Here is a 461,373-nt window from a genome sequence, read left to right on the forward strand (position 1 = left end):
CCAAATTTACAATGTAAGTGCTCCACTGGAATATATTCCGTTTGAAGAAGTTTTAAAAATAGGGCAATGTGTGCGCAAAAATGTTAGAGTCAATCGCGTGATTGTCCTTGGTGGCGAAAATGTAACACCCGAACACTTGCAGGAATCAGTAGAAAGACGGGGAGATGGATTAGTAGGGGTGAATTCACCTAAATCAAATGTATACAAACAAGGGTATCAAGTACGTCATTTAGGATTTGGCATTTCTCCTGAATTTCAGTTGCCAACATTAGCCAAAAAAAGTGGAATGGAAGTTTCTCTTATTGGAAAAATGCAGGATGTTATTTATTGTGAAGGCGCCAATAGATTTCCGGGTGTCGATACGGAACAAGTAATGAAGGATATTTTACATGAAATGGACAATGTAAAACATGGAGTAATTGCTGCAACAGTACAAGAAACAGATCTGGCCGGACATGCACAGAATCCAGCCCGTTATGCGGATCGTATTGAAGTGGTCGATAGATATTTACCGGAAATACTGGAGAAAATGACAGAACAGGACCTGCTGATTATGAGTGCGGATCATGGGAATGATCCTACGATTGGCCATAGTCAACATACAAGAGAGAAAACGTATCTGTTAGTTTATCATAAACAAATATCTCCCGTTAGAATTGGAGAAAGAAAGACACTATCAGATATCGCTGCAACTTCTGCAAAGTATCTTGGACTTAATAAAACTGAAAACGGAACTTCATTCCTTCAAATATTGCAAAAAGGGAAAGAGGAGACTGACGGATGTTTTTAGAATCGACAATAAAGCATAACAAAAAATTAATAGAAGCTGCATTAGATTTTCATCAGCAAGGGATCATCTCACCCAATACTTATGTAATAGATCTTGATACAGTAAGGAGGAATGCTAAAGTTTTATCAGAAAAAGCCAAAAAACAGGATATTGAACTATTTTTTATGACAAAACAATTTGGCCGCAATCCGTTGGTGGCGCAAGCTATTGTTGAATCAGGGATTGAAAAGGCAGTCGCCGTAGATCCATGGGAGGCCATGACTCTTAGTAAAAATGGCATTCAGATTGGCCATGTTGGACACCTTGTTCAAATACCTGTTCATATGATACCAACAATATTAAATCTTAATCCTGATTATGTTACAGTTTTTAGTTATGAAAATGCTCAAAATATTAGCAGAATTGCTCAACAGATGAAAAAAAAACAAAAAGTCTTTTTACGCATAGCAAACAAAGACGATTATATATATAAAGGTCAAGAAGGTGGATTCACATTTGAACAGTTAGTGAAAGATATTGAATCTATGGAAAAATTGGAAGGCATTGAAATAGCCGGTTTAACAAGTTTTCCTTGTATATTGATTCAAGATGATGTTCCAACCATTACCCCTAATGTAAAATCCATGCAGACTGCAAAATTGTTTTTAATGAATAGAGGATATGAAAAGCTTGAGATGAATATGCCAAGTGCCACTTCTACCGCAACAATGAAATTATTAAAGGAAAATGGTGCAACGCAAGGAGAACCTGGTCATGCATTAATTGGAACAACACCGTTGCATGCTTCACAAAACTTGGAAGAAAAACCGGCGATGGTATATGTATCGGAAGTATCCCATTTATATAATGATCATGCATATGTTTTTGGCGGCGGATTTTATCCGCGTTCACATATGAAGGAAGCATTAGTTGGAACAAATAGACAAAATCTAAAGCGGGTTCCTACAATTGATAATGTTCCGACTAATATTGATTATTACGGCTCATTGGCGACAGACGGAGTACGAGTGGGCGATACGGTCATATATGCTTTTCGCACACAAGTATTTGTTACAAATGCCCATGTTGCCGTCTTAAAGAATATTTCCGCCAACCCTGAACTTGTAGGAATTTATGATTCTATGGGGAATTTAATCGATTGATCCAATAAAAATGATCATTTTTACTGCAAGGGCATGGTTGTTAATGGAAAATTTGGAGGAGAATCTAAATGTATCGAGCGGTCTTTCTGGATATAGACGGGACAATTTTGAATTCTAAAAATCAGCTTGAAGATGAAACCATAGAATCTATTCATAAAGTGCAAAAGAAAGGGATTATCGTTGGTTTGGCTTCAGGCAGGTCTTTAGAAGCCACAAAAATTTATGGTGATAAATTACAGTGTTCGCTTTATGTTGCTTATAACGGCAGCCTTGTATTTTTAAATAATAAGATCATTCATGATGTAAAAATGTCATCAAAAGTTGCCTATGATCTTTGCAGCCAAACTGATAAACATGGCGGCAAGTATATTCACTTTTCGTACAGTACCTCACGATCCAATCAGCCTTTAAATGAGGAACATTTACTGCCATTTGCAAAAAAGACAAATTTAGAGGATACGGATTGCGAAGCGCACCGATTAACTTTATATATAAATTCTGAACAACGTAAAGTTCTTAAAGAGAAAGTGCTGGAGGATTATGTTTTTGAAGAAGGAGATCGACTCGAAGTATATCCAAAAGGTTCTAAATGGACCGGTATTCAATCTGCCATTCAACAATTGAATATATTGCCTGAAGAAGTGATTGCAATCGGTAATGGGATAAATGATGTCGAAATGTTGGAATCATCTGGATTAGGAATCGCGATGGGAAATGCAACTGATTATGTAAAAAGTAAAGCGAAAATGATTGTTGAAGATAATGATCATTATGGAGTGGCAAGGGCACTAAGTACGATTTTTAAAATATAAAATATTTTGTTCCAGAGTAAAGATTCCCATAATGATTTTGTAGAAAGGTGAAATGACGTGGAAATTATTAAAGTAAAAGATTATGAAGAAATGAGTGAGAAAGCAGCTAATATAGTCATAGAGCATATGAAAAGTTTGAAAAGACCAGTCATTGGTTTTGCAACAGGTTCAACTCCAATTGGTTTATATAATTGTTTGGTCAAAAAATATCAACAAAAGGAAGTTTCATTTAAAAATGCAACTACTTTTAATTTAGATGAATACGTTGGGCTGCCTAAAGAAAATAAGAATAGTTACCACTATTATATGCATGAAAATTTATTCCAACATATTGATATTCAACCGGAAAATTTTCATATTCCTAATGGAATGGCTGAAGATTTGGAACAAGAGTGTATGACTTATGACAGACTAATTTCTAAAAATAACATTGATATACAAATATTAGGACTAGGATTAAACGGCCATATTGGTTTTAATGAGCCAGGGACCAGCTTTAAAAGCAGAACGCATATTGTTAAACTGGATCAATCAACACGGAAAGCAAATGCTAGATTCTTTCAGTCGATTGACGAAGTACCAACGGAAGCAATTACGATGGGAATTGAAACGATCATGGAAAGTAAGAAAATCTTGCTGCTTGTTTCTGGTAAAAAGAAAGCGGACGCCCTTGCAAGGCTATTGGGTAACAGTGATATTTCCGAGGAGTTTCCGGCTTCAATTTTAAGGCAGCATAATGATGTGACAGTGATCGCAGGTGAAGAGGCCTTGAAAAAAATAAATGAATAAAATGAATAATATTTATTGACTATTTTAAGCTCCTTTTTTGCGAAAATAAATTCATTAGGTTGGGTGCCTGCCACGCCCCGAAATTTGTAAAAGATTAATAGAGATGGAGAGTTGCCTTGGCTCTCTGTCTTTGTTGTCTTTTCACCATATTTTGATTGGCATAGAATTCTGACAATGGAACGGTACAAAAGCAATAAGAAAATACCTCTTAATAAACGGTGCCCCTCTCTTTAAAAATGATACAATAAAAAGAAAATTAATAATGATTCGGGGAGGCACATGTTAATGAAATGGTCTGAAGTTCGTCGGCATTTTCCGGAACGTTGTGTCTTAGTGGAAGCATTAAAATCAGAAACAAGAGGAAAGGAAAGAGTCATTGAAGAAATGTCTGTTATTGATGACTTTGAAAATGGGAATGCTGCATGGAAAGTGTATAAAAAACTGCATGCAGAAAACCAAACACGTGAATTATATATTTTTCATACAAAAAATGAAGAAATCAAAGTCATTGAGCAGCCATATATAGGAGTGCGGAGAAAAGTATGAAATTTGAAATGGATGAGCATTTACCTCTCGTTTCTGTAGAGATCGAATACAATGGAAAGAAAAAGACATTTAGTCGTGTCTTGCTGGATACCGGGTGTTCTTCAACCATTTTAGATGCGGATTTATGTGAGGAAATCGGGCTATTGCTCGATGTAGAAAATGCAATTACGCGCAAGATGTACGGAATTGGCGGTACGGAAATCTGTATAGAGCAAAAAGTGAGCGGCTTGACGATAGATAAATTCCAGTTGAATGATTTCACTATACAGCTCGCTGATGTAAGAGGAATGCATGGATTTGACGGGATTATAGGCAATGATTTTTTTCTCATCAATAAATTAATCATCGACTTTGAAAATATGGAAGTTCGAAATAGATAGGCTAGGGCAATCTTCTTTACATCTATCATGATCTGTTATCATCCAAGCCATGCGGAATTATTACATCTCCTATTGCAGCCCCAAAATACACGTTTCTAACGAATATCAACCTTTCCGTTCTTGGTCGGCTCCAGTTTAAACCCTCCAACAATTGAAAATGATCCATAATCCAATCCCTTTTTCTTCAGATAGTCTGAATAACGAAAAGGCGGCTATCTTTTATTAAATGGAACTCAAGAAGTATTTATACTGCTTCAAGACTAGCTGATGATCAAATCATTGCGTGTTAAATCTGCTGCGTAAACTAAAAATTTTTAAAGGCATCTAAATTCTGCAGGTCTGTTGCTTTTTAAAATAAGAAATTATGGAATTGACTCAGTTAATAAAACTGAATCGGGTTTTACATGATGGAAGTTTTAATATTACCAACGGGGGAGAGTATATGGTTTATTTGGGGATATATGTACTCATTTGTACACTAGCGATACTGCTCTTATGTTTGGTTAGTCGGAATAGAGTGACATTTCCGGTATATATAATACCCATCATTTTTTCTCTATTAAGTATTATTGTGATATTAATAAGTTTTATTTGGGGCGGATGGAAAGGATTAGGGTTGGGGGCTATTGGATTAGTCTTACTGCTTGCGTCTATCATATCTTTCATTTTAGCCGCTTTATTGGTGAAAATAAATGAAAGGAAATAAAAGTTCAGTGGATCAGGGACACAGATCTACTGAACTAAGGGATTATAAGCTAGCTTTAGGATGAACTAGCATTGCATCACTTAATTACCTTTATATCAATAATAATCTTTCATCACTATCCAAGCCCTGTAGAGGCCGTTGCGCTTTTGGTGTTGAGGGGAAATGAAGCAGGAAACGGGCTGGTCTCCGTGATTTCCGTTTGCCAAAAAATCAGAAATCTAATCCAACCCTTTTTCGCCTCTTCACCTATTTTAGAGAACGGGAACATGGTCGATTTCAACTGTTTCAGGATACTTGATTCCTTGTCCTGTGTTGAGGCAAACGACTTTTTCATCTTCCGAGATCCACTGCTGTTGGCGTAATTGTTTGGCGGCCGCGAATGTTGCAGCTCCTTCGGGACAAATGAAATTTCCTTCGAGTTCAGCGACCTCTTTTTGTGCTTGTGAAATTTCTGCTTCCGAAACGGCAATGGCACAGCCGTTGGTTTTATATAAACTTTCCAGAATTAAAAAGTCGCCAAGTGGTTTTGGCACGTTAATTCCAAATGCTTTTGTTGAAGCATTTTCCCAAAACTCCGATTCCGTTTTTCTCTCTTTCCATGCTTTCACAATAGGAGCGCAATTGGCGGCCTGGACGGCAACAAGCCTAGGTAGCTTTTCGGCAGAAATCCAGCCTAATTCTATTAATTCCAAAATCGATTTATAAATGCCGATAATTCCTACGCCGCCGCCAGTCGGGTATAAAATAACATCGGGAGCTTCCCAATTCAGCTGTTCAAAAATTTCATACCCCATTGTCTTCTTTCCTTCGATTCGATAAGGCTCTTTTAACGTGGATGCATCGTAAACGCCTTTCTCTTTTACAAGTTGTCCCACTATTTTTCCCGCATCACTGATTAAACCGTCGACTAATCGAAGATCACCGCCAGAGATGTAAACTTCCTTTCTCGTAATGTTCGGAGCGTCCAATGGCATGACGATCGTGGCTTTAATGCCTGCTCTTGCTGAATAAAGAGCCCATGCAGCACCTGCATTTCCATTAGTGGGCATCGCTAATTCTTTGACTCCGAGTTCCTTCGCTTTAGAAACGCCGACGCTTGCTCCTCTCGTTTTAAACGAACCTGTCGAGATAATTCCCTCATCCTTTATGTATAAATGAGGAATCTGAATTTTTTCCCCTAGTCTTTTCATGTGAATAATGGGTGTCATTCCTTCTCCTAATGAAACGACATTTTCTTCATGTTTTACGGGGAGAAGTTCATGATATCGCCATAAACTCATTTCCCGCAGCTGCAAGTCTTCTTTTTTGACGGAAGCTTTCACCTCATTCAATTTATATCGGACCAGCAAGGGCGATCCGCATTTACAAAGCTGTTGAACCGTTTCTGTTGAATAAACTTCATGGCATTTAGGGCATTCAAGATGAGAAACATAACTATACTGCACCATAAAAACCTCCGATTATTTTGGATATTTCTTGATATATAATTAATTACAATAATATAGCTTCTAGTCTATGAATAAGGCGGTGTATAGCAGATGGAATTGCTGCAACTGAAGTATTTTCAAACTGTTGCACGTCTCGAACACATGTCGAAAGCGGCAGAGGAACTGAACATTGTCCAACCTTCCCTTAGCAAGACGATTGCACGGCTGGAAGAAGATCTTGGCGTTCCGCTGTTCGATCGGCAAAACCGTCAAATTAAACTAAATCGATACGGAAAAATATTTTTGGGACGGGTTGAAAGAGCCTTTATGGAATTAAAGGAAGGGAAAAGAGAAATTTTAGAGTTGGCAGAGCGAAATCAACATAAGATCAGCTTGGCTGTATCCATTCCAAGAGTCCTTCCTGATTTATTAGGTTCTTTTTTGAAAAAATATCCTCACGTCCATTTTCAACAATTTGTCCATTCGACATCGTCCATGAAATGTCATCTGAAAAACGGGGAAATCGATTTTTGTATTTCTTCGGTTCCCATTGAAGACCCTGAGATCATCTGGCAGCCCCTTTTCACGGAAGAAATTTTTTTGATTGTCCCGCCTGGACATCGGCTGGAAGGACGAGAAACGATTTATCTTGATGAAGTCAAGGACGAATCTTTTATCAGTATGCATACGGGATATGAAATCCGTAACTTAACCGATGATTTTTGCAGAAAAGCAGGTTTTATGCCACATATTGCTTTTGAAGGGGACGAGCCGGGAGTCATAGGGGATTTAGTGAAACAAGGATTGGGGGTTGCTTTTATTCCGGCCATCTATTGGATTCATCAAAAGAAACCTACATTGAATCGATTACGAATCTTAGAACCAACATGCCAACGAACGATTGGTTTAGGCTGGTCCAAAAGACGCTATTTTTCGGAAACAGCTCGTCAGTTTCATCAATTTATCTTCGAGTATTTCTCGAACATTTCTTCACGTTTGAAAGAGATGCCATAGTGTCAAAATGAATGTTCAAGGACCGTTACTGCCAAAAGCATATTTGAGAGTCAAAATCAACGGACTTGCTGGTGATGGCTAGTCGATCTCAATGGAAGAAAGAATCAAAAGACTAAATCAGTACCTAATGGGTTGGTGCGGATACTTTTCACTAGCTGACACTCCTACTGTCTTTAAGAATCTTGATAAATGGATAAGAAGAAGGCTCCGAATGATTATCTGGAAACAGTGGAAGAAGCCGAAAACGAAAATAAAGAAACTTATACAACTCGGAGTTCAACCATATAAAGCATATGAATGGGGAAATTCGAGGAAATCATATTGGAGAATCTCTAAAAGTCCCATATTACACCAAACCCTTGGCAACTCTTATTGGAGTAGCCAAGGGCTGAAAAGCCTGTACAGTAAATATGGCGAAAAGCGTCATTAATTTGATTGAACCGCCGTATACCGAACGGTACGTACGGTGATGTGAGAGGACGGAGGTTCACCACCTCCTACTACTTGATTTATGAACGCCTCCCATTTTCTTCAAATCCTCTGAAGGTGAAGCTGTCAAACGATTTTCCATATGAGGATCTACTCACCCGATATGACTCTATTGCAAGAAAACATGGAAATCATCATGAATGCTTAGTAAGTTCCAGGTGTAAGGTTCTCCTAATTTATAAATAAAAATGAAAACCAACATAACAAAGATATATGACTAAAACAGTGAAAAATCCTTGTTCAATTGCACCGCCGGTACGAATGCCACCAGGTATACCAATTTCGATTTTTAAAGGCCATAAAAACTTAACTCCTTGTTTTGTGAGCATATCCAAGACCATATGACTGAACATTCCCATCAAGATACCCAATTCAATATCTTTAGGCCAGGAAGTTTGTTGGAATAAGAAGAATGCTAAAACTAAAAACAAAAGACTATGAGTAAAGGAGCGATGACCGAATACCGTGCTGATGATGTTGTCAATCAACGGCACCTTTCGGCCAATTAATGAACCGGTGTGATCAATATCCGGTATTAAAGCACCAAGAGCTAAACTACCAAAAAAAAGAGCTTCATGGCCAACGGCTCCTCCCAAGTTTAAATATAGAGCGCCTGCTGCTAAGCTCCCAACAATATGTGTTTTACCTTCCATTTTTCTCCCCTATTCTTTTAAACTATTTCCATAACTTAGTATGAATTAGCTTTTAAATGAAATCAACCAGGCTGATGTCTTCCTTCATCAAGGAGTCAACATGCCAACAAACCATTGGTTTAGGTTGGTCCAAAAACAAAAGACGATACTTTTCGGAAACAGCTCGTCAGTTTCATCAATTTATCTTCGAGTATTTCTCGAACATTTCTTCACGACTGAAAGAGATGCCGTAGTGCCAAAAGAAATGGCCGAGATCCCGTTTTGTCGAATAAAAAAACAGACTTGCCAAGTGTGGCGGGTCTGTTTTTCGTTCGTTGATCATGATGAATGATGATTCCATTGATCGAACAACAGAGCATGATCTTGAACTCCTATTCAACGTGTTCAATTGGAGACAAAAAGAGACACCGGTCTCGTTTTGTCTCTTTTTGTGTTGGCGAGAATTGCTCGATGCTTCATGTTGACGCTGATGATTTTTGGCACGCTTTTTGCAGTAAGAAAGGGTGAAGAAACAAGAATGAAGGAGGTTCAAAAAGATGAATGTGATTCAAGGCAAAGGAGTTGCTTTAACTCGGGAAAAAGCCAAATGGATGTATCAAAAAATGCTGGAAATTCGTGTATTTGAAGATAAGGTTCATGAAATCTTTGCACAAGGGAAATTACCCGGTTTTGTTCATTTGTATGCAGGCGAAGAAGCGATAGCGGTTGGGGTGTGTGCGCACTTAAGTGATAAAGATACGATTACAAGTACGCATCGCGGGCACGGCCACTGTATTGCCAAAGGCTGCGACTTGGATGGAATGATGGCGGAGCTTTTTGGAAAGATCACTGGGTTGTGCAAAGGGAAAGGTGGTTCCATGCACATTGCCGACTTAGATAAAGGAATGCTGGGGGCGAATGGAATTGTAGGGGGAGGTTATCCTCTTGCTTGCGGGGCTGCGTTGACAGCGAAGTATAAAAAGACGGAAGATGTAAGCGTTTGCTTCTTTGGCGACGGGGCCAATAATCAAGGAACTTTTCACGAAGGACTTAATTTAGCGTCTATTTGGAAGCTGCCGGTTGTTTTTGTAGCGGAAAATAACGGGTATGGAGAAGCGACGCCATTTGAATATGCTTCAAGCTGTAAACAAATTGTCGATCGCGCCATCGGCTACAACATGCCTGCCGTTCGCGTCGATGGGAAAGATGTGTTGGCTGTTTATCAAGCAGCGGAGGAAGCCATTCAAAGAGCACGCAACGGAGAAGGTCCAACGCTAATCGAATGTGTGACTTATCGAAATTACGGCCACTTTGAAGGAGATGCCCAAAAATACAAGACAGAAGAAGAGAAGAGAGAACACCTTCAAGAGCGGGATGCCATCGTTCTATTCAGAAAACATTTACTTAGTCAACAATTATTGTCAGAAAAAGAATTGGTGGAAATGGAAGAATCCGTAGAACAGGCGATAGAAAAGGCGGTTGAATTTGCTGAAAAAAGCCCGTACCCGGAGGCATCAGAGCTGTTAAAAGACGTGTATGTATCTTATTAAAAGAATGATAGGAGGCGGTATAGATGGTGAGAAAGATCAGTATGTCGAGTGCGATTAATGAAGCATTGAAGCTAGCGATGCGAAAAGATGAAAATGTCATTCTGTTAGGAGAAGATGTGGCTGGCGGTGCGGCTGTTGACCACTTGCAAGATGATGAAGCATGGGGCGGTGTATTAGGGGTAACGAAAGGATTAGTTCAAGAATTTGGCCGGGAGCGGATTTTGGATACTCCGATATCCGAAGCGGGATATGTAGGGGCGGCCATGGCCGCAGCGGCTACAGGATTAAGACCGATTGCCGAATTAATGTTTAATGACTTTATCGGAAGTTGTTTGGATCAAGTGCTGAATCAAGGGGCCAAATTCCGATATATGTTCGGAGGAAAGGCGAAGGTGCCGGTTACGATTCGAACAACTCACGGAGCAGGCTTTCGGGCGGCGGCTCAGCATTCTCAAAGCTTATATGCCTTGTTTACCAGCATTCCCGGCATTAAAGTCGTGGTTCCGTCCACGCCATATGATGCGAAAGGCTTGCTGCTTGCTTCTATTGAAGACGATGATCCGGTGATCTATTTTGAGGACAAGACATTGTATAACACGACCGGGGATGTTCCGGAAGGGTATTATACCATTCCATTAGGAAAGGCAGACATTAAACGGACAGGAAGCGACCTCACGATTGTCGCGATCGGAAAACAAGTTCATACAGCATTAGCGGCAGCGGAAGAATTGGCGAAAAAAGGATTGGAAGTGGAAGTGGTCGATCCGCGAAGCTTATCTCCGCTGGATGAAGACACGATTCTTTCTTCCGTGGCGAAAACCAATCGTCTTGTGATCATTGATGAAGCGAATCCAAGATGCAATGTGGCCACCGATATCGCTGCATTAATTGCCGATAAAGGGTTCGATACGTTGGATGCACCGATTAAACGGATTACGGCACCGCATACACCTGTGCCATTCTCTCCTCCGCTGGAAGACCTTTATCTTCCGACACCGGAAAAAGTAATAGAAGTGGTATCAGAATTAATAGGGGATCCGTCGCTTCTAAACGTGTAATCAAGCAAAAGAGAAAGGAGAGATAGAAAATGGCCGTAGAAGTGGTTATGCCGAAATTAGGAATGTCCATGAAAGAAGGGACCGTTTCCGTTTGGAACAAGCAAGCAGGCGATCCCGTCAAAAAGGGAGAGTTGATTGCCAGCATCAATTCAGAGAAAATCGAAATGGAACTCGAGTCTCCCGCAGATGGCACCATTTTAGATATTGTCGTACCGGAAGGAGAAGGAGTTCCTCCCGGAACCGTGATCTGCTATATCGGCGATGCGAATGAAAGCATCTCCAAAATCGAAAGAAACGTAGAAACAGCACAGACAGAAGTCGCTGCCACGGCAACGGCAACAAAAGTAAAAGAATCACAGCCTTCCGTTCAAACAGCAGCAAAAGAGAAAATCAAAATTTCTCCGGTCGCCAGAAAAATGGCGGAAGCCGCCAACTTAGATATTCGGACCATTCAAGGGACCGGACCAGGGGGAAGAATCACGAAAGAGGATGTTCAAAAAGCGATTGCAAACTCTTCTTTCGTGGAATCTCCGTCTACAAAGGAGCAAAAACCGGCTGAAACCATTACTCATAACATCGAGCCGACTAAGAAAGTTCCGGTTGCCGGCATGCGAAAAATCATCGCAGAGCGGATGCGAGGCAGCTTGCAAAACAGCGCCCAATTAACGTTAAACATGAAAGTGGATGTCACCGATTTGATCGCTTTGCAAAAACAATTAACTGGAACGGCACAAACCCATTATGAAACAAAGCTTACCGTGACGGACTTTGTGGCCCGTGCAGTTGTTCTTTCTCTTCAACAGCATAAAGAGATGAACAGCGCTTATATCAACGATCAAATTCATCTATTTGATTCGATTCATCTTGGAATGGCCGTTGCTTTGGATAAAGGATTGGTTGTCCCTGTGATTCGCAATGCAGAAAACCAATCGTTGATTCAATTAGCCCAAAATATCAAATCGCTGGCCAAGCGAGCACGCCAAGGACAGCTGAGCCATGAAGAGATGAAAGGATCCACGTTTACCATAAGCAATTTGGGTGCTTACGGAATTGAACATTTCACTCCGATTTTAAACCCGCCTGAAGCAGGAATTCTTGGGGTAGGAGCGACTTATGACACACCTGTCTATATAGGAGATAAACTGGAGAGAAGAACGATCTTGCCGCTTAGCCTTACATTCGATCATCGTGTGTTGGACGGAGCACCGGCCGCGGCCTTTCTCCGGACACTGAAACAATATTTAGAAGAGCCATTTACCGTGCTTTTATAGAAAGAAGGTGGAGTTCATGACCACATTAGCCATTATTGGAGGTGGACCTGCGGGATATGTGGCGGCGATTACGGCCGCCCAGCAGGGACAACAAGTCATTCTAATTGAGCAAGGACCTCTAGGAGGAACTTGCTTAAACGAAGGCTGCATGCCGACGAAATCTTTGTTGGAAAGTGCTGAAGTCTATGAGAAAGTCCGACATGCCGAAGACTTTGGAATCAGCCTTTCATCCGCTCAAGTAGGAGTAAATTGGAACCAAGTTCAGCAGCGGAAAAACCGAATTGTTCAAACGCTTGTTCAAGGGATTGGCTATTTAATGAAGAAAAATAGAATCCAAGTCAAAAACGGCACCGCTTCTTTTCTCACGGCCAATCGTTTACGCGTGGAGAATGAAAGCAGCCAAGAAATCGTGGAAGCGGATCGCTTCATTATTGCTTCAGGATCGGAGCCGATCAGTCTGCCGTTCGCCCCTTTTGATGGGGAGTGGGTCATTCACAGCGGGCAAGCCATGTCTCTTCCGTCGATTCCTTCTTCGCTTTTGATTATTGGCGGAGGAGTGATCGGATGCGAGTTTGCCAGTATTTATAGCCGCCTGGGAGCGAAAGTCACCATCGTCGAGATGGCCGAGCAGCTTCTGCCGGGGGAAGATGAAGATATCGCTTCGATTTTGCAGGAGCAATTGGAAAAGGACGGAGTGACCATCTATACTTCTACTTCTTTAAAAGATTTGAATGCGGATAAAAAGAAAGCGATCATTGAAAACCGAGAAGGAATTCGTGAACTAAGCGCGGATTATGTTTTAGTCTCCATTGGCAGAAAGCCAAGAACCGCGAATTTAGGGCTGGAGGATATCGGAATCGAATTTTCCAAACGAGGCATCGCAGTCAATGAACAGATGCAGACAAATATTCCTCATATTTATGCTTGCGGCGACGTCATTGGAGGAATTCAGCTCGCTCATGTAGCGTTTCACGAAGGGACCATCGCGGCTCTGCATTCCGGAGGACAAGAGGTGAAAGTAAACTATCGAGCGATTCCTCGCTGTATTTATACATCACCTGAAATTGCCGGAGTCGGACTGACAGAAAAACAAGCAAGAGAGCAATATGGCGATATTCGAGTTGGAGAGTTTCCTTTCACGGCCAATGGCAAAGCGCTCATACTCAACGAGCCGATCGGAAAAGTAAAAGTGATCGTGGAACCGCAATATCACGAAATAGTGGGAGTTTCGATTGTAGGTCCACGTGCGACAGAATTGATAGGACAAGGAACCGTCATGCTGCACGCTGAGATGACGGTCGACATTATGGAGGATTTAATAGAGGCCCATCCTACTTTGTCTGAAGCCATTCATGAAGCTTTGCTCAGTGCCGTGGGCCATGCGTTGCATGTATAGAGCGATTTCTCAAAACTTGCAAATATGGTTGTTTATTAAGGTTCAGCGAAAACGTCCATGAACTGAAGATCCTGTGGTACCGTGCCATGACGAAAATGGAGTTCTCTCATCCTACTATTTGGGGGGAAAGAAAAATGGAAAAACCCATTTTTACGGAAGTATTGCAGATTGGCATCGTTGTGGATGATTTGGATGCTTATATGAAAAGGTATCACGATGATTACGGTATAGGGCCTTGGTTAGTCTATGATTTTAACAAAGATACGGTTAGGAATATGACAATTTGTGGTGAAAAAGTCGATTACTCTATGAAAATCGCATTATGTGATGCGCATAATGTCCAATGGGAGCTCATTGAGCCTACCGATGACCGCAGCGTGTATGCGGAATTTTTGAAACAGCATGGCCCCGGTTTGCACCATGTTGCATTAGGAACGGAAAATCATGATGATGTAGTAAAAACGATGGCGGCAAGAGGAAATGATGTGATTCAAAGCGTGATTTTCCATAAAATCGGGTACACATACTTAAATACAACGAAAGACCTTGGCTTTATCGCGGAAATTTACCATATACCGGAAGGATTTGAGCTCCCCGCTCCGTTGCGAACTTATCCTCCGCAATCGTAAGGTGGCTTATGACGGTTTTGTCTAAATGGTCATTCTCTGTTTAGAAGAGAACAAGATGAGAAACCTGCGGTCGGGCTGCCCGTTCTCTTGTGTTTTGGGCAGGATGGGCGGCATTTTGAGAACTTCTCAATCAATAAGGAGGAAAACAAAAAATGAGCAGCTCTCCCAAAATCGCGCTTGTCACCGGAGCGGGCCGAGGCATAGGTCGAGCGATTGCTTTACGTCTTGCCCGTGACGGATTTCATGTTGTCATCAACGATATTCATTTGGAAAACGCCCAATCGGTGGTAGATGAAATAAAGAAACTGGGCAGAGAAAGTTTTGCCGTTCAAGCGGATGTAAGCAAAAGAGACGAAGTGTTTCAAATGGTGGACCAAGCGGTCAAACATTTCGGACAACTGGACGTCATGGTTTCCAATGCCGGCATTGCCCAAGTTAAGCCGTTGCTGGAAGTAACAGAAGAGGATATGAATAAAATCGTTCAAATCAATGTGTTTGGCGTTCTCTATTGTCTGCAAGCGGCAGCAGAACAAATGAAAAAGCAAAAAAGAGGGAAAATCATTCATGCGGCCAGCATTGCGAGCTATAAAGGATTCAGCCTTCTTGGCGCCTATTCGGCCACAAAATTTGCCGTTCGAGGCTTGACACAAGCTGCTGCCCAGGAGTTGGCGCCATTTGGGATCACCGTGAATGCCTACTGTCCCGGAATTGTCGACACTCAAATGTGGGACTTGATTGATGAAAAAATGGCGCATTATATGAATCTTAAAAAAGGAGAAGCTTTTCGGCAGTTTTCGGATGGCATCACCCTTGGACGGCCTGAAACACCGGAGGATGTCGCAAAGTTTGTTTCCTACCTTGCATCGGAGGATTCTGATTATATGACCGGCCAATCCGTCATGATCGATGGGGGTGTGATTTTTTCTTGAATGATTGGAATAAAAGCATTTTCCGAAAAAGCAGTTCAAAAAAGGGGACATGAAGATGTTGGTTCATGTCTTCTTTCTGCATGGAGATTTTTATATTGAAAGCGCTTAAGTTTTCTTCTATAATAATTTCGAATACTCCGAATAAACAAAAATTTCTCTTCGAAACCTATCCTTTTTCTGTTTCCTCATGTCGGTCTTTGCCAAAAGTATGGATTCTGTATATGATCATATTTCCAAATTAAGGAGGATATTATGTTTACAACAACCTGCAACTGGATTACATGGAAGCGTTTTGTAAACGAAGGAGTGCTGGATTCGTCTCGCTTAAACAAAAGAGTCATCGAATCTTGGTATCGTTGCAAGAACAATGACGTCAATCCATATTTGAGTAAAGGCCAACATGTTTTATCCAATGATTTGCTTGCCGCTCAAAAAGAAAAAAACTCCTTGCTCCTCGATATCGCTTTGCCTCATTTGAATCGAATGAAACAAGCCATGAAAGAATTGGAAATGATCGCTTTAATCATTGATCCGGATGGATATGTATTGTCGGTGGCAGGAAATCAAAGAATCCTTCACGATGCGCGAAAAATTAATTTTATGGAAGGCGCCCGCTGGACAGAGAAAGAAGTCGGAACGAATGCGATCGGAACAGCGTTAGAAATTGAAGAAGCGGTGATGATAAACGGCACCGAACATTATTCCGTCGCTTCCCATAATTGGACTTGTTCGGCTGCTCCGATTCGAAACGATGACGGCGCATTAATCGGCATCATCGATGTTTCTTGTCCGGTTGATCGTGCCCATCCTTTTATGTTGGGGATGGTAGCGTCTGTTTCTCATGCGATCGAACGGGAAATCAGCATACGTACTCATAAAAATGAGATCGAACTGGTCCATAGGAGCGTGGATTTCATGGATTCTCATCAACCCGTCATCGTTTGCAACGAGAAAAAAATCGTCGTGGCCGCAAGTAAACCGGTTCGTCAAAAAATACCTCACTGGGCCGGCAAGAAGGTCAATGAAATATTAAAATACGGATTTCGGATTCAAAAAGAAACCCCTGTCTTTTCCAATCAGCATAAAGGCTTCATCGGAACATGCATTTATTTGTCAGAACGAGCTGTCCAAAAATCCGATTCCGTTCCCATTGCTGCTTTTTCCACTCAACCGTTTGTGTTTCAAGGAGAGACTGGTACAAGCAAAGCGTTTCAAAACACATTAGAGGAAGTGAAGCGTGTCGCACCGACGGACGCAAGTGTTTATATATTAGGGGAAACGGGAACCGGAAAAGAATTGGTGGCTCGAGCGATTCATGAAAATAGCCCGCGGAAAAACGGTCCTTTTATTGCGATCAATTGCGGGGCGATTCCAAGAGAGCTGATGGAAAGTGAACTGTTCGGTTATGTGGAAGGAGCTTTTACAGGAGCAAAGCGCCAAGGATATAAAGGGAAATTCGAGCAAGCCAATAACGGCACGATTTTTCTCGATGAGATCGGAGAAATTCCTCCGGCTATGCAAGTGGCGCTCTTACGGGTTTTGCAAGAACGCAAAGTAACCCCCGTTGGAGGGACGAAAGAAATTTCTTTAAATATTCGCATCATTACCGCTACTCACCGAGATCTTCTCCAACTAGTCGAAGAAGGATCCTTTCGCAAAGATTTATATTATCGCCTTCATGTGTTTCCGATTCATGTTCCGCCGCTCCGGGAACGAAAAGAAGACATTCCACACTTAATTCGATACTATTGCGAAAAACACAACTGGAATACCGAATGGCCGGATGAAATATTGGAGCGAATGATGGACTATCATTGGCCGGGGAACATACGGGAACTGTTCAACGTATTGGAACGACTGCAAATTTTATTCCCATATGGAATAACGGATTCATCCCAAGTTTTGAACCTGTTAGACTCATTTGATATCCATCAGCGATTCACCGCTTCACCTTCGAAAGAACCCGATCAAGAAAGAATTGAAGAATCCACTTCCTTGACATTCCGCGAAAAAATTCAAAAAGACTTAATGATCGAGGCGTTACGAAAAACGAAAGGAAACGTATCTTTAGCCGCCAAATTGCTCGACATCCCAAGAAGCACATTTTACAAACGAATTCGGAAATTTGGTTTATAAGTCCTTTATCAAGGAACATGTCAAAAGGTTCCTTTTTTCTTTGGATAAAAAAGCAGAAATAAGGCGAGAAATACCGTCTTACTTAATTTCTAAAAAGCATAGAAAAGTAGAGAAGGTGCTCTATTCAAAAGGTAGCTTTTCAAAACGAAAGCAAAGAAAAAAGACTTACTAGCAGTCTAGTATGAAATTCATTCTATGTACCTCGGATACAACACACGGATTTTTATAAAAGTTTGGCCATATAATATTCGTCTACATACTCCCCATTCACAAGAAGGGAGTCTTTCTTTATTCCTTCTTTTTCAAACCCCATTTTGCTGTATAAAGAGATCGCTGCCCGGTTGTTCGTCATCACGGTTAATTCTAAACGGTGAATGTGATGTTCTCTAGCCCACTTTTCTAATGCCAAAAATAATCGGGTGCCGACGCCTTTCCCTCTGTATGATTCCAATATTCCGACGACAAGGTAGACCGAATGTCGGTTCCGTCTTGCCCCTCCGCCAATGGCGATCAAGTAGCCGATGAGGTCGCCTTCCTCTTCTGCAACGAATATGGTCGAATTTTCTTCTTCCTCCATCGCCACTATTCGGTATCGCTGCTGTTCAGGCGTCAGCCTCCTTTCTCCGGCCTCAAAAAGCATAAAATCGGATTCACTTTCCACTTGTAAAATCAAATTCACCAACTTTTCAGCATCATCAAGATCGATTTGTCGAATATGCAACTCATTCTCCCTCCAAACGATGAACTTTGACGAACTGATTTAGCCATTCAGACCTATCTCCCACAAAAATCGCTTATTATCCTTCTTTTGGCATTATTAACTTTATTTGTTACTGTATAAACAAGAGGTTAGTATGAATTTATAGAATTATAAAGGTTTCGATCTGCTTTTATCAAAATTTGTCGAATGATTCTGTCATTTTTGTAGGAATAAAGTATTATAATAAATTTGTCATAATAATCAGAATTAGTTGCATTTCTTCATTATCAGGAAAAAGTTATCTTATGTTCGATTTATTGGGAGGAATGTAAAATGAAACTTGTTAAACTAATTCTTAAAAATTTTCGAGGATACAAAAATTTTTCGTTAGATTTAAATCCAAATTTAAACGTTTTAATTGGGGAAAATGATGTTGGAAAAAGTACTATTCTAGATGCATTAAATATATTTTTTAATGACGATGCAAAGATTGATGTGAGTGATTGCAATATTTCTGCTGTTGAGAAAGTTATTGAAATAGGTGCGTGTTTTAGTATTGATGAAGGCGAATTAGTTATTTTAGATGCTTCAAATCCTACTTCTTTAAAGTCCGAGTATTTGTTAAATAAAAATAATCAGTTAGAGATTAGGAAAGTTATCAATGCTTCAGGGAAATCAATTAATAAAAGCAGTGTTTCGGTTTACTTAAATGCGTTTCAACCTATAATAACAAAAAAACCACTTATTACCTACAAACAAAAAGAACTTCAAGAGTTTATAAAGCAGTATGAGGATAAAATTGAAAACTATGAAAGTATCAATAAAACTAAAAAAGCAGATATGAGACAAGCATTATTTGCTTATTTAATTAATAAAGAAACAGAATTTAAAGAAATATGGATAGATATAAAGGATATACAGGACGAAAACTTAAAAACATGGGACAAGTTAAGAGATCAAATACCGTTTTACACGTTATTTCAATCTGATAGGGCAAATACGGATGGTGATAAAGAGGTCCAAGACCCAATGAAAGCAATTACTAAAGAGGTTCTGGCTGAACTTAAGGAAGATTTAGATAAAATAAAAAATGAAGTTGTCAGAAGAGTGGAAAAAATCGGGGAGGAAACAATTCAAAAATTGAAAGAATTTAATGAAGAGATTGCTAAACAATTAATAACTGTTCCTGACTTAAAAAGCTGGGACTCCCTTTTTAAATTTAGTCTTGATACAGATGAAGGTGTACCGCTTAATAAAAGAGGGAGTGGAGTCCGTAGATTAATACTTTTAAGTTATTTTAGATCGCAAGCGGAAAAAGATGCAGTGAAGAGTGGGAAGAGAAACATTATATATGCAATTGAAGAACCAGAGACATCACAACATCCTAATTACCAAAGAATGATAATTGATTCATTAATAAAAATTGCAAATAGAGCGTCTCATCAAGTATTTATCACAACTCATACCCCTGAAATTGCACAAATGGTCAATAAGGACTCTCTAATTTTGATTCAAAAAGATAATAAAGGTAATCCAAATGTTATTGTAGACGAAAAATTGAAAATGCAGAAAATCGCGAAAACTTTGGGTGTACTTCCATCTATTCATTCAAGAGTAGTAATCTGTGTTGAAGGTCCTAATGATGTTAATTTTCTTAAAAACATTAATCAAAGTGTCAAAGAATTTAAAGAAATAATTGATTTAAATGAAATGGACATTAGTATTTATGCGCTTGGCGGTAGTAAATTAAAAGATTGGGTGCACGAAGATTATTTTAGAAGATCAAATATAATAGAATTTCATTTGTATGATGGTGACGTTCCAAAATATAAAGAAGTAGTTAGAAAAATGAATGAAAAAAATGATGGAAGACGGTTTGGGGTTATTACAAGCTTACGTGAAATGGAAAACTATATACCACCTGTATTAATTGAAGAATATTTCGACTGTGATCTATCTGAGTATTTAGGTATGTGGGCTGATTTTGATGTACCGGGCTATTTGAAAAATACTTGTTTTGAACATATAAAAGATGATAATGAAAGAGAAATTGCAATTAAAAAGATTTTAAATGGTAGTTTAACAAAAAAAGTCACGGCTCAATTATTAAAAGAGCATGGTGTGTATGATGAAATAGAAAACTGGTTTAAACAAATAAAGGAAGTTTATGATAAAACCACTGGAGTCACTTCTAGTCGTACTATATCTCTATAAATTTGGGTTCAATGATACCACCCAAATTTTATCGAAATTTGTAGGATTAGAATAAACATTAAATAATCCCATCTATCTAACACATGGGGATTATTTAATGTTTACTTAGAAAAGGCCAACCAACAATTTAAGTTGACATTAAATCGTTTATTGATTGAAACGAAAAGGTGATCCAATTTGAAATATATTGGAAACAACAGGATTTCAGTGATTGGAATGAAATGGATATAAGGGAGGAATTTATTGCACCACTTTTAAGACAACTTGGATATGGAAAAGGAACGATTAACGATGTGATACGAGAAAAAACTCTAAAGTTAACTAATCCATACCATCGTATAGGTAGGAAAAAGGTGCAAGTTGATTATATACCAACAATTCGGTTAAAAAACTTTTGGATTATTGAAGCAAAGCCAGGAAATATAAATGAGATGTCGATGGGTGATTTACTTCAGGCCCATTTATATGCGATCCATCCTGAAATTCGAGCAAGGTATATTGTCTTAATAAATGGCTGGAAAATAAGGGTGTACGATGCGCTCACAGTTCAATCGTGGGAAGATTCTTTGCTAATTTGCACACCTGTTAACGCAGAGACGAATTTCAATACGTTAATAAATATGATAGGTGCAAAATCGATGTTGAGGTTTGCTCGTCAACAAATATTAAAGCAGATTGAAGATAGCTTCGCAGTAGAATTAGATGAAAAGGAAGTTGCACATTTTTTTACTCAAATCCAACAAAAGATTACTAGCCTGAAACAAAAAGTACACCATAATGCCAGAGAATTTGAAATAAATGCATGGAAAAAAGAGCAACAGGAAGCCGATCAACATTTGGTACAAATTTCTGATAACCATTTACTCATTTATATGGATATCCCGTCTAATAGTCAATTAAGAACACCAAATGAATATCTCCGTAGGATCATTGAAGCTGATGAGTCTGGTAGAACAAAATTAGTAGATCAACTTGTTATGCGGTGGCGTGGACGTCCGCATAATATTTTCAGAGTTCATTCACTTTATATTTTGTTTGAGTTATTGCGGCAAAAGGTAAAAGTAGGGACTTCGATTTACCACAGAGGTATAAAAGAAAGTTTTGAAGAACTAGCAAAAAAATATTGCATATTGGTCTACAAACAGTTTAAGTAACGCACTTTGCCATTTGGATAATACTTCCCTAAGAGTAGCAAAAAAACTTTCTCTAAAGTTTTCCATGCAACAATTGAAAGCAAAAGTTGCTGAGCTAAAACAATCGTTTCCGATTGAAGAAAAATTAACGCAAAGACCTAGTGTTGCAAAGTATATGATTACCCAAATTGATTTGACGGCAGAAATCTTTTGGCGTCTGTTCTCAGGTGGTTCACCTGATAAAGTATGGGATGGTATCTGGTTTCTACAATATATGGAAAAAATAATAGATGAGTATCCTGAACAATTATATCCAGATGGAGATGGTGATTTATTATTTTTTGAAAGCTATGGTAAAGGGTTTGACATTCTCATGAGTGGAACTTGGACTATATTAAATAGTGATTTGACATTATTAGAGAATCTCAGTATTGACAAAGAAATAATTGAATTCGCTACATTAGAAAGAAGTGAAATGCTTGCTAAAATTCCACAAGCAAAGCCTATGCCACCAAATTGGGAACCAGATAAAAGCTTATTGGATAAATTGATTTTTTTGGTGTCAACTGCCAACACCCGGATTAAGAAAAAAGACAATTAGGTTCGTTAACTACCCTGCCTTCGATGTGATGTTAATACTGAAATCGAAGGCATGCGGTGGTAGTTTTACTGATTCACCTCTTTACAATCGGGAACGGTGACTGTCACCACCCAGATTTTGTCGAGATTCGTAGAGTAAGAGAAAAGATTAGCTTGGTGCCTGTCACGACCCGAAGATTGATGAAAATTGATAGAAATAGAAAGTCATACCTTGGCCTCTGCCTTGTCTTTTTCCGGATCGGTGTTCTTCTGTTAAATAAGTGATTGAAACATGTGAAAATGTATCCGGCTGCAAAATCCTCATGGAATATATCGACCGCCGCTCGGGCGACCCGGGGCGTGCCTAGCTACCTCATCGTAAAAAATTGATGAAGAAACCAGCTGGAAGGACGAATATTTGTTGCAACCAATTATCGAAAGCGCGTGGAGATAGCATCAGTGGAAAGGTTAAGAAAGACCGGTCACCCTAGATAAGGGGATGATATTATACCTTCTGTGTAGACAGTGTGAAAATAATAAAAATGGACGCCGTTTTCTTTGTAAAATGGAAGTATCTATCACAGTACTTCCAATAACTGTTTATAGGAAAATAAAAATACAGAATGCTGCAGAGAATTTGGTTTAGCCCAACTTTACATGGAGAGGTGGGCATGCTGTTGTAAAAGAAATGAATAAATAAGACACTGAAGGGGTATAATGTTGCTAAAGGATTATTTGGTTTGTTTTCATGGAACCATTAAACGTCATGGAGAATATATTAAAAATAATGGAATAGATTTAGACAAAAGTCGGTTTGCGACTGATTTTGGTAAGGGATTTTATGTTACCAATAATCAAAAGCAAGCTGAGAAATGGGCTAAAATTAAACATCAAGATAATAATAATATTTTTTCGGATGAAGAAAATAAACCAGTAGTTGTTTATTTTACGATCAATATAAATGAGCTATCCTCTTTAAAAGGTTGTTATTTTAACGAAGTAAATTTAGATTGGAGTAATTTTATTCTGGAGTGCCGAAAAGAAGGAATGAATAATAGGATTTATCATCATCATGACTATGTGCTTGGACCGCTGGCTGATGGGAAAATGATGGCTTTATTAAGACGTGCCATCGATGGTAGAATAAATAATGAAGAATTTTTAGAGGGGATTATGCCAATATCATCGTCAAGTACACAACTATCATTTCACTCTGAAAGAGCTTTAAAGTGTATAAAATGTTTGGGGGTGAAGGAAATTGAATTTTGATAAATATTCATTTGATGAATTGGATATTGAATTGATTTTTTATATTCATGATGAACTGAAAAAGCGAATTGGTGATAAAGCAAAAGAAGCTATCATTGTCTCAGGATTTTTAAATCGCCTTCAAGAAGACCCTGTGTATGTGCATCATTATGACGAAGAATATTGGGCAGATTATATCCTATCGCGTTACGAAAAAAAAGAACTTTTGACTATTTAGAATAAATTTATGATTTGGTGCCTGACATACCCCAAATTTTTAAACAAATATCCTTGAAAAAGTAGAAAAGCTCTGTGGAGAGAGATCTCTGCGGATCTTTTTTTGTGAAATTATGACCTATGACTGTTGTAGGTAATTAAAGGATGAAGACTCTCTTCAAATTTTTGACTCATCATATTTGCCACTATCGATGGAGAGTTTAAACTCCCTGTTTGAATGTTTGGATGGTTCCTGATATTGCCAAATATATGGCTGGATTTGTAGAATAAGAGAAAGGAGAGTTTGTCACTGTAAGAAGTGAACGGCTCATTTTTTTGATTGAATATAATCCGCAATTTGAAAAATCCTAGAATCTTAATAGCAACTACATAAGCAGGGTGGCGGTTGGCCACTTCCCGTTGAAGGGAGGTGGAAATATGACGACATACGAAGCATTAAGTCTAGTCGCTCAATTCGGTCTAGTGCTGATAGGAGTGCTGACATTGATTGTTACTATGGTCGTCTATATAAACAAAAAGAAATAACCGTCCCCCTCGACCAAAGGCATGACGGTTATTTCACTGTCATAAAGGTCAGCCGCTCTTCTTGCGGCATGCAGTTGCACTGACCGGGTGTTCCCGCACCCAGTTTCTTTTATTCTATGTTGCTTTTGACTATAGTATACAGGAAATGTTGAATTATATTCAAGGGGGGTCTGACCCCATCAATAGTTTACAGTGGTAAAGGAATGGTGGCGAAGAAGATTGTAGTGGATTGAATTTAAGCCAGGCAAGCTGCGAAGCCTTTTATCATACATTTACGACAGAAGGTGTAAGTTCTTCTGTCTTTTTTTGTTTTTACGACATGATTTGACAATATTTTTTGCAGGGGCTAGTTAGGATGAAGTTAAAAGAATTTTTCGTGAAGTCTCCTTCTACATTTGGTCCAATTCACATGTTTTCTTTAATCATAATTTTATTGTAAAGAACAAATGGGGGGAAACATGATATATGAATCTTTTCTTTTTTTATTCTCTTCTTTTATTCTTATTTGTCGTATTTCTTGTATGGATAAAAGCGAATGAGTCTAAATGGATTGGCTCAATAGGGGAATATAGGGTTCGGAAGGAGATTGAAAAATTAGAGAAATCTTCACCCGGTAAGTTTAAGGCTTTTCATGACATTTACATTCCAAAAAAGGACGGTTCTTCTTCACAAATTGATCATATTCTTTTATCTGATCGTGGTCTATTTGTCATTGAAACGAAAAATTATAGCGGTTGGATTTTTGGAGATGAATCGTCCAAATACTGGACACAAGTTATTTACAAACGAAAAGAAAAGTTTTTAAATCCGATTTGGCAGAACAAAGGTCATATAAAAGCTTTAAAGGGATGGTTAGGAGAAGAGTTTTCGCATGTCCCTATTTACTCTATCGTTGTATTTATGCCGCGGGCTCAATTGAAATCGGGAATTCATTTTACCCAATCTCATGTGATTTATCCGAAACAGTTGAAAAAAGTGCTTGAGCAATATCGGACAAAAGCGATGGATCATGAAACAAAACGTTATTTAGCAGAAAAATTAAAAGCACTGCTTGTTAAGGATAATCCAAAAGAAAGAGAAATAAAAAAGAAGCACATTCAATCAATTCAAAACCATCAAAAACGGATAAAAGAACATGTCCGACAAAATCGTTGCCCGAAGTGTGGCGGCAGTCTTGTTTTGAAAAAAGGGAAATACGGGACTTTTAAAGCCTGCAGCAACTATCCTAAATGCAGATTTACAGAAAAAGTTTTATAGGCGGATCACTCCTGAGTTGCAATGGAATGAAATGTCTTTTATGTTGTCCCGGTGTGAAGACACGATACGTTTCTGAAACCAGCAGGAGGTTTTTGGGCTTTTTAGTGGAAATCACTGCAACTCGAAAGGGATTATTTGCAGCTTGAACAGCAGAAGCTTTGTGTGAAATTAAAAGAAAAAGAGGAGGAAAACAGGCAGGAAATTCGTTTGCAAAACATTATCCGAATCTGAAAAGGGTGGCTTTTTAATACAAAATGGGAGTGGCAAGACAATGGCCATCGCTCAACAAACGGACCTATATGCAAACTAAAGAAGACGGTGCAGTGGATATTGAAAGGATTATTGCTGAATGTAACGGGTGCTCGCCAACACTATGGTATTGTTTATATTGATGGTTCGGAAAAATCGAAAAATTATTATGTTCGTGTGTTAAAATAATGGATAGAAATGAAAGAAAAAGGCTAAAAAAAGGTCCGCTATTTTTAGAAGAGACAATTATAGGTGCGAATGTATAGCGCACATAAATTCCCTGGGAGATTCGCACCGAAATTACGAAGAATTTCTCCTAATTAATGGGAATTTTTGCGAACAGTTCTTTGTGTTGATAAAGAAAAAAGCGATTTTCGGATTGAAAAACCGCTTTTTCACCCTTAATTTTTCTGAAAATCGCTGTCGCACTCTACATGAGTGCGTGGATTGAAATTCATGTTTTGCTGTGCGTCGCGCCGAGTTATTTGTCGCACTCTACATGAGTGCGTGGATTGAAATTCCAATCGATCTGATAGAGTCAGTCCGCTTATTGGTCGCACTCTACATGAGTGCGTGGATTGAAATCCATTGCAGTTGTTGTATCGTAAACTTCTGTTGCTGTCGCACTCTACATGAGTGCGTGGATTGAAATATCCATTAGCGAAAACAATTAACGATTGATGAAGTCGCACTCTACATGAGTGCGTGGATTGAAATAAAAGCACGCCAGAGGGCTTAAAACTTTATCAAGCATGTCGCACTCTACATGAGTGCGTGGATTGAAATCCTTGCCCGTTAAAACACGAGAGACAGCGAATATGTCGCACTCTACATGAGTGCGTGGATTGAAATCTCACGTGCGGCTGCAATTAGCTTTTTGGTTTCGTCGCACTCTACATGAGTGCGTGGATTGAAATATTTCTCCCAAGGGTGGATCATCCTTTCTTTTTAGTCGCACTCTACATGAGTGCGTGGATTGAAATACCACGGTACTTGGATCGGGAAGCGATACGCGATAGTCGCACTCTACATGAGTGCGTGGATTGAAATCTAAGCGTGCTTAAATAGTTTCCTAATGGTTTTGTGTCGCACTCTACATGAGTGCGTGGATTGAAATAGTGGCAGTGCTCAAACAGGGGAGAGCCGTAAAGTCGCACTCTACATGAGTGCGTGGATTGAAATTTCTCGGTGGATAAAATTGAGTTGGAAGCTAATTAGTCGCACTCTACATGAGTGCGTGGATTGAAATTACCCACGAAATGGCGCTTAACATCCGTTGTGTCGTCGCACTCTACATGAGTGCGTCGATTGAAATTAGTATGAACCCCTATATTTTGATCTACGAAGGGGTCGCACTCTATATGAGTGCGTGGATTGAAATAAGGCAATCAGATTTTAAATCGTTCTAATCAAAAAGATCATTGAATTTTCATCGCTTTTCTGAAGTCGATATCAGAAGGGATCTCTCCGGATTCCATTAAGTCTTTTAAAGTTAACAATTTTAAAGTGATATCCGAACTATAGACTACGTCGGCAGAATATTCTTTATATACTTTGAAAGGTACATTGCGAATGACATAATGTTTTTGATCCATTTCCCACGAAATATCTTTTACCAATTTTGCTTCAGGAGCCATATGAAAACCTCCCTACATATTTGAGGTATTTTTTACTGCCATTATACTCCCTGCGTTCCATTTGTATACCGGTTTCAAAATGGGGGTCTGACCCCATCTGTTATTTAAAGCGATAAAGGATTAAAGTAATAAAGGGGTCAAGGAATGGTTGTGGGATTTGTTCTCACCTCGCTTGGAATTTTAAATTCATAGATTTACGACAGAAGCTGTCTGGGCGTCTGTCTTTTTTGTTTTTAAGACTGTTTGATATTTTTTTCAGGGACTGGTCTAAGCATAATAGGGTGCATGGGCATGACAGCCTTCTTATTTGCAAAGTCTTCCGCGTAGCCTTTGCTTTCATGCCCGTCAGGTTTCTTGAAAGTGGAAATAAATCAAATGCAAACGGTCTTAAAAACGCCTTTATGCAAAAAAAGTGACGATCCTCAACATGGTTGAAAAACCATTCGATTCGTAATATTTGAGACGCACAAAATATGCCTTCATCTATTAGACAAAATTCAAATGTTCGAAAAATATTCCGGATTTCGCAACAATTGTTCGAGTTCATTGCCGGGTAATGGACGACTGAAAAGATAGCCTTGGCCGATGGGACAAGAGTGTTTTGTTAGAAACCGCAGCTGTTCTTTCATTTCAATCCCCTCAGCAATGACGTTTAATCCTAGGTGAGAGGCCATGGTAAGAATCGTTTTGACAATCACCCCGTCATCTTGAAAAAGTTCTTCTATAAAAGAACGGTCAATTTTTAGTGTGTCAATGGTGAAGCGTCTCAAGCTTGCGAGTGAAGAGTACCCGGTTCCAAAGTCATCAATGGAAAGGGAAACTCCTAAAGATTTTAGTTTTTCTAATAAAGGAATGGCACTTTTAGGATCCTGCATCATACTCTCCGTAATTTCGAGTTCAATGTATTTTGGATCAAGGTTGCCTTCTTTTATAATTCTTTGGAGAGAATCCATAAATCGATTGGATTCAAATAAAAATGGCGACAAATTCACAGCTACATAAATAGGGGGAAGCCCTTTTTCGTGCCATTTTGCGATTTGTTCGCAAGCCGTTTTCAAAACCCATTCGGTAATCGGGACAATCAAGCCTGTTTCTTCCGCTAAAGGAATAAATTCCGAAGGGGGGATGATTCCCTCTGTAGGGTGATTCCAGCGAATGAGTGCTTCCACTCCTACCATTTTTCGCTTTTGCAAATCGACAAGCGGCTGATAATATAGAAGTAACTCTTCCTTTTGAATGGCTTGTCTTAAAGCCGTTTCCATTTTCATATTTTTGGATAAGACTTCATGGGTTTCGCTAGTGAAAAATTGAATAGAATTGTTTCCTTTTTCTTTTGCTCGATACATGGCAAAATCCGCTTTTTTAACTAATGTTTCAATATCTTGCCCGTCTTGAGGGGAAAGACTGACGCCGAAGCTGGCACTAAAAGAATAGGATTCCTTATGAAATAAAAAAGGTTTTTTTAATAGTACTTTCACCTTTCGAATGATGTCCATTACTTCGGATATGTCTTTATTTTTGACGACAATCGAAAACTGATCTCCCTCAAAACGATAAACGTTGCCAATCCCTTTTAAATGAATGGCCAGTCGCTTGGATATTGATTTGAGAAAGCGATCCCCCACCGAATGGCCTAGTGTATCCGTAATGTATTTAAAACGATCAATATCGAAGAAGATCAAGGCCATTTGGTCCGTTTTCTTTTTTTGGTTTAACCATGCACCTACTTCTTCGTTGAAGTAATGACGATTTGGGAGGCCGGTCAGACTGTCGTGATAGGCGTTAAACAGTAATTGTTCCTCTAATTTTTTTAAGTCTGTTATATCTTGGCGTATGGAAATGTATTGATAAGGTTTCCCTTCTTCATTTAAAAAAGGTACAATAGTGGTTTTTACCCAGTAGTATGTCCCGTCTTTCGCTTTATTTTTAATATCGCCTGTCCAAATATCCCCTTTTCCAATGGTTTCCCACATATTCTTAAAAAAGCTTTTTGAATGGTATCCTGAATTAAGAATCCGGTGATCTCGTCCGATTAATTCTTCTCGACTGTATTTCGAGATGTCGCAGAATTTCTGATTGGCATAAGTGATTTTTCCGGTATGATCTGTAATCGCAACAATAGTAGATTGATCCAAAGCATACTTAATGTCTAATAATTCTTTGATGCTGTCAGGTGACAGGCCTTGAAAAGCTTTCACGTCATGATTGGTTGAATCCATAAAATCCCTCTCTAATTCATTAAATTAGTTTTTTGTGACTTTGGTATGATTTTTTATTGGCTAAGTGAATTTTCATAAGCCTTAACCCTTGTATCAAGGAGTTTCATCGTAAAAAAAGAAGTATCCCCCACGTCTTGTATAACGGTAATTGGTGCAAAAACCTAAGAAGACTGGAGCGATACTTCCTATGCTATTATACAATAATATAGTATATTTTGGCATTCAAGAATTATGTGAAAGGCAATCTGTCCATGCGTTTGATGTATTGAACGAATTTTTGCCGGCGCATCAAATGAGCTGCGAACTGAATCTGTGATGATTGACCTAATTCTTTGAGTCTGTGTTTTTTAAAATGAAAAGATGAATTTAATCCGGAATCATTTTTCAAAAATTTCTAATAGAAAAAATAGACAAAAGTTTGTTGATCCTTTATAATCCCTATGGGAAAAGTACGCCAAGAATAAAAATCACTCTCGAGAGTTGGTGATAAATGTTGTATAAATTTAAAGGAAGGATTGTGGCATCCTCTTTAGTTCTTCTTTTACTCATTTTCATTCGAACAGCCGTATGGATGAAAATAGGACGAGTTCCTCATCTCATTCCAATCCCCGGCATCATCGCTTTAATCATTGCATGGTTGTTAGGAAGAAAATATGATGAAACCTTTTTCCTTTCAATGAAAGATCCTTTGACGGGATTGAATAATAGAAGATACGTTCATTTTATATTTCCGAAATTCATAAAAACAGCACAACGCAAAAAGAAAAAACTGGTTGTTTTTGTATATGATGTTGATGAATTTAAACAAATCAATGATCATTATGGTCATGAATACGGTGATCAAATACTCCTATCGGTTTCAAAAGTTTTGGAGAGTGATATAACAAAGCATGATGTCATTGCCCGTTGGGGAGGAGATGAATTTCTTGGCCTTTCCCTTTTTTCTGACCTTCATGAAATCAAAGCAAGAATAGATTCCCTTCAGTCGAAACTCAAGGAACTGGCCAAAAGTTTTGAAAAAAAGATTTCCGTTTCTGTTGGATATGCCGTTTACGGAGAAGATGGAAAACGATTGCACGATTTAATTGAAAAAGCGGATCAAAACATGTACAGAAACAAACACTCCAGAAAAACAGTGTAAGTATATAAGGAGAGCTTGGCACATTTTGAAATCGTTAGGAAGATCAATATTTTGGATGGACTGCAACAGGCGAGAAAGAAGGGGACATTTGTGATTGCACGGTATCAAGTCGATTAGAAATCCAGGTGACAATTTACCTTTTATACAGTAGACGGGGAGCGTTTTTAACTTCTATTTCTGTTTCAAGTTTGCATCGTTGATTGGTCAGTGGTGGCAAAGAAAAATGTACGATTTGAAAGCATATTTTGGAATGCCTTGAGCTTAAAGGGGTAAGTTGTGTTTGCTGTTTTGAAGAATCCCGATGCTGCAGTTTTTTTATCAGGAGGCTCTTGGTCAGCAATAAAATAGAATTGTATATTTATTATCAGTTTTGAAATTTAATTCCGTTGAGTATTTCACGGACAAAAGCAAGCGATGTTAGAAAAATAACAGCCTCTGCCGAAAAGGCAAGAGGCTGTTATGGCTTTTATTTGTCCGCCGGAAAGACAATGCCTGTTTGTTTCCGGGCTTTTTCTATAATTTCGATGGTAGTAAGTGAGTGTTGATGCGAATTGATCTCCGATTGTTGTTTGCCGTTTTGAATTAATTCGATAAATTCTTTTGCTTCGTAGTACATAGGATGATGGTCTTGAGTTTCGGTAATGTCTTCGATGCGTCCGTCGCGATAGCGAATTTCGACTTTTTGCGGCGTATGGATCGCATCGATGATAATGCTTCCTTCTTCTCCTTGAATTTCGGCAGGGATATAGGAATTCGAAATTTTGGAGTACTGAACCACCGCGTCCATTTCTCCATAGTCGAGAATGACGCTTCCTTCTCCATCCACACCCGTTTCCAGTTTAACACTGTTGGCTTTTACATTAAGAGGTTTCCCGAATAATACTACCATTGGATACAGGCAATAAACGCCAAGGTCCATTAAAGATCCGTTGGAAAATTGGGGGTTAAAGGCATTTAGCACCGTTCCTTGCTTGTATGCGTCATAGCGCGATGAATATTGGCAATAGCTGGCGAAATAGCGGCGTATTTTTCCGATTTTATGTATATGTTTGCGAATGGCTTGGAAATTAGGGAGTAGTGTTGTTTTCATCGCTTCCATTAGGACGACATTGTTTTGTTGGGCTGCTTCGATCATAGCTTGCACTTCTTTTGTATTGGAGGCCATTGGTTTTTCGCATATAACGTGTTTGCCGTGGTTCATCAGCAAAATGGCTTGTTCGGCGTGAAAGGAATTAGGGCTTGCAATATAAACAGCATCAATTTCATCGCTTTTTGCCATTTCTTCTAAGTTGGTAAAGGTCAGTTCAGCACCTACTTTTGCCGCAAATTCTTTTGCTTTCTCTTCAGTCCGCGAATACACAGCCTTTAAAGAAAAATCCGGCACTTCTTTGGCCGCTTTAATAAATTCCTCAGTAATCCAGTTCGTTCCAATGATCGCAAATTTTATCATCGTTTGTCACTCCTTCATGGCTAGAACATGCTACCAGCATTGTACCATATTTTAAGGGGCCTGACCCCTTTAAGCCATTAAAGGGGTCAGGCCCCATTTGGTATATTGATATAAATATCCTATTTTTCTGGGAAATTGTTTTATGAGGAATGTGCAGATGAAATGATGAACAATAGCGTTGACGACCTTAATTAGTGTGATATAATTCAGAATAATAAATTATATTGGAATTATCATAATATTATTCTTAGCACGCTTGTTTGCTTCTGCACTGCAAAGCTCTTTGTTAGAACGTTGGAATGATAGAATGTCAAATTTCTGGAGAAAGAAGGGGTAAGATGGTTCTCATTGGTGTTGCTTTGATCATTGTTGGCTTTTTGTTTCGGATCAATCCGTTGGTTGTCGTAACGGTTTCGGGATTGGTCACTGGGTTGATAGCTGGTATTCCCTTTAAGGATCTCATCGCTCAATTTGGTGAAGCGTTCACGACGAACCGTTATATGTCGATTTTAATCATTACTCTTCCGGTTATCGGTCTTATGGAACGAAGCGGTTTGCAAAAACAATCGGCTTTGCTTGTTTCGAAAATAAAAGCGATCACCGCTGGTAGATTGATCAACATTTACTTTTTGATCAGGGAAATAGGGGCGGCGCTAGGATTGAATAGTATCGGTGGACATCCACAAACTGTTCGTCCCCTCATTGCACCAATGGCGGAAGGAGCTGCGGAAGCCAAATACGGGAAGCTACCTAAAGAGGAAAGGGAAAATATCCGTGCACATACGGCCGCTGCTGACAACATTGGATTGTTTTTCGGTGAAGATATTTTTGTTGCTGTCGGAGGAATTTTATTAATGAAAGGCTTCTTTGACCAAAATCATGTTGTGAGTGACCCAGTGTTGATGGCACTATGGGGGATTCCCACTGCGGTTGGTGTCTTCATCATCCATTCCATTCGACTATATTTATTCGACAGACGTTTGGAGCGACGTCTTGGGCAAAAGAAACCTGAAAACAAGGAAGTGAAATCTTCATGATACTGTCTCTTGAATACCTCTATGTTTTGATGGGAGTCATCGGTTTGTGCTGTTCTATCTACACTTTTTTAGATAAAAAAAATACAAAACGAGTCACTTCGGGGTTGTTTTATTTTATCTATGCTGTGACTTTGTTGCTGGGAAAAGTGATCCCGCCGTTTTACATAGGCTTGCTCGTCATTCTGATGGTACTTATCGTAGGTTTCGGAGGTTTAGAAAAAGGAAAATATGACAGCACAAGCGAAGAGGAACGCGAAGCGAAACGCAAGCGGCTCGGCAATTGGCTGTTTTTACCGGCGTTGCTTATTCCATTTTTAACCGTTATTTTTTCAAAAGCACTGGCGGGTATCAAAATCGGCGAACTCTTTCTATTTGATCCATCCAATCCGACATTGGTTGGTTTAGGCGTTGCTTGCGTCATCGCTATGATGGTTGCTCTGGCACTTACAAAGAGTACTCCAAAGACAGCCATCAAGGAATCCCGCCGTTTGCTGGAGGCAATTGGTTGGGCTGTCGTATTGCCTCAATTTTTAGCGACGCTTGGCACGATTTTCGATAAAGCTGGCGTCGGCAATGTGGTGGCCGATATTGTCAAACATATGATTCCATCTAATTCATTATTTTGGAGTGTCGTGGTGTTATGTGTTGGAATGGCGTTCTTTACCATGATCATGGGAAATGCGTTTGCGGCCTTTCCGGTCATGGCCGGAGGAATCATCATTCCGATCCTGATTCAGCAGTTCGGAGCGGATCCAAACCAAATTGCCGCCATTTCCATGTTTGCCGGTTATTGCGGAACGTTGATGACACCTATGGCTGCCAATTTTAATATTGTTCCCGCAGCTTTATTAGACTTGAAAGATAAATATCATGTCATTCGGGTGCAAGTACCAACGGCATTGTTGACGCTTTTGCTCAATATTGTGCTGATGTATTGCCTGGCTAGATGGCAAATGTAGCTTTGGGATATGAAAATGTTGTGCACATGTGTAGATGATATGGCCAATGGAGCGTCCGTTTGAAACAAAATGATAGGGAATATTGTTGTGAGATTCATAGGTTTCGAGAGGAAGAGCATCGGAGGGAATAGTATGGAGAAAAAAGTTTTAATGACCGGTTTTGATGCTTTTGAAGGTGAGCGTGTGAATCCGGCTTTGGAAACAGTCAAAATTTTAAATGGTTACCAGGAAAAAGGGGTTCACATTGTTGCTGTAGAAATCCCAACGGTCTTTCGAGCCTCGATCAAAAAGCTGGAAGAAGCGATTAAAGAGGAGAAGCCGGATGTTGTGATCTGCGTTGGGCAGGGAGGAGGTCGAACACACATTACACCAGAGCGGGTAGCCATTAATGTGGATGATGCCAGAATTCCCGATAATGAAGGCAATCAGCCGATTGATGAGGCGATTGTAAAGAATGGTCCGGTTGCCTATTGGTCGACGCTGCCGATCAAACGCATCGTGAAGAATCTACGAGAAAGCGGTATCCCTGCAGAGGTATCTAACTCAGCCGGAACGTTTGTCTGTAATCATTTGTTTTACGGTTTAATGCATTATTTGCATGACAATGCTCCGGATGTGCGCGGAGGATTTATTCACATCCCTTATTTGCCGGAGCAGACTGTCAATAAACATGCACCGAGCATGGCAATTGAAACGATCGTTGAAGGTTTAAAAATCGCTGCCATCACTGCAGCACTCGAACCTGAGGATATAAAAGAAAGCGGTGGTGCGATTCATTAAAGAATAGGCGATGGATATTTCTAGAGATTTTTGAAAGCAGCAGCTCCACTCATTAAGAAAAAGATGAAAGGGATATCAAATGAATTTTCCAATTTTTTGGCCCTGTCCGTTTATCCGGATAGGGCCTCTTTTATCAAATATGTCGATTTTTTCTTTTTCTAAGTTCGTACTTTTTTGAAAAAATTTATGTAGTTTTAAATGAATCGAGGGAAGCATTTAGATCTTTGGCTAATACATATAATGATTTTGCCTCATCTGCGACTTCGTTTATTGTTGTATCTTGTTCATCGGTAATAGAAGCGACTTCTTGCATGCTGCTTGAAATTTGTTGGGCGATGCTGGCGATGTTGGACATGCTTTCTACCATTTCGCTCATTTTTTGTTCCATAATTTCCGCTGCGGAAGACATGGATTTTGATTCGGAAGAGGCTTGTTCCACAACGGATATTAGATCATCAAAAGATTGCTTTGTCGAATGCATCATGTCTATTCCTTCTTTTAAAATGCTGGAGTTATTCGTAATAGCGCTGGTGACATTTTCCGTATCGTTGCGGATGATTTCGGTTAATTGTTTAATTTCTTCTGAAGCTTGTTTGGATTGTTCAGCTAGATTTTTCACTTCTTGTGCGACGACTGCGAAACCTTTTCCTTCGTCTCCGGCTCGAGCGGCTTCGATGGATGCATTTAATGATAATAAATGTGTTTGTGAAGCGATGGTTTGAATGACTTTGACGAATTGATCGATATGTTTCGTTTTATGGTCAAGTGTATAAATTTTTTCTGTTGTTTCAAGAAACGTTGCTTGTACTTCTTCTAGTTTTTTCACTGTTTGATTGATGAATTGAAGCCCTACTTTCGATTTTTCATTGGCGATCATGGCTACGTTGTCGACTTTTTTTATCGCTGAAGCGACTTGCTTTACTCGATGAGACGTTTCATGAATCGCTTCGGTGCTTTTTAAAGAATATTGAGATTGGCGTTCCATTGCATTGACGACTTCTTTCATCGCCTTTGTGACGATGTCTGATGTTGCTTTTGAATGATTTGAAGAGTCTCTTAATTTGTTAGAGGATGATTCAATTTGCAAAGTAGTATGATCGACTTGCTGGATGAGAAATCTTAAATTGCTGACCATTTGATGAAATCCATTAGACAGTGTCGTGATTTCTCGTGATACGGAATGAATATGTATAGGTGTATCTAAGTCTCCGCCGGCCACTTGGTCAAATGCTCGTTTTAGCAGCGTAATAGGCTTTACAATGGAGCGAATGGTCATAAAGCCGATAAAGCTGGCTACTAAAATCATAGTGATTGTGAATCCCAACATCATTCTTTGCTGGTGGGTGATCGGCTTGATATAGTCTTGATCTTTAACAGCGATGACAAAAGTTGCATTATCGAGCTCGATTAATGGAGATAAAGCCATCGTATAGCCATGAAGATGTTCAATGCCTGTTTTTTGTTTCAAAATTTGATTGATTTCATTTTTAGTGAGGGGAATTTTTTCTTTTAAATTCGTATCCGCTAATCCTTTGATTTCTTTATCTTTTGTGATTTGAAATTGGATGGGGATTAAGTTTTGTTCTTTAAACATTCTTTGATTGAGCTGCACGGCATAGCGCAGTTCGCGGTTAAATTCTTCTCTCGTCGTAGAGGCTTTTAACATGACCACTTTTTCCGACATCACTTCTGCAGATAAAGATAGCTGCTGCTCCATTGATTGGATGGCGAGCTTTTTATTTTTTTCAACATTCACATAGGCGATCAACAAAGAGGATAAAGCGATCACTGTAATGATAGGCACAAGCAATATGGTGAGCAACCGAAACTTTTTTTGATTTTTCTCTTTTCTCATTTTGATACTCCTATAAATGTAATATTTTACTCTCATTTAACCAAACCAATGTAAAGATAATATAAATTTTTCATAAAGCATTCGTTAAAAAAAGGGGCCTGACCCCATTAATGATTTAAATCAATAAAGTGATAAATCAATAAATCTATTAATCATAAAGCAAGGAATCGATAAATTTATAAAGCAATGGCGATAAAGCGGTAGTGATCATGCGAGATCATGGGATGATCGTGTGGTTTAGGGGTGACTTTTGTTAAATGGAGATTGCGTTTCATTTAAGGTTGGTTGGAAGAGAGATAAACTACTGGTGTGTAAATAGGGCTTGTAAGCAGTGGTGTCTTCATTCAAAATGAGAATGATTACTAAGAAAAGAGTCAGGTGATTTTAATGAAGCATAAATGGTTTTGGTGGGGGTTCGTGCTCATTTGGTGTGGGGTCATTTTTTCTTTTAGTCAATTTTCTATGTTTACAGGTGCAAATACGGCGAAAGTCATTCATCACATCGCTCAGTATTTTGGATTGGAGGGGACGAACGATCATCGCGATAGCGGCGTCTTTTCGTGGAATTTTATCATCCGCAAATTTGCGCATCTTTCAGCTTTTGGTTTTTTGGCTTTTCTTGTGTGGAAAGCGGTATTTCCGAATCGGTTTTCTTATATAGGAGCATGGTGTTTTACCGTATTGTATGCGGCATCGGATGAGTGGCATCAATCGTTTCGACCGGGACGGACGGCTTTATTTTCCGATGTACTGATCGATGCAGCCGGAGCATTCATTGTTTTATTGTTTATCCGTTTTTATATACGGACAAGGCGTCATTAAAATAAATTCAGAGGGTTCCATTCGTTCACGCGGAGTATAAAGCATATAAAAATACTGGAAGCGAAAACCGCAGTCCAGTATCGAAAAGGGAACTAGTATTGAGTAAAAATAAGAGAGAACGTATAAAGAGCTTACATAAAACCGTGTTTTTTAGCGGTACGAAAATCTGAATTTTAGATTCTCTTGATTTTCAAGAGAAATGAACAGGTTTGGTCCACTGTGATACAGAAAAAAAGAACTAGTTTGGTAACTGTCTATTTGAAGGTAACGTGTATACGTACCTTCTTTTTTATTCTAACAATCTCTCCTTTGTATCAGAGAGTATCAAAGAAAATGGCTGATGATTTTTTGAAAAATGGTGGATTTCTTCAAAAGATAATAGACGGTTAATACGCCGAACGAATCAATCAGTAGATCATATAAACGGCCGTCTCGTCCGAAAAAAAGCTGCAAGATTTCGGTGGTGAACGCAAAAGCGACCGAAATCAAGATAGACTGCTTATGATCTTTCAGCCAGATATACAGAAGGACATCCATGATGGCAAAGCCGGTAAAGTGTCCAAGTTTTATCCAAAACCAATGGGGGTGAATCAGCTGGATATCATAAAAGTTAAAGAATTGTAAAAAATCGGGGGACGAATGCCATTCAAATTTAATGGTTTGAAATCGCAGCAACGCTTCCAAATTTTCGGTCCATGTATGGATGCCTAAGAACAATCCCCATAAGATGACGGCAAGGAATTTCAATGATTCTTGCCGGTGGTACCTTTCTTCTTTTTTTAGACTGGATATTCCGTTTTCTGTTTTGTTCATTGCTAAGCTCCTAGTGACTGGTTTTATTTCCCTATTATATCATATGAAAATAATGACTGGTGAGAGGCTATTGGACCAAGCCGTCAAGAAAAGAATGTAACTGTTCTGTTTCATCCAATGAACAAAGAGGAAGGATCTAATGAGAGCACTGTTAAACTTTCACCAGTGTAAAGAGATTCTTTTTTATCCGAACACCTATGGTTTCGGCAGCCATGGACTTCGTCATTCTGGCTTTCTGGATTTTGATTGATTAAAGATAGGGGCCTGCCGTTTATCAAAGTATAATTAGGATATGAGAGAAGAAGGAGGAATAACTGCGCTTTGTGGATAGATATTCTTATAGCTTGTGATTTATTTTCTGAAGATTCATAATTATATTATATTTGGTTCAGGAGGTATGGAAATGACAAATCAATATACAAATGTACGTGTTGCGGTTGTACAAGCGGCTTCTGTGATCATGGATCGGGATGCTACTACGGAAAAAGCGATTTCGTTGATTCAGGAGGCTGCGGAAAAAGGAGCTGGCATCGTAGTGTTTCCGGAAGCTTTCATTCCGGCGTATCCTAGAGGACTGACTTTTGGAACGAGCGTCGGCGGCCGTTCACCGGAAGGACGAAAAGATTGGCTTCGCTACTGGGAAAATTCTGTACCAGTGCCCAGTGAAACGACAGAACGGTTGGGAGAAGCGGCTCGTAAGGCAGGAGTGTATCTTGTGATCGGCGTTATTGAAAGAGATCATGAATTTAGTAGAGGAACTTTATACTGCACGGTTTTATTTTTCGGACCGGACGGCTCTTTGCTTGGAAAACATCGGAAGATGAAACCGACTGCCTCTGAACGCATTATTTGGGGAGAGGGGGATGGAAGCACGCTGCCAGTAATTGATACGCCCTATGGAAGAATGGGTGCATTAATTTGTTGGGAAAATTATATGCCGTTGGCGAGAACGGCCATGTATGCAAAAGGAGTTCAAATTTATATTGCTCCGACAGCGGATGCAAGAGAACTGTGGCAGTCTACGATTCGTCATATTGCCGCTGAAGGAAGATGTTTTGTGTTATCTTGCAATCAGTATGTGACGAAGGATATGTACCCGACGGATTTAGCGTGCTATGAAGAGCTGGAGTCTTCGCCACATGAAATGTGCATCGGCGGAAGCGCCATTGTCGGACCGCTTGGAAACTATATTCATGAACCTGTCTATGGAAAAGAAGATATTTTAATCGCCGATCTTGATTTGCGTGAGATCGCCTATAGTCAATTTGATTTTGATGTCGTTGGGCATTACTCAAGACCGGACGTATTCCAGCTGTTGGTGAATGAAGAGAAGAAAGACAGCGTTAAGTGGATAGGATCTAATCATTTTTGATGAAATAGCAATGAAAGATTTTGCATATGAGGAATTCAAGCCCCTTTTTCTTGCGACTAAAAAGGGGGCTTATTCCGCATGAAAATATCTTTTCAATCATGTTCTATCAAAAACCGCTTTGGTATGCCAATTGCATATTGAGGGTAAATGATAAAAACGGTGAAGTTTGGAGGTGAAACAATCGATGGAATAGGAACAACTGAGAAGATCTCGCGGAAAAAGATTCGTATGAAGAAAATAGATTTTCGACTGTGATCTTCGGGAATGGAAGTCAGCTAATGACGTAGAATTTAGTAAAGAACTTTTCGTAATGGTTGGTGAGACGACAAAGGCGAAAGCTGTTGAGAAAGGGGAAATGGGTATGACCGACATTATTGGAAACAGGACCATTCCGCAATTACTAAAGGAAATGGCCACTCTTTATCCAAAGAAAACGTTTGTTGTGTTTGAGGATCAACAAGAGCAGACCAGCTCGCTTACTTATGAAGAGTTTCTCGATAAAGTCCGTCGTCTGGCCCGTGCTTTGCAGCAGTATGGCATTCAAAAAGGAAATAAAGTACTTCTTCACCTGCCAAATGGAATCGACTTTATGATTTCTTGGTTTTCGGTCACTTCCATCGGAGCGGTGATGGTTCCTACCAATGTTTTATCGACAGCTGAAGAAATGGCTTATTTGCTCGAACATTCCGAAACGAAACTGGTGATTACGGAAAAAGAGTATGTCCATAAGTTTACGAGATTCCGAGATCAATTGAACGGCTTGTTTTTGGCAAGGAGCGAAGAGCACGACTACGGAGTGAGCCTTCAAAACATCATCCATGACACAGAACCACTGACTGCCTTTCCTCGTTTATCGAGCGATGACATTGCTTCCATTTTATATACGTCGGGTACGACATCCAAACCGAAAGGGGTTTTGCTTACTCATGCCAATTATATCTACGTGGGAGAAATCATGTCCAAAACACTGAGGATGTCCCCGGATGACCGCGTGTTCATCGTATTGCCGATGTTCCACGGGAATGGGCAATATTACTTAGCGATGCCGGCATTGACGGTTGGAGCCAGTATCGCGATAGCAGAACGATTCAGCGCCTCCCGCTACTTTCAACAAGCGAAACGATTGCGGGCAACGGTCGGATCGTTGTTTGCCGCCCCTTTAAAAATGATTTTAAAGAAGCCTTATCGGTCTGCGGATGCTGAACATTCATTGCGGCTGATTATTTTCGCACAGTCTATCACAAGGGAACAACTCCGTGAGTTTGAACAACGATACCGTGTATCTTTGCGGCAATTATACGGGATGACGGAAACCGTCGGCACCCCGCTCATTAATCCGTTGGACGGCTATTACAATAACAGCAGCATGGGACGACCGACGATCGGTTATCGAGTCAAGCTGGTCGACGAAAACGGTCATGAAGTAAAAGACGGCGAAGCGGGGCAAATCATCGTGAACGGAATTCCGGGGAGGACCATCATGAAAGGCTATTTTCATAATGAAGAGGCGACAAGCAGCACCATAAAAGACGGATGGCTCTATACCGGCGATGTCGCACGGAAAGATCCCAACGATGGATTTTTTTACTTCGTGGATCGTCAAAAAGATATGATCAGGCGTGCCGGTGAAAATATAGCAGCCGGTGAAGTGGAAGAGGTGATCAATCAATGTGAAGGTGTTTTTGAAAGCGCTGTTATTGGCGTTCCTGACGAAATAAGAGATGAAGCCATCCATGCTTTCGTGATTGCAAAAGATGGATACGATCTTTTCGAGCAAGAAATAATCGATGTTTGTAAACAAAAGCTCGCCAAATTTAAAGTTCCGGAAGCCATTCATTTTGTCGACGAGTTTCCGAGAACCTCCGTCGGTAAAATTCAGAAACATGAGTTGAAAAAATTCCTCTACGAGAAGGGGGCCGCGAAACGCAAGTAGTTAAAAGTTTTATTTTCTAGTATTCACACTAGGGGTCGAATGGCAGGATGCCATTTTTTCAGCAGGTCTCATTTGGCGATGGTGCAATAATGGACAGTATTCTTTAGCCTTATTAAAATCAGCTTCACTAGTTAAATAGGATCAAAGAAAAGAGAGCAAGAGGCCAGGAAAATGGATCGGCTCTCTTTTTCTTTTGATCAAATGCAAAAACGGAGAAGAGGTTGGGGCAGTGATAGGAATAGATTTTCTATGGTGATGACAAATTCACGATAAAAATGACAAATATTCGATCAATCTTGCCGAAATTTTGGTACAAAAACAAAAAGGGAGATGGAGGGGAGCAATCTTTTCAGTTGGCACGTTTTTTGCATGACTATGGATGAAACATATTGAAAGGGGAGAGGGGAAAATGAAAGCGGCTGTTGTGAATTCATTTAAACAAAAATTGGAAATTAAAGATGTGGAGAAACCAACATTAGAGTATGGGGAAGTGCTTGTGAAAATTGAAGCGTGCGGTGTATGTCATACGGATCTTCATGCGGCTCACGGAGACTGGCCGGTAAAGCCGAAGCTTCCTTTAATACCGGGGCATGAAGGAGTAGGGATTGTGGTAGAAGTCGGTGAAGGAGTTCGATCGATCAAAGTGGGAGATCGCGTCGGCATTCCTTGGCTTTATTCTGCATGTGGGGAATGTGAATATTGTTTAACCGGACAAGAAACTCTGTGTCCTCATCAATTGAACGGCGGATATTCTGTAGACGGTGGTTATGCAGAGTATTGTAAAGCTCCTGCTGACTACGTGGCGAAAATTCCGGAACATTTGGATCCTGTGGAAGTGGCGCCGATTTTATGTGCGGGAGTGACGACGTATAAAGCGTTAAAGGTTTCCAACGCGAAACCAGGGGAATGGGTTGCGATATACGGCATCGGAGGATTAGGCCACATTGCGCTGCAATATGCCAAAGCGATGGGATTGAATGTTGTAGCTGTGGATATTAGCGATGAAAAATCGGCATTGGCTAAAAAGTTAGGGGCCGATATTGCGATCAATGGATTAAAAGAAGATCCGGTCGAAACGATTCGGGAAAAATTAGGCGGAGTGCATGCGGCCGTCAGCGTGGCAGTCAACCGGAAAGCGTTTGAACAAGCTTACCAATCCGTAAAACGAGGCGGTACTCTCGTCGTCGTTGGATTGCCAAATGATGAATTGCCGATTCCGATTTTTGATACCGTTTTAAACGGGGTAACGGTAAGAGGTTCGATTGTCGGAACAAGAAAAGATATGCAAGAAGCTTTAGATTTCGCTGCACGCGGAAAAGTTCGCCCCATTGTCGAAACGGCACCGTTAGAGGATATTAATGAAGTATTTGAGAAAATGGAAAAAGGGCAAATTAACGGACGGATCGTATTAAAAATTGGGGAAGCCAACTAATTTGTCATCTTCTGAATGGCAGGGAGCGAGTACATACCACGGATCGCTCCCTGCGTGATAAAAGGGAAGGACCACGGCGGAAGACGCCGTTAGACGTGTTACCGATCTGTTCAAAAGCGTGCCTGAAAGAACTTGTGAAATCTTATTCAACGCTGGACCTTTATATGAATCTATTGAACAGAATGAACTCCTTTTTCTTTTAATAAATAGCGAAGTTTTCGAACCGAGATATTCAGTTGTTCTGCCGCTTTTTTTCGATTTCCGACAGTTTGTTTTAATGTTTTCATGACGAAAGATCGACCAATTTGCCATTCTAATTCTTTTACTAACGATAGCACCTGTTCCAAATCCACTTCACGGTTGTTTTTCCATAGTTCCAGAATATAGTTTGTCCATTCGTTTAAATATACTTCAAGGTCGGCCTCGTCATCATGATCCTTTTTTTCATTCAATAATTTGATCTGCGGCGAATCGTTTGTCATTTTCATTTTTTCCGGCAAATAATTCGGAGTAATGATCGTGGTTTCGCCTTCTGCCAATGTGACCGTTCTTTTGATCACATTCAGAAGTTCACGGATATTTCCCGGCCAATGATATTGTTTCATTTGTTCGATGGTATCTTCAGAAAAAGTAAGATGGGTTTGTAATTTTTGTAAGAAGAACTCTATGAGAAGGGGAAGATCTTCTATCCTTTTTCTCAACGGAGGCAAGGATAATTTGACCACGTCTAAACGATACAATAAGTCTTCGCGAAATGTTTTTTCGGCTACCGCTTGAGCCAGATTGACATGGGAAGCAGCGAGGATTCGCGTATTGGTCCTGCGTATCGTTTCCCCTCCTACTCGAAAATACTCTCCTGTTTCTAACACCCGCAAAAGTTTTACTTGAGTCGAAAGAGAAGCCTCTCCAATTTCGTCCAGAAATAAAGTGCCTTTGTTCGCAATTTCAAAAATTCCTTTTTTCTCTTTTACGGCTCCTGTGAAGGCTCCTTTTTCATGTCCAAACAATTCGCTTTCCAGAAGGGTTTCTGAAATCGCTCCGCAGTTGATTCCGATAAATGGTTGGTCAGAACGCATGCTGGCGCTGTGGATAAAATGCGCTAACACTTCTTTTCCGGTTCCGGTTTCTCCTTCTATCAGCACGTTGACATTTTTCTTGGCAATTTTGTAGGCTAGCTTCACCAAATCATTCATTTCTTTGTTTTTTCCTATTATAAAGCCTAGCGATTCTGACAACTTATACATGTCGTGATCAGACGATGTGGACCGGGTGTTCAATAATTCTTCGATTAATGTTTCCAATTGGTCAAGATCGTCAAACGGTTTCTCGATATAATCGCTGGCTCCGTTTTTAATCGCTTCGATCGCTGTTTTCACCGTACTGTAGCCGGTCATGACTATCACTTGGCAAGAAGGGGTCGTTTTTTTCATCTGTTTTAATAAATCTAAACCGTTGGCATCAGGCAATTTTACATCGATGAAAGCCAAATCAAATGCTTGTTCTTGGAGGAGACGTCGAAAATCTTTCCCGTTGTATCCAATCTTTACGTGAAATCCTTTTTCCTCAAGAAAATGCAAAAAGAATGTACCGACTTCCGTTTCATCGTCAATGACAAGAATATTGGCCATATCTTCCAACCCCCGAATGATCTTTTTAATGTTTGGCAGGCAGCTTTAAAAGGAATTGGCTTCCTTTTCCGAGTTCACTTTTTACCTCAATTGTTCCACCGTGAGCTTCTGCGATCCCTAAACTGACGGAAAGACCAAGTCCTGTTCCTTTTCCGGGCCGTTTTGTCGTAAAAAATGGATTGAAAATTTCTTGTAAATGCTGTTTGCTTATTCCTTTGCCGTTATCTGCGACCGAAAGAAGAACCCATTGTTTCCCTTTTTCTTTGACCGTCGATGTGCGGATCTTAATCACTTTTTTCGGCACATCGGTCTCTTCTAAAGCATCTTTTGCATTGATTAACAGATTTAAAATGATTTGTCCGATTTGTTGTGCGTTTCCTTCAACAGTGCCAATGGAGTCATCCAGCGTTTTTTGGATCAGGATATTTTGTTTGCGAATCTGGTAACCGACTAATCCTAATACTTGCTCGACTGCTTCATTGATGGAACAATCTTCAAACCTATATTCATCTTGTCTTGAGAACGTCAATAAATTTTGAATAATGGTTTTGCATCGTTTACCGCATGTAAAAATATCGGTCAACAGTTGATAGGAGCGATTTTCCTTTGATACCGATCTTAATAATAGTTGGGCGTTTCCTAAGATGGCGGTTAATGGGTTGTTAAGCTCGTGGGCAATTCCTGCCGCCATTTCGCCAATGGCCGCAAGCTTCCCTGATTGAACTAATTGAGCCTCAATCCGGGATTTTTCTGTGATGTCATTGATATAAACAATGATGGCATACATGTTTTGGCTTTCATTAAATATCGGGTAGGAATGGAGTTCACATACACGCTGTTGAATATGAATTTGCCTGTGAACGGGTTTTTTCGTTTGAAGACTTTCCAATATCGGGCTGTCATGAATATCCATGGATAATAGCGAATGGATGTTTTCGTTCGTTTTTTTCTGCGCAGGCAATGAAAAGAATTCTTGTGCCGAGTCATTATAATTCAGAAGATTTCCGTGTAAGTCAACGACCAGTATCATTTCGGAAACAGCCCGGAACGTTTCTTCCCATTCTTTTTTACTCGTGAGCACTTCTTGATAAAGCTGGGCATTTTCTATACAAACAGCTAATTGATCACCCAGTTGTTGAAAAAAGGAAAGATCATCTTTCTCATATTGGAGGGTGCTTTTGCTTCCGACGCTTAAAAGACCAATGATTTTTTCTTTACTCGTTAAGGGAATTAATAAAACACTTTGAATTCCTAATGATTCGTACACTTTGTTTTCAATAAAAGAATCCTTTTTATTCCGGACTTGGTAAAAAGTCATTTGCAGGGATTGAATGACGTTCCAATAGAGCGAGTTTTCCTTCGGCAGAGAAAAACCGATCGGGAAATATAAGGACTGCGCCGGGTAAGCATTGCTTATCATTAATTCTTGATGTTTATATAAAGATAAGCTGATTCTTTCGCACGGGAAAATTTGATTTAATTTATCAAAAAGGTTTTTCATTAATTCATCCATGGACATATCGATATTAAAACTTTTGGTCACTTCGTTTATGATTTCTAGCTGCGTATTTTTCTTTTTTAATTCCGTGACCATTTTTTTTAATTCGGTATAATAACTTTTTTTGGAAGACTGGACCCCCGTTAAGAGACTCATCATTTTCTTCTGATCGTGTATCTTCATGAGTCACCAAGCCTTTCTGAATAATTCTTCAATATCCTCAATGGTTATGTCTCTCGGGTTTGTGATCATGCAGGCGTCATTTAAGGCAATTTGACTCATTTCTTGTATCGTTTCTTTTTCTATCCCCATTTCCGACAATTTTTGAGGAGCTCCGATATCAATGGCTAATTCTTTAACATAGTCAATGGCTTTTTTTCCTGCTTCCATATAGGTGAGGCCACGGGTGTCGATCCCAAGAAATGAAGCAATATCGGCAAATTTCTTCGGATTGGCGATCAAATTGTATTCCATCACATGGGGCAACAGAACGGAATTGACATCGCCGTGATGCACCGGAAACCGCCCGCCGATGGCATGGGACATCGCATGTACAGCTCCCAAAATAGCGTTGGAAAAAGAGAGGCCCGCTTGTAAACTGGCCATCGCCATATTGGTTTTCGCTTCCATATTGAGTTTGGATGCAACCGAAGGGCGCAAATATTGGGCCACTAACGTAATGGCATTTTTCGCTTGAACATCTGTTAAAGGTGTCGATGCTAAACTGACATACGCTTCAATTCCGTGGGATAAGACGTCTAAACCGGTGGAAGCTGTCAAATGGGCGTTTTTTGTTGTTAATGTTTCAGGATCGACAATCGCAATATCCGGAACGAGAGATTTCGATACGATGGTCATCTTTTTTTGTCCTTTTGTATCTAATATGATCGAAAACTGCGATACTTCTGAACCGGAACCGGCCGTTGTAGGAACCATCACTTGTGGGGGGAGGGGTTTTTGGATTTTATCGACTCCTTCATAATCGTGAATATGACCGCCGTTGGCGACAAGGATCGCAATCGCTTTTGCTACATCGATGGAACTTCCGCCGCCTATTCCGATAATGGCGTCGCATTCATTATCGACATACAGGGCAGCGCCATTTTCAACTTCCTTATCTTTTGGATTCACCGTGACATCATAAAATGTGGAGTATTTCAGCCCGGCTTGTTTGCAGCTCTTTATCACAACTTCCAGCCAACCGGCTTCCATGACACCCGGATCACTGACAATGAATACGTTTGTGGCGCCAAGCCTAAGACAGCTTTCGCCGACTTGATGAATGGAATGATTTCCAAAAATCACTTCCGGCATAACAAATTTATGTATCATCATTCTAAATCCCCCAATGTACGGCTTATACTTTTCCTTTGATTGGGCTAAAATTCATTTCTTTTGAGTCCAACTTGTCTTGTTGGATACGGACGGAGAATAAGAAGATGGTTCAAAATGAAACGAAGAAGGGATTTTCACAAAATGGGAAGAATAGATTTCTTGATGTAAAAAAGGATATTAAAAGATTCGAATGCTTGTACATTTGAAAAAGAGGTTATTCGTTAGTGAATCTTATGCACTCGTCATGTTTAATAAAGAGAAGCAGCGGCATGGTCAACTGCTTCTCTTTATGTGCGCCCGGCATGTACATGAACTATAGGGTGTAAGTCCCGAACCCCGAAGACAGAAGTAGAGGTTAGCCAAGAGCAAGGGTGTCCGTGGTGACGCGGAATCTGAAGGAAGCTGGAGGCAAAACACCGGTCCGAGGAACACGAACCTCATATAAGGCTAGGTATGATGGAGTGAGTTTGCATAACAAAACAAAGCTCTTTCTGTCGAAGGTCATATCGAGTAAATGAGGCGGATAGATGGTGTGAAAGTGCATGTACTTACCCGGGGAGGTCTGGCGGATATGTGAAGTACTCTTCATAACCTACTTAGTGATAAGTAGCTGAACCGTCAGAAGTCAGCAGAGGTCATAGTATTAGTTGGTCTAGAACAACTAAGAAGGACCGAACAATTAAGAGAGAATAGCCCTTGGTATTCAGTGAGTCATGATGAACACAGAAAACGTAGTACCTCACTTGAGGGAGGAAGCGGTGAATCCCGTGGGAGACCTCTTGGAGGGTGGAGTGACCACTGGCATAAAGAGAACAGCTATTCACGGAAGTTATAAAGACTTGCGTCCATTATCTTAATTGAACCGCCGTATACGGAACCGTACGTACGGTGGTGTGAGAGGACGGGAGTTAATCGCTCCCTCCTACTCGATTTCATGACAACGAAAGAAAACAAATCATTGGATGATTGAAAGATTCAGAACTTTTCCATCCACGTTGAAAAGAATTGTACGTGGCAGGGGATGAATCGATCAATCGTCCGGTAAAGGCTGTTCATCCGGAAGAACCGTTTTGGCAATGGTTTGATCGAGTTCTTCAAAATCATAATAATGAATTGTTTCATACAATTCTTTTCGCGTTTGCATATTGTCCAGTTCGCTTTTTTGCGTGCCGGTTTCGAGAATGGTTTGGAAAACCCGCTCATAGGCCTTTGCTGCCACGCGAAGCGAAGTAACAGGATAAATGACCATCGCATAGCCGAAAGACGCAAATTCTTCAGCCGTATAATAAGGTGTACGCCCGAACTCTGTCATATTGGCAAGAAGCGGGACCGAAACGGCTTGCTTCATCTTCAAAAACTCTTCTTTCTTCGTAAGAGCTTCCGGAAAAATGGCATCTGCTCCTGCTTCTACATATCGCTGCGCCCGTTCGATCGCTCGGTCGAGTCCTTCCACGGCATAAGCGTCCGTTCGCGCGACGATCACAAGAGACGGTGCCACTTGTTTAATGGCCTGAATTTTTTGCATCATTTCCTCATCGGATACAAGTTTTTTTCCATTTAAATGACCGCATTTTTTAGGAAGTTCCTGATCTTCGATTTGAACGGCCGCCACGCGAGCTTCGACCATTTCACGAGCCGTTCGGGCTACATTGAGGACACCGCCAAATCCGGTATCAATGTCTACGAGAACAGGCAGATTGGCTGCTCGAACGAGTTCACGGGCACGGCGAGCCACTTCTTCAGATGTCACGATGCCCAGATCAGGCAGCCCTTGGCTTGCCGTAAAGGCTCCGCCGGATAAATAAAGGGCTTGAAAACCGACCCTTCTGGCTATAAGGGCTGCCATTCCATCGTGCGCCCCGGGAATTTGCAAAATGTCAGGAGCGTTCATTAAAGTTCGAAACCGTTCTGCCAACTCTTCTTGTGTTGATTCGTGTTCAACAACCCAAACCATAAAACCACCTTCTTTCAATGATTAAGACCATTCGTTTGTTTGAATTCATATCCATTGCTTGCAATTAGTTAGTATGAAATAACAAATCACCCTCCACGGTGTTTCATTTGAAGCGGGAGTTTTATGACACCATGAAGGCCATATTCAAATCGCCATTCTGGTTCGGGAGGTGTCTTGAGTTTCGAAAAGCCTGATTCATCTCCTGCTTTCATTTTGGGGATGAAAGCAGGAGACTCCTTTTGAAACGTGTTAAAGGACGAATAGATCGACGAATTCATGAACATTCATTGTTTCAAGGCGTTCTTGATCCGTAGAAACTTCCAGAATACGATTGATTTGTTTGTCTGTGAACCGGGTTTCCAGGTTGCTTTCGTATTTTTTCAATAGTTTCGGTATGGCTTCTTCTCTGCGGAAGCGGTGGCCGATTGGGTACTCCCGAACGACTTGACGCGTTTCCGTTCCGTCTTTAAAGCGAATTTGAACAGCGTTCGCGATGGAACGTTTTTCCGGATCGAGATAGTCTTTGCTGTATTGTTTGTTTTCCACGACGGTCATTTTTTCACGAAGTGCATCGATTCTTGGGTCTGATGCGATTTCGTCTTCATAATGATCAGCCGTTAAGTCGCCGTAAATGAGGCCGACAGCAGTGATATACTGGATGCAGTGATCGCGATCGGCCGGATTGTGAAGTGGTCCGGTTTTATCGATAATACGGATGGCGGATTCATGTGTCGTAATCGTCACTTCTTCAATCTCGTCTAATCGATCTTTTACTTCGGGATGAAGTTCAATTGCGCATTCAACAGCAGTTTGAGCATGGAATTCTGCAGGATAAGAAATTTTAAACAGTACGTTTTCCATGACATACGATTCAAATGGGCGAACAAGCTTCAGTTTTTGTCCACGGAACAAAACATCCTCAAATCCCCAGTTTGGAGCGGACAGAGCCGTTGGATAGCCCATTTCTCCTTTTAAGGACATCAGCGCCAGGCGAACGGCACGGCTTGTTGCATCACCGGCAGCCCATGACTTGCGTGAACCCGTATTAGGAGCATGACGATATGTACGTAAGCTCGAATTGTCGATCCAGGCATTGGAAAGGGCGTTAATGATTTCTTCCCTTTTTCCTCCGAGAAGCTTTGTGACAACGGCTGTCGAAGCGACTTTGACAAATAAAACATGGTCGAGACCAACGCGGTTCAGACTGTTTTCAAGAGCGAGCACTCCTTGAATTTCATGAGCTTTGATCATGGCTTCCAGCACGGCGCGCATTTTTAACGGTTCTTTTCCTTGGGCAACGTTCGAGCGGCTGATGTAATCAGCAACTGCTAAAATACCGCCTAAGTTATCGGAAGGATGTCCCCATTCTGCTGCAAGCCATGTGTCATTATAATCAAGCCAGCGAATCATACAGCCGATGTTAAACGCACCTTGTACCGGATCCAACACGTATGATGTCCCCGGAACACGAGATCCGTTTGGAACAATCGTACCTGGAACGATAGGCCCCAAAAGTTTGGTGCATTCCGGGTAGCGAAGAGCAAGAATTCCGCAGCCGAGCGTGTCTATGAGCACATAGCGAGCGGTTTCGAAAGCCTCATTGCTTTTAATTTCTTTATCCAATACGTAATCCGCAATTTCATTGAGCAAAGGATCCACTTGTTGTTTTTCATTATTTTTTACTAAAACTTCACCCATCGGCCTCTTCCTTTCTAAAGTAAAATGATATAATTAAAGGAGAGGAATTTCTGCCCAAATTCCTCTACTGGTGAGCGTATAAATCTGTTTAGGATCAGTTCGTTTGCAGATGGCGCTCGCCGACATACTTGACGCGTGGCCGGAACAGACGGTTGTTGTTATGCTGTTCGATTACATGAGCACATAGCCCCGCTGTTCGGGCGGCAAAGAAAATAGGTGTGTAAAGTTCAATCGGAATATTCAGCATGTAATAGACGGGAGCGGCATAATAGTCCAGATTAGGATACAGACCTTTTTCTTCCCGCATAATTTTTTCGCCCGCTTCACACATTTCCAACAGACGCGTATCTCCGCGTGCCTCGCTTAATGATTGAAGCGCTTTTTTCATCAACAATGCCCGTGGATCCATTTTTTTCATGTAGACCCGGTGGCCAAATCCCATAATCCGCTCTTTATTCGCTAATTTACGATGGAGAAGATTCTCATAGTTTTCTTTCGTTCCGGCTTCTTCCAGCATATACATAACGGCTTCGTTGGCTCCGCCGTGAAGGTGCCCTTTTAAAGAGGAAACGGCTCCTGTCAGTGCGCCATATAAATCAGAATATGTGGAAGAGATGACTCTGGCTGTAAAAGTGGAATTCGGCATTTCATGTTCGATATAGGCTACGAGCGAGCGATCAAAAATTTTCGCCTCCAGTTCCGTCGGTTTTTTTCCTGTGAGAATGTAAAGGAAATTCGCCGTGTAGGAAAGCTTCGGATCGCTTGGAACTACTTGTTGATTGTTCATTAATCGATAACTGCTTGCGACAATGGTCGGTATTTGGCCAAGCAGCTTGATCGTTTTTTGTTTATTGGCGGATTCGCTTCGATCGTCGATAAGAGAATCAAAGCCGGATAAAACCGAGATGCCGGTTCTAAGAGCATCCATTGGGTGCGTCGTTTTAGGGAGGAGCGACAATATTTCAATCAGCTCTTTTGGAAGATCGCTGTTTGATTTAATTTCCGATTCAAAACGAGCTCTTTCTTGATCAGAAGGAAGCTTTTCTTCAATTAATAAGTAAGCAACATCAAGATACGTCTTGTTTTCTGCCAACTCGATCAAATCATACCCGCGAACAACAATCTCTTCATTTTCCACATCAAGAAATGAAATTCCGGTTTCAGCAGCAATAATGCCTTCTAATCCAGGACGAAATTCCAAATTATTTCACTCCTTCAGAATATTCTGTATTCTATGGTCCTCTCATCTCTGGGTAGTGTGATGGATTTGCCCATCTGCAATTTTTTTATTAGTTTATGCCTCGAATCATAGGATGTGACAGTGTGAATCTTTGCTGACATATACAAACAAGCTCACATGAATATGAACTGATATTGCGAAGAAAGAGTTAGTTTTCGCAGTGTCAAGATTTAATCCTAGCTTATTAAACGCTTTCAAAAAGTCTGTTTTAAAAATTTCTCTTAAAGCAAAGATTTTCTAATCTAATAGAATTCCGGTCTAATAGAAAAAAGATTCCTTTCAAAAAGTTGAAATCCCTATGGGACTTCTTGAAAATTCCTATTGATCTCTGCTCTTAGCATCTCCTATTTTTATAGTTTCGGCCGTTTCCAATCAGGTAGATTTGCTGATGATGCCACGATGCCGGTTTTCATAGAAGCGGATCGTCGGATTTTTTGCCGCTTCAACGATTGATGATCATCATACCTGATATATAACACAGAATTTCTTTTTCATTTATACTATATCACATTTTTAAAAATAAAACAAAAAATTATAAATTTTCTTTTATTTTATAATGGAAATATCAGTTGATACAACCTATTTAACTCCGTTTTTAGAATAAAAATGCGTGCTTCTTCTTATCATTCTTCCTCTAAAGAGAAAAAAGGGGAAAGGGAGGGAAGGAGGATCGCTTCATTATAAGAATAAAATATGAAAACTATTCTACAAAAAGAGACCGCAAATCGTTCCAAGAACCATTTACGGTCTCTAAAAGTTCGAGAGAGGAAACTCTATTCTAAATTAGCATGTCTTCCAAACATCGTATTGGAATCCAATCCTTTTTTCTCCATGACTCTCAAGATGATGGCGTCATAAAACAATAACAATGTTTGTTCGAAAAGCGACCCCATTGGTTGTATGGTTTTGTAATCGTTATCCGATTGATCTTTTGGTGATCCGGGTAACTTTACAGTAATATCCGCCAGTTGACCAATGGTCGATTCGGGGAAAATGGTGGCTGCTGCTATGCTTCCGCCGATTTTTTTGGCTTTTTCTGCCATGGAAACTAGGCTTTTCGTTTCTCCCGAACCCGATCCAATAATTAAAAGGTCTTCTTTTTCATAGTTGGGAGTGACGGTTTCGCCTATGACATAGGCATCTAATCCCATGTGCATCATTCGCATGGCAAAAGATTTCGCCATAAATCCTGATCGGCCGGCGCCGGCTACGAAAATTTTCTTGGATTCGAGAATTTTATCTACCAATTTTTCTGCTTCTTCATCCGAAATGAGATCAACCGTACGACTTAACTCTTTTAAGATTTCACCTAAATATTGAGTCGTCTTCATAGGCCTCAACCTTGTTGTAACATTTCTTTCATTTTAGCTGCTACAGCTTTTTTATCTTTTTGTCCAGCGATACCGCCGCCGACAATGACAAGATCTGGTTGTGCTTTAATAGCTTCTGGCAGTGTTTCTAATTTGATACCGCCGGCAATAGCTGTTTTTGCATTTTTAACGACAGCTTTAATTTTCTTAAGATCTTCAAAAGAGTTTTTACCTACTGCTTGAAGATCGTAGCCGGTATGAACGCAAATGTAATCTACGCCCATAGCATCGATTTCTTTTGCACGTTCTTCTAAATTTTTTACGGCGATCATGTCAACAAGGACTTGTTTGCCTTGTTTTTTCGCTTCTTCTACAGCGCCCTTGATGGTTAAATCTTCAGCAGCTGCAAGAACGGTCACGATATCGGCGCCGGCTTCGGATGCTTTCATCACTTCATACGCAGCGGCATCCATTGTTTTTAAATCAGCTAATACTCTTAGATTTGGGAATGCTTCTTTCATTTGTTTAACGGCTTCAAGCCCCCAAATTTTTACAACCGGAGTACCGATTTCGACAATATCAATATATTCCTCAACTTCTTTTACTATTTCTATTGCTTCTGGAATGTCAACTAAATCTAATGCTAATTGTAATTCCATTCTTTTTTCACTCCTTTGTGAAAAAGAATTAACGCTCGCAGTCATCGGCGGAAAGTGGAAAATGCTGATTTTATGGCATTTAGGCAGAGAGGGAACTAAGCGATTTAGCGAACTAAAAGCTCTTATGCCTGGTATTACACAAAGAATGCTGGTGAACCAATTGCGTGAGCTGGAAGAAGACCTTATCGTTCATCGCGAAGTTTATCCTGTTGTTCCGCCGAAAGTAGAATACTCTTTGACAGAGTATGGAAAGAGCTTGATGCCGATTCTTGAGTCCATGTATCAATGGGGAAAAAATTATATGGAAACGGTTCTTGGCCAACATCCAGAAACAACAGAAACAAAAGAAGTCGTTAATAAATAAAGTTCATTCTAAAACAGGATGAAAAAAATATAGATATGAAAAAGCCACGAACAACAACTTTTCTTGTAAATGTTGTTGTTCGTGGCCTTTTTTGTTTAGAAATGTTCCTTTCGAAAATCGGGCTTCATACTTTAAAAGCCGCTAGCTTTGGAATCCATTTGGGTCTTATACATTACCTTTTATAAAGATGAGTAGGTATTTTTATTTACACTATATATTATTTTTGTAACTATATGATTAAAAAGTGCGTACTTACAAATTCGATCGATACGTATTATACTTACCATTGCTGAAACAATGAAGCATGCATGAAAGCATGTTCTTTCTATCTCTAAGGCGTTGGAAGGCAGAATTTATTTTGAATAGGCATCGTTTGTATATGAAAGAGAAAACTAACTCGTATACATTCTCACGAAAGTTTAGATGTCGGATGTGAGAGAAATGACCGAAATGGAAAAAAGATCCAATTCATCAGAGATTTGGTCTTGCTATCTGGTCAAGTATGGAAAAAATGAAATCGCCTGTTTTCAAAGCAAGGGGATCCAACGTTTTAGAGTCTGTTTGATCAGGAGGGATATAAATGAATTCTATGAGCTTGGTCTTGTTTGGAGCGTCAGGGGATTTAGCGAAAAGAAAAATATTCCCTGCTTTATATAATTTATTTCTCGATCAAAAAATGCCAGATTCCTTTTCCGTCATTGGTGTTGGTCGAAGAGATTGGACGGATGAATATTTTCAAGCGCTGGTGGAGGATTCAATCAAAACATTTTCCAGACGTCCCGTTATGGATGATTCCCGAAAGGAAGAGTTTTTGAAAGCCTTCCGCTACTGCAGTTTGGATGTAACCGATGCAGAAGGGTTTAATGTTTTGCTCGAACTGGTTCAACGGCGTGAGAAGGAATTGAACATTCCTGAAAATCGATTGTTTTATCTTTCTGTTGCGCCAACCTTTTTTGACGTGATTGCGAAAAACATCCAACAAAGTGGATTGGGTTCTACTAAAGGGTGGAAACGCCTCATTATTGAAAAACCGTTTGGACACGATTTGAAATCGGCTCAAGAGTTGAATGAAAAATTAAGCCGATTTTTTGAAGAAGAAGAAATTTATCGGATTGACCACTATCTTGGCAAGTCGATGGTTCAAAACCTGGAAGCGTTGAAATTTGCCAATCCGGCGCTGCAAGCGCTATGGAACCATCAACATATTGCCAATGTCCAAATTACGGCCAGTGAAACGGTGGGAGTGGAAGAAAGAGCCGGCTATTATGATCAAGCGGGCGCTATTCGAGACATGGTTCAAAATCACATGATGCAGTTGGTGATGATGACGGCCATGCAGCTGCCCAACCGCTTTAGCGCCGAAGACATTCGCAAGGAGAAAAGAAAGGTCTTGGAAAACCTTCGTCCATTGCGGAAAGAAGACGTCCGCCAACACGTCGTTCGCGGACAATATGGACCGGGGGAGATTCAAGGGGAACCTGTTGTAGGGTATACAGAAGAGCCGGGCATTCCGCCTTCTTCCACGAACGATACGTTTGTGGCGACACGCTTATGGATTGACAACGATGCTTGGCGGGGAGTCCCTTTTTATATCCGTACGGGAAAAAGAATGAAGGAAAAATCGACCCGCATTGTCCTTGAATTTAAACATTCGCATACGGTTGAATCTCAACAAGCGGAGCCAAACTTATTAGTGATTCATGTCAATCCGGTGGAAGGCGTCTCGTTCCAACTCAATCGGAAAAATCCGGTCCACCGCGATCAAATCGAACCGGTCCAAGTCGATTTTTCGGCGAATCAGAAGGATGTACCCGAAGCGTATGAACTGTTGCTGTTCGATGCTTTGCTTGGGGACTCGACGTTCTTCGCTCATTGGAAAGAAGTAGAGTTGTCTTGGAAATGGGTTCAACCGATTTTAGAAGCCTTTGAAGAAAATCTGGTTCCTCTCCATTCCTATCCTTCCGGTTCCATGGGGCCGGAGGCCTCTCAACAATTATTGGCAGAGGACGGATTTCGTTGGTAGTAAAACCAATAGGCGGGGGGTTCCCCGCATGATGAAAAGAAAATCAGAAACTACGATTGGAAAACAAGTGAAGGAGGGTATTTAGATGAAAATTGGATTAATCGGTTTAGGAAAAATGGGGCTGAATTTAGGCCAAAACTTAATCGACCATCGCCACGAAGTGGTGGCGTATGACGTCAATCCCCAGGCGGTGGAAGAAATCCAAAAATATGGCGCTCAAGGAACTTCCAGCTTACAAGAATTGGTGGACTCGTTGGAAAAGCCAAGAATTGTCTGGATCATGGTGCCGCATGGTGTGGTGGATTCCGTCCTCGGCGACCTGAAGCCGCTTTTGGAAAAAGACGATATTGTGATCGAAGCGGGGAATTCCCACTATAAAGAGTCGATTCGCCGCTACAACGAGTTCAAAGAAGCAGGCATCCGCTTCATGGATGCCGGTACTTCCGGAGGCATGGAAGGAGCTCGCCATGGGGCTTGTTATATGGTAGGGGGAGATCCCGAAGCTTGGAACATCGTGGAACCGATTTTCCGGGATACCGCTGTGGAAAACGGCTATTTATATGCCGGCAAACCGGGCAGCGGTCACTTCTTGAAAATGGTCCACAACGGCATTGAATACGGGATGATGGCCGCCATTGGAGAAGGATTTGAAGTGTTGGAGAAAAGCGACTTTGATTTTGACTATGAAAGAGTCGCGAGAGTATGGAACAATGGGTCCGTCATTCGTTCCTGGCTGATGGAATTAACCGAACGCGCCTTCTCGAAAGATGCAAAATTAGACGGCATCAAAGGCGTGATGCACTCTTCCGGTGAAGGAAAATGGACGGTGGAAACGGCTCTGGATTTACAAACGGCCACACCGGTTATCGCCCTGTCCTTATTGATGAGATATCGTTCGCTCGAAAACGATACCTTTACAGGAAAAGTCGTCGCCGCTTTGCGCAATGAATTTGGCGGACATGCGGTGGAAAAAGCAAGCGGGAAATAAAGAACCATGATAAAGGAAAGATTTTAACATCTGACCTGATCAATGGAGAACCATTTCAAGAAAAGGGGAGTAGGCTATGTCCATTTCATTTGATTACTCAAATGCATTATCCTTTATGAAACAAAGCGAAATCGAAAATCTCAGCGAATTTGTCAAAGTCGCTCATACGATGATTCATGAAAAGAAGGGACCCGGCTCTGATTTTCTGGGCTGGGTGGACTTGCCGTTCCGGTATGATCGGGACGAATTTGCGCGCATCAAACAAGCGGCGGAGAGAATTCGAAGCCACTCGGATGCTTTGGTGGTCATCGGCATCGGAGGCTCTTACTTGGGAGCAAGGGCAGCGATTGAAGCGTTGTCCCATAGCTTCCATAACCAAATGAACGATCAGACTCAAATTTATTTTGCCGGCTACAATATCAGTTCGACTTATATGGCTCATTTACTGGAGCTGTTGGAAGGAAAAGACATCTCCGTCAACGTGATTTCGAAATCCGGAACTACGACCGAACCGGCGATTGCTTTCCGAATTTTCCGGGACTACATGGAGAAAAAATACGGAAAAGAAGAAGCGAAAAAACGGATTTTCGTCACCACCGACAAGGAAAAAGGCGCCTTGAAAAAATTGGCCGATCAAGAAGGATATGAAACCTTTGTCATTCCGGACGACGTCGGGGGAAGATATTCGGTTTTAACCGCTGTTGGTCTCTTGCCGATCGCCGTAGCCGGACTGAACATCGATCAAATGATGGAAGGAGCCGCTGTGGCTGCACGCAAATACAATCATCCGGATCTTTTAACCAATGAAAGCTATCAATATGCCGCGGTGCGAAACATTCTGTACCGGAAAGGAAAGGCCATCGAATTGCTGGTGAATTATGAACCTTCCCTTCATTATGTATCCGAATGGTGGAAACAGCTGTTTGGAGAAAGCGAAGGAAAAGATCAAAAAGCGCTTTTCCCGGCATCGGTTGATTTTTCCACGGACTTGCATTCCATGGGTCAATACGTTCAAGAAGGCCGTCGCCTTCTGATCGAAACGGTCTTGCAAGTGAAGAAACCGCGAATCGAAGTCACCATCCAAGAAGATCCGGATAATATCGATGGATTAAACTTCTTGGCCGGTAAAACTATGGATGAAGTGAATAAAAAAGCGTTCCAAGGGACTTTATTGGCCCATGTCGACGGGGAAGTGCCGAACCTGGTAGTGGAACTGGACGAAATGAATGAATTCACTTTCGGAGAAATGGTGTACTTCTTTGAAAAAGCTTGTGCCATCAGCGGACACTTGCTGGGGGTGAACCCATTCGATCAACCGGGAGTGGAAGCCTATAAAAAGAATATGTTTGCGCTGCTTGGAAAACCGGGATTTGAAGCAGAAAGAGAAGCGCTGATGAAACGGTTGTCCAAATAATTTATTGAGTGAAATAGACAATCTTGTTGATAAAAGTGCAGGAAACAAGAGAGGGAGCGAAGTCAAATCGCTCCCTCTCTTTTACTTTTTTTAGATAATCTATTTTCAGATTGGAAAATTTTAGCTGGTGTCCATCACTGAACGGAAGAAAATAGTTCTATCCAATTAATGTTGTAATTTTGGCAATAAAGAGAATATTGTTATATGATAAAAGCACATCGACTGGAGTGAATGGAATGATATGATATGGAGACTAAAAACACATTTTTGTATTTGCTGAAAGAAAACAAAGAATTTAAAAAATTGTTTTATGGACAAACTTTTAGTGTATTGGGAGATTGGTTTCAAACGATCGCCTTATTAGGATTCGTGTATTCTGAAACAAAATCTACTTTTCTGTTAGCTCTTACGTTCATCAGTAAAGGATTGCCTCAGCTGATTTTGAGCCCCTTTATCGGATATTTCGTTGACCGTTACAGCAAAAAGAAGATTATGTTTTATACAGACATCATTCGGGAAGTCATTGTTCTGGGTTTTTTACTCGCCTATAAATTTATTTGGATTATTTTCATACTGAATATTTTATTATCGATTTTACAAACTTTATTTGAGCCTGCCAGACAAGGAGCAGTGAAATATACAGTAAAAAAAGAACAAATAGTGATTGCCAATTCGTTGTCCAGTACGATGAATGGATTCATGTCTGTCGTTGGCGCTTCTTTAGGGGGAATGGTTGCAGAACTGTTGAGTATACAAACGGCATTTATAATAAACAGTTTTTCTTTTTTTCTTTCTGCATGGTTTATTTATTCGAGTAAAATACCGCATAATCTTGAAAAGAAGACAACCAATCGTTTTTATAAGGATATAAAAGAAGGATACCAATTTATCATTCATCATAAAATCATTCTTACTTTAATATTGGTAGGCATGTCATGGGGAGTAATAGGCGGAGCTTATCAATTATTTTTAACTCAGCTTTCGCAGTCCAAAATCTTGTTTAAATGCTTGATGTAAATGGTTTTGGGAAGTACAAAATTATCATTTGACATTTTTTAAAACATAAAGAAAGACACCTATTCTTTTGGTAAAATATTGGTGACGAAACCAAATCCAAAAGAAAGGTGTCACCACTATGATAACGAATAAAGACTACTTTGCGCAATTACCAAAAGAAATTAAACAAGGATTTTCCGAATTAAATATTGGATATCATTTAAGAAAAGCGAATATTACGAAACTTTCCGGGTATTCTTGTCTTACTGTTTTCAAACTGATTTTTCTTTTAGTCTTCCAATATAAGAACTGGTTTCGTGCTTTTATGAGTAAACGATCTCAGGATCTGCCCGGAAAGGATACAGTCTATCGCTTTTTAAATACACCAACCTATCATTGGAGAAAGTTTCTGCTTTCATTAAGCAGTGAAATGATCCGTCTGCTTCAACCATTAACTTCAAAAGATCGTGTCACAGCTTTTGTGATTGATGATTCTGTCTTTTCAAGAAACCGTAGTAAGTCGGTTGAACTGTTGGCTAAGGTTTTTGATCACTCTACCCATCAGTACTTGAAAGGGTTTCAAATGCTTACCCTTGGCTGGACCGATAGTTTTACTTTTATTCCCGTTGATTTTGCTCTTCTAAGTTCACCGAAAAAGGAAAATCGCCTGCAAGAAATCAATACCGATATTGATAAACGAACATCTGGCTATAAGCGTCGCCAGGAAGCTCTGAAATCAAAACCGGACGTGGCTTCAGCTTTACTTGATCATGCGCTTGAAAAAGGGATTATAGCTGACTATGTTCTCATGGATTCCTGGTTTACACAAGCGCCTTTAATTGAGAAGATTACGAACAAAGGGTTATTTGTCATTGGCTTGGTGAAGCAATTAAAGCAGCGATACGTTTACAATGGTGAACGTTTCACACTGAATCAACTTTACAAATTGGCAAAACCTCACATGGGTAAAAAAGACATTCGCGGATCCGTTTATGCTACTTTAGACAATGGAATTCCAGTAAAAATTCTATTTGTACGAAACCGTAATAAACGGAGCGAATGGCTTGCCATTCTCAGCACAGATACAACATTAGAAAATGAAGAGATCATTCGTATTTACGGCATGCGTTGGGACATTGAAGTCTTCTTCAAATGCAATAAATCCCTTTTAAATTTAGAGAAAGAATTCCAGGGACGTTCCTACGACATGTTAATTAGCCATACAACCATTGTTTTTACACGATATATTCTCATTGCTTGGCAAATGCGAAAAGAGGAGGATCCTAAGACGATTGGCAACCTTTTTTACATCCTTTGCGAAGATGTAAAAGACATAGATTTTATTACTGCCCTTCAATCACTTATTGACCTTTTCCAAACTTTGGCGGAAGCCGAGGTTTCTTTGAACATGGACATCTTTAAAAATCAAATGAATAAATGGTTGGCCACTATACCTAATTATATCAAGCAATGCTTAAATATTTCTGTGTGCGAAAGTTGAGTTTTTAACTTATTATGCTGAAGAAGTTTTTCATGCAGGAAGTACAGGAATCGGCCTATTATATACGATACAAGGAATCGGAATGATAGGCGGAGGATTCATCGTTAAAAATTTCATTGGCAGCGATGATCATAAGATGAAGAAGGCATTCGGATTAGCCTATCTTTTTCAAGGAGTCTTTTTCTTATTTTTTCTGTGAAAATAATTTCCTAGGTTTCCTCGTATATTACGGGCGGAAGCAGGCAAACCTAAACAAAGACCGAAAAAAGTCAATAAGAAAGCAGAGCTACCTGTGGGAGGTAACTTTGTATAAATCTTTTTGACTTTGGTTATACTAGTTAATTTGCTTTTCTTTAAAAGCCTCCTTGTTGATAAGCATGGAGTAAATGATCCGAAGCATTCGATGCGATGTGGCAACGAGTGCTTTTTTCTTTCCTCTTCGTGCTGCCAATGACCAATATTTTGCTGCTAACCATCTGTTTCGGCATCTTGACACTGCCCAAGCCGCCTCGCACATGGCGGATTTGATAGGTGGATTCCCTTTTACCGTCCTTGTACTATACCGTTTTCCTGCACTTTCTTTGTTCCCTGGACACACTCCCGCCCATGATGCTAAATGTTGTGATGTAGGAAACTGACTCATATCTACACCCATTTCGGCGATAATGACGGCTGCTGTGTCTTTCTTAATGCCGGGTATCGTTAGAAGTAATAGAAGTTCTTCCTGATATTTCTGTAATAAAACATCAATTCTTTGTTCAATTTCGGTGATGAGGGATTCCAAATATTCAATGTGCTGCCAGGACTGACGAATCAGAAAAAGCTGATGCTCGTTTATTGTTCCAAATAAGGAATCCGCAATCTGCTGCTTTTTCGAAGCCATTTTCCCATGAATTCTTTCTTCAACATCCTTTACATCTACATATCCTTTTTCGATGAGGCGATTGAGCAGCTTTCTTCCTGAAACCCCAAACACATCTGAAATGACCGTACTTAATTTAACATTTGAGGCTTCCAATACTTTCTGAATCCTGTTCTTCTCAGAAGTTACGTGGCCAATCCATTTCTTTCTCAGCCTTGTTAAATCACGCAGCTCCCGAATATCTACCGGGGGGACAAAACTCTTTTCAATTAATCCATGGCGCAATAATTTTGCAATCCATTCAGCGTCAGAAACATCCGTCTTCCTTCCAGGTACGTTTTTAATCCTCTGGGCGTTCGCCAGGGTTATATCGAAGAAGTCCTCTAAGATATTGAACACGGGTTTCCAGTAGACTCCCGTACTTTCCATCGCAATGTGGGTCACATCATGGTCTTCGAGCCATTTTAACAACCGGAATAAATCTTTGGTCAAAGTCGGAAAGGTTTCTGTTTCCTTAATTAGTTCATCATCCTTTGAACCAATCAGAACACAAGCCACTATGGTTTCTGAATGAACATCCAATCCTGCACATCTTTCAATAAATACTTCCATCCAATCACTCCATAAAGATAGGATCACAAACAGTGAGTGAATTTGAAAATAAGCATTTTTCTGTACGTAGTCATCCTTCCATTTGGAAAGAGCTAACAAAGGGTTGAACACCAAATTCACTCAAACAGTTTTGTGTTCAGGGTCGAACCACCAAAAAAAGCCACGTATTATGAACTGTTTGTGTCTTTACCAATATGGACGGGAAGGAACTATTTTCATGCACGGGTTGGGAGAGAGACGATCATGAATGTTTTGTTTTGTCTTCTACTATATATGTTGGATGTATGATGTTATTGTTTATGAGAATGGCAGGAGGAGTCATTATTCCTCTTGATACTACTTTCATTCAAAACTACACGGATGATGACAAAATCGGCAAGGTTTTTTCTTTACATTATTCCATCTATAGTTCATTAATTAATCCGTCTATGTTTGTTTCAGGAATATTATTAGAAAGGATCTCTCCTAAAATTTTTGGGGGGGTTTTAGGAATGCTTTGCATCTTCATTAGCTTGATATGGTTATACATGTATTACTTTCATAAATTGAACGAAGATCAGAATTTGAATCAGTCTGCGAGTTCCCGTTGATATCGTTTGGCCATTTTCGTTTAATCTCATCTTTACAAGTAAAAAATCAATTCCTACTTGACACGTAGGATTAATTAAATTAATATAATCTCAAATAATATGCCGACTAGACAACTAGAGGCTTTCAATTCAAACAATACTTTGAATTGAAAGTCTCTTTTTTTAATGTTTGATGAAAAAATTTTTATTTTTAGAAAGGACGTGAGATATAAAATATATTCAGATTTTTAAGAAAAATATATTCATAAAATGGAAGAGTTGTTAAAGGCATATAAGGAGAAAGGCTATTTTTCGCAGCAAATGTCGAAAGGCAGTGAAAAGAATGTATGCAGTTGTTTGTTCGGAAACTGAAATCCTTACTGGATTCAAAAGCAAACATATCATCATGATATTTTCATCCTTGGCTGGTGGGGGAAGGTCCCGTGAAATTTCATAACTTCGATCGATTCCGGTAATTCTCTTCAACCCCCAATGGATGATAAGCGAAAAAACATTGGCTATGAATCGAGGAATATCCGATCACTAGTGATTACCCTGATAGAAATGTTAGGCAGCAGATCAAAAGAACGCAAACAGTTAGGAGGAAATCTAATGACAAAAAAAAGAATGTATTTAAATGCTTTTGACATGAATTGTGCAGGACATCAATCTCCGGGTTTATGGACGCATCCGAAAGATAAATCTTCCACCTATAAAGATGCGGAATATTGGACACATTTAGCCAAGGTATTAGAAAGAGGACGATTTGATGCGATCTTTCTGGCAGATGTTTTAGGGACTTATGATGTTTATCAAGGATCGCGTGATCCGGCGGTACGTCAAGGGGCACAGGTTCCTGTTAATGATCCGGCGTTTGTTGTTCCTATCATGGCTCAAGTGACCAAACATTTAGGCTTTGGACTAACAGTATCCACAACTTACGAACATCCTTACATATTTGCCAGACGTATGTCCACTTTGGATCATTTGACAAAAGGGCGCATCGGCTGGAATATTGTGACCTCTTATTTAAACAGTGCCGCTGTTAATATCGGATTGGATCAACAAATCAGCCATGACGAACGCTATGAAATCGCGGATGAGTATATGGAAGTGGTTTATAAACTGTGGGAAGGCAGCTGGGAGGATGATGCAGTCGTATTGGACAAAGAAAACAAGCTTTATACCGATCCTGAGAAAGTACATGACATTCGACACGAAGGAAAATATTATAAGGTGCCGGGAGCACACTTATGTGAACCTTCACCGCAAAGGACGCCGGTCATTTTTCAAGCCGGGGCTTCCAAAAGAGGCCGCCAATTTGCGGCCAAACATGCTGAACTTGTGTTTATCAGCGTTCCAACCGAACAAATTGGTAAAACATATGTGGAAGCATTGCGTGAAGAAGCGAAAAATGCCGGCCGCAATTCGGAGGAAATCAAAATTCTTTCTTTATTTACTCCGATTATTGGACGTACACAAGAAGAAGCAGAAGCGAAGTTTCGTGAGTATCAAAGCCATGTCAGTTATGAAGGCGGATTGGCATTGTTGGGCGGATGGACTGGTGTAGATTTTTCCGGATATGCCCCGGATGACAAAATTGAATACGTTAAAAACGATGCGATACATTCAGCGATCGAGACATTTACAAAAATTGATCCAACGAAACAATGGACGGTCAGAGAAGTCGCTGAATTTGTAGGAATAGGTGGAATGGGAAAAGTTGCGGTTGGAACTCCTGAAAAAATTGCGGATGAGATGGAACGATGGATGGATGAAACGGGAGTTGACGGCTTTAATATCGCTTATGCGGTGACACCGGGTACATTTGAAGAATTTGTAGATGATGTAATTCCGATTTTACAAAATCGAGGTCTTGTGCGGAAGGAATATGAGGAAGGCACTTTCCGGAAAAACTTATTTGGATACGACCATTTGCCGGACCATCACCCGGGACGCCAGTATCGAAATCGTTTTTCTTTTCAAAGGAGTACATAAGGATTGTTTCACCAAAACTATTAGAGGGAGCGCAATCACTCCCTCTATAAAGAATATGCTTTATAATGGAAATTAATTCAGCGGCTAAAACCTCGACTCAAAACATAACGAAAGGGGCTCGATTCAATAGACTATGGACAGACGTTTGATCCTCCTTTTAATCTTCTGTTAAAGCAGGGAAATGAGGAAGGATGTATTCGCCTAGTTCTTCAATGACTTCTTCAACCGGACGTCGTCCATATTTCAAATTGATGATGATATGATTGACTCCCACGTCGTTTAGTGCTTGCAAAAATTCAATCAGAAAGTTGCGTCCGATTCTAAATCCAAGATGGATCGGGATAGGTACATGATTCGGATCCTCTGTCAAATCAATATAAAGAGATTGAGTAAAAGGCTTAAATTCATCTGTTAGAGACCGCCAATTTTTAATCAGTTCCGCTTGGTAATGAAGTGGTCGCGGATAATAAATCCATCCATCGCTGTTTGCTGCAATCCATTCAGGAGATTGAGAACTATGACCGGTTACCATCACCGGAATGGAGGATAAATTCGGCTTTGGTAAAAGGTCTCCGTTCATTAGGTCGACCCGGGAAGTATGAATTCTAGGGAAATTTTTTGCCCATACTTCTCTCATGACCGCAATAGATTCTTGAAATAAAGTACCGCGATCATTTGCATCTACCGAAAAAGCCGGAAATTCAATAGGGCGGTCGCCTGTTGCCACACCGAGAATGAGTCGTTCACCGGAAAGTTTGTCAACAGAAGCTGCCGCTTTTGCTACGTGGAGCGGATGGCGCAATGTTAAAATAATGCTTGCGGTTCCCAGGGCAATTTTCTCTGTGTGGGCGGCTATAAATCCAAGATAAGTAAATGGATCATACATTTGGCCCACGTCGCCGAAATTAGGATCGCGTAAAGGAACGTCTCTGGCAAATACGGCGGCAAATTTTAGTTCTTCTGCTCTTTTGGCTAGTTTTATTTGCTTTTCTATATTCATTTCAGGGACGTCGCTCATATAGGATTCAATAGGGAAGAACAGCCCGAGAGTGAGTTTGTTCTCTTGATACATCCGTTTATATCCTCTATGATTTTGAAATTTTTCCATCATTAGACCTCAATACCTTTCTTTGTATTAGATAGAATAATAATCATCATTTGATGAAGAATTGATGCTTCATTCGATCACTCATCCATGCCGATTGTCGGCTAAGGCGAGTGATCGTTCTGTCTATTCCTAGCCTCATATTGTTCCAAAGAATATTTTGAAATTATCCATTTTGGTTGCTTTTCATTATGAATCATAAAGCGTGCCATGGATCAGCGAATATTAAGCGACAATAGAGTCAGAAGCATCTTCTTTTCTCACCTTATCGATAATTCCGCTGCCAAGACAAACATCATTGTCATAAAATACGACGACTTGTCCCGGTGTCACCGCTTTTATTGGTTGTTCATATTCCACTAAAGCGGTTTTGTCCGGACGAACATGCACTTTTACTTTTTGGTCTTGTTGGCGATATCTGAATTTGGCCGTACAAGAGAATGATCGTGGACTGTCATCCCCGCTGATAAAGTGTACATCGGAAACGATGGCAGCATTTGAAAAGAGGGCCGGATGGTCTTTGCCTTGAGCGACGATTAACGTATTGTTATTTAAATCTTTATCTACGACAAACCAAGGTTCGCCGTTGCCTTTTGCTCCGATACCGAGTCCTCTTCTTTGTCCGATTGTATAGTACATTAATCCTTCATGCCGTCCCAGCACTTCTCCGTTGATCGAGCGAATGACTCCGGGTTGTGCAGGAAGAAAATTCTTTAAAAAACTTTTGAAGTTTCTTTCTCCGATAAAACAAATACCGGTGCTATCTTTTTTATTGGCAGTAAAAAGGTTTAATTCCTTAGCGATTTTTCGCACTTCATCTTTCGTTAACTCTCTGAGCGGGAATAGAACTTTTGATAATTGTTCTTTCGTTAATTGACTCAAAAAATAGCTTTGGTCTTTTTTTGAATCTTTTCCTCTCAATAAATTGATTTCGCCGTTTTCTCTATTGACTCTGGCATAATGTCCCGTCGCGATGTAATCTGCATCTAAAGACAGAGCAAAGTCTATAAAGGCTTTAAATTTGATTTCCGCATTACACAAAACATCTGGATTTGGGGTTCTTCCTAATTTCAGTTCTTCCAAAAAATAAGTGAAGACTCGATCCCAGTATTCTTTTTCAAAATTGACACTGTAGTAAGGGATTCCTAGTTGATTCGAAACTTTTTTTACATCTTCATAGTCTTCCGTTGCTGTGCAGACACCATCATCATTTTTGTCATCCCAATTCTTCATAAAAACGCCTATAACTTCATATCCTTCTTTTTTAAGAAGGTAGGCAGCAATGGAAGAATCGACTCCTCCTGACATTCCTACAACGACTCTTTTCTTTCGACTCATGATTACCACCTTAACTGAAATATTTTTTGTTACAGTTTTCGTTAAAAAAAAATTATCTTTTATTAATTTCTTTTATAATATCTTGTATCGTAATCCCCTTTAAATAATTCATCAGATGTTTCTCGGCATCGTCAAAAATATTGATCAGTATGGAAGACAAATTTTTTCCTACAATACAGTTTTCATTTGCTTCGGGACATTTTGGTACCAGTGTGCCTTCGCTCGTAAGCATAAAGATTTTGTCTAATGTAATATTTTCCGCTTTTTCTTTTAAAGAAAATCCTCCTTTTGCTCCTTCTTTTGATAAGATAATTCCTTCTTTTCGAAGCAAACTTAAAATTTTTCTTAATCGCGCAGGATGAACAGTTACGCTGTGGGCAATGTCTTCGCTCGTTACAATCTGTTCAGATCTTGTGGCCAAATAAGTAGCGCAGTGGACTGCAATAGAAAAATCACTATTCAATCGTATTACCTTCTTCCTAAATGTAATAATAAATATTACAGTTAACTATGTCAACCTATTAATTTTCATCCTTATTGTTGAAACGGTAAAATGGTAAACTTTTAAGATTAAAGTGATGAATCATGATGGTATTAATCTTGCGGATTGTTAAGAATGCACGATCCATTGGGCACCCACATTCATTTTATTAAATCCATCGTACGAGAGCAAGGACGTATCATGTATTAGCATACGGAGCACCGAGAAAAAGAGATATCATCGTACCATGATGTGGAATGTTTGAAGAATTAAGATATAAAAGAAAATTCCTGAATTCCGTGTATGATCTACAAATATACTGTATAAGAAACCATTTGATTTGAGGATGGAGAATCGATTCGTACGACTATAATGAACACTAGCTCTGTAAATGACCAACAGAGAAAAAACGGACAGAAGGTTGTCCAATTATTTTCACTAATCTATTTGCACTCAATTCATCCGATAAGAGCCGTCCATCATTTTTCCATATCATCATTGTATTTGGAAAATTTGGGAATAGATTCTAATTGCAATCCAAAGGTGTGGTCATATGTCTTTTTCACCAAAAGCGATGATTCGCTTTAATAAAAAAACGAAAGAGTTTCACCTTCAAGGAAAAGATTTCAGCTACATTATCAAAATTTTGAAAAACAACCAGCTAGGGCAACTATATTTTGGAAAAAAAATACGCGATCGAAAGTCTTTTTCCCATCTATATGCAATTCGATCAAGGCCCTTGGTTGCCTGTGTGTATGAGGGGGATTCGTTTTCCCTTGATACTTTAAAACAAGAGTATCCTTCTTATGGTACGACTGATTTTCGTGAGCCCGCGTTTCAAATTCTTCAGGAAAATGGAAGCCGTATTACGAATTTTGAATATCAACATCATAAAATTTATAAAGGAAAGCCGAAATTAGAGGGGCTGCCGGCAACGTATGTGGAAAAAGGCGAAGAGGCGATTACGCTTGAAATTTCGTTGTACGATAAACTGATCGACACCGAAATTCAATTGCTTTACACGGTTTTTAGCGAGTGGAACGCCTTGGCCCGAAGTGCGAGAGTGGTCAATCATGGCCAGCAAGCTTTAAACTTGACCAGAATAATGAGCGCCAGCATCGATTTCTTCGACTCACAATTTGAAATGGTTCACCTCTCCGGATCATGGGGGAGGGAGAGATATGTAAAAATGAGAAAATTACAACCTGGCATTCAGAGTATTTCGAGCACACGAGGGGCGAGCAGTTCACAGCACAATCCCTTTATCGCGTTGAAAAGACCGGACGCCACAGAACATCAGGGGGAAGTATATGGATTTAGCCTCGTCTACAGCGGAAATTTTTTGGCACAGGTGGAGGTCGATCATTACGATGTCGCCCGTGTCACAATGGGCATCCATCCTTTTGAGTTTAATTGGCTTCTAGAACAAGGAGAAAGTTTTCAAACGCCGGAAGTGGTGATGGTCTACTCTGATCAAGGACTGAATGGGATGAGCCAAACGTATCATCAGTTATATCGCACGAGATTAGCAAAAGGTTATTGGCGAGACAAAGAAAGACCGGTGCTTATTAATAACTGGGAAGCCACTTATTTTCATTTTGATGAAGAAAAACTCATTAAGATTGCTAAAACAGCGAAAGAGTTGGGCATTGAACTGTTTGTTTTGGATGACGGCTGGTTTGGAAAGCGAAATGACAGTAAAACCTCGCTCGGAGACTGGTTTGTGAATAATCGAAAGCTGCCTAGCGGAATCACGGGGCTGGCTCAAAAGATCAATGACTTAGGAATGAAGTTTGGACTTTGGTTTGAGCCTGAAATGGTTTCCAAAGCTAGCCGATTATACGAACAACATCCGGATTGGGTGATCAAAGTGCCGGGACGGAGGATGTCCCAAGGGAGAAATCAGTATGTATTGGATTTCTCAAGAAAAGAAGTGGTCGATCATATTTATGGAATGATGGCCCAAATTCTTCGGGAAGCACCGATTTCTTATGTGAAGTGGGACATGAATCGCTATATGACAGAAATTGGATCGGCTGATTTACCTCCTGAACGTCAAAGAGAAGTTCCCCATCGTTATATTTTAGGTGTGTATGATCTATACGAAAGATTGACGACGGAATTCCCGCATGTCCTTTTTGAGTCTTGTGCTGCCGGCGGGGCCAGGTTTGATCCGGGAATGTTATATTATGCGCCGCAAACATGGACGAGTGACAACACAGATGCGATCGAACGTTTGAAAATTCAATACGGAACTTCTTTTCTCTATCCTTTAAGCGCAATCGGCGCCCATGTTACGTCTGTTCCGAATCATCAAGTCAAAAGGATCACGAGTCTTGAGGCAAGAGCACATGTGGCGTTCTTCGGAGTATTTGGCTACGAGCTGGATGTCACGAAGCTATCAGAGAAAGACAAACAAAAAGTCAAAGAACAGATTGCCTTTTATAAGAAAAATAGGAAATGGATCATGAATGGAACGTTCTATCGAATAAGAAGCCCTTTTGAAGACGATGGCAACATCGTAAGCTGGATGGTAGTTTCTGAAGATCAAAAAGAGGCGCTTGTTGGGTATTATCAAGTGTTGGGAACGGCTAATCCGGGATTTTCCCGTATTTTGTTAAAAGGTTTGCGAACAGATTATGAGTATGAAATCGAAGGAATAGACGGTACGTATTTTGGAGACGAACTGATGTACGTCGGCCTTCTGTTGGAAGATGCAAAAGGAAAAGGGGACTTCTACTCCAAAATTTATAAATTAAAAGCCATTCAAAGTGATGAAAAAGTGGGGATGAAAAATAGATGAAACGACAGATGGCCCACTTTGATGATTGAAAAAGGAAAACACTTTTTTTAAATAGAATGTGACGCAGCATAATGGGTGATTTACAGTTGCTTTATTTGACAAAATGGCGCTTTTTCAACATGATTGTAGATGGAATATTTCGCTGAACGGGCTTGTGATCCCTTACCGGAATTCCTATTAGGATGCCCGACTACACGTGAACGAGTTTTCTTTAAGCTAAGGGAATCACGATTCGAAAAAGCCCGGTTTCGTTTCATATCCATCCAGGGAGACCCTCGAATGACCGGCTTCTCCCTGGATGGTGGATATTTCATTATATTTTATTGGATAAAGGAGCTTTTTTTATGACGTCACGATCTATTTCCCCTGATTTTGACCCGTGGGAATCTTATATGGATATTGAACAGCACGGATCATATGTACTTTCTAATGTAGAGTTTACTACTACTTATCTTTGCAATATGCGATGCGCCCATTGTGCGGTAGGGTATACGCTGGCTGCGAAGGATCCGGACGCTTTGCCTGTAGAACTATTGATCCGGCGCTTGGAAGAAGTGCCGACTTTGCGCGCTATCAGCATTACAGGTGGAGAGCCGATGTTGTCGAAAAAATCGGTGGAAAACTATACATTGCCTCTATTGAAATATGCGAAAAGCAGAGGGCTTTACACACAAGTCAATTCCAACTTGACGCTGCCGGCAGAACGGTATGAACAGCTGGCGCCGTATATCGATGTTTTACATATTTCCCATAACTGGGGAACGATTGAAGAATTTAGCGAAACCGGTTTTGCGATGATGGATCGTAAACCGCCGATGAGTAAAAGAGAGGCCTTGTTTGAGCGGATGATTGAAAATTCCCGTCTTCTTGCTGAACAAGGAGTCAAGATTTCTGCGGAAACGATGCTGAATAAAAAGACGCTTCCTTATTTAGAGAAGATACATCGCCAAGTGGTGGAGGAAATGAAAGCTTTTCGACACGAGATACATCCGATGTATCCAAGCGATTTTGCTTCCAACCTTCACTTGCTCTCGTTAACGGAAATTCGAGAGGCCATCCATCACTTGCTCGATATCCGCAGCCAGGATGTTTGGATGTTGTTTGGCACGCTGCCGTTCTATCCATGCAGCCGCAATCCGGAAGATCTCCGCTTGCTCGAACGACTTTATCAGGAAAAAAATGTAACCGTCCGTAATGATCCGGATGGACGCTCTCGGTTAAACGTCAATATTTTTACAGGCGACGTTATTGTGACTGATTTTGGCGACACACCGCCTTTTGGCAATGTACAAACAGATACGCTTTCCGCGGCATTTGAACGCTGGCTTGATTCCAAGTGGGCGAAAGAACTTCATTGCCATTGCCCGCAAGCCCGCTGTCTCGGTCCAAATGTACTTGTGAAAAATGCCTATTATCCAACGGTCTCTTTCCGAGATCGAAAAGCTCTTATTGCTCAATAAAAGAACATTCAATCGGGGTCTTTCCACAACTAGAAATAGTGTTGGGAGGACCTCTTTTGATTTCAGAAAAACGGAGGCAAAAAAGAGCAAAAAGGGATGGAAGTTGAGCCATCCTGTTGTTAAATATAAAGTTTTGTCGTTATTGATCATTTTGATCGTTGTCATAAATGCGACGAACATTGTTGTCTTTTGTGTTTTTCAAGTTATTATTACTGAAGTTGTTATCAGTCAGGTTGTTATTATTGAAATTGTTATTCGTTGGGTTGTTATTCGTTAAGTTATTGGGATTGAAATTGTTGTTCGTTAAGTTGTTGTTACTTATACTGTTGTGATCGTTGGAATGGATATTGCTGCTGTCAGCGTGATTGTCATGGCTATTTTGTGTACGGAAATCTTTCGCTGACACAATCTCATCTTCTTCGCCGAATTCGGAGCTAAAGGCTGGATTGTGGCGGGCTTCTCTGCCGTTGTTTTGGTCTTCATTGAACACACTTTTGTTTATATAGCGATGGAAGAATATTTCGGCAATCGCTAAAATCAAAGCAGACCAGAAGCTTGCCCAGCCAAGGGAAATGTTTTCATTTATAATACCGCTTCCGACGGCCCATATTAAAATGTACGCCAATACAAAATCGGAAATGGTAGCGGCTGTATTTCCGAAACGCGGAAGAATAAAAAGATCACTCAACATATAGGATACGACTGTCACAATTAAGCTTATGGTAAAATATTCACCGAAATCCACCCTGTAAAATAATCCAAGCACGAATGCTAATATGATCATGACCATGACAAACTTAATGATTAGTGCTTTTACGTGTTCCATTTATAACCCTCCTTTTTGAAGTCAATTTTAGGTTGGCTCCGAAAAAGGGGATTATTCATTCACCTCTCGTTTTCCAATCTTTCCCGTTGTCGAAAAATCTCTACACCTTTATTTTTCAACTGTTAAAAACGTAAAAAATGCAAAAAGAAGCAGTCTTGATTTCCAATTAAACCGGGATTGTCAAGAAACGGTGCAGAAGGAATTCAACCATTCATTTAAAATGACAGATTCCTACTGGTTTACACGAATGAGGAAGAAAATTGATGCTTTTGAACAAATATTTCTGTCTAAATTTCCCGGGCAATTTCTGTTGTTGTCGAACAATAATGAAGCATTCATCTGCTTTGATCTAGTTATGATAGGAAATATTTTAAATTGCGGAAGAAAGAAATCGACAAAGAAGCCCTTTTTGAAAGCGGAAGTCAGCTTTCCCGCCAGTGGAAAATGGATTAGGCCAAAATAATTAGTGAAGATAGATGTTTAATATATGGATTTTTTCCAAAAATGGATTTACAAGGTAGACTTAAATGATAAGATTTCTGGACTCAATTGAAGTTTGTGGCGGTGTGAAAATGGAGAGGAGATTCTTGTGGATCCGTCATTTAGCCATTGCGGTCAAAATAAAAAGGAGAGGCTATCAGCGGGAAAATAACAAGGACCGCAATGGAACGTACGAAATTCATGTTATGTGTCTTGAATTTATGAAGCCATAAAATACTTTTTCAAAAACTTCGCCCATAAAGCGTGACCTTTCGTGTTCGGTAAGCCGTTGTTTTCATCGATGTAATCTTTCATTTTGACAGAGGAGTAGTCCGGCCAAACTTTCCAATGATCTATGTAGTTCAATCCTTCTGTTTTTGCGAATTCCTTAAGCGATTTGACTTGCTCCGGATAGTTGGATGCACCGTAAATCGGATTTGGCGGCTGGATCATCACGACTGCATGTTCGTTCTCCGCTTTGACGTCACGCACAAACGTCTGAATAACCGTATGGTTGTCTTCTACAGACACTTTGCCGTTGTCAGCCCATGTAAACGGCTCGAACAGAATCATATCCGGCTTGGAATCGGCAATTTTCTCTATCTCCCCATGTTGAAGAAAATCGAGTGATGTCCCTTCTTCTTCCCAAATCGATGCTTTCAGTACCGGGCTGTAGGCGGTTTCCAGCGCTTTCTTCAGTTGAACAGACCAGCCGTTATTCTCTTTTCCAAGTGCTTTGGAACCGACAATGGCTACTTGAAATGGCTTTCCATCCTGGAATGATTTTTCCAGCTGTTTGCGAGCCTGATCCGGCCAATGACTCGACAAATCTTTCCAACTTTCGTTTGATCCGTTTCCGGAAACGGGTGTCACCACAGCGGTTGAATCGACGGTCGTTTTTTCCTTCCAATACCAATAGCTTGCCAGTAAAAAAAGGGCAACGACCAATGTGAAAAACAATATCTTCCTATATCCTTTTTCAAAATATACCGTTGATATTTAGAGTAAGTAATTAAAGCGGTTTTAATTAAAACATGACAATATTTATCCTAAATTCCAACTATGATATAATTTTCCTGTTGAATAGTAATTTATAAGATTACAATCATATAGCATTGAGTTCTAGGATCTAATGGATTCCGTGCAACAATCTGTTCTTTTCAGTAAAATAATCTTAAATCGGAAAGTAGGAAGAGACGATGATCGATATACACTGCCATATATTACCTGGGGTGGACGATGGGGCTCAAACTTTGACAGAAGCAGCTGCAATGGCCAAACAAGCAGAAAAAGAAGGAATTCACACGATCATCGCCACTCCCCACCATATGAACAGAAAATATATTAATCGTAAATCAGAGATTGTCGCAAAAGTAATGGAAGTAAATGCGCATTTGGAACGGGAAGGGATTAATGTAACGGTTCTCCCCGGACAAGAAGTGCGGATTTACGGAGAACTCCTTCAAGACTATGAAAATGGAGAAATCTCTACTCTTGGCGGGGATTCCCCTTATGTATTGGTGGAATTTCCATCCGGCTATGTTCCCAAGTATGCGGAACAGCTCCTTTTTGACATGCAAATGAAGGGGCTCATGCCTGTCGTTGTTCATCCTGAACGAAACCAAGAACTAATCCAGGACCCGGACAAATTGTATAATCTAGTTAAGAACGGAGCGGCAGCGCAAATTACCACTGCCAGCCTCACCGGCTATTTCGGGAAAAAAATTCAGAAATTTACGGAACAGTTGATTGAAGCCAACTTAGCGCATTTTATTGCTTCGGATGCACACAATACAAACAAACGCCCGTTCAAAATGCTCGAGACATTGGATCGGCTTGAAAAAGAATTTGGAACAGACTATGTCTACTACTTTCAAGAAAATGCGGAACTGGCAGTCAGCGGTCAGAATATCATGAAAGAACCGCCGCAACAAATTAAAAAGAAAAAATTTCTCGGGCTATTTTAACAGAATATCGGGTTGGAGCCTTAGCCCGAATCAACAACAATGTTTGAATCGAACCTCTTTTCAACAAATCAACTGAACTATCCATAAAAAATAACCATTAGGTAGGGATTCTATGCCTGAGGGAGTGGCTCTTTCATAAAAGTCGGTCATCGAGAGAAACGTGAGAGATGGCTCGTGACCTAACTAATTTTACTTTGTTAAAATACAAACATAATCAACTGCATTTTGCGTATATTTTATAAAAATCCGTTATTCGAACAAAACCCATCGGCATTCTAAAAAATTCAAACGAAAGGAAGTATGCGGTTTGAAAAAGGTACGTAAAGCGATCATACCGGCTGCCGGGCTCGGCACTCGTTTTTTGCCCGCAACGAAAGCCATGCCGAAAGAAATGTTGCCGATTGTGGACAAGCCGACTATTCAATACATAGTGGAAGAGGCAGTAGCATCCGGGATCGAAGATATAATCATCGTTACTGGAAAAGGTAAACGAGCGATTGAAGACCATTTTGACAATGCCTGGGAGCTGGAGCATAATTTGGCGGACAAAGGGAAGCTCGATTTGTTGGAAAAAGTCAGGTATTCCTCCAATTTAGCTAACATCCACTATATACGCCAAAAACAACCCCTCGGTTTAGGCCACGCCGTATGGTGCGCCCGCAATTTTATCGGGGATGAACCGTTTGCCGTTCTATTAGGCGACGATATTGTTCAAAGCGATACGCCGTGTTTAAAGCAATTAATGGATCAATTCGAACAAACGCATTCTTCCATTATCGGGGTTCAGGAAGTTCCGGAAGAAGAAACGCACCGTTACGGTATTATCGACCCGTCCGGAAGCCAAGGGCGCCGCTACCAAGTAGAAAATTTTGTGGAAAAGCCGGCACCGGGAACAGCTCCCTCCAATTTGGCGATTATTGGCCGTTATATTTTAACGCCGGAAATCTTTTTGTTTTTAGAAAAACAAGAGCAAGGAGCCGGAGGAGAAATTCAACTGACGGATGCCATTCAAAAGTTGAATCAAATTCAGCGGGTATTTGCCTATCAATTTGAAGGCAAGCGATATGATGTGGGCGAGAAGCTGGGATTTATTCAAACCACGATTGAAATAGCATTACAAGATCCGGAATTAAAAGAGCCATTGCTGAAAATCATGGATAATATTTTAAAAGAAACCAGTCTGAATAAAGTGAATATGTAGGAAAGAAAAAATGAAGAAAATTAGCTCGTTTAGCTATAGTCAATTTGTAAATAGTCACTTAACCCTATTCTTTTGTCGTTCTATACAACCTCAGAATCGTCATTTTGAAACAGTTGGGGAAAAGATCGTGATTTTACCAGCTGTTTCTTTTTTCTTCTTGTGATCGGAAAATCAGAAAGGCAATAAATCGTATCACTTTTAGGAAAGACGGCTGTTTACTGTATAAAAGATAAAAACGAATACAAAGATCCGAAAAGTTTGACCCAGTTAAGATATGCTGTGATTTCGATGAATTATTTTAAAATAATGATAGAGAATCTTTTTACTAAGATGAAAATAGAATTTTCGTTGGATTTTATTCTCTTTGAGTGAATTCAGGAAAAATTGATAGGAGCATTCATTACTCAGTAGATATGCTGCGTTTGACCATTAAAAGGATTTTTTCAAACGAATGTTGAATCATGCAAGTACAGCCATTCTCTATTTTTCTTTGTCATTCGTGTTTTTTGAATGTATAAAATGGGACGCGAATAGAATGTAATATTCAACTGAACTTTTTTGGGATCAATTCCGTTTTTTCTTTTAGAGGTCATTATAAAAAGAGTTTTGATTCAGATTTGTACTTTTTTCGTTTTGCGTTTTTCATTGTGTTTGTAAGCAGATTTTTACCGACTCTCTCTGTAAAGAAGGAATTTTGCTATGCTTTTTTATCATGCAATCAAGAAGACTATGATTGAAAAGGAAAATGGGGTCTTCATGGTGAATTAAGAATTGTACTTCGGTGATTGGAAAATATTTCATATAAAAGGAAGCGTTGTCTAAAGCGCTGTCATCCTAAGAATAGTTTGATGACTAACCAGCGGTACACTTTTAATACAGGATGATCATTTTAGCTCGACTATGGTTAGTGGTGAGGAAAAGATCAGAATGTTCATGTATGCAGTATTTTAATGATTCTATTGGGGAGTTGGAGGGGAACAATATGACTTGGAAAACGATCTATGAAAAATGGACATCTTATCCAAATTTAGATCCAGTTTTAAAAAACCAGTTGGATGGTATCAAAGATAATGAAAAACTGTTGGAAGACAGCTTTTATAAGAGTCTTGAATTTGGGACAGGCGGCATGCGCGGGGAACTCGGACCTGGTACGAATCGAATGAATCTTTATACGGTTCGGAAAGCTTCAGAAGGGCTGGCGCAATACATAAAGTCTCAAGGTGAGGAAGCGGTGAAGCGCGGCGTGGCGATTGCCTATGATTCCCGCCGGAAATCGCCGGAGTTTGCTTTGGAAGTGGCGAAAACGGTGGGGAAACATGGAATTCGCGCCTTTTTGTTTGAAAGTTTGCGTCCGACTCCCGTATTGTCGTTTGCTGTCCGCCATTTACACACATTCGCGGGTGTTGTTATTACCGCTAGCCATAATCCCCCTGAATACAACGGTTACAAAGTATATGGACCGGACGGCGGACAATTGCCTCCTGCCATGGCGGACGAATTGATTCGCTACGTTCAAGCTGTCGAAAATGAGTTGACGGTGGAAGTGGCAGAAGAAAAAGACCTTGTCAATAACGGCCTTCTCACGTATATTGGGAGCGAAGTGGATCAAGCGTATCAACAACAATTACAGACGATCCGTCAGAACAAGGAAGTCGTATCTTCTGTGGCTGATTCGTTGAAAATTGTTTATACGCCGCTTCACGGTACGGGAAATATCCCTGTTCGAGAAGGATTAAAAAACTTTGGCTTTACGAACATCACCGTGGTGAAAGAGCAGGAGCAGCCTGACAGCCATTTTTCTACGGTTCAATCTCCCAATCCGGAAGAGCACAGCGCTTTTGAACTGGCGATCCGTTATGGGGAAAAAGAAGACGCCGATCTTTTGCTGGCCACAGATCCGGATGCTGACCGTTTAGGTGTGGCTGTGAAAAATGCACAAGGCGACTATCATGTGTTGACCGGAAATCAAACAGGAGCGCTTTTGCTTCATTATTTGTTGACGCAGAAGAAAGCCAACCACACGCTTCCTGAAAACGGCGTGGTGATCAAAACGATTGTGACATCGGAGCTAGGCAGGGAAATTGCCAAAAGTTTTGGCATTCCAACGATTGATACGTTGACTGGATTTAAATTTATCGGCGAAAAAATCAAAGAATTTGAACAGACAGGAGAGCATACCTTTTTATTTGGCTATGAAGAAAGCTATGGCTATTTGATCGGCGATTTCGTGCGCGATAAGGATGCTGTTCAGGCAGCGGTGTTGGCAGCCGAAGTAGCAGCGTATTACAAAGCACAAGGAAAGAGTTTGTATGACGGTCTGATGGATATTTTTGAACAATATGGCTATTTCCGCGAATCACTGCGGTCGCTGACTTTGAAAGGAAAAGACGGATCGGAGACCATTGCCGCCCTGATGGATAAATTTCGCGAGTCTTTTCCTGCCCAAGCGGCCGGATCCCCGATCGTCGCAGTGGAAGATTACCTAAAAGGTGTCCACATGGATCTTACAGGGTCAAGTCACAGAAAAATCTCGTTGCCGTCTTCCAATGTTCTAAAATATTATCTTCAAGACGGATCTTGGTTTTGCATTCGCCCGTCCGGAACCGAGCCGAAAGCCAAGTTTTATTTCGGCGTGAAAGGAACGTCCTTGCAAAACAGTGCCGAACGATTGGCGCGACTGGAAGAAGACGTTATGCGCTGGGTGGAAAATGAACTAAATCAAATCACTGTTTACTAAGACAAAAGGGAGATGTCAGCAATGATTTTAGTTGTTGGCGGTGCCGGATATATCGGCAGCCATCTTGTAAAGGAACTTGTAGAAACAAATGAAGTCGTCGTTCTTGATAATTTATCGACGGGGCACCGTTCGCTGGTGGATCGCCGTGCACACTTTGTTGAAGGAGATCTGGGCGATAAAGCGGTACTCGATAAATTATTTTCAAATTATCCGATTGAAGCGGTGATGCACTTTGCTGCCAATAGTTTGGTGGGGGAATCAGTGCAGCATCCTTATAAATATTACCAAAACAATGTGGCTAATACTTTGACGTTATTGCATTCGATGATCGACCACGGTGTAAAGAACTTTATCTTTTCGTCGACGGCGGCCACTTATGGGATCCCGAATGTGGAACTGATCGATGAACAGCAGCCGACCCAACCGATCAATCCTTATGGTCGTTCGAAGCTGATGGTAGAACAGATTTTGTCCGATTTTGCCGATGCGTACGATTTGCATTATGTCGTTCTTCGCTATTTTAATGCAGCAGGCGCACATGAATCGGCAGAAATTGGGGAAGCGCATGATCCGGAAACGCACTTAATCCCGATTATTTTGCAGCATTTGCTTGGCCAGCGCTCGAAAATCTCCGTCTTTGGCACTGACTACGATACGCCGGACGGAACGTGCATCCGCGATTATATTCATGTTACCGATCTCGCTCGAGCCCATATTTTGGCGCTGAATGCCTTGTTGTCGGGCGAAAAGAAATCAGCAACTTATAATTTAGGAAATGGAAAAGGCTATTCCGTAAAAGAAGTGATCGATACGTGCGAACGCGTCACCGGACGTAAAGCTGTCATTGAATATACAGATCGCCGTCCTGGTGACCCGGCTAGACTCGTCGCCACTTCTGAAAAAATTTACCACGAACTAGGTTGGAAAGCGGAATACGGCTTGGAGGAAATCATTGACTCCGCATGGAAGTGGCATAAAAAGGGATTTAGCGGCAAATAGGAAAGGAATAGTGAAAGGGACATTGCCAAAAACGGATGTTTAGAGCAATGTCCTTTTTCTTTTCCGGAGTCGTTTCTCGAAAAATGAAAGAACGATCGTTTTGTTTAGCATCATTCATCCGGATGTGATAAACTTCAAATGTATTTTGTGCACAAATTTGGCTATTTAATCGCTGTCGAAACGATCCTTTCAATTATTTCCTGCATCGGTGCAATTTTGAAGCGATTTGTTTAGAACGGAAGCAATTTGATTTGAATGATCATCGGCTGGCTTTCTTAACGAAATTTTGCCGATCACGCTGAAACGTGTATAAGTAAAGAGTATGTATCCTGAGCGGCTGGAAAACATTTTATGTAAAGCTTTCAGACGTTTAACCGAAGGAAAAAGAAACCAAAAAATTGAAAACAATTTCCTGATTTACCTTGACATGTATACCAGGTTCGGGTATACAATCAAATTAAGAATTCATTATTTAATGAAAATTTTTATTATGACGTGGTTTTGTTTGTCATTTAGCAACGGGAAAGGAAACAGATTACGTGGACACACATTGAGCGTGTACATATTGTATAAGGATTAGAATGTAGCGGAACGATGCTGAAGGTGCGAGAATGTTTTTTGGCGTGAAGTAATTTTTGGTTTCAACTTGGTCATAGAGTGTCTTTAAAAAGATGGATGGAGATGTGTCCATAAGAGGGAACAGGAGAAATTCAATAGGAAGGGAGAGAGCGCATTCAGAGTCAAAAGGCCATTTAATCGGTCCGCTGCAGTGGTGTTCACGATTTAAACGAGGAAAGCGCTTTTTTAGGTGGAAACGGTTCGTTTGTATATAGGAAAGGATCATAAGTTTTGAAGAATGTCATAACCGCGGCTCAAGATCGGAGTGATCGGTTTTTCTTTTTGGTTGCTAAATAGTCGTTAAGAACTACATAATGGCAAAAACGCAAAGAGATTGATGGGTAATAAGACCTAAAAAAGCGGTGAAGCTTCTACTTTTATCCCGTTCTAAACAATCTTTTGATACACACAGCTAGACTCGTTTTACTTTAAGTAGTTTGTCAAAGGGTGAATCTCAAAAACTATTAATGAAAGAGGTATGAAAAGTGAAGATAAGACTATTCAGTGGTTTGAAATCAAAACTCATCATCTCCTTTGCTGTTATTTTATTGGTTCCTTCGCTTGTTGTGGGATCGATGGCATACCATTCGGCAAAAGTTCAAGTTCAAAATCAAATCTTCACTAGCGTTAATGAAAATGTAAAGCTGGTGAACACACTTATTGACAACAGCATCAAACCAAAAGTAAATGATATCGATTACTTTTCGAAAACCGTCTCATCACGTCTTTATAAAGGCGATGACAGTCCCGAACTTCGCAGAATTTTTAAAGAATATGTAGATTTGCATCCGGAAGTAGTGAGTATTTTTGTCGGCACTAAAAATGGATTGTATGTTCAAATGCCAAAATTTAAGATGCCTTCCGGCTATGATCCAAGACAGAGATATTGGTATTCGGAAGCTATGAATCATAAAGGGCAAGTAGTAGTGACGGATCCTGAAAAAACGGCCTCTACTGGTGAAACGTTGGTCACCATATGCAAAACAACCAATGATGGTTCTGGCGTCGTGGCGATTAATATAAGATTAAACAAGATTAAAGATTTAGTGGAAAAAGTGAAGGTGGGAAAAGAAGGGTATGCGTTCCTGATCGATCGCAATAAGAAGATCGTTGCCCATCCTAATCTAAAATCCGGATCAAAAGCAGACAGCAGCTTTTATGATAAATTATTTGCTAGTAATACAGGGGAATTTCATTATACTTTGAATGGCAAAGAGAAATTATACAGTTATACGACGAATCCGTTAACGGGATGGAAAGTAGTAGGAAACATGTCGATTTCCGAAGTGGATGATGCCGTTGCGCCTATTCTCCGTAAAACGTTGCTCGTGATCATCATTTCTTCTGTTCTTGGGGCGATAATCGTCTACTTTATTATCTATTCCATTCTTGCCCGTCTTAGAGTATTAAAAAATAAAGCGATTACCATCAGCAGAGGCAACCTCACTGAACAAATTGAAATAAAAGTAAACGACGAGATCGGTCAATTAGGCCATGCTTTTAATCAAATGCAAGAAAATCTGCGTACATTAATTCAAAAAATAGAACTCAGTGCGGAACAAGTCGCTTCGTCTGCCGAGGAATTAACAGCGAGCGCTGAACAAACAAGTTTAGTCACTGAACAGGTCGCTTCTTCTATTCAAGAGGTGGCAAGCAATGCGGAGACGCAGACAAACGGTATTGATAAAAATGCTCAGTCTTTAAATACAATCTCATCAGGAATTACAAAGATCGCCGAAAATTCCATGAATGTAGCGGAGCTTTCTAAACAATCCACATTGCAGGCGGAAGAAGGAGAAAAGGCTGTTCAGAAGACAGTCGATCAAATGAATTCCATTCATGAATCCGTCCAAGTGTCAGAAGAAGCCTTCCAATCTTTAGCAGAGCGTTCAAAGCAAATTGGAAAAATATTGGATGTTATTACCGGAATCGCAGACCAGACAAATCTTCTGGCTCTTAACGCCGCCATTGAAGCAGCTAGAGCTGGCGAAGAAGGTAGAGGTTTTGCGGTCGTAGCGGAAGAAGTCCGAAAATTAGCCGAGCAATCGCAAGAGTCGGCGAAGCAAATTTTTGAATTAATTCAAGGAATACAACAAGATACAGGCAATACGGTACAAATTATGTCTAAAACGACAGAAGATGTAGAAGAAGGGTTAAAAATCACCAATGAAGCCTTTGAAAAGTTTGAGGGAATTTTAAATAGTATGAGAGAGGTTGCTCCTAAAATCGAGCATATTTCCTCAACGGCGCAAAAAATATCCGCCGAAGTCCAAGAGGTTGCGGCAATGGCCAATGAATTGGCCAATATAGCGCAAAACAACGCAGCCACATCCGAAGAAGTAGCGTCTTCAACGGAAGAACAATTAGCTTCCATGGAAGAAATCTCAGCATCAGCAAAATCGCTTTCTTCTATGGCAGAAGAGCTCAAAGAGGTAATTGCTAGTTTTAAATATTAACCCATTTGCATGTTCGCAGAATAGTACAGTGAAGAATGAAAACTGAAGGATCAAGAAAGGACATCGCCGTAGGGCCATGTCCTTTCTTCGTTCCATGTATAAGGATAAACGTTGTTTTTTCGTCTTGGGCAGGTTGTTTGAGATGATGTCTGTCAGATGGCATTCATGTTTATTCGCTTTGTAAATTTTCCTTTAGCATATGTGTCACTTTTGCTTTTTCTTCGTCAGGAACAATCAAATAATAAATGCCGTTGATCTTTTGACCTGTTCCTTTGATTTCATAATTTTCTATGTTGGATAGACAGCTGCGGTAATTGGCTCGAATATTCATCATATCCTGAAAAGTTAGATTCGTTTTTACGTTGTTGCCTAGCGTATTCAAAATATCTTGATAATGAGTCACAGAGGATATACTGGTAGCTTTGTGCAGAATGGCTGTTATGACTTGCCGTTCACGCTGATTTCGGCCAAAATCCCCGTTTGGATCCAAATGGCGCATTCTGACATAACCTAGTGCTTTTGGTCCGTCAAGTTCAATCTTCCCTTTTTTGTAATGATAGCCTTTTTTGTAATATCCTTCATCGTACCAATCCAGATGATTATCAACGGTAATACCGCCGACGGCATCGACTAAACCACTTAGCGCTTCCATATTAATGCGGATAAAATAGTCAATAGGGATACCTGTAAACTGTTCAACGGTATTGATTGCCATCTTTGTTCCACCGAATGCGTATGCATGATTTATTTTATCCATGGTTCCTTTTCCGACGATGTTTGTTCGCGTATCCCTAGGAATGCTGACCATTTGCATTTTCTCTTTTTGCGGATTAAGCGTCATGACAATTAATGTGTCGGAGCGGCCTCTGTCATTTTTACGCTCGTCCACTCCCATAAGAAGAATGGAAATAGGTTTGCTTTTTTTCGTTTTATCCGACTGATCGCGGCCATTATCGAAAGGAATGTTTTGATGCATTTTATCAGCCGCTTCTTTGGCGGAATGATACAAATAATAGGCATAGCCACCCCCGCCCAAGACGATTAAGACCACTATGATGGACAGGATTTTCAACAGTTTTTTCACCATATGGGATTCCTCAACTTTCACCTTAGAACTATGGTTGAATTATACCATATTCATAGGGGGCCTGACCCCCTTAATGCTTTAAAGTATTAAGGGGGTCAGGCCCTGTCATCTTCGATTAGATCTTTTATTGGTACTTGTGTTCTTTCTTCCAATAGTGGGTTTCTGGCATGGACGGTGGCCAATTTTGTGTTTTCGTCCACTCCGTCAATCCATACGGAAGCATTCCTGTAATGAAGAAATTTGAGGTTTGAAAAAAAAAAGTCCCCTTGGTATAGTACAGGGTGTCAATGCGCATTGACCCCGAATTTCAATAAACCAAGGAGGACTCAAAATGAATTATACACAAAATCAAAAAATCTCTCAAATTACACCATCAACTCTCATTGTAGGTATTGATGTAGCTAAAGAAAAGCATGTAGCCCGTTTTCAAGATGATCGAGGCTTAGAATTTGGCAAGAGGTTGATCTTTGAAAATCGTATACACGGCTTTCAAACCTTATTAGATTGTGTCAAGCGTCACCAAAATGACAATCATAAGGATCACGTGATTTTTGGAATGGAGCCTACAGGTCATTATTGGCTAAATCTTGCCTATTTTCTTAAGGCAAAAGGATATGATGTAGTGCTAGTGAATCCTATGCACGTCAAAAAAAGCAAAGAACTGGATGATAATTCACCTACAAAAAACGATACAAAAGACGCTCGTGTCATTGCACAGTTAATAAAAGATGGGCGATACTCCGTACCGAACCTATTAGAGGGTGTATACGCTGAACTAAGGGAAGGCGTCAAATTACGAGATCAGCTCATCAAACAGCTTATGATCATTGAAGGGCGGATTGAAAACGTCATTCAGCGCTTTTTCCCAGAGTTTTTCGATGTGTTTGGAGATTGAAAAGGGAAAGCCGCCTTTCATACCTTGCGCATGTTTCCATTTCCTTCTGATATTCAAAAGTTGACACCAGAAGAAGTACTTCAAAAATGGAAACCGCATGTACAGCGTGGGGTTGGGCTAAAACGTGCAACCAAACTCGTAGAGGTAGCGAACAAGAGCGTTGGGATTGAAGTCGGAATCCAGTTCGCCAAAAGAGAATTGGATTGTCTATTGGATCAATATGAGCTTTACAAGACACAGTTAGCCCAATTAGACGAGGAACTAGAAGGCAGGGTTGAAAGCATACCAGGTGCGAAGCAAATGACGAGTATCCCGGGACTCGGTCATACCACCATCGCTTTGTTTTTTGCGGAAGTAGGGGATTTGAGCAAGTACAATCATCCGCAACAACTAGTCAACCTGGCAGGGCTTTCTTTAAGAGAACACAGTTCAGGAAAGTATAAAGGGCAAACACGCATAACCAAAAGGGGTCGAAGACGTTTACGAAAAGCATTATACCTGGCCATTCGACCATTGGTTGCCCATAATCCTGTATTTAAAGCCTTGCATCATTACTATACCAATCGGCCAGACAGGCCGTTAAAAAAACAACAGTCTCTGATTGCCTTGTGTTGTAAATTATTACGTGTGTTATTTGCCATTGGTAAGAAACAGTGTGAGTTTGATGGATTAAAGCTATTAAAGGGATTACCTCAAATAAAAGCATTACAGGCTGCATAAAAGCTTTCAAACGACTTGTTATTCTGACAAACACCAATAGTGCAGAGTTGGAGTATATTTTCACCATTCGGGCATTAGACCCTGTAAAGGAGCATATCCAACCTCCACCTCATGGATACGCAGGACGAAGGAATGTGTGGATCTTATAATCCAGTGATACATGGGAGGGTGAGCGACCATGAGAAGTGTGGAGATTTCTTGCACGGTCATACATGATATTACAGATATTGTAAATCTGTATTATAGGATGCACCTTACCATGTAAATATATTGAATAAATACAAGTAATATCCACTCATTTGAGGTAAAGAAGCTATTATGTGTTAGCGAAATTTAAAGAAAACGCGAGAATTTTGAAGAAAATTAAAGTTTATAGAGGGAGTTCCTTCGTATAAAACTTTAATATCGGCAGGTGAAGAAAGTATTTGTTTTACGCGTTTTAATTCCATTGTTCGGTCCTCCAACTTTTAAAGAGTTATTTTCAGTTTTTGCGGCATGGACGTTTTTATTCATTTTTGATGATGAAAGGGGGGCGTTTAGATGCACGCAGCGAATGTAAGGATGTCGCAAGGAATTTTTAAAAAGTCTGGATGTCGATATTTTTCGTGTTGGCCATTCGATTAGAAAAAAGAGGAAAAGAAAAAAGACGGTTCCTTTAGGACCACCGTCCTTTCTACACTGTATTGCAGATGTTGTTCTTTTCATTTATTTTCAAAAGAGCAATCATCTCCATTTTCTTTTTTAATAAGGCTGCCATTTTAGTTTCTTTGCCTCAGCAAATCTTTTTTCCACATTCGGCCAATACACTACATTCCACCATTGATCGACATATTTTCCTCTGTCGTTTTTATATTGTAAATAATAAGCATGTTCCCAAACATCGAGAACGAGAAGAGGAATGGTATCCCATTGGGTTAAAAATTGATGCCGTTCTGCTTGCAAAATTTCCAGTCTTCGCGATCGGGGCGACCAAACTAAAATGGCCCATCCCACTCCTTCGACTTTTTTGGCTGCTTCTGAAAAATGCTTTTTAAATAACTCGTAACTGCCGAAATCTTTTTCGATTTGAGCAAGCAGCTCTCCCTTCGGTTTTCCACCACCTCTAGGATTCATGATTTCCCAAAAGATCGTATGCAAATAATGACCCGATCCGTGAAAAGCTGCTTCCCGTTCCCAATGTTTGATTAAATCGAAATGATTTCTTCTTCTTGCTTCTCTCAATTTTTCTTCTGCTGTATTTAGCCCATCTACATAACTTTGAAGATGTTTTGTATGGTGAAGTCTCATAATTTCTTCGCTGATGTACGGTTCCAAAGCATTATATGCATATGGCAATGGCGGAAGCACGTGTTTTCCGATCGGCACAGATTCACGAATTCTTATTTGATTTCTTTCAAAAAGTTGAACGACACGATGGTTCATTTGCCGGACAGTACGTTGAAGTTCAGACACAACCGGCTCACTTATGTTTTCTTCCTGAAGTTGATGTTTCACGTCATGATAGACACGATCAATCTCAACCAACATATTTGGATCAACTTCCATCTCTTGTTCATCAAGAAAATTTCGTATGTTTTGCAGCCAGCTTTGCACTTCGACTAAATATTGTTGCGCTTTTTCTTCAAAATCCATCCTTCTCCCCCTCAAACGTCTTTTCTTTTTCTGTTTGTTCCAAGATAAAACCCATTTTTAGGTAAATAACGCTTTATCCTTAATGTATTAATGAGAAATAGGAAGGTGACACTTAGGACCGATATAAAAAATTCCTTCAATGATGAACAGAAGGTTTGGTTCATAGAACTAGACAACAAGGTAATAAATAGCAGCCACTAACGAAAAAAATTTGATAAAATGCAAACGCAAAGTATAAAACAAATCGGGAGGAAAGCAATGATAAGAAAAATATCGACAGTCGCAGTGTATGTGGAAGATCAACAAAAAGCAAAAGAGTTTTGGACGAAAAAAGTCGGATTTGAGGTAATGGCAGAGCATCCAATGGGGCCCAATGCTTTTTGGCTGGAAGTGGCTCCGGCCGGTTCTGAATCTCATTTAGTAATTTATCCTAAATCCATGATGGAAGGCTGGGAAAACAGGAAAGCCTCCATTGTATTTGAATGTGAAGATATAATGGGAACATATGAAACGATGAAGAAAAACGGCGTTGAATTTTTAGGAGAGCCGAAAAAGATGCAATGAGGCACCTATGTCCAATTTAAGGACGAAGACGGCAATGAATTTTTGTTAAAGGGCTGAGAGTGATTTTCATCAGAAACTCAAGGGATCATACGGTAAAAGCGGCAAAGGTCAGCTTCCTCTAGAGAGGACTGGCCTTTGCCTATATATATCTTTGAGCGAGTCCACTACAGTATTTTTGATTCAGAGAGAGCTTTATGCCTTTGCAGATGGATGCACACTCAGCTGCCGTTTTAACGCTTTACGCAGTTTTGGAACAAGGGCAAGCGACAAAGTGGTGACGATGAGATCAAGAGGCAAGTAGGCGGCCATCCAAGACCATGCCACAGCATAACTGAATCCCTTCGGTGCATCCAGCCAAAACATAAGGGCAAAGTACATAAAATTAGTGCCAATCATGTAGTTCAAGAAAAGACTCGACAGACCGGCGCATATGTAAGCCCATTTCGAGGGCTTTTCTTTTTGCAAGCATTTGCCCACGGCATACGCTACAAAGATAAAAGAAATCACAAAGCCGAAAGTCGAGCTGAATATGCTTGAAAGTCCTCCTTTAAATTCAGCGAAAACAGGAATGCCCATCAAACCGACAAAGACATAAGCAGTCATGGCCAAGGCTCCTAATCGGCTTCCGAGAATTCCTCCAGCTAAAATGGCAAACATCAGTTGTAGTGTGACCGGAACGCCGCCGATGGTCAGATAAGGCGATACATTGGCGCCAACGGCCATTAAAGCAACAAACATTCCGCACAGCACCATTTCTTTAGGTTTCATAGAAAATCCTCCTCATTCTCAAAATTTCAATAATTGTGCATTTTTCTTTTATATGTTAACATTTTTTTAAAAAGGTTTACAAATAAAGGGGGATTATGATGTCAGCTATTTTTTTAACAGGAACGGATACGGATATAGGAAAAACCGTTATCACAACATTGCTTGTTCATTTTTTTCAAAAAAGGAACATTCCCATTTTTTCTTTTAAGCCCATTCAAACAGGGGCCATTCAGCGCAATGGGGAATGGTACGCACCCGACCCTGTAGTGTATGAAAAGGTAACGAAACCGACATCTCACAATGAGTTTTATGGAATTCTATTAAAAAAAGCAAGTTCACCTCATTTGGCTGCCCGTCTCGAAGGGGTTTATATTCCTGTCCATGAAATCAAAGAACAAATCGCTTCTTTAGAAACGAAATACGAACATCTCATTCTTGAAGGAGCGGGCGGTTTATATGTGCCCATCACCGATGAAGGATATTGCATGATTGATTTTATGCAAGAATTGTCTTATCCTGTCATCCTAGTGGCAAGAGCCGGACTTGGAACGATTAATCATACCGTTTTATCGATAGAGGCATTGAAAAAACGGAATATTCCGATTGCAGGCATTATTTTTAACCAATTAAATGTGGATGACCATGAAATTGAAGAAGATAACCGGTTGATGGTCAAAAAATTAACGGATGTGCCAGTTATTGGATCTGTGCCTTATATGGACAACCTGATCGAGCGTTTGAAAGAGGAAGAGGTAAGGGATCAATTGATTTCGAATTGGGATGAAAAGCGTTTGAAAGGGGTGCTTTTAAATGACGCCGGATCAGCTATTAAGTAAAAGCAAACAGTATCTATGGCTGCCTTTTACTCAAATGAAAGATTATGAACGCGATCCTCTGATTATTGAGAGCGGAGATGGGGTGCGGCTAAAAGATATTTATGGGAATGTTTATTTGGACGGCAATTCTTCGCTTTGGCTTAACATTCATGGTCATCGTAAAAAAGAACTCAATGAAGCCATTAAAGAACAGTTAGATAAAATCGCGCATTCTACTTTGCTTGGAGCGGCGAATGTGCCTTCCATCATTCTGGCGGAAAAATTAATTCAAATTTCACCGCAGCGGTTGAAACGGGTGTTTTATTCGGACAGCGGGGCAGAGGCGGTGGAAATCGCAGTCAAAATGGCCTACCAATATTGGCAAAACAAAGGAATCAAAGAAAAAACCAAGTTTGTAACGTTAGGGAACGGCTATCATGGCGATACAGTCGGAACGATGAGCGTCGGGTCCATTGATCTTTATCATAAAGTGTATACATCATTACTGTTTGATGCTTTTGTTGCACCGTTTCCTTCCGCTTATCATCATCCGTCAGGCGATGAAAAAACGGCTAAAGAGGAAGCGTTACATAGTTTGCGGCAATTATTTTCCAACCACCATCATGAAATTGCAGGCATGACAGTGGAATCGATGGTTCAAGGAGCAGGCGGCATGAATGTAATGCCGAAGGGGTATTTGAAAGAAGTCGAAAACTTATGCCGCGAGTTTGACATTTTGTTCATTGTGGATGAAGTGGCGACAGGATTTGGTCGTACGGGAAAAATGTTTGCCGTCGAGCATGAAGGAGTCCAGCCGGATATTATGACTGTGGCGAAAGGACTGACAGGAGGATATTTGCCAGTGGCCGCTACACTAACCACTGAAGAAGTGTATGAAGCCTTTTATGGCGAGTATGAAGAGTTAAAAACGCTGTTTCATGGACACTCTTATACAGGAAACCAGCTAGGTTGTGCCGCTGCCATTGCCAATTTGGAGCTGTATGAGAAAGAAAATATTGTTCAACGAGTACAAGAGAAAAGCGAATATGTGTCTCAACTTTTAGAAAAAGTATCCTTGCTTGAACATGTTGGCGATGTTCGTCAGCTCGGACTTATTTGCGGGATTGAGCTTGTTCAAAATAAACAGACGAAAGAGCCCTATCCATGGGAGAAGCGTGTTGGATACCAAGCTACATTAAAAATGAGAGAATTGGGCATGATTACAAGGCCGCTTGGGGATGTGGTCGTCTTTATGCCTCCTCTTGCTGCCTCATATGAAAACTTAAAGCAAATGGTGGATATATTGTATCAAGGCATTCTTTGGGCAACGACTGAATATGCGATAGAACACGCATGATCGCAACAAAAGGGCGTCTTATAAGGGCGCCCTTTTATCAATTCTTCTTTGTATTCCATCCATGCAAAAGAAAAAACAGCTCCGGATGGGAGCTGTCAGAGTGTAGACAAAAGGCATCCGAATGTGTGTATTCGGATGCCTTTTGTGTGCGCCCGGCATGGGTGTAATCTATAGGGTGAAAGTCCCGAGCTGCGAAGGCAGAAGTAGCAGTTAGCTTAACGCAAGGGTGTCCGTGGTGACGCGGAATCTGAAGGAAGCGGGCGGCAAACTTCCGATCTGAGGAACACGAACTTCATATGAGGCTAGGTATCACTGGGTGAGTTTGCACAACAAAACAAAGCCCTTTCTGCCGAAGGTGATACAGAGTAAATGAAGCAGATGGATGGAAGGAAAGATTACACTCTTACCCGGGGAGGTCTGATGGATACGTGAAGTAGCCTTCATAACCTACTTAGTGATAAGTAGCTGAGCCATCAGAAGTCAGCAGAGGTCATAGTACGAATTGGTCTAGAACAATTCGGAAGGACTGAACAATTAAGAGAGAATAGCCCTTTGCATTCAGTGTGTCATGTTGAACACAGAAAACGTAGTACCTCACTTGAGGAAGGAAACGGTGAATCCCGTGGGGGACCTCTTGGAGGGTGGAGTGACCACTGGCATAAGAAGATAAGCTATTCACGGAAGGAAGAATAACAATGCTTTTGAATCAAATCCTGTCACGGGAGAATATGCTTTTAGCTTTACAAAGAGTAGAAAAGAACAAAGGTAGCCATGGAGTAGATATGATGCCCGTACAAAACCTACGTCAGCACATAGTCGAAAACTGGATATCCATTAAAGAAGCTATTCTCAAGGGTACCTATGAACCAATGCCTGTTCGAAGAGTCGAAATCCCGAAACCTGATGGCGGTGTTCGGTTACTAGGTATTCCAACCGTAACAGACCGTTTGATTCAACAAGCAATTGCCCAAGTATTATCGAGGATATATGACCCTATGTTCTCCGAACATAGTTATGGGTTTCGTTCAAATCGAAGTGCTCATGACGCAGTTAGGAAAGCAAAAGGCTATATCAGAGATGGTTATAGATGGGTAGTAGACATGGATTTAGAAAAGTTCTTCGATCGAGTGAATCATGACAGGCTGATGAGTACATTAGCCAAGACTATTAAAGAAAAGCCACTATTGAAGCTAATCCGCAAATATCTACAAGCTGGTGTCATGATTAATGGTGTGGTATCTAGGACAGAAGAAGGGACGCCGCAAGGTGGCCCCCTAAGCCCTTTACTTTCGAATATTGTACTAGATGAACTAGACAAAGAATTAGAGAAAAGAGGGCATAAATTTGTTCGTTATGCCGATGACTGTAATATTTACGTGAAGTCAAAACGGGCTGGTGAAAGAACCATGGCTAGTGTCAAACGATTTATTGAGGGAAAACTTCGTCTAAAAGTCAACGAGAAGAAATCTGCGGTTGACCGACCATGGAAACGAAAGTTTCTAGGATTTAGTTTTACACCTTCAAAAGAGCCAAAAGTTCGGATTGCCAAGCAAAGTCTAAAACGAATGAAGAAAAAGGTGCGAGAAATCACGTCAAGAAAAATACCATACCCAATGGAATATCGGATTAAGAAACTTAACCAATATCTACTTGGATGGTGTGGATATTTTGCATTAGCAGACACAAAGAGTATCTTTGAAGATTTGGATGGCTGGATTCGACGAAGACTCCGGATGTGTTTATGGAAAAACTGGAAGACCTCAAAGACCAGGATACGCAACCTCATAAAACTAGGAGTTCCTGAATGGAAAGCTTATGAATGGGGGAACAGTCGTAAAGGTTATTGGCGAATCTCAAAAAGTCCCATATTACACAGAACCCTTGGAAACTCCTATTGGAGTAACCAAGGGCTTAAAAGTCTACAGAAACGTTATGAATTCTTGCGTCATTTATCTTGATTGAACCGCCGTATACGGAACCGTACGTACGGTGGTGTGAGAGGACGGGAGTTAATCGCTCCCTCCTACTCGATCACTTTTATGCTTTCAAATGTTTGGAATAGACCCCTCCAGGGGTCTATTTTATGTTATTGCTGGACTTTTCCATGTCCAGCAAGCCATCTTTTTCAAATTCATTGCAGCAAAAGTTAGCATCGCCTGCATGGACAATTTTTTTAGACCTCTTAAGGTTGTCCAACGCATACCATGCTTTTCCTTTGCATCAGCAAAAACACGTTCAATGGTTTCTTTCCGTCTTGCATAAATGCTCTTATTCTCTTGTGTATGCCGAAGATGATCAGCTTCCTCTAAATAAAATTCCCATACATGTCGCTGAATCAGTTTTTTATGCTCCTTACTTTGGGTGCACTTCGAGAGGAATGGACAATCTTTACACTGGACTGGATCAGAAAAATATTGACGATAGCCTTCCTTCGTCGTAGTTGCATATTTTAACACTTGTCCTTGCGGACAAAGATAACAATCGTAGTATTCATCGTAAACATACTCATGTTTTTTGAAATAACCATCCTTTGTACGAGGGCGAGTATAAGGTAAAGCAGGGGTCATATCATTTTCAAATATGTATTGGGCAACGGCGGGAGTTTTATATCCAGCGTCAGCAGCAACTACAACCGGTTTTCCATGTTTTTCGATGACTTTTTCAAGAAGTGGCTCCAATACGGAACTGTCATGAATATTCCCTGGCGTTACAATAGCCCCCAAAACAAAGCCATTTCGATCCGCAGCAGCATGGAATGAGTAAGCAAACTGTTTTGTTCGCTCGTCTTTTACGTAGTAACCACTTTCCGGATCAGTGGTACTTTCTTTTATTTCTTTATATTCTTCTTTCCCAAATTTATCTGGAGGAAATGGCTTTTTTCCATGTGCTTCTCGATCAGCATTTATCTCATCTTGTAGACGTGCTTGATAGGCTTTCGTTTCTTTTCGAACCACTTTCTTCACAAATTTATGCTTATTCGCACTCGCTTTGACATGAGTAGAATCAATAAAGACATGCTCACTGCTTATCAGCTTCTTATCTGCAGCTTCTTTCAAAATGCGATAGAATATCTGTTCAAATAAGTCTGTATCCTTAAAGCGTCGCTCGTAGTTTTTCCCAAACGTTGAAAAGTGAGGTACCTTATCATAAAAACCAAATCCAAGAAACCAACGGTAAGCCAGATTCGTTTCGATTTCCTCTATAGTTTTTCGCATGGAACGAATACCGAAGGTATATTGGATGAAAGCCATTTTAATCAATACAACTGGATCAATACTTGGTCGACCTCTTTCCGATGAATACATGTCTTGAACAAGCGAATAGATAAATGAAAAATCAATAGCAGCGTCGATTTTACGAACCAAATGATCTGCAGGTACAAGTTGGTCTAAAGCTATCATTTCTATTTGATCACGATTCATCTGTGTATTTTTTGTTAGCACTTCATCCACCTCAATTCATTACGGTATCTTAATTATACAAAAAAAGACTGTCGGCAAATCCGGTTTTTTCGGATTTGTCGACAGTCTGAATAGACCCCTAGAGGGGTCTATTTTATGTTATTGCTGGACTTTTCCATGTCCAGCAAGCCATCTTTTTCAAATTCATTGCAGCAAAAGTTAGCATCGCCTGCATGGACAATTTTTTTAGACCTCTTAAGGTTGTCCAACGCATACCATGCTTTTCCTTTGCATCAGCAAAAACACGTTCAATGGTTTCTTTCCGTCTTGCATAAATGCTCTTATTCTCTTGTGTATGCCGAAGATGATCAGCTTCCTCTAAATAAAATTCCCATACATGTCGCTGAATCAGTTTTTTATGCTCCTTACTTTGGGTGCACTTCGAGAGGAATGGACAATCTTTACACTGGACTGGATCAGAAAAATATTGACGATAGCCTTCCTTCGTCGTAGTTGCATATTTTAACACTTGTCCTTGCGGACAAAGATAACAATCGTAGTATTCATCGTAAACATACTCATGTTTTTTGAAATAACCATCCTTTGTACGAGGGCGAGTATAAGGTAAAGCAGGGGTCATATCATTTTCAAATATGTATTGGGCAACGGCGGGAGTTTTATATCCAGCGTCAGCAGCAACTACAACCGGTTTTCCATGTTTTTTGATGACTTTTTCAAGAAGTGGCTCCAATACGGAACTGTCATGAATATTCCCTGGCGTTACAATAGCCCCCAAAACAAAGCCATTTCGATCCGCAGCAGCATGGAATGAGTAAGCAAACTGTTTTGTTCGCTCGTCTTTTACGTAGTAACCACTTTCCGGATCAGTGGTACTTTCTTTTATTTCTTTATATTCTTCTTTCCCAAATTTATCTGGAGGAAATGGCTTTTTTCCATGTGCTTCTCGATCAGCATTTATCTCATCTTGTAGACGTGCTTGATAGGCTTTCGTTTCTTTTCGAACCACTTTCTTCACAAATTTATGCTTATTCGCACTCGCTTTGACATGAGTAGAATCAATAAAGACATGCTCACTGCTTATCAGCTTCTTATCTGCAGCTTCTTTCAAAATGCGATAGAATATCTGTTCAAATAAGTCTGTATCCTTAAAGCGTCGCTCGTAGTTTTTCCCAAACGTTGAAAAGTGAGGTACCTTATCATAAAAACCAAATCCAAGAAACCAACGGTAAGCCAGATTCGTTTCGATTTCCTCTATAGTTTTTCGCATGGAACGAATACCGAAGGTATATTGGATGAAAGCCATTTTAATCAATACAACTGGATCAATACTTGGTCGACCTCTTTCCGATGAATACATGTCTTGAACAAGCGAATAGATAAATGAAAAATCAATAGCAGCGTCGATTTTACGAACCAAATGATCTGCAGGTACAAGTTGGTCTAAAGCTATCATTTCTATTTGATCACGATTCATCTGTGTATTTTTTGTTAGCACTTCATCCACCTCAATTCATTACGGTATCTTAATTATACAAAAAAAGACTGTCGGCAAATCCGGTTTTTTCGGATTTGTCGACAGTCTGACAGCTCCGGATGGGAGCTGTTTTTGTTTCTTTTGCTGAAAAGCCGCTTTTGCCGTAATTCTAATTAAGAAAGTTTTAAACCACACTCCTCCAAGTGGGTGCTCGCAAAAACGTTCCTGTCTTCCTTCTTGTCTAAAGACAAAGGCCTGACATTCCGGTTTCGATATAAAACTCCCTTTTTCAGCTTAAAGGTTAAAACTTTATTAACATTACGTACAACGCAGCTTGTATTCCTATATTAAATGAAAAAGAATAAGAAGGCAACAGAAACGCATGTCCTTACTTATACTATTTTCATTGCTTGAAAGTTGGCGAGAACATTTTGCAAGGATGTTTTTCTATATATTAATGCAGGCTACAGCCCGATGCTGTCGGCATAGTAAAACTTTGCGGGTCTCCTGTATAATCGCGGATGTCACCAATAAATCTTCACTATAAAACTATTTAAAAGAAGGTCTCTATTCTCATGAAAAATCGCCATCGTGATAACCTCGCACGACCTCCATGCAAAATTAAAAGAGGAAAAGCCAAAAAGGCACCGAATAGCGGAGAACTACAGCACTTGGTGGAATCACCGTTCTTTTTTTAGTTTTCGGTGCACTCGGCTTTTTGGCAAGTCCTTCGATCATGATCGATGGGGGATAGCCCCATCTCCGACAAAAGATAAACCTGTTAGTTTCATATTTGACGCTTTTGCCGAAAAAGAAATAGATATCTATTTTTTCAGGATGAACGAGACCTATCCTCCGATATATTTTTGGTAAAGCGACCTAGCGTGTTTTTGGTCGGATTCACCATGGATGATGGCCCTGCCGTCTCGAAATAGAACGACTCTTTTTCCTTCCAACTGTAGAACAATTAAATAAGGGTTTTCGTTTACGATTTCAAATCTTTCCTTCAATGCCGGCAAGTTGATTTTATGCCGTTGTCCGGGCCGGATTTGAACAGCGTCGCGGCCGCACAGTACTTCCGCTTTTCCCCAGTTTTCATATTTTAAAAACGGGTAGCTGGGACGAATTCCGCAAGACGGGCATTCCGTTTTTTTCAGTGAACGAACGTTGATTTGTGAAAATTCATTTTTCCAAAGATCAAAGGAAATGAGTGTTTTCCGTACATGCTGTTTCTGTCCGGACAAAATTTTTAGCGCTTCTGCGACTTGATAAGTGCTGACCATTTGGACGGCGGGTGAAATAATTCCAACGGTATCACAATTTTCTCCGTTTAACGGTATTTCTTCCATCAAACAATGAAGACAAGGCGTTTCACCGGGAAGAATGGAAAGCGATACGCCGTATGAAGCGACACAGGCGCCGTATATCCATGGGATCTGATGTTTTTGTGCAAAGTCATTGATCATCATGCGAGTCTCGAAGTTGTCGAGCCCGTCGATGATGACATCTACGGGCAAAAGCGATTCTAATGTGTTTGGATTAGCTTCTTCAAGCTTCGCATCAATGACTACATCGCGATTGATAGCCTCTAATCGTTTTTTGGCTGCCATTACTTTCGGCAAATTTTCTTCTGCATCTTTTTCGGTGTAGAGCTGCTGGCGATGGAGGTTGCTTAGCTCAACGTAGTCTCGGTCTACGATTGTCAGCTTGCCGACTCCGGCTCGAACTAACATTTCTGCGCTGGCGCTGCCCAAAGCCCCCATGCCGATAATCGCAGCATGGCTGTTTTGAATACGTTTTTGTCCTTCTTGGCCGATTCCTTGGAAGAGAATCTGACGGGAATAGCGCATGTCGCTCACAACCGGATCAATCCTTCCATCGGACTGCTGGCTTCGGCATAGTACTTTTTGCTGATTCGGCCAGCCTCAAATCCAAGCCTTCCGGCGATTACGGCATATTTCATTGCTTCGGCCATTTTGACAGGATCTTTTGCTCCGGAAACGGCAGAGTTTAATAAGACGGCATCGGCTCCCAGTTCCATCGCGTAAGCTACATCTTTCGGGCTGCCAATTCCAGCATCTACAATCACCGGCACAGTAGCTTGCTCTATAATATGAGATAGATTGAAAGGATTGATAATTCCTAATCCAGTACCGATTGGCGATGCCCCCGGCATAATAGCGTGGGTTCCTAATTCTTGGAGGCGTTTGGCCAGCACCACATCATCGGACGTGTAGGGAAGAACCGTAAAGCCTTCTTCCAGCAATTTTTCTGTCGCTTTCAACGTTTCGACTGGATCGGGAAGCAGTGTTTGATCACAGCCGATCACTTCTACTTTAATCATATCGCACATTCCGGCTGCTTTAGCGAGTTTTGCAATCCGAACGGCTTCTTCCGCCGTTTTGGCACCGGCAGTGTTGGGCAGAAGCGTAAACTTGGAAAGGTCGATATTTTCCAAAAAATTAGGCTGTTCAGGATCAAAAATATTCATTCTTCTTACAGCAAACGTTAATACTTCCGTCTCGGATTTTTGAATGGCTTCTTTTTGGATGTCTGCACTTGGGAATTTTCCGGTTCCTAAAAATAAGCGAGAATGAAAAGTGTAGGACCCAATTTTCAACATGATGTTATCCTCCTCCGACAAAATGAACGATTTCTAATACATCTCCTGATTTCAATCGAAATTGCCCGTGCTGATCTTTGCTCAAAATCTCGCCGTTCATTTCGACTACCAGTTTTTTGTCTTGAACTTGCAAATGCTCTAATAAACGCTCGACTGTACGGATATTTTCCGGTATTTCTTTTTTTACACCATTGATCGTTACGATCATGGAATCACTCCTTTTTGTGAGTGGCGTCCGGGATCAAAGGCGTCTTTCCACTCTAAATGGTCCGCTTTCCCCTCTATTTGATCCGCCATCCAGACACCGGTTAACGCCGACAATAATATGCCGTTGCGGAAATGTCCGGCTGCCAGCCAAAGTCCTTTGAAGTCAGGATGGGGTCCCAGATAGGGAAGACCGTCGATCGTTTGCGGACGGACTCCTGCCCAGGCCCTTGACCATTCCGCAGAACGGAGTGCCGGTACGATGCGGCACGCTTCAGCAGATAATCGGCGAATGGATTCAAATGAAACTTTCTTATCGTATATGCCTTCACGTTCCGTCGCACCAATAAAAATTTCTCCATTGGCTTTCGGAACAATGTAAACAGTCGGTGAATAAATAGTCGATGTGATAATCGGCTTTTCCGGTCTGACAGCAAGGATCTCTCCTTTAACCGGAGTAAGCGTCGGCAATGAAGCTCCGTCCGGAAGGGAGAGATGGGGAGTAAAGGCGCCCGCTGCTATTACGATATGCTCGGCATAAAAACGGCCGGAAGTTGTTTCCACTCCTGTTATTACTCCATTTTTGCCCAATAACCCTTTGACCCATGTAAATTCATAAATATCGGCCCCTAAATTGGAAGCTCCTTTGAAAAAAGCTTTTGTGAGCTGAGCTGGCATGACTTGTCCATCTTTTGGAAAAGAAGCGGCGCCGACTATTTCGGCTTTCAATTCTGGTTCCATTTGATATACTTGATCGGCTGAAAGCCATTCTGCCGGCTCTCCTTGTTCCTGCTGCCAGGCGATTCTTTCTTTCAGCATGTTTGCTTCTTCTTCGCTGAACGCGATCCGCAACATACCATTTTTAAGAAACTCAACAGGCTGGTCGGAAACTTGTTCGATCTCAGGAACCAATTGATCAAAATAATCGCGGCTTTTGCGGGCGAAATCAAAAAAGGCTCCGTCTATTCTCGGTTCTACTTGTGCTCCCAGCATTCCGGCTGCCGCGCTTGATGCTTCAGAAGCAATTCGTTCTTTTTCCAGTACAGCAACGCGATAGTTGCGTTTTGACAACTGATAGGCGATCGAGCCGCCATTGATGCCGCCGCCTATAATAATGACATCATATTTCTGCATGGTGACGCCCCTCCCATAATGATTGTTTGTAAGCTTTAGCCGCTTGTTCAGGAAACTCGGCTTCATACACTCCGGATAGAACCGCCACTCCCGACGCTCCGGCTGCCAGACACTCGGGAACGCGTTGAGGAGTAATGCCGCCAATGGCGATAACGGGGATTTGGACTGCTGAAGAAACGGCTTTCAAAGCAGCCAATCCTCTCGGAGGGAGACCTGGTTTGCTTTTAGTGGGATAAATATGTCCAAAAATGAGGTATTGAGCGCCTCGCTTTTGTTTATCCATGGCTGATTCGACGCTATGTACGGAATACCCCTTTGTTAAGAAACGACCATGATCTCTTTCCTCGTGAGACTTTTCCGGAAAGTGCACACCAGGAACACCAAGCTGTAAAGCTAAATCCGGTTGACTGTTCAGAATGATTTTCGTTAACGGAACTCCATGTTTTTCTAAATCTGCAACTCCTTTTTTGATCATCTCTGTACTCCAACTACGCTCTCGAATATGAATAAAATCCACCCATGGTTGAATTCGCACGGTGATCGAAAGCCAATCTTCAAAACTCTGTTTTCCTGTGGAAATGACGTGCAGCGCTTTTTTCATCGCCATTTTCTCCTTGATGAAAGTTGAATGGGAAAACTTTTTAACCAATTCTGTGCAGTAAAAAACCCACTTTCCTATGTTGGAAAGTGGGCTAAATGCTCTCAAGTATAATGAAATTATACTCCACTTTCCTACGCTGGTATCAACCAGATCAGGTTCGAAGGGTTTTAAAGTATCACTTTAATCTCAGCCGATCACTATCGGCACCCCTAGTGGCTCTTATTTGTTTATGATCATTGTTTTACGATCCCAATGAAAAAATTTAAAATAATAAGGAATATTTTTCTTTATCAAAATCTTAAATCCATATTGAAAGGTTGTCAATAGTCGTTTCAAAGTTTCTGGACGATAGGTGAAAGAAGGTGGCGAAATGTTGTGTCGTTGAAAAAGGGAATGGGGAAAAAATAAAGAAGGCGCCCCGGAAGTGTAGCGGGAGGCCTTCTAAAGAGATGATGTCCATCTTTCAGAACAAGCAATTATTTTGCTTTCTTCAGGCTTTCAGGGATCTTAGGTGCATGTGCAAGCGGGCTGGAAGCTTGAACAAACACTTTTGCCATTACGCGGGTAGTGCTAGATAGAACTTTAGCTGCTTTTTTCACAATACTCACCTCCTTTCATGGTGAAATTGTTTAATTTATGGATAAACTTGATGCCTGCCGGTGTCAGCAATAGGGCTTGCAGCAATGCGCCGAACACGAAACCGGGCGCGGAAAAAATATAGTAGATGACAAAGGTAAAGATAACCCACAATATGGCAGCAAGTTTCTTTTTTTTTTCCCACTGCTTTGAATGTTTGATTTGATGCGGTTCATAGTAAGGAGCAAATCTTGCGATCAACATGAGACTGACAACAAAGTAGCAAAAAAGTAAAATAGGCGATACAGGGAGCCAAACGAACGTCAGAACAAGAAGCGAGCTTGTAATCGAACAGGCGATAGAGCGATCTAAATGGGCGCCGCCCGTCAATATCCGAAGAATCATAAAAGACAACGTCACTTCAACAGTCAACAGCGGCACTCCGATGATCCAGCCAACAATCAGCAAAAGAAGAAACGTAAAAAGAAGATTGAATAGAATCGTAAACCCGAATACGAGTACGTCATGAGGTTCTGTTTCTTCAGGATTTATTTTTTTGATTTGGTCTGCCAATGCAACTGCCCATTTTTCAAACATACAACTTCCTCCTTTATAATGACGGGCAGCGGATGGATAGCCGGACTGGTTTTAGCTCGGTTTCAACCACTGCTTGATCTTGCTTAAAGTGTTGAAGAGCATCAAATAATTTCAAGTTTGTCTGAAGGCGATCCAGTACAAGTTGGCTGGATATCAAATAGGTAATATCTTGAGTTCCTATATGAACATGAAAATAGATTTTTTTTTCTACGCTGGAAGGAGACTGGTAAAGCGCTAGAATTAAATCGTCCATGATCATGCTCAGATAGCGGACTTGCCTTAATGTTGCAGCCACATTTCCTTGAATTTCGGCCGTTGCGACAATGGCAACTTCCAACAGTTCAGCTAGTTTTCGTTTATTTACTAGAAACGCATAGAGCAATTCATCTAAGTTCTCTAAACCGGCGCGAAAATCAGACTCAACAAGCCAAGAAGCGGCTTTTTTTCGAATCAGCCGATTGTTTTCCAAATATTCTTTAATAAGAAGCGTAGAAGATTCTCTCTCACAAAGTTTTAAGATGGCATGGAAATGGTCTTCATAATCCGTTTTTAATTTTTCAACAATAATGGCGGTTTGTTCTTCTTGGTCCAAATAAAATTTTTTGGCCTCTATGATATGCTTCACTTGAAATTGAGTGTGCAAAATCAAATAAATGGATAAAATAATAAACAAAATAATCACACAATACAGCACAAACGAAAATTTAGAATTCATTTGTTCTGTCAACATGGCAAAAACAGACAGGCAAATAAATAGAAATGTCAGCAGGGAATTAATGATAACGATCGCCCTAAACTGATGGTTTTGATTGTGCGTTTTTAAAAAGTGACGAAAGTCAGTCAAATGATACTGATATCTTTTTAATAGATAGCTAATGGCCATGACGAATAAAAATGTAATCGTTCGAAGCAGAAACGGCAAATCAGAGAATGAAAATAATATTTTAAAGTAGTTAACAGTAGATATGGATTTTACCACTTCCGTTATTAATAGTTGAATGAAGGAATAAAACCCGTATCCCATGCTTGAAATGACAATCGTTTCAAGCGAGTTTACTTTATACAACCATTTCACCAAGCAAAGCAATAATAAAATTTGAACGGCGATAACAAAAACGGTCGCCAAAGGTGTGAATCTTAATAAAAGTGATGCGACGCTCATAATGACGGATAGAAAAAGAATCGGTTTTATATAAATGCGATAAGGATACCCTAAAAACACAACGGGAAACGTCAAAAGAGCAATCCATTCAAATAATGAGATAACCAATGTGAATAAGTAATCCATCGCGATGGCTCCTAACCGCAAGAATATTAGAATAATAATTTTAACTTTTGTGATATATTTGCTGGCTTTGTGGAATTTTGACTGTGACTTGGGCCCCTTTCGTCGGATGATTTTGGATATCCAAAGTTCCATTCAGCGTTTCAATAATCGTTTTGCAGATTGGCAATCCGATGCCGGTTCCTTCATCCTTTGTTGTGTAAAATGGATAAAAAATCTGTTCGAGATGTTCGGGTGAAATTCCCGGACCGCTGTCAATGATGAAGATCATCACGAATTTGTTTTCTTTTTTGGTGATAATCTCGATGGTGCCGTTTTCTTGTATTGCTTCCACTGCATTTTGGATCAAATTGATCAGCGCTCTCTCAAATCGGCTGGCATTTCCGGTTATATACGTTTCATCCGCTAAATGAGAATGGAACTGGATATTCGAAGGAGCAGTTTGCAAGGAAAAAATATGGACTATTTTTTCAATGCTATGTTTGACATCAATAATGGAAAGATTGTCTTGGTGCAAATAAGACTTTGACAGGCTAAGAAGCTCTTGAATAAGAGACTCCATTCGCAGCGCTTCTTCTTTAATGATCGATGTATAGTGTACGGTATACGGGTCTGACTTGATGATTGGATTTTCTTCTAAAAACTGGGCAAAACCAATAATCGATGTCAGTGGATTGCGTATTTCATGAGCAAAAAAAGCTGCCATACGTCCAATCGTTGCATGATCGTCTTCTGATTTCTTGGATACTTCGTCATTTGATTCTTTAGGATCTTTTTCGACCTCGACAGGAATGTGAGAGTCCTTTTTTTTCAGCCATTTTTGGATTAAATTGTTCATATATGAAGTAACACTCCTAAAAAGGCCCATCTATTTTCCTAAATCAACGTTAGGAAAATACAGGAATTTTATTCTTTGAATTCTACATGATTTGTCATGATTCCTTCTTTTCAATGAAAAAAAATGGATCGCTGTCAAAATATTTTTCAGCATAAAATGACATCTTTTTATGGCTTTTCAAATTGAAGGAAGCAGATTTTGGTTGCATGTGAACGCTCTTCCTGAAAATAATTTTTGCGCCACCGAACTTCTTTTATTTTGAAAGGCATAATCGTTCCAAAGGCAAATAACCTCCCATGGCGTTTTCTGTTCAATCGAAGCCTTTTTGGGCGAAATAAGCATTGCTTGCAAAAGTAAAGGGTCTACTCCTGGATTCCTTTTTATGGAAATGGAGAGCAGACCCTTATCATGCAAGCCATGAAAAAATGTTTATGGCTGCATGCGTCTTGTTAAATATTTATAAAGCGGAACTCCCGCTAAAGCGACGAGAATGGACAAGAAAGAATCTATCGGTTTGTCGACTAATGTACTGCCGACAATATAAAGAGTTCCAACGATCGCCACGATAGGCGTCAGCGGATATAATGGCACTTTATACAAGCTGTTTTGTCGTCCGTCTTCTTTTTTCCGAATCAGAAAAACCGCATAAAAAGCTAATCCGTAAAACAAGAAGACAACGAATATAGCGATATCGGACAGCCTGTCAGGATTGCCCACCAGCATAAATAAGATGGCTAAGACCGTTTCAAACAAGGAGGCATATAAAGGAGTTTGGAATTTAGGATGGACTTTGGACAACCATTTTGCGCCAGGAAATAATCGATCTTCTGCCATAGCAAAAGAGATGCGTGGAAAAGTCATGATCTTTCCGTTCAGACAGCCAAAAATGGAAATCAATATTCCAATCGCAATTAATTTACCGCCGATATCTCCAAACAAAATCGAAGCGGCAGTATGGGCAGCGTTCGGCCCTAACTCAACGATCTTGCTTGCCGGGAGAACGTGAAGGAGAGCGACATTCACTGAAAGATAAGCTATCATCACGACGGCGATTCCCGTAATAATCGCTTTCGGAAGCGTTTTGGACGGATTTTTCATTTCACCGGCCATAAAACCGACATTCATCCAGCCGTCATACGCCCAAAGGGTAGCTAAAACGGCGGCCCCCATACTGATCGATTGGCTGTTTCCGCTGCTCATTCCTGTAATATGACTATCTCCATGCCAAATTCCAAAAACGGCAATCATGGCGATAGGAACTAGCTTGGCCACTGTGAGGAGACTTTGAATGAAGCCACCTAAATTCGTACCTATTGCATTAAGGATAAATAAAAATAGAACGGAAGAAACGCTGACGAAAAGTTTGCCGGTTTCCGACAAGCCGACCAGATCTGCCACGAGTGAACCGAAATATAATCCGAGGGCTCCAATAACCGCCGGTCCATAGATAATGGTTTGCATCCAACCGCATAAAAATCCCCAAAACTTTCCGTACACTTCTTCCAAATAAGCGTACAAGCCGCCGGTCTTAGGAATTTTTACACTGACTTCCGCAATCGTTAATCCACTTGCCAACGTAATGATACCGCCGATGATCCAAGCCCAAAGCGCCATTGTAGATCCGCCGGAAGAAGCAAGGACAATTCCCGGCTTCATAAAAATTCCTGAACCAATAACTGTTCCGATCACGATAGACGTTGCAACCACAAAACCGATATTTCTTTTTAATTGAGTATTTTCCACGATGTTCACCACACAAGGACAAATGTATTTTGATGACGGTTTTTGTTGATTATACCACGAAATAATGTGAATTCTTTTTATTTGAAAATTTAAATTTTTATATGTAATACACAATATTTAATGAATTGGACATTTTGGAAATATAGTATCATTCGATTTTCTCGATGGTTGATTATTAAACGAAAGACCAATTGGTTTAGGGATTTGAGAAGTCAGGAAAGATAAAACAAATCGTGGAAACATCATGTCAGTGAAAGGTTTTCGCTATTTTATGGCGGGTTCATCAGCGAATGATTGTAAGAGGATCGACTGCTATTTTGTTATCTGTCAAACAAAATAGCAGTTGTTGATCCATTTGGCTGATTACGGTTTTAATCCTAGAGCAGCTCCAAACCATTGAGAAGCGATCGTAAAGCAAATGTATGCGCATAGTTCACTGATTTGTTGCTCCGTAAAGGTAGTTTTCAACAGTTGAACAGTAGAATTTCCGGGCGAACCGTTCGTTTTCAACATGACTTCCGCGAAAGCGGCTGCAAGACTTGTAGATTCATCCAACTTCGATAAATCGGGCTTTCCTTTCGCTTTGCAATATTCACATTGGTTTTGCTGCGCCAATGATCTTCTGATTTGTTCCTTTAAATCAGCTGAAAGTAATGAATCTTCCGAAAGCACGTTGCTTAGTGCGTTCCATTTTTCTAATATTTCCTTATTGTGTCCTAACAGCTGTTGAAAGGGGGTTTCCCCATTTTTTGAAAATGAAATTCTAGCTTCCATATTCTCACTCCTTTTCTTTTATTATAAAATGTGGATATTTAATTACCATTTCAAATATAATGAAAATAAAAATAATATATTTTATATGAAATGAATTTTAAAAGGATGGTTTACAAATGAAAATAGATGAAATTGATATACGAATTTTGCAGGAATTGAAGAAAAATGCACGATTGTCGATGAGAGAACTAGGCAAAAAAATAAACCTTTCCCCTCCGTCCGTAGCAGAGCGGGTAAGACGATTGGAAGATCAAGGTGTCATTGAAGGATATACGGTTTCCATTAATCGAAAAAAATTAGGGTTTGCGATCGATTGTTTGATAGAAGTATCGATTAAAAATGGCGAATATCAACGTTTTCAGCAATATATTGAGAGTCATCCTCGGATGGTGTTTTGTTATCGAATTACCGGGGAATCTTGTTATATGGTCAAGCTGTCTGTCGTGAGTTTAAAGGAAATCGAAGATTTTATTAATGAGGTATGTACTTTTGCTAAAACCGTTTCCCATATCGTGATTTCGGAAGTGAAGCCCCAACCTGATGCAGAGTGGCAGCTGCCTATTTTACAAAATGAAAAATAGAAAGGCGGGGATTTGGCTTTATTTTGAATCATTTTTGCCTTGGGGAAAAGGGGAATGCTTGCTGTCAATTTTTTAATAAACAGAATTATCGAATAAATATGCCTGTTGTTATTTTAAAGATATTTAGAAATAATTTTTATTTAGTATAATGAAATAGGATAGGACAATATTCAAGCTGAATCAGGGGTGTTAATGTGATACAAGCTATGAAAAATCAGAGTAATCTGCGCCCCTGTCTTTATATTGGTTCATCAGTGCCGAGATAAAGACCACGTTAATTTCTTATTTTTAAAAGAAGGGTGCAACGATGATGGATGCAGTTTTTACTCCACTTGGAGATTCAGCCGTGACGATTGATTTCGGAGAAGGAATCTCATTAGAGAAAAACCGAAAAATTTTGAATTTGGCAAACGCCATAAATGAGAAGCCGTTTCATGGATTTTTAGAGGCCGTTCCTGCATATACAACTTTAACGGTTTTTTACAATCCAGTTGAAGTGGGCGGGAATGATCCGTATGAACAGGTTTGCCAACAATTGAAGGAGCGAATGAATCATGGGATCCAGTATAAGATTCCGGAAAGAAAAGTGTGCATTCCCGTTTGTTATGATGAGGAATTTGGTCTTGATTTAGAAGAAGTGGCCAAATCAAACGGCTTATCAGTCGAAAAAGTGATTGAAATTCATTCATCCGCCAGCTATCACGTTTATTTTCTTGGCTTTGCCCCAGGGTTTCCTTTTTTGGGAGGAATGGATCCATCCATCGCGACTCCAAGAAAAAAATCACCCCGACTGAAAGTTCCGGCAGGTTCGGTTGGAATTGCCGGATATCAAACAGGGATTTATCCGATAGAAACACCTGGAGGCTGGCAGATAATAGGCAGAACTCCAATTTCTTTATTTCATCCTGATCGAAATCCGCCCACCTTTTTGCTTCCGGGTGATGAGATTCGATTTGTTCCGATTACAAAAGACGTTTATGAAAATTGGGAGGATCAAACATGGGAATTCACGTCACAAAAGGAGGAATGTTAACGGTTGTTCAGGATTTGGGGCGATTCGGATACCAGTCATACGGTTTTATTGTAAGCGGCGCTATGGATGCTTTTGCCATGAAAATAGCGAATATCACGGTAGGGAATCCTGAAAACGAAGCGGTATTAGAAATGAATTTCGTCGGACCGACATTGCTGTTTGAGGAAAATATGGTGATCAGCTTATTTGGTGCGGATATGTTGCCTGAAAAAAATGGAGAGGCGATTGCACACGGTAAACCGATCTCTGTGAAAAAAGGAGATGTTCTTCGGTTCCATGCGGCGGTGAAAAGAAGCCGCTGCTATTTAGCCGTAAAAGGAGGGTTTGATCTTCCCTCAGTCTTAAACAGCAAAAGTACTCATTTAAGCGCAAAAATTGGCGGGTTTCATGGAAGAAAACTCGAGTCCGGGGACAGGATTCCGATTCGACAGCCCAGCCGGATCCTTCCTGTTTCTTGGGGGATTGGAAACAGCTATCGCCATTATATAGGAACGGAAGACCATACGATTCGATTTGTGAAAGGCCGACAATATGATTGGTTTACGGAAGAAGCGATTTCCCGATTTCAATCCGAGACGTTTCAAATTACTCCTCAGTCGGATCGAATGGGATATCGTTTAGAAGGACCTTCCTTAAGTTTGAAGAAAAACAAGGAATTAATCACAGAGGGAGCAACGTTTGGCTCCATACAAGTGCCTCCGAACGGTCAGCCCATTATCTTGATGGCCGACAGACAACCAACGGGCGGCTATCCAAAGATTGGCCAGGTGATTCAGGCGGATTTGCCGAAACTGAGTCAAATGCGGCCCGGAGATACGATCCAATTTCAGGAGATTAGCTTGAAAGAAGCGCAGCAAATACTGATCCAAGTCCATCGAGAGCTTGCGTATTTAAAAGCGGCTGTCAAATTAAAATGGAGGGATGTTGCCTATGTTTAAAGTGGATCTCAATTGTGATATGGGAGAAAGTTTTGGTCGGTATACTCTTGGCAATGACAAAGAAATGATGGCTTATATCTCCTCGGCCAACATTGCCTGCGGTTTTCATGCGGGCGATCCGAACATCATGGATCAAACCGTAAAGCTGGCATTAGAGCACGACGTAAGTATTGGCGCCCATCCCGGTTTATTGGATTTACACGGCTTCGGTCGAAGAAATACCCAGATTACCCCTGAAGAGGCTTATCAGCTGGTTGTCTATCAAGTGGGTGCATTGCAAGGATTCGTTCAAGCGAATGGTGGAAAACTCCATCATGTGAAACCGCATGGTGCGCTCTATAATATGGCCGCCGTCCATAAAGAACTGGCGGATGCTATTGCCTTGGCTGTTTACCGGATCGATCCTGAAATCGTATTGTATGGACTTTCCAACAGTGAATTGACGAAAGCAGGTGAAGCGATCGGTCTTAAAGTCGCGCATGAAGTGTTTGCTGATCGCACTTATCAAAAAGATGGAACATTAACGCCGAGAAACATGCCGAATGCTTTGATTACGAGTGAAGAAGCCGCCATCCGACAAGTAGTGAAAATGGTAAAAGAACAAAAAGTGGCCACAGCCGATCAACATGAAATCAGGATTCAAGCAGATACGATTTGCCTCCATGGAGACGGACGGAATGCTCTTTTATTTGCCAAGCGTATTCATGAAATATTTCAAGCAGAAGGAATTAAAATCGAGACCGTCTAGAATTCGATAAAGGAAGAAAAGAGAATGGCGCCTTTACCGAGACAAAAAAGAAAAAGGATTAATCGTTTCCGCTTTTTAGCCCGTTTGTGATAGAAGAATCAATAGCAACACCGTACCGAAGCTCTTCTTAAACTTTCAGGCTGGTCCCACTGTTGTACCGGTGGACCAGCCTGGTGAATTCAAGAGTTTACCAGCGGTGTGCTTTCGCGTTTCTTCTTAAAATAAAATTGGTTTTTGACATTTCAGTATGCCCGTTCACTTGTGATTTGGAGCGTTTCGGTCTTGTCCAATTGTGGTGAAAAAGTTCTGAGTGCGGATCAAGCTGATCTTTATAACTCATCTTATCACCTCTTTGAAAGGATAGGCGATATTCAACGAGGAATATCATATATAGGTTTTGTAACATCGAAAGAAATATTCTTTCGATGAAGCATTAGTGCTTTTCCAATTTTCCCAAAATAAAATAAGAGGAAGGAAAAACGTACTGTTTGCCGATAGCGCCGTCAAAAGATGCTCAGCGGCTAAAGCCATTGATAAGGAATGAAAAACTTGTAAGATTTTGTGACATGTAATACAATAAAGAAAAAATAAAAAATTCTAATAATTAAAATAAAACAAAAGGAGGATATGTTGAAAATGATGGATTATGGCAATAGTTGGGAAAATTTTTCGATAACATAGGTGTTTTCATTTCAAAGATCGAGGAAAGGGCAAGTAGAGGGGCTTTCACCGGATATTTCTGTTTTATATTTAAGGAATTTTCAGATTCTTTTCAAAATGGTTCTGGTTTTGTTGAATTTTATTGTATAATAGTAAGAAATAGCATGAGTGGTGGAGTGAAGGAAGAGTGTGAAACAGGAAAGTCTTCCTAAAACTCTTTTTTTGTTTGCTGAAAATAATTTTTCGGCGGACAAGCCCCCTTTATTTGCATATCACTTGTTCTCTTGCCATTCTGTCCAATCGGCAGTGTAGCTGAGGCGAAAAACGTTCTTTAAGGAACAGGAAAAACAAAACTTTCCATTACACGGAAGCAGTGCGTATGAAAAGAAAGGATGAAACAAATGTCAGATAACAGATCTTTGCAGCGTGGTTTAAAGAACCGGCATATTCAGCTAATTGCTATTGGGGGGGCAATCGGCGTAGGGCTGTTCTTGGGTTCAGGAAAATCGATCCATTTTGCCGGGCCTTCTATTATGCTCGTTTATTTGATTACGGGGATTATGCTCTTTTTCATGATGCGCGCCTTGGGAGAATTGCTTCTTTATCGGCCGACGACAGGTTCGTTTACGGATTTTGCTGAAACGTTTATCGGACCGTGGGCAGGTTTTATTACAGGTTGGACCTATTGGTTTTGTTGGATTGTGACCGGAATAGCCGAAATCACAGCCGTAGGTTTGTATGTGAAATTCTGGTTCCCCGACTTGCCTCAATGGATCCCTGCGCTTATATGTGTTCTTGTATTGTTTGCAATCAATATGGCAACAGTAAAAGCGTTCGGAGAGATGGAATTTTGGTTTGCGATTATTAAGGTTGTGACGATTGTAGCCTTAATAGTCATTGGATTGATTTTGGTTTTTACCGGATATAAAAGCCACGGCACCCATGCTACGTTTTCTAATCTTTGGAGCCACGGCGGGATTTTTCCGAATGGAGTTTCCGGATTTCTGCTGGCTTTCCAAATGGTCGTGTTCGCCTATGTTGGAATTGAACTTGTGGGGGTGACAGCCGGTGAAGCGGAAAACCCGGAAGTTACTTTGCCAAAAGCGATTAACAATATACCCATTCGCATTTTGATTTTTTACATCGGCGCTTTACTTGTCATTATGTCGATTTATCCGTGGAATGGGGTCGATCCGAACAGCAGTCCATTTGTGAAAGTGTTTTCGCTTATCGGCATTCCTGCTGCTGCAGGTATTATTAATTTTGTCGTGCTGACTTCAGCAGCTTCTTCCTGCAACAGTGGTATTTTTAGCACTAGCCGAATGCTTTATACGCTGGCAAACGAAGGAAAAGCGCCGAAGAAGCTGAAAGAGCTGAATGAACAAAGCGTTCCTGCACCTGCTCTTATCACTTCAACGCTTGTGCTTTTGATCGGTGTTTTATTAAACTATTGGCTACCGGATCAAGTGTTCACGTTGGTGACGAGCATTTCAACCATTTGCTTTATATGGGTATGGGGCGTTATATTAATCGCTCATTTGCGATTCCGGAAATTAAAACCGGAAGAGGCTGAGAAAATTTCATTTAAAATGCCGTTTGCTCCTGTTTCAAACTGGATTGTGCTAGCCTTCTTTGTATTTATTCTTGTCGTGCTCGGACTGGCCGATGATACGCGGGTAGCTTTGTTTGTCACCCCGGTATGGTTTATTCTTCTGGCCATTGCGTATGGAATTACGAAGAGAAAACAAAAAGGCGCGTTGTAAAATTTCAATCCTTTAGATGCAAGAACCCCGTTCCGAATTTGGAACGGGGTTCTTTTCGGGCATCGGCGGCCGAAATATCTACGGATGTCGTGAGATTAATATTGCCGATATACATAAGGATCTTTCGGTTTTGGTATTTCTTCCCATTTGGTTACTTTTAAATAAGGAATATTTTCTTTAAATGGCTGATAATAAGTGGTTTCCAGCGTTCCTTCTACTTGCAGCCATTCATCTTTGTGTATTTGGGACTTCATGTCTTTTGGAAACTCGACAAGCATTCCATATACTCCGGCATCGGCTATGCAATGGATAATCCCGAAGCGGAGAACAAATAATTGATTGTTTTCAATGTCATCTGTTCGATATGCGAATCCTTTTAAAACAACTTTTTTGTCAATAAAATTGCCCGGATGGTTATAAATGGATTCCAACGCTCGAAAATAATGTTTATCGTCCAGAACGATCCGGTTTTCGGACCCATATTTTTTCAAATCATTTTTGTCCATTTGATTATAGGCAATTTTGTCGTAATAAGGGCTGGCATCTGGACGCAAAATTTGATGGTTGGCATATTGATCGGTATCGTTGTCGATAAAAGAAAAGTGAAAACCTTTCGCTTTTACGATTGTGGAGTCCAATGTTGCTGCCGGCAAAAAAATGCCCGTTATGATGGGAATCAGCATCATAGTATAAGTGAATACTTTTTTCAAAATCGTATCTTCGTCATGGGAATGATCGTGGCCATGGTCGTGATCGTGATTGTGATCTTTACGTTTATCGCCTCTTGCCCATTGAATCAATTGATACAACGTTAAAAAGCCCATCAAAAAGATCATGCTGAAGGAAAGATACGAATATTTCATATTAATATATTTGCTGATATCTCCTTTGGCGTGCAGCATCATAAAAAAATACGTGAAGCCGAATAAAATAATAATCCTGAGCACGATAAACACCTCCTATACAAAGTCTCCTCTGTCGACTGTTTAAAAAGGTTCTACATTTGATTGAAGCAACAGGATTGTTGTGAAAGAAGCCACTTAGCTAAATGATTAATGCTCCGACAAAAACACATACAGCAATCAGTGAAACAAGCACAAACACAAACCGTTTTTGAAAAGCGTCAAGCATCATGAATAAATTTTTGATATCCACCATCGCTCCAAACACTAAAAAAGCAATAATCGGACCTGTTCCGAAAAGCCCGGAAAAAGAAGAGGCGATAAATGCATCGGCTTCTGAACAAATCGACAGGATAAAAGCCAGCGCCATCATGACCAAAACGGCCGTTACTTTCGAATGACCGAATTCAAGCAAAGCGCTCGTTTTGAAAAAGGTTTGCATGGCGGAAGAAATCAGGGCTCCAAAAATTAAAAATTTCCCAACAGAGAAAAATTCGTCAATGGCATGGTCGATGGTTCCGACTATTTTCGAGCGAAGGCTCATTTTATGAGAACCATGTGAATGATTGTGAGCAAAATGATCGATCGCTTGTCTTAATTGTTGATCATTAAATATATAAGAAATGGCAATGCTTACGACTATGGAAACTCCAATGGCTAAGCTGCAGCGATACAGCGCCATTTTCCAACTGTCCCCGAAAGCGACGAAAGTTGAAAATATGACAATAGGATTTATAATCGGGCCGCTCAACATAAAAGCAATGGCGGCATGGAGAGGAACATTTTTTTGTACAAGTCGTCGTGTAATGGGAACGATGCCGCATTCGCAGCCTGGAAACAACGATCCAATACAAGAGCCAAGAGCGGCGGAAGCAAAACGATTGGCTGGGATCATTTTGGCGATCATTTCCTCTGTTACAAACATTTGAATCAACGCTGACAAAAATACGCCGATGACAACAAACGGCAAAGCTTCGATGATGATACTGATGAAAATGGTATTCATTTGTAATAATGTTTGACTCATTGATTTCCACCTCGAATATTCTAGTGTAAGTCTAGACGAACAAAGGGTAGAAATACACTCAAGCACAATAAAAAGAAGCTTAAAAGAAAGAGTGTAAATGATCCATCATGAATCTGAAAGAACTCTGTTTCAATTCCTTCGTATTGGATCCAATAATATTATTAGATGTTTTTATCAAATCACTATCCATATCAACAGTCAAGCAATCTGTTAATCTGTCGGACAGTATAAGAATTTATCAATGGTCCATGGGAAATATGAGAGTCATTCTTGACGACGATGTTGCATGTCTACAAAGCAAAAGAATGCCATATGTCATCATATCAAAATGGATCGATTCATACGAGTGGAAAATAGTAGACATTTAGACAAACTTTTAAATATCCTGGTTAAAAGAAAATGGTCAACGGAAAAAGAGGAGAAGCGTTAAGCGAGACTTTGAATTTGGACCGATACGACAGACATCGCCGTTATGGAGATTAGCTGAAAGAAATGGGCTTCAATGAACAAAGCCCGCGATAAGATTTCTTATCGTGGGCCCCTGCTCAATCGATTATTTATTGATTGATATTGTAAAAGGCTTTCTTCACGTCGATCTTTTCTTTGATCACCTTATTTTTGTAAAGCCAATCGTTAACATGTTCCCAAACTTCTTGGTCTTGATAGCCAAATGGCTTGTCTTTGCTGTTCATTAAAGGAAGCAGGATGTTCAAACTTTTTGTTTCTACTTGTTTATCAAGAGGGAAACTGTCGTTTTCATGGTCAAGCAGAATCTTTAAACCGGCTTGAGGGTTTTTAGTAACTTCTGATTGCCCTTTTGCAACAGCTTTCCAGAACTTTTTATACACATCCTTCTTTTCTTGAAGTCCTTTTTCGCTTGCAACCAAAACAAGCTCATAATAATCAGGAACGCCATATTGAGCCGGGTTAAATATCCGAACAGGATGTCCTTCTTTTTCTAAAAGGATGCGTTCATGATTGATATAGCCGCCAATAATGCCATCTACTTTCTTGGAGGTGATCGCCGGAATTAAATCAAAGCCGACATCCGTCATTTTGACTTTTTTTGGATTGCCGCCGTCTGTTTGGATCATCGTATTTAATATGGCTTGTTCTATATCGATAGATGAATAGCCGATATTTTTTCCTTCCAAATCTTTAGGACGGTGGATTGAGCTGTTAGTTGGAACCATTATACAGTCAAGTGGATGTCTGACAATGGCCGCTAAAGATACAACCGGAATTCCTTCAGCACGGGAAACGATTAATTGCGGCTGGTAGCTAATCGCTAAGTCGACTTTTCCTGCCGCGACAAGTTTCAACGGATCGTTGGTTTCAGCCGGCATTTTAATGTCAACATCAAGCCCTTCTTTGGCAAAATACCCTTTTTCTTTCGCTGTATAAATGGCGGAATGGACAGCATTTGGATACCAATCCAGCATGATCGTTACCTTTTGCTTTCCATCCTTAGTCTTTGCTGTATCTTGTTGTGAGGAACAACCCGCTGCAATCAATACGAACAATAAACTTACACCAATCAATCGGATGATTTTTTTCATGACTCAACACCCATTTCTATGATTTTCTATTCCATTTTAAAAAGCTTTTTTCAATGAAAGTGGCTATACTAAATAAAACCAATCCTAGAACCGTTAATAAAGCAACGGCTGCAAATACTCCTTCGGCATTTAAATTTCCTGACATTCTTCTCGTGTAATATCCGAGTCCTTCGCTGGCTCCAAGCCATTCGCCAATGGTTGCACCAACGATGGAATAAATAACGGCCATCTTAATGCCAGAAAAAAGAGAAGGCATGGCGAAGGGAACTTCTACTTTTATAAATATTTTCCATTTGGACGCGCCCATGGACCGTAACAGATCCACATAATCTTGATCGATATTTTTGAATCCATCATAGCAGCTGATCACGATAGGGAAAAAAGCAACCAGCACCGTTACAGCGATTTTGCTCCAAATATCATATCCAAACCAAAGGACAAAGATGGGCGAGAGGGCAATGACAGGAATCGTTTGAGAAAACAAGACAAAAGGATAAAGCATTTTTTCTACCAGCTTGGAAAAGTGCATGGCGAGTGCGATGGTGATCCCGCCTGCGAAAGAAAAAGCAAAACCGATCAAAGCTTCTTTCAACGTTGCCGGTGTATGTACCCATAACAAAGCCTGTTTCTGTTCGTAAAGCATTTCTAACACTTTGGAAGGAGCAGGAATGATAAAAGATGGGACTTTTCCGGTTCTTGCCGCCCACTCCCATAGAGAAACGGCAATGATGACCAAGAGCCCGAATGCTCCATAATCTGCTAACAATCTCTTTAACTTACTCATTGGCAATCTTCTTTTCTATTGTTTTTCGATAGGTTTGCACTTCCGGCCAATAAACCATGTCGACACTCCTAGGTCTAGGCAAATCCACGATGATTTCTTCCACTTTATGGTCAGCGTGTAACAGCAAAATTTTATCGCTTAACAAAATGGCTTCTTCTAAGTCATGTGTGATAAATAAGATGGTGTTGTCCAATTCCTTCCAAATCGATAACAGCCAATCGTGCATTTCTCTCTTTGTCAAAGCGTCAAGAGCAGCGAAAGGTTCATCGAGGAGCAAAACTTCGCTTCCCATAAAAAGTGTTCGCAGAAATGCCACCCTTTGTCTCATGCCTCCGGAAAGCTGTTTTGGCAAAGCGTTCTTCCAACGGATCAAGCCAATGCGTTTCAGCCATTCTTCAGCATCGGCTTTCGTCAAGTTTCGCTTATTTTGAACTTCCAAAGGGAGCATGATGTTGTCTATCACGGTACGCCACGGAAGTAGTAAATCTCGTTGGGGCATATAACCAACACTACCGGGGCCCGGTGTTTTTCCGTTGACGGAAATGATCCCTTCCTCACATGGAAACAAGCCGGCAATCAGTTTTAATAGTGTACTTTTTCCTGTCCCGCTTTTTCCGATTAATGAAACAAATTCTCCTTTTTCGATATGAGCGGAAAAGTTAAAGATGACCGGTTTTGTTTCACCGGGATAGGTATAGGAAACATTTTCTAAACACACAGACATTTTTCGTGTTCCTCCTTTCCTCTTGAGTTTTCCTTTTCTCTTTGAGGCGGGAAAGATGAAAAAACCCGCTCTTCAGCCTAAAGAGCGGGTTCATCTTCAATGTCCATTTCAAAAAGACTCCACCACTTCCCTACGCTGGCATTACCCATCTCAGGTTCAAAGGGTTTAGAACGAACGTTCAATCTCAGCCTTGTCGGCTCCCCTAGTGTGTTGTAAGCAACTATTAAATTCTTATAGTCTATCGTAGCAAAATCATTCAGAAAAGTAAAACGTAATCGAAACATTTTGTTTATAAAAAAACTTTTCCTTTCAGTATCTCCAAGAAATGAACGGTTTGTTTCGAAATATGAAAAATTTATAAACATTATATAAATTCAGATAATTATTATCCGTTATGGAGTATAATGGTTAAAAATTGGAAAGGGGAGAATCTCTTTGAAAAAAGTGGTAAATTTAATTACTAAAAAAACGATGGCAATCGCTCCGGCTTATGATCTTGAACATGAATCCATCATTTATGAAGTGGACCGCACGTTTTTCAGCAAAAAACGTCCGCTGGAAATTTTGGATGATGCCTGCATTTGCCGCTGTTCCACTTATGAAGGAAGAATTCGTGCTGTCCGAAGAAAATTAGGTCACTATAAAAAAACTCCTCTGATGATTTCTCCGGATGAAATGCTCTACGCCTTTCCTACTAAATCACCTGAACGATATGATTGTATATGGGTTTTTCCGCGTCATGTGAAAGATTGGAGAGAGGCAGGGGAGAATGCGTTGATGGTTCGATTTTTTAACGGATTGGAAATTACCGTCAATTGTTCCTCTTACACTTTCAAGCGTCAAAAAGAAAAAACAGCGGACTGCTTAATGCACTTTTCTGATCCTCCGTTTGTACATATTAAAGGGTTTTCAGCAATCAAAAAGGAAACGGAGAAGATTTAAAATTTACTTTTCATTTGCCATAAGGGAATCCTATTTTTAGGATCAGCTCTTTTGGAGCGATTCTTTCTTCATCAGTTTTTCTGATTTGTTTTTGCACAATTTTGCAAACGATTTCTTTTTGTGGGGTTGATGTACTGAAAGGCTGATTCACTAGAGCTGTTTTTCTTTTAGAAAGGATTTTGCTGTGAATCAGCTTTTTTTATTTTACCGAATCGTGTATGGAAATTCTTTAATAGTGCCAAAACAAGATGAAGATTGAATTGGGTCAAAAGTTCTAAAATCTAGTGGACGATCATAAATGAGAAAATATGATTATGCCACCGATAACAAGAAAGAATAATAGAATTTTTGGAGGAAATGGAATCAATGATCGTAAAAACGAAATAATTAGTAGTTGCATTATTTTTCGTTATTATTCTATAATTTTTAGTGTGATAATTGAATAACGAGTTAAATCCTCATCAATTGATGGGGTAGAGGTCGCGGCTTTTATGAGTAATTCGGACGAGATGCTGAGAACATTGACGACTCCGAAGGAAAGGAAAGGCCGCCGAAGTCCGTCCTGTTCTCAGAAGGCGCGGGCTGGGGCTGTATCCGAATAGGAACAGAACTGTCACGCTTTTTGCCCGTAAAGCGTGGAGCACTACTGAAGAAGTATGATGAGGGGTATTTCTATATTTGCGCCATCGAATCTTCTTCGGTGGCGCTTTTGTGTGCGCCCGGCATGGGTGTAATCTATAGGGTGAAAGTCCCGAGCTGCGAAGGCAGAAGTAGCAGTTAGCTTAACGCAAGGGTGTCCGTGGTGACGCGGAATCTGAAGGAAGCGGGCGGCAAACTTCCGATCTGAGGAACACGAACTTCATATGAGGCTAGGTATGATTGAGTGAGTTTGCATAACAAAACAAAGCTCTTTCTGTCGAAGGTCATATCGAGTAAATGAGGCGGATAGATGGTGTGAAAGTGCATGTACTTACCCGGGGAGGTCTGGCGGATATGTGAAGTACTCTTCATAACCTACTTAGTGATAAGTAGCTGAACCGTCAGAAGTCAGCAGAGGTCATAGTATTAGTTGGTCTAGAACAACTAAGAAGGACCGAACAATTAAGAGAGAATAGCCCTTGGTATTCAGTGAGTCATGATGAACACAGAAAACGTAGTACCTCACTTGAGGGAGGAAGCGGTGAATCCCGTGGGAGACCTCTTGGAGGGTGGAGTGACCACTGGCATAAAGAGAACAGCTATTCACGGAAGTTATAAAGACTTGCGTCATTTATCTTGATTGAACCGCCGTATACGGAACCGTACGTACGGTGGTGTGAGAGGACGGGAGTTAATCGCTCCCTCCTACTCGATTATTTAAAGCCAATAAGGATCAACGAGTTTTAATAATGAATCTGTTTAGGCAGTCATCACCGCTTTTTATCTGCAGCAGAATGATGGCAAAGGAGTGTTTAGTTGAATGGTGAAAATACAAGACAGTAGAAATGCGACGGAGACGGGCAAGTTAAAAAGAGGACTTCGATCGCGTCATTTAACGATGATTTCTCTTGGGGGCACAATCGGTACCGGATTGTTTCTGGCCAGCGGCGGAGCGATTCATACGGCAGGGCCTGGAGGAGCGTTATTGTCTTATTTGATTATTGGAATTATGGTGTACTTTTTGATGACGAGTTTAGCGGAAATGGCTGCCTATATGCCGATCACTGGAAGTTTTAGTACGTATGCGACTAAATTTGTTGATCCTGCTTTAGGATTTGCCCTCGGCTGGAACTATTGGTATAACTGGGCCATTACCATTGCGGCAGAATTATCTGCTGTTACCATGATTATGAAATTTTGGTTTCCGCATAGCCCCTCATTGCTTTGGAGCGGACTTTTCCTATTGATTATGTTTATATTGAATTATTTAGCAGTAAGAGGTTTTGGGGAAGCGGAATATTGGTTTTCCCTTATTAAAGTAGTGACGGTCATTGTCTTTATCGTCATGGGCACTTTAATGATTTTCGGCATTATTGGCGGAGAAGCCGTTGGATTTAAGAATTTTACGATCGGCGATGCTCCTTTCCACGGTGGATTTATGGCGATGCTTGGTATTTTTATGGCGGCCGGATTTTCTTTTCAAGGTACTGAGCTTCTTGGGATTACGGCCGGTGAAACCGATGATCCGGAAAAAAATATTCCAAAAGCGGTCCGGCAAGTCTTTTGGAGAATTCTTTTATTCTATGTATTAGCTATTTTAGTCATTAGCCTTCTAATTCCTTATACAAATCCAAACCTTGCAAACGATGATGTCTCGGTTAGTCCGTTTACGCTTGTCTTTCAAAAAGCAGGGGTTGCTTTTGCGGCATCTGTCATGAATGCCATAATTTTGACGGCGGTTTTATCTGCCGGAAACTCCGGAATGTACGCTTCGACAAGAATGTTGTGGAATTTGGCTATGGAAGGGAAGGCACCTAAATTTTTAGCCAAATTGGACAAACGAGGAGTTCCTGTTAATTCCTTGATTGTCACTGCGCTTGTCGGCTGTCTTGCCTTTTTGGCTTCCCTTTTTGGTGATGGGGTTGTGTATACATGGCTGCTAAACGCTTCCGGCATGACGGGATTTATCGCATGGCTTGGTATTGCTGTCAGCCATTACCGGTTCCGCAAAGCTTATGTTGCCCAAGGCTACAAGTTGGAAGATCTTCCTTACAGAGCGAAGCTTTTCCCGTTTGGTCCTATTTTTGCTTTTGTACTCTGCACAATCGTTATTTTAGGGCAAAATTACTCTGCCTTTATCGGCGATAAAATTGATTGGCACGGCATATTAGTTTCCTATATTGGCATTCCTGTTTTTCTCGTATTTTGGTTTGGCTATAAGATTGTAAAGAAAACAAAAGTGGTTTCATTAAAGGATGTTCAATTCAAATAAGTTTTGTAAAGAATGCTTATCCCCGCATGGTCCATCCATGCTGGGATTTTTCTTTGACTACGGGATCTATTGGAGTTTATGTCTGTTTATTTGCACCGTTGGCCAATAAAAAAGGAGAACAGACACCCGTGGTATTCCGTGAATTAGACAGAATAGGTATCGTGACGAACGATTAATGGAAAGAAAACTGTGTTCAAACATGAAGGAATAAAGTCGAGAAATTCGTTTCATTCTACCGTTTTCAGTATTGGGCGAGTGGGCGTAAAAAAAGAACCTTTGAGAGATCAAAGGTTCTTTTTGGATCGGGAAGACAGGATTTGAACCTGCGACCCCTACGTCCCGAACGTAGTGCTCTACCAAGCTGAGCTACTTCCCGGTATTTTTTCGACATTGATTATTATATACCTTATCACTGATTTTGTGAACTGCCTAAAAGTTATTTTTATTTTCGAAATTTTTTGCGACAGATTGATCGTTATAATAGTAAAAATAAAGAGCACCGACGGAAAATCGGTGCTCAATAGGTAGGTGTGGTAGACCTCGTGGTTTACCAACCAAAACCTTATCGCAATTGAAAGAATATCAGATTATGTCGAACTTTGTCGATGAAAAAATAATGGTTATACTTCCAATTTGTGGGAATTATTGTTTGCGAAGTTATGAAACATGGTGTGGATATGTGGATTACCTTTAAATTCACATCTGCGAAATAAACTATGAACTTGTTCTTCCGCTATATCTATGTCGATGAGGTGTAATTCCTTCTATGTTGGTTACCCCCTCGAATTTGTGATAATGACCGCCTTCAGAAAGTGGAATAGCCGGACCAGTAACCCCGCGGATCATATGTCGATGTCCATCATTAAAAGAAGTAAAAGCAAAATATCTATGTGTATGTTGAGATGTGTTTAGGGCGGGTTCAGTAATTCCGATAAATCTATGGTTATGCCCCGCGTTATAAGAGGTAGCTCCTCTAAAGCTGTGGACATGGAGAGAGATAAGCCTTCCGTCCCATGAGTTGACGTAAAGTGGATGGGAATGAACGGGGGCAGAATCATTCGAATGATACGTGTATCCGGAAACGGGTATCTCCATCAGCAAAACTCCTTTTCATTTTTTTATATTGTATGGGAAAAAGTCTAAAAAAGAGTGGGGATTTGCCTGAAGTGGATAGAACGATAGTTTGGCGGAATGATAGTGGTGGGTGAGCACCATCATTCGCACATCCACACTTATGTTCGACAATCAAACAGTCATTCGAACAGATGGTGTAATATCGTTGGATAAAATGGCATTCATAAACTGGAACGACCCAAAGTTCCAAACGGAAATGAAACGATTCCGAATAAAGGTTTAATGAAGGTGCGATGGGGCTAAGCAGAGAGCCGAGACGTTCATTAAATACGAAACGGGCATGAGAGCTGGATTTGAATACATCCTTGGCATCGTTAAATAGACGGCTTGGAATGTTTAAGAGTTTGGCTACAAAGAATGGAAAGATGAACGAGAAACAAAATTTCTGGTTGTGCCTTTAAAAAATTTACAGATTGTTTCGGAACGATAATAAGGTTGTTTTCAGTGACGCATAGCTTCCTATAGCGGCATAGCCATAGAACCATCCCATAAAAATGCCCGCGATCAAGTGGTGGCGATGGCTGATGAACACAGAGAACAGCAATCCAATGATGACCGCTACCGCCGGTACATATTTTTTAGGGACTTTCAAAAAAATCTTTATAACTTGAGTTAGAATGAATACAACAGGTACAGCGATGAAAGCATCCCAGACATTTGTTTGTATGACAGGAAAATGGAAATTCATTCATTTCATCCCTTTCTTTCGTATGAGTAGTATTTGTTTATTTGTCAGGAAATAAACCATTTAGGTGCTAGTAGACCCGGATATTGAAGTTTGGGACATCCATACAGGAATGCAGCCTGTCTTGCAGAATATTTTCTAAAAGGCTTTTAACGACAAACAGTCTTCTTGATTCTTCACTTTCCTTGAATCCATTTCTTTCATTTGCTATAATGAGTGACATTCTAATTATAAAATTTTTAGCTACATATCTTGATTTCGAAATATTAGAGAGCAGAATATATTCGAATGAAGAGGAAGGCTGATGTCGAAAACATTGAATTGGGGCTCACCATGAAATGTTCCAAAATGTGATGAACCACCCGGCCTTCCTCGGAACTTGTAGAAAATGGATGCTTTCAAAATAATTGGAGCCCAGAAAAGAAGAGGAATCGTGCTGTTTGTCTTATAATTCGGAAAAAGAAGGAGGAAGAAATCTTTGTTAACGATCGATCCATTATCTTTGCCGGAAAAGGAAAATTATAAGTTTTTAACGGGAGGAATTATTCCCCGCCCCATTGCGTTTGTTACCTCTTTATCTAAGGAGGGGGTATTGAATGGCGGGCCGTTTAGTTACTTTAATATCGTGGCCGCTAATCCACCGCTTTTGTCCATTTCGGTGCAAAGAAACAATGGAATGAAAAAGGATACGGCGAGAAACATTTTAGAAACGGGTGAATTTGTTGTTCATATTGTGGATGAAAGCAATGTGAAAAAAGTCAATCTGACGGCTGCTACCCTTCCGCCGGATGAAAGTGAAATTGAGTTGGCCGGACTGACCCCTGTTGAAAGCACAAAAATTTCTGTTCCGGGAGTCAAAGAGGCGAAAATTCGAATGGAATGTGTGTTGGAACAATCGCTCGAACTTGGCGGCAACGGAGAAAACGCTGCTTGTGATTTGATTATAGGAAAGATTGTTCAATACCATATTGACGAAAATCTTTATCATAAGGGAAGAATAGATGCCCGCCAATTGAAAGCTGTCAGCCGATTAGCCGGAAGCGATTATGCAAAACTTGGAGACTTTTTCTCTATCGAACGGCCGAAATGAGAAGAGGAAACCGAAGGAGATTTCATTTTTGGCGTTAAGGCTATGATCCTTAGTTTCCAACGTCAGAATTTGTAAGAGTATCTTTTGAAGGAATGGCGCAATGATTCGGATGAAAAAATCGCTTTGGATAAAGCGGGAAAGGTCATTATCGAGGGAATGGCGGACAAACACAAGTGTGATATCATGATTCCACGGAAATAGAAAGATGCAAAACGATAAATACCGGAATAGCGATGTTATTCATTGGAAAAACACAGCCCCTCTTCACCCTGAAGAGGGGCTAAATGGAACCGGAGGAATAAAATTACTTATAAGTGAATAAGTTCATCTTTCAGAGTAAAGTCCGTTTTATTCTTTTTTTAGAAGCTTTTTTTCAATTTGTTCACTCTTTAAAGGTTTGCTAAATAAGTACCCTTGTCCAAGGTCACATCCGTATTGCGCAAGGATTTGAAGCTGATCTTCGGTTTCGATTCCTTCGGCCACTACACGTAAATTTAAATTATGGGCAAGGGAAATAATAGAATGTACAAGAGAAGCATTTTTTTGATTCGTTAATTCTTCGACAAATGATTTGTCTAGTTTTAAAACGTCGACTTGCAATTTCATTAAATACGACAAAGAAGAAAAACCGGTTCCAAAATCGTCAATGGCAATTTGGACTCCCATTTGCTTCAGCTTTTGGATCGTTTGAATTGTCGTATCGAAATCTTGAATCATCGTGCTTTCTGTCATTTCTAATATAAGATATTGAGGTTCGATCTCTGCTTTTTTTATTAAGTTTAATATGTCTTCGACTAACGTTCCTTTTTCAAAATGCTGAGGCGAAATGTTGACGGAAACGGGAACCTTATGAAAACCAAGCAATTGCCATTTCTTCATTTGCTTCCCAACTTGTTCAAGAACCCAATGTGTAATGGGAACAATTAAATCTAATTCCTCCGCACGAGAAATAAATTCACTCGGGGCGATCATTCCTTTTTGAGGATGGTTCCAACGAATTAAGGCTTCTAAAGATTCAATCCGTTTCGTTAATAGATTAAATTTCGGCTGATAGACTAAATAAAATTCGTTATTAAGGATGGCTCTTTGAATATCACTTTCGAATGAATCGTTGAAATCCGTTAGCTTGCCGCAAAATTGATAATTGTTCTTCCCGAATTGTTTCGCTTTGTGAAGAGCTTGATTTGCATGTTTTAATAATGTGGAGATATCTCCGCCGCAATTTGGATAGATGCCAATTCCAATAGAAGAAGTCGTCTTAAATTCATGGTTTTTGATTTTCCATGGCTCTTGCAGTGCCGATAAAATTCGTTTTGCCAGATTGCCCACATCTTCGATCGAAATTCCTGTAAGCAAGATCGCAAATTCGTCTCCGCTCAATCGCGCCAATGTATCTTCTTTACGAATGCATGCTTTCACCCGTTTCACAAACTGGATCAATAACTCGTCTCCTACGTCATGGCCTAACGTATTATTCACCCATCTAAACTGGTCTAAATCCAAAAACATGACAAAAAACGGTTCTTGACGGCTTTTAGCTTGATTCATCGTATGGTGGAGGCGTTCCATAAATAAGCGGCGATTGTAGGAACCGGTTAGATAATCATGGAAAGCCATGTTTTCTAATTCTGCTTCATATTGTTTTCGTTCTGTCACTTCTTTTGAAACGCAAAGAATGTGATGAAGCTCCTGGTTCTCGCCATACACGGGTGTCATCTTTGTTTCTAGCCAAATAAAAGAACCCTCTTTATGTTTAAAACGGAATTCCACCGAACTATGCTCTTTTGTTTTTAAAACGTTTTGAAAACACCTAACCACTCGTTCGATGTCTTCTTTGTGAACAAGTTTATAAGGGAATTCGCTTCCTTCATTTAGAACGATTCCTAAAACGGTACGATGTGAAGGAGAAGAATATAAAATATTCATATCAGCGTCAAGAAGAGAAACGAGGTCGGTCGTGTTTTCCGCAATTAATCGATACTTCGCTTCATATTCCTGTAATTTTCTTTCCTCTTTCACGATAAAATTTTGTAAAAACGCTATTATATAGGCCGTTTTCACTTGCTCATTATCGATAAGCGAGAGATTATTATCCACATCTGTTAAATTTTCATCATTACGGCCAAAAATCGTGTCAACCAGTTCGGACGTTCCGTCTAACTCGATCTGGAATGACTTTTTCAATGACGTCTTATTTTCAGGAATCTCCACAGAAAGATTTTTCCCAAGCACTTCATTTTCTGAATAATCGTATGTCGATTTTTGATTTATTTTTTGGAGATTGACAATCGATTCGATTATATTAGAAAAAGGGTCTGGAATTTTTTTTGCACGAATTCGTTCATTTTGGCTGCTCTTTTGTTCAGTAATGTTTTGGGCAATCCCCAATACACCGGTTACAGTATTGTTCACAATAATCGGAATATTGGTTAGTTTAAGCAATACACGCTCTTTTTTCTGATTATAAATGGAACATTGGTAGTGTCTGATTTCTCCTTGCAAGACAGCATGGAAATGTTCCATTGCAGACGCCAGACTATCAGGTGTTATTAAGGAAGCAAATGAACAGTTCATAAGATCTTTCCATCTATATCCGGTCACTTGTTCAACCGAGTGATTGGCCTTTAAAATACGACCCTTCAAATCCAATTGGAAGATAAGAACGGGATGGTTTTTTGCTGCAGATTGATGATACTGTTGGCTTTCTTTGAACTGACGCTCTTTTTCCGTTTGTTCCGATATCTCTTTAAAAATCCCCATAAAGCCTATGATTTCTCCGTTTTTATTTTTTATGGAGGAATACGAAGTGTTCACATGAAGCGGTCTACCATCTTTTCGTTTCCATGTTGTTCGATGAAAAAGGAATTTATTTTCTTTTTGCAATGGGATGGACCGATTGTGGCATTCTTCCTCAAAACGACCCGGCGTGAGCTTTAAATGATGGATAGGGAGCCCAACGACATCTTCTTCTTTCCAACCAAATAACGAGGCAAAGGAAGGGTTGGCGCGGATGATGGTCCAATTGGAATCCATTATCAATATCCCATCCGATGTCGCGGCGAAAAAAGATTCAAAAATGGAACGCAAAGGAATGAAGTCTTCCTCGATTTTTTTTCGTTTGTTTCCAACTCTTCCGATCACTATCATATGAGTACATTTTCCTTGGGAATTGAAAATAGGGGTGATCGCCAATTCACTTACATTCTGACCGATGATAGACTGAATTCCGTTATTATACTCTAAGCAGCGGGCTGAAATGAACGCTTTGTTTAATGCATCATGGAGGTTTGACGCATACGGGTCGGGAAGCACTTCTTCCGCAAATTTTCCGTATTTTTCTTTGTTGATACCGACTTTAAAAGCTGTTTCATTTGCTGTCAGCAATTGAAACTTTCCATCTATGACTTCAAAAAGGAGGGCAAAATCTGTCATTTGATGAAAAGCTTTCTCAATCATTTCTAATAAAGTAGAATTTGACATATTGAAACCCCTTTTAGTATAATCTCAAATTCATCTATCTTATTTTCTTTATGTTGATAATTTTTTAACTTTTTCACGAAAAAATACACATCTATTTTATCTATAAGAGTGTGTATAAAAGGTTTGTAGAAACTTTCTTATTATACTTTTTTTACATATTAATACAAAATACTACAAATGACAACTGACAAAGGCTGATTGAGTCGAGTTTTTTCAAATTTTCGTTTTTTTTTGCATGAAATTAGGGCATTATAAAAATTTTATTGAAAGCGTTATAGCAATCAAAAAATGATTTGGTACCGTCAAGAATTTTGTGTTATGCAAGATAGATAGGGTATCTCTGAAATGGATTTGGAATGGATAGGGGTTCGATTTCCTCCACACAGGAGACTGAATATTCAGTCTCCTGTGTGGAAAGGGAGAATCCCCTTATTTTGTTTATTTACAATATTTGGTTAACAATAACGTTCTTCAAACATTCGTTGAAGGGCTTCTTGCGCTTCGGCAAATCCTCGCAACTTTCGCCCTGCCCATTTCTCGTTAAAGTCCTGTATCGTCAAATATACGACTTTTTCAGCGGCTTCTAAACTGCTCAAACTGTTCATCGGTTTTAGGCGTTTCCGAATCTCTTTGATCGTTCGTTCAATGGCATTGGTCGTGTAAATCACACTTCGAATACTGCTTGGATAATCCATAAATGTAAGGAGGACATCCAACTCATTGGCCCAAGACTGGACTTCTCTCGGATACTTACTAGATCATTTCGACTCAAACTGCTGAAAAATCTCCAGCGCGATTTCTTTATTCGGAGATCGATAAATGAGTTTCAGATCCTCCGCCATTTCGAATTGGTCTTTTTTCCGAACACGACTAAGTGTGTTACGGACTTTGTGAACAACACAACGCTGCACATCGGCTTTCGGATAAACCGCCTTAAAGGCTTCCTCTAAACCCGGTAGTCCATCGAATACGCCCAGAGGCACTTCCTTGACTCCTCTTTTGTAGAGCTGTTGGAGAATCTCCCGCCATCCATAGGCGCTTTCTTGTCCTCCCACGAAAAAATTGAGAATTTCGCGATACCCTTCTTCATTTACTCCTAACACAACATAAATAACTTCTTTTTCTACCGTATCGCGGCGAAGTTTCACGTACAAGCCGTCCAAATATAAGACCGAATAACGCTTGGGTAGTGGACGAGTGTGCCATTTTCGATATCTTCCTTTACGACATCAGTAATATACGGCTGATCGTGGTTGGAGAATAGGCATTTCCTAGAATTCGTTCGACCCACTTGCCAAATTCCCGTGTACTCATGCCGCTTTGATACATCTTGATGATGGCTTCTTCCAGCCAGCCGGTTTGTCGTTGGTAAGGGGCAAACAGCTGCGTTTGAAATTCTCTCTTTCGGTCTCTTGGGACCAAAAGCCCTTCCATCCGGCCATATTGTGTATCTAGATTTCGTTGATAGTAGCCGTTTCTCAATTGGATGTGTCTGACTGTTCGATTTCGAGGAAATTTTTGATTTCTTCCCGCGTAATCAGCTCTAATTTTTCTTTCACAAACTGACGAATGGCATTTTCCAGTTGATTTGCTCAGTCGATATTCGATATACTTTTAGACATAGGTAGGGTTCTCCTTTCTCTGGAATGTTTTTCGTCCAATCAGAGAATACCCTGCCTTTTTTCTTTTGAGCTAGTCAAATGCTTTACACAAAATTTTATACATCATCTGTATACGAAAAGATATTTTTTTTTGCATTTATTTTTTTGGCAAAGTAAACTGAATAGTAACATCATTTATTTCACCGCTGGAGCAAAAAGAGGAGGAAGAAAAAGTGAAAGCGAAAGTGACGTGGAATGGGCAAATGTCATTTACAGGGATGAGCGCTTCGGGAGTGGAAATCCCGATGGATGCCTCCAAAGAAGCAGGGGGGCAAGATTCTGGAGCGAGACCGATGGAATTGATTTTACATGGGCTTGCCGGATGTACGGGAATTGACATTATATCGATCTTGACAAAAATGCGACTTGAGGTTCGTTCGTTTTATATGGAAGTGGAAGGAACCCGTGCGGACGATCATCCGAAACGGTTTACGGATATTCACATTCATTATGTGTTAGAAGGGGATTTGCCAGAGGACAAAGTCGTCCGTGCCATTCAATTGTCTAAAGAGAAGTACTGCTCTGTATCCCATTCGTTAAATGCCAACATTACGGCAAGCTACTCGATTAATGGTGTGAAAGGGGAAAAACAGTTGTAAAAATCCAACAAGTCACGATTCACGCCAATACAAGCGAATTTTAAAAGGGGCTGATTGGAAAGCAATTCTGCTTTTCGGTCGGCCCCTTTTTCTTGGACTACTAAAACGGATAGCGGCGATACTCCTTTTGAACCGATACCCATTTTGTCATCGTAAACTCTTCCACAACCCACGGGTTTCCGAACCGTCCGATACCGCTGGATTTTGTGCCGCCAAACGGGACGGTCGGGCTATCATTGACCGTCTGATCGTTAATATGTGTCATACCGCTTTCAATTTGTAAGGCTAATTGTTCGCCTTCGCTTAAATCTTCGGTGAAAATCGCTGAACTTAAACCATATTCGGTATCGTTCGCCATCGCGATCGCCTCGTCATCGGATTCAGCTTTAATAATGGTCGCGATTGGGGAGAACAATTCGGTTTGTGCCAGTTTGCTGTTATTATCGACATCGACAAATACAGTCGGCGTTAAAATGTTGCCGATTCGCTTTCCTTCGAGCGCCACTTTGGCACCTTCTTTTTTCGCTTCTTCAATGATCGCCAAGGCTTTTTCGATTTGTTTTTCGTTAATCAGCGGACCGATGATCGTTTTCGGATCGCGCGGGTCGCCATACGGAAGCGCTTTCGCCCGTTCGACGAATTTTTCGACAAACTCATCATAATGGTTTTTATGGACAATGATGCGGTTAATAATCATACAAATTTGCCCTTGATGGATAAACTTGCCGAATATTGCTGCGTCAACGGCACGATCCACATTGGCATCAGCAAGAACGACAAACGGGTTGTTACCGCCAAGCTCTAGCGCGACGCGTTTTAACATTCCGCCTGCGATCGCTCCGATATGCTTGCCGACAGCGGTCGAACCAGTAAAACTAATAAGCTGTGAATTCGGATTGGTTAACATATCGTCGCCGATTTCATCGATATCGGTGAGAATGACGTTTAAAACTCCTTTTGGCAATCCGGCATATTCAAAGGCTCTTGCGATGATGGAGCCGCCTGTGAAGCATGTTTGGATATCCGGCTTATGTACGACGCTATTTCCTAACGCAATCGCTGGGGCGATTGTTCTCATCGACAAATTCATTGGAAAGTTAAACGGAGAAATCGATGTGATGACCCCTAATGGCAGGCGATAAATCCGGTTGATTTTTCCTTCTGTTTCCGACGGAATTTCCTTCACTTTTGTCAATTCATCGACCATGTTGATTGCTTCTTCGACAAGCCCAATCGATAAATCGACTTCCACATTCGCCTTAATGATGCTTCCGCCTGTTTCGCGGGCGATCATATCCATAATTGCATCCCGATTGGAACGTAAATATTCCGCCGCTTTGCGGAGCACTTCCTTTTTCTCTTCTGGGGGTGTGTTCGCCCATTCTTTTTGAGCTTGTTTGGCGACGTCAAACGCTTCGGCAAGCTGTTTTTTCGTTGCCAGACGAATGGTTGCAATAACGGAATTGTCATACGGGTTTAAGTTACCATATGTCCGTTCGCTAAGTCCATCGACCCATTCGCCGTTGATGAAACTTTTGTTGAATTGTTCATATCGTTCCATCAGAGACACCTCCTTTGTATACAGTGACAATCCTATTTTTTACACTCATGATTTTTGTTATGCATTACGTTATTCAACCTTTTAGGATAAAACGCGAGTGAATGACAAAAGATTTTTCCGTAGATTCATAGACAATCACGAATAGTTAGAAAAATACGGTACCGTCAAGAATTTTGTGTAATGTAAGATAGATAGGGTATCTCTGAAATGGATTTGGAATGGATAGGGAACCGGTTTCCTTCACACAAGAGACTGAATATTCAGTCTCTTGTGTGGAAAGGGAAAATCCCCTTATTTTGTTTATTTACAATATTTGGTTAACAATAACGTTCTTCAAACATTCGTTGAAGGGCTTCTTGCGCTTCGGCAAATCCTCGCAACTTTCGCCCTGCCCATTTCTCATTAAAATCTTGGATGGTCAAATACACGACTTTTTCAGCGGCTTCTAAACTGCTCAAACTGTTCATCGGTTTTAGGCGTTTCCGAATCTCCTTGATCGTTCGTTCGATGGCATTGGTCGTATAAATCACACTTCGAATACTGCTTGGATAGTCCATAAAGGTGAGAAGGACATCCAACTCATTGGCCCAAGATTGGACTTCCCTTGGGTATTTGTGAGACCATTTGGATTGAAACTGTTGAAACATCTCCAATGCGATTTCTTTATTCGGAGAACGATAAATGAGTTTCAGGTCCTCCGCCATTTCGAATTGATCTTTTTTCCGAACACGGCTGAGGGTGTTGCGGACTTTGTGAACGACACAGCGCTGCACATCGGCTTTCGGATAAACCGCCTTAAAGGCTTCCTCTAAACCCGGTAGTCCATCGAATACGCCCAGAAGCACTTCCTTGACGCCTCTTTTGTAGAGCTGTTGGAGAATCTCCTGCCATACATAGGCGCTTTCTTGTCCTCCTACGAAGAAATCAAGAATTTCACGATACCCTTCTTCGTTCACCCCCAATACCACATAAATAACTTCTTTCTCTACCGTATCTCGGCGAAGTTTCACGTACAAGCCGTCCAAATATAAGACCGAATAACGCTTGTGTAGTGGACGAGCGTGCCATTTCTCGATGTCTTCCTTCACGACATCGGTAATCCGGCTGATCGTCGCAGGAGAATAGGTGCTTCCTAGAATTCGTTCGATAAACTTGCCAATTTCCCGTGTACTCATGCCGCTTTGATACATCTTGATGATGGCTTCTTCCAGCCAGCCGGTTTGTCGTTGGCAAGGGGCAAACAGTTGCGTTTGAAATTCTCCATTTCGGTCTCTTGGGACCAAAAGCCCTTCCATCCGGCCATATTGTGTATCTAGATTTCGTTGATAGTAGCCGTTTCTCATATTCGGCGTTCCAGCCTGTTCGATTTCGAGGAAATTTTTGATTTCTTCCCGCATAATCAGTTCTAATTTTTCTTTTACAAACTGACGAATGGCATTTTCCAGTTGATTTGCCCAGTCGACATTCGGTATACTTCTTTTAGACATAGGTAGGGTACTCCTTTCTCTGGAATGTGTTGTGGTCCAAATCAGAGAATACCCTACCTTTTTTCTTTTGTTCTAGCAAAATGCTTTACACAAAATTTTATACATCATCGCAATACCAGTAATCTTTTTCCTTGTCAGGGGATGAGAGATGATAATACTTTTCATTCCCTGACAAGGTCAGCATGCGAAGTGCGGTAAAAAAAGTCTCTATTTTCTGTGTCTAGTTTCTTGACATAACACCATTAGTACAGGATGAGTAAGAACGAAAGAATATCTTTTTGTTTAAGAATACGTAAATGAAACAACCTTTCCTGCAACTGAGTGTTAGGAGATAGTTAAATATTAGTTATTGTAAAAGTAGTTTAGTTTACTATAGTGAATTATTATTTAGAAACCGCTTACAAATATACATTGTTCGAATTAATCACTAGATAATAGTGGCAGTCTTCATGACCTATATTGGTAAAACTATGTTCAATATCTGCTTCATAATACATGGAATCGCCTTCTTCTAAGTCATACGTTTCATTTCCTAATTTTACTCTTAATTTACCCTTAGCTACCGAGATATACTCCTTAACTCCTTTTTTGTGCTTTGGGAAAATTCCTGAAGCTTTTTTATAAGGAATAATATTTAAAATAAATTCGATCCCCCTTGATGGGAAAGAAGGAGATAAAAGATGTCTTTCAAAACCACTATGTTCATCCTTATAAATATATCTTTCCTCCTTTTTTATAACAATCACCTCTTTTCTAGCATCTTCTCCTAATAATTGTGAAAGGGTCATATCTAAACCTTCTGCAATTTGACAAGCCACTTGGATAGTAGGGTTTTTTTCCCCTCTTTCGATTTGCGAAAGCATAGAGCGACTTACTCCACAGCGATCAGATAATTCCTGTAAAGAAAGTGACTTAGATTTTCTAGCTTTTTTAACGTTTTCCCCGAAACTCATGATGAATCCCTCCTGCAATAAGTTCAGTTTGAAAAAAGATATAATATAAATGTTTAAGTTAATCAAAAGGTCGAATGGAAAGTTTCATTATATGGCGGAAAATCAATTTGATACATAACTATATTACACTATAGTGGAATTTTTGTCTTGACTTTCATGGTAATTTAGTAATAATATGGAAATATATCCACTATAGTGGAATTTAAACTATGGAAAAAAGTGATATTTATTAATTCTCCAATGTTAACACAAAAAAACTCTAAAAACTATTGTTATCAATAACAATACATAGGGGTGATAAAACTGATCTCGACATTAGTTTTTATTGATGGTGAATTTTATCCTAAAGAACATGCAAAGATTAGTGTTTACGATCATGGATTATTATATGGGGACGGTATCTACGAAGGAATGCGCTGTTATTCCGGATATGTCTTTCAAATGAATGAGCACTTGGAAAGGTTGATGAAATCAGCAAAAAGCCTGAGAATGGAAATTCCTTATAATAAGCAAGAGATTGGCGAATTCGTATTAGAAACTTTAAGGAAGAATCGGTTAAATAATGCCTATATACGGTTATTAGTTACAAGGGGGAATGGAGCAATTGGCCCTGATCCTCGTTCGTGTAAACGTCCATCCCTCATTATTATTGTTGAAGATTTACCGAATGTCCATGGAACTGATGCTTTAACAAAGGGAATATCAATGGCGATTGTTTCGATTCGCCGAGATGCCATCGATGCAACATCTCATGAAATCAAATCTCTAAATTATCTTAATAGTATTCAGGGAAAAATGGAAGCCATTCAATACAACGCTGATGATGCTATACTTCTTGATTCGAGAGGATTTATCTCTGAATCTCCCATTTGTAATATATTTATCTATTCAAATGGCGAAATTGCCACTCCGCATTCAGGAAATGGAATTTTATTAGGAATCACTCGTCAAAACGTTATTGAAATTGCTAAAGAAATGGGACTGTCTGTAGTACAACGCGATATAACACCGTATGAATTGATCAATGCCGATGAAGTTTTTATAACTGGGACACATGCTGAAATTGTAGGAGTGACCAAAGTTAATAATATTGAGATCGGTAGTGGATGTGTTGGGGAAATTACAAAACAAATTATGTCACGATTTCGTGAAAGAACTCTTAACCCGAAATTTGGAACACCTATAGAAAAACAGTTTGTTTAAAATTATTTGAATATTAATTATTTTATTAATTAACTCAGCTTTCGCAGTCCAAAATCTTGTTTAAATGCTTGATGTAAATGGTTTTGGGAAGTACAAAATTATCATTTGACATTTTTTAAAACATAAAGAAAGACACCTATTCTTTTGGTAAAATATTGGTGACGAAACCAAATCCAAAAGAAAGGTGTCACCACTATGATAACGAATAAAGACTACTTTGCGCAATTACCAAAAGAAATTAAACAAGGATTTTCCGAATTAAATATTGGATATCATTTAAGAAAAGCGAATATTACGAAACTTTCCGGGTATTCTTGTCTTACTGTTTTCAAACTGATTTTTCTTTTAGTCTTCCAATATAAGAACTGGTTTCGTGCTTTTATGAGTAAACGATCTCAGGATCTGCCCGGAAAGGATACAGTCTATCGCTTTTTAAATACACCAACCTATCATTGGAGAAAGTTTCTGCTTTCATTAAGCAGTGAAATGATCCGTCTGCTTCAACCATTAACTTCAAAAGATCGTGTCACAGCTTTTGTGATTGATGATTCTGTCTTTTCAAGAAACCGTAGTAAGTCGGTTGAACTGTTGGCTAAGGTTTTTGATCACTCTACCCATCAGTACTTGAAAGGGTTTCAAATGCTTACCCTTGGCTGGACCGATAGTTTTACTTTTATTCCCGTTGATTTTGCTCTTCTAAGTTCACCGAAAAAGGAAAATCGCCTGCAAGAAATCAATACCAATATTGATAAACGAACATCTGGCTATAAGCGTCGCCAGGAAGCTCTGAAATCAAAACCGGACGTGGCTTCAGCTTTACTTGATCATGCGCTTGAAAAAGGGATTATAGCTGACTATGTTCTCATGGATTCCTGGTTTACACAAGCGCCTTTAATTGAGAAGATTACGAACAAAGGGTTATTTGTCATTGGCTTGGTGAAGCAATTAAAGCAGCGATACGTTTACAATGGTGAACGTTTCACACTGAATCAACTTTACAAATTGGCAAAACCTCACATGGGTAAAAAAGACATTCGCGGATCCGTTTATGCTACTTTAGACAATGGAATTCCAGTAAAAATTCTATTTGTACGAAACCGTAATAAACGGAGCGAATGGCTTGCCATTCTCAGCACAGATACAACATTAGAAAATGAAGAGATCATTCGTATTTACGGCATGCGTTGGGACATTGAAGTCTTCTTCAAATGCAATAAATCCCTTTTAAATTTAGAGAAAGAATTCCAGGGACGTTCCTACGACATGTTAATTAGCCATACAACCATTGTTTTTACACGATATATTCTCATTGCTTGGCAAATGCGAAAAGAGGAGGATCCTAAGACGATTGGCAACCTTTTTTACATCCTTTGCGAAGATGTAAAAGACATAGATTTTATTACTGCCCTTCAATCACTTATTGACCTTTTCCAAACTTTGGCGGAAGCCGAGGTTTCTTTGAACATGGACATCTTTAAAAATCAAATGAATAAATGGTTGGCCACTATACCTAATTATATCAAGCAATGCTTAAATATTTCTGTGTGCGAAAGTTGAGTTAATTAAATTTATAAAATTAAAGGTGGTAGATAAAATTGTTATTTACAACAAATATTGAACAAAATTATAAGACTTTACTTTCCAATTTATCGTCCGGAAAAAGTACTATAAGTGAAACATTAATTGACTTAACAGAAACTCACTTGATGGAAATGTTGTTACCATCGTTTAGATATACAGGAATAGAATTATTGGTTGGAGAAGGTGATGGGATATTACCAGGTGATGTTACTGGGCAGTTAGTATTGAATCGAGAATTAGGAGAGAAGCTATTAGATGAAGCAAGAAGAAGAAATACGAAGATTGATTTAATTTATTCAACCCCATACGGAGATCTCGAAGATTTTCGTCTCATTCAATCTATTAGAGGTTTCTTCACCAATCAAAAAGGTCGTACAACATTTTGTCCGGTTCAGGCAAGTTGCGAAGGAATTCCATCTATAGTGGGAGTGAATTGCACTTATATTGAAGAACAAGACCAAATGACCTATAAATATTTTTTTAAAGATGGAAGTTATATAGAAATTGAACAACCTATACGAAAGGTCTATTTTTCCATATATGGAAATAACATCGAAATTCTTGAAGGACAATTTCTTTCAATGAGCGGAAGGCATGGAAGAATATATAAGGGTGAATTGCTCGTAGAAGAGCCGTTAATTGCTAAAGTTTATAAACTGCTTACCCAATGTTATTTAGAAGCTATTGAGATGGTAGGTCCATTAAAGGCATACACTTGTATAGTTGAGACAAATACTTTCCAACAAAACAAACAATGGCTCATTGATTCTATTCAATCAGAAGAGTTTCAGTTATTCCAAGAGCTTGTTCACCATGCCCAAGATGTAACTGATTTAGAGGTATTTGCCACAGCCCATACTACAAAAGGAATGGTTCAAACACTTTTGTATGCAAGCCATATCTCGATAGATGACGATAACCGAGTGGTCATCAAGGTTAGAGAAGATAAATATGCACTTGGTCTTTTACGTGATGAACGTATGTGGAATGATCCAGAGGCAATTGATTTGATGAGATTGATTTTTCTAGGTCCGGATGTTGTTGGTAAACATTTCAACAAATTCAAAAACAAATATGTAGAAATTTTCTCTAATCTTCTTTATCAAACATTTAAAGTTGGGGTAGGCAAAATTGCGGTCATCAGATTATTATGTATGCCATTTAAGATGATTTTTACAGAAAAATTTGATGTGAAACGTTTCTCTCAGAAGTTCGACTTAGATGAAAAGGATATTAGAAATCGAGTAAATGTTCTCACAAATGAAACTGAGACGTACCATGGTTGTCGTGGTGTAAGGGTTACTGTTCAACGTGAAGATATATGCGAACTTTGGTGTGAAGGTTTACTAAAAGCAGCAAAAAGAGCTAATGATGAAGGGATAAAAACACAAATCCAGATTCTCTTATCCATGGTAACGTTCCCTCAAGAAGTTGAGATGTTTATTGAGGTGTTTGAGCGAAAGATAAGAGAAATGATTGAAACCAAATGTGACTGGATTCGCGGTATATCGGTAATGATAGAAACGTCTGGAGCGTTTCATTTAATAGAAGATATTTTGGATTTGAAAGGGAAAAATTATTTGTTAAATGGTGTTTTGTTCGGTGGCAATGATTTTACCGCTGCGTGTCTAAATATGAATCGCACGGATTCAGCTAATTCCATTATTCCTAGCTATGTTCAACTCGGGATAATGAATAGAAGCCCTTTTCAAACAATAAATACTCAAATTGTAGGTAAAGCAATTGTGACAAGTTTGCGACGTATTCGCAATTTACGAAGAATTAATAACCGTGATTACTTAATTGGCTTGGGGGGTGAAATTGCAGGAGACTGGGAATCTGTTCAATGGTTAACTCGTCATGCGGCACCCCTCGGTTTAAATTATGTATCCACACCCCCTGAACGTATTCTGTTTTCACTATTTGCTAGCGCACAAGCATCTTTAGTGGAATTTTAAGCTCATAAAGAGAAGAGAGTTTTGACGATGAGCATTCAAAACTTTTTTTTACCTTTTTTCTTATCAAAAAACAAACGTTCAAGAAAGGGTGTGTAGATACAATGCAACTTTTTTTTAACTTTATACTGTCTGTATCACCAATTTTATTAGCTCTAGTTTGTTTGATTTGGCTAAAAATTTCAGGAATGCACACAGCAATATATTCATATTTGTTGGCGGTTATCATATCACTGTTGCCTTTCCATTTTGAAACATCATTAAAAGATTTATTACATTCCTCTATCCAAGGTTTATTGATATCAATTACTGTTATTTATGTTTTGATATTTGGGTTACTTTTATATAACGTATTAAGTGAAAGCCGGGCTATTAACATTATTTCTAACAGATTATCTGTTTTTTGTAGCTCACCGGTAGAACAAGGGTTACTAATTTCCTCAGCATTAGGTCCTTTTCTTGAAGCAACTAGTGGTTTTGGTATCGGAATTGTTATAGCCGCCCCCCTATATCTTTCGTTAGGCTTTCAACCAAGAAAGGCGGCTCTTTTGTCTTTATTGACGCAGTCTGCTGTTCCATGGGGGGCGCTTGCTATTGGAACAGTAATCAACGCTGAATTATCGAGTGTCCCCCTCAATGAACTGGGAAAGTATAGCGCCTTAGTAAGTATTCCTCTTTATTTTTTTTATACAGTAATGGTAGTTATCATTAGTGGAGGGAAGAGAGCTATAAAAAATTACTTTTTAGAGATATTAATTGTTTCAACAACGTTATCATTAACAACATGGTTGATAAGCGCTTATGTTTCAACGGAATTAGCTGGTGTATTAGCAGGATTTACATCCCCTTTATGTTTGATAACTTATTGGAAATTAAAAGAGTTAATTTACAAAAAATTTGCTAAAGAAGTTGCGGTATCAAAATCAACTCTTCTAACAAATAAAAGGGATTTTCTAAAAGCTATTATACCTTACCTTATTTTAACGACTTATATCTTTATATCACATTTTTATTCGTCTTTGAAATTAATCCTTACTAATGTAATGGTGGTTAGATTACCAAAATATAATTTTCATTTAGAACTCTTGTATAGCCCGGGATTTGCATTGTTTTTAGCTTCTATTGTGACCATTGGGATATACCGTTTAAAAATGTTTCAGTTCAAATCCTGCATTATTAGAACGTCACAACAAGTATATCCAGCAAGTATGGCAACAATCGGATTTGTTGCTATGTCCAGTGTAATGCAACAATCTGGAATGACAGATTTTATCGCGACAAATGTGGCCGCTTTATTGGGTTCTTGGTTTATTATTGCATCTCCTATAATCGGTGCAATCGGTGGATTTATGAGTGGCAGCAACAGTGCTTCTAATGCAATGTTCTCACATTTTCAAAGCACAATGGCAAATAAATTACATAGTTCAGAACTGTTGTATGCTACATCCCAAAATGTTTCAGCATCTAATATGACTATGGCTTCACCATCTAGGGTTGCATTAGTTGCTTCCATTACAAAAAATTCAGGAAATGAGGGACAATTGGTACGAGATATTCTTCCAATATCTCTAACGGCTATGTTGATTATAATTATTTTTATATTATGTTTGAATTTTTTTCTTAAATTGCAATATTAAATGCAACAAGTATTGAAAGACCAGATAACCCATGATTAAGTAGAATCGGGACACTCTGCGCGACTTGACGTGGAGTGGCGGGCATGGTAGCCTGGTTGGCCCAGCCAGTACCGTATACCTGGCTTCATGGCTGGTAGCCATGCCCGCAGAGGCTCTTTGTCAAGTTGCTAAAAACCAACCCTTTGGGTTAGCTGGCTTAAGGTTAAGAAGCTAAGCCAGCTAACTCTATTTGGAAACACTCCTCAGGTGTACGATAATTGAGGATCTTCCTTGGAAGATGGTTACACCAATTTTCAACATAGGTAATGGTTTCGTCTGCCACAGAGGAAATGGGTCTCCCCTTTGGTATGAAGCGCCTAATAAGGCCATTATGACGCTCGTTGGTTCCTCGTTCACAGGATGTGTAAGGGTGTGTAAAATAAACCTCTGTTAGATCTTTTTCAACACTAAGGCCGAGGTCAGCAAATTCAGAACCGTTATCAGCCGTAATGGTTTTAAACACTTTAGAGAACCGATTACCATAAGACACTTTCAACTGAGATATGACTTCTGAAACGGATAGACTATCCTTGGCTGTCACTCTCAAAATTATTTCTTTACGGGTTTTGCGCTCAGTAAGAGTCAATAAGGCCTGATCTTTAGTCTTCTTGCCTATAACCGTATCAATTTCCCAGTGACCAAACTCTTGGCGTTCATTGACTTCAATTGGTCGCTCATCGATACTGCGTCCTAAGATCTTCTTATTCTTCCGGTTACGTTTTTTCTTGGTGTTCAGGGTAATTTTCATAGGTAGGTCAATGTTTTTAACGCCTATAAGTCCTAGATCAATATAGTTATAAAGGGTCTTGGTGCAAACCATTTTGTCTTTGAATTTCCCATCACGTTTGGCTCTCCCACATACCGCATCAGGAGACCATTTCTTATCAAGGATCTGAGTTTCGGCATACTTAATAAACTCGATGGCATCGTCTAGTTTTAGCTTGCGGCCACAGGCTTTCCTGTTTCTCTCATAGAGAAGTTGACCTGTGTCTGGAAAATAGACATGAACAATTTTCCCGTTGCTTTTTCTTTGTGGCACTGTACCTCTTCTTAACTCACGGGAGATGGTGCTTTTGTGACAACCAACATAATCTGCAATCTCCTGTTGAGTCTTACCAGCAGCGTGTAAGGCCGCAATTTTCCCACGGTCATAAGCCGTTAAGTGTTTGAAATGCCGAGCTCCTATGGTAGAATTAGTAATTGCCATAGATAAATCCTCCGTATCGATATTGTTTTAGTCGACTTAATCATACGTGGTTTATCTATGGTTTTTCATTTTTTATGCTTGTTGCATTTGATTATACAACTAGCCGTTTGAATTTTTTTACATGATTGTTTAGAAATTTTAGTTAAGTCTAAGTTGACATGAAGGACAGGGGACTAAGCAGGGGGATTACAATAAACTCAATGTATAGTATATGACTAGTTATAAGAAAGAAATGCCCCCTCTCATGATATTGTGCCGTTGTTGCATTCCTCCTTATGTTTGGTGTTTTGTGTTCACTGTTTATTCTACCAAAGGGGAAGCAACATGGCTCTTTTTCTATTTCCTTTTTACACAATTATATGGACTGGTACTGTCAAGAATTTTGTGTAATGCAAGATAGATAGGGTATCTCTGAAATGAATTTTAGAATAGAGGGGGCTGTTTTCTCCACACAGGAGACTGAATATTCAGTCTCCTGTGTGGAAAGGGAGAATCCCCTTATCTCATTTATTTACATTATTTGGTTAATTGTAATGTTCTTAAAACATTCGTTGAAGAGCTTCATGTGCTTCGGCAAATCCTCGTAACTTTCTTCCTGCCCATTTCTTATTAACCTAGAAGCACTTCCTTGACGCCTCTTTTGTAGAGCTGTTGGAGAATCTCCCGCCATCCATAGGCGCTTTCTTGTCCTCCCACGAAAAAATTGAGAATTTCGCGATACCCTTCTTCATTTACTCCTAACACCACATAAATAACTTCTTTTTCTACCGTATCGCGGCGAAGTTTCACGTACAAGCCGTCCAAATATAAGACCGAATAACGCTTGGGTAGTGGACGAGTGTGCCATTTTCGATATCTTCCTTTACGACATCAGTAATATACGGCTGATCGTCGTAGGAGAATAGGCATTTCCTAGAATTCGTTCGACCCACTTGCCAAATTCCCGTGTACTCATGCCGCTTTGATACATCTTGATGATGGCTTCTTCCAGCCAGCCGGTTTGTCGTTGGTAAGGGGCAAACAGCTGCGTTTGAAATTCTCCATTTCGGTCTCTTGGGACCAAAAGCCCTTCCATCCGGCCATATTGTGTATCTAGATTTCGTTGATAGTAGCCGTTTCTCAATTGGATGTGTCTGACTGTTCGATTTCGAGGAAATTTTTGATTTCTTCCCGCGTAATCAGCTCTAATTTTTCTTTCACAAACTGACGAATCACACTTACCAGTCGATGAGCCCAGTCTACATTCGGTATACTTTTAGACATAGGTAGGGTTCTCCTTTCTCTGGAATGTTTTTCGTCCAATCAGAGAATACCCTACCTTTTTTCTTTTGAGCTAGTCAAATGCTTTACACAAAATTTTATACATCATCTATTTTTGCATCTAAAAATAGTTGTTTTATTCAAAAATGAAGTGGATAAAGGATGGAAAAAGAGACGCTGATTCAAGCCATGTGATATGATAGAAAAAAATGGACGATTTTGACGTAGAAAGGAAATCATGAAATGTATATAGCGGTAAAAGAAATTGAACTATCCTATGCTGACACGGATATGATGGGCGTCATCTATCATGCGAACTATATTAAATGGCTTGAATTGGGAAGGGAAAAGCTCATAAAGGATGTCGGCTTTGACTATTTGGACATGGAAAAAGCGGGGTATTATGCTCCGGTATACAATCTGAATATTACTTATAGAAAATCATTAAAGCTCGGAGATAAAGTGTTTGTTAAGACGTGGGTTGAAAAAAATCAAGGCTTAAAGACAGAATACGGTTTTCAAATCGTAAACGGAGATGGGGAAGTATGTGCGGAAGGAAGTACGACGCACATCGTGGTTCGCAAAGATGAAAAAGGCGAATTCAAGCCTGTTCAATTTAAAAAAGCATTTCCTGATTGGTTTCAAAAATATGAAGAAATAAAGAAAAAATAATAGACAAGCTCTTAAAACACGAAGATTTTTTCTTCTTGCCGGCAAAACGTCGGCCGGGCCTGTCCTGCTTCAAAGTATGATATAGTAAGAATGCGGGGAAATTAGAAAAAATAACAGGATTGAATATGGCGATTTCATCGTTGTCCAGTAAAGGTGGGAAAAAAATGAAATGCGTGATTTTGGTTGGCAGCCCGCTGCGGCCCAGCCGATCTGATTCGATCGCCGATTTTTTAAAAAACCGTTTAGAATCGATCGGACATCAAGCGGAAGTGATATCCATTCGGGACTTGCCGGCTGAGGATGTTTATTATGCTGATTTTCATAGTACGGCTATCCAACAATATAAGCAAAAAATCGAAGAAGCGGATGGATTCGTCGTGATATCCCCGGTTTACAAAGCATCCATACCGGGTGCATTAAAGGCGTTTATCGATTTGCTGCCAATGGATATTTTAAAGGGAAAATCAGTGTTTCCGATCATGGTGGGAGGAACGATGTCGCACTTGCTGACGATTGAATATGTTCTAAATCCGCTTCTTTCAGTCATCGGGGCCACTCAAATTGCCCGCGGCGTTTACATTCACGACTCGCATGTGCAGATGAAGGAAAATGGAGAAGTCGTCATCGATTTGGATATTCAGGATAGACTGAACAACAGTTTGGCTGATTTTATCAGATTTTCTCCATCATAACCGAAACCTGCCGATATAGGCGGGTTTCTTTTCAAGCAAATACAGAAAAATGAGTGAGGGGGATGGGAACATGACAGATCATTGGAATGTCAAGCTATATGATAACCAACATTCTTTTGTCTCGCAAAATGGGACAGAGTTGATAGACTTGTTGGCTCCGCAAAACGGAGAGCGCATTTTAGATTTGGGGTGTGGAACTGGAGATTTGGCTAATCAACTGTATATGTTAGGGGTGGATGTGATTGGAATAGATTCATCCGGAAACATGATCGAACAAGCACGAAAAAAGTATCCTCATCTTGAATTTCAGCAAGCGAATGCGCTTGATCTTCCTTTTAAGGATGAGTTTGATGCCGTGTTCTCCAACGCCGTTCTTCATTGGATTAAACCGCCGGAACAAGCGCTTGAAGGCATTTACAAAGCGCTGAAAAAAGGAGGCCGATTTGTGGCAGAGTTCGGCGGAAAAGGGAATGTCCAAATGATTGTCAATGCTGCGATTGGAATATTCAGAAAAATGGGAATAAAAAATCCTGATGCGCGCATTCCGTGGTATTATCCAAGTGTCGGCGAGTACACTTTTTTGATGGAGCGATATGGTTTTCGGGTGGCCGCAGCGTTTCATTTTGACAGACCTACTCCTTTATTGGGCAAGGAAGGTCTGCGAAATTGGCTTAAAATGTTTGGAGATCCGATGTTTCAAGATCTGGACGATGAAACAAAAGAAGAGATCATTTTAGATATAGAAGCGCTTTTGAAAGAAAAAATGTTCAAAAACGGTCAATGGATGGCTGATTATAAAAGGATTCGGGTCGTAGGTCTTAAGGAATAGAAGGTTCGTTTTAGGAAGAGTGCTAGGTCTTGGAATAGAGGCTATAATCCACAAAAGCCTTTCGTTCTTTAGCAGTGTGAAAAGGAGGAGAGGCTTTTTTTTTATCAAGAAAAATGTCCTTCTTTCTTCCTAAAAGAAATCGTCGATTTTGTGAATAATTTTGATTAAAAATGAAAGAATTTGATAGAAATTTATTGATGTTTGTAATCGGTTCCATTACAATATAAGTGTAGAGAAAAAGAAAGAAAGGATTCAGAGGTGGTTTTGTGCTGACGGAAGAGAGACACCGACTGATTTTGCAAGCGCTTAAAGAAAAAGAAATAGTAAAAATAAGCGAACTTACAGCTTTAACGGATGCTTCCGAGTCTACGATTAGAAGAGATTTGACGTGGCTGGAAGAGAAAAAGTTTTTAAAGCGCATTCATGGGGGCGCGGCTCGACTTCAAGGAAAGTTGACGGAGTTAAGCGTTCCTGAAAAATCATCCAAAAACATTCAAGAAAAAAAGCAAATCGCTCAATATGCGGCAAGCATTGTGGAAGATGGCGATTGTATTTACTTGGATGCCGGCACAACGACGATGCAAATGATTGAATGGTTAGAAGGGAAAGATATTGTTGTTGTGACCAATGGTTTAAATCTTGTCGAACTTCTTTTGAAGAAAGGCATCCGAACCTATTTAATTGGAGGATTTGTCAAGCCGAAGACAAATGCTATGGTTGGCAGAGGGGCCATTGAATCGATTCGACAATATCGTTTTGACAAGGCGTTTATTGGTACGAACGGTGTCCATCCCCAATACGGTCTCACCACACCTGATCCTGAAGAAGCCCAAGTGAAGAAACAGGCAATCGACTTGTCAAGGGAGGCGTATGTACTGGCGGATGAAGAAAAATTTGGCGAAATTTCTTTTTCAAAAATTGCGGAGATAGATGAAGTCATCATCATCACAAATTCTCTTGAGGACGATCAAAAAGTAAGTTTTGCGAATCAAACGATGATAAAGGTTGTGACAACATGATTTATACCATTACATTAAATCCTTCCATAGATTATATCCTGGCAATGGATCGCCTCGAACCGGGGAGTTTGAACCGATCCACTCACGAAACCGTTCTCCCGGGAGGCAAAGGAATCAACGTATCGAGAGTGTTGAAGCGATTAGATATAGACAGTACGGTTTTAGGTTTTGGCGGCGGATTTACAGGACGCTATATTGAGGAATATCTTCGGAAAGAAGGCATTTCTTCCCGCTTGGTTCCTGTAGACGGATTGAGCCGCATTAATGTAAAAATTATGGCTGATCAAGAAACGGAGATCAACGCGAACGGTCCGGATATTCAAAGAGCTGATTTAGAAAAACTTTTACAGACAGTAGCCGGTTTAACAAGCGGCGATGTACTAGTTTTGGCAGGAAGCATTCCGGCTTCCATTCCGAAAACCTTTTATCAAACGATTGCAGAAACGATTCAAGGAAAAGACGTTCGGCTTGTTGTCGATGCTGAGAAAAACTTGTTGGAACCGGTGCTGGATTATCGTCCGTTTCTCATTAAACCGAACCATCATGAACTTGGACAAATATTTCAAGCCACGATCAAGACGGTGGAAGAAGCTGTCTATTATGGAAAGAAGCTGCTTGAGAGAGGCGTGCAGAATGTGATCGTTTCCATGGCTGAACAAGGGTCCGTCCTCTTAAATGAACAAGGCGTTTGGCAGGCGACTGTACCTAAAGGCGAGCTGAAAAGTTCGGTTGGGGCCGGAGATTCTACGGTCGCCGGATTTTTAGCTGGCATAGAGCGCGGCTACAGTCTTGAAAAATCTTTTCAGCTTGCCAATGCTGCAGGAAGCGCGACTGCTTTTTCCATCGGGCTTTGCACGAAAGATCAAGTTGAACAACTTTTTGACCAAGTCAAGGTCAAAAGGATCATGTAGGGGGAATAGGTGATGAAAATAACAGAATTGTTGACAAAAGATACAATTCAACTAAATTTAAAAGCCCATTCCAAAGAAGCCGTGATCGATGAATTAATTGACGTTCTCGATAAAGCTGGAAAATTAAACGATAAGAAGGCTTTTAAACAAGGCATTTTAAAGAGAGAAGAAGAAAGCACAACGGGGATCGGTGAAGGAATTGCCATCCCCCATGCCAAAACGGCCGCGGTAAAAACACCCGCTATTGTGTTCGGAAAATCAGAAAACGGTGTGGACTATGAGTCGCTTGACGGCCAGCCAGCCTATTTATTTTTCATGATTGCCGCGACGGAAGGTGCCAATCAAACCCATTTAGAAGCATTGAGCCGACTGTCCGGCATGTTGATGCATCCTGAGGTGAGGGAAGGGCTGATGCAAGCCAAATCAGCAGACGAGGTCCTCTCTCTTATTGAATCGTTCGACCGTGAAGATGAAGAAGAGCAACAAAAAACGGCTTCTTCTTCCGCTTCGAAAGGGAAAGTATTGGCCGTTACCGCTTGTCCGACGGGTATTGCCCATACGTATATGGCGGCAGATGCTTTAAAATTGAAAGCAAAAGAAATGGGCGTTGATATAAAAGTAGAAACAAACGGATCTGGCGGAGCAAAAAATGTTTTGACTCCGGAAGAAATTGCAGAAGCGCCTGCGATCATTGTTGCGGCGGATACAAAAGTGGACATGGACCGTTTTGACGGAAAGCCGGTGATTGAAGTTCCGGTTGCGGATGGAATTCGTCGTCCTGAAGAGTTGATTGAAAAAGCCATCAAAAAAGATGCACCGATTTATCACGCAAAAAACAGAAAAAATGACGGTCCGGATTCCGGAAAAAATAGCTCAAAGAGGTGGGCAGGTTTTTACAAGCATTTGATGAATGGCGTTTCCAACATGCTTCCATTCGTAGTCGGCGGCGGTATTTTGATTGCAATCTCCTTTATGTTTGGCATTCATTCCGCTGATCCGAAAAGTCCGGAATACAATAAATTTGCCGAAATCATCAATACAATCGGCGGTCAAAACGCGTTTATGTTAATCGTGCCTGTGTTGGCTGGTTTTATTGCGATGAGTATTGCCGATCGTCCTGGATTTGCGCCTGGAATGGTTGGGGGATTGATGGCTTATAATGGGCATGCCGGATTTTTAGGCGGCTTGATTGCCGGATTTTTGGCTGGCTACATCGTTGTAGGCATTAAATATGTATTTAGAAATTTACCGCAGGTGTTTGATGGTTTGAAACCTGTCTTGATCTATCCGCTCTTGGGGGTCTTCTTGACGGGGCTGATTATGTACTTTTTAGTGGAACCGTTAAGCGACGTCAACACCGGATTGCAACATTGGCTGAACGGATTGGGAACAGGCAACTTAATTATTCTGGGACTTATCCTTGGCGCTATGATGGCCATTGACATGGGAGGTCCGATCAACAAAGCGGCTTATACATTTGGACTAGCAATGATTGAAGCGGGAAACTTCTATCCGCATGCAGCCATTATGGCCGGCGGTATGGTGCCTCCGCTCGGGCTTGCCCTTGCAACGACTTTCTTCCGAAATAAATTCACGGATCAAGAAAGAAAAGCTGGTTTTACTTGCTATTTCATGGGAATTTCCTTTATTACAGAAGGTGCCATTCCGTTTGCTGCATCGGATCCACTGCGGGTCATTCCGGCAACGGCGATCGGTTCCGCAGTAGCCGGGGCGCTGACTATGGCTTTTCATATTGGGCTTCCGGCTCCGCATGGCGGAATTTTCGTCTTCCCGGTTGTTCAAGGAAACGTCTTCTTGTATATTCTTGCGATTCTCATCGGTTCGATTGTGACGGCTTTGATTGTGGGATTCTTAAAAAAACCGGTCAAATCGCAAACGAAATAAAACATGTAGTCCCGTGCTGTTAAGGCACGGGGCTTCATTTTTCTATAAACACTTTTCCGATGTGCGGGATTCAGAAGCCGCCCAAGTCGGTCTATCTAAAGTTTGATGCTAAAAAAGAAGGTGCTGAACTGGAAGACTGCACTATGTAATGATGGCAAGGCGCTGTTGCCGAGAGGAGCATTTCGTTTTTCGAAGCTGATAAAAATTCTTAAGATATACGATTGCCATAAAGCATTGTTATAGGAGGACTTTCGTAAAATCTTGCTTCATTGTCGCCATGCTTGTTTGGTGGTATGATACATATACTATATCACTTTGACCGCAAGAAAGGATGCAATTCATGAAAACCTTGGTATTAGCAGAAAAGCCTTCGGTAGCGAGGGACATTGCGAGGGTTCTTAACTGTAAGAAAAAAGGAAACGGTTTTTTGGAAGGCAGCCATTACGTCGTCACTTGGGCTTTAGGTCATTTAGTGACGCTGGCTGATCCGGAAGTTTACCATGACCAATATAAAACATGGAGATTAGAAGATTTGCCGATTATGCCTGAAACATTGAAATTGGTCGTGATCAAAAAAACGGGCAAACAGTTTCAAACAGTGAAAACGCAGATGAATCGAAAAGATATAAAAGAGATTGTCATCGCAACGGACGCCGGTCGGGAAGGAGAGCTAGTCGCCCGATGGATTATTGAAAAAGCTCGAGTAAAAAAGCCGATAAAACGTTTATGGATTTCTTCTGTCACCGATAAAGCGATCAAAGAGGGGTTCCGGCATTTGCGGAACGGAAAAGATTATGAAAACTTATATGCTTCCGCTGTAGCTCGGGCAGAAGCGGATTGGCTTGTCGGAATCAATGCCACTAGAGCACTATCGACAAAATTTAATGCCCAGCTTTCTTGCGGACGTGTTCAAACACCGACGCTTGCCATGATTGCTCGCCGAGAAGAAGAAATCAAGTCATTCGTTCCAGAGCGATTTTTTGGCATCAAAGCGGTTACGGACCATTTTGCGTTGACATGGCAAGACTCTCGATCAAAAGATCAAAAGACGTTTTCCAAAGAAAAACGCGATGCCATTTTGGTGAAATTAGCCCGGAAAAAGGCAGAAATCATTTCTGTGAAAAAAACACATAAAAAAAGTTATCCGCCTGCATTGTATGATTTAACGGAATTGCAGCGCGACGCCCATAATAGATTCGGATTTTCAGCAAAAGAAACTCTTTCCGTTTTGCAGCGGCTTTACGAACGCTATAAACTGGTCACTTATCCACGGACGGATTCACGGTATTTATCAAGCGATATTGTGGGAACGTTGAAAGAGCGTGTGGATGCGGTCAGCGTCAGACCTTACTCCACTTTTACAGCACGGTTATTAGTTCGTCCGATCAAAGGCAACGCTTCTTTTGTAAATGACCAAAAGGTATCTGACCACCATGCTTTAATTCCGACAGAAGAAATGCCCAATTTGGATCAGCTAAGCGACAAAGAGCGGAAAATTTATGATTTGATTGTCAAACGATTCTTGGCGGTCCTGTACCCGCCGTTTGAATATGAACAAACATCGATTCAAGCACGTATTGGCGATGAGATCTTTACAGCCAAAGGGAAAAGAGTGCTTTCGATAGGCTGGAAAGAAATATATGGAAAAGAAATAGATGACGAAGAAGACGAAGATCAGCTGCTTCCGGAACTCCGTGAGGGAGAGTGGATTCCTGTCATCGATCTTCAGCCAACGGAAGGAGAAACCAAACCGCCTGCTCCGTTTAATGAAGGCACGCTTTTATCAGCGATGGAAAATCCGGCTAAATATATGGAAAACAAAAGAAAAGATTTGATTCAAACTCTTGGGAAGACAGGTGGATTAGGGACGGTTGCGACACGAGCGGATATTATCGAAAAGCTGTTTCATACTTTTTTAATTGAAAAGAAAGGAAAAGATATTCATATCACTTCAAAAGGAAAACAGCTTTTGGATCTTGTCCCTGACAAATTAAAATCGCCAGCCTTAACCGCCGAATGGGAGCAGAAACTAGAGGCGATTTCTAAAGGAAAGCTGTCGAAGCAAGCCTTTTTACGTGAAATCCGCACCTATGCCAAAGGTGTGACGTTAGAAATTAAACAGAGTGATAAGAAATTTAAACATGATAACCTGACAGGAAAAAAATGTCCAGAGTGCGGAAAGCTGCTTTTGGAAGTGAACGGGAAAAAGGGGAAAATGCTCGTTTGCCAAGACAGAACATGCGGATATCGAAAACAAATTTCCAAATTAACAAATGCGCGCTGTCCGCAATGCCATAAGCGACTAGAGCTCCGAGGAGAAGGCGAAGGGCAGCTCTTTGTCTGTATGAATTGCGGGTTTAAAGAAAAATGGGCGACCTTTAACGAAAGAAGAAAAAAAGAAAAACAAAATCAAGCTTCGAAAAAAGACGTGGCGCGTTATTTAAAAAATCAAGCAAAAGAAGAACCTGTCAATACCGCACTTGCGGATGCGTTAAAGAAGCTAAAACTGAAATGAAATAATGTGAAACGTGATTTCTCTTCTTAGATGGCTTTTTACGGAGAGATCACGTTTCGTTTCAGGTTTCGGCATACTCTTTTGTGTCTGAATATCAGGAGAAAAAGATCATGGACCTTTTTCCTATGATTCGAAAAAATCCTTTTCTTTCCCGTTTGGCTTTCTTGTATTATAATTTAGTGAAAGTACTCGAAACAGGAGGGTGTGCCGATTGCCTATTAATATTCCAAAAGAATTGCCAGCAAGAGAGATTTTAGAGAAAGAGAATATTTTTGTAATGGATGACGAAAGGGCTCGTACTCAAGATATACGGCCGCTTAATATTGTGATTCTGAACTTGATGCCGGAAAAAGAGAAGGCAGAGACACAGCTTCTGAGACTTCTGGGAAATACGCCGATTCAAGTCAATATTACCTTCTTACATACGGCCACACATAAATCCAAAAATGTAAGTAAGCATCATTTGGACCAGTTTTACACAACTTTTTCGAAAATTAAAAATCGTCGTTATGATGGGATGATTATTACAGGGGCCCCGGTAGAAACGATGGAATTCGAAGAGGTGAATTATTGGGAAGAATTAACGGAAATTATGGAATGGTCCAAAACCAATGTTACATCTTCACTGCACATCTGCTGGGGAGCACAGGCGGCTCTGTATTACCATTATGGTATTGAAAAGTTTGAATTACCCGAAAAATGTTTGGGTATTTATGAACATACCATACATTATCCGACTGTTAAGCTTGTACGCGGGTTTGACGACGTGTTTTCAGCTCCCCATTCCCGCTACACGGACGTTGAGAAACAGCAAATCTTAGAACATCCTGACTTGCTTCTGCTGGCGTCATCAGAAGAAGCCGGACCTCTTCTCATTATTTCGAAGGATGCGAAGCATATTATGATTACCGGACATTTGGAATATGAAACTGAAACGCTGGCGGAAGAGTATAAACGCGATATACAAAGAGGGATTGATATTCATATTCCGGAACATTATTTTCCTAATGACAATCCTAATAAACAGCCGCGCAATACTTGGCGTTCTCACGCTCATCTGCTTTTCTCCAATTGGCTGAACTATTATGTGTACCAAGAGACACCGTATATTTGGGAATAAAAAGAAATGTTCAAACGGTATGGCTTTTGTATCAATAACAGTAGAACTCCTGTTTATTGACAGCCATACCTTTTTATTTGGGTACGGATTTCGGCCATTATCATTGATTTAAGAATATGATCCATGATCGGTTGGAAATAACTTTCATCTACTGAAAGGTTAGCACGTTTCGCCCATTAAAAATATTACCGAAATGGATTAGAACGTCTATCCTTTATTCGTGACCAAAAAGTATAAAAACCAAACCGCATGATTTTGTTCATCTGCAGCTGCACGTCGAAACACTTCTTTTATATACGGATCCATACTTTTTTCCATTATATCCAGGTAAAAGTCGACTGTATTTTGTTCATCTTCCAAAGCATATTTTAATCCTTCCACATAGGTACTCGGACATTCTTCCGGTTTTTTTAGACTGGGCTGCTTGCCGGTCAGATGGATATATAACTGTGTAAATCGTTGATAATGTCTGACTTCATCGCTGCGAATTTCCAAAATTTTAGCTTTTTCCTTTTTTGTCGGAGCCATGTTGGCTAACTTGGCATAACATTGAATGGCGCTATATTGTCCATTTATGGCTTTTTCAATTTTTTGTACGAATTTGTCCACTTGTCTGTAAAGTCTGGTGGATGGATCGTTATTTGTGTCCATATAGACTACCTCCCCAACGTTTACTCCCTTTATACTATGGCGAATGTAAAAATGAGGTGAGTGTTTATATAAAATGTCTTTAAATGAAAAGCTGCCGGAAAGCATGACGATGGTACAGATAAACACTTTTTTAGAAAGGTTGAAAAGGTGGGGAAGATGATGCGTTCAGTGGTCCTCCACCATTTAAATCGGGAATGGTCATGTAAGTCCTTTTGGTTTGGCGCGCTGAACGATGACCGTTATTCAATGTTAATAGAATGGAATTGATAGGAAAAAATCCTTACACGTTGCTGTTTTAAAAACGGATTTTTTTAGTCAGCAAATGCTGTTGTTTCTATTTGTTTGAATGATTAAGATGAAATCAATACCAAGTTTTCTTGGCATACGAAAAAAATGATGAAAAAACAGGAGGAGTGAATCATTATGATGAATGGAAAAGAATACATGGAAAGTCTGAGAGACAACAGAGTGGTTTATTTAAACGGAGAAAAAATTGATGATGTAACGGAACATCCTGCTTACCAAAACTCAGCCCGATCGATCGCGCGGATGTATGATGCTCTTCATGACGAAAAACAGCAGCCGATATTGACGACGGTAACCGAAGAAGGAATCCGAACCCATAAATTTTTTAAAGAACCGAAAGATGCCGATGATTTAATTGGAGCAAGGGATGCGATCGCAGAGTGGTCTAAACTGAATTATGGATTTATGGGCCGAACACCGGACTATAAAGCCTCTTTTACTGCCAATTTACGAGCGTTTGCCGACTACTATGAAGGATTTGAAGATAGCGCCCGCCACTGGTACGAAAAAACCATAAAAGAAGTTCCGTTTATTAATCATACCATTGTGAATCCTCAAGTCGATCGTTCCAAACCTCTTCATGAAAATAAGAATGTATTTGTACGTGCCGTGAAAGAGCGTGATGACGGCATTGTTGTAAGCGGTGCCAAAATGGTAGGGACAGGTGCAGCTTTAACGCACTATAATTTTGTTTCCAACTACGGTCAAGATTTGGGGGATAACGATTACAGCCATGCTCTCATATTCTTTGTGCCAATGAATGCTCCCGGAGTCAAAATGATCAGCCGCCAGTCTTACGAGCTCGCAGCCAAAAAATCAGGATCGCCGTTTGACTATCCACTTTCAAGCCGCTTCGATGAAAATGATGCTGTGATTGTGCTTGATAATGTTTTCATCCCATGGGAGAACGTACTGACATACAACAATTTAAAAGTAACAAACGGATTTTTCGTTGAAACGGGATTTGTCAATCGCTTTACGTTCCAAGGATGCACTCGCTTTGCGGTAAAGCTGGATTTTATGGCCGGGCTTTTAATGAAAGCGACAGAAGCTGCCGGAACAAACAAATTCAGGGGCGTGCAGGCAAATATCGGAGAAGTGCTGGCATTCCGTAATATGTTTTGGGCCATTTCGACTGCGATGGCCGCCAATTGCGAACGAAAAAATGGAATTGTCGTTCCTAATTTATCGTATGGTGCCGCTTATCGTGTTCTCGCTCCAATGGTTTGGAACAGATTTTTGAACAGGTGGTTGCCGGAGGATTAATTCAATTGCCGTCTGGCGCCAATGACTTCTTAAATCCGGAAATCCGCCCGTATCTCGATCGTTATTATCGGGGATCAGGGATCAGCGCTGAAGAAAGAGTCAAATTATTAAAGCTGGTTTGGGATTCGATCTTAAGCGAATTTGGAGGCCGACATGAATTATATGAAATCAATTATGCCGGCAATCATGAGGCGATTCGTCTGGAAACGTTAAAAATTGCCGATGCGATCGGCGACTCTGCTAAGTTTAAATCGTTTGTCGATTCAGCGCTCAGCGACTATGATCTGAACGGTTGGGTCAATGAAACGTGGATGAATCCAAAACAAGCGGTGGAAACTAGGAATTTGTAAGTGAATCATTTTCAATTTATAGAAGGAGTGAATAGAAATGGATGATCGTTTGTTTCGCAATGCAATGGGCCAATTTGCTACCGGAGTGACGGTGGTGACGACGGAAATCGATCGGGAAATCCACGGAATGACGGCAAATGCCTTTATGTCTGTATCGCTCAACCCCAAGCTCGTGGTTATATCCATCGCAGAAAAAGCACAAATGCTTCGAAAGATCCAACAAACGAAACGGTATGCTGTGAATATTTTGGCGGAAGATCAACAATTATTGTCCATGAATTTTGCCGGCCAATTAAAAGAAAAGGCACCTGTAGAATTTGAAAGACTAGAAGATCAACCGGTAATCAAAGGGGCGGCAGCTCAAGTAGCTTGCAAAGTTGTGGATGAAGTGAAGGCGGGAGATCATATATTATTCATCGGAGAAGTGGTCGGAATAGTGGTCGAGGAGAAAGAGCCGCTGGTTTTCTGGAGTGGAAAATATCGAAAATTGGAAAATGAAATGGCGGCAAAGCGATAGGAAAGAATCTATTTCAATCGTATCTTACTTTTAAAACCAACAGAAGGATTTGAATAATCTGAAATATTTAAACAGTTTCTGCTGTTGTTTTCAAAACGATTAGACAGTAAAATATAATCGAATTAATATTTTGAATATTTTTAATATTTATAATTTTTTGTTCGCGATGGCTAATAGCATAAGGAACTTTGATATTCAAAAGGAAGTGGGGAAAGGATGACGGGATTTCTAGATGAAAAAAGAATCAGCAATGAACTGGCTTGGAATTTGATTCAAGCAGCGCAAAAAAAGGCAGAAGAATTACAAATTGCCGTCAATATTACGGTGGTGGATCAAGGCGGGAATCTCATCGCTTTTTCCCGCATGGATCGAGCGCCTATTTTAAGCATTAAAATCTCTCAAAATAAGGCGTATTCAGCCGCTGCGTTCGGGATTCCCACGCATGAATGGTATGAACAGCTTAAAGATGAGCCGAGTTTAAAACTAGGAATCGTTCATACTGAAAATCTCGTCATTTTCGGTGGTGGATACCCTATTTGGGTAGAGGGAAAGTTGACAGGAGCGATTGGAGTGAGCGGAGGTACAGAAGAGGAAGACCGATTGTGCTGTGAAGCCGCTTTAAACTTTTTAAGAGAATCAAGTTCCGTAAAATGAAGTTGGAAAGGAGAGAAAAAGATGAATGGAAATGGAATTATAAGATTAGGGAGACTGGAGCTTCGGGTTTATGATTTAGAAAAATCTGTGGATTATTATACGAATGTGATCGGTTTGGAAGTAACCGCTAGAGATGAAAACCGTGTGTATTTAAAAGCATGGGACGAATATGATCATCACAGCATTATTTTGCAAAAATCGGACTCTGCCGGCATGGATCATATGGGCTTTAAGGTGAAAGATGTTTATGAACTGGAAAAACTGGAGCATAAAATCGAACAATTCGGTTGTACACTTACTCGAGTGCCGAAAGGATCAAGGATAGCGGAAGGAGAAGCAGTCCGTTTTCAAATTCCGACCGGACATATGATGGAGCTCTACACAGATATGGAATTTGTCGGAGTCAAAACCGGTTCCGTCAATCCGGATCCATGGCCGGAAGGTTTAAAGGGAATTGCTCCTCATCGACTGGATCATGCGCTGCTAACAGGGGATGATTTGAAAACGGCTACAAGATTCTTTGCAGAGGTTCTTGGATTTAAACAAAGCGAGAGAATCATCAGCGTGGATGGAGAAGATTTAGTAGGAAGCTTTCTTTCCACGACCAATAAAGCCCATGATTTAGCTTTTGTGAAAGGGCCTGACGCCAAGTTCCACCATGCCGGATTTTATGTGGATAACTGGTATGAAGTGTTGAAAGCCGCTGATATTCTTTCAAAAAATGAAATCCAAATAGAAGTGATCCCGACTCGCCACGGCATTACTCGCGGCCAAACTGTATACTTTTTTGATCCGTCCGGAAACCGAAACGAAGCTTTTGCAAGCGGATACATGGCATATACTGATTTTCCAACGATTACTTGGACTGAAGACAAAATCGGCACAGGAATTTTTTATCATCGCCGTGAATTAGTAGAATCGTTCAACAAGGCCTTAACTTAAGTCAGGCACTCCGATCAATGAATGAATAGCAGCGATTGATTTTCGCATAAAATGCCGAGGAAAAAGAAAACAAAATGAAAGCGCTTAAAAAACGAGATATCCCTGATGAGGAAACCGGATGTCCATTTTATTCGGAGCTCACTATGGACGGTTGATGAATAACTGCCTGATAGTGGGCTGCTCGTTTTTTCGTCATAACTTCCCTTTATCCATTAAGTAAAAAGAAGAGATTCATCATATCCGGAGCGTTGGCTAAAAAGGATCGCATGCTCGTTGGTTGCGAATGATTTGAATCCATATGCGGACGATCATGTTCTGTTTAAATAGATGGAAAATCCGGAATAAAAAAGGGGTGGGAATAAATGCATCGAATTATGATTGGTGGAAAAACGTTTTTATGCCCTGAAGATAAAGATTTGCTGAAAGCGGCTCGTTCTCAAAGCGTTTATTTGCCATTTGGGTGTGCCAGCGGCGGCTGTGGTTTATGCAAAGTAAAAGTGTTAAAAGGCGACTATGAAGTCGATGTTTGCTCAAAAGACGCTTTATCTGATGAAGAACGCGAACAAGGGTATGCTCTTCTTTGCAAAACGTATGCGTACAGTCCTATAGAAGCTGAATTAGCTTTAAAAAGAAGGTGGAACAGGGTGATTGTGGAAAAAACGATTTTGGAAAAATTGAAGCTGAAATTGAAGAATGATTTGCTGTATATGGGCGAAAACCGCTCCATTATCGTCACTACAAAATCTTTTAGTTCTTTAAGGAAAGATTTAATTCGAAATATCGGATTGGAAAGAATGAAAGGATTTTTTTTCGCCACGGCTGGGAACTCGGCAAAGAAGATGCAAGAGAGTTAAAAAAATATGCTGACCATTCTTTGGAAGAGATTATACAGTATGGACCGTTTTTGCACTCGATGAAAGGGCATGTCGATGCGGAAACGCTCCATCTTCAAGCGAAAGACGAAAATGGACGGCGGGTCATTTTGATGGAGGGGATTTGGAAGAATTCTTTTGAAGCGGAGGACCATGTGCGTTTGTTTGGACCATCTAAATATCCGGTTTGTTTTACTCTAACGGGATACGCCAGCGGGTATGTATCCGAAGTAGTCGGAGAAATGGTGCTTTTTAAAGAAATCAGCTGTTTAGGGACTGGAGAAAAGGAATGCCGTTGGATGGGCAAAACGCTTTCTCACTGGGGAGAAGAAGAAAGTATGGAGATGCAACAATATTTAAATGACCCTCCCATAGTGAAAGAACTGGAACTCACATATGAAAAGCTTTTAGAAGAACGGAACCAATTAACGTTTGCAACAAAGGTTCATAATGAACTGACAAAAGAGATTATGAAAGGCAACGGGCTGGAATCGATTATTCAGAAAGTTTACGAGTTGGTGGGAATACCTATTGTATTAGAGAACATAAGTTTCCAGACTTTGGCTTATGAAGGGCTTTCTCCGGAATCTTTGGTGATCATATCGCATGAATTTTGTCAATATGTGAAGGATCATTATCATGGCCATTCCACTATCGATTTTCATCAAACGACAAAGGTCATTCCCTTTCATCATTATTTTCGGCTTACGGCCCCCGTTTTTTTGCAAGATCAAGTCTTTGGCTATTGTTCGTTTATTTTTTACGATCGCAGCCAGTATAACCCCACGATTGCGCAAATGGTGATTGAACGTGTGGCTTCTGTTTGTTCTCTAAGACTATTAAATGAAAAAACAAAATTTGAATCCTTTGAAAGATTAAAAGGATATTTTTTAGAAGAGATCATTAGCGGCCATCATCAATCGAAAGGAGATTTAATCACGAAAGGAAGCTTTATCCATCTTGATTTATCGCTCCCTTTTTATATCGGCGTGATCAAGTATAGATTTAAAAATGAACACAGCAATCTCGAACTCGAATATTATGCCAAAATAATGGAAGAAATATCTGAATTCTTTAACTTCCGCCGCTTAAATGTGTTAATCGGACAAAGAGCGAAAAGTATTGTGCTCCTTATTACGGAGGAACAATTGAAAAAAGATGATATTGAGGGACTCGTTCAGTCTTTGTTGAGATCGCTTTCTAATAGGTTTATCATGATCGAATTTTATGGAGGAATCAGCACGAAAACGAAAGATATTTTATGTGCAAGAGAAGCGTATAGAGAGGCTTTGGTGGCATTGAAAACGGCTACCAATCACGGCCGATTCGTTACGTTTGAATCACTTGGCGTTATCGGGCCGTTAATCAATTCCCATAACGAAGAAGAAATCAAAAAAATCGCTGTCCGATATTTAGGACAATTAATGGAAAACGATGATAAAAATGTCGAGCTAGTTCGTACTCTTTACTCTTTTTTAATAAATGGGGGGAATTTGGAACATACGGCTGCTGATTTATCTTTATCCGTTAGCGGTTTAAGATACCGCATTCATAAAATTGAAACATTGCTTGATCAAGAACTTCGCGATCCCGTCGGCAATTTTCATCTTCTGCTGGCCATTCAAGCTCTTATGATCATGGGAGAATTAGAGATTTAATGTTTTTCTTGCTGATTGGCTTTTATTTTTTTGTCCATAAAAGGAATTTTCTCAAAAATGTCGAATTATAAAGAATATTACATAATTTTAGGGGTGAAGGAAATGACATTTAAAACAGCCGATCTTTGGGATGAGTTCAATGAAGAGCTGCAAGCATGCAAATTGGCCTTTCATTCTTATGGCAAAAAAAAGCGTTTTTCAGGCCCGATCGCAACGGTAAAGGTGTTTGAGGATAATGTTTTAGTGAAGGAAGCGCTTCAATCCGTTCCGAAAGGGAGTGTACTCGTAGTGGACGGGGGTGGCTCTCGGAACTGTGCTTTGTTGGGAGACCGCTTAGGTGAAATTGCCCAAAATCGTGAGCTTGCGGGTGTGATCATTAATGGCTGCGCGCGGGATACCGCCGATCTTGCCGAACTAGAAATTGGGGTTCTTGCAATAGGAAGCATTCCGGTGAAAAGTAAAAAAGAAGGAAAAGGGGAACGGGATATTGTTCTTCATTTCGGGGAAGTAGAATGGGTTCCAGGTCATTATGTGTATGCTGACGAAGATGGAGTAGTATTGTCTCCACGTCCGCTTGTATAAGGCTTCTTTTGGCGGTCACTCTTTTTCCGGTCGGTCATAAACTAAGATAACAGCCTATGGAATGGGGGATTGATGATGATGTACGGACATCCCTATGATCGCCGACTATTCAGTCCAGAAACGGATTGGAGAAGGAATAAGGGTGAAATATTCGGTATTCCGCCACAGCATCAGCCGATTCAGCCTGGCGTCGAATCGCTTATGATTCCGCGGCCAACGGTAGATGATCCGGATTATAGAGGAAGCGGGAAATTAAAGAATAAGACGGTGGTTGTCACCGGAGGCGACAGCGGAATCGGAGCGGCTGCGGCCATTGCGTTTGGAAAAGAAGGAGCGGATGTAGTCATCGCCTATTATGCTGAATATGAAAACGAAGACGCATTTCGTACAAAAAGAAAAATCGAAGAGTCCGGACGTCGCTGTCTTTTGATTCCGGGAGATTTGAAAAATGAAAGGCATTGCCGCGAAGTAATCGGTAAAGCGGTTGATGCGTTTGGAAAACTTGATATTTTAGTCAATAACCATGCTGTTCAATTTCCGCAGAATAGCCTTCTTGATATAACGTCGGAACAATGGGATTTGACGTTTAAAACAAATATTTATTCTTTTTTTTATTTAACAAAAGCGGCGCTGTATTATTTGAAAAGAGGAAGCTCCATTATCAATACAGCCTCTGTGGTTGCGTATGAAGGAAACGATCTTTTGCTGGATTATACGGCTTCAAAAGGAGCGATTGTAGGATTTACACGGGCCCTTGCCAAAAATTTAGTTCGAAAAGGGATTAGAGTGAATGCGGTTGCTCCCGGACCAATTTGGACACCGTTGATCCCTTCCAGCTACTCGGCGGAATATGTGGCGACCAAATTTGGAAAAGACACGACGATGGGTCGACCTGGCCAGCCTTTTGAATTAGCGCCCGCTTACGTCTTTTTGGCATCCGATGATTCCAGTTATGTGACAGGTCAAGTGGTCCATGTCAATGGCGGTATTATAACGGGATCATAAACCTTTACTGTGAAACAAAACTGAAGAAAGTGGGAAGTCCGCTGAAATGCGGGCTTTCTTTTTTGTGTATTAGACATCAGGAAGATTATCCGTTTGTTTTTTATACACTTTCACACCAAAGAGTAGCAGTTGGTTCAAAAATAGAACCATTTGTGAATATTCGATTTCATATGTATTAAAAGCGAAAGGGGCCACTACACAACTTTCTTCGGATCATAGATTGATAGATTTTGGACAGCTGTTCTTTTTTTCTATTTGCGGTCATATGTTCAATAGTGGACAGGGGTTAGAGAAGGAGAGGACGTATGACTTCATTTTTTAAAGGAACATTGATCCTGGCAGTGACAGCATTTTTTGGGGAGACGCTTGAATTTTTAACGAATATGGTGTTGACAAAAGAACTTGGTGAAATTGGGATGGGGAAATACATGGCGATTTTGCCTTCCGTATTTCTTTTTGTCGTAATTGCCAGCTTAGAACTGCCTGTTTCTGTTTCCAAATATATTGCGGAACTACAGAGGGAGTATCATAGGAGTACTCTCCAGCATGCCATGAGACTGGCGACGGTTACCACCAGTGTTTTAATGCTGTCCGCTGTGATTGTTTTTACGTTTTTTCCCGTTTTTCACGGTTACCATCCGATGATTCGTTGGCTGACGCTTATTCTCATTCCCGTTATTTCCTTTACTTCTGTTGCAAGAGGATATTTCATGGGAATACAGCAAATGAGAAAGATTGCGTTCGCCAATTTTGTGCGAAAGTTTTTTCAGCTGCTATTGCTGGTCGTTGTATACCGCTTTTTTGATTTTGATCGGGAAACATCGATATTAGTAGCGCTGGGAACATTGATAGCCAGTGAAATAGTGGTGTTTTTATATCTTATGCGTGCCTATGTTCTCTACATGAGGCAGATGAAAAATATTCCTTATAAAGAAATGGCGAGAAAAACCGTTACCAAAAAGTTATTGGGAATTTCATTGCCGACTACGGGGATGCGCATTTTTAATTCGGTGATTAATGCCATTCAGCCTTTTCTCATTTCATATGCTTTAATGTTGGGAGGTGTTGAAGAGAAAACGGCTACGGCACAATTCGGTATGGTGGCTGGAGTTGCGTCGACGATCGGTTTTTTTCCCGCTTTTATCGCTCATTCTTTGCTCGTCATGCTCGTTCCGACTGTTTCCGAAGCATATACTAGAGGGGAAATCGGCAAATTGCAAGGACTATTGAAACATGTTATTGTCATCACTATGCTGTACGGATTGGCTGTATCGTTTGTTTTGTATTTTTACGGCGGAGCGTTAACGAAACTATTTGGCACTTCTTTGCTGGCTTATTACTACTTGCAGTTGATGATCCCTTATTTTTTATTTTTTTATTTGGCGATCCCTATGCAGGCTTTTTTAATTGGCATGAATTTAGTGAAAGACGCATTTTATCATTCGGTATGGTCAACACTCATTTCCAATTTATTTATTTTTTGGCTTGGATCAAACAGTCACTTGCAGATGGCCGGAGTCATTATCGGCATGAATATTGAAGCAGTATTGCTTGCTTTTCTTCATTACACCACCATATATAAAAAGCTGCACATTTCTTTTTCAAAAAAGCAAAGTTCTCTTTCCGAAATGAACTGGGGCAACAGAAGAGCCTAGCTGTTTGTTGGGAAAAAAATCGATTGAAAACAAGCTTGATCTACCTCGTTTTCTGTCTTCCGTGTAAGGAATGTTTTCATCATTTTTTCCTAAACGGTTGGCCTTTTGCGTTGATGGATGAATACTTTTGACAGAATGGGATTCAATCAATTTCTGATTTTGTGTTTTTCTCATGAGAAGTTGAAAGGAATTCCTGAATGAAATCGATTTGGTTCTGGAAAACAAGAACAAGGAAAGCCGAGTTTGGTATTAATAAAAATGAAATCGGCTTCCCGTTTAGTTTCTTCACATACTTTTTATGTTTCTTGATGATTCAGGAATTTTATCTATGCGTGAAGCATCACTGGAGTTGAGCACTTGGCGGAGTTCATGGAACAGAAAGCTGCCGAAAAAGCCGATGAAAATCACGATAAAGCCAATGACCGTAAACCACATAAACGCCATGCCGCGTCGCTCCTTTCGAAAGATAATGAGGGGATATCTAACGTTATTTTACATGAATTTCCTGCCGGTTTGGGATTGAAAATTATTTTCGATTAGTTACTAAAAATAAAAAGAATGTTTTCAAAGCACTCATTTTGGATCCGGCTGGGGTAACAAGAAAAGCATTTGAAAAAGGAATGATAAATATTTAGGAGAAACGTCAACCTATAGCGGATGGTTCTTTTGGGTAAAAGGCCAATTAAACATTCCGAATAATTTAGGAAAAGAATAATCATCAATAAAACGCCGATTCGAAATACTACCGGCATGAAGAGATGGGGGAGGTTTATTTAAGCTCTCCTTTAGAAGGTCTTTTGCAAGCGTCGCCATGGCAAAGCGAATCTGGGACGATTTTTCTTTTTTTGGCGATCTTTTTGTATGCCCATTCGCCTAATCCGCTAGCCTTCAGAATATAGAAGAATGGAAGAAATAACCATAAAGATGGAGTTCTTTTGGCCATTAGCCAAAATGCGTCAAACCCTTTTACATATCGAAAATCGTTTTTCAGCCGAGCATGCATTTCTGTCGCCAGTTTATCAAGCGCAATACGTTCCTTTTGATAATGATCGCGAAAGGACCGAAATTCGATTAACGAGAACCAATCAAGTTTGGACCATTTATCGGCAACACCAGTGCAAAGTCCGCACCAGCCGTCGTACAATACGACGATTTTCCAGCGGTCTTTTAAAACCATGAGGATCGCTCTCCTTCATTTCATAACTGTCTGGAATGGATTTCCATCAGTGATGTCTTCAAACATGGAGCTGATTGATTTTGACTTCTCCTTGCGCTTCTTTCTCTTAAGGATAACATATTTTGGTGAACAAATGGATCGAAATGGTTGATCTGTAAGAGAGCAGCTTGAATCCTAAACAGCCGGAGAAAGATCCCCGACTGCCAACGATTTATTTTGAAAAACGCTGAGGCAAATGGTTATTCGAATAAAAGAGCTGCTTCTGTTCAAACATTTTCGTAGCCGTTAATAATCAAATCTAGTTTTCCTGTCGATGGATCAATGGCTAGTCCGTGAACAGGAATATCATTTGCAAACAACGGGTGCCGTTTAATCATATGTACGCTTTCCGATACGCTTTTTTCTACGCTTTCAAACCCGTTCAACCAGTGATCAAGATCGATTCCAGCGTGTTTTAATGTCGAGAACGTTTCTTCTTTAATGCCGCGTTCTTTCATATCCGCCAAGATGGTTTTGCTTTTTAATGCACCCATTCCACAATCGTAATGGCCGATCACGAATACTTCATCCGCTTGCAGTTCGTAAACAGCTACTAGTAAGCTTTTCATGACCATTCCGAAAGGTTCGTCTACAAGAGCGCCGGCACTGCGCACCATTTTGACATCGCCGTTTTTTATGTTCAGCGCTTTCGGAAGCAGTTCTACTAAACGTGTATCCATACAAGTTAAAATGACGCACCGCTTATTTGGGAATTTGGATGTTTCGTATTTTTTGTATTCTTTATTTTCAACAAACTTCTCGTTAAATGATAGAATGTCATCCAATAATGACATAATGAACCCCTCCCGGTTATGATTTGATACTCTTTTATTTTAGCGGAAATAAAAAGGAATGAATAGTTTTCGTGAATGAACGGGAAAAAAGGGGGGAATGTTCCTAAGGTAGGGAAGCGGAAAAGAAGTTTTGGGTTTGTGAAAAGGAAAGACGAATATGCGGCCATGTTCATTAAGAAAACAGCTCCGGAAACTACCGGAAGCTGTTTCTTTTACAAATTTTCATTTTGCTGGCCGATTTCTGATCTGCCGATTAGTTCATTGGCAGCTTCTTGATCCGAATGCTCATTGACGGAGTCTCCCGGAGCGTATTCATTAATATCAGAATGGATGCCATATGCCGGCTGTTTAGGGATAAGAGGATGATCCTTGCGCTTGCCTTTCGCCATTTATTCCTAACTCCTTTTCTTTTTAATATGGAGAAAAGAGGCAGGAAATATTCATGATTCTACATTAAAGTAGCGGGCATCCGGATGGGCGAAAACAATCGCAGACACGGAAGCTTCCGGTTCCATCATATAGCCGTCGGTTAAACGTATTCCTATTTCTTCCGGTTGAAGTAGGCTAAATAATTTCTTTTGATCTTCTAAATTCGGACAGGCCGGATAACCAAAAGAATAACGTTGTCCTTGATATTTGGCCGCAAATCTGTCTCTCATAGTAAAATCAGTTGGATCCGGAAATCCCCAGAAATCACGCATTTCTTGGTGAAGGCGTTCGGCAAACGCTTCTGCCAGTTCCAACGCTGTCGCCTGCAGCGCATGGCTTGCTAAAAATTTTCCTTTTGCTTTCCATTCATTCGCTTTATCACGAACACCAAATCCGGCGCTGACGACGAACAAACCGACATAATCCATCAATCCGCTTTCTTTTGGTTTTAAATAATCGGCAAGACAAAGATACGGTTCTTTCTTTTGACGAGGGAAGGAAAAACGTTCTATCACCGTCTTTTGATCGGCGGGATCATAAATGATCACATCATTTCCATCCGATTGGGCCGGGAAAAACTGATACATTCCCTTAGGTTTTAAAATACCTGAGAAAAGAAAATCATCGATCATTTCCATTAACGCCGTTGCTTTTTCGTCGCCTTGCGCAAGCATTTTGTCTACTTTTCCTTTCAAACCAAGATGGTGGCCGATCAATGTTTGCAAGTTAATGTAAGGCTTCAAATACGCAATGGGATAATCAACGAAAAGATGTTTTTTCGTGTCTCTTGGCACAAAGACCGGTACATCTTGACGCACCGTTTTATTTGTCTTTTCCATGACCGCAACAGCGGCTGATTGAATGGATGTTTTTTTCCGTTCCGTTTCTGCTCTTTTGACTTGCTGGGCTTCAAGCTCCAATAAAAGATCTTGCTTTTCTTCTTCATTTTGCAGACGGTTGGCAAGAGAAAGGCCTTCCATGGCATCTTTCGCGTATAAAACGGGTCCTTCGTATTCAGGCGATATTTTCGTTTCGGTAAAACGTCTGGAAAGTGCTGCACCGCCGACTAGCACCGGTACGTTGATTCCAGCTTGCTTCATATCCTGAACGGTCATCACCATTTGTTGGGCAGATTTTACGAGCAAACCGGAAAGACCGACAATGTCGGGTTGTTCTTTTTGAACAGCTTGAATGAGTTCAGAAGGAGCTACTTTAATACCTAAGTCGATGACTTTAAAACCGTTGTTGCTTAAGATGATGTCGACTAAATTTTTGCCGATGTCATGGACATCGCCTTTAACGGTGGCCAGCAAGACTTTTCCTTTTCCGCTGTCATTGTCTGATTTCTCCATGAACGGTTCTAAAAAGGCAACGGCTGCTTTCATTACTTCAGCGCTTTGCAATACTTCAGCGACAATCAACTGGTTGTCATTAAAAAGACGGCCGACTTCCGCCATTCCGTCCATCAATGGTCCGTTGATGATGTCCAGAGGCGTTTCAAAGATTTCAAGCGCTTTTTGTAAATCAGGAATAAGACCTTCCTTTGTACCTTCGACTATATAATAGCGAAGACGTTCTTCTACTGTTTTCGGAAGTTCTTGAACTTTATGTTCCTTCTTTTTGTCACGGTAAAATGCGGTAAAAGCAGCCAGTGTGTCATCATTGGTTTCAAACAGCAGTTTTTCGGCCAGATGTCTTTCATCTTCCGGAATAGATGCATAGCGCTCCAGCTTTTCGGTATTGACGATGGCGTAATCTAACCCCGCCTGGGTGCAATGGTAGAGAAAAACGGCGTTTAATACTTCTCGTCCGACGGGAGGAAGGCCGAAAGAGACGTTGCTGATGCCAAGAACGGTCAAGCAGCGCGGCAGTTTTTCCTTGATTAGCCTGATTCCTTCGATCGTTTCCTGTGCTGATCCTATATATTGTTCATCCCCGGTTCCCACGGGAAAAACTAACGGATCAAAAATGAGATCTTCCGGTTGAAGTCCCCATTTATGAACTAATAAATCATAAGATCGTTCAGCGATTTCTAATTTTCGTTCTCTTGTCACGGCCATTCCTTTTTCGTCAATGGTGCCGACCACCACCGCTGCACCGTATTTTTTGATCAGAGGAACGACTTTTTCAAATCGTTCTTCGCCGTCTTCCAAATTGATCGAGTTGATGATCGCTTTGCCTTGTGAATAGGTAAGGGCTTTTTCGATGACTTTTTCATCTGTGGAATCGATGACAAGCGGGACTTTTACTTTTTTAACTACTTCTTTTATAAAATTTTCCATATCGCTTAGTTCGTCTCGATCCGGATTGGCAAGACAGATATCGATTACGTGGGCGCCGCCTTTGACTTGGGCGCGGGCAATTTCGGACGCTTCTTCATATTTTCCTTCGATAATCAGCCGCTTGAACTTTCTAGAACCAATGACATTCGTTCTTTCACCGATAAAAAGAGGCCTCATCGAATCATCATAAATAAGTGGTTCGATGCCTGATACGGCATGGCCGTGGGGCTGATTCGGCCGTTTTCGGGGCGGGTATGGTTTGACGGCTTCGCTGATCGCTCGAATATGCTCTGGTGTCGTTCCACAGCAGCCGCCCACTAGATTTAGCCATCCTTTCTCAGCAAAACCGGCAATTTTTTTGGATAAGGATTCTGGAGTTTCGTGATATTTTCCTTCTTCATCCGGCAATCCCGCATTTGGATAACAGCTGACAAATGATTGAGCCAGCCCGGAGAGCGAACGGATATGGTCCGTCATAAATTCCGGTCCTGTTGCACAGTTCAATCCAACAGACAAAGGGTTCATATGCTCTAAAGAGAGATAAAAAGCTTCGATGTTTTGGCCGGCCAATGTAGTCCCCATTGGTTCTATCGTGCCTGAAATCATCAAAGGAAGAGTTTTCCCCGTTGCTTTAAAAGCTCTTTGGATGCCGAGAAAACCGGCTTTCACGTTGAGCATATCTTGGCTGGTTTCAAGAAGGAGAAGGTCGCAGCCGCCGTCAATCAGACCTCTTGCTTGGATTTCAAAATGATGGCTGAGCGATTCAAAATCGATGCCGCCGGTTACAGATAACGTTTTGGTCGTAGGCCCCATAGCACCAGCCACAAAACGCGGCTTTTCCGGTGTTGAAAATTCGGCGGCAGCTTTTTTGGCGATTTCGGCTGCCCGGCGGTTAATTTCATAAGCTCTATCGCCGAGATTGTATTCATTCAGAACAAGCGGTGTTCCGCCAAATGAGTTGGTTTCAATAACATCGGCACCGGCTTCCAAATAAGAGCGGTGAATCCATTCAACCACGTGAGGGGCTGTGATGTTTAAATATTCATTACAGCCATCATACTGCTCGCCTCCGAAATCGTTCGGTGTAAGGCCGGCTTGCTGAATCATAGTTCCCATTGCTCCATCGATGATGAGGATTCTTTTTTCTAGTTCGTGTTCAATTGGATGTTGTAATTTCGGCATGTACAGTCTCTCCCTTTTTTGCATCTTGTTCCCGAATATAGCGAGCCAAATCGGCTGTCATTTCATAACGAAGGAAAGGAGTAATGAGATAAATTCCGTTAAAATACCGAAGAGCAGTATCGATTAATTCTTTTGCGATCTCAATCCCCGTTTGCTGGGATTTTTCTTTATCTCCGTCGAATGCTCTCATTCGTTCTATAATTTCATCGGATAATTTTATGCCTGGCACTTCATTATGCAAAAATTCTGCGTTTTTGAGGCTTGTTAATGGCATAATTCCGATGAAAATAGGGACATTTAAATGTTTCGTTGCTTCGTAAATTTCTTTTATTTTTTCCTTTGTAAAAACCGGCTGTGTGATAAACGAATCGGCTCCGCATTCTATTTTTCTTTCCATCCGTTTGACTGCTTTTTCCAGTACGCGGACATTCGGATTAAAAGCAGCGGAAACGGAAAAATGAGTTTTTTGTTTTAATGGTTTCCCGGAAAAAGAAATCCCGTTGTTCAATTGCTTAATTAATGAAATCAGTTCCAAACTGGAAACGTCGTATACGCTTGTGGCACCGGGAAAGTCACCCACTTTTGTCGGATCGCCTGTAATGACAAGAATATCATGAATACCTAGGGTGTGGAGGCCCATCAAATGCGATTGCAGTCCTATTAAATTGCGATCTCGGCAGGTTATATGTACGAGCGGGCGAATACGCTGGTTGGCCTTTACTAAAGCTGCCATTGCCATGTTGCTGATCCGCGGTGAAGCCAACGAATTATCGGCCATTGTAATCGCGTCGATTCCGACTTCTTTAAGTACTTGAGTCCCTTGAAAATATTGAAAAGTATCCAAATGTTTCGGAGTATCCAATTCTACGATAATCGTCCGTTTTTTCTTCGCTAGTTCGTGAAGAGGGGGATCGAGCGGTGCCGGTGGTTCTTTTACAATGATCGGTTTTTCGGGTTTCACCGATTTTTGATGAATGGGAGAAAGACCTGATAATGCTTTTTTGACGGCTTCAATATGTTTCGGCGTTGTGCCGCAGCATCCCCCGATAAGACGGACTCCTTGATTGCGCAATTTTACCGCCGCTCTTCCGAAATACTCGGCTTCCGATTCGTAGATCACTCGGCCGTCTTTCACATCCAGCAGGCTGGCGTTAGGATAAGCGGAAAGATACGCTTTTTTGGGCAATGTAGCTTTTTCAAGTGCTTGTATCATATGGTAAGGTCCAAGTCGACAGTTCACACCCACCAGATCTGCCCCGTGATCTTCCAAACGGTGGAGAGCTTCATTCAGAGATAGACCGTTTTGAAGGACACCGGGTTCATGCATGGACACTTGAGCGATAATTGGAATGTTTGTTAATTTTCGAGCTATTTTTAAGACGGTTGTCAATTCTTCAAAGTCATAGTAAGTTTCGAGAAGCAGTCCGTCTGGATTTTCATTCAATAAACTTTCTGCCTGTTCTAGGAAGGCCTCTTTTATATCAGCCAGTGAGCAGGTATCTTTACGGAAGCCGCGAATGCCCCCAATTGTACCGAAAACAAACGTTCCATGATCAGCTGCTGCTTGTTTGGCAAGACGGACAGCCGCTTTATTTATTTGTTTGACGTTTTCTTCCAGTCCGTAACGACGCAGTTTTACAGCGTTGGCACTGTAAGTATTGGTTTGGATGACATCGGCCCCGGCAAGAATATACTCTTCATGTATTTTTGAAATGATTTCTGGCTTGGCAATATTCAATTCTTCATAACAATAGTCAATTCCATATGAATAGAGGAGCGTGCCCATTGCGCCATCGGCTGTTAAAATCTCTGTTTTCAATCGATCCAAAAATCCCATGCGTATTCCTCCTCTCATTACGGATAAAATGAAAAAAGCCTTCCGTAAGAAGGCTTTTGATGGATGATGTCCAAAATGATCCTTCTTATCTTCCAAACTCGAAAGTTTGCTGGATTTAGCACCTGGCCAATTCGGCTGGTTGCTGAGGATTCATCGGGCCAGTCCCTCCACCTCTCTTGATAAGAAATCTATGAAATTTTTTTCGTATTTTCAGATTTATTAAATTAATAATAGCTTTTCTTCAGGCAGCGGTCAAGAGAATTTTTGGCAGATCGCGTGTTCAAAAGCTAGCTGAAATCATTCATCCTGAAGAAAAGAAATCAGAAAAGTCTTATCTCCGGCGGTCTAAAGAAGGTTTATATGAGGGGCTTAATAAGATCGAAAAAAAGTCTGCCTCCGAAAAAGCAGGAGGGATGAGGGCCTGCTTTTTTTTAATCGGAGAGACAGACTTCTTTAACAAGCGTTAATTTTTTACTTTTTTTAACTGAGGGATGACATGCAAAGACCGGCCTGTACCAATGGCGACTGATTCGAGCGGACTTGGTGCGAGGTTTACGGGGACAATCATCTGGCTTGCCAACCATTCTTTTAAACCGTTCAGCAGGGAAGCTCCTCCTGTTAAAATAATTCCTCTGTCAACAATGTCACCGCTAAGTTCCGGTGGTGAATTTTCCAGCGTAGCACGAACTGTTTCTAATATTTGTAAAACGGTTTCCTTTATCGCTTTCTGAATTTCTAAGGAAGTAATAGTAATCGTTTTGGGGAGTCCCGTTACTAAATCCCTTCCGCGAATCTCCATTTCTTGGATATTATGATCGATGGGCGCATATCCAATTTCTTTTTTCAGCATTTCTGCGGTCGGTTCGCCGATTAGCAGGTTGTACTCTTTCCGTACATATTGAATGATATCTTCGTCCATTTTGTCTCCGCCAATTCGAATCGAATTGCTGCACACCACTCCGCCATAGGAAATAATGGCCGCTTCAGTAGTGCCTCCACCGATGTCGACAATCATATTAGCAATCGGTTCATCTACCGCCAAATCTGCTCCGATGGCCGCTGCAATCGGTTCTTCAATCAAATGGACGGTTTTCGCTCCGCAGCTTCGAATAGAGTCTTCAATCGCTCTTTTTTCGACTGTTGTCGCTCCAGATGGGGCGCAGATCACGACATTCGGCTTTCGCAAGGTGATTCCAAGCGCTTTGTTCACTTTTTTCATGATGCTTTTTAGCATTTCCGTTGTCACTTCAAAATCAGCAATAACCCCATTTTTTAATGGACGAATAACGGAAATGTTGGCGGGGGTTTTTCCGATCATTTTTTTTGCTTCTGAACCTATTGCCAATAATTGTTTCGTATGTATATCAATCGCTGCTACAGAGGGTTCGTTTATAATAATTCCTTTATTTTTACTATATACAAGGGTATTGGCCGTGCCTAAGTCAATTCCAATATCTTGAGAAAGCACCTTTTATACCTCCATTTCGAATAAGCCAAACAAATTTGACGCATGTTCAGAAGAATCATATCGTCTTTATCCTATAAAAGTATACAAGTTTTTTTGTTGAAAAGTATATGGGTTTTATTGTCAAAATATGTTGTTACAAATGTAGAAGATTTGTAACAATGGCGGGATGAACGAATCTATCAGCATTTTCGACATAAGGGGAGGGGGGAATGTGCTTGCTGTTGTTTATAAAACTTAATCTTTGTAACTTTATGTAAAAGAATGTCGCAGCAGAATTTCGCCATTCAAGTTTTCTTCAGGACGTGTTTACGTTAATAGAGGCATTTATCATTTTGAAATGCCATTTTTAAAGAATGAAAATCGGACTATTCTATAAATCTAATGAGCTTATTCCGACTTAGGAGGATTGTAGGACTATGTTTCACGGTTTTGGAGGAGCCGAAAAAAAAGGAAAGGGCCGGAGTTCCTCGTAGAAATGTGAGCGGAGAGCAAGTGTAGTATAGTATCAAGATTGAAGGATTGGAGAATTCCGGCCTTTTGAAAAATTACTTATTGGCTAGTTGTATAATCGTGTGAGTAAAATGTTTGTGGGAGAAATTCTTAGAATTCCCCGATGAGGGGGTTGGGAACGTAGGTTCGCAATCCCCCTCATCGGGGCCACCAAGCAAAGCGCGGTAGGATCCCAAGCAGGAAACATGAAAAAAGGACTCTCTCCCTGGTAAGATGATCATTGTTCACACCATCAAACAGGAGGAGAGAGTCCCATGAATATTCAACAACATCTTACCACAAATTCGTTGACATGGAAAGAGATCGAACTTGATTTGTTTCGAGCCTTGCAAAACGCCTTCACCGAGCTGTTTACGGCTCTGTTGGAGGACATCGACCGACAATTGGCGGAAACCCGGGACAAGCGCCGGTACCACTTGAAAGACAAACGACGCACCACGATTCAAACCTTGTTTGGCGAAGTTACCTTTGAGCGAAACTACTATTTAGACCGAGAACAAAACCGTTACACGTTTTTGCTTGATTCCTTTTTAGCGTTTGATGGATCGCAGTCAATCAGCCCTTGTCTAGAAGAAACGGCGATGGGATTGGCTGTGGAGTGCTCTTCCTATCGCAAAGCGGCTCATACGCTTGCCCAGATGGTCGGGTATCCGGTGATGAGCCATGAGACGATCCGCCAGTTGGTGCTCGAGGCTGAAGTTCCGCTGCACTGCCCGGTTGACCAGCGATATGGACGGGTGCTGTTTGTGGAGGCCGATGGACTGTTTGTCTCTCTCCAAGGGAAGGGAAAACGGGCCAAGGAAGACAAAATCCTGACCGTTCACGAAGGATGGAAGCGTAACGGCTCACGGATCGAATTCGTGAATCAGCGCCATTACGTCCATGAAGGCAAGGGGGAGGTGTGGGAAGGCTTCGAGGAATTTTTGATGAACGAATATGCCTATGATCCGTGTCGGGATCTTCTTGTCATCAACGGGGACGGCGCTCCATGGATTACCGCGTGCCGGGAGTATTTCAAAGGACGGGTCTGCTTCCAATTGGATCGATTCCACGTGGCGCGTGAGTTGCGCCAATGCCTCTCGGGCCATCCACGGTGGCAGGCGATTCGGCAAAAGCTGGCGAAGCAGGATGAAGAGAAGCTGCTTGTGGAACTGAACAGCGCCCTCGGCACGCTGGGGGACGAAGCGAAAGAACAACAGCTGGCTGCCTTGATCCACCGGATCGAATCGATGCCGGGATGCATCCGTGATTACCGGGAATGGCTGAAGGAGCAAGGAGTGGACACAACGGGCATGTATCCGATGGGGAGGGCTGAAAGCGTGATGAGCCAGCTGGCGTATCGGGTGAAATACCGCCGCAGTTGGACAGACAAGGGACTCAGGGCGTTTTTCAAGGCAATGATTGCCCGGATGGATGGGATTCGTCTTTTCGGACATCGTTTAGGAGAAGAATCGTCGCATCCGGCGGAGGAAACGGCATCTACCAAACAGACGATCGTGAACAAGGCGAAACAACGCATCCGCCGTCTTCTTCCAGAGGTAACGCGGAATAACGTGCCATATTTACAGCAATCGTCCGGGACTCCGATCTATCATGCCCTGTCTGAATTCAAGGGATGGTAAAAAAAGGTATACATATTCGTCTGTCATGGCAAGGGATGAGAGTCCGAAAGCGCTTACGGATGAAATTCAAAAAAATGGTTCGCTAACCTATGACTTACATCTATTTTCAGCGAACCAAAAAAATTCCCACAAAGTCTTGACTGACTCTGTATAATCAAATGCAACAAGCATAAAAAATGAAAAACCATAGATAAACCACGTATGATTAAGTCGACTAAAACAATATCGATACGGAGGATTTATCTATGGCAATTACTAATTCTACCATAGGAGCTCGGCATTTCAAACACTTAACGGCTTATGACCGTGGGAAAATTGCGGCCTTACACGCTGCTGGTAAGACTCAACAGGAGATTGCAGATTATGTTGGTTGTCACAAAAGCACCATCTCCCGTGAGTTAAGAAGAGGTACAGTGCCACAAAGAAAAAGCAACGGGAAAATTGTTCATGTCTATTTTCCAGACACAGGTCAACTTCTCTATGAGAGAAACAGGAAAGCCTGTGGCCGCAAGCTAAAACTAGACGATGCCATCGAGTTTATTAAGTATGCCGAAACTCAGATCCTTGATAAGAAATGGTCTCCTGATGCGGTATGTGGGAGAGCCAAACGTGATGGGAAATTCAAAGACAAAATGGTTTGCACCAAGACCCTTTATAACTATATTGATCTAGGACTTATAGGCGTTAAAAACATTGACCTACCTATGAAAATTACCCTGAACACCAAGAAAAAACGTAACCGGAAGAATAAGAAGATCTTAGGACGCAGTATCGATGAGCGACCAATTGAAGTCAATGAACGCCAAGAGTTTGGTCACTGGGAAATTGATACGGTTATAGGCAAGAAGACTAAAGATCAGGCCTTATTGACTCTTACTGAGCGCAAAACCCGTAAAGAAATAATTTTGAGAGTGACAGCCAAGGATAGTCTATCCGTTTCAGAAGTCATATCTCAGTTGAAAGTGTCTTATGGTAATCGGTTCTCTAAAGTGTTTAAAACCATTACGGCTGATAACGGTTCTGAATTTGCTGACCTCGGCCTTAGTGTTGAAAAAGATCTAACAGAGGTTTATTTTACACACCCTTACACATCCTGTGAACGAGGAACCAACGAGCGTCATAATGGCCTTATTAGGCGCTTCATACCAAAGGGGAGACCCATTTCCTCTGTGGCAGACGAAACCATTACCTATGTTGAAAATTGGTGTAACCATCTTCCAAGGAAGATCCTCAATTATCGTACACCTGAGGAGTGTTTCCAAATAGAGTTAGCTGGCTTAGCTTCTTAACCTTAAGCCAGCTAACCCAAAGGGTTGGTTTTTAGCAACTTGACAAAGAGCCTCTGCGGGCATGGCTACCAGCCATGAAGCCAGGTATACGGTACTGGCTGGGCCAACCAGGCTACCATGCCCGCCACTCCACGTCAAGTCGCGCAGAGTGTCCCGATTCTACTTAATCATGGGTTATCTGGTCTTTCAATACTTGTTGCATTTAATATTGCAATTTAAGAAAATTACTTATTCCATTTTGGAGAAAAATTCAGCTAGTTCTTGGCTGTGAAGTTTCCGTGCTTTCCGATGTTCTGCCCGATTGAGAGCTGTTTCATTCAGCCATTTTTCTTCTTCAGATTCCGGAACCACTTCAGGCACTTCTGTCGGTTTTCCGTTTTCATCAAGGGCAACAAAAGTTAAGAAAGAGAGAGCCGCAACTGCTTTTTCACCCGTTAATAAATTTTCGGATGTTACTTTTACGAATACTTCCATGCTTGTCCGACCAGTATATGTGATTCGAGCTTCTAATGTCACAGAGTCACCGCTGTTAATTGGTTTAAGGAAATCTACGGAGTCCGTTGAAGCAGTTACAACCGGTCTTCTTGCAAATTTAGTTGCGGTTATAGAGGCGATATCGTCTATGTATGCCATCAACTTTCCGCCGAATAAAGTACCATGTTGGTTTGTATCCGGTGGAAGGACAAAACTTGTTTTGACTGTTAGAGTATCACGCATTGGTATTTTCTTTTTCATGAATCTTTCACCTCGTGGACTATTGAGTTGCTAATAAAATGTTACGTTCACTTATAATCTTAACATGAAACTTACGAACAATGCATTTTGATTTTATTATATAAATAAATTTTTTGCAATAGCGATATTTATGATTGTATTTTAATTCTTTATTGTGTATAAATATTAATTATAAAGGTTTTTATTTTACGAAAGTTTTTAATATTGACATGATCAATTAAAAAAGTTTCAAAAAAGGATAGTACATTGGAAAGGGAGTGTTTATAAATGGCAATCGTTCATACGGTGACAGCCGAACAATTGAAAGGAAAAGATTTACTGACTCTTGCTGATTTTACTCCGAATGAAATTTCTTATTTTATAGAATTAGCAGCTGATATGAAAAAAAATCCTTCCGCTTATTCTGAAAGTTTAAAAGGGAAAATTCTCGGGATGATTTTTGAAAAAAATTCGACCCGTACGAGAGTCTCTTTTGAAGCTGCCATGATCCAGCTCGGGGGGCATGGAATGTTTTTGGATTCGCAGCATACTCAAATAGGACGAGGAGAAACAATCGAGGATACAGGAAAAGTATTGTCGAGATATCTGGATGGGATCATGATCCGGACGTTCGGACATGACAAAATCGAGGCGCTGGCGAAAGCAGCCGACATTCCTGTCATCAACGGATTGACGGATTTATCACATCCTTGTCAAGCGCTTGCAGATTTGTTGACGATTTACGAATGGAAAGGAGAGTGGAAAGGGGTCAAGTTAGTATATGTAGGAGATGGAAACAATGTTGCCCACTCTTTAATGATAGGGGCGGCTTTGACAGGAATGGAATGTGTTGTGGCGACTCCAAAGGGATTCGAGCCTGACCCGCAAGTCATGACAAAAGCACAAGCATTGGCAGAAAAAACGGGAGCTTGTATAACCTATTTGGAAAATCCGAAAGAAGCAGTGAAAGAGGCTGATTTTATTTACACAGATGTGTGGGTCAGTATGGGACAGGAAAAAGAACAGGAAGAACGAAAGAAGATATTTATTCCTTATCAGGTAAATCAAGGACTTTTCCAATATGCTAAGCCGGACTGTAAATTTATGCACTGCTTACCGGCTCACAGAGGAGAGGAAGTAGCAGCGGACATTATGGATGGGCCGTCATCCATCGTTTTCCAAGAAGCGGAAAATCGTTTGCATGCTCAGAAAGCCGTTCTCTATAGTTTGTTGCAAGATTAAAAAGTACAAAAAAAGAGGCGAACTTAAAGGTCGGCCTCTTTTTTTGTGCGTATTTCAGGTTATGGCAAAAAGGTCTCTCCCATTAAATAACGGTCGATTTCTCGAGCTGCTTCACGGCCTTCGTGAATGGCCCAAACGACCAAACTTTGCCCGCGGCGCATATCTCCGGCAGCGAACACGCCCTCCACGTTCGTTGTATATTGGCCGTATTTTGCTTTCGCAGTATTCCGGCTTGTTTTTTCTACTTGAAAGGCATCAAGAAGTTTTGGTTCAGTTCCGGTGAATCCAATGGCAATTAATACTAGTTGAGCCGGCCATACTTTTTCCGTTCCCGGAATTTCTTTCATTGTATAGGTTCCGTCTTCATGATAGGTTTTTTCCATTTGAACCGTATGCAATTCTTTCACATGGCCATTTTCATCAGCCACAAATTTTTTCGTTTGAATTAAATATTCGCGTGGGTCTTCTCCGAAAATCGCAGCGGCTTCTTCATAGGCATAATCTAATTTAAAAGTATTCGGATATTCCGGCCATGGATTGCGTTCCAATCGTGAATCAGGCATTTTTTCATGCTTTCCAAATTGGACGACGCTTTTGGCTCCTTGACGCAAAGCCGTTGCTACACAGTCAGCTCCCGTATCTCCGCCGCCGATGACAATAACATCTTTTCCTTCCGCAGAAATCACTTCTGTTCCGTCCAACAATCCTTTAATGCTTTTCGTTAAATAATCCATGGCAAAATAAATGCCTTTTGATTCACGGCCCTCTATTAATATGTCGCGATGTTTTTGAGAGCCGGCGCATAAAAGGACTGCGTCAAACGATTCCTTTAGTTCTTCGGCGCTGATATCTTTTCCGATTTCCGTGTTTGTCACAAACGTAATGCCTTCTTGTTTCAGTAAATTCACGCGTCTGTCTACGGTAGATTTTTCAAGCTTCATCGAAGGAATCCCGTATGTCAGCAGTCCTCCGACACGATCGTCTTTTTCAAATACGGTAACCGTATGACCAGCTTTATTCAGCTGATCGGCAGCCGCAAGACCGGCAGGACCTGATCCGACTACGGCCACTTTTTTCCCCGTACGCACTTTGGGAGGGTTTGGCTTAATCCATCCTTCCTGGAATCCTTTGTCAATGATCGCTTTTTCAATAGATTTGATTGCCACCGGATCATCGGAAAGGGCGACAGTACATGATCCTTCGCAAGGTGCAGGACAAACGCGTCCGGTAAATTCAGGGAAGTTGTTTGTTTTTAAAAGCCGTTCTAATGCTTCCTGCCAACGGTTTTGATATACCAAATCATTCCATTCGGGGATTAAGTTATAAAGAGGGCAGCCGGAAGGCATCCCTCTTAATTCCATTCCCGTATGACAGAAGGGGGTTCCGCAATCCATGCAGCGGGCGGCTTGAATCTTTAATTCGTTCTCGGAGAAAGGGAGCTGATACTCATTCCAGTCCTTGATGCGAACTTTTGGATCACGTTCCGGTGCTTTTTTTCTTTTATATTCCAAAAAACCTGTTGCTTTTCCCATGCTTCTAACCCCTTTCTCTACTAATTGATGGCTTCTATCATTCGCTGATCGTCAGATATGGTCTTTTTTTCGACAGTACTTTCAAGAAAAGCGGCGTATTCAGCTTCAGACTGCGTCTTTCCTTCCAAAAGGAAATGTTGGATTTTTTGTTTCATTTCTTTATATTCTTTAGGAATTATTTTTATAAAGCGGCCGGATGTTTTGCTCCAATTGTCGAGAATTCGTTTGGCCAACGGGCTGTTTGTGTAGTCAACGTGTTTTTTTATAAGAGATTTCACTAAGTCTTCATCTTCTTTTGACAACGATTCAAACAGAAGAGATGATTCTCTGCATTGACGTTTCGTCAATCCAGGCGTTTTTTCATAGATATATACAACGCCGCCGGACATTCCGGCTGCAAAGTTTTTCCCAACATCGCCGAGTATGACGACATTGCCGCCGGTCATATATTCACAGCCATGGTCTCCTACACCTTCGACCACTACATCGACTCCGGAATTTCGAACGGCAAAACGGGCTCCGGCTTTTCCGTTGATATAAGCTTCACCGCCGGTCGCTCCATACAGGCAAACATTTCCTGCGATAGTCTGTTCTTCCGGAACTAGGCTGGAAGATGAATCAGGGCGAACAATCAGTTTTCCTCCCGATAAGCCTTTTCCAAAGTAATCGTTGGCATCTCCGTCTACCGCTAATGTCAACCCTTTAGGAGCAAAAGCACCGAAACTTTGTCCGGCCGAACCTTTGAATGTAAATTGGATCGTATCTTCAGGAAGACCTTCAGCTCCGTATTTTTGGGTAATCAAAGATCCCAAAATGGTTCCGGTAGCCCGATTGATATTGCGAATTGGAAAACTTCCTTTTACAGGTTTTTTCCATTCGATTGCAGGTTGAGCAGCGGGAACCAACTTTTGAAGATCAAGCGTTTTTTCAAGTTGATGATTTTGTTCCTGCGTTTTGTGCTGGGATTGATGCTTTGCTTCTTCCGGTACATACAGAAGCGGTGACAAATCTAGATATTTGGCTTTCCAATGACGTTTGGCCCGTTCATGAACTTTTAAGAATTGTTTTTGTCCAATCATTTCGTCCATCGTCCGGAATCCCAATTGTGCCATAATTTCGCGGATTTCCTGGGCGACAAAGTGCATGTAATTCACGATATGATCAGGCGAACCGGCAAATCGCTTCCGAAGTTCTGGATTTTGGGTTGCGACTCCTACAGGGCAAGTATCCATATGGCAAACCCGCATCATAATGCACCCAAGCACGACAAGAGGTGCAGTGGCAAATCCGTACTCTTCAGCGCCTAAAAGAGCAGCGATGACGACATCTCGGCCTGTCATCATTTTGCCGTCTGTTTCAAGGGTTACGCGATCACGGAGACCGTTCATCAGCAAGGTTTGATGTGTTTCGGCAAGGCCGATTTCCCAAGGAATTCCGGCATTTTTAATGCTTGATTTCGGCGATGCGCCTGTGCCGCCTTCATATCCGCTAATCAAAATGACATCGGCAAGCCCCTTGGCCACGCCGGTTGCGATTGTTCCTACACCGCTCTTGGAAACTAATTTCACGTTGATGCGAGCTTTCGGATTTGCATTTTTTAAATCGTAAATCAATTGGGCTAAATCTTCGATAGAATAAATATCATGGTGAGGAGGAGGAGAAATAAGTCCGACTCCGGGTGTGGCACCACGAACGTCCCCAATCCAAGGGTATACTTTTTTTCCCGGCAAATGACCTCCTTCACCCGGTTTAGCGCCTTGTGCCATTTTGATTTGAATTTCTTCGGCGTTCACTAAATAATGACTCGTTACGCCAAATCGTCCAGATGCCACTTGTTTGATGGCACTCCGGCGCAAATCTCCGTTTTCATCCGGCGTGTAACGAGAAGGGGCTTCGCCGCCCTCGCCGCTGTTGCTTTTACCTCCAATGCGGTTCATCGCAATCGCCAGCGTTTCGTGAGCTTCTTTACTGATGGAACCGTACGACATGGCACCGCTTTTAAAGCGTTTGAGAATGGATTCGACAGGTTCCACTTCGTCTAAAGGAACTGCGGGTCTTTTGCCAAAGTTGAAATCAAGAAGACCCCTAAGGAAAAATGTTTGTTCTTCTGAAATCATTTTTGAGTATTTTTTATATAGTTCATAGCTATTTTGCCGTGCTGCTTGTTGTAAAGTATGAATGGTTTTCGGATTAAAAGCATGAGCTTCTCCCGTTCTTCTCCATTGAAATTCTCCGCCGGAATCAAGGGAAGTATCCTGGAATTCACTTTTATGAAATGCTTGGCGGTGGCGGAGCAGGGTTTCTTCGGCAATCACACGAAGCGTAATCCCGCTTAATGGGGAAGCGGTACCGGTAAAATAGCGGTCCACTACTTCTTTTCCGATGCCAACCGTTTCAAAAATCTGGGCGCCTCTATAGCTTTGAATAGTGGAGATACCCATTTTCGACATGATTTTGACAACCCCGTCGATGCTCGCTTGCAAATAGTTGCTGATGGCTTGTTCAGCGTTTATTTCTTTAATAATGCCTTTTTCCACCATGTCTTCAATAGACGAAATGGCAAGGTATGGATGAACTGCATCTGCTCCGTATCCGATTAAACAAGCAAAGTGATGAGTGTCTCTGGCTTCAGCCGTTTCCACAATAAGGCTTACTTTCGTTCTAAGCCCTTTTCGCACTAAGTGATGATGAAGACCGCTGACTGCGAGCAAAGCAGGGATGGCAGCGAAATCTTCGTTCACTCCATGATCGGATAAAATTAACAACGAATACCCTTCCTCAATTGCTTCTTCCGCTTCTTGGAACAGCCTGTCTAAAGCCGGTTCAAGGGCTTGAGGGGAAGAAGCGTCAAATAAAATAGACAGAGTTTTCGCACGAAATTCTTTAAACCGATTGCCGATTAAAGCAGCTAAATCTTTTTCAGAAAGAATAGGTGATTCAAGCCGAATTCTCCGGCAGCTCTGTTCGGAAGGCTCGAGAAGATTTCCTTCTCTGCCAAGGAGCGTCATGGTTGAAGTCACAATATCTTCCCGAATGGCATCAATCGGAGGGTTCGTCACTTGTGCAAACAGTTGTTTAAAATAATTGTAGAGAAGCTGAGGACGTTCCGACAAAACGGCGAGCGGGGCATCATATCCCATGGATCCGATCGGGTCCTTTTTTTCCGTCGCCATTGATTTAAGATTTTTCGTCAGTTCCTCATACGTGTAGCCAAAGGCTTTTTGCCATTTTACAATTTTTTCGGATTCTAAACGCGTTTCCACCGGTTCGAAATCATTTAGATCGGATAGGTGGACAAGATTTTCGTCGAGCCATTTGCGGTAAGGTTTTTCAGAAGCAATTTTTGCTTTGATCTCTTCGTCGGAAATGATGCGGCCTTCTTCAAGATCAATCAAAAGCATTTTCCCCGCGTCTAAGCTTTGTTTGGAAATGATTTTTTCCTCTTCGACAGGTACGACTCCTGTTTCAGAAGAATAGATGATTAAATCGTCTTCCGTTATATAATAGCGGGCAGGACGCAGTCCATTGCGGTCCAAAATGGTTCCGATTTTTCGACCGTCCGTAAAGGAGATCGAAGTAGGCCCATCCCAAGGCTCCATTAGGCAACTGTGGTATTCATAGAAAGCAAGCTTTGGATCTTCCATTTGCCTATCATGATCCCATGGTTCCGGAATCAGCATCATCGCAGCGTGAGGAAGCGAACGGCCCGATAATGTCAAGAATTCAAGTGTATTATCCAACATGGCGGAATCGCTACCGCTTTCGTCGATAATAGGCAAAATCTTTTCGTAGTTGTCCCCGAACACTTTAGAGTAACTTGCCTTTTCGCGGGCACGCATCCAGTTCACATTTCCTCTCAGGGTATTGATTTCTCCATTATGAATTAAATAACGGTATGGATGAGCACGCTCCCAGCTGGGGAATGTGTTGGTGCTGAATCGAGAATGAACAAGGGAGAAAGCAGAAGTATAGGCTTCGTCGGAAAGATCCAGATAGTATTGATCGATCTGCTCCGGAAGAAGCATTCCTTTATATATGATCGTTCTTGTCGACAGGCTCGGAACATAAAAGCTGCCGTTAATTGCCGGATCCTCTGCGATCGCTCGTTCAATACGTTTTCGAATGATGTATAATTTTAATTCAAAATCTCGTTCCGATTTGATCTCTTCGTTTTGCCCGATAAACAATTGCATGATGAAAGGCTCCGTTTTTAAAGCGCCTTCGCCAATGACGGAAGAATCGGTTGGAACTTCACGCCATCCGAGCAGCGACTGTCCTTCTTCGCCAACAATCCGTTCAATGTGCGATTTAGCGCGTTCCCGTTCGGATTGGTTTTGTGGCATAAATAACATTCCTACTGCATACTTATGCATTTCTGGTAAATGAATATTAAGCTTTTCGCATTCTTTTCTAAAGAATGAATCCGAGATTTGAAGCATAATTCCCGCTCCATCTCCCGTTTTTTCATTCACGTGGCCACCGCGGTGTTCCAATTGGCACAGCATGTATATACCCTGCTTTACAATGGAATGAGCAGGTTTTCCTTTTATATTTGCTATAAATCCGATTCCGCAAGCGTCATGTTCGTTTTGCGGATTGTACAGACCTTGTTCTTTTGGATAGCCATAGTGTTTCATCGGCTGCACCCCCATTTTGTGAAAAGATTTACTGAGCAGGTCTTAAAAAATTTCCATCGGTGGGCTTTTGCGGATGATTTTTTTAAAAAGTTTGATTTTTCGTCACCCGCGGATTTTGAGCTTTGAAGGTGGAAATTTTGCGGACGGTTAAAAGCAGGTAAATTTGAATTGTTTCTATTTTTCAGATAACAGTACTTATATTGTATATTTCTTTATTAATGCTAACAATATATAATTAAGAATAAAACAATCTAATTTTGATATTAATATAGTTTTTGCTTGATAGACGGTAATTTTACGACAGATCATGAAAAAAAGAAAAGGGGAGAAGAAGATTGGAACTGCGCCAAATTAAATATTTTATAGAAGTGGCCAAGCAAGAACATGTGACTGAGGCAGCCAATCAGCTTCATGTTGCTCAGTCGGCGGTGAGCAGACAGATCGCTCGGCTGGAAGATGAGCTCGGAGTCGTTTTGTTTGCCAGAGATGGTCGAAATGTCAAGTTAACTCATATAGGCAAAATTTTTTTAGAACATATTGAAAATGCAATGGAGGAGATCGACAAATCGGTTAAAGCAGTCAAAGACTACTTAAATCCAAAACAGGGAATGATCCGAATTGGTTTTCCTAATTCATTGGCCGCTAAAACGCTGCCGAGAGTAATATCCGCATTTAGAAAACAATATCCGGAGATTGGATTTAAATTTTGGCAAGGATCCAATAAGGAATTGCGAGGACTGGTGGAAAACGGGGAAATTGATTTGGCGTTTGTTTCACCGGTTCCGACGGATTCCAAAATAAACACCCATATTTTCTTTTCTGAAAGGATGAGAGCTCTACTTCCGTTTCATCACCCTTTGGCCCAAAAAAAAGAAATTCGGCTTTATGAATTGAGAAAAGAGCCATTCGTACTTTTTCAAACAGGTTACGATATGAGAAAAATGGTGATGGATGCTTGTCGGCAAGTGGGATTTGAGCCTGATGTCGCATTCGAAAGCGAAGATATCTATACGATAAAAGGCTTAGTGGAAGCGGGACTTGGGATTAGTCTTCTTCCGGAATCAACGCTTGATGAGCAATCCAGCCCTGAAACCGTGAGCATCACGGTGAGCGATCCGATCATAACCAGGACGGTCGGGGTTATTTACCCGAAAAGCCGAGATCTTCCGCCGACGGAAAAACTCTTTTTTGATTTTCTCAAACAATATTATGAACGGTTGAATCAATTTAGTTTTTAGGATGAAGGGGGAAAAAGAGAAAGGCTCTGTTCTTGGTTCCTTTTAATCAAGCGCCTTTCTGAAAGGCTGATCGCCGATTTGTTTAGGAAGGACGAAAATTTTGGATTCGAACAGAGCCTTTTAAATCCTATTAAAGTGGAGCAAGTTCATTCCACTTAGATTCAGATTGAATGGAATCAAAGTTATTTTTAATAATGGAACGTTCCAATAAAGGAATTTTTTTAAAATGCCCAATTTCCATTGCGGAAAATCGGTTCGGTTTTTCCGTCTTTGGTGATGCCGTCAATATCCATGGATTCTGATCCGATCATAAAGTCCACGTGGGTGATGCTTGTATTCAGTCCGTTTTCTTCCAATTCCTCTTTCGACATTTGCTTTCCGCCTTCGATGCAAAAAGCATAAGCGCTTCCGATCGCGAGGTGATTGGAGGCATTTTCGTCAAATAATGTATTGTAAAAAAGAATTCCCGATTCAGAGATAGGTGAGTGGTGGGGTACAAGCGCTACTTCTCCTAAAAAATGAGATCCTTCATCTGTTTCTACCAGTTTCTTTAGTATTTCTTCTCCTTCTTTCGCTTTCACATCGACAATTCTTCCGTTTTTGAATGTAATGGTAAAGCCATCGATAATATTTCCTCCATAGCTCAACGGCTTGGTATTAGATACATATCCATTGACTCCCGTTTTTTTGGGCGCGGTAAATACTTCTTCCGTCGGCATATTGGCCATAAATGCCACACCGTTTTCATTGATGCTTCCAGCTCCCACCCAAATATGGTTTTCAGGGAGCTCAATGGTCAAATCGGTGCCGGGTGCTTTGTAATGAAGCTTATGAAACCTTTTTTGATTTAAATATTCAACTTTTTCATGAAGAATCTTATCATGTTTTTGCCAAGCCGCAATGGGATCCGCTTGTCCAATTCTTACTGCATCAAAAATGGCTTCCCATAATTTTTCCACAGGTTTTTCTTCGTTTGGAAAAACTTTTTTGGCCCATGCTTGTGAAGCGGCAGCGATGATCGTCCAACTGACTTTGTCCGATTGAATGTATTGGCGGAACTTAGTCAACGCTTGTCCAGCTGCCTTTTGATAGCGGCTGATTCGTTCCGGATTCACGCCTTTTAAAAGGTCGGGACTGGAAGAAAGTACGGAAATAAACGCCGCTCCTTGTTCAGCCAGTTCTTCTTTTTCTTTTGCCCGCCAAATCGGATAATCGTCGAACGCTTCATCTGGCGCCAGCTCATATTTCATTCGGGAGATGGCGTCATCGTGCCAATCGACATAGACATGTTTGGCGCCGGCTTCATAAGCTTTTTTGGTAATAAGCCGTACGAAGTCAGCCGCTTCTAGACCAGCATTAATGACGAGTGTTTGTCCTTTTTGAATATTGACGCCAACCTTTACTGCCAATTCTGCATATTTTTCTAATTTTGTTTGAAATAGTTCCATCTAATCCCCTTCTTTGCTAAAGTGTCCTCTTTATTGTATCAAGACTTTCAGTTGAATCAAAGCAACCCTCGTTTCTCGCTTTCGGTTGAGAAGAAACTGTGCCATAATGCCAATGGAAAGGGGGAATATTTTTGTTTCAATTGAAACGTGTTTACGAAGCGGCTTCAAAACAAGATGGGAAAAGAATATTGATTGACCGGCTGTGGCCGCGGGGGTTATCAAAGGAGAAAGCACAAATCGATGAATGGATGAAGGAAGTAGCACCAAGCCATGAATTGCGGAAATGGTTTCATCAACATCGAAGCAAATTTTTGGATTTTAAAGAAATGTATTGGAATGAACTTCAAAGCGAAGATCGGCAAAACTCGATTTTAAAACTCGTGAAAATGGGTGAAAATAATACTGTCACATTATTATACGCTGCAAAAGAACCGGTTCGCAATCATGCAGTTGTACTGAAAGAGTTTTTGGAAAAACAGAGCGAAACGTAATTACGTTTCGCTCTGTTTCATAAAGTGTATTCGATAGCTTTTAGGGTCAGCGACCAAATCGGCCAGTGTATACTGATCTAAAACGTGAAGATAGGCGGCCAGGGCTTCGTGCAATATGTGCCGCAAAGTACAGACAGGGGATATCACACAAACATTATGGTCGGAATCAAAACATTCAACAATACGAAAATCTTCTTCTGTTTGTCTCACAACGGCTCCGATATTAATATCCTTTGGTTCCTTTGCAAGCCGTATTCCGCCATTTCGTCCGCGGATCGTTTTGATAATCCCCATTTTCCCAAGTCCGTAAATGATTTTCATTAAATGATTTTTGGAAATTCCATATACTTCGGAAATTTCTCGAATGCTGGACAGTTCATCATTGCCTTTGGCTGCTAAAAATATCAGAACTCTTAATGCGTAATCTGTATAAGAAGTAAGTCTCAATGACATCACCTAAACATTTTCATTTCTAAATTCCCTATTTCAAGGCAACTCTTAGTATCACTATATTATACCCCATTTGAATAAAAAACACTAAATGTGAACGTTCTATTAAAGATGTATTTTTGATATTGCTTTCAGCACTAATTTCCTCTATTTTAAAGATGCAAATAAAATACTTCTTTTCAGGAGATGAAAAATATGTTATCTCAAGAAACAATTGACATTGTGAAATCCACTGTCCCGATTTTGGAAAAAAGAGGAACAGAGATTACTTCTCATTTTTACAAAAGAATGTTTTCCAACCATCCGGAGCTGCTCAATATTTTCAATCATGCGAATCAACAGAAAGGCCGGCAGCAAACCGCGCTGGCGAATGCGGTACTTGCCGCTGCCAAGCATATTGACGAATTGGAAGCGATACTTCCGGCCGTGAAGCTGATTGCTCATAAACACCGCAGCTTGGGGATCAAACCGGAGCAATATCCGATTGTAGGCGAAAACTTGTTGGCAGCGATAAAGGAAGTGCTGGGGGACGCTGCAACCGATGAAATTTTGTCTGCCTGGGAAGAGGCATATCAAGAAATTGCGAATGTCTTTATAAAAGTAGAGAAGGAACTTTATGAAGAAGCAGAAAATCAAAAAGGCGGTTTTAGAGATTTCAAAGAATTTGAAATTATAAAAAAGGTGCCTGAAAGTTCCCTGATCACTTCTTTTTATTTAAAACCGAAAGACGGCGTTCCGGTTCCTTCCTATTTACCGGGGCAATATATTACCGTTCGATTGAGAATACCGGGAGACCAATATTTGTCGAACCGTCAATACAGCTTATCGTGCGGGCCGTTTCATGACTATTTCCGCATTTCCGTGAAAAAAGAAGCGGATCATGAGCCGTATGGAAAAGTATCCGTTTATTTGCATGAACAGGCAAAAGAAGGCGATACAATCGAGGTTAGTGTTCCTGCGGGGGATTTTGTGTTGAATCAAGAAGAAACCAATCCGGTCGCATTGATTAGCGGCGGAGTTGGAATTACTCCAATGATGAGCATGCTGGAAACTTTGGCAGAAGGAAACAGCAGTCGGGAAGTCGTATTTATTCATGCTGCACGCAACGAAAAGGCCCGAGCTTTTTCAGACGAAGTCGATCGTCATATAAGCCGACTCAAGAACGGGAAATCTTATATCGCTTATTCATCGAAAGAAAATGAAAGCACTGTATGCGATCACCTTGGACATATCGACAAAGAGTTTTTGCAAAGAGTGCTTCCGAAAAACAGTATCTGTTACGTATGCGGTCCGATTCCATTTATGCAGTCCGTTATTCAGCATTTAGCGGATATCGGGATTTCTGCGGAAAACGTCCGTTATGAATTTTTCGGTCCGGCTCTTCAACTGGAAGTAAAATCCATGTAACGTCTTCCCTGAACAGGCTTTGAGAAAAAGCCATTAAACGGAGTATACGCAGAAAAAAAGCGGAGTTTTTGCGTGGACTCCGCTTCTTGCCTTGATTGGGCATCCCGATCAATGTTAGTGGACCCCTCTTTTTTTAAATTGTCCACCTTTTACTTCCGCCACTTCACCGATGGCGAGAAAGGCGTTCGGATCAATTCGGTCGACGATTGATTTTAATTGCGCCTCTTCCAAGCGGTTGATGACGCAAAAGATGACTTTTTTGCCCGTTCCTTTATATCCGCCTTCCCCGTTCAAGTAGGTGACGCCTCGTCCTAAATTGGTTAAGAGCGCTTCTCCAATTTCGGTATCACGATCACTGATGATCCAGACAGAACGTGATTGCTCCAATCCTTCTACCACGATATCGATCATTTTGAATGCGATAAAGTAAGCGATAAGGGAATACATGGCATGATCCCAGCCGAAAACAAATCCGGCGCTTCCAAGGATAAAAATATTAAAGAACAAGACAATTTGTCCGACAGATAATGCCGATTTGCTGCTGATTAAAATCGCTAATATTTCTGTTCCATCGAGGGCGCCCCCGAACCGGATGACAAGACCGACCCCTACTCCGATCGTAATTCCCCCAAAAACGGCTGCTAAAAGGATATCGTCAGTAATACCGGCAACAGGAGTAAGCAGCGAAGTAAAAACGGATAGAACGATAATCCCGTATAATATGGAAATCGTAAATCTTTTTCCTAATTGTTTGTACCCGATGATAAAAAAAGGAATATTGAGAACAAACAGGAAAATACCCAGTTTTACATCTAATAGGTGGGACAAAATAATGGAAATGCCTGTAATGCCGCCGTCGATGATGTGATTAGGAACTAAAAAGATTTCCAATCCCACTGCCATTAAAATGGCGCCTAATGTAATAAAAATGCCGTTAATCAAAATAGATTTTTTGGATAACTTTTGGTATTCCACATTCTCCATTCGCATCTTTCCTTTCTATACCATTTATTTTTATAGGTTGTTTTGAAACTTTATTCATGCACGTCACCAATATATTGGAACGTTGCTTCGAATCAAGAATCATCTCCGAAATAGGCAGACAGCAGATAAATGCGGGAATAAAGGAAGTTTGAATGAACACCGAAATCATTCAGTGGACAGAAGATTTTTTGAATGGGGAAACAGTATCCTTTCCTATAAAAGGGACAACTTTTCCATTCATGCTGCCACTATATACAAAAATGATGATTTGATCGTCTTCCAAGTGCTGCTCATTCTAAATGTGATAAATTAAAAGTGAAAAATATGTAACCGTTTTTTCATGAGGAAATTAATGTGCAAAACTTGTGGACAATGATAGGGATCGAACAGATAAAACATGAATTACGTGCTCGTTAACATAAGTATACCATATTGATCCTCGATATTTAAAAAATTTGGACTTTCGACGAGTTTATTTTATTTTTAAAACTTTTATGCAACACGCAAGAATGCAGATGGAGGGGATTGGGTTCTCTGTCTTTTTTAGGATTGGGCGATGTTTTTCGTTATGATGTGTAATCAATGGCAGTAAAAGATCTATTTCATAGATAGTGAGGGAAGTGATTTGACAACGGCAGTAGGTATTACATTATTAGTAGTAGGAATTGCTCTTTTACCGTTTGGAGTGATTTATTTTAAAGATAGCTGGAAGGAAATAAAAGAGTTATCTCCAAGCGCCAAAAAAACCGCAATATTTTTGGAAATACTGGATTTATTCACTGCACCCATTGGTTCAACTTCTCTGCTTTTTCTTTCATTAATATTTATTATCGGAGGTATAGGCTTGGTTTTTTTGGAATTTCTTTAATGGTAAAAAGGATATGGCTGTAACAGAGCTCGTTCTTCGGAATGGAAAATATAGTACAATTTTAACATGGGGGAGTTTTAGTGGATTATTTTACTTTATTGGCGGAAGAAAAAATCAAGGCAGCTTACGAAAAAGGAGAGTTCGATGATCTTCCGGGGAAAGGGAAGCCGTTGAAAATGGACAGCATGGTGGAAATTCCGGAAGACTTGAGAATGGCTTATCGAATCATGAAAAACGCAGGATAATATGGAGGAAGAACAGGAGATTCGAAAAGAGTTTTTGACAATCGAAGAACTGATCCGGCAATGCCATGATGAACAAGAAAGAAAAAGACTGGAAAAACAATGGTCCCAGCGGCTGATTCAATACAATCAACTGCTTTCTAAAAGAAAAATAAAAACGAATTCGTCTCTATTTAAAAGATATGAGCAGAAGATCGAAAAAAGGATCATCGGATCAAACAGTAATTCTTGATGTAAAGAAGTCATAACCTTGGTTTAAACGTAGGAAAAAACCATCGTGATTTCAATGAATTGTCCTTTTTGCGTTAAGGTTTGTCAATTTTAGTCGATATAGTAAATGAAACCTTAAAAATAGCAGTACGTTCATTGGCGGTCCATGACAATAGAAATAGAAATTTAGTAAATAGGGTGAGAATGATGGATAAGACAACAATTATTGGAGTAATACTCGGAATTATTGCCATTGGGGTCGGTATGGTGTTAAAGGGGGTCAACCTTTCGGTATTAGCGAATCCCGCCGCTTTTTTGATCATTATTGCAGGGACTATATCTGCTGTGACCATCGCTTTTCCAACGAACGAAATAAAAAAAGTTCCAAAATTGTTTGCGATTATTTTTAAAGAGCAAAAATTAATGAGTCGGCTTGAGGTGATTCGTTTGTTTTCGGAGTGGGCGGAAATTGCCCGCAGAGAAGGTCTTCTTGCCTTGGAATCAAGACTGGACGAGATAGAAGACCCTTTTTTGAAGAACGGTTTAAGTCTGGCGGTCGACGGTCAAAATGCCGACTACATCCGCGATGTCTTAACGGAAGAGATTGAAGCGATGGAGGAACGCCACAAAGTTGGAATTTCCATTTTTTTGCAAGCGGGTACATATGCTCCTTCGCTTGGGGTGCTTGGAGCGGTAATCGGATTAATAGCTGCCCTCGGAAATATGTCGGATACGGATGCATTAGGGCATGCCATTTCGGCAGCATTCGTGGCTACCATGTTAGGGATTTTTACCGGATATGTATTGTGGAATCCATTTGCCAATAAATTAAGACGAAAATCGCAGCAAGAAGTTCAATTAAAAGAAATGATGATAGAAGGAATTTTATCGATCATCGAAGGAGAGGCCCCTCGCACTATTGAACAAAAATTGTCTTCTTTTTTGCCTCAAGAGGAACGAAAGAATATGATGATGGAAGCGGAAGGTGTCAGTCAAAATGGCGAAGCGTAAAAAAAGGAATGACGATGAGCGTATAAGTGAATCTTGGCTGCTTCCTTATTCTGACTTGCTAACATTGCTTTTGGCGCTATTTATTGTCCTCTTTTCCATGAGTGCGGTCGATGCGAAAAAGTTTCAAAAATTTGCGCAGACCTTTAATGATATATTTCAAGGCAGCACAGGGGTCATGGATTTTTCCGATACGATTCAAACTCCGGTTCCGTCCCCCGACGGTAAGGCGAATAAAGATGACATTCTGAACAAAAAAGATGAAAAAGAATTAAAACAAGTAGAGGGAAGAATCAATCAATATATCGAAAAAAAACATTTGACGAATAAAATTACCACGTCCTTGACAAGCGAGGGACTTTTGTTGAGAATTCGAGATAATGTATTATTCGACTCCGGAAAAGCGACCATTCGGAAAGAGGACGTTCAAATGGCTAGAGAACTGTCAAATTTACTTGTCATGAATCCTCCTCATCAAATCATTATCAGCGGACACACCGATAACGTTCCGATTAAAACGGCTTCATTTGAATCCAACTGGGAATTAAGCGCTATGAGGGCCATCAATTTTATGAAAATTCTTTTGGAAAATCCGAAATTGGACCCGAGCCAATTTAGTGCCAAAGGATACGGCGAATACCAGCCGGTTGCAGACAACTCTACCCCGGAAGGAAGGGCTAAAAACCGACGCGTGGAAGTACTCATTATGCCGATCAATCAACAGAAGAACGTACAGCAATAAGCATAATGTTTGTTTAATAAACAAAAGAAGGGGTACAATAAATATCGGATAAAGTCGTAAAGGGGGAGAACAAACGATGGGTAAAAAAATTGCCGTATTGGTAACAGATATGGTGGAAGACTCTGAGTACACTGAACCTGTAAAAGCCTATAAAGAAGCAGGCCATGAAATTGTCAATATTGAAAAAGAAAAAGGGAAAACGGTAAAAGGCAAACATGGCGACGCTGTTATTACGATCGATGAAAGCATCGATAACGCGAAAGTGGAAAATTACGATGCTTTGTTGATCCCGGGAGGATTTTCACCAGACATATTACGTGCCGATGACCGGTTTGTTCAATTTGTTAAAGATTTTATGGATTCTAAAAAACCGGTATTTGCGATTTGCCATGGTCCACAGCTCCTCATCACGGCGAAAGCTCTGGAAGGAAAAACGGCTACTGGCTATAAATCCATTCGTGTTGATATGGAATACGCCGGCGCTCATTATAAAGATGAAGAAGTGGTTGTAAGCGACAACCAATTAGTAACGAGCCGGACACCAGACGATATTCCGGCGTTTAATCGCGAATCCTTGAAACTTTTGCAATAGAACATTTTTACGACATGAAGAAGGCATTAGTCAAGGGTTTGACTTGCTGACACGACGAGAAATGATTGTGTCAGCGAGTCAAACCCTTCATTTTTTTTGTAAAAGTAAAGAAAAAAAACATATAATAAACATAGAATATTGAAACATATCATTGTGCGTTTCCTTAAACTTGAGAAATGAAACGGAGCAAAAAAGAAAGGTAGGATTTTCATGATCGTATTGAAATCTCCACGTGAGATTGAAAAAATGCATGAAGCGGGAAAGCTTCTTGCTTCCACCCATAAAGAAATAGCTAAACTGATTAAGCCGGGAGTGACTACTTGGGACATTGAAGTTTTCGTGGACGAATATTTGAAAAAACACGGAGCGACACCGGAACAAAAAGGATATCGTGGCTACGAATATGCAACTTGCGCGAGCGTCAACGATGAAGTATGTCATGGATTTCCCCGGAAACAAGCGTTAAAAGAAGGAGATATTGTCACGATTGATATGGTGGTCCGGTTAAACGGCGGGCTGGCAGATTCGGCTTGGTCTTATGCTGTTGGAGAAGTCGATCCACAAACCCAAAAATTATTAGATGTAACGAAGACAGCGTTATATAAAGGAATCGAACAGGTGAAAATAGGAAATAGAATTGGAGATATTGGCCACGCTATTCAAACTTATGTGGAGGCGGAAGGTTTTTCTGTCGTTCGAGATTTTATCGGCCATGGAATTGGTGCGGTCATTCATGAGAAACCGGATGTTCCTCATTTCGGCCTCCCTGGAAAAGGTCCGCGCATAAAAGAAGGGATGGTCTTTACGATTGAACCGATGGTGAACATAGGCCATTGGGCAACGAAAATGGACGCTAATGGCTGGACGGCTAGAACAATGGATGGATCGCTGTCTGCTCAATATGAGCATACGATCGCTGTTACAAAGGACGGAATTCTCATACTAACCGATCAAGAGGAAGAAAAAACTGCCGGCTCCCACTAAACCGGCAGTTTTTCCTTACTTTCTCAAATATCCGAGTTCTTCCACAATCGCTTGCATTTCATTAGGGCTGAAATGATTTTTTCTCTGTACTAGTTCATAAATTTCTTTTAGTTCTTCATATTTGTCGGAACTAAAATTAGTAGATTTTAAAGCATCACCGTTGACCATTTTTAGCTTTTCTTTAATCTTTTCCACCATAAACTCAATATTTTCTAATGTGTTTTTTGAGAGATCCACTTGATCCATCCTTTCCCTTTTCGGCTAGTACTTATTCATATATTTTCATGTTTTTTCATTCCTGTCAAACCGAGCGAGAAGAGATAGGATCTATGGTTTGAAAGCCGAAAGGTCGCTTTCGTTCGTGTTCTATGAACAATGACAAAGAAATACCACTATTTCTTTCAGAGTGTAGACAAAAGGCATCCGAATGTGCGCTTTCGGATGCCTTTTGTCACTTTTATGCTTTCAAATGTTTGGAATAGACCCCTCCAGGGGTCTATTTTATGTTATTGCTGGACTTTTCCATGTCCAGCAAGCCATCTTTTTCAAATTCATTGCAGCAAAAGTTAGCATCGCCTGCATGGACAATTTTTTTAAACCTCTTAAAGTTGTCCAACGCATACCATGCTTTTCCTTTGCATCAGCAAAAACACGTTCAATGGTTTCTTTCCGTCTTGCATAAATGCTCTTATTCTCTTGTGTATGCCGAAGATGATCAGCTTCCTCTAAATAAAATTCCCATACATGTCGCTGAATCAGTTTTTTATGCTCCTTACTTTGGGTGCACTTCGAAAGGAATGGACAATCTTTACACTGGACTGGATCAGAAAAATATTGACGATAGCCTTCCTTCGTCGTAGTTGCATATTTTAACACTTGTCCTTGCGGACAAAGATAACAATCGTAGTATTCATCGTAAACATACTCATGTTTTTTGAAATAACCATCCTTTGTACGAGGGCGAGTATAAGGTAAAGCAGGGGTCATATCATTTTCAAATATGTATTGGGCAACGGCGGGAGTTTTATATCCAGCGTCAGCAGCAACCACAGCCGGTTTTCCATGTTTTTCTATGACTTTTTCAAGAAGTGGCTCCAATACGGAACTGTCATGAATATTCCCTGGCGTTACAATAGCCCCCAAAACAAAGCCATTTCGATCCGCAGCAGCATGGAATGAGTAAGCAAACTGTTTTGTTCGCTCGTCTTTTACGTAGTAACCACTTTCCGGATCAGTGGTACTTTCTTTTATTTCTTTATATTCTTCTTTCCCAAATTTATCTGGAGGAAATGGCTTTTTTCCATGTGCTTCTCGATCAGCATTTATCTCATCTTGTAGACGTGCTTGATAGGCTTTCGTTTCTTTTCGAACCACTTTCTTCACAAATTTATGCTTATTCGCACTCGCTTTGACATGAGTAGAATCAATAAAGACATGCTCACTGCTTATCAGCTTCTTATCTGCAGCTTCTTTCAAAATGCGATAGAATATCTGTTCAAATAAGTCTGTATCCTTAAAGCGTCGCTCGTAGTTTTTCCCAAACGTTGAAAAGTGAGGTACCTTATCATAAAAACCAAATCCAAGAAACCAACGGTAAGCCAGATTCGTTTCGATTTCCTCTATAGTTTTTCGCATGGAACGAATACCGAAGGTATATTGGATGAAAGCCATTTTAATCAATACAACTGGATCAATACTTGGTCGACCTCTTTCCGATGAATACATGTCTTGAACAAGCGAATAGATAAATGAAAAATCAATAGCAGCGTCGATTTTACGAACCAAATGATCTGCAGGTACAAGTTGGTCTAAAGCTATCATTTCTATTTGATCACGATTCATCTGTGTATTTTTTGTTAGCACTTCATCCACCTCAATTCATTACGGTATCTTAATTATACAAAAAAAGACTGTCGGCAAATCCGGTTTTTTCGGATTTGTCGACAGTCTGAAAGAAATACCACTATTTCTTTGTCGTTTTTCAATGAAAAATTTTGTAGAATAATGATAATACCATTTGCTTTAAAGAAAGGAAGGGTTGGATTGATTCACGTCTTGTTTGTCTGCTTAGGAAATATTTGTCGTTCTCCCATGGCTGAGGCGATGTTTCGCGACATGGTAAAACGAGAAAAGTTAGATCAAAAAATTGCGGTTGACTCAGCCGGCATCGGCGGCTGGCATATCGGAGAATCTCCTCATCATGGAACGTTGTCCATATTAAAAAAATATCAAATTAACCATGAAGGGCTTGTCGCCCGCCAAGTACAGCGAGAAGACTTAAACAAATTCGATTATATTGTGGCGATGGATCAAAGCAACGTGGATGATTTACATAAGCTTGCTGGAGATGCTTCCACTACACACATCATTCGTTTGCTTGACTTAGTGGAAGAATCTGAGCAAAAGGATGTACCTGATCCTTATTTCACCGGTAATTTTGAAGAGGTTTATGAGCTGATCAAAAAAGGCTGCGACCGTCTGCTTGCGCTAATTAAAAAGGAACATAACCTTTAAGGGGGTAAAAAAATGGGGAGAAATAAATTCTTTGCAGGAATGTTCATCGGTGCTGCCGCAGGGGCTGCTGTCAGTTTATTGGACAAGTCCACACGCTCTAAAATGTCTAAAGTGTGCCAATATGTTGTCCAAATCGCAAAAGATCCAAATCGCATCATTTCTTCCACTAAGGAGATAGTAGAAAAAGCTAAAGAAACGGTCAAACAAGTGAATGAAGATGTTGGCTTTATCCGTGAAAAAGTGGAGGATCTTCGTGATTTAACACCGCAAGTGAAGGAATTGCTGACGGAAGCAAAAGATACGTTTTTGCCTGAAAAAAAGGATGCATCCTATCAAGACATCCATAACGAAAAGGAAACGACGGAAAGCGGAAAGTAGTGGACTATGGTTGGGATCGTGCGCTGAAGGGTATCTGGATGAAAAGGTCATGAAAGGCCTTGAACGGTCAAAAAGATAACAGAGAGCAATAAGCGAACAGAATGATAAAGCCGGAGCTGCTGAACCTGAAAATCCGCTTGATCGATTCCATAACTTCAATACGTTTTATGCAGCAACTCATAAAAAAGGGGGAGCGTTTTGGCCGCTCCCCTTTTCGATTTCTCGTTTTTTAATAAGCTTTTAATTCTTGTGCTTCGAACGCTTTTTCTTTTGGAGATTTCAAAAGCCGAAGCCCGTTTAAAATCACTAAGATCGTGCTTCCTTCGTGACCGATCACTCCGAAAGGAAGATCGAGAATTTGAAGGAAGTTGGAGCAAATTAACAACATAATGACTGCGATCGAAAAGACGATATTTTGTTTTACGATTTTATTCATTCTTTTGGAAAGCTGAATCGCATTGGCAATTTTGGCTAAATCATTTTTCATCAAAATAATATCAGCCGTTTCAAGCGCTGCGTCTGTTCCTTCTCCCATGGCAATTCCAACGTTTGCGGTTGCTAAGGCAGGGGCGTCATTAATGCCGTCGCCAACCATTGCGACCGTCCCGTATTTTTCCATAATTTTTTTCACATAGTCCGCTTTGTGCTGGGGCAGGCATTCGGCAATATAACCGTCTAAGTGAGCTTCTTTCCCGATGGTGTACGCTGTTTTATCACTATCTCCGGTCAACATAATCGTATAAATTCCTTCTTGGCGCAGAAGATCAATGGCTTTTTTGGCATCGGGCCGAATGCTGTCTTTCAAAGCAAAGAGAGCAGCAATTCCGTTCGAATCGCGGACAAAAACGACGGTTTTTCCTTCTGACGCCAACTCTTTTGCTTTTCCATTTGCGAAAGAAAGCGCCTCATCCTTACCGACGAATTCCGCTTTGCCGATTTTCCATTCTTCGCCTCCCATCGCTGCCTTTACACCAGAACCGGCCACGTCTTCCAATTGGTCTACTTCTAAAAGTGGAATTTCCTTATCTTCGGCAAATTTTACGATAGCCTGTGCAAGCGGATGATTCGATTGATTTTCAATTGAAGCGGCCATTTGAATAAGATGCGCTTCTTCTAAGCCGTTCCGGACAATGATGTCTGTTACTTCCGGTTTTCCTTTTGTCAGCGTACCGGTCTTGTCAAACGCGATTGCTTTTAAATGGCTTAAATTTTCTAAGTGAACGCCGCCTTTTACTAAGATTCCGTTCCGGGCGCCATTGGAAATCGCCGCTAGAGTAGCGGGCATAATGGATGCGACTAGGGCGCACGGAGAAGCGACAACTAAAAGGACCATTGCACGATAGAACGTTTCATTCCAACTCCATCCAAACAAATAATGCGGTAGAAACATCATCAGCAAGACAACCGCCAACACGACTTTGACATAGCGCCCTTCGAATTTTTCAATAAAAAGCTGTGAAGGTGATTTTTCGCTTTGAGCAGATTGGACAAGCTCAATGATTTTTTGGAATAGAGTTTCATTCGATCGTTTCGTAATTTCAACAGTAATGGAGCCATTGATATTGACGGTTCCGGCAAAAACTTCTTCACCCAGTTGTTTCGTTACGGGCATGGATTCCCCAGTAATCGCCGATTCATCTACAGAAGAGCTTCCCTTTACGATCCGGCCGTCAGAAGGGATACGTTCACCCGGTTTCACGATAATCAAGTCGCCGATATTAAGACTGGAAACGGGAACTCTTTCTAAATTTCCGTTGGTGATTCGCCACGCTTCTTCTGGCTGCAGATCCATTAAGGAAGAGATTTCTTTTTGGCTTTTATTCATGGTATACGTTTCTAAAGCTCCGCTGACAGAAAAAATAAAAATTAAAACAGCTCCTTCTGTCCAGTACCCGATGCTCGCCGATCCGATGGCTGCAACAATCATTAATATTTCTACATTTAATTCTTTATTTTTTATGGTTTCTTCAATGCCTTCTTTTGCTTTGGCAAACCCGCCGATAGCAAACGCCAGCAGGTAGAGCACACTTGGAACCAGTCCGGCATGATTTTTTTCCGTTATCCAAGCTGCTAAAATAAGCAAACCGCTTAATAAAGCTGCCATTAATTCAAGATGCGGTTTCAGTTTCTCCAACTTCGCCATTTTCGTTTGAACGATTTTTTTATTTGTCAAAGCATTCGCATCTGCGCTCATCGTGACCCTCCTTGTTTAATTGAAAATAAACTCTTTTTAATTGAGAATAATAATCACCTTCATTATATTGATAATAGCATTAAAATAAGTAATATAAGGTGATTAATATATTTTTTAAATTAAAATTATTATAATGTAGCTATATATTAACATACATTGTTTCAGATGTGAAGAATAAAAACCAGAAAGATTTCTTATATTGAAAAAGCGGGATAGAACTCATTCCAGAAAAAGAAGTTTTGATTCGGAAAAAGGGGTTGCATCTTCTTTACAAGCAATGAAATTGAAAATAATGAATAGTGATAAAAAGGCAAGACAAAAAAATTTGATGTATAATGTATAAAAATGGTATATTCAAAAATGTTATGAAAAAGGGACTAAAAGGTTAACGGCTTTCATAAGAAGTGAAAAAATTTATAATAGAAACTTGGAAAAACATCTGACAAGCCTTTTTAGCGTTTTGCTTAAGACCAACCTTCTTGGAAAAATTCAATACCGGATTCCTGTACTCGTGAAATTATTTAGAAAGAAATGAGGTTTGTTTATGAATAAAATTTTTGCCATTATGGTATTTGCCGGGGTTCCTTTGTCCGTTATAGGGGCTCTGCTTCATTGGCCAGCTGTCATGATGTTTGTCGTTTATTGTTTCACCATTATTGCATTGGCCAGTTATATGGGCAGAGCGACAGAAAGTTTGGCCATTATTGCCGGGCCCAGAATTGGCGGACTTTTAAATGCGACATTTGGAAATGCCGTTGAATTAATTATTTCTATTTTTTCTTTAAAAGCGGGTCTTGTTGAAGTTGTATTGGCTTCTTTGACTGGTTCGGTTTTAGGAAATCTGCTTTTAGTTGCCGGGCTTTCCTTTTTTTTAGGGGGACTGAAATTTAAAAGGCAAAAGTTTAATGTGTATGACGCCAGACATAATTCCGGGCTGTTAATGTTTGCTGTCATTGTGGCCTTTGTTATCCCGGAAATTTTTTCATTAAAGATGACTGGAGACAAAACTTTTTCATTAAGCATTGGGATTGCAGTAATCATGATTCTCTTGTACTTGGCTGCCTTGTACTTTAAATTGGTTACTCATCGCGGAGTGTATCATTCCACACAAGAAAGTCAGGAAGAGCATGAAGAGCCGGAATGGAAAAAAGGGAAAGCCATGGTTATATTGGCGTTGGCGACGATTGCAGTGGCTTACGTTTCTGAAAATCTGGTACATACATTTGAAGTTGTGGCGGACAAATTCGGCTGGAGTGAATTGTTTATCGGGGTCATTATAGTCGCCATAGTCGGAAATGCAGCGGAGCATGCTTCTGCCGTTCTTATGTCCATGAAAAATAAAATGGATATCGCAGTGGAAATTGCCATCGGCTCTACACTCCAAGTAGCTATGTTTGTAGCGCCGATATTGGTGCTCGCATCGATGTTTTTTGAACAGTCTATGCCGTTAATCTTTACGTTGCCAGAATTAATTTCCATGGTCACGGCCGTCTTGTTGACGATTGTCATCCAAAACGACGGAGAATCGAACTGGTTTGAAGGGCTGACATTAATAGCCGCCTATTTCATAATGGGAATAGGATTTTATTTGCTGTAGCAAACAAAATCTGGTATGGAAGAATAAGCAGTGATTAAAAATTCTATTTTAATGAAAGAGATTGGTTTATTCTTAAACGCTGACAATTAGTCAGCGTTTTTCATTTTCATAAGCTTTTTTACCTATCATAGCCGTTCTCTTTTTTCTTGAAAAAGGGATAGGAAAAAGAATATGGGAAACTCTATAAAAAAGTAGACATCGAAGAGAAGGGAGTAAAGCATTCATGAAAGTGTACCGCATTGTCCTGATAACTTTCTTTCTATCCCTGTTCACCGTAACGGCTGCGGAGGCGGCCATAAAAAGCGACAATCGGCATTATCAAATGCCTTCATCTGTGATGAATATAGCGAAAGAAAACACCTATCCGAACCCGACGCAAGATCTCCCATCTTTGCAGCCAAGCGAATTTACGAAGGATTTGCTGAGTACATCTAAAGTGAAAATTGAAAATCCCGATTTAATTCGAATGTTGAATGAAACTTCCATTAACAAAACACCCTTTGCTATCGGATTGAGAGCCACTATTTATTTGGGGGAATGGCCTCTTAATTATGAATCGAGCGAAACGGTTCCCAATTGGGAATATCAAAAAATCAATACGAATTATTTTGATAACCGCGGCGGTAATGCCAATTACAAAATCCATTATGTACAGGAAATGCAAAAACAGATTAAAGGCGGTTTAACCGCTAAAATTCCACATGCAGATGATGTTCAGAAAATGATGATGCTGACTGCGGCACAAAAAACAAAACTTCCACTTTCATTTTCAACAACGATTGGAGCCGGTACGAAAAAAAGCCAGGTTTATAATATCCCGGCACAAAGGCTTGGCTATTTATATGCATACGCACCCGCGGTGAATGAAAAAGGAAAAGTTACGTATGGAGAAGTATTTATTGTACTGAAAGGAATGAAAAGATCGATTGTTGTCAAGAATGTAACCTCACAAGGAATTGGAGCGTGGATTCCCATTCAGGACCATGTGACGTTTGCCTTCGTCACATCGAGCGAACCTAAATAGAAAGAATGATGAAGGCCAGAACCAAAGCAGGAGGATGAACCATTATCATCCGCTTGTGTTAGGTGTCTGGTCTTTTGTTGGAAACAGGGTTTCTTGCGGTGCAAATTGCTTTTTTGAAAAAGCTTGATTATGATAAAAAAGAAGGGAGAGAAAATAGTGGGGAAAACAATTTATGATACAAATAAACAGCTGAGCTATTTAAAAGAGAGACTGAACATGTTTTTGACGGTATTGGATTCATTGGAACCAGAATCAACGGATATTGAAGATATCGATCGATTAATTCAAATCGTCGAGGAAATAGAAGAAAAATACAAGCAGTTTCGCGACAGATAGCAGCCGTTTTTTTTCGGCTGCTTGTTATTTTCCACTTATGAACGTTTCACCCATTTAGTGTTGCATGAAAAAAGAAGAGCTGTGCAATGCGTCTTTCATGACTGCAAGCACGGCGTTTCCATAAACTTTTTTGTAACCGATTCCATATTTGTCTTTTCAACCTTCAGCTCACAAAGTATAATGATAGGGGAAATTTTTTGTCTATTTTGTCAATACATATTTTTTGCAGTAAAAGGGAGAGGGGAAAACATGGATTTCGAAAAGTTTAAAGAGAGTATGTACCAATTGATTGTAGAGACTTCCACTAATTTGCCAAAAGATGTCCGCCGAGCCATTTTGGCTGCTAAAAGGAAAGAAAATGCCGGTACAAGAGCGGCTATGAGCTTAGCTACTATTACCCAAAATATTCAAATGGCCGATGACAATGTTTCGCCTATTTGCCAAGATACGGGGCTGCCTACTTTTAAAATCAAAACACCAGTCGGAGTGAACCAAATCAAGTTAAAACAGGCGATTTATGAGGCGATCGAACAGGCGACAAAAGATGGAAAATTGCGTCCTAATTCGGTCGATTCCTTAACGGGCAAGAACTCTGGAAATAATATTGGAGCCGGGACGCCTGTCATTAAATTCGAGCAGTGGGAAGAAGATTATATAGATGTCCGTTTGATTTTAAAAGGCGGCGGATGCGAAAATAAAAACATTCAATACAGCTTGCCTTGTGAATTGGAAGGATTGGGAAGAGCGGGACGTGATTTGGACGGCATTCGTAAATGTATTTTGCATGCCGTTTATCAAGCTCAAGGACAAGGCTGCAGCGCCGGATTTATTGGAGTCGGAATCGGAGGAGATCGTTCATCCGGATATGATTTGGCTAAAGAGCAATTATTCAGACCGGTGGATGATGTCAATCCGAATGAAGATTTGCGCAAGCTGGAAGAGTATATTATGGAAAATGCTAACAAGCTAGGAATCGGAACGATGGGATTTGGAGGAGAAACGACTCTCCTTGGCTGCAAAATTGGCGTCATGAACCGAATTCCTGCCAGCTTCTTTGTTTCCGTGGCTTATAACTGCTGGGCATTCCGCCGTCTCGGCGTTAAGATTGATCTGAATACTGGAGCCATTTCCGAATGGTTGTATCAAGATGGAGAAAAAGTCACTTTTGAACTATCGGAAGCAGAAAAAGAAACGGCAGCATCTAATGAAGATTCATCGAAAAGAAAAGTCGTCACTTTAGAAGCGCCGATTACGGAAGAACAAATACGCCAGCTGAAAGTAGGGGACGTTGTTCAAATTAACGGTATGATGTATACAGGCCGTGATGCCATACACAAATACTTAATGGATCATGATGCACCAGTTGATCTAAACGGTCAAATCATTTATCACTGCGGTCCGGTCATGCTGAAAGATGACGAAGGAAATTGGCATGTCAAAGCGGCTGGTCCGACTACTTCGATTCGCGAAGAGCCTTATCAAGGAGACATTATGAAAAAATTTGGCATCCGTGCCGTGATCGGAAAAGGTGGCATGGGACCGAAAACGTTGGCGGCGTTAAAAGAACATGGCGGCGTATATTTGAATGCTATTGGTGGTGCTGCGCAATATTATGCGGATTGCATTCAATCAGTAGTAGGCGTGGATTTAATGGAATTTGGCATTCCTGAAGCCATGTGGCATTTAAGAGTGAAAGGATTTACGGCCGTTGTCACGATGGATTCCCACGGAAATAGCCTGCATGAAGATGTGGAGAAATCTTCATTGGAAAAATTGGCGCAATTGAAAGAACCTGTATTTCAATAATCCTATCGGGAGGATGACTTTTCGTCATCCTTTTTTTATTTTACAACTTACAGAAAAAGGAATGGAAAAGTCGGCATGAATCCTTTTTTTTCACAAAAAATAGGCAAGACAGATCCTGCATTTCATGGCAAGAAAGCAACAAGAAATACGTTGTAAAGGAAGGATAACATGCGAAGACGTACACTGATAGTATGGATAAGCGCGCTTTTGCTGGCATGTTTCATGGCGACGCCTGCATCGGCGCTTTCTAATCAACCTATTCATTGGGGATTTAAAAAAGCTCAAAACGGAAAACCGGCAGAAGCGGGACAGGAATATGACGAGCTGTTGGCCAAGTACGGGAGTTATTATAAAGGGCCAAGCAACAAAAAAATTCTTTATTTAACGTTTGATAATGGATATGAAAATGGCTATACAGCTCAAATTTTAGACGTGCTCAAAAAAGAACATGTGCCGGCGACATTTTTTGTAACAGGACACTATTTAAAAACAGCCCCCGAACTGGTGCAAAGAATGGTGAAAGAAGGGCATATCGTTGGAAATCATTCTTGGAGCCACCCTGACTTAACGCAAGTGAGCGACGAAAAACTAAAGCTGGAATTAAATAAAGTAAAAGAGGAAACAGCCAAATTGACGAAGCAAAAAGAGATGAACTATATGCGTCCACCGCGGGGGATTTTAAGTGAGAGAACATTGGCTTTGGCGAAAGAGGAAGGATATACCCATGTTCTTTGGTCGCTTGCATTTGTCGACTGGCAGACCAATAATCAAAAAGGGTGGAAATACGCCTATCAAAACATCATGGCTCAGGCTCATCCGGGCGCGATTTTATTGCTTCATACTGTATCGAAAGACAACGCGGAAGCTTTAGAAAAAGTCATCCAAGATTTAAAAAAAGAAGGCTATCAATTTAAAAGCTTGGATTATTTAACAAAAAGCCAAAACAAAAAGAAGTGATCCCATAACTCCCACCAGCAGCGGACTATGATCGGGATTGAGTTGGCTCTCGCAAACCATATTTTTGGGGAGGTGTCGTCCATAAATTTGGATAGAAGGACTGGTTGAAATAACCATCCTATAAATATGGTAAGTATTGGAAATGCCTAAACTGTTTAGAAATGATCTCGGTATTGAACCGGGGTCATTTTTAAATTCCTTTTGACAACAACCATGATGATGCTTTTGACTGCTTTAATGCTTACAGTTTCACATCTTTTAGATTTCACTTCACCCTTTAAATAGCAGAATAAGAATTCAGTTGAGCATTATCCCGACCATTTCCTTTCTAAATATTTGATGAATCCCCTCATTTATTACTTTATATTGAAAAAAGGGATAATTGTAATGGAACCCTTTTTTTGAATGAAGGAACGCTTCAGGGCAAATTGATTTGAATATAGCTTCTTTAAGTTTTTCTAAGGTTCTAAAAACAATATCCATCTATAAAGAAGCGGATAAATAATGGGTAAGTATCTCATTTGTACTTCCATTGAATACAGGATAAATAGTCTGTTTGACCATATGCATATATAGATAAGACATTTTTTATCAAAGGGTTCGCCTCATAGGTAAATCGCCAACGATCTAAGCATTATTAACAGTTTTTTATTTTGAATACATAGAAAAACCCGAATAAGGAGCACAGTTTTCATTCTTGTCCAATATTCGGGTTATGGTTCATCAATCAACACCTTTTTTTATTTAATAAACAGTTTATTCAATTAACTGAAGGGGATAGGTTAATGTTTTCTACATTTTTTTCTTAAAAATTCGCAATGAAATAAAGAAAATGATAACGCCTACGCACAAAATGATAAATTGTATTCCTGGTTCTCCCTTAGTTATGACATCATAAAAAGTCCATATTAATAGAGCTAAGGAATAGAAATAGGATAAAATTTTTGTCGATTTATCAGCTTGATATCGTTCCATTTCATCCGCTTTCCTCATTTTATTTTTCCCTCCCATATAAAAATAACTCATCTACAGTGGTATTGAGGACTTTGGATAACTTAAATGCTAACTCTAAAGTTGGATCATACTTGTCATTTTCAATGGCATTTATAGTTTGCCTTGTTACATTACATTGTTCAGCTAATTGGGCTTGAGATAGCATTTTTTGTTCTCGAAGCAATCGAATTCGATTCTCCATCACGTTAACCGTCCTTTTTTTATAATACTTAATACTTGTTATGTCAAAAGTTTTTGATATATTTATTATATAATTTTCAGACAAAAGTGTCAAAAGTTTTTTGCATGATTGAACGAAAGGCTTGGGTTAGGATGTCCTCTTTCATATATATCAATACTTAGTTTTTTCTTTACATGGGTAAGATAAAGAGGAAGTCGAAAAAGAAATACAGAACGTTTGCGCAGCCATTGATGTATCTCTAAGTAAGTAGGAGACGATATAACAACATAAGGTTAATTACTCAACTTTCGCAGTGAAAAATTTATGAATAATCCTTGATTTGATAGGTTTCTTTGGGTATCTCATATTCACTTGACACTGAAAAAATTCGTCTAAAAAACAAAAAGACACCTCTTTCTTTTGGTAAACTATTGGTGACCAAACCAAAAAAACCAAAGAAAGAAAGGTGTCACCATTATGATAACGAAAAAAGAGTATTTTGCGCAATTACCAAAAGAAATAAAAGACGGATTTTCTGAATTACAAATTGGTAATCATTTAAGAAAAGCAGGAATTATCAAGGCTTGTGGTTATTCTTGTTTATCGATTTTTCAACTATTATTTCTTCTTGTTTTTCAATACAGAAACTGGTACCACGCCTTACAAAGCAAAAAGGCTGCCGATTTACCAGGAAAAGATACCATTTATCGTTTTTTGAACTCGTCTACGTATAACTGGAGAACCTTTTTACTATCTCTGAGCTCCGAAGTGATTCGTCGTGTGAAACAAACGATTTCGAAGCGCCGTGTTACCGTGTTTATTGTAGACGATTCGATTTATTCTCGTAACCGTAGTAAATCGGTTGAGCTTCTAGCTAAAGTATTCGATCATTCCACTCGTCAGTTTGTCAATGGTTTTCAACTATTAACGCTCGGATGGTCCGATGGCTTTACATTTGTACCTATCGATTTCGCTCTTTTGAGTTCAGCGAACCAAAAGAATCGCTTGAACGAAATCCATTCGTCCATTGATAAACGAACCACAGGCTACAAACGACGGCTCGAGGCATTGGAAGCAAAACCAAACATGGTGTTGAAATTAGTAGAACATGCATTGGATAAAGGAATTTTCGCTGATTATGTGCTCATGGATACATGGTTTACTCATGCCCCGTTGGTGGAGAAGATTCACTCCAAAGGCCTTTTTGTCATTGGTATGGTCAAACAGCTGAAACAACGGTATCTTTTCAACGGAGAACGTTTAACCTTGGAACAACTGTATCGAAAAGCGAAACGAGACATTGGCAAAAAAGAAACACTCGGCTCGATTCACGCAACCCTTCATACGGGTTTACCAGTGAAAATCGTGTTTGTGCGGAATCGAAACAACCAAAGTGAATGGCTAGCCATTTTGAGTACAGATACCACGCTGTCTAATGAAGAAATCGTTCGAATCTATGGGATGCGTTGGGACATTGAAACCTTTTTTAAATTCAGTAAATCGTTTTTACATTTAGCCAAAGAGTTTCAAGGTCGTTCCTATGACATGATGATTAGCCATACTACCATTGTCTTCACTCGGTATATCTTGATTGCTTGGCAACTTCGGAAAGAAGAGGATCCGAAGACCATGGGCAACTTATTCTTGTTTCTATGTGACGAAGTAAAGGAGATGGACTTTAAAACGGCTTTACTACAATTGATTTCTCTTTTCCAAACTTTGGCTGAAGCTAAGGTTTATTTGAGTATGGACATTTTTCAGTGTCAACTGTCCAATTGGATTACTTCTTTACCTCGTTATATCAAGGACTGTCTCCATATTTCTGTGTGCGAAAGTTGAGTTAATTATGAACAACTAAACTACACACGAGTCGATGTTTGATAAGGTCGATTGTTACATTAAAGCTTTGCCACCGAGGCAACCATTTTTAAATAATAACTTTCATTCTTTCTTCGAGAGGCCACATTTCTTTTTCTTTCTACCGTCAGTTGGATCTTATCCGCCCTTTAAGCATCCAGTGATGACCTTTTTGATAAAATCACCTACAAGGCGATTCCGGTAAGTGCTTGAAGACTTTTCACAAATTTTTTGCCATAACTCCAATATGTTACGGATTTTCTCTGAATAGGTAGACCTGCATTTTTACTAAATATTTCAATTAGATTAGACGTTTGGACAAAGATTTCTAGTGCTATCAACTCACAGAGGAAAACATAACAGCATTTATGTAAAAAACTTTTTACTTAATGTATTTTTTTATATAGGCTAGTTGTATAATCAAATGCAACAAGCATAAAAAATGAAAAACCATAGATAAACCACGTATGATTAAGTCGACTAAAACAATATCGATACGGAGGATTTATCTATGGCAATTACTAATTCTACCATAGGAGCTCGGCATTTCAAACACTTAACGGCTTATGACCGTGGGAAAATTGCGGCCTTACACGCTGCTGGTAAGACTCAACAGGAGATTGCAGATTATGTTGGTTGTCACAAAAGCACCATCTCCCGTGAGTTAAGAAGAGGTACAGTGCCACAAAGAAAAAGCAACGGGAAAATTGTTCATGTCTATTTTCCAGACACAGGTCAACTTCTCTATGAGAGAAACAGGAAAGCCTGTGGCCGCAAGCTAAAACTAGACGATGCCATCGAGTTTATTAAGTATGCCGAAACTCAGATCCTTGATAAGAAATGGTCTCCTGATGCGGTATGTGGGAGAGCCAAACGTGATGGGAAATTCAAAGACAAAATGGTTTGCACCAAGACCCTTTATAACTATATTGATCTAGGACTTATAGGCGTTAAAAACATTGACCTACCTATGAAAATTACCCTGAACACCAAGAAAAAACGTAACCGGAAGAATAAGAAGATCTTAGGACGCAGTATCGATGAGCGACCAATTGAAGTCAATGAACGCCAAGAGTTTGGTCACTGGGAAATTGATACGGTTATAGGCAAGAAGACTAAAGATCAGGCCTTATTGACTCTTACTGAGCGCAAAACCCGTAAAGAAATAATTTTGAGAGTGACAGCCAAGGATAGTCTATCCGTTTCAGAAGTCATATCTCAGTTGAAAGTGTCTTATGGTAATCGGTTCTCTAAAGTGTTTAAAACCATTACGGCTGATAACGGTTCTGAATTTGCTGACCTCGGCCTTAGTGTTGAAAAAGATCTAACAGAGGTTTATTTTACACACCCTTACACATCCTGTGAACGAGGAACCAACGAGCGTCATAATGGCCTTATTAGGCGCTTCATACCAAAGGGGAGACCCATTTCCTCTGTGGCAGACGAAACCATTACCTATGTTGAAAATTGGTGTAACCATCTTCCAAGGAAGATCCTCAATTATCGTACACCTGAGGAGTGTTTCCAAATAGAGTTAGCTGGCTTAGCTTCTTAACCTTAAGCCAGCTAACCCAAAGGGTTGGTTTTTAGCAACTTGACAAAGAGCCTCTGCGGGCATGGCTACCAGCCATGAAGCCAGGTATACGGTACTGGCTGGGCCAACCAGGCTACCATGCCCGCCACTCCACGTCAAGTTGCGCAGAGTGTCCCGATTCTACTTAATCATGGGTTATCTGGTCTTTCAATACTTGTTGCATTTAATATTGCAATTTAAGATTTTTTTATATATAATGAATGTAAAGAATTTTTTACCTTCCCATTATTTTTCATTAGATTTTCTAATAAACTAGTAAATTAACAATTGCAGATGTTTATTGCTTACGAAATTTTATAATTGCCCAGTCTTAACAAAAAGTGATTGAGAATAAACAGTTCTCTTATCAACTTTTTGTTTTTTATGGCTCTATGTCAATTGTTGGTGTACACTGATCGAAGTGCCCCCTTTTTTGTAGTTGACTAGATGAGTGAACATAAAGCTTTATTTCTTAGTCTCTTAAAATTCCGAATGCCAAATGACATTCGTTTAATGACTTTTATCTTGTTGTTGATCCCCTCAATAAATCCGTTGGTGTAGGGGAAGAGAAAGGAATTTAAGATCTCCTTTTCCCAGTTTTTGAATGTTCTTTTCATGTATGGATATTCTTCGAGTCCTGACTCCTCTATGACCTTATAGAGGTGCTCAAGGTTTCTTTTGGCGTTTGTTTTGTCGCTTTCCTTCAGCCACTTATGGAAGGTTTCTTTTACGATATAGGCCTTCTTTAAGTCAGGGACCAGTGAAAAGAAATAGTTCAGCTGTTCCATTTCATCTGCATTCAAATGGGCATGTGGCTTATGAAGCAGATAACGCAACTTCTTCATGGATTTACGATCCTTCTCTTGAAAGTTTTTCTGGACTCTCTTCCTTACCCGTTCCAATGCCCATACATTATGCCGAACATAATGGAATCGATCGACCACCAGAATCGGTTTATCAAAACTTTTCAAAGCGAGCGTCTTGTAGGGCTGCCCACATATCCATGACCACCATCTGTACTTTCTCCCTTGGAAGTGTACGGAAGTATTCCTTTAGGGTGGATAGATTCCTGTTAGGAATGATATCGTAAACCCTTCGGTTTACAGGATCGCCAATGATACATTGGTACTTGCCCGTTTCAGAAGTCCCTTTCCATTCATCAATGGCCAGAACTTTCGGGAGGGCCTTATTGTCATAGGAATAGTACTTGTCAAAGAGCCGAATGACGGTGGAATGCCCAATTCCTGTTTCCTTGGCAACCTGCTTAAAGTTATACTCCCTCACTTTAACCAAAAGTGCTTGGAGAAGTCGTTTCGTGTGGCGCTGGTAACGTTCTAGAAAAGAATAGGGTTCGTAGAACCGTTTTCCACAGGACTTACATCTGTATCGTCGCTTTCTCAAGATGAGAAAGCAATATTTTTCAAAGACCTTTACATCACGAATCTTTTGAATCCGATCATCATGGACAGAGGAAGTTTCCTTCTGACAGCAGGGGCATTTTTGAACTTTTACAGGCGTTTGAATATGGATTTCAAAGTGAGTGATTTGGTCCACTACATGAGTGATTTCAACATCTTCTAACCCAAGCAGTTTTGTGATAAAATGAGAATGCATTTACGAAATCTCCCTTTCGATGTAGTCGCCAACTATCATTTTAAAGGGAGATCTTCGTAAGTGCTTTTATTTTGCCTGTAAAATCCTTAACCCCAATATTTAGTATAGAATCTTTTATTTAAAGCAAAATGAACTATTAAGCGAAATATAGGGGGATTATAGTATTTTTTGTTTATTTGTGTAAAAATTCAGTAAAAAAGGTTGCAGAAAAAGTAGATAAATGGTAATATTTGTTTTGGGTTCCGTTGGATATTTTTACTAAAAATGGGAAGGTGGATTAGAGATGATTAGTATGCTTTCTACTAAACAACGAAATTTATATTTTGCATTATTTGTTGTATCTTTATTAATCGCTATTGTTTTAGCTTTTAAAGGAGGTACAGACTCAAACGTTGTAACTATTTTAAATAAATTAGGAATCTATAATCCTCCAAGCTGGCTAGTTTGGGCGCTAGTAGCAGCAGGAGGCACATCTGTAATTGTTAGTTTATTAGTTTCTGGTGGCTGGATTGCTTCTGTTCCAGCATGGGCTGAAGCTGCTTTACTTGCCGCTGATTCTTATTCTGTTTAATACAGGTTAATTCTTTGATTCCCAACGGAACCTTTTAATAATAGAAAGTAATGGTGCCAATATGAAAGTAAAACACATTCTATTCTTAGGGATATCTTTAGGAATATTCATCTTGTTTTTTTTAATAGGTTTCTTAACTGCGAGCCCTCATCCTCAGGAATTTAAACAAGTTAATGTTTCTTTTTTGAGCATATATAGTCAAAATTTGAAAGTAGCATTCTTGATTATATTGACAGGGGTAATTTCAATGGGGATGATGCCAATCTTACTATTAGCGCAAAATGCACTTATATTTGGTATAGGAGTTAAAAATATATTGTTTGCACCAAAAATGATAGGACTGATTTTGCTTCATGGCAGCATTGAGATGCCGATGTTTATTGTGGCTACATATTTGAGTTTGTCCTTAACGTATAAAATCTTTAAAAATAGGAGGTATATGTCTATAAGAACTGTGGTATTTATTAGCTCTGTAATTGTATTAGGTCTTCTAGTGGCTGGGTTGTTAGAGGCGTTTGTTACACCTACTCTGATAAAGTGAGTGAGAAAAATGTATAAAAACTTAAAGCTAACATGTTCGAACTGTAATAAAAGTATACAAAGTAACGAAAACTTCTCAGTTATATTAAGCCTACCTAATAAATTTGTGATGCCCGTAGGACGATTGGACGCTATGATAGCTCAACGTGGAAAACAAATTTTATGTGCTGAATGTTATAAAAAGAATTAGGAGTATAAACTATGTTTACAACTGTCGAATTAATGTTTAATACAAATCAGGGTTTAGAAAAGATTGAACAGAGAAAAAACTTTGTATTTTTCTTATTTACTATTACTATAATATCTACGCTTTTAATTTATTTAACTCTTTCAGATTCAATTGATCGTATTGTTAATAGTTTGAATCATCAAACTTATTCCAATTTAAGACCTAGTAGTATTAGAAGTTTTATGTCCATAATGATAGTAATCATAGGAGCTTTGTTTCCTATATTTACAATAGCAACAAACTCATTTTTGTTTTATTTAGCTGGTAAATTCTTTTTATCAGAGCTTACTTATAAAAAATTATTTAAGCTCTTTACCTATTTATATCCTTTAACCATACTTGCAAATATAATTAATTTTATTCCAAAACACTATTTCCATCTTCAAACCCATATTAGATTAACATCTATTAATGCAATTTTTCATTTTGATGGAAAAATTGGTTTATTGTTAAATGGAATAGATTTTTTCCAGATATGGACACTGGTAATAGTATATTTTAGTTTAGTTAAATTAGGGAAGATGCCTAAAAGTAGCAGTTTAACAGTTGTAATATCTTATTTTGCTATTACTACACTTTGTTCAGTATTTTTGTGATTTTTTATTACTCCTTTGTAAATATACTATTGATTTTTACTAGTTTAATGTTTATTAAAGAAATGTTTTTTTACAGATAAAGTAATTTGTGTATCATGTAGGTGATTATAATTTGCATAATAAAATAAAGTATCTCCGGAATCGAAAGGGAATATCGAAAAAAGCTTAGCCGAAAAATGTGGTGTAACTAGGCAAACTATACATGCTATTGAGAGTAATAAATACGATCCAACATTAGAATTGGCATTCAGGTTATCAGAGAATCTGAATACAACAGTCGATAGATTATTTTTGTATAAAAAATGCAAATTAATGATGGAATATTAAGAATCTTATCATCTATGAATCTATTTTGGGTCAACATTTAAAAAGAGGATCATTGTTAATAGGGAGTAACATTATGGAACTAGAACGAACAGAAAAAGTAAATACAAAAAAGAAATGGATTGTGGCAGGGATTGCTATTTTAATCCTCTTGGTGGTCGCGATAAATGTGATTTTTATGGAAAAAAGAAAGAACGTGACAAAGACCGTTCAGCTGATGAGTGTCACAAAAAGACCAATTAGTAATACGAAACTGATTTCCGGCCAAGTTGTGCCAGGAAAAGTAGAAACAATTTATCTCGATCCTTCCAAAGGGAAGATAAAGGAAATCTATGTAAAAGAAGGCCAAGAGGTAGAAAAAGGCCAAAAGCTGTTCACTTATGAAAATGATGACTTAAATCTACAATTAAAACAAGCAAGCATTGATAAAAAAATAACGATGTTGAATTACAATCAAGTGAACGACAAAATCAAAGCTTTGGAAAAAGAAAAAAAGGCTGCAAGCGACAATGCTTCCCTTTCATCATTAGAATCTCAACTAGAAGAGCTGGAAAATCAGAAGAAATCCATTGAGTTAGAAATGGAAAAAAATCAATTACAAGAAGAGGAATTGCAATCCAAATTAAATCAATTAACGATACATAGTCCTATAAATGGTTATGTGAAAAATTTGCATCAAGATTTAGAAGAAAGTACTGGGATTACAGATGAAGGAACTTCTTCAGAAACGATGGGTCTTCAAGGAACGCCTATCATGAATATTGTCTCGAAAGAACCATTTCAAATTCAAGGAACTTTAACGGAATTGCAAAAAGCACAAATACAAGCTGACCAGCCGATTAAAGTAACCGCAAATGCTGTGCCCAATAAATCTTGGGATGGACAGATTGTGGAGGTAAGTGAATTTCCCGCAGAAACGAATCAAGGAACCGGACAGCTTTCCGGAGAAGCAGGACAATCGACGTCCAATCTTTCTTATTATACCTTTAAAGCAAAACTTCATTCTCAAGAGGGATTATCTCCAGGGTATCATGTAGCCATTCAGGTCGTCTTGTCCTCTAAAAAAGTATTGACCGTTCCGCAAAACAGTGTTCAGGAAAAAGATGGTTCTACCTTTGTATATGTCATGTCAAAAGGAAAAGTGCAAAAGCGAAACATTACTACTGGGATTAGCACGGGAGAATGGACGGAAGTAGTAGATGGTTTAAAAGAAGGGGAAAAAGTAGTGAAAAATCCTTCTCACACGATGGATTCGGGCATGGAAGTGGAGATTAAATGATTAGCTTAAAAAATATTCAAAAGAACTACTCGCAAGGATCTTTAGAAGTAGCTGCTCTTCAAAATATCAACCTGGAGATTGAACAAGGGGAATTCGTTTCCATCATGGGGCCATCCGGTTCAGGAAAATCGACACTTATGAATATTATCGGTTGTTTAGATCGCCCCACCAGTGGAAGCTATATCCTTAATCATATCGATGTTTTGAAGGCAGAAGAATCTAAAATGGCTCTTATTCGAAATCAATATATCGGATTCGTATTTCAACAATTTCACTTGCTGCCTCGTTTATCAGCTTTAGCCAATGTCGAACTCCCTCTTCTCTATGGCGGAATGAGAAAAAAAGAAAGACAAAGACGTTCGATAGAAGCCTTAGAAAAAGTGGGATTGGCTGATCGTATGAATCATTTACCTAATCAACTATCGGGAGGACAAAAACAGCGTGTGGCGATTGCTCGAGCGATTGCGACCAAACCAACGTTAATTTTGGCCGATGAACCGACAGGAGCTTTAGATTCTACCGCTAGTGAGCAAATCATGAACATTTTTACTCAATTAAACAAAGAAGGAATCACCATTATCATCGTCACACATGAAAAAGAGGTAGCTGCTTATACTTCACGCCATATCCATATTAAAGACGGAAAAATCATACAAGACGAGAGGTATAGTCTATGAATTTGTTAGATAGCATTAAAATAGCGCTCACTTCTATTCTCTCTCACAAAATGCGTTCTATTTTAACCATGTTGGGAATCATTATTGGGGTTGGTTCCATTATTGCGGTAGTAGCGATCGGACAGGGAGGTTCTGAAGCATTAAAATCCCAATTGGCGGGTTCGGGCAATAATACGTTAGAAATTCAATTTCAACCGGATGAGGACGAACTATCGGATCTATCTATAAATGACTCTCCTACTTTTACACAAGAGGACTTATTTCAATTAAGGAAGATACCTGAGGTTTCTCACGTTATTCCTACTAATACAAGCATGGATTCGATCATGATTGGAGATAAATCAATCAATGCCAGTATAACAGGAATTATTCATGACTATTTTGCGGTTCATTCGGTACAAGTAACAAAAGGACGCATGTTGTCTGAACATGATTTTTCTCAGTCGAATAATGTTGTGATGATCAATGAGAAAGCAGAACAAGAATTCTTTAAAAGAGAACGTTCTGTCGGTTCCATTATTACGATCAAGGGGCAGCCGTTTCAGGTTGTTGGCGTTTATAAGACGGGAAATCAATCATTTTTGGATTCACCAGAAGTGCTTATGCCGATATCCCTTTGGCCTGCGCTGTTTGGAACTGAGAATATACAATCCGTTACTATTCAAACCAAGAATGTGAATCAATTAGAGCTGGCCGGTAAAAAAGCAGTCAATATGCTCAATCATACGAAATCAGCTGATCTAAAAGGGAAATATGTCATTTTTGATCTGGAAACGTTAAAACAAGGGATTTCGAAAATAACGAATATTATGACCATGATTATCGCCGGAATAGCGAGCATTTCTTTGCTTGTTGGCGGAATAGGTGTAATGAATATTATGTTAGTATCCGTCACAGAGAGGACAAGGGAGATTGGGATCCGAAAAGCATTAGGAGCATCAAGAGGAAAGATTTTATTACAGTTTTTGATTGAATCGATGATGCTAACCCTTTTAGGCGGAATGATTGGCATCGGTTTAGGAGTAGGGGGAGCTTACATCATATCCGCCTTTGCCCATTGGCCGCCTCTCGTATCGCCTCAAGTGGTCATAGGAGGAGTATTATTCTCCATGGTTTTAGGCATCATTTTTGGATTAATTCCGGCTAATAAAGCAGCTAAAATGGAGCCCATTGAAGCTTTGCGTTATGAATAATGGAAAGGAAGAGATCAGATGGAAACAAAAGTAGAAGTGAATGAAGAGATCATGAAAAAACCTTCTTTAAGCGGCATGATTTTTTCTCCTGCCGTTCAGTTTGAAAGAATGAAAACAAACGCGCCCATAGGACTCCCTCTGTTTTATATGACGGTGTTGTTTGCGGTTGCGGGGGGGATTGGCGGATATATAGGTTTAAACAGTTCCGATTTAAAGGATTTGGATATTCACGTTCCGGCCGCTTTTACGATTGGAACTGCCGTTATAGTCAGCATATTTTCAGGCATCATTGGCTTTTTATTAACAGCTCTATTTTATAAAATCTGCATGATGTTGATGGGGAATGATACAAAGTATAAAAAACTTTTTGCCATTATAATGTATGCAAGTGTGATTTCTGTCATAGGCGGTATTATAAATGAAATCATTAACCTGGCGGTGGGTGCAGATAAAGTCACTTCCTTTACCAGTCTTGCCCCTCTCGTTACGGGAAATAAAACGTTGAATGCTATAGCTCAAAACTTCGATGTTTTTCGCATTTGGTACTATGTCGTCCTAGGGATAGGTCTGCATATAGCAGCAGGATTAAGCAAAAATAAAGTGGTGATTCTTCTCGTTATTTTATTCGTCATCGTGGCCGGCATTAGCAGTTTAGGAGCATTCCTTCCTGGTCAGTAAACGATGGATTATCTTATATACTTAACAAAATTAAAAGGTGTTTACTACGGACAATAGTATACACCTCTTTTTTATGTCATTTATTTTCTCTGTTTTCGGTTTTTCTATTTTTTGGCAATTCCCGTCGTTTTTGCTTTAGAAATTGCGCCTTCTAATCTAATATCTTCTTGTTTTTCTGCAGCAGTAATCATAAAGGAATTTAGGGCAGAAATTCGATTTCATGAGATAAAGATGGTAGAATGAGACAAATCATATCTGGTTCCATTAATAAATAGTTGTCATGAGTACAAAAGATGATTCATAATGAAGACCGTAATATTGGCTGCATGCGCTTTAAGAACAGAAAGCGGGTGAAGAAACGTGAGTTCCAATCAACAAGTGAAAATTAAAAAACACCAGACTTTTCCGCTTACGATTAAAAGACTTGGAATCAACGGAGAAGGAGTTGGATATTTTAAACGGCAAGTCGTATTTGTTCCCGGTGCGCTGCCGGGAGAAGAAGTAGTGGTGGAAGCGACAAATGTGCATCCCAATTTTACGGAAGGGCGAATCAAAAAAATCAGAAAGAAATCCCCTTTTCGTGTAAAACCCCCATGTTCCGTTTATGAGATATGTGGAGGCTGCCAGCTGCAGCATTTGTCCTACGAACGACAATTGGTCGAAAAGCGGGATATCTTAATTCAAGCTCTTGAACGCCATACCCAGTTTGATATAACACAAATCGAAATTCGGCCAACCATCGGCATGGAAGACCCGTGGCACTACCGGAATAAAAGCCAATTTCAGCTTGGAAAGCAAAAGGAGCGGGTGATTTCAGGGCTTTATCAATTGAATTCTCATAAGCTGGTCGATATTTCAACATGTATCGTTCAGCATCCAGAAACGGATAAAGCGACGCAGATTATTCGAGAAATTTTGTCCGACTTGCACATTCCTATTTTTGACGGACACACCAAAACTCCTGCTGTTAGAACCATCGTCACTCGAATTGGGACAAAAACCGGCCAAATTCAAGTGGTTCTCATTACTACTCATAAAGAACTTCCGAAAAAACAACTCATTGTGGATGAAATCAAAAAAAGACTGCCAAACGTTGTCTCCATTATGCAAAATGTGAATCCAAAAAAGACATCGCTGATATTCGGAGAGAAAACGTATTTATTGTATGGAGAGCCTTCCATTACAGAGCAATTGGAACAATTCAGTTATGAACTGTCCGCGCGTGCATTTTTCCAATTAAACCCTGAACAAACGATCAAGCTTTACAACGAAGTGAACAAAGCAGCTTCGCTCACAGGAGAGGAAAAAGTGTTAGATGCTTATTGCGGGGTTGGAACGATCGGACTGTGGCTTGGAAAAGACGCTAAAGAAGTACGTGGTATGGATGTCATCCCGGAAGCAATAGAAGATGCCCGTAAAAATGCTGAAAAACATGGCATGTCACATTTCGTCTATGAAACCGGAACAGCCGAAGAATGGCTGCCAAAATGGAAAAAACAAGGATGGATTCCCGATGTTGTGGTCGTTGACCCGCCTAGATCCGGATGCGACCGTGAATTTTTGAAAACGATCATGAACATCAAACCAAAGAGAATTGTGTATGTTTCCTGCAACCCTTCCACGTTAGCCAAAGATTTGCAGACGCTAAGCCCATTGTACAAAATCCATCACATCCAACCCGTCGATATGTTCCCAATGACCGCACATGTTGAATCTGTCACACAGTTGGAATTAAAGTTGTAAAGCCAAAATAAACTCTTGCCATTCACAATAAACTCCTGCCAAAATGAAAACAAAGTTGTGCAAAAGTGTGGGAAAAGGTGTGAGTAAAAAGGAGAAACCCATCTCCCTCAAGCCTTTTCCCCTATTTTCTATCACGACTTTATTTTCAAACATAATAAAGTTCTGCCAGAAAAAATCGAAGCAAAAATCGAGAAAATGAGAGATTCGTGCATGACTTTATTATGAATGGAAAAATATAGGTAGCGTAGGAATGCGGGTTGAAGGGGTGGAGAGTAGCAGGAGTTTATTATGATTGAACAGAAGCTGTAGAACATAAATAAACTCTTGGCATTCACAATAAACTAGAATTTTTGTTTTCTCAACAAAAGTCCATATTGTATCGAGTAAACGCTCAGTCGTATGACTGAGCGTTTTTAATGTGCGCCCGGCATGTACATGAACTATAGGGTGTAAGTCCCGAACCCCGAAGACAGAAGTAGAGGTTAGCCAAGAGCAAGGGTGTCCGTGGTGACGCGGAATCTGAAGGAAGCTGGAGGCAAAACACCGGTCCGAGGAACACGAACCTCATATAAGGCTAGGTATGATGGAGTGAGTTTGCATAACAAAACAAAGCTCTTTCTGTCGAAGGTCATATCGAGTAAATGAGGCGGATAGATGGTGTGAAAGTGCATGTACTTACCCGGGGAGGTCTGGCGGATATGTGAAGTACTCTTCATAACCTACTTAGTGATAAGTAGCTGAACCGTCAGAAGTCAGCAGAGGTCATAGTATTAGTTGGTCTAGAACAACTAAGAAGGACCGAACAATTAAGAGAGAATAGCCCTTGGTATTCAGTGAGTCATGATGAACACAGAAAACGTAGTACCTCACTTGAGGGAGGAAGCGGTGAATCCCGTGGGAGACCTCTTGGAGGGTGGAGTGACCACTGGCATAAAGAGAACAGCTATTCACGGAAGTTATAAAGACTTGCGTCAATTATCTTAATTGAACCGCCGTATACGGAACCGTACGTACGGTGGTGTGAGAGGACGGGAGTTAATCGCTCCCTCCTACTCGATTGTGTTTGTTTCTCAACTGTACTAGAGGAGAGTTAATATTTCTTATGGGTTGATTATGACTTGAGAAAAGAGGATAGGAAAGTGGAAAAATAGAAATGATTAGGTATATTGACCTGCTTTGGGGAGACTTCTATAATTTGTTCATCGTTGGAAAGATGACAAAGGGAACTATCGGTGGTTTGAAGAATATACAACGCCTATGTTTGAAAAGGGAGAATTAATAGCCATTCACGGAATTATCAGGAATATAGATGAAAAAGTGAAATTACAGCAGGATTTAGAATATAGAATTACCCATGATGCTTTAACAAATATATACAATCGAGAATTTTTTGAGCAAAGTATGGAGAAATACAATAATCACGTAAATACATCTGTGGCCATTATTTTGTGTGATTTGGATGAGTTAAAGTATTTGAATGATAACCACGGCCATAAAAAAGGTGACTTTCTCATAAAAGAGTCTGCTAAGTTATTAAACCAATTTTTCTCGGAGAATGCGATTGTTGCAAGGATTGGTGGAGATGAGTTTGCTGTTATCATAAAAGATGCAGATAAAGTAGAAGTTGAACATCTCTGTCAAAATCTTTCCGCAGAAATTAGTGAGTACAACAGAAACAGCAAAGATATAAAAATCAAAATGTCGATGGGATATGCTTTTAGTAAGTATTCCATCGGAAAAATGGAGAAGTTATTTGCTGCAGCTGACAAAAATATGTATCAAGATAAAAAGGCAAAGAAAGAGCAGAAGTTGATTCAATTAGGACTATGATTGTAGAGAGCATTGACGGGTGATTATTTTTTTATTTAAGTCAAATTGAAAAATTCACATAAACAAATAGTTTAAGTCTGATAAAGAGAGTGTTGTTTTACATATGTCGAAAATCAAACTGCTTTATTTGTTTGACAATAAGGCACAATGAAAAGTTGCGAAAATTTGAAAAATCGAACTGAATTGTAGGGAAGGAATTGAATGTTGATCGATCTCTCTTCCCTAAATAAAATTCCAAAATCAAATTAAAGTAGTGCGAAAAGGAAAAATAAAATCCTTTTGCGATTGCAGTTGTTGCTACTAATCCGTCAATGATGGGCAAAGAGAATCAATCTTATTTAGATTTTCGTTCAACTCTTTAAGGATATCTCTATATAAAAAAGAGTGAAAAACTTTATATGTTGTGATTGTTTAATCAAAACGAAAACGTTTTAAATGATTGATTACAAGTTTGCTGGAAGTGTGGATCGAATTCATAAAACCAGAATATCTGCTGTTCCAGAGATTGTTTCCATCCCTTGGAGATCTATTTTAGGTATTTCCGAGGTGATGGATTTTTTATGTATGAATGTATGGATTAAGTGTTTTACAACATGTTCTTTATAAGTTAGAAATTCTCTTTTGGAATAAATAATTTTCTCATAAGAATGCATCTGACAGGACGATTTTTGCCGGATAGCATTGGAAAATGACCTTTTAGCTTTATTATGAAGACAGCCATTGAAAGGACGAATACAATTTAAGTAGCAAGAAATGTATGTATAGAAGGAGGATGGGGGAATGAAAGTGTCTTTAGATATTGACAATGACTACGATGAGACGACCGTGACCATTCACTGTAAAGAAGTCGATGACACAATTAAAGAAATTCTTGATTTCTTAAAAGGAATGGAAACGGAATTTATCGTGGGTAAGAATGGGGATATGAATTATATTTTAAAGCCAAATGAAGTTCATTTTTTTCGTACAGAAGGAGATTTTGTTCAGGCTGTCACGGCTAAAGGAACATTTAAATTGAAGGAAAAGCTGTATGAGCTCGAAAAATTGCTTCCCTCTAACAAATTTGTTCGCATTTCTAAGTCCGTTATTGCCAATCTCCATGAGTTGAGTCGATTTGAAGCATCGTTCAACGGCACTCTATGCGTTTATTTTAAATCAGGAGAGAAAGAGTATGTTTCGCGGCATTATGTCCAAGCAATTAAAAAAGCATTAAAAATGAACAGGGGGAAAAAAGAATGAAAGCTTTTTTATACAGAAGCATCATTGGAATATTGATCGGTTCCTTTGTGTCCGTCATGGTCACCGGCGGTATCATCTATTTCGGTCATATACATGTTATTGATGGTGAAATTTTTATTAAAAACTCGCTGGGATCCATATTTTGTGGATGGTTTTTTACCGTATCTCCGCTTTATTTTGAAATAAAATCACTCCGTCTTTCGCAGCAAACGGCTTTGCATTTTATTACCATCATCGTGCTGTATTTTAGCTTGTCCTTAGGAATTGGATGGCTCCCCTTTGATATAAAAAGCATCTTGATTTCAGCAGCTATTTTTATAGCCATCTATATAGTCATTTGGGTCAGCTACTATTTATATTACAAAAACTTAGCAAAACGAATGAATGAAGATTTAAAGAAAATATAATAAAACATTCCCTTCAAAATTGCTTCAAGTGTCAATTTTGCACCGGAATTATCGCTAGGCATTTATCAAGCGTTTCAAAATGGAGAAATGGAAACGGCCTTAAAGCTCCACCAGCGCTTGGCTTACTTGCCTCTTTTGTATAAACTGGATTCGCCGTTTGTCAATGTAGTGAAAGAGGCGATTGCACTGAGAGGCATCAATGTTTCAACGTATGTTTTACCGCCTGCCCGACCACTTGATCCGCTTAAAAAGGAAGAACTGAAAAAAATATTGCAAAAAGCTGGAGTTTTATCATCGTCATAATCAAGAACGGCCCGATCTGTTCATCGACAGATACGGGCCGTTGAAGTTTTCATGTTGAACGTTTGCTTTCTATCAGGGGGTATTATTTTGCCAAGTTTTTTTCGAATTGGATATGAAATGAAATTTTCAACAAGAGATTGTACCAATATAGTGCAGAATAAAATGTTGCAGCTGGAAACAAGAGAAGGTTACATAGGTAATGGATTCAAAATGCGGATGATCCATCATGATGGATTCTCATTCCGGGGATGAATGTTTTTTTGGATTGGTTGCATACTACGGAAAGAAGAAAGGAGTGGAAGGGATGCTATCACAAGACCAAATTACCGATTTTCGGGGGCGGCTGTTAGATGCAAAAAAGGATTTAGAAAAAAGGTTACAAATGAACGATCGTTATAATCTAGAAAGCGGGCATCCTCACAGTTCGGTGGGCGAACTGTCCAGCTATGATAACCACCCTGGGGATGAAGGTACAGAGCTTTTTGAAAGGGAAAAAGATTTGGCGCTGGACGAGCATTCCCGACTCGAATGGCGGAATATTCGTCGCGCGCTTGAAGCCATAGAGAATGGAACGTATGGAATATGTGAGAAATGCGGAAAAGAGATACCGTATGAACGATTGGATGCACTCATAACCGCAACCACATGTAAAGAACATTCACCGGATCAGGAAACATCACGTTCTCGTCCGGTGGAAGAAGAAGTATTAACGCCTCCATTCGGGAAATTTGATGGTGACGATCGAGATGAATCGGTTGCTTTTGATTCGGAAGATTCTTGGCAAGCAGTGGCGGAATGGGGAACTTCAGAAACGCCGTCGGATTTTATTGAATCTCCGCTTCATTATAATGATATGTATATTGAGTCGGAAGAAAATGTTGGATATGTAGAAGATTATGAGAATTTTATCGGAAATAATATCGTTGGAAAAGGGATCAAGGTGTACCCAAATGATCAACATGAGATATTCGAAGAAGCTCTTGACGAGGAAGGAATCATGACTACTTTCGGCGATCTCCATCCTTTTGAACGAGAACCTTATGTCGAAGATAAAAAGATAAAACGAACCCGTGACGAATAAGAGCGGATTTTTCGTTATGGTGGATCGCTCCATTATTTTGGCTGCTTTTGAAAAAAGGAAAGCATCTGTTGATGTTTGATGAGACAAAACCGTTCAGCATATCTCGTTCCAGAAAGGAAAAAATAAAAAAGGAGGGGGGAATGATCATATGGGAAAAACAAAGGCCGGAAATGCCAACGCGCAGCGCAACAATCAGGCAAAGCAAAAAAACGGTTATCCTAAAATCACTAATTATGCTCAAATGGAAGCAGAAATCATGCGTGAAAAAAAGCGGGATTAATGGAATTGGAGATGTCTTGTTTTACCGGTTGAATAATTTTAATATAAATAAAATTATGAATATACACACAATATCCACAATCATATTGTGGATATTTTTTGGAAAAGCACCAGTCGGGATGGACTGGTGCTTTTTGGTGTTATAGTTTCTTCTTTTGTGAATTTACCCGTTGATCAGCGGCGTCGGATCGTGACTGTGCTTCCAAGTCAGCGTGATCCGCCAATTCTTGTGAATACTCCACATCTCTGCCGTCTGTTTTTAAGTTTTTCGGAACTTGAGGAAGCTTTTGTTTATTTTTGTCTCTTGTTTTTTGATGATGTGCGCGGCCCATTTCAAAAACCCCTTTCATAAAAGTGGCGGCAATAAGCTCCGCATTTATACTTTTTCCGAATGGGTTCTTTTTATCCAGGTGTCCCCTTTAGCTTTTAAGTAGAAAGGAAATTTGCCGCAATGCCCGATTGGTTCTGCCAAGTTTCATTTTTTAGCAATAAATATTATCGCTCTTTTTTCGTAAATCCGCCGGCGCGATCTGCCATTTTAAAATCGCGTGCATAGGAAATTTCTTGAGCGCGTGAAAGTGTGCTTTTTATTTTATTTTGCTTTCTCTTATCCAAATTGGATCATCCTTTCGTGGAAAATATTGTTTATTCTTATGTTTTCCTTTTTCTTGAGAGTCATACCAATGGTTTTTACAACAAAGCAAAAAATTTATAATGTTATACAGAGGCGTAAAGAGGTGAAATCAGAGTGAAGGTAATTACGAAAATATCCGTCCAGCAAAATAACAAAGAGCGGTACAATATTTTTATCAATGAAGCCTTTGCCTTTAGTGTGGATGAGGCCGTTTTGGCACGTTTCCGACTTAAAAAAGGGATGGAGATAGAGGAAGAGGACATCGCTGAAATTTTGCATGCGGATGAGGTTCGAAAGGGATACCAAGATTCGGTCTATTATTTGGCAAAAAGAATGAGAACTGAGAAAGAAATTCGAGAATTTTTGCGAAAAAAAGAATACAACGACGAGGTCATTGATCTCGTGGTCCAAAAGCTGTATGTACAACATTATCTCGATGATCGCGATTTTGCCAAGGCCTATGTCCATACTCAAATGAAGACAACAGATAAAGGGCCGATTGTGGTGGCGGGGGAACTGGCGCAAAAAGGCGTGGATCAGAGTATTGTGGAACAAGTGCTGGAGCTGTATGGAAAAGAGGAGCAAGTAAACAAAGCAAAAAAACTGATCGGAAAAGTATTTCAACGGAATTCTAATGAAGCTTTTCTTCAAAAAAAGCAAAAAGCGATTCAGCTTTTAAGGCGTAAAGGATTTTCCGGTGAGGTCATTTCCGAAGCGCTCGCTGACAATATACAAAAAGACGAGGAAAATGAAAAAGAAGCGCTGTTTTACCAGATGGAAAAGGCATTTAGACGCTATCGGAGCGAAAGCGAGAACGAGCGTTTTCGAAAAGTTCAGCAATATTTGTATCGAAAAGGATTTTCAATGGAAGACATTCAGCAAGCGGTCGAGCAGTTCAGGGAAAAGAATGATTTTATTTGAAAATTGTTCCGCTTCTTTGCTTGCTGGAACGTCCATTTTTAGACAAAGAATACCAAGCTGAGCCAATCTTTTTTATCCTTGAATCCATTCTTGAGAAAAATACTAGCACCACGGCAATTGACATTTTCTTATAATTGGACACGTTATTTTCTTTTATCTTTTTTCATCATTAGCGATTCAAGACAAAGGTGCGGTAAAATGAAAAAGAATTATTGAAAGGGCTATTTGAGGCTTCTTTGAAAATGGTTCTTTCTTTTATAAGTGTTGGTGTATGAACCTATGAGCAAAAAGTATGGGAGAAGGTGGACAATGGTGGAAAAACGCTACAGCGAAATGAGCGAATATGAATTAAAACAGGAAATCTCTCGTTTAAAAGAAAAAGCCCGCAAGGCCGAACAATTGGGAATGGTGAATGAATTGGCTGTGATGGAGAGGAAGGCGGCAATGGCTGAAGCTTACCTTCTCAATCCGGATGATTTTAAACCGGGTGAAGTATATGAGATTGCAGAAGATCCGGGGAACTATTTTAAAATCGACTATTTAAAAGGAGTTTTCGCTTGGGGGCACCGTCTGAATGGGAGCGGCCAGGAAGAAGCTTTGCCAATTTCGCTTTTAAGACGCAAGTCGGATGCATAATCGAGTAGGAGGGAGCGATTAACTCCCGTCCTCTCACACCACCGTACGTACGGTTCCGTATACGGCGGTTCAATTAAGATAATTGACGCAAGTCTTTATAACTTCCGTGAATAGCTGTTCTCTTTATGCCAGTGGTCACTCCACCCTCCAAGAGGTCTCCCACGGGATTCACCGCTTCCTCCCTCAAGTGAGGTACTACGTTTTCTGTGTTCATCATGACTCACTGAATACCAAGGGCTATTCTCTCTTAATTGTTCGGTCCTTCTTAGTTGTTCTAGACCAACTAATACTATGACCTCTGCTGACTTCTGACGGTTCAGCTACTTATCACTAAGTAGGTTATGAAGAGTACTTCACATATCCGCCAGACCTCCCCGGGTAAGTACATGCACTTTCACACCATCTATCCGCCTCATTTACTCGATATGACCTTCGACAGAAAGAGCTTTGTTTTGTTATGCAAACTCACTCCATCATACCTAGCCTTATATGAGGTTCGTGTTCCTCGGACCGGTGTTTTGCCTCCAGCTTCCTTCAGATTCCGCGTCACCACGGACACCCTTGCTCTTGGCTAACCTCTACTTCTGTCTTCGGGGTTCGGGACTTACACCCTATAGTTCATGTACATGCCGGGCGCACATAAAGACTCCCATCCCAATAGTAAGGGATGGGAGTCGCAGGATTTCATGAAAGAAACGGATTGTAATTGGAAATCATGCTAAGGCTCATTAGACCATTCTCTTTGGCCTGAAGCTTGCATACGTTCTTGAGGATGCGTGTTGGTTGTTCCGTCCGCCCGCTTTGAAGCGTATTCCGCCTTTGCTCGAGGCTCGCCCTCGAATTTATGGCTGTTTAGGTTCGGGAAATTTTTAGCTTTGTTCCGCATCGCCGTAGCCTCCTTTTTACAAAGAGATCATCCTCTCTTTGCTTTTTTAGTATCGGTAAAATACGAACAAATTATGATATTGCAAGGAAGAAATACATAGTAGAAATCACGGCGACGTCAACTATCTAAGAAGCAGGGAGCGCTTTTTTTCTTTTGTATGAAGAATGTACGTATTTAATGGGAATTCGGGATGAAATCCAATTTTTTTCGCAGTTTTTCTTCGCTGAATACCCATCCGGTATAGGATCCGATGATGTTATAATCTAGATCAAGCTGCACAACGGCGACAAAAGGATAGTGCCCATTGTTTCGATAACGCAAATCGATAAATTTAATTTCATAACAGTCATCATATTTGGACAATTCCCAGCGGTAAACGGGTGAAAAGTTTAGAAAAGCCGATAAGTTTTTATCTTTTTTCGCGGCCTCTAAGAGTGGAGTATCAGGTATAGGCGTTCTTTTGAATTTATCCAAAATGGTAATCGAACGGCGATATCCTCTTGCCACATAGAAATAGTCAGGTGTTTTCACGGCAATCCGCCATATAAAAAAACGGATCGTCGGAGCAATGATAATTTCTTCTGCATCCGGTATCAATTGCCTGACTGCTGAACGGATAGACTGTTGGACTATAAATCTTACTATATAATAGAATAGGATCAGTACATATATGTTTAAAAACGTGATGCCGGGGTTGAATCCGTTAATCCATAGAATAATCCCGACCACATGAACCGCGAAAATAAAAGGATCAAAAGTATTGATCGTTCCAAGCGCCAGCCATTTGGTGGAAAACGGCCTCAGTGCCTGTGTGCCATATGCGTTAAAAATATCGACTAAAACATGGAGAAAGACTGCTAATTGGGCCCACATCCATAAATGAAACAAATTGACTTCCGGAAAAAGAGGCCCCAATACAGCACAAATCAATAAAGGCCACAATAGAACAGCGGGGATCGAATGGGTAATTCCGCGGTGATTTCGAATATAGACGGCATTGTTCTTCAATTTTAAAATGGTATCGATATCAGGAATTTGTGATCCGACGATAACTGATGCTAAAACAACGTTTGACGAAACGGTGCCATGGGAAATGACAGGATCCAGTGTGGATAAGCCCCCTAGCGCAATTCCCATCACGAAGTGTGTTCCAGTATCCAAAAGGATTTCCTCCTTTGATATCCATCCTTGTTAAAAAAATGATAATGGGAATAAAAACGGATTGCAATGCAAGATATTGCCATTTGAGAAAATTTCAAAAGCTGATGGCGGCCGATTTTGCTTCTTTCCCACAAGCTAATTGAACAACTACCGTTAATGTACTGAACGAAAAGATATTTTGATTCCACGATTGTCTGTGAACGTCTCAATTTAATTTTTTTCATAGCATTCCCATTTTGTCTCAATATTAACATCACGGAGGTAAGCAGTGAAGGGCATGAATTTAAAAGAGATCGATACGGAAAAATTTCAACATGACTTACTGGAATGGTATAAACGTGAAAAAAGGGATCTTCCTTGGAGAAAAGAGCGTGATCCTTATAAAATATGGGTTTCAGAAGTCATGCTTCAGCAGACAAGAGTAGACACCGTGATTCCTTATTTTGAACGGTTTATGGAAAAATTCCCAACTTTAGAAGCCTTGTCGGAAGCGGAGGAAGAACAAGTTTTAAAAGCCTGGGAGGGTTTAGGGTACTATTCAAGAATTCGAAACCTTCATTCAGCAGTAAAAGAAGTAAAGGAAAAATATGGAGGGAAAGTCCCGGATACATTGGAAGAGATGACTTCTTTGAAAGGTGTAGGCCCGTATACAGCGGGGGCTGTCTTAAGCATTGCATACGGTAAACCTTATCCTGCCGTTGATGGAAATGTCATGAGAGTCGCTTCTAGAATTTTATCTATTTGGGAAGACATTGCTAAACCGGCTTCTCGAAAGATATTTGAAGAAGCCATTCATCATCTTATGTATACGGAAGATCCTTCTTCGTTTAATCAAGCATTAATGGAATTGGGCGCTTTAATTTGTACTCCGACATCTCCGTCTTGTTTATTATGTCCGGTTCGAGAACATTGCCATGCATTTGAAGAAGGGGTTCAAGAAGAACTCCCCGTCAAAACGAGAAAGAAAAACATGAAGCTTGTTCATATCGGAGCGGTTGTTTTGAAAAACAAAGAAGGTAAATTTTTGATCCATAAGCGGGAAGCAACCGGATTACTTGCAAATCTTTGGGAATTCCCTAATTTTGAAATGACCTCATTTTTAGATCCTGAAACGCGACTCCGTAAATTATTGGAAGAAACATACAAAGTAGACTCTTTGATCCATAACGGCACATTTGCAAAAATCCAGCATGTTTTTTCTCATTTGACTTGGGACATTGATGTTTACGCCGGCGAGATACAAAATGAGATACCGGAAGACGAAAGAGTGAAGCTGGTCAAACCCGAAGAGATTCAGGATTTTGCATTTCCGGTATCCCATCAAAAGATTTGGAAAGAATACAAAAGAACGATACGAGAATGAGAATCACCCCAAGCATAAGCCTTGGGGTGACGTGAATTCTCTTATTTGACGGTATTTTATTAATCAGAAAATCACAAGAAGCGTGTTTATTCTAATCCGGATTCCACACCTTTTGTGAGGCCGCCGCGCCGCATAATTTCTTCCGTAATTTCACGATGAAGCGTCTGTCCTTCTGCATTTAAATAAGGCATGATTTGTTGGAAAGCGTGATGAAAATAAGAAAGTTCCTCTGTTTTCCATTTATTTTTTGGCGTCATCGATAATGTTGTCATGTCGCGACCGGTATACATTGTACTACCTCCGTTTCCATCAAGTACTGTTAGTTTTCAATGAAACAGCTTTTTTTATACGAATGTAGACATCTAAAAAGAGTTGTCCGACCTTCCAATAAAAAGTAAAATAGAGGGGATGTTTCATGCTGCATAAACGGTCCATCACATCCTCTTCAAGAGTAATAACAAACGGATAACAACACATTTGACTGACTTTAAGCAGAGAAGAAATGAAGATCTTCATCCGAAGGCAATGATACATAGGCTAACTTGTTTTATAAAAAACGGGAATAGGGAAGAAAGGATGAAAAAAATGAGCAATAAAGTTGCATTAGTAACAGGAAGCAGCCGAGGAATCGGGAAAGCGATTGCGATAGAATTAGCGAGGAAAGGCTATGATGTAGTGGTAAATTATGCTCGCAGCAAATCAAAAGCTTTGGAAACAGCAGAAGAAATTGAAAAACTGGGCCGAAAAGCGCTGGTTGTAAAAGCCAACGTTGGGGATGTCGAAAAAATACGTGATATGTTTCAGCAAATTCAAGAAGAATTTGGCCGTTTGGATGTATTTATTAACAATGCGGCCTCCGGTGTTCAGCGGCCGTTGATGGAGTTGGAAGAGAAGCATTGGGACTGGACCATGGATATTAACAGCAAGGCGCTCCTTTTTTGTGCACAAGAAGCGGCGAAGTTGATGGAAATCAATGGAGGAGGAAGCATCGTCAGCATCAGCTCTCTCGGCTCCATCCGCTACTTGGAAAATTATACCGCTGTGGGCGTTTCAAAAGCGGCGGTTGAAGCTTTGACGAGATATCTTGCAGTGGAACTTTCGAAAAAGAATATTGTGGTCAATGCGGTATCAGGCGGCGCCGTTGATACGGAAGCATTAAAGCATTTTCCGAATAGAGAAGACATGCTGGAGGATGCGAAAAAGAATACACCTGCCGGAAGAATGGTGGAAATCGAAGATATTGTGAATACGGTTATGTTTCTGATTTCGAAAGAAGCCTCGATGATTCGCGGACAAACCATTATTGTCGACGGAGGCAGATCATTGCTCGTATAAAAATATTTTTAACTTTGTTTGGATATTTTTCACCTCGATGGACAAATTAATAACCGTGGAGGTGATAATGATGGCAAAACAAAACCAATTCACATCTAACACAAACGCGGAAAAAGTAAAACAACAAAACGCTGCATCTGCTCAAGGATCTAAATTTGGAACAGAATTCGCTTCTGAAACAGATGCACAGCAAGTAAGACAACAAAATGCTGCGTCTGCGAAAAACCAATCTCAATCGCAACAATCTTCTTCTTTTGCGACTGAGTTTGGTTCTGAAACAGATGTGCAAAAAGTGAAACAACAAAATCAACAAGCAGAAAGTCGCAAAGCGCAAAATTCAAGCGGCTCAAATCAACAAAATCAATAAGTACACAAGGGAAGAGATACATAGTAGTATGTGTCTCTTCTTTTTTTTAGTTGGAAAAGATGGAATCAATCCCCATTATATGAAATCATCCTGTGAATGAAAAGTTAAAATTTTCGATAAAAATGTTGAAGAGCCGACAGAAAAAGAGAAAGGAAAAAGGGCGGCTGGGAAGAAGTTAATAGAGGAGGATGTGACCGTTTGAGGGGTGATGATGATGTTAGATCGTTTTGATGTATTAGTAAAGGAACAAATGAAAACGATGGAGAAACTGTTGTTATTGCAACAGGAAATAGAGCGGTGCCAGCTAATGGAGAAAGAATTAAAAGAACTTCAGGATATTGCCGGAATGGAAAACCTTGAAAGTGAAATGGACGAGATGAGAAAAAAATTAAAGGAAATACAAAAGGTCTTTGAAGCCCAAACGGATGAAGTGATTCGTACTTATCAAGAGCAAACAGGCGTGAAATTATGAGCGGCGGCGAAAACCGTGGCTCTTTTGTTTTAATTTTAATGGTGAATCGTTATAATATGAAAGTAGAATTGTTTTTTCCTCCTCTTAGGGAAAAGACTGGTGAAATTTTTTTGATACGAAAGTAGGGGACAATCATGGTATTTCCCGCTGAAGGAGAAACCATACAAATTCATAGTTATAAACATGACGGCCATATTCATCGGATTTGGGAAGAAACGTTGGTTTTAAAAGCGACAGAACGTCTTGTCATTGGAGGCAATGACCGAACCATCGTTACGGAGTCCGACGGCAGAACATGGATGACAAGAGAGCCGGCCATTTGTTATTTTCATGCTGAGCATTGGTTCAATATTATTTGTATGATAAGAGAAGATGGGATCTATTACTACTGCAATTTAAGTTCTCCGTTTGTTTATGACTATGAAGCGTTAAAGTATATTGATTATGATCTCGACATTAAAGTGTTTCCCGATATGACCTACTCCCTCCTGGATGAAGATGAATACGCTGAACATCGAAAGCAAATGGGTTATCCTGATGTGATTGACCATATTTTAAAGCGGAATGTGGACAAGCTAATCAAATGGATTGAACAGCGCAAAGGTCCATTTGCACCTGATTTTGTAGACATATGGTACGATAAATATCTTTTCTTAAATAAAAGAAGGTATGGGGTCTGATCCTAAAGATGAGTCAGCCCCTTTTTCCATGGAAAAATAAAGAAGAATATTGATTTTTTGATGTAAGGAGCATTCCTGTTAGAAGGTTTTCGGGGACTTGAACAAAAAGAGCCCTCTTGGTATGATGCGGGGTGTCAATCTGCTAGAATTGACCCCTAATTTGTTAACCAAGGAGGACTCCATATGGATTGTATAGAAAATCAAAAAATTAATCAAGTCACTGAAAAAACACTTGTCGTCGGTATCGACATTGCGAAGCGTACACATTTCGCTTGTTTTGTGGATGATCGTGGTCGTGTGCTTCAAAAATCATTCTCTGTATCCCAATCTCGGGATGGATTTGAGTCCTTCTATCAACGAATATTAAGGGCCATGAAGGATCATGACAAAACAGAAGTCTTAGTTGGAATAGAACCAACAGGTCATTATTGGCTCAATCTCGCTTATTTCTTGGAGGAGCGTGGGATACCCCTCGTTATAACAAATCCAATGCATGTCAAACGTTCTAAGGAATTAGATGACAATCTTCAAACGAAGAATGACCGTAAAGACGCATTAGTGATCGCAAGACTCTTAAAAGATGGACGCTTTAGCTATCCGCGTATTTTAAAAGAAAAAGAAGCTGAACTCCGAGTAGGATCTACTTTTCGAGGTAAATTGACAGAGGAGCTAGGTTCGGTCAAAAACATGATGATCCGATGGTTGGATCGCTATTTTCCTGAGTTCACTCAAGTTTTTCCGTCATTCGGAAAAATGGCCTTGGCCGTACTCGAATGTACTCCATTCCCGAGTGATCTTCACCAGAAACAACCTGATGAGGTATTGGACATTTACCGAAAGGTAGAGGGGTTAAAATCTCCTCAAAGACCAAAAGCGACACAACTCATTCAAGTCGCGGCTCAATCAATTGGAGTAACAGAAGGACGTGAGATGGCCCGTTTTGAAATCGCCACACTCGTTCGTCGTTACCACCAGTTAGAACAAGAAATCGAAAGCATTACTCAGAAATTAGTTGAACTTGTCAAAACATCTGTAGAATATGAATGGCTTACAACAGTTCAAGGATTAGGGGATACGACCATTGTCGATCTTTTAGCTGAAATCGGAAGCTTTTCACACTATAAAGATCCACGCCAACTAATAAAACTCGCGGGATTAACATTACGTGAAAATTCCTCTGGTCAGCATCAAGGTCAAAAGCGTATTTCCAAACGGGTAAGAAGAAAGCTACGTTCCCTCCTTTTCCGAGTGATGATGCCGATGATTCGCCATAATGAAGCCTTTAAAAAGCTACATGATTATTACACAAACCGTAAGGTGAATCCGTTACGCAAGAAGCAATCCATTGTGGTTCTATGCGGAAAGCTATTAAAAGTGTTACATGGAATCTGTACCAAGCACAAAGTGTTCGACGCACAGCGAATGATGAAGGATATCCCTAGTCTCGCAGAGGCTATGTAAAGTTCTACATCTTCTTAACAGACCTAGACAACAGGATGACACGGAGAAGCTGGCATTATTTTTTTCCATTCGACCTCGAGTCCCTTAAGGAGCTTCGCTAGCCTCTGCCTTATGACTAGACCGAACGAAGGAATGTAGGCACACAGATGCCAAGAGACATGGGAGGGTACGTCATCATAAGTTACGCAGAGATCCATTGTGCATCCCATCATTCTCTAGCACTACTTACCATTATTACCCAGTAGTGGCCGCGTAGCGTACCCATAGGATGGAATAGTTTCACATAATATAAAAATATTGTTAGTATGCGTGTCGAAAATTATTTTTTTGACACCCCACCAACGGGTTAAACCGTTGATATATCAACATTTATAGAGGGAGGGGGAAATTTGGGAAGCATACGTAGATATATGAATTTTGTAAAACCATACAGGCGAGAAATTATCTCAACTTTGTTTATCGGGGCCATCAAATTTGCCATACCGCTCCTCATTCCGATTTTCATTAAATATGTGATTGATGATATCATAGGAAATCATGAATTATCCACCGATATCAAAATCCATAAGCTTCTTTTTGTACTGGGAGTCATGTTTTTTATTTTTGTCGTATTGCGGCCGCCTGTTGAATATTTTCGACAATATTTAGCCCAAAGCACTGGAAATAGAGTGTTGTATGATATTCGAGACCGACTCTTTGAGCACATTCAAAAGTTAAGCTTTAAATATTATTCTAATCATCGGGCGGGCGAAGTGATTTCCCGGGTAATTAATGATGTAGAACAGACGAAGGATTTTGTGATTACAGGATTGATGAATATTTGGCTCGATTTGGCAACCATTTTCATCGCTGTTGGACTCATGCTGTCGATGGATGTCAAATTGACCATTGTTTCGCTTTTAGTATTTCCTCTTTATGCTTTTTCCGTCAAATATTTTTTTGGAAATTTAAGAAGACTGACAAGAGTGCGTTCGCAGGCGCTGGCAGAAATGCAAGGTTTTCTGCATGAACGAGTGCAGGGAATGCCTGTTATTAAAAGTTTTGCCATCGAGGACTTTGCCCAAGATCAATTCAAAGACCAAAATTCAAATTTTTTGGATAAAGCCCTCTATCAAACGAATTGGACAGCCAAATCATTTGCAGTCGTGAATACCATTACCGATTTAGCTCCTTTGATTGTCATTGCTTATGCCGGGTTTCAAGTGATTCACGGCCATTTATCAGTCGGAACGATGGCCGCATTTATTTCTTATGTAGATCGTTTATACGATCCTTTAAGAAGGCTTGTCAATTCATCTACCACCTTAACTCAGGCCATAGCTTCCATGGACAGAGTGTTTGAGCTGATCGATGAGAAATATGATATTACGGATCGTCCCAATGCCATTGAATGCAAGGATGTAAAAGGAAATATTGTATTTGATCATGTAAGTTTTGCTTACGATGAAAATGAACCGGAAGTGTTGAAAGATATTGATCTTGAGATTAAAGCGGGTGAGACGGTTGCTCTTGTCGGAATGAGCGGAGGGGGCAAATCTTCGCTAGTAAGCTTGATTTCGCGTTTTTACGATGTGACAAAAGGAAGAATTTTATTGGACGGTGTAGACATTCGCGATTTTAAAGTTCGGAGTTTACGTGATCATATCGGAATGGTGCTTCAAGATAATATTTTGTTCAGCGATTCTGTTAAAAACAATATCCTTCTCGGACGTCCGGATGCAAGTGAAGAAGAAGTGATCGCTGCAGCTAAAGCCGCAAACGCTCATGACTTTATTATGAATTTAGTCGATGGATATGACACGAAAGTGGGCGAAAGAGGGGTAAAGCTTTCAGGCGGGCAAAAACAAAGAGTCGCAATTGCCCGAGTGTTTCTGAAAAATCCTCCCATCTTGATATTGGATGAGGCTACTTCAGCGCTTGATTTAGAAAGCGAACATTTAATTCAAGAGGCACTGGAAAAGTTGGCAAAGGATCGGACCACTTTTATTGTTGCTCATCGGCTTTCTACTATAACTCATGCGGATCGAATTATTTTGATTGAAAATGGCCAAGTCGTTGAATCGGGCACTCACGAAGAACTTATGGCAAAACAAGGGAGCTACTATAAACTCTTTCAAGTGCAACAGCTGAATTAGAACGTAATCATGGGATACAGAAGGACTTTTTGAAACAAAAAAAGAAAAAGTCAGGAGAGAATATTTCGTTTCTTCCTGACTTTTACTCGTTTTCTTCTTTTATTTTCACTTCATTTTCCGACTTATGAAAACTTTGGAAGCTGTGAATCAGCATATCCAGATGCTCCACTTGTTCGCCATACTCTAAGATGGAGGTGACGATGTAGAGCAAATGGAAGGATTGGGTATCCTTGCTTCCGGAGTACTCTTCAATAATTTCGTCTAAAAATGCATCCATAAATTCCTTGCGGTTTAAATACACATCATGGACTTCTTCCAGCTCCGTTTTTTTCTTCGCTTTTCCAACAAACTTCAATAATATTTGCTCATGGTAGCTGATTAACGCATCGAGCATTTCTTGAATTCTTTTTTGAAGTTCCTCTGGAAGCTGCTGGATTTCATTTTCATAATGGTGAAGCCGTTTTAAAATCTCAAAGCTTTTTTTGACAGCAATGATCATTTGCCTGTAAATCACAAGTCGGCGATTTTTCGCAGTATGGCTGATTTTAAATGTATTTCTGTCTTCTTTGTACAATTTATATAACTCGTCCGTTTTGTATAATCGCTCGCTAATCTTGGATATGTCGAGTTTCAACAGTTGATAGTCAGAGGCATTTCGAGTGCTCAAGCGAATCCATTTCAAAATGTCCTCTGTCACGTTGTTTATATGCAAAAAAAGTTTCGTCTCATATTTGGGCGGCATAAAAATTAAATTGACGACAAAAGCGGCTAAAATTCCAAGCATAATGGTTCCAAAACGGAGGAGAGCAAATTGGATAAACTGTTCGTTTTGAACTTCCATAATCGCGATAATAGTCACTAGTGCCAAACCGACCGTATTATCAAGTTTTAATTTTAAAATAATGAGAATCGCGACAATAGAAGCCAGACCGACAAATACGATATGGTTGCCGAAGAAAACGACAGTCAGAATGGCAATGGCAGCACCAATCGCATTTCCTTGAACTTGTTCGACAATGGTTTTATAAGATCGATAAATAGTTGGCTGTATTGCAAAAACGGCTTGTATTCCGGCAAAAACAGGAGATGGCAATTGAAGAGCGCGAGCAATGGCCAACGCAAGGACAATCGCAATTCCTGTTTTTAATATGCGGGCACCAAGCTTCATAGCGCATTTTTCCTTTCTTAAGTTTTTACATGTAATGAAAATGGCTTCAAAACGTCAAACGCTGACCTGGGAATGATATTATCTCCCTTTTTATATGATGTTTGATTTTCTCTATTTATCCCTACTTTGAATGTCCTTTTTTGTGATGGATCGTCTGAAACATTATTGTACTATACAATGGAAAAATAAGAATATCAAGAGATGTAGCCTTTTTTGAAAAATAAAATTTTATCCAGTTTTTGCTTTTCATGAATTGGTCATTCTTGTTTTCTAAAGATAAGTAAAACAAAGCGAAAAACGGCGAGATGATTAAAAGGAACGGTCAAGACGGGAGCAGAAGATTTTTTTGAACCTTAATGGAGTAAATGGAATTAGCGTCTATTTAAAACTGAATAAATTTACTGGCGATTTGCCCTTGACCTCCGTTGGCAAATAGCTGAGAATACCGTTTTTTTACGGGGGATAAGAAAAAGCGCCCTGTCAAAGGACGCTTGCAAACATGATAGTCGTTTCAACATGAAACTACCAGTTGGATATTATTTTATTTCTTGAGACATTTTTTCAAAAGCTCGCTCTACTGCTTGGATGGTTGTCCGAATATCTTCTTCCGTATGGGCGAGAGTAATAAACCAAGCTTCATATTTGGAAGGAGCTAGGTTAATGCCTTGATGAAGCATCAGTTTGAAAAAGCGGGCAAACCGTTCACCGTCGCTTGCTTGCGCTTGAGTATAGTTTTCGACTTTTTCATCTGTAAAGTATACCGTAAGCGCACCTTTTAAACGGTTAATCGTAATCGGGATTTGATACGTTTGTGCTGCTTTTAAGATTCCTTCTTCCAACATAGCCCCGAGCCGATCGAGGTATTCATAGACACCGTCTTGCTTTAATACTTCCAAGCAGGCAATTCCCGCCAAAATAGAAGCTGGATTTCCGGCCATCGTTCCTGCTTGATAAGCTGGACCGAGAGGAGCTACTTTTTCCATGATATCCACTCTTCCGCCGTAAGCGCCAATTGGAAGGCCTCCGCCGATAATTTTTCCCATGGCTGTTAAATCAGGAATGACTCCCAGCAAATCTTGAGCTCCCCCGTACATAAAGCGGAATGCCGTAATGACTTCATCGAATATAAGCAGAGCGCCTGCTTTGTGCGTTAATTCTTTCACTTGTTCTAAAAATCCCGGCTTCGGCTCTACGATACCAAAGTTTCCGACAATCGGTTCAACTAATACAGCTGCTACTTCATTGCCCCATTTATCAATGGCTTCACGGAACGATGCGACATCATTGTATGGAACGGTAATGACTTCTTTTGCGATGCTTTCCGGAACGCCCGCTGAATCAGGTGTTCCTAAAGTAGAAGGCCCTGATCCTGCCGCTACTAGCACTAAATCAGAATGTCCGTGATAACATCCTTCGAACTTTATAATTTTGGTTCTTCCGGTGTAGGCTCTTGCGACGCGGATCGTGGTCATCACAGCTTCGGTTCCGCTGTTGACAAAACGAACTTTTTCCAGCGAAGGTATGGCTTCTTTTAACATTTTGGCAAATTTCACTTCAAAAGGAGTCGGCGTTCCGTATAAAACCCCATTTTCCGCTGCTTTTTGAATCGCTTCGGTAATATGGGGGTGGGCATGTCCTGTAATGATAGGACCGTAGGCTGCCAAATAATCAATATATTTATTGCCGTCAACATCCCAAAAATAAGCGCCCTTTGCTTTTTCCATCGCAACAGGTGCTCCACCGCCAACTGCTTTATAGGAGCGGGACGGACTGTTAACGCCGCCGACGATATGTTCCAGCGCTTCTTTATGTAAACGTTCTGAATGGGTAAAGTCCATAAAAGTATTCCTCCTGCCGTGTCATAACTAATATTAAGTGTTTCATATATATTATTACATATTTCCTACCCATTTTCATAAAAATGAAATTTTCAGCGGCAAGCGTTTCAGGATCACTCTTTATCTTCTTCTTTTCGTTTTAATAACATTCTATCGGTCGGTGAAAGGTAACAGGAGGGTTATCGGATGCCGTATTTATTAATGGCCGCAGTGATTATTTGTATGACACTAAGTTTGCGCGAATTGTTTGTTCCTTCTAGATGGAAGTATAAAAAATTGTCTTTTGAAAACTTTCTCTTATTGGGATTATTATATGTGACGATCATGATCGGTTTTGGCCTTCTTTATTTGCTTTTAGAAATGCAAGGTTATGCCATTTTGACCGGAAAAGGAACGTACAGCGAAAGTTTTTTCGAAAAGCTCCATACCTCTCTTTATTTCAGCGGTATTACGTTGTTCACAGTCGGTTACGGAGATTTAGTTCCAAACGGTGTAGGGCGCTGGATTGCGCTAGTGGAGGCATGGCTGGGTTATACCATTCCGGCAGCTTTTGTCGTGAAAACTTTCATTGATTGGGAGAAATAATGTGAAACTTCCATCAGCCGAGCGGATGGTTAGTAGGACTAATTGGATGAATAGGAGACGTTTCCCCCGTCAAGAAAGGAGATTTGCGGGATAAATTCAATTGCAAATTATTTTAAAATTGGATACGCTAAGTTCAAAACGAATGGAGGGATTACATATGACATTGGCAATAGGTGAAGCGGCTCCTGATTTTGAACTTCCGGCCAGCAATGGCGAAAAGGTAAAATTATCGAATTTCAAAGGGAAAAATGTGGTGCTGTATTTTTATCCGAAAGATATGACTCCCGGCTGCACGACAGAAGCGTGTGACTTTCGGGATTATCATGATGAATTTTCCAAATTGAATGCCGTGATTCTGGGAATTAGCACGGATTCTTTGGACAAACATAAAAAATTTATTGAAAAGTACGATTTGCCTTTTTTGCTGTTGGCCGATGAAGACCATCAAGTATGCGAACTTTATGGCGTTTGGAAGTTAAAAAAGAATTTCGGAAAAGAATATATGGGAATCGAGCGTTCGACATTTGTTATTGATCAACAAGGAAGACTTGCAAAAGAATGGAGAAAAGTAAAAGTAAAAGGACATGTTGAAGAAGCGCTGGAATTTATTAAAAATGAGCTCTCGTAGCCTATTTTTAGAATGAGAAGGCAATTGTCCATGCATTATGTAGATTAAAACATACTGTAAAGTAAGGGCATACCTCCTCATGAAATAAATGTTTAGGGCCGGATCCACCGGTCCATTTTTCTTTGAACAAAAATATCGGGAGAAAGCAGCTATTCTTACAAATTTGCTTCAGCGCTTTTCTTATTTGTATTTTCTTCCAGTAAATCATGGTAAAATGGGCGTGGAGGCCAATTAACGATAAGAAATCTAAAATTTCCATAACGGAATAGACAAAATCAAGTGGAGAGGAGCAAAAAAAGTGGAAGTTGTTTTTTCATTTTTTCCGCCGGCTGATTTAAGAGAACAATTAATCAATGAATTTCCCGATTGTCATTTTCAATTTTATCGAAAAATTTCTGAAGCGGAATGGAAAAATGCTGAAGTCATCGTCACATACGGCGAAGATTTGTCAGAAAAAATCATTCATTCATCGCCGCGTCTACGATGGATTATGGTTTGTTCGGCAGGCCTTGAAAAAATGCCGTTTCAAGCTATCAAAGCAAAGAATATCCTCGTGACAAATGCCAGGGGAATTCATAAAATCCCAATGGCTGAATTCACATTAGGTCTCATGCTCCAACATGTTAAAAGATACCCTGAGCTCGCTGATTTCGAAAAACAAAAATTTTGGAATAAAAAACTGCCTTTGCAAGAATTGGCGGAAAAAGAAGTGCTTGTATTGGGGACGGGTGCCATCGGAAGCGAAATTGGCAGGCTTTCCAAAGCATTTCGAATGAAAACAAGCGGAGTTAATCGAAGCGGGAAACCAGTGGACTATTTTGATCGCATCTATACGTTTCAAGATTGGAACATTGCGCTTGGCACGGCCGATTTCATTGTCTCTGTCCTTCCAAGCACGCCGGAAACCCGTTATCTTTTAAGGGAAAATCACTTTCAAACCATGAAAGACACAGCTGTCTTTATCAATATCGGGCGGGGAGACCTTGTAGAAGAAAAAGTGTTGTTAAATGCTGCAAAACAGAATCAAGTGGCCCATATTTATTTGGACGTTTTTGAAAAAGAACCCCTTCCCCCGGAACATGAATTTTGGACATTGAATAATATTACGGTAACGCCGCATATATCAGCGATGTCGAAAAATTACTTGCCAAGAGCGTTTGAAATATTAAAACACAACTTATCTACATATATTACAGGAAGAAAAGATTTTTGGAATGTGGTCGATCTGGACAGGGGGTACTAGCGTTGAAAATTTATACGAAGACAGGAGATAAAGGGACAACTTCGCTTATCTACGGGCAAAGAGTTTCAAAAACCGATGCCCGCGTAGAAGCATATGGGACATGCGATGAGGCGAATACGCTCATTGGTTTATCGCTTAGCTATTTCGTGCATGAATCATTTGACGGAAAAGAAGAAGTAGCAAATGTTTTACAGCAAATTCAAACAGAACTTTTTTACGTTGGTGCAGAATTGGCTACTCCTCCCGAAAAAGAAGTGAAGTGGAAATTAAAAGAAAATAATATCCAATTTCTCGAAAAGATGATTGATCAATGGGATGGGAAATTGGAACCATTAAATAATTTTATTTTGCCCGGGGGCCATCCCGCGGGAGCCGCGCTTCATGCAGCCCGTTCTGTTGTCAGAAGAGCGGAACGAAAAGCGGTAAAAGTAGAAAAGGTAAATCCTCTTGTTCTGGCTTATTTAAATCGACTTTCCGATCTATTGTTTGTCGCAGCAAGATATATAAACGCTAAACTTGGGCAAAAAGAGAAGAAACTTTCTATAGAATCATGAGAATTTTGGATTGAAAACATTGACAAAATCACTATTTCATTAGTACACTTATTATAAAGATTACAAATTGAGAACGATTTTTATGTTAAAGTGAGGTGCATGACGGTGGCGCAGGAACATCTTAAAGAAGCTTTAGAAACGTTAAAAGATTCTGGAGTACGTATAACTCCTCAGCGTCATGCAATACTTGAATACCTGGTCCAATCCATGTCACACCCAACTGCGGATGAAATTTATAAAGCGTTAGAAGGTAAATTTCCCAATATGAGTGTGGCAACCGTTTATAATAATTTGCGAGTATTTCGTGAAGTTGGATTAGTGAAAGAGCTGACCTATGGCGATTCATCCAGCAGATTTGATTTTGTAACAACTGACCATTACCATGTCATTTGTGAAGAGTGCGGCAAAATTGTCGATTTTCACTATCCAGGACTGGACGAGGTTGAACAATTTGCTTCGCATGTTACTGGTTTTAAAGTTAGTCACCATCGGATGGAGATTTATGGGATTTGTCCGGAATGCAGTGCCAAAAAAGAAGTTCATTAAAAAGAATTGTTCTAAAAAGGAACAATTCTTTTTTTGCTATTTATTTCGTTTTTTTCGATTGTACTCCTCATTAAACTCTTTGCCCTCCAAAGAAGGATCGAGCGTAAGGGGCTCTCGGCAATACATGCACATATCTACTCTGCCAAGCATTTTTGTTTGTTTTCTACAGTTTGGACAAACCACCACAACCGCCCTTGTCGAAAGCATTCCAATCCAAAAATACACAACGACACTCGCCATAATGCTTAAAAATCCCAGCATCATAAAAATCGTCATGATCAATGGATGATTTCGAAAAAATAAACCTATGTACATTATCAAAAAACCGATAAAAATTAACGAAAGTGCAAAAGTTCGAATACGGTTAATCTTACTTTTATAATTTTTGGCCATCCCATCCCCTCCTAACGTAACTATATCATACTTTACGCTTTGAAGTCGGTTAATGTTTTAAAAGGAATAGAAGGAAAATCAGCAGTTTTTGTCGAAATTGGTAGAATGAAAAAATTTAATGGAGGAATTTTTTATGGAGGATATCCTTCGGCCCATTTATCAAGAGAGAGCGAGCTCAAAAAATACGCTTGGCATTTTATCCATCGAAAAAAGAGAAGGATGGAATTATCAAGAAGAAACATTTGACAACATTTTATTAGTAATTGCAAAAGAAGTCGAAAAAAATTTGCTGGTTAAACATTATGCATATCAAGATAAGAAAGCCGCTCTCTATATTGTGGACGAAGAGCAGTTGAAGGAATGGCTTCTTTTAGGAACGAATCGAAAAATATTGAACTGGCTTTCCGATGGGAAAATTGTGTTTGACCGGAACGACTATGTTCATCGATTGAAAAATGAGTTGCGAGAACCTTCTGCCAATGAAAGAAATTTGAAAATGGCGATTGAATTTTCAAAGATTATCAAGTCCTACACAGATGGAAAAGCATTTTTTCATAACGGGCATTACATGGATGCATATCATCATATTTCCCGCTCTCTTTATCATTTAGCATGCTTGACGATCATCGAAAAAGGATTTCAACCGGAGCAGACAATGTGGGATCAAGTGAAACAATTGAATCCTGAAATTTACAAACTATACGAAGAACTGCTGACCAGCAACGAAAATATAGAAAAACGGTTGGAACTTCTTTTCTTGGCGAGTGAATTTCTTATTCATTCGCATACGGAATCCGGTGTTTCTCATTTTCTAAATGTTTTAAGAAAAAAAGACTACTGGTCTATTGATGATTTGATAAACCATCCGGAAGTAAAATATTACGCTATCGATTTGGAAACCCTCTTGGAGTATTTAATTCATCAAAATTATGTGCGGATTGTTCAGGCAGAAACGAAAGGAATTCATATTTATCATCGATTCTATAAAATTTTTTCATAAAAACAAAAAAAGTGATTGACGTAATTATGTTTTCTTGTTATAGTAATAAACGTCGCTGCTGGATGTGATTGAAAACAGCAGCGGCTCAAAAAAATATTGACAGTGACTTTAGTTGTATGATATTATTGAAAAGTCGCTATCATTAGATGGATCCTTGAAAACTGAACAAAACGAAGCGTAAACCAATGTTTCAATCGAAACAAGCCAAGTCAAATTTCTTTTGGAGAGTTTGATCCTGGCTCAGGACGAACGCTGGCGGCGTGCCTAATACATGCAAGTCGAGCGGACTTTCAAGAAGCTTGCTTTTTGAAAGTTAGCGGCGGACGGGTGAGTAACACGTGGGCAACCTGCCTGCAAGACGGGGATAACTCCGGGAAACCGGGGCTAATACCGGATAATATCTTCCTTCGCATGAAGGAAGGTTGAAAGGCGGCGCAAGCTGCCGCTTGCAGATGGGCCCGCGGCGCATTAGCTAGTTGGTGAGGTAACGGCTCACCAAGGCGACGATGCGTAGCCGACCTGAGAGGGTGATCGGCCACACTGGGACTGAGACACGGCCCAGACTCCTACGGGAGGCAGCAGTAGGGAATCTTCCGCAATGGACGAAAGTCTGACGGAGCAACGCCGCGTGAGCGAAGAAGGTCTTCGGATCGTAAAGCTCTGTTGTCAGGGAAGAACAAGTACCGTTCGAACAGGGCGGTACCTTGACGGTACCTGACCAGAAAGCCACGGCTAACTACGTGCCAGCAGCCGCGGTAATACGTAGGTGGCAAGCGTTGTCCGGAATTATTGGGCGTAAAGCGCGCGCAGGCGGTCTCTTAAGTCTGATGTGAAAGCCCACGGCTCAACCGTGGAGGGTCATTGGAAACTGGGAGACTTGAGTGCAGAAGAGGAGAGCGGAATTCCACGTGTAGCGGTGAAATGCGTAGAGATGTGGAGGAACACCAGTGGCGAAGGCGGCTCTCTGGTCTGTAACTGACGCTGAGGCGCGAAAGCGTGGGGAGCGAACAGGATTAGATACCCTGGTAGTCCACGCCGTAAACGATGAGTGCTAAGTGTTAGAGGGCTTCCACCCTTTAGTGCTGCAGCTAACGCATTAAGCACTCCGCCTGGGGAGTACGGCCGCAAGGCTGAAACTCAAAGGAATTGACGGGGGCCCGCACAAGCGGTGGAGCATGTGGTTTAATTCGAAGCAACGCGAAGAACCTTACCAGGTCTTGACATCCTTCGCTACCTCTAGAGATAGAGGGTTCCCCTTCGGGGGACGGAGTGACAGGTGGTGCATGGTTGTCGTCAGCTCGTGTCGTGAGATGTTGGGTTAAGTCCCGCAACGAGCGCAACCCTTGACCTTAGTTGCCAGCATTCAGTTGGGCACTCTAAGGTGACTGCCGGTGACAAACCGGAGGAAGGTGGGGATGACGTCAAATCATCATGCCCCTTATGACCTGGGCTACACACGTGCTACAATGGATGGTACAAAGGGTCGCGAAACCGCGAGGTGGAGCTAATCCCAAAAAACCATTCTCAGTTCGGATTGCAGGCTGCAACTCGCCTGCATGAAGCCGGAATCGCTAGTAATCGCGGATCAGCATGCCGCGGTGAATACGTTCCCGGGCCTTGTACACACCGCCCGTCACACCACGAGAGTTTGCAACACCCGAAGTCGGTGAGGTAACCCTTACGGGAGCCAGCCGCCGAAGGTGGGGCAGATGATTGGGGTGAAGTCGTAACAAGGTAGCCGTATCGGAAGGTGCGGCTGGATCACCTCCTTTCTAAGGAAGAAGAAAAGCAGAGGCGACTGTTCAGGTGCGACAAGCACAAGACAGCTTGCGAGGAGGTAGTATTTCAACCACCGCAGCAAGATGGATTGTGACCTCGAGCACCTAGGAGCCGGAGCTGGACAGATATCAATTGTACGCTTTCGTTTTGTTCAGTTTTGAAGGATTTCATCCTTCCAAGTTGTTCCTTGAAAACTAGATAGAAAAAAGAAGCAGCATAAACCGAGTATCGCCATCTAGGATAAAACCAACATGGTTAAGTTAGAAAGGGCGCACGGTGGATGCCTTGGCACTAGGAGCCGATGAAGGACGGGACTAACTCCGAAAAGCTCCGGGGAGCTGTACGTAAGCGTTGATCCGGAGATTTCCGAATGGGGAAACCCGCTGCCCGTAATGGGGCAGCATCCTTGCCTGAATCCATAGGGTAAGGAAGGCAACCCGGGGAACTGAAACATCTAAGTACCCGGAGGAAGAGAAAGCAACAGCGATTCCCTGAGTAGCGGCGAGCGAAACGGGAACAGCCCAAACCAGAAGGCTTGCCTTCTGGGGTTGTAGGACACCAATCGTGGAGTCACAAAGGAACGAGGTAGACGAAGAGGTCTGGAAAGGCCCGTCAGAGAAGGTAACAACCCTGTAGTCGAAACTTCGTTCCCTCCCTGGTGGATCCTGAGTACGGCGGGACACGAGGAATCCCGTCGGAAGCTGGGAGGACCATCTCCCAAGGCTAAATACTCCCTAGTGACCGATAGTGAACCAGTACCGTGAGGGAAAGGTGAAAAGCACCCCGGGAGGGGAGTGAAAGAGAACCTGAAACCGTGTGCCTACAAGTAGTCAGAGCCCGTTTACGGGTGATGGCGTGCCTTTTGTAGAATGAACCGGCGAGTTGCGATCTCATGCGAGGTTAAGTCGGAAAGACGGAGCCGCAGCGAAAGCGAGTCTGAACAGGGCGCATGAGTATGGGGTCGCAGACCCGAAACCAGGTGATCTACCCATGTCCAGGGTGAAGGTGAGGTAACACTTACTGGAGGCCCGAACCCACGCACGTTGAAAAGTGCGGGGATGAGGTGTGGGTAGGGGTGAAATTCCAATCGAACTTGGAGATAGCTGGTTCTCTCCGAAATAGCTTTAGGGCTAGCCTCAAGGAAAGAGTCTTGGAGGTAGAGCACTGTTTGGACTAGGGGCCCTCATCGGGTTACCGAATTCAGACAAACTCCGAATGCCAGCGACTTATCCTTGGGAGTCAGACTGCGAGTGATAAGATCCGTGGTCAAAAGGGAAACAGCCCAGACCGCCAGCTAAGGTCCCAAAGTATACGTTAAGTGGAAAAGGATGTGGAATTGCTTAGACAACCAGGATGTTGGCTTAGAAGCAGCCACCATTTAAAGAGTGCGTAATAGCTCACTGGTCGAGTGATTCTGCGCCGAAAATGTACCGGGGCTAAACGTATCACCGAAGCTGCGGGTGGACACCTTCGGGTGTCCGCGGTAGGAGAGCGTTCTAAGGGCAGAGAAGCCAGACCGGAAGGACTGGTGGAGCGCTTAGAAGTGAGAATGCCGGTATGAGTAGCGAAAGAAGGGTGAGAATCCCTTCCACCGAATGCCTAAGGTTTCCTGAGGAAGGCTCGTCCTCTCAGGGTTAGTCGGGACCTAAGCCGAGGCCGACAGGCGTAGGCGATGGACAACAGGTTGATATTCCTGTACCACCTCTTTTCCGTTTGAGCGATGGGGGGACGCAGGAGGATAGGGTAAGCGCACTGCTGGATGTGCGTCCAAGCAGTAAGAGGGGCAGCGAGGCAAATCCCGTTGCCACTAACCTCAAGCTGTGACGGCGAGGGAAATATAGTACCGAAGTTCCTGATTCCACACTGCCAAGAAAAGCCTCTAGCGAGGAAAAAGGTGCCCGTACCGCAAACCGACACAGGTAGGCGAGGAGAGAATCCTAAGGTGTGCGAGAGAACTCTCGTTAAGGAACTCGGCAAAATGACCCCGTAACTTCGGGAGAAGGGGTGCTTTTTGGGGTGCATAGCCCCGAGAAGCCGCAGTGAATAGGCCCAGGCGACTGTTTAGCAAAAACACAGGTCTCTGCGAAGCCGTAAGGCGAAGTATAGGGGCTGACGCCTGCCCGGTGCTGGAAGGTTAAGGGGAGCGCTTAAAGCTTTGCTTGAAGGTGCGAACCGAAGCCCCAGTAAACGGCGGCCGTAACTATAACGGTCCTAAGGTAGCGAAATTCCTTGTCAGGTAAGTTCTGACCCGCACGAAAGGCGTAACGATCTGGGCACTGTCTCAACGAGAGACTCGGTGAAATTATAGTACCTGTGAAGATGCAGGTTACCCGCGACAGGACGGAAAGACCCCGTGGAGCTTTACTGCAGCCTGATATTGAATTTTGGTACAGCTTGTACAGGATAGGTAGGAGCCTTGGAAACCGGAGCGCCAGCTTCGGTGGAGGCGCCGGTGGGATACTACCCTGGCTGTACTGAAATTCTAACCCGCACCCCTGATCGGGGTGGGAGACAGTGTCAGGTGGGCAGTTTGACTGGGGCGGTCGCCTCCTAAAAGGTAACGGAGGCGCCCAAAGGTTCCCTCAGAATGGTTGGAAATCATTCGCAGAGTGCAAAGGCAGAAGGGAGCTTGACTGCGAGACCTACAAGTCGAGCAGGGACGAAAGTCGGGCTTAGTGATCCGGTGGTTCCGTATGGAAGGGCCATCGCTCAACGGATAAAAGCTACCCCGGGGATAACAGGCTTATCTCCCCCAAGAGTCCACATCGACGGGGAGGTTTGGCACCTCGATGTCGGCTCATCGCATCCTGGGGCTGTAGTCGGTCCCAAGGGTTGGGCTGTTCGCCCATTAAAGCGGTACGCGAGCTGGGTTCAGAACGTCGTGAGACAGTTCGGTCCCTATCCGTCGCGGGCGCAGGAAATTTGAGAGGAGCTGTCCTTAGTACGAGAGGACCGGGATGGACGCACCGCTGGTGTACCAGTTGTCTCGCCAGAGGCATCGCTGGGTAGCTATGTGCGGAAGGGATAAGTGCTGAAAGCATCTAAGCATGAAGCCCCCCTCAAGATGAGATTTCCCATTTCTTCGGAAAGTAAGATCCCTGAAAGATGATCAGGTAGATAGGTCCGAGGTGGAAGCGTGGTGACACGTGGAGCTGACGGATACTAATCGATCGAGGACTTAACCAAAAGAAAGCGCGAAATCGGTGAAACTGCTTCTTCTATCTAGTTTTGAAGGAAGATATCTTGATAACGCTTTATAAAAAGACCTATAAATTATTTAAAATTCCTATTGAAAATTAAATAAAATTCGCTTAAGATAATAAATGGTGTTTGTCCGGTGATAATGGCGAAGAGGTCACACCCGTTCCCATACCGAACACGGAAGTTAAGCTCTTCAGCGCCGATGGTAGTGAGGGGATTCCCCTTGCGAGAGTAGGACGTTGCCGGACGATATTATTCCGCAGTAGCTCAGTGGTAGAGCAATCGGCTGTTAACCGATCGGTCGTAGGTTCGAATCCTACCTGCGGAGCCATATGGAGAGCTGTCCGAGTGGTCGAAGGAGCACGATTGGAAATCGTGTAGACGGTTAACGCTGTCTCAAGGGTTCGAATCCCTTGCTCTCCGCCATTATAAGTTGGCCCGTTGGTCAAGTGGTTAAGACACCGCCCTTTCACGGCGGTAACACGGGTTCGAATCCCGTACGGGTCATCCTCAATGGAGGTTTAGCTCAGCTGGGAGAGCACTTGCCTTACAAGCAAGGGGTCGGCGGTTCGATCCCGTCAACCTCCACCATCTATATCGTCGCGGGGTGGAGCAGTCTGGTAGCTCGTCGGGCTCATAACCCGAAGGTCGCAGGTTCAAATCCTGCCCCCGCAATTGAATGACATAGTATTTCTTTCATACATAATCAACGTGTCAGCATATCTTAAAACAATGGTCCCGTAGTGTAGCGGTTATCACGCCTGCCTGTCACGCAGGAGATCGCGGGTTCGATTCCCGTCGGGACCGCCATGAAATCATCGGCTCGGTAGCTCAGTCGGTAGAGCAAAGGACTGAAAATCCTTGTGTCGGCGGTTCGATTCCGTCCCGAGCCACCATGTTGCCGGCTTAGCTCAATTGGTAGAGCAACTGACTTGTAATCAGTAGGTTGTGGGTTCAAGTCCTACAGCCGGCATCAGTGGAGGGGTAGCGAAGTGGCTAAACGCGGCGGACTGTAAATCCGCTCCCTCAGGGTTCGGCGGTTCGAATCCGTCCCCCTCCACCATTCATAGGGGCATAGTTTAACGGTAGAACAGAGGTCTCCAAAACCTCCGGTGTGGGTTCGATTCCTACTGCCCCTGCCATATTATAATGGCGGCTATGGCGAAGTGGTTAACGCATCGGATTGTGGCTCCGACATTCGTGGGTTCGATTCCCACTAGTCGCCCCATATTAAAAGGAATCATTGGGCTATAGCCAAGCGGTAAGGCAACGGACTTTGACTCCGTCATGCGCTGGTTCGAATCCAGCTAGCCCAGTACGCGGAAGTAGTTCAGTGGTAGAACACCACCTTGCCAAGGTGGGGGTCGCGGGTTCGAGTCCCGTCTTCCGCTCCAATGAAGGCGGCATAGCCAAGTGGTAAGGCAGAGGTCTGCAAAACCTTTATCACCGGTTCGAATCCGGTTGCCGCCTCCATACAATAAGCCGATGTGGCGGAATTGGCAGACGCGCACGACTCAAAATCGTGTTCCCTTGTGGAGTGTGGGTTCGACTCCCACCATCGGCATCGAATATAGAGATAAGGGGTTCCGCTATGTGGAACCCCTTGTTTTTATATTTGGCTCTATGTCAATTGTTGGAATACACTTATCGAAGTGCCCCCTTTTTTGTAGTTGACTAGATGAGTGAACATAAAGCTTTATTTCTTAGTCTCTTAAAATTCCGGTTCTATACTAAATGTTGGGGTTGAATCTTTTCAGCCACGAAATGAAATTCCCTAATATGAACGTTCATTCGATGACAGGTTGGATAAAGGCCTGTTTTTTCTTTTGCAGAGGGCGGTAAAAATCGCTTTTGTAATCGCATGAAGGTTTATTTCTCCTAAAATATACATTTAAGCTCAATTGATGAGGATTTTAAGCTTTTTGGTGAAACGGATATCAGCAAAACATCGGTTCTCGTAATCAAAAAAAAGAGCAAAGAGTCAAAGGCGTATGTATTAAAGGGGGAGGTACTTTTATAGGTTGGAATAAAGTATAAATATCTGACGTTTCAATTAACTGAATTTGCTCTATTTATTAAATTTTTTAAAATATACTTTACTAATCGGAATAATATGATTAAAATAAAAAAACAAAATAACGTAGAGTTGGCGTTCAATAACTCCTGATGCATCTATGTTCGGGAGCTTTTTATTTTTTATTAAAAAAGGGGTGGAGAAGATGAACATTGATCACATTGAAGCTTTTATGTATGTCGTCCATTTTAACAGCATTCATAAAGCAGCGAACGCTTTGTTTTTATCACAGCCAACGGTTACGGCGCGGATCAAAGCATTGGAACGAGAATTGGATACAGAACTGTTTGAACGGGAGGGTAGAGGCATCAAGCTGACGGAAAAGGGGGAAATGTTTATTCCGTATGCTGAGCAGATTATTCGCACTTTTCAGCAAGGAAAAAAACTATTGAAAAAAAGAGCGGATCAGGAAGAGGTAGTCATTGGGGCCAATATCATTACATCTCAATATTTTATCCCCATTGCACTGCCGCTTTGGAAAAAAGCACATCCGGAACTCCGGTTTAAATTTATTTCAGCGTCTAACGAGGTGCTAGTAGATAAGCTGCTCCAAAAGCAGATTGATGTGGCGTTCATGAAAGAAGTGTCGCATCAAGCATTGCAGCATCAACCGCTTCTTGACAATTCAATACGGCTTGTCGTAAAGCCGGGACATCCTTTTCAGTTTCAGTCAAAGTTATCCGCACAGCAATTGGCTCTTGAACCAATGGTCTTTTTTGAATGCGGAGCGTTCGACTGGAATCGTGTTCACAAAATTTTTGAAGTGGCGAACGTGGAACCGCGAATTGAATTTCACGTGGATCATCTTGAAGTGGCAAAATCACTCATTCAAAGCGGCAACGGGTTCGGATTTCTGCCATATTTATGCGTTAAACATGAACTGGAAACAGGCCAGCTGGTGGAAGTCAATGTCGATCATTTGATGATGCTGAAACAGCATATTCATGGAACATATTATGGACCGGAGCCTCCTTTTTTATGGAATGACATTCTTTTGTCGATTGAACAATTTGAAAAGAATGCTGTTTCATCATTCTCTCAAACAAATTGATAAATTTTATTAATGGATCGCTTAAATCTTTCTATCGCTTGAAGTATTGCTTTTTCGCTATTTCCGATGATAGGATAAATACCAACAAATAAAACAAATTAATCACACCTGTAAACTAAGAATAAAAACAGGAGGAAAATGGATATGAGTTATCAGCTTGGATTGTTAGATCAAAGCCCGATCCTTGAAGGCTCTTCAGCTGTTGACGCTTTGCAGCAAACCGTTCGCCTGGCCCAAAAAGCAGAAGAATGGGGTTACTCGCGCTTCTGGGTGTCAGAGCATCATCATTCGGAACAGGTAGCGGGGTCGTCTCCGGAAGTTTTAATGTCATATTTGCTTGCCAGAACGAAGTCGATTCGCATCGGATCAGGAGGAGTCATGCTTCAACATTATAGTCCTTTTAAAGTTGCGGAAAATTTTCATGTTTTGTCTACTCTTGCTCCCGGAAGAGTCGATCTTGGGATCGGGAAGGCTCCGGGCGGCCTGCCGTTATCGACAAAGGCGTTGCAGTTTGGCACCGTGAATGACGGACAAGATTTTGAAGAAAGATTTCTTTTTTTGAAAAAATTAATTGAAAATTCAGTGGATGAAGATCATCCGCTCGCCGGTATTGAAGCGACACCTATACCGCCGGAAAAGCCCAACCTTTTTTTACTTGGGGCCAGTCCCAGAAGCGCTCAGCTGGCAGCTGACCTTCAAGTTCCTTTTGTATTCGCCTTGTTTATTAATGGCGACGTAAAGGCGCTTGAAGAATCGGCGCACGTTTATCGCAACGGCTATCAGGACGGACGTTTTCTGCTATCCCTTGCAGCAGTCGCTGCCGATTCGCAAAAAGAGGCCGAAGAACTGGCGAAAGATCAAAAAATGTATAAAGTCCATCTGCAAAGCGGCCGTATTGTCACGGTTTCTACATTGGAACAAGCACATGCTTTCGGCAAACAAGCGGAGCAATCTTATGAAGTAGAGGAACAAGCGAGCTATATCATTGCCGGAACCTCTGTCTATGTAAAAAAAGTCTTAAATAAATTCCATGCATCCTATCAAGTGGATGAATTTATTTTGCATTCCCCTGTTCAAAAGGTAGAAGAACGGGTTCGGTCTTTTCAGCTGTTAAGTCCAAACGGCTCGAATGACAACTCTTTAACCGAAGAAGAGGGTGAAACTTATGTCTCATAAAAAACAGATTCAATTGGGGATTATGTTGCACGGCCCGGGAAGTCACATGAACGCCTGGAAAGATCCAAGTGTTCCAAAAGATGCCAGTGTTAACTTTCAGTATTACAAGTCTATTACTCGACAAGCTGAAGAAGCCGGATTTTCTTTTGCTTTTGTTGCTGATGGACTATATATAAATGAAAAATCCATTCCTCATTTCTTGAATCGGTTTGAACCCATCACCATCTTATCTTCTCTCGCGTCAGTAACATCGAGAATAGGGCTGGTCGGTACGATATCAACCACTTACAGTGAGCCATTTACGGTTGCCCGCCAGTTAGCATCGCTGGATAAAATCAGCGGGGGGCGTGCTGGATGGAATGTTGTCACTTCTCCTTTAGAGGGATCTGCAAAGAACTACAATAAAGGTGAACATCCATCGCATTCTCTTCGATATGAGATAGCGGCAGAATTTTTGCAAGTAGTAAAAGGATTGTGGGATTCATGGGAAGACGATGCTTTTATACGAAATCGGCAAACCGGACAGTTTTTTGATCGAAATAAGGTTCATGTATTGAATCATAAAGGTCGTTTCTTTTCTGTCGAAGGACCGTTAAATATTGAACGTTCGAGTCAAGGGCAGCCCGTCATATTCCAAGCAGGTTCTTCTGAAGCCGGTAAAAATTTGGCTGCAAAAGAGGCGGATGCTGTTTTTACCAATGCAGAAACTCTCGAACAGGCCCAAGCTTTTTATAAGGATGTAAAACTGCGGGCAGAAGCAAACGGACGGAGCAGAGACGAGATTCTCATTTTCCCGGGGATTCATCCGATTGTCGGTGCAACTATAGAAGAAGCGGAAGAAAAATACGAAGCGATTCAAAACCTTGTGTCGATTGAAGAAGCTCTCGATTATTTAGGACGATACTTTGATCACTTCGATTTCAGTGTATTTCCGCTTGATGAGCCGTTTCCTGATATAGGCGATGTCGGGAAAAATAGCTTCCGGTCGACAACCGATCAAATTAAGCAAAATGCCCGCGAAAAGAACTTAACGCTTCGAGAAGTGGCCTTGCAAGTTACGACACCGAAAAGCGTTTTTTTCGGTACGTATGAGCAAGTAGCCGAACAATTGATTGCCTGGGTGGAAGGAAATGGAGCGGATGGATTTATTTTTGGCCCGCCTGTTCTTGGCAGCGGCTTAACCGATTTTATCCGGCACGTCATTCCGATTTTGGAAGAACGCGGCTACTACAGCAGGGAGTACAGAAGTGAAACATTAAGAGGAAACTTAGGACTGCCGTTTAAAGAAAATCGCTATGCAAACAAAAAAGAAAATCATTTTATTAACTAGGGAGGAACGATAAATGGGAGAGAAAGCGTTATCAGTAGTGGTTTGGGCAAAAGAAGGATGTCGTTATTGTGAAGAAGTAAAACAATTTTTAGAAGAAAAAGGTATTCGTTATCAAACGGTGGATGTAACCAATCATGATGAACTCCGTGATATTTTAGAAATTAAATATGGTATCCGCCATGTACCAATTGTTGAAATCGGTCGTGGAGACGTGTACGAAGGTATCACGCAAATCGGGATCACAAATCTTGAAAAAGCATTGAGTACTCATTAGTAATCATATGTTTCATTTTTGATTTAAAACCGACTAAATGAATTTGTTTAATGATGATTAATAAATGTGCGCCTGTCTTTGCGATAAAGCTTTATAAGCGTGCCGGCATATTCATGAGTACAATATAAATTTTTTTATATCAAACTAGCTTACTACAGTTGGCAATCTATTACTTTTTGATTGCTGTTTGTTGAAAAAGGATGTGTGTTCTTTCATCAAGTGTTTTCCGTTTTTTACAACAAACGATGCGAGAAAATGAGCTAACACTGCCCTTTTCGGCAAAAATTATTAAGAACCGATTGTGAGCAGAAATGGTGAGTGGAGGAAAGAGGATGAAGAAAAAGATCTGGTTTATTGTGACATTGCTATTTACATTTTTTCTGGGAGCTTGCTCGCCAAAAGAAGGAGCAGTTTCATCAACTGATGCCAATGCAGATTCGAGTTCCAAAGATACAAAAAAAGGGGTACAAACCATCATCGTTGGTACCGGAACACAGTTTCCTAATATATGCTTCCTTGATAAAAACGGAAAATTGACTGGATATGATGTAGAGCTCGTTCGTGAAATTGACAAAAAACTTCCTGAATATCAGTTTAAATTTAAAACGATGGAATTTTCTAATCTATTATTAAGTCTTGAAACAAGAAAAATTGATTTTATTGCCCATGAAATGGAAGTAAATAAAGAGAGGAAAGCCAAGTTCCTGTTTAACAAAGTTCCTTATAATGTTTTCCCTCTAAAAGTGGTGGTTCATAAAGATAATAACGATATTAAATCGATTAAAGATTTAAGAGGTAAAAAAGTCGTCGTAAGTGCCACAAGCAATGCGGCCGTTTTTCTAGAAAAATACAATAAAGATCATAATGCCGGCATTAATATAGTGTATTCTGGCCAAGGATCAGATGATACAGTCAACCAAATACGTACAGGAAGGGCAGATGCGACCATTTCAACACCATTTGCCGTTGATTTCTTGAACAAATCAGCTGATGCACAAGAAAAAGTAGTGGGCAATACCCTTTCCGACTCGAAAGTGTATTTCTTATTTAGAAAGGATGAAACGAAACTTCAAAAACGTGTTGATGAAGCTCTTCGAGAACTGAAGAAGGAAGGCGTTGTGAAAAAATTGAGCCAAAAATGGCTGGGAGCGGATTACTCAGTTGGGTTTTAATTTGAACGATGAAATAAAAGGAGGGATTTAAGGATTGGGTAAAGCATTTGACATTACATTAGTCGGTGATTTTATACCACAGCTTATTCAATATTTGGGTGTCACTCTTCAAATTTTAGCCGTTTCTATTGTACTTGGAATCATTATAGGAATCATAGCCGCTATCTTGCGGCTTTTCCGCATTCCAATTTTGTCGCAGCTGGTGGTCGTCTATGTTTCTTTTATTCGTGGCACACCGATATTAATTCAGCTATTTTTGATTTTTTACGGTATCCCTTCATTATTTCAATTAATCAATATCGATTTGTCAAAAGTGGATCCTTTATATTCTGTCATTGTTGCTTATGCATTCAATAATGGCGCCGTTTTTTCCGAAATATTTAGAGGAGCCGTGCAAGCCGTTGATTATGGACAAACGGAAGCTGCGTATTCTGTCGGGATGAGTGAGTCGCAAAATTTTTTCCGCATCATTGTTCCTCAAGCCGTTGGTATTGCATTCCCGAATATTGCCAACACCGTTATTAGTTCGCTGAAAGATACATCTTTAGCCTTTACGATCGGTGTGATGGATATGGTTGGGCGAGGAGAAACATTGATTGCTTCCACAACTCACGCACTGGAAGTATATATTTCACTTTCAGTTGTTTATTACATTGTGGTTGTCCTTCTTGAAAAAATATTCCGTTGGTTTGAAAAACGGGTAAATCGACATAAGTCCGGGGAAGTTTCTTCGGTATAGCCAAAACGGTGTAAAGGAGGGATGGAATTGGTCATTGATATTCCTTTTATATGGACGGCATTGAAGGAAATTATTAAAGCACTTCCGCTAACTTTGATGCTGACAGTCATACCACTTATTGTTGGATTTTTCATTGGACTGGTTGTAGCTCTTATTCGCGTGTATGAAGTAAAGGGGTTGTCTGCTGTTGCAAATGGATATGTTTCGTTTTTACGAGGAACTCCAATTATTATGCATATAATGCTCATTTATTTTGGGCTGCCGATGCTCCTCCAAGCGGCAGCTCCGAAATTAGCCATTTCATCTATTCCCGTTAGTGTATTTGTACTGACAGCTCTTTCATTAAGTGCCTGCGCCTACTTATCTGAAGTCATTCGCTCAGGCATTATTTCTATTCCGAAAGGCCAGGCTGAAGCAGCGTATTCAGTTGGTATGAGCACGTTTCAAATGATGGTTCGCATTATTCTTCCACAGGCTTTGTCGCAATCCATTCCTAATTTTACTAATATTTTTATCGGTTTTTTGCACACAACCTCTATTGCCTTTATAGTTTCAGAAAAAGAATTGACGGGAGCAGCAAAAATTGTTGCATCAAATAATTTAAAGTTCCTCGAAGCATACATCGCAGCGGGAATCATTTATTGGGTGGTTACAATTCTAGTTGAATCGATTTCATTGTTATTGGAGAAAAAAGCCACATCCTATGCTAGGGGAGGGGTTCGATGATTTATTTACACGGTATAAAAAAAGCATTTGGGAATCATGAAGTTTTAAAAGGGATAAATTTGACTATCGAAAAAGGAAAAGTCGTCACAATTCTAGGTCCAAGCGGTTCCGGGAAAACGACTCTGTTAAGGTGCATAAATTTTCTTGAAAAACCGGATGAAGGAATCGTTCAGGTAGGTGATGTAAAGGTTGAAGCAGTAAAAGCAAACAAAAAAGAAATTCTTTCATTAAGAAAACAATCAGCGATGGTTTTTCAACATTATAATTTATTCGCTCATAAAACAGTCCTTGGAAATGTAATAGAAGGACTGATTGTGGCTAAAAAAATGAATAAAAAGGAGGCGAGGGAACGGAGCGAACAGGTGCTTGAAAAAGTTGGATTATTGGATAAATTAAATTATTTTCCAAGTCAACTTTCGGGAGGTCAGCAGCAACGTGTCGGCATTGCTCGTGCTCTTGCGTTAAATCCGGAAGTGATTCTTTTCGATGAACCGACTTCGGCGCTTGATCCTGAGCTTGTCGGAGAAGTGCTGGCTGTCATTAAAGATATTGCCGATGAAGGGATTACCATGCTTATTGTGACACATGAAATGAATTTCGCCCGCGATGTATCGGATCAAGTGTTGTTTATGGATGGCGGATTGATTATAGAAAAAGGCTCGCCCTATGAGATTTTTACAAAGCCGAAAGAAGAACGGACACGAAAATTTTTAAAGCGGATTTCAGGGGAACCGTCTGTCAGCTGGCTTCAGGAAACAGCACATTAAATAAGAAGGGAAGGATTGTAAACGTGATCCATAATGTACAGATACGTGACATGTTGGTTGAAGAAAAAGAAGTAGTTCGTCAGCTTCTAATTGATAGCTATCGCCAGTATGAGTCTGAATATCAAGATCCGGATGTTTGGACCGAATATTTAGACCATATTGCGTTTTCTGTGGATAATCCGGATGTGGATCGGATTTTGGTGGCGAGAAGCGGGCAGGATATTCTCGGGACGCTGCAGCTGTTCGAGTCCTCGGAAAAGGCGTATGACCGGCCGGAACTGAACATCTTTTCTCCAATCGTACGGCTGTTGGCGGTTCATCCGAAGGCAAGAGGACATGGAATTGCACAAAAATTGTTGAAAGAGAGTATTCGATACGCGCAATCAAAAGGAGCGGCAAATTTGTATTTGCACTCAAGCGATAAAATGCAAAAAGCCATACGGTTGTATGAATGGCTTGGATTTAAACGAGATAAGTCAAAGGACTTTCAAAACCATGATATTTTAGTCAAGTGCTTTCGATTTGATATTAAAAAGGAGGCATCCGTTTATGAGTCCATCTAGTCTGGAAGACCGCTTAATTGCGATCCGACGCCATTTGCATCAATATCCGGAGTTGTCGAAAGAAGAGTTTGAAACGACAAAATCGATCGAGAAGTGGCTTCGTGAAGAGGATATTGACATCAGAGAAACTTCGCTAAAAACGGGTGTTTTTGCGGACATAAAAGGGAAAACACTCGGGCCTACGATTGCCGTACGCGCGGATATCGATGCACTTCCAATTGAAGAAAAGACAGGTTTGCCCTTTTCGTCCAAAATAAAAGGAAAAATGCATGCGTGTGGCCATGATTTTCATACTGCGGCTGCCATTGGTGCCGCTTATTTATTAAAAAAGCATCAGTCAGAATTAAATGGAACAATCCGTCTTCTCTTTCAGCCGGCTGAGGAATCAGGTGCAGGTGCAGATAAGGTAATCAAAGACGGTCAGCTTGAAAACGTCGATGCAATCATTGGTCTTCATAACAAACCGGATTTGCCGGTAGGGACGGTCGGGCTCAAAAACGGTCCATTGATGGCAGCGGTTGATCGATTTCAAGTGGTCATTCGCGGGACCGGGTCTCATGCAGCCTTGCCGCATAAAGGAAAAGATCCTATTATCGCGTCCGCACAGCTTATTACCGCTCTGCAAACGATTGTTAGTCGGAATGTATCACCTTTTCAAAGCGCAGTGGTCAGCGTGACAAAAATAGAAGGTGGCAGCACATGGAATGTCATTCCGGGGGATGTAACGCTTGATGGCACAATCCGGACATTTGATTCCGTCATTCGTGAAGAAGTGAAAGAGCGCTTTTATACAGTGGTGGAGCATATTGCGAAGGTTTATTCACAGGAATTTGTGATTCGCTGGTTTGCTGGACCGCCTCCGCTCATCAATGATGAAAAGGTGACTGAAACGGCACGCCGATCAGCGGAAAATCTATCACTTCATGTCATTGATCCGGAACCGTCAACGGCCGGAGAAGATTTCTCTTACTACTTACAGCAAATTCCCGGAACATTTGCCTTTTTCGGGTCAAACGGAAACGAAGATTGGCATCATCCATCATTTACTGTTGATGAAAAGGCCATTATCAAAGCTGCTTATTTTTTATATGAAACAGCTAAAAACCTGCTTATTGAATACAGCCAAATTAAGGAGAAACAAAAGAGCTCTTCGACTTTCTGAAATAGGCCGAATCCCCCGACGTAGACTGATAACAAAAAGACATTTTTCATGTTCTTAAGAGTCTGTATAGAGGGGGATTCTTTATAAAAAAAGAGCCATTCTTAAAAAATGATATGTTCTTAAATTGCAATATTAAATGCAACAAGTATTGAAAGACCAGATAACCCATGATTAAGTAGAATCGGGACACTCTGCGCGACTTGACGTGGAGTGGCGGGCATGGTAGCCTGGTTGGCCCAGCCAGTACCGTATACCTGGCTTCATGGCTGGTAGCCATGCCCGCAGAGGCTCTTTGTCAAGTTGCTAAAAACCAACCCTTTGGGTTAGCTGGCTTAAGGTTAAGAAGCTAAGCCAGCTAACTCTATTTGGAAACACTCCTCAGGTGTACGATAATTGAGGATCTTCCTTGGAAGATGGTTACACCAATTTTCAACATAGGTAATGGTTTCGTCTGCCACAGAGGAAATGGGTCTCCCCTTTGGTATGAAGCGCCTAATAAGGCCATTATGACGCTCGTTGGTTCCTCGTTCACAGGATGTGTAAGGGTGTGTAAAATAAACCTCTGTTAGATCTTTTTCAACACTAAGGCCGAGGTCAGCAAATTCAGAACCGTTATCAGCCGTAATGGTTTTAAACACTTTAGAGAACCGATTACCATAAGACACTTTCAACTGAGATATGACTTCTGAAACGGATAGACTATCCTTGGCTGTCACTCTCAAAATTATTTCTTTACGGGTTTTGCGCTCAGTAAGAGTCAATAAGGCCTGATCTTTAGTCTTCTTGCCTATAACCGTATCAATTTCCCAGTGACCAAACTCTTGGCGTTCATTGACTTCAATTGGTCGCTCATCGATACTGCGTCCTAAGATCTTCTTATTCTTCCGGTTACGTTTTTTCTTGGTGTTCAGGGTAATTTTCATAGGTAGGTCAATGTTTTTAACGCCTATAAGTCCTAGATCAATATAGTTATAAAGGGTCTTGGTGCAAACCATTTTGTCTTTGAATTTCCCATCACGTTTGGCTCTCCCACATACCGCATCAGGAGACCATTTCTTATCAAGGATCTGAGTTTCGGCATACTTAATAAACTCGATGGCATCGTCTAGTTTTAGCTTGCGGCCACAGGCTTTCCTGTTTCTCTCATAGAGAAGTTGACCTGTGTCTGGAAAATAGACATGAACAATTTTCCCGTTGCTTTTTCTTTGTGGCACTGTACCTCTTCTTAACTCACGGGAGATGGTGCTTTTGTGACAACCAACATAATCTGCAATCTCCTGTTGAGTCTTACCAGCAGCGTGTAAGGCCGCAATTTTCCCACGGTCATAAGCCGTTAAGTGTTTGAAATGCCGAGCTCCTATGGTAGAATTAGTAATTGCCATAGATAAATCCTCCGTATCGATATTGTTTTAGTCGACTTAATCATACGTGGTTTATCTATGGTTTTTCATTTTTTATGCTTGTTGCATTTGATTATACAACTAGCCAAAATGATATGTTTTTAAAACACTTTTATATTTGTAAAAAAAGATATGGACATTTTATATAAAATGTATTAAGATAGTACTTGTCTGAAAAACAACGATAAAAACATTAGGCCGATGTGGCGGAATTGGCAGACGCGCACGACTCAAAATCGTGTTCCCTCGTGGAGTGTGGGTTCGACTCCCACCATCGGCATCATACATAACGAAAAGCCTGTAAAGTCAATGCTTTGAGCCGTTCAGAGCATTGACTTTTTTGTTTTTTAGAAGGTAAAGCAAAAGGCAAATTGTGTGGATAACAAGACGACACGCCCACTACTTTAACGGAGGTGTTTAATATACAAAAGCGTGGAGATACTAAATAAAGACTAATGCACGTCTGTATTTAACGAATTATAGGGGGATTTTATGAAAAATCACCATCACTTATTACAAGCTGTAGATCGCCAAAAAGAAAAGCAAATGAAAAAAGGGGGAGGACCTTATCTTCATTGGTGGCAGCTTTCCTTAATAGGGATTGGTTCCATTATAGGTGCCGGTTTTTTCTTGGGAACTGGGCTTTCTATAAAAATTGCGGGGCCGTCTATTTTATTTGGATATTTAATTGCGGGCATCACCATCTTTTTTGTTTTTAGTGCTTTGGCGGAAATGACCGTCAATGATCCAGAGCCAGGATCTTTCCGAACGTATGCAAGAAAAGCATATGGCCGTTCAGCCGGTTTTGTTTCAGGATGGATGTATTGGCTGTCAGGCATTTTAATCATGTCTAGCGAAATTGTGGCGTTATCGACTTTTACTCAATTTTGGTTTCCGCATACTCCATTGTGGATTTTTTCTATTATATATGCGGCATTGGGATTTGCGATCAATTTCTTAGGAGTAAAGAATTTTGGCCAAATAGAGTCACTGTTTGCAGTAGTTAAGATATCCATTCTCGTTTGTTTCATTGGTTTTGGGGCTTTGTTTATACTGGGAGTCGTTCATCCCAAAGAATTTTCTATTCATCAGTCAGGTATGGGCAGTTTCTTTCCGAATGGTGTAAAAGGTTTATGGTCAGCGATGATTTTTATCTTTTTTTCGTTTGGCGGTATTGAAGTGGTTGGAGTCGCATCATCGGAGCTTGACAATAAAAAAGATATTACCAAAGCCGGCACTGGATTAATCATTACACTTGTATCCATCTATATATTGTCTTTATTTTTTGTATTAAATATGGTGAATTGGACAAAAATTGATGAGTCGGAGAGTCCTTTTGTTACAGCTCTTTCAGCTTTTCAAATTCCTTATTTAGATTCTCTGTTTAATCTGATCATTATAAGCGCTGCATTTTCTACCATGGTTGGTGCCCTTTTTTCCATAAGTCGTGTAATGGTTTCTTTAGCAGAGGATGGCGACGCACCGAAAATTCTGAAAGAAAAAAACAGCCGTGGCGTAGCACAGAAAGCCCTATTAATAACAGCCGTAGGTTTAAGCATCTCGATTCTTTTTTCCTATTTGCTGCCAAATACAATGTATGAATATGTGACTACTTCTGCAGGAGTTATTATGATATTAAACTGGGTCTTGATTCTTGCATCACATATAAAACTACATCCGACATATGCGAATAACAAAGGATCGTTCAAAGTTTTTGGATATCCTTTTACTGCCTACATAGGAATCGCTTTTATTTTGTTGGGGATGTCCGGGGCTTTGCTTCTAGCCAAAGAAAGAATAGGTTTGTTCATAAGTATAGGACTGATTCTGGTGATTTTTTTATGCTATAAATTTATTTTTAGAGCTGAAAATAGGCAATAGTACAGGGATTTTCACCTTTAATCCAATACTTTATTGAGTGAAAAGAGGATGATTGGTTATTTGACCCTTTATTTACATGATTCAAAGATATTGGCAAATACTATAAGACGAATTCAGGATATGGCGGAATTGGCGCATGACTCAAAAGCTTTTTCACTAGTGAAGGGCAGGTCTGACTTCTGCGCCGGCATCGAAAAAGGTAGTAAAATCAAGGCTTCAACAGAAATGCTGAAGTCTTTTTTTTGGTTTTAATACAACGAAAATAACCAGGAATCATATGCCTTGTATGAGGATTTGTGTTTTTGAAGATGATTTGAAGCATAAAAATAATGAGAAGAACTTTCGTTCAAACGAAGAAATGAAAAGGAGTAAAAAGACCATTTAGCAAATTCAATAGAAACGGAATTATTTACAATGTTAAAATATTATAAAAATAAAATGAGGAGTGTCTGTTTTTGAAAGAAAAACGATTACAGATCCATCCACTCGGATGGAATATCATATTGGGTACTCTATTCGGCAGAATGTCTACTTCCATGAGTATACCCTTTCTGGCTATTTATCTTACGCAAGTAAAACACTTATCTCCTGCCGTAACAGGTATGATTATAGCTGCAAGTTCATTAGTGGGCATTGTATCCAGTTTTTACGGAGGGTTTTTATCTGATTTTTTAGGGAGGAAAACAGTATTATTAATATCCATATTTAGTTGGTCTTTAGTTTTTGTGGGTTTTTTCTTTGCGGATAAAGTCATCGCTTTTTTTGTTTTAAATGCATTAAATGGTCTTTGTCAGTCCATATTTGAACCATCATCAAAAGCGTTGTTATCTGATATAAGTAAAGAAGAAAATCGTTTACAGATATTCAACTTACGATATACAGCCATTAATATGGGTGTTGTATTTGGCCCCATTTTGGGATTAAAGTTGGGTTCAGCTGAAAGCACTTTTCCATTTTTAATAGCCGGATTCATTTACTTTATTTATGGAATGTCTTTAGTTTATTCATTTAGTCATTATACGATCGACACGAAGGATGAAAAAGAAGAGAAAATCAAGTTGAGTACAGCTTTTCATGTGACAAGAAAAGACACTGTTTTCCTTGCTGTATTATTGGGGATTATATTATCCATTTCAGGCTATTCGCAATTTTCATCAACGTTGCCGCAGTATTTTGCTGAACAAATGAAAAATGGCGTAAAACTTTTTTCTTTGTTTTTGTCCTTAAACGCGATTGTAGTGATCATTGTCCAATATCCTATTGTCAAAGTGATGAACAAATTTCATCCCTTAAATTCCATAATATTAGGCAATATTTTTATTAGTTTAAGCTTGCTTTCTTTTTCTTTTACGTCCAATCCACTTATTTGGTACCGTCAAGAATTTTGTGTAAGAGAGTATTCTCAGATACGTTTTTTTAATCTTGGAGGAGGTGTTTAGTTGTCTTATATGAGACTGAATATTCAGTCTCATATAAGACAACTTAGTCTCCCTAGACTCTGTTCTTCATGAACAAAATTTGGTCTTTCAGTATCTTTCTTCAAACATATCTTGAAGTGCCTTGTATGCCGTAGAAAACCCTTTAAGTTTTCTAGTGGACCATTTTTCATTCAAGTCCTGTACCGTTAAGAACGTGATTTTTTCTGCTGCTTCAATACTGGTTAAGCTGTTCATCGTTTTGAGTCGTTTACGTATATCTTTAATCGTTCGTTCAATAGCATTGGTCGTGTAGATGACACTACGAATACTGGTCGGATATTTCATGAATGTTAGGAGGACATCTAAATCCTGTTCCCAAGATTGGACTTCTCTAGGATACTTTTTAGACCACTTGTCTTTAAACTCATGAAAGGCTTGAATGGCTGCGTCTCTTGTCATCGAACGATAGATCAGCTTTAGGTCTTCAGCCACTTCAAATTGGTCTTTTTTCCTTACCTTGTTTAACGTATTTCTTACTTTGTGGACCACACATCGTTGAACATCGGCTTTCGGATAGACGGCTTTAAAGGCTTCTTCAAGACCTGGGAGTCCATCAAAAACACCAAGTAAGACTTCATGAGCACCGCGTGTATAAAGGTCTTGGAGAATCTCTTGCCAGCCATGCGCGCTTTCTTGACCTCCAACGTAAAAGCCAAGAATTTCACGATAACCTTCTTCATTGACACCAAGAACAACGTAAATGACTTCTTTGGCATACGTATCACGACGAACTTTTATATAAAACCCATCAAGATACAACACAGAATACCGTTTGTTTAATGGACGTTGTTGCCATTTTTGAATATCCTCCAACGCGGCATCTGTAATATGACTAATCGTGGTAGGAGAGTAGGTTGAACCAAGAATTCTTTCGATAAACTTCCCAATTTCTCGAGTGCTCATCCCACTTTGATACATTTTAATAATCGCCTGTTCCAGCCAGCCGTCTTGACGTTGATAAGGCTCAAACAGTTGAGTCTGGAAATCCCCGTTGCGATCTCTTGGAACCGTAAGAGCTTCTATTTTCCCGTACTTTGTATCAAGAGTACGGTGATAATAACCATTTCTTGAGTTTTGAACGTGTTCCTGTTCCACTTGGAGGAAATTTTTGATTTCTTCTCTCATGATGAATTCAAGCTTTTCTTGAACAAAATCTTTTATCATATTTTCCAGTTGATTTGCGAAATCTGAGTTGAGTATACTATTACTCATAAGGTAGGGTATCTCCTTTCAGTTTTGTTTGGTCGCAAATCTGAGAATACCCTGCCTTTTTCTTTTTTTCTAGTAGAAAAATTTGCTTACACAAAATAATTTACATCATCACTTATTTTGTCTATAATCGTCATTTTTTTCACTATTGGAGAAGTGATGATGTTTACAATGACGGACTTGTTAGTCGATCATATTGCCAAACCCGGTTTAAAAGGTACTTACTTTGGAGCCATTGGGTTTAATCGTTTGGGAAATGTAATTGGTCCTTGGTTAGGTGGTTTACTTCTTGAATCTTTTGGTGTTCATCATTCTTTTTATATGTTCTTGATTATTTTTATCACGACCATTTCCGGAATCCCTGCATTAATGTTTTCAAGAAATAAATTAAAAAAAATGAGTGCATTAAAAAAGACAGTATCTGCGGATAAACTAACCATTTAATAAAATTTTTCATTTTAAAACTGCCATCGATGTTCGGCATAACGAAAAGCCAATGCTTTGAACAATTTAAAGCATTGGCTTTTCTATTTTTATGAAACATGGATAAGAATCATCTTACCGTGGAAAATCTGATTGCAATAAGTACTTGCTTGAACTGGGATGAGAACGGTATGAAGAGTTTAGCTGGGAATGATAACTATGAGTTATATTAAGCAGCCGCTGACTTTATCAGTACAAGATCGGTATTACGAGGGAGCGGGACATTCGGTTGAAAGAGCCAGCATTATAAAGAGGGCAATCGGATCGATTGAAGAAGCGTATGGACTTTATGATTTTATACTTTTTTTAGAAATGGTTTAGAGTTTTTTTAAGGCTTGGTACTAATATAAAAACTAGAACATGATTCATATGGGAGAGTTGATGATGTCTATTCGCAAAAAATTACTGTTATCGTACATTGGCATGGTGCTGATTCCAATGTTTTTATTTGTTTTGTCGGTAATGATGTTGATAGGAATTTTTTTGGACGACATTAAAGGAATCAATCATTATTATCAGCACGATGATCAGAATAAGTGGGTGTTTTCTTTCGCAGAAACGTTTAAAAAACGGGATGAGCTTTTTTCGGGGATCAAAATGGTGTCCAAATATGCCCCTGAACGTCTGATGGATAAAACTTTTTTGCAAAATGTAGACAAAGAACTGCGTTCGAATCATTCTGGTCTTCTTGTCACGAAACAGAATCAAACGATTTTTACATCTGCATTCTTGAAAGATGCACACTTGTCAAAAAAACGATTAAGAATGGACAAAGATAGAAACAGATGGGAGAAATGGATAAGAGTAAAGGATCGTTTTTATGTCATTCAAACACAAGATTATCATTTTCCGGATGGGACTGTCGGAACTGTATATTTGTTTACTGATACCAGTCCGCTTGCTCACTTTATGCCAAAGTTTTTTCCTTTAGTCCTATTATCTTTGGTGTTAGTGATCAGTTTAACCAATGGATTCCTCACATACTTTGTTTCCCGAAGCATCATTAAACCGATATATGCACTCAAAAAAGCCGCAGAACAGATCAAGGAAGGGAATCTGAATGAAAAAGTGGACGTAAAGCGTAAAGACGAAATTGGTGAATTGAGTGAAGCGTTTGAAGAAATGAGATGCAGGTTAAAAGAATCGATTCAGCTTCAACTACAATATGAAGAGAACCGAAAAGAGCTGTTGGCTAACATTTCTCATGATTTGAAAACGCCGATTACAGGGATAAAAGGTTGCGTAGAAGCGGTTATGGACGGAATTGCGGATACAAAAGAAAAATTGGACAAGTATATGAACATGATTTACAAAAAAGCTGATGACATGGACCATTTAATTGATGATTTATTTTTGTTCTCTAAACTGGATCTAAAAAGGGTGCCTTTCCACTTTGAGAATATCGACATTGTGGATTATTTAACGGATTGCGTGGATGAGCTGCGGTTTGATCCGAATCTGAATGGTGTAAAAATAAACTTTTTATATGAGGCAAATGACGTGACGAAACCATTAACTGTCGTAGCAGATCGTGAACAATTGCGTCGAGTGATAATGAATATAGTGGATAACAGCCTCAAATATAAACAAGGCAAAACATTGGAAATCGAATTTGAACTAATCGTTGGAGAAAAGGATGTCACCATTGCTATTCGCGACAACGGGCCTGGGATGGAAAAAGAAGCGCTTCAACATATTTTCGAGCGATTTTATCGGGCAGAAAAATCAAGGAATGCAGAGACTGGAGGAAGCGGTCTTGGACTGGCCATTGTGAAGCAAATCATCGAAGAACATGGTGGAAAAGTTTGGGCAGAAAGCCAGTTAGAAAAAGGTACTACAATCTTTTTCACATTGAAAAAATCAAACGGAATGAAGTGAGGAACAGGTATGAAACGAATTTTAATCATAGAAGATGATCACGTGATCGCTGAAGTGCAAAAGGATTATTTGGAGGCAAACGGTTTTTCGGTGGATATCGCTTCAAGCGGGGACAAAGGTTTACAGATGGCGTTGAACGGGGCGTATGATCTTATTCTTCTGGATTTGATGCTTCCGCATACCGATGGGTTTGAAATATGCAGGCAGGTTCGTAAAGTACTGAATATCCCTATTTTAATCGTTTCTGCCAAAAAAGAAGATGTAGATAAAATCCGAGGTTTAGGGATGGGAGCTGACGATTACATTATCAAGCCTTTTAGTCTCGGTGAACTGGTTGCCAGGGTGAAAGCTCACCTTTCCCGTTTTGAAAGACTGGTCGGTAGTGTTGAACGAAAAACGGAAGAAATTCGTATCCGAGGAATTGTCATTGATAAAAGGTCACGCAAGGTCTTCGTCAATGGAAAGGAAGTCTTGCTGACATCGAAAGAATACGACTTGCTGCTGTTATTTGTGACTCACCCGAATCAGGTTTTTAGCAAGGAACAGATTTTTGAACGAATATGGGCAATGGATTCGCTCGGTGATATGGCCACGGTTACCGTGCATGTCAGTAAACTGCGCGAGAAAATTGAACTCGATCCATCCAATCCACAGTACATTCAGACTATTTGGGGAGTGGGTTATCGGTTTAACTTGTAGATGGGAGGAAGGCAGGTATGAAGAAAATCGGAATGACTCCAAAGAAATGGCTGTTAACCTTGCATATCTTATTTTCAGCTATCATGTTCGGCGTTACAATCACCTTCTTGATTTTAAGCATTGCTGCAGCGACCATGACGGATGAGGGTGTATTGAAGGCTTCATATACGAGTATGCATCTGTTAGCTAAAACATCCGTTAGAGCCTCCACGATCGGCACCGTCGTGACCGGTATTTTGCTTTCGTTGCTTACTCATTGGGGTTTTTTCCGATATTATTGGATCATTGCCAAAGAAGTGTTAACGATTTTTTCAATCGGTCTTGGGATGGTGGGAATTTACTTATGGTCGTTAAAGGCTTTCACGATTACAACAGCTCAAGGAATGCAGTCGCTGCAAAATCCGGATTTTTTGGTGGATCGAACATCTCTTTTCATCGGAATTATACTGCAGATTGTTTCGCTTATTGCGATGTTTATCCTTTCAGTATTTAAGCCTTGGGGAAAAAGAGAAAGAAAAATGAAGCAATAAGGATATGAATCACAGAAAGAGCGGGTGGATTTTGCAAGCGAAAAAAGTTGTCGTACAGCTCTAAAAAAGTTTTATAGAATAATTTTGGATGATACGTAGATAGCATAACTCTAGTAAAATACCCGTTCTTCTTGCTCATTAAACGTTATTACTTTGCCAGATGAAAGAGATAAGATGGGAAGAAGCATGAAATTCGAACATTTGGATCGGCATGGCGCCTTCATGATTGTTTTAAAGGCTTGAGGTTCTGTTAAAGCTCAATATTTTTTAGCTAACGAACAGCAGGGTAGAAATACTCTGCTGTTTTTTTAATTTGTCTAATATAGGAAATGGCTAATGTGGCAGCACAAAGTATGAGAGTGATTGGAAATGCTTTATTTTTATTAATGACATCAATAAAAAAGAACCTTGACAGAGAATGGAACTCCCAAGGTTCTATATTGGAAATAATTAAAGAGCCGCATCTTTAGTTTTCCGAATTTTTTCTTAAACGCTCTATCGGTTTTTGGAAAATCCATATTTTTTGAGCTTGCGATAAAGGGTGGATCGAGCAATGTTTAGTCGTTTGGCAACGGCGGACAGATTCCAGTCCGTTTCGTCCAGAAGTTTGAGAAGCATTTTTTTCTCTTCCTGTTCAAATAATGAAAGTCCTTCATTTTGATCTCGCCTCACGTGCTTTTCCAATAAATAAGATGGCAAATTTTCTAGATGTATGATGGAAGAATCACTAAAAATGACGGCATGTTCTAGTGCGTTTTGGAGTTCTCTTATATTTCCCGGCCACTGATAGTTTTGCAGAAAATCCAATGTATCTTGTGCAAGGGATAACGGAGGCTTTTCGTATTTTTCCGCAAAGCATTTTAAAAAATAATCGGCAAGCAGTGAAATATCTTCATTTCTTTCTCGGAGCGGAGGCAAATTCACTGTTACGACGTTTAATCGAAAGAAAAGATCGTCGCGAAATTGACCGTTTTGAATGAGTGCATGAAGATCTTTATTCGTCGCTGCGATGATACGAACATCGACCGGAATAGACTTTGACGATCCAAGTCTAGTGACTTCTTTTTCTTGAAGCACTCTTAATAAATGAACTTGTAATTCCAAAGGCATTTCGCCAATTTCATCTAAAAACAAAGTTCCGCCATTCGCTTCCTCGAATTTTCCTTTTTTGCCTTCTTTTCGAGCACCTGTAAAGGCTCCTCTTTCGTAGCCGAACAGCTCACTTCCGATTAATTCCTTTTGAATGGCACCGCAGTTAATGGCAATAAAAGGCCGATCCTTTCGTTGGCTTGCTTCATGTATGGAACGAGCAATAATTTCTTTGCCTGTTCCGCTTTCTCCCATCAATAGGATCGGAACATTGGTTGGTGCTGCTTTCCGGCATTTACGAAGCGACTGGATAAACATATGTGACTTTCCGATGATGTTGCTCCAAGGAGATGGTTCATTCGAAGCAGACGGTGTAGATAGTGCCTTTTTATGTTTTTTCAAAACGATGATATATCCAGCTATCACTTTTTTAAAGAAAATCGGTTCAAGATGAACGGCTTCGAAATCTTGAATAAAGATTAGATGGTCATGATCTGTTTGGTTCAAAGGATTCTCTAGTTTCGTAAGTTCACGAACTAAATGGCGGAATGGAGGTTCTTCTTTTACACTCATCAGCGGTGAAAGTTTAAGTGAATCAGCAAATGTTCCATCACTTTTGAAGACCTTCCAATCATGAGTCAGAACAAGAACGTGGTGATCTTTCCACTTTTTTGTAGTTTGAAAAAAATGCTCCGATAGCAAGTTGTTCACTTGCATATAAACATATTCAAGCTGCTTTTCGATGATTTGGGCAATCGATACGGCAAAGCCGAGTGTGTGCGGCTGGGCATTATACCATGGGCCTGTGATATCGATCGCACCGATTACTTTCTTTGTAAGGGGGTGAAAAATGGGCGCTGATGAGCATGTCCATGGATGACATCCTTGACAAAAATGTTCTGCTGACAAAATTTGAATGGGACTCTTCGTTATAATACTGGTTCCAATGGCGTTTGTTCCGGCGGCGTGTTCACTCCAATCCATTCCGGGGAAAAAATTCATTTTTTCGGCAAGCCTTTTAATATGAGATTCGCCCTTTAAATAAATCATTCGACCTTTTTCATCGTTCAATGTGATGAGATAACCGGTTCCATCCATTTTTTGAAATAAATCGTCAATAATGGGTTTTGCGACATGGTAGAGTTCGGATTCTTCTAACAAGTTGTTGAGTTGATAATTTGATAATGCGGGCTTTGTCTGCAATTGTCTTGGATTTACCCCTTTGTTTTGACAGCGCTTCCATGAATCGAGAACATCTTTCCGGACTTTATTCACGACCACCTCATCTTTCGAGTTCGTTACAAACCATTCCCATAACGTTTCCAATTCTTTTGTTTTGTCGGGCAAGTTTTGTATAGAGAAGACCGCTATCATGACCTCACCCCTTAAATTTTCACTTTTCATAATATTCTAACATTTTATTTTTAAAAATGAAATCATTATGTTCTTATGTTGTTGTTTCTGTAAAAAATTGTCCCGCTTTTAAGAGTGTAGCACGACAGGTGTAGCGAATCGCTACAATTTGTATGAAGAAAAGCATGAAAAAGGAACGAAAAAATCCATGTTTTGAATGTCATGGTCAATTGGCACGGCAATTGCAATATAAGTAAGCGAATGCAAAATTGCTTCGAAGATCGGAAGGGGGAAGAAAATCGAAACAGATTCAGAAAATGGCATGACAACTGCCGAAGACGTTGATGACAACAAAATACCGTTTCGAAGAGGAGAAGAAAGGGGAGGAAGGAATGAAAACAGTGATCACTAAAAATGCGCAAATTCTCGCAATCGATGCGGGAGGAACCATGACAGACACGTTCATTATTGATGATACCGGCGATTTTGTTGTTGGAAAGGCGCAATCCACTCCGGAAGACGAGTCTGTCGGGCTTCTTAACTCGGCAAAAGATGCTCTTGCTTATTGGAATACAACCGTTGATGAGGAATTTCCAAAATTGCTTGCCGGAGTCTATTCGGGAACAGCCATGTTAAACAGACTTGTGTCAAGAAAAGGACGGAAAGTCGGCTTAATCGTCAACAAAGGAATGGAAGACTTCCATAGAATGGGAAGAGCGATTCAAGCTTATCTCGGGTATTCATATTCTGATCGACTTCATTTAAATACGCATCGCTATGATCCGCCTTTAGTTCCGCGTGAATTAACGAGGGGGGTAACGGAACGGGTTGATTTATTCGGCAATGTTGTCATACCTTTGTACGAACATGAAGTGGCGCCAGCTGTAGAGGAACTGTTAGAACGAGATGTGGAAGCGATTGTCATCAGCTTGTTGCATTCTTATAAATATCCTGCTCATGAGAGGAAAGTGCGGGACATTGCAAAAGAGACGATGAAAAAGCTCGGAAAAGAAGTCCCGGTCTTCGCCTCGGTTGATTATTATCCTGTCAGAAAAGAGTCTCACCGCACTAACACGACTATAATTGAAGCTTATGCTGCCGATCCTTCACGTGAAACGCTGGAAAAGATTGATACTCGGTTAAAAGAGCACGGTGCCAATTTTGATTTACGCGTGATGGCAAGCCATGGCGGCACAATAAGCACACGTGCAAATGAGCTGGCTAGAACACTAGTGTCTGGTCCGATTGGCGGGGTTATCGGAGCAAAATACCTCGGCGAGCATCTAGGGATTAAAAATATCGCTTGTTCGGATATCGGCGGAACGAGTTTTGATATGGCTCTGATTACCCAGGGAGATCTCAGCATTAACACTAGCCCTGATATGGCTCGTCTCGTTCTTTCGCTTCCGCTTGTGGCGATGGATACGGTTGGAGCGGGTGCCGGAAGTTTTGTAAGAATTGATCCAAACTTTAAGTCCCTCATACTGGGACCGGATAGTGCGGGTTCTAGAGTGGGAGTGTGTTATCCGGAAGGCGGCATCGACACGGTAACGGTATCGGATTGCCACGTCGTCCTAGGGTTGATTAATCCGGATAATTTCCTTGGCGGAGAAGTGAAATTGTATCCGGAACGCGCTTATGAAGCAGTGAAAAAGCAAATTGCTGAACCTCTTGGATTGTCTGTAGAAGATGCCGCATACGGAGTCATTGATCTCTTAGAATCGCAGCTGCGCAATTATCTGGAATCCATGATTCTTGGAAAAGGGTATTCCCCTTCGCAATATGTATGCTTCTCATACGGAGGCGGAGGACCGTTGCATACGGCTGGGTATACAAAAGGACTTGGTTTTGAAGATGTTCTTGTTCCGGCTTGGGCGGCAGGATTCTCGGCTTTTGGCTGCGGGGCGGCAGATTTTGAGTACCGTTATGATAAAACGCTTGATATTAATGTGGATGATGGTGCATCGGATGAAGTGAAGTTCAAAGCGGGCAAAGAGCTGCAAAGGGCTTGGGATGAGCTTATGGAAAAAGTAGCAGCTGAATTTGAGAAAAACAAATTTGAGAGAAAAGATGTGGATTTCCGGTTATATTTCCGTATGCAATATCAAGGGCAGCTAAACGATTTGGAAATTGAAGCGCCCATTGCATCCTTTAAAGAGGTGGAGGATTGGGAAGCGCTAGTTACTGCCTTTGAAGATACTTATACGCGTGTATATGCAAAAGCAGCACGTTCCCCGGAACTTGGCTACAGCATCACCGGTGCCATCGTTCGTGGAATTGTAGAAGTGGCAAAACCGAGAATTCCTGAAGAACCGCTAGACAGCGAGACACCGCCGAAAGATGCATTTCTCGGTACACGCAATGTTTATTGGAAGGGCGAATGGATGGTCGCTGATATTTGGGAAATGGAAAAACTTAAGCCAGGAAACAAAATTCAATCATTTTCGATTATTGAGTCTCCAGCGACAACATTTGTCATTCCGCCTGGATTTGAGACGTACCTGGATGCACACCGCATTTTTCATTTGAAAGAACTCTAATCTAAAAGGAGGCATTGTCATATGGATCCGATTTCTGTAAAAGCGAAAAAACAGCGAAAAACCATTGGATGGGACGGTAAAACGCTTAAAGAAATGCGGCAAGAAATAGATGAGATTAGTCGGACAACAGGTCATTATGCAGGTCTGAAAACATTGCCGCTTAAGGAATCTGACCCCATTCGCTATGAGAAAATTTTTGCCAAACTGCGCGGGGGCGTTGTACATGCAAGGGAAACAGCGAAAAGAGTAGCCGCTTCTCCTATTGTGGAGCAAGAAGGGGAATTATGCTTTACCTTATATACTCCGGAAGCCGATTCGGTCGTGACATCCACCGGAATTATCATTCACGTAGGGACGATGGGGGCAGCGATCAAATATATGATCAAAAATGATTATGAGGAGAACCCCGGCATTGAAGATGGAGATATTTTCTGTAATAACGATTGTCAAATTGGAAATGTTCACCCATGTGACGTCCATACGATTGTTCCGATTTTCCATGAAGGAGAGCTTATTGGTTGGGTTGGCGGTGTAACACATGTTATTGATGTTGGAGCCACTGCACCAGGAAGTATGACGGTGGGACCTGTGACGCGCTATGACGATGGCTATCAGGTTGCATGTCGCAAAATTGGAAAAAACGACACTTTGTTGAAAGACTGGTTAATTGAGAGCCAGCGTTCTGTTCGTACGACGAAGTACTGGCTGCTGGACGAACGTACGCGCATTGCTGGCTGTCATATGATTCGAGACCTTGTTCTAGATATTGTAAAAGAGGAAGGAGTTGAAACATATAAACAATTTATTCGTGAAGTCATCGAAGACGGACGACGTGGATTTGTGAACCAAGTCAAAACATTGTTAATACCTGGAAAATATCGTCAAGTATCGTTTGTCGATGTTCCATATGAAAATCTTGATGTTCCGCCATATGCTCGAGTAAATACGATCATGCATGCACCGACTGAACTGACCGTCCATAAAAACGGCAAATTTGAGATTAACTTTGAAGGGGTAAACCGATGGGGATGGCACAGTTATAATGCCACACCTGTTTCGATTACAAGCGGTATCTGGGTCATGATGTCGCAAACTTTGATTCCTAATGACAGGGTTAACGACGGTGCCTATTATGCTAGTCAGTTTGATTTGCCATATGGATCATGGCTGAATCCAGACGATATCCGAACAGCACATAGCTATGCATGGCACTTCCTTGTTTCAGCATGGAGCCCACTATGGCGTGCACTCAGCCGAAACTACTTTGCCCGCGGTTATTTGGAAGAAGTGAATGCCGGGAATGCCAACACTTCGAACTGGCTGCAAGGTGGTGGATATAACCAGTTTAATGAAAACCATGCTGTCAACAGCTTTGAATCTGCTGCCGAAGGTGTCGGGGCCGGTGCGGTAAAAGACGGCATTAGCCACGCAGCAGCCATCTGGAATCCAGAAGGCGATATGGGAGACATGGAAATTTGGGAACTGGCGGAACCGCTTCTTTACTTAGGACGAAGCATTAAACCAAACACGGGCGGTTACGGAAAATATCGCGGCGGGAACGGATATGAAACATTAAGGTTGGTGTACGGTGCGAAAGACTGGACCATGTTCTTCATGGGGAACGGCTATATGTCGAGCGATTGCGGATTGATGGGAGGCTATCCGGCAGCATCCGGCTATCGCTTTGAAGCTCATGGTACAAATATAAAGGAATTGATTGATAAAAAGCTTCCTATTCCGACAGGTGGAGATCCGGATCCGGACAATCCGGAATACGATAAGCTGATCGAAGCGAAGGAAATTATTCGAGATAAACAATCGATTACAACGGAAACGATCTTTGACAATTATGATCTCTATTTAAACTACCTTCGTGGAGGCCCTGGATTTGGTGATCCGCTTGAACGCAAACCAAAAATGATTGAAGATGATTTGAACGACGGGTACGTTTTACCGCGTTATGCGGAAAAAGTGTACGGTGCTGTATTCACCAAAGATAAACAAGGTCGATATATTGTCGACGAAAAAAAGACGGAAAAACGCCGCAAGGAAATACGCAAAGAACGACTCAAACGGGGGTTAAAGACGAAAGAGTGGATGAAGAAAGAAAGAGAGAAAATCTTGAAAAAAGATGCTGCTGTTCAAGTTCGTCATATGTATGCCGGCAGCTTCGCACTGAGTCAATCGTTCAGGGGGGAATTTAAAGAATTTTGGAACTTGCCGAAAGATTGGAATCTGACTGAAGAGGAGCTAGGGGTTCCGGTTTTCGGTGCAAAAATTAAACACTAAAAAACTGATTCGAGAGAGGTGAAAACATGACAACGTACGATCGTAAAACCATTGAAGAGTTAATAGACGGAACGATTGATTTTCACAAATTAAAGCAAATGCTTTCGAATTTTAAGGATGCGGATCGTTTCGAAAAATATATAAGCATACTGCAAGAGCGTGTTCCGTGGGATGATCCCATTTTACTTCCTGCCGGGCTGCATTTATATATTGTGCAAAAGAAAAACGGTGATCGAATCGTAAAATGTGATTGCGGATATGAATTTTGTGAGGCGAGCGATAACTGGAAGCTGCATGCTCTGATCCATGTCCGCGATACAGAGGAAAAGTTGACGGAGCTTTATCCGAAAATGCTTGCGCCAGATCCGGAGTGGCAGGTTATTCGTGAGTATTACTGCCCTCAATGCGCGACCCAGTTAGAGGTAGAAGCCGTGACTCCATGGTATCCCATCTTAAAAGACTTTGAACCTGATATTGACGCGTTTTACAATGAATGGTTAAAACGCCCGCTTCCGCAGGTGAAATAAGGAGAGAGTGGACGGTGGTTGAGGCCACTGTCCACTTTGTTCTAGTCGATGAAAGACATAAACGGATGAAGAGTGACAACGTCCACGTCATCCAATTGCTGCTAGCTGACCAAAAAAGTTTGTGCTTAAAAAGAGAGGGGTTTGTCGTTCAAATGAGATGTTGTCATTTTTTCATTAAATGAACCGTAAGATAGAAACAACTGCCAGACCATTTTTTAGTATTCGCGTATTGGCGGGAGTCAAGATGACGCCATCGTTTCTATAAGAGAAGAATCGCAGAAGGAGGAGTCCGGAAAGAACATGAAAACGATATTTAATAGTTTTGAAGAGGCGATTCAAGATATTCAAGACGGCATGACTATTATGGTGGGCGGTTTCGGTCTCGTAGGGATTCCTGAAAATTTGATTAAAGCGCTCGCCGAATCGGGTGTAAAAGATTTAACAGTGATTTCTAATAACTGTGGTGTAGATGATTGGGGATTGGGGCTGCTTTTAAGAAATAAACAGATCAAAAAAATCATCGGTTCTTATGTTGGGGAAAATAAAGAATTTGAAAGACAAGTTTTATCGGGAGAAGTGGAAGTGGAACTGATTCCGCAGGGAACTTTGGCGGAAAGAATTAGGGCAGGAGGAGCCGGAATTCCTGCATTCTATACTCCTGCTGGTGTAGGCACCCCCATTGCGGAAGGACGTGAAGTCAGAACCTTCCAAAACAAGAAATATTTATTGGAATACGGGATGACGGCCGATTTTAGCTTGATTAGAGCAGCAAAAGGAGACAAAATGGGAAATCTTATTTACAACAAGACGGCTAGAAACTTCAATCCTATGATGGCAGCAGCCGGAAAAGTGACGATTGCGGAAGTAGAAGAATTATACGAAATCGGTGAACTCGATCCGGATCAAATTCATACGCCGGGAATTTATGTTCAACATCTTGTAGTCGGCCAACAAGAAAAACGAATAGAACGATTAACCGTCAGCCGTTAAGAAGTGATGGATTTACCTAAAGAGGAGGGATGCAAAACATGGTGGTGAAAGAAGATAAAACGAAAATACGTGAAAGAATTGCTCGCAGGGCGGAAAAGGAAATCCGGGACGGGTATTACGTTAATTTGGGGATAGGGATGCCGACGTTGGTCGCGAACTATGTTTCCGAACATAAACAGATCGTATTGCAGTCGGAGAACGGTTTATTAGGAATAGGCCCCTATCCTAAGAAAGAGGAAGTAGATCCCGATCTCATTAATGCGGGAAAAGAAACCGTGACGGCAATAAAGGGCGCATCTTATTTTAGCAGTGCAGAATCTTTTGCCATGATTCGAGGCGGGCATCTTGATTTAGCGATTCTCGGGGGCATGGAAGTTTCAGAAACAGGAGATTTGGCTAACTGGATGATACCCGGAAAAATGATTAAAGGGATGGGAGGAGCCATGGATTTGGTCCATGGTGCCAAGCGGATTGTCGTGATTATGGAACATACGAATAAATATGGTGAACCGAAAATTCTTAAAAAATGCTCCTTGCCATTAACAGGACAAGGCGTGGTCAACCGGATTATTACGGACCGAGCCGTAATCGATGTCACAAAAGAAGGATTAAAGCTAGTGGAAGTTGCAAAAGGATATACTGTGGAGGAAATCATTGAATCTACTGAACCAAATTTAATTGTTCCTGACGATATTTTGCTAAACGCTTTTTAATTGATTGAGGGAATAAAAGGATTCAAAATCGTAAAAAATCGAAGAAATGCACAACCGGAACCATTTTCATAAGCCTGCCCTCCTTTTACAGGAAAATGGCAGACGAGGACGATTTAATGTCTTCTTCCCTTTTTGGTGTGCAAGTTGACTCTAAACACTGGAAATCCTTTTCCATTCTTTTTTCAAGAGACTTCTACGATTGCGGAAGTCTTTTTTTGTGCGCTTGGCATAGGTGCAGTCTATAGAATCCGAAAGAAACAAGCGTTAAATTTATGATCTCGTGAAGCAAGAGTTTTATAAAAGGCTAGGTATTTTGAATGCGGCTTCATAACAAGAGGTTACAGCCGAGATTCATTTTGCTTTTATAATGATAGAAGTATACGTTTGATGGGAGGGGATGAATGGATGATGATCCAAAATGAGAAAGAGATCATTCAACTGATAAAAGAAGATGAGTGGATGATGGATATATTAAGGGCAGTAAAATCATTGCATTTACCTGATTGGTGGGTCTGTGCCGGATTTGTTCGTTCGAAAATATGGGATGTGTTACACGGCTTTAAAGAAAGAACGCCTATTTCAGATATCGATGTCATCTATTTTGATGATGGCAATACGGACGAATTAGAAGAAAAGAAGTTAGAAATGAGATTAAGAAATATATCCTCCCTGACATTCCTTGGTCAGTGAAAAATGAGGCAAGGATGCACGTTGTCAATAGTATTCTTCCATCGATGCGATATCCAAGTTTCCAGAAACAGCAACCTCTTTAGGAGTAAAATTGGATGAAAAAGAGGACAGCCTCTTGGATGCTCCTTGGGGAATAAATGACGTGGTGAAATTGGAAGTAAAGCCGACTCCCTATTTTAAAGAGTTAAAAGAACTAGCAAAGGTTTACGAAGAACGGATAACGAAAAAGAATTGGAAAGCTATTTGGCATAAAGTGAAAGTTTATCATATTGAAAATTCGAACTAAAGTCTTTAAAAGAAAAAGAACTGAATTTTGAGGTGCGAAGCGATGTATAGGCGGCTATAGCGAAAACAGATCTGATAGAATTATTTTTGCATTTATATTTACCTGTGTGTATAATTATTAAAAATTATGGAGGGAAATTGGAATGTACATACCAACAGCTTTTAGGGTCAATGATCAATCAAGATTAGTAGATTTTATTAAAGGTAACAGTTTTGGAATTTTATTTTCTCAGGAAGAAAGCGGGCCGTCAGCAACGCATTTGCCTTTTTTCCTGGATGAAAAAACGTGGGATAACGGTGTGTTGATTAGCCATATGGCGAAACAGAATCCTCATTGGAAAAAATTAAACGGCAAAGAGGTTCTTGTCGTCTTTCAAGGTCCCCACGCTTATATCTCCGCTTCTTGGTATAAAGATCCTAACACGGTGCCTACTTGGAATTATGTAGCAGTCCATGTATATGGGACCGTTCAAATCATAGAGAAAAAAGAAGAAATGGTGGAACGGATGGAAAAGACGGTTCATTTTTATGAATCATCTATGCCCGACCCTTGGGACACTCCATTTGATGATGAATTTATAGATGGTTTAATGAACGGTATCGTTGTATTTGAAATTTCCATTAATAAGATGGAAGGGAAATGGAAGTTGAGCCAGAATCACTCAATAGAAAGGCAACAAAACGTTATAAATGGTTTAAAAACAAGCGGCCAATATCAGTCAGCAGAATTGGCAAAAATAATGGAGCAGAATATGAAACTGCAAAGATAATACATCATGATTCTATACCTTTCGACAAATTGGAGCGTTTGTACAAGTTTTACATACTTTGTTGCCCTGAGAACTTGTTTTAACGGCCGAACGAAGAAAAGGTTTCATTTCATGTTCGCTTTATGACAATAAATGCAAAAGAAGGTGTGCGAACGATGATGTTGATTCCATTATTCATCTTTTCAATATTATTTTAATAAGGTTATGCAATATATCGGACTTTTCATGAATTTTATTGATGACAATAGTTGAGATAGAAAAAGAAAACCTTCTGGTTAAAAAACGAAATTTTATGAAAAGTACTTATCTTTTTTGTTTCAAACCATAAATAATATTCAGTAACATGGGGCATTTTGTGTAGAAACGATAATTTACCAAATGCCCTTTTCTTTTGGAGATTTTATGTGTATCATGACTGTTGTTTGTACGAGTCGATGATGTAAATTATTTTGTGTAAGCAAATTTTTCTACTAGAAAAAAAGAAAAAGGCAGGGTATTCTCAGATTTGCGACCAAACAAAACTGAAAGGAGATACCCTACCTTATGAGTAATAGTATACTCAACTCAGATTTCGCAAATCAACTGGAAAATATGATAAAAGATTTTGTTCAAGAAAAGCTTGAATTCATCATGAGAGAAGAAATCAAAAATTTCCTCCAAGTGGAACAGGAACACGTTCAAAACTCAAGAAATGGTTATTATCACCGTACTCTTGATACAAAGTACGGGAAAATAGAAGCTCTTACGGTTCCAAGAGATCGCAACGGGGATTTCCAGACTCAACTGTTTGAGCCTTATCAACGTCAAGACGGCTGGCTGGAACAGGCGATTATTAAAATGTATCAAAGTGGGATGAGCACTCGAGAAATTGGGAAGTTTATCGAAAGAATTCTTGGTTCAACCTACTCTCCTACCACGATTAGTCATATTACAGATGCCGCGTTGGAGGATATTCAAAAATGGCAACAACGTCCATTAAACAAACGGTATTCTGTGTTGTATCTTGATGGGTTTTATATAAAAGTTCGTCGTGATACGTATGCCAAAGAAGTCATTTACGTTGTTCTTGGTGTCAATGAAGAAGGTTATCGTGAAATTCTTGGCTTTTACGTTGGAGGTCAAGAAAGCGCGCATGGCTGGCAAGAGATTCTCCAAGACCTTTATACACGCGGTGCTCATGAAGTCTTACTTGGTGTTTTTGATGGACTCCCAGGTCTTGAAGAAGCCTTTAAAGCCGTCTATCCGAAAGCCGATGTTCAACGATGTGTGGTCCACAAAGTAAGAAATACGTTAAACAAGGTAAGGAAAAAAGACCAATTTGAAGTGGCTGAAGACCTAAAGCTGATCTATCCGCAGCCATTCAAGCCTTTCATGAGTTTAAAGACAAGTGGTCTAAAAAGTATCCTAGAGAAGTCCAATCTTGGGAACAAGATTTAGATGTCCTCCTAACATTCATGAAATATCCGACCAGTATTCGTAGTGTCATCTACACGACCAATGCTATTGAACGAACGATTAAAGATATACGTAAACGACTCAAAACGATGAACAGCTTAACCAGTATTGAAGCAGCAGAAAAAATCACGTTCTTAACGGTACAGGACTTGAATGAAAAATGGTCCACTAGAAAACTTAAAGGGTTTTCTACGGCATACAAGGCACTTCAAGATATGTTTGAAGAAAGATACTGAAAGACCAAATTTTGTTCATGAAGAACAGAGTCTAGGGAGACTAAGTTGTCTTATATGAGACTGAATATTCAGTCTCATATAAGACAACTAAACACCTCCTCCAAGATTAAAAAAACGTATCTGAGAATACTCTCTTACACAAAATTCTTGACGGTACCTACGAGTCTTAAAAGTCATATATCTTAAACACAATAAAACAGGAGTGAGTACTTTGTCACAACAAGAGCTAAAAAAAGAAATTGGTTTCTTGGCTGCTTTAACTACAGTTATTGGTACTGTAATTGGAGCCGGTGTTTTTTTTAAGCCAACTGCAGTATATGGTGCCACCGGGACAGCAAGTTTAGGGCTGCTTGCATGGCTGATTGGAGGAGTGTTAACTATTTGTGCAGGATTAACGGCAGCTGAATTATCGGCAGCCATTCCGGAAACAGGCGGCATGATGGCCTATTTAAAGCGTACATATGGCAATTTAACGGCATTTTTATTGGGGTGGGCACAAACGATTATTTACTTTCCAGCCAACATTGCTGCACTTGCGATTATTTTCGGGACCCAAACGGTTAGTCTGTTTGGATTCCATGCGAATGAACATAGAATGATGATTGTGGGAATAGCAATTCTTACAGCTACCTTTATCACCCTTATGAACTTTTTAGGTGCGAAAGCTGCTGGGGGCATTCAGACTGTTTTTACTATATGTAAATTACTTCCTTTAGCTCTTATTTCTATTTTTGGATTGCTGCACGAAGGGAATGTATCTTTTCAACTTTTCCCGATTGAAGCAGGACAAGATAAAGCTTTTATATCGGCCCTTGGTTCTGGTTTGCTGGCAACCATGTTTGCCTATGATGGATGGATTCATGTAGGGAATATCGCTGGAGAAATGAAAAATCCCAAGAAAGATTTGCCTAAAGCAATTATAGTAGGGCTGTCGAGCGTTACGATCGTTTATTTATTAATTAATATTGCATTCCTCTTAGTTATGCCGGCAACAGCTCTAGCAGGGACTGATACGCCTGCGTCTAATGTAGCAAACGTTCTTTTTGGTACGATGGGTGGAAAATTGGTTAGCATCGGTATCTTAATTTCGGTATTTGGCAGCATTAATGGATATACGATGACCGGAATGAGAATCCCTTATGCAATGGCATTAGAAGATCAATTGCCTTTTAGCAAATGGTTTGCTACGTTATCAAATAAAACGCGAATTCCATATAATTCTGGAATATTCATCTTGTTGGTTGCGGTCATGATGATGCTAATAGGTGGATTTAATACGTTAACGGATATGTTAGTGTTTGTGATTTGGATATTCTATACGATGACTTTTCTTGCTGTCATCATTTTGCGCAAAAAAAAACCGAATCTTGTGCGGCCTTACAAGGTGCCGTTATATCCTGTCATCCCTATCATAGCGATTATTGGCGGGTTATTTATCGTGATCAACACCTTATTCACACAAACGATCCTAGCGTTATGTGGTCTCGGTTTAACTGCTTTAGGTCTTCCAATTTATATGCGTAATAAATCATTAAACAAAATTAAAAATAATTAAGTATTTAACAGACGCAAGAAACTAATATCTTTTGAAAAAACTTCTTAGCCCTCGATGACTTCAGTAGGAATTGTCGAGGGTTTTGTGTTAAAATGGCGTGCAATGAGCCGATGTTTCTCGCGTGCCGGTCCGCTCTGTTTTTTGATCTAAAAATTGAATGGAACCTTTAAAAAAGGGCTTCACTGATGAATGGTTTGTGAGTTAAACAGTGAATATCTTAATAACTTAAAAGTGAAAGTTATTTCTGCCAAATTTTTTTAAATAACATAGTATATGTTAATGCAAGTACTGATTGCAAAATCAGGAATAAAGATAAACAAAATATTTGTACATTATGGTCTAATACACTTAACATTGCCATAATCAAGCCGACTAAGATAAAAAGACCATATAGGAAAGGGGTTAATTTCATTAATATTTTGAATTTTTTCATTATTCCTATTCTCCTTTTGTTTTTTCCGTTTCTTTTAGTCCAAGTTTAACCTTGTACTTACCGAAACGCATAACTTGTTTAGAACCACGGTGTACACAAGTATAGCCATCTTTAATTTGCGTACAGTTTGTTCTTGAAAAACAGGTTCACTTGCTGAAAATGATATAAGAGAATGGATAAAGAACCCTTTTAAACGATGTTGTTCAGACGAATTTAATTTTCAAATTTTTGCTATTAATGATTATAAAACATCCAAACAAATGTTCTTTTTATACTGTAGAACATTTGTTTGTTTATCAAAAATCAACAGAGTTATTTCACATAGCCTTTGTTTTATAAATACATCCGCAGCACAAGGCTTATCCGCTCATCCAATTCGTTGCGTTTGCTCGGTGTTTCCGCCAAGGCGAATATTCCGCATTTCTAAGATATATTCGAATGTTATGGCGGATACGACCGGAGGTTTCAATCGTTTCGTTATATTCATATGATTCTCAAAATGACCCAATATTCCTTTTTTATATTAGTGAATCATTTTTTGACCAGTGTCTGAATTGGTTGCTTAACATTTCGCGTCTATTGATTATTTTGACAAAATCTATTGTGCTACTCATGACTAAGCACGATGCATCATGAAGTGACTCTTTTCCCAAGAATGATTAAATCTCTTTCAACGCCGTCTAATTCCGCGACGTTTGGCAGGTGGGCCCATTTTTCAAATTCAAAATGTGAAAAAAGTTGAAGGCTCGGCTTGTTATGTCCAAATATAAACGCAAGCAAGGTTTTTATTTGAAGTCTTGGGCAAGCATCTATTGCTTTTTGGAGCATATATTTTCCAAGTCCTTTTCCTCTGAAATCCGGGTGAAGATAAATGCTGATTTCTGCTGTCGAGTGATAAGCCGGTCTTCCATAAAACGATTGAAAGCTCAACCATCCGCCTATTTTTCCTTGATGGTCTATTACCCATAAAGGTCTGGAAGAAGGAGAGTGCTCTTTAAACCACTGTGTTTTGCTTTGAACAGAAACAGGTTCTAAATCAGCCGTTACCATTCTGCTTGGAATGGTAGAGTTGTATATCTCTACAATGGCAGGCAAATCGCTGAATTCGGCATCTCTCACGGTAATATCTGATAACATGAACAACACTCCCACATTACGGACAAATTGATTTATTAGGACAATCTTAGTCACTTGTATTTTATGCTAGAGGATGATATACAGAAAATCAATATGAAACTTGAGCGAGTCAAATGAAATCACGATAAACTCTTTCATACATAGTCCGGGAGTTCAGAAAAATTCTAGTTTGAAAGCAGATATTTTTATTCACAAGGACCTTTCATATTGATATTTCAAAAGAACTCACTCTAATATTTCTGCAACGACTCCACAATCATGATTACGATTTTATTAACGTTCCTTGATGGAAAAACATTTGCCATCTTCCATCACGAAATTTCCAAATCGAGCTGCGTAAAGTATCTTGCATTCTTGTATCATCTTTTACACGAAATGTCGTTAATACTACATCTTCTGATAAAGGATTTATCTCAAAATCATAAAGAGTCATTTTCCTTATACTAAGTCCGCCCTCATCGACACAATCCTTTTTATGCCAAATATTCCCTGGATTTCCGGATTCAAAAAAATCGTCAGTTGAACGAATTTCCGGTTTTAACAACATTTGTTCTAATTGACATAAATGCTTTTTTAAAGCGGATTTGTTTTCTATTTTTATCCTCCTTTGGATTGATTATTGCATCTCATTATACTTTGTCCGTAATGGGGGTGAAAAAGAAAAATCAACAAAAAAGAAAAAAAGGCTAGTTGTATAATCAAATGCAACAAGCATAAAAAATGAAAAACCATAGATAAACCACGTATGATTAAGTCGACTAAAACAATATCGATACGGAGGATTTATCTATGGCAATTACTAATTCTACCATAGGAGCTCGGCATTTCAAACACTTAACGGCTTATGACCGTGGGAAAATTGCGGCCTTACACGCTGCTGGTAAGACTCAACAGGAGATTGCAGATTATGTTGGTTGTCACAAAAGCACCATCTCCCGTGAGTTAAGAAGAGGTACAGTGCCACAAAGAAAAAGCAACGGGAAAATTGTTCATGTCTATTTTCCAGACACAGGTCAACTTCTCTATGAGAGAAACAGGAAAGCCTGTGGCCGCAAGCTAAAACTAGACGATGCCATCGAGTTTATTAAGTATGCCGAAACTCAGATCCTTGATAAGAAATGGTCTCCTGATGCGGTATGTGGGAGAGCCAAACGTGATGGGAAATTCAAAGACAAAATGGTTTGCACCAAGACCCTTTATAACTATATTGATCTAGGACTTATAGGCGTTAAAAACATTGACCTACCTATGAAAATTACCCTGAACACCAAGAAAAAACGTAACCGGAAGAATAAGAAGATCTTAGGACGCAGTATCGATGAGCGACCAATTGAAGTCAATGAACGCCAAGAGTTTGGTCACTGGGAAATTGATACGGTTATAGGCAAGAAGACTAAAGATCAGGCCTTATTGACTCTTACTGAGCGCAAAACCCGTAAAGAAATAATTTTGAGAGTGACAGCCAAGGATAGTCTATCCGTTTCAGAAGTCATATCTCAGTTGAAAGTGTCTTATGGTAATCGGTTCTCTAAAGTGTTTAAAACCATTACGGCTGATAACGGTTCTGAATTTGCTGACCTCGGCCTTAGTGTTGAAAAAGATCTAACAGAGGTTTATTTTACACACCCTTACACATCCTGTGAACGAGGAACCAACGAGCGTCATAATGGCCTTATTAGGCGCTTCATACCAAAGGGGAGACCCATTTCCTCTGTGGCAGACGAAACCATTACCTATGTTGAAAATTGGTGTAACCATCTTCCAAGGAAGATCCTCAATTATCGTACACCTGAGGAGTGTTTCCAAATAGAGTTAGCTGGCTTAGCTTCTTAACCTTAAGCCAGCTAACCCAAAGGGTTGGTTTTTAGCAACTTGACAAAGAGCCTCTGCGGGCATGGCTACCAGCCATGAAGCCAGGTATACGGTACTGGCTGGGCCAACCAGGCTACCATGCCCGCCACTCCACGTCAAGTTGCGCAGAGTGTCCCGATTCTACTTAATCATGGGTTATCTGGTCTTTCAATACTTGTTGCATTTAATATTGCAATTTAAGAAAAAGAAAAAAACGAAAAAAATATTTGCAAAATCTTGTCGGATCATGTACAATAATTATTGCTCGACAGCAATTGCGGGTGTAGTTTAGTGGTAAAACCACAGCCTTCCAAGCTGTTGTCGTGGGTTCGATTCCCATCACCCGCTCCATATACATATTGTGATCAACGCAGTATTTTGTTTGTAAGAAACAAAGTATTGCGTTTTTTTGTTATATGGTTAAAATATAGCCGACTCTCTTTTTCGACTGAAAGGTGATCCGTGATGGATTATAATCAATTAAAACAGGACATTATTGCCTATAGCAAACAGATAGGCATCGATAAAATAGGTTTTGCTTCTGCAGAGCCTTTTACCGAATTGAAAAATCGTCTGATCCGTCAGCAGGAGCTTCAATTCCAATCGGGATTTGAGGAGCCTGATATCGATAAACGCACTAATCCCGCCTTGATATTTGACCAGCCACGATCCATTATCGCGATTGCGTTGGCTTATCCATCAAAAATGAAAGAAACGCCAAAAGGAAAAAAGGGGCTTCGACGTGGAACTTTTTGTAAAGCCTCTTGGGGATTGGACTATCATGTGATTTTAAGAAATCGCCTCGAACAATTGGAGGAATTTATCCGTTCCAAAGTTCCAGAAGCCAGGATGAAATCGATGGTCGATACGGGCGAATTATCCGATCGTGCTGTAGCGGAAAGAGCGGGCATCGGTTGGAGCGGGAAAAATTGTTCGATTATCACCCCGGAATTCGGTTCTTACGTTTATTTGGGAGAGATGATTACCAATTTGCCTTTTGAGCCGGATCTGCCGTTGGAAAGCCGCTGCGGTACATGTACAAAATGTTTGGACGCTTGTCCGACAGGGGCGTTGGTTCAAGGAGGACAGTTAAACGCTAAAAAGTGCATCGCTTTTCTTACACAAACAAAGGATTTCCTTCCGGATGAATTTCGAGATAAAATCGGCAACCGCTTATACGGCTGTGATACATGTCAAACCGTCTGCCCTGAAAATAAAGGGATTGATTTTCATTTGCACGAAGAAATGGAGCCGGATCCTGAAACAGCAAAACCATTGCTTGAACCGTTGCTTGACATCAGCAATAAAGAATTTAAAGAGAAATTTGGCATGGTTTCCGGCTCGTGGAGAGGGAAAAAGCCAATCCAGCGGAATGCCATCATTGCCCTTGCCCATTTTAAAGAAGAAACTGCCATTCCTTCTTTAGTGGAAGTTTTGCAAAAAGATGTTCGTCCTGTGATACGGGGGACCGCAGCTTGGGCGATTGGAAAAATAGGCGGCGATCAAGCAAAGTCAGCGCTTTTGGAAGCGAAACAAACGGAAACGGATCCCGATGTTTTGAAAGAAATCGAGAAGGGGCTGCAATATTTTTCTTCCTAATTAGAGATTTTAGTGGATTCTTCCCTGATATCGCCACATAGGCTTTAACGGGGAGGGATTTTTTTATGGAATCACAGCTTCAAAAACTTTTGCAAAATCGATTGAAACAAGTTGTTGAAGATGAGCATAGGAATGTTTCCGATGAAAAATGGGAAAGAAAGCGAAAGCTTTTGGAACGACGAAACGCGAAAATCTTAAAGGCGAAAGGAAAAGGAAACATTATCCATAAAACAGATCGTGAAGTGTTTTACACTCTTCATTTACAATATTTGATTAAACAAAATCGTTTTTTTTATATGGAAGAAGAAATAGAACATCGAAAAGCTATTTTTTTGGAACAAACTGTGATCAAGGACGAAGAAATCATTCCCTCCTGGGAAAGCGAAAGATATTCGATTGAGCCGATGGAAGAATGGGAAGACACAGCAGAGCGGGCGGGATTTGAATATAATCGGCTAAAAGCGGTTCAATATGCGGAAAGATGGTGGAATAGCTATAATCCCGCTTACAAAAAGTTTCATGTCAATTGTACTAATTTTATTTCGCAATGTTTAAAAGCCGGCGGCGCACCGATGAGAGGATATCCGAATCGGGACCAAGGCTGGTGGATGCAAAATGGTTCGTGGAGTTACAGTTGGTCGGTCGCCCATTCGTTTCGAATGTATTTAGGCCGATCCAAGACGGGGCTAAAAGCGAATGAAGTTCGCAATGCCGCTGAATTGCAGCTGGGAGATGTGATTTGCTACGATTTTCAAGGAGATGGACGGTTTGATCATACGACCATTGTCACCGCTAAAGACGACTATGGAATGCCTTTAGTCAATGCTCATACTTCCAATAGCCGCATGAGATATTGGAGCTATGAAGATTCAACGGCTTACACTCCCAACATTCAATATAAGTTTTTTGCCATAAACGATCAAAGTTGACGGGGAATCGTATATGCTATAATAATGGCAGACTTTATTTTAGAGGTGAAAGCATTGTGGCAAATCATGTAGTATTGTATCAACCAGAAATTCCTGCGAATACAGGAAATATTTCCAGAACTTGCGCGGCTACGGACACAACACTCCATTTAATCCGCCCGCTTGGTTTTTCAACGGAAGACAAAATGTTAAAAAGGGCCGGACTTGATTATTGGAAATATGTCAATATCATTTATTATGATTCACTCGATGAATTTTTTGAGAAAAATCCGGATGGAGAATATTATTATATAACGAAATTCGGCGAGCAATATTATAATTCGTTTGATTTTAGCGATACGAGCAAAAATCATTATTTTATCTTTGGAAAAGAAACGACCGGTTTACCGAAAGAATTGCTGGCAGCCAACAAAGAGCGTTGCTTGAGGATTCCTATGAACGATAAAGTAAGAGCTCTTAATTTATCGAATACGGCGGCTATTTTAGTATATGAAGCGTTAAGACAACAGCAATTTCCTCATTTAACATAAGAAACCGGGCATGTCCCTGTTTCTTTTTTCTGTTTTAAATCATTTGAAATTTTTCCGATAAGGGTTATAGTAATACATAAAGCTGGATAAGGTATGCTTCATTTGATTTCGGGAGGAGAATGGGGGATTTGGCTTTTTTTGGTTCGTTATCACAACCAAATGAGAATGGCAAAGATTTCATTCATTCTCCCTTTGTCTCGTGACATTTTGATCGTCCGGTAATCACGAGATTCAACAACAGATTGAAAGAATATGTCCTCTTTGATCGGAAGGATTTTCTTGATTGCGTCGTTTTTTCAAAAACGAAGTCTGAAAGTGATGTAGCTTTTCATGACTGCAGGAGAGAATCATTTAGGAAAAAGTTTCTATTTTATCTTTAGAGAGGGGATGTAGCAGCGTTGAATACCACTATTGAAACGATCTTGGCTCATCGGTCTGTAAGAAAGTTTAAGAAGCAGCCGCTCACTACGGAACAGATCGAAACGATTGTTCGTTGCGCTCAGTCAGCTTCTACTTCCAGTTTCATTCAGGCGTATACGATTATTGGGGTTACGGACACGGAGAAAAAACAAAAGTTGGCGGAACTGTCTGGGAATCAGTCTTATGTAGCGGAAAATGGCCATTTTTTTGTATTTTGCGCCGATCTTTATCGCCATGAGGTTATTGGTGAAATCGAAGGAGGAGACGTCATTCCTTCGCTTGAAAGCACTGAGAAATTTATGGTCAGTTTAATAGACACGGCATTAGCGGCGCAAAACGCTGTGATTGCCGCAGAATCAATGGGCTTAGGCATTTGTTATATCGGCGGACTCCGCAACCGTCTCGAAGAAGTGAAAGCGCTTTTGCAAATTCCTGAAAGGGTGATACCGTTATTTGGATTGGCCGTTGGCTATCCGGATCAGGAAACGGATAAAAAGCCGCGTCTTCCGCTTCATCACGTTTACCAAGAAAATCTTTACAACAGCGATAAAGAAAAGATCCAAAAAGATTTAGAAGAATATAACAGAGTAGTTGCCGACTATTATAAAGAAAGAACGGGAGGGGTTCGAGAAGATACTTGGACGGGCCAAATGTCCAATATGCTTTCCAGAAGAGTCAGAATGTATATGAAAGAATTTGTGGAAAAACAAAAAATGGATTTGCGCTAGGAAAGTTCCCCATTCTGTTGGATGATCATCTTGCCTTTCGGCGCAACTTATATCAGGGTGCCGTATTGATTGTGAAACGGCACCCTTAGTTCAATGATCACCAAAAAATACCGATTAATACGATAGCCACTAGAACATAACCGCCGATTTGACTGATGATAGCAGGATTAAAAACGGGTTTGTCTTGATTTTCCCTCAATACAGCAACCTCTTTTTGAAGTTGCTCCACTTGTTCTGAGAGCTTTTGAACAGTATGGTTCAAATCATCGATGATTTGCTCAAGGTTTTTTTGTTCTTCAGTCATCATATTCCCTCCTTTATTAAAAAAATATTCTGAATAATTATTGGTGAAAAAAGCTGAGCGTACAAACCGCCCAGCCACTTGTTCTGCCACGTTTCTAGTTGTATGTAAGAGATCAAAACTCCATGATTACTTTTTGTTTACCCCTGGCTTGTCATTGTAGCCGGCAGTAAAAATAGCGGTAAGAAACGAGAGGATAACCACCATAATAAGCAGAAATTTCATAAAATTATAACTCCTCCTTTATTAACGTTCTGACGATTTATCGATATTATATCGTAAAGAATTGGAAAAGTGAATGCGCTTAAAAAATAAGAGAGAGAAATTCGGCAGAGAGACGGGAAACATCATTTGAAACGACAACGATTTTGTGTTTTGGGCATGTTTAAATATCCGACGGCATAGATTATATTAATCGTTCTCTCAATAAGGACAGGGGGATGTTTATATTGGATATTTTAAAAAAGGTTGAGCAGTATCGGGAGAAAGAAGAAAAGCTAAGATGGGAAGGCACATTTGCTGAGTATTTAGAGATTGTGAAGGAAAAGCCGTGGGTCGCTCAGTCAGCCCATTCAAGAGTGTATAACATGATAAAAGATGCGGGGTTTGAAGAGGTTGGGGGAAGAAAGAGATATAAATTTTTCAGCAATGAATTATTTGGACTGGAGGAAGCGCTGGAAAGATTAGTGGAAGAATATTTTCATCCGGCGGCGAAAAGGCTTGATGTCCGGAAACGGATATTGTTGTTGATGGGGCCGGTCAGCGGGGGGAAATCGACGCTTGTCACAATGTTGAAAAGGGGTTTGGAAGCCTATTCCCGTACTGAAAGAGGCGCGATTTACGCGATTAAAGGATGCCCCATGCATGAAGATCCTCTACACCTTATTCCTCAACATCTTAGAGAAGATTTTTATAAGGAATACGGAATTCGGATTGAGGGGAACCTATCTCCTCTGAATATGATGAGATTGGAAGAAGAATACGGTGGAAGAATAGAAGATGTGTTGGTAGAAAGAATCTTTTTTTCAGAAGACAAACGCGTCGGAATCGGCACATTCAGCCCGTCAGATCCGAAATCTCAAGATATCGCCGATTTGACAGGAAGTATTGATTTCTCGACGATAGCCGAATATGGCTCAGAGTCTGATCCCCGAGCTTATCGGTTTGACGGCGAACTGAATAAAGCAAACCGTGGTCTGATGGAATTTCAAGAAATGTTGAAATGCGATGAAAAGTTTTTATGGCATTTGCTTTCTTTGACGCAAGAAGGCAACTTTAAAGCAGGACGTTTCGCTTTGATTTCGGCAGATGAATTAATAGTGGCACATACGAATGAAACCGAATATCGTTCTTTTATTTCCAATAAGAAAAATGAGGCGCTGCATTCACGGATTATCGTCATGCCGATTCCATACAATCTAAAAGTGTCCGAAGAAGAAAAGATCTATGAAAAAATGATCCGCGAAAGCGATGTCGCCGATGTCCATATAGCCCCGCATACGTTAAAAGTCGCAGCGATGTTTACGATTTTAACTCGATTGAAAGAACCGAAAAGGGGAGATATTGATTTAATCAAAAAAATGCGTCTATATGATGGAGAGAATGTAGAAGGCTTTAATGCGGCAGATGTAGACGAATTAAAGAAAGAATATCAAGATGAAGGAATGAGCGGAATTGACCCGCGTTATGTCATTAACCGGATTTCATCCACCATCATTCGGAAAGAAGTGCCATCTATTAATGCGCTTGACGTGCTGCGGTCTTTAAAGGAAGGATTAGATCAGCATCCTTCCATCACGAACGAATTACGGGAAAAATATTTGAATTTTATCTCTTTAGCCCGTAAAGAATATGATGAAATCGCCAAGAAAGAAGTGCAAAAAGCTTTTGTTTACTCATATGAAGAATCCGCTAAAACCTTGATGGATAATTATTTGGATAATGTAGAAGCGTATTGCAATAAAACGAAACTCCGTGATCCGCTTACAGGAGAAGAAATTAATCCGGATGAAAAATTAATGCGCTCTATTGAAGAACAGATCGGCATTTCTGAAAATGCGAAAAAAGCATTTCGAGAAGAAATTCTGATCCGCATTTCGGCTTATGCAAGAAAAGGTAAACGGTTTGATTACAATTCACATGATCGCTTGCGTGAAGCCATTCAAAAGAAATTATTTTCTGATTTAAAGGATGTTGTGAAAATTACAACTTCCACCAAGACGCCGGATGAGCAGCAGCTCAAGAAAATTAACGAAGTGGTTGCAAGGCTGATAGACGACTACGGTTATAATTCAACTTCAGCCAATGAACTTCTGCGCTATGTAGGCAGCTTGCTAAACCGTTAAACATTTGCGGTTAAATTGGTTATGAGCCTCAATATTTTTTGAAAAAGAATAAAAGATCTGGCCGGACCTTTCAAAGATTTGGAAGGTCCGGCTTTTTTAATGAAGGGAGTAAAGAGCTGTCTTTCTTTAGGAAAAAGGGTTTTCAAATGTACAAAAGCCCGGCTTATTTAAATCGCTGCTACTCCCTCCAAAGAGGTTGTCAGAAAATATTGTGCAAATAGAAAGATAACTGTCTATACCATAGATTTATTTTCTCAATATGATACGTATAGACCAAAACAGAAGGAGATGTATTTATGAAAATATTGCTTGCTACGTACTGGGCCGTTCCGCACGTAGGGGGAGTATGGGGCTATATGAAGCAGCTTAAAGAAAAGCTTGTGTCTTTAGGACATGAAGTGGATTTGCTAGGTTACAGTGAGAATAATGAGTATGTTTACATTGTGAATGAAGATCGAAGGTTAGAAAAGGATAAGGTGCTTCCTTTGCTTAACGCAAAACTAAACGAACAAGTTTATCCGGCTATTCATATCAATCCATTGATAAAATATACGGAATTTCAACGTTACTTTTTTGAATTAGCTGCTGCCTATTTAGGTTTGGACAAATATGATGTGATCCATACACAAGATGTCATTTCCACTGCAAGTATTCAGAGGGTGAGACCTAAAGGACCTGCATTAGTCGCTACCCTGCATGGTTGTGTGGCTCATGAGATTAGACACCAATTAACCACCATTCATAAATCACCGACTTCTCACATGGCTCGGGCATATTTTGATGAGCTCGAACGTACTGGAGCGTCATCTGCTGAATTTACGATCGTAGCCAATAATTGGTTAAAGAATATTTTAACGAATGAGTTTCTTGTTCCTGATGAACAAATCAAAGTATACCACTATGGATACGATGTAGAGAATTTTATAAAACGAATGAAGGAGAAATCTCCTGTAAAACGTCCGGATGACAAAAAAGTGATCATTTTTACAGGGCGGCTTGTGGAACTGAAAGGGGTTCACCATCTCATATCCGCTCTTGGCCAATTGAAAGAAAGTCGAAATGATTGGGTTTGTTGGATTGTGGGAGACGGAGACAAGAAAGCAGAGTTACGAGTCCAAACTAAAGCCTTAGGTTTAGAAGAAGACGTATTGTTTTTTGGAAGTCGAGATGATATTCCTGCTTTATTGGCTAATTCAGATATTTATGTTCTTCCAAGCCTCTTGGAAAACCAACCTTTATCAGTAGTCGAAGCTCAAATTGCCGGAATGCCTGTGATTGTTAGTGATGCAGGGGGATTGCCGGAAATAGTGGAGCATCAAGTGACAGGATTGATATCACCTGCGGGAGACAGTGAAGCTTTATACCAAAATTTAAATTTATTACTAGACGACGAAAAGTTAAGGAAAACTTTAGGGAATAATGCCAGCAAATGGGGAAGGAACCATTGGGCTTTAGATAAAGGGGTTAGCAACGTACTGGATGTTTACCATAGCGCTATATCTAAATTGAGAAAGGACGAAGAGAATGTCTCGGCTAATAGACTTCATTAAACGTTCTTTGCTCACCTTGCTTCCTAAGGAACTTCAGTCGTTTCTTCCAAAGGAATTTCAGGCATGGCTTCAAAGGACTGAGGACAGTACGGAAGAGAAATCAATGGTAGGTTCTTTGCCGCAAGAGTCTGCATCGCCTAGCCCCGTCGCAAAGGATGCCATCCCAAAAATGAGCGGAGAATCTTATAACTCTTTATTTTCAACTCCGCTTCCAACTCCGAAAATATTTGTGGATCATCGGATTAGGGAACTCATTAAACATTCTTTGCCGGAGAACTATGTGCTTCCTAACCCAGTGACAAAAAAAATTTTTGAGCCGATGAGCGGAGATTTTTACAATTCATTGTTTTCGACTTCGTTGTCCACTCCGGAAGTGTTTGTGGATGATCGTATTTGGAAGCACATTAAACATTCATTGCCGGAAAACTATATACTCCCTAACCCAGTGACAAAAGAAATTTTTGGAACAATGAGCGGAGATTTTTACAATTCATTGTTTTCGACTCCGTTGTCCACTCCAGATGTGTTTGTGGACGATCGAGTTTGGAAGCACATTAAATATTCATTGCCGGAAAACTATGTGCTTCCCAACCCGGTGACAAAAGAAATGTTTGAACCGATGAGAGCAGATTCTTATAACTCATTGTTTTCGACTTTGTTTTCCACACCGAACATGTTTGTGGATGATCGTGTTTGGAAGCACATTAAACATTCATTGCCGGAAAACTATGTACTGCCTAATCCAGTGATAAAAGAAATGTTTAAACCGATGAGCGGGGATTTTTATAATTCATTGTTTTCGACTCCGTTGTCGACTCCTGAAGTCTTTGTGGATCACGAAGTTTGGGAATCAATAAAAGCTTCTCTACCCCCGGACTATGTGATCCCTAACCCTGTGATGAGGGACGTCCATTAAATCCATTCGTACTAGTTCTTCATTGGGCTGCTTAAAAAACTTAGGTGAGAAGAGTTTCCAAAAGGATCTTTTCAAGTACGGATTTATATCACCAAAAAAGCCCCGCCTCACTTTTATCGTGAGAGCGGGACTTTTTGTATGAAGAATCATCAGTCCCTCGAATGGTAGGAAACTTTTATTGGAGCCAAAAATAAAAATAAGTCTGTTATTGCGCAAGGGTTGGATTGCTTCCGGAGATTTCGTAGTCTGTTTGGTTTTTCGTGATCGTAATCATACTGTTTGTATTTAGAAGATCGTCAAGTTCACTTTCTTTTTCAATGACGAATTGAGTTTTGCTATAAAGGTCTCCTTTGAAAATGGTAAATAATAAAATTCCGTTTAGAAAAGAGTTTATATCATTTCCATAGGTAATGACCTCTGTTTCACCGGGATCAAGTATAAAGGAAACGGTCCCATATTGGTTTAATGGTTCATCTCCTTCACGAATAAAGAGAGTAATCTGCAAAGTAGCCGGGCTATCATTCACAAATGTCTTTGTACCTGCCATAAATTTATTACCCTCCTTTTTTCCATCATCTTATTCTCACAACAAGGATTTGCAAGGGTAGATATAATAGTTGGATTGATCATTTCAATTCAAGTTGATAGAGGTAGTAGATAATGGCAGGCCAAGCCGTTTAACTAACACAAAAAAGAGAATACTATGGAGAAAAATTCTACTACTGTTTGACTTTGAGAATCTATTGATTTTAAGAGATAGGATCGATACCTTAAGGTAAATCCAATCGGGAAACGGCTATAGAGTTTGCCGATCAGTCCTTATAGAGGGTGTGATCCATTGCAGATAATAGAGATGAAATAAGACTTATGCTAGATTATAAATTTCTCCATTTAGACAATTCTGTAATGTCTTTAGCAGCAAAACGGTTTTCTAAAAAGTCTTTCCTCCATCGCTATCCTTCTTTTTTTTCGATTCCATCCAATTTGTTTGATGGGACTCGTTTTACGCTTTGTATCCCTTTCTTATTCCAAACTATTTTTCTGTACATTAGGCATACTCCTTGTACCACTTTCTTTAAAGCTTCATACGATGATAAAAAAGTTATAAGGAGCATAAATCATGAAGGCTGTTGTAACTGGTGGGGCCGGTTTTATCGGTTCTCATCTTGTTGAAGAACTGCTTCTTCAAGGTGCGAAGGTGCATGTATTGGACAACTTAGTATCTGGACAATTGAAAAATGTACATCCGCTTGCCGTCATGCATATCGAAGATATACGCAGTCAAGGGGCCAAACAAATTATTAAGAGAGAAAAACCGGATGTCGTATTCCATTTGGCAGCTCAGGCAGATGTAGGACAGTCGATTCGTGAACCAAAATATGATGCTGACATGAATATCAATGGAACCATCAATATATTAGAAGCTTGTCGTGAAGCCTCTGTGAAAAAAATCATCTTTGCCTCTACCTCAGGGGTTTACGGTAATTTACAAAAAGATTTGATTTCAGAAAAGGACTTGACAATGCCTATTTCTTACTATGGTTTATCGAAATTGACAGCCGAGTCATATATCCGCTTATTTCATCAGCTTTATGGACTATCCTACACCATTCTCCGTTTTGGCAACGTATATGGCCCTAGGCAATCGGCAAAAGGAGAAGGAGGAGTCATTGCGATCTTTTTAGACAGAATCAAAAAAGGAATGCCTTTAATGATACACGGTGACGGAGAACAAACGCGAGATTTTGTTTATGTAAAAGATGTCGTTCGTGCAAATATCGCTGCTGTGGAGAAAGGGGATCAGGAAACGATTCAAGTCAGCACCGGAAGAAGCGTATCCGTCAATCACTTAGTGAAAATGCTGACGCAAATTTACGGATCCCCAATTGAGACGATCTATACACATGCAAGAACAGGCGATATTAAACATAGCTGTCTCGATAATAAAAAAGCGCGTCAATTGTTGCAATGGAATCCTCAGGTTGATATTTTCAACGGATTAACAGAAACTTATACCTTTTCATGAAAATCGTCAGTCAAACACTTTTGAAAGATAAAACATTTTTTGTTTTGCTATAAAAGTTTGCACATAATGTTCATACAAAATAGGATGATGGACGACCATTAGAAATGATTTTTTATAAAATCTCGTATTCCTCCCTGTTGCGGATTAGTCGAATATGGAAAATTTGTTCTATTTCTCATTGAAACCTGGATTAAATACACATTTTTCCATCGTTCGAGTTTCTGCCCTCTCATTTTTTCGTGATGCGGAATTAACTATGGATAGGATATTAGAAAAATATTCGTCTTTTCTGGATTCAAGTTGGATAAGCTTTCATTCGTTTTTGGGGAATTGAGGAAATAAAAAATGTGCTATGCAATGCATAACGGGACCTCACATTGGAAATACGTTTTTCATTTTTTTAAGGAGATGGGAATATGAGTTTAGAAGATATTAAAGGAACTTATGATTCCGTATTTAGTTTAGGAGATCTTTGTTTGACATCCATTCAGCTTAAGAAAAATAATTTGAGACCTTTTTCGGGAGTGTTGGATTGGATGGCATCTCCTTCGTTATCAAATGTCAATCGTCTTTTGAAAAATCGATTTGTCGGTTTTATGGACCTGCCTAATTTAAGAATAATAGGTTATGCTTCTGATCAGCTAATTTGTGTATCGGATGACGGCTATCAAATAGTTTCTAATCATGATTTTGAAGTTGGAAAAAATACACTTTCACATTTGGGCGGTTACCCTGAAGTTAGAGAAAAGTTTGATAGACGGATAAAGCGCTTTTTAGAGAAAATGGAGACCAGCAAACGGATCCTTTTTGTTCGAACAGAAGGCACGTTTGAAGAGGTCTTAGAGCTTGAGTCCATTTTATCCAAAATGGTGAAACATGATTTTCGAATACTCATCGTCAATCATACCGATGTCAGCGGCCTGACCGAAAAAAATTGGCCTATTGAAAGAGTCAGCGTGGTTGAACTTCCGAATCGGGACATTTGGAATGCGAATGATCATTTTTGGAAAATGATGTTCGACGGAGTTCAACTGAGCGGAAAATAAGGGACTAAATACGGGACAATTCTACCGTAACAAGAATGGAAGATTCCTAAACGGAACAGTCGCCTGAAACAACAGGTGTTTCATCTAGAATGAATCTATCAGGAGGTCAAGTAGATGTTTCAAAATAAAGTGATTTTGGTGACCGGCGGGACAGGCTCATGGGGGCATGAGCTCATAAACCAGTTATTATCGCTAAACCCTAAAAAAATCATTGTTCTTTCCAGAAACGAAGCCAGTCAAGTAGAGATGAGCAGAGCGATTGAAGACCCTCGATTGAGCTTTTGCATCGGTGACATTCGAGACAGGGAAGCGTTAGTCAAAGCTTTTGAAGGCGTCGATTATGTGTTTCATTTAGCTGCTTTAAAACACGTCCCCGTCTGTGAAGAACAACCTCTCGAGGCATTGAAAACAAACGTGCTAGGTACTCAAAACGTAATTGAAGCTGCATTAGAAAATGGAGTAAAGAAGGTCATCAACGTATCGACCGATAAAGCGGCAGACCCCATTAACTTCTATGGGATGACAAAAGCCATCGGTGAAAAATTAGTGGTATATGCGAATCAGATCAGTTCGGATACCCAATTTATTTGTATAAGAAGCGGAAATATTCTAGGAAGTAATGGAAGTGTGCTTCAATTATTTATGAATCAAATCAAAAAGAAAGAGATCAAAATTACGGATAAAAGAATGACACGTTTCTTCTTAACCAGGGAAAATGCAATCAAGTTGTTAATAAAAGCTGCAACAATAGGAAAAGGCGGAGAGATTTTTGTCATGAAATCATCCGCATGGAGAATTCTGGATTTGGCTGAAGTGTTGATAGAAGAGTCCGGGGAGAGAGATGTCAAAGTTGTCGAATTTGGAGCTAGACCGGGAGAAAGATTCCATGAAGTTCTGATTTCTGAACATGAAAGCCAAAATACAGTCGTCTATGATGAAGACTTCTTAATTGTTCTTCCTACGATCAACATCCCTGGGTTAAAACAGTTTTATGCTGATTGTTTACCTGTAAAAGGAAATTATTCTTCCAAAGAATTTTTGATGACAAAAGAAGAAATCAAACAAATGTTGGTGGAAGGCGGATTTTTAAAATAAAGGCATTGGTGCTATTCAAAAAGGGTAGCACCGTTTGCCTTTCTCATTTAGAACGAATTAGGTATCTGTGTACCAAAACAATGCAAAGTAAGGAATAAGAACGATTAACAATAGTCAGCTTATTCTACGGAAAACCAATACGATTTGTTCCCTTGAATCTGCGTTTATTCGCAGAATCTTTTTTATCAAGCAAGTTGGCTAATGGTCATTTTGTAAGAATGAGGGGCAAAGACCACTGTACTGACAACATCATAAGATTAATGGAATTCAAATGTGTTGCTCTATATCAGATAAACCAGAAAAAGAGCTGATCATGAAAGGAGCAGCCCGTTCCGTCATATTCGATCTGCTTGTCCAACCTGGATTTTCTCCTTTTGGATGATCTTTTTGTCAACTCTTTGTGTTTCTTGCATAGGATAAAGTAATCAACCTGTAGGATCAAAGTGTATTGATTATGACAGTCATCATATTGTATGAAAAATTATCAAAAAAGTGAAAACCATTTTAGGAGGGGAGGAAAAGAATCAAATGGATAACCATCAGTTTGCGATTTCAAAAGAAGATTGGTCCCTCCATCGGAAAGGGTATGAAGATCAACAGCGACATAAAGAGAAAGTGCAAGAAGCTATTCGAAACAACTTGCCCGATTTAATTACGGAAGAAAGCATCATTTTATCCAATGGCAGGGATGTAGTGAAGATACCGATACGCTCATTAGACGAGTATAAAATCCGTTATAATTACGATAAGAACAAGCACGTCGGCCAAGGAAACGGAGACAGTAAAGTCGGAGATGTCATTGCAAGGGATGGCAGCAGCGAACGAGGACCTGGAAAAGGCCAAGGTGCAGGGGATAAACCGGGAGAAGATTATTATGAAGCGGAAGTTTCTATGGCTGATTTAGAAGAGGCATTTTTTGCGCAGCTGGAACTTCCTAATTTAAAGCAAAAGGAACAAGAAGATCATACTGTTGAGAAAATTGAATTCAACGATATCCGCAAAACGGGATTGATGGGGAATATTGATAAGAAAAAAACGATGCTCACCGCTTTTAAAAGAAATGCATTAAAGGGTGAGCCAAGATTCCATCCGATTATTCCGGAAGACTTGAAATTTAGAACTTGGAACGAAGTGCAAAAGCCCCATTCCAAAGCAGTGGTGCTGGCCATGATGGACACGAGTGGATCTATGGGGATATGGGAAAAGTTCATGGCTAGGAGTTTTTTCTTTTGGATGACCCGATTTTTACGAACGAAATATGAAACGGTAGAGATTGAGTTTATCGCCCATCATACGGAAGCAAGAGTAGTCACGGAAGAAGAGTTTTTTTCCAAGGGCGAAAGCGGGGGGACGATTTGTTCTTCTGCCTATCGAAAATCGCTGGAACTAATTGAGGAAAAATACCAACCTTCTCGGTATAATATTTATCCTTTCCATTTTTCTGATGGGGACAACTTGACTTCCGATAACGCAAGGTGCATCAAACTCGTCAAAGAAATCATGGCTGTGTCGAATATGTTTGGTTACGGAGAAGTCAATCAGTACAGTCGCCATTCCACTTTAATGTCCGCCTATAAAAACATCAAAGACGAAAAATTCCGTTATTTCATTTTAAAACAGAAAGAAGATGTCTTCCACGCCATGAAAAGCTTTTTTCATAACGATGATCAGTCCAAAGTGTTGGCTTAAGTCTCATAAACAAAAAAGCTTTGAGTGCATCGGAGAGATCGGCATCGGAGCTTTCTTAATAACCTGTTAAAATAATGGAAACCCACAGAAATTTTAAAATTCTGTGGGTTTTTTAGGTGCGCCCGGCATGTACATGAACTATAGGGTGTAAGTCCCGAACCCCGAAGACAGAAGTAGAGGTTAGCCAAGAGCAAGGGTGTCCGTGGTGACGCGGAATCTGAAGGAAGCTGGAGGCAAAACACCGGTCCGAGGAACACGAACCTCATATAAGGCTAGGTATGATTGAGTGAGTTTGCATAACAAAACAAAGCTCTTTCTGTCGAAGGTCATATCGAGTAAATGAGGCGGATAGATGGTGTGAAAGTGCATGTACTTACCCGGGGAGGTCTGGCGGATATGTGAAGTACTCTTCATAACCTACTTAGTGATAAGTAGCTGAACCGTCAGAAGTCAGCAGAGGTCATAGTATTAGTTGGTCTAGAACAACTAAGAAGGACCGAACAATTAAGAGAGAATAGCCCTTGGTATTCAGTGAGTCATGATGAACACAGAAAACGTAGTACCTCACTTGAGGGAGGAAGCGGTGAATCCCGTGGGAGACCTCTTGGAGGGTGGAGTGACCACTGGCATAAAGAGAACAGCTATTCACGGAAGTTATAAAGACTTGCGTCAATTATCTTAATTGAACCGCCGTATACGGAACCGTACGTACGGTGGTGTGAGAGGACGGGAGTTAATCGCTCCCTCCTACTCGATTGATTAGGCTTTCTTGAAACAGGAAGAAAATAGTCTAACTCCATTTTTCAGATGGGGACAACTTGACTTCCGATAACGCAAGGTGCATCAAACTCGTCAAAGAAATCTGGCTGTGTCTAAAATGTTTGGCTACGGAGAAGTCCATTAGTACAGCTGCCATTCCACCTTAATGTTCGCTTATAAAATCATCAAAGACGAAAAATTCCGTTATTTCATTTTAAAGCAAAAAGAAGATGTATTCCAATTTTTATTGAAAATAGCGTTTTTCATTCCCGGCAGACCGATTCTTTTTTAGCTTTTGATTTCGTTTCTTCTTAAATGAAAATTTAAAGTATCTGGCATCTCCTTTGTTGAGCCGAGTCCACTTGCGGCTATTTTCAAAAAGGATCCATTTGAAGCTTTCATTTATTTTTTTGATATTAAGAAGTATTGTCAAAGTAAATGTGTGCCGCCATTATTTTCACAGAAAAATTTCATATTTTTATCAAAATTTGTAAAAAATCTACACAAAATATTTTTCCTTTACTATAATGGTTAGGTGGGAAGCTCACGATATTTGCACCACTTTGGAGGAAACGTCCATTTTACATCGTACAGTTTATTTTGAAGTTAATTGTTTGAATATTAATAAATATCTTAAATAATGTTTATGAGAAACAGAAATTGGTGATATAAAGAGGATTGTTTTTTTGGCGCAAACTGTTTCATTGTACAATTTTCTAGAATTCGACAGAAAGGAGGAGATTATGACTGGGATGATAAAGGAACCAACACAACAAATTTCGCCGAAGGCTGTGAAGATGTGGCGAATAAGTGACGCCATCACGTATTTCATTGCACTTTGCATCCTATTAATCCTTCTGTATCTTCAGCAATATTATGGGTGGAAAAGTTGGATAGGTCTTATTCTCTATGTTCTTTTAATACTCCTCATTATTTCCTCCATCGTTGAAATCGTGATTGTACCTATTTATCGACAGCGAACTTGGCGCTACGAAGTCGACGAGAAATACATACAATTGAAGTATGGAGGAGTATTAAAGAAAACTCATTTAATCATACCTATGACGAAAGTGTTATACGTCAATACGAATCAAGGTCCGCTCTTGCGAAAATTTGATTTGTCGACGATAAAGATAGGGACGATGGCTTCTGTGCATGAAATACCGGCTGTTCCTGAAAAGAAAGCAGCGGAATTACGGGAAAAGATTGCTGTTTTAGCGGGAATTAGTGAATCAAATGAATAGGGGGTTCTATTCCTCCATGAACAGGGAAACAACAAATAATAAAGCTCATCGAATACATCCGCTATGGATCGTCTATTCGATTGGCAAGTCCGTAAAGGAATTGGTTTTTTTTGTTATTGGTCTTATGATTTATATACGTTCAGATTCAGATTCTATTTTCTTCAAATTGGGAGTTTTAGCCGGAATTCTCTATTTGATTTATAAAGTCGTTTCTGTATTGTTAGAATGGTTCCATTTCAAGTATTTATTTACGGACACGGAATTGTGCATTCATGAAGGACGATTTATCTTGGCAAGCCGTTATATTCCATTGGAGCGGATTCAAGGCATCAGTCGGAATACACCTTTGTTTCATCGTTTGTTCGGACTCACCTCTCTCTTGCTGGATACAGGTGCAGTCGGCAATAAATCCTCCGTCAAACTTGAAATGATCACCTGCAAAGAAGCCGAACGAATACAAAAATATTTTAGTCATGCCGATTACTTGGAAAGAGACGTGAGTAAACCTAATGAGGGGACATTAAAAGCGAACCTGCCGGAACATTCCTCAAGGAAGAAGCATTATGAAATGACTTCTAAAGAAATATTTGTGGCTTCCGTTACGTCGCTTCATTTACTTATTTTTATTTCGCTGCTTTATACCTGTTATTCGAATTTAAATGATTTTTTGTCCATAGACCCATATATAGAGGCTGTTCTCTCCTTCTTTCAAAAATCTTGGTTATTAACGGCCGTTGGTATTCTTGCTCTGTTGGTGTTATCAATGGCTTATGGTTGGGGAAGGACTTTCATTCGGTATAGAAATTTTGAGGTTACTTCTGATCAGCAACGAATTTTTATTAAAAAAGGTTTGTTTCATCAGACTGAATTTTCCATTCCAAAGGAAAAAGTTGAAGCCATCATTTTAAATACAAAATTTCTTCAAAAAATCTTGGGAATTGTGGAGGTGAGAATTGTAAGCACAGCTGAAGAGGATGATGAAGAGATGAAAACGGCCAATATACTCTTTCCTTTTATTCATAAAAACAAAGCTTTACTACTGATATCTGAGATTTTGCCTACATTTAAAGTGGAAACGGACATGGTGAATCTTCCTCGGTCAGCTATTTTTGTAAAATTAGTGCGGACTAGCTATATTTGGATCGCAGCAGGAGCGATATTCTACTTCTGGCCAAGACTCTGGTATGTTCCGCTTGCTTTTCTAGTTCTTACTCATATTTCCCAACTATTAAGTGGTTTATCTAATGGCTACAAGCTTAGTGGCCCTTTTATCCAACTTCAAAGTGGATCTTTTTCCACGAAATTATTTATCACAACCCGAATGAAAATTGAAGAGTTAAAAGTAACAGAATCAGTACTACAGCGTAAGTTTGGCCTCGCTTCTCTTGAAATTTTTACACGTTCTAAATCCGTTCAAGTGTCGAAAATTTCGGATATTCCGAAAGATGTGGCAATTAGCTGCTATCAATGGTATGGAAAGAACGGAGGAAACAAGGGATAATATAAGGTTTCATGTATTGAATAAAATTTAGGATTAATACAATTTAAAGAATTGGTTATATAAAAGAGATAAAATTTCATCATGGGGTGTTATTTTTACATAACCGTGAAAAATGAAAAGGAGAGAGTTTTTTGAAATCTATACTACCACCACTAATTTTCGGGCTCATTTTATCCATAGTCTGGGGGTATTTCTCGGATTTAAGGCAAGGAGAAACACGAACGTTCATTATTAGGATTATTGTTGTGCCTTTGATTCTAATACTATTTAGCAAGATGCGCGAAGCTAAAAAAAAGTAAGTATTTTTAAACTCCCTTCTACGGTCTAAGAATTTTGTTTTGATTTTTAATGGTACCAAATCCTTTTGCATTTCATCATCATGGACTGAAGAAATTATCTTTTGACAGCAGGGCATTTTGGACTTTTGCTGGCGAAAGGATTTTAAAGTTTTTCAACCAAGCAATTTTATGATAAAAGGAGATTTCATATACGAAATCTTCTTTTCGATGTCGTTGTCGACGATCCTTTTAAAGGAGAATCTTCGTAACAGCATTTATTTTTCAAGAAAAATCTCTTACCCCCAGGATTTAGTATAGAATCAAAAAGAAAAACGGTGAAAAAGCTGTTTAGAAACGCTAAACAGCTTTTCTCGTTTTTTACGGAATTAAATATCTCCACAGCTTTTCGCTCTATTCCTTATCTTCTTTCTTTGGCATTCTCATTTTTTGTACCAAAAGAAGAACTTGTGTTTGGCTATTCATGATCATCCATCGTTTTCCTGTCTTGATAGGCGAATTTTATCTGCGTTGTCAGGATGCTGCCTTCAAATTAGATTCTTTGCCTGTTTTCGTTTTTTCGAATCCATTGCGTTGCCTTTCAGGGAGTTTAAACGGGTTGAACTAAGTTATATAGGATATGAAAGGAATTTAACCCACTATGGATCTTTACAGATGGATAAAATTAGAAAACATAAAAAAAGATCTTTTTTATCATTCTAAAAGTGTAACTTAAATTGAAGGAGGAATCACCTGTGACTATCATCAGTCAAGTGAAACAAACTCTAGCCGGATTAAAAAGTGCACAAGCGAGCTTCGAAACCTTTGCACTAGGAACCGATAATCAACAAGCTAAACAACTTTATCAAGATGCTGCCAAACAAACACAGCAACTAGTTGACAGCCTTTCTGCTCGTGTTCAACAAATTGAACAAGAAGAACCTCAATACAAACAACAATAATGTACAAATTAGATAAAAAGGTTGGTTGGATCAACCAACCTTTTTACACCTTTAAACGGAACGTGATGAGCACATAGATCTAAAGGCAAAACAACAATTGATATAGTTTAGGATATACCGAATATCTGAATCAGATAAAAAGACCAGTACTGAAAGACTGTAATGAAGCTTGCCTTATCGGGCAGGCTATTCCAATGTTTATGATCATGATTCTTAATAAAGCGAGGTGGTTTTTGATGTTGACGGGGCATCGTACTTGGGTTTTCGATCAAAAGCCCGCCATTATTTCTACTGGTACAGTTGGTGGACCTTTTGAAGCGAACGGAATGCTGGCATTAGATTTTGATCTGCTTCATTCCGATTTATGGCTAGGTCAAGATTCTTATGAAAAAGCCCACAAGATCCTTTTAGAAGAAGCCTGTCAAAAAGCCATCGAAAAAGCCGGTCTTCAAAAAGAGCAAATTCAGTTTTTCCTGGGGGGAGACTTGATTAATCAGCTTACCCCTACCAGTTTTGCTATGCGCACGCTAGGAGTGCCTTTTCTCGGTTTGTTCGGAGCCTGTTCAACATCGATGGAGGGACTGGCTCTTGGTGCTTATATTGTTAATAACAAAGGAGCCGACTATTTGTTAACAGGTGCTTCTAGTCATAATGCAGCGGTTGAAAAGCAGTTCCGTTATCCAACGGAATACGGTGGACAAAAACCGCCCACTGCACAATGGACGGTAACCGGTGCTGGAGCTGCTTTGTTAAGCAGTACTGGTGACGGTCCTAGGGTTACGTCTGCTACGATTGGTCGTGTTATTGATATGGGGATGACCGATCCGCTGAATATGGGTGGGGCAATGGCTCCGGCAGCTGTGGATACGATAGAAGCTCATTTAAAAGAACGAAATGTTGACCCCTCTTACTATGATTTAATAGTGACAGGAGACCTTGGTCAAATTGGACATGATATTTCACTTGAACTATTTCATAAACACGGCACCCCTATTCGTGAAGAACAGTATCAAGATTGCGGGCTCATGATCTACCGGGAAGATCAGCCGGTCTTATCTGGAGCGAGTGGTGCAGGATGTTCCGCGACCGTCGTTTACGGCCATTTGTTAAACCGAATGAAAAAAGGGGAGTTAAAACGAATGCTAGTGGTCGCAACGGGTGCTTTGTTATCGCCCTTATCCTTTCAGCAAAACGAAACCATCCCTTGTATCGCACATGCGGTGTCGATTGAATACGAAAACGGGCCATAAATGGCATTTTTCTTATCTGAAGAAGCTTTTTTGTTAATTGACTTCTTTTTGGAGAAAAAAAGCTGTCAATAAACGGCTGCGACACCAAAATCTCAATTTTTGTATGGAAAATCATTTTTCGGTTTTTAGAAAATTTTCTCTGTTTATATGTAAATAGGGGATGCCTAAAACTAAAAGGTGTAAGGAGAGGATACGATGACCATTGCATCGGAAGTGAAACAATGTATGGCCAGCCTTAAAGGTGTAGAAGCCAGCCTGTCCAGTTTAGCATTGCGCACCCAAGATGACGAATCAAAACGTACATTGCATGAAACAATGATGATCGTCCATGAAGTGGTGGAAGATATCAAAAAACGTGTTGGAGAGTTGGAACGAGAAGAAACTCAGTACAAAGGGTTTTAAGATCACCTATTCTTTTGATGGAGGTGTTGCGTTGTGCCCAATTGGTTAGATGTTGTGATACGGTCCATATTGTTTATGATTATTCTTTTTTTAATCACAAAATGGCTGGGGAAAAAACAAATATCTCAACTTTCTTTTTTTGAATATGTAAATGGTATCACCATCGGGAGTATAGGAGCAGAGGTTGTGACTGGACTTGAGCAAAAAATCTCATTAGGGATCATAGCGATCATCACTTGTGCGGCTATCCCCTTTTTGGCGGGCCTGTTATCGTTAAAGAGCAAAGGTTTCCGCGGCTTTATTGAAGGAAAAGGGACGATTTTTATCAAAGATGGAAAAATCATGGAAGACAATTTAAAAAAGGAAAGATACTCGACAGATGAGTTGTTGGAATTGCTTAGAAAGAAAAACGTTTTTCAGGTGTCAGATGTGGAATTTGCCGTTTTAGAGCCAACGGGAGACTTATCTGTCTTATTGAAGAAAGAAAATCAACCTTTGACGGCAAAAGATTTGAATATGTCGGTTGTTACGGTGAAGGAGCCTCAGACGGTTATTATGGACGGAAAAATACTGGATGAGCCGCTCACCACGATTGGCCGAAGCAGGAGATGGCTAATCACGGAACTGGAAAAACTGGGAGTGACTATCGATAATGTTTTTCTTGGACAGGTCAATTCCTATGGCGAATTAACGGTCGATCTTTATGATGATAAGCTTAAAGTTCCATCTCCGCAAGAAAGACCATTGATTCTCGCCACTATGAAAAAATGCCAGGCCGATTTAGAGTCATTTGCCCTTGGAACCGAAAATAAAGAAGCTAAGGAACTATACAGGAAAAATAGCGAAAAATTGCAAAAAGCGATTGAGAAAGTATCCCCTATATTAAGAAATTAGAACGTGTGCATGAAGAATCGTTTATTTTGGCTGATTCAATCCTATGTCTTATGGATAAAGAAAAAAATATCGATGAATACAGCAAGAAGCCTGGAAGAGCTGATAACGACCGCTGGATGGTGAATTTCAGTAAATACCGAAGAAGGACTTTTTATCTTGATCAGGATCATCCGTAAGAAAACCATCTTGCCACAACAAGAATACTCTGACACAGAAATGATTCCATCAACTTTTTGAAATACAGGATTTTCTATACGATGTATTATTTAAAGCAAGCCTCCATTCACAAAAGGATACAAAACATCTACAATTTTAGAGAACTACATTAGCCTGGCAAAGACGGGTATCTCCAATAAACACTACGACCTCCGTATCATCGTCATCTCGTTTTTTGAAAGTCAGTATGATTGATATGGTTTTTGTCATTTTTTATGTTCACGACAATTTCTTTTTTGAAACGGATCATTTTATTTAACATTTGAATACTAAGGAAGTTTTCTCATTATATTTAAAGGTGTAAGCAAACTTTATAAAGAGAGAGAAAAAATAGACATTCATCTTTTTGTCCAGTCGACGATCTCAGATGTGTTTTCCTAAAAAACAAAACCGCCAAGCGATCAGCCGGCGGTTTTGTTTACATACGTTTTTTATTTTCTGATGAAACGTTCGATTCGTTAATCCATCATTTTCGTCAACTTATTAGACAATGTCAGTAAGACTAATCCTAGTAGAATAGCAATTCCTCCGATAAGACTAAATACTTCCAAGTACCCTAGAGAGTCTGTATAAGTGGCGAGTTTTCCAGCTAAAATGTTAGCAAATCCGCTGGCAGAGAGCCAAACCCCCATCAATAAGGAAGCCAGTTTGACCGGAGCGATTCGGCTCACGACTGAGAGACCAACTGGTGATAGGAACAGTTCGCCAACCGTATGGAATAAGTAAGTAAACACAATAAATAACAAATTGGCTTTATGTTGAATATTATTCGGATCGCTGCCCGTTTTCATCACGGCTAAGACAAGCACAAAAAATCCCAATCCAAGCAGCATCATGCCGACCGCCATTTTCGTCGGGATCTTCCAATCGCCGCGTTTGGATTTGTTTAACTTCATCCAAAAGGCAGAAACAACTGGAGCTAAAAGGACGATAAACAGAGGATTTACAGATTGAAACCAAGATACAGGAATCGTCCATCTGAATATTTCCCGATCAATAAATTTTTGAGTGTACAGTGTCATAGAACTTCCGGCTTGTTCAAATCCTGCCCAGAAGAAAACGACAAACGCAGCAAGGATAAAGATCACCGCTGTTCTTTCTTTATCTTTCTTCGTAAGCGGTTGAGATTGTTTGATTCCTTTATTGCTCTTTTTCGGCTTACCAGTCGGTTTTTTACCGATATCGCCTAAAAATCGATTGCCAAGCGCATTGAAGATAATTTGTCCAATGATCATCCCAATGGCCGATACAAGGAATCCATACTTATAACCGTATTGGATAAAACCATTCATCGTTTTAGCAAACAAATCTTCTGACACATAACCAACAATGAGCGGGGAGAAGAAGGCCCCAACATTAATACCCATATAAAAAATGGTAAACGCAGCATCACGGCGGGGATCGTTTTCAGAGTAGAGGTCACCGACAATAGTAGAAATATTCGGTTTGAAGAAGCCATTTCCTATAATTAGAAGGGCTAAACCTGTATAAAGAAAGGTGTGGTTTTGATGGGCAAATAAGGCCAAATTCCCAAGCGCCATTGTCAGTCCACCAATTGTAACGGCCAGCCTTCGACCTAGAAAACGGTCTGATAAATATCCACCGAGCAACGGCATAAAATAGACGGCCCCAGTAAAGAAACCATAGATGAGCATGGCCGATTGTTCTTTCATCCCTAAACCGCCGGCTGCAACAGATGCAGTTAAATATAAAACAAGGATGGCTCTCATTCCATAATAGCTGAAGCGTTCCCACATTTCCGTCATGAATAGCAAATACAATCCAGGGGGATGTTTCGACTTTTTCTTTGGCTCAGGAATGTTATAATCTTGTTGTTGTACTATGGTTCCCATAGACGTCCTCCTATAAATATTTAAATTGTCTAAACTATGTGCAATATATTAATTTAATAATATTTAATAATCAATATATGTAGAAAAAGAAATAATTTTATAAATCAATAAAAAAATAGGAAAATTAAGATAAAAATTGGAAGAATTGCGTAAAATCAATGTTTTCAATAATTTTACATGGACAGATATGGAAAAAGAAAATAAAAGTAAAACTATTTTTATTATTCTTTTTATTTTCTGATAGAAAAGAAACAGAGGTTTGTTGTTTATATTTTCTTAACGGGTATAGTTTGTGAAGGCAATAGATCCCCTTCCCGAAAATGGAGAGGGGATCGTGGGAAATCCTATGTCATGCGATTTTTTCAAGAAAGGACTTAATGGGATGTAAATGCCAGCTGACAGAAAAATAATACGGCAAACAAGTACATCAAAGGATGTACGGCGCGCCATTTTCCTTGAATGACTTTTAACAAAGGATAAGAGATAAATCCGAAAGCAATTCCCGTTGAAATACTGGATGTAAGGGGCATGCTTAAAATAATGAAAAAGGCCGGAAATGCTTCATCCAGTTCGTTCCAATTGATTTTAGATATATTTTTCATCATCAGGCTGCCTACAATGATTAAAGCCGGTGCAGTAATAGCGGAAATTTCGGAAACGGCGCTTACTAATGGACCAAAAAATGCTGCAATCGCAAACAAAACGGCGGTAACAACTGATGTTAAACCCGTTCTTCCTCCAGCTGCAACGCCTGTCGATGATTCGATATAAGTGCTAGAAGGGCTGGTGCCGAACACGGCCCCAACAGTCGTTGCGATGGAATCAGACAATAATGCTTGTCTGGCGCGCGGCAAGGTATGTCCCTTCATTAATCCGGCTTGATGTGCGACTCCTATAATGGTTCCCGTTGTGTCAAAAATGGTCACAAGCAGAAATGAAAATACAACGGAATACAAGCTGTAATGGACCACATCACCAAAGGCAGCGATCGGATTACCGATGGCAAGCTTTTCGGGAAACGATGGCATGGAAACGATTCCTTCATGAAAATTTAGCTGACCGGTAAAATAAGCAACGATTCCGGTGAGAATCATTCCGATAAACAAAGCGCCACGCACATTCAACACCATTAACATAATGGTGACGGCTAAACCGAAAAGAGCCAAGAGCGATGAAGGGCTGTGAAGATCGCCTAAGCCTACTAAATTTTCTTTATTATCCGCAATGATTCCCGTCATCCGTAAACCCAGAAAAGCGATAAATAGTCCGATGCCTGCTGTTATTCCATGTTTCAAGTTATCAGGAATCATTTCAATCAATTTTTCACGGAATGAGGTTAATGATAAAATGACAAATAAAATTCCAGAAACAAATACTGCCGAAAAAGCGGTCATGTAAGTAATATCATGATGAGAGCCAACGACAGAATACGCAAAATAAGCATTTAACCCCATTCCAGGAGCGACTGCAATAGGATAATTGGCCATGAGCCCCATCCATAAAGTACCGACAATGACGGCAATAATGGTAGCAATAAAAACTTGATTAAAAGGCACGCCGGCATTATGAAGAATGACAGGATTCACGACCACGATATAGACCATCGTTAAAAATGTCGTAAGTCCTGAGATTACTTCTGTTTTAACGTCTGTGCCGTTTTCTTTTAGTTGAAACATCGTTGTGAAATCCTCCAATTAGTATACTTTCATCCATCTGTTCGTAGTCCTTCCAATGATCAGGATTAAATACGAACAATTTAAACACACAAATATTATAATATTCGTTTTTATTGGGTAAAGCAATAGGAAAACCTTGAAAAATTTTTTATCGATATAGTTTTTTGCTTTTGTTGCGATCCAAACTCTATTATTTGAAAAAACTTTTAAACGAAAACGATTGAGATTTCCTATTGAAAAAAGTGTACGGACATTGGATATCATAAAAAATAAAAGAGGTGTTTGAATATGCCGGGAGATAAAGCCGAAAAGGTGCTTGTCATGATCATGATGATCATAGCGTTTCTTTTGTTGATTACCATTTTGCGAAGATACGTGTTTTCTTAACTGTTTGGGAGACTTAAGAAAGGCAGGTTTGAAAACGAATTTCAAACATATTAGGAAGATTCTTTGAAAGGCCAAAACCTCTCCCTTTCTTCGGCGTTCACCTAAAAAAGAGAGAGGTTTTTAAGGTTATGTTAAAAAAACGAATTTAAAATAAAGAAAATGATGGCGGCAAGGGCAGCTGAAACGGGCAATGTAATCACCCAAGTAATGACCATTCTTTGGGCCGTATCCCATTTTACTCCGCGAATTCTATGAGCAGACCCTACTCCCAAAATAGAAGAGGAAATAACATGTGTGGTGCTGACGGGTAAGTGTATATAAGTTGCCCCGAAAATAATCAGCGCAGAACTTAGATCAGCAGCTACACCGTTGACCGGCTTAATTTTCATTATTTTTCCGCCGACGGTTTTGATGATCTTCCAACCGCCGATGGATGTTCCAAGCCCCATTGCGGCTGCACAGCTGATCTGTACCCAAAGGGGAATATCGGTTGTAGTGTGGTAATGGTTCGTGATTAAAGCCATAGTGATGATCCCCATTGCTTTCTGGGCATCATTGGTACCATGTGTATAGGCTTGAATCGCCGCAGTTACCACTTGAATGAGACGAAATCGTTTATTCGTTTTCGCTAAATTATTTTCTTTGAAAATCACTTTGAAAATGCTGTAAATGATATAACCCACAGTAAATGCAATGATTGGCGAGAAGATTAAGGCTTGAAGTATTTTTAAAAATCCCGAATATTTTATGGCTGTAAAACCCGATGCCGCAATGGCTGCACCTGCAACAGCACCAATAATAGCATGGGAGGAGCTGCTAGGGATTCCAAAATACCAAGTAATCAAATTCCATAAAATAGCAGCGAATAAAGCTGAAATAATGACAACAGATCCGTTATTCAATGTAAAGGGGTCAACAATATCTTTTGTGATAGTTTGAGCGACACCGGTAAAAGTCATCGCTCCCAAGAAGTTCATGATAGCCGCTAAAAAAATAGCTTGACGTGGCTTCAACGCTTTTGTAGAGACTGAGGTTGCAATGGCATTTGCCGTATCATGAAAACCATTGATAAAATCGAATAATAATGAAGCAATGACAATCAAGATTGTTGTAACTAATATATAGTCCATTTAATTGAAACGCTCCTTATGCATTTTTCATTATGATTTGTTCAAGAGTATTGGCAACGTTTTGGCAATGGTCAGCAATATTTTCAAACCCTTGGTAAATATCTTTTAATTTAATCAGTTTAATGGGGTCTTTTTCAACATCGAATAAGTTTTTGGTGGATTTTCGCCAAATACCGTCGCAAAATGTTTCATATTCTTTGATTTTAATGGCGTGTTGGCGGATTTCCGGCAAAGTTTTAGTAGAAAGGAGGCCGACCGCTTTATCGATTTCAACTGCACAATTGCGAAGAGCGTCTATAAATTTCATCATATATTCATCAAAATGAGTAATGGAATACATTTCAAAAAGTCCGGCGGTTTCTTCGTAGCCGTCAAGAACGTCATCCATAGTCATCGCAAGAGCTAAAATATCTTCTCTCTCAATTGGAGTGATGAATACGTGGTTTAATTCGGTAATCACTTGATGAACAAATGTATCACCTTTCGTTTCAAATCTTTTCATCTCTTCCGAAAAAGCTTTCAAATCTTGTTCATTATTCAATTTATAGTCTGCAAAATAATTGGCACTTTCCAGCAAATTGCTTGAAATATTGGCCAAAAGTACATTAAACTTGTCTTTTTTACCTTTAAACATTGTTGGGAACCTCCTATAGATTAAAAAAGTACTGAACATGCATTATTTTAGCTTAAAAAGGAGAAAGAGAAAAGTTAATGTCGAAACTTGTTCGAAAATATTTTTAAGGTGCCTGACCCCTTTTCTACTTTAAAGTACCAAGGGGGTCAGGCACCTGTGTTAAAATAAAGTAAAAAATGAAAGTGGGGGTTCTATATGGTAAGCAGTTTACAGGATCATGTGACATTACATAATGGAGTAAAAATGCCTTATGTTGGTCTTGGCGTATATAAGATGACTGACAAAGACGAAACGATAAACGCTGTCAAAGCAGCGCTTGATTATGGATATCGAATGATCGATACGGCAGCTTTTTATCAAAATGAGGATGCTGTTGGAAAAGCAGTGAAAGAATCCGGTCTATCTCGGGAAGAAATATTTATTACTTCAAAAGTATGGAACAGCGACCAAGGATATGATTCAACGTTAAAGGCATTTGAGCGTTCTTTAAAAGAATTAGATATGGATTATTTGGATCTTTACTTAATCCATTGGCCGGTAAAAGAAAAATATTTAGAAACATGGAGAGCAATGGAACGTTTATATAATGAAGGAGTTGTAAAGGCAATCGGTGTCAGCAATTTCCAAATCCATCATCTTGAAGATTTAATGGCGAACAGCCAAGAAAAACCGGTGGTCAACCAAGTGGAGCTCCACCCACATTTGAGCCAGGAACCTTTGCGTACATTCTGCCGTGATCATGAAATCGCAGTGGAAGCTTGGTCTCCGTTAGCTAGAGCACGGATACTTGATCAAGAACCGATCCTTAAAGAAATAGCGAAAAATCATGGGAAAACGGAAGCTCAAGTGATTCTGCGCTGGCATCTGCAAAACGAAGTGGTGATTATTCCAAAATCAGTGCATCCGAAACGAATTAAAGAAAACGCTGAGTTATTTGATTTTCAACTTTCCCAAGAGGAAATGGCGCAGATTAACAGCTTGAATAAAAATCATCGCTACGGGGCTGATCCTGACAATTTTGATTTTTAAAGTGAAAAAGAGAGTCGGAAATCGACTCTCTTTATTCGATGATTGGAAAACCGTCAAACACGTTATCCAACGGAGATGCATGACATTGAATGGCTTCGTCTGTAAAAGGATGAATAAATTCCATTTTTTCCGAGTGCAAAGCAGGCCGATGGAAGACCGGTTTACCGCCGTAGAGAATATCGCCGGCAAGCGGATGTCCAATGGAACTGAAATGAACTCTGATTTGATGAGTTCTGCCTGTTTCAAGCCGGCATCGGATCAAGGTTAATTTTTGTTTTCGATCGACTTCCAAAACTTCATAATGAGTAATCGCTGACTGGCCGGATGGGGAAATCCTTCTTCGTGTTGGGTGATGGCGATCCTTTCCGATCGGCTTGTTGATCGTCCCCTTCGTTTGAAAAAGAATTCCGTGAACGATGGCCACATATGTCCGCTTGATTTCTTTTTTTTCGAGCAAATAAGATAAAGTCGAATAGCTGAGAGGATGTTTTGCAAATAAAATAGCTCCGGTTGTATCTTTGTCCAATCGGTGCACATGTCGTACAAACCCTATATCTCCGTTCACGCACAAGTGCCCTGCCACCATATGTAACAACGTATCAGCATCTTCAGGTGAATTGGGATGAGTGGTGATCCCGGCTGGTTTATTCACAATGATGAGATGATCATCCTCCATTAGAACTTCAATGGGCTGAAAGGAAGGGGGAACGGGCAAGGGGCTTTGATTAAATAAAGGCAGCTGAATGCGGTCTTTTTCTTGTAGTACCACGGACAGTGATACAGGTTTTCCATTTAAAGAAATGGATTGGTTCATACGCCATTCATGAAGCAATTTTTTGGGTATTTTCCATTTTTGCTGTAAAAATTCAGCAATTGTAAGACCGGAGAAGCTTTTAGGGATGGTGATTTCTCCAATTTCCCCTTTTCTGATTGTTTTCATTCTATGGGATCGTCCTTTCTGGTGTGAATTACCGCCCTTAATGATTCAATAATCCCTAGGATAAAACCTAGGGATCGTGAATTTTATTTTTTGATTGTTTGTTCTAAAAAGCTCCGTAATTTTTCTTTTGGTTGTTCTCCGACAAGACGAGATTTTTCTTTTCCTTTTTCATAGTACACAATGGTTGGGGTATATTGAATGTGATAGTCATCCCATCCTTGATCAAATTCGAGCAAATTATATTGATAAACGTGTACGTTCATGTCTTTTGCTAAAGGCATTAAAATCGGCGTCGTTTTTTTGCAATGAGGGCATGTTGGACTGTAAAAGTAAACGACCAAACTTTCTTTTTGATCCAGTTTCTTTTTCAGTTCATCAGGCAAAATCAAATTTTGATAATTCGGGTCATGCAATTGGTCAATGGTTTCAGGATGGAGATCGGTCTTGCCATATGGATTGTTTTTGGCTTCTTCATTTTGCTGATATTTGGTGATAAAAAAGATGGCCGCAAATAACACGATCACAATAGTCAGAAATATGATTACCTTTTTCAATGTACTTCCTCCTTCCATTTTTTATATACAATGACGCTTGAAACAAAAATAATGATAAAGGCTACAAGCGCCAAAAAAGGAATGGTGATAAACCCAAACCAATTTATGTATTCCGCCGTGCAGGGGATTCGCCCGCAAGCAGGTGCATGATCGGAGAAAAATGATATTTTTTGTAAAGAATAATGGTATAAAGAAATGGACCCGCCAATGGCAGATAAGACAGAAGAATAGATTGCCATACGATAATCTTTTCTTACAACGGCCATCCCTAAAAATACAGTGAGCGGATACATACAAATTCTTTGATACCAGCAAAGTTCGCATGGTTCATAACCCCTGATTTCAGAAAAGTATAAACTTCCCATCATCGCGATGACAGAAGCTCCCCAAGCGAGAAATAATAGATTTTCTTTCAAATTTTTCATAATATCCTCCTCAGATAAGCTCTTCTCAAAATTATAGTATTGATTGAAGAAAAAGAAAACGTACAAAACATAAAATAATCAAAAGTAACCGCATGTTCACTTTTTTATAACAGGAAATAGTTGAAAAGTATTGGATTGCTTGCGCTGTAGTTTTCTTTCAAAAGATTTTCTTGTTCATACCAAAGGACTGTAAAACGGGAGCAATAGGTTCTTAAAAATAATGAGGAAAAGCAAGGACCAATTTCCAAACCTGCAATATTTTTGTTGCCAATTTGGAAAAGATAGAGCTGTGAAGGAAATGGAAACGGCCGACAACTCAAGAATATAATCCTATATGGCTGAATGAGCAAAATAAAAATATATGTAAGAAAATGGATGACAGAAAGGCTTACCTTTAAGAGGCAAGCCTTTGGTTTGGTGGAATTCTCAGGACTAAAAAAATGCTTCTTCAAAGGGATGTGTGACGCTATACGTGTTGTTCGCATGCTCAATATAGTGAAGCAATGCATATAAACGACGCTCTATCACAAAATAATCATGGGAAAAGTAATTCGCATGCAAGAAATGTTCAATTTTTTTAGCTAAAAAATGGTCTTTTGTGCGCACCATTAAAATTAGCAAATTATCCCATTCTGACCGGTGGATATAGAATAAAGCACGATCGTAATCGACTTTGTCCAAGCGGCTTTCCCTCCTTGTATAGGAGTTGTTATTAGTGTATGTGATTTTCGTCAACATCCACAAAGCAAATGTTGGTCGGTCTGTAAAACAAATTGGATATGCAATCGGCTTTTGTTGACTAGATGCTTTTTTATGGCGACGATCAAAAGAAGTGACATTGCTGCTGTCTCATTTACATGAGCTGTTCAAATTGATTCGCTTCACCTTTTGCGCCCTTCACATTTTGTTTTTTGGAAAAGGCGTGAAGGCAGCGATTCAAGATGAAATTGGAATGGACGTAAATGGCTGGCTTCGCCACTTTCTTATTCTATTTTCATCAAACCTCCTTTGTTCTCATAAATTGTTATAAGAACAAAGGGGGGAAAGCGAATGCTGGAAAATGAACAAAAACAGTTGGAATACGCCATCGAGGAAATTACGGAAATCGCCAGCGGTTTTGGACTGGACTTTTACCCGATGAGGTACGAGATCTGCCCTGCTGAAATTATTTATACATTTGGTGCATATGGGATGCCGACTAGATTTTCTCATTGGAGTTTTGGAAAGCAATTTTTTAAAATGAAGCTTCATTATGATTTAGGTTTAAGCAAAATTTATGAGCTTGTCATCAATTCCAATCCTTGTTACGCGTTTTTGCTTGATACCAATTCTCTTATCCAAAATAAATTAATCGTTGCCCATGTATTGGCACACTGCGATTTTTTCAAAAACAATGTTCGTTTTCAAAACACCAATCGAGATATGGTCGAAAGTATGGCGGCGACCGCAGAGAGGATCCGTCATTATGAAATTCAGTACGGAAAAAAGGAAGTGGAGAGATTTATTGATGCCGTTTTGGCGATAGAAGAACATATTGATCCGTCTCTCATGAGACCTCAACTGGCGTGGAGTATAGAAGATTTAGAGGAGTGGGAGGAGGAAGAAGATTCAAAACCGGCCTCTCCATACGATGACTTATGGTCGCTGGATGAGAAAAAGCCGGTAAGGAAAGATGGCGGAAAAAAGAAGAAAAAATTTCCTCCTCAACCTGAAAAGGATTTAGTGTTGTTTATTGAACAGTACAGCCGGGAATTAACAGAATGGCAGCGAGATATTATGACGATGATCAGAGAAGAAATGCTATATTTTTGGCCGCAGCTGGAAACGAAGATTATGAACGAAGGTTGGGCTTCGTATTGGCATCAACGAATTATCCGGGAATTAGATTTAACTTCAGATGAAGCCATTGAATTTGCCAAATTAAATGCCAGTGTCGTTCAGCCATCTCGAACAAGCATTAATCCGTATTACCTCGGTTTGAAGATTTTTGAAGACATTGAAGAACGTTGGAACCATCCTAGTGATGAAATGAAAAAACACGGGGTTGTTCCTGGTTCCGGCCGGGATAAGATATTTGAAGTTCGAGAAATTGAATCGGATATTTCATTTTTGCGCAATTACTTAACAAAGGATTTGGTGATGCGCGAAGACATGTTTCTTTTCCAAAAACAAGGCCATGATTACAAGATTGTGGATAAAGAGTGGAAAAATGTTCGCGATCAGCTGGTGAATATGCGGGTAAATGGCGGATTTCCCTATATAACCGTCAACGATGGCGACTATTTAAAAAATGGGGAATTGTATTTAAAGCACTGGTATGAAGGGATTGAACTTGACTTGAATTATTTAGAAAAAGTGCTTCCTTATATTTATCAATTATGGGGCCGCCCCGTTCACATGGAAACAGTCGTCGAAGAACGGGCCATGCTGTTTACCTACAACGGCCGAAGCATTCAAAGAAAATATTTATAGGGGCCTGACCCCCTTGATGCTTTAAAGTATAAAAGAGGTTAACAAGATAGATTAAAAATAAAGAATTTGTGCAACTTAAATGGTATGACGTGTGTTGATTGGCGTTATACCTTTTTTACTGTGAAATTCTAAAAAGGATAAAATAAATTTTTGAAGATAAGGTGAAAAATATCGTAAGATGGAATTGAATTCAATATTTTTTAAAAATGTATAAAAGTGGGATTGAGAAAAGATGGAGAATGCAGGCAATCCAATAATCACAGAGGTTGAATTGAAAAACGTCCATAAAACTTTTATGAATCATAATGAGGCGATCCATGTATTAAAGGGAATAAGCGGGAAAGTTCCAAAAGGATCTATTTTAACGATTATAGGACCTTCAGGATCAGGAAAAAGCACGATTTTATCATTATGCAATTTGCTTATCACTCCTGATGAAGGGGAGGTTCATATTCAGGGGAAAGAAGTTCGGAAGTGGGAAGTCCAAGAACTTAGGCGTCAAGTTGGTATTGACTTTCAAAGTGCACCTATGCTGACAGGGACTGCATTAGAAAACCTTACACTGCCTGCTCGTTTGCAAGGTCGAACTTTGAACAATCCTGAAAAATATATGGAATACGTTGGATTATCGAAAGATCTTTTAACAAGGGAAGCAAAAGAGCTTTCAGGCGGACAGCGGCAAAGATTGTCATTAGCTAGAACATTGGTCAACAATCCTTCCGTTTTATTGCTTGATGAAGTCACTTCCGCACTTGATTCCATCTCTGGACATGAGATTGAAGAACTCATTTTAAGACTGAATCGTGAACAGCAAACGACGATTCTTTGGGTCACTCACGATTTAGCACAAGCGGAACGTGTCGGCGATCAAACTTGGCTCATTATGGATGGAAGACTAATTGAAGCTGCCCCGACCAAACAATTTTTTGCTGAACCTAAAGAAGCCAAAACCAAACAATTTTTAGACATGAAGAGGGAAAATAAATGAATTTGCTTACCGTTTTGTTAAGTTTTAGCTTCGTGATTATCTCGCTTTTTCTATCAACCGCTTTTAAATTAGGGCTTGGCTGTGACTTGGTGATCACCAGTATCCGGGCTACTATACAATTGTTTTTGATTGGATATATTTTAAAAGCTGTGTTCGGTTTTCATAATCCACTTGTCATCATCGTGATGCTTCTGCTCATGATTATAGTAGCGGCAAAAAATGCAGCGAAACGTGGACAAGGTTTACCTTATATTTTTTGGAAAATTTTCGTAACGATTTCTATCGTTGAAATCATTACACAAGCGTTCTTGCTTGGATTACATATCGTGCCGGCAACTCCGCCGTATATTATTTCGATCAGCGGCATGATTATCGGAAACTCCATGGTCATCGCGAATCTTTTCTTAAATCGTCTAAAAGGTGAGCTGGAGATGCGAAAAGAAGAAGTCTTGCTTGTGCTGTCGCTTGGAGGCAGTATAAAACAATCCATCTATCCCATTTTAAAACAGTCTATTCGTTCAAGCCTCATTCCAACTGTCGAAAGCCAAAGAACCATTGGACTTGTTCAACTGCCCGGCATGATGACGGGGCAAATCGTAGCTGGAGCCGACCCTGTCCAAGCGGTCCGCTTTCAACTATTAATTGTATTTATGATCATGTCCGCCGCCACTCTCACTTCTATTATTTTAGGATTCCTCACCTATCCAGGCCTATTTAACAAACATCAACAATTAAAAGGGGCCTGACCCCTTTTTCGCTTTAAAGCTACAAAGGGGTCAGGCACCATTTTTTTCTTGCTTTCGAGTTTGAAAAGTCATTATAATGGAAATGTACGAAATATTCGAATTAAATAGAGGTGGTTATGATAGCAAGAAAGCCGCGTGTGTGGTATCCTGGGGCCATTTATCATGTAACGGCTCGTGGAAACCGGAAAGAAGCTATTTTTCGAGATATAGTTGATTATCGAACCTACTTAAAATATCTCCGCATTGTCCGCAATCGTTACCCCTTCATTCTTCATTCCTATTGTTTAATGAAAAACCACGTTCATCTTCAATTAGAAACGATTGATGATCCCCTTCACTTCATCATGAGAGACTTTCATTCAGAGTATGCCATGTATTTTAATCGTCGTTACGATCTTGTTGGCCATGTATTTCAAGGACGCTATAAAGCCCAACTCATTGAAAATGATCATTATTTCCTTAAAGTAAGCCAATATATTCATCTTAATCCAGTCAGAGCAAATTTAGTAGAAAAGCCGGAAGATTACATTTGGAGTAGTTACCATTCATATATTACAGGGAAAGATAATCCCAATGTCGACAAACAAAAAACGTTGTACTATTTCACAAAAGATCGCTCACGAATCACCTATCAGCAGTATGTGGAAGAGCATATGAAAGAAAATCCATTCTCCAATATTCAAAATCTTTAAAGTATTAAAATATTAAAGGGGTCTGACCCCATTAGAAAGGATGTTTATATGCTCAGGAATCGTTGGCAGATTTTAATTTTGGCTACTTGGATACAAATGACGGCCGCAATGATTACTCAAGGTATGGGTCCGTTATCCACTTATTGGGGAAAAATGGATCTTTTAACTCCAACGCAAACAGCCATTTTAGTGTCGGCTATCAATGTCGGTCCTTTGTTTTCGATGATGTTTTTAGGAAAAGCCATTGATCTATACGGAGAACGGTGGATTTTAGGGATTAGCAGTTTGTTGCTTGGACTCACGATGGGGGCGACGTTGCTTTCTCATCATTATATCTACTTAATCATGATTTTAATGATCGTGGGGGCGTGGTATGGCGCTTCGCAACCGGGGGGAAGCAAGGCCATCGTCCACTGGTTTCCGGTAAAAGAAAGGGGACTGGCACTGGGAATCAGACAAACAGGCATTCCATTAGGCGGAGCCATTGCGGCTGCCAGCATTCCATGGCTGTCCATTCATTTTGGAGTGTCAACGGCCATTTTAGTCCAATCGGGTCTAGCTATTGTCAGTGGATTTTTATTTCTATTACTCTATCAAGATGCGGAACCGGCAAAAAGTGAGAGTGAAAATCAAAAAGATCCTGAAGAAAAAGAAAACTGGAAATCGATTTGCTTTAATAAAACTCTTTACCCTGTTTTCTTTGTGGGAGTTTCACTTGTATCTCTCCAATTTATATTGGTTGCTCATTTTATGGGATTTTTAACAAACGAATTAAAAGTTTCCCTTACAAAAGCAGATTGTATTTAACTGTGGTGCAAATTTCCGGAATGTTAGGCAGAGTGGTATTGGCGTGGGTAGGTGACAATTGGTTAAAAGGAAATCGAGTTCGTCCTCTCATTCTTTCTATTGTCGTGGCCATAGCATCTATTTTCTCTTTTGTGGCTGGATGAAGGGGAGTCTAGCTGGCTCCTTGTCGGAATCAGTATTGTATTAGGTTTCTTTGGAATGGGCTGGTACAGTCTCTATATCGTTTATGTTTCCGAAAACGGACCGGAAGATCAAATCGCCTACACCGTGAGCATAGGTCTTACTTTAAACCAAATTGCCATTATAGCAGCTCCCGTTCTATTCGGATTGATCGTGGACTGGCAAAAAAGTTATACGATAGCGTGGATTTTCCTAATGGTGATCATCGCTTCAGGAGGGCTTATGTTATTACCAAGCAAATCCGGTTTAAAGAAAATAGATATATGAAACTAAGTTTATCGAAAATACATAAAGGGCAACACCGTAGGTATTCTTATACTCTGCCTAATCATTGAGCGGGATTGGGATTTTGACGGACAAAAAATAACCGATTCACTTTAGTTAAAAGAACACCGCCATAACATCTTTGATCTAAATAAATGAAATAGTCATTTATCTAAGCGAATCGTTGCGCTCTTAAGGTAATTTTTATGGACAAATCCGAAGTGAATTTAAAAAATTTCTCCTCTCAATTCCGCTCTAATGAAGCTGCTTTTTGCTTTGTTTCATAAAATCCGAGATTTTCGGAAATTTCAGCGGCTGCCTTCATTATTTTATCTACTAGAAAGCCAGTTTTCATTTTCTTTATTCGATCTAATGGCCCCACTACGCTGATACCCGCAATGACTTTTCCGGTATAATCTTTGACGGGTGCTCCAATACTCACAATTCCTTTACTTATTTCTTCTTTGGCGATTGAATACCCTTGTTTTTTGATTTGGTCCAGTTCTGCCCGAATTTGTGCTTCTGTTTTTTCACAATGGTATGGTCCGCTTTTCGCGATCACATGTTGGATATATTCTTCAGGTTGATAAGCCAATATCACTTTTCCCACTCCGGTTTTAAGAGCAGGATTTCGTTGACCGATACTGGACATAAGAGAAACAGGATGACGGCATTCGATTTTATGAAGATAGACGATATGTTGATCTTCCAATATGGCAAGGTGAGCCGTTTCTCCCAACTCATCAACGAGTGGTTTGAGCACGTGCAAAGACACTCTGTATATTTCATAATGAGTGGTGACCAGTCCGCTTAAACCGAGGATGGATAAACCAAGATGATATCTTTTCGTATGGGGATTTTGTTCTAGAAAGCCTTTGCTGCAAAGTTTGGTGACGAGCCGATGGACGGTGGTTTTATGGATGTCCAACTGGTGGGCGATTTCTGTAATTCCATATTCTTGTTTTGGACGTGAATATAATTTTAAAATTCTTATAGCATTTTTGACCGATCCTAAAAAATATTTTTCATTGGCACCATCCTTTTGCACTTTGGTCACTCCTTTTTCAAAAATGGAATCATATTCAGATTAGTGAAGGCAGATGGGATGAAGGGAGCTATAACGTTTCTAATTTGTGAGAAATTTGGTCCGCTGCTTGAATCACTGATTTTGTCAGCGAATGATAGTTGGTAGGATGAATTCGTTTGATCGATCCGACGATACTGACAGAAGCAGCCACTTGCTGATTGACCGTTATGGGAGCAGCGATGGAAGTGATTCCTTCATGGAGCTCTTCTTTACTAATCGCATATCCTTGCTGTTTGATCTGTTTTAATACGCGTAAAAATTCTTCCGGATGAGTGATCGTATATGGTGTATAAGGATGAAGACCGTGTTCTTTTATATAGTTTTCTATGAAATCTTTAGGCTTGTAAGCAAAAATGACTTTGCCTGCGCTTGTGCAATGAGGAGGGTTTTTACGGCCAATATGCGTCAGCATTTCAACGGGGTGTTTGCAATCTTCTTTGCAAAGGTAAAAAACTTCCCCTTTTTTTAAAATGGCAATATGGGCACTTTCTCCGGTTTTTTCGACTAATTGCCGTATAATAGGTCGGCCTACTTCCAATATCTTCAAACGGGAACTTACAAGATTTACTAATACCAATAAGGGAACTCCCAAGTGATAACGACTCGTTTCTCTATTTTTCATAACGAATCCTTCGCTTTCCAATGTAATAAGGAGTCGATGGGCAGTACTCTTGGCAATGCCCAGCTTGTTGGCGATTTCGGTTACTCCAAGCTCTGATACATCCATTGAAAATAAGTCCAATAATTTTAAAGCGTTATCTAAAGAATTGGACTTGTTCTTGGTTTTTGCCATTCGATTAGCTCCTTTCTAAATATGGGTAACGATGACGATCAAGGCTTAAGATAATTGAAAGCGCTATCATAACAGCTAGCAACTTGTTCGGTAGATGAACGAGAGGAGTGATATTATTTTATCGTATAATTTTTGAATATTAAATAAATTTAAAATTTTCATCTTTGTTTCGCATAGAAGAACAACCAAGTTGTTAGCGTTTCCGCTATTTTCTACCTTTATGTTAAAGCAACTGATTTTCAGCAAATAAACAGGGGGTATGAATGATGGCATCCGTATCAGCCGAAACAAAAACGATGGATTGTTTGCATTTTATCAATGGAAAGTATTGTTCTTCTGTGGATCATAAAACGTTTGAAAATATTAATCCAGCAACAGAGGAAGTGATCGGGACGGTGGCGGAAGGCGGAAAAAAAGAAATTGATCTTGCCGTCGCCGCTGCAAGAAAAGCATTAAATGGACCTTGGAAGGAAATATCCACACAAGAAAGATCGAAAATCATCCGCAGAATTGGCGATATTATTTTGGAAAGAATCGATGAACTAGCCATGTTGGAAACGTTGGATACCGGAAAACCGCTTTGGTTGGCCAAACAACTGGATATTCCGAGAGCCGCTTATAATTTCCATTTCTTCGCCGACTATATGATTTCAGTGGGTACGGAAGCCTATGAACAAGACAATATAGCGATCAATTATGCCGTTCGCCGTCCGGTAGGAGTTGTTGGATTGATTAATCCTTGGAATCTGCCGTTGTTATTGTTGACTTGGAAATTAGCTCCTTGTTTGGCTGCCGGAAATACGGCTGTTATGAAACCGGCAGAATGGACGCCGATGACAGCGACTTTATTGGGGGAAATTTGTAAAGAAGCAGGCGTTCCGGATGGAGTCGTGAATATAGTGCATGGTTTTGGTCCCGATTCAGCAGGCGCAGCTCTTTCCGAACATCCGGATGTAGATGCCATCAGTTTTACCGGTGAAACGTCAACGGGAACCGTCATTATGCAATCAGCTGCCAAATCGTTGAAAAAATTGTCCTATGAACTAGGCGGGAAAAACCCCAATATTATTTTTGCGGACTCGGATTTGGATGAAGTCATTGAAACTACCATCAAATCCAGTTTTATCAATCAAGGTGAAGTTTGTTTGTCTGGCTCTCGCATTTATGTCGAACGTCCGGTTTTGGATGCATTTATGGAGAAGTTTGTTCAAAAAACAAAAGAACTTACGGTCGGTGATCCTTTAGATCCTAACAGCAAAGTGGGAGCGTTGATTTCGAAAGAACATTATGAAAGAGTATCGAGCTATCTTAAAATTGCCCGAGAAGAAGGCGGAAACATTGTGATAGGCGGAAAACGTCCGGCGGGATTGGACAAAGGTTATTATTTAGAGCCAACTATTATCGCTGGATTGGATCGGAATTCCCGCTGTGTCAAAGAGGAAATTTTCGGTCCGGTTGTCACCGTTCTCCCCTTTGACAAAGAAGAGGAAGCGATTGAACAGGCGAATGATACCCACTATGGATTAAGCGCAACGATTTGGACGAATGATCTGCGCCGTGCCCACCGGGTGGCCAGGCAAATAGAAGCAGGAATCATCTGGGTCAACACCTGGTTTTTGCGCGATTTACGCACACCTTTTGGAGGCATGAAAAGAAGCGGAATCGGCAGGGAAGGCGGAATGCACAGCTTTGAGTTTTACACTGAATTATCCAATATTTGTATAAAATTATAAGGGTGATAAAATGGCACAAAATCAGATTCAACTGCTGTCACAGCAATTGTTGGATGCAGAGAAAACAAGGAAAGGGATCGAGCCGTTCACCAAGACATATCCACAACTGACGGAAGAAGAAGCTTATCAGATTCAGCTGCTGAACATACAAAAAAAGCTCAATGCCGGCGAGAAGATTGTTGGGAAAAAAATTGGGTTGACGTCTCTTGCTATGCAAACGTTATTGGGGGTCAACGAACCTGATTATGGGCATTTGCTGGATGGAATGATTTTAGAAAACCATGGGATACTTTCATGGCAAAAAGTTTGCCAGCCGAAAGTCGAGGCAGAAATTGCTTTTGTGCTAAAGAAAGACTTAACTGGACCAAATGTGACGGAAGTAGACGTTTTGCTGGCCACTGATTAAATAGTGCCGGCATTAGAAATTGTCGATAGTCGAATTCGCGATTGGGATATTCAATTAGTAGATACAGTAGCAGACAACGCTTCCTCCGGGTTTTTTGTGCTTGGTGGGAGCCCGACTTCCATAGCAGATCTTGATTTAACAATCATTGGGATGGCTCTGTATAAAAATGGCGAATTGATAAATACAGGTGCAGGTGCAGCTGCCATGGGCCATCCGGCAAAATGCGTTGCCTGGCTTGCCAACAAATTGCATGATTATGGCATTTCATTAAAAGAAGGCGAAGTGATTTTATCGGGAGCTTTGTCCGCAGCGGTAGCGGCTGAGCCTGGAGATTATTTTCACGCCAAACTGTCCCACATAGGCGAGATTAGTATGAAATTTGGCGATTAAAAACAAAGGGGGCTTTCAAGTGAACAAAGTGAAGGTTGGAATTATTGGCTCCGGTAATATTGGCACTGACTTAATGTATAAGATCGAAAAAAGCGAAGTTCTCGAAATGTCCACTATGATTGGAATCGATCCGGATTCAGAGGGATTGAAACGAGCCAAAACACGCGGTTACACCGTTTTTAGCAATGGAATTGAAGGGTTTTTGCAGCATCCAGAATTGGCGGATATTCTTTTTGATGCTACAACGGCTAAAGCTCACGATTACCATAATCAAGTTTTAGGGAAGCTTGGAAAACAGGTGATTGATCTAACCCCTGCTGCTATAGGTCCGTTTGCTGTTCCTGCCGTGAATTTAACTGAGCATTTAGATCAGCCGAATGTCAATATGATTACATGCGGAGGACAGGCAACCATTCCTATTGTCCATGCCATTTGCCGCGTTGTTTCTGTAGAATACGCAGAAATTGTCGCGACGATCGCCAGCAAAAGTGCGGGTCCGGGAACACGAGCCAATATTGATGAGTTTACGAGAACCACGGCAAGAGGAATCGAAGTGATTGGTGGAGCGAAAAAAGGCAAGGCGATTATTATCTTAAATCCGGCAGAACCGCCGATCATGATGCGCGATGCCATTCATGCATTGGTAGAGGAAGAAGGAAAAGAAAAAGAAATCACTGAATCGATTAAAAAAATGGTAACCAAAGTTCAAGAGTATGTCCCGGGTTATAGACTGAGAACCGAACCGATATTTAAAGGCAAACGAGTATCTGTATTTATAGAGGTGGAAGGAGCGGGAGACTTCTTTCCTCCGTATTCAGGGAATTTGGATATAATGACGGCATCTGCCCGGAAAGTAGCGGAAGAATTTGCCAGAAAAAAACTGTCGCAGTTGCAGAAACAGTGAAGGAGGATTGAAAATGGCACATTTAACGGTTGTAGATGTGACGTTAAGGGACGGAAGCCACTCTATGAAACATGCTTTTACCGAAAAACAAGTGCGGTCGACAGCTCGTGCACTGGATGAAGCGGGAGTCCCATATTTTGAAGTATCCCATGGGGATGGTCTTGGCGGATCTTCTTTGCAATACGGATTTTCAAAAGTGAACGAAATGAAATTAATTGCAGCAGCAAAAGAAGAATGTCAGCAATCGAAAATTTCTGTTTTGCTTTTGCCGGGAATTGGCATTAAAGAAGATTTAAAAGAAGCGGTCCAAGCAGGAGCAGATATGGTTCGTGTGGCGACACATGTGACAGAAGCCGATGTTGCCAAGCAACATATTGAATTAGGGAGGAATCTTGGTTTAAAAACAGTTGGTTTTTTGATGATGGCTCATTCGGCGCCTACTTCCAAACTGGTGGAACAGGCGAAATTGTTTGAAAGCTATGGAGCTGAAGTCGTTTATGTAACAGATTCGGCGGGGGCATTGCTGCCTCACGGGGTAAAAGAGAAAATTGCCGCGTTGCGAAGCGAACTGGGAGTGGACATTGGTTTTCACGGACATAATAATTTGTCGCTAGCGATGGCGAATACATTAGCCGCTATAGAAGAAGGAGCAACATATATTGACGGCAGTCTGAGGGCGCTCGGAGCGGGAAGCGGAAACACACAAACGGAAGTGATGGTCGCAGTGCTGAATCGATTGGGTCATCGAACCGGCATTGATCTGTATAAGATTATGGACGCAGCGAATATTGTGGCAGACTATATGCCTCGTCCTCAAGAAATTACCGGAGCCAGTTTAATTTTAGGTTATGCCGGGGTATACTCCAGCTTTTTATTGCATGCTAAGGAAGCGGCAGAGCGTTTTCAAGTAGACGAAAGAGACATTTTGGTGGAGCTGGGCAAAAGAAAAGTGGTTGGGGGACAAGAAGATATGATTCTACAAGTGGCTTCGGAACTAGCATCAAAAGTGAAAACATTCATCTAGGGGGAAAGGAATTTGGATAGGAAAAAATACCGGGAATTGGCGGAATTTTTAATCAATGCTGAAAAAGAAAAAAGAGAAGTCGTCCGGCTGACTTCTGAAATTCCAGACTTGACGCCTGAGCAAGCGTATCGAATTCAGGAAGAGCTGGTCAATTTGAAATTAGCAAACGGACATCGGATAATCGGGCCCAAAATGGGGCTAACGAGCTTTGCTAAAATGCAGCAAATGAAAGTCAATGAGCCGATTTATGGCTATGTTTTGGATGATATGTTGATTGAAAGCGGAGAAACCGTCTTTTTTTCCGAATTCATCCATCCAAAAGTGGAAATCGAAATCGCCTTTTTCCTTGGAGAGGATATAAAAGGCCCTGGCGTCACAAGTGCTCAAGTGATGTCGGCAACGGCTTATGTCGCACCGGCTCTTGAAATTATAGACAGCAGATATAAAAATTTTCAATTTACACTTCCTGATGTCATTGCCGATAATGCATCCGCTTCCCGTGTGGTCATTGGAAATAAGTTGACGCCTTTATCTTCTTTGACTACGGACTTGGAGCTGATCGGTGCTGTATTGTACATCAATGGGGAATTAAAAGCGAATGGTGCGGGTGCCGCGATATTGAATCATCCGGCCAATTCCATCGCAGCTCTTGCCAATATGCTGGCCCGTTCCGGCAAAAAGCTTCAAGCAGGAGATATCATTTTGGCAGGAGCGATCACAGAGGCGATTATGCTTGCAAACGGAGATGTTGTCCATGGAAAGTTGGATCAATTAGGGGACGTTTCCTTCGCAGTCCGCGACTAATTTTGAGGAGGATTTTCAAATGCCATTTATTCAGATTCATTTACTTGAAGGCAGATCAGAAGAGAAAATCAAAGACGTGATTAAAAATGTCACAGACTGTGTCGCTGATACTTTAGATGCGCCGCTGGAAAGTATACGTGTCGTTGTGACGGAGATCCCTCCCACACATTGGGGCACCGCAGGCAAAACAAAAGCGGAAAGCAAATAAAGAACCGCAAGAGAAAGTATTCTTTTGTTCCATATCATAAAGACCCTATTGTCTTATTCAGATAAAAATGGATCGTTTTCTTTTTTAAAAGGGGACTTTACAGTTTCTTAAGCAGCTGATTTGTAGTGAATATCAATTTCATGATGATAACCATCTTCTGCCTGTATTTATTAAAAAGCGGTTGCATGTAATTAAAAGATCATGTTTTAACCAATATACGAATCAATAAAAAGACCGAATCGGGAATCTTGCTGAGAAAAAGCAATAATGGAAAACGACGATGAGAAGACGAGGTAACAATGAATGGATTTCTAGAAAAAGTTGACAAAGCGGAAAAATGTCAGTTTCTAACTATGTTTTTCCGCTTTTTTCATGTATTCTGAAGTTTTTTCAAAAATGGAATTTGAAAAAAGTGTCTTCACGGCTTCCATGAATTCTATTGGATCGTTGAATTTAACCAGTTTTTGCTGTCCTGTTTTGGAAAAGCGGACTCTCATCTGTTTATCCGTGACGGAAAGAGTTTGATCGCTAAAACATTGGGCGATTAATGGAGAACTATTAAACGGGGATTTTTCATGAAACGTAATTTGTTCTTTGATATCCGTCAATTTTTCCCAAGGGAGCTCCTTCAACGAAAATGCATATTTGATGATCCAGTGTTCTTCCGATTTCATTTCGAGCACATGTGTACCCTTTGGAGTTTGTAAACGGCGAGCTCGAAAACTTCCTGCTGCCGAGGATACAGCCATCCCGTCAATCTGAATGGGGGATAGAGCAAGTTGATTGCCAAATCCGGCATCTACCAACCATAAAGAATCTCCGAGATCGAGAAGAATTAAAACATGAGTGCCATCAAGGGCCCAATGGTTTCCGTTCGAAATGGTGCCGGAAACTAATTTTACATTGTATCCTTCTTCCTTCAGTTGCAAATAAAGATATGGGTTTAGCTCATAGCACAACCCGCCCCGATATTGGGAAAATTTTTGAAAAAGAAAAGTCTCTGTGATTGGCATCGTATTTTGAGTGACGACATCAAGATTTTCGAAAGGATATTGGCTGGCGAACTGTCTCAGTGTACAGCTTATTTTCTCAACAGTGCTGTTGTTTTCAGCCTCCGGTTTTGCTGTTGCCATGTGGATCACCCCTGAACTTATTGTAGTCTTTTCAGTTTTAAACCTGCAACCATTTCACTGTTTCGTTGTTCAGACATTATTTGAAGACATGTCATCATGGTCAAAGTAGTGCAAAGATGTAGGTGGTATTGTATAATAAAAATAAATGAAAATTAATAAAAATTGTGTCACATAACAACTTCATTAGGTTCCCTCTTTAAGGGGATCATGAGGCAAAGGGGAGTCATACATGAACCTGGGATTTGGTGAGATTGCTCTTATAGTTATTGTTGCGTTGTTGATTTTTGGACCTGCTAAACTCCCTCAATTAGGAAAAGCCGCCGGACAAACCCTTCATGAATTTAAAAAAGGCATGAAAGGTATTTTGGATGATGAGGAGGAAGGGAAAGAAAAAGAAAATGCAGTCGTGAAAGATGAAAATTCCCGATAAATCGGGATTTTTTTCTGGATGGAAAGGATGAGAATGAGGATGAAAAGAATTTTTAGTCTCTTAAGTGTAGCTGTACTGCTGATTGTAGCAGGTTGTTCCGGAAAGTCGTCAGGAGGAGCGCAGGATACGGCGGGAACACAAGATAAAGCAGAAACGAAGAACATTACCGTCTCAGCAGCGGCCAGTTTGCAACCCGTTCTTGATGAGCTCATTGCCGAGTTTGAAAAAAAACATAAGGATTTTCATGTTACTGTAAACTACGGTGGTTCTGGAGCGTTAGCGCAGCAGATTTCTCAAGGAGCTCCGGTAGACTTGTTTTTATCGGCATCCGCAGATAACGTTGATCAATTAAAGGAAAAGAACCTTGTCAGCAAGGACGTTTTGTTATTAAAAAATGAACTTGTTGTAGCTGTGCCAAAAGAGGGAGCGCAATCGATTTCTGATATCAAGGACTTGGCGAGCAAAAATGTGAAAAAAATCGCCCTTGGAACTCCGGAGACTGTTCCCGCTGGCAAATACGCCGAACAAACGTTGAAATCTTTAAAATTATGGGATGATTTAGACGATAAAATCGTTTATACGAAGGATGTCAGACAGGCTCTGAATTATGTGGAAACCGGCAGCGTTGATGCAGCGTTTGTTTATAAAACAGATGCTCTGTCTTCCAAAAAAGTGAAAACGGCTATAGTAGCAGATCCAAAACTGCATGATCCTATTGATTATGAAATGGCGGTTATTAAGCATAAACATGAACAATGGGCGAAAGATTTTGCTAGCTTCTTACAGGACAAGCACTGCCAAGATGTGTTTAAAAAATACGGTTATTTAATCCCTTCCAAGGAGCATTCATAAATGGCAAGTTCTTTATGGGAACCGATTTTTTTATCCCTAAAGCTCGCTTTTGGAGCAACGATTATCGTGCTTATTTTCGGGCTGGCGGCGGCAAAATGGATGACTGCCTATTCTTTTAAAGGAAAGTTGCTGGTCGAGCTATTGTTTCTTTTACCGATTGTTTTACCACCAACCGTTGTAGGGTTTATATTAATCGTATTGCTTGGCGGGGATTCTATACTTGGGCGGGCGGTTGAGTCGATTTTCGGCCAACCGCTTATGTTTACGCAGTGGGCTGCTTTAATTTCTGCTACGGTTGTATCTTTTCCGCTCATGTACCAATCGCTGAGCATCGGATTTCAAGAAATTAATCAAGAAATCATTCAAGCTGCCCGATTAGACCGTGCATCTTGGCTGCAAATATTAATCTATATTGAACTGCCGCTTATATGGAAAGCGGTAATGGCGGGAATCTTTTTAAGCTTTGCAAGGGCATTGGGCGAATTTGGCGCTACGCTTATGTTCGCAGGCAATATCCCTGGAAAAACTCAAACCACCGCCATCGCCATTTATATGGCGATGGAAAGCGGGGATATGAAAACAGCGTGGACGTTGGTTATCGTGTTGATGTCGATTTCATTTGTATTACTGTTTGTCGTCCAGATGCTGAAGAAGAAATCATCTTAATAGAATCGGAGAATCCTAGGTCGAATGATTTCTTGTTCCTTACTGAGTTTCCGCTTCCCCCCTCGTTCCCCTGAGATTTTGCTTTCGGCTTTTCCCTTTCCCTTTTACAAGTTTCCTGGCAGAAGTTTGATTTTTCCACACGGAATGGGAAATAATCATCTAGACAAAAAAACAGGAACAAGAGTAAAATCAATGAGACATAAATCTCAAACGGGCCGTTAAGGAGAGGAAAATCATGTCGTTATCGGAATTTTTTCTCTCGAAAAGAACGACTTTTGTTGAAATTCATTATGTTATAATGTTTCTCAGCGTAAGGTGCTTTCATTGCTCCATGGACTTTTGTTTACGGCTGTAAAAAACAGCCTTGAGCAAATGAAATCCGTTTGGCAAAAACATGTCACTAAAAAGAAGTGGAATCAAGTAATCAAAGCGGATTTAAAATCCTTTATGGACTAGTGTAAACAACAGGGGGAACCAAAAAAGACATGGGAACATCTTTAGATACAATGAAGAACATTTGGAGAAAATTCCATCTAACCCAAGTGTTTATTTTGCTTCTTTCTATTTGCGTTCTTTTATTACTGGGATTTGTGATCTATTTTATGAAATCAGCAGATGTCGAGTCTTTAAAAAAAGGTCTATCCCAGCAAACGATTATTTATGACAAAGACGGAGACGTTGCCAGTAAATTATCAGCTAATCGCTCAGATAGTGTGCCGATCAAGAAAATACCGGATTCTTTGCAAGACGCTGTGGTTGCGATTGAAGACCATCAATTTTACAACCATAACGGATTTTATTTAAAAGGAATGCTGAGAGCGTTTGTGCAAGATATACTGCATGGAGGAGCGGTCCAAGGTGGAAGCACGATTACGCAGCAGCTGACGAAAAACGCGCTGCTTTCACCGGAAAAAACGTTAAAGCGAAAAATTGAAGAACTCTTTCTTGCGATCCAAATCGAAAAAGTGTACAAGAAAAAAGAAATACTGGAAATGTACTTAAACACCATTTACTTTGGGCAAGGTGCATGGGGAGTACAAAATGCATCGGAAAAGTATTTTGGAAAAAATGTGCAAGATTTGAATTTGAGTGAATCAGCTTTGCTTGCCGGTCTCATTAAGGCTCCGTCCGCCCTTGATCCGTACAATCATTACGAAGCGGCCATCAAACGCCGCAACGTCGTACTGGACCAAATGGTCAAATATGGGTACATCACACAAGATGAAGCGAATAAAGCCAAAAGTACGACCATCGTATTGAAAGACGGAAGCAAGGACCCGCTAAAAGAAAAATATCCTTATTTTGGCGATGCCGTTATTGAAGAAGCTGTCAATCGCTATGGCCTTTCTCAAAAAGATCTTTTGGAGAAGGGATATAAAATTTACACTACGATGGATCAAAATATCCAATCTCAATTGGAAAAAGTGTATAAGGAGGATTGGCTTTTTCCAAAAGGTGTACATGGCGGGGATGTTCAAAGCGCGGTCGTTATGTTAGATCCACATAATGGAGGGGTTTTAGGGGTTGTAGGAAGCCGTGGAGAACATGTATTCCGTGGTTTCAGCTATGCTACGCAAATGAAAACTTCTCCTGGATCTACGATTAAGCCTCTCGCTGTTTATACACCGGCTTTAGAAGAAGGATATGAACCAACGAGCATGCTGAAAGATGAAAAAATGAAATTCGGCGATTATGAGCCTTCCAACTATGACGGAGTGTACAAAGGAGAAGTTCCAATGTACGAAGCGGTTGAAAAATCGCTGAATGTACCGGCTGTTTGGCTTTTAAACGAGATTGGACTGGATAAAGGCGTGGATGCTTTAAAACGTTTCGGAATCCCTCTTGAAAAAGAAGACCGGAACTTGAGCATCGCTCTTGGCGGAATGTATAAAGGGGTCTCGCCATTGCAAATGGCGTCCGCCTATTCGACGTTTGCCAATGGTGGGGTTCGCCAAGAAGGACATTTTATCAGAAAAATTGTGGACCCTGACGGCAAGGTGGTAGCAGAGTGGAAAGGCGAAGGAAAGCGCGTTACAAGTAAAAAAGTAGTTGATGAAATGAATTCTATGCTGTTGAACGTAGTCGCAGAAGGAACTGGAAGAAAAGCATCGATTCCAGGGTATAAGATTGCCGGAAAGACAGGCTCTACTCAGGTGCCGATTGAAGGCGTGGATGGAACAAAGGACCAATGGTTTATTGGGTATACGCCAAACGTGGTGGGAGCTGTCTGGCTTGGCTTTGACAACAACAACGATTACTTGACCAGCAACAGTTCTGATGGAGTAGTCCCAGTATTTCGGGAGGTCATGGAAAAAACGCTGCCGTATATAAAAAATGAATCATTTGATGTAACGCCTATTCAAAAACAAGTAGAGAAAAAGAAGAAAAAAGATTGGAAAGAAAAACTCATCGAAGAATGGAAGAAGCTTTTTTAAAGGCCATAAAGGCCCCTTTTGAACAAATAAATCCGACGAGATAAAACCTTTCTCTCGTCGGGTTTTTTCTGTTTTCGGGAGTTTTATTTTGAAGCGGGCGGAGTGTTAGGGTTGGCGCTTGCTAATGGAAAAGACGTTTTTTTGCTTTTGTCTAATTGGGATGATCGCGGAATGGGAGAGGCTTCTGCAGGAAAAGCAAGCCGAGCGAGACACCGCAGCGAGGTTCAAGCAAGGGAGGTCGTGTATCGCCTGGGAAAAACGAGTGAATTTCGCGATCACCAGCTTGTTCGATATAAAGATTTACATGAAAACAGGGATGCTCCTAGGTCATTTTGACTTTTGGGACGGCAAAAAAGAAACAGTCACGGAAATTACTTTTTTTCACGATGTGGGGAAGTGATTGGTTGGGACCATTCGTTTTGAAAGGAGAGAGAAAAGCCGGGTTTATCTGTTATCCCAATGGGAAGTTGAAATTTTTTAAAATGGTTTTGTTCCAGCGGTCCGGCAGTTTTGGTGGAGTGCTCTTTTAAAAGAACGGTGATAGAGAGAGGAATGATAGAAAAAAATTTAAAAACGAGCGAAAATAAGAGAATAGCGCATTTGTAAGCGGTAACAAAATAAACGGATGATTCAAAAAAGTCAAAAAATTAACCATAAAGGTATTGACCAGAACGAAAAACAGCTGTATTATTTACCTCAATTAAACAATATTCTGATACGGCAGATAAATAAAATTATTCAAAAATTTTTCCGCCATTTAATTTCTATTTTTTAACTATCAAGGAGTGAACAAAAGTGAGTGAGCAATGGATCTATTTAAACGGCAAATTGGTAAAAAAAGAAGATGCGGTCATTTCAGTGTACGACCACGGCTTTTTGTACGGAGATGGCGTATTTGAAGGCATCCGGATGTATAAGGGAGTGGTATTTCGATTAAAAGAACATATTGATCGGCTTTACGACTCCGCCAAATCCATTATGTTGAATATCCCTAAAACAAAGGAAGAAATGACTCAAATCATTGTGGATACGCTAAAAAAGAATGAGTTGGAAGATGCGTATATTCGGGTGGTCGTTTCGAGAGGGGTCGGTGACTTGGGTCTGGATCCGAACAACTGTAAAGGACCTCAAATTATTGTCATAGCTGAACCGCTTGCTCTTTATCCTAAAGAATTATATGAGACTGGAATTGAAATTGTGACGGTAGCAAGCCGACGAAATCGTTCGGATGTGCTTCCACCTCAAGTAAAATCTTTAAACTATCTAAATAATATTCTTGTAAAAATTGAAGCACAGTTGGCAAACGCCAGTGAAGCGTTGATGTTAAACGATCAAGGTTATGTGGCGGAAGGTTCGGGGGATAATATTTTTATCGTAAAGAACGGAGTCGTAAAAACACCTCCTGCTTACGTCGGTGCACTGGAAGGAATTACAAGAAATACAATTATTGAGATTGGAAGAAAATTGGGCTTTGATGTCAGGGAAGAAACGATGACGCGTCACGACGTATATTCGGCGGATGAAGTCTTTTTAACAGGTACGGCAGCGGAAATCATTTCGGTAGTGAAAGTGGACGGAAGAGTGATCGGGGACGGAAAACCTGGTGAATATACGAAGAAATTGTTGGATGCATTCCGTGAATATGTAACAACGGACGGAGTAAAAGTGTATTCAGAAACAAGCGTTCATGCTGGTTGAGGCTTCGGAGGAGATATGGATGCGCAGTGACATGATAAAAAAAGGGATTGACCGAGCCCCTCATCGCAGCCTTTTATACGCGGCAGGGGTCAAAACAGAAGATTTAAACAAACCGTTTATCGGTGTGTGCAATTCGTATATCGATATTATTCCGGGACATGTCCATTTAAAAGAATTTGCGGAAGTGGTCAAAGATGCCATAAGAGAGGCTGGCGGTGTCCCGTTTGAATTTAATACGATCGGGGTAGACGATGGAATCGCCATGGGGCATATCGGAATGCGATACTCCTTGCCCAGCAGGGAACTGATCGCCGATTCGGCAGAGACAGTCATCAATGCCCACTGGTTTGATGGAGTATTCTTTATTCCCAATTGCGATAAAATAACACCTGGTATGCTAATGGCGGCGGTTCGGACGAATGTTCCTTCCGTTTTCGTATCCGGAGGGCCGATGGAAGCAGGCAGAACAAAAGCAGGAAAACCGCTGTCGCTTTCCTCGGTGTTTGAAGGAGTCGGAGCACGATTATCCGGAAGAATTTCGGAAGAAGAATTTGGGGAAATTGAAAGAAACGCTTGTCCGTCTTGTGGTTCTTGTTCGGGGATGTTTACTGCTAACTCAATGAATTCATTGATGGAAGTGCTTGGCATGACACCTCCGGGCAATGCAACGATTGTCGCCACTTCTTCGGAGCGGCGCAAGCTTATCAAGGAAGCCGTCCAATATTTAATGGAGTTGATCGAAAAAGACATCCGACCGCGAGATATTATTACACCAGAAGCTATTGATGATGCGTTTGCTCTTGATATGGCAATGGGCGGTTCCACTAATACGGTTCTTCATACGTTGGCCATCGCAAATGAGGCCGAAATTGAGTACGATTTAAAGCGAATCAACGAAATTGCCAAGAAAGTTCCTTATTTAGCCAAAATCAGTCCTGCCTCGGACTATTCGATGCAGGATGTTCACAGGGCAGGGGGCATTAGCGCAATCATTAAAGAATTGTGTGAAATGGATGGAGTAATCCATAAAGATAGAATCACGATTACCGGAAAAACTTTGTATGAAAATGTAAAAGATGCCAAAATATTGGATGATCAAGTCATCAGAAGAAAGGAAAATCCATACAGTGCTGTCGGCGGACTTTCCATCTTGTATGGAAATATTGCTCCGGATGGAGCCGTCATTAAGGTAGGGGCTGTAGATCCTTCCATCAAGACTTTCCTTGGAGAAGCGATCGTGTTCGATTCGCAGGATGAAGCGTTGAAAGGAATTCACAGCGGATTGGTCCGAGAAGGGCACGTTGTTGTCATTCGATATGAAGGACCTAAAGGCGGACCGGGGATGCCGGAAATGCTTGCTCCTACTTCAGAGATTGCCGGAAGAGGGCTCGATAAAAAAGTGGCTCTCATAACGGATGGAAGATTTTCAGGTGCTTCCCGTGGCATTTCTATAGGTCATATATCCCCTGAAGCTGCTGAAGGCGGTCCAATTGCTTTCATTGAAAATGGAGATCAAATCTTGATCGATCTGGAAAATCGAACGATCAATGTGTTGCTGACAGAAGAAGAAATGACAGAACGAAAGAGACGTTGGGTTCAGCCTGAACCGAAAATTAAAAAAGGCTATTTGGCGAGATATTCCAAACTTGTCACTTCCGCCAGCACAGGCGGGATCATGAAAATTTAATCGATGCAAATCGATGACGAGGTAAAAGTTGCAGGAATTCCGTATTCACAGAGAGCCGGTTGTTGCTGAGAGCCGGTAATACTACCTGCAGCGACATCCCCTCTGAGTGCCGATCTGAACGGAAACTATTAGGATTGGCCGAGTATAATATACTCGTTATCAAAAAGAACAATGTGTCAGTCATTGTTCATGAGGTGGCATTCGTGAGAATGTCATGAATCAGGGTGGTACCGTGGAAAGAATACAGCCTTTTCACCCCTGCGCTATAGGATTGGTAGGCGCAAGGAGTGAAAAGGCTTTTCTTTTTGAGTCAAAAAGTCTAAAGGATGAAACCAACCAGTTGGAGGGAGAATCAATGAGGGCTAATGCAAAAGCGGAAACGGAATCTGTAACGGGGACAATGACAGGTGCAGAAATTCTGATTGAATCATTAAAAAGAGAAAACGTGGAAATCATTTTTGGATATCCTGGTGGAGCTGTATTGCCAATATATGATGCGTTATATAAAAATCCGATTCGCCATATACTGGCAAAACATGAGCAGGGAGCCATTCATGCCGCTGAAGGATACGCGAGAGTATCAGGTAAACCAGGAGTTGTCATCGCTACATCGGGACCTGGTGCAACCAATTTAATTACGGGAATTACAGATGCCATGATGGATTCGTTGCCGCTTGTTATTTTTACAGGTCAAGTCGCCACAAATGTAATCGGCTCAGATGCCTTTCAAGAAGCAGATATTATCGGCATCACGATGCCAATTACTAAGCACAATTATCAAGTTCGTAACTTGAATGACTTGCCGAAAATCGTAAAAGAAGCCTTCCATATTGCGACCACTGGCCGACCGGGGCCTGTATTGATCGATATTCCAAAAGATATCGCCAACAATGAAACACGTCCTTCTTTTGATCATACAGTGGAGTTGCCGGGATATCAGCCTACAATCGTTCCAAATATTTTGCAAATCAGAAAATTGACGGAAGCGATTGCAACGTCGCAAAAACCAGTGATTTTGGCAGGGGCTGGTGTGCTTCATGCTCAAGCTTCCGATGAACTGTTGGCATTTGCTGAGGAAACCAATATACCGGTTGTTAATACACTGCTTGGTTTAGGATCATTTCCGGCTGATCATCCTTTGTTTCTTGGAATGGGGGGGATGCACGGAACCTATACGGCCAATATGGCCATGTATGAATGTGATTTGCTCATTAATTTTGGCGCAAGATTTGATGACCGCTTAACGGGAAATTTAAAGCATTTTGCTCCAAAAGCGAAAGTGGCGCACATTGATATTGATCCAGCAGAAATCGGAAAAAATGTCGAAACGCATATCCCGATTGTAGGTGATGTAAAAGAAGCCTTGAGCCAATTGTTGAAAGAGGATAAGGAAATTCCGGAAATCAATGAATGGCTTCTTCACTTGGAAAAATACAAACGTAATTTTCCGCTTTGGCTTTCAGACGATGAGGAGGGAATTTCACCACAGCGTTTAGTGAAAATGATCCATAAATTTTCGAAAGGTGAAGCGATTGTTTCAACAGATGTGGGCCAGCATCAAATGTGGGTTGCCCAGCATTATGGATTTGTCCGTCCGAACCGTTGGATCACGTCTGGAGGACTGGGAACGATGGGATTTGGTCTTCCGGCGGCCATTGGAGCGCAGTTTGCTGAAGAGGAAGAAACGGTGGTGGCGATCGTTGGAGATGCCGGATTTCAAATGACGCTTCAAGAATTAGCGGTCATAAAAGAATTCGATTTGCCTATAAAAATTTTCATTTTTAACAATCAGGCGTTAGGAATGGTTCGGCAATGGCAGGAAGCCTTTTATGAAGAACGTTATTCCCAATCCTTAACTCCTGTGCAGCCTGACTATGTGAAGCTCGCTGATTCATATGGCATTCGCGGATTTAAGGTTTCAACCGAAAAAGAAGCGGAAGAAGTCATTCGCGAGACATTCAATGATCGTCAACCGGTATTAGTCGACTGTCGAATCAAGCCGATGGAAAAAGTATTTCCTATGATAGCACCGGGAAAAGGACTACATGAAATGATTGGGGTGAAACCATGAGGCGCATTGTGACCGTATCAGTGCTAAATCAAAGCGGAGTTTTGAACCGGATCACCGGTCTGTTCACAAGAAGGCAATTTAATATTGAAAGTATTACGGTTGGACCGACAGAGGCAGAAGGAATTTCAAAAATGACTTTTGTCGTTCATGTAGAAGATGACAGAAAAATGGAGCAATTGACTAAACAGCTGAATAAACAGATTGATGTTTTGAAAGTTTCCGATATTACTGATCAAGCGATCGTCATTCGAGAACTGGCATTAATTAAGGTTATCAGCACTCCTCAAACACGAGGAGAAATCAAAGGAATTATTGAACCTTTCCGGGCAACGATCGTCGATGTAGCAAAAGACAGTGTTACCGTGCAAATTGCCGGAAATTTTGAAAAAGTAGAAACGATCATTGATTTGCTTCGTCCATATGGGATTAAAGAAATATCCAGGACCGGGATCACGGCATTGCCGAGAGGTTCACAAAAATCAGTCACTGATTTCAAGCAATATACCATCTTAAATTAAACAGGAGGATGAAAAAAATGGTAAAAGTATATTATAACGGAGACATTCAAGAATCAGTTTTAAATGGAAAGAAGATTGCTGTCATTGGATATGGTTCCCAAGGTCATGCTCACGCTCAAAACCTTCGAGACAGCGGCTATCAAGTGGTGATCGGACTTCGTCCAGGTAAATCATGGAAACAAGCGGAACAAGATGGTTTTGACGTAAAAACGGTGAGAGCCGCAAGTGAAGAAGCCGATCTTATTATGATTTTACTTCCTGATGAGCGCCAGCCGGAAGTATACAAAAATGAAATTGAACCGGCTTTGTCTGCTGGAAAATCGCTTGTATTTGCTCATGGATTCAATATTCACTTTCGTCAAATTGTACCGCCGAAAGATGTAGATGTCTTTTTGGTTGCGCCAAAAGGGCCCGGACATTTAGTGAGACGGACATATGAAGAAGGCGCTGGTGTTCCGGCTTTGATCGGTGTTCACCAAGACGTAACAGGGGATGCTAAAAATTTAGCGCTTGCCTACGCAAAAGGAATTGGTGCGGCTCGTGCCGGGGTTTTGGAAACTTCCTTTAAAGAAGAAACAGAAACAGACCTATTTGGAGAACAAGCAGTATTATGCGGGGGAATGACTTCATTAGTGAAAGCCGGATTTGAAACGCTTGTAGAAGCTGGATATCAGCCGGAAATTGCTTATTTTGAGTGTTTGCATGAATTGAAGCTCATTGTGGATTTAATGTATGAAGGCGGATTGGAAAATATGAGGTACTCCATTTCGGATACGGCACAGTGGGGGGATTTTGTCTCCGGACCACGAGTCATCAATGAAGAAACGAAGAAACGGATGAAAGAAGTATTGAGCGATATTCAAACCGGGAAGTTTGCGAAAGGATGGATTTTGGAAAATCAATTGAACCGTCCTGAATTCAATGCCATTAATGAACGGGAAAACAATCATCTGATTGAAGTAGTGGGCAGAGAACTTCGAGAAATGATGCCATTTGTCAAAAAACCATCAAAGAAGGAAGTGGGAGCCGGTGCGAAAAATTGAAATCTTTGATACGACATTAAGAGATGGCGAGCAGTCAGCTGGAGTGAATTTGAACACATTAGAAAAAATAGAAATTGCTAAACAATTGGAAAAGCTGGGAGTCGACTGCATTGAAGCAGGCTTCCCGGCTGCTTCTAAAGGAGACCTGGAAGCAGTAAAATTGATTGCCGATACGATTCGCGACAGTTCCGTTACCGGATTGGCTCGATCTACAGAAAGTGATATCGATGCTGCTTGGGAAGCCCTCAAGGATTCTGAAGAACCTCGCATCCATATTTTTATTGCCACTTCACCCATTCATATGAAGTATAAACTGAAAATGTCTCAAGACGAAGTAGTGGAAAGAGCGGTTCGGGCTGTTTCCTATGCGAAGAAAAAATTCCCGAAAGTTCAATTTTCGGCAGAGGATGCCTGTCGCTCAGACCGCGAGTTTTTAGTCCGTATTCTCAATGAGGTTATTCAAGCCGGGGCGGAGATCATTAACATTCCAGATACGGTTGGCTACATTACGCCGCAGCAGTATGGAGAATTGTTCCAATTTTTAAGGAATAATTTACGGAATATTGACAAAATTACTTTATCTGCTCATTGCCATGACGATCTCGGAATGGCCACGGCTAATTCGCTTGCCGCGATTGAAAACGGAGCTAGTCAAATCGAAGGAACGATCAACGGCATCGGGGAACGAGCCGGTAATGCTTCACTTGAAGAAGTAGCTGTGGCTCTTCATATACGGAGCGACTATTATCAAGCGAAAACGGGTCTTGTTTTAAATGAAATAAAGCGAACGAGCGATCTTGTCAGCAAATTGACCGGAATGATCGTGCCGGCCAATAAAGCGGTAGTGGGTGATAATGCCTTTGCTCATGAATCAGGCATTCATCAAGACGGGGTATTAAAAGAAAAAACAACGTATGAAATCATTACTCCTGAACTTATTGGCGTGAATTCAAACCGATTAGTTCTGGGCAAACATTCCGGCCGCCATGCTTTCAGAAATAAAGCCATTGAATTGGGCTTTGAATTGACCGATGAAAAATTGAATGAAGCCTTTACAGTATTTAAAGATTTGGCGGACAAAAAGAAAGAAATTACAGATGCTGATTTATTCGCCATTCTTACGGATAAACAAACGGAAACGGAAATGAAATATACATTGAACCGCGTACAAGTTCAATACGGCACTGACAATATTCCAACAGCGACGATTGCTGTCACGCTGGCGGACGGTTCACAAGTGAGCGAAGCCTCTACAGGATCGGGAAGTGTGGAAGCGATCTATAACACGATTGAACGGATTTTCGGCCGGTCAGTAAAGCTATTAGACTATAAGATCAACTCGGTTGGAGGGGGACGCGATGCTCTTGCCGATGTCTATGTCCGAATTTCTTGCGATGGACTGGAAACAAGCGGAAGGGGAACAGCACAAGATGTGTTGGAAGCCTCAGCCCGTGCATACTTAAATGCCGTCAATAGAATTCTTTCGCTTGAAAGTTTAAAAGCGATCCAAAAAGCAAATGTGTCGATTTAATTTACTGGAGGGGTTGAAATGAAAAAGAAAATTGCGGTTCTGCCGGGTGATGGAATCGGCCGAGAAGTGGCAAAAGGAGCAGTCGAAGTGTTAAAAGCGGTTGGCGGTCGGTTTGGACATGAATTTGAAATGGAATTTGCCAACATCGGAGGGGCTGCAATTGATCAAGAACAAACACCTCTTTCGGAAAAAACGATTGATCTCTGTAAACAAAGTGACGCCGTATTGCTGGGAGCGGTGGGAGGTCCTAAATGGGACTCCCTCCCCGGCCATCTGCGACCGGAAAAAGGACTGTTAAAGATTCGGAAAGAACTTGGTCTATTTGCTAATTTACGCCCGGTAAAAGCCTTTCAAAGCCTTCTTTCTTCTTCTCCTCTGAAAAAGGAAATTGTTGAGGATGTCGATTTAATGATTGTCCGGGAACTGACAGGCGGATTGTATTTCGGAAAACCGAGCGAGCGGCGGGGAGAAAATCAAGAAGTGGCTGTTGATACTTTGCTTTATACAAAAGACGAAATAAAAAGAATTGTAGACAAAGCGTTTCAAATCGCTAAAGTAAGAAGGAAAAAAGTTGCATCCGTTGATAAAGCAAATGTGTTGGAATCAAGCCGAATGTGGAGGGAAGTAGTGGAAGAAAGAGCTGTCCGCTATTCGGAGGTGGAATATGAACACATGTATGTTGATGCAGCCGCTATGAAGCTTATTCATAACCCGAAAGACTTCGATGTAGTGGTCACGGAAAATATGTTTGGAGACATTTTAAGCGATGAAGCGTCTATGATTACCGGCTCTTTAGGCATGCTGCCGTCGGCCAGTCTAAGGGAAGACGGATTCGGGCTTTATGAACCGGTTCATGGATCAGCACCTGATATTGCAGGACAGGATAAAGCCAATCCGTTGGCGATGATTTTATCTACTGCTATGATGCTGAAATATACTTTTGGATTCAATCATGAAGCAGAAGCAATAGAACAAGCGGTGGACGATGTATTAAAGGATGGATATCGAACGTTTGATTTACGCCATACGGGAAGCCGTGTAGTGGGAACGGAAAAAATGATTGATCTGGTTGTGAAGCGAGTTCAAGAAGATCGTGCGATTGCTTCTACCATGGCTTAACAGATTATGAATCGATAGCAATTGTCCATGTACATTGAGACTGTGGAAAGAAGCGTTTATTTGACCTAGTTTCCATACCAATTCATAGAGGAGGGACAGCCATTGCAGCCGAAGACAATTATTGAAAAAATATGGGAACAGCATGTGGTGCATCGTGAGGAAGGAAAACCGGACTTATTATATATTGATTTGCACTTAGTACATGAAGTCACATCTCCTCAAGCTTTTGAAGGACTCCGCATGAAAAATCGAAAAGTGAGACGGCCCGATCTGACATACGCTACGATGGATCATAACGTTCCTACGATGAACAGACATATTGTAAACGATCCTATTTCAAAAACGCAGATGGAAAAATTATATGAAAACTGTAAGGAGTTTGGCATTGAATTGGCGGATATCAACCATCCGGATCAAGGAATAGTCCATGTGATCGGTCCTGAGCTTGGGTTGACGCAGCCGGGGAAAACCATCGTATGCGGTGACAGCCATACTTCTACTCATGGAGCATTTGGCGCTCTCGCATTTGGAATCGGGACAAGCGAGGTCGAACATGTATTGGCGACTCAAACTCTTTGGCAAGCAAAACCAAAGACGCTGCAAATCAAAGTGAACGGGAAACTGGGATTTGGCGTGACGGCCAAAGATTTGATTTTGGGCATCATATCCAAATTTGGAATTGATGCCGGAACCGGCTATATTATCGAGTATACGGGTGAAGCCATTCGCAAACTTTCCATGGAAGAACGGATGACTGTTTGCAATATGTCCATTGAAGCAGGAGCCCGTGCCGGTCTCGTTAGTCCGGATGAAGTGACATTTAATTATTTAAAAGGTAGAAAGTATGTTCCAAAAGGCGAGGAATTTGAAAAATTAGTGAAATATTGGAAGACATTGGCGACGGATGAAGGAGCTGTTTACGACAAAACGCTCGAAATTGATGCTTCAGAAATTGAACCACAAGTGACGTGGGGAACAAATCCTTCGATGGGTACAGGAATAAGTGGAATTGTTCCTTTTCCCGAAAAATTCGAAAGAGCACAAGACCGTGAAGCGGCGGCAAGAGCGATCGAATATATGGGGTTAAAGCCGGGAACGAGAATGGAAGACATTCCGATCGACTATGTTTTTATCGGATCCTGTACTAATTCCAGGCTGAGCGATTTGCGGGCAGCAGCAGAGGTTGTCAAAGGGCGGAAAGTCCATAATGGCGTGAAAGCGATAGTTGTACCTGGTTCTCAGACTGTCAAAAAAGCAGCTGAAGAAGAAGGGTTAGATCGAATTTTTACAGAAGCAGGATTTGAATGGCGTGAATCCGGATGCAGCATGTGTTTGGCGATGAATGAGGACATTGTTCCAGCAGGAAAGCGTTGTGCTTCCACTTCTAACCGAAATTTTGAAGGGCGCCAAGGAAATGGTTCTAGAACCCATCTGGTCAGCCCTCCTATGGCAGCGGCTGCAGCCATAGCGGGAAGATTTATGGATGTTCGCAAACTAACTGGAATTTATCAATAGGAGATGTAGCCATATGGAACCAATCAATAAGTATAATGGGATTGTTTGTCCTCTGAATAGAACGAATGTCGATACGGACCAAATTATACCGAAACAGTTTTTAAAGCGAATTGAGCGCAAAGGTTTTGGCCAGTTTTTATTTTATCATTGGCGTTTTGACGACGACGGCAATGTGAGGGAAGATTTTATTTTAAACGATCCTCAATATAAAGACGCCAGTATTTTAGTGGCAGGAGAAAACTTTGGCTGCGGCTCTTCCCGTGAACACGCTCCGTGGGCTTTAATGGATTATGGCTTTAAAATCATTATTGCCCCCAGCTTTGCTGATATTTTCTATAATAATTGTTTGAAGAACGGACTATTGCCGATAAAATTAACGGCAGAAGAGGTGTCTCTGCTGTTGGAAAAAGCATCAGAACCTGGCTACCGTCTCTTTGTGGATTTGAAAAACCAGCATGTGACGGATCGAAAAGGATTTTTGGCTACGTTTATGATGGATCCTTATTGGAAGGAAATGCTGTTAAACGGATGGGATGAAATTGCCGTCACTCTTAATTTAGAAGATGAAATTCGAGCTTATGAGGAGAGAAGGGATAAAACAGTACAGGCGAAATAGGCCTAATCTTCATCGAAGTGATGACTAGAAAAGCTGCCGGGGGTTGGCCCCGGCAGCTTTTTCGTGTGCGCCCGGCATGGGTGTAATCTATAGGGTGAAAGTCCCGAGCTGCGAAGGCAGAAGTAGCAGTTAGCTTAACGCAAGGGTGTCCGTGGTGACGCGGAATCTGAAGGAAGCGGGCGGCAAACTTCCGATCTGAGGAACACGAACTTCATATGAGGCTAGGTATCACTGGGTGAGTTTGCACAACAAAACAAAGCCCTTTCTGCCGAAGGTGATACAGAGTAAATGAAGCAGATGGATGGAAGGAAAGATTACACTCTTACCCGGGGAGGTCTGATGGATACGTGAAGTAGCCTTCATAACCTACTTAGTGATAAGTAGCTGAGCCATCAGAAGTCAGCAGAGGTCATAGTACGAATTGGTCTAGAACAATTCGGAAGGACTGAACAATTAAGAGAGAATAGCCCTTTGCATTCAGTGTGTCATGTTGAACACAGAAAACGTAGTACCTCACTTGAGGAAGGAAACGGTGAATCCCGTGGGGGACCTCTTGGAGGGTGGAGTGACCACTGGCATAAGAAGATAAGCTATTCACGGAAGGAAGAATAACAATGCTTTTGAATCAAATCCTGTCACGGGAGAATATGCTTTTAGCTTTACAAAGAGTAGAAAAGAACAAAGGTAGCCATGGAGTAGATATGATGCCCGTACAAAACCTACGTCAGCACATAGTCGAAAACTGGATATCCATTAAAGAAGCTATTCTCAAGGGTACCTATGAACCAATGCCTGTTCGAAGAGTCGAAATCCCGAAACCTGATGGCGGTGTTCGGTTACTAGGTATTCCAACCGTAACAGACCGTTTGATTCAACAAGCAATTGCCCAAGTATTATCGAGGATATATGACCCTATGTTCTCCGAACATAGTTATGGGTTTCGTTCAAATCGAAGTGCTCATGACGCAGTTAGGAAAGCAAAAGGCTATATCAGAGATGGTTATAGATGGGTAGTAGACATGGATTTAGAAAAGTTCTTCGATCGAGTGAATCATGACAGGCTGATGAGTACATTAGCCAAGACTATTAAAGAAAAGCCACTATTGAAGCTAATCCGCAAATATCTACAAGCTGGTGTCATGATTAATGGTGTGGTATCTAGGACAGAAGAAGGGACGCCGCAAGGTGGCCCCCTAAGCCCTTTACTTTCGAATATTGTACTAGATGAACTAGACAAAGAATTAGAGAAAAGAGGGCATAAATTTGTTCGTTATGCCGATGACTGTAATATTTACGTGAAGTCAAAACGGGCTGGTGAAAGAACCATGGCTAGTGTCAAACGATTTATTGAGGGAAAACTTCGTCTAAAAGTCAACGAGAAGAAATCTGCGGTTGACCGACCATGGAAACGAAAGTTTCTAGGATTTAGTTTTACACCTTCAAAAGAGCCAAAAGTTCGGATTGCCAAGCAAAGTCTAAAACGAATGAAGAAAAAGGTGCGAGAAATCACGTCAAGAAAAATACCATACCCAATGGAATATCGGATTAAGAAACTTAACCAATATCTACTTGGATGGTGTGGATATTTTGCATTAGCAGACACAAAGAGTATCTTTGAAGATTTGGATGGCTGGATTCGACGAAGACTCCGGATGTGTTTATGGAAAAACTGGAAGACCTCAAAGACCAGGATACGCAACCTCATAAAACTAGGAGTTCCTGAATGGAAAGCTTATGAATGGGGGAACAGTCGTAAAGGTTATTGGCGAATCTCAAAAAGTCCCATATTACACAGAACCCTTGGAAACTCCTATTGGAGTAACCAAGGGCTTAAAAGTCTACAGAAACGTTATGAATTCTTGCGTCATTTATCTTGATTGAACCGCCGTATACGGAACCGTACGTACGGTGGTGTGAGAGGACGGGAGTTAATCGCTCCCTCCTACTCGATTCCATGAGAAAATAGGATTCTTTCTTAAATCATGATGAGCCTTTTTTCAATTGTTATCCTATTTGCATGTATAATAAATGGAACAAGGGCTCTTTTTATGTGAAAGAGGCCGAATGCAAAACAGAAAGAAGGTTGCAAACGAATGAAATTGTTTTATGACACTATCCCTTATTCAAAGGAACGGTTTTTTCGGAAATTTTGCCAATTAGTAAAGGGAAAGTCGCATTATGCTTTGCTGGAAAGTGGACGATCCGGCCGATACAGCATCGCTGGAATTGAACCTTTTGCCGTGATTGAAGGGCAACAAAATGGGATTCAGGTGACAATGAATGGCCGCGATAAATGGATGGAAGGTCAACCGCTTCGAATGATTGAACAATGGCTGCGACCTTATAAACTGGATCCGGCTCCGGGACTGCCTGAATTTCAAGGCGGATTAATAGGCTTTATAAGCTATGATTATGCTCGCCTTATTGAAAAATTGCCCCATTTAGCGCAAGGTGATCTGGACCTTCCGCTTCTATATTTTTATTTTTTTCGAGAATGGGTTGTTTTTGATCATGAAACGAATTGTCTGTGGGTGATGACATTAGCTGAATCTGAGGATAGTCGATATGGTTTGGATACGTGGAAGGAAATGTGGCAATCCGAACTGAAGGAAAGCGAAGAGATCGAATCACCTGTTCCTGCTATTTCGGGAAAAGATCTTGAAGTGTCGCTGTCGGAAAAAGAATTTATTCATGCAGTGGAAAAAATTCAAGAATACATTGCCAGCGGGGATGTCTTTCAAGTCAATTTGTCCGTTCGCCAAGCGAAAACGCTGCATGTCCCGGCTCTTGAAGTGTACAAAACATTACGCAGCATCAATCCTTCTCCGTATATGGGATATATACACTCCAACGATTTTCAAATAGTATGCGGATCTCCGGAGTTGTTGGTGAAAAAGACCGGACAAAGGGTAAAAACGCGTCCGATTGCCGGCACCCGTTCTCGAGGAAAGAGCGAGGAGGAAGATCAGATTTTGGCGAATGAATTGCTCGGAAACGTGAAGGAACGAGCGGAACATGTCATGCTGGTGGATTTGGAACGAAACGATTTAGGACGGGTATGTCAGTATGGCACTGTTCGGGTCAATGAATTGATGACGATCGAAAAATATTCCCATGTCATGCATCTAGTATCTGAAGTCGAAGGGATATTGGCAGAAGAAAAAAATGCTTTTGACGTGATTGATGCCGTTTTTCCGGGAGGGACGATCACAGGTGCACCGAAAGTTCGGACGATGGAAATCATAGAAGAATTGGAGAATGTTCGCCGAGGAGTTTATACAGGATCGATTGGCTGGATCGGGTTGAATGGCGATATGGATCTTAATATCGTGATCCGGACGATGATTGCCAAAAATGGAAAAGCCTATGTGCAGGCTGGGGCAGGTATTGTTCTGGATTCCCGACCTCAATATGAATACAAAGAATCATTGAAAAAAGCGGCGGCACTATGGAAGGCAAAAGAAATGGCAGAAAAAAAGGAGGCGCTCACATGATTTTAATGATCGATAATTATGATTCCTTTACTTATAATCTCGTTCAATACATAGGGGAGTTAGGAGAAGAGATCATTGTAAAAAGAAACGATTGTCTCTCGATTCGCGATATAGAAAACCTTTCTCCTGATTTTTTAATGATTTCACCTGGGCCCTGCACGCCAAATGAAGCGGGGATAAGTTTGGAGGCTATCCGCTATTTTGCAGGCCGTATTCCCATTTTTGGAGTTTGTCTCGGCCATCAAGCGATAGCGCAGGCTTTTGGCGGAAACATTATTCGGGCCGAAAAACAAATGCACGGAAAAACATCTGCCATTTTTCACGACGGCCGCACCATCTTTCGCGATGTTCCTAATCCGTTTCGAGCCACTAGATACCATTCGCTTATAGTGGATAAAGACTCTCTTCCGCACTGTTTTGAAATCTCGGCTTGGACGGAGGAAGGGGAGATTATGGCGTTACGTCATCGATCCTATTCGATAGAAGGTGTCCAATTTCATCCAGAATCGATTTTAACGGAATTCGGTAAGCAGCTTTTGTCCAATTTTTTCAATACTTATCGGAAGCAGGAAGCGAACGGGGGACTGACAAGATGATCGTCTATCTCAATGGTCAGTTTATAGAAAAAGAAAAAGCGATGATCTCGCCGTTTGATCATGGATATTTATATGGTCTCGGCGTTTTTGAGACCATTCCTACATATTCTGGTCATCCTTTTCTTTTAGATGACCATCTTGAACGCCTTAATGAAGGGTTAAAAGAATTGCGTATTCGTGCATCGATGACGAGGAAAAAAGCGTTGGACATTATTCAGGAACTTTGCCGACGCAATGGGCTGACGGATTCGTCGGTGCGTTTGAATGTTTCGGCGGGACTCGGAGAGATGGGAATGCAAAACGAACCATATCATCGACCGACTATTTTCGTTTTCCAGCGGCCCTTCAAGCGTCTCCATGCCATGAAAGAAAAAGAAGCAGTCTTATTAACATTGCCGAGAAACACGCCGGAAACGGGAAAACGATTAAAATCTCACCACTTTTTGAATAATGTGGCCGCAAAATGGGAAATGGGAAGCAATGGAGAACAAGAAGGCATTTTTTTGACGAAAGAAGGGCATTTAGCGGAAGGCATTGTATCCAATCTTTTTTGGGTAAAAGAGGGAACGATTTTTACTCCTTGTTTACAAACGGGCATTTTAGATGGCGTCACGAGGCGATTCATTATGAAATTGGCAGAGAGACTTCATATTCCGGTGCAAGAGGGATATTTTTTTCCGGAAGAATTGGATTATGCAGAAGAAATCTTTTTAACCAATTCCATTATTGAAATTGCTCCAGTTCGAAAAATGGGAGATCGCTTTTATCCGGGAATCCGAGGAAAATACGTGCGTACACTTTGGGAGGAATATCAGCGTTATTGCTCTTATTTATGGTCAGCAAAAGCATTGTCCGTTTAAGTAGTGAATAATCTTTTTCGACATTTGAACACAAGGCTAGGGGAAAGAAAGATCGGGCTTTGGAAGCTGTGTTTAAGAATAGCGTATCTTGAAAGATCTGATAGAAAATTTGCAATTGCATAAAGGGAGCCAAAAACAGAATTTGATGAAATTTTTTAAAACCAAAAAATTGACAGAATTCTTATGATAAGACTATGATAAAAATGGTTTAACAGTTAAAAAGAACGGTCATGTTAGGAGGATGGGAAATGGAGTATCGTATTGAAAAGGACACCCTTGGCGAAGTGAAGGTTCCGAAAGACAAATATTGGGGTGCGCAAACAGAAAGAAGTCGAAATAACTTTAAAATTAGTATAGAAAAAATGCCTCTTGATCTCATTTATGCTTATGCTCATTTAAAGAAAGCAGCGGCTGTTGTGAATCATGAGTTAGGAAAATTAAACGCTGCCAAAAAAGAAGCTATTGTGCAAGTATGCGATGAGATTTTAGAAGGAAAATGGGATGAACATTTTCCGTTGTCTGTTTGGCAAACAGGAAGCGGCACTCAGACGAACATGAATGTCAATGAAGTTATTTCTCATCGCGGGAATGAACTGTTGCATAATGAAGAAACGATTCATCCAAACGACGATGTCAACATGTCTCAAAGTTCAAATGACACATTTCCTACAGCCATGCATATTGCCGTGTACAATGCCTTTCAAAAACGGCTTGTCCCTGCGTTGCAGCAATTAAAGGCCACACTGAAAGACAAAGAAGTTCAATACATGAAATTGATTAAAATCGGAAGAACTCACTTACAGGATGCTACACCATTAACGCTTGGGCAAGAAATTTCAGGTTGGCGGACCATGTTGGAGCGGACGGAACAAATGCTGAAAGATTCCAGTGCCTACATTCTAAATCTGGCTATTGGGGGAACCGCAGTTGGAACAGGAATCAACGCAGACCCCACATTTGGCCCCAAAGTGGCAAAAGAACTGGAGAAACAGACAGGATATCCGTTCCGATCTTCTGATAATAAATTTCATGCTTTGACAAGCCATGATGAAATCGTTCACTTCCACGGTGCATTGAAAGCGTTGGCGGCGGATTTAATGAAGATCGCCAATGATATTCGTTGGCTTGCAAGCGGGCCGAGAAGCGGACTGGGAGAATTGACGATCCCGGCTAATGAACCGGGAAGTTCGATTATGCCAGGAAAGGTAAATCCTACTCAATGCGAAGCAATTACCATGATAGCGGCACAAGTTTTTGGCAATGATGCTACAATTGGATTTGCCGCCAGTCAGGGAAATTTTGAATTAAATGTTTTTAAACCGGTTATTATATATAATGTTCTCCAATCCATCCGATTATTGGCAGACGGAATGGTTTCTTTTGAAGAGAAATGTGTCCGTGGTATAGAAGCCAATCAAGAAGTGATCGATAAATTAATGAATCAATCTTTAATGTTGGTCACGGCCTTAAACCCATATATCGGTTATGAAAAAGCAGCCGAAATTGCAAAATTGGCGTTTAAAGAGGGGACGACATTAAAAGAAGCCGCATTAAAAACTGGATATGTAACAGAAGAACAGTTCGATGAATGGGTGGACCCATCCAGAATGATTCATTTGTAGGCGAAAGCCTTAAGCTAGTTATGTTCTTTTTTTAAAAGAAGGTCTATGATTTAGTGAAAGGTTACTTAGTTGACTTTAATCGTTAATGGAAGAAGGAGAGGCATCAGAAAAGATGCCTCTCCACAGCCATATCCTATTCAGTTATTGTTGTTGACCTTGGTAACCGCTGATTTGTTGTTGAGCTAAAGAAACCAAACGTTTTGTAATTTCTCCCCCTACAGAACCGTTAGCGCGGGAAGTCGTATCTGCTCCAAGATTGACTCCAAATTCTTGAGCGATTTCGTATTTCATTTGGTCGATAGCTTGTTGAGCGCCTGCTACTACTAATTGGTTGCTGCTATTGCTTCTATTTGTTGCCATTTTAAGTTCATCTCCTTATTGTATTTTTGGGTTAGGCTGGAATTGCACCAGACTAAAGGAATCAATTTTCCTTTCCGCTTGGCTAACCCGAGATGTTGTGAATGAATGTTATGATTGGCTGGCTGTACTAGTATTATGTTTCGGTTTTTTTGTATTATTCGAAGATCGGCAAGGTAGTTATTTCCTTTTAAAAAAGGAGAAACCCGCTTCTTTATCAAAACGTGCCGACTCCTGAAACGAAGATCCCTCCTACAATTGAGTTGCCGACGACTCGTCTATTGCGGCGGGATCTTCTTTGTTAAAATTATTGGTTCGGAGGTTCTTCTTCTACGAATGGATGGGCTTCTTCGATATTCGCCCTATTTCCATGCAAATGAACTGATCCTCCGGAAAGCCCTTCATTAATCATGCGATCCACATCCAAAAATAATTCATCTTTTCCTTCAAAGTTGGTATCCGGCAAAAAGGATGCTTCCTGTTTTTTTATTCCCATTTTCATCTCCTCCTTAATTTTTATTTTGCCGAAGAAGAAGGAAGAATATTCTTTTGACCGGACAAACCTATTTTTTTCCGGTACTTCGATCTTCATGTTTCGCGCATAATCAGCTGTTGGCTGCAGCGATCTATAGATGCGCAGAAAACAGAAATAAGGCACTTTTCAACAGATAAAGTGCCTTAATAAATGGAAGATGCGTTTTTTCTTATCGTGGGAAAAAACTTCAATCATCCTTTTGCGTCTTCAAAATTTGTTTTTTCGAAAAATAATTGCGTTATATGTTCTAATCGTTTCTTTTCAATTTCGATTTCGTCAAAACTCATCGGTTTTGCATTGACTTCAAATAATACTAATTCTCCTGTCTTTTTTTTGCCGATATCCATTGAAAATTCCCCGAAAAAATCAAACTCTTTAGAAAGTTGATGGCCGCAGGCGTTGGCCAGATTTGAAATTTGTTTTTCTAATGCCGGGGAGGCAAGATGTTGAAAGGGTATTCGTTTTCCGCCGTTTGTCGTATGTGTGGTAATCTGCTGTTTGGTTGATACTCTGACTCCGATGCCAGTAACGATGTAGTTTTTGTTTTGATAGTGAACAAGAACGCGAAAATCGTATTTATTTCCATTTATTTTTTCTGTTTCCACCGCTTCTTGAAGAATATATTGTCCTGTCCATTCCTCTTTTCTGTCAGCATAGCACGATTCAATGGAAGGATATTGACGTTTTTGATGTACATTTTGGCAAGTGACGGCTCCGTTTTCCTCAAATATTAACAAATCAATTCCATTTCCTTGAGAAAGGGATCGATGTTTTGCGTACAACCGTTTTTTTTCTGACAAAAAAGATTGAAACGAGTCCAAATTTTGAAAGGGACGGGTTTCTGGTAAATAGTCGGATAAAAATTTATCTTTCTTAAAGGCCTGGTATACTTCCCATTTATTAAGATAAGAAGGATTAAAAAAAGGAATGCCTTTATTTCCCAGAATGCGAACGAAATTTTGAAAGGAGCGACTTTTTTCTTTTGCTCTGCTCGGCATTCGATTGTAGACTAAATCGGGAAAGGGGAACCTGGCATCGAGCCAAGTTTCTGATTCTATGTGATAAATGGAGCCGTCGATAAAATCGTCGTTAATTCCGTCAAGGCAAAAAATATAAGAAAGCCCCCCTTTTGCCTGCAGTGCCATTTGTATGTTTTTAAAAAGCGGAATGTTTCCATAATAAGTGCCGTCCGCTGCACAACCGGTTAAAATTCCAACCAATGGCCCGATTTTTCTTTTTTTTGGAGTAACGGTAAACTCTTTTTCCGTTTTATGGCCATTTTTAAGAGGATGCAACTCGTCGGAACCAAAAATAAAAAAGGTGTGATCGGAATTATTGTGGCACCATTTTTGATGATCGGCATCATAATAAATGTTCATAGGAAAGCTCCTCTTCATCCAAAATGGATTTTTCCATCAAGTAAACACTAAACAGTAAAGACATTTTGCGAGTTAATTGCTCGAATTTTTTTAAATCTGGATGAATAAAAATGGATCTTCCAGGTTTGGAATTGGCTTCAAAAAACCATACTCGTCCTTCTCGATCAATTCCAAAGTCGAATCCGATTTCGGCTACGATTCCGTCTATTTGAGTGTCCACCGCTTGAGAAAGCGTTAGGGCGGCCTGTTCTAATTTTGACTGGTAAGTTTCCAATAAAGCTGGTTCCGGAAAAATTTCTTCTAAGCTTTTTACTTCTCCGCCGTTTTTTAAATGGGTTGTCACGCTTCCTTTTCCGGCTACTTTGGCGGCCATTGCGGTCACTTTCCATTGTCCGTCCAAATCCTTATTGGTGTGGACGCGAAAATCAAGCGGTCTATTGTCATGGCGTAAAAGAGAAATTCCTTGCTGTAAAAGCATTTGCGGGAAAGTCCGTTTCGAAAAACGAGAAGAAACAAATTCATGCAAATTCTTGACTTTTAGCAAATGGTTGCCTTTTTGGTCATGAAAGCGGCAGTAATAAACTTGGTCCTTATCCTGTATAAATTGGTAGATCCCTTTTCCTGAACTGCCGTTCATTGGCTTCAAATAAATATTTTTCCAACGATTTAGCATGGCTTTTAATTGGTCTATGGATGTGAAAACTTCTGTTTCCGGCAGATATGGCTTGGCATCCTTATTTTGTTTCAAATATTCAAAAATTTCGTGTTTATTGAAGAACCCCGGGTTATACCAAGGAATTAAATAATCCTTTTGCAGTTTTTTCTTGGCTTTTCGGTAAGAAGGATTTTTTTCGCTTCTACGGTTCGGCAGCCGGTCATAGATGACGTTTGGAAAGGGAAATTGGTTGATCTTCCATTTATTTTCCGAAAAGTAATAGCCGGAAATGATCCCGCTGTCCCAGTCGATTTGCTGTTCCCCGAAAACATACGTAATCACACCCAAGGAGTCTTGCAAGGAGAGCAGTTTTGCAAAAAAATCTGTTCTCTTGCCTATTGGCCGAAGAGGGAAAGGGGTGAATCCAGATGAAAAAATGCCGATTAAAGGACCAATGATATACGTATCTCCGGATATAAATAAATGACACGATTTTGCTTGAGATGGGACCAACAGTTTTTCTGCAAGAGCAGAACTAATGGATAGGATATTCCGTCTGTTCATATGGATGTTGGACAAGTTTTCTTCTACTTTCGTACCAAAACAAATTCTGATTTTTTCAGACGGAGGTTTTTGCAAATCTTTTGGGAGATAAATAAATTCTTTCTCATCTTCTACGATTTCGAGTCGATAGAATTTTTTCATTAGACCACCTCATGAAGAAATTTTTCGTATAACGAACGAAAGTTTGCTTCAGTCATTTCGTTCATCACGGTTCTGTACATCAAATTCCATTCTTTCTCTCCACTTTTTTTCGGCAATGTGAAAAATAGCCAGTGCAGACGGGCGAAAAGTGTTCGTATGAATGGCTTCTTTTTTGGACGGTTTTGAATTCACCTCAATGAGCCAAATTTTCCCCTTTTGATCGATTCCGATATCTACTCCCAATTCGAAAAAGTTTCCATCTGAACGCTGATGTACGGCTTGCGCCACCTTTACAGCAAGTTGTATCATCGTTTGATATATATGAAAAAAATCGGTCGGGAAAAATTTCTTTAAGATGGTTTTTGGTTTTTCCAAATGCCCTCCTTGAGAAATATTGGAAACAATTGCTTTGTTTTTCCCGGTTCGAGCGACAATGGATGTTACTTTCCAGCCATGATCGCCTTGCCAATGGCAAAGCAATCGAAAATCCAGCAAACAATCTTGTGGCGTAAGAAGGTCAATTTTTTTTTGAATGAGAAACGAAGAGGGGTCTAACGAGTGGAATAGTTTTGTTAGAAAAGGTTGGATTTCTATGGTTTCATCCATATCAAGCATTTCTCCGGTTGATCGGATGAACATTTTTCCATCTTTTTGTTCAGCATAAATAATGTCTTTACCTTGGCTTCCTGCGATTGGTTTTATATAAACCGGTGAATTTTCCAGCATTTGCAAAAGAGAATCTTTCGTTAAAAGTTTTGTTTCTGGCAGATAAGGACGGATATCGTCACTTTCTTGAAGAAGTTGAAAAACTGTCCATTTATCCAAAAATGATTCGTTAAAAAAGCAAATGCAGTGCTTCTTTACTACTCTCTTAACGTTTCGAAACGCACGAGAAGATTCTTTTTTTCGCGAGTGTATCCGGTTGTAGATGACATCCGGAATCGGAAGGGTTTCTTTTTTCCATTCATGTTCTTCTCGATAATAGCCTGTTTTCTTATAAAAGTCGTTCAAGTTGGCAACATACATAAAGCCGCCTTTTTTTCGGAATATTTGATCCACTTCTTTGCAAAACTCTTCAATAGAAGGAAATTGTATGTTTCCTTTTGAGCCTTTTATTTCCGTTAAGATGGCAATCACCGGACCTAAAAAAAGCGTGGCCGAATCCGCCGCATAGTAGCCTTGCCATTTTCGCTCTAAAAAGAATAAATTTCTTTTACCGTCGTTTTTCATTTGAAACCAACTCTCATTGGTCCGTTCCGCATCCTGTTTTTTAAGATCGAACTTCCAATGGCCTACACATAATTTCAATGGGTTTATGTTTAACGCTTCAGTTGGAAAAAACGAAATTTGGACGGATTTTTCATCTTGCCATTGTTCTATTTTTACATGTAAGTCGAAAAACATGAGCGATTCCCCGTTTGCACTTTTTCCGTGTGAAATTTTATAATGAAGCAATGGGCAATTGCTGATGTTTTCATCGTATGAAGGAAGAGCGTAAAAGGTTCATATGTCGAAAACTCGGGAAGGAGATACGAAATGTCAGGTTCTTTACTTGTATTATTTATGGTCATAATTGGAGCCGTTATTGGCGGAATTACGAACGCCATTGCCATTTTAATGCTGTTTCGCCCCCATCGCAGTCTGTATATCGGGAAATGGCATATTCCCTTTACACCCGGATTGATTCCGAAACGGCGAAAAGAAATTGCTTTTCAGCTTGGGAAAATGGTATCCGATCATTTAGTTACGCCGCAAAGCATTCAAAAGAAATTTCAAGATCTGCAATTTCTTCAAGATATGACCTCACTCGTTCAACAGGAAGCAAAACGATTGTTCACTTCAGAAAAAACGATCAAAGAATGGATGGAATTGGTCGGGGTGCAAGAACCGGAAAAGCGATTGGAAAGATATCTGAAAAAGAAAATGGAAAAAACGATTGAGGAATTGGGGAATTCTTATTCAAGCCAGACTATTAAAGATGTCCTTTTGCCTGAAACGATTCGAAAGTTGGAAGAAAAACTCCCGGATGTGAGCGCCTATATTTTACAACATGCAATGAACTACTTTTCAAGTTCGGAAGGTAAACAAAGAGTGAAAAAAATGCTGGATGATTTTTTGGCGGAACGAGGCATGATGGGAAGTATGCTTCAAATGCTTTTGGGCAATTCCTCGATTGTCGATAAAATACTGCCTGAAATGATGAAATTTTTACGCAATCCAGGGACGAATGAAATACTTCTTTCTATCATAAGGGCTGAGTTCGAAAAAATGTTGGAATGGAAATGGGAGCGTATTTTGTCGGAATGGCTGGATAAGAACACGGTAGAGAAAGGAACGGAATTTATCGTTCGTCAGTTCAACACAGAAACATTTTTTCAAAAAACACTCTCTGATCTGCTGAATTCTTATGAAGAAGAAATTTTAAAGCAATATATCCCACGGCTAGTTGAAAAAGCAGCCCCATTTTTTTCGAATCGTATCCAAACCATTGTAGAAAAATTACGGATCGCGGATATTGTCCGTGAAGAGGTAGAGTCTTTTTCCCTCGAGCGTATTGAAAAAATGGTGATTGAAATAGCTAATAAAGAATTAAAGGCTATTACCTATTTAGGTGCATTGCTGGGAGGAGTCATCGGCTTGCTGCAAGGGTTTGTGACGTTGCTGTTTCCATAAGAAATCAAAGTTGTCAGGAACATTCTCGCTTTCTAGTTCATAATTTGCTATAGTTGAGTGGCAGTTTTAGTGAAAGAAAATATAGAAAAAACGGCTGATGGCAATGTTGTTGTCCTATTTACGGGTGGATGGCATAGCCAAACAGGAGGAGGGTCCTGCATGGAAAATCTTTATGAGAATGCTCGAGGCTTGGAAAAAGCTTTGCGTCAAAGCGACGAATACGTGAATTTAAAAAAATTATTTTATGCAGTGAATAATGATGAATCAGCAAGAAATTTATTTGAGAACTTCCGCAATATTCAAATGCGTTTGCAGGAAAAACAAATGATGGGGCAAAACATTTCAGAAGAAGAAGTGATTCAGGCACAAAAAGCGGCAGCTCTTGTTCAGCAGAACGGAAAAATTGCACAATTAATGGACGCAGAACAGCGGATGAGTACGGTTATTAATGAACTGAACAAAATTATAATGAAACCGCTCGACGAATTATACGGACCGTTCAACGGATAAAGAAAAGAGCGGCTGATGGTTTTCGCATAGAAATATCGATAGTGGAGGATTTTTTATCCTCCACTATTGTGATTTGTTCTTTTTATATGGCGAATCAAAAAGAGAAACCTTATGGGATTGTCATTGTCTTCATGTAGTTTCAATGAAAAAAAGTAAAAAAATTATTGACTTATTATAATATAGGTGCTATTATTCTATATGTCACTTCGATGGTAAGTGAAAGTTCAATAGAATTTAGCGATTGAACAATGATTGCCATACAATGAAAGATATGATGCGATGATCCTTGAAAACTGAACAAAACGAAGCGTAAACCAATGTTTCAATCGAAACAAGCCAAGTTGAATTTCTTTTTGGAGAGTTTGATCCTGGCTCAGGACGAACGCTGGCGGCGTGCCTAATACATGCAAGTCGAGCGGACTTTCAAGAAGCTTGCTTTTTGAAAGTTAGCGGCGGACGGGTGAGTAACACGTGGGCAACCTGCCTGCAAGACGGGGATAACTCCGGGAAACCGGGGCTAATACCGGATAATATCTTCCTTCGCATGAAGGAAGGTTGAAAGGCGGCGCAAGCTGCCGCTTGCAGATGGGCCCGCGGCGCATTAGCTAGTTGGTGAGGTAACGGCTCACCAAGGCGACGATGCGTAGCCGACCTGAGAGGGTGATCGGCCACACTGGGACTGAGACACGGCCCAGACTCCTACGGGAGGCAGCAGTAGGGAATCTTCCGCAATGGACGAAAGTCTGACGGAGCAACGCCGCGTGAGCGAAGAAGGTCTTCGGATCGTAAAGCTCTGTTGTCAGGGAAGAACAAGTACCGTTCGAACAGGGCGGTACCTTGACGGTACCTGACCAGAAAGCCACGGCTAACTACGTGCCAGCAGCCGCGGTAATACGTAGGTGGCAAGCGTTGTCCGGAATTATTGGGCGTAAAGCGCGCGCAGGCGGTCTCTTAAGTCTGATGTGAAAGCCCACGGCTCAACCGTGGAGGGTCATTGGAAACTGGGAGACTTGAGTGCAGAAGAGGAGAGCGGAATTCCACGTGTAGCGGTGAAATGCGTAGAGATGTGGAGGAACACCAGTGGCGAAGGCGGCTCTCTGGTCTGTAACTGACGCTGAGGCGCGAAAGCGTGGGGAGCGAACAGGATTAGATACCCTGGTAGTCCACGCCGTAAACGATGAGTGCTAAGTGTTAGAGGGCTTCCACCCTTTAGTGCTGCAGCTAACGCATTAAGCACTCCGCCTGGGGAGTACGGCCGCAAGGCTGAAACTCAAAGGAATTGACGGGGGCCCGCACAAGCGGTGGAGCATGTGGTTTAATTCGAAGCAACGCGAAGAACCTTACCAGGTCTTGACATCCTTCGCTACCTCTAGAGATAGAGGGTTCCCCTTCGGGGGACGGAGTGACAGGTGGTGCATGGTTGTCGTCAGCTCGTGTCGTGAGATGTTGGGTTAAGTCCCGCAACGAGCGCAACCCTTGACCTTAGTTGCCAGCATTCAGTTGGGCACTCTAAGGTGACTGCCGGTGACAAACCGGAGGAAGGTGGGGATGACGTCAAATCATCATGCCCCTTATGACCTGGGCTACACACGTGCTACAATGGATGGTACAAAGGGTCGCGAAACCGCGAGGTGGAGCTAATCCCAAAAAACCATTCTCAGTTCGGATTGCAGGCTGCAACTCGCCTGCATGAAGCCGGAATCGCTAGTAATCGCGGATCAGCATGCCGCGGTGAATACGTTCCCGGGCCTTGTACACACCGCCCGTCACACCACGAGAGTTTGCAACACCCGAAGTCGGTGAGGTAACCCTTACGGGAGCCAGCCGCCGAAGGTGGGGCAGATGATTGGGGTGAAGTCGTAACAAGGTAGCCGTATCGGAAGGTGCGGCTGGATCACCTCCTTTCTAAGGAAGAAGAAAAGCAGAGGCGACTGTTCAGGTGCGACAAGCACAAGACAGCTTGCGAGGAGGTAGTATTTCAACCACCGCAGCAAGATGGATTGTGACCTCGAGCACCTAGGAGCCGGAGCTGGACAGATATCAATTGTACGCTTTCGTTTTGTTCAGTTTTGAAGGATTTCATCCTTCCAAGTTGTTCCTTGAAAACTAGATAGAAAAAAGAAGCAGCATAAACCGAGTATCGCCATCTAGGATAAAACCAACATGGTTAAGTTAGAAAGGGCGCACGGTGGATGCCTTGGCACTAGGAGCCGATGAAGGACGGGACTAACTCCGAAAAGCTCCGGGGAGCTGTACGTAAGCGTTGATCCGGAGATTTCCGAATGGGGAAACCCGCTGCCCGTAATGGGGCAGCATCCTTGCCTGAATCCATAGGGTAAGGAAGGCAACCCGGGGAACTGAAACATCTAAGTACCCGGAGGAAGAGAAAGCAACAGCGATTCCCTGAGTAGCGGCGAGCGAAACGGGAACAGCCCAAACCAGAAGGCTTGCCTTCTGGGGTTGTAGGACACCAATGGTGGAGTTACAAAGGAACGAGGTAGACGAAGAGGTCTGGAAAGGCCCGTCAGAGAAGGTAACAACCCTGTAGTCGAAACTTCGTTCCCTCCCTGGTGGATCCTGAGTACGGCGGGACACGAGGAATCCCGTCGGAAGCTGGGAGGACCATCTCCCAAGGCTAAATACTCCCTAGTGACCGATAGTGAACCAGTACCGTGAGGGAAAGGTGAAAAGCACCCCGGGAGGGGAGTGAAAGAGAACCTGAAACCGTGTGCCTACAAGTAGTCAGAGCCCGTTTACGGGTGATGGCGTGCCTTTTGTAGAATGAACCGGCGAGTTGCGATCTCATGCGAGGTTAAGTCGAAAAGACGGAGCCGCAGCGAAAGCGAGTCTGAACAGGGCGCATGAGTATGGGGTCGCAGACCCGAAACCAGGTGATCTACCCATGTCCAGGGTGAAGGTGAGGTAACACTTACTGGAGGCCCGAACCCACGCACGTTGAAAAGTGCGGGGATGAGGTGTGGGTAGGGGTGAAATTCCAATCGAACTTGGAGATAGCTGGTTCTCTCCGAAATAGCTTTAGGGCTAGCCTCAAGGGAAGAGTCTTGGAGGTAGAGCACTGTTTGGACTAGGGGCCCTCATCGGGTTACCGAATTCAGACAAACTCCGAATGCCAGTGACTTATCCTTGGGAGTCAGACTGCGAGTGATAAGATCCGTGGTCAAAAGGGAAACAGCCCAGACCGCCAGCTAAGGTCCCAAAGTATACGTTAAGTGGAAAAGGATGTGGAATTGCTTAGACAACCAGGATGTTGGCTTAGAAGCAGCCACCATTTAAAGAGTGCGTAATAGCTCACTGGTCGAGTGATTCTGCGCCGAAAATGTACCGGGGCTAAACGTATCACCGAAGCTGCGGGTGGACACCTTCGGGTGTCCGCGGTAGGAGAGCGTTCTAAGGGCAGAGAAGCCAGACCGGAAGGACTGGTGGAGCGCTTAGAAGTGAGAATGCCGGTATGAGTAGCGAAAGAAGGGTGAGAATCCCTTCCACCGAATGCCTAAGGTTTCCTGAGGAAGGCTCGTCCTCTCAGGGTTAGTCGGGACCTAAGCCGAGGCCGACAGGCGTAGGCGATGGACAACAGGTTGATATTCCTGTACCACCTCTTTTCCGTTTGAGCGATGGGGGGACGCAGGAGGATAGGGTAAGCGCACTGTTGGATGTGCGTCCAAGCAGTGAGAGGGGCAGCGAGGCAAATCCCGTTGCCACTAACCTCAAGCTGTGACGGCGAGGGAAATATAGTACCGAAGTTCCTGATTCCACACTGCCAAGAAAAGCCTCTAGCGAGGAAAAAGGTGCCCGTACCGCAAACCGACACAGGTAGGCGAGGAGAGAATCCTAAGGTGTGCGAGAGAACTCTCGTTAAGGAACTCGGCAAAATGACCCCGTAACTTCGGGAGAAGGGGTGCTTTTTGGGGTGCATAGCCCCGAGAAGCCGCAGTGAATAGGCCCAGGCGACTGTTTAGCAAAAACACAGGTCTCTGCGAAGCCGTAAGGCGAAGTATAGGGGCTGACGCCTGCCCGGTGCTGGAAGGTTAAGGGGAGCGCTTAAAGCTTTGCTTGAAGGTGCGAACCGAAGCCCCAGTAAACGGCGGCCGTAACTATAACGGTCCTAAGGTAGCGAAATTCCTTGTCAGGTAAGTTCTGACCCGCACGAAAGGCGTAACGATCTGGGCACTGTCTCAACGAGAGACTCGGTGAAATTATAGTACCTGTGAAGATGCAGGTTACCCGCGACAGGACGGAAAGACCCCGTGGAGCTTTACTGCAGCCTGATATTGAATTTTGGTACAGCTTGTACAGGATAGGTAGGAGCCTTGGAAACCGGAGCGCCAGCTTCGGTGGAGGCGCCGGTGGGATACTACCCTGGCTGTACTGAAATTCTAACCCGCACCCCTGATCGGGGTGGGAGACAGTGTCAGGTGGGCAGTTTGACTGGGGCGGTCGCCTCCTAAAAGGTAACGGAGGCGCCCAAAGGTTCCCTCAGAATGGTTGGAAATCATTCGCAGAGTGCAAAGGCAGAAGGGAGCTTGACTGCGAGACCTACAAGTCGAGCAGGGACGAAAGTCGGGCTTAGTGATCCGGTGGTTCCGTATGGAAGGGCCATCGCTCAACGGATAAAAGCTACCCCGGGGATAACAGGCTTATCTCCCCCAAGAGTCCACATCGACGGGGAGGTTTGGCACCTCGATGTCGGCTCATCGCATCCTGGGGCTGTAGTCGGTCCCAAGGGTTGGGCTGTTCGCCCATTAAAGCGGTACGCGAGCTGGGTTCAGAACGTCGTGAGACAGTTCGGTCCCTATCCGTCGCGGGCGCAGGAAATTTGAGAGGAGCTGTCCTTAGTACGAGAGGACCGGGATGGACGCACCGCTGGTGTACCAGTTGTCTCGCCAGAGGCATCGCTGGGTAGCTATGTGCGGAAGGGATAAGTGCTGAAAGCATCTAAGCATGAAGCCCCCCTCAAGATGAGATTTCCCATTTCTTCGGAAAGTAAGATCCCTGAAAGATGATCAGGTAGATAGGTCCGAGGTGGAAGCGTGGTGACACGTGGAGCTGACGGATACTAATCGATCGAGGACTTAACCAAAAGAAAGCGCGAAATCGGTGAAACTGCTTCTTCTATCTAGTTTTGAAGGAACAATCGTTCCGACAACTACATACCGTCTGGTGGCGATGGCGAAGAGGTCACACCCGTTCCCATCCCGAACACGGAAGTTAAGCTCTTCAGCGCCGATGGTAGTGAGGGGTTTCCCCTTGCGAGAGTAGGACGCTGCCAGGCAAACAATAACCCGACGAGAAAAAATATTTTATCTCGTCGGGTTTTCTCTATTTTGGGACCTTCTTTCTAAAGCAAGCGGTTCTTTTACGCTTGTTTCAGAAAGTTATGGGAGATGGCAGCCAGCCCCATATTCGATGTTCACTTTGGTCAGCCCATGCAAAATCTCGGAACGACCGATTAGCTTTGATGAATGAAGTATCCAAGATTGAATAGGTTTTCTGTCCCGATCTGAACAATTGTAACCGGCTTCAGCAGTCCGTTTTTCATATGATCTTCTTTCATCCGCATAAATGGAAAAGGTGATTTTTTTGCATTTGTCTAAGTTACATTTTACTGCGATGATCGCGAAATTGGCGAGACTCCTGCGAGAAAAGCGAGCCAGGCGAGACCCCGCAGCGAGGAACGAGCGAGGAGGCTCGCGGATCGCCCGCGGAAAGCGAGTGAATTTCGCGATCATCAAAAAGGCGGTGCCCTTGGGTCATTTTGCCTTGGCTGCCAGTCTGTTCATTCATAGCGAGCGGGAAAAAGTTCTAATTCTGCTTGTTCCTTCATAAAAGTATAAAGAGACGGTTCGATAATAAGGGGGAACATCGATGGTCTATCGTTTACTGGCGGTAAACATAGATGGAACAATACTTCAGGACAATGGCCGTTTAAATAAGATGACGAAAGAGGCAATTGAATATGCGCAAGAAAAAGGAATTTATATTTGTTTAGTATCGGGAAGACATTATCCTTCCGTAAAAAAAGTCGCTAAATCGCTGAAAGTAGACAGCTGTTTAATTGCTCATCAAGGAGCTTTTGTAGCAAAGCAACTCGATAAACCAATCTTATTGAAACGAATTCAAGAAGATATTACGTATGAACTCACCCGTTTTTTAGAATCCTTTCATTGTCGTATTTGCTTATCACACGAAAAATTTTCTGTCAGCAATAAAATGGATTTGCCCGATTCTCTAGTTGGAAGAACGGTTTGGCAGCGCACGAATAATCGTATGCTATACCCTCAATACTTTGTGGAGTCTGTAAGCGACTATTTGGAAAAAGAGCCGGTCTCTCCTCCCAAAATGGAAATCATTTTTCAGAATCCTAGAGATTTGGAAGATGCAAAAAAAGCAATAGAAGGCATGTATGATGAAGTGGCTGTCATCCGCACGGATCAAAACCGTTTCGATATTGTCCCAAGTGGGGTATCAAAGTTTCAAGGACTGGTGTACTTATGCGAAAGAATAAATGTTTCGCTAAAAGAAGTGGTCATGATAGGGTCCGGCATCGACGACTTGCCTCTCTTGCACAATGCAGGTCTTGGGGTCGCCATGGGCAATGCTCCTGATCATGTAAAAGAAGCTGCTGATTGGGTGACAAGATCCAATCAGGAAAATGGGGTATCTTATGTCGTAAAAGAGTTATTTAGGAGACAGCGGCCGATCCGATTTTTAGAAAAAATGGATCACTTAAAATAAGTCGCATCTTTCATCGCCCTTGTTTCGACAAAGGGCGTTCTTTTTTATGGTTAATAGTATATGGGAATTATTCGAGATTTTTCAAATAGGGAAATATGGATTTGTTCTGTTTTATCTGTAGGCTTTTAAGTGAACAGATGGATGGATCCTTGACCGATGGACGATTCATTCAGTAAACTAAAGAATAGTTTACATATTGAAAGGTGATTCGATTGAACATTCTTGTGACAGGCACAGTTGATGAACGTTTGCATAGACCTCTTCAATTAATTGCCAATTTATTTTTTGAAGAGACCGATATTCTTTTGGAAGAGGAGAATCTTCCCGACGAGATCCTCAGAGTGAAATTGGATATCCAAGCCAATTCAGTCATAAAAGTAAAAATGGCTTTATCGGCGCCAGACTCCGCGAAGATCTATCAATCTTCAATAGAAAAAGCGGCGGATCCAACCCAAACGGAAAAAGAATATTTTAAGCAAGTTAAAAAGGCTGTATCGCGCGCATTTCTTGAAGTGCTGCAACAATATACCGGAATCCGGCAGCAGTGGGGATTTTTAACCGGCATTCGTCCAACAAAGCTGTTCCATAAAAAATTGCGGAGCGGGATTTCTAAAGAAGAGGCCCATGAACAATTAAAAAAAGAATATTTAATTACGGATGAAAAGATTCAATTAATGGAGAAAATTGTGGATCGACAACTCACGATTGTCCCTGATCTTTATCACTTGCAAAATGAAGTGAGCATTTATATTGGCATACCGTTTTGCCCAACGAAGTGCGCTTACTGTACTTTTCCTGCTTTTGCAATCCAGGGAAAACAAGGGAGAGTGGCTTCGTTCTTAGGCGGTCTTCATTATGAAATGGAAAAAATCGGCCAATTTTTAAAAGAAAACGGTATAAAAATCACAACGATTTATTATGGAGGAGGTACGCCGACCTCGATCACCGCAGAAGAAATGGATCTTTTATATGAACAAATGTATCGATCATTTCCGAGTGTTGAGAACGTAAGAGAAATTACCGTTGAAGCGGGCCGACCCGATACGATTACGCCAGAAAAACTGGAAGTGCTAAAAAAATGGAATATTGACCGGATCAGCATCAATCCGCAATCTTACATTCAAGAAACGTTGAAAGCCATTGGCCGCCACCATACAGTGGAGGAAACGATTGAAAAATTTCACTTGGCTCGAAGCATGGGAATGAATAATATCAACATGGATTTGATTATCGGCCTTCCTGGTGAAGGAGTGCGGGAATTTCAACATTCATTAGATGAAACAGAAAAACTGATGCCGGAATCTCTGACGATTCATACCCTATCGTTTAAACGTGCATCGGTCATGACCCAAAATAAAGACAAATATCCGGTGGCAAGCCGGGAAGAAGCAGAAGAAATGATGAAATTGGCCCAAGACTGGACCGCAGCGCACAACTATGTTCCTTATTATTTGTACCGGCAAAAAAACATTTTAGGGAACCTTGAAAATGTCGGATATGCCTTACCGGGGCGAGAAAGCATCTATAACATTTTGATCATGGAAGAAGTGCAGACTATTATTGGATTAGGATGCGGGGCAGCAAGCAAATTTATCGATCCGGATACTGGAAAGATTGAACGTTTTGCTAATCCGAAAGACCCGAAATCGTATAATGAACGTTACGAAGAATATACAGAAAAAAAGCTTCAGATTTTACAGCAGCTTTTCTGCAAAAAACAGCCTTCTTGATAAGGCTGTTTTTGATTTGCATGGAAAAACATGATGGAGATTTGCGGGAGAGAACGTATTTGAATTCAGGAATGACTATTTAACTCATGGGAATTGATGAAAGAATCGATTGAAAGTCATGGTTGAAATTCAAAGTTGAGCCTTTTCATGAGACTCGTTTTTATGAATGAAACAACAAAAGTTTTCCTGCTGACGATGTGCATCGGTGCGTGTAATCGGAAAAGCCTTTTTCCTTTAGAATTTGACTGCCTTTTTCTTTAGCCTCGTGGTCGTTGGCTGCTTCAAACGTATCATCTAACAACTTTTCACCATTTTTTTGGAAGACAGTCAGCGTATATTCTTTCAATGCAGAAACCTCCCAATATACATCTAGTTAAAAATAAAGAATATTTACAATATTTTGTTTAAATATTGTAAACGATTCTCGCTTATTTTTCAATGGATAAGTTTTTGAATAGATTGTCGGATAATCTGTCTCCTTTGCAAATTGGCCAAAATATCTTTCAGTTTTCACTGTGATGAGGCTAGATTTCAATAGAAAATCTTTCATAATAAAAGTATAATGAAAGAACATACATTCGATTTTTGGCTTGGAGGGAATGCCATCGTGAAACAAATTCGATTTATTCACACGGCGGATCTGCATTTGGATAGTCCGTTTATCGGTTTGGAACAGCGCCTGCCTCCGGAGTTATTTGCAAGAATACGCGAAAGTACTTTTCGTTCTTTTCATAGAATCATAGATGAAGCCATCAAGAGAGAAGTGGATTTTGTTCTTATATCGGGTGATCTATTCGACGGTGAAGACAGAAGCATTAAAGCACAGGCTCGGCTACAAACAGAAATGAATAGATTAAAACAGCATGGCATTTCCGCCTATATTCTTCACGGAAATCATGATCATTTAAACGGCCAATGGGTGTCGCTGGAATTGCCATCCAATGTTCATGTTTTTTCTTCTCAAGTGGAAGCCATTCGCCATCAGACAAAAGCGGGAGCGATTGTTCACTTGTATGGATTCAGTTATGATAAACGCCATGTATGGGAGCGGAAAATAAACGAGTACCAAAAGCAAGACGGAGCGGATTTTCATATCGGTTTGCTTCACGGTTATGAGGAAAGCGGAAAATCAGGCCATCAACCTTACGCCCCATTTTCAGTCAATGATCTGCTGGAAAAACAATTTGATTATTGGGCGCTTGGACATATTCATCAAACAAAGATTTTACATAAAGATCCTTATATTCTCTATCCCGGGAACATTCAAGGACGTCATCGAAAAGAAATTGGAGCGAAAGGCTGCTATCTCGTTGAATTGGATCAAACCGGAACGCGCCTTGAATTTATTGAAACGGCTGATATTCAATGGAAAAAAGAAGTCATGAAGCTTTCGGAAGAGGAAAGTTTTCATTCATTTTTCATGCGTTTGAAGCAGATGATGGAGGATAACCGTCAAACGAATCAAGGTGTCATGTTGGAAATTCAGTTGGAAAATGAGCCCAATCGAGAAATAAGAGATAAAATCACGAGCGGAGAATTATTGGAAGCTCTGCAAGACGGCGAAGATCTAAATGAGTCGTTTGTTTGGGTACATCGGTTTATCATCGATCCGCAGCATCCTCTGAAATTCAAAGAAAATCATCCTTTTTATCGGGAATTTGAAAAGCAGACGGCGTCTTTAACAAAAGAAGATTGGGAAGAGGCGCTTTCCTCTCTTTATTTTCATTATAAAACGACCCGCTTCTTAACTGATCTGACGGAGGATGAAAAAGAAGAAATGTTAGAAGAAGCGAAACGCTTGATTCAAGAAGGATTGGCAGAGGAAGGAGCAATAAGCGGTGAGAATTTCTGATCTTCATATATACGGCTTTGGAAAATTAGAAAATTTTCATTTAAAAGACTTGAAATCATTGCAGCTCATTTACGGGGAAAATGAAGCGGGAAAATCGACCATTATGGCGTTTATCCATGCCGTTTTATTCGGATTTCCTACCAGACAAGCAAAGAATTATGAACCGAAAACCCATTCCAAATATGGTGGGAAATTGACGCTTGAAACCGTGAATATGGGCAAAGCAGTCATTGAAAGAGTGAAAGGAACATCCTCCAGTTCGGTGACAGTAAGGCTCGACGATGGAACGATAGGCGGTGAAGATCTTCTACGTCGACTGTTAAATGGAATGGATGAGAACTTTTACCGTTCTATTTTTTCATTTGACGTCCATGGTCTGCAAAAACTTCACCAATTAAAAGAGGAAGATATCGGCCGCTTTTTATTTTCCGCCGGAACCGTCGGGACAGATTCCTTATACCGGCTGGAGAAAAAACTGCAGAAAGAAATGGAAAAGCTTTATAAGCCAAACGGACGAAATCCGGTTATTAATCAAGAATTACAGACATTGAAGGAACTGGAGGCAGATGTTAAAAAAGGGAAAAAGAAAAATGACCAATATCTTCATGTTTTAGTAGAAATCGAGAATCAAAAACAGCATTTATCAAAGCTGTCCGTCGAAGAAGGGAAATGTCAAGCATATTTGGAAAGACTGGCAAGAGAAGAAACCATTAGACCGCTGCTTATGGAAAAACAGCGGTTGGAAGAAGAAATGAAAGCCATCGGAGAAGTGGCATTTCCGGTGGATGGCATTTCCCGGCTTGAAAAGCATTTGGATCGGCTCCATCATTTAGAAGGGATGATTTCTGCTTTACAAGAAAAGATCGATTGGAAAGAAAAGCAAATCCGGCGATGGCAAAACGACCTTTTATCCCTGGAGGAAGAGGCGGCCATTGAGGCAAGTGTGAATCAAAGTGCCGAGTATAAAAAGTGGCAAGAAGATTGGCAAAATGATCAAATGAAGATCTCAGAATTAAACAGTCAATTGGAAGAGCTCAAGACGTATCTTCATTTTGAACATTTCACGGACGAAGAAATTTATCAGATTGATACGAGTATGGATGTAAAACGACGAATTAAGGAGGAAATTCAAAAGCTTATTCGTCTCATTTCGCAAAAAGAGCACATCGAAAAAGCTTTGCAAACTAACCGCAGCGAGCTTCAAACGGCGGAAAAGGAATGTGAGAAGATTGAGGAGCTGTTATTGCCGGAGCAAGAATTTCGAACGCTGCAAAAAAAAGCGGAAAACCAAACTGAAAAAGAATCTTTGGCAAAGGAAATTCGTTGGCTTGAACTACAACTACAAAAAATCGAGACAGAAAAACAGGCAAAAAAGAGGAATAAGCAGCCTCTTGCCGCCGGTTTCGTTTTGGTTTTTTCAATCGTTTTAGCTCTATGGCTTGTCATTCAACACGAGTGGCTTCTGCTTTCAGTACCTTTTTTTGGATTTGTTGCCGCCTTTTTATTATGGACGAAAAAAACTCCGGATCTTTTGGAAGAACAAGAAAAAGAGCTAAAAAAGGAAATCAATCAACGTAAGAAAGAAATTCAGGAAATGGGGTATCTTCTGACAAAAGAAGAGGCCTCTATGTATCGAAAACAAACCGAACTGCGGGACAGATGGAAACAATCGATTATGAGACTGGAACAATTGGAGCAGCAAAAGAGTAAGCTGATTTCGGACAAAAAGGAATGGGAGCGGGAATTTTCTGAAAACTTGTTGAGAGTTCAAAGAATTCAGCACAAGCTTTGTTTTCCGAAAACAATGGAATGGAATATTTTGGATGAGGCGTTTGAAAAACTTTTAAGTATGAAAGACATCATTCGTCAGAAAAAAATATGCCAAGAAAGAATGAAAGAAATGGAAGAGTCTATTCAAAGATGGAAAGATCAATTGCATCGATGGACAAAGACTCTTGGTTTACCGGACCACGATATAGAATATGTGCTGTTTCAATTAAAAGAACAGTTGAAAAGAAATAAAGAGAAAGCCTTGCAAATAAAGGAAACGAGCAAACAAGCAGAGCAGTATAAAGAGGAGCTTCAGGCAGTGATAAAGGAAAAAGCTGAATTTGAAAGGGAAATTCAGAAACTGTTTGCGTCCGCTAATACGGAAACAGAAGAAGATTTTCGGAAAAAGGGGACTCAATGGAAAAAACTTGAACAGTTGAAAGAACGTTTAGCACTCATCCATCGTCAGGTGCCTGACAGCCCGGACCTTCTATTTCCGCTCGATCAGCCCGCAAAATGGAAAAAAGCCAAACTAGAAGTCGAAGAAAAGTTGAAAGAACTAGGACAGGAGAAAAAAAGAGTACAGGCAGATCTAGCGAAATGGGAGTATGAGAAAAAGGTTTTAGAAGAGGGCGGGACTTACGCAGAACGGCTTCATCTTTTCCATCTTCAGCGGTCGGTAGTAAACGAAAAAGCAAAAAAATGGGCGCAGCTAGCGATTGCAAAACATATCTTTGCTAAAACGGTGAAGCATTTTAAAGATCAAAAACTTCCACTTGCTTTGCAAAAAGCAGAAGAACTTTTAAGCATGTTGACAAATGGACGGTATATTCACCTTTATACGAATGAAGAAGGAAAGTTTTATGTAAAACGAAAAGATGGGATGTTTTTTGAACCGCAAGAATTAAGCCAGGCCACCGGTGAACAGGTGTATGTGTCCCTTCGTCTTGCTCTCGCTTCCGTCTTGCAGGAAGAATATCCATTTCCGCTCATCATTGATGACGCCTTTGTCCATTTTGATCATAAACGAATGTCCGCAGTGGCAGAAGTATTAAAAGAGGTTAGCCGCCATACACAAATATTGATTTTTACATGCCATCAACATGTTAAAATGTATTTTCCGGAAACTTCTATTATTCATTTAGAAGAACCTGACTGGGCGAACGTAACAAAATGATCAAAATAAATGAGCTGGCTGCAGAATCGCCGTCTGCCTATCCATATATTTGTTTGCCGATTGGGTGAAACGGAATTTTTATATAAAGTTTTAAAAAATATTTGGGAACCATTTTTGAACGAATGGCTGCCCATGAGTTTTCTTTTACATTCGCTTCCTTCAGGATGAATAATCAAATACTGTTTATGTGATATAATGGTGTCGATTAAATCCATTGCCGGTGTACAGGAGGAAAAACTGAATGGTTCAGGGAATTATCCATTATGAGGCAGGACAGTCTGTCGATTGTTATTTATTGATTAAATCCATGACGAAAAGCACAGCCGTCAATGGAAAACCGTATTTAAACCTGATTCTTCAAGACAAAAGCGGTGAAATTGAAGCGAAACTATGGGATGCGACAGAACAGGATGAAAAACAATATCGGGCGGAAACGATTGTAAAAGTGCTCGGAGATATTCAAAATTACCGCGGGCGAAATCAACTAAGAATTCGGCAAATCCGACCGGCCTCCGAAAATGAAGGAGTCAAAATTCAAGACTTTGTTATGTCGGCCCCGATGCATTCGGATGAGATGGCAGAAATCATCACTCAGTTTATTTTTGAATTGAAAAATCCTAATATCCAAAGGATCACTCGTTACTTGCTGAAAAAATATTCTGAGCCTTTTTATCAATATCCGGCAGCTACTAAAAACCATCATGAATTTGTATCCGGATTAGCTTATCATGTCGTTTCCATGTTAAAACTGGCAAAGGCCATTGCGGATTTATATCCTTCTTTAAATCGGGATTTGCTCTATGCCGGTGTGATTCTTCATGATCTGGGCAAAGTCATTGAGTTGTCGGGCCCCGTTGCGACTACCTATACGGCTGAAGGAAATTTGTTGGGGCATATCACGATCATGATCAATGAAATTGCCAAGGCGGCCGAAGAGCTGGGCATCGAAGGAGAAGAGGTGTTTATTCTCCAGCATATTGTTTTAAGCCACCACGGAAAGCCGGAATGGGGGAGCCCGAAGCCGCCGTTAATCAAAGAAGCGGAAATTCTTCATTACATTGATAATATTGATGCGAAGATGAATATGCTGGATCGAGCTTTAGAAAAAACGAAACCGGGAGAATTTTCCGAGCGAATTTTCGCTATGGATAACCGCTCTTTTTATAAGCCAAAGTTTTAATTAGTATATTCGATTTCATTCCTATTTCAGCGATGAAGAGACCTCTTTTTAGAGGTCTTTTTTTAAGGGAAGAATTCCTTTTGAAAGTGGAAAAGATAGATCGTGCGGCTCTCTTTCTCCCCATTCCATTCTGATATTTTTCTTTATCATGACGTTTCGTTGCGGGAGACCTGAATGACGTCTAGTTGGCGGTAACAGAGGATAATGGAAAAAATTATAGGAATAGGCAACGTTTCCGTCTCATAAGATGTAGTAAATGCGGACAAGTTAGGAGAGGTGGAAAATGACGGTACCGTTTTGGATGTATTTCGTTGTGGCAGGAATATTTATTAGTGCATTTATGGTGATTAAAACGGCGAGAGAAGATCGGAAGGCAGACCAGGAATGGATCGAAAAAGAAGGCGAAGTATTTATAAAGAGGATGCAAGAAGAGAAAAAAAAGAAACAGAAACAAGATCAGGAACAACAAGGAGCATAAACGTAAAAGGCGCTTCAAAAGAATTCTTCTTTTGGAGCGCCTTTTTATATGGCTAGTCCGAATCGTGGAAAAAAGGCGAATGAAAAATTGATTGCGAGAAGAAGAAAAGGCATGCTACACTTGTTCGCTTTCAAAAAAATGCTGCCTTTCTGAAACGAAAGGCGTTCCGTTTCAAAAAAGCAGCACACATTATTATTTCACATTATTATTTATTGGAGGTTGCTTCGGAAAACAAACCGTTAAAGTCTTTGTCTTCGACTTTTACATTAGCATCTTTCAGCACTTCGTTAAGTTTTTTCTGCATCTTAGTTTGATCGACTTTCGAGAGTTTCAGTTCTTCTTTCAATTGATCTTTTACTTCGTTAAACGGTTTTTTCTTTTTCTTATCTGTAATTTGGATAATATGGTAGCCGTATTCTGTTTTAATCGGTTTGCTTATTTCTTTGACTTTCAAAGTATCAAGCGCTTTAGTGAATTCAGGAACAAATTGCTTGCGGCCTTGGTAATCGATCCATCCTAAATCTCCTCCATTGTTGGCGGAAGCTGTGTCTTTGGAGTATTTTTTGGCAAGATCCTCGAATTTGGCCCCTTTATCCAGCTGCGCTTTTATTTCATTTGCCGTTTTTTCATCATCGACTAATATATGGCGGACTTTGATTTCCGGCTGCCATTTTTTATAATAATTTTTCAATTCTTGATCGCTGATTTTAATATCGGCCGTTGCCGCTTTTTGCTCTAATAGTTCCAATTTTAAGTAGTCTTTAAATCCCTTTTCGTCCATGCCGTATTGGGCGAGGAACGCTTCATATTGTGAACCAAGTTGGTCTTTTGTTTTTTGAAGCTCGTCATTCAGCTCTTTATCCGAAACTTTATATTTTTCAGATAAAACTTTTTTGTACACCAATTCTTGCAACGCTTGTTGTGTTTGTTGAGGATATTTTTCTTTCATAGCGTTGTACAGATCTTCTTTTGTAATATTTCCTTCATTCGTTTTTACAACGGTATCATCTCCGCCGTTTCCGCATGCAGCAAGAACAATCATCCCGGCTGCCAACGACAAAGAGAGAATCCATTTTTTCATTCGTTCAACAACTCCTACACTTAATTTCATTTTTATATTCTTTATCCACATAGACATACTATATCACAATTATGCGGAATTACCAAAGTTTTTCTTTTTTATGACCGACAAGAAAATAGGCGTTTGCTTCAGTCAAAATATACCGGGTTACATACGATACAAATAACAGAAAAGGAGGTATGGCGGGAATGAAAAGCTTTCCGCTGAAAGAGTAGATCCTAATAGGGTTAGTCAGTTGAAAAATCCGGATTAGAATTTGGCAGAAAACAAGAATGTTTGGAAACTTCTGTTGTCGAAGCCATATTGTTAAATCCTTTCTAATCAGGTTTAATCATCTGATGACCTATACAGTCGTCTTCAAGCGGGAAAAAGGCCTAAACCAAAAATAAAACAAATGAATAGTATGATATAGACCAATGTGTAAGGAGGTGATCGGTATTGGGTGCAGCTTATGGCGGAGGGTTTGCATTAATTGTGGTGCTCTTCATCCTTCTCATCATTGTTGGTGCAGCATGGCTATATTAACAAATGAAAAATGTGAAAATAAAGGAGGAACTCGGATATGTCTGGAGCATATGGCGGAGGATTCGCACTTGTCGTTGTGTTGTTCATTTTGCTTATTATCATCGGTGCATCTTGGATTTACTAGATATTGGAATAAAAGCCAGGCGATGCCTGGCTTGATTTCCACTTATGTATAGAGAATTTCGATATAAGAAGAAATGAGCAGAATAGTGATTAAAATGTTAATCGTTCTAAACACTTTCGGCTGGCGATCTTCCGGTATGTCTTTTTGCATACATAGCGTGTTGGTAAGTCTATTGATATTGTATAAAATGAAAATAGAAAATAATATGAACACGAAGATTACTGACATGATGCTCCCTCCTTTTTCATAACCTTATTCATCAGGGTGATAAATAGAATATTTAGGCACCTCACAATTAAAAAGATAACGATTAGGCATGTTGAGGCTAATTCATGTGCATGATTTCGAATGAAAATGGTTTTGTATACCGAGGAATTAAACGAAATTTTCAATAAATAGAAATTTTTGTTATGTCAGATGTCAAAACGGATCAATAAACCTAAAAATGATTGCGAAAAGGATGCTACCATACTTTACGACGAAATAAGCAAAAAATCAATAGAAAATAAATGATTTGGATGGCTGTTGAGCAAGCTTTTTTGGATCAGCGTTCTTTTAAAAGCACCAAACGTACCGTTCATCTTGTCTTTTGGAATAGCTTAAATTCAAGTTTTACTGTAAGATAATATTGAATGGCCCGGTAAGTATAATTGACTGTTCGAAATAGAGCGTCTATTTGTGGTATGGTGAAATGACATGGAGGATATTATAAAACGATTGGAAATGTTGGAATACCATCAACAACTGTTGATTCAGATGGTCGATAAGAACCGACATGAATTTGATTGGCTGATTATAAAAAATCGGCTCACAAAAGAGGAAACGGCCGAATTTTTCGAACTTTGTGAGGAGTTGAACAAGAAATATCAAGAGCAAAAAGCGGACGGATTTGTTTTTCATGTTCCGCTTTTTCAAGAATTTGAAAAAAGGCTTCATTCCAAGTTGGATTGTAAAGAGGTCATCGCAGCATGCATAAAACAAGGGCTCTATAAAGAATTAATGATTCAGCTGTACAAAAATCTTTCCAACTAACTCGTTATTTTTTCGCTGGATTCGTTCGTGGAAATGAAGGTATCTTCCTTCTGAAAGTTTTCGTCTATGTTTTGAAGGGAGGTTTCGATAATTTCCATGAAATCGTCCCCGTACAAATTTTTAATGATCACACTGAGTTCTAAAAAATCAGGAAATTTACCAAACAGTTTATTTAGGGGTAGTGCCGCTTGCACGACGGAATTGGCTTCCGGATTAAATTTTTCCATCAGGTCATGAAGGATCGTTTCCCCTTCATTTGTCAACTCAACATACGTATTTCGCTTGTCCGATTCTTTCTTGGAAAATTTTAAATAGCCTTGTTCTTCTAGTTTCTTTGAAAAGTTAAAGGCTGTGGAAACGTGCATGACGCCAAACTTAGCGATATCAGAAATAGAGGCTCCTTTTAAATGATAGGCGATCCATAAGATATGGTGTTCATTAATGTTAAGGTTATACGGTTTGATCCATTGCTGCCAATCTTTTTCAACCGCTTTCCAAAGGGCCTTGCTTAACTGTGCTACTCTTTGGGAAAATAGCATTACCTCATGTATGGAAACTTCTTGTTTTTTCACTTTCTATCACCTTCTTTTTAAAATTGAACAGGTTTTTCTGAAAGTATTCTCTAACAATATTATGCCAATAAAATAAAAATTAATAAAGATATAAATTTACTAAATTTTCAAAAAAGTGGACAATCCAATAAACAAGATTGTCCACTTTCATAAGTTTCGCATGCTGTTATAAGAAAATACCTTGTTTTCTTGAAAAAACTTATGATGTATTCCGAATGTGGCAGGACTTACGCTTCACCTGCCGTAAGGACGACAAGTGCTAGTCAAAAAGCCCTGTATACTTCACGCTTGGAGAATGGATTCTATGAGGATTTGGGTGTTATCAATTCTTTTTCGTTGTCTCCTCCAGGTTTTTGACGGAAATTTGGACGTTGTGAATTCCTTCTTCAATTGCCTTTTTATTTGGTTGAATGCTTTTTTGCCATAATTCGATGCTTTCTTTTATTTCTTTAGAGATCTGAGGGAAAGCCGTTTTTCCTTCTTGTATAAAATGAGTGACCGCTTGTTTTACCTGTTCGGTATTGCTTATGACTTCCTTCGCTGTTTCTTTCATAAAATCCTTTGTTTTTAACATATTTTTTTTGACGTCTTTTCCAGAAGAAGGAGTGGTAAGGAGCGTTGTAATGGCGCCTGCAACCCCTCCGACTAAAAAGCCCGCCAACCAATTCGATCGTTTCATAATCATTCACCTCTGGCTGATATTTCGCATTTTGAGATTGAAGTCCCTCATTTCATATCTTCAGTTGCAGTTGAATAGGATAGAATATTCATTAAATTCGAATCCCTTAAGAAGAGTATACAGACTTCTTTTGAAGAAAATCAACATTCTATGTCCGGAAGATCAGTCAGCGGGCTGGTGAAGGAGGAATTTACATGAGAGGGGTTTTGTTCTTTGCGGTTATTCTCGATTTTCTTTTGTTTCTTGGTCTGTGTCGCTCGCTTCTATTATTGTCCAGGCCGGGTATATATCCCCCGAAAAAGATGGTGAAAAAACGTGTCGGCGCACTTGGAGCCGGAACTGTTTTCGTATTTGTGATCATCATTCTCCTTTATGTAACATGAAAAGAATTGGTAAACAGGGGATAAGTGAGGGAAAAACGATGGTGGCTGGAGACTGGATCGAATATGGTTTTTCGGCCATAATACACAAAAATGCCGGGCCGCCTCCGTAGCCTTAGAAGCATGACGGCAGGTTAGGAAGTGGCCAGGCATTATTCATTAAATCGATGCTTTTAAGCTTGATGCCCAACGTTTGAGCGTTTCATTATCGATTGGGCAATAGGATAAATAATAAACATGGCAACGGCATTTAAGGCCATAGCAGGCAGAACGACGGTTCCGAATAAAGCGGTAAAAGGTCCGGGCAGACCGACAATCAAATAGGCTGAAGTCAAAAAGACTGTTCCGGAGACAATAGTGCCGACAGCCGTCAATATGGCTGCTCCGAGTGTGTTTTTGCTGTACTTTGCCGTAAGGGCAAGCAATCCGTAAAAAATGAACGCCGTAACCGGTTTATCGATTAGATTCGGAAGGAATCCTCCGGGAAATGCCGTGGTCAATCCGGAAATGACTCCCGTAGCTAAACCAATCAGCAAAACATTTTTGGCGTTTGAAAATAATAGAATGCCGAGAAACATCATCGTAAGCATCATATCTGGCTTCATGCCTAAGAAAAAAGCAGGGATGATTGCATGAAGAACTGCTCCCATACCCACTAAAATGGCTAAACTGACAAGTGTTTTCGTATTCAATTCTCTTCTCTCCTCTGCTAAACTTCTCTACACTAAAACTCGATTTTTAGTGGTACGAATTCATTTTACCACAAATTCTTTGCTTTGCTCTCAAATAAGATATCTCGTTTCATATGTTATTTTATATGCTGATGAATGGTCGATGCGATGTCTTGAAGTTCGTCGAAAGTATAGTCGTTTTGATGCGATTTCCATACAGCCCCGAATCCATCTCCTTTTCCGTAACGAGGAAGCAAATGGATGTGGAAATGAAAGACTGATTGTCCGGCCGCTTCTCCATTATTGTTTAATAAATTTAGCCCGATCGGTTGATAGGCTTCTTGAATAGCATTCGCTATTTTGGGCACAGCTTGGAAAAGCGATCCAGCAATTTCTGGAGTTAGCTCAAAGAGATTCTTTTTATGTATTTTTGGTATGACCAGTGTATGCCCTTTTGTTACTTGGCTGATATCCAAGAAAGCAAATACATTTTCATCTTCATACACTTTTGCTGACGGGATTTCTCCGTTCATAATTTTACAAAAAATACAATCGCTCATATTCACTCATCCTTTCTTTCATTTCATGATAAATGGCATGTATGCCGCTCTTTGCAGAATGGATCAAATCTTATGGACACACGTCGAGTCAAAAAATCACTGGCATTTTTGGATTTTTTCGATGAAATGGTATGGATTTGAATGTATTTTATCATAAAAGCGGGGGGATCTAAATAGGGAACCATGCATTCGAAATGGGAGCCATGAATAATGCTCCGGTTAGCTTTGGACTGAGGGGATATTTTGCCGCCAATAAAAAGCAGCGCAGTTTAGAAAACGATCTTGAATCATTAAAAGAACCTTTTCTTTTAGTGCCAACTCCAAAGCATTTTCTATAAAAGAATGGCTCAAAGCGGAGCGGACCGGAATGTTTTAAACGTAAGATCATGGCTGTTTTATTTTCTGATCTGATAGGGTTCAAATGGATGATTTTTATGTTGAGGACATAAAAGAAGACAGGATGCTTATGCATCCTGTCCCAGAGTGTAGACAAAAGGCATCCGAATGTGCGCTTTCGGATGCCTTTTGTCACTTTTATGCTTTCAAATGTTTGGAATAGACCCCTCCAGGGGTCTATTTTATGTTATTGCTGGACTTTTCCATGTCCAGCAAGCCATCTTTTTCAAATTCATTGCAGCAAAAGTTAGCATCGCCTGCATGGACAATTTTTTTAAACCTCTTAAAGTTGTCCAACGCATACCATGCTTTTCCTTTGCATCAGCAAAAACACGTTCAATGGTTTCTTTCCGTCTTGCATAAATGCTCTTATTCTCTTGTGTATGCCGAAGATGATCAGCTTCCTCTAAATAAAATTCCCATACATGTCGCTGAATCAGTTTTTTATGCTCCTTACTTTGGGTGCACTTCGAAAGGAATGGACAATCTTTACACTGGACTGGATCAGAAAAATATTGACGATAGCCTTCCTTCGTCGTAGTTGCATATTTTAACACTTGTCCTTGCGGACAAAGATAACAATCGTAGTATTCATCGTAAACATACTCATGTTTTTTGAAATAACCATCCTTTGTACGAGGGCGAGTATAAGGTAAAGCAGGGGTCATATCATTTTCAAATATGTATTGGGCAACGGCGGGAGTTTTATATCCAGCGTCAGCAGCAACCACAGCCGGTTTTCCATGTTTTTCTATGACTTTTTCAAGAAGTGGCTCCAATACGGAACTGTCATGAATATTCCCTGGCGTTACAATAGCCCCCAAAACAAAGCCATTTCGATCCGCAGCAGCATGGAATGAGTAAGCAAACTGTTTTGTTCGCTCGTCTTTTACGTAGTAACCACTTTCCGGATCAGTGGTACTTTCTTTTATTTCTTTATATTCTTCTTTCCCAAATTTATCTGGAGGAAATGGCTTTTTTCCATGTGCTTCTCGATCAGCATTTATCTCATCTTGTAGACGTGCTTGATAGGCTTTCGTTTCTTTTCGAACCACTTTCTTCACAAATTTATGCTTATTCGCACTCGCTTTGACATGAGTAGAATCAATAAAGACATGCTCACTGCTTATCAGCTTCTTATCTGCAGCTTCTTTCAAAATGCGATAGAATATCTGTTCAAATAAGTCTGTATCCTTAAAGCGTCGCTCGTAGTTTTTCCCAAACGTTGAAAAGTGAGGTACCTTATCATAAAAACCAAATCCAAGAAACCAACGGTAAGCCAGATTCGTTTCGATTTCCTCTATAGTTTTTCGCATGGAACGAATACCGAAGGTATATTGGATGAAAGCCATTTTAATCAATACAACTGGATCAATACTTGGTCGACCTCTTTCCGATGAATACATGTCTTGAACAAGCGAATAGATAAATGAAAAATCAATAGCAGCGTCGATTTTACGAACCAAATGATCTGCAGGTACAAGTTGGTCTAAAGCTATCATTTCTATTTGATCACGATTCATCTGTGTATTTTTTGTTAGCACTTCATCCACCTCAATTCATTACGGTATCTTAATTATACAAAAAAAGACTGTCGGCAAATCCGGTTTTTTCGGATTTGTCGACAGTCTGAGACAGGATGCTTATGCATCCTGTCCCTTGAAGGGGATTGGTCATTGCTGATCTGCAGTGCAAAAGTCGTTTTTCGTGTTCAAGCTAATCATCCCCTTGCTGGAATGTTTCTTGCTTTGACACTTTTTAGATCTAACACAAACCCGTTTTTGGCAAATTTGTGAATGAAGACTTTATGGTCTTTCATACTTATTTGCATTGGAGTTTGTGGATCATGCGACTTTACTGTCTGCCGTAATCACCTCATTTTATTGAAGGCGAATCAATTGACCATAAGATAGGAAAATGCGGTACTGGTCTTTCACAACCACCCCGTTTTACTATTTGGTTGACCCCTTCGAATATTAGAATGCACAGAAATTTTTTCTTTATACATACAAGTGATGAAATTTTGTCTGAAAAATTGTCAAGAATCATTTATCAAGTCTAAAATAGTTGTGGGTAGACTTAAAATAGCTGTTTTTGCGAAAATGTTTGTTAAAATAAGATGAACTTAGAAACAAAATACCGCATGTTTTTGTTAAATGGTTTAATAAGTGCTTCTTCTTTAAAGTGATCTGAATGTCACCATAACGAAATGAATGGAACACAAATTTTCTTCTATTGGAGGAGGATGGAGAGTTTTCAAACGAATTTTTGGGCAATCAAAAACAGAAAGGATGTGGAAGAATGTCGCTATTGAAAGTCGACCAATTGACTGGCGGTTATACAAGAAAGCCTGTGTTAAAAGATGTGTCTTTTTCTATTGAAAAAAATGAAATCGTTGGTTTGATTGGTTTAAACGGCGCGGGAAAAAGTACGATTATTAAGCATATTATCGGTTTAATGGAACCGAGGCAAGGAGAGATTATCATCAATGGACTATCTTTGAAAGACAGCCCGGAGCAATATCGCAGACAGTTTTCTTATATACCGGAAATGCCGGTGTTGTATGAAGAATTAACGTTGGAAGAGCATTTGAAAATGACGGCGATGGCTTACGGATTAACAGAACAAGAATACAAAGAGAGGATAGATCCGCTTTTAAAGGAATTTCGAATGCAAAAAAAGCTTCATTGGTTTCCTGCTCATTTTTCCAAAGGAATGAAACAGAAAGTAATGATTATGAGCGCCTTTTTAACGGAACCTCATTTATATATTATTGACGAACCGTTTTTAGGGCTTGATCCGCTCGGAATTCAATCGTTATTGGAGTGGATGGAAAAAATGAAGAAACGAGGGGCGGGCATATTAATGTCCACTCATATTTTAGCAACAGCCGAAAAGTATTGCGATTCGTTTATCATATTACATAACGGGGAAATCCGCGCAAAAGGAACCATTCAGGACTTGCAGGAACAGTTTGGCATGCAGGGAGCTTCTCTCGATGATCTCTATATTCAACTGACAAAGGAAGAAGAAAAATGAAAACTGTTCAGCAATTATGGAAAGAGCGATTAAACGGCTATTTATCCGAGATGCGCAAATATTTGCGCTATATATTCAATGATCATCTGCTATTTGTACTGATTTTTGGGGTCGGAGCCGGTGTCTACTATTACAGTCAATGGGTAAAAACGTTGGAACCTCATTTTTCAGCCCCGTTTATCATGGCGCTGTTATTGGGGGCTATTCTGGCGTGGTCTCCGATTTACACGTACTTAATGCGAGCGGATATCGTCTTTCTGCTTCCGATGGAGGAACGATTAAAAGGCTATTTTCAAAAAGCCATTGTATCTAGTTTTGTCTTTCAAAGTTATTGGCTGATTTTGTTTCTTGCTGCTTTAATGCCCATGTATGTAAAAGTCAAGGGAGTAAGCTATGCATCGTTCTTTTTGTGGCTTGTGATCTTATTCATTTTGAAGTTTTGGAATTTGTTTGTCCGTTGGAACGTGCAGAAGTTTCAAGAAAAAAATATACGTCTTGTTGATCTGATCGTTCGTTTTGTTCTCAATGCAGTCTTTTTATATCCGCTGTTCAACCGGACAAACTGGCTTCTTTTCGTCATTGGAGCGTTTCTTTTGATCGTTTATGCCGGCGTTATTCAAAACAAGAGCAGGCAGCATATTTTAAAATGGGAAATGCTTGTGGAACTAGAAGAAAAAAGAATGATGGCTTTTTATCGCTTTGCCAACTTGTTTACGACGGTCCCTAATCTGCAAGGAGACGTAAAAAGAAGAAAATGGCTGGACTTTCTGTTTAAAAAGATTCCATATGGCCCCCATCATGTTTATACGTATTTGTTGTCACGTACTTTTGTTCGTGTAAATGAATACATTGGATTGTTTGTCCGCTTGACGCTCATTGGTTTGCTTTTGATCATTTTCAGTCATTCATTACTATTCAAAGTCATCATGGCGCTCTTGTTTATTTATTTAACAGGATTCCAGCTTTTTCCGCTGATCCGTCACCACGATGAAAAAATTTGGATGATGTTGTATCCTGTTTCGAAAGAAAGAAAAAAAACAGCTTTTATGCTGCTTTTGAGGCAGTGTCTTGGATTGCAGGCCTTTTTGTTCGCGGGGGCGGCGTTTTTTCGTTCATGGTTTGAAAGTGGAATCATACTTGGAGCAGCCGTCTTATTCGTCTTTTTGTTTACCGAAATATACACTCCCCGCAAGCTAGCTAAAATGGAAAACTTGTAAGACCGTTTTCTGGCATCTGGTTTAGACTTCGTAAGTACTTGAAAAAAGGGAATTCATTCGTGATGCAGCAATGTTTTTTCGTGGTACTGCTTCTTAGATGGCGGTCATAGCTTAAGGGTATGCCGTCTGCTGAAAATCATAATAGGAATACTGCGACAATGGTTGTCACCAAGAGGCCGAAGCATACGGGAATTAAATTTCTTCGTGCCAGTTCAAAAGGATCGACATCGCATATGGCCGCAGCAGGAATCAAAGCCCAAGGAATTAAAGTGCCTCCTCCAACCCAAATCGCTGCTACTTGGCCGAGAGCCGTTAAAACGGCTGTTCCGCCTGATAGAGAGTGGGAAAAAATTTTAGCGATTGATCCGGCAAGAGAAATGCCGGAGAATCCTGAACCATCTAGGCCGGTAATGGCCCCGATGACGGTCATAGTCACGGCCCCCATTTCTTTCGTCAAGGGGACAAGGGCAGCGAGAGAAGCGCCAAGGTCGTTGACAATGCCATTGGATGTATGAGGAAGGTAGTCGCCGATTATTTTCGAAAAACCGGCACCGCCTAGATAAAAGAAAGCGGCAATGGGAATAACAGGTGCGAATACTTTAAAACCAAATTGGAATCCTTCCATTAAAAAAAGGGTGGTTTTTTCTAACCCTTTCCCTTTATAGCTGATCAACGCGATCAGGAAGAGAATGATAATGGCGGTTCCCCCGATAAGTGCTGTTGCGTCTCCGCCTTGTAAGTGATAAAAAAACAGGAAAAATATATCAATGGCAAAAAAGAGTGGTATCAGGATCGCAAATATTTGCTTTGTTCTGAAGGAAAGGGAGGTGTCGATTTTATTCTCTTGACGGTTGGTGGAAACGAGGCTGCTGCTCGAAAGCTTTCCTTTTTTCATATCGATTTTTAGCTGAATGAAAGCCATTAGTGTGGCGGAGATTCCCATAACGGCTACGAGAGGGAGGCTGGCATGAATCACATCTTGTACGGCAATTCCTGCTGCGTCGGCCGTTAATTTAGGAGCTGCCTGAATGACGAAATCGCCGGAAAGGGCGATTCCATGGCCGAATAAATTCATGGCCATTGCCGCGCCGATGGCAGGCAACCCTGCTCGTATCGCAACCGGAACAAGTACAGCTCCCAATAAAGCAACTGCCGGTGTCGGCCAAAAAAACCAGGAAATTAACAACATTAGTAATCCGATGATCCAGAATCCTGTGTCAGGAGAACGGATGAATTTTGTAAATGGAGCAATGATGACTTCGTTGATTCCAGTTTTCATTAAGCTGTTGCTCATGGCGACAATCATGGAAATGATGAGAATGGTCGGCAACAGCTCCGAGATTGCGTATACGAAACTGGTAAATATACTGATGATCGACGCGGTGACTGATCCGGTAGCTGTAAAAGCGATGAAAAAGATGCCGATAATACATAAGATCGTCGTATCTTTGCGGAGAATCATGAAAAGGATCACGAGTGCGATAAAAAGAACGTACACCCAATGAATCAACGTTAAGTCGATTGGCATGTTGTATCTACTCCTTTATTCACAGACTTCGCTAGGCGTTTATCACACTATTTTGTTTCAAAGTATGAATCATCCTTAGAAGTTGTGAATGAAAGGAGCGTCGAATGAAGAAATGATTGAAAGAAAAAAGAAAGACGTTATTTCCTTGGAAATGTGAAATTTTAGCAGTCCGACAGCGTAGTTTAAATAATCACTTTGGAGCTTGATCTAAGACTGCAGTAAAAAGTTTAGTTGTAGCGACCATCACGACGTGGATTACGATTGTTCTTCTTTCGGTATTAAATAGGTTTTGACGTAAGAAGGACGAGGGAAAATAGTGATTTTACTCTTTGGTTCTTTTTCAGTTTCTTGTTTAGAGTGGGCTTTTTTGAACGCTTGGGATTTTTTCCAGTTTTGAAAAGACTGTTCGTCTTTCCAGCAAGTCAATACAATATATGTATCTGATTTCAAAGGGCGAAGGAGTCTAAAGGCTTTATAGCCCGGCATTTTTTCAAGATTGCCCGATCTGTTTTTGAATCGGTATTCAAAAACAGGGCGGCCTTCATCCGTAACGGGAATATGGTTCATGACAAAAAAACCGCTTTTTTTGTCTAAAAGGCCAGATGAATCAATCACTTCATACGATCTGGGGGATTGGAATACGGATTTTTTCTCGGTTTCGTGAAGGAGTAAAGCGCTTTCTTCGTTTTCCATAAGGATCATAGTTTCGTGTTCATATTTTTGGAGAATCGTTCGTAAATAATCGAACGTCCCGGTGGTCATGTAAATATTCATCTTTTCACCCCATTTTCTTTTTTGAAAAGGACTTTTGTGAACTGCGCAATTGGAAAGGACATGGAATCCGCCTTTAGTCCATCGTTCTCATTGGCATTTTGCCCATATATCAGAATAAAAGGGCTATCTGCTTTTATGAACTTTCCAATATTTAGTTTAAAATTTCCATACTATGAGTTCAATGAAACATTATAAACAAAATCGGCGGTTTTATGACATTTCACTCGCTTGCCTATACAATTTACTCAAAAAGCACTATAGTGTAAAGCATGTAATAGATCGTGAGAATGAAGGATCGCCGGTTGCAACGACCTATATTTATTTAAGTGTAAAAATGTGATTTCTCTTGAAAATCATTCATAGCTTTTTTCATTTTGAATACGACTTTACTCATATGAAAGGTGGAAGATAAATACATGAGAATGGTAAATGATACTTTAATCAAGGCTGCTAAAGGAGAGCCGACAGACTATGTGCCGGTTTGGTATATGAGGCAAGCGGGCCGTTCGCAGCCTGAGTATCGGGCATTAAAAGAAAAATATTCATTGTTTGAAATTACACATCAACCGGAATTATGCGCCTATGTGACAAGATTGCCTGTTGAACAATACAATGTGGATGCAGCCATCCTTTATAAAGATATTATGTCGCCTCTGCCGGCGATTGGAGTGAAAGTAGACATTCGATCGGGAGTAGGTCCGGTTATTGACAATCCGATTCGTTCTCTTGCGGATGTGGAAAAACTTGGCCAAATCCATCCGGAACAGGATGTGCCATATGTACTGGAAACCATTCGAATTTTAACGAAAGAGCAGCTGACGGTTCCATTGATCGGATTCGCCGGTGCACCTTTTACGTTGGCCAGTTATATGATTGAAGGAGGTCCATCCAAACATTACAACAAAACTAAAGCGTTTATGTATGCGGAACCTGTCGCTTGGCACGCTTTGATGGACAAGCTGGCCGATATGACTATCGCTTATGTTCGGGCGCAGATCAATGCGGGAGTAAGCGCCGTTCAAATCTTTGATTCTTGGGTAGGAGCTGTCAATGAAGAAGATTACCGTGTATACGTGAAGCCAGCTATGCAAAAAATTTTTAGTGAACTAAAAAATGAGCATGTTCCGCTTATCATGTTCGGAGTTGGTGCAACTCATTTAGTAAAAGAATGGAACGACCTTCCTTTAGACGTCATTGGTCTTGATTGGAGAATGGAGATTCGCAAAGCAAGAGAATTGGGAGTGACAAAATCGCTTCAAGGCAATTTAGACCCGGCAGTGCTGCTTGCTCCTTGGAAAGTGATCGAAGAAAAAGTGAAACGGATTTTGGATCAAGGTTTGGAAACACCGGGATTCATTTTCAATCTTGGTCATGGAGTTTTTCCTGAAGTTCAGCCGGATACTTTGAAAAAGCTAACCGAATTTATTCATGATTACAGTTCAAAAAGAGTTTAAAAATAAAAGAAACTTATTTTTTGTAAATTTCCTTTCATTTTGACAAAATAATTAATTGAGGTGGCTCTTATGGAAAGGAAAAAGATAGGATTACTTGTTATGGCATACGGCACTCCAAACAATGAAGAGGATATTGAACGGTATTATACGCATATTCGACATGGAAGAAAACCATCGGAGGATATGCTGGAGGATTTAAGAAGACGTTATAAGGCGATTGGGGGAATTTCCCCGCTTGCAAAAATTACGAATGAACAAGCTGAAAAACTAACAGCTCGATTAAATGAACTTCAAGATCAAGTGGAATTTCGATTATATATTGGGTTGAAGCATATCGAACCATTTATTGAAGATGCCGTAAAGCAAATGCATGAAGACGGTATAGAAGAAGCCGTTTCGATTGTACTTGCTCCGCATTTCTCTTCTTTCAGCGTGAAATCGTATAACGAAAGGGCAAAATCGGAGGCAGAAAAGCTTGGCGGACCAAGGATCAGCTCGATTGAAAGTTGGTATCGTGAGCCGAAATTCATCGATTACTGGGTGAATCAAATCAAAAAAGTTTACGAACAAATGCCGGATGAGGAGCGCAAATCTTCTGTCCTGATTTTTTCTGCTCATAGTCTTCCAGAAAAAATATTGCAATTTAACGATCCTTATCCAGAACAACTGAAAGAAACAGCTCAATTGATCGCTGATAAGGTGGGGGTCAAAGATTATGCCATCGGATGGCAAAGTGCCGGAAATACCCCTGAACCATGGCTTGGACCGGATGTCCAAGATTTGACAAGAGATTTGCATCAGAAAAAAGGATATAAAGCGTATGTCTATGTGCCAGTCGGTTTTGTTGCCGATCATTTGGAAGTATTATATGACAACGATTATGAATGTAAAGTAGTCACACAAGAGATTGGTGCTTCCTATTATCGGCCGGAAATGCCTAATGCAAAGCCGGAATTTATTGATGCTTTAGCAACGGTTGTTTTAAAACACATAAATAAATAAGAAGTTTTAGAAGAAGGCGATGTATGGTGAGTGAATCAAAAAAAGTGGCGGTCATAGGCGGAGGAATTACCGGATTAACAGCCGCTTATTATTTGCAAAAAGCGGCTCAAGAAAAAAAACTTCCATTGGAAGTCACATTAATTGAATCCTCCCCTAGACTCGGAGGAAAAATCCAAACGATCCGCAAAGATGGATTTGTAATTGAAAGAGGGCCTGATTCTTATCTGGCTCGAAAAAAAAGTGCAACTAGACTGGCAGAAAATGTGGGGATTGCGGATCAATTGGTCAGCAATGCGACCGGTCAATCTTATGTGCTAGTAAATGAAAGGCTTTATCCCATTCCCGGCGGTTCTGTTATGGGAATTCCAACACAAATATTCCCTTTTGTTGTAACCGGATTATTCTCTTTTACCGGCAAACTAAGAGCCGCTTTCGATTTTCTTTTGCCTCGTTCCAAACCGCAAAAAGATCAAGCTTTGGGACCATTTCTTAGAAGGAGATTCGGGGATGAAGTGGTGGAAAATTTGGTTGAACCCCTTTTATCCGGAATTTATGCAGGGGATATCGACCAAATGAGTTTAATGGCTACTTTTCCACAATTTTACACAATAGAACAAAAATATCGCAGTTTAATCTTAGGAATGAAAAAAACGACGCCAAACTCCTCCCAAAAGCCAGCGGGCGGGCAAAAAAAAGGCGGATTTCTCACTTTCCGTCACGGATTGGAAACGTTAGTGGAAGCTGTAGAAAGTCAGTTGATAAAAAGTTCAGTGTTAAAAGGAACACGTGTGGTGAAAATTGAAAAAGAGGAAGACCAATATCGTTTGCTTTTGCATAACGGTGAAGCACTTCGCACAGATAGCGTAGTTCTTGCCACACCTCATGGAGTTGTTCCGGATATGCTTCCACAATACGATTTCTATTCTCCATTGAAAGATATGAAATCCACTTCGGTCGCAACCATCGCGATGGCTTTCCCCTCGGAAGCGATTGAACAAGACATAGACGGAACAGGATTTGTGGTATCGAGAAACAGCGATTTCACCATTACGGCCTGTACGTGGACTCATAAAAAATGGCCTCACACGACTCCAAAGGGAAAAGTATTGCTGCGCTGCTATGTAGGGCGTGCCGGTGACGAAACGGTAGTGGACTTATCAGATTCGGAACTTGAAAAAATTGTATTGGAAGATTTAAATAAGACGATGAATATTTCCATGAAACCGGATTTCACGATTGTCACCCGTTGGAAAAACGCCATGCCGCAATATGCGGTAGGACATATAGAACGGATGGAAAAGATTAAGCAAAGTACGCAAAAGGAATTGCCGGGTCTTTTTTTGGCAGGAAGCTCGTATGAGGGACTCGGTGTTCCGGATTGCATCGACCAAGGCGAAGAAGCTGTGGAAAAAGTATTGGCTTTTTTAGGGATGAATGGGAAATAGGCCGCTGATTGGCGGTCTATTTTTTTGTCTTCTTGATGAAAAAATTTGGAAAAAAGCAGTATTTTGACGTATCGATATCATTGCAAAGAATGATCAAGTGTGATATAGTATTTTTCGTTAAAACTAAATGACTAAATTATTATTTTGGTCATTTTGCGAGGTGATAAAGTGTCTGTCGATCGAAAAAAGCAGATTCTGGATGCGGCGGCCAAGTCGTTTTCATTATTTGGATACAAGGCCACTACGATGGATCAAGTAGCAAAGCTTGCGAATGTTGGAAAAGGGACTATTTATAATTTTTTTAAAAATAAAGAAGACTTATTTCACGAAATTGTTTCTTCATTAATTGCAGAAATGAAAGAAGCGGCAGAACAATCATTTGATGAAGAAGATTCATTCGTTGAAAAAGTTCATCGTGCTTTGTATCAGGTGCTCGATTTTCGGAGAAAACATCAACTCACCATCAAGCTCTTTCAAGAGGCGAGAGAAATGGGGACACCGGTCGTTTTAGAGGTGATGGATAAAATCGAACGTTCCATTTTAGATTACATCCGAGATAAAATCGAAATGGGAATAAAACACGGAGAAATTAAGAATTGCAATCCTGAAGTGACAGCTTTTGTCATTCTAAAAACGTATATTTCGCTTATTTTTGATTGGGAGAGGGATCATGACCCCCTTGAAAAAGATGAAATCGCTCGATTGTTTGACTTGTATTTTTTTCAAGGACTGTCCAAATAGGAAAATCTTTCTCTTTTTCTCGATGATGATGAAATGAAAAATGAAAAATTGGGAAGGGGGATTGTCGTGAACCGTTTATTGATTGTGGCTGAGTTAAAAGAGATTTTCCGAGATCGAAAAAATTTGTTGATCCCGATTTTTGCCATTTTATTTATCCCGATCCTTTATGCAGGAATTTATTTATGGGCGTTTTGGGACCCCTATGGACATTTGGAACGACTTCCCGTCGTCGTAGTAAATCGCGATAAAGGCGCCGATTTTTCCGGAGAAAAGCTGCAATTAGGCGACGAAGTAGTAAAAAAATTAAAAAAGAACGATGATTTTGATTTTCATTTTGACAATAACCGGGAAAGGGCTTATAGAGATTTAAAACATCAAAAATATTATTTATTGGTGGAGATTCCGAAAGATTTTTCAAAAGATGCTACGACTCTGTTAGAAGATCATCCCCAAAAAATGAGTTTGAAATATGTTCCGAATGAAGGTTATAACTTTTTATCGGCGCAAATGGGAAGAACAGCCATGAAAGAAATACGCGCATCGATTCAAAAAAATGTGACAAAAACTTATGCCGATACGATGTTTCGAAAAATTCGCGAGGCTGGAAAAGGGATGGACGAAGCCAGCAAAGGCGCTGGAAAATTGAATAAAGGCGCTGTCCAGCTTGCGGGCGGAGCAAAGCAGATGAAAGGCAATTTGGAGAAACTGGCAGAAAAGTCGTTAGAATTTAATAAAGGCATCCTTTCCGCCGATAAAGGCTCGCAAAATCTCGAAAACGGCGCTGAACAATTATCTTCCGCATTGAATCAGCTTGCCTTTGGCCACGACAAACTGTACCAGGGCGCTAAGGATGTCCAAAAGGGAACGGAACAATTAGCCGGAGGAATCGGTCAGTTGTCTCAAGGCTTAAATACGGTTGATGGCAAAATGAGCCAGCTGTTAAATGGAACGAGACAAGCTCAATCGAGTGTTGAGCAATTTTCAGGTCAAATGCCGAAACTGCAAAGCAGCGTTAAGGATTTGGCTGCTGGAGCTGAGCAGTTAAATTCGGGTGTAGACAGCTTCCAGCAACAATTAGTGAGCCAACTAAACAGCGCTTTGGATGATTCTGCTCAAAAACAAGAGCAGGCAACGCAGCAAATGATCGGTCAGTTAAAGCAGACTCTCTTGGCGCGAGGTTTACCGGCTGATCAAGTCAATTCTATTATTCAACAATTTCAACAACAGCTTCCGGATCCAACGCAATCGGTCAATCAGCAAAAGCAGATGATCCAGCAGCAAGTAGCCAGCGGTTTCAGCCAATTAAAATCTGGAAGCGAGGAATTGGCGACTGGTGCTCAATCTCTTAACAGCGCCATCAACAGCCAACTTGCTCCCAATATTCAGAAACTGAATGGTGGCTTAAAACAAATCACTGCCGGCCAAGAAAGCCTTCAATCGGGCATTCATCAGCTGGCGAATGGCTCCAACGAATTAAATGCGGGGAGTCAAAAGCTTTTAGCAGGTGAAAGCCAACTAATCTCTAACATGGGGATTTTTAATGAAAAAATGGGCGAGTCAGCAGCCGGCTCTGCCAAACTGACGAACGGCGCCCATCAGTTAAATACAGGCCTTTCTCAGTTGTCATCAGGCTCACAAAAAATCTCTGACGGCACTAAACAATTGGCAGCAGGGGCCGATGCGCTCGCAAAAGGTTCCGGTCAATTAGAAAATGGTACAAAAGAAATGCACGATAAGTTAAGCGACGCTTCCAAACAAGCCAATTCTATGAAAGCGGGAAAAAACCAATCCGATATGATGGCAGAACCTGTAAACGTCAAAGAAAAACCGATTAATAAAGTACCTACCTACGGCACTGGTTTGGCTCCGTATTTTATCTCACTCGGACTTTATGTCGGAGCATTAATGATGACCATTGTTTATCCTGTTCGAACACCTCTTGGCAAACCTAAAAATGGTGTATCTTGGTTTTTTAGCAAATTTGCCATGATGGGGCTTATCGGAGTATTGCAGGCGCTGATAACCGCGGCCATACTGCTTCTTGGCTTAAAGTTGAAAGTTCAAAGCGTACCGTTGTTTATTACCACTACGATTTTAACCAGCTTAGTCTTTATAGCGATCGTTCAAATGTTAGTAACGATTGGTGATAACCCTGGCCGTTTTGTTGCTGTTTTAATCTTAATCGGCCAATTAACGACAAGTGCCGGTACTTTCCCGTTGGAATTAGTTCCAAAATGGTTTCGAATGGTTCACGCCTTTTTGCCGATGACCTATAGCGTCAATGCATTCAAGGCGGTCATTTCAAGCGGAGATTTTGCTTATATGTGGCACAATCATGTTATTCTCTTGTTATTTATGGCGTTATTCATGGCCATTACACTTCTCTTTATGATGATCGTGTTTAAGCGCCAATATGCTGATCATTTGCAAACAGCGGAAGAAGCATAATGATTGAGTGTGTTCATTCCTTGGGCTGTCGGCATGCCGACAGCCTTTTTTAACGCGATAAAGATTCAGAATTTTTATATATTTTTCCGAGGAAGAATCAAAATTGGTTTACAATAGAGTGGAAGGACATGTTTTGTTTTTAGTATAGTGAAAGGACTATTGAAGTGTTGAATTTTTTTACTTTTTATCGAGTGAAAGCACTGCAGCTATCAGAGCAATATAAGCAGTATGCCTTTTACGCAGATCATAAAGGACAGGAAGAGGTCAAAGTGCAGCAAACTCTCCCTAAATGTCCATTTGATTAATGCGGGGATCACGCTGACAGAAGCTTTACTAATGGAAGAGGTGATTGAAAACATGAAATTGACGATCATCGGCCCGTGGGGCGGATATCCAAAAGCGAATGAAGCGAGTTCAGGTTATTTATTGCAGCAAAGCGGATTCAATCTTTTAATCGATTGCGGAAGCAGCGTCCTATCTTTTTTACAAAACCATATAGAGCCAGAAAATTTGGATGCCGTGCTGATTTCCCATTATCATGCTGACCATGTAGCGGATATCGGTGTACTGCAGCATGCTTTACTTATTAGGAAATACTTCAATAAAGAAATCAAGACGCTTCCTATCTATGGCCATCATGAAAGTAAAGACTATCGATCATTAACGTATAAAGACATCACAAAAGGTTCGGTGATTGACGAAAACAGTGAACTTTCCATCGGCCCTTTTTCCGTAAGTTTTTTAAAAACACGTCACCCTGTTCCTTGTTATGCGATGAAAATAGCATCAGACGAAGGCACAGTGGTTTATACGGCTGATTCCGCTTATCAAGAAGCATTTGTGGACTTTGCGAAAGATTGCGATTTGCTATTATGTGAAAGTAATTTGTTTAGCGGAATGAACGGAGATCAGGCCGGACATATGACAAGTACTGAAGCAGGAAGGTTGGCAGCACAATCGAGGGCGAAAAAACTAGTGTTGACCCACTTGCCACAGTACGGCAGTTTGCATCAGTTAAAAGAAGAGGCTGAAAGTGAATTTAATGGACCGGTCATATTGGCAGAAAAAGATTTGCAAATAGTGGTTAAAAAGTGACAAAATCCAGTTCGCCCAGTCTTGTTTCTGAAAATTTTACGTTGATTTTGATCTATTTTTGATCATTTTAGGGAATGAAAAACATATGAAAGAATGAGAAGGAGTATATTGATAAAAAAGTTTTTCTGATCAGTTGTAAAACCGTGCGGAATTTGAATTTTGTGATAGTCGTGATGGCAAAGTTTCAAACTCTTGCTGAGCGTTTGTGATTGTTGTTCTTCGTGTTTAACGCTTGTTTTCACCTGTGATGTGGCGAGCGGATGATACGAGTTCAGGAAAAAGAAAATGTGAGCTGTACGGATAAAGAATGGTTTAGGAAAAAACTTGCAAGGATGATGATTTGTTTTTTTCATACTATAAAGAATGAAGAGGTGCTGATTTCATTTTAAATGGGAAGGAAGGGCTTTTCCATGACTTATGACTGCATTATTATTGGCGGAGGCATTGCTGGACTGCAGGCGGCCATTCAACTAGGACGCTATCAACATCGTGTCTTGGTCATTGACGCTGATCAAGGCCGCTCTGTATTATGCCGCAGCTTCCATAACCTTTTAGGCTGGCCCGATGGTGTCAGCGGACGGACATTGCGAACCATTGGAAGAAATCAAGCAGAAAAATTAGGAATCGAATTTCGGAAGGGATGGGTAGTCGATGCCCGTTCAGAGTCGGATGAATTTCTATTGTTTTGTGATGATGGTTCGTCTTTTCGAACCAAAAGGCTTCTTTTTGCTACTGGTGTCATGGATCGTCTTCCTCCGTTTCCTAATATCATTCCTTGTTTAGGAATCAGCGCTTACATATGTCCGGACTGCGATGGTTTTGAAGTAAAAGGGCAGCGAGTGATTGTGATGGGGTCAGGAGATGCCGGAGCCAACTTAGCGCTGGCGCTTACTTATTTTACCACTGATATTTTCTACGTTGACCATGAACAAGCAGGCATCAGCCAACGTGTGATGGAAAAGCTAAGACATAAGAATATCCATTATGTGCCGGTACCGATAAAAGAGGTATTGGCCGATGGTTCCCAATTTAAAGGTGTTCATCTTATGAATGGAGGATGGATTCCGGCGGGACGGTGCTTTCTTGGATTCGGCGGAAATGAAGTTCGTTCAGCCTTAGCGGAAAAATTAGGGGTACAACTTCATAAAAATCGGCATATTCTCACTGATCCGCGCACGAAAATGACTAATATCAAATATGTTTGGGCAGCGGGCGATGTAACGGTTCATTCCGAGCAAACCGCCATTGCGATGGGAGACGGGATCCAATCAGCCATTTGGATTCATAAAAGCTTGATTTCAAATGTGCTGGAGAATATGCATTAAACAGCAGGATGATTTCGTATTGTTTGTTCGAAATATTGCGGTGTAATGGTTTTAAAAAACTTTTTCCTTCAGGAGGATGTATTCATTCGTTCGCACAGCAGAGAAGTACGATGGATCGAATCATGACTTTCGATTGGGAGACTATTTAGGGAGGTTTGACCTCCGTTTCTATCTTGATTTTTACTAAAAAAAGAACATAATGGATAAGATTGCGGTTCTATTTCATTGATTCTAACTTGACATCGACTTGTTGTGGACTATTCTGGGATTGATCATTCATTATTTGAATCGAGATGCACGGCTACTTTCCAATAACCGGAAAAAAGCTTTTACTTTGCTTTTTTTCTGTTTGAGGCTTTTTTGCAAGAATGCAGGCAAGAAAGTTCATGATAAAACTTTTGCTGTACATATGTTGTATGGAAGAGCCGGTGATAACAGCTGGGATTCTGTTTTTTTCTTGCTCTATAGAAAATAATGGGTGTGAGTAAAATGTTTGTGGGAGAAATTCTTAGAATTCCCCGATGAGGGGGTTGGGAACGTAGGTTCGCAATCCCCCTCATCGGGGCCACCAAGCAAAGCGCGGTAGGATCCCAAGCAGGAAACATGAAAAAAGGACTCTCTCCCTGGTAAGATGATCATTGTTCACACCATCAAACAGGAGGAGAGAGTCCCATGAATATTCAACAACATCTTACCACAAATTCGTTGACATGGAAAGAGATCGAACTTGATTTGTTTCGAGCCTTGCAAAACGCCTTCACCGAGCTGTTTACGGCTCTGTTGGAGGACATCGACCGACAATTGGCGGAAACCCGGGACAAGCGCCGGTACCACTTGAAAGACAAACGACGCACCACGATTCAAACCTTGTTTGGCGAAGTTACCTTTGAGCGAAACTACTATTTAGACCGAGAACAAAACCGTTACACGTTTTTGCTTGATTCCTTTTTAGCGTTTGATGGATCGCAGTCAATCAGCCCTTGTCTAGAAGAAACGGCGATGGGATTGGCTGTGGAGTGCTCTTCCTATCGCAAAGCGGCTCATACGCTTGCCCAGATGGTCGGGTATCCGGTGATGAGCCATGAGACGATCCGCCAGTTGGTGCTCGAGGCTGAAGTTCCGCTGCACTGCCCGGTTGACCAGCGATATGGACGGGTGCTGTTTGTGGAGGCCGATGGACTGTTTGTCTCTCTCCAAGGGAAGGGAAAACGGGCCAAGGAAGACAAAATCCTGACCGTTCACGAAGGATGGAAGCGTAACGGCTCACGGATCGAATTCGTGAATCAGCGCCATTACGTCCATGAAGGCAAGGGGGAGGTGTGGGAAGGCTTCGAGGAATTTTTGATGAACGAATATGCCTATGATCCGTGTCGGGATCTTCTTGTCATCAACGGGGACGGCGCTCCATGGATTACCGCGTGCCGGGAGTATTTCAAAGGACGGGTCTGCTTCCAATTGGATCGATTCCACGTGGCGCGTGAGTTGCGCCAATGCCTCTCGGGCCATCCACGGTGGCAGGCGATTCGGCAAAAGCTGGCGAAGCAGGATGAAGAGAAGCTGCTTGTGGAACTGAACAGCGCCCTCGGCACGCTGGGGGACGAAGCGAAAGAACAACAGCTGGCTGCCTTGATCCACCGGATCGAATCGATGCCGGGATGCATCCGTGATTACCGGGAATGGCTGAAGGAGCAAGGAGTGGACACAACGGGCATGTATCCGATGGGGAGGGCTGAAAGCGTGATGAGCCAGCTGGCGTATCGGGTGAAATACCGCCGCAGTTGGACAGACAAGGGACTCAGGGCGTTTTTCAAGGCAATGATTGCCCGGATGGATGGGATTCGTCTTTTCGGACATCGTTTAGGAGAAGAATCGTCGCATCCGGCGGAGGAAACGGCATCTACCAAACAGACGATCGTGAACAAGGCGAAACAACGCATCCGCCGTCTTCTTCCAGAGGTAACGCGGAATAACGTGCCATATTTACAGCAATCGTCCGGGACTCCGATCTATCATGCCCTGTCTGAATTCAAGGGATGGTAAAAAAAGGTATACATATTCGTCTGTCATGGCAAGGGATGAGAGTCCGAAAGCGCTTACGGATGAAATTCAAAAAAATGGTTCGCTAACCTATGACTTACATCTATTTTCAGCGAACCAAAAAAATTCCCACAAAGTCTTGACTGACTCAAATAATGGTCCACACTTTTCATGAGAACCTTTTTTCCGATAAAATAAAAATGGTATTGGAAAAAGAAAAATCAAAGAAAGATAGATTGTGTATGTTCTAGAATTGGAGGCGAATCAGATGGATTTCGTTAAATACGAGCAAGAAGGCTCCATTGCGTACATTACTTTTAATCGTCCTAAAGAATCCAATTCCTTAAATGAAGAGATGTTGAAGGATTTGGAGCAATATTTGGATGAAATTCGTGTGCGTACCGATATTTCCATCGTGGTTTTACAAGGAGAAGGTGAGCAAGCTTTTTGTACAGGAGTCGATTGGGGCGAAGAAGCTCTTTATTCAGATGAACAGAAAAGAAAATTTCAAAATAAAATCCGAGAAGTGCTGTTGAAGGTGGAGGAACTTCCTCAGCCAACTATTGCGGCCATTAACGGAGCGGCTTTTGATGAAGGTTTTGATTTGATTCTCGCATGTGATTTCCGTTTTGCTTCAAGACATGCCGAAATTGGCTTTAATCAAAAGCACCCTGGAACGATTCCTTATGCAGGAGCTGTCCGCAGGCTTCCTAAACTGATTGGGGAAGGCAAGGCTTTAGAACTGATTTTAACAACTAAAATTTTAAATGCCCATGATGCTTATGCATATGGATTATTGACAAGGGTATCACCTCCTGAAAAGCTTTTCGAACGGGTGAAGGACTTCGCAGAAGAACTTTCCATTTTCAAGGCGGACGAGCTTCGGAAAATTAAGGCGGCTGTGAAAAACGGTGGTCACCCGAATCTTTTTTAAAATATCGTCCATTCTTTTATTAAACTGGTAAAATCGCATACTTGCGGTTTTACCTTTTTCTTATAGGTCTGAAATGGCGCCGTCATGGAACCTGTCCAGTGTTTGGGCGGTAATGGGCATGTGCTTTTTGTTTTATGAAAGGCAAGAAAGTGATTATTTGTTTGACCATTATCCCATGAATAGATCATGGGGGATTTTTCTTGAAAGAACCATGCTTCTTTCCGTTAAGAGGAACGGTAAAATGTTTTTGTCCTATTTTACAACGAAAATTTGGGAAGAGTTGTGCAAAGAAATTGCTTGTTCTATTTTGAATGAATCCAAACTACACATAATAGTAAGGGACAAAGATAGGAAAGGGGGATGGGAGAGTTGAAAAAATGGGGTCTGTGGGCAATAGCTGCCTATCTATTGTTTGGCTTATGCATATATTATTACTTGTTTGTATTTGCCAACAGCAGTGTACCGGATATATATAAAGGAACGAGCGCCGATCCGGCGACATTTTTAAATTCTCGCGAATTAGTTCTAAGCGAGGAATATTCAAAAATTCGGGATTTGTTGTTCTTTTTGTCCACACCTTATGAATGGCTTCTTTATTTGTTTATTCTCATCTTTGGAGTTTCAACTGTTTTTGAAAAATGGGCCAATCAAGCATCCCGATTTCAGTTCGTTCGGAATGCTGTTTATTTATTCTGGTTATCTCTCCTCATATTTGTATTAATGTTTCCCATTCGATATTTGTCGTATCATTTTTCGAAAACCTATCATATCTCAGCTCAAGAATTCGGCGGATGGATGAAAGACAACGTGATCGATTTTTGGGTCAATTATTTGATCATGTTGGTATTAGTGACGATTTTGTATGCGCTCATGAAGCGGTTTCCAAAAAAATGGTGGCTTGCTTCTTGGATCTTATTTGTTCCGTTTACCTTTTTTTTAATGTACGTACAGCCGGTATGGATTGATCCTTTGTATAACCACTTTTATCCGATGAAAGACAAACAATTGGAATCTAAAATTTTGTCATTGGCTGATAAAGCCCATATTCCGGCGAATCATGTGTATGAAGTGGATATGTCGGAGAAAACTCATGCTTTAAATGCTTATGTGACGGGAGTAGGTTCTCATTCTCGGATTGTTTTATGGGATACGACTCTTCAAAAGCTGAATGACAATGAAATTTTGTTTATCATGGCTCATGAGATGTGCCATTATGTTGAAAAGCATATTTATTTTGGCATTGCCGGCTATTTGCTTCTCGCGTTCGTCGGTTTTTGGATTACAGCCAAATGGATGGCGCGATGGATTGATCGCCATGGCCAAAAGCTCCATATCCAATCGATCTCTCAATTAAGAACATTGCCGCTCTTCTTGTTGATTATTTCCATATTGGTGTTTGCATCCAGTCCTATTTCCAATCTGGCTTCCAGGTATGAAGAAACGCGTGCGGACCGCTATGCAATCGAAATGACGAAAAATAAGGAAGCAGCCATAGAATCGTTTCAGGAATTGACAAAATCGGGACTGAGCCAAGTGAATCCGCCGCTTCTGGTGAAAATTTTTCGTTATACCCATCCTACGATGCTTGAACGGATTCATATGGTGGAAACTTATCCAATAAAACAGAAATAATTTGGGACAGCCGGAAAAATGGCAGTTCATGATCAAAAAAGTAGAAGTAGAATGTCATCCTTATTCGGAAAGAAAGAATTTCATAGACAAAGCGCTAATCCCTTGGGTTTTGTTGTTGGTTCCCAGGGGATTACATTTTTTCCGGATTTATTGTTTCTCTTTCTATAAAAACGAATGGCTAATGACTCGTTTCCATGCATGTATCCATTCATGAACACTTGCATTCTTATTCGCAATGATTGTGGAATGTCGGTTTTTTACAAAAACAAGTGGGGGAAATGCTCAAAAAGGTTCCCGTATCTGTTAAGGATACGGGATATTTACCGTTTGTCCGGGGAAATCCTTATGATGATTATGAGTTGGTTTTACGTGAGGATTAATGTAGAGAAGTATCTTTTTAAATACCAAAGCGTTTTTCTAATTCAATCAATTTGGCGGAAAGTTCAAGGAAGGATTCTCGATCTCTTGCATCCAATGTTTTGTCGATTTCTTCCATCAGCTGTTTCTTTTCTTTGTTCAACAAGATTTCATTCAAAAGCATATCGATGTAAACATCAATCATATTCTCGTGGCTGAGTGGCGTTCCATTCGACTTCATCATCTCGGTATAAGATCTTTTATTTTCCATTTCGCTCACCTCGAATGCCTTTTTTTTATTATATGGAATTTGAGACAAATATTCAACTGAAATTTTATAATTTTTTGAAAAATTTTACCTGAAAAATGAAAAATCGGTGTTTTTTGAAAAGGAATGAGACATTCATTTGAAAAGATGGTATGCTAATCAAAAAATGGAAAAAGAAGAAAGGAGAAAATGGCTATGGAAAAGGAAAAGAAAAACAAAATGATGTTAGAATACGAGATCAATCCCTTAACTATGATCATCCTTCCGGCAGAATATGGACAAAAAGTGTATTCCGAAATTATGGAAGTAGAGGATGAATATATTTCACCGATGAAGCCTTTCGATGTCGTCAAAAGAAGCTGCAAGTACTATGGAGCGTCTTATTCAGGCAGGAGAGAAGGAACCCGACAATTAATCGGCATTACCCATAAAGCTCCGATCATTGTGGACCCGTTTCATGCGATTTATTTGTTTCCTACATTGTCTCCTGCAAAAAGCGACTGCATATGGATCAACCACGAACATGTGGCGGCTTATGACCGAGCTGATGCCTATGAAACATCTGTCACCTTCAGCAATGGAAAATCACTTCGTCTCCCCATCTCCCGAAGCTCCTTTGAATCACAGTTTATGCGTACTGCCATGCTGAGAATTCGTTTTGAACAAAGAATGCAGCATATTGAAAAAAAATATGGGATGAATGCAGACAAAAGAATGGCGTTAGAAGGCTATCACCCTTATCATTTCAGGTAAAAGAAGTCCAGAGTGGAACACTTTGTTCTTTGTTCCATTAAAAGTAAAAGGCATGTGCTGACGGAAAGGTTTATTCCTCAAAGTTGGACGAGTGATCCATTGCGAAATGTAAAGGAATAGGCCTTTCTTGCCAGCATGATCTTTCTTAAACATGGATCTTCCCTTTATGCGAAATAAGAGTTTGTTTTTATCCGTTTGATGGATTGGCTGAATTAGAGGGGTTATGATATCGTTCGAACAAGTAATATTTCATTAACTCTTCTACTTTATTGCGAAGTCTCGGATTAAAGTAATTATGATACTCTTCATAGCCGTTATATAAAAATACATACATCGTAAATAAATCATCTGATTGGACTTTTTCCGCTTTCATGCGGCGGTCCCGCATATATTTGCGGGTGTTCGCCAAATCTTTTTGTACCTCTTTTATCGTTTGGGCGATCCAATCTATATAAGGATTTCTCAGCTTAAAAGGGCTTTTTTCCACCACTTTTAGATCTCTATTTAAAACGGTTAAAAGCATAGGCAAATAAATAGCTTGTTCTAAAACATCACGGTCATCAGGAGGAATCCTTGTCATCTTTACTCTCCCCTAAAAGAACATTTGTTCGTATATATTTTACTGAGATGAAGCCATCATTTCAAGTATTCACGCCATGACTCTTTTCCATGCTTTTTAGGTGTAAATGTTTAAAATAAATGATCTCGTTATGATAAAATAATAAAGTCATCTTCTTTTTGTCCGGAAAATCTGCCGGATTTTTGATAATGAATGTGGAAAAATGATAGTGATAGGGGTTAACAGAGGATTGAATGAGAGGAAAAGGAATTAAATGGATTTTGAGACTCTGACAAATGGGTTTACACTTGAACACGTAATGGACTTAATCCGAAAATATCGTTCATTTGGGCCGATACCAGGAATTTTGCTTCCCATGATGGAGGCGTTTTTTCCGTTTTTGCCTCTGTTTTTATTTGTAATGGCCAACGCCAACGCTTTTGGTCTCTGGTTAGGATTTTTGTTTTCCTGGGTTGGAGCTGTTGCCGGCGCTTTGCTTGTTTTTGGATTGATCAGGAAATTCGGGCAAAGAAGAATGCTTCGCTTTCTGAAAAATCATCCGAAGGTAAGCAAATTGATGAACTGGCTGGAAAGACATGGGTTTGGCCCGCTCTTTTTATTGATGTGCTTTCCGTTTACGCCGTCTGCTCTCATCAATATAGTGGCCGGGCTTTCCAATATAAAAAAATACCAGTATTTCATAGCTGTAGTGGCTGGTAAAATGGTGATGATATTCACGATCAGCTTCATTGGCCATGATGTCGTTTCCCTTATTAAAAAGCCGCTTCGGACCGTGATCGTGGTGATCGTGATTTTTATCCTTTGGCTTGCAGGGAAATGGCTGGAATTGCGATTGAATGAAAAAGAACACAAAAAGGGAAAGCAACCTGGTACATAAAAAAGAAAAAAGGACTGTTCTCCTGCTTGAAAACGGATTTCAGTGGAGGACGGTCCTTTTCGTCATTGCATAAATCGTGTTGGAAAAACCAAACTAATTCCTGATATTTGCTACATATCAGGAGGGATGCAGGTGGGGCAAATAAAGCTGACAATGCCAGAAAAAATAAGCCTGATTCTCAAAATGGTGATTGGATCAGCCGTTTCATGGGAATCGGCCATTTTATTTGGTTCAAAATATCCTTATTTAGGACCGATTTCACTCATTCTTTGTTTACAAACGACGATCATGAAAACGATCCAATTTGGAATCGCTCGAATCGTCGGAACGATCATCGGGGCAGCGTCTGTTTTCATTCTCGCATCTTCTTTGCATGCGAATGCCTGGTCATTGGCTATTGTCATGCTGGTCAGTCTTGTCATCCCTCTCCTTTTAGGGGCTGATGGCATTATGCTGCACCAAATTGCACTAAGCGTACTGCTCGTTTTTGCATTTGAGCATAAGCTTGAGGGATATGGATTGGATCGAATCCGAGATTCCATCATTGGGGTAGCCGTGGCTCTGTTGCTGCAACAATTCTTCCATCCGCCTAATTTAACAAAAAAAGCAATGAAAGAAGTGGAAGAATTGCCTGAAATATTAGCGGATAAACTGAAATCCTTGGCAGTCTGGCTTGACGCAGGAGCCCTTTTCTTGTTGGAGTCTTCCCTCCGCAATTGGAATGACGGAAAAACAATAGCAAATATTGCATTTCATAAGAATTATGAGAACCTTTCAAATGAAAAATTTTACTTTCCGGCTATGTGGCATGCACAGCATCTACTCTCTGTTCTGAAACAACACCCGCTTGCCGCCTCTCTTTGAATCGGCTGGATACATGCTTTGACAACGGCTTTTAATTTCTCAGTAAGGTTTAGCTTAAACTGCTGTTTCATGACTGTGGATCGTATAGTAGCATCTGATCATAATCCGGAGTATAAAATCTATGTTGGTAGGAACAGAGAGCAAAAATGCATTGATTTCGTTTGGCTATTTCATTATCACCCCTTCGTGATTCCTTCTTCCATCCACGATTTTAGTCGTCCGTAAAACCTCAGGATCCTGCAGGCTCCGTTTTTTTTTGCAACCTCTTTTTGTACCAGTCATGCTGCAATATTCCCAGCAGCGCAAAAAATAACAAAATAACTGTATGCGTATGAGAATCGTTCTGTTTTTCCGCTCACAATAAGATCGGTTAGGACTCGAGATCACTTTTGCAAAGGTGATAGATAAATCTGCCATATTCAGCTGCGGTTCCCCTTTAATAAACTTTCCTTTTTGTCGAACCGGATAATTCTTTAAAAGTGAAATTTATGTGTAGAACAAGATTGTATTTGACAATACGAACGTATGTTTGTTATTCTGGTAACAATAGATGTTGGTACGAATGACAGGAATCAATGACCGGACAAAACAAAGAATTAGGTTATTTCAAAAAGAGATACGGCGTTTTTTTAATGTATTATAATGGGTATGACAGTCAAGGTACCATAAAACCGGAGAGGTGATCGCATGTCTGTTCGTTTTATTTTAGGACGTTCCGGAACCGGAAAAACGAAGTTCATAATAGATGAAATTACTCACCAATTAATCGAAAATCCATCTGGAAAGCCGATTATTTATATAGTCCCTGATCAAATGACTTTTTTATCCGAATATACGCTTGTGAATACTCCGGGATTGAACGGCATGATGCGTGCTCAAGTTTATAGTTTTTCGCGTCTTGCATGGAAAGTTCTTCAAGAAACGGGAGGATTCGCTCGGATTCACTTGTCTTCAGCCGGTTTAAATATGCTGATTCGAAAAATCATCGAAGAAAGAAAAGAGAATCTGCGGCTTTTTGCTAAAGCAGCAGACAAATCGGGGTTTATTCAGCATGTGGAAAAAGCGCTTATTGAACTGAAACGCTATTGCGTTGGCACTGATGAACTTGCGGCCAGGAGAACGGAGTTTGAGGAAAATGGAGAGGCCCAGCTTTTGATTGATAAATTGCACGATCTCCACTTGATTTACGAAGAGTTTGAAAATCATCTCGTTGACCGCTATATTGCATCGGAGGATTATTTTCAATTATTGGCGGAGTCCATCCAAAAGTCGGAGTATTTGCAAGACGCTCAAATTTATATCGATGGATTCCACAGTTTTACTCCCCAAGAATACTTGGTGATCTACGAATTGATGAAAGCTGCATCTCAAGTTTCGATTGCGCTGACACTGGACCGTCCTTATTCAGAAGAACTTCCGCGAGAAACGGATTTGTTCCGGATGACTGGCGAAACTTATGCTTCCTTGTGGAAAATGGCCCGCGATTCCGGGATATCGACAGAAAATATCATGATGACGGAGTTTGTTCGCAGCAAGGAACAGAGTCTTATTCATTTGGAACGCTTTTTTGACAAAAGGCCGGCCAAGCCGTTTATTGGGGAAGGCGCGCCCGTTGTTTTCGAGGCGGCGAACAGGAGAGCAGAGATTGAAGGAGTGGCAAGAGAAATCCGAAGACTTGTCCGTGAACATCATCATCGTTATAAAGAGATAGCAGTGTTGGTCAGAAACGGACAAGATTATCAGGAATTGATTGAAACTATTTTTTATGACTACGAGATTCCGTTTTTTATTGATCAAAAAAGAACCATGTTAAATCATCCTTTTATTGAATTGATTCGTTCCAGTCTTGAAATTTTAACTAGCTTTTGGCGTTATGAACCGGTTTTTCGCGCTGTCAAAACAGAGCTTCTTTATCCTTTCAAGATGAAAGCAGAGCAGATAAGAGAAAAAATAGACCGGTTTGAAAACTATTGTTTGGCTCACGGAGTGAAAGGGGAACTGTGGACAACAAAAAAACGCTGGGTTTACAGAAGATACAGAGGACTTGAGCTGACGGACGCACCGCAAACGGACGAGGAGCGGGCAATAGAGGAAGAAATAAACGAATTGCGGGCTATGATTCGAACGCCTGTTTTACGGCTCGATCGACGGTTTCGTCAAGCGAAAAACGGAAGAGATTTTTGCGAGGCGCTTTATAAGTATTTTGAGGAACTGGATATTCCGGCGAAACTGGAAAGACTCAGTATGGAAGCTGAAGAAAACGGGGATTTACTGGCAGCTCGTGATCATGAACAAGCGTGGAATGCTATCATTGGATTGCTGGACGAGTTTGTAGAGATGCTTGGCGACCAGCCTTTTACGCTGAAGAAATTCGCAACGATCCTCGAAGCGGGCATTGAATCGATGCGATTTACCAATGTTCCACCATCTGCCGATCAAGTCATCATCGCCGATTTGGAATTGTCACGTCTTTCGGATATCAAGACCGCATTTATCGTCGGAGTGAACGATGGAGTTTTGCCGGCCAAAATGGCAGAGGAAGGTATTTTGACGGATGAAGAGAGGGAACGGATGGCTTCATTAGGGATGAAGCTTGCACCAACGAGCAAAACCAGGTTGCTGAATGAAGAGTTTATTGCTTACAAAGCGTTTACAACTCCATCTGAACAACTTTATCTATCTTACCCGATCGCTAATGAAGAAGGGAAAGCTTTGCTTCCTTCCCTCTACATCAAAAGAATGAAGGAAATATATCCGAATATAAAAGAACAGCTATTGTTGAACGATCCTTCCGAACTGGAGGAGCAGGATCAACTGTCTTACATTTCCCATCCGGGGACGGCTATTTCGTATTTAACGTCTCAAATTCAGCTTAAATTACGGAATTATCCAATGTATTCCATTTGGTGGGATGTCTACAATTTTTATATGAGCCACCAAGATTGGAAGTGGAAGGCAAGGAGAATTTTGTCCAGTTTGTTTTATCGAAATGAAGCGAAGAATTTAACAGAGGAAACAAGCAAAGAGCTTTACGGAGACCATATTTTGGCTAGCGTTTCGAGAATGGAGCTTTTCCATGGCTGTCCGTTTTCCCATTTTGCTCGATTCGGGCTCGGTCTTCGAGAACGAGAGGTGTTCCGTTTAGAAGCTCCCGATATCGGTGAGCTGTTCCACGGAGCGTTAAAATGGATGGCCGATGAAGTGAAAAAAAGAGGTCTCGGCTGGAAGACATTGACGAAAGATCAGTGTGCGCAATTGGCAAGAGAATCGATTCAATATTTGGCGCCAAAGCTGCAAAATCAAATTTTATTGAGTTCGAACCGCTATCATTATATTAAGAAAAAGCTTGAATCTATTATCAGCAAGGCTTCTTACATTTTAAGCGAACATTCACGGGCAAGCGGGTTTGAGCCAATCGGGCTGGAATTAGGATTTGGACCAAAAGCAGAACTTCCGCCTTTTACGTTCACTTTGAAAAACGGCATCAAAATGGAGCTGGCAGGAAGAATCGATCGTGTTGATAAAGCGGAAGAAAACAGTAGTGTATTTTTAAGGGTGATTGATTATAAATCCAGCAGCAAGGATCTTGATTTAACAGAAGTTTATTATGGTCTTGCTCTTCAAATGTTGACGTATTTAGATATTGTGTTGGCGAATTCGGAACAGTTGATAGGAACCCCTGCATTGCCTGCCGGAGTGTTGTATTTCCATGTCCATAATCCGATGCTGAAAACGAATAAAATGCTGACGATGGACGAGGTGGAAGAAGAAATTTTTAAACAATACAAAATGAAAGGACTTGTGCTAAGCGATCCGAACGTGGTCCGATTGATGGATCAAACTTTGGAAACGGGGGATTCGGCCATCATTTCCGCCGGACTGAAAAAAGACGGAACGCTTAACGCGCGTTCAAAAGCAGCTTCTGATAATGATTTTGAATCGCTGAGAAAATATGTACGGAAGTTCTATGAAAAGACCGGCAATGATATTGTCTCCGGGAAAATCGATATTGCCCCATACAAATATAAAAAGAAAACACCTTGCGAATTTTGTTCTTTCCGTTCACTGTGCCAGTTTGACCCAAGTTTTGAGGAAAATCGATATCGAATCATCATACCTCTAAAAGATGAAGATGTATTAAAGTTGATACGCGAAAGGGGCGAGCAATGATGGGCAAATATCCAATTCCGTTAAAACCGGATCATGTAAGTTGGACAGACGATCAATGGAAAGCGATCATGGCGGACGGACAAGATATATTAGTGGCCGCAGCGGCAGGCTCTGGAAAAACGGCTGTCTTGGTGGAACGGATTATCCAAAAAATCACCAGTCGCAAAAATCCGGTGGATGTGGATGAATTATTGGTGGTCACATTTACAAATGCTTCTGCTGCAGAAATGAAACATCGAATTGGACAGGCTTTAGAAGAAGCCGCCAATCAGCAGCCAAATTCAGAGCATTTGCGTAAACAATTAGGCCTTCTGAACCGAGCGTCCATTTCCACTCTTCATTCTTTTTGCTTAGAAGTGATTCAAAAATTTTACTATTTGATCGATATCGATCCGGCGTTTCGGATTGTTGAGAATATGGAAGGAACGCTTCTTCGAGAGGAAGCGCTCGATGAACTTTTTGAAGAAGAATACGGAAAAGAAGGAAACGATCGCTTTTACCAATTGGTTGAAACTTTTTCCAACGACCGTAGCGATGCAGAACTTCAGGATTTAGTGAATAAGTTGTATTTTTTTTCACAATCTCATCCGAATCCGGAATTATGGTTGGAACAGTTAGCCGATATGTATGATGTGAATGAAGAGGATTCCATAGATGAATTGCCGTTTTTAGGGGCACTGAAATTTGAAATTGGACTGCAGTTGGAAATTGCCTTCCAGCTCCTTCGCGAGGGATTAGAGCTGACGAAGAGGCCGGGTGGTCCGGCTCCTCGGGCGGAAAACTTTTTGATTGATCTGGAGATGGTCGAAAGCCTTTTAGCCGCAAAGGATTCTTGGCAAGATTTATACGAAAAGTTTCAAAACGTGACTTTTGATAGATTAAAAAGCTGCCGAGGATCAGAGTACGACAAAACCCTCGTGGATGAATCAAAAAACATACGGGATCAGGCGAAGAAAATCATACAAAAGATAAAAGACGACTATTTTTCAAGAAATCCTCGCTACTATTTACGGGATTTGAAAGAGATGAAAGACGTTGTCGAAACATTGGCTTATTTAGTAAAAGCGTTTATGAACCGCTACCAAGAAAAAAAGAGAGAAAAAGGGCTGGTCGATTTCTCCGACCTGGAACATTATTGCTTGGCGATTTTGACGGAATCGGAATCTAATGGCGAGCGAGTACCTTCGGAAGCCGCTTTGTATTATCAACATCGATTCAAAGAAGTATTGGTGGATGAATATCAAGATACGAATCTAGTTCAAGAAGCCATTCTTCAACTCGTTTCCAAGAGACCGGAGACAGACGGAAATTTGTTTATGGTTGGAGATGTGAAGCAGTCTATTTATCGTTTCCGACTGGCAGAACCAAATCTGTTCTTAGAGAAATACCGCCGGTTTACGGCAGACGGGGAAGGAAGCGGGCTAAAAATCGACCTTTCGAAAAATTTTCGCAGCCGGTATGAAGTCCTTGCAGGAACGAATTTTCTTTTTAAACAGATCATGGGTGCTAAAGTGGGAGAAATTGAATACGATGAACAGGCGGAACTTGTTAAAGGTTCATCTTATCCTGAAGAGGAAGAATATCCGGTAGAAGTGGTCTTGATGGACCAAGGAGAAAAACAGGAACGCGCTGTTTCGACCGAGGAATATGCGGATCAAGCTTTATTCGACGAAGAAGATTTGGAGCAATCGCAAATCGAGTCGCGATGGATGGCGGGGAAAATCCGGGAATTAATTTTGGAACGAAAACCTATTTTTGATCCGAAAACGCAAACTCATCGCCCGATCCAATACCGGGATATCGTTATTTTATTGCGGTCCATGACGTGGGCGCCAGAGATCATGGAAGAATTTAAAAAGGCCGGAATACCCGTTTATGCCGATTTGTCTACTGGATATTTCAATGCGACGGAAATCGCTATTATGATGTCTCTTTTAAAAGTCATCGACAATCCTTATCAAGATATACCTCTTGCTTCCGTTCTTCGCTCGCCGATCGTAAACTGTTCAGAAGATGAATTGGCAAAAATCCGCCTTCATTCTAAAAAAGGAAGCTATTATGATGCACTAAAAGCCTTTATTCAAGCGGTTCCGAAACCGTCTGAAGAAGAACTCCATGAAAAAGTGAGTTTATTTGCAAAAGAGCTTCCTAAATGGAGATCGAAGGCACGTACGGGAAGTCTTTCAGAACTGATCTGGCAGCTATATCGTGATACAGGATTTTATGAATTTGTGGGCGGGCTCCCTGGAGGCAAACAGCGGCAAGCCAATTTAAGGGCATTATACGATCGCGCTCGCCAATATGAAAGCACATCGTTTCGAGGGCTGTTCCGGTTTTTGCGCTTTATTGAACGGATGAATGAACGCGGGGACGATTTAGGAGCTGCACGAGCTCTTAGCGAACAAGAAGATGTCGTTCGACTTATGACGATACATGCAAGCAAAGGACTGGAATTTCCTGTCGTCTTTGTGGCCGGTCTTGGCAAACAGTTTAACTTCGAGGATCTTAAAAAATCGTATTTAATGGACAAAGAGTACGGTTTTGCCAGCAGCTATGTAAATGTTGAAAAAAGAATCAGTTATCCAACGATTATTCAAATGGCCTTTAAAAGAAAAAAAAGGTTGGAATCAATAGCTGAGGAAATGCGGGTGCTATATGTTGCCTTAACCCGTGCGAAAGAAAAGTTATATTTAATAGGAACGTTAAAAAATGCCGAAAAGGCCATATCTTCTTGGAAAAAGGCACTAAGCCGGCCAGACTGGTTATTGAGCGAATACGACAGGGCCAATGCCAATTGTTATTTGGATTGGATCGGTCCGGCGCTTGTCCGTCATAGAGACGCATGTTTACTTCATGAAGATGAAACGGACTCTCCTTCGGAAATACAAGAAATTTGGCATCATCCTTCAAAATGGTTGGTCCATCTTTACCATAAAGATGAGTTTAAAGAAACAGTAACGAACGAGAGTCAAGAAGAAAACGGATGGGCTGAACTGGTGGAAAAAGGAAAAATCGTTCCATTTGAATCTTCATTTCAAAAAGAGATTACAAAGCAATTGGAGTGGAAATATCCATTTGCTGATTCAGTGCGGCTTCGTTCTAAACAATCGGTTTCCGAACTGAAAAGATTATTTGAAATGCCTGACGAAACAGCTGGTACCGATCTTATTCGCCGACATGAAAAACCTATTTTTGAGCGGCCGAAGTTTATGCAAGAAAAAAAATTAACACCCGCTGAAATAGGAACGGCCATGCATGCTGTCATGCAGCATATTCCGCTAAGCGTTTTTCCAACGAAGGAATCGATCATTGAATTGGTTGCTCAGCTGCGACAGAAAGAATTGATTACCGCTGAACAAGCGGAAGCGATTCATATTGAAGAAATTCTAGGTTTCTTTGAAACTTCTGTCGGAAAACGCCTTATCCGCGCTGATCGAATTTGGCGAGAGGTGCCATTTAGTATGGCGATAGAAGCGAAGGAATTGAACGAAAAATGGAAGGATGTAGCGGATTCCGTTTTAGTTCAAGGCATCATTGATTGCTTATTCGAGGAGAATGGTCAGCTTGTTTTGTTGGATTATAAAACAGATCGAATGGACCGATTCGTAAAAGGCGGGAAGGATGTTGTTCAAGTATTGGAAAATCGCTATCGTATTCAAATAGCTTTATATACAAGAGCGGTGGAGCAAATTTTAAAGCGGCCGCTTTCTGAAGCCTATTTATACTTTTTTGACGGTGGCCGTCTTATAGAGATAAACGACCGATTATGAAAGGAACCACATCTGCTTCACGGATCATCAATAAGCCGGGTGAAAGCCGTAAAAAGAAGGGGCTTTTAGCCGGCTGTATCTTTATGATCAATTATTTCCAGCAAGAGGCTGGTCGAAGACACTTGTTGTTATAGTTGGATTCGTGCTGAGCCCTGAATAGGTCACGATAAATGGTCCGGTATTAAAACCGCCGGCGCCTGCCGACGTTCTTGAGGCTGATTTTGGCGAAATAAAAGCGGTATCGCCAAATTGCACCACTCCGTTGCTCACGTGTATGAATTGGGCAGATCCGATTACAGACGGCATATCAAACATCCTTTGGCATAAGATTTTTCGTCTCCATGTTTTTAACGTTTTCAATGTTTTCAATATGACGAATATGTTTTACTCTTGAATCAAAAACACCGTTAACTAGCGAACCAATTTGAATCACTGCAGACGCAGATGTTCCGATGATGGAAAGATTTCCAACATGGATGACGGGGTTTACATGGAACGTTTGGACTGAGTGTCCCGGTTCTCCAAGCTGAAAATGAAGAGGTTCCGAAAAAATCGGAAAAGATAAAAAAGGATATTCATCTAAAAAGAAAAATTGCTTTGTATGCTGAACGGCCAATACATTGGCTCTTGATGCGATATTTTCGACATCGCCGATATTGAAAACCGAACTGAAGAGAAGAGTCGTTAAATGAATATTGTCTACTACAGAAGATCGGACTGGCATAAGACGATTACCCCCTAGGTGAAAATGGAACAAAAGGTCCCACGATCAAAGCTTCCGGAGGGGTATCGAAAGCGGAAAACAGTTGGATTTGGTTCGCATCTCCAATTAATACAAGCGAAGAACTGGATACACCAGTAATTTTAATATTGGCAACTTTTAATTCATGATTGCTGACTTGGAGGTTCATTGAATGTTCCACCTTTCTGGTCAGGCATGGCAGTTAAAAAGCGGACAATAGCTTGTTGAATATCCAATTTTGTTTTTTCGAGCACCTCTTGTTGTATGAGAGAAGAGTCTTTATGACGGTGAGCGAGCTGTTGAATATAAAATTGTATACGTTCCGGCAATTGTTTAGCAAGATCGGTTTTGATGACTGAGTAAACGGAAGGCTCTACTTTTCGTTTTTGAAGAACTTCCTGATGGCGGAGCCAGTCCGGCAGTTCATTATTAATATATTCATTCATGGCAGCATACGTGTTTAAAAGCAGTTGGGCGTACTCAAGCGGAGGCAGGGCCGATTGGTCAGAAAAGGGAAGAGCCATATCAGCCATTTCTGCCGTATCTGCGGGATTCATACCAATATTCAACGTCCCTTCTAACGTATCGACTTTCAACTGATCAAATCGATATTCCATTTTTTCCACGTTCATAACCGGCTTCTTTTTCATGTCTTGCAATTGATCTTTAATGGATTGTATTTCCCGTTTCAGCACTTCAATTTTTTGATGCTGCTCTCCGATATATTGATATAATTGATGGAAAATAGAAGAGTAATTATACATTTTATCACCTCAACATTACGCAGTAGGCGGCTGCAGCGGGACAAGTATGGGCAATGAGGAATATGGTTTGTTGAGAATGTTTTGTGACAATTCGGGGGCCGGTTCTGTAAAACCGCCGGTATTATATAAATTGGCAATAGACCGACTGGAGCCGAGCGTACCGATTTGAAGTACGGATGAATTGGTCAGGCTGCCGATTTTGATCATACGAATTTGAATTGATTGTTGGACGTAAATATTCATAAAAAATCCCTCTTTAAAGGTTAAAGTTTATGCCTTGGTCGATTCCATCGTTGTCCAATGTGTTAGTGGCTGAATATTGGTTATAAATGGCCAAGCCGTCTCCGGTATTGAATGATCCGGCGCCGGAAAAGGTTTTCGTATTGGAAATGGGGCGAATTTGTATGACATCCCCGATATGAAAGACGCCACTCGAGCTGACATTTATCACTTGAACGGCACCCACATAAGCTGGCATCGCCGTTCACATCCTTTTTTGAGAGTCTTGATTCTGATCATAAGTTCACCGTTTGATTATCAATAGACTATTCGAATTTGATGACTGTTATTGTCTGAATCAAGGATTCAGCATCTGGCTAAGCTGCGCGTTCTGCTTTATTATATGTGGGGGTCGGGAAGATGTGATACATAAGCCTATAGAAAAAATAACTGGTCGGATTGCCTGAATGTTTGAAAATGATGATTTGGAGGAATGGTAATGGGGGAGGAAAATAGAACGCCGCTTCATCCCAATAAGCGGATATTGTCGCTGGATGTCATGAGAGGGATATCGCTGCTTGGCATTTTCTTAGTCAACATGATTTCATTTCATTCTCCTTATCTTTATTATGATCCTTATCATTGGTGGAATAGCCCGAGCGATTATGCCCATTATGCGTGGATCGATGTTTTGGTCCAAGCGAGTTTTTATCCGTTGTTTGCCATGCTGTTCGGATACAGCATGTCTTTGCAGCAAGAAAGATTGAAACAGAACTTTTTTTTGCTGGAGTCAAAACGTCTGTTGGTGCTGATGGTGGCAGGAATTCTTCATATCGTATTTATTTGGTCTGGAGATATCTTATTGAATTATTCGGTATGCGGCTTTCTTTTGCTTTTGTTTATGAAAGGACGAGGACGTACCTTAATCATATTTGGCAGCGTATTATATCTTATTCCGCATTTATTCTTAAGCATTCTATTGATTATGACATCGATCATAAATCCTGAAAGCACTGCTTTTTGGTCGGATATGAACGGCATTCAACATTCTATTCAAGCATACAGTACCGGTTCTTTTTGGAGTATTACGAAGCAGCGTCTCGTTGATTGGTATTCTGTCAACGGCTCGACTCATTTTTTTTCGGTGCTTTTGTCTATTTTTCCTATGTTTTTGATAGGGGCGGGGGCCGGAAAACTTCATTTGGTTGAATCGATTGAAAAGCATAAAAAGCTCAATCTTACTTTGCTGCTTATGTTCATGGCAGCAGGAATCTTCTTGAAATTGCTTCCGTTCTTTTTTGGTCAGAACATGGCTTATCAATATGTGCAAGATTCGCTTGGCGGACCGTTGCTTTCCGTTGCTTATGCATTAGCTGTCATGATCATTGTCCGCAATCCATACGGCCAGAAATACAGCAAATGGATCGCACAGGCGGGAAGAATGTCGTTGACGAATTATTTATTTCAATCTTTGATAGGGTCTTTGCTTTTTTACCATTATGGATTAGCTTTATATGGTAAAATGGATTTAATCACCGGCTCGTGGCTGGCATTTACCCTTTATCTCATCCAATTGATTTTATCGGAAATGTGGCTCTCCAAATTTCAACAAGGGCCTTTGGAAAACGTGTGGAAAATGCTGGTCTACGGCAGAAAAACAGCATGACGGGGAAAATAGATGGGGGTGAAGGACATGAAATGGGTCAGTTTCCGTACGGGGAAATATGATGGCTATGGCGTTTACGATGAACAAAAACAATTGATTTTGGACGTAAAAAAAATGGATGAACAAAGAAACGGCTATTCCGATCTTCCTGAACAGCTTGTAGAGGCGTTAGGATTAGGAGATCTCTTCTTGCAAAAAGTACATACTCTATTAAACTGGGAACAGGGTCAACGCAACCGTCCGTGGGCGTTCAAATGGGAAGATGTGGAACTGTTGGCACCCATTCCGCGGCCATTAAAAAATGTGATTTGCATTGGAAAAAACTATCGAGATCATGCGGTGGAATTGGGTGGAAAAGATGGGGTGCCTGAACATCTGATCGTTTTTTCGAAAGCACCGACAACCGTCACTGGCCATTTGCATCCGATTCCTGCTTATACGGATGTGACGGAAGCCCTTGATTATGAAGGTGAATTGGCCGTTATTATTGGAAAAAAAGGAAAAGGAATTCAAAAAGAAGAAGCTTTAGATTATGTCTTCGGGTATACCATCATTAATGACGTGACGGCAAGGGATTTGCAAAAGCGTCATGTACAATATTTTCTGGGAAAAAGCCTTGACTGTTCATGCCCGATGGGACCTTGGATTGTCACGAAAGACGAGGTGCCGGATCCAGGCAATTTGGGCATAGAAACAAGAGTGAATGGAGAAGTGAGGCAAATGTCTAATACACGACATTTTATTTTCTCGATTGAAGAAATAATAGAAACCCTTTCTAAAGGGATGACATTGGAACCCGGAGATGTGATCGCGACGGGAACTCCTGCTGGTGTAGGCCTTGGTTTTCAACCTCCGAAACTCTTAAAGGCCGGAGACGTTGTTGAAATTACCATTGAAGGCATCGGAACACTGCGAAACCAAGTGCAGTAATAGGGAATTTGAAGTAGCCGACGAACATTTAACCGATTACGGCGACGGTGATTAGGAAAAGTCTGCTTTGGCAAATGGTGTTGCCGACGAATTCCACTGGGTGAACGGTGTTTCAAGCTTCTAAAATCCATATGAATGGAAAGAACGTTTTGAAAATGATTAGCCTTTTAAGGATGAAAGAAAAAGAGGGAGGAAACATCTTCATGGAAAGTGTTCTTTTTTATAATACCCATTTGCATATTACGACGTGGGTCATCGCCATTATATTGTTTCTCGTTGCTCTTGGACTGTCGAGAGGTCAAAACAAAAAAAGTTTGAATATAACGCATATGATCTTGCGCTTATTTTATGTATTTGTCTTTCTGACGGGTTTGTTCCTGTTTATGAAGAATCATGCCATCAATGAAATGCTGTACGGAATAAAACTGTTGGTTGGATTGATCGTGATTGGTATGATGGAAATGACATTGGTTCGTTTAAAAAAAGGAAAGAGTGCAACGGTTTATTGGATCATTCTGATTTTGGCTTTTATTGCCGTATTTTATATTGGATTTAAGCTTCCGCTTGGCTTTCATTTCTTCGCTTAAAAAAGAGCGGATGGATCTTTTCAAACGATGTCCGGCCACTTTTAGAAAAGAGAATATTTGCTTTTTGAAAGTTTGCGTTAAAGAGATCCGATTTTGAAATAACGGCATTTATGTTGTAAAGATGGAGATGGACAAGTTAAGTAAGGCGAAGTTTCCATCTCTTTTTTAGCGTATGTAAACGGAATAACGAAGTTTGAAAGAAAAAAATCCCGTTTTCGTAATGATTCCGGGATTTTTTTATTCCAGTTTTTCTAAAATAATTCTTTTTCCGGTATTGATTGTTAATTCAAATCGATCGCTTCTTTTTTCCATATAGCTGAAATGATGGTGTACGGAGCATATTTGGTCACCGTTATCGAAAATGATAAAATTCGTTCCTTGACGAATGTCATTCCGATTTAAAAAGGACAAGTGATTATAGCAATAAATACAGTCATAAATGGAAAACTGCATGCTGTTCAATCCGGAAAGGAAGTGCAAAAAGGCGTCATCGTTTAATTCATCCAACAGCAATTCCAACGAATAGACTAGACTTTTTTTTATCCTCAGCTGATCGGAATCATGCAGCATAATCAGCTTCGATTCAGTTTGAACGGCACCGTCACCGGTAAGAATTCCATGGATCCATTGTTGTTGGCGGTAAAGCTGCACTTCTTTTTGTTCAAACAAATCTAAATTGATGGCTTCATCACTTTCGTCATCAAAAAAGATCCATTCTTGACGTATATATTCCACCACTCCTTGTTGATAAGACCGGATTTGTTGTTCCAACAACTGATTCCTGTCCCACTTTCCCATTGATGATTCTCCTGTCGTATTAAACGGATATTTTCATTTATTGACAATTTCCTACCTTTTCATTCATGGAAAAGGACAATGAACATATAACGGGTCCTTTGAATAGAATGATTAGGCAAATATCCATTCTATTTTTTCAAAGGAGGCACTCAACTATGTGCGGGATAACAGGATGGGCAGATTTCAAAAAAAATTTAAGGCCTTTTACGGAACAAATCGTGAATATGACAGAAACATTGCAAAATCGCGGACCTGATCAGACGAATTATTTTCAGCAGGATCATCTATTGTTTGGCCATAAACGGTTGATTGTGGTGGATCCTGATGGTGGCAGGCAGCCCATGACGAAAACACACAACGAAAGAACGTACACGATCATCTACAATGGCGAGTTATATAATACGGAAGATATCAGAAAAGTTCTTTTATCAAAAGGATATGCATTTCAAGGCCACTCTGACACAGAGGTATTACTTACTTCTTTCGTAGAATGGAAAGAAGATTGTTTGGAATACTTAAATGGGATTTTTGCTTTTGCCATATGGGATCATGAGAAGGAGAAGCTGTTTCTTGCGAGGGATCGTGTCGGTGTTAAGCCGCTCTTTTATACTTTAATCGGATCAAGCTTCGTTTTTGGTTCGGAGATAAAAGCGATTTTAGCCCATTCGGATACGAGAGCGGAAATTGACAGAGAAGGATTGGCGGAAGTGATGGGTCTTGGTCCTGCACGAATTCCCGGGTCAGGTGTCTTCCGAAACATAAAAGAATTAAAGCCGGGGCACGCTTTGGCTTTCTCAAAAGAAGGGCTGAACATTTGGCGATATTGGAACGTGAAAAGCGACATTCACCAAGATTCAATGGAAGAAACGATTGAAAAAGTACGCTTCCTCGTTCAAGATGCGGTCACTCGCCAACTCGTATCGGACGTACCGCTTTGTACGTTTTTATCAGGGGGAGTCGATTCCAGCGCCATCACGGCCATTGCTTCACGCTCGTTTAAGGAAAAACGGAAAGGCACTCTTCACACTTATTCCATCGATTATGAAGAGAATGACCAATTTTTTCAAGCCAATGATTTTCAGCCTAATGCAGACGGTCCATGGATTAAACTAGTTTCCGACCATTTAGGGACGATTCACCATAATTGCGTCATCTCACAGGAAACGTTGAAAAATTATTTGCCGGCTGCCGTTCATGCTAGAGATCTTCCGGGAATGGCAGATGTTGATTCTTCTTTGTTATGGTTTTCACAAGAAATTAAAAAAAGTTTTGTCGTCGGGTTATCAGGGGAATGCGCAGACGAAATTTTCGGAGGATATCCTTGGTTTCATCGATCGGACGATTTTAATCGCGAAGGTTTCCCGTGGATGAGAGCAACGAATGAAAGAGAACAGCTGTTAAATGATGAATGGAGGAAAAAATTAAACTTAAAAGAATTTGTGCTCCATCAATATCGAGAAGCGGTGAAAGAGGTTCCTGTTTTAGAAGGGGAAAATTCGATTGATGCGAGAAGAAGGGAATTGTTTTATTTGAATTTGACTTGGTTTATGCCGGTACTTTTGGACAGAAAAGACCGGATGAGTATGGGAGCCAGTCTGGAAGTAAGGGTTCCATACGCTGATCATCGCTTGGTGGAATATGTTTGGAATATTCCGTGGGAAATGAAAATGTACGGCAACAGGGAAAAAGGATTACTTCGTAAAGCGTTGGAAGGGATTTTACCTGAAGAAGTGCTCTATCGTAAAAAGAGCCCGTATCCTAAAACCCATCATCCCGTTTATACAAAAATTGTAAAAGAATGGGTTTCTCAACTGTTGGAGGACCGGTCGAGCATTTTGCATGAACTGTTGGATAAAAAAACATTGGAAGAACTGGTTGAAACAGAAGGAAGGGCTTTTCAAGTGCCATGGTACGGCCAATTAATGACAGGGCCTCAGCTTTTGGCGCATCTCGGTCAAATTCATGTTTGGTTTCAAGATTATCATATTCAAATTGTAGATCGATAACAAAAAATAGAGGGGGCCCGGCTCAGGCAGGCTCCCTTCAATATATTTAGCATCCAAAATAAGAAAGGATCTATATGAAGATCGGTATGATGAATAAAAGCCTTCGACTAGTGCTCTCTAAATTAAAAAATTCAGTTTATGCTGCAAATGATATTGGAGCGAAATCCTTTGGCAACAACGGTTGAAAGAGATTCCTGATTCATGCGGTATTCATTCATTTTTTGGCATCGTTTTTTAGAACGATGTTCAATGGATCAGATGACTTTGTTTGACTTTTTGAACAAAGACTTTGCTTAATCGGTATAGAGGAGCTTTCAATGTCATTCCGAATACGAACATCATCAAACCGTAAATGGACAAGATGAATAGATCCTTTCTTACGATATCCGGCAGCATCCCGCCAACGGATTCCCGCAATAAGCTGATAGCATAAGTAAAAGGCAAAAATGGATGGATCTTTTGAAAAAAAGGCGGGGCAACTTGAATGGGAAACGTTCCGCCTGATGCAGAAATTTGAAAAACAAGCAATATGATTCCTAATGCCTTCCCGACATTGCCAAACATTGAGACCAATGTATAGACGATGAAAATAAAAATTGAGGCGATGAATACACTGAACAGTACGAACATCGTTTTTTCTTTCACAAAAACGTGGAGAATATATAAATCTCCGATTGATACAACGAGGGATTGCAGCAAGGCAATCGTCCAAAAGGTAAGCAAGCGGCCAAAATATACTTGCCAGCTTTTATAGTTTTCGCTGCTGGTAACATCAACGGATAATAACGATATTAACAGCATGGCCCCTACCCAAAATGATAACACTGTATAAAAGGGGGACATGCCGGATCCGTAATTAGGAATAGGAAAGAGGGGATGTTCTTCCAACAGCACCGGTTTCTTGAAAAAATCACTTTCTTTTTCCACATCATTTTTTAACAGCTGAATGATTTGATGGATATTATGTTTTTGCTCAAAATCCCGTATTCTGTTTGCCATTTCTCTTATCTTTCGTTCAGACTCGGGCAAGTGTGTTTGGGCGAAGGAGATCTCTTCTATCCCAAAATGAATCCCCTTCGAAGCATCGGCTGCTATTTTATAGGCATCCGGCAAGCTTGCGTTGGCTTCTTTCAATAACTGGCCGGCATATTGATTGTCCCTGATCGCACGAGAAATAGCGTTTCGAACAGCGGGAACTACGACAGAATCATAGTTCGCCATTAAGTTGGATAAAGTATCAGAAGACTGTTGAGAGAGCTCATCAAGACGCGATAACAGATCAGATCCAGGATTTTCTCCTCTTTTGACTAGATCCAACGCTTCATTGCTTAGACGAATTTCGGTTTGAAACTGACTCTTGACTTGTTGGAGTTTATTGATTATTGGATTCAGTTCTTGCGAATGGCCAAGGTGATTCATGTTTTCCATTACATTTGTCAAACTGTCGATTAAATCGATGCCTCGTTCTAAACGATGCTGTAATTGATCGGCATCCGACTGCAACTTTGAAAGGGAAATGGGCTGGTTTTGAAGTGTGTCGTAAACATCATGCAACGTCATAGCTGTTTGCTCTAGCGTGATCAAATCCTGCTTTATGGTTGGTTCGGATTTCTTTAAAGTGTTTCTAGTAGTTATGAGAAAGGTTGACAGTCCGTTAGAAAACTGCATTCCATCTTTGGTCAACACGGAAACAACCGGCAATGCATTTTGAGCTTTTCGGACAATCGATTGTGCTTTTACGGCATCTTCATAAGCTGTATCCACCGCTTGATGAATTTCCGGAAGCTTTGCTTCTAAGAAAAAAAGAAAATGCTTTAAATGTTCTATTGTACCTAATTCCCTCTCCAATTCTATGCCTAATTGATTAAAAACGGTGAAAAGGGCTTTGCTGGATGTTTTGATAAATTCTTCATTTATATTTTCGACGATCGTGCTTGCTCCCGTTTTCGTCATTTTCGGGGCAATTGCATTCAATTTTTCATTGACCGTAAACTTGATCACGGGTTTTTCGGGTGTTTCCTTTAAAATCGACGTGAGTTTATCGGAAAAATCTTGAGGAATGATAAGGCTGGCATAATAATGGCCTGTTTTTACCCCTTGTAAAGCTTCCTCTTCATCGACAAATCTCCATCCTAAAGCTTGATTTTTTTTCAGTGATTGGACTACTTCATTTCCAACGTTCAAATAGCGACCTTGTAATGTGGTGCCTTTGTCATTATTGGTTATCGCAACCGCAATCCCTTTTGTATGGCCATACGGATCCCAAGACGCCTTAATATTGAACCAAGCATAAAAAGAAGGAAGAATGATAAGAGCCAAAATGATCACAGAAGCAGCCCAGTTTTTCACAATATTTTTAATATCCATGCTGTATATTTGTATGACTTTATTCATCTAACTTCACCAACTGAGAAGGAATATGAACCATCTTTTTTATGTAGGATGGCTGATCGGGGGAATACTTATGCTTTAAACGGCTGAATTTCTTTTAATTATTAAATCCTATTTTTCAAAAACAGAGGAAGAGATAAAAATTTTAAAGTATTTCATCGACACATGAACGACATTTATCGATTTTATGTGAGATTATCTGACAAATCGCTCGTGAGTTTACATAAAAATTGCTTTTAAACACAAACCGTTGAACAGATTACGATTTGGAACGGAAATAAAAATAATTCATTTGAAAATTGATCGTTATATTCTGATTTTATATAATATTAACAATATTTATTGAAATGTTTTGAAAAGGTGAGATTGTCTAATGGATATGCAGTCCGAAATACTTGAGCTTGAACTGGATGCGATTGTAAAAAAATCAAAAGATAATATTGTGATTACAGACGGAAATGGCGTTGTGCTGCGCGCCAGCCCCAATAACTACGCCATTTATGGAAGCAGCACTGATGATTTAATTGGAAAGTCTGTTTATCAGCTTGAAGAAGATCATATTTTTTCTCCTTCCGTTACGATAAAAGTTTTAAACGAGAGGAAAGAAGTGCGCGTCATGCAAAATACAAAAACCGGGCGTTCTGTTATGGCTATCGGTCTTCCCATTTTTGATCGATCGAATGAAATTATTCGGGTAATCAGCTTTTCACATGATTTAACGGAAATCGAACAATTAAAAGAGAAATTTAAACAATTACAAAAAAAGATTGAAAGATATGAAACGGAAATTCAAGAACTTCGAGACAATGAACAAATCGAAGGCAATACTATTCTGAAAAGCAAAGCCATCCAGCAAATCTGGCAGCTCATTAAGCGTGTTGCCAAAACAGATGCTTCGGTTGTCTTTTTAGGTGAATCCGGTGTTGGAAAAACTCACTTTGCTCGTGCACTTCATCAAGCAAGTGAAAGAGCAAATGAAGCTTTTATCGATGTAAACTGCAGTGCGATTCCCGAATCTTTATTTGAGTCTGAGATGTTTGGATATGAACCTGGTTCTTTTACAGGAGCCAGTAAAAAGGGCAAGACGGGGTTAATCGAACTAGCTGATCAAGGGACATTATTTCTTGATGAAATCGGTGAAATTCCTTTATCTATGCAGTCAAAATTGTTAAAAGTGATTCAAGATAAAGAAGTCATTCTAATTGGAGGAGTAAGACCGAAAAAAGTCGATTTCCGTTTAATTACTTCAACCAATCAAAATTTATCGGAAATGATAAAACATGGCTCGTTTCGACAAGATCTTTTTTACAGATTAAGTGTCATCTCGATCACCATACCTCCTTTAAGGGAACGGAAAGAGGATATTGCAATGCTGGCCTATTACTACTTGCAAAAATTCAATGAAAAGTATCGTATGAGAAAATCTCTTCATCCTGCAACGATTGATAAGCTTATTCATTACCACTGGCCGGGAAATGTGCGGGAACTTCAAAATATGATGGAACGCCTTGTGATTACTTCGGAAACCAATATCATCCATCCAGACAATCTACCATCGGACATTCAAATGGATCGTACACAGAAAACAGATTCTTTATTATTGAAAAACATGAAAGGGAAAACTTTACGAGAAGCAATGGAAGAAGTAGAAATTTTGTGGCTAAGACGTGCCGTTAAGCAATGTAAAACAACATACGAAATGGCGGAATTCTTAGGAATCAGCCAATCCAATGTTGTCAGGAAGCTAAAAAAATATCGAATTAAGGCAAAACCATATCAACATTTATAATTCTTTCTCTCGATTGTAAGCAACTTCCACATTCATAGGACATTATCCGAGATCTTTTTCATTTTGATTTCTACAAAAATTTATTGTTCATATAACAAGTTAAAACAGTTCGTCTTTATCGGCATCAAACCTGTGTAATCGGCTCGACAAAATATATCTGTGGGGATGAAAAAAATTTGCACAAAAGAATAGGATCAGAACTAAAAAATTCCCAATCAAACGATTGGGAATAAATAATCTGATTCTTATAACCGGCATATGCTGAAAACGTGATGATGGATGTTTCGCCTTCACCGGAAGTTGACAAATTGGACATCGATCGGAAGATCCGCTTCACGGATGGCAGCGATGATTTTTTGCAGGTCATCTTTGTTTTTACCCGTGATACGGATTTGATCTTCTTGAATTTGTGATTTTACCTTTAAACCTGAATTTTTTACAATTGTGTTTATTTTTTTGGCGTTTTCTTTATCGATCCCTTGTATCAATTTTGCCCGTTGGCGTACTGTACCGCCGGAAGCTCCTTCGATTTTGCCATAATCGATATTTTTAATGGGTACGCCTCGTTTAATTAATTTGCTTAAAAGAACGTCTTTTAATTGATTGAGTTTAAACTCGTCATCTGAGACTAGTACCAGCTCATCTTTTTCAAGCGAAATATCGCTTTTGCTACCTTTAAAATCATAGCGGTTTTGGATTTCTTTTAGTGCAATGTTGATTGCGTTTGTAACTTCCGAAAAATCCACTTTTGATACAATGTCAAACGAATTCTCTTTTGCCATGAAACAACCTCCGACTATAAACGATTTTTTCCATTATAGTAAACAAATTGCAAAATCACAATCAATAAAGGGGGGCCACATCCAGGTGAGAAAAACGCTGGATGCGGCCCCTTTAGCAATCACGACGGTCTGTAAAGACACCATAAGAGAAAGGTCGATCATAAATGATCGGTTTTTTTCGAGTATTGGTTTTTCCCTGCTTCTCGGTTTTTCTCTTCTAAAATGTTCTTTTCTTCACGAGATGCTTGCCGATCTCTTGCTTTTTTGTCATTGTCGGATGTTCTTGGCATGATTTTTCTCCTTCCTTCACATTTTCAGGGATAGTATCACCCAAAAAGTTGATAATATGTGTAACAGGAACGGAGAACGGAATATGTTAGATCTTTAGTGTTGATGACATATTAAAAGTCGCTTTTTCTAAGTTCGTTCAAAAAGAAAATAGCCAAAGTGCCAGGCCCGGCGTGGGAACCGATGGCTCCTCCGATTGAGTGAATGAAAAAATGCCGGCAGCTAAAGCGCTCTTCGATCATTTGTTTTACTTCAAGCGCGGTTTGTTCGTCGTCGCCGTGACTGATTCCAATCATTTGGGATGAAAGATCCGCTCCGCGCTCTTCCATTAAATCAAGCATCCGCTTGAACAGTTTTTTTCGGCCTCGGATTTTTTCGATCGGCACTAATTTTCCGTCCTCCACATGCAGAAGCGGCTTGATATTTAGGAGACCACCTAAGAAAGCGGAGGCCCGGGATAATCTTCCGCCTCTTGCCAGAAAATCTAAATCTTCTACCGTAAAAAGATGCTCCATATGCCGGCAGCGGAATGTGATCTCTTCGACAATGGATTCTTTTGAGGCGCCGCTTTCTAACATTTTAGCGGCTTCGATCACTGCCAGCCCTTGGCCGAGAGACGCACATTTAGAGTCAATAATGGTGAGATCAAGGGATGGATAAGTTTCTTTCACTTGATCCCGGATCATGACCGCCGTTTGATAGGTACCGGATAATTCGGAGGAAAAAGCAATATAAATCCCTGAATCTCCGCTTTCAGCCAGCTCTGTAAAATGCTTCATAAAAACCTCGGGAGAAGGCTGTGAAGTACTGGGAGATGCTCCATTCCGAATCGCATCATGAATGGTTTTGGGATCAATTGAAAGGATATCTTCATATGCCTTGTTTTCTAATTGAACGATCAACGGTATTAACGTAACGGAATGCTCCTGAAAAAAAGAAAGCGGAAGATCACTGCCGCTGTCGGTAAATAAACGAATTGCCATATATAATCACCTACCAATCAAAAGTTGTTAACCTTAGTGTATCTATTCTTTTGCCCCTTGACAATGCTTATGGAAAGAGCATAAGGTGAATAAGTACATCAGGCAAGATCAATCAGGAGGAAACAAAATGGATACCATCAAAATAGGGAATGAGGCAAAAAAAATCGTAATTGTCGTATTCGGTGCTTTTTTAAACGCACTGGCAATGAATTTATTTTTAATTCCAGCAAACGTATATTCTAGCGGTTTTACCGGTATTTCGCAATTATTGTCCAATCTTTTGCAGGAGTTTACGAAGATTCACATTTCGACAGGTATCTTTTTATTGATTTTAAATATTCCGGTGGCCATTTTGGGTTGGAAAAAAGTTGGAAAATCTTTCACCTGTTACAGCTTTCTCTCTGTAGTGTTGATGTCTTTTTTTCTTCAGTTTCTCCCGGTTAAAGCGTTGTCTCATGATATTTTACTGAATGCTGTTTTTGGAGGCGTGATAGCGGCTGTCGGGATCGGTTTGACACTTAAATACGGGGCCTCCACTGGAGGTCTTGATATTATCGCGATGGTCCTTTCCCGCATGAAAGATAAGCCGGTTGGCACTTATTTTTTTCTGATGAATGGGGCTATTGTTTTGACAGCGGGATACGTATTTGGATGGGAAAAAGCGCTTTATACGATTGTTTCTTTATACGTTTCCACCCGAATCATTGATGCGATCCATACTCGATACGCAAAATTGACAGCCATGATTGTCACGGACAAGCCGGAAGAAATGAAACAAGCGATTTACAGAAAACTGGTCAGAGGAATAACGGTTGTTCCGGCGAAAGGGGCTTTTTCCAATAAAGAGAAACAAATGATGATGATCGTGATCACACGCTATGAATTGTACGATTTGAAAAAAATCATTCAAAGTGTCGACCCCAAGGCTTTTACCAATATTGTGGAAACAGCGGAAGTGGTCGGCTTCTTCCGAAAAGACTAAAACATCAAGCTGAATTCCAGACAGTGGAATCTATATGTATCGCCGTTCGCATTATAAACAGCAGCAAATCTTTTCCATAAAATTGGATGAGGAAGAGTTTGGGCCCGTTCAAGCAGGACTGTGATATGAGCCGCTCAAGCAGGCTCCGTCCTGTATGAATGACGGGCCCCTTGCGCGGCTTGAAGGCTGGTATTAAGAAAGGGTGTATTTCGTTAGACAAGTATTGTATTTCCTTGACGTTTTTTAGTTCAGCTGAAAGTTCGTGATGATATCGTAGCTAAATTTCTTCTATGTCATTTCGGAAACTGTTCATTTTTGCGGCTTCTGCTTCGGCATATGTCATATGGTAGGGAATTTTCAACGCATGTTGTTGAACGGAGTTTTTCCCGTCATGGATAAATCGTTTTGATTTATTCCGTTTGCCCATTCGATCCACCCCTTTTTATTGATGAACGAAAATTCGTTCTTTTACATTGTTCCTCATCATCTAGTGCTCCACACACGTACTTTCTCCCTGCCTTTCCAGCTCCTGCATCGTTCGTTCATGGGTGCGAGAATGTTTTTTTGGTCATCATCGATCGGCCTGAGGAATCGCATTTTATGTCATGAATCATTTGCAAAAGTCCCTTTTTTTTACCCACCACTCTGTCAGATTAGGTTGTTTTTAATCTATTCATAAAATTGATTCAACATGACGAACGAAGAAATAAGAAAAATGAAAAAAGTATAGGAAATTTTTGGACTCTCGATTATGATACATAAAGAAAGGGAAGGGAGGATTCGTCAAAATGATGATCGTTCGAAAATACACGAATATGTGAACAATATTCCGGTCTTGCATGTAGTGAAACAATCATTGTTGGATCAAAAAATACCGTTCATCATATTCATCCATGGTTTTCAAAGTGCAAAAGAACATAATCTTCATTACGCTTATTATCTAAGCGAAAAAGGATATCGGGTTGTTTTGCCGGAAGCCTCTTTTCATGGAGAGCGGGAAGAATCCATATCGGAAAGGGAGCTAACGTATCGATTTTGGGACATTGTGGTAAACACCATCCAAGAAATAGAAGCGATTAAAAATCATTATGAACAAAGGATAGATGAGGGCCGGATTGGCGTTGCCGGCACATCTATGGGAGGAATTGTGACTTTAGGAGCTTTAACGCAATATTCTTGGATTAAGGCGGCCGTCAGTTTGATGGGGTCCCCGGTGTATGAGGATTATGCCCGCTGGCAAATCAGCGAAATTCAAAAGCGTGGATACCATATTCCTTTTACGGAAAAGGAACTGGAAAAAACCTTTAATAGGCTGCGGACCTACGATTTAAGCCAGCAGCCGGAAAAACTCAAAGGGCGTCCTTTGATGTTTTGGCACGGAAAAAATGACCCGATCGTTCCTTTTCAAAATGCCTATGATTTTTATTTGTCCAACCGGGATCAATATGAAAATCATCCCGAAGACCTCTTTTTTATGCTGGACGAACAAAGCGGCCATAAAGTGTCTCGTTCCGGAGTATTAAAAACAGTGGAATGGTTTTCCGAAAAACTGTAATCAGAATGAATGATTTGATTACTACCGTAGGTTTTGATTAAAATAGTGTTAAATAACGAAAAAGGAGTGAGGGAAGTGGATGAGGCTTTAAAAGAGAATATTCTCGGTGCACTTGAACAGGTCATCGATCCGGAAATCGGCATTGATGTTGTGAATCTTGGCCTAGTTTATGGTATAGATATGGACGAAGAAGGAAAAGCAACGATCACGATGACTTTGACAGCAATGGGATGTCCGCTTGCTTCCACCATTGTGGATCAAGTGAAATATGCGTTGAGCGATATTCCTGAAATTAAGGATGTCGATGTGAATATCGTTTGGAATCCACCGTGGACAAAAGATCGAATGTCTCGCTACGCTAAAATCGCATTAGGAATTCCTGATTAATCAATAAATCTTTGTATAGTTCCAAAGAAAATCGTTTATAGAAGTGGAACTGATGAGTAAGAATAACCACCTGCGCATTGGTGCGCAGGTGTTTTTTCTGTAAATGAATGAACCATCCGACAAATGATTCGTCCATTATTGTCGTCCTGGCAAAAATATTTGCTCCTTCTATCTAAAGGTTGGGCACCTTTTATATTCATTTTCTCGCATGTGTTTTTTATTAGAAACAACGGAGTAATGATAATGGTTGGAATGGATGACGGAAATAACCGTGTATAGATAATGGCGGGAGGCAAATTCTATGTACAGGCGCAAATATGCGTCAAAAAACAACGTCGTTTATGCGGAGGGGCATGCGTTGGGACAAAAAAGGCAATTTCATCCCGGAGAAAAAGCGCCGAATAACGGAATTTATGTAGAAGTAGGGGATACGGGAAGCAATGTGGTGAATCCAAAGCAAATCAAATTGGCAAAAGGCGACCGATTCCCGGAAAACTCAAATGACGAACGAATATGGACGTATAAACGGAAACCGTAATGTACGACAAGCAAGCCATCCGGAGACGGATGGCTTTACAGTTAAATCGGAAAAGTGAATAATGAATGTTGGAAAAAGGAATGAAAAACGGATGGAGGGACCCATATGGATATCCAGCGGATGACGTATGCGCTTCAGGAAGGAATGGCGGAAGCTCAAAAATTGGCAGAGCAACAACAAAATACAGAAATGGACTTACCTCATCTGTTTTATGCGTTATTGAACAAAAGCGATAGTTTAATGGCCCATATTTTTGAGCGGGTCGGGTTGTCTAAAGAAGAAATCATCCATTATTTTCAAAAGCGGTTGGACGAATGCCCCAAAGTCAGCGGAGAAGGCGTCCAGTACGGCGCCTATCTTTCTAATCATCTGCAGATGCTTTTTCAAAAAGCAGACAAGGTGCGGGAGCAATGGAAGGATGATTATCTTTCGGTAGAACATGTGGTTTTGGCAAGCATGGATTTACCGGATCACAACTGGAAACAGTTTTTACATAAACATCAAGTGTCAAAGTCGCAGTTGGCTGCTGTTATTAAAGAGATAAGGGGGAATGAAAAAGTGGCAACCCAAAATCCGGAAGCCGTCTATGAAGCATTGAAAAAATACGGACGGGATCTTGTCGAGGAAGCGAGACAAGGAAAAATGGATCCTGTCATTGGCAGGGACAGCGAAATTCGCCATGTGATCCGGATTCTGTCTCGGAAAACGAAGAATAATCCGGTTTTAATCGGTGAACCGGGTGTTGGGAAGACCGCGATTGTGGAAGGCCTTGCCCAAAGGATTGTCCGCAAAGATGTCCCTGAAGGATTGAAAGATAAAACCATTTTTGCTTTGGATATGAGCGCGCTGATCGCTGGAGCCAAATTTCGGGGCGAGTTTGAAGAAAGGTTAAAAGCGGTTTTAAATGCGGTTAAGAAAAGCGAAGGGAAAATATTGTTGTTTATTGATGAACTGCATACGATTGTGGGCGCCGGAAAAACAGAGGGAGCCATGGATGCAGGGAATATGTTGAAACCGATGCTGGCGAGAGGCGAACTCCATTGTATTGGGGCCACAACATTGGATGAATACCGTCAATATATTGAAAAAGATCCGGCGCTTGAACGTCGTTTCCAGCAAGTTCTCGTTCAAGAACCAACAGTGGAAGATACGATTTCGATATTACGGGGCTTAAAGGAACGGTTTGAAATTCACCACGGCGTTAATATCCATGATAGGGCTCTTGTAGCCGCCGCAACGCTTTCTAACCGTTATATTTCCGATCGGTTTCTTCCTGATAAGGCGATTGACTTGGTTGATGAAGCGTGCGCTTTGATCAGGACGGAAATCGATTCGATGCCGACAGAATTGGACGAAGTGACGAGAAGAGTGATGCAGCTTGAAATTGAAGAAGCTGCCTTAATGAAGGAGACGGATGATGCCAGCAAAGCACGCCTTGAGATATTAAGAAAAGAATTGGCGGATTTAAGAGAAACAGCGAACGAAATGCGGGCAAGATGGCAGAAAGAGAAAGAGGCTATTCAAAAAGTTCAGGAAAAACGCGAACTGTTGGAAAGACTTCGCAGGGAGCTGGAATTGGCGGAGAACCAATATGACTTAAATAAAGCAGCTGAATTGCGCCATGGAAGAATTCCCCAAGTAGAAAAAGAACTGAAGGAACTGGAAAACGAAGCCGCAACGAAACAGGACGAGAATCGGCTTCTTCGGGAAGAGGTGACAGAAGAAGAAATTGCGGGGATCGTTTCCCGTTGGACAGGCATACCCGTTACCAAGCTTGTGGAAGGAGAAAGAGAGAAATTACTGCGATTAGAACAAATTCTCCAAAACAGAGTAATCGGCCAAGAAGAAGCAGTGAAGCTGGTGAGTGATGCTGTACTAAGGGCAAGAGCGGGAATTAAAGACCCAAATCGTCCGATCGGATCGTTTTTATTTCTTGGTCCGACAGGCGTCGGAAAAACAGAGCTGGCAAAGACACTCGCAGAGGCATTATTCGATAGCGAAGAGCAAATGATTCGGATCGATATGTCCGAGTATATGGAAAAATTTTCTGTTTCGCGTTTAATCGGTGCTCCTCCTGGATATGTCGGCTATGAAGAAGGGGGCCAACTTACGGAAGCCATTCGCCGTAAACCTTATTCGGTTGTTTTATTGGATGAAATAGAAAAAGCGCACCCGGAAGTATTTAATATTTTGCTGCAAATGCTGGATGACGGTCGAATCACGGATTCACAAGGAAGAACGGTTGATTGCAAAAATACGGTTGTCATTATGACTTCCAACTTAGGCTCTTCCTACTTGTTAGATCGAAAAGAAGAAGGAGACATTCAACCGGAGACAAAAGAAAAAGTATTGAACGAATTAAAGCATCACTTTCGCCCGGAATTTTTAAACCGTGTGGATGATATTATTTTGTTTAAACCGTTGACGATGGAGAACGTAGAAGCCATTGTGGAAAAATTGCTCGGTGAACTAAAACAACGACTGAAAGATCAGGAATTGGATCTTAGAGTCACGGAAAACGCTAAGAAGCTCATTGCGAAAGAGGGATTCGATCCGGTATATGGAGCCCGGCCATTGAAACGGTTCATTCAACATCAAGTAGAGACTAAGCTGGCAAGGGCGATTATTGCCGGAGATATTTTGCCAAATAAAGAAGCGGTGATTGATGAAGAAAACGGAGAGCTCATTGTCCGTTCTTCTTAAATAGACGGGGGGATCTGTTCGCTCACACCTTCATGGCTGAAGTATCCATTTTGGCCATTGATGAAAGATGCCACAAGCCAAAAGGGGCGACCTCATCGGCCGCCCCTTTTGGACTCAATGTTTTTCAACCGGTTCGTCCGGAATCAGCGAGCTTAACAAAAAGATCAGAATCGCAAAGACAAACGTTAAAAGAAGGCTGAGACTGAAATTAAACGCTGCTCCGGCCATTGCTCCCACAACATATACGAGCATTAAAGACAAAAGAAATGCCCATACCAGTGTCATAATGAAACGCATCGGTTATTCACCTCGTTTTATAAATCAGTATGTACCTATTATACCTCTATCTTACCACACTTCCGTTCGATGATGAAATCTTTCTTACACATTTGAAACTCCTCCGTTTTGAATAGGCTGATTTCTTATCGAAAAATCTGTTGCCTTCATACAATATTAAGACTCACTATGCAAAAGGAGAAGTTGATCATGCAGCAAAAGATATTTCAGCATGATAGAGAGTGGTGCATTGTTCATTATCCAGTAAAGCCGAACGGTTTTGCCGTTATGATTCTAGGAGATCAAAATCATTATGTCACAGAAAAAGGGAGTTTTTGGATGGAAAACGAAACTAGGAGGGATTGGATTGACCAGTTGACGAAATCCGGCTATCTGGTATTTTATTCCAACTTTTTTGGGGCCCATTGGGGAAGCGAAAAGGCCGTGGAATCTGCATTGAACTTATACCACTATATAAAAAGACAGGAGATTATCAATCAGCGTATTCATATTCTAGCTGAGGGAACCGGAGCGCTTTTACTAAAAAACATGTTAACGGGTATTCAGTCCAATTTGCGCTGTGCAGTCGTCATCACTCCGTGTATTTCCCTACGATTGCATAATGAGCAAGAAAGAAAACAGAAGTTCTTCTTGAAAAAGTTCAGGAAGGAAATTTCTGTGGCTTATCAGGTCGAAGAAAAGGAATGGGAAAAAGTGATCCAAAAGGATACGGTCATTCCGCTGATCAAAACGAAAAATCCCCTTTATTTTATAGAAATAATTGGACACCTATCGTATAAAGGACAATTGGAAGTCGTCCAATCCGTTTGTAAAGAACGGATGAGGAACCATTTGCCGGTAAAACTCGAATTCTTTTTGCCGGAGAAGCGGCCGCTTATTATTCGAAAATGTTTGCGATATTTTCGCGAGCATGAAAAAGAATTATAAACCGGAAACGAACGGTTCATAAAAAAGAAGGATCCTTTAAAAAAGATCGCATATGCTCTACCAAAAGAAGCTTAAATGAAAGAGTTTCCTCGCTTAAGTTCATTTTTTACTAAAGATCCTTTAACAGCTAAGATTGGGAAGCATAAAATAGCTATATGGGGAATAAGGGGGGATGCCTATGAATGATGCAGTTGTGTTTTCCGGCAATTCATTTATTGGATTTGAATTGTGCCGAGTCTTTTTAGAGGAAGGAATGACGGTCCTTGGCTGCGATGAAGATGAGCTGGATGAGGATCGATTGTTGGAGATAGGGAGAAATGCTAATTTTCAATATCAAAAATTTCATCATATTCAAAGACCTGAGCACATACCATCCCCATCTTATCTCGTTTTTTCTTTTTATGATGGTTATTACCACCGAAAAGAAAACGCTTGGAAGGCGATCAAGCCCGTTGTTGAAAAAAGTTTGGATTGGAAAAAACATCATTTTATCTTTCTGTATCCATCTATTTGGTTGAAAAGAAAAGAAAAACATGATCTATACGTGGAGGCGGAGGAACTCCGAAAACAAGCTGAAAAAGAAAAAGCGTCCGTAACTGTTTTTTATTTACCGACCGTTTTCGGCCCTCGCCAGCCCAATTCTTTTTTATTGGCGGAAGCGATGACCAATCCTGCTTTTCAATGGGAACAAGCTTGCATTGATGAGGATCTTGAGGATGCTTTATACGTAGAGGATGCCGTCGACGTCATCAACAGGCAAAAAGAAAAGTCTAATACTTTTATCCTGGTAAATGCCAATCCGTCGAGCTGGGAAGCGGTTATGAGCCGTGTGATCCATGACGAAGAACAAATAAACGCTTTAAAAAAACGCTGTAAAGATCAATCACGAAATGCCTATCCTTTTGAAACCTTGCAGGTTGAAAACAAATTACCTATAGACGAAGCAGTACAAAAGCAAATTATTCATATAAAAAAACGAGAGATTTGTGATTTCCCCTTTTTTAAGTTTTAGAAGAAGTGTAGAATAAAGACTGGTCCAAATCGGGTACTTTTTCCTATTGAGGAAATGGGAAAGATTCGTAAATCTCATTTTTCTTTTAAAAGAGTTGGAGGAGGCGTGCTTTATGGATTTTTCTCTTTTTATACACGTACTCCCTTTAACATGTTAGAGCATCAACGCATATTTTATGCTTTAACAGCTTTTACCTGAAGTGAGGGTTTGGAAAGAGGGAGTTCTCGGAATGGCAAAAAAAGTCGCAGTTGTAATTATAGTGATGATCTTATTTGCTTTGCTATCTTCTTGCAAGAAAGAAGATGATAAAGGACATCTTCAAAAAGTTGGAATACTGGTACCGGAAACCATAAATGATCAAGTATGGGGTACAAAAGGATACAGTGGTATGCTTCGCATTCAAAAACGTTTCGGTGTGGATGTTTATTACAAAGAATGGATGAACTCAAAAGTGCTAACGGAAAAAGCAGTAGAGGAATTTTCACATAAAGGGATTAATTTAATTTTTGGACATGGAAGTGAATATGCAGAAAACTTTAATCAAATAGCGCCTAAATTTCCAAATATCCATTTTGTCAGTTTTAATGGGAATGCCAAGTGCAAAAATACGACAAGCCTCAAGTTTGAAGGTTATGCTATGGGATTTTTTGGAGGAATGACAGCCGCCCATGAAACAAAAACAAAAAAGATTGCTGTTCTTGCTACCTATAAATGGCAGCCGGAGATCAAAGGGTTTGTGGATGGCGCCAAATATGAAAATCCTGACGTTCAAGTGTTTAAACAATATGTCGGAAATTGGGATGACACAGATCAGGCGCTTCATTTGCTTGATGGGCTGATTGACAAAGGGGCGGATGTCGTGTATCCGGCCGGCGACCGCTACAGTGTCCCGGTTATTCAAAAATTGAAAGAAAAAAGATTATATGCCATTGGCTATGTGTCTGACCAATCGGATTTAGGAAAGTATACGGTGCTTACAAGTACTGTACAGCATGTTGATAAACTTTATGAAGTAGCCGCCGCGCGTTTTGCAGAAGGAAAGCTTCCTCCTGGAAATTTGTATTTTGATTTTCAAGACGGTGTCATTACGATGGGTAAATGGAGCCCCGTGGTTGATAAACCATTCCGAGACCGGTTGAATCGCGATATCGCCATTTATACCAAAACAGGAAAGCTGCCAAGCAAAAGTGATAAGGGAGGCATTTAAATGAATGAACAAAAAAATATGGAATTCGTGCAAATGGCCATGAAATACTTACCTGAGGCGCAAGAAAAATTAAAGGAAGCGGGAATCAAACTTTCCATGGAGTTGATTCAGCCTTTTATGGATCTGTTTTTGAAAGTGATGAACGAAGCATATGAATTAGGGAAAAAAGAAGCCTTGAAAGAATAGGAATGGAAAAGGGGGGAATCCTATGATAATTGGGTTCTCCCCTAAATCATAGACCGCTTTTTTGCCGCAAGTTTTAAAAGTTCATGAATTTCATCCTTCCTGTTGGACGAATGAAAAAGTTTCTTTATTTCTTGATCCATTTTTCCAATAACGGCGTGACTTTATTCCAAAGTGGTTTAAAATGCTCAAAAGAGGACATCAATATATCCATTTGATTCATCAATTCCATAAAATCAACGTTTTCCAGATCCATCTCATCTTTTTTGTTCTCCGATTTTTTTTCGCCGTTACGTTCATGTTGGCCAAACATTAGTTTGTCAAAAGGATGTATATTGGTTTTTTGCTTCTCTTCCGTACTCATAAGTTAGCTGCCCCCTTTCCTTCTACCTTTTAGTTTATGTGTCTCAATTAAAACGGAATGGATAGAGTCCCATAGATATAGTGGGTTGAGGAAAAAAGTTTGCAAGACAAAAGTATTTTTGTTATGATTAGTACCAGGTAATAATATGTGCTTATACCACTTTCTATAAGTCAATGGACGCTCATTGCGTATTTTTCGCAACGAACGCTCGTTGAACAAAGTTTTTAGAAGGAAGGGAAGCGTGTTGAACGCAGGAATTATTGGAGTTGGTCGCTACGTACCAGAAAAGGTTGTAAAAAATACAGATTTAGAAAAAATCATGGATACGTCTGATGAATGGATCCGTACGAGAACGGGAATTGAAGAACGGAGAATTGCCGGAGATGATATGGATACGTCCGATATGGCGTTTGAAGCTGCGAAAAACGCCATTGCACATGCCGGAATTTCTCCAAAAGAAATAGATTTAATTTTAGTGGCTACTGTCACCCCGGATCAGCCTTTCCCTACGGTCGCATGCATGCTCCAAGATCGATTGGGGGCAGCCAATGCAGCGGCGATGGATATTAGTGCTGCTTGTGCTGGTTTTATGTACGGGCTGGCAACCGCCCAACAATTTATCACTTCAGGTGCGTACCGCTATGTGTTAGTGGTGGGGGTTGAAAAACTTTCGAAAATCACGGACTGGAGCGATCGGAATACAGCTGTACTATTTGGCGATGGAGCAGGGGCAGCTGTAGTAGGGCCAGTTTCTGAAGGAAGAGGAATTCTCGCTTTTGATCTCGGTGCGGATGGATCCGGCGGGAAGTATTTGTACCAAGACCGATATATCCATATGAACGGTCGGGAAGTGTTCAAGTTTGCGGTTCGACAAATGGGAGAATCCTGCATTCGTGTGATAGAAAAAGCGGGACTTTCGAAAGAAGATGTCGATTTTCTAATTCCTCATCAAGCCAATATTCGGATTATGGAATCTGCTCGCCAACGCTTGGAGCTTCCTGTTGAAAAAATGTCGAAAACCGTTCATAAATACGGAAATACTTCTGCTGCCTCTATTCCAATTTCGCTTGTGGAAGAACTGGAAGCTGGTAAAATAAAAGATGATCAGGTTATCGTGATGGTAGGATTTGGCGGTGGTCTGACATGGGGAGCTGTTCTTCTAAGATGGGGACGGTAAAAATAAATCTTCTTGAACTCGTAAAGGAGATGGGGTAATGGAGAAAAGACGTGTTGTTGTAACCGGGCTTGGTGCGGTTACACCTGTTGGATTAAATGTTGAAACTTCTTGGGAAAATATCATAAACGGAGTAAGCGGGATTAAGCCTCTGACAAGAGTGAATCCTGATGAATTTCCTGCTAAAGTAGCAGCTGAAATAAACGATTTTAATCCGGAAGACTATTTAGAACGAAAAGAAGCAAGAAAAATGGATCGCTTTACTCAGTATGCCGTAGCTGCTGCCATTCAAGCTGTAAAAGATGCTGATCTAGTCATTGATGAATCAAATGCAGAACGAGTGGGAGTGTGGATCGGCTCCGGCATCGGCGGCATGGAAACATTTGAACAGCAGTTTGAAACATTCCAAAAAAGAGGTTACCGCCGAGTCAGCCCGTTCTTTGTTCCGATGATGATTCCTGATATGGCAGCCGGCCAAGTTTCTATTCTACTTGGTGCCAAAGGAATTAATTCCTGTACGGTGACAGCTTGTGCAACCGGCACAAACTCTATCGGTGACGCTTTTAAAGCGATTCAGCGCGGAGATGCCGATGTGATGGTGACGGGCGGTACAGAAGCTCCTATCACTCGTATGAGTATTGCTGGTTTCAGCGCCAATACTGCTCTTTCTACAAATCCGGATCCAAAAACGGCCAGCCGCCCCTTTGATGCAAATCGCGATGGTTTTGTCATAGGGGAAGGTGCAGGAATTATTGTTTTGGAGGAACTGGAACATGCATTAAAAAGAGGAGCGCGAATTTATGCTGAAATCGTTGGTTATGGCATGACAGGCGACGCTTATCATATTACAGCTCCTGCCCCGGGAGGAGAAGGAGGAGCGCGGGCTATGAAAAAGGCGCTCCAGGATGCCGGTTTAAAACCGGAAGATATTGATTACATTAATGCCCATGGAACAAGCACGCCGTACAATGATAAATTTGAAACGGCGGCCATTAAAACGGTTTTTGGTGAACATGCATACCGTCTAGCTGTTAGCTCCACTAAGTCCATGACAGGGCATTTGCTTGGTGCGGCCGGGGGCGTGGAAGCTATCATCACCGTCCTTTCAATAAAAAATGATATCATGCCGCCGACTATCAATTTGGAAACAAAAGATCCGGATTGCGATCTCGACTACGTTCCACATGAAGCAAGAAAACAAACGGTTCGCGCAGCCATCAGTAATTCATTCGGATTTGGCGGACATAATGCCACGATTGTTTTTAAAAAATATGAACAGTAATGGGTTTATGTCTTAAACGATTCATTTTGCATGTGTAGGATAAGATGATGGAAACCCTCAAAAAGGACAGAATGTGTTTTTCCGTTCTGTCCTTTTTTGATGGAAAATCATTTTTACTATTCCAAAAAATATATTCAAAAACCTGAGCGGTATAGTAAACTGAAAAAAAGACGATTAGGAGAAATGACAGTGTCCTTTTTTTGGATCCGATTCGTGATTTTTAGTTTGATAAGTGTTGTCTTTTTGTATCAGGAGTTTGAGCCGACTCAACATTTTGCCGTTTTGCTTCTTTTGTTTTCCCTTTTGTTGATCGGCTATTTTTTGCTATCCGTCGTGCCTAAACCAGCTGTTTTGCATGGTGTGATGGGGATTTTGCTCTTTTCATTCGGGTTCTTCGCATCTTCGGAAACGAAGGTGTATATCCTTTTTTTGTTTTTGTATTTGATGATGGAAGGAGCCGTATTGCTAAGTTCCAAAGACTTTCTTTACTCGTTCGGCTCTTATTTGATTTTGTCTTTTTTATTTCTTTATTGGAAAGTACCGGAAAAAAGCCCCTTTCTTTTAGTTTCTTCTCTCTTTGCCATTTTAACGTTCAGTTTAAATCGCAGTTTTGCAGCTCTGAAGGAAAAACAAAAGCTGTATGAAACGCTGGTCGGGGAGTTTCGAAAATTAAAGCGTATTTCTTATGAATCGGAGCGAACGGCAAGGCTGGAGGAACGAACAAGAATTGCCCGGGATATTCACGACTCTGTTGGGCACAAACTCACTGCACTGCTTATGCATTTGCAAATTTTATCCATGCAGAAAGGAGAAGATTTTGAAGAATTGAAGGGATTGGTACAAGATAGTTTAGAAGAAACAAGGCAGGCGGTAAGAGCTTTGAGGACAGAGGAGCATGAAGGAATTGCAACCGTTTTAGAACTTATACGCAAGTTAGAAGCGGAGAGCCACATTTTTTTGAATTTAACCATCAAAAAAGGGATTTTATCCACACCTCTGACCAATCAAGAAAGTATAGTTTTATATCGAGTGATTCAAGAAGCATTGACAAATGCCATGCGCCATTCTCATTCAAAAGAAGTGGAGCTGCAATTAGGGTTCGACGCGATTGGAAAACTGGAATTCTCCATTTCGAATAAAGTGGTTGAAAAAAAAGAGTTTACTTTTGGATTCGGTTTATCCAATATGGAAGAACGATTAAAGGAAATTGGCGGAAAATTGACGGTTTACTATACGGAAACGGATTTTGTAGTGGAAGGGAGCTTTCCGTTAAAGGGGGAAAACCGTAATGTGGAAAGTATTATTGGTTGAAGATCAGCCCATCGTAAGGCAAGGATTAAAAATGATGATGGAACAAGATCCGGAAATTCAAGTGATTCAAGAAGCAGAGAACGGTCTGGAAGCTCTCAAATGTTTAGAACGGAATCACGTTGATTTGGCAGTGATCGATATTCGCATGCCGGTGATGAATGGATTGGAAGCAACGAGAGAAATCAAAAAGCGATGGCCTCATGTGAAAATACTGATACTTACCACTTTTAATGATGAAGAATATGCCGAGGCCGCTTTAAGGGACGGAGCCAGTGGATTTTTGCTGAAATCGGCGGAGCCGCAGGCGTTCATCCGAGCTATTCACAGCTGCATGAGTGGAGGAATCACCATTCATGAGGAAGTGGCGGCAAAAGTGGTGCCGAAATTATTCAACCATCCCAAACCAGCAATAGAGCTTCCGCTGTCGCCCCGTGAAAAAACCATCGCCATTTTAGTGGGAGAAGGAAAATCCAATCGGGAAATTGCCGCCGAGCTTTATTTATCGGTGGGAACCGTCAAAAATCATATTTCGCAAATTTTGCAAAAGCTGCATCTTCGAGATCGTACTCAATTGGCGATTTTTGCCGTGAAAAATGGGCTTTGCTAATAAACAAAAGAGTGTCGGTGCATACCGACATTTTTTTATCGCCAAAAACATATGTCTACAAAAAATGACATTACGAAATCAAACGCTGATAGAAGCGGAGTTTCCTGTCGCAACCATTGTTAAACAATGACGGAGGTCATAGTTTTGGAAAAGAAGAGATGACGGAAGATAGTGTTTTCCCGATCGCAAACTCAGTACCATGTAAATAGAAAAACGAAAGGGGAAGAAAGAAAACATGATTGATGTGGTCAATATCACGAAAAAATTTAAAAAAATAACGGCTGTCGACGGGGTCAATATGTATCTGAACAAAGGCGAGACGGTAGGGCTTTTGGGACCAAACGGCGCTGGAAAATCTACAACCATTTCCATGATCGCAACGTTGATTCCTCCTACGGTTGGAGATATTCGATTGAATAACGAAAGCGTGATTAAGCATCCGGCTTATCTTCGCTCGATTCTCGGGATTGTTCCGCAAGAGATCGCCTTATATATGGATTTATCAGCAAGAGAAAACTTGGAATTCTTCGCAAGAATGTATAAGCTTTCAGGAAAAGAAAAAAAGAAAAAAGTGGATGAAGTATTGGACATCATTGGTCTTAAAGATCGGCAGCATGATTTGACGAAACATTTTTCAGGCGGGATGAAACGACGACTGAATATTGGGGCAGCATTGCTTCACGACCCGGAATTGATCATCATGGATGAGCCGACCGTTGGAATTGATCCGCAATCTCGCAATTTCATCTTACAAACTGTCAAGCGGCTGAACGAAGAAAAGAAAATGACGGTCCTTTATACAAGCCATTATATGGAAGAAGTCGAGTTCCTATGCGATCGGATTTATATCATGGACAACGGGAAAATCATTACCTCCGGAACCAAAGAGGAGATTAAAAATATTCTTTCGGCCGAAAAGACGATCGTGATCAAAACGGAGAGGCTCAAGGAAGAATTCGTCCATGTTTTAAACCAAGAACCGACCATACGAAAAGTCTCAGTGGGAAATCAAACAGTATCGATTATCGTTCCGAAACAGGTGAACCTTTTTCAAAAAATTTTTCGATTCGCGGAGAGTACGGATACGGTCATTACTTCTATCGATGTTCAATCACCGACGTTGGAAGATGTATTTTTGCATCTTACCGGAAAAGCATTAAGAGACTAATAAGGGGGGAAGAACATGATCGCATCGCTTGTGAAAAAACAATTGCTATTATTACTGCGAAACCGACAGGAGCTGCTTGTGCTGTTGGGAATGCCGTTTCTATTAATTACGATTTTAGGCGTCGCTCTTGGCAGCGTTATGGATGGCGGCGATGAACCGATAAAAGGAAAAGTGGCCATCATCATTCAAGGAAATGAACAAAAGGATAAGGAAAAATTGATTCAAGAAATCAAGCAATCTTCGATTCCACAGCAGCAAAAACAGAATTTGATAGAGGGGACCCAATCGTTTTCGCCTATTGAACAATTAAAAGGTATTTTTAATAGTCCCAATGTGAAGAAATATATGGAAGTGAGCATCAAAGGCAGGACCGATCTTGACGATATCAGGAAAAAACGGGATGTATCTGCTGTGATCGTTGTTCCGAAACATTTTTCTTATAATGTGTACCGGCATGTCTTTTTAGGAGAAAAACGAGTTCCGCAGCTGACTTTCTATCAAAATGATGGGAAAATGGCGGCACTGGCCGCTCTTGATATTGTTAGGTCGTACCGTGACCAGTTGACCACTAACACGGCAATGACGAAAAACGGAATTCGTTTCAACGGCAATCATCATCCTGCGGAAATTTCGATGGAGTCTGTAACGAAAAGAAAACCTATGAAAGCCATTACCTATTATACTGTGGGAATGAGCGTAATGTTTGTATTATATATCGTTTCTCAAGTATCGACTTATGCTTTTCAAGAGAAAGAATCTCATGCGTTTGACAGGATGGTTTTGGCTAATATTCCGATCTTTAAATACGTATTCGGAACTTTTTTATCCGCTTTTGTTCTAGCGTTGCTGCAAATATTGATTTTATATGGGGCGGTAGAAATTGTGTACGGAGTGAAGTGGCCTAATTGGTTTTCCTTCCTGGCTATTTCCATATCGTTAAGCGCATCTGTGGGCGGATTGGCAGTGTTGATGATGGCCATCAATTTCCGCAGCCAATCGGAGTCGGCGTCTACGTTTTTTTCATCCGCCATTGTTTCCGTTTTTGCATTTGTCGGAGGCAGCTTTTTCCCCGTCGGACAGATTTCCAATGTGTTTCGATGGCTAGGCAATGCGACTCCGAATGGGGCGGGAATGAATGCCTATTTGAAGCTTTTGCAAGGCTACGGATTTACTGAAGTCGTTGGCTCTTTTGGATATTTGCTTGCATTAAGTATTTGTTTATTCATGATCGGGTGGATGATATTTCCTAGAAAGGAGATGTCTGCATGAAAGCGATTCTTCTGGCAAAATGGCAAATGTTTTTGAGAAAACCGTGGGGCTATTTCTTGATTTCTGTCATTTGCGTCGGTTTTGCTTTTATCGTCGGAAAAGCAAATGATACGAAAATGATCGTTCCTGTAGCCAGCCAATTGAACGAAAAGGAAACAAAGACGGTGTTGCACGAATTCCATCAATTCGATTTGGTTGACTTTCGGTTGACAACGGAAAAGGACGTTCAACAAATGGTTGGCGAAGGAAAAGCAGAAGCTGGCATCATCTTGTCAAAAGATCACTTTCGTCTTGTGGTCACCTCACAAACCGGAAACGTACAGCTGATCAAGCGGTATGCAGAAAAGGTCCAAGACGAGTATTTCCAAAATCGCCACATCAAAATCGAATTGGAAAAGATGCCAAAGGAAATGAAAGAGCGAGTTCTTAAAGATTTAGACCAACCGCTTTTTCAAATCAAACAAAAAAGTTTGCACGATCACGGTACGGTGATTATTGATCCTCATCTGCAAAGCTTATTCGGTTTCGCTTTATTCTTTGTGATTTATACCATTGCTTTTCAAGTTGTGAATATATTGCAGGAGAAAAAAGAGGGAATTTGGGATCGAATGATCTTTTCCCCGATTAAAAAATGGCAAATGTACACAGGCAATTTATTGTTTTGCTTTGTCTTAGGGTACATTCAAGTTCTGATGGTTTTTTCTGTTTTTTATGCAATAGGCGTTGATTTTTATGGTGGTTTTGCCAAAACGCTGGTCATTTTGATTCCTTATGTATTTTCCGTTGTGGCTCTTTCTATATTTCTTACCGGCATCTGCAAGAGCGTTCCGCAGTTTCGGGCCATCTTGCAAATTCTAGCGGTCAGCATGGCAATGGTCGGTGGAGCTTATTGGCCGATTGAGATCGTTTCATCCCAAGTGCTTCTGGCCATTTCAAAGTTTGTGCCGGTGACCTATGCCATGCAGGCGCTGAAAGAAGCGACCATCTATCATTATTCGTTCAGCGAATTGTTATATCCGATCAGCATTCTGTTTATGATGGGAGTGGTGTTAATGGGAATCGGGATCAACTTGATGGAGCGAAGGCATGTTTAACGGGACCATTCATAAAATAGAAGATGATACGGACAAATTTGGCCAATGATTGGAACAAAAATGAGACGATTTCGTTTTCGCTAACCTTGTGAAGAAAAACATAGATTAGAGAGCAATCCTCCCTGAATCATTTTGGAAAGCAAGGGCTTAGTGGCCTTGCTTTTTTGTGTCTTTTGAATGGTTTTGAACATAAATATAAATACATAAAAAGGGAGGATGCCTTTCATGGGTGTATACAATACGAAAGAATGGCTAATGAATCATTGGGACGAACCACTCGAATGGATGAGCAAGATCGATGGAATCTCAGAACGGGAAGCGATTTCGTTTTATCGCTATTTACAGAAGCACGGCATGTTTGCGCCTTCCAAACGAACAAGACCCACTTTTGAGGGTCTTGTACAGAAAAAAGCTTGGAAGGAAATGGAACGTCTTTTTTTAAAATATAAACAGCTTTGGAATGGCCCTGATATCGGCATTTATTTGTTTCCTGTTCAATCCAATTTTTCCCTTTTTGGAGACAGACCGAACAAATCGGGTCTGGCTCTAGGCGACAAGATGTTTTTGTTTTTATCTCCCGACATTGACAAAGAACAATGGGAAGCCGTGTTTGTTCATGAATATCATCATTGTGCTCGGATGGAAAAATTGGAAAAAAGAGAGGAAAAGTATCGACTTTTAGATTCCATTTTGTTTGAAGGCCTGGCGGAGTTTGCCGTGAAGGAATATGTAGGAGAAAAATGGAATGCTTCTTGGTGCAAACAATATACATCGGCTGATATAAAAAAATGGTGGCGTTCTTATGTACAAGATCACCTCATGCTGTCCAAACAAAATCCTGTTCATGATCGAATTTTATATGGGAAAGGCATGCTGCCGTCTATGCTTGGCTATGCGACGGGATTTTCCATTGTTGAGGAATGTGCAAAAAAATGGAAGAAAGGGACAAAGGAAATGCTTGCTCTGCCTGCCGAAACTTTTTTGAAAGAATGGAATCAATGATCACCTGTTTCCATCTCCCCATATAAAGGGGGATTTTTTGTTTTCAGTAAGGTTGAAAAATGTCTAAACGGTTTTAACGCAACGGAAATTCGTTGATCACATTTATGAATGTGAAAATTTGATTTTGAAAAAAGAAAGCATGTCGAGGAAATATCGCTTTCGCATAATAGCGGGATTTCGAGAATATACATGAACAAAAGACGTTGGACAAGCCAACAGAGAGAAAATGGCGGCGAGGATGGAAAAAGGTGGGGAGAATCTTTTTTTGGCTTTTCGGATTCGGATTATCAGTGGCCGGCGGAGTCAGCATGATCATCTATGTGAACTTTATGGCTGCAGGGCTGACGTTCGTTGAATACGTGAAATTTCTTGCGAAAAAAGGGAATTGTTATTTGTTTGTACTCGGATTGATCATCATCAGTCTTTCCATTTACTATCCACAGCCAAAGAAGAAAAAATAAGAACACATTCAAAAACATCCCCCTACAGGAATAATTTAACTTTCTTTTGCCCATACTGTGTGACAAATGAAGAAGATGTAAGGGGGTCTCTACATGTTGTACTTGCATGATGTCTGGGTAAATTGGTTTGAAGGCGAGGAAAACGGATATAATGTCTGTCCGTTTCATGAATGGAGGAAAGAGGACGCCATTGAATTATTAGACCAGGTGCCTCTTTTGAAAGTAAATAAGCTATTATACCACTTTATTGAAAATGATATGTCTGATTTGCCGAAAGACTTATTAAATGAAGTCTATCAAAAAGCCTATTTAAGAAAAAACCATGAACGCATCCAGTTGGATTATGCATTCGTTGTAACAGACGGAGCCGGTATTTTGGCTGTCGATACTATGGGCTACACCATCCCGATTCGAAAAAGCCGTTTGATTCCCCGTCAGGAACAATTAGTATACGAAATGATTGAAAATGAAGAAGAAGCAAACTTCGAATGGGAATTAGCTCATAAAGAGAAAGAACATCATATTCTTTCTCCTCTTCCGGATCAAATGTTCGGACTGACCAGGAAAGAAAGACAGCTGAAACAACTTTTGTTTATGGCTCTTGATCAACTTCAGTCTTCCAAAAATACAGCGGAAATTCGCTATTGGTATACAGAATGGGCGCCGGAAAAATATGCGCAAATTCAAGAAATGAATTTCGATGAAGCATGGAACGCTCTCTATGAAGAAACGAAAGTAGGCTGGACCGAAAAACATATGCAGCTTTGCGAAAATATTATTCGGGGACAAGCCTTTTTTGAAAAACTGTGGGAAATGGAAAATGGTTCTTCGAAAGTGAATTAAACGACGAGGCTTTGCAGGAGCAAAAGGTTATTCCAGGCGGGAGATGAGTGCCATCTTTCTGCTATTTTTTTGAATCTTTCATGAAAAATGATCGGCCGCGGGATGAGTCCCGCGGCCGGATTTTTATCTTCTTCTTTTTCTTCCGAGCCCCATGGCGTTTTTCATTTTTTGCAGCATTTTATTGGCCACATAGTTCGCTTTTTCTGCACCGCGGTCGAGAATTTCATCCAGTTCTTCAGAATCGATGAGTTCAGCATAACGTTGTTGAATCGGCTTTAGCTCTTCGATAATTAATTCCGCCAAATCTTGTTTAAATTCTCCATACCCTTTACCGGCGTATTTTTCTTCCAACTCTTTGATGGAAATATTTCCGAGAACGGAATAAATCGACAACAGATTGGAAACTCCGGGCTTAGCTTCCCGATCATAGCGGATAACTCCTTCAGAATCGGTAACGGCACTTTTGATTTTTTTCTCGATGAGTTTTGGTTCGTCAAGCAAGGTGATAAACGCTTTTGAATTCGGATCGGATTTGCTCATTTTTTTCGTAGGATCTTGGAGAGACATGACACGCGCTCCGGCTTTCGGCAAGCGGATTTCCGGTATGGTAAAAATATCGTTGTACTTTTTATTAAATCGTTCCGCCAAGTCTCGCGTTAATTCAATATGTTGTTTTTGATCTTCTCCAACAGGCACTAAATCGGTATTATACAATAAAATGTCGGCTGCCATTAGTGGAGGGTATGTGAGAAGACCGGCGGAAACCGCTTCTTTGCCGGCTGATTTATCCTTAAATTGTGTCATACGCTCCAATTCGCCAATATAAGAAATACATTGAAGAATCCAACCGGCTTCCGTATGGGCCGGAACTTCGGATTGAATGAAAAGAGTCACCTTTTCCGGATCAAGACCGACCGCCAAGTACAATGCCGCTAATCTGCGGATGTTTTTGCGAAGCTCAAGACGATCTTGCGGAACGGTAATGGCATGCTCATCCACAATGCAAAAATAACAGTTGTACTCGTCTTGCAGTTCAACAAATTGCTTCATTGCCCCAATATAGTTTCCCAGCGTAATCGTTCCGCTAGGCTGAATACCCGAAAAAATTGTTTTCATCATTTTCTACCTCCATCATGCATCCTAAAATTTTTTGATCCATAAAAAAACCATTCGTCCGTAAAGATTAGGGACGAATGGTTGTTCCGCGGTGCCACCCTAAGTTGCTCGCATGGAGCCACTTTGTTTCCATTCACATGGAATCCTTTTAACGCAACGGAATGCGCCTCTTCACTACTAAGCTTGAAGCCGTTCGCAAAGGGAGCTCGAAAGTCCATTCCAGCCGTCCGATTGTTTGTTTCCACCGACCACAAACTCTCTGGAAAACCGGTTATCGGCTGTACTCTTCTTTCTCATCGCTTCAATTATGTGTGTTCCTGATTATAACGAATTTTTAACAAGGATTCAAGCGGCTCAAGGGGAAAAGAGAAAGGCAATCATCAAATCTAAAACCACAAAAAAACTGCCTGTGATGATCAATGGATTCGTGAAACGAATTTTTCTTTTGCCAGCATCTAAACGTGAAACTACCGTTTGATCGACTGGGTCAAATTGTGAAACATACTGGCCTTCTTTGGACATTTTTCTTATTTGTTTAAAGCTATTCATGATTCCGTCAAAAAAACCTCCACCATAAACGAAAAGAAAGAGACCGATCGTCAAGAAAAAGAGACCGATCAAAAACGTGGAGTTGACAAAGCTAGTAAAAAAAGATTGCGGATCTATCAAAGAATACAAGGCAGAAATCAATATGTTAACAAAGAATAAAATAAAAACCGTCTTCATGAACAACGCTCCCTATGATATCGTAACAATCTTTTGCAGGTTGCAATCGCCGTTTCTACCTTTAAGTATACTTGTGATGAAAACGGCAGACAATGATCGGTCCACTTTAAAATCCATTATTTTCATGAAATGATTCTCATATTATTTTAGAAAAATACATCCATATCATGAATAGAAAATCAATTTAAAAGTTTAAACTAAGGAAACATATTAAAGCGTTACCATTTTAATTTAAAGAAGGAATTCTGTTTAATCATTATTTAATTAATATTCTAATAAGATTGTGTATATCGAAATATAAAAAAATTAGTTATTGCAAAAAAGTTAAAATAGATTATAATAATTATCAAATCTTTCGAAAAAATAGGAAGATACTATCATAAAAGGAGGTCAAATTCCCTATGAAAAAGAAGTTCTCTCTTTTTCTCGTTCTCTTGCTTGCTCTCGGCACGGTGTTGACTGCATGCAGCGGTAGTAAATCCGGCGATGGCGGCAAAGACGAGGACAATGCCAAAAAAGATCAAGTATTAAATCTGGTTGAAACGCAGGAAATACCAACGATGGATTCTGCGTTAGCAACTGATGTTGTTTCCTTTACTGCTTTAAATAATGTAATGGAAGGGCTTTATCGTTTAGGAAAAAACGATGAACCTGTAGAAGGAATAGCGGAAGGGGAACCGCAAGTCAGCAAAGATGGAAAAACATGGACATTTAAACTTCGCGATGCGAAATGGTCCAATGGAGACCCGGTAACAGCCGGCGATTTCGTATATGCATGGAGAAAAGTAGTGGATCCGAAGACTGCCTCTCAATATGCATACATAATGTATGACATCAAAAATGCACAAGCGATCAATGAAGGAAAAATGAAGCCGGAACAATTGGGAGTAAAAGCGCTGGACGATAAAACGCTTCAAGTGCAGCTTGAGACACCGATTCCTTACTTTAAAGCTCTTCTAACGTTTGGAACATTCCTGCCTCAAGACGAAAAATTTGTCAAAGAACAAGGCAAGAACTACGGTTTAGAAGCTAATACCACTGTTTACAACGGCCCGTTTGTTCTGTCTTCTTGGAAGCATGACGACAAATGGCAAATGAAGAAAAATCCGAATTATTGGGATAAAGATTCTGTAAAACTGAAAGAAGTTAATGTGAAAGTCATCAAAGATACGCAAACTGGAGTGAACTTGTATGAAAGCAAGGCCATTGACCGCGTCGGCCTCGATTCTGAATTTGTTGATAAGTATAAAAACGACAAAGATTTAAAATATGAAAAAGAATCAAACGTTTTCTTCTTACGCTTCAATGAACAAAATCCTGTATTGAAAAATGTGGATGCCCGCAAGGCCATCAGCATGGCTTTTGATAAAAATCAATTTACCAAAGTCGTTTTAAATAACGGATCTATCCCTGCTGATTATTTTGTTCCGGCAGAATTTGTCAAGGGGCCAAACGGAAAATATTTCCGAGATGAGAACGGAAACTTTAATACGTACAACGTAAAAGAAGCGAAAAAATATTGGGCAAAAGCGAAAAAAGCGTTGGGCAAAGACAAAATCACTTTAGAACTGTTAAACTATGACGATGATTTGTCCAGAAAAGCAGGCGAATATTTAAAAGAACAGCTAGAAAAGAACTTAAAAGGATTAACGGTTAATATTAAACAACAGCCGTTCAAACAAAAACTTGACCTTGAAGCCAAAATGAATTATGACTTCTCGCTTGCCGGCTGGGGACCAGACTATGCCGATCCGATGACGTTCATCGATATGTTTGTAACCGACGGCGGAAACAATGAAATGCATTATTCTAATCCTGAATATGACAAGCTTGTCCAAGAAGCCAAAACGACTTATGCTCTGCAGCCGGAAAAACGTTGGGAAGCGATGCTAAAAGCGGAAAAAATCCTTTTGGATCAAGATGCAGCCATCGCTCCTGTTTTTCAAAGAGGAAGAGCAGTATTGCAACGTCCGTATGTAAAAGGATTGTTGAAACATAAAGTAGGCCCTGAACTATCTTACAAGTGGGTATCGATTCAGTAGAGGAATGAAGCTGACCTTGAAAAAGGAGGGTGTGTGCTTAAGAGCATATACTCTCCTTTTTCCCTAGTGGGGAAAATCATTCTGAATATAAGGAATTGACAAAAAATTGTTGAGTTTTGTCATAATGAAAAAGGAATGGAGGTTATCGGATGTTAAGATATACCATCAGGCGTATTGTTTATATGCTTGTGACGATGTTTGTGATTGCAACGGTCACGTTTTTTCTTATGAAGCTTCTGCCTGGATCCCCGTTGCATAATCAAGAAAAACTTTCACCGGACCAACAAAAAATCATTCTGGAAAAATACGGATTAAATGATCCGCTCCCCGTTCAATATGTTCGCTATATGGGGAACTTAGTAAAAGGAGATTTAGGAGTGTCATTCCAATATAATAACCGTCCGGTGTCGACGATGATTGCAGAACGGATTGGTCCTTCCGCCGTTTTAGGGTTTCAGGCTGTCGTGTTTGGCACCATTGTCGGCATTTTGCTTGGAATCATCGCAGCCTTAAAGTATAACACAATCGTGGATTATGGAGCTACCACCATTGCCGTTCTGGGGATTTCCATTCCTTCTTTTGTTTTTGCGGGATTTCTCCAATACTTTTTGGCGGTGAAGTTTCCGATCTTTCCGGTAGCGGATTGGGGCGGGTTCAAGTACACGGTGTTGCCGTCGCTTGCTCTGTCCGTACCCGTTATTGCCACCGTAGCCCGTTTTATGAGAACGGAGCTTTTGGAGATTTTATCGTCAGATTATATTATGCTTGCCCGCGCAAAAGGGGTTGGAAAGCGGGATATTATTTTGAAGCATGCGCTGCGAAACGCGCTTATCCCCATTATCACGTTGCTTGGTCCAATGATTGTGAACATTATAACCGGATCTTTAGTTATTGAAAATATTTTCGGAATTCCTGGTCTTGGGGATCAATTTGTCCGTTCGATTATGACGAATGACTTCGGCATGATTATGGGGACTACCTTGTTTTACAGCGCTCTGTTTATTTTTATGGTTTTTGTTGTGGATATTTTGTACGGAGTGATTGATCCGCGTATCCGTTTGACAGGAGGGAAGAAATCATGAATGCTGATCGTTTGCCGGACTTGAATCATCTCTCAGACGAACTGTTTGTTCCTGTTGAAAGAAAAGAGGAACAATTAGAAACTATCGAACGTCCAAGCTTGAATAATTGGCAAGATGCCTGGATTCGACTGAAAGGAAATAAAGGAGCTGTTGTCGGTTTAATTTTGATCATTTTGATTTCAGTGATGGCGATTATTGGGCCTAGCCTGTCCGGACACACGTATAAAGAACAAAATGTCGCTCATGCGAAACTTCCGCCTAAAATTCCTGGATTGGAAAAAATTTCGTGGCTGCCGTTCAACGGAAAGGATCAAGACGGATTTGATATGTACAAAGCCAAAAATGTAAAAGAATATTATTGGTTCGGTACGGATGAACTGGGACGGGATTTATGGACAAGAACTTGGTATGGAACCCGCATTTCAATTTACATCGGTATTTTAGCTGCGGCCATCGATTTGCTGATTGGCGTTTTATATGGAGGCATCTCTGGTTTTTACGGAGGAAAAGTGGATGATATTATGCAGCGGATCAGCGAAGTGTTGATGGGAATTCCGCAATTAATTATTGTCATTCTCTTTATCCTCGTGATCCAGCCGGGAATCATGTCGATCACATTGGCGATGGTCATTACCGGCTGGGTGAATATGGCGAGAATTGTCCGCGGACAAATATTGAAATTGAAAAACCAAGAATTTGTTCTCGCTTCCCGAACGCTGGGTGCTTCCAATAAGAGATTGATAATCAAACACTTGATTCCCAACATCGTGGGCCAAATTGTTATTACCACTATGTTTACGGTTCCGAATGCCATTTTCACCGAGGCGTTTTTAAGTTTTATCGGTTTGGGGATTCGGCCGCCGGAAGCTTCTCTCGGCTCGTTGGTGAACGACGGATTCAAATCCTTGCAAACGAATCCTTATATGCTCATCATTCCATCTGTCATCATCAGCTTGTTGATCTTAAGCTTTAACTTATTGGCAGATGGATTGCGCGATGCGTTAGACCCGAAGATGCGTAAGTAAGAAGAAAGAGGAGAATCGAAATGGAAAATATACTCGAAGTTAAAAATTTACATGTTTCCTTCGATACGCATGCAGGAGAGGTTCAGGCTGTTCGGGGGGTGAATTTTGAATTAAAAAAAGGAGAAACGCTGGCCATCGTGGGAGAATCCGGGTCGGGAAAGTCGGTGACCACTAAAGCCATTATGCGTTTAATTCCCAGCTCGTTCGGTTCGATTAAAGAAGGAGAAATTTTATTTGCCGGAAAAGATCTGACGAAATTATCGGATTCGGAAATGGATCAAATCAGGGGAAAAGAAATTTCGATGATTTTTCAAGATCCGATGACATCGCTGAATCCGACGATGACCATCGGAAAACAAATTATGGAACCTTTAAGAAAACATCGAAAGCTGTCAAAAGTAGAAGCGAAAAAAAAGGCGATTGATCTTCTGCATTTGGTTGGTTTGCCTCAACCGGAAGCGCGCTTTAAGCAATACCCTCATCAATTTTCAGGCGGACAAAGACAGCGAATTGTGATTGCCATTGCGCTTGCATGCAATCCGAAAATTCTCATTGCCGATGAACCAACGACGGCTTTAGATGTGACCATCCAGGCACAAATTTTAGAATTGATGAAAGATTTACAACAAAAAATGGAGACTTCCATCATTTTCATTACCCATGATTTAGGAGTGGTCGCCAATGTAGCGGATCGTGTGGCGGTCATGTACGGCGGGCAAATAGTTGAAATTGGAACTGTGGACGAAATATTTTATGATCCAAGACATCCGTATACATGGGGGCTTCTTGCTTCGATGCCGAGCATGGAGATCGATCAGAATGAGGAATTAAAAGCGATCCCCGGTACTCCCCCGGACTTGCTTCGTCCACCTAAAGGCGATGCTTTCGCTTTAAGAAGCGAATATGCTTTGAAAATTGATTTTAAATATGAACCGCCTGTTTATAAGGTTTCGGATACCCATCTAGTGAAATCGTGGCTGCTTCATCCGGAAGCACCGGAAGTGGAGCCGCCTGAAATCGTGAAACAGCGTATCCGCTTGATGCCAGGCAATTATAAGGAACCGTTGCTCGTGAAGGGGGTGTAGGAAGGTGGCAGAAAAATTATTGGAAATCCAAAACTTGAAACTTTATTTTAACGAAGGTAAACCGAACATGGTAAAAGCGGTAGATGATATATCGTTCGATATCTATAAAGGAGAAACGCTTGGCCTTGTTGGAGAGTCGGGATGCGGAAAATCAACGACAGGAAGAACGATCATTCGTCTATATGAAGCGACAGGCGGTAAGGTTTTATTTCAAGGAAAAGATGTACACGGCAGAAAATCGAAAAAGGAATTAAAAGAATTCAATCGGAAAATGCAAATGATTTTCCAAGATCCTTATGCATCCCTGAATCCACGGATGAAAGTCGCTGATATCATCGCGGAAGGCATCGATATTCACGGATTAGCGAAATCCAAAGAAGAACGAATGGAAAAAGTATATAAATTACTGGAAACAGTTGGATTAAAAAAAGATCATGCAGACCGATATCCTCATGAATTTTCAGGCGGACAGCGGCAAAGAATTGGAATTGCACGCGCTCTTGCAGTGGAACCGGAATTTATTATTGCGGATGAACCGATTTCTGCGTTGGATGTTTCCATTCAAGCACAAGTAGTCAACTTACTAAAAAAATTGCAAAAAGAAAAAGGGCTGACGTATTTATTCATCGCCCATGATTTGTCCATGGTGAAATATATCAGCGATCGAATTGGTGTGATGTATTTTGGCAAATTAGTGGAACTGGCACCAAGCGAGGAACTGTATCGGAATCCTCTTCATCCTTACACACAATCCCTTCTCTCGGCCATCCCGCTGCCGGATCCTGAAAGTGAACGTTCGCGAAAAAGAATTTTGTATGATCCGAGCGTCCACCAATACGGACCTGATGATCAATTGGAAATGCGGGAAGTGACTCCCGGACATTTTGTCTATTGTTCAGAAAAAGAGTGGCATCAGTATAAAAACAGTCTAAACGAGTAATTTTGCATTCAAAAGATTTGAATGATACATCGTAAGAACGTTTGCGAAAAGCGATATTCTTTATATGAGGAAACACGATCCTTTTTCAGGGGATCGTGTTTTATTTGCACACATGTATCTGTCTAAAGTTCCAATTAAGAAGGCAACAGCCGCGATAGCTTAACGGAAGAGCGTACATTGAGGCGGAATCTGAAGGAAGAGGACGGCAAACTTCTGATTGAAAGAATACGGATTACCCGTTTTTCATCATCGTATACATTATCAGCGGGGGATAAAAGGACATTACACTTGTGCCTAATGTCTTTAGCGATAATTTAAATTCGCAGTTCCTGTTGTCCAAGATCCATTTATCTGTTTCCATATGTGGCTCATTTCATTTTTGCGAACCTTTTTTGTGAGAGAGCAGGTTCTTTCGGCATTCCGATTGTTTGGATTCTTTCTTGATTTGTCGAAGTCATCTCCAGGATGCGTCGCCAAAATAAAAATAAACATCTCTTGGCTCCGAGCAATTTTGAGCTTTTTATCTTTTGGCTATGTTATATTACAGGACATAGTCGGATTATCTCGAAATCCGTTCGCTTTTCCTTCTTATTTCAGTATGAAAAATGAACAGAGTAATTTTCTCTTAAAAGTTTTATTGCAGCTATTTCCGAATATGTTTGAACAAATAGACATAATAAAGCGATTTCAATAAGCAGATAAATCTAAATTGAAGAAATATTGATATTATTTTAATAAATTGATATACTCTAAAATAAAGTAGTGCAATGTTCTTAAATGATGGAAGACTTCATCGAGAAAGGAATACAACAAAGGAGGTGTTGATGTGATCTCGTTCCGACATGTGAACAAATATTACGGAAATTTTCATGTTTTAAAAGATATTAATCTTGAAATCAATGAAGGAGAAGTCGTCGTGGTGATCGGTCCTTCCGGATCGGGGAAAAGCACGATGCTCCGCTGCATCAATCGTTTGGAAGAGATTACGGATGGCGAACTTCTCGTCAGAAATCTTAAAGTAAATGACAAAAAAACTGACATCAACGAATTGCGAAAAAATATCGGCATGGTCTTCCAACATTTCAATTTGTATCCGCATAAAACCGTTTTGCAAAATATTACTCTTGCGCCGATTAAAGTGCTCGGCTTGGGAAAAGAGGAAGCGGAGAAAAGGGCTATGCGTTACCTGGAAAGAGTGGGCATCCCGGATAAAGCGAATTCGTACCCATCGCAATTATCGGGCGGCCAGCAGCAGCGTGTGGCCATTGCCCGCGGGCTGGCGATGGAGCCAAGCATTATGCTGTTTGACGAACCGACTTCCGCGCTTGACCCGGAAATGATCGGGGAAGTGCTCGATGTTATGAAGTCGCTTGCAAAAGACGGCATGACAATGGTGGTCGTCACGCATGAAATGGGATTCGCCCGCGAAGTGGCAGACCGCGTCATCTTCATGGACCAGGGGAGGATCATCGAAGACAACACGCCGGAAGAATTTTTCAAAAATCCGCGTGCGGAACGGGCGCGCACCTTTTTGAACCGTGTTCTCAATCATTAAATATATATAGAGGGGGATTAGAATGAGAAAGATGAAAAAATGGTTTACAGTGGGCTTGATTTTTGTTTTAGCGG

Annotated in this window: 389 protein-coding genes, 18 tRNA genes, 6 rRNA genes, 1 other RNA gene, 16 pseudogenes, 1 CRISPR repeat array, 4 riboswitches and 1 other annotated feature (2 of these 436 running past the window's edge); of the genes and pseudogenes, 294 read left to right on the plus strand and 136 right to left on the minus strand. The window is 40.6% G+C overall.

All coding sequences use genetic code 11. From position 1 onward, the window contains the following. The 7 genes from NST81_RS03185 to NST81_RS17600 all read left to right on the plus strand — a co-directional run. Positions 1 to 790 carry the 3' portion of a phosphopentomutase gene (locus tag NST81_RS03185; RefSeq protein ID WP_327825115.1) on the plus strand. It extends 446 nt beyond the left edge of the window, so the window shows 790 of its 1,236 coding nt (coding positions 447-1,236); the start codon falls outside the window, past its left edge; it ends in the stop codon at positions 788 to 790. Continuing rightward, a complete protein-coding gene (locus NST81_RS03190) occupies positions 781 to 1,932 on the plus strand; it encodes a YhfX family PLP-dependent enzyme (protein WP_327825114.1) in 1,152 nt (383 codons plus the stop codon). Before NST81_RS03185 ends, NST81_RS03190 begins: the two co-directional genes overlap by 10 nt. Before the next feature lie 68 nt (positions 1,933 to 2,000). Beyond that, a complete protein-coding gene (locus NST81_RS03195; RefSeq protein WP_341028355.1) occupies positions 2,001 to 2,744 on the plus strand; it encodes an HAD family hydrolase in 744 nt (247 codons plus the stop codon). Between the two features lie 57 nt (positions 2,745 to 2,801). After that, positions 2,802 to 3,533, plus strand: coding sequence for a glucosamine-6-phosphate deaminase (gene nagB / locus NST81_RS03200; protein WP_327825112.1), 732 nt, complete (start codon positions 2,802 to 2,804; stop codon positions 3,531 to 3,533). A 285-nt stretch (positions 3,534 to 3,818) separates the two neighbouring features. Beyond that, positions 3,819 to 4,079 carry a hypothetical protein gene (locus tag NST81_RS03205; protein WP_341028357.1) on the plus strand — a complete coding sequence of 87 codons (261 nt, stop codon included), beginning with the start codon at positions 3,819 to 3,821 and terminating at the stop codon, positions 4,077 to 4,079. After that, a complete protein-coding gene (locus tag NST81_RS03210) occupies positions 4,076 to 4,459 on the plus strand; it encodes a retropepsin-like aspartic protease (RefSeq protein WP_327825110.1) in 384 nt (127 codons plus the stop codon). The genes NST81_RS03205 and NST81_RS03210 overlap by 4 nt, the downstream gene beginning before the upstream one ends. Before the next feature lie 442 nt (positions 4,460 to 4,901). After that, entirely contained in the window at positions 4,902 to 5,165 is a 264-nt protein-coding gene (locus tag NST81_RS17600; RefSeq protein WP_445662320.1) for a YesK family protein, read from the plus strand. A gap of 251 nt (positions 5,166 to 5,416) precedes the next feature. Here the strand turns inward: NST81_RS17600 and NST81_RS03215 are convergent, their stop codons facing one another. Beyond that, on the minus strand, positions 5,417 to 6,610 hold the full coding sequence (locus tag NST81_RS03215; RefSeq protein WP_341028360.1) for a threonine synthase: 1,194 nt from the start codon (positions 6,608 to 6,610) through the stop codon (positions 5,417 to 5,419). A gap of 93 nt (positions 6,611 to 6,703) precedes the next feature. Here NST81_RS03215 and NST81_RS03220 point away from each other — a divergent pair, with 93 nt between their 5' ends. Both NST81_RS03220 and NST81_RS03225 read left to right on the plus strand, forming a co-directional pair. Continuing rightward, the gene (locus tag NST81_RS03220; RefSeq protein ID WP_341028363.1) at positions 6,704 to 7,606 is read left to right on the plus strand and encodes a LysR family transcriptional regulator; all 903 of its coding nucleotides are present in this window, start codon (positions 6,704 to 6,706) and stop codon (positions 7,604 to 7,606) included. 91 nt (positions 7,607 to 7,697) lie between these two features. Next, positions 7,698 to 8,036: pseudogene (locus tag NST81_RS03225) on the plus strand (group II intron maturase-specific domain-containing protein); the annotation flags it as partial. Between the two features lie 235 nt (positions 8,037 to 8,271). Here NST81_RS03225 and NST81_RS03230 read toward each other — a convergent pair. Further along, the gene (locus NST81_RS03230) at positions 8,272 to 8,748 is read right to left on the minus strand and encodes a metal-dependent hydrolase (protein ID WP_327824555.1); all 477 of its coding nucleotides are present in this window, start codon (positions 8,746 to 8,748) and stop codon (positions 8,272 to 8,274) included. Positions 8,749 to 9,284: 536 nt separating this feature from the next. Here NST81_RS03230 and NST81_RS03235 point away from each other — a divergent pair. The 7 genes from NST81_RS03235 to NST81_RS03265 all read left to right on the plus strand — a co-directional run bounded on the left by NST81_RS03235 (position 9,285) and on the right by NST81_RS03265 (position 17,696). Further along, the gene (locus tag NST81_RS03235; protein ID WP_048622622.1) at positions 9,285 to 10,277 is read left to right on the plus strand and encodes a thiamine pyrophosphate-dependent dehydrogenase E1 component subunit alpha; all 993 of its coding nucleotides are present in this window, start codon (positions 9,285 to 9,287) and stop codon (positions 10,275 to 10,277) included. A 23-nt stretch (positions 10,278 to 10,300) separates the two neighbouring features. Next, complete coding sequence (locus NST81_RS03240) at positions 10,301 to 11,335, plus strand: alpha-ketoacid dehydrogenase subunit beta (protein ID WP_341028369.1); 1,035 nt, start codon at positions 10,301 to 10,303, stop codon at positions 11,333 to 11,335. A gap of 29 nt (positions 11,336 to 11,364) precedes the next feature. Beyond that, on the plus strand, positions 11,365 to 12,606 hold the full coding sequence (locus NST81_RS03245; protein ID WP_341028371.1) for a dihydrolipoamide acetyltransferase family protein: 1,242 nt from the start codon (positions 11,365 to 11,367) through the stop codon (positions 12,604 to 12,606). Between the two features lie 16 nt (positions 12,607 to 12,622). Next, positions 12,623 to 14,002, plus strand: a complete 1,380-nt coding sequence (gene lpdA / locus NST81_RS03250; protein ID WP_341028373.1) for a dihydrolipoyl dehydrogenase — start codon at positions 12,623 to 12,625, stop codon at positions 14,000 to 14,002. 134 nt (positions 14,003 to 14,136) lie between these two features. Further along, on the plus strand, positions 14,137 to 14,631 hold the full coding sequence (locus tag NST81_RS03255; protein ID WP_341028374.1) for a VOC family protein: 495 nt from the start codon (positions 14,137 to 14,139) through the stop codon (positions 14,629 to 14,631). 152 nt (positions 14,632 to 14,783) lie between these two features. Next, positions 14,784 to 15,560, plus strand: coding sequence for an acetoin reductase (locus NST81_RS03260; RefSeq protein WP_327802941.1), 777 nt, complete (start codon positions 14,784 to 14,786; stop codon positions 15,558 to 15,560). Between the two features lie 252 nt (positions 15,561 to 15,812). After that, entirely contained in the window at positions 15,813 to 17,696 is a 1,884-nt protein-coding gene (locus NST81_RS03265) for a sigma-54-dependent Fis family transcriptional regulator (protein ID WP_341028380.1), read from the plus strand. 223 nt (positions 17,697 to 17,919) lie between these two features. Here NST81_RS03265 and NST81_RS03270 read toward each other — a convergent pair whose 3' ends face one another. After that, a complete protein-coding gene (locus NST81_RS03270) occupies positions 17,920 to 18,417 on the minus strand; it encodes a GNAT family N-acetyltransferase (RefSeq protein WP_341028382.1) in 498 nt (165 codons plus the stop codon). 312 nt (positions 18,418 to 18,729) lie between these two features. Between NST81_RS03270 and NST81_RS03275 the strand changes: the two genes are divergently transcribed. The 7 genes from NST81_RS03275 to NST81_RS03305 all read left to right on the plus strand — a co-directional run bounded on the left by NST81_RS03275 (position 18,730) and on the right by NST81_RS03305 (position 25,589). After that, positions 18,730 to 20,610 carry an ATP-binding protein gene (locus tag NST81_RS03275; protein ID WP_341028385.1) on the plus strand — a complete coding sequence of 627 codons (1,881 nt, stop codon included), beginning with the start codon at positions 18,730 to 18,732 and terminating at the stop codon, positions 20,608 to 20,610. Between the two features lie 167 nt (positions 20,611 to 20,777). Next, on the plus strand, positions 20,778 to 21,764 hold the full coding sequence (locus tag NST81_RS03280; RefSeq protein WP_341028387.1) for a hypothetical protein: 987 nt from the start codon (positions 20,778 to 20,780) through the stop codon (positions 21,762 to 21,764). A gap of 64 nt (positions 21,765 to 21,828) precedes the next feature. Next, a complete protein-coding gene (locus tag NST81_RS03285) occupies positions 21,829 to 22,344 on the plus strand; it encodes a hypothetical protein (RefSeq protein WP_341028390.1) in 516 nt (171 codons plus the stop codon). Between the two features lie 698 nt (positions 22,345 to 23,042). Next, entirely contained in the window at positions 23,043 to 23,591 is a 549-nt protein-coding gene (locus NST81_RS03290) for a DUF3990 domain-containing protein (protein WP_341028391.1), read from the plus strand. Beyond that, positions 23,581 to 23,808, plus strand: coding sequence for a hypothetical protein (locus NST81_RS03295; protein WP_171699588.1), 228 nt, complete (start codon positions 23,581 to 23,583; stop codon positions 23,806 to 23,808). Before NST81_RS03290 ends, NST81_RS03295 begins: the two co-directional genes overlap by 11 nt. A 416-nt stretch (positions 23,809 to 24,224) precedes the next feature. Next, positions 24,225 to 24,332 (plus strand): putative holin-like toxin, encoded by a 108-nt coding sequence (locus tag NST81_RS03300; protein WP_048622631.1) that lies wholly within the window; start codon positions 24,225 to 24,227, stop codon positions 24,330 to 24,332. Between the two features lie 465 nt (positions 24,333 to 24,797). Next, a complete protein-coding gene (locus tag NST81_RS03305) occupies positions 24,798 to 25,589 on the plus strand; it encodes an NERD domain-containing protein (protein WP_341028396.1) in 792 nt (263 codons plus the stop codon). 671 nt (positions 25,590 to 26,260) lie between these two features. Next, positions 26,261 to 27,219: a CRISPR direct-repeat array (repeat unit 32 nt; unit sequence GTCGCACTCTACATGAGTGCGTGGATTGAAAT). A gap of 37 nt (positions 27,220 to 27,256) precedes the next feature. On the opposite strand, the gene NST81_RS03310 is transcribed toward NST81_RS03305, so the two are convergent. Both NST81_RS03310 and NST81_RS03315 read right to left on the minus strand, forming a co-directional pair. Further along, positions 27,257 to 27,475, minus strand: coding sequence for a hypothetical protein (locus NST81_RS03310; protein WP_327802980.1), 219 nt, complete (start codon positions 27,473 to 27,475; stop codon positions 27,257 to 27,259). A 497-nt stretch (positions 27,476 to 27,972) separates the two neighbouring features. Further along, entirely contained in the window at positions 27,973 to 29,694 is a 1,722-nt protein-coding gene (locus NST81_RS03315; RefSeq protein ID WP_341028398.1) for an EAL domain-containing protein, read from the minus strand. A 493-nt stretch (positions 29,695 to 30,187) separates the two neighbouring features. On the opposite strand from NST81_RS03315, the gene NST81_RS03320 reads away from it, so the two are divergent. Continuing rightward, positions 30,188 to 30,835, plus strand: coding sequence for a GGDEF domain-containing protein (locus NST81_RS03320; RefSeq protein ID WP_340396529.1), 648 nt, complete (start codon positions 30,188 to 30,190; stop codon positions 30,833 to 30,835). A 466-nt stretch (positions 30,836 to 31,301) separates the two neighbouring features. Here the strand turns inward: NST81_RS03320 and NST81_RS03325 are convergent, their stop codons facing one another. Next, positions 31,302 to 32,285 carry a Gfo/Idh/MocA family protein gene (locus NST81_RS03325; RefSeq protein ID WP_341028400.1) on the minus strand — a complete coding sequence of 328 codons (984 nt, stop codon included), beginning with the start codon at positions 32,283 to 32,285 and terminating at the stop codon, positions 31,302 to 31,304. Between the two features lie 338 nt (positions 32,286 to 32,623). On the opposite strand from NST81_RS03325, the gene NST81_RS03330 reads away from it, so the two are divergent. The 3 genes from NST81_RS03330 to pcp all read left to right on the plus strand — a co-directional run bounded on the left by NST81_RS03330 (position 32,624) and on the right by pcp (position 35,061). Beyond that, complete coding sequence (locus NST81_RS03330) at positions 32,624 to 33,322, plus strand: DUF969 domain-containing protein (RefSeq protein WP_048622635.1); 699 nt, start codon at positions 32,624 to 32,626, stop codon at positions 33,320 to 33,322. Next, positions 33,319 to 34,281, plus strand: a complete 963-nt coding sequence (locus NST81_RS03335) for a DUF979 domain-containing protein (RefSeq protein WP_048622636.1) — start codon at positions 33,319 to 33,321, stop codon at positions 34,279 to 34,281. The genes NST81_RS03330 and NST81_RS03335 overlap by 4 nt, the downstream gene beginning before the upstream one ends. A 132-nt stretch (positions 34,282 to 34,413) precedes the next feature. Continuing rightward, complete coding sequence (pcp, locus tag NST81_RS03340) at positions 34,414 to 35,061, plus strand: pyroglutamyl-peptidase I (protein ID WP_048622637.1); 648 nt, start codon at positions 34,414 to 34,416, stop codon at positions 35,059 to 35,061. Between the two features lie 184 nt (positions 35,062 to 35,245). Here pcp and NST81_RS03345 read toward each other — a convergent pair whose 3' ends face one another. Then, positions 35,246 to 36,916, minus strand: a complete 1,671-nt coding sequence (locus tag NST81_RS03345) for a methyl-accepting chemotaxis protein (RefSeq protein WP_341028407.1) — start codon at positions 36,914 to 36,916, stop codon at positions 35,246 to 35,248. A 387-nt stretch (positions 36,917 to 37,303) separates the two neighbouring features. Between NST81_RS03345 and NST81_RS03350 the strand changes: the two genes are divergently transcribed. Then, positions 37,304 to 37,738 carry a VanZ family protein gene (locus NST81_RS03350; RefSeq protein WP_048622639.1) on the plus strand — a complete coding sequence of 145 codons (435 nt, stop codon included), beginning with the start codon at positions 37,304 to 37,306 and terminating at the stop codon, positions 37,736 to 37,738. A 324-nt stretch (positions 37,739 to 38,062) separates the two neighbouring features. Here the strand turns inward: NST81_RS03350 and NST81_RS03355 are convergent, their stop codons facing one another. Further along, a complete protein-coding gene (locus NST81_RS03355; RefSeq protein ID WP_003353977.1) occupies positions 38,063 to 38,551 on the minus strand; it encodes a VanZ family protein in 489 nt (162 codons plus the stop codon). 403 nt (positions 38,552 to 38,954) lie between these two features. On the opposite strand from NST81_RS03355, the gene NST81_RS03360 reads away from it, so the two are divergent. From NST81_RS03360 to adhP, 3 genes are all read left to right on the plus strand, one after another. After that, positions 38,955 to 39,923: a carbon-nitrogen hydrolase family protein gene (locus NST81_RS03360; RefSeq protein ID WP_048622640.1), complete on the plus strand. Its 969-nt coding sequence runs from the start codon at positions 38,955 to 38,957 to the stop codon at positions 39,921 to 39,923. Between the two features lie 361 nt (positions 39,924 to 40,284). Then, the gene (locus NST81_RS03365; protein ID WP_341028412.1) at positions 40,285 to 41,856 is read left to right on the plus strand and encodes a class I adenylate-forming enzyme family protein; all 1,572 of its coding nucleotides are present in this window, start codon (positions 40,285 to 40,287) and stop codon (positions 41,854 to 41,856) included. A 409-nt stretch (positions 41,857 to 42,265) separates the two neighbouring features. Next, positions 42,266 to 43,288, plus strand: coding sequence for an alcohol dehydrogenase AdhP (adhP, locus tag NST81_RS03370; protein ID WP_003353974.1), 1,023 nt, complete (start codon positions 42,266 to 42,268; stop codon positions 43,286 to 43,288). Between the two features lie 170 nt (positions 43,289 to 43,458). Here adhP and NST81_RS03375 read toward each other — a convergent pair whose 3' ends face one another. The 8 genes from NST81_RS03375 to hxlA all read right to left on the minus strand — a co-directional run bounded on the left by NST81_RS03375 (position 43,459) and on the right by hxlA (position 54,610). Next, positions 43,459 to 44,916 (minus strand): sigma-54-dependent transcriptional regulator, encoded by a 1,458-nt coding sequence (locus NST81_RS03375; protein WP_341028414.1) that lies wholly within the window; start codon positions 44,914 to 44,916, stop codon positions 43,459 to 43,461. A gap of 25 nt (positions 44,917 to 44,941) precedes the next feature. After that, on the minus strand, positions 44,942 to 46,597 hold the full coding sequence (locus NST81_RS03380) for a sensor histidine kinase (RefSeq protein ID WP_341028415.1): 1,656 nt from the start codon (positions 46,595 to 46,597) through the stop codon (positions 44,942 to 44,944). Between the two features lie 3 nt (positions 46,598 to 46,600). Beyond that, positions 46,601 to 47,749: an iron-containing alcohol dehydrogenase gene (locus NST81_RS03385; RefSeq protein ID WP_341028416.1), complete on the minus strand. Its 1,149-nt coding sequence runs from the start codon at positions 47,747 to 47,749 to the stop codon at positions 46,601 to 46,603. Between the two features lie 1,030 nt (positions 47,750 to 48,779). Beyond that, positions 48,780 to 49,703 (minus strand): methylisocitrate lyase, encoded by a 924-nt coding sequence (gene prpB, locus NST81_RS03390; RefSeq protein WP_003353969.1) that lies wholly within the window; start codon positions 49,701 to 49,703, stop codon positions 48,780 to 48,782. 249 nt (positions 49,704 to 49,952) lie between these two features. Then, a complete protein-coding gene (locus NST81_RS03395; RefSeq protein ID WP_341028418.1) occupies positions 49,953 to 51,401 on the minus strand; it encodes a bifunctional 2-methylcitrate dehydratase/aconitate hydratase in 1,449 nt (482 codons plus the stop codon). Positions 51,402 to 51,495: 94 nt separating this feature from the next. Beyond that, positions 51,496 to 52,602 (minus strand): citrate synthase, encoded by a 1,107-nt coding sequence (mmgD, locus tag NST81_RS03400; RefSeq protein WP_003353966.1) that lies wholly within the window; start codon positions 52,600 to 52,602, stop codon positions 51,496 to 51,498. An 812-nt stretch (positions 52,603 to 53,414) separates the two neighbouring features. Then, positions 53,415 to 53,972: a 6-phospho-3-hexuloisomerase gene (hxlB, locus tag NST81_RS03405; protein ID WP_003353965.1), complete on the minus strand. Its 558-nt coding sequence runs from the start codon at positions 53,970 to 53,972 to the stop codon at positions 53,415 to 53,417. Positions 53,973 to 53,977: 5 nt separating this feature from the next. Further along, positions 53,978 to 54,610, minus strand: a complete 633-nt coding sequence (hxlA, locus tag NST81_RS03410; protein WP_118499157.1) for a 3-hexulose-6-phosphate synthase — start codon at positions 54,608 to 54,610, stop codon at positions 53,978 to 53,980. On the opposite strand from hxlA, the gene NST81_RS03415 reads away from it, so the two are divergent. The 6 genes and pseudogenes from NST81_RS03415 (at position 54,576) to NST81_RS03440 (ending at position 61,896) form a co-directional block, all read left to right on the plus strand. Next, positions 54,576 to 54,974, plus strand: a complete 399-nt coding sequence (locus NST81_RS03415; RefSeq protein ID WP_048624369.1) for a winged helix-turn-helix transcriptional regulator — start codon at positions 54,576 to 54,578, stop codon at positions 54,972 to 54,974. The two genes, hxlA and NST81_RS03415, sit on opposite strands and share 35 nt — an antisense overlap. 580 nt (positions 54,975 to 55,554) lie before the next feature. Next, the gene (gene zwf / locus NST81_RS03420) at positions 55,555 to 56,997 is read left to right on the plus strand and encodes a glucose-6-phosphate dehydrogenase (protein WP_341028423.1); all 1,443 of its coding nucleotides are present in this window, start codon (positions 55,555 to 55,557) and stop codon (positions 56,995 to 56,997) included. Positions 56,998 to 57,082: 85 nt separating this feature from the next. Beyond that, on the plus strand, positions 57,083 to 57,985 hold the full coding sequence (gnd, locus tag NST81_RS03425; protein WP_327798323.1) for a phosphogluconate dehydrogenase (NAD(+)-dependent, decarboxylating): 903 nt from the start codon (positions 57,083 to 57,085) through the stop codon (positions 57,983 to 57,985). A gap of 76 nt (positions 57,986 to 58,061) precedes the next feature. Continuing rightward, positions 58,062 to 59,399 (plus strand): glucose-6-phosphate isomerase, encoded by a 1,338-nt coding sequence (locus NST81_RS03430; protein WP_341028428.1) that lies wholly within the window; start codon positions 58,062 to 58,064, stop codon positions 59,397 to 59,399. Positions 59,400 to 59,645: 246 nt separating this feature from the next. Beyond that, positions 59,646 to 60,374, plus strand: a pseudogene (locus NST81_RS03435) (MFS transporter); the annotation flags it as partial. A 160-nt stretch (positions 60,375 to 60,534) separates the two neighbouring features. Next, positions 60,535 to 61,896: an IS4 family transposase gene (locus tag NST81_RS03440; RefSeq protein ID WP_341027776.1), complete on the plus strand. Its 1,362-nt coding sequence runs from the start codon at positions 60,535 to 60,537 to the stop codon at positions 61,894 to 61,896. A gap of 334 nt (positions 61,897 to 62,230) precedes the next feature. Here the strand turns inward: NST81_RS03440 and NST81_RS03445 are convergent, their stop codons facing one another. Further along, complete coding sequence (locus NST81_RS03445; protein ID WP_341028430.1) at positions 62,231 to 63,370, minus strand: IS110 family transposase; 1,140 nt, start codon at positions 63,368 to 63,370, stop codon at positions 62,231 to 62,233. Between the two features lie 1,181 nt (positions 63,371 to 64,551). Between NST81_RS03445 and NST81_RS03450 the strand changes: the two genes are divergently transcribed. Further along, positions 64,552 to 65,937, plus strand: coding sequence for an LLM class flavin-dependent oxidoreductase (locus tag NST81_RS03450; protein WP_341028431.1), 1,386 nt, complete (start codon positions 64,552 to 64,554; stop codon positions 65,935 to 65,937). A 157-nt stretch (positions 65,938 to 66,094) separates the two neighbouring features. Here the strand turns inward: NST81_RS03450 and NST81_RS03455 are convergent, their stop codons facing one another. From NST81_RS03455 to NST81_RS03465, 3 genes are all read right to left on the minus strand, one after another. Beyond that, complete coding sequence (locus NST81_RS03455; RefSeq protein ID WP_048624370.1) at positions 66,095 to 67,045, minus strand: LLM class oxidoreductase; 951 nt, start codon at positions 67,043 to 67,045, stop codon at positions 66,095 to 66,097. 222 nt (positions 67,046 to 67,267) lie between these two features. Beyond that, positions 67,268 to 68,380, minus strand: coding sequence for a tRNA 2-thiouridine(34) synthase MnmA (gene mnmA / locus NST81_RS03460; RefSeq protein ID WP_341028434.1), 1,113 nt, complete (start codon positions 68,378 to 68,380; stop codon positions 67,268 to 67,270). 52 nt (positions 68,381 to 68,432) lie between these two features. Beyond that, the gene (locus tag NST81_RS03465) at positions 68,433 to 68,843 is read right to left on the minus strand and encodes an RrF2 family transcriptional regulator (RefSeq protein ID WP_341028435.1); all 411 of its coding nucleotides are present in this window, start codon (positions 68,841 to 68,843) and stop codon (positions 68,433 to 68,435) included. A 571-nt stretch (positions 68,844 to 69,414) separates the two neighbouring features. Here NST81_RS03465 and NST81_RS03470 point away from each other — a divergent pair. Next, positions 69,415 to 71,664, plus strand: a complete 2,250-nt coding sequence (locus NST81_RS03470) for an alpha-galactosidase (protein WP_341028437.1) — start codon at positions 69,415 to 69,417, stop codon at positions 71,662 to 71,664. A gap of 344 nt (positions 71,665 to 72,008) precedes the next feature. Further along, on the plus strand, positions 72,009 to 73,124 hold the full coding sequence (gene yfkAB, locus NST81_RS03475) for a radical SAM/CxCxxxxC motif protein YfkAB (RefSeq protein ID WP_040341255.1): 1,116 nt from the start codon (positions 72,009 to 72,011) through the stop codon (positions 73,122 to 73,124). Between the two features lie 139 nt (positions 73,125 to 73,263). Here yfkAB and NST81_RS03480 read toward each other — a convergent pair whose 3' ends face one another. Both NST81_RS03480 and NST81_RS03485 read right to left on the minus strand, forming a co-directional pair. Continuing rightward, the gene (locus tag NST81_RS03480) at positions 73,264 to 73,950 is read right to left on the minus strand and encodes a YndM family protein (RefSeq protein ID WP_327824079.1); all 687 of its coding nucleotides are present in this window, start codon (positions 73,948 to 73,950) and stop codon (positions 73,264 to 73,266) included. 699 nt (positions 73,951 to 74,649) lie between these two features. Further along, the gene (locus NST81_RS03485; RefSeq protein ID WP_341028443.1) at positions 74,650 to 75,390 is read right to left on the minus strand and encodes an SGNH/GDSL hydrolase family protein; all 741 of its coding nucleotides are present in this window, start codon (positions 75,388 to 75,390) and stop codon (positions 74,650 to 74,652) included. Between the two features lie 239 nt (positions 75,391 to 75,629). Here NST81_RS03485 and NST81_RS03490 point away from each other — a divergent pair, with 239 nt between their 5' ends. From NST81_RS03490 to NST81_RS03510, 5 genes are all read left to right on the plus strand, one after another. Then, positions 75,630 to 76,397 carry a tyrosine-protein phosphatase gene (locus NST81_RS03490; RefSeq protein ID WP_341028446.1) on the plus strand — a complete coding sequence of 256 codons (768 nt, stop codon included), beginning with the start codon at positions 75,630 to 75,632 and terminating at the stop codon, positions 76,395 to 76,397. 307 nt (positions 76,398 to 76,704) lie between these two features. Then, positions 76,705 to 77,598 carry a UTP--glucose-1-phosphate uridylyltransferase GalU gene (gene galU, locus NST81_RS03495; protein WP_327803543.1) on the plus strand — a complete coding sequence of 298 codons (894 nt, stop codon included), beginning with the start codon at positions 76,705 to 76,707 and terminating at the stop codon, positions 77,596 to 77,598. Between the two features lie 982 nt (positions 77,599 to 78,580). Next, positions 78,581 to 80,335: a phospho-sugar mutase gene (locus tag NST81_RS03500; protein WP_048622658.1), complete on the plus strand. Its 1,755-nt coding sequence runs from the start codon at positions 78,581 to 78,583 to the stop codon at positions 80,333 to 80,335. Between the two features lie 21 nt (positions 80,336 to 80,356). Further along, positions 80,357 to 81,334 (plus strand): UDP-glucose 4-epimerase GalE, encoded by a 978-nt coding sequence (galE, locus tag NST81_RS03505; RefSeq protein WP_341028448.1) that lies wholly within the window; start codon positions 80,357 to 80,359, stop codon positions 81,332 to 81,334. A gap of 1,103 nt (positions 81,335 to 82,437) precedes the next feature. After that, positions 82,438 to 84,408 carry a methyl-accepting chemotaxis protein gene (locus NST81_RS03510; RefSeq protein ID WP_341028450.1) on the plus strand — a complete coding sequence of 657 codons (1,971 nt, stop codon included), beginning with the start codon at positions 82,438 to 82,440 and terminating at the stop codon, positions 84,406 to 84,408. A gap of 169 nt (positions 84,409 to 84,577) precedes the next feature. Here NST81_RS03510 and NST81_RS03515 read toward each other — a convergent pair whose 3' ends face one another. Continuing rightward, positions 84,578 to 85,495, minus strand: coding sequence for an LCP family glycopolymer transferase (locus NST81_RS03515; protein ID WP_341028451.1), 918 nt, complete (start codon positions 85,493 to 85,495; stop codon positions 84,578 to 84,580). Positions 85,496 to 85,590: 95 nt separating this feature from the next. Then, positions 85,591 to 85,713 (minus strand): annotated as a pseudogene (locus NST81_RS03520) (small, acid-soluble spore protein, H family); the annotation flags it as partial. 113 nt (positions 85,714 to 85,826) lie between these two features. Here NST81_RS03520 and NST81_RS03525 point away from each other — a divergent pair. Beyond that, positions 85,827 to 87,110 (plus strand): annotated as a pseudogene (locus NST81_RS03525) (IS110 family transposase). A gap of 323 nt (positions 87,111 to 87,433) precedes the next feature. Here NST81_RS03525 and NST81_RS03530 read toward each other — a convergent pair. Together NST81_RS03530 and NST81_RS03535 are read right to left on the minus strand one after the other, a co-directional pair. Next, complete coding sequence (locus NST81_RS03530) at positions 87,434 to 87,559, minus strand: small, acid-soluble spore protein, H family (protein WP_341028452.1); 126 nt, start codon at positions 87,557 to 87,559, stop codon at positions 87,434 to 87,436. A 292-nt stretch (positions 87,560 to 87,851) separates the two neighbouring features. Next, complete coding sequence (locus NST81_RS03535; protein ID WP_341028454.1) at positions 87,852 to 88,742, minus strand: superoxide dismutase; 891 nt, start codon at positions 88,740 to 88,742, stop codon at positions 87,852 to 87,854. 258 nt (positions 88,743 to 89,000) lie between these two features. Here NST81_RS03535 and NST81_RS03540 point away from each other — a divergent pair, with 258 nt between their 5' ends. Then, positions 89,001 to 89,306 carry a VOC family protein gene (locus tag NST81_RS03540; protein ID WP_341028455.1) on the plus strand — a complete coding sequence of 102 codons (306 nt, stop codon included), beginning with the start codon at positions 89,001 to 89,003 and terminating at the stop codon, positions 89,304 to 89,306. Positions 89,307 to 89,498: 192 nt separating this feature from the next. On the opposite strand, the gene NST81_RS03545 is transcribed toward NST81_RS03540, so the two are convergent. Next, complete coding sequence (locus NST81_RS03545; RefSeq protein ID WP_003353921.1) at positions 89,499 to 90,074, minus strand: biotin transporter BioY; 576 nt, start codon at positions 90,072 to 90,074, stop codon at positions 89,499 to 89,501. A 98-nt stretch (positions 90,075 to 90,172) separates the two neighbouring features. On the opposite strand from NST81_RS03545, the gene bioD reads away from it, so the two are divergent. The 3 genes from bioD (at position 90,173) to ltrA (NST81_RS03560) (ending at position 94,204) form a co-directional block, all read left to right on the plus strand. Further along, positions 90,173 to 90,910, plus strand: a complete 738-nt coding sequence (gene bioD / locus NST81_RS03550) for a dethiobiotin synthase (RefSeq protein WP_341028457.1) — start codon at positions 90,173 to 90,175, stop codon at positions 90,908 to 90,910. Continuing rightward, positions 90,885 to 92,246 carry an adenosylmethionine--8-amino-7-oxononanoate transaminase gene (gene bioA / locus NST81_RS03555; protein WP_341028460.1) on the plus strand — a complete coding sequence of 454 codons (1,362 nt, stop codon included), beginning with the start codon at positions 90,885 to 90,887 and terminating at the stop codon, positions 92,244 to 92,246. Before bioD ends, bioA begins: the two co-directional genes overlap by 26 nt. Before the next feature lie 695 nt (positions 92,247 to 92,941). Beyond that, positions 92,942 to 94,204 carry a group II intron reverse transcriptase/maturase gene (ltrA, locus tag NST81_RS03560; RefSeq protein WP_003354109.1) on the plus strand — a complete coding sequence of 421 codons (1,263 nt, stop codon included), beginning with the start codon at positions 92,942 to 92,944 and terminating at the stop codon, positions 94,202 to 94,204. A 123-nt stretch (positions 94,205 to 94,327) separates the two neighbouring features. Here the strand turns inward: ltrA (NST81_RS03560) and NST81_RS03565 are convergent, their stop codons facing one another. The 14 genes from NST81_RS03565 to NST81_RS03630 form a co-directional block, all read right to left on the minus strand. Next, the gene (locus tag NST81_RS03565; RefSeq protein ID WP_003354354.1) at positions 94,328 to 95,689 is read right to left on the minus strand and encodes an IS1182 family transposase; all 1,362 of its coding nucleotides are present in this window, start codon (positions 95,687 to 95,689) and stop codon (positions 94,328 to 94,330) included. Positions 95,690 to 95,801: 112 nt separating this feature from the next. Beyond that, the gene (locus NST81_RS03570) at positions 95,802 to 97,163 is read right to left on the minus strand and encodes an IS1182 family transposase (protein WP_341027651.1); all 1,362 of its coding nucleotides are present in this window, start codon (positions 97,161 to 97,163) and stop codon (positions 95,802 to 95,804) included. A gap of 124 nt (positions 97,164 to 97,287) precedes the next feature. Next, positions 97,288 to 97,481, minus strand: a non-coding RNA gene (ssrS, locus tag NST81_RS03575) — 6S RNA. 509 nt (positions 97,482 to 97,990) lie between these two features. Continuing rightward, positions 97,991 to 98,992, minus strand: coding sequence for a ThiF family adenylyltransferase (locus NST81_RS03580; protein ID WP_340396322.1), 1,002 nt, complete (start codon positions 98,990 to 98,992; stop codon positions 97,991 to 97,993). Between the two features lie 5 nt (positions 98,993 to 98,997). Then, positions 98,998 to 99,765 (minus strand): thiazole synthase, encoded by a 768-nt coding sequence (locus NST81_RS03585; RefSeq protein WP_341028463.1) that lies wholly within the window; start codon positions 99,763 to 99,765, stop codon positions 98,998 to 99,000. 4 nt (positions 99,766 to 99,769) lie between these two features. Further along, positions 99,770 to 99,973 (minus strand): sulfur carrier protein ThiS, encoded by a 204-nt coding sequence (thiS, locus tag NST81_RS03590; protein ID WP_003353911.1) that lies wholly within the window; start codon positions 99,971 to 99,973, stop codon positions 99,770 to 99,772. Beyond that, positions 99,970 to 101,103 (minus strand): glycine oxidase ThiO, encoded by a 1,134-nt coding sequence (thiO, locus tag NST81_RS03595; protein ID WP_327797236.1) that lies wholly within the window; start codon positions 101,101 to 101,103, stop codon positions 99,970 to 99,972. The genes thiS and thiO overlap by 4 nt, the downstream gene beginning before the upstream one ends. Next, the gene (locus NST81_RS03600) at positions 101,090 to 101,704 is read right to left on the minus strand and encodes a DUF561 domain-containing protein (RefSeq protein WP_003353909.1); all 615 of its coding nucleotides are present in this window, start codon (positions 101,702 to 101,704) and stop codon (positions 101,090 to 101,092) included. Before NST81_RS03600 ends, thiO begins: the two co-directional genes overlap by 14 nt. A 111-nt stretch (positions 101,705 to 101,815) precedes the next feature. Beyond that, a riboswitch (TPP riboswitch) is annotated at positions 101,816 to 101,925 on the minus strand. Positions 101,926 to 102,180: 255 nt separating this feature from the next. Beyond that, positions 102,181 to 102,303: an AgrD family cyclic lactone autoinducer peptide gene (locus NST81_RS03605; protein WP_327797235.1), complete on the minus strand. Its 123-nt coding sequence runs from the start codon at positions 102,301 to 102,303 to the stop codon at positions 102,181 to 102,183. Then, positions 102,287 to 102,877, minus strand: a complete 591-nt coding sequence (locus NST81_RS03610; protein WP_341028467.1) for an accessory gene regulator ArgB-like protein — start codon at positions 102,875 to 102,877, stop codon at positions 102,287 to 102,289. The genes NST81_RS03605 and NST81_RS03610 overlap by 17 nt, the downstream gene beginning before the upstream one ends. Before the next feature lie 13 nt (positions 102,878 to 102,890). Further along, complete coding sequence (locus NST81_RS03615) at positions 102,891 to 104,165, minus strand: hypothetical protein (protein WP_327797232.1); 1,275 nt, start codon at positions 104,163 to 104,165, stop codon at positions 102,891 to 102,893. A 40-nt stretch (positions 104,166 to 104,205) separates the two neighbouring features. Further along, complete coding sequence (locus NST81_RS03620) at positions 104,206 to 105,000, minus strand: sensor histidine kinase (protein WP_327797231.1); 795 nt, start codon at positions 104,998 to 105,000, stop codon at positions 104,206 to 104,208. A 429-nt stretch (positions 105,001 to 105,429) separates the two neighbouring features. Next, positions 105,430 to 106,743 (minus strand): APC family permease, encoded by a 1,314-nt coding sequence (locus NST81_RS03625; RefSeq protein ID WP_341028468.1) that lies wholly within the window; start codon positions 106,741 to 106,743, stop codon positions 105,430 to 105,432. 363 nt (positions 106,744 to 107,106) lie between these two features. After that, a complete protein-coding gene (locus NST81_RS03630) occupies positions 107,107 to 107,517 on the minus strand; it encodes a carboxymuconolactone decarboxylase family protein (protein WP_048622670.1) in 411 nt (136 codons plus the stop codon). 116 nt (positions 107,518 to 107,633) lie between these two features. On the opposite strand from NST81_RS03630, the gene NST81_RS03635 reads away from it, so the two are divergent. From NST81_RS03635 to NST81_RS03650, 4 genes are all read left to right on the plus strand, one after another. After that, positions 107,634 to 108,098, plus strand: a complete 465-nt coding sequence (locus NST81_RS03635; protein WP_048622671.1) for an Lrp/AsnC family transcriptional regulator — start codon at positions 107,634 to 107,636, stop codon at positions 108,096 to 108,098. 307 nt (positions 108,099 to 108,405) lie between these two features. Continuing rightward, positions 108,406 to 109,131, plus strand: a complete 726-nt coding sequence (gene pxpB, locus NST81_RS03640; RefSeq protein WP_341028470.1) for a 5-oxoprolinase subunit PxpB — start codon at positions 108,406 to 108,408, stop codon at positions 109,129 to 109,131. Continuing rightward, positions 109,098 to 110,069, plus strand: a complete 972-nt coding sequence (locus NST81_RS03645) for a 5-oxoprolinase subunit C family protein (protein WP_341028472.1) — start codon at positions 109,098 to 109,100, stop codon at positions 110,067 to 110,069. Before pxpB ends, NST81_RS03645 begins: the two co-directional genes overlap by 34 nt. Continuing rightward, the gene (locus NST81_RS03650; protein WP_048622674.1) at positions 110,062 to 110,817 is read left to right on the plus strand and encodes a LamB/YcsF family protein; all 756 of its coding nucleotides are present in this window, start codon (positions 110,062 to 110,064) and stop codon (positions 110,815 to 110,817) included. Before NST81_RS03645 ends, NST81_RS03650 begins: the two co-directional genes overlap by 8 nt. 187 nt (positions 110,818 to 111,004) lie before the next feature. On the opposite strand, the gene NST81_RS03655 is transcribed toward NST81_RS03650, so the two are convergent. Continuing rightward, on the minus strand, positions 111,005 to 111,157 hold the full coding sequence (locus NST81_RS03655) for a YpzG family protein (protein ID WP_081473049.1): 153 nt from the start codon (positions 111,155 to 111,157) through the stop codon (positions 111,005 to 111,007). A gap of 721 nt (positions 111,158 to 111,878) precedes the next feature. Between NST81_RS03655 and NST81_RS03660 the strand changes: the two genes are divergently transcribed. Beyond that, positions 111,879 to 113,240 (plus strand): amino acid permease, encoded by a 1,362-nt coding sequence (locus NST81_RS03660; protein ID WP_328202384.1) that lies wholly within the window; start codon positions 111,879 to 111,881, stop codon positions 113,238 to 113,240. 95 nt (positions 113,241 to 113,335) lie between these two features. Here the strand turns inward: NST81_RS03660 and NST81_RS03665 are convergent, their stop codons facing one another. The 5 genes from NST81_RS03665 to NST81_RS03685 form a co-directional block, all read right to left on the minus strand. After that, the gene (locus NST81_RS03665; RefSeq protein ID WP_327797225.1) at positions 113,336 to 114,187 is read right to left on the minus strand and encodes a TIGR03943 family putative permease subunit; all 852 of its coding nucleotides are present in this window, start codon (positions 114,185 to 114,187) and stop codon (positions 113,336 to 113,338) included. A gap of 97 nt (positions 114,188 to 114,284) precedes the next feature. After that, positions 114,285 to 115,169 (minus strand): permease, encoded by an 885-nt coding sequence (locus NST81_RS03670; RefSeq protein ID WP_341028475.1) that lies wholly within the window; start codon positions 115,167 to 115,169, stop codon positions 114,285 to 114,287. A gap of 557 nt (positions 115,170 to 115,726) precedes the next feature. Further along, complete coding sequence (locus tag NST81_RS03675; protein WP_270583711.1) at positions 115,727 to 116,728, minus strand: ABC transporter substrate-binding protein; 1,002 nt, start codon at positions 116,726 to 116,728, stop codon at positions 115,727 to 115,729. 16 nt (positions 116,729 to 116,744) lie between these two features. Further along, entirely contained in the window at positions 116,745 to 117,512 is a 768-nt protein-coding gene (locus NST81_RS03680; RefSeq protein ID WP_341028477.1) for an ABC transporter permease, read from the minus strand. Then, positions 117,505 to 118,236: an ABC transporter ATP-binding protein gene (locus NST81_RS03685; protein WP_048622681.1), complete on the minus strand. Its 732-nt coding sequence runs from the start codon at positions 118,234 to 118,236 to the stop codon at positions 117,505 to 117,507. Before NST81_RS03685 ends, NST81_RS03680 begins: the two co-directional genes overlap by 8 nt. A 110-nt stretch (positions 118,237 to 118,346) precedes the next feature. After that, positions 118,347 to 118,450, minus strand: a riboswitch (TPP riboswitch). Between the two features lie 230 nt (positions 118,451 to 118,680). On the opposite strand from NST81_RS03685, the gene NST81_RS03690 reads away from it, so the two are divergent. Together NST81_RS03690 and NST81_RS03695 are read left to right on the plus strand one after the other, a co-directional pair. Continuing rightward, positions 118,681 to 119,178: a competence protein ComK gene (locus tag NST81_RS03690; RefSeq protein ID WP_234395458.1), complete on the plus strand. Its 498-nt coding sequence runs from the start codon at positions 118,681 to 118,683 to the stop codon at positions 119,176 to 119,178. A 466-nt stretch (positions 119,179 to 119,644) separates the two neighbouring features. After that, a riboswitch (Lysine riboswitch) is annotated at positions 119,645 to 119,832 on the plus strand. Positions 119,833 to 120,637: 805 nt separating this feature from the next. Further along, positions 120,638 to 122,089 (plus strand): amino acid permease, encoded by a 1,452-nt coding sequence (locus NST81_RS03695; protein WP_341028479.1) that lies wholly within the window; start codon positions 120,638 to 120,640, stop codon positions 122,087 to 122,089. Between the two features lie 302 nt (positions 122,090 to 122,391). Here the strand turns inward: NST81_RS03695 and NST81_RS03700 are convergent. The 3 genes from NST81_RS03700 to NST81_RS03710 all read right to left on the minus strand — a co-directional run bounded on the left by NST81_RS03700 (position 122,392) and on the right by NST81_RS03710 (position 123,911). Continuing rightward, positions 122,392 to 122,465, minus strand: a tRNA-Pro gene (locus tag NST81_RS03700). 338 nt (positions 122,466 to 122,803) lie between these two features. Next, positions 122,804 to 123,184, minus strand: a complete 381-nt coding sequence (locus NST81_RS03705) for a YmaF family protein (RefSeq protein ID WP_270584571.1) — start codon at positions 123,182 to 123,184, stop codon at positions 122,804 to 122,806. A gap of 445 nt (positions 123,185 to 123,629) precedes the next feature. Next, positions 123,630 to 123,911, minus strand: coding sequence for a hypothetical protein (locus NST81_RS03710; RefSeq protein ID WP_048622683.1), 282 nt, complete (start codon positions 123,909 to 123,911; stop codon positions 123,630 to 123,632). A 475-nt stretch (positions 123,912 to 124,386) separates the two neighbouring features. Here NST81_RS03710 and NST81_RS03715 point away from each other — a divergent pair, with 475 nt between their 5' ends. Further along, positions 124,387 to 124,998: a flavin reductase family protein gene (locus tag NST81_RS03715; RefSeq protein WP_003353878.1), complete on the plus strand. Its 612-nt coding sequence runs from the start codon at positions 124,387 to 124,389 to the stop codon at positions 124,996 to 124,998. A 348-nt stretch (positions 124,999 to 125,346) separates the two neighbouring features. Here NST81_RS03715 and NST81_RS03720 read toward each other — a convergent pair whose 3' ends face one another. Further along, positions 125,347 to 128,478, minus strand: coding sequence for a sensor domain-containing protein (locus NST81_RS03720; protein ID WP_341028482.1), 3,132 nt, complete (start codon positions 128,476 to 128,478; stop codon positions 125,347 to 125,349). Positions 128,479 to 128,933: 455 nt separating this feature from the next. After that, a pseudogene (locus NST81_RS03725) lies at positions 128,934 to 130,061 on the minus strand (IS256 family transposase). A gap of 251 nt (positions 130,062 to 130,312) precedes the next feature. Between NST81_RS03725 and NST81_RS03730 the strand changes: the two are divergent. Next, positions 130,313 to 130,738, plus strand: coding sequence for an OsmC family protein (locus tag NST81_RS03730; RefSeq protein WP_081160204.1), 426 nt, complete (start codon positions 130,313 to 130,315; stop codon positions 130,736 to 130,738). Between the two features lie 100 nt (positions 130,739 to 130,838). Here NST81_RS03730 and NST81_RS03735 read toward each other — a convergent pair whose 3' ends face one another. The 3 genes from NST81_RS03735 to NST81_RS03745 all read right to left on the minus strand — a co-directional run bounded on the left by NST81_RS03735 (position 130,839) and on the right by NST81_RS03745 (position 134,739). Next, positions 130,839 to 132,299 carry an aldehyde dehydrogenase family protein gene (locus NST81_RS03735; RefSeq protein ID WP_341028487.1) on the minus strand — a complete coding sequence of 487 codons (1,461 nt, stop codon included), beginning with the start codon at positions 132,297 to 132,299 and terminating at the stop codon, positions 130,839 to 130,841. A 317-nt stretch (positions 132,300 to 132,616) separates the two neighbouring features. Next, entirely contained in the window at positions 132,617 to 133,786 is a 1,170-nt protein-coding gene (locus NST81_RS03740; protein WP_341028489.1) for an IS256 family transposase, read from the minus strand. A gap of 398 nt (positions 133,787 to 134,184) precedes the next feature. Next, a complete protein-coding gene (locus tag NST81_RS03745) occupies positions 134,185 to 134,739 on the minus strand; it encodes a helix-turn-helix domain-containing protein (protein ID WP_341028492.1) in 555 nt (184 codons plus the stop codon). A 294-nt stretch (positions 134,740 to 135,033) separates the two neighbouring features. On the opposite strand from NST81_RS03745, the gene ilvE (NST81_RS03750) reads away from it, so the two are divergent. The 4 genes from ilvE (NST81_RS03750) to NST81_RS03765 all read left to right on the plus strand — a co-directional run bounded on the left by ilvE (NST81_RS03750) (position 135,034) and on the right by NST81_RS03765 (position 141,115). Next, on the plus strand, positions 135,034 to 135,942 hold the full coding sequence (gene ilvE / locus NST81_RS03750) for a branched-chain-amino-acid transaminase (protein WP_341028494.1): 909 nt from the start codon (positions 135,034 to 135,036) through the stop codon (positions 135,940 to 135,942). A gap of 195 nt (positions 135,943 to 136,137) precedes the next feature. Further along, the gene (locus NST81_RS03755) at positions 136,138 to 137,499 is read left to right on the plus strand and encodes an IS4 family transposase (RefSeq protein ID WP_087960047.1); all 1,362 of its coding nucleotides are present in this window, start codon (positions 136,138 to 136,140) and stop codon (positions 137,497 to 137,499) included. Positions 137,500 to 137,537: 38 nt separating this feature from the next. Further along, complete coding sequence (locus NST81_RS03760) at positions 137,538 to 139,481, plus strand: putative PEP-binding protein (RefSeq protein ID WP_341028497.1); 1,944 nt, start codon at positions 137,538 to 137,540, stop codon at positions 139,479 to 139,481. A gap of 101 nt (positions 139,482 to 139,582) precedes the next feature. Beyond that, entirely contained in the window at positions 139,583 to 141,115 is a 1,533-nt protein-coding gene (locus tag NST81_RS03765; protein WP_341028499.1) for an L-lactate permease, read from the plus strand. Positions 141,116 to 141,317: 202 nt separating this feature from the next. Here NST81_RS03765 and NST81_RS03770 read toward each other — a convergent pair whose 3' ends face one another. Together NST81_RS03770 and NST81_RS03775 are read right to left on the minus strand one after the other, a co-directional pair. Further along, on the minus strand, positions 141,318 to 142,361 hold the full coding sequence (locus tag NST81_RS03770; RefSeq protein ID WP_048622401.1) for an IS30 family transposase: 1,044 nt from the start codon (positions 142,359 to 142,361) through the stop codon (positions 141,318 to 141,320). A 612-nt stretch (positions 142,362 to 142,973) separates the two neighbouring features. Continuing rightward, positions 142,974 to 143,624, minus strand: a pseudogene (locus tag NST81_RS03775) (IS256 family transposase); the annotation flags it as partial. Between the two features lie 240 nt (positions 143,625 to 143,864). On the opposite strand from NST81_RS03775, the gene NST81_RS03780 reads away from it, so the two are divergent. The 8 genes from NST81_RS03780 (at position 143,865) to metA (ending at position 153,284) form a co-directional block, all read left to right on the plus strand. Continuing rightward, positions 143,865 to 144,293 (plus strand): acyl-CoA thioesterase, encoded by a 429-nt coding sequence (locus tag NST81_RS03780; RefSeq protein ID WP_003353872.1) that lies wholly within the window; start codon positions 143,865 to 143,867, stop codon positions 144,291 to 144,293. Positions 144,294 to 144,457: 164 nt separating this feature from the next. Next, entirely contained in the window at positions 144,458 to 144,985 is a 528-nt protein-coding gene (gene ssuE, locus NST81_RS03785) for an NADPH-dependent FMN reductase (RefSeq protein WP_048622688.1), read from the plus strand. Between the two features lie 70 nt (positions 144,986 to 145,055). After that, a complete protein-coding gene (locus tag NST81_RS03790; protein ID WP_341028503.1) occupies positions 145,056 to 145,814 on the plus strand; it encodes a class I SAM-dependent methyltransferase in 759 nt (252 codons plus the stop codon). A 266-nt stretch (positions 145,815 to 146,080) separates the two neighbouring features. Continuing rightward, positions 146,081 to 146,833 (plus strand): DeoR/GlpR family DNA-binding transcription regulator, encoded by a 753-nt coding sequence (locus tag NST81_RS03795; protein ID WP_003353868.1) that lies wholly within the window; start codon positions 146,081 to 146,083, stop codon positions 146,831 to 146,833. Beyond that, positions 146,830 to 147,744, plus strand: a complete 915-nt coding sequence (gene pfkB, locus NST81_RS03800; RefSeq protein ID WP_048622690.1) for a 1-phosphofructokinase — start codon at positions 146,830 to 146,832, stop codon at positions 147,742 to 147,744. The genes NST81_RS03795 and pfkB overlap by 4 nt, the downstream gene beginning before the upstream one ends. A 12-nt stretch (positions 147,745 to 147,756) precedes the next feature. After that, on the plus strand, positions 147,757 to 149,649 hold the full coding sequence (locus NST81_RS03805) for a PTS fructose transporter subunit IIABC (protein ID WP_048622691.1): 1,893 nt from the start codon (positions 147,757 to 147,759) through the stop codon (positions 149,647 to 149,649). 340 nt (positions 149,650 to 149,989) lie between these two features. Beyond that, the gene (locus tag NST81_RS03810) at positions 149,990 to 152,164 is read left to right on the plus strand and encodes a DNA topoisomerase III (RefSeq protein WP_048622692.1); all 2,175 of its coding nucleotides are present in this window, start codon (positions 149,990 to 149,992) and stop codon (positions 152,162 to 152,164) included. 211 nt (positions 152,165 to 152,375) lie between these two features. Beyond that, positions 152,376 to 153,284 carry a homoserine O-acetyltransferase MetA gene (gene metA / locus NST81_RS03815; RefSeq protein WP_003353864.1) on the plus strand — a complete coding sequence of 303 codons (909 nt, stop codon included), beginning with the start codon at positions 152,376 to 152,378 and terminating at the stop codon, positions 153,282 to 153,284. A 207-nt stretch (positions 153,285 to 153,491) separates the two neighbouring features. On the opposite strand, the gene NST81_RS03820 is transcribed toward metA, so the two are convergent. Further along, on the minus strand, positions 153,492 to 153,935 hold the full coding sequence (locus tag NST81_RS03820; protein ID WP_048622693.1) for a ferritin-like domain-containing protein: 444 nt from the start codon (positions 153,933 to 153,935) through the stop codon (positions 153,492 to 153,494). Between the two features lie 423 nt (positions 153,936 to 154,358). Between NST81_RS03820 and NST81_RS03825 the strand changes: the two are divergent. The 10 genes and pseudogenes from NST81_RS03825 to NST81_RS03870 all read left to right on the plus strand — a co-directional run bounded on the left by NST81_RS03825 (position 154,359) and on the right by NST81_RS03870 (position 164,282). Beyond that, positions 154,359 to 155,857 (plus strand): annotated as a pseudogene (locus NST81_RS03825) (4-hydroxyphenylacetate 3-hydroxylase family protein). Positions 155,858 to 155,894: 37 nt separating this feature from the next. Continuing rightward, the gene (locus tag NST81_RS03830; protein ID WP_048622695.1) at positions 155,895 to 156,374 is read left to right on the plus strand and encodes a flavin reductase family protein; all 480 of its coding nucleotides are present in this window, start codon (positions 155,895 to 155,897) and stop codon (positions 156,372 to 156,374) included. 216 nt (positions 156,375 to 156,590) lie between these two features. Next, positions 156,591 to 157,028 carry a GlcG/HbpS family heme-binding protein gene (locus tag NST81_RS03835; RefSeq protein ID WP_341028513.1) on the plus strand — a complete coding sequence of 146 codons (438 nt, stop codon included), beginning with the start codon at positions 156,591 to 156,593 and terminating at the stop codon, positions 157,026 to 157,028. Between the two features lie 21 nt (positions 157,029 to 157,049). Next, entirely contained in the window at positions 157,050 to 157,970 is a 921-nt protein-coding gene (locus NST81_RS03840; protein ID WP_341028514.1) for a catechol 2,3-dioxygenase, read from the plus strand. A 374-nt stretch (positions 157,971 to 158,344) separates the two neighbouring features. Beyond that, positions 158,345 to 158,862 (plus strand): annotated as a pseudogene (locus tag NST81_RS03845) (2Fe-2S iron-sulfur cluster-binding protein); the annotation flags it as partial. A 93-nt stretch (positions 158,863 to 158,955) separates the two neighbouring features. Further along, positions 158,956 to 160,500, plus strand: coding sequence for a helix-turn-helix domain-containing protein (locus NST81_RS03850; protein ID WP_341030470.1), 1,545 nt, complete (start codon positions 158,956 to 158,958; stop codon positions 160,498 to 160,500). A 102-nt stretch (positions 160,501 to 160,602) separates the two neighbouring features. Continuing rightward, on the plus strand, positions 160,603 to 161,082 hold the full coding sequence (gene rraA / locus NST81_RS03855) for a ribonuclease E activity regulator RraA (RefSeq protein ID WP_048624374.1): 480 nt from the start codon (positions 160,603 to 160,605) through the stop codon (positions 161,080 to 161,082). 75 nt (positions 161,083 to 161,157) lie between these two features. Beyond that, entirely contained in the window at positions 161,158 to 162,087 is a 930-nt protein-coding gene (locus NST81_RS03860; protein ID WP_053083212.1) for an SDR family oxidoreductase, read from the plus strand. Between the two features lie 305 nt (positions 162,088 to 162,392). Beyond that, on the plus strand, positions 162,393 to 163,742 hold the full coding sequence (locus NST81_RS03865; RefSeq protein ID WP_003353856.1) for an oligosaccharide flippase family protein: 1,350 nt from the start codon (positions 162,393 to 162,395) through the stop codon (positions 163,740 to 163,742). A 357-nt stretch (positions 163,743 to 164,099) separates the two neighbouring features. Further along, positions 164,100 to 164,282: a hypothetical protein gene (locus NST81_RS03870; protein WP_341028516.1), complete on the plus strand. Its 183-nt coding sequence runs from the start codon at positions 164,100 to 164,102 to the stop codon at positions 164,280 to 164,282. Between the two features lie 229 nt (positions 164,283 to 164,511). Here the strand turns inward: NST81_RS03870 and NST81_RS03875 are convergent, their stop codons facing one another. The 6 genes from NST81_RS03875 to mreBH all read right to left on the minus strand — a co-directional run bounded on the left by NST81_RS03875 (position 164,512) and on the right by mreBH (position 172,950). After that, positions 164,512 to 164,919, minus strand: a complete 408-nt coding sequence (locus NST81_RS03875) for a thiol-disulfide oxidoreductase DCC family protein (RefSeq protein WP_327797202.1) — start codon at positions 164,917 to 164,919, stop codon at positions 164,512 to 164,514. A gap of 266 nt (positions 164,920 to 165,185) precedes the next feature. Then, positions 165,186 to 165,752, minus strand: coding sequence for a beta-class carbonic anhydrase (locus NST81_RS03880; RefSeq protein WP_048622703.1), 567 nt, complete (start codon positions 165,750 to 165,752; stop codon positions 165,186 to 165,188). Between the two features lie 212 nt (positions 165,753 to 165,964). Beyond that, positions 165,965 to 166,141: a hypothetical protein gene (locus NST81_RS03885; RefSeq protein ID WP_003353850.1), complete on the minus strand. Its 177-nt coding sequence runs from the start codon at positions 166,139 to 166,141 to the stop codon at positions 165,965 to 165,967. Between the two features lie 51 nt (positions 166,142 to 166,192). Next, positions 166,193 to 169,645, minus strand: coding sequence for a methionine synthase (gene metH / locus NST81_RS03890; RefSeq protein WP_341028522.1), 3,453 nt, complete (start codon positions 169,643 to 169,645; stop codon positions 166,193 to 166,195). After that, positions 169,620 to 171,482: a bifunctional homocysteine S-methyltransferase/methylenetetrahydrofolate reductase gene (locus tag NST81_RS03895; protein WP_341028524.1), complete on the minus strand. Its 1,863-nt coding sequence runs from the start codon at positions 171,480 to 171,482 to the stop codon at positions 169,620 to 169,622. Before NST81_RS03895 ends, metH begins: the two co-directional genes overlap by 26 nt. An 82-nt stretch (positions 171,483 to 171,564) precedes the next feature. Then, positions 171,565 to 171,668, minus strand: a riboswitch (SAM riboswitch). Positions 171,669 to 171,945: 277 nt separating this feature from the next. After that, a complete protein-coding gene (gene mreBH / locus NST81_RS03900; protein WP_048622706.1) occupies positions 171,946 to 172,950 on the minus strand; it encodes a rod-share determining protein MreBH in 1,005 nt (334 codons plus the stop codon). A 764-nt stretch (positions 172,951 to 173,714) separates the two neighbouring features. On the opposite strand from mreBH, the gene NST81_RS03905 reads away from it, so the two are divergent. Both NST81_RS03905 and NST81_RS03910 read left to right on the plus strand, forming a co-directional pair. Then, on the plus strand, positions 173,715 to 175,082 hold the full coding sequence (locus NST81_RS03905; protein WP_003355652.1) for an ISLre2 family transposase: 1,368 nt from the start codon (positions 173,715 to 173,717) through the stop codon (positions 175,080 to 175,082). 245 nt (positions 175,083 to 175,327) lie between these two features. Next, the gene (locus NST81_RS03910; protein WP_048622401.1) at positions 175,328 to 176,371 is read left to right on the plus strand and encodes an IS30 family transposase; all 1,044 of its coding nucleotides are present in this window, start codon (positions 175,328 to 175,330) and stop codon (positions 176,369 to 176,371) included. 228 nt (positions 176,372 to 176,599) lie between these two features. Here NST81_RS03910 and NST81_RS03915 read toward each other — a convergent pair whose 3' ends face one another. Continuing rightward, positions 176,600 to 177,106 carry an acyl-CoA thioesterase gene (locus NST81_RS03915; protein ID WP_048622707.1) on the minus strand — a complete coding sequence of 169 codons (507 nt, stop codon included), beginning with the start codon at positions 177,104 to 177,106 and terminating at the stop codon, positions 176,600 to 176,602. A 267-nt stretch (positions 177,107 to 177,373) separates the two neighbouring features. Here NST81_RS03915 and argF point away from each other — a divergent pair, with 267 nt between their 5' ends. Further along, positions 177,374 to 178,327, plus strand: a complete 954-nt coding sequence (gene argF, locus NST81_RS03920; RefSeq protein ID WP_327803470.1) for an ornithine carbamoyltransferase — start codon at positions 177,374 to 177,376, stop codon at positions 178,325 to 178,327. 59 nt (positions 178,328 to 178,386) lie between these two features. On the opposite strand, the gene NST81_RS03925 is transcribed toward argF, so the two are convergent. Beyond that, complete coding sequence (locus tag NST81_RS03925) at positions 178,387 to 179,859, minus strand: glutamate synthase subunit beta (protein ID WP_048622709.1); 1,473 nt, start codon at positions 179,857 to 179,859, stop codon at positions 178,387 to 178,389. A 20-nt stretch (positions 179,860 to 179,879) separates the two neighbouring features. Further along, positions 179,880 to 184,496: a glutamate synthase large subunit gene (gltB, locus tag NST81_RS03930; RefSeq protein WP_341028532.1), complete on the minus strand. Its 4,617-nt coding sequence runs from the start codon at positions 184,494 to 184,496 to the stop codon at positions 179,880 to 179,882. Between the two features lie 335 nt (positions 184,497 to 184,831). On the opposite strand from gltB, the gene NST81_RS03935 reads away from it, so the two are divergent. Next, complete coding sequence (locus NST81_RS03935) at positions 184,832 to 185,734, plus strand: LysR family transcriptional regulator (RefSeq protein WP_048622711.1); 903 nt, start codon at positions 184,832 to 184,834, stop codon at positions 185,732 to 185,734. Between the two features lie 221 nt (positions 185,735 to 185,955). Here NST81_RS03935 and NST81_RS03940 read toward each other — a convergent pair whose 3' ends face one another. Continuing rightward, positions 185,956 to 187,182 carry an aminopeptidase gene (locus NST81_RS03940; RefSeq protein WP_061778489.1) on the minus strand — a complete coding sequence of 409 codons (1,227 nt, stop codon included), beginning with the start codon at positions 187,180 to 187,182 and terminating at the stop codon, positions 185,956 to 185,958. Positions 187,183 to 187,313: 131 nt separating this feature from the next. Here NST81_RS03940 and NST81_RS03945 point away from each other — a divergent pair, with 131 nt between their 5' ends. Then, entirely contained in the window at positions 187,314 to 187,673 is a 360-nt protein-coding gene (locus tag NST81_RS03945) for a DUF488 domain-containing protein (RefSeq protein WP_048622713.1), read from the plus strand. Here the strand turns inward: NST81_RS03945 and NST81_RS03950 are convergent, their stop codons facing one another. Then, positions 187,674 to 188,120 carry an RrF2 family transcriptional regulator gene (locus tag NST81_RS03950; RefSeq protein WP_003354680.1) on the minus strand — a complete coding sequence of 149 codons (447 nt, stop codon included), beginning with the start codon at positions 188,118 to 188,120 and terminating at the stop codon, positions 187,674 to 187,676. A 198-nt stretch (positions 188,121 to 188,318) separates the two neighbouring features. Here NST81_RS03950 and hmpA point away from each other — a divergent pair, with 198 nt between their 5' ends. After that, on the plus strand, positions 188,319 to 189,530 hold the full coding sequence (gene hmpA, locus NST81_RS03955) for an NO-inducible flavohemoprotein (RefSeq protein WP_328202922.1): 1,212 nt from the start codon (positions 188,319 to 188,321) through the stop codon (positions 189,528 to 189,530). A 114-nt stretch (positions 189,531 to 189,644) separates the two neighbouring features. Here hmpA and NST81_RS03960 read toward each other — a convergent pair whose 3' ends face one another. Then, entirely contained in the window at positions 189,645 to 190,514 is an 870-nt protein-coding gene (locus tag NST81_RS03960; RefSeq protein ID WP_048622715.1) for a YitT family protein, read from the minus strand. Positions 190,515 to 191,139: 625 nt separating this feature from the next. Here NST81_RS03960 and NST81_RS03965 point away from each other — a divergent pair. The 7 genes from NST81_RS03965 (at position 191,140) to map (ending at position 195,160) form a co-directional block, all read left to right on the plus strand. Beyond that, positions 191,140 to 191,382 carry a hypothetical protein gene (locus NST81_RS03965; protein ID WP_003354683.1) on the plus strand — a complete coding sequence of 81 codons (243 nt, stop codon included), beginning with the start codon at positions 191,140 to 191,142 and terminating at the stop codon, positions 191,380 to 191,382. A gap of 80 nt (positions 191,383 to 191,462) precedes the next feature. Beyond that, positions 191,463 to 191,627, plus strand: a complete 165-nt coding sequence (locus NST81_RS03970) for a DnaJ family domain-containing protein (RefSeq protein ID WP_341028538.1) — start codon at positions 191,463 to 191,465, stop codon at positions 191,625 to 191,627. A gap of 1 nt (position 191,628) precedes the next feature. Continuing rightward, the gene (locus NST81_RS03975) at positions 191,629 to 191,856 is read left to right on the plus strand and encodes a hypothetical protein (protein WP_341028539.1); all 228 of its coding nucleotides are present in this window, start codon (positions 191,629 to 191,631) and stop codon (positions 191,854 to 191,856) included. Between the two features lie 185 nt (positions 191,857 to 192,041). Next, positions 192,042 to 192,845 carry a flagellar motor stator protein MotA gene (motA, locus tag NST81_RS03980; protein ID WP_048622717.1) on the plus strand — a complete coding sequence of 268 codons (804 nt, stop codon included), beginning with the start codon at positions 192,042 to 192,044 and terminating at the stop codon, positions 192,843 to 192,845. Beyond that, complete coding sequence (gene motB, locus NST81_RS03985; RefSeq protein WP_048622718.1) at positions 192,832 to 193,584, plus strand: flagellar motor protein MotB; 753 nt, start codon at positions 192,832 to 192,834, stop codon at positions 193,582 to 193,584. Before motA ends, motB begins: the two co-directional genes overlap by 14 nt. Positions 193,585 to 193,660: 76 nt before the next feature. Continuing rightward, positions 193,661 to 194,176 (plus strand): type 1 glutamine amidotransferase domain-containing protein, encoded by a 516-nt coding sequence (locus NST81_RS03990; protein ID WP_003354688.1) that lies wholly within the window; start codon positions 193,661 to 193,663, stop codon positions 194,174 to 194,176. A gap of 210 nt (positions 194,177 to 194,386) precedes the next feature. Next, the gene (map, locus tag NST81_RS03995; RefSeq protein WP_048622719.1) at positions 194,387 to 195,160 is read left to right on the plus strand and encodes a type I methionyl aminopeptidase; all 774 of its coding nucleotides are present in this window, start codon (positions 194,387 to 194,389) and stop codon (positions 195,158 to 195,160) included. Positions 195,161 to 195,175: 15 nt separating this feature from the next. On the opposite strand, the gene NST81_RS04000 is transcribed toward map, so the two are convergent. Both NST81_RS04000 and NST81_RS04005 read right to left on the minus strand, forming a co-directional pair. After that, complete coding sequence (locus tag NST81_RS04000; RefSeq protein WP_040341556.1) at positions 195,176 to 195,397, minus strand: DUF1128 domain-containing protein; 222 nt, start codon at positions 195,395 to 195,397, stop codon at positions 195,176 to 195,178. A gap of 264 nt (positions 195,398 to 195,661) precedes the next feature. Further along, on the minus strand, positions 195,662 to 197,023 hold the full coding sequence (locus NST81_RS04005) for an IS1182 family transposase (protein WP_341027798.1): 1,362 nt from the start codon (positions 197,021 to 197,023) through the stop codon (positions 195,662 to 195,664). 180 nt (positions 197,024 to 197,203) lie between these two features. Between NST81_RS04005 and NST81_RS04010 the strand changes: the two genes are divergently transcribed. Next, positions 197,204 to 197,674, plus strand: coding sequence for a low molecular weight protein-tyrosine-phosphatase (locus tag NST81_RS04010; RefSeq protein ID WP_003354691.1), 471 nt, complete (start codon positions 197,204 to 197,206; stop codon positions 197,672 to 197,674). A 12-nt stretch (positions 197,675 to 197,686) separates the two neighbouring features. Beyond that, positions 197,687 to 198,052, plus strand: coding sequence for a hypothetical protein (locus tag NST81_RS04015; protein ID WP_048622720.1), 366 nt, complete (start codon positions 197,687 to 197,689; stop codon positions 198,050 to 198,052). 229 nt (positions 198,053 to 198,281) lie between these two features. Here the strand turns inward: NST81_RS04015 and NST81_RS04020 are convergent, their stop codons facing one another. After that, a complete protein-coding gene (locus NST81_RS04020) occupies positions 198,282 to 200,246 on the minus strand; it encodes a heavy metal translocating P-type ATPase (protein ID WP_327824522.1) in 1,965 nt (654 codons plus the stop codon). A gap of 544 nt (positions 200,247 to 200,790) precedes the next feature. On the opposite strand from NST81_RS04020, the gene cax reads away from it, so the two are divergent. The 5 genes from cax to pdaA all read left to right on the plus strand — a co-directional run bounded on the left by cax (position 200,791) and on the right by pdaA (position 205,966). Next, positions 200,791 to 201,843, plus strand: a complete 1,053-nt coding sequence (gene cax / locus NST81_RS04025; RefSeq protein WP_328201955.1) for a calcium/proton exchanger — start codon at positions 200,791 to 200,793, stop codon at positions 201,841 to 201,843. Between the two features lie 223 nt (positions 201,844 to 202,066). Further along, entirely contained in the window at positions 202,067 to 202,867 is an 801-nt protein-coding gene (locus NST81_RS04030; protein ID WP_048622723.1) for a YfkD famly protein, read from the plus strand. A gap of 156 nt (positions 202,868 to 203,023) precedes the next feature. Beyond that, positions 203,024 to 203,203 (plus strand): SE1561 family protein, encoded by a 180-nt coding sequence (locus tag NST81_RS04035; RefSeq protein WP_003354697.1) that lies wholly within the window; start codon positions 203,024 to 203,026, stop codon positions 203,201 to 203,203. Between the two features lie 249 nt (positions 203,204 to 203,452). Beyond that, entirely contained in the window at positions 203,453 to 205,009 is a 1,557-nt protein-coding gene (locus tag NST81_RS04040; RefSeq protein WP_328201957.1) for a fumarate hydratase, read from the plus strand. A gap of 168 nt (positions 205,010 to 205,177) precedes the next feature. Continuing rightward, positions 205,178 to 205,966 (plus strand): delta-lactam-biosynthetic de-N-acetylase, encoded by a 789-nt coding sequence (pdaA, locus tag NST81_RS04045; RefSeq protein WP_328201959.1) that lies wholly within the window; start codon positions 205,178 to 205,180, stop codon positions 205,964 to 205,966. Between the two features lie 994 nt (positions 205,967 to 206,960). On the opposite strand, the gene NST81_RS04050 is transcribed toward pdaA, so the two are convergent. Further along, entirely contained in the window at positions 206,961 to 207,161 is a 201-nt protein-coding gene (locus NST81_RS04050) for a helix-turn-helix transcriptional regulator (RefSeq protein WP_003354701.1), read from the minus strand. Positions 207,162 to 207,617: 456 nt separating this feature from the next. Here NST81_RS04050 and NST81_RS04055 point away from each other — a divergent pair, with 456 nt between their 5' ends. Beyond that, positions 207,618 to 208,979: an IS4 family transposase gene (locus tag NST81_RS04055; RefSeq protein ID WP_003353499.1), complete on the plus strand. Its 1,362-nt coding sequence runs from the start codon at positions 207,618 to 207,620 to the stop codon at positions 208,977 to 208,979. A 529-nt stretch (positions 208,980 to 209,508) separates the two neighbouring features. Beyond that, a complete protein-coding gene (locus NST81_RS04060) occupies positions 209,509 to 210,552 on the plus strand; it encodes an IS30 family transposase (RefSeq protein ID WP_048622401.1) in 1,044 nt (347 codons plus the stop codon). Between the two features lie 461 nt (positions 210,553 to 211,013). Here NST81_RS04060 and NST81_RS04065 read toward each other — a convergent pair whose 3' ends face one another. Beyond that, on the minus strand, positions 211,014 to 211,514 hold the full coding sequence (locus NST81_RS04065) for a transposase (RefSeq protein WP_255288034.1): 501 nt from the start codon (positions 211,512 to 211,514) through the stop codon (positions 211,014 to 211,016). 13 nt (positions 211,515 to 211,527) lie between these two features. Beyond that, the gene (locus NST81_RS04070) at positions 211,528 to 212,184 is read right to left on the minus strand and encodes an ISL3 family transposase (RefSeq protein WP_061778563.1); all 657 of its coding nucleotides are present in this window, start codon (positions 212,182 to 212,184) and stop codon (positions 211,528 to 211,530) included. Positions 212,185 to 212,467: 283 nt separating this feature from the next. On the opposite strand from NST81_RS04070, the gene NST81_RS04075 reads away from it, so the two are divergent. The 15 genes and pseudogenes from NST81_RS04075 (at position 212,468) to NST81_RS04145 (ending at position 225,154) form a co-directional block, all read left to right on the plus strand. Further along, complete coding sequence (locus NST81_RS04075) at positions 212,468 to 212,755, plus strand: hypothetical protein (RefSeq protein WP_341028549.1); 288 nt, start codon at positions 212,468 to 212,470, stop codon at positions 212,753 to 212,755. A 61-nt stretch (positions 212,756 to 212,816) separates the two neighbouring features. Then, positions 212,817 to 213,296 (plus strand): stage II sporulation protein M, encoded by a 480-nt coding sequence (locus tag NST81_RS04080; RefSeq protein WP_082142239.1) that lies wholly within the window; start codon positions 212,817 to 212,819, stop codon positions 213,294 to 213,296. A 200-nt stretch (positions 213,297 to 213,496) separates the two neighbouring features. Beyond that, the gene (locus NST81_RS04085; RefSeq protein ID WP_048622728.1) at positions 213,497 to 214,120 is read left to right on the plus strand and encodes a YIP1 family protein; all 624 of its coding nucleotides are present in this window, start codon (positions 213,497 to 213,499) and stop codon (positions 214,118 to 214,120) included. A 112-nt stretch (positions 214,121 to 214,232) separates the two neighbouring features. After that, positions 214,233 to 214,447, plus strand: a pseudogene (locus NST81_RS04090) (helix-turn-helix transcriptional regulator). A 73-nt stretch (positions 214,448 to 214,520) separates the two neighbouring features. Further along, a complete protein-coding gene (locus tag NST81_RS04095; protein WP_048622729.1) occupies positions 214,521 to 215,723 on the plus strand; it encodes an efflux RND transporter periplasmic adaptor subunit in 1,203 nt (400 codons plus the stop codon). Next, positions 215,720 to 216,400 carry an ABC transporter ATP-binding protein gene (locus NST81_RS04100; protein ID WP_048622730.1) on the plus strand — a complete coding sequence of 227 codons (681 nt, stop codon included), beginning with the start codon at positions 215,720 to 215,722 and terminating at the stop codon, positions 216,398 to 216,400. The genes NST81_RS04095 and NST81_RS04100 overlap by 4 nt, the downstream gene beginning before the upstream one ends. After that, entirely contained in the window at positions 216,397 to 217,593 is a 1,197-nt protein-coding gene (locus tag NST81_RS04105; protein WP_048622731.1) for an ABC transporter permease, read from the plus strand. Before NST81_RS04100 ends, NST81_RS04105 begins: the two co-directional genes overlap by 4 nt. A gap of 18 nt (positions 217,594 to 217,611) precedes the next feature. Beyond that, positions 217,612 to 218,271: a Yip1 family protein gene (locus NST81_RS04110; RefSeq protein WP_048622732.1), complete on the plus strand. Its 660-nt coding sequence runs from the start codon at positions 217,612 to 217,614 to the stop codon at positions 218,269 to 218,271. Positions 218,272 to 218,631: 360 nt separating this feature from the next. Then, the gene (rlmD, locus tag NST81_RS04115; RefSeq protein WP_048622733.1) at positions 218,632 to 220,014 is read left to right on the plus strand and encodes a 23S rRNA (uracil(1939)-C(5))-methyltransferase RlmD; all 1,383 of its coding nucleotides are present in this window, start codon (positions 218,632 to 218,634) and stop codon (positions 220,012 to 220,014) included. A 1,257-nt stretch (positions 220,015 to 221,271) separates the two neighbouring features. Continuing rightward, complete coding sequence (locus NST81_RS04120) at positions 221,272 to 221,844, plus strand: GGDEF domain-containing protein (RefSeq protein ID WP_053083214.1); 573 nt, start codon at positions 221,272 to 221,274, stop codon at positions 221,842 to 221,844. 780 nt (positions 221,845 to 222,624) lie between these two features. Next, positions 222,625 to 223,083, plus strand: coding sequence for a LytTR family DNA-binding domain-containing protein (locus NST81_RS04125; RefSeq protein WP_003354722.1), 459 nt, complete (start codon positions 222,625 to 222,627; stop codon positions 223,081 to 223,083). After that, complete coding sequence (locus NST81_RS04130) at positions 223,080 to 223,490, plus strand: DUF3021 domain-containing protein (protein ID WP_048622734.1); 411 nt, start codon at positions 223,080 to 223,082, stop codon at positions 223,488 to 223,490. Before NST81_RS04125 ends, NST81_RS04130 begins: the two co-directional genes overlap by 4 nt. Before the next feature lie 18 nt (positions 223,491 to 223,508). After that, a complete protein-coding gene (locus NST81_RS04135) occupies positions 223,509 to 223,793 on the plus strand; it encodes a dihydrodipicolinate synthase family protein (protein ID WP_255288017.1) in 285 nt (94 codons plus the stop codon). A 304-nt stretch (positions 223,794 to 224,097) separates the two neighbouring features. Further along, a complete protein-coding gene (locus tag NST81_RS04140; RefSeq protein ID WP_048624379.1) occupies positions 224,098 to 224,874 on the plus strand; it encodes a yteA family sporulation protein in 777 nt (258 codons plus the stop codon). A 148-nt stretch (positions 224,875 to 225,022) separates the two neighbouring features. Next, positions 225,023 to 225,154 (plus strand): hypothetical protein, encoded by a 132-nt coding sequence (locus tag NST81_RS04145; protein ID WP_255288016.1) that lies wholly within the window; start codon positions 225,023 to 225,025, stop codon positions 225,152 to 225,154. Positions 225,155 to 225,293: 139 nt separating this feature from the next. Here NST81_RS04145 and NST81_RS04150 read toward each other — a convergent pair whose 3' ends face one another. Together NST81_RS04150 and NST81_RS04155 are read right to left on the minus strand one after the other, a co-directional pair. Continuing rightward, on the minus strand, positions 225,294 to 225,485 hold the full coding sequence (locus tag NST81_RS04150; RefSeq protein ID WP_048622736.1) for a YfhD family protein: 192 nt from the start codon (positions 225,483 to 225,485) through the stop codon (positions 225,294 to 225,296). A gap of 163 nt (positions 225,486 to 225,648) precedes the next feature. Then, on the minus strand, positions 225,649 to 225,768 hold the full coding sequence (locus tag NST81_RS04155; protein WP_082142242.1) for a YfhE family protein: 120 nt from the start codon (positions 225,766 to 225,768) through the stop codon (positions 225,649 to 225,651). A gap of 133 nt (positions 225,769 to 225,901) precedes the next feature. On the opposite strand from NST81_RS04155, the gene recX reads away from it, so the two are divergent. Next, positions 225,902 to 226,708 (plus strand): recombination regulator RecX, encoded by an 807-nt coding sequence (recX, locus tag NST81_RS04160; protein WP_048622737.1) that lies wholly within the window; start codon positions 225,902 to 225,904, stop codon positions 226,706 to 226,708. 309 nt (positions 226,709 to 227,017) lie between these two features. Further along, positions 227,018 to 227,344, plus strand: a complete 327-nt coding sequence (locus tag NST81_RS04165) for a YfhH family protein (protein ID WP_003353800.1) — start codon at positions 227,018 to 227,020, stop codon at positions 227,342 to 227,344. A 718-nt stretch (positions 227,345 to 228,062) separates the two neighbouring features. Here the strand turns inward: NST81_RS04165 and NST81_RS04170 are convergent. Both NST81_RS04170 and NST81_RS04175 read right to left on the minus strand, forming a co-directional pair. Then, complete coding sequence (locus tag NST81_RS04170) at positions 228,063 to 228,230, minus strand: small, acid-soluble spore protein K (protein WP_048622738.1); 168 nt, start codon at positions 228,228 to 228,230, stop codon at positions 228,063 to 228,065. Between the two features lie 174 nt (positions 228,231 to 228,404). Next, positions 228,405 to 229,391 carry a metal-dependent hydrolase gene (locus tag NST81_RS04175; RefSeq protein ID WP_328202118.1) on the minus strand — a complete coding sequence of 329 codons (987 nt, stop codon included), beginning with the start codon at positions 229,389 to 229,391 and terminating at the stop codon, positions 228,405 to 228,407. A gap of 277 nt (positions 229,392 to 229,668) precedes the next feature. Here NST81_RS04175 and mutY point away from each other — a divergent pair, with 277 nt between their 5' ends. Then, positions 229,669 to 230,754, plus strand: a complete 1,086-nt coding sequence (gene mutY / locus NST81_RS04180) for an A/G-specific adenine glycosylase (protein WP_048624380.1) — start codon at positions 229,669 to 229,671, stop codon at positions 230,752 to 230,754. 86 nt (positions 230,755 to 230,840) lie between these two features. On the opposite strand, the gene NST81_RS04185 is transcribed toward mutY, so the two are convergent. After that, positions 230,841 to 231,044: a hypothetical protein gene (locus NST81_RS04185; protein ID WP_048622740.1), complete on the minus strand. Its 204-nt coding sequence runs from the start codon at positions 231,042 to 231,044 to the stop codon at positions 230,841 to 230,843. 295 nt (positions 231,045 to 231,339) lie between these two features. On the opposite strand from NST81_RS04185, the gene fabL reads away from it, so the two are divergent. The 6 genes from fabL to NST81_RS04215 all read left to right on the plus strand — a co-directional run bounded on the left by fabL (position 231,340) and on the right by NST81_RS04215 (position 237,204). Then, positions 231,340 to 232,089 (plus strand): enoyl-[acyl-carrier-protein] reductase FabL, encoded by a 750-nt coding sequence (gene fabL, locus NST81_RS04190; protein WP_048622741.1) that lies wholly within the window; start codon positions 231,340 to 231,342, stop codon positions 232,087 to 232,089. 70 nt (positions 232,090 to 232,159) lie between these two features. After that, positions 232,160 to 232,456 carry a gamma-type small acid-soluble spore protein gene (locus NST81_RS04195; protein ID WP_048622742.1) on the plus strand — a complete coding sequence of 99 codons (297 nt, stop codon included), beginning with the start codon at positions 232,160 to 232,162 and terminating at the stop codon, positions 232,454 to 232,456. A gap of 211 nt (positions 232,457 to 232,667) precedes the next feature. Further along, positions 232,668 to 232,928 (plus strand): YgaB family protein, encoded by a 261-nt coding sequence (locus tag NST81_RS04200; protein ID WP_048624381.1) that lies wholly within the window; start codon positions 232,668 to 232,670, stop codon positions 232,926 to 232,928. A gap of 134 nt (positions 232,929 to 233,062) precedes the next feature. After that, positions 233,063 to 233,608: a nucleoside tri-diphosphate phosphatase gene (gene ntdP, locus NST81_RS04205; RefSeq protein WP_003353809.1), complete on the plus strand. Its 546-nt coding sequence runs from the start codon at positions 233,063 to 233,065 to the stop codon at positions 233,606 to 233,608. A 183-nt stretch (positions 233,609 to 233,791) separates the two neighbouring features. After that, positions 233,792 to 235,069: an IS110 family transposase gene (locus tag NST81_RS04210; RefSeq protein ID WP_341028570.1), complete on the plus strand. Its 1,278-nt coding sequence runs from the start codon at positions 233,792 to 233,794 to the stop codon at positions 235,067 to 235,069. Positions 235,070 to 235,458: 389 nt separating this feature from the next. Next, entirely contained in the window at positions 235,459 to 237,204 is a 1,746-nt protein-coding gene (locus tag NST81_RS04215) for an ABC transporter ATP-binding protein (protein ID WP_328202113.1), read from the plus strand. An 82-nt stretch (positions 237,205 to 237,286) separates the two neighbouring features. Here NST81_RS04215 and NST81_RS04220 read toward each other — a convergent pair whose 3' ends face one another. After that, positions 237,287 to 238,372 (minus strand): FUSC family protein, encoded by a 1,086-nt coding sequence (locus tag NST81_RS04220; RefSeq protein WP_003353812.1) that lies wholly within the window; start codon positions 238,370 to 238,372, stop codon positions 237,287 to 237,289. 536 nt (positions 238,373 to 238,908) lie between these two features. Then, positions 238,909 to 240,210: a glutamate-1-semialdehyde 2,1-aminomutase gene (locus NST81_RS04225; protein WP_048622744.1), complete on the minus strand. Its 1,302-nt coding sequence runs from the start codon at positions 240,208 to 240,210 to the stop codon at positions 238,909 to 238,911. A gap of 186 nt (positions 240,211 to 240,396) precedes the next feature. On the opposite strand from NST81_RS04225, the gene NST81_RS04230 reads away from it, so the two are divergent. The 5 genes from NST81_RS04230 (at position 240,397) to perR (ending at position 243,766) form a co-directional block, all read left to right on the plus strand. Further along, positions 240,397 to 240,795, plus strand: a complete 399-nt coding sequence (locus tag NST81_RS04230; protein WP_003353814.1) for a potassium channel family protein — start codon at positions 240,397 to 240,399, stop codon at positions 240,793 to 240,795. Positions 240,796 to 240,952: 157 nt separating this feature from the next. Further along, positions 240,953 to 241,423: a thioredoxin-dependent thiol peroxidase gene (bcp, locus tag NST81_RS04235; RefSeq protein ID WP_003353815.1), complete on the plus strand. Its 471-nt coding sequence runs from the start codon at positions 240,953 to 240,955 to the stop codon at positions 241,421 to 241,423. A 298-nt stretch (positions 241,424 to 241,721) separates the two neighbouring features. Next, positions 241,722 to 242,666, plus strand: a complete 945-nt coding sequence (locus NST81_RS04240; RefSeq protein ID WP_048622745.1) for a D-2-hydroxyacid dehydrogenase — start codon at positions 241,722 to 241,724, stop codon at positions 242,664 to 242,666. Positions 242,667 to 242,668: 2 nt separating this feature from the next. After that, positions 242,669 to 243,220 (plus strand): cob(I)yrinic acid a,c-diamide adenosyltransferase, encoded by a 552-nt coding sequence (locus NST81_RS04245; RefSeq protein WP_003353817.1) that lies wholly within the window; start codon positions 242,669 to 242,671, stop codon positions 243,218 to 243,220. A 105-nt stretch (positions 243,221 to 243,325) separates the two neighbouring features. Next, a complete protein-coding gene (perR, locus tag NST81_RS04250) occupies positions 243,326 to 243,766 on the plus strand; it encodes a peroxide-responsive transcriptional repressor PerR (protein ID WP_003353818.1) in 441 nt (146 codons plus the stop codon). 36 nt (positions 243,767 to 243,802) lie between these two features. Here perR and NST81_RS04255 read toward each other — a convergent pair whose 3' ends face one another. Continuing rightward, on the minus strand, positions 243,803 to 244,159 hold the full coding sequence (locus NST81_RS04255; protein ID WP_003353819.1) for a YgzB family protein: 357 nt from the start codon (positions 244,157 to 244,159) through the stop codon (positions 243,803 to 243,805). A gap of 133 nt (positions 244,160 to 244,292) precedes the next feature. Here NST81_RS04255 and NST81_RS04260 point away from each other — a divergent pair, with 133 nt between their 5' ends. The 29 genes from NST81_RS04260 (at position 244,293) to NST81_RS04400 (ending at position 261,173) form a co-directional block, all read left to right on the plus strand. After that, complete coding sequence (locus NST81_RS04260; protein ID WP_341028574.1) at positions 244,293 to 245,159, plus strand: nucleotidyltransferase-like protein; 867 nt, start codon at positions 244,293 to 244,295, stop codon at positions 245,157 to 245,159. Positions 245,160 to 245,376: 217 nt separating this feature from the next. After that, positions 245,377 to 246,931, plus strand: a 16S ribosomal RNA gene (locus NST81_RS04265). 260 nt (positions 246,932 to 247,191) lie between these two features. Beyond that, positions 247,192 to 250,124, plus strand: a 23S ribosomal RNA gene (locus tag NST81_RS04270). A 147-nt stretch (positions 250,125 to 250,271) separates the two neighbouring features. Then, positions 250,272 to 250,387, plus strand: a 5S ribosomal RNA gene (gene rrf, locus NST81_RS04275). Together the 16S, 23S and 5S rRNA genes with 15 tRNA genes alongside form the textbook arrangement of a ribosomal RNA operon. A gap of 8 nt (positions 250,388 to 250,395) precedes the next feature. Beyond that, positions 250,396 to 250,470: transfer RNA gene (locus NST81_RS04280), tRNA-Asn, on the plus strand. 3 nt (positions 250,471 to 250,473) lie between these two features. After that, a tRNA-Ser gene (locus tag NST81_RS04285) sits at positions 250,474 to 250,565 on the plus strand. A gap of 9 nt (positions 250,566 to 250,574) precedes the next feature. Next, positions 250,575 to 250,646, plus strand: a tRNA-Glu gene (locus NST81_RS04290). An 8-nt stretch (positions 250,647 to 250,654) separates the two neighbouring features. Further along, a tRNA-Val gene (locus NST81_RS04295) sits at positions 250,655 to 250,730 on the plus strand. 10 nt (positions 250,731 to 250,740) lie between these two features. Beyond that, positions 250,741 to 250,814: transfer RNA gene (locus NST81_RS04300), tRNA-Met, on the plus strand. 59 nt (positions 250,815 to 250,873) lie between these two features. After that, a tRNA-Asp gene (locus tag NST81_RS04305) sits at positions 250,874 to 250,949 on the plus strand. Between the two features lie 10 nt (positions 250,950 to 250,959). Then, positions 250,960 to 251,035: transfer RNA gene (locus NST81_RS04310), tRNA-Phe, on the plus strand. 4 nt (positions 251,036 to 251,039) lie between these two features. After that, positions 251,040 to 251,112 (plus strand) — tRNA-Thr (locus NST81_RS04315). 5 nt (positions 251,113 to 251,117) lie between these two features. Next, a tRNA-Tyr gene (locus NST81_RS04320) sits at positions 251,118 to 251,202 on the plus strand. Between the two features lie 5 nt (positions 251,203 to 251,207). Further along, positions 251,208 to 251,281, plus strand: a tRNA-Trp gene (locus NST81_RS04325). 10 nt (positions 251,282 to 251,291) lie between these two features. Beyond that, positions 251,292 to 251,367 (plus strand) — tRNA-His (locus NST81_RS04330). A gap of 16 nt (positions 251,368 to 251,383) precedes the next feature. Next, positions 251,384 to 251,455 (plus strand) — tRNA-Gln (locus tag NST81_RS04335). 3 nt (positions 251,456 to 251,458) lie between these two features. After that, positions 251,459 to 251,533: transfer RNA gene (locus NST81_RS04340), tRNA-Gly, on the plus strand. A 5-nt stretch (positions 251,534 to 251,538) separates the two neighbouring features. Continuing rightward, positions 251,539 to 251,612: transfer RNA gene (locus NST81_RS04345), tRNA-Cys, on the plus strand. An 8-nt stretch (positions 251,613 to 251,620) separates the two neighbouring features. Continuing rightward, positions 251,621 to 251,703, plus strand: a tRNA-Leu gene (locus NST81_RS04350). A gap of 655 nt (positions 251,704 to 252,358) precedes the next feature. Further along, entirely contained in the window at positions 252,359 to 253,264 is a 906-nt protein-coding gene (locus tag NST81_RS04355; RefSeq protein ID WP_327798135.1) for a LysR family transcriptional regulator, read from the plus strand. 144 nt (positions 253,265 to 253,408) lie between these two features. After that, entirely contained in the window at positions 253,409 to 254,440 is a 1,032-nt protein-coding gene (locus tag NST81_RS04360) for an LLM class flavin-dependent oxidoreductase (RefSeq protein WP_327798134.1), read from the plus strand. Further along, positions 254,430 to 255,770 carry an LLM class flavin-dependent oxidoreductase gene (locus tag NST81_RS04365; protein WP_048622749.1) on the plus strand — a complete coding sequence of 447 codons (1,341 nt, stop codon included), beginning with the start codon at positions 254,430 to 254,432 and terminating at the stop codon, positions 255,768 to 255,770. The genes NST81_RS04360 and NST81_RS04365 overlap by 11 nt, the downstream gene beginning before the upstream one ends. 13 nt (positions 255,771 to 255,783) lie before the next feature. Further along, a complete protein-coding gene (locus NST81_RS04370; protein WP_048622750.1) occupies positions 255,784 to 256,044 on the plus strand; it encodes a glutaredoxin family protein in 261 nt (86 codons plus the stop codon). A gap of 332 nt (positions 256,045 to 256,376) precedes the next feature. Beyond that, positions 256,377 to 257,216, plus strand: a complete 840-nt coding sequence (locus NST81_RS04375; RefSeq protein ID WP_048622751.1) for an amino acid ABC transporter substrate-binding protein — start codon at positions 256,377 to 256,379, stop codon at positions 257,214 to 257,216. A 34-nt stretch (positions 257,217 to 257,250) separates the two neighbouring features. Further along, positions 257,251 to 257,955 (plus strand): amino acid ABC transporter permease, encoded by a 705-nt coding sequence (locus NST81_RS04380; RefSeq protein ID WP_341028577.1) that lies wholly within the window; start codon positions 257,251 to 257,253, stop codon positions 257,953 to 257,955. A gap of 27 nt (positions 257,956 to 257,982) precedes the next feature. Beyond that, the gene (locus NST81_RS04385; protein ID WP_341028580.1) at positions 257,983 to 258,681 is read left to right on the plus strand and encodes an amino acid ABC transporter permease; all 699 of its coding nucleotides are present in this window, start codon (positions 257,983 to 257,985) and stop codon (positions 258,679 to 258,681) included. Further along, positions 258,678 to 259,448 carry an amino acid ABC transporter ATP-binding protein gene (locus tag NST81_RS04390; RefSeq protein ID WP_341028581.1) on the plus strand — a complete coding sequence of 257 codons (771 nt, stop codon included), beginning with the start codon at positions 258,678 to 258,680 and terminating at the stop codon, positions 259,446 to 259,448. The genes NST81_RS04385 and NST81_RS04390 overlap by 4 nt, the downstream gene beginning before the upstream one ends. Positions 259,449 to 259,471: 23 nt before the next feature. Beyond that, complete coding sequence (locus tag NST81_RS04395) at positions 259,472 to 260,011, plus strand: GNAT family N-acetyltransferase (protein ID WP_341028582.1); 540 nt, start codon at positions 259,472 to 259,474, stop codon at positions 260,009 to 260,011. Continuing rightward, a complete protein-coding gene (locus NST81_RS04400; protein WP_341028584.1) occupies positions 259,998 to 261,173 on the plus strand; it encodes an amidohydrolase in 1,176 nt (391 codons plus the stop codon). Before NST81_RS04395 ends, NST81_RS04400 begins: the two co-directional genes overlap by 14 nt. A gap of 338 nt (positions 261,174 to 261,511) precedes the next feature. Here NST81_RS04400 and NST81_RS04405 read toward each other — a convergent pair whose 3' ends face one another. Continuing rightward, a complete protein-coding gene (locus tag NST81_RS04405; protein ID WP_048622401.1) occupies positions 261,512 to 262,555 on the minus strand; it encodes an IS30 family transposase in 1,044 nt (347 codons plus the stop codon). Between the two features lie 215 nt (positions 262,556 to 262,770). Between NST81_RS04405 and NST81_RS04410 the strand changes: the two genes are divergently transcribed. The 3 genes from NST81_RS04410 to NST81_RS04420 all read left to right on the plus strand — a co-directional run bounded on the left by NST81_RS04410 (position 262,771) and on the right by NST81_RS04420 (position 265,893). Beyond that, positions 262,771 to 262,853 (plus strand) — tRNA-Leu (locus tag NST81_RS04410). A gap of 212 nt (positions 262,854 to 263,065) precedes the next feature. After that, a complete protein-coding gene (locus tag NST81_RS04415; protein WP_341028586.1) occupies positions 263,066 to 264,454 on the plus strand; it encodes an amino acid permease in 1,389 nt (462 codons plus the stop codon). A 455-nt stretch (positions 264,455 to 264,909) separates the two neighbouring features. Continuing rightward, complete coding sequence (locus NST81_RS04420; protein WP_341028588.1) at positions 264,910 to 265,893, plus strand: MDR family MFS transporter; 984 nt, start codon at positions 264,910 to 264,912, stop codon at positions 265,891 to 265,893. A gap of 87 nt (positions 265,894 to 265,980) precedes the next feature. Here NST81_RS04420 and NST81_RS04425 read toward each other — a convergent pair whose 3' ends face one another. Continuing rightward, positions 265,981 to 267,144, minus strand: coding sequence for an IS256 family transposase (locus tag NST81_RS04425; protein ID WP_048623008.1), 1,164 nt, complete (start codon positions 267,142 to 267,144; stop codon positions 265,981 to 265,983). A 123-nt stretch (positions 267,145 to 267,267) separates the two neighbouring features. Between NST81_RS04425 and NST81_RS04430 the strand changes: the two are divergent. The 5 genes and pseudogenes from NST81_RS04430 to NST81_RS04450 all read left to right on the plus strand — a co-directional run. Further along, positions 267,268 to 267,585, plus strand: a pseudogene (locus NST81_RS04430) (MDR family MFS transporter); the annotation flags it as partial. A 198-nt stretch (positions 267,586 to 267,783) separates the two neighbouring features. Next, entirely contained in the window at positions 267,784 to 267,945 is a 162-nt protein-coding gene (locus NST81_RS04435) for a hypothetical protein (RefSeq protein WP_340397127.1), read from the plus strand. Between the two features lie 63 nt (positions 267,946 to 268,008). After that, entirely contained in the window at positions 268,009 to 269,502 is a 1,494-nt protein-coding gene (locus NST81_RS04440) for a sensor histidine kinase (RefSeq protein WP_341028590.1), read from the plus strand. A gap of 9 nt (positions 269,503 to 269,511) precedes the next feature. Beyond that, on the plus strand, positions 269,512 to 270,201 hold the full coding sequence (locus NST81_RS04445) for a response regulator transcription factor (RefSeq protein WP_341028592.1): 690 nt from the start codon (positions 269,512 to 269,514) through the stop codon (positions 270,199 to 270,201). A 17-nt stretch (positions 270,202 to 270,218) separates the two neighbouring features. After that, entirely contained in the window at positions 270,219 to 270,731 is a 513-nt protein-coding gene (locus tag NST81_RS04450) for a hypothetical protein (RefSeq protein WP_327798123.1), read from the plus strand. A 495-nt stretch (positions 270,732 to 271,226) separates the two neighbouring features. On the opposite strand, the gene NST81_RS04455 is transcribed toward NST81_RS04450, so the two are convergent. Continuing rightward, positions 271,227 to 273,194 carry a sigma-54-dependent Fis family transcriptional regulator gene (locus tag NST81_RS04455; protein ID WP_341028594.1) on the minus strand — a complete coding sequence of 656 codons (1,968 nt, stop codon included), beginning with the start codon at positions 273,192 to 273,194 and terminating at the stop codon, positions 271,227 to 271,229. Between the two features lie 371 nt (positions 273,195 to 273,565). Here NST81_RS04455 and NST81_RS04460 point away from each other — a divergent pair, with 371 nt between their 5' ends. The 9 genes and pseudogenes from NST81_RS04460 to NST81_RS04500 all read left to right on the plus strand — a co-directional run bounded on the left by NST81_RS04460 (position 273,566) and on the right by NST81_RS04500 (position 285,223). Further along, positions 273,566 to 275,713 carry a hydantoinase/oxoprolinase family protein gene (locus tag NST81_RS04460; protein WP_341028595.1) on the plus strand — a complete coding sequence of 716 codons (2,148 nt, stop codon included), beginning with the start codon at positions 273,566 to 273,568 and terminating at the stop codon, positions 275,711 to 275,713. Positions 275,714 to 275,734: 21 nt separating this feature from the next. Next, the gene (locus NST81_RS04465; protein ID WP_327798120.1) at positions 275,735 to 278,002 is read left to right on the plus strand and encodes a hydantoinase B/oxoprolinase family protein; all 2,268 of its coding nucleotides are present in this window, start codon (positions 275,735 to 275,737) and stop codon (positions 278,000 to 278,002) included. Positions 278,003 to 278,028: 26 nt separating this feature from the next. After that, positions 278,029 to 278,529 (plus strand): acetone carboxylase subunit gamma, encoded by a 501-nt coding sequence (locus NST81_RS04470; RefSeq protein WP_003353280.1) that lies wholly within the window; start codon positions 278,029 to 278,031, stop codon positions 278,527 to 278,529. Between the two features lie 300 nt (positions 278,530 to 278,829). Beyond that, positions 278,830 to 279,519, plus strand: a complete 690-nt coding sequence (locus NST81_RS04475) for a CoA transferase subunit A (RefSeq protein ID WP_003353279.1) — start codon at positions 278,830 to 278,832, stop codon at positions 279,517 to 279,519. 38 nt (positions 279,520 to 279,557) lie between these two features. Continuing rightward, positions 279,558 to 280,232 (plus strand): CoA transferase subunit B, encoded by a 675-nt coding sequence (locus NST81_RS04480; protein WP_048622761.1) that lies wholly within the window; start codon positions 279,558 to 279,560, stop codon positions 280,230 to 280,232. Between the two features lie 405 nt (positions 280,233 to 280,637). After that, a pseudogene (locus tag NST81_RS04485) lies at positions 280,638 to 281,208 on the plus strand (nucleotidyltransferase family protein). A 142-nt stretch (positions 281,209 to 281,350) separates the two neighbouring features. Beyond that, positions 281,351 to 281,977: an FMN-binding negative transcriptional regulator gene (locus NST81_RS04490; RefSeq protein ID WP_341028597.1), complete on the plus strand. Its 627-nt coding sequence runs from the start codon at positions 281,351 to 281,353 to the stop codon at positions 281,975 to 281,977. A gap of 543 nt (positions 281,978 to 282,520) precedes the next feature. Next, a pseudogene (locus NST81_RS04495) lies at positions 282,521 to 283,668 on the plus strand (IS256 family transposase). A 211-nt stretch (positions 283,669 to 283,879) separates the two neighbouring features. Then, positions 283,880 to 285,223, plus strand: coding sequence for an APC family permease (locus NST81_RS04500; RefSeq protein WP_048622764.1), 1,344 nt, complete (start codon positions 283,880 to 283,882; stop codon positions 285,221 to 285,223). Between the two features lie 447 nt (positions 285,224 to 285,670). Here the strand turns inward: NST81_RS04500 and NST81_RS04510 are convergent. The 3 genes and pseudogenes from NST81_RS04510 to NST81_RS04520 form a co-directional block, all read right to left on the minus strand. Beyond that, a pseudogene (locus NST81_RS04510) lies at positions 285,671 to 285,876 on the minus strand (IS1595 family transposase); the annotation flags it as partial. Between the two features lie 410 nt (positions 285,877 to 286,286). After that, positions 286,287 to 286,793 (minus strand): GNAT family N-acetyltransferase, encoded by a 507-nt coding sequence (locus tag NST81_RS04515; protein ID WP_048622766.1) that lies wholly within the window; start codon positions 286,791 to 286,793, stop codon positions 286,287 to 286,289. A 262-nt stretch (positions 286,794 to 287,055) separates the two neighbouring features. Then, a complete protein-coding gene (locus tag NST81_RS04520) occupies positions 287,056 to 287,388 on the minus strand; it encodes a nuclear transport factor 2 family protein (RefSeq protein ID WP_048622767.1) in 333 nt (110 codons plus the stop codon). 194 nt (positions 287,389 to 287,582) lie between these two features. On the opposite strand from NST81_RS04520, the gene NST81_RS04525 reads away from it, so the two are divergent. The 6 genes from NST81_RS04525 to nfsA all read left to right on the plus strand — a co-directional run bounded on the left by NST81_RS04525 (position 287,583) and on the right by nfsA (position 292,850). Continuing rightward, positions 287,583 to 288,626: an IS30 family transposase gene (locus NST81_RS04525; protein WP_048622401.1), complete on the plus strand. Its 1,044-nt coding sequence runs from the start codon at positions 287,583 to 287,585 to the stop codon at positions 288,624 to 288,626. Between the two features lie 295 nt (positions 288,627 to 288,921). Then, positions 288,922 to 288,995: transfer RNA gene (locus NST81_RS04530), tRNA-Gly, on the plus strand. Positions 288,996 to 289,109: 114 nt separating this feature from the next. Next, the gene (queG, locus tag NST81_RS04535) at positions 289,110 to 290,243 is read left to right on the plus strand and encodes a tRNA epoxyqueuosine(34) reductase QueG (protein ID WP_270584023.1); all 1,134 of its coding nucleotides are present in this window, start codon (positions 289,110 to 289,112) and stop codon (positions 290,241 to 290,243) included. A 65-nt stretch (positions 290,244 to 290,308) separates the two neighbouring features. Next, positions 290,309 to 291,172: an amidase domain-containing protein gene (locus NST81_RS04540; RefSeq protein ID WP_341028599.1), complete on the plus strand. Its 864-nt coding sequence runs from the start codon at positions 290,309 to 290,311 to the stop codon at positions 291,170 to 291,172. 56 nt (positions 291,173 to 291,228) lie between these two features. Continuing rightward, on the plus strand, positions 291,229 to 291,702 hold the full coding sequence (gene trmL / locus NST81_RS04545) for a tRNA (uridine(34)/cytosine(34)/5-carboxymethylaminomethyluridine(34)-2'-O)-methyltransferase TrmL (RefSeq protein ID WP_003353261.1): 474 nt from the start codon (positions 291,229 to 291,231) through the stop codon (positions 291,700 to 291,702). 398 nt (positions 291,703 to 292,100) lie between these two features. Beyond that, positions 292,101 to 292,850 carry an oxygen-insensitive NADPH nitroreductase gene (gene nfsA, locus NST81_RS04550; protein ID WP_061778549.1) on the plus strand — a complete coding sequence of 250 codons (750 nt, stop codon included), beginning with the start codon at positions 292,101 to 292,103 and terminating at the stop codon, positions 292,848 to 292,850. 97 nt (positions 292,851 to 292,947) lie between these two features. Here the strand turns inward: nfsA and NST81_RS04555 are convergent, their stop codons facing one another. Further along, positions 292,948 to 293,154, minus strand: coding sequence for a hypothetical protein (locus NST81_RS04555; protein WP_048622772.1), 207 nt, complete (start codon positions 293,152 to 293,154; stop codon positions 292,948 to 292,950). A 446-nt stretch (positions 293,155 to 293,600) separates the two neighbouring features. Between NST81_RS04555 and NST81_RS04560 the strand changes: the two genes are divergently transcribed. From NST81_RS04560 to NST81_RS04570, 3 genes are all read left to right on the plus strand, one after another. Beyond that, on the plus strand, positions 293,601 to 295,496 hold the full coding sequence (locus NST81_RS04560; RefSeq protein ID WP_048622773.1) for a PrkA family serine protein kinase: 1,896 nt from the start codon (positions 293,601 to 293,603) through the stop codon (positions 295,494 to 295,496). Positions 295,497 to 295,792: 296 nt separating this feature from the next. Beyond that, a complete protein-coding gene (locus NST81_RS04565) occupies positions 295,793 to 297,046 on the plus strand; it encodes a glycosyltransferase family 4 protein (protein WP_048622774.1) in 1,254 nt (417 codons plus the stop codon). Beyond that, positions 297,021 to 297,962 carry a hypothetical protein gene (locus NST81_RS04570; protein ID WP_048622775.1) on the plus strand — a complete coding sequence of 314 codons (942 nt, stop codon included), beginning with the start codon at positions 297,021 to 297,023 and terminating at the stop codon, positions 297,960 to 297,962. The genes NST81_RS04565 and NST81_RS04570 overlap by 26 nt, the downstream gene beginning before the upstream one ends. 205 nt (positions 297,963 to 298,167) lie before the next feature. Here NST81_RS04570 and NST81_RS04575 read toward each other — a convergent pair whose 3' ends face one another. After that, on the minus strand, positions 298,168 to 298,509 hold the full coding sequence (locus tag NST81_RS04575; RefSeq protein WP_048622776.1) for a hypothetical protein: 342 nt from the start codon (positions 298,507 to 298,509) through the stop codon (positions 298,168 to 298,170). A 573-nt stretch (positions 298,510 to 299,082) separates the two neighbouring features. On the opposite strand from NST81_RS04575, the gene NST81_RS04580 reads away from it, so the two are divergent. The 11 genes and pseudogenes from NST81_RS04580 (at position 299,083) to NST81_RS04630 (ending at position 311,105) form a co-directional block, all read left to right on the plus strand. Continuing rightward, positions 299,083 to 299,988, plus strand: coding sequence for an NAD-dependent epimerase/dehydratase family protein (locus tag NST81_RS04580; protein ID WP_048622777.1), 906 nt, complete (start codon positions 299,083 to 299,085; stop codon positions 299,986 to 299,988). A gap of 416 nt (positions 299,989 to 300,404) precedes the next feature. Further along, positions 300,405 to 301,034, plus strand: coding sequence for a DUF1796 family putative cysteine peptidase (locus tag NST81_RS04585; RefSeq protein WP_048622778.1), 630 nt, complete (start codon positions 300,405 to 300,407; stop codon positions 301,032 to 301,034). A gap of 114 nt (positions 301,035 to 301,148) precedes the next feature. Continuing rightward, positions 301,149 to 302,129 carry a polysaccharide biosynthesis protein gene (locus NST81_RS04590; RefSeq protein WP_048622779.1) on the plus strand — a complete coding sequence of 327 codons (981 nt, stop codon included), beginning with the start codon at positions 301,149 to 301,151 and terminating at the stop codon, positions 302,127 to 302,129. A gap of 528 nt (positions 302,130 to 302,657) precedes the next feature. Continuing rightward, positions 302,658 to 303,818: a sporulation protein YhbH gene (gene yhbH / locus NST81_RS04595; RefSeq protein WP_048622780.1), complete on the plus strand. Its 1,161-nt coding sequence runs from the start codon at positions 302,658 to 302,660 to the stop codon at positions 303,816 to 303,818. A gap of 797 nt (positions 303,819 to 304,615) precedes the next feature. Further along, a pseudogene (locus tag NST81_RS04600) lies at positions 304,616 to 304,869 on the plus strand (DUF444 family protein); the annotation flags it as partial. 451 nt (positions 304,870 to 305,320) lie between these two features. Further along, a complete protein-coding gene (locus tag NST81_RS04605) occupies positions 305,321 to 305,821 on the plus strand; it encodes a PH domain-containing protein (RefSeq protein WP_003353243.1) in 501 nt (166 codons plus the stop codon). Positions 305,822 to 305,837: 16 nt separating this feature from the next. Beyond that, on the plus strand, positions 305,838 to 307,322 hold the full coding sequence (locus NST81_RS04610) for a PH domain-containing protein (protein WP_328204049.1): 1,485 nt from the start codon (positions 305,838 to 305,840) through the stop codon (positions 307,320 to 307,322). Between the two features lie 1,030 nt (positions 307,323 to 308,352). Continuing rightward, positions 308,353 to 308,559 (plus strand): DUF1657 domain-containing protein, encoded by a 207-nt coding sequence (locus NST81_RS04615; RefSeq protein ID WP_003353240.1) that lies wholly within the window; start codon positions 308,353 to 308,355, stop codon positions 308,557 to 308,559. Between the two features lie 236 nt (positions 308,560 to 308,795). After that, entirely contained in the window at positions 308,796 to 309,809 is a 1,014-nt protein-coding gene (gene spoVAD / locus NST81_RS04620) for a stage V sporulation protein AD (RefSeq protein WP_048622782.1), read from the plus strand. Between the two features lie 195 nt (positions 309,810 to 310,004). Continuing rightward, positions 310,005 to 310,211 carry a DUF1657 domain-containing protein gene (locus NST81_RS04625; protein ID WP_048622783.1) on the plus strand — a complete coding sequence of 69 codons (207 nt, stop codon included), beginning with the start codon at positions 310,005 to 310,007 and terminating at the stop codon, positions 310,209 to 310,211. A 33-nt stretch (positions 310,212 to 310,244) separates the two neighbouring features. Continuing rightward, on the plus strand, positions 310,245 to 311,105 hold the full coding sequence (locus tag NST81_RS04630) for a DUF421 domain-containing protein (protein ID WP_048622784.1): 861 nt from the start codon (positions 310,245 to 310,247) through the stop codon (positions 311,103 to 311,105). A gap of 674 nt (positions 311,106 to 311,779) precedes the next feature. Here the strand turns inward: NST81_RS04630 and NST81_RS04635 are convergent. The 4 genes from NST81_RS04635 to NST81_RS04650 all read right to left on the minus strand — a co-directional run bounded on the left by NST81_RS04635 (position 311,780) and on the right by NST81_RS04650 (position 317,001). Further along, positions 311,780 to 313,174: a peptide MFS transporter gene (locus NST81_RS04635; RefSeq protein ID WP_328204042.1), complete on the minus strand. Its 1,395-nt coding sequence runs from the start codon at positions 313,172 to 313,174 to the stop codon at positions 311,780 to 311,782. A 374-nt stretch (positions 313,175 to 313,548) separates the two neighbouring features. Next, on the minus strand, positions 313,549 to 314,850 hold the full coding sequence (locus NST81_RS04640; RefSeq protein ID WP_328204039.1) for an NCS2 family permease: 1,302 nt from the start codon (positions 314,848 to 314,850) through the stop codon (positions 313,549 to 313,551). Positions 314,851 to 315,368: 518 nt separating this feature from the next. Further along, positions 315,369 to 316,367 (minus strand): inorganic phosphate transporter, encoded by a 999-nt coding sequence (locus tag NST81_RS04645; RefSeq protein WP_328203180.1) that lies wholly within the window; start codon positions 316,365 to 316,367, stop codon positions 315,369 to 315,371. A 16-nt stretch (positions 316,368 to 316,383) separates the two neighbouring features. Continuing rightward, positions 316,384 to 317,001, minus strand: a complete 618-nt coding sequence (locus tag NST81_RS04650; RefSeq protein ID WP_003353229.1) for a DUF47 domain-containing protein — start codon at positions 316,999 to 317,001, stop codon at positions 316,384 to 316,386. Positions 317,002 to 317,196: 195 nt separating this feature from the next. Here NST81_RS04650 and NST81_RS04655 point away from each other — a divergent pair, with 195 nt between their 5' ends. After that, a complete protein-coding gene (locus NST81_RS04655; RefSeq protein ID WP_048622789.1) occupies positions 317,197 to 318,030 on the plus strand; it encodes an aldo/keto reductase in 834 nt (277 codons plus the stop codon). A 31-nt stretch (positions 318,031 to 318,061) separates the two neighbouring features. Here NST81_RS04655 and NST81_RS04660 read toward each other — a convergent pair whose 3' ends face one another. The 4 genes from NST81_RS04660 to NST81_RS04675 all read right to left on the minus strand — a co-directional run bounded on the left by NST81_RS04660 (position 318,062) and on the right by NST81_RS04675 (position 320,630). Further along, complete coding sequence (locus NST81_RS04660) at positions 318,062 to 318,970, minus strand: RluA family pseudouridine synthase (protein WP_048622790.1); 909 nt, start codon at positions 318,968 to 318,970, stop codon at positions 318,062 to 318,064. Positions 318,971 to 319,053: 83 nt separating this feature from the next. Next, positions 319,054 to 319,524 (minus strand): thioredoxin family protein, encoded by a 471-nt coding sequence (locus NST81_RS04665; RefSeq protein ID WP_328203182.1) that lies wholly within the window; start codon positions 319,522 to 319,524, stop codon positions 319,054 to 319,056. After that, the gene (locus NST81_RS04670; protein ID WP_003353225.1) at positions 319,521 to 319,949 is read right to left on the minus strand and encodes a disulfide oxidoreductase; all 429 of its coding nucleotides are present in this window, start codon (positions 319,947 to 319,949) and stop codon (positions 319,521 to 319,523) included. The genes NST81_RS04665 and NST81_RS04670 overlap by 4 nt, the downstream gene beginning before the upstream one ends. 432 nt (positions 319,950 to 320,381) lie before the next feature. Beyond that, on the minus strand, positions 320,382 to 320,630 hold the full coding sequence (locus NST81_RS04675; RefSeq protein WP_328203186.1) for a YhdB family protein: 249 nt from the start codon (positions 320,628 to 320,630) through the stop codon (positions 320,382 to 320,384). 369 nt (positions 320,631 to 320,999) lie between these two features. Between NST81_RS04675 and NST81_RS04680 the strand changes: the two genes are divergently transcribed. The 6 genes from NST81_RS04680 to NST81_RS04705 all read left to right on the plus strand — a co-directional run bounded on the left by NST81_RS04680 (position 321,000) and on the right by NST81_RS04705 (position 326,101). Then, positions 321,000 to 322,421, plus strand: a complete 1,422-nt coding sequence (locus NST81_RS04680; RefSeq protein ID WP_328203187.1) for a SpoVR family protein — start codon at positions 321,000 to 321,002, stop codon at positions 322,419 to 322,421. A 232-nt stretch (positions 322,422 to 322,653) separates the two neighbouring features. Continuing rightward, entirely contained in the window at positions 322,654 to 323,409 is a 756-nt protein-coding gene (locus tag NST81_RS04685; protein ID WP_341028617.1) for an ABC transporter ATP-binding protein, read from the plus strand. Continuing rightward, positions 323,406 to 324,155 (plus strand): ABC transporter permease, encoded by a 750-nt coding sequence (locus NST81_RS04690; protein WP_341028620.1) that lies wholly within the window; start codon positions 323,406 to 323,408, stop codon positions 324,153 to 324,155. The genes NST81_RS04685 and NST81_RS04690 overlap by 4 nt, the downstream gene beginning before the upstream one ends. Positions 324,156 to 324,271: 116 nt before the next feature. Beyond that, positions 324,272 to 324,847 carry an REP-associated tyrosine transposase gene (locus tag NST81_RS04695; RefSeq protein WP_341028622.1) on the plus strand — a complete coding sequence of 192 codons (576 nt, stop codon included), beginning with the start codon at positions 324,272 to 324,274 and terminating at the stop codon, positions 324,845 to 324,847. 48 nt (positions 324,848 to 324,895) lie between these two features. Continuing rightward, positions 324,896 to 325,654 carry an MFS transporter gene (locus NST81_RS04700; RefSeq protein ID WP_328203196.1) on the plus strand — a complete coding sequence of 253 codons (759 nt, stop codon included), beginning with the start codon at positions 324,896 to 324,898 and terminating at the stop codon, positions 325,652 to 325,654. 198 nt (positions 325,655 to 325,852) lie between these two features. Next, positions 325,853 to 326,101, plus strand: coding sequence for a hypothetical protein (locus NST81_RS04705; RefSeq protein WP_328203198.1), 249 nt, complete (start codon positions 325,853 to 325,855; stop codon positions 326,099 to 326,101). A gap of 241 nt (positions 326,102 to 326,342) precedes the next feature. Here the strand turns inward: NST81_RS04705 and NST81_RS04710 are convergent, their stop codons facing one another. Together NST81_RS04710 and NST81_RS04715 are read right to left on the minus strand one after the other, a co-directional pair. Then, positions 326,343 to 327,146 (minus strand): IclR family transcriptional regulator, encoded by an 804-nt coding sequence (locus NST81_RS04710; RefSeq protein WP_327824910.1) that lies wholly within the window; start codon positions 327,144 to 327,146, stop codon positions 326,343 to 326,345. A 67-nt stretch (positions 327,147 to 327,213) separates the two neighbouring features. Further along, positions 327,214 to 327,978: an IclR family transcriptional regulator gene (locus tag NST81_RS04715; RefSeq protein WP_328203201.1), complete on the minus strand. Its 765-nt coding sequence runs from the start codon at positions 327,976 to 327,978 to the stop codon at positions 327,214 to 327,216. Between the two features lie 263 nt (positions 327,979 to 328,241). Between NST81_RS04715 and NST81_RS04720 the strand changes: the two genes are divergently transcribed. From NST81_RS04720 to NST81_RS04745, 6 genes and pseudogenes are all read left to right on the plus strand, one after another. Continuing rightward, positions 328,242 to 329,711: an aldehyde dehydrogenase gene (locus tag NST81_RS04720; RefSeq protein ID WP_341028627.1), complete on the plus strand. Its 1,470-nt coding sequence runs from the start codon at positions 328,242 to 328,244 to the stop codon at positions 329,709 to 329,711. Positions 329,712 to 329,721: 10 nt separating this feature from the next. After that, positions 329,722 to 330,507: pseudogene (locus tag NST81_RS04725) on the plus strand (2-keto-4-pentenoate hydratase). 19 nt (positions 330,508 to 330,526) lie between these two features. Beyond that, positions 330,527 to 331,411 carry an acetaldehyde dehydrogenase (acetylating) gene (locus NST81_RS04730; protein ID WP_328203210.1) on the plus strand — a complete coding sequence of 295 codons (885 nt, stop codon included), beginning with the start codon at positions 330,527 to 330,529 and terminating at the stop codon, positions 331,409 to 331,411. A 13-nt stretch (positions 331,412 to 331,424) separates the two neighbouring features. Then, positions 331,425 to 332,435, plus strand: a complete 1,011-nt coding sequence (dmpG, locus tag NST81_RS04735) for a 4-hydroxy-2-oxovalerate aldolase (RefSeq protein WP_341028630.1) — start codon at positions 331,425 to 331,427, stop codon at positions 332,433 to 332,435. A gap of 12 nt (positions 332,436 to 332,447) precedes the next feature. Then, complete coding sequence (locus NST81_RS04740; RefSeq protein ID WP_328203216.1) at positions 332,448 to 333,239, plus strand: 2-keto-4-pentenoate hydratase; 792 nt, start codon at positions 332,448 to 332,450, stop codon at positions 333,237 to 333,239. 10 nt (positions 333,240 to 333,249) lie between these two features. Then, positions 333,250 to 333,447: pseudogene (locus NST81_RS04745) on the plus strand (4-oxalocrotonate tautomerase); the annotation flags it as partial. Positions 333,448 to 333,794: 347 nt separating this feature from the next. On the opposite strand, the gene NST81_RS04750 reads toward NST81_RS04745, so the two are convergent. Further along, positions 333,795 to 334,580, minus strand: coding sequence for an arylamine N-acetyltransferase family protein (locus tag NST81_RS04750; RefSeq protein WP_328203218.1), 786 nt, complete (start codon positions 334,578 to 334,580; stop codon positions 333,795 to 333,797). Positions 334,581 to 334,809: 229 nt separating this feature from the next. Here NST81_RS04750 and NST81_RS04755 point away from each other — a divergent pair, with 229 nt between their 5' ends. The 19 genes from NST81_RS04755 (at position 334,810) to fumC (ending at position 357,333) form a co-directional block, all read left to right on the plus strand. Then, positions 334,810 to 335,010, plus strand: a complete 201-nt coding sequence (locus tag NST81_RS04755) for a twin-arginine translocase TatA/TatE family subunit (protein ID WP_048622807.1) — start codon at positions 334,810 to 334,812, stop codon at positions 335,008 to 335,010. 39 nt (positions 335,011 to 335,049) lie between these two features. Then, on the plus strand, positions 335,050 to 335,862 hold the full coding sequence (modA, locus tag NST81_RS04760; protein WP_328203221.1) for a molybdate ABC transporter substrate-binding protein: 813 nt from the start codon (positions 335,050 to 335,052) through the stop codon (positions 335,860 to 335,862). Next, complete coding sequence (gene modB, locus NST81_RS04765) at positions 335,863 to 336,528, plus strand: molybdate ABC transporter permease subunit (protein WP_048622808.1); 666 nt, start codon at positions 335,863 to 335,865, stop codon at positions 336,526 to 336,528. Between the two features lie 485 nt (positions 336,529 to 337,013). Further along, positions 337,014 to 338,963 (plus strand): transglycosylase domain-containing protein, encoded by a 1,950-nt coding sequence (locus NST81_RS04770; protein ID WP_053083216.1) that lies wholly within the window; start codon positions 337,014 to 337,016, stop codon positions 338,961 to 338,963. Positions 338,964 to 339,074: 111 nt separating this feature from the next. Then, entirely contained in the window at positions 339,075 to 339,299 is a 225-nt protein-coding gene (locus tag NST81_RS04775; protein WP_061778483.1) for a hypothetical protein, read from the plus strand. A gap of 459 nt (positions 339,300 to 339,758) precedes the next feature. Beyond that, positions 339,759 to 340,661 carry a branched-chain-amino-acid transaminase gene (gene ilvE, locus NST81_RS04780; protein WP_003353203.1) on the plus strand — a complete coding sequence of 301 codons (903 nt, stop codon included), beginning with the start codon at positions 339,759 to 339,761 and terminating at the stop codon, positions 340,659 to 340,661. Positions 340,662 to 340,680: 19 nt separating this feature from the next. Next, positions 340,681 to 342,348 (plus strand): dihydroxy-acid dehydratase, encoded by a 1,668-nt coding sequence (gene ilvD, locus NST81_RS04785; RefSeq protein WP_048622810.1) that lies wholly within the window; start codon positions 340,681 to 340,683, stop codon positions 342,346 to 342,348. 355 nt (positions 342,349 to 342,703) lie between these two features. After that, positions 342,704 to 344,419, plus strand: a complete 1,716-nt coding sequence (gene ilvB, locus NST81_RS04790) for an acetolactate synthase large subunit (RefSeq protein WP_048622811.1) — start codon at positions 342,704 to 342,706, stop codon at positions 344,417 to 344,419. Then, on the plus strand, positions 344,416 to 344,937 hold the full coding sequence (ilvN, locus tag NST81_RS04795; protein WP_048622812.1) for an acetolactate synthase small subunit: 522 nt from the start codon (positions 344,416 to 344,418) through the stop codon (positions 344,935 to 344,937). Before ilvB ends, ilvN begins: the two co-directional genes overlap by 4 nt. Before the next feature lie 17 nt (positions 344,938 to 344,954). Beyond that, positions 344,955 to 345,980: a ketol-acid reductoisomerase gene (ilvC, locus tag NST81_RS04800; RefSeq protein WP_003353197.1), complete on the plus strand. Its 1,026-nt coding sequence runs from the start codon at positions 344,955 to 344,957 to the stop codon at positions 345,978 to 345,980. Further along, positions 345,967 to 347,511: a 2-isopropylmalate synthase gene (locus tag NST81_RS04805; RefSeq protein ID WP_003353196.1), complete on the plus strand. Its 1,545-nt coding sequence runs from the start codon at positions 345,967 to 345,969 to the stop codon at positions 347,509 to 347,511. The genes ilvC and NST81_RS04805 overlap by 14 nt, the downstream gene beginning before the upstream one ends. Positions 347,512 to 347,529: 18 nt before the next feature. Beyond that, positions 347,530 to 348,630: a 3-isopropylmalate dehydrogenase gene (gene leuB, locus NST81_RS04810; protein ID WP_327805147.1), complete on the plus strand. Its 1,101-nt coding sequence runs from the start codon at positions 347,530 to 347,532 to the stop codon at positions 348,628 to 348,630. A 102-nt stretch (positions 348,631 to 348,732) separates the two neighbouring features. Beyond that, a complete protein-coding gene (gene leuC / locus NST81_RS04815; RefSeq protein WP_341028648.1) occupies positions 348,733 to 350,145 on the plus strand; it encodes a 3-isopropylmalate dehydratase large subunit in 1,413 nt (470 codons plus the stop codon). Positions 350,146 to 350,158: 13 nt separating this feature from the next. Beyond that, positions 350,159 to 350,761, plus strand: coding sequence for a 3-isopropylmalate dehydratase small subunit (gene leuD, locus NST81_RS04820; protein ID WP_048622815.1), 603 nt, complete (start codon positions 350,159 to 350,161; stop codon positions 350,759 to 350,761). Positions 350,762 to 351,375: 614 nt separating this feature from the next. Beyond that, the gene (ltrA, locus tag NST81_RS04825; RefSeq protein WP_003354109.1) at positions 351,376 to 352,638 is read left to right on the plus strand and encodes a group II intron reverse transcriptase/maturase; all 1,263 of its coding nucleotides are present in this window, start codon (positions 351,376 to 351,378) and stop codon (positions 352,636 to 352,638) included. 216 nt (positions 352,639 to 352,854) lie between these two features. Beyond that, positions 352,855 to 354,255, plus strand: a complete 1,401-nt coding sequence (locus NST81_RS04830; RefSeq protein WP_341028654.1) for an anthranilate synthase component I family protein — start codon at positions 352,855 to 352,857, stop codon at positions 354,253 to 354,255. Further along, positions 354,252 to 354,851, plus strand: a complete 600-nt coding sequence (gene pabA / locus NST81_RS04835) for an aminodeoxychorismate/anthranilate synthase component II (protein ID WP_341028656.1) — start codon at positions 354,252 to 354,254, stop codon at positions 354,849 to 354,851. The genes NST81_RS04830 and pabA overlap by 4 nt, the downstream gene beginning before the upstream one ends. After that, positions 354,848 to 355,711 carry an aminodeoxychorismate lyase gene (pabC, locus tag NST81_RS04840; protein ID WP_341028658.1) on the plus strand — a complete coding sequence of 288 codons (864 nt, stop codon included), beginning with the start codon at positions 354,848 to 354,850 and terminating at the stop codon, positions 355,709 to 355,711. Before pabA ends, pabC begins: the two co-directional genes overlap by 4 nt. Before the next feature lie 248 nt (positions 355,712 to 355,959). After that, positions 355,960 to 357,333 carry a class II fumarate hydratase gene (gene fumC, locus NST81_RS04845; protein WP_341028660.1) on the plus strand — a complete coding sequence of 458 codons (1,374 nt, stop codon included), beginning with the start codon at positions 355,960 to 355,962 and terminating at the stop codon, positions 357,331 to 357,333. Positions 357,334 to 357,474: 141 nt separating this feature from the next. Here the strand turns inward: fumC and NST81_RS04850 are convergent, their stop codons facing one another. The 5 genes from NST81_RS04850 to NST81_RS04870 all read right to left on the minus strand — a co-directional run bounded on the left by NST81_RS04850 (position 357,475) and on the right by NST81_RS04870 (position 362,368). After that, a complete protein-coding gene (locus tag NST81_RS04850) occupies positions 357,475 to 357,693 on the minus strand; it encodes an alpha/beta-type small acid-soluble spore protein (RefSeq protein ID WP_048622819.1) in 219 nt (72 codons plus the stop codon). Positions 357,694 to 357,997: 304 nt separating this feature from the next. Then, positions 357,998 to 358,186 carry a hypothetical protein gene (locus NST81_RS04855; protein WP_003353182.1) on the minus strand — a complete coding sequence of 63 codons (189 nt, stop codon included), beginning with the start codon at positions 358,184 to 358,186 and terminating at the stop codon, positions 357,998 to 358,000. 230 nt (positions 358,187 to 358,416) lie between these two features. Continuing rightward, positions 358,417 to 359,604 carry a YheC/YheD family endospore coat-associated protein gene (locus NST81_RS04860; RefSeq protein ID WP_341028665.1) on the minus strand — a complete coding sequence of 396 codons (1,188 nt, stop codon included), beginning with the start codon at positions 359,602 to 359,604 and terminating at the stop codon, positions 358,417 to 358,419. Continuing rightward, positions 359,588 to 360,964, minus strand: a complete 1,377-nt coding sequence (locus NST81_RS04865; RefSeq protein WP_340396892.1) for a YheC/YheD family endospore coat-associated protein — start codon at positions 360,962 to 360,964, stop codon at positions 359,588 to 359,590. Before NST81_RS04865 ends, NST81_RS04860 begins: the two co-directional genes overlap by 17 nt. A gap of 48 nt (positions 360,965 to 361,012) precedes the next feature. After that, positions 361,013 to 362,368 carry a YheC/YheD family endospore coat-associated protein gene (locus tag NST81_RS04870; RefSeq protein ID WP_341028667.1) on the minus strand — a complete coding sequence of 452 codons (1,356 nt, stop codon included), beginning with the start codon at positions 362,366 to 362,368 and terminating at the stop codon, positions 361,013 to 361,015. 132 nt (positions 362,369 to 362,500) lie between these two features. Between NST81_RS04870 and NST81_RS04875 the strand changes: the two genes are divergently transcribed. The 7 genes from NST81_RS04875 to NST81_RS04905 all read left to right on the plus strand — a co-directional run bounded on the left by NST81_RS04875 (position 362,501) and on the right by NST81_RS04905 (position 372,630). Next, the gene (locus NST81_RS04875) at positions 362,501 to 363,637 is read left to right on the plus strand and encodes a DUF445 domain-containing protein (protein WP_341028669.1); all 1,137 of its coding nucleotides are present in this window, start codon (positions 362,501 to 362,503) and stop codon (positions 363,635 to 363,637) included. 159 nt (positions 363,638 to 363,796) lie between these two features. Next, positions 363,797 to 364,147 (plus strand): YlbF family regulator, encoded by a 351-nt coding sequence (locus tag NST81_RS04880; protein ID WP_003353176.1) that lies wholly within the window; start codon positions 363,797 to 363,799, stop codon positions 364,145 to 364,147. A 350-nt stretch (positions 364,148 to 364,497) separates the two neighbouring features. Then, positions 364,498 to 366,052 (plus strand): 16S ribosomal RNA (locus tag NST81_RS04885). A gap of 260 nt (positions 366,053 to 366,312) precedes the next feature. Further along, positions 366,313 to 369,245 (plus strand): 23S ribosomal RNA (locus NST81_RS04890). 76 nt (positions 369,246 to 369,321) lie between these two features. Continuing rightward, positions 369,322 to 369,437, plus strand: a 5S ribosomal RNA gene (gene rrf, locus NST81_RS04895). A gap of 593 nt (positions 369,438 to 370,030) precedes the next feature. Then, on the plus strand, positions 370,031 to 370,900 hold the full coding sequence (locus NST81_RS04900; protein WP_048622827.1) for a Cof-type HAD-IIB family hydrolase: 870 nt from the start codon (positions 370,031 to 370,033) through the stop codon (positions 370,898 to 370,900). A gap of 212 nt (positions 370,901 to 371,112) precedes the next feature. Next, a complete protein-coding gene (locus tag NST81_RS04905; protein ID WP_048622828.1) occupies positions 371,113 to 372,630 on the plus strand; it encodes a coproporphyrinogen III oxidase in 1,518 nt (505 codons plus the stop codon). 160 nt (positions 372,631 to 372,790) lie between these two features. On the opposite strand, the gene NST81_RS04910 is transcribed toward NST81_RS04905, so the two are convergent. Beyond that, the gene (locus tag NST81_RS04910) at positions 372,791 to 372,976 is read right to left on the minus strand and encodes a YhzD family protein (protein ID WP_003353781.1); all 186 of its coding nucleotides are present in this window, start codon (positions 372,974 to 372,976) and stop codon (positions 372,791 to 372,793) included. 261 nt (positions 372,977 to 373,237) lie between these two features. Here NST81_RS04910 and NST81_RS04915 point away from each other — a divergent pair, with 261 nt between their 5' ends. The 4 genes from NST81_RS04915 (at position 373,238) to NST81_RS04930 (ending at position 379,087) form a co-directional block, all read left to right on the plus strand. Continuing rightward, complete coding sequence (locus NST81_RS04915; RefSeq protein WP_048622830.1) at positions 373,238 to 374,482, plus strand: metallophosphoesterase family protein; 1,245 nt, start codon at positions 373,238 to 373,240, stop codon at positions 374,480 to 374,482. Continuing rightward, positions 374,469 to 377,429, plus strand: a complete 2,961-nt coding sequence (locus tag NST81_RS04920) for an ATP-binding protein (RefSeq protein WP_341028676.1) — start codon at positions 374,469 to 374,471, stop codon at positions 377,427 to 377,429. The genes NST81_RS04915 and NST81_RS04920 overlap by 14 nt, the downstream gene beginning before the upstream one ends. Before the next feature lie 241 nt (positions 377,430 to 377,670). Further along, the gene (gene yhaM / locus NST81_RS04925) at positions 377,671 to 378,609 is read left to right on the plus strand and encodes a 3'-5' exoribonuclease YhaM (protein WP_003353778.1); all 939 of its coding nucleotides are present in this window, start codon (positions 377,671 to 377,673) and stop codon (positions 378,607 to 378,609) included. A 283-nt stretch (positions 378,610 to 378,892) separates the two neighbouring features. Then, positions 378,893 to 379,087, plus strand: coding sequence for a sporulation YhaL family protein (locus tag NST81_RS04930; protein ID WP_003353772.1), 195 nt, complete (start codon positions 378,893 to 378,895; stop codon positions 379,085 to 379,087). 205 nt (positions 379,088 to 379,292) lie between these two features. On the opposite strand, the gene NST81_RS04935 is transcribed toward NST81_RS04930, so the two are convergent. Further along, positions 379,293 to 380,168 (minus strand): peptidylprolyl isomerase, encoded by an 876-nt coding sequence (locus NST81_RS04935; RefSeq protein WP_048622832.1) that lies wholly within the window; start codon positions 380,166 to 380,168, stop codon positions 379,293 to 379,295. A 438-nt stretch (positions 380,169 to 380,606) separates the two neighbouring features. Between NST81_RS04935 and NST81_RS04940 the strand changes: the two genes are divergently transcribed. Further along, positions 380,607 to 380,693: a YjcZ family sporulation protein gene (locus NST81_RS04940; RefSeq protein WP_061778555.1), complete on the plus strand. Its 87-nt coding sequence runs from the start codon at positions 380,607 to 380,609 to the stop codon at positions 380,691 to 380,693. 37 nt (positions 380,694 to 380,730) lie between these two features. After that, positions 380,731 to 380,817, plus strand: a complete 87-nt coding sequence (locus tag NST81_RS04945; protein ID WP_040341153.1) for a YjcZ family sporulation protein — start codon at positions 380,731 to 380,733, stop codon at positions 380,815 to 380,817. A gap of 42 nt (positions 380,818 to 380,859) precedes the next feature. On the opposite strand, the gene NST81_RS04950 is transcribed toward NST81_RS04945, so the two are convergent. Continuing rightward, positions 380,860 to 381,045 carry a hypothetical protein gene (locus NST81_RS04950; protein ID WP_003353770.1) on the minus strand — a complete coding sequence of 62 codons (186 nt, stop codon included), beginning with the start codon at positions 381,043 to 381,045 and terminating at the stop codon, positions 380,860 to 380,862. Between the two features lie 468 nt (positions 381,046 to 381,513). Between NST81_RS04950 and NST81_RS04955 the strand changes: the two genes are divergently transcribed. Beyond that, positions 381,514 to 381,849, plus strand: coding sequence for a DUF1878 family protein (locus tag NST81_RS04955; protein WP_003353760.1), 336 nt, complete (start codon positions 381,514 to 381,516; stop codon positions 381,847 to 381,849). Here NST81_RS04955 and NST81_RS04960 read toward each other — a convergent pair. Together NST81_RS04960 and NST81_RS04965 are read right to left on the minus strand one after the other, a co-directional pair. Further along, entirely contained in the window at positions 381,846 to 382,421 is a 576-nt protein-coding gene (locus tag NST81_RS04960) for an HTH-type transcriptional regulator Hpr (RefSeq protein ID WP_082142248.1), read from the minus strand. The genes NST81_RS04955 and NST81_RS04960 overlap by 4 nt on opposite strands. Before the next feature lie 322 nt (positions 382,422 to 382,743). Continuing rightward, entirely contained in the window at positions 382,744 to 383,100 is a 357-nt protein-coding gene (locus tag NST81_RS04965) for a YtxH domain-containing protein (protein ID WP_048622833.1), read from the minus strand. A gap of 194 nt (positions 383,101 to 383,294) precedes the next feature. Here NST81_RS04965 and NST81_RS04970 point away from each other — a divergent pair, with 194 nt between their 5' ends. After that, positions 383,295 to 383,483 carry a hypothetical protein gene (locus NST81_RS04970; RefSeq protein ID WP_003353757.1) on the plus strand — a complete coding sequence of 63 codons (189 nt, stop codon included), beginning with the start codon at positions 383,295 to 383,297 and terminating at the stop codon, positions 383,481 to 383,483. A 170-nt stretch (positions 383,484 to 383,653) separates the two neighbouring features. On the opposite strand, the gene NST81_RS04975 is transcribed toward NST81_RS04970, so the two are convergent. The 3 genes from NST81_RS04975 to NST81_RS04985 all read right to left on the minus strand — a co-directional run bounded on the left by NST81_RS04975 (position 383,654) and on the right by NST81_RS04985 (position 386,651). Continuing rightward, complete coding sequence (locus tag NST81_RS04975; protein ID WP_048622834.1) at positions 383,654 to 384,172, minus strand: tryptophan transporter; 519 nt, start codon at positions 384,170 to 384,172, stop codon at positions 383,654 to 383,656. A 116-nt stretch (positions 384,173 to 384,288) separates the two neighbouring features. Next, positions 384,289 to 384,711 carry an HIT family protein gene (locus tag NST81_RS04980; RefSeq protein WP_003353755.1) on the minus strand — a complete coding sequence of 141 codons (423 nt, stop codon included), beginning with the start codon at positions 384,709 to 384,711 and terminating at the stop codon, positions 384,289 to 384,291. 578 nt (positions 384,712 to 385,289) lie between these two features. Next, on the minus strand, positions 385,290 to 386,651 hold the full coding sequence (locus tag NST81_RS04985) for an IS1182 family transposase (RefSeq protein WP_341027798.1): 1,362 nt from the start codon (positions 386,649 to 386,651) through the stop codon (positions 385,290 to 385,292). A 757-nt stretch (positions 386,652 to 387,408) separates the two neighbouring features. Here NST81_RS04985 and NST81_RS04990 point away from each other — a divergent pair. Beyond that, positions 387,409 to 388,146: an ABC transporter ATP-binding protein gene (locus NST81_RS04990; RefSeq protein ID WP_048624388.1), complete on the plus strand. Its 738-nt coding sequence runs from the start codon at positions 387,409 to 387,411 to the stop codon at positions 388,144 to 388,146. Continuing rightward, positions 388,143 to 389,363, plus strand: a complete 1,221-nt coding sequence (locus NST81_RS04995; protein WP_341028685.1) for an ABC transporter permease — start codon at positions 388,143 to 388,145, stop codon at positions 389,361 to 389,363. Before NST81_RS04990 ends, NST81_RS04995 begins: the two co-directional genes overlap by 4 nt. A gap of 136 nt (positions 389,364 to 389,499) precedes the next feature. Here NST81_RS04995 and NST81_RS05000 read toward each other — a convergent pair whose 3' ends face one another. Next, complete coding sequence (locus tag NST81_RS05000; protein WP_341028689.1) at positions 389,500 to 390,891, minus strand: hypothetical protein; 1,392 nt, start codon at positions 390,889 to 390,891, stop codon at positions 389,500 to 389,502. Between the two features lie 255 nt (positions 390,892 to 391,146). Then, complete coding sequence (locus tag NST81_RS05005) at positions 391,147 to 391,665, minus strand: antibiotic biosynthesis monooxygenase family protein (RefSeq protein ID WP_048622836.1); 519 nt, start codon at positions 391,663 to 391,665, stop codon at positions 391,147 to 391,149. Positions 391,666 to 392,081: 416 nt separating this feature from the next. Between NST81_RS05005 and hemE the strand changes: the two genes are divergently transcribed. From hemE to NST81_RS05060, 11 genes are all read left to right on the plus strand, one after another. After that, positions 392,082 to 393,119 carry a uroporphyrinogen decarboxylase gene (gene hemE / locus NST81_RS05010; protein ID WP_048622837.1) on the plus strand — a complete coding sequence of 346 codons (1,038 nt, stop codon included), beginning with the start codon at positions 392,082 to 392,084 and terminating at the stop codon, positions 393,117 to 393,119. A 69-nt stretch (positions 393,120 to 393,188) separates the two neighbouring features. After that, on the plus strand, positions 393,189 to 394,121 hold the full coding sequence (hemH, locus tag NST81_RS05015; protein ID WP_048622838.1) for a ferrochelatase: 933 nt from the start codon (positions 393,189 to 393,191) through the stop codon (positions 394,119 to 394,121). Between the two features lie 23 nt (positions 394,122 to 394,144). Next, on the plus strand, positions 394,145 to 395,566 hold the full coding sequence (gene hemY, locus NST81_RS05020) for a protoporphyrinogen oxidase (RefSeq protein WP_048622839.1): 1,422 nt from the start codon (positions 394,145 to 394,147) through the stop codon (positions 395,564 to 395,566). 168 nt (positions 395,567 to 395,734) lie between these two features. Next, positions 395,735 to 396,307: a TetR/AcrR family transcriptional regulator gene (locus NST81_RS05025; protein ID WP_048622840.1), complete on the plus strand. Its 573-nt coding sequence runs from the start codon at positions 395,735 to 395,737 to the stop codon at positions 396,305 to 396,307. Between the two features lie 66 nt (positions 396,308 to 396,373). Continuing rightward, positions 396,374 to 398,755, plus strand: coding sequence for a YhgE/Pip domain-containing protein (locus tag NST81_RS05030; RefSeq protein WP_341028696.1), 2,382 nt, complete (start codon positions 396,374 to 396,376; stop codon positions 398,753 to 398,755). 164 nt (positions 398,756 to 398,919) lie between these two features. Next, complete coding sequence (locus NST81_RS05035; protein ID WP_169799163.1) at positions 398,920 to 399,060, plus strand: hypothetical protein; 141 nt, start codon at positions 398,920 to 398,922, stop codon at positions 399,058 to 399,060. A 52-nt stretch (positions 399,061 to 399,112) separates the two neighbouring features. After that, a complete protein-coding gene (locus NST81_RS05040; protein WP_341030471.1) occupies positions 399,113 to 399,850 on the plus strand; it encodes an MBL fold metallo-hydrolase in 738 nt (245 codons plus the stop codon). A 410-nt stretch (positions 399,851 to 400,260) separates the two neighbouring features. Continuing rightward, positions 400,261 to 401,175 carry an NAD(P)/FAD-dependent oxidoreductase gene (locus tag NST81_RS05045; protein ID WP_341028699.1) on the plus strand — a complete coding sequence of 305 codons (915 nt, stop codon included), beginning with the start codon at positions 400,261 to 400,263 and terminating at the stop codon, positions 401,173 to 401,175. Positions 401,176 to 401,847: 672 nt separating this feature from the next. Then, on the plus strand, positions 401,848 to 403,215 hold the full coding sequence (locus NST81_RS05050) for an ISLre2 family transposase (protein WP_003355652.1): 1,368 nt from the start codon (positions 401,848 to 401,850) through the stop codon (positions 403,213 to 403,215). A 265-nt stretch (positions 403,216 to 403,480) separates the two neighbouring features. Beyond that, entirely contained in the window at positions 403,481 to 404,146 is a 666-nt protein-coding gene (locus NST81_RS05055) for an enoyl-CoA hydratase-related protein (RefSeq protein WP_341028701.1), read from the plus strand. A gap of 360 nt (positions 404,147 to 404,506) precedes the next feature. Beyond that, the gene (locus NST81_RS05060) at positions 404,507 to 405,778 is read left to right on the plus strand and encodes a M48 family metallopeptidase (protein ID WP_412677283.1); all 1,272 of its coding nucleotides are present in this window, start codon (positions 404,507 to 404,509) and stop codon (positions 405,776 to 405,778) included. Positions 405,779 to 406,175: 397 nt separating this feature from the next. On the opposite strand, the gene NST81_RS05065 is transcribed toward NST81_RS05060, so the two are convergent. Further along, positions 406,176 to 406,406, minus strand: a complete 231-nt coding sequence (locus NST81_RS05065; RefSeq protein WP_327804950.1) for an IDEAL domain-containing protein — start codon at positions 406,404 to 406,406, stop codon at positions 406,176 to 406,178. Positions 406,407 to 406,598: 192 nt separating this feature from the next. Here NST81_RS05065 and NST81_RS05070 point away from each other — a divergent pair, with 192 nt between their 5' ends. Continuing rightward, positions 406,599 to 407,156, plus strand: coding sequence for a competence protein ComK (locus NST81_RS05070; RefSeq protein WP_327797978.1), 558 nt, complete (start codon positions 406,599 to 406,601; stop codon positions 407,154 to 407,156). 187 nt (positions 407,157 to 407,343) lie between these two features. Here the strand turns inward: NST81_RS05070 and NST81_RS05075 are convergent, their stop codons facing one another. After that, complete coding sequence (locus NST81_RS05075) at positions 407,344 to 407,736, minus strand: hypothetical protein (protein WP_341028703.1); 393 nt, start codon at positions 407,734 to 407,736, stop codon at positions 407,344 to 407,346. Positions 407,737 to 407,989: 253 nt separating this feature from the next. Here NST81_RS05075 and NST81_RS05080 point away from each other — a divergent pair, with 253 nt between their 5' ends. The 4 genes from NST81_RS05080 (at position 407,990) to addA (ending at position 417,417) form a co-directional block, all read left to right on the plus strand. Then, on the plus strand, positions 407,990 to 408,613 hold the full coding sequence (locus NST81_RS05080; protein ID WP_003353731.1) for a TVP38/TMEM64 family protein: 624 nt from the start codon (positions 407,990 to 407,992) through the stop codon (positions 408,611 to 408,613). A 132-nt stretch (positions 408,614 to 408,745) separates the two neighbouring features. Then, positions 408,746 to 409,477: an FUSC family protein gene (locus tag NST81_RS05085; RefSeq protein WP_048622850.1), complete on the plus strand. Its 732-nt coding sequence runs from the start codon at positions 408,746 to 408,748 to the stop codon at positions 409,475 to 409,477. Between the two features lie 687 nt (positions 409,478 to 410,164). Next, on the plus strand, positions 410,165 to 413,647 hold the full coding sequence (gene addB / locus NST81_RS05090) for a helicase-exonuclease AddAB subunit AddB (RefSeq protein ID WP_048622851.1): 3,483 nt from the start codon (positions 410,165 to 410,167) through the stop codon (positions 413,645 to 413,647). Continuing rightward, on the plus strand, positions 413,647 to 417,417 hold the full coding sequence (gene addA / locus NST81_RS05095; protein WP_048622852.1) for a helicase-exonuclease AddAB subunit AddA: 3,771 nt from the start codon (positions 413,647 to 413,649) through the stop codon (positions 417,415 to 417,417). Before addB ends, addA begins: the two co-directional genes overlap by 1 nt. 87 nt (positions 417,418 to 417,504) lie before the next feature. Here the strand turns inward: addA and NST81_RS05100 are convergent, their stop codons facing one another. The 6 genes from NST81_RS05100 to NST81_RS05125 are packed head-to-tail and all read right to left on the minus strand — an operon-like array spanning position 417,505 to position 419,401. Continuing rightward, on the minus strand, positions 417,505 to 417,723 hold the full coding sequence (locus tag NST81_RS05100) for a spore germination protein (protein WP_003353726.1): 219 nt from the start codon (positions 417,721 to 417,723) through the stop codon (positions 417,505 to 417,507). A gap of 1 nt (position 417,724) precedes the next feature. Further along, entirely contained in the window at positions 417,725 to 418,141 is a 417-nt protein-coding gene (locus tag NST81_RS05105) for a spore germination protein GerPE (RefSeq protein ID WP_048622853.1), read from the minus strand. 7 nt (positions 418,142 to 418,148) lie between these two features. Beyond that, entirely contained in the window at positions 418,149 to 418,328 is a 180-nt protein-coding gene (locus NST81_RS05110) for a hypothetical protein (RefSeq protein ID WP_003353724.1), read from the minus strand. Then, complete coding sequence (gene gerPC / locus NST81_RS05115; protein ID WP_048622854.1) at positions 418,303 to 418,923, minus strand: spore germination protein GerPC; 621 nt, start codon at positions 418,921 to 418,923, stop codon at positions 418,303 to 418,305. The genes NST81_RS05110 and gerPC overlap by 26 nt, the downstream gene beginning before the upstream one ends. Positions 418,924 to 418,938: 15 nt before the next feature. Further along, the gene (locus NST81_RS05120; RefSeq protein WP_048622855.1) at positions 418,939 to 419,166 is read right to left on the minus strand and encodes a spore germination protein GerPB; all 228 of its coding nucleotides are present in this window, start codon (positions 419,164 to 419,166) and stop codon (positions 418,939 to 418,941) included. A 13-nt stretch (positions 419,167 to 419,179) separates the two neighbouring features. Further along, positions 419,180 to 419,401 carry a spore germination protein gene (locus NST81_RS05125; protein WP_003353720.1) on the minus strand — a complete coding sequence of 74 codons (222 nt, stop codon included), beginning with the start codon at positions 419,399 to 419,401 and terminating at the stop codon, positions 419,180 to 419,182. A gap of 240 nt (positions 419,402 to 419,641) precedes the next feature. Here NST81_RS05125 and NST81_RS05130 point away from each other — a divergent pair, with 240 nt between their 5' ends. The 3 genes from NST81_RS05130 (at position 419,642) to NST81_RS05140 (ending at position 422,325) form a co-directional block, all read left to right on the plus strand. After that, positions 419,642 to 420,808 (plus strand): DUF418 domain-containing protein, encoded by a 1,167-nt coding sequence (locus NST81_RS05130; protein WP_341028706.1) that lies wholly within the window; start codon positions 419,642 to 419,644, stop codon positions 420,806 to 420,808. Positions 420,809 to 420,835: 27 nt separating this feature from the next. Then, positions 420,836 to 421,738 (plus strand): fumarylacetoacetate hydrolase family protein, encoded by a 903-nt coding sequence (locus NST81_RS05135; RefSeq protein ID WP_341028708.1) that lies wholly within the window; start codon positions 420,836 to 420,838, stop codon positions 421,736 to 421,738. A 203-nt stretch (positions 421,739 to 421,941) separates the two neighbouring features. Then, positions 421,942 to 422,325 (plus strand): YisL family protein, encoded by a 384-nt coding sequence (locus tag NST81_RS05140; protein ID WP_048624391.1) that lies wholly within the window; start codon positions 421,942 to 421,944, stop codon positions 422,323 to 422,325. Between the two features lie 237 nt (positions 422,326 to 422,562). Here NST81_RS05140 and NST81_RS05145 read toward each other — a convergent pair whose 3' ends face one another. Further along, positions 422,563 to 423,123: a DUF2777 family protein gene (locus NST81_RS05145; RefSeq protein ID WP_048622858.1), complete on the minus strand. Its 561-nt coding sequence runs from the start codon at positions 423,121 to 423,123 to the stop codon at positions 422,563 to 422,565. Positions 423,124 to 423,278: 155 nt separating this feature from the next. Here NST81_RS05145 and asnB point away from each other — a divergent pair, with 155 nt between their 5' ends. Further along, positions 423,279 to 425,129, plus strand: a complete 1,851-nt coding sequence (gene asnB / locus NST81_RS05150) for an asparagine synthase (glutamine-hydrolyzing) (RefSeq protein WP_048622859.1) — start codon at positions 423,279 to 423,281, stop codon at positions 425,127 to 425,129. Positions 425,130 to 425,375: 246 nt separating this feature from the next. Here asnB and NST81_RS05155 read toward each other — a convergent pair whose 3' ends face one another. Then, a complete protein-coding gene (locus tag NST81_RS05155) occupies positions 425,376 to 427,523 on the minus strand; it encodes a YhgE/Pip domain-containing protein (RefSeq protein ID WP_341028712.1) in 2,148 nt (715 codons plus the stop codon). Between the two features lie 370 nt (positions 427,524 to 427,893). Between NST81_RS05155 and NST81_RS05160 the strand changes: the two genes are divergently transcribed. After that, positions 427,894 to 429,309 (plus strand): sigma-54 interaction domain-containing protein, encoded by a 1,416-nt coding sequence (locus NST81_RS05160; protein WP_341028713.1) that lies wholly within the window; start codon positions 427,894 to 427,896, stop codon positions 429,307 to 429,309. Between the two features lie 290 nt (positions 429,310 to 429,599). Here NST81_RS05160 and NST81_RS05165 read toward each other — a convergent pair whose 3' ends face one another. The 3 genes from NST81_RS05165 to NST81_RS05175 form a co-directional block, all read right to left on the minus strand. After that, positions 429,600 to 430,091: a YajQ family cyclic di-GMP-binding protein gene (locus NST81_RS05165; RefSeq protein WP_003353710.1), complete on the minus strand. Its 492-nt coding sequence runs from the start codon at positions 430,089 to 430,091 to the stop codon at positions 429,600 to 429,602. A gap of 158 nt (positions 430,092 to 430,249) precedes the next feature. Then, positions 430,250 to 430,381, minus strand: a complete 132-nt coding sequence (locus NST81_RS05170) for a DUF3941 domain-containing protein (RefSeq protein WP_003353709.1) — start codon at positions 430,379 to 430,381, stop codon at positions 430,250 to 430,252. Positions 430,382 to 430,492: 111 nt separating this feature from the next. Continuing rightward, positions 430,493 to 431,362, minus strand: coding sequence for a DegV family protein (locus tag NST81_RS05175; RefSeq protein WP_327804931.1), 870 nt, complete (start codon positions 431,360 to 431,362; stop codon positions 430,493 to 430,495). Positions 431,363 to 431,489: 127 nt separating this feature from the next. Here NST81_RS05175 and NST81_RS05180 point away from each other — a divergent pair, with 127 nt between their 5' ends. Next, positions 431,490 to 432,344, plus strand: coding sequence for a YitT family protein (locus tag NST81_RS05180; RefSeq protein ID WP_341028720.1), 855 nt, complete (start codon positions 431,490 to 431,492; stop codon positions 432,342 to 432,344). 277 nt (positions 432,345 to 432,621) lie between these two features. Here NST81_RS05180 and NST81_RS05185 read toward each other — a convergent pair whose 3' ends face one another. Next, a complete protein-coding gene (locus NST81_RS05185; RefSeq protein ID WP_341028721.1) occupies positions 432,622 to 432,771 on the minus strand; it encodes a hypothetical protein in 150 nt (49 codons plus the stop codon). Positions 432,772 to 433,095: 324 nt separating this feature from the next. On the opposite strand from NST81_RS05185, the gene NST81_RS05190 reads away from it, so the two are divergent. The 4 genes from NST81_RS05190 (at position 433,096) to clpB (ending at position 437,527) form a co-directional block, all read left to right on the plus strand. Beyond that, entirely contained in the window at positions 433,096 to 433,899 is an 804-nt protein-coding gene (locus NST81_RS05190) for an alpha/beta fold hydrolase (protein ID WP_341028723.1), read from the plus strand. 75 nt (positions 433,900 to 433,974) lie between these two features. Then, positions 433,975 to 434,286 carry a metal-sulfur cluster assembly factor gene (locus NST81_RS05195; protein ID WP_048622864.1) on the plus strand — a complete coding sequence of 104 codons (312 nt, stop codon included), beginning with the start codon at positions 433,975 to 433,977 and terminating at the stop codon, positions 434,284 to 434,286. A 358-nt stretch (positions 434,287 to 434,644) separates the two neighbouring features. Continuing rightward, on the plus strand, positions 434,645 to 434,824 hold the full coding sequence (locus NST81_RS05200) for a YjzC family protein (protein ID WP_040341183.1): 180 nt from the start codon (positions 434,645 to 434,647) through the stop codon (positions 434,822 to 434,824). A 105-nt stretch (positions 434,825 to 434,929) separates the two neighbouring features. After that, a complete protein-coding gene (gene clpB / locus NST81_RS05205; RefSeq protein ID WP_341028726.1) occupies positions 434,930 to 437,527 on the plus strand; it encodes an ATP-dependent chaperone ClpB in 2,598 nt (865 codons plus the stop codon). Between the two features lie 114 nt (positions 437,528 to 437,641). Here clpB and NST81_RS05210 read toward each other — a convergent pair whose 3' ends face one another. Further along, positions 437,642 to 437,824: a YjzD family protein gene (locus NST81_RS05210; RefSeq protein WP_003353700.1), complete on the minus strand. Its 183-nt coding sequence runs from the start codon at positions 437,822 to 437,824 to the stop codon at positions 437,642 to 437,644. Between the two features lie 189 nt (positions 437,825 to 438,013). On the opposite strand from NST81_RS05210, the gene NST81_RS05215 reads away from it, so the two are divergent. The 4 genes from NST81_RS05215 (at position 438,014) to NST81_RS05230 (ending at position 441,156) form a co-directional block, all read left to right on the plus strand. Further along, positions 438,014 to 438,751 (plus strand): hypothetical protein, encoded by a 738-nt coding sequence (locus tag NST81_RS05215; RefSeq protein ID WP_048622866.1) that lies wholly within the window; start codon positions 438,014 to 438,016, stop codon positions 438,749 to 438,751. A gap of 178 nt (positions 438,752 to 438,929) precedes the next feature. After that, on the plus strand, positions 438,930 to 439,763 hold the full coding sequence (locus NST81_RS05220; protein ID WP_048622867.1) for a hypothetical protein: 834 nt from the start codon (positions 438,930 to 438,932) through the stop codon (positions 439,761 to 439,763). 229 nt (positions 439,764 to 439,992) lie between these two features. Further along, entirely contained in the window at positions 439,993 to 440,970 is a 978-nt protein-coding gene (locus NST81_RS05225) for a BMP family ABC transporter substrate-binding protein (RefSeq protein WP_341028730.1), read from the plus strand. Next, positions 440,971 to 441,156: a ComZ family protein gene (locus tag NST81_RS05230; RefSeq protein ID WP_003353696.1), complete on the plus strand. Its 186-nt coding sequence runs from the start codon at positions 440,971 to 440,973 to the stop codon at positions 441,154 to 441,156. A 124-nt stretch (positions 441,157 to 441,280) separates the two neighbouring features. Here the strand turns inward: NST81_RS05230 and NST81_RS05235 are convergent, their stop codons facing one another. Next, positions 441,281 to 441,517: a hypothetical protein gene (locus NST81_RS05235; RefSeq protein WP_341028731.1), complete on the minus strand. Its 237-nt coding sequence runs from the start codon at positions 441,515 to 441,517 to the stop codon at positions 441,281 to 441,283. A 244-nt stretch (positions 441,518 to 441,761) separates the two neighbouring features. Between NST81_RS05235 and NST81_RS05240 the strand changes: the two genes are divergently transcribed. The 10 genes from NST81_RS05240 (at position 441,762) to NST81_RS05285 (ending at position 451,728) form a co-directional block, all read left to right on the plus strand. Beyond that, positions 441,762 to 442,694 carry a beta-ketoacyl-ACP synthase III gene (locus NST81_RS05240; protein WP_341030473.1) on the plus strand — a complete coding sequence of 311 codons (933 nt, stop codon included), beginning with the start codon at positions 441,762 to 441,764 and terminating at the stop codon, positions 442,692 to 442,694. Between the two features lie 37 nt (positions 442,695 to 442,731). Beyond that, entirely contained in the window at positions 442,732 to 443,973 is a 1,242-nt protein-coding gene (gene fabF, locus NST81_RS05245; protein WP_003353693.1) for a beta-ketoacyl-ACP synthase II, read from the plus strand. Between the two features lie 189 nt (positions 443,974 to 444,162). Next, positions 444,163 to 445,284, plus strand: a complete 1,122-nt coding sequence (locus NST81_RS05250) for a sensor histidine kinase (RefSeq protein WP_061778467.1) — start codon at positions 444,163 to 444,165, stop codon at positions 445,282 to 445,284. After that, on the plus strand, positions 445,262 to 445,891 hold the full coding sequence (locus NST81_RS05255; RefSeq protein WP_048622870.1) for a response regulator transcription factor: 630 nt from the start codon (positions 445,262 to 445,264) through the stop codon (positions 445,889 to 445,891). The genes NST81_RS05250 and NST81_RS05255 overlap by 23 nt, the downstream gene beginning before the upstream one ends. Positions 445,892 to 446,126: 235 nt before the next feature. Further along, a complete protein-coding gene (locus NST81_RS05260) occupies positions 446,127 to 447,059 on the plus strand; it encodes an ABC transporter ATP-binding protein (protein ID WP_341028733.1) in 933 nt (310 codons plus the stop codon). A 15-nt stretch (positions 447,060 to 447,074) separates the two neighbouring features. Beyond that, complete coding sequence (locus NST81_RS05265; protein WP_341028734.1) at positions 447,075 to 448,328, plus strand: ABC transporter permease; 1,254 nt, start codon at positions 447,075 to 447,077, stop codon at positions 448,326 to 448,328. Further along, positions 448,325 to 449,422, plus strand: a complete 1,098-nt coding sequence (locus NST81_RS05270) for an ABC transporter permease (protein WP_341028736.1) — start codon at positions 448,325 to 448,327, stop codon at positions 449,420 to 449,422. Before NST81_RS05265 ends, NST81_RS05270 begins: the two co-directional genes overlap by 4 nt. A gap of 225 nt (positions 449,423 to 449,647) precedes the next feature. Next, positions 449,648 to 450,424, plus strand: a complete 777-nt coding sequence (locus NST81_RS05275) for a DUF2268 domain-containing protein (protein WP_341028738.1) — start codon at positions 449,648 to 449,650, stop codon at positions 450,422 to 450,424. Between the two features lie 248 nt (positions 450,425 to 450,672). Beyond that, on the plus strand, positions 450,673 to 450,885 hold the full coding sequence (locus NST81_RS05280; RefSeq protein ID WP_341028741.1) for a hypothetical protein: 213 nt from the start codon (positions 450,673 to 450,675) through the stop codon (positions 450,883 to 450,885). A 93-nt stretch (positions 450,886 to 450,978) separates the two neighbouring features. Next, positions 450,979 to 451,728: a YjbA family protein gene (locus NST81_RS05285; protein ID WP_048622875.1), complete on the plus strand. Its 750-nt coding sequence runs from the start codon at positions 450,979 to 450,981 to the stop codon at positions 451,726 to 451,728. 123 nt (positions 451,729 to 451,851) lie between these two features. Here NST81_RS05285 and trpS read toward each other — a convergent pair whose 3' ends face one another. Both trpS and NST81_RS05295 read right to left on the minus strand, forming a co-directional pair. Then, positions 451,852 to 452,847, minus strand: coding sequence for a tryptophan--tRNA ligase (gene trpS / locus NST81_RS05290; protein WP_341028744.1), 996 nt, complete (start codon positions 452,845 to 452,847; stop codon positions 451,852 to 451,854). 63 nt (positions 452,848 to 452,910) lie between these two features. Then, positions 452,911 to 453,150: a binding site (T-box leader), on the minus strand. A gap of 48 nt (positions 453,151 to 453,198) precedes the next feature. Continuing rightward, positions 453,199 to 453,570, minus strand: coding sequence for a DUF3899 domain-containing protein (locus tag NST81_RS05295; RefSeq protein WP_048622877.1), 372 nt, complete (start codon positions 453,568 to 453,570; stop codon positions 453,199 to 453,201). A gap of 401 nt (positions 453,571 to 453,971) precedes the next feature. Between NST81_RS05295 and NST81_RS05300 the strand changes: the two genes are divergently transcribed. From NST81_RS05300 to NST81_RS05330, 7 genes are all read left to right on the plus strand, one after another. Beyond that, the gene (locus NST81_RS05300; RefSeq protein WP_341028745.1) at positions 453,972 to 455,612 is read left to right on the plus strand and encodes a peptide ABC transporter substrate-binding protein; all 1,641 of its coding nucleotides are present in this window, start codon (positions 453,972 to 453,974) and stop codon (positions 455,610 to 455,612) included. Between the two features lie 149 nt (positions 455,613 to 455,761). Continuing rightward, complete coding sequence (gene opp3b / locus NST81_RS05305; RefSeq protein WP_003353683.1) at positions 455,762 to 456,694, plus strand: oligopeptide ABC transporter permease; 933 nt, start codon at positions 455,762 to 455,764, stop codon at positions 456,692 to 456,694. Further along, a complete protein-coding gene (gene opp3C, locus NST81_RS05310; RefSeq protein WP_340396373.1) occupies positions 456,691 to 457,719 on the plus strand; it encodes an oligopeptide ABC transporter permease in 1,029 nt (342 codons plus the stop codon). The genes opp3b and opp3C overlap by 4 nt, the downstream gene beginning before the upstream one ends. A gap of 20 nt (positions 457,720 to 457,739) precedes the next feature. Continuing rightward, a complete protein-coding gene (locus NST81_RS05315; protein ID WP_341028746.1) occupies positions 457,740 to 458,804 on the plus strand; it encodes an ABC transporter ATP-binding protein in 1,065 nt (354 codons plus the stop codon). A 4-nt stretch (positions 458,805 to 458,808) separates the two neighbouring features. Beyond that, positions 458,809 to 459,744, plus strand: a complete 936-nt coding sequence (locus NST81_RS05320) for an ABC transporter ATP-binding protein (protein ID WP_048622881.1) — start codon at positions 458,809 to 458,811, stop codon at positions 459,742 to 459,744. A gap of 826 nt (positions 459,745 to 460,570) precedes the next feature. Beyond that, positions 460,571 to 461,299 (plus strand): amino acid ABC transporter ATP-binding protein, encoded by a 729-nt coding sequence (locus NST81_RS05325; protein ID WP_327797947.1) that lies wholly within the window; start codon positions 460,571 to 460,573, stop codon positions 461,297 to 461,299. Between the two features lie 22 nt (positions 461,300 to 461,321). Next, positions 461,322 to 461,373 carry the start of a glutamate ABC transporter substrate-binding protein gene (locus NST81_RS05330; RefSeq protein WP_003353676.1) on the plus strand. Its footprint extends 755 nt past the window's final position, so 52 of the gene's 807 nt are visible here — the first part of the coding sequence; its start codon is at positions 461,322 to 461,324; its stop codon lies beyond the right edge, outside the window.

This window comes from Bacillus sp. FSL W8-0223, from assembly GCF_038006805.1.
Lineage (GTDB): Bacteria > Bacillota > Bacilli > Bacillales > DSM-4216 > Bacillus_O > Bacillus_O smithii.

Bases quoted from the DNA above. Each gene is read 5' to 3' on its own strand.
- NST81_RS03190 (WP_327825114.1), top strand. From the start codon at position 781: ATGTTTTTAGAATCGACAATAAAGCATAACAAAAAATTAATAGAAGCT.
- NST81_RS03195 (WP_341028355.1), top strand. From the start codon at position 2,001: ATGTATCGAGCGGTCTTTCTGGATATAGACGGGACAATTTTGAATTCT.
- NST81_RS03205 (WP_341028357.1), top strand. From the start codon at position 3,819: ATGAAATGGTCTGAAGTTCGTCGGCATTTTCCGGAACGTTGTGTCTTA.
- NST81_RS03210 (WP_327825110.1), top strand. From the start codon at position 4,076: ATGAAATTTGAAATGGATGAGCATTTACCTCTCGTTTCTGTAGAGATC.
- NST81_RS17600 (WP_445662320.1), top strand. From the start codon at position 4,902: ATGGTTTATTTGGGGATATATGTACTCATTTGTACACTAGCGATACTG.
- NST81_RS03220 (WP_341028363.1), top strand. From the start codon at position 6,704: ATGGAATTGCTGCAACTGAAGTATTTTCAAACTGTTGCACGTCTCGAA.
- NST81_RS03230 (WP_327824555.1), bottom strand. From the start codon at position 8,748: ATGGAAGGTAAAACACATATTGTTGGGAGCTTAGCAGCAGGCGCTCTA.
- NST81_RS03235 (WP_048622622.1), top strand. From the start codon at position 9,285: ATGAATGTGATTCAAGGCAAAGGAGTTGCTTTAACTCGGGAAAAAGCC.
- NST81_RS03240 (WP_341028369.1), top strand. From the start codon at position 10,301: ATGGTGAGAAAGATCAGTATGTCGAGTGCGATTAATGAAGCATTGAAG.
- NST81_RS03245 (WP_341028371.1), top strand. From the start codon at position 11,365: ATGGCCGTAGAAGTGGTTATGCCGAAATTAGGAATGTCCATGAAAGAA.
- lpdA (WP_341028373.1), top strand. From the start codon at position 12,623: ATGACCACATTAGCCATTATTGGAGGTGGACCTGCGGGATATGTGGCG.
- NST81_RS03255 (WP_341028374.1), top strand. From the start codon at position 14,137: ATGGAAAAACCCATTTTTACGGAAGTATTGCAGATTGGCATCGTTGTG.
- NST81_RS03260 (WP_327802941.1), top strand. From the start codon at position 14,784: ATGAGCAGCTCTCCCAAAATCGCGCTTGTCACCGGAGCGGGCCGAGGC.
- NST81_RS03265 (WP_341028380.1), top strand. From the start codon at position 15,813: ATGTTTACAACAACCTGCAACTGGATTACATGGAAGCGTTTTGTAAAC.
- NST81_RS03275 (WP_341028385.1), top strand. From the start codon at position 18,730: ATGAAACTTGTTAAACTAATTCTTAAAAATTTTCGAGGATACAAAAAT.
- NST81_RS03285 (WP_341028390.1), top strand. From the start codon at position 21,829: ATGCAACAATTGAAAGCAAAAGTTGCTGAGCTAAAACAATCGTTTCCG.
- NST81_RS03300 (WP_048622631.1), top strand. From the start codon at position 24,225: ATGACGACATACGAAGCATTAAGTCTAGTCGCTCAATTCGGTCTAGTG.
- NST81_RS03305 (WP_341028396.1), top strand. From the start codon at position 24,798: ATGAATCTTTTCTTTTTTTATTCTCTTCTTTTATTCTTATTTGTCGTA.
- NST81_RS03310 (WP_327802980.1), bottom strand. From the start codon at position 27,475: ATGGCTCCTGAAGCAAAATTGGTAAAAGATATTTCGTGGGAAATGGAT.
- NST81_RS03315 (WP_341028398.1), bottom strand. From the start codon at position 29,694: ATGGATTCAACCAATCATGACGTGAAAGCTTTTCAAGGCCTGTCACCT.
- NST81_RS03325 (WP_341028400.1), bottom strand. From the start codon at position 32,285: ATGATAAAATTTGCGATCATTGGAACGAACTGGATTACTGAGGAATTT.
- NST81_RS03330 (WP_048622635.1), top strand. From the start codon at position 32,624: ATGGTTCTCATTGGTGTTGCTTTGATCATTGTTGGCTTTTTGTTTCGG.
- NST81_RS03335 (WP_048622636.1), top strand. From the start codon at position 33,319: ATGATACTGTCTCTTGAATACCTCTATGTTTTGATGGGAGTCATCGGT.
- pcp (WP_048622637.1), top strand. From the start codon at position 34,414: ATGGAGAAAAAAGTTTTAATGACCGGTTTTGATGCTTTTGAAGGTGAG.
- NST81_RS03345 (WP_341028407.1), bottom strand. From the start codon at position 36,916: ATGAGAAAAGAGAAAAATCAAAAAAAGTTTCGGTTGCTCACCATATTG.
- NST81_RS03350 (WP_048622639.1), top strand. From the start codon at position 37,304: ATGAAGCATAAATGGTTTTGGTGGGGGTTCGTGCTCATTTGGTGTGGG.
- NST81_RS03355 (WP_003353977.1), bottom strand. From the start codon at position 38,551: ATGAACAAAACAGAAAACGGAATATCCAGTCTAAAAAAAGAAGAAAGG.
- NST81_RS03360 (WP_048622640.1), top strand. From the start codon at position 38,955: ATGACAAATCAATATACAAATGTACGTGTTGCGGTTGTACAAGCGGCT.
- NST81_RS03365 (WP_341028412.1), top strand. From the start codon at position 40,285: ATGACCGACATTATTGGAAACAGGACCATTCCGCAATTACTAAAGGAA.
- adhP (WP_003353974.1), top strand. From the start codon at position 42,266: ATGAAAGCGGCTGTTGTGAATTCATTTAAACAAAAATTGGAAATTAAA.
- NST81_RS03375 (WP_341028414.1), bottom strand. From the start codon at position 44,916: ATGGCCAATATTCTTGTCATTGACGATGAAACGGAAGTCGGTACATTC.
- NST81_RS03380 (WP_341028415.1), bottom strand. From the start codon at position 46,597: ATGAAGATACACGATCAGAAGAAAATGATGAGTCTCTTAACGGGGGTC.
- NST81_RS03385 (WP_341028416.1), bottom strand. From the start codon at position 47,749: ATGATGATACATAAATTTGTTATGCCGGAAGTGATTTTTGGAAATCAT.
- prpB (WP_003353969.1), bottom strand. From the start codon at position 49,703: ATGGTTTGGGTTGTTGAACACGAATCAACACAAGAAGAGTTGGCAGAA.
- NST81_RS03395 (WP_341028418.1), bottom strand. From the start codon at position 51,401: ATGGGTGAAGTTTTAGTAAAAAATAATGAAAAACAACAAGTGGATCCT.
- hxlB (WP_003353965.1), bottom strand. From the start codon at position 53,972: ATGAAGACGACTCAATATTTAGGTGAAATCTTAAAAGAGTTAAGTCGT.
- NST81_RS03415 (WP_048624369.1), top strand. From the start codon at position 54,576: ATGTCAACTAAATCTAATGCTAATTGTAATTCCATTCTTTTTTCACTC.
- hxlA (WP_118499157.1), bottom strand. From the start codon at position 54,610: ATGGAATTACAATTAGCATTAGATTTAGTTGACATTCCAGAAGCAATA.
- zwf (WP_341028423.1), top strand. From the start codon at position 55,555: ATGAATTCTATGAGCTTGGTCTTGTTTGGAGCGTCAGGGGATTTAGCG.
- gnd (WP_327798323.1), top strand. From the start codon at position 57,083: ATGAAAATTGGATTAATCGGTTTAGGAAAAATGGGGCTGAATTTAGGC.
- NST81_RS03430 (WP_341028428.1), top strand. From the start codon at position 58,062: ATGTCCATTTCATTTGATTACTCAAATGCATTATCCTTTATGAAACAA.
- NST81_RS03440 (WP_341027776.1), top strand. From the start codon at position 60,535: ATGATAACGAATAAAGACTACTTTGCGCAATTACCAAAAGAAATTAAA.
- NST81_RS03445 (WP_341028430.1), bottom strand. From the start codon at position 63,370: ATGGAAGTATTTATTGAAAGATGTGCAGGATTGGATGTTCATTCAGAA.
- NST81_RS03450 (WP_341028431.1), top strand. From the start codon at position 64,552: ATGACAAAAAAAAGAATGTATTTAAATGCTTTTGACATGAATTGTGCA.
- NST81_RS03455 (WP_048624370.1), bottom strand. From the start codon at position 67,045: ATGGAAAAATTTCAAAATCATAGAGGATATAAACGGATGTATCAAGAG.
- mnmA (WP_341028434.1), bottom strand. From the start codon at position 68,380: ATGAGTCGAAAGAAAAGAGTCGTTGTAGGAATGTCAGGAGGAGTCGAT.
- NST81_RS03470 (WP_341028437.1), top strand. From the start codon at position 69,415: ATGTCTTTTTCACCAAAAGCGATGATTCGCTTTAATAAAAAAACGAAA.
- yfkAB (WP_040341255.1), top strand. From the start codon at position 72,009: ATGACGTCACGATCTATTTCCCCTGATTTTGACCCGTGGGAATCTTAT.
- NST81_RS03480 (WP_327824079.1), bottom strand. From the start codon at position 73,950: ATGGAACACGTAAAAGCACTAATCATTAAGTTTGTCATGGTCATGATC.
- NST81_RS03490 (WP_341028446.1), top strand. From the start codon at position 75,630: ATGATCGATATACACTGCCATATATTACCTGGGGTGGACGATGGGGCT.
- NST81_RS03500 (WP_048622658.1), top strand. From the start codon at position 78,581: ATGACTTGGAAAACGATCTATGAAAAATGGACATCTTATCCAAATTTA.
- galE (WP_341028448.1), top strand. From the start codon at position 80,357: ATGATTTTAGTTGTTGGCGGTGCCGGATATATCGGCAGCCATCTTGTA.
- NST81_RS03515 (WP_341028451.1), bottom strand. From the start codon at position 85,495: ATGGTGAAAAAACTGTTGAAAATCCTGTCCATCATAGTGGTCTTAATC.
- NST81_RS03530 (WP_341028452.1), bottom strand. From the start codon at position 87,559: ATGGAATTAAAACGCGTAAAACAAATACTTTCTTCACCTGCCGATATT.
- NST81_RS03535 (WP_341028454.1), bottom strand. From the start codon at position 88,742: ATGGATTTTGAAGAAAAAGCGCAACAATATTTAGTCGAAGTGCAAAGC.
- NST81_RS03540 (WP_341028455.1), top strand. From the start codon at position 89,001: ATGATAAGAAAAATATCGACAGTCGCAGTGTATGTGGAAGATCAACAA.
- NST81_RS03545 (WP_003353921.1), bottom strand. From the start codon at position 90,074: ATGAAACCTAAAGAAATGGTGCTGTGCGGAATGTTTGTTGCTTTAATG.
- bioD (WP_341028457.1), top strand. From the start codon at position 90,173: ATGTCAGCTATTTTTTTAACAGGAACGGATACGGATATAGGAAAAACC.
- bioA (WP_341028460.1), top strand. From the start codon at position 90,885: ATGACGCCGGATCAGCTATTAAGTAAAAGCAAACAGTATCTATGGCTG.
- ltrA (WP_003354109.1), top strand. From the start codon at position 92,942: ATGCTTTTGAATCAAATCCTGTCACGGGAGAATATGCTTTTAGCTTTA.
- NST81_RS03580 (WP_340396322.1), bottom strand. From the start codon at position 98,992: ATGCGCTATTCCCGTCAGATTCTCTTCCAAGGAATCGGCCAAGAAGGA.
- NST81_RS03585 (WP_341028463.1), bottom strand. From the start codon at position 99,765: ATGTTGAAAATTGGGTCCTACACTTTTCATTCTCGCTTATTTTTAGGA.
- thiS (WP_003353911.1), bottom strand. From the start codon at position 99,973: ATGATCGTAACGATCAATGGTGTAAAAAAAGAAATACCGGAAAATATC.
- thiO (WP_327797236.1), bottom strand. From the start codon at position 101,103: ATGCAGAAATATGATGTCATTATTATAGGCGGCGGCATCAATGGCGGC.
- NST81_RS03600 (WP_003353909.1), bottom strand. From the start codon at position 101,704: ATGAAAAAAGCGCTGCACGTCATTTCCACAGGAAAACAGAGTTTTGAA.
- NST81_RS03610 (WP_341028467.1), bottom strand. From the start codon at position 102,877: ATGTTTGAAAAATGGGCAGTTGCATTGGCAGACCAAATCAAAAAAATA.
- NST81_RS03615 (WP_327797232.1), bottom strand. From the start codon at position 104,165: ATGGATTACTTATTCACATTGGTTATCTCATTATTTGAATGGATTGCT.
- NST81_RS03620 (WP_327797231.1), bottom strand. From the start codon at position 105,000: ATGAACAATTTAATCCAAAAATGGCTGAAAAAAAAGGACTCTCACATT.
- NST81_RS03630 (WP_048622670.1), bottom strand. From the start codon at position 107,517: ATGGAAGCTAGAATTTCATTTTCAAAAAATGGGGAAACCCCCTTTCAA.
- NST81_RS03635 (WP_048622671.1), top strand. From the start codon at position 107,634: ATGAAAATAGATGAAATTGATATACGAATTTTGCAGGAATTGAAGAAA.
- pxpB (WP_341028470.1), top strand. From the start codon at position 108,406: ATGATGGATGCAGTTTTTACTCCACTTGGAGATTCAGCCGTGACGATT.
- NST81_RS03645 (WP_341028472.1), top strand. From the start codon at position 109,098: ATGGGAATTCACGTCACAAAAGGAGGAATGTTAACGGTTGTTCAGGAT.
- NST81_RS03650 (WP_048622674.1), top strand. From the start codon at position 110,062: ATGTTTAAAGTGGATCTCAATTGTGATATGGGAGAAAGTTTTGGTCGG.
- NST81_RS03655 (WP_081473049.1), bottom strand. From the start codon at position 111,157: ATGAGTTATAAAGATCAGCTTGATCCGCACTCAGAACTTTTTCACCAC.
- NST81_RS03660 (WP_328202384.1), top strand. From the start codon at position 111,879: ATGTCAGATAACAGATCTTTGCAGCGTGGTTTAAAGAACCGGCATATT.
- NST81_RS03670 (WP_341028475.1), bottom strand. From the start codon at position 115,169: ATGAGTCAAACATTATTACAAATGAATACCATTTTCATCAGTATCATC.
- NST81_RS03675 (WP_270583711.1), bottom strand. From the start codon at position 116,728: ATGAAAAAAATCATCCGATTGATTGGTGTAAGTTTATTGTTCGTATTG.
- NST81_RS03680 (WP_341028477.1), bottom strand. From the start codon at position 117,512: ATGAGTAAGTTAAAGAGATTGTTAGCAGATTATGGAGCATTCGGGCTC.
- NST81_RS03685 (WP_048622681.1), bottom strand. From the start codon at position 118,236: ATGTCTGTGTGTTTAGAAAATGTTTCCTATACCTATCCCGGTGAAACA.
- NST81_RS03695 (WP_341028479.1), top strand. From the start codon at position 120,638: ATGGTGAAAATACAAGACAGTAGAAATGCGACGGAGACGGGCAAGTTA.
- NST81_RS03705 (WP_270584571.1), bottom strand. From the start codon at position 123,184: ATGGAGATACCCGTTTCCGGATACACGTATCATTCGAATGATTCTGCC.
- NST81_RS03710 (WP_048622683.1), bottom strand. From the start codon at position 123,911: ATGAATTTCCATTTTCCTGTCATACAAACAAATGTCTGGGATGCTTTC.
- NST81_RS03720 (WP_341028482.1), bottom strand. From the start codon at position 128,478: ATGTCAAATTCTACTTTATTAGAAATGATTGAGAAAGCTTTTCATCAA.
- NST81_RS03735 (WP_341028487.1), bottom strand. From the start codon at position 132,299: ATGGAACGATATGAACAATTCAACAAAAGTTTCATCAACGGCGAATGG.
- NST81_RS03740 (WP_341028489.1), bottom strand. From the start codon at position 133,786: ATGTCTAAAAGAAGTATACCGAATGTCGACTGGGCAAATCAACTGGAA.
- NST81_RS03745 (WP_341028492.1), bottom strand. From the start codon at position 134,739: ATGAGTTTCGGGGAAAACGTTAAAAAAGCTAGAAAATCTAAGTCACTT.
- NST81_RS03755 (WP_087960047.1), top strand. From the start codon at position 136,138: ATGATAACGAATAAAGACTACTTTGCGCAATTACCAAAAGAAATTAAA.
- NST81_RS03765 (WP_341028499.1), top strand. From the start codon at position 139,583: ATGCAACTTTTTTTTAACTTTATACTGTCTGTATCACCAATTTTATTA.
- NST81_RS03770 (WP_048622401.1), bottom strand. From the start codon at position 142,361: ATGGCAATTACTAATTCTACCATAGGAGCTCGGCATTTCAAACACTTA.
- NST81_RS03780 (WP_003353872.1), top strand. From the start codon at position 143,865: ATGTATATAGCGGTAAAAGAAATTGAACTATCCTATGCTGACACGGAT.
- ssuE (WP_048622688.1), top strand. From the start codon at position 144,458: ATGAAATGCGTGATTTTGGTTGGCAGCCCGCTGCGGCCCAGCCGATCT.
- NST81_RS03790 (WP_341028503.1), top strand. From the start codon at position 145,056: ATGACAGATCATTGGAATGTCAAGCTATATGATAACCAACATTCTTTT.
- pfkB (WP_048622690.1), top strand. From the start codon at position 146,830: ATGATTTATACCATTACATTAAATCCTTCCATAGATTATATCCTGGCA.
- NST81_RS03805 (WP_048622691.1), top strand. From the start codon at position 147,757: ATGAAAATAACAGAATTGTTGACAAAAGATACAATTCAACTAAATTTA.
- NST81_RS03810 (WP_048622692.1), top strand. From the start codon at position 149,990: ATGAAAACCTTGGTATTAGCAGAAAAGCCTTCGGTAGCGAGGGACATT.
- NST81_RS03820 (WP_048622693.1), bottom strand. From the start codon at position 153,935: ATGGACACAAATAACGATCCATCCACCAGACTTTACAGACAAGTGGAC.
- NST81_RS03830 (WP_048622695.1), top strand. From the start codon at position 155,895: ATGGATGATCGTTTGTTTCGCAATGCAATGGGCCAATTTGCTACCGGA.
- NST81_RS03835 (WP_341028513.1), top strand. From the start codon at position 156,591: ATGACGGGATTTCTAGATGAAAAAAGAATCAGCAATGAACTGGCTTGG.
- NST81_RS03840 (WP_341028514.1), top strand. From the start codon at position 157,050: ATGAATGGAAATGGAATTATAAGATTAGGGAGACTGGAGCTTCGGGTT.
- NST81_RS03850 (WP_341030470.1), top strand. From the start codon at position 158,956: ATGGAGGGGATTTGGAAGAATTCTTTTGAAGCGGAGGACCATGTGCGT.
- rraA (WP_048624374.1), top strand. From the start codon at position 160,603: ATGACATTTAAAACAGCCGATCTTTGGGATGAGTTCAATGAAGAGCTG.
- NST81_RS03860 (WP_053083212.1), top strand. From the start codon at position 161,158: ATGATGTACGGACATCCCTATGATCGCCGACTATTCAGTCCAGAAACG.
- NST81_RS03865 (WP_003353856.1), top strand. From the start codon at position 162,393: ATGACTTCATTTTTTAAAGGAACATTGATCCTGGCAGTGACAGCATTT.
- NST81_RS03875 (WP_327797202.1), bottom strand. From the start codon at position 164,919: ATGGTTTTAAAAGACCGCTGGAAAATCGTCGTATTGTACGACGGCTGG.
- NST81_RS03880 (WP_048622703.1), bottom strand. From the start codon at position 165,752: ATGTCATTATTGGATGACATTCTATCATTTAACGAGAAGTTTGTTGAA.
- NST81_RS03885 (WP_003353850.1), bottom strand. From the start codon at position 166,141: ATGGCGAAAGGCAAGCGCAAGGATCATCCTCTTATCCCTAAACAGCCG.
- metH (WP_341028522.1), bottom strand. From the start codon at position 169,645: ATGCCGAAATTACAACATCCAATTGAACACGAACTAGAAAAAAGAATC.
- NST81_RS03895 (WP_341028524.1), bottom strand. From the start codon at position 171,482: ATGGGATTTTTGGATCGATTGAAAACAGAGATTTTAACAGCCGATGGC.
- NST81_RS03905 (WP_003355652.1), top strand. From the start codon at position 173,715: ATGAATATTCAACAACATCTTACCACAAATTCGTTGACATGGAAAGAG.
- NST81_RS03910 (WP_048622401.1), top strand. From the start codon at position 175,328: ATGGCAATTACTAATTCTACCATAGGAGCTCGGCATTTCAAACACTTA.
- NST81_RS03915 (WP_048622707.1), bottom strand. From the start codon at position 177,106: ATGAAAAAGAAAATACCAATGCGTGATACTCTAACAGTCAAAACAAGT.
- argF (WP_327803470.1), top strand. From the start codon at position 177,374: ATGGCAATCGTTCATACGGTGACAGCCGAACAATTGAAAGGAAAAGAT.
- NST81_RS03925 (WP_048622709.1), bottom strand. From the start codon at position 179,859: ATGGGAAAAGCAACAGGTTTTTTGGAATATAAAAGAAAAAAAGCACCG.
- gltB (WP_341028532.1), bottom strand. From the start codon at position 184,496: ATGAAACACTATGGCTATCCAAAAGAACAAGGTCTGTACAATCCGCAA.
- NST81_RS03940 (WP_061778489.1), bottom strand. From the start codon at position 187,182: ATGGAACTATTTCAAACAAAATTAGAAAAATATGCAGAATTGGCAGTA.
- hmpA (WP_328202922.1), top strand. From the start codon at position 188,319: ATGTTATCTCAAGAAACAATTGACATTGTGAAATCCACTGTCCCGATT.
- NST81_RS03960 (WP_048622715.1), bottom strand. From the start codon at position 190,514: ATGGAGAATGTGGAATACCAAAAGTTATCCAAAAAATCTATTTTGATT.
- NST81_RS03975 (WP_341028539.1), top strand. From the start codon at position 191,629: ATGGAGGAAGAACAGGAGATTCGAAAAGAGTTTTTGACAATCGAAGAA.
- motA (WP_048622717.1), top strand. From the start codon at position 192,042: ATGGATAAGACAACAATTATTGGAGTAATACTCGGAATTATTGCCATT.
- motB (WP_048622718.1), top strand. From the start codon at position 192,832: ATGGCGAAGCGTAAAAAAAGGAATGACGATGAGCGTATAAGTGAATCT.
- NST81_RS03990 (WP_003354688.1), top strand. From the start codon at position 193,661: ATGGGTAAAAAAATTGCCGTATTGGTAACAGATATGGTGGAAGACTCT.
- map (WP_048622719.1), top strand. From the start codon at position 194,387: ATGATCGTATTGAAATCTCCACGTGAGATTGAAAAAATGCATGAAGCG.
- NST81_RS04015 (WP_048622720.1), top strand. From the start codon at position 197,687: ATGGGGAGAAATAAATTCTTTGCAGGAATGTTCATCGGTGCTGCCGCA.
- NST81_RS04020 (WP_327824522.1), bottom strand. From the start codon at position 200,246: ATGAGCGCAGATGCGAATGCTTTGACAAATAAAAAAATCGTTCAAACG.
- cax (WP_328201955.1), top strand. From the start codon at position 200,791: ATGAATAAAATTTTTGCCATTATGGTATTTGCCGGGGTTCCTTTGTCC.
- NST81_RS04030 (WP_048622723.1), top strand. From the start codon at position 202,067: ATGAAAGTGTACCGCATTGTCCTGATAACTTTCTTTCTATCCCTGTTC.
- NST81_RS04040 (WP_328201957.1), top strand. From the start codon at position 203,453: ATGGATTTCGAAAAGTTTAAAGAGAGTATGTACCAATTGATTGTAGAG.
- pdaA (WP_328201959.1), top strand. From the start codon at position 205,178: ATGCGAAGACGTACACTGATAGTATGGATAAGCGCGCTTTTGCTGGCA.
- NST81_RS04050 (WP_003354701.1), bottom strand. From the start codon at position 207,161: ATGGAGAATCGAATTCGATTGCTTCGAGAACAAAAAATGCTATCTCAA.
- NST81_RS04055 (WP_003353499.1), top strand. From the start codon at position 207,618: ATGATAACGAAAAAAGAGTATTTTGCGCAATTACCAAAAGAAATAAAA.
- NST81_RS04060 (WP_048622401.1), top strand. From the start codon at position 209,509: ATGGCAATTACTAATTCTACCATAGGAGCTCGGCATTTCAAACACTTA.
- NST81_RS04070 (WP_061778563.1), bottom strand. From the start codon at position 212,184: ATGCATTCTCATTTTATCACAAAACTGCTTGGGTTAGAAGATGTTGAA.
- NST81_RS04075 (WP_341028549.1), top strand. From the start codon at position 212,468: ATGATTAGTATGCTTTCTACTAAACAACGAAATTTATATTTTGCATTA.
- NST81_RS04080 (WP_082142239.1), top strand. From the start codon at position 212,817: ATGAAAGTAAAACACATTCTATTCTTAGGGATATCTTTAGGAATATTC.
- NST81_RS04085 (WP_048622728.1), top strand. From the start codon at position 213,497: ATGTTTACAACTGTCGAATTAATGTTTAATACAAATCAGGGTTTAGAA.
- NST81_RS04095 (WP_048622729.1), top strand. From the start codon at position 214,521: ATGGAACTAGAACGAACAGAAAAAGTAAATACAAAAAAGAAATGGATT.
- NST81_RS04100 (WP_048622730.1), top strand. From the start codon at position 215,720: ATGATTAGCTTAAAAAATATTCAAAAGAACTACTCGCAAGGATCTTTA.
- NST81_RS04105 (WP_048622731.1), top strand. From the start codon at position 216,397: ATGAATTTGTTAGATAGCATTAAAATAGCGCTCACTTCTATTCTCTCT.
- NST81_RS04110 (WP_048622732.1), top strand. From the start codon at position 217,612: ATGGAAACAAAAGTAGAAGTGAATGAAGAGATCATGAAAAAACCTTCT.
- NST81_RS04120 (WP_053083214.1), top strand. From the start codon at position 221,272: ATGTTTGAAAAGGGAGAATTAATAGCCATTCACGGAATTATCAGGAAT.
- NST81_RS04125 (WP_003354722.1), top strand. From the start codon at position 222,625: ATGAAAGTGTCTTTAGATATTGACAATGACTACGATGAGACGACCGTG.
- NST81_RS04130 (WP_048622734.1), top strand. From the start codon at position 223,080: ATGAAAGCTTTTTTATACAGAAGCATCATTGGAATATTGATCGGTTCC.
- NST81_RS04140 (WP_048624379.1), top strand. From the start codon at position 224,098: ATGCTATCACAAGACCAAATTACCGATTTTCGGGGGCGGCTGTTAGAT.
- NST81_RS04145 (WP_255288016.1), top strand. From the start codon at position 225,023: ATGGGAAAAACAAAGGCCGGAAATGCCAACGCGCAGCGCAACAATCAG.
- NST81_RS04150 (WP_048622736.1), bottom strand. From the start codon at position 225,485: ATGGGCCGCGCACATCATCAAAAAACAAGAGACAAAAATAAACAAAAG.
- NST81_RS04165 (WP_003353800.1), top strand. From the start codon at position 227,018: ATGGTGGAAAAACGCTACAGCGAAATGAGCGAATATGAATTAAAACAG.
- NST81_RS04170 (WP_048622738.1), bottom strand. From the start codon at position 228,230: ATGCGGAACAAAGCTAAAAATTTCCCGAACCTAAACAGCCATAAATTC.
- mutY (WP_048624380.1), top strand. From the start codon at position 229,669: ATGAATTTAAAAGAGATCGATACGGAAAAATTTCAACATGACTTACTG.
- NST81_RS04185 (WP_048622740.1), bottom strand. From the start codon at position 231,044: ATGTATACCGGTCGCGACATGACAACATTATCGATGACGCCAAAAAAT.
- fabL (WP_048622741.1), top strand. From the start codon at position 231,340: ATGAGCAATAAAGTTGCATTAGTAACAGGAAGCAGCCGAGGAATCGGG.
- NST81_RS04195 (WP_048622742.1), top strand. From the start codon at position 232,160: ATGGCAAAACAAAACCAATTCACATCTAACACAAACGCGGAAAAAGTA.
- NST81_RS04200 (WP_048624381.1), top strand. From the start codon at position 232,668: ATGATGTTAGATCGTTTTGATGTATTAGTAAAGGAACAAATGAAAACG.
- ntdP (WP_003353809.1), top strand. From the start codon at position 233,063: ATGGTATTTCCCGCTGAAGGAGAAACCATACAAATTCATAGTTATAAA.
- NST81_RS04210 (WP_341028570.1), top strand. From the start codon at position 233,792: ATGGATTGTATAGAAAATCAAAAAATTAATCAAGTCACTGAAAAAACA.
- NST81_RS04220 (WP_003353812.1), bottom strand. From the start codon at position 238,372: ATGAAGCTTGGTGCCCGCATATTAAAAACAGGAATTGCGATTGTCCTT.
- NST81_RS04225 (WP_048622744.1), bottom strand. From the start codon at position 240,210: ATGGACTTTACCCATTCAGAACGTTTACATAAAGAAGCGCTGGAACAT.
- NST81_RS04230 (WP_003353814.1), top strand. From the start codon at position 240,397: ATGCCGTATTTATTAATGGCCGCAGTGATTATTTGTATGACACTAAGT.
- bcp (WP_003353815.1), top strand. From the start codon at position 240,953: ATGACATTGGCAATAGGTGAAGCGGCTCCTGATTTTGAACTTCCGGCC.
- NST81_RS04255 (WP_003353819.1), bottom strand. From the start codon at position 244,159: ATGGCCAAAAATTATAAAAGTAAGATTAACCGTATTCGAACTTTTGCA.
- NST81_RS04260 (WP_341028574.1), top strand. From the start codon at position 244,293: ATGGAGGATATCCTTCGGCCCATTTATCAAGAGAGAGCGAGCTCAAAA.
- NST81_RS04355 (WP_327798135.1), top strand. From the start codon at position 252,359: ATGAACATTGATCACATTGAAGCTTTTATGTATGTCGTCCATTTTAAC.
- NST81_RS04360 (WP_327798134.1), top strand. From the start codon at position 253,409: ATGAGTTATCAGCTTGGATTGTTAGATCAAAGCCCGATCCTTGAAGGC.
- NST81_RS04365 (WP_048622749.1), top strand. From the start codon at position 254,430: ATGTCTCATAAAAAACAGATTCAATTGGGGATTATGTTGCACGGCCCG.
- NST81_RS04370 (WP_048622750.1), top strand. From the start codon at position 255,784: ATGGGAGAGAAAGCGTTATCAGTAGTGGTTTGGGCAAAAGAAGGATGT.
- NST81_RS04375 (WP_048622751.1), top strand. From the start codon at position 256,377: ATGAAGAAAAAGATCTGGTTTATTGTGACATTGCTATTTACATTTTTT.
- NST81_RS04390 (WP_341028581.1), top strand. From the start codon at position 258,678: ATGATTTATTTACACGGTATAAAAAAAGCATTTGGGAATCATGAAGTT.
- NST81_RS04400 (WP_341028584.1), top strand. From the start codon at position 259,998: ATGAGTCCATCTAGTCTGGAAGACCGCTTAATTGCGATCCGACGCCAT.
- NST81_RS04405 (WP_048622401.1), bottom strand. From the start codon at position 262,555: ATGGCAATTACTAATTCTACCATAGGAGCTCGGCATTTCAAACACTTA.
- NST81_RS04415 (WP_341028586.1), top strand. From the start codon at position 263,066: ATGAAAAATCACCATCACTTATTACAAGCTGTAGATCGCCAAAAAGAA.
- NST81_RS04425 (WP_048623008.1), bottom strand. From the start codon at position 267,144: ATGAGTAATAGTATACTCAACTCAGATTTCGCAAATCAACTGGAAAAT.
- NST81_RS04435 (WP_340397127.1), top strand. From the start codon at position 267,784: ATGAGTTATATTAAGCAGCCGCTGACTTTATCAGTACAAGATCGGTAT.
- NST81_RS04440 (WP_341028590.1), top strand. From the start codon at position 268,009: ATGTCTATTCGCAAAAAATTACTGTTATCGTACATTGGCATGGTGCTG.
- NST81_RS04445 (WP_341028592.1), top strand. From the start codon at position 269,512: ATGAAACGAATTTTAATCATAGAAGATGATCACGTGATCGCTGAAGTG.
- NST81_RS04450 (WP_327798123.1), top strand. From the start codon at position 270,219: ATGAAGAAAATCGGAATGACTCCAAAGAAATGGCTGTTAACCTTGCAT.
- NST81_RS04455 (WP_341028594.1), bottom strand. From the start codon at position 273,194: ATGATAGCGGTCTTCTCTATACAAAACTTGCCCGACAAAACAAAAGAA.
- NST81_RS04460 (WP_341028595.1), top strand. From the start codon at position 273,566: ATGAAAACAGTGATCACTAAAAATGCGCAAATTCTCGCAATCGATGCG.
- NST81_RS04465 (WP_327798120.1), top strand. From the start codon at position 275,735: ATGGATCCGATTTCTGTAAAAGCGAAAAAACAGCGAAAAACCATTGGA.
- NST81_RS04470 (WP_003353280.1), top strand. From the start codon at position 278,029: ATGACAACGTACGATCGTAAAACCATTGAAGAGTTAATAGACGGAACG.
- NST81_RS04475 (WP_003353279.1), top strand. From the start codon at position 278,830: ATGAAAACGATATTTAATAGTTTTGAAGAGGCGATTCAAGATATTCAA.
- NST81_RS04480 (WP_048622761.1), top strand. From the start codon at position 279,558: ATGGTGGTGAAAGAAGATAAAACGAAAATACGTGAAAGAATTGCTCGC.
- NST81_RS04490 (WP_341028597.1), top strand. From the start codon at position 281,351: ATGTACATACCAACAGCTTTTAGGGTCAATGATCAATCAAGATTAGTA.
- NST81_RS04515 (WP_048622766.1), bottom strand. From the start codon at position 286,793: ATGTTATCAGATATTACCGTGAGAGATGCCGAATTCAGCGATTTGCCT.
- NST81_RS04525 (WP_048622401.1), top strand. From the start codon at position 287,583: ATGGCAATTACTAATTCTACCATAGGAGCTCGGCATTTCAAACACTTA.
- queG (WP_270584023.1), top strand. From the start codon at position 289,110: ATGGATTATAATCAATTAAAACAGGACATTATTGCCTATAGCAAACAG.
- NST81_RS04540 (WP_341028599.1), top strand. From the start codon at position 290,309: ATGGAATCACAGCTTCAAAAACTTTTGCAAAATCGATTGAAACAAGTT.
- NST81_RS04555 (WP_048622772.1), bottom strand. From the start codon at position 293,154: ATGACTGAAGAACAAAAAAACCTTGAGCAAATCATCGATGATTTGAAC.
- NST81_RS04565 (WP_048622774.1), top strand. From the start codon at position 295,793: ATGAAAATATTGCTTGCTACGTACTGGGCCGTTCCGCACGTAGGGGGA.
- NST81_RS04570 (WP_048622775.1), top strand. From the start codon at position 297,021: ATGTCTCGGCTAATAGACTTCATTAAACGTTCTTTGCTCACCTTGCTT.
- NST81_RS04575 (WP_048622776.1), bottom strand. From the start codon at position 298,509: ATGGCAGGTACAAAGACATTTGTGAATGATAGCCCGGCTACTTTGCAG.
- NST81_RS04580 (WP_048622777.1), top strand. From the start codon at position 299,083: ATGAAGGCTGTTGTAACTGGTGGGGCCGGTTTTATCGGTTCTCATCTT.
- NST81_RS04585 (WP_048622778.1), top strand. From the start codon at position 300,405: ATGAGTTTAGAAGATATTAAAGGAACTTATGATTCCGTATTTAGTTTA.
- NST81_RS04590 (WP_048622779.1), top strand. From the start codon at position 301,149: ATGTTTCAAAATAAAGTGATTTTGGTGACCGGCGGGACAGGCTCATGG.
- yhbH (WP_048622780.1), top strand. From the start codon at position 302,658: ATGGATAACCATCAGTTTGCGATTTCAAAAGAAGATTGGTCCCTCCAT.
- NST81_RS04605 (WP_003353243.1), top strand. From the start codon at position 305,321: ATGACTGGGATGATAAAGGAACCAACACAACAAATTTCGCCGAAGGCT.
- NST81_RS04610 (WP_328204049.1), top strand. From the start codon at position 305,838: ATGAACAGGGAAACAACAAATAATAAAGCTCATCGAATACATCCGCTA.
- spoVAD (WP_048622782.1), top strand. From the start codon at position 308,796: ATGTTGACGGGGCATCGTACTTGGGTTTTCGATCAAAAGCCCGCCATT.
- NST81_RS04625 (WP_048622783.1), top strand. From the start codon at position 310,005: ATGACCATTGCATCGGAAGTGAAACAATGTATGGCCAGCCTTAAAGGT.
- NST81_RS04635 (WP_328204042.1), bottom strand. From the start codon at position 313,174: ATGGGAACCATAGTACAACAACAAGATTATAACATTCCTGAGCCAAAG.
- NST81_RS04640 (WP_328204039.1), bottom strand. From the start codon at position 314,850: ATGTTTCAACTAAAAGAAAACGGCACAGACGTTAAAACAGAAGTAATC.
- NST81_RS04645 (WP_328203180.1), bottom strand. From the start codon at position 316,367: ATGGACTATATATTAGTTACAACAATCTTGATTGTCATTGCTTCATTA.
- NST81_RS04650 (WP_003353229.1), bottom strand. From the start codon at position 317,001: ATGTTTAAAGGTAAAAAAGACAAGTTTAATGTACTTTTGGCCAATATT.
- NST81_RS04655 (WP_048622789.1), top strand. From the start codon at position 317,197: ATGGTAAGCAGTTTACAGGATCATGTGACATTACATAATGGAGTAAAA.
- NST81_RS04660 (WP_048622790.1), bottom strand. From the start codon at position 318,970: ATGAAAACAATCAGAAAAGGGGAAATTGGAGAAATCACCATCCCTAAA.
- NST81_RS04670 (WP_003353225.1), bottom strand. From the start codon at position 319,949: ATGAAAAATTTGAAAGAAAATCTATTATTTCTCGCTTGGGGAGCTTCT.
- NST81_RS04680 (WP_328203187.1), top strand. From the start codon at position 321,000: ATGCTGGAAAATGAACAAAAACAGTTGGAATACGCCATCGAGGAAATT.
- NST81_RS04685 (WP_341028617.1), top strand. From the start codon at position 322,654: ATGGAGAATGCAGGCAATCCAATAATCACAGAGGTTGAATTGAAAAAC.
- NST81_RS04690 (WP_341028620.1), top strand. From the start codon at position 323,406: ATGAATTTGCTTACCGTTTTGTTAAGTTTTAGCTTCGTGATTATCTCG.
- NST81_RS04695 (WP_341028622.1), top strand. From the start codon at position 324,272: ATGATAGCAAGAAAGCCGCGTGTGTGGTATCCTGGGGCCATTTATCAT.
- NST81_RS04700 (WP_328203196.1), top strand. From the start codon at position 324,896: ATGCTCAGGAATCGTTGGCAGATTTTAATTTTGGCTACTTGGATACAA.
- NST81_RS04705 (WP_328203198.1), top strand. From the start codon at position 325,853: ATGGGCTGGTACAGTCTCTATATCGTTTATGTTTCCGAAAACGGACCG.
- NST81_RS04715 (WP_328203201.1), bottom strand. From the start codon at position 327,978: ATGGCAAAAACCAAGAACAAGTCCAATTCTTTAGATAACGCTTTAAAA.
- NST81_RS04720 (WP_341028627.1), top strand. From the start codon at position 328,242: ATGATGGCATCCGTATCAGCCGAAACAAAAACGATGGATTGTTTGCAT.
- dmpG (WP_341028630.1), top strand. From the start codon at position 331,425: ATGGCACATTTAACGGTTGTAGATGTGACGTTAAGGGACGGAAGCCAC.
- NST81_RS04750 (WP_328203218.1), bottom strand. From the start codon at position 334,580: ATGGCAACAGCAAAACCGGAGGCTGAAAACAACAGCACTGTTGAGAAA.
- NST81_RS04755 (WP_048622807.1), top strand. From the start codon at position 334,810: ATGAACCTGGGATTTGGTGAGATTGCTCTTATAGTTATTGTTGCGTTG.
- modA (WP_328203221.1), top strand. From the start codon at position 335,050: ATGAAAAGAATTTTTAGTCTCTTAAGTGTAGCTGTACTGCTGATTGTA.
- modB (WP_048622808.1), top strand. From the start codon at position 335,863: ATGGCAAGTTCTTTATGGGAACCGATTTTTTTATCCCTAAAGCTCGCT.
- NST81_RS04770 (WP_053083216.1), top strand. From the start codon at position 337,014: ATGGGAACATCTTTAGATACAATGAAGAACATTTGGAGAAAATTCCAT.
- ilvD (WP_048622810.1), top strand. From the start codon at position 340,681: ATGCGCAGTGACATGATAAAAAAAGGGATTGACCGAGCCCCTCATCGC.
- ilvB (WP_048622811.1), top strand. From the start codon at position 342,704: ATGAGGGCTAATGCAAAAGCGGAAACGGAATCTGTAACGGGGACAATG.
- ilvN (WP_048622812.1), top strand. From the start codon at position 344,416: ATGAGGCGCATTGTGACCGTATCAGTGCTAAATCAAAGCGGAGTTTTG.
- ilvC (WP_003353197.1), top strand. From the start codon at position 344,955: ATGGTAAAAGTATATTATAACGGAGACATTCAAGAATCAGTTTTAAAT.
- leuB (WP_327805147.1), top strand. From the start codon at position 347,530: ATGAAAAAGAAAATTGCGGTTCTGCCGGGTGATGGAATCGGCCGAGAA.
- leuD (WP_048622815.1), top strand. From the start codon at position 350,159: ATGGAACCAATCAATAAGTATAATGGGATTGTTTGTCCTCTGAATAGA.
- ltrA (WP_003354109.1), top strand. From the start codon at position 351,376: ATGCTTTTGAATCAAATCCTGTCACGGGAGAATATGCTTTTAGCTTTA.
- NST81_RS04830 (WP_341028654.1), top strand. From the start codon at position 352,855: ATGAAATTGTTTTATGACACTATCCCTTATTCAAAGGAACGGTTTTTT.
- pabA (WP_341028656.1), top strand. From the start codon at position 354,252: ATGATTTTAATGATCGATAATTATGATTCCTTTACTTATAATCTCGTT.
- pabC (WP_341028658.1), top strand. From the start codon at position 354,848: ATGATCGTCTATCTCAATGGTCAGTTTATAGAAAAAGAAAAAGCGATG.
- fumC (WP_341028660.1), top strand. From the start codon at position 355,960: ATGGAGTATCGTATTGAAAAGGACACCCTTGGCGAAGTGAAGGTTCCG.
- NST81_RS04850 (WP_048622819.1), bottom strand. From the start codon at position 357,693: ATGGCAACAAATAGAAGCAATAGCAGCAACCAATTAGTAGTAGCAGGC.
- NST81_RS04855 (WP_003353182.1), bottom strand. From the start codon at position 358,186: ATGGGAATAAAAAAACAGGAAGCATCCTTTTTGCCGGATACCAACTTT.
- NST81_RS04860 (WP_341028665.1), bottom strand. From the start codon at position 359,604: ATGAACATTTATTATGATGCCGATCATCAAAAATGGTGCCACAATAAT.
- NST81_RS04865 (WP_340396892.1), bottom strand. From the start codon at position 360,964: ATGAAAAAATTCTATCGACTCGAAATCGTAGAAGATGAGAAAGAATTT.
- NST81_RS04870 (WP_341028667.1), bottom strand. From the start codon at position 362,368: ATGTTTTTCGACTTACATGTAAAAATAGAACAATGGCAAGATGAAAAA.
- NST81_RS04875 (WP_341028669.1), top strand. From the start codon at position 362,501: ATGTCAGGTTCTTTACTTGTATTATTTATGGTCATAATTGGAGCCGTT.
- NST81_RS04880 (WP_003353176.1), top strand. From the start codon at position 363,797: ATGGAAAATCTTTATGAGAATGCTCGAGGCTTGGAAAAAGCTTTGCGT.
- NST81_RS04900 (WP_048622827.1), top strand. From the start codon at position 370,031: ATGGTCTATCGTTTACTGGCGGTAAACATAGATGGAACAATACTTCAG.
- yhaM (WP_003353778.1), top strand. From the start codon at position 377,671: ATGGTTCAGGGAATTATCCATTATGAGGCAGGACAGTCTGTCGATTGT.
- NST81_RS04930 (WP_003353772.1), top strand. From the start codon at position 378,893: ATGACGGTACCGTTTTGGATGTATTTCGTTGTGGCAGGAATATTTATT.
- NST81_RS04935 (WP_048622832.1), bottom strand. From the start codon at position 380,168: ATGAAAAAATGGATTCTCTCTTTGTCGTTGGCAGCCGGGATGATTGTT.
- NST81_RS04945 (WP_040341153.1), top strand. From the start codon at position 380,731: ATGTCTGGAGCATATGGCGGAGGATTCGCACTTGTCGTTGTGTTGTTC.
- NST81_RS04950 (WP_003353770.1), bottom strand. From the start codon at position 381,045: ATGTCAGTAATCTTCGTGTTCATATTATTTTCTATTTTCATTTTATAC.
- NST81_RS04955 (WP_003353760.1), top strand. From the start codon at position 381,514: ATGGAGGATATTATAAAACGATTGGAAATGTTGGAATACCATCAACAA.
- NST81_RS04965 (WP_048622833.1), bottom strand. From the start codon at position 383,100: ATGAAACGATCGAATTGGTTGGCGGGCTTTTTAGTCGGAGGGGTTGCA.
- NST81_RS04970 (WP_003353757.1), top strand. From the start codon at position 383,295: ATGAGAGGGGTTTTGTTCTTTGCGGTTATTCTCGATTTTCTTTTGTTT.
- NST81_RS04980 (WP_003353755.1), bottom strand. From the start codon at position 384,711: ATGAGCGATTGTATTTTTTGTAAAATTATGAACGGAGAAATCCCGTCA.
- NST81_RS04990 (WP_048624388.1), top strand. From the start codon at position 387,409: ATGTCGCTATTGAAAGTCGACCAATTGACTGGCGGTTATACAAGAAAG.
- NST81_RS04995 (WP_341028685.1), top strand. From the start codon at position 388,143: ATGAAAACTGTTCAGCAATTATGGAAAGAGCGATTAAACGGCTATTTA.
- NST81_RS05000 (WP_341028689.1), bottom strand. From the start codon at position 390,891: ATGCCAATCGACTTAACGTTGATTCATTGGGTGTACGTTCTTTTTATC.
- NST81_RS05005 (WP_048622836.1), bottom strand. From the start codon at position 391,665: ATGAATATTTACATGACCACCGGGACGTTCGATTATTTACGAACGATT.
- hemE (WP_048622837.1), top strand. From the start codon at position 392,082: ATGAGAATGGTAAATGATACTTTAATCAAGGCTGCTAAAGGAGAGCCG.
- hemH (WP_048622838.1), top strand. From the start codon at position 393,189: ATGGAAAGGAAAAAGATAGGATTACTTGTTATGGCATACGGCACTCCA.
- hemY (WP_048622839.1), top strand. From the start codon at position 394,145: ATGGTGAGTGAATCAAAAAAAGTGGCGGTCATAGGCGGAGGAATTACC.
- NST81_RS05040 (WP_341030471.1), top strand. From the start codon at position 399,113: ATGAAATTGACGATCATCGGCCCGTGGGGCGGATATCCAAAAGCGAAT.
- NST81_RS05045 (WP_341028699.1), top strand. From the start codon at position 400,261: ATGACTTATGACTGCATTATTATTGGCGGAGGCATTGCTGGACTGCAG.
- NST81_RS05050 (WP_003355652.1), top strand. From the start codon at position 401,848: ATGAATATTCAACAACATCTTACCACAAATTCGTTGACATGGAAAGAG.
- NST81_RS05055 (WP_341028701.1), top strand. From the start codon at position 403,481: ATGGATTTCGTTAAATACGAGCAAGAAGGCTCCATTGCGTACATTACT.
- NST81_RS05060 (WP_412677283.1), top strand. From the start codon at position 404,507: ATGGGAGAGTTGAAAAAATGGGGTCTGTGGGCAATAGCTGCCTATCTA.
- NST81_RS05065 (WP_327804950.1), bottom strand. From the start codon at position 406,406: ATGGAAAATAAAAGATCTTATACCGAGATGATGAAGTCGAATGGAACG.
- NST81_RS05070 (WP_327797978.1), top strand. From the start codon at position 406,599: ATGGAAAAGGAAAAGAAAAACAAAATGATGTTAGAATACGAGATCAAT.
- NST81_RS05075 (WP_341028703.1), bottom strand. From the start codon at position 407,736: ATGACAAGGATTCCTCCTGATGACCGTGATGTTTTAGAACAAGCTATT.
- NST81_RS05080 (WP_003353731.1), top strand. From the start codon at position 407,990: ATGGATTTTGAGACTCTGACAAATGGGTTTACACTTGAACACGTAATG.
- addB (WP_048622851.1), top strand. From the start codon at position 410,165: ATGTCTGTTCGTTTTATTTTAGGACGTTCCGGAACCGGAAAAACGAAG.
- addA (WP_048622852.1), top strand. From the start codon at position 413,647: ATGGGCAAATATCCAATTCCGTTAAAACCGGATCATGTAAGTTGGACA.
- NST81_RS05100 (WP_003353726.1), bottom strand. From the start codon at position 417,723: ATGCCGTCTGTAATCGGATCTGCCCAATTCATACACGTGAGCAACGGA.
- NST81_RS05105 (WP_048622853.1), bottom strand. From the start codon at position 418,141: ATGCCAGTCCGATCTTCTGTAGTAGACAATATTCATTTAACGACTCTT.
- NST81_RS05110 (WP_003353724.1), bottom strand. From the start codon at position 418,328: ATGAACCTCCAAGTCAGCAATCATGAATTAAAAGTTGCCAATATTAAA.
- gerPC (WP_048622854.1), bottom strand. From the start codon at position 418,923: ATGTATAATTACTCTTCTATTTTCCATCAATTATATCAATATATCGGA.
- NST81_RS05120 (WP_048622855.1), bottom strand. From the start codon at position 419,166: ATGAATATTTACGTCCAACAATCAATTCAAATTCGTATGATCAAAATC.
- NST81_RS05125 (WP_003353720.1), bottom strand. From the start codon at position 419,401: ATGCCAGCTTATGTGGGTGCCGTTCAAGTGATAAATGTCAGCTCGAGT.
- NST81_RS05130 (WP_341028706.1), top strand. From the start codon at position 419,642: ATGGGGGAGGAAAATAGAACGCCGCTTCATCCCAATAAGCGGATATTG.
- NST81_RS05135 (WP_341028708.1), top strand. From the start codon at position 420,836: ATGAAATGGGTCAGTTTCCGTACGGGGAAATATGATGGCTATGGCGTT.
- NST81_RS05140 (WP_048624391.1), top strand. From the start codon at position 421,942: ATGGAAAGTGTTCTTTTTTATAATACCCATTTGCATATTACGACGTGG.
- NST81_RS05145 (WP_048622858.1), bottom strand. From the start codon at position 423,123: ATGGGAAAGTGGGACAGGAATCAGTTGTTGGAACAACAAATCCGGTCT.
- asnB (WP_048622859.1), top strand. From the start codon at position 423,279: ATGTGCGGGATAACAGGATGGGCAGATTTCAAAAAAAATTTAAGGCCT.
- NST81_RS05155 (WP_341028712.1), bottom strand. From the start codon at position 427,523: ATGAATAAAGTCATACAAATATACAGCATGGATATTAAAAATATTGTG.
- NST81_RS05160 (WP_341028713.1), top strand. From the start codon at position 427,894: ATGGATATGCAGTCCGAAATACTTGAGCTTGAACTGGATGCGATTGTA.
- NST81_RS05165 (WP_003353710.1), bottom strand. From the start codon at position 430,091: ATGGCAAAAGAGAATTCGTTTGACATTGTATCAAAAGTGGATTTTTCG.
- NST81_RS05170 (WP_003353709.1), bottom strand. From the start codon at position 430,381: ATGCCAAGAACATCCGACAATGACAAAAAAGCAAGAGATCGGCAAGCA.
- NST81_RS05175 (WP_327804931.1), bottom strand. From the start codon at position 431,362: ATGGCAATTCGTTTATTTACCGACAGCGGCAGTGATCTTCCGCTTTCT.
- NST81_RS05180 (WP_341028720.1), top strand. From the start codon at position 431,490: ATGGATACCATCAAAATAGGGAATGAGGCAAAAAAAATCGTAATTGTC.
- NST81_RS05185 (WP_341028721.1), bottom strand. From the start codon at position 432,771: ATGGGCAAACGGAATAAATCAAAACGATTTATCCATGACGGGAAAAAC.
- NST81_RS05190 (WP_341028723.1), top strand. From the start codon at position 433,096: ATGATACATAAAGAAAGGGAAGGGAGGATTCGTCAAAATGATGATCGT.
- clpB (WP_341028726.1), top strand. From the start codon at position 434,930: ATGGATATCCAGCGGATGACGTATGCGCTTCAGGAAGGAATGGCGGAA.
- NST81_RS05210 (WP_003353700.1), bottom strand. From the start codon at position 437,824: ATGCGTTTCATTATGACACTGGTATGGGCATTTCTTTTGTCTTTAATG.
- NST81_RS05215 (WP_048622866.1), top strand. From the start codon at position 438,014: ATGCAGCAAAAGATATTTCAGCATGATAGAGAGTGGTGCATTGTTCAT.
- NST81_RS05220 (WP_048622867.1), top strand. From the start codon at position 438,930: ATGAATGATGCAGTTGTGTTTTCCGGCAATTCATTTATTGGATTTGAA.
- NST81_RS05225 (WP_341028730.1), top strand. From the start codon at position 439,993: ATGGCAAAAAAAGTCGCAGTTGTAATTATAGTGATGATCTTATTTGCT.
- NST81_RS05230 (WP_003353696.1), top strand. From the start codon at position 440,971: ATGAATGAACAAAAAAATATGGAATTCGTGCAAATGGCCATGAAATAC.
- NST81_RS05235 (WP_341028731.1), bottom strand. From the start codon at position 441,517: ATGAGTACGGAAGAGAAGCAAAAAACCAATATACATCCTTTTGACAAA.
- fabF (WP_003353693.1), top strand. From the start codon at position 442,732: ATGGAGAAAAGACGTGTTGTTGTAACCGGGCTTGGTGCGGTTACACCT.
- NST81_RS05255 (WP_048622870.1), top strand. From the start codon at position 445,262: ATGTGGAAAGTATTATTGGTTGAAGATCAGCCCATCGTAAGGCAAGGA.
- NST81_RS05260 (WP_341028733.1), top strand. From the start codon at position 446,127: ATGATTGATGTGGTCAATATCACGAAAAAATTTAAAAAAATAACGGCT.
- NST81_RS05265 (WP_341028734.1), top strand. From the start codon at position 447,075: ATGATCGCATCGCTTGTGAAAAAACAATTGCTATTATTACTGCGAAAC.
- NST81_RS05270 (WP_341028736.1), top strand. From the start codon at position 448,325: ATGAAAGCGATTCTTCTGGCAAAATGGCAAATGTTTTTGAGAAAACCG.
- NST81_RS05275 (WP_341028738.1), top strand. From the start codon at position 449,648: ATGGGTGTATACAATACGAAAGAATGGCTAATGAATCATTGGGACGAA.
- NST81_RS05285 (WP_048622875.1), top strand. From the start codon at position 450,979: ATGTTGTACTTGCATGATGTCTGGGTAAATTGGTTTGAAGGCGAGGAA.
- trpS (WP_341028744.1), bottom strand. From the start codon at position 452,847: ATGATGAAAACAATTTTTTCGGGTATTCAGCCTAGCGGAACGATTACG.
- NST81_RS05295 (WP_048622877.1), bottom strand. From the start codon at position 453,570: ATGAAGACGGTTTTTATTTTATTCTTTGTTAACATATTGATTTCTGCC.
- NST81_RS05300 (WP_341028745.1), top strand. From the start codon at position 453,972: ATGAAAAAGAAGTTCTCTCTTTTTCTCGTTCTCTTGCTTGCTCTCGGC.
- opp3b (WP_003353683.1), top strand. From the start codon at position 455,762: ATGTTAAGATATACCATCAGGCGTATTGTTTATATGCTTGTGACGATG.
- opp3C (WP_340396373.1), top strand. From the start codon at position 456,691: ATGAATGCTGATCGTTTGCCGGACTTGAATCATCTCTCAGACGAACTG.
- NST81_RS05315 (WP_341028746.1), top strand. From the start codon at position 457,740: ATGGAAAATATACTCGAAGTTAAAAATTTACATGTTTCCTTCGATACG.